The sequence below is a fragment of the Agreia sp. Leaf244 genome (assembly GCF_001422695.1).
Taxonomy (GTDB): Bacteria; Actinomycetota; Actinomycetes; order Actinomycetales; family Microbacteriaceae; genus Agreia.
The window spans coordinates 55,951-449,602 of the sequence record NZ_LMLX01000004.1 but is presented as its reverse complement, the minus strand read 5'-3'; the positions used below and the strand labels follow the sequence as shown (position 1 = coordinate 449,602).

Genomic DNA, 393,652 nt, shown 5'->3' with positions numbered 1-393,652 from the left:
CTCGGGGATCGACGCGACCGGCGTCGGGGTGGACTCGGCAGAGGACGACGGCGACGACGACGTCGACTCCGTGGTCTCAGACGTCGTGGAGCAGGCGGCGAGCGAGAAAGCGAGGAGACCGGCAGCCGCGAGGCTGATCGAGGTCTTGGCGATGGAGCGCATGATGTGAGTTCCTTTTGCTGGGGAGTTGTTGCGGACACATATAGTTCGCCACCCCCGCCAGATCGGATTGGTCGAGATGCGGCAGCTTTAGACGAGCGCCTTCTCGAACACGATGTAGTCGGCGTCGTAGAACTCATGCCATATGCCGCGCTCGGTGAACCCAACCGGCGCCGCTTGCCCGCTGCCAGGACTCAGCGAATCACAAGACGGGGACTCTCGAGGACGCGCACCACCCCATCATTCCGCGCGGGCAGCTCACTCAGGGGCGGGAAAGTGTCGCATCAACGCCAGACGAAGCGACCATTCTCCGCACCTCAGTGCGAGGACGCCTCCGTGCGGAACTACTCCTGCGTGCCACGCCGCTCGTCGAGCTCGGCCTCGAGCCGGCGGATGCGATCCTGCTGCTTGTAGAACTCGATCTCGCGATCGAGGTCGGCCAGCTCTTCTTCTGTGGTCTTCGCCCGCATCGTGGGCGCGGCGGATGCCGTGCGCGACGCCTTCTCACGGCGACGCGGATCGCCGAACGAACCCAGGTCGACCCGCTGGTTGTACTCGCGCCCGATCGTGAACCACAGGATGCTGCCGATGAGCGGCAGGAAGATGACCAGCAGAACCCACACGATCTTGGGCAGATGCTTCACCTGCTCGTCGCTGCGCAGGATGATGTCGACGAGAGCACCGATCAGAAGCGCGAACAGAACGACGGAGAACACGATCGACATGCGCGCCAGTCTAATGAGATGACCGTCGTCGGCGAGTAAACAATACAAGCCGAATTGGAACGCGAAGTACCGTTCTCGGTGTTGCGTTCACACGGCTCGGGTACCGTGATCCCATGACCGACGCACCCACCGTTCTCTTCGTCTGCATCCACAACGCGGGCCGCTCCCAGATGGCCGCGGGCTACATGACCGCCCTGTCGAAGGGCGCCGTCACGGTGCGCTCCGGCGGCTCGGAGCCCGGGCCGCAGATCAACCCCGTCGCCATCCAGGCCATGGCCGAAGAGGGTATCGACATCTCGCACGAGGTGCCCCAGCTCATGACCACCGAGGCCGTCCGCGACTCCGACGTCGTGATCACGATGGGCTGCGGCGACGTCTGCCCCATCTTCCCCGGCAAGCGCTACGAGGACTGGGAGCTCGTCGACCCGTCGGGCAAGGGCATCGACGAGGTTCGTGAGATCCGCGACTCCATCAGGTCGCGCGTCGAGTCTCTCCTGCAGGAACTCCTGCCCCGGGTCTGAGTCGTGACGGCGCTCTCCAGCATCGACCTCACCTTCGACGACACGATCGACAAGGCGATCAGGGGCGAATGGGATGCGCTGGAACGCGCCGGCTTCTCGAGCCTCGGCGCGCACAGATCCGACAGCAACAGGCCGCATCTCACCCTTGTGGTGGGAACGCCCCTCGAGCTCGTCGACCACGCCGCCACGAACGACGCGCTACCTCTTCCGCTGCCCGTGACCATCGGGCCGCCCGTGCTCTTCGGCAGCGGTGACCGACGGGTGCTCGCGCGGCTCGTCACGCCCACGGCCGCACTGCTCGAGCTGCAGGCCTCTGTTCACGCATCCGTGCGGCAGGAGGGCCTCGTCGCGCATTCGCACCCCGGCGTGTGGGTCGCGCATGTCACGCTGGCCCGCCGCATCCGGCTCGACGACCTGCCTCAGGCTCTCGGCCTGCTCGGCGACGACATCGTCGGAGAGGCGACCGGCATGCGCCTGTGGAACGCGGTCGAGCGCACGGTGACGCCCCTCAGCGCGAATCCGGCCGAAGTCGCGGATTGAGTTGTGAGAAAGCGCCCTTCCGGCCATACGGGAAGGGCGTTTTCTCACATCTCGGCGGGTGATCCGATCCGCAAAGTCGTTGCTCAGGAGGCGATGAGTGCGATCGCGACCGTGGCGACCCAGGCGAGCACGGCCACGTAGAGCAGGCGCTCCGCAAGGCCGAAATACTTCTTCAAGGGTCCGACGAGGCTGGTCAGCAGGATCAGCGCGCTGAACACCGCCATCGCCCACGCGAGAACCCCGGAGGCCGGGGCGATGCCCGACAGGGCGGGGTCACCGGCGAACGTGCCCGTGAACAGGAAGGCCGCCACCGTGGCCGACGCGAAGAACGCCGTGGCGAGCAGATTGTGCCGCAGGCCGGTCGAGGTGCGCGGGGCGCCCGGCGCATCCATCGGCACCCACCCGATCGTCAACCGGGCGAAACCGAGGATCACGAGAAAGACGATGCCCGCAGCGTTCGCCTCGGTCAGCGCCTCGAGAAGCGCGACCGCCAAGGTGAGCGACGCGACGCCAAGCGAGAGCGCCGCAGCGCGGTAGAAGGTGAAGTAGTCGGTGATGCCGTACTGGCTCACGGGGTCGCGCACCGGGTTGAGTCCGGTCGGCGCGATGTGCAGGTAGACCAGACACGAGGCGCACACGAGCACGCCCAACAGCGAGATCACGGCGATGGCGATCACCATTCGAATTCTCCTTCGGTCGCGCTCAGTCGTCGGCAGCGTTCACTGTCGATCATGCACCACTACATCAGGCCCTGGGCGATGAATGCCCACCGGATCGCAGGTGCCACATGCTCCGAGTACTGCACCGTCATGTGCACCTCGTCGTACTTGGTGGGCAGGGTTCCCGCGAAGGCGGGGCACTGACCGTCGACGCAGCTGAAGGGCAGCGAGCTCACGGCATGGTCGCCGGTCGCCGGGGCCGCCGCTTCGAAGGCGGCCTCGAAGTCGTTCCACGCGGCATCCACGTTCACGGCGCAGTCGATCGGACTCGAGACCCGCGAGTAGCACTGCCCGAGGGGAGCGCCCAGGGGCGGCGGCGCGAGGTATACGACGCGGCCCGCGGCGTTGTACTGGGCCGCCTCGGCCAGGGTGGATGCGACGAGGTCGCCCGTCGAAAGCGGCTGGCGGCTGCTCGATTGGCCCAGGGCGAAGGCGTTCGACATCACGATCAGCTGGGGCGCGTCGGCGCGGATACGGTCGGCCACGTCCTGCTTGCGCTGCGGGCACGCATCCATGACCCCGTCGCCGTCGTTCTGCACGAGCACGTCGGTGAAGCGGCATCCATAGAGCCCGACCGTGGTGATCTGCCACTGGTCGCCGCTCGCCTCGGCCATCGCCTTGAACGCCGGCGCGTAGGCCATCGCCGTCGAATCCCCGACGAGATACATGTGCTGCGGGGCGTTGCGGTTGCCCCAGGTGCAGTCGTCGAAGTTCGGTGTGTCGCCGATGTCGAAGCAGCGCCGGGCCGGGTTGTTGGTCGACGTCTGCGACATCGCGTCATCGATCGAGGGCGAGAGGTTGTCGGGCCACGCGGTCGCGGTGAGGGCGGCGGCGAGGTCTGCCTGCAGCTGCACCTCGGGGTTCTCGGCGGGTACCGGGGCCGCGACGGGAGCGGCCATCGGCGTGTGGTCGCGCAGCACGCTGAACGATCCGAGCCCCACTCCAGCGCCCACGACCATCAGGGCCACCGTCGCGAGGATCGCGTGCGCTCCGAAGCGGTCGCGCCACGCCTGCCATGCCTCGCGGCTCTTCTCTCGCGAGCCGGAGCGGCGCAGGAGCGGCGAATGGTGGAACGGCTGCTCGATCAGATAGAACGCGATCATCGAGATGGCGAGGGTGAGCCCGAAGATGATCGCCGTGACGACGGGCGTCTGCTCCGGCATGAGCAGCAGCGCGAAGATCAGCACGGGGAAGTGCCACAGGTAGAGCGAGTACGAGAGGTTGCCGATGTACACGCTCAGCGGATTGTCGAGCACGAAGAGGGAGCGCTGACGCCCACCGATTCCCCCGGCGATGATGAGCATCGTCGCGCCGACCGCGAGCGCGGCGCCGGGCCCCGGGAACGGCGTCGAATCGGTGACCAGCACGAACGACCACAGCAGCGCGAGCAGGCCGAGCCATCCAATGACGATTCGGATGCCCGTGGGCAGCTTGGCGAGCAGCGGCGCGGCGATCGCCAGCAGGGCTCCGGCGCCCAACTCCCAGGCGCGCGAGAAGGTCGAGAAGTACGCGGCCGTGGGGCTGGATGCCGTCTGCTGCAGCGCGTAGAGGAACGATGCCGCAACGATCGCGGCCATCACGACGCCGAGCGCGACGCGGGCTCGCGCGGGAGAGCGCAGCAGCTTCACCGCGATGGCGAGCACGATGATCACCAGCCAGGGCCAGACGAGGTAGAACTGCTCCTCCACCGACAGCGACCAGTAGTGCTGCAGTGGCGAGGCCGGGTCTGTGGCGTGGAAGTAGTCGGTGCCGAGTGCCGTGTAGCGCCAGTTCGCCACGAACAGCAACGACGAGACGCCGTCCCAGATCGTCGACAAGCTGCGCGCGCGGTTGAAGAGGAACCAGCCGACTGCCGCGGTCACCACGATCACGGTCAGCGCGGCGGGCACGATGCGGCGGATGCGGCGGGCGTAGAAGGCGGAGAGCGAGATGCGGCCGTGCTGCTCGTGGTCGCGCAGCAGCAGACCGGTGATGAGGAAGCCGGAGATCACGAAGAACACGTCGACGCCGGCGAAGCCGCCACTGGGCCAGCCGATCACGTGGTTCACGATCACCGCCACCACCGCGAGCGCCCGAAGGCCCTGGATGTCGGCCCTCACTGTGCGAGGTCCGCTCGCCTCGGTTTCGGGTGTGGTGTCAGGCATCACAGTGCTGTTCTCGCGCGTCACGTACTACTCGTCTCCCCCGTCTGAGCCGTGCAGAGCCTATCGCGCCTCCGATGAAAGCGCTCTCTCCCGAGGCTGCTCTTCCACAAGCTCCGGCTACGGGAGGAGAATCGACCCATGACCCATCCCGCGTTTCGTCAGATCGTGCTCGACACCGAGAACGCTCGCGAGCTGGCCGAGTTCTACCGCGAGCTTCTCGGCCTCATCTACCAGCCGGGAGACGAAGCACCCCCGGCGGGCGAGCCCGATCCGGCCGGCGCCGACTGGCTGGTGCTGCTCGGCGAAGACGAGCGACGACTGCTCGCCTTCCAGCAGGTCGAGAAGCTCGAGAGGGCCACCTGGCCCGAAGGCCCGAGACCCCAGCAGCTGCATCTGGATTTCAGCGTCCGCACGCTCGACGATCTCCGCACCCACAACATCCGGGCCCTGAGCCTCGGCGCGACCCTTCTCGACGACCGCATCGACGACCCCGCCGAGGCGCTGGTCGTGTTGGCGGATCCGGCCGGGCATCCGTTCTGCATCTTCGTGACGACCGACTGACCTCTCAGCCGCCGGCGACACGTGTTGCCTTGGGCACTCGGGTCGCGGGAGACTGGAAGTCCACACCGGATCGCTACTGAGTCTTCCGCCGACCGAGGAGCTCACCATGGCTGAAACCACCGAACCCGTCGACGCCCGCGTCGGCCTCTACATCGACTTCGACAACATCGTCATCTCGCGCTACCAGCAGCTGCACGGGCGCAACGCGTTCCAGCGCGACGGGATCCGCGACTTCGACAAGAGCGACCCGAACAACGACCCGGAGATCGCCGCCCGTCTAGCCGCCGCGACCGTCGACTTCAGCGCGATCATCGACTTCGCCGCCAGCTTCGGAACGACGGTCGTGAACCGGGCCTACGCCGACTGGTCCGTTCCGGTCAACGCGAGCTACCAGCGCCAGCTCATGTCGCGCGCCGTCGACCTCACCCAGCTCTTCACGACCACGACCCGCGGCACCAAGAACGGGGCAGACATCCGCCTGGCCGTCGACGTGGTCGAAGACCTCTTCCGCCTGCCCGACCTCACGCACGTGATCATCGTGGCGGGCGACTCCGACTACATCGCCCTGGCGCAGAAGGCCAAGCGTCTCGGCCGTTTCGTCGTGGGCATCGGCGTGGCCGGCTCGACGAGCACCTCGCTCGCCGCAGCCTGCGACGAGTTCGAGGACTACGACTCGCTGCCCGGCATCGAGAAGCGGCCCGAGGTGGTGGCCCCCGCGGGTTCGTCGTCGTCGCGGCGCGGTTCGAAGAAGACGGTGGATGCTGCGGCTGCGGCCGCCGAGGCCGGTTCCGGTGCCGACGACACGGTCGAGGCCGAGGTCGAGCCCAAGAAGGCGCCCGCCCGGTCGCGCCGAGTCACCGTTCCCATGTTCTCGCACACCGAGGACGCCCCCTTCGAAGAGCCGGAGCCCGAGCCCGAGGACGCGCAGAAGGTGGCCACCGAGCTTCTCGTGCGCGCATTGCAGATCGGCCATGCCAAGGGCGATGCCGACGAGTGGCTGAACACCGGATCGGTCAAGAACCAGATGCGCCGCATGGACCCGTCGTTCAACGAGAAGCCCCTGGGCTACCGCTCGTTCACCGACTTCCTGGCCTCGCGTGACAACGTGGCCGAGCTGGCCGAAGAGGGGCAGCAGCGGCTCATCCGCCTGCTCGCCTCGGCCGACACGCAGCGCTGAGCGGCCCGCTCCCTGAGCCTTGCCTGCGGGAATCCGTTCAACAGGACGAACTGAAGACACGCCGCCACTCGACCCCTGACACACCGTCGGACCCCCGAAACCACCTGTAATACGAGAAACCGTATCCAGCTCTCGGCTGTAGCATCACCGCCTGCGCGAGCTGACGTGGGATGGAGGTCGCAACCTTCGAGACCTCGGCGACGTGGGGTCTCACGTCGATCGTCGACCTCCGAAACGCCGACGAAGTGGGGAGGCGTGCTGGCGACCCCGACTCGACGTCTCCCGTCGGAGTTCCCGTGCGCCTCGTTCCAACAGAGGACCAGTCCAACGCTGATTTCCGGGCTGCCTGTCTACCGATCCTTGATTCACCGGAGTACTGGCTGCACAACGTCCGAATCCTTCCGGAGCTGATTCGCAGAGCTCTCGAGGCCATGGCGGGAGCGGGGCCGCATGCGCATCCGACCTCGGATCGCCAATCCTCCTGGACAAACGAGGAGGTTGAGAGCTGGCTTGGCGAGGTGGAGACCTTCGTGAGGGAATTCGCCGACAGGACAGAGACCACTCTGGGCCAACTCCGTGTCGACGAAACGACACGCGCTCACCTCCGGTCACTCCTCACCCAACCGTGACAGATCCGACAAAGCAGCGCTGAAGCAGCCGTGCCCTGAGCCCGTCGAAGGGGTTCCGTCTCGACAAGCTCGACGAACGGGGACCCGAGAGTCAGCCGGCCACGTAGCGGCCCGGGCGGTGGTTCAGGGCGAGCACCACGTTCAGCACAGCGGCACCCACGGCCGACACCAGCACCACCCACGGCGAGACCACCGCGAACGCCGCGAGCACCACCGTGACGTCGAGCGCCATCTGCACGTAGCCGGCACGCCACCCGAATTTCTCCTGCATCAGCAGCGCAAGCACATTGAAGCCGCCCAGGCTCGACCCGTGCCTGAAGAGGATGAGCATGCCGACGCCGGCGAGCAGGTTGCCCACGAGAATGCCGAAGACCGCGTCGATGTGCTCGAAGCTCACGAGCGTCGGGATGATGGCGGAGAACACCGACAGCAGCCCCACGGTGATGATGGTGCGAACGGTGAACGCGACACCCTTCTTCCAGAATGCGAGCACGAAGAAGGGAGCGTTGACCACGAGCAGCAGCACAGGGAAGGGCAGGGCGGTCGCGTAGCTGATGAGCAGCGAGAGGCCCGCGGTTCCGCCGGTGACGGCGCCTGCGCTCTTCAGCAGGAACAGCCCGAGAGACGTCGTGATCGTGCCGGTGAGGATCGCCAGAACATCCTCGACGATCGTGTGCCCGGGCGAGGCCTGGGTCACCGGCGCGGATGCCGGGAGGGCGGAGGCGGGCAGCACGGGAGACGACGTCATGGGCTGATGCTCTCAGCGGATCGGGCATGCGCGCAACCGAGCCCGATCCGACTGCGCATTGTGAGACATCCAGAGCCTATGAAGTGACAAAATGCGTGTATGGACACGCTCGACTCGCTTGACGCTCGCCTTCTGCTCGCGCTCGACGACAACCCGGATGCCACGATCCTGTCTCTCGCACGCACGCTCGGCATCGCCCGCAACACGGTGCATGCTCGGTTCGCGCGGCTCGCACGCATCGGCGCCCTCAAGGAGCCGAGCCGCCGCGTCGACCCCGCGGCCCTCGGCTACACACTCGTCGCCTTCGTGTCGATCGCGATCAGCCAGGCCACGGGACACCTTGCAGAGGCCGGACTCGCCGAGCTGCCCGAGGTCGTCGAGATCCACTCCACCACCGGTGAGGCCGACCTGCTCGTCAAGGTGCTCGCCCGCAGCACCGAGGAGTTGCGCCGCATCACCGTGGCGATGCTCGCGATCGAGGGCGTGGTGCGCACGAACACGACGATCTCGCTGGTCGAAACCATGCCCCTGCGCCTGCGCCCACTCCTGGAGCGCGCCGCCGAGGCCTGAGTGAGCAGAAGTTGTCGGTTCGATCGAATCGCACGCACAACAACTGCACACTCGACGTCGTCACTCAGTGCATGATCATCCCACCGGTGACATTGAACGACTGGCCCGTGAGGTAGTCGCCATCGACCGACGCGAGGAACAGGGCGAACCCGGCCACGTCATCCGGTGTGCCGAGGCGCCCCAGCGGCGACTTCTTCGACCAGGTGGCAACGTCTTCGTCGGTGCGCGTGTCTTTGCCCATGTCGGTGAGCACGTAGCCCGGAAGCAGCGCGTTGACCCGGATCAGATGCTCTCCCCATTCGAGAGCGGCCGCACGGGTGAGCCCGACGACCGCGGCCTTCGACGCCGCATACGCGCCCTCGTCGCCGCCGCCGGCCTTGGCCGCCATGCTCGCGATGTTCACGATCGTTCCGCCCGCGCCCTGGTCGATCATCGCGCGGGCAGCGTGCTGCATCGCGAAGAGCGTGCCGCGCGCGTTGATGTCCATCACCAGGTCCCACCGTTCGGGCGTCAGGTCGAGCAGGCTCCCTCGGGCGAGGATTCCCGCGCTGTTCACCAGCACGTCGATGCCGCCGAGTTCCGCGAAAGCCACCGCGAAGGCCGCCTCGACGCTCACCGCATCGACAAGGTCGCAGTGCCGGATGCCCCGGCCCGGCCCGGACGACGAGGCCCCGCCGAGCGCGGGGTCGGCTCCGCGCAGGAGGTCGAGCACAAGGACGTCGGCGCCCTCCTCGGCGAAGCGCTCGGCTATGCGACCGCCGATGCCCCCGGCACCCCCGACGACGACGACCCGCGTTCCCTCGAAGCGGCTCATGCGCGGTCGAGCGACAGGCCCGACAGGGCGAAGTAGCGATCGAACTCGACCGCGCCGCGCAGCTGGTCGATCAGTCTCACCAGCAGGAAGCTGCGCCTGGACACGTGCCACGTGGGCACCGCGCCCTTCACTCCGCCGTCTGCCGTGACCGAGTAGGGCAGGGGCAGAGCCGCCCTGTACTGGTCGATCCATACGGCGATCACGCGGTCGACGAGTTCGCCCCGGTAGAAGAGGTCGACGAAGAACGGGCGTGCGTTGTCGTACTCGAAATTGGCGGGCTTCACCCAGTCGAGCAGCGCGTCGATCTGGATGGCCGCCGCATCCATGCCGAATTCGATCGAGACGTCGACATCGTCGTTCAGCACAGCGCGCGTGCCGTGCTGAACCACTCGCACGACCGACCCGCCCTGGCCGTTTCCCGAGGCCGACAGATTCTGGTGGAAGAGGGGCCCGAAGGTGATGGCGTTCCACTGGGCAGGCCCCGTGGGTTCTATCGCGAGGTAGATCTGGGGCAGCTGCACGTGGCGTCCTTTCGAGGAGCGGGAGCGGTCTGGCGGATCAGTAGATGAGCGGCAGCGCGATCGTGAAGATCAGGCCGTTGAGCACTCCGAGCAGCAGGGCGACGCCGAGCGTCGTTCCGACGATGGCGAAGAGCTTCGACGGGCCGCCCTTCAGATAGCCGAGCACGCCGAGTGCGATGGCTCCCAGACCGAGCAGGGCGTCGAGCACCGACTGCGTTCCGCCGAGCAGACCGTAGGCTCCTGAGCTGTTCGTCGCGTACATGCCCAGCTGAATGAACGTGAAGATGAACCCGAGCAGAAAGCCAGAGGCGCCGAGGATCGCGGAGACGAAGCCCAGGGTGTTCTTCGCGCGGGGTGGCCGTGCGTTCTGGCCCGGCTGCTGCGGGTAGCCGGGGTGGTGGGGCTGGGGTTGCTGCTGCTGCGGCTGCGGCTGCTGCTGCTGCTGCGCATAGCTCGGCTGCTGCTGCTGGTACGCGGGAGCCTGGGGCGCCGGCGACTGTGGCGGCGGCGTGTACGACGGCGGAACGGCCGGGGGTTCGAATGTCATGACAGGTCCTCTGTGCTCTCGGGGCGTGTGCTTAGAGTATGGCCGCCGTGACACCATCGACGCACGCGTAGCGCTCGATGTCCCACCCGGCGCGCCGGGCTCCGGCCTCGTAGGCGGCCTGCAAGAACTCGAGCGCGGCGGCGCGCGGATCTCCACTCTCCCGAGTGGCGTCGTACGACAGAACGGCCAGATGACTCGCACCCCGATCGAGCCACTGCGCCGAACCCGGCAGCGGCTCGTCGGCCAGCCCCTCGGGCTCGGGCGAGGTGTAGGCGTACCAGGCCGGAGCCGGGTAGCTCGGATCTCCGAACCAGAAGCCCACGCTGATGACCTCGCGGGAGTACGCCTCGCGGGTCACCCGATCGGACTCGGCCGTGTGCGGCACGACCACGTCAGAGAACCGCGTGGCGGCGATGTCGAAGGTGTGCCAGAAGTGGTGCACCGGGCTCGTCTTGCCCGAGAATCGGCCACTGAACTCCTCGAGCACCAGGTTCACGTCGCTGAGCACGCGCCAGTAGCGCGACACCGCCACCGGGTCGTAGGCGGCGTGCTCGGTATCGTCGGCGAACGCACGGCCAGCGTCGGGCAGGTCGAATGGATGCGCGTCGACGATGCTCTCGGCGGCTTCCGGCGCGCCGATGAAGCGCAGCGCCTGAAGGAGGTCGCCGTGGAACGAGGCGACCGACTGCCCTGCGAGCGCGACGCTGGCCCTGCAGCCGTCGGTGTTCTGCACGATCGCCCGGTGGTCGATGAAATCGAAGTCGATCGCGAAGGTGGGGTCGTACCCCATGGGCCGAGTCGTGATGCCCGACGCGGTGAGATGGAACGGCACGTTCCACCAGTGGTTGCGTCGCACGCTCGCGGCGAGCCTGACCTTGCCCACGATCTGCACGAAGCGGTGCAGCGTCTCTTTCGTGTGCTGCCAGTCGTCGTACGGTGCCGCCTCGAAATGCTCCATCGTTCGAGTATGCCTCGTCGCCGTCGAGCAGACGCTAGAGCGCGAGCAGCTTGCGCTTGGCGGCCGCAAACTCCTCGTCGGTGAGCACTCCATCGCGGTGGTAGGCGGCCAACGCACCCAGCTCGGCGATGAAGTCGCGAGCCTGCGCCGCGGCATCCGGAGCCTTCTCGACGACAGGCTGGGGCTCGGTGGATGCCAGCCCGCCGTTGGCCGCGAGCCGCGCGTCGGCGATGGCCCCGGTGATGGCCGCGACGCCCTCGCGGAACTCCTTGACGTCGTCGAGCATCAGCTGGTTGGAGTCGTCGCCGTGGCCGACCGTGACCCTGATGGTCGCGAGCCCGCGGGTCTTCTGCAGGGTGCTCTGCACCACGTCGATCTCGGCGATATCGATCACCGCGATGTCGTGCAGTGTGCGGGCCGCATCACCGATGTGCACGAAGAGGTGGTCGTGGATCAGCAGGTAGCGGCCACCGCCGACCTTCGAGATGGGATTGCCCACGGCAGCCCAGCGGGTGCCCTCGGGCCACTTGGGCTTCGGGGTGTACGAGGCGGTCGGCTTCGGCATGTCGGCCTGGCGAGCGGTCCACGCTCGGCCATCCCACCAGCGCTTTCCCCCGGATCCATCGTCGTACCAACCCGCAGCGACATCACTCATAGCTTGTTACCCCCGAACAGAGCGTAAACCGGCGAAGGGTCGCACCGCACCCTCGCGCAGGGTTCGAGTCGCGTACGCCTCGCGTTCTTCGCGTATTCACCGGTGTGGGGCGAGACTGGAACCGCTGCACCGGCTCGGGCACGACCTATCGAAAGGCATCCGATGCATCTCGACGAATCCGGCGAGGTCTACGCGGCCGCCATCGTGTTCATCGCATTCGTCGTCGCGCTGTGCGCGGTCGGCATCGGGGCGGCCAGACGCAGATAGACCCTGCGGTGCGACACACAGTGTGTTGTCGTGCGACGCCTGTGCTGTCAGACTGATCGCGGATCGGGGGATCATGACCAGGCACACGCACACGGACTCGCCCACCTGGGGCACGCCGCGTCGGCTCTCTCGGCGAGCGCGACGAACGATCACGGTGCTCAGCGCCGTGCTCGCGGTGGCGCTGGTGATCTCGATCATCACCTCGGCCTCGCCGTGGGCGTCGAGCATGCTCATCCGAGCCGTCTTCGAGAAGGGCGGGCGCGACACGGTGGCCGAGATGCTGCCCTACGTTCCGCCATCCGGAATCGCCGAGACGCTCGACGTGCAGTACGGCGACGGCACGGCCGGCGCCGCGACGACACTGGATGCGTTCCGCCCGGAATCCGCGAACGGCCCGCTCCCGACGGTGGTCTGGATCCACGGCGGCGCGTGGATCTCCGGCGACAAGAGCAACGTCGCTCCCTACCTGAAGATCCTCGCCGCCGAGGGGTACACGACGATCGGGCTCAACTACTCGATCGCACCCGAGTCCATCTATCCGACGGCCGTCTTCCAGCTGAACGAGGCACTCGCCTACATCGATGAGCACGCCGCCGAACTGGGCGTCGACGCCGACCAGATCGTGCTTGCCGGAGACTCCGCGGGCGCGCAGCTCGCGAGCGAGCTCGCGGGCATCACGACGAATCCCTCCTACGCCACCGTCTTGGGCATCGATCCGGCCCTGTCTCCGACTCAACTCGTGGGCACGATCCTCAACTGCGGCGTCTACGACCTGCAGCGCATGTCCGAGCTCAACGGCATCGAGGCGTGGGGATTCAAGATCTCGCTGTGGGCCTACACCGGCACCAAGGACTGGTCTGATACCTCTGCGGGCGCCACGATGTCGAGCCTGGGCTTCGTCACATCCGAGTTTCCGCCCACCTACATCTCGGGCGGCAACGGCGACGCCCTCACCTGGGTCGAATCGGTGCCGATGTCGAACGCGCTGAAGGCCGCCGGCGTCGAGGTCGACGAGCTGTTCTGGGCGGCCGATCACGAACCCGCCCTCCCCCACGAGTACCAGTTCCACCTCGACTACGACGATGCGCACACCGCGCTCGATCGCACGCTGGCCTTCCTCGAAGCGCACACCGACGCATCCTGACAGGCACCAGGTGCTTCAATGGATGTCGACACCCACCGAATGAGAGAAGCCCCGTGCCGTCCATCTCCGAGCTGACCATCCCCGGCAAGCGCAACGTCAAGGGACTCACGGCATCCATCGCCGAGCTGAAGTCGGGCGACCTCGTGAAGGCCGTGTTCTCGACCCCGCGCTACGGGGTCGTCTCGATCGAGGGTCGGGCGCACTTCTCCAAGACGACGAACTCGTTCATGATCGCGGGCCGGGCTCTGGATGCGAACCTCAAGCCCGACAAGGCGCTGCAGCTTCTCGAGATCGTCGACCCGCAGGCCGCCCTGGCCGACGATGGCGTGGCGGCGCTCAGCGACGAGGAGGTCGCGGCGCTCCCCTCCGGCGATCCGGCCGATGTCGTTCCGACCCTGCAGCACGGCGACGTGGTCGCGGCCCGCTACTTCGAGCTCGCCTACGGCGCGTTCACCGTGATGGGCGCCTGCGTCGCGGCCCCCGGCTCGTCGCTGATGCTCGGCACCTGGTTCGTCTCGCGCGACGGGGTTCCGGCCAGCCGACTCAACCATGTCGACGTCGTGGCCCGCGCGGCCGACGGCGAGCTGCGCATCCCGGCCGCCATCTCGTCGTGGGGCGAGGAGTCGGGCTCCGACGAGCTGTAGGCACGACTCGGCGCAGGGGGTTGTCCCCTCGTTCGCGGCGCCCCTAGCCTCGAAGAATGGCCATCGATCCCGCAGCGAGCATGCAGTCCGACGCGTTCGACCCGGCATCCAATCATCTGGATGCGCGCATCGATATCGGCCGCACCTGGCTGCTGCGTCGGCGACGCGAGCTGGTCGTCACGCGCCACGACACCGGCGCGGTCGAACTGCGTGTCGAGGCGGGCGATCAGGCGCAGGCGGGTCGACTGCTCGCGCAGGTGCACGGTGAGCTGCACTCGAAGACGGTCGTGGAGTTCTTCCGCGAGTGGCGCGTGATCTCGTAGGTGAATCCGACAAATGTTGGATAAGAGGAATACTCTGGACAGGTCGGCGCGTTGAACTCGATGCACGCGCATGGAGATCAACGATCTCCGCGACATCAGTCTGTAGAGAATGGAAAGTGATCCTCATGGCCAGGTTCGACAACAAGGTAGCGATCGTCACCGGTGGCGGAAGCGGCATCGGAGCAGAGATCTCGCGTGAGCTCGCGGAGCAAGGCGCTGCGGTCGTCGTCACCGACATCAACCTCGACGCGGCCCAGAGCATCGTCGACGAGATCGTTGCGGCCGGCGGTTCAGCGGCCGCCTTCCAGCAGAACACCGCGAAGTGGGAGGACTCGAAGGCCGCGGTCGAGTTCGCCCAGTCGACGTTCGGCGCCCTGCACCTCGCCGTGAACAACGCCGGCATCGGAGCCGCCCCGCAGAAGATCGGTGACTACGACATCGCCGCCTGGGACCGCGTGCGCTCCGTCGACCTCGACGGCGTGTTCTACGGCCTCAAGTTCCAGCTGCCCGCGATGGTCGCGGCCGGCGGCGGCGCCGTCGTGAACATGGCCTCGGTTCTCGGATCGGTCGGAATCGCCGAGAACGCGGCCTACGTCACCAGCAAGCACGCCCTCATCGGCCTGACCAAGGTCGCAGCGCTCGAGTACACGTCAGAGGGAGTGCGCACCAACGCCGTGGGCCCCGGATTCATCGACACCCCGCTCGTGCGCTCCAGCCTCTCGCCTGAGGCGCTCAGCGCGCTCGAGGCGGAGCACGCGTCGCGTCGGCCTCGGCACCGACAAGGAGGTCGCCGCGCTGACCCTGTTCCTGCTGAGCGACGAGGCCTCCTTCATCTCGGGCAGCTACCACCTGGTCGACGGCGGCTACTCGGCCCACTAGGCCCTGCGGAACGAACCGACTATCGAGACCACGCCCGTCGATGTGCAGACTGGAGCCATGGACTCTCCCGAGATCAGCACGCAGAGCTCGACCGTCGACGCGTGGACCCGCGCCCTGGCCGGAAGGAACGGCTCACCGGGCGGAGGCGCTGGAGCCGGAGTGATGCTCTCGATCGCTGCCGCACTGATGTCGATGGTCGCGGGCTACTCCGAGCATGACGACGGAGACGACGTCGCGGTGATCGGCGAGCTGCACGGCAGAGCGCAGACCCTCCGCGAGACCGCACTCCGTCTGGCAGACGAGGACTCCACGGCCTCCGCCGCATTCGGCGCGGCCTACAACCTCGAGAAGGGGCCGGCGCGGGATGCGGCGATCCGCCAGGCATCCATCGACGCGGCGCGCGCATCGAGCGTTCTCGGACGCCATGCGTCCGACGCGATCGACGACCTCGAGTGGCTGGCCCTTCGCGGCAACCCGGCGCTGATCGCCGATGTGGTCGTGGCGCTGGGCGCACTCCGGGCCGCCATCACGGGCGCGCGCACAAACGTGAGCTTCGATCTCGCGGCCGTTTCTCGCGCCGGAGAGCCGCCGAAGCAGGTACGTGCGGAGAACCCGACGGTGTGGGATTCGGTGCGCGAGTTCGACGAGGCCCGCGACCGCATCGACGCGATCATGGCCGCGGTCGACGACCGCGCGGCCCCGACCGACCACGAGTAGTGAGCTAACGGAGCACGTTTCGAGCGACACGTCGCTCGCGAGGCGCGAAAAGTGGCGTGTCGGCCGATTCGTGCTCCGTTGGCCCGGTCTCGGCTACGCGAACTGCAGCAGGATCTTCCCCATGTGGGCGCTCGACTCCATGCGACGATGCGCGTCGGCAGCCTCCGCGGGCGTGAACACGCTGTCGACGGTCGGCTTCACCAGCCCCTGCTCGATCAGCGGCCAGACCGACTCCCGCACGGAGGCGATGATCGCGGTGCGCTCGGCCAGCGGCCTCGCGCGAAGGGTGGTCGCCCAGATACGACCGCGTTTTATCATGAGCGAGCCGACATTGAATGAGCTCGTGTCGCCGCTCTGGTTCGCGATCACCATGATGCGGCCGCCCACGCCCAGGGCCCGGATGTCGCGGGCCACATAGTCACCGCCCACCATGTCGAGGATCACGTCGACGCCGGTACCACCCATCTCGTAGTTGACGACCTCCACGAAGTCCTGCTCGCGGTAGTTGATTCCGACAGCTCCGAGCGACTCGGCGAAGGCGACCTTCTCGGCCGATCCTGCCGTCGCGAAGACTCGCGAACCCAGCGCGTGGGCGAGTTGGATGGCCATGGCACCGATGCCGCTCGAGCCGCCGTGCACGAGGAACGCTTCGGTCGGAAGCAGCTCTGCGCTCATGTACACGTTCGACCAGACAGTCGCGGCGACCTCCGGCAGCGCGGCCGCTTCGAGCAGCGAGACACCGTGGGGCACGGGAAGTACGAGCCCCTGGTCGACGACGACGTGCTCGGCGTAGCCGCCGCCTGGCAGGAGGGCGCAGACCTCGTCTCCGATGCGCCATTCCGACACGTCGTCGCCAATCGCGCTGACGACGCCCGACACCTCGAGTCCCGGCCACACCGGAGCGCCGGAGGGCGGCGGGTAGTTGCCGCGGCGCTGGGAGATATCCGCACCGTTGATGCCGGCGCCGACAACATCGATGCGCACATCCGACGGCCCGACCGGAGGCTCGATGACCTCGCTCAGGGTGAGGACAGACGGATCGCCGAAGCTCGGAAGAGTGATCGCTCGCATGCCGCGAGTCTACGAGCGTGCCCGCCGCGCGCCTACGACCCGAGCCGGCCCGACAGGCGCGTGTGCAGCGCCCGGCTGCGCCCATCCAGACCCTCGAATGCGACCGTCACGCCATGCTGGCGGTACTTGTTCTCGACCGAGTCGAGCGCGGCCACGGTCGATGCGTCCCAGATCTGGGCTGCTCCGAAGTCGACGACCACGTTCGGCGGGTCGACCGCATACGAGAAGCGCTCGACCAGGTCGTTGCTGCTTCCGAAGAAGAGCGGCCCGTGCACGGTGTAGCGCGCAGACTCGCCGTCGCCCGAGACGACCCGGTCGACCCGGATGACATGGGCCACCCTGCGCGCGAACAGCACCATCGCGAGCACCACGCCCACAAGCACGCCGAGCGCGAGGTTGCCGGTCGCGACGACCACGACGATCGTGGCGACCATCACGAGGGTCTCGGGCACGGGCATCCGGCGCAGCGTCGAGGGCCGCACGCTGTGCCAGTCGACGGTGGTGATCGCCACAATCATCATCACCGCCGCGAGCGCCACCATGGGGATCTGCGCCATCAGGTCGCTGAGGAGCGTGACGAGGGCCAGCAGCACGAGCCCCGCCACGAACGTCGAGATGCGGGTGCGGGCCCGACCCATCTTCACGTTCACGATCGTCTGGCCGATCATCGCGCAGCCGGCGATTCCGCCGTAGAACCCGGCGAGGATGTTCGCGACGCCGAGCGCCCACGACTCGCGGCTCTTGTGCGAGCGGGTCTCGGTGATGTCGTCGACGAGCTTCGCGGTGAGCAGGGTCTCCATCAAACCGACGAACGCGACGCTGAGCGCCGTGGGCCAAATGAGCTGCAGCGTCTCGAGGTTCAGTGGGGCGAGGAACGGCGTGAGGCCCGGCAGCGCCCCGCCGATCTCGCCCTCGTCGCCCACGTTCGGAACGCTCAGGTGCGCGATCATCACGATCGCGGTGACGACGACGATGGCGACCAGGGGCGCGGGCACGGCCGTGGTGAAGCGCGGCAGGATCAGGATGATGGCGACCGTGAGCGCGAACAGCGGGTACACGAGCCACGGCACGCCGAGCAGGTGCGGCACCTGCGCCACGAAGATCAGGATGCCGAGGGCGTTGACGAAGCCGATCATCACCGAACGGGGGATGAACCGCATCAGCCGGGCAAGGCCGAGCGCGCCGAACGCGATCTGCACGATGCCGGCGAGGATGATCGCCGGCAGCAGGTACTCGACGCCGTGATCCTTGACCAGGGGTGCGACGACGAGCGCGACGGAGCCGGCCGCCGCCGTGACCATCGCGGGCCGCCCGCCGAGGATCGACATGGTGATGGCGAGAACGATGGATGCGACGAGGCTGACCTTGGGATCGACACCCGCGATTACCGAGAAGGAGATGACCTCCGGGATGAGGGCCAGCGTCGTCACGATTCCGGCGAGCACCTCCCGGCTGAGCAGTCGGGGCGAGCGGAGCGCCTGGAGCGTCGTCACTTCGGCCTGGGGAGCGAGGGATCCGGGGAGCGCGGGCACCGGGACAGCCTACGCGGAATGACTTTTCATCGTTGCTGGTAGCAACACTATCGATAGTGCTACTATCGGCGCATGCTCATCTCGCAGGTCTCGCAGCGCTCCGGCACTCCCGCCGCCACGATCAAGTACTACGTGCGCGCCGGGTTGCTGCACGCCGGCACGCGGCACGGAGAGAACCGCACCAGCTACGACGAGTCCCACGTCGACCGGCTCCGGCTCATCCGGGCCATGCTCGACGTGGGCAGGCTGTCGGTCACGTCGACGGCCGCCGTTCTTGCTGCTCTCGATGACACGTCGAAGCCCATTGCCGAGACCTTCGAGGTCGCGCAGAACGCGCTCGCCCGCGACGCCGCAGCCGGCGTGAGCGAGCCGTCGCCCGAGAGCGTCGCGCGCGCCGACGCCGTCATCGAGCGCGCCGGATGGCTGCACTGCGGCGACAACGTCGGTCGCCGAATCCTCGCCCAGACCATCGACGGGTTCGCCAAGGCGGGGCATCCCCCGACCGACGAGTACCTCGATCACTACGCGGCCGCCGCCGCCCTCGTGGCCGACGCCGACCTCGATGCGGTCGGTGCGATCGCCGACGACTCCGAGCGAACCGAACTCATGGTCGTCGGCACGGTGCTCGGCGACGCCCTGTCACTCGGCCTGAGGCGCATCGCCCAGGCCGCCCGCACAGCCGAGAGGAATCTGTGATGCCTGCACTGAAACGAGCCTTCGCCTGGCACCGGCCGCTCATGGCCGTCGCCGCACTCATGCTGCTGTGCGCGGCGGTGTGCCTGATCGGCGCCGCCGTCGATCCGAGGCAGGTGGGCGGAGCCGAGGTCTGGCTCAAGCCTCTGAAATTCTCCCTGTCGATCCTGATCTACTCGGTCACCTGGGCCTGGCTGATCGCGCATCTGCCTCGGTTCCGAAAGGCGGCGCACACCGCGGGCACGGTGATCGCCGTCGCCCTCGCCGTCGAGCAGATCGCGATCGTTGCGGCCGCCGCATCCGGAACGACGAGCCACTTCAACGTCTCCACCCCCGTCTCGACGGCGCTCTGGGGAATCATGGCCGTGTCGATCACGGTTCTCTACGTCGCCACGTTCGTCACCACGATCATGCTGTTCTGGATGCCGCTTCCCACGGCCTCGCTGACGGTGGCCGTTCGCGCCGGCGCGGCGCTCGCACTCGTCGGCCTCGGACTCGCCTTCCTCATGACGGGGCCGACCGCGCAGCAGCTCGACGACTACCAGGGCATCGTCGGAGCGCACACCGTCGGAGTCGCCGACGGCGGCCCGGGCCTGCCCATCCTGGGCTGGAGCACCGTAGCGGGAGACCTGCGCATTCCGCATTTCGTCGGCATGCACGCCCTGCAGCTGATCCCGCTGTTCGCGATCGCGCTCGATCTGCTTGCCCCGCGCATCCGGATGCTCGCCGACGATCGCGTGCGCACCCGGCTGGTGATCGTGGCCGCGTCGGCATTCGGAGCCGCGCTGCTCGTGCTGACGGCGCAGGCGCTGGTGGGGCAGTCGATCGTGCGGCCCGACGGCGGCATTCTCGTGGCCGGCTGGAGCGTTCTGGGCGCAGCCCTGGCAGCGACCGTTGTCGTTCTCGTCGGCGCGGCCAGGCATCCTGAGCCGTCTGCCGCACTGCTGACCGCGCCGGCTCGTATCGACCCCCTCGACGCCCCGGCCGAGACGGTGCAGTCGTGAGCCGCCTGCGTCGTGACTGGAGCGCGCCGGCCGTGCTCTACCTCGTGCTGGCTGTCGTCGGACTCGTCGGAACGTGGACCTTCAACATCACGGCCATCGTCGAGAAACGCGACTTTCTGGGCGAGTGGTTCGGCAGCGGCCCGTCGGTGAACTCCCTCGGCGTCGACCTCGCGATCGTTGCCGTCGCCGCGATCGTGCTGATGGTGGCGGAGGCGCGGCGGCTGCGCATGCGCGGGATCGTGCTCTACGTCGTGCTCGTGCCCCTGGTGGCGCTCGCGTTCGCGTTCCCGCTGTTCCTGTGCGCCCGCGAGCGTCACCTCACTCGTCAGAGGTCCGTCGAGCGCTGAGGTGCAGGAAACGGCCGCTTCGATGCACGGTGAAGCGGCCACTCTCCGCACCTCAACGGGCGCCTGCGGCTCAGCCGTTGGGCAGGATCACCGCGCGACCGCGGATCGAGCCCGAGTGCAAGCGCTCGTAGGCCGCAGGGCCCTCGTCGATTCCGAAGGTCTCGACCTCGACCTCGATCTGGCCCGCCCGGGCCATGTCGAGCACCTCGATCAGTTCTGCGCGCGAACCCCAGTAGGGGGTGCGCACGGCGGCGTCGTAGGCGATCGCGCCGAAGCCGACCGGCAGCATCCCGCCACCAATGCCCACGATGGTGACGTCGCCCTCGATCGCAACCGAGGCGCCCGCGATCTCGACGGTGGGCTGAACGCCGACGAAGTCGAAGACGGCGTTGGCTCCGAGGCCGCCAGTGAGCTCCTTGATCGCGTCGACCGCGTTCTTGTCGCTGAGCAGAGCGTGGTGGGCTCCGACCTTCTTCGCCAGCGCGAGCTTCTCGTCATTCACGTCGAGGGCAATGACGGTCGCTCCCGAGAGGGCTCGCAGAATCTGGATGCCGACGTGGCCGAGTCCGCCGGTTCCGATCACGACGGCGAAGGTTCCGGCGCCGAGCTTCGGAAGCGAGCGCTTGATGGCGTGGTACGGCGTGAGACCAGCATCGGTGAGCGAGACGTTCTTCACGGGGTCGAGGTCTCCGAGCGGAACCAGGTGCCGGGGGTCGTCGATGAGCATGTACTCGGCCATCGAACCGGGCGAGCCGAGCCCTGGAGGCATGATGCCCTCGGCCTGAGCGTTGGTGCAGTAGTTCTCTTTGCCCTGGGAGCAGTTGTGGCAGCGACCGCAGCCCCACGGTCCGTAGACCGCCACGGCGTCGCCCACCGCCAGGTGCTCGACTCCCTCGCCGAGCTCGTGCACGATTCCAGCGCCCTCATGGCCGAGGGTGAGCGGCAGGCCGTAGACGTACTGGTCTTCGGGCAGGCCCATGATGAACTCGTCTGAGTGACAGACGCCGGCGGCGGTGACCTTCAGCAGAACCTGGCCGGGGCCGGGCGTGGGAATCGGGATGTCGACGACCTCGGGGGCCTTGCCGATGGTCGTGTACTGGAGCGCCTTCATGATGTCTAGCCAATCCGCGGGCGGCGAGATGTCCTGAATGCGGTGAACCGTCCGCGATCCCAGCGTACTCTGGCAAACCGACAGTTGTCTGTTTTCATCCCGCACTGGGCAGGCTCGGAGGATGCCGCTAGCGTCGAGGTCGTGACCGACTCCTTCACCTCTCTTCCCGACTGGATCGCGGCCGTCGCCTCGAGCCTCGCCTTCGTGGCTGCCGGCCTCGCCATCTACCCGGCCTGGCGCGCGTTCCGGCTCGAACAGAAGAGAGACGACCGGGCGGAGGTCGAGACGTTCTCGGTGTGGTGGGCGTCGCATCCCCGGCCCGGGGCGCCCGGCAAGAAGGACTGGGGCCTCATCGTCAGCAACAGCGGGCATCGCGTTCTCTGGAACATCGAACTCGGCATCGTGTCGCGCGCGAAACCGAAGCCGGCCACGGTGCAGATGCTCCCTCCCGGCCGCTACTTCATGCACTCGAACGAGACCTCGTGGGACTTCCTGACCGAGGTCTCGTCCGACACCCAGGAATACAGCCCCATCACCGAAGCCAAGACCCACAAGGTCACGGGCTACTCGCTCACCGACAGCTCCGGCACGCGCTGGGCCTGGGAGCCGGCCACAGGCATCCGGAGAGACCAATGACCGAGGCCAAGGCGATGCCCGCCGACGCGACGAGCGATGCCGCCATCGCCCTGGCCGCACGCGACGTGTTCGGCTGGGCGACCCTGCGCGAGGGCCAGCTCGAAGCGGTGCGCGCCCCGGTCTCCGGCAGAGACGTGCTCGCCGTCATGCCCACCGGCTACGGCAAATCGGCCGTCTACCAGCTCGCGGGAACGGTTCGTGGTGGCGTCACCGTCGTGGTCTCGCCTCTCATCGCCCTGCAAGACGATCAGGTGCGGTCGCTGCGCGAGAAGCACGGCCTCGTCGCCGCCGCGATCAACTCGTCCCAGTCCGATAGCGAGAACCATCAGGCCTGGGCCGATGTCGAGAGCGGCGAGCCCTGCTTCGTCTTCCTCTCTCCGGAGCAGCTCGCGAAAGAGTCCGTCGTCGCGCGACTGATCGACCGTGGCGTCTCGCTCTTCACTGTCGACGAGGCGCACTGCGTCTCAGCGTGGGGCCACGACTTCAGACCCGACTATCTTGGCCTCGGCGAGGTGATCGACCGGCTCGGCCACCCTCCCGTCGTCGCGCTCACCGCCACCGGCTCCGGCCCGGTGCGCGACGACATCGTCGACAGGCTCGGCCTGCGCGACGCGCTCGTGCTCGCGCGGGGCTTCGACCGGCCGAACATCAGGCTCGAGGTGGTGCGGCACGAGAGCGACGACGACAAGCGCCGGGCCGTCGTGCAGCAGGTCGTGGATGCTGTCGGTGCCGGTCTCGTGTACGTCGCGACCCGCGCCGACGCGGAACGATACGCCGACGCCCTGCAGGCCCGAGGCATCCCCGCAGCCGCCTATCACGCGGGCCTTCCCGACGCCCACCGAGAGGAGGTGCACGAGCGATTCATCGACGGCCGAACCGATGTCGTCGTGGGCACGAGTGCGTTCGGCATGGGGATCGACAAGCCCGACGTGCGGTTCGTGGTGCATGAAGCGGTCACCGACTCCATCGACAGCTACTACCAGGAGGTCGGGCGGGCCGGCCGAGACGGCGCAGTCGCCCTGGCGACCCTGCACTACAGGGCCGAAGACCTCGGACTGCGCACGTTCTTCGCATCGGGCGTTCCGTCGCGCGAGTCGATCTCGCTGGCCTTCGCCGCGATCAAGACGTCACCGGGCCTCTCGCTGTCGCAGCTGGCAGACGCGCTCGACGTCTCTGCGCGGTCAGCGCGAGCCCTCGTCAACCTTCTCGAGGAGTCCGAGCTGGTGACCTCGACGGCCTCGGGCCTCAGCACGATCGGCCGACGATCGCCGACCGTGGCGGCGCGCATCGCATCAGAGAAGGCGGCGGCCCTGCACCGCGTGGAGAAGTCGCGCGTGCAGATGGTTCGGGGCTACGCGGAGACCCTCGAGTGCCGACGTATCTTTCTGCTCGGATACTTCGGCGAGAACCTGGGTGCCCCCTGCGGCAACTGCGACACCTGCTCCTCGGGCAGCGCCCAGCAGGAGTTCGCCCGCGAGCACACGACGGCCCCGCACGACGGCGACGGGGCGGGCGCCTATCCGCTCAACACCCGGGTGCGCCACGCGAAATGGGGCCAGGGTGTAGTGATGCGTGTCGAAGAAGACAGGATCACCGTGTTCTTCGACGACGAGGGCTACAAGGTGCTGTCGATCGAGGCGGTGCAGCAGCATCGACTGCTTACTCTGCTGCCCGCCTGACCGACCGCCCTCGGCCCGCCGTCAGTTCTGCGCGGGGTCGCCGAGGTCCTTCTCCGCGCTGTCGCCGGCGTGCTCGTCCTCTTCGACGTTGAAGTGAGACGCCTCGCCGTGTCCCAGCGCGATTCCGTCGTCGGAGTTCGGGATGGTGCCGTCTTTTCCGAGCTTCTCGCCCTCGGTGGGGATGTTGTCTGACATGTCGCTCCTTCGCTTCGGTGTTCGCCATCAGTCAAGCGCGATCGATGCTGAATGGTCAGGGGGTGGCGCGTTCCCGCCCGACATGCTTGCCTTGTCGTGCCATCCGGCCACGCAGTGAGAGAGGACGAAACATGAGCGACCAGCAGAGCGAATTCGACGAGAAAGAGGTCGACAAGGGCGAGCAGATCATCCCCGGGGTCGAGACCGAGGGCAACGCGGCCGCCGAGGCAGTCTCGCACTCGTTCGGCACCGTCGAGGAGCAGCTGCCCACAGACGGCGTCGGCGACGACGACCTCGATCTGCGCTCACCGGGGGCCGGGTCGACCGAAGCGGACTAGGCGGTCGCTCGGGGGCCGGCGGTCGCTCGGGAGCCGGCGGTCGGTCGGGAGCCGGCGGCCCGCCGGCTACTCGACGACGTAGCTCTGGGTGCGCTCGAGGAACTTCTCGAGGTATTCGGTGGCGATGCGCGTGCACTCGTCGATGAAGAACTGATCGCCCGATGGATCGGTCTCGAACGCCTTCGCGGTGAGCGTGTCGACGATCTCGACCACGACCTCGACGTGCTTGAGCAGATCGGGTCGGTCGCGCGACACTTCGAAGCGCTCGAAGAAGAGTTCACCCACCTGATGCGCGAGAACGGTGCGGTTGCTGTCGGTGTTGTCGATCAGATTGCGGTCGATCGCGTCTCCGAGGCGCAGCCAGCGGAAGCCGGGCTCGGTACGGAAGAGCCCGCAGTAGGCCATGATGACCCGGCCGAGCAGCTCCTGCCACTCGGCGTCCCGGCTTTCGAGCGCCGCCTGCGACGTCTGCATCAGACGGGTGAGATTACGCGTCGCGAGCGCGGCCGCGATGGCGGGCATGCCGTCGAAGTACCGGTAGATGCCCGGTCCGGACATGCCGACCCGCTTGGCGATGAGCGTGGGCGACAGGCTGCCGTAGCCGACCTCGTCGATCAGAGCCGCAGTCGTATCGAGAATGAGTTCGATGCGCTGTGTGCTGCGATCCTGGCGCGGGCTGCGGCGCAGGGCTGCGCGCGGCACGACGTCGACGAGTTCATTGGTGGACATGGGTCCCAAGACTACTTGTTGTTCCTGACCCTCGAACAGGGGTGAGACGCTCGCGAATCCGCTACTCCGCAGAGACCGGATGCGCCACCCCCGCCGTCGTGTCGGCCGTCGGCCGTAGCGTGGGAGGCATGTCAGACATCCAGAACAGCGACGCGTCGGTCGAACCGGCGACACCGTCGGTCACCCAGAACGACTCCGCAGCCTCAGACTCCGCTATCGATGAAGAAGAGACGCTGGGCGCTCCACGCCCAGACGGCGACACCTCGTCTGCCGCCAAAGATCCCGAAGACTGGGTCACCGGCGACGAGCCGATGACCGGCCCGCAGAAGAGCTACCTCGACACGCTAGCTCGCGAGGCCGGCGAGGAGCTTCCGGCCACGCTCACGAAGGCCGAGGCATCCGAGCACATCGACCGGCTGCAGAAGGTCACCGGCCGCGGGCAGTAGAAGCGAACGCTCGCGGCGGCCGTCGCCTATGCGTCGTACGAGCCCGCGGCGCTGTGGATCTGCTCGATGATCTCGAGAGACCGCAGCGACTCGCGCGGGTCGACGGGCAGGGGGCCGCCGCGCAGCAGCGCCTCGGCGAGCAGCTCGTAGAAGGTGGAGTACTTGCCCGCCTGGGTGGGCAGGGCGACCACGTCGCCGTCGACACCGAGAAGACCCCAGCGGTCTTCGCCGTAGACACCGAAGCCGTCGTCGGTGGGCAGCGCGCCGTCGCGCAGCTGCGGCTCCTGAGGGTCGAGCCCCCAGCTCGTGTAGGCCGAGGTCGAGCCGAGCACGTGGAAACGGGGGCCGACCTGCGCAGCCATGCCGTTCATCCAGAGCTGGGTGCGCACGCCCGATGAGTGCCTCAGCAGAACCGTGGTGTCGTCGTCGGCCACGCCGTCTTCTCGGCGGGTGATCACTTCGGCGTGAATCTCCTCGACGTCTCCGAAGAGCTGCAGGGCCTGGTCGAGCAAGTGCACGCCCAGGTCGTAGAGAATGCCGCCGCCTTCCGAGGCGGTGGCCTCCGCCTTCCACGACTTCGCCTGCACCGGCTTCCACCATTCGAAGCGCGACTCGAAGCGTCGCACCTCACCGAGCTGGCCGGCCTCGAGCAACGAGGCCAGGGTCAGGAAGTCGCCGTCCCACCGGCGGTTCTGAAAGACCGTGAACGGCAGGCCGAGCCGCTCGGCCTTCTCGATGAGCGCCAGGCCCTCGGCGCTGGTGACGGCGAACGGCTTGTCGACCACGACGGCGACCCCCGCATCCAACGCCCTGTCGGCCAGTGCGGCGTGCGTGCCCGACGGCGAGCCGATCACCACGAGGTCGAGTTGCCCCCGCGTCGCGCGCTCGAACAGTTCGTCGACGCTGTCGACGATGACGGCTGACGGATGCAGGCGGGCGGCTTCAGCGGCACGCTCGGCGTTCGCCGTGACGATCACCGACACCTCGAAGTCGGGATTCGTGGCGAGGAAGGGCGCGTGGAACACCCGACCGGAGAGTCCGAATCCGATGACTCCGGTGCGGATGGGACGAGAGAAGGGAGTGGCTGAAGGCATGCTTCGAGGCTATCGGGATGCGCTGGCGGTAATCGATAGCTCATCGGCAGAAACGACCGCATGTTTCGCTGTACTGCAGTTCGGGGCGGCACCAGAATCGTCTGCATGACCGCACGGCACTCCGGGTTCCTCCTCCTGCACGGCTGGCAGAACGAGCGACCGCCCGAGCACTGGCAGCACCTAACCGCGCGCGCCCTGCGCGACCGCGGCGTGCTGGTGGAGTACCCGCAGCTGCCCTCGCCGCACTCCCCCTTCGTCTCCGAATGGTCGGCGTCGGTTCTGGATGCGCTGGGTCGGCTGCACGACACCGACCGAGTCGACGACGTGGTCGTGATCGCACACAGCCTGTCGGTTCTGCTGTGGCTGGGGGCGAGGCCGGATTCGCCCGTCGAGATCTCGAGGGTGCTTCTGGTGGCCCCGCCCTCGGTCGAGGTGGCCGCGGGTTTCGCCGAGATCGCGGCCTTCGCCGCGCTGCCCCTCGCCGTGTCACCGATCGATGCCGGGCGCACGACCCTTGTGGCGAGCGACGACGACCCGTTCAATCCCGACGGCGCCGAGTCCTCGTTCGGCCGTCCGCTCTCGCTTCCGACCATCGTTCTGCCGGGCCAGGGCCACTTCACGCCGGACTCCGGCTACGGAGAGTGGCCGTCGCTGCTGGAGTGGTGCGCCGACCCGGCCACGCGCATCCGGAGCCGCGAGGCATGAGGACACGACGAGGCCTGCCTCACTGCGAGCGCCGCACCAGTTCGTTCAGCACGCGCGTGAGTTCGGGCAGCTTCGCTGTGACGTCGTCGGCGCCGCGCAGGTAGACCATGCGGCGGCCGTCGGCGTAATCGCCCTCGAGCAGCTCACTGTCGATCGACGGCGCATCCGGGTGATGGAAGACGAGGTGCAGGTAGTCGTCGGGACGCAGCATGAAGGTGTACAGGTAGTCGCTCGCGACTCGATAGCTCGGAGCGTTCCACTTCCATTCCTCGACGATCGCGGGGTCGATCGCGCGGGTGATGTCGCGCAGGCGATCGATCTGAGCGCGCAGAGGATGGGCGCGCAGGTCGAGCGCGGCATCGACGGAGGGCGGCTTCTTCGGCATGACGACAGGCTAGTGGCCGGTCATTCGCGCCCGCTGAACTGAAAAAACTCCACGAGATAGTTCCTGTCTCGAGATAAAGAGTCGGCGTTCAGGGAAGGCCCAGCAGATTCGGGGATTGAAGCGTTTTACCGGTGCAGGCTGCATCATAAGCAGCGGCCGAAAACGAGTCGAATCATCACGTTGTCGCTTCGTCCCGAAATATTCGAGCTCCTTTACCCGGCGAATGCGACGTGCCTAGGTTTGGGGGTAATCAGCCGTTGGGGGTGATTGACGTGGATGCCATCGAAGAGCACCGACCCGTCAGTCGACTGCGGCTTCTTTTGCTCGGAGGGCTCGTCGGAGCCGGCTTCGTCGTCGGGGGAATTCTGCTCTCGCCGACCTCGGCGCATGCAGACGATGGCCTCCTCGGCGGCGTCGGAGGCGTCGTTTCCGGCGTGACCCAGCCGGTCTCCCAGATCGTCGACTCTGTCGTCGACACCGCTGTTCCCGTGGTCGAAGACGTCACCACCATGGTGCCCGAACCCGTTGCAGAAGTCGTGCAGCCGGTGGTGGAACCCGTCGTCGACCAGGTCGTCGTTCCCGTCGTCGAGGCGGTGCCCGACGCGCCCGTGGCCGAGATCGTGCAGCCCGTCACCGACGTGGTGGACCCTGTCGTTGCGGCCGTTCCGGTCGTCGGAGACATCCTCGGATCCACACCGACGGCAAGCGTCACGGCGCCGGTCGTCGAGCTCGCCGACTCCACTGTCGGGCAGGTGACGACGACCGTCGTGACGGTCGCACCCGCGCTCCCCGGAGCATCCGGACCGACCGGCCCCGGCGGAATCATCCCGTCGATCCCGGGCCTGGATCTTCCCGGTTCCTCGGCCGTTTCTCCCGCCGGCACAAGCGATGTCCTCCAGGCATCGGGTTCTGTGGTTGCCTCCCTCGAGGGGTTGTCAGGCGGTGCCCTGCCGGCGACTGCGGGCGCCTCTGCCGCATCCGTTTCTTCTTCTGGTCTCCCCGCCCCGGGACAGGCCGGTTCCGCCAGCTCTTCAACGCCTCCGGTGCCGGGTGCCCCTGCGCCCGCCGGGCATCCTGAGGGTTCTCCCGTGGTCTTGCCCACTCCGTCTGGCAGTGGCGGCGCGGGAACGGGCGGCGGGGCCGGTTCCGGCGGGGTCGCCTCGCTCGACGCGCTCTCAGGCTCACTCTTCGCGCATGCCGCAATCACGCTGCGCGCGCTCGAATCCGACGACGCTCTTCCTGCTTCGCCGACATTCGACCTCGGTTCGACTCCTGACTGACTGAGTTCGCACCTGCCTGGAGTTCAGGGGCAGACGATGCGAACCACCTCCCCCGCGCGGTCGCGCGGCTGGAGCTCATCAGTCACAACAATCTTTCTTGGAGTTGAACCATCATGAAGAAATTCATTCAGAGAGGGCTGTACTTCACCCTCTTCGTCGGAGGCCTCTCGTGCCTCGGCGTCGCCGCAGCCAACGCTGCGGACACCACATCAGGCGAAGACGGCCTGGTGTCGGGAACCCAGGCCGTGATCGGTCTCGAGGTTCCGGTCGACCTCTCGGGCAACGCGATCAGCATCCTCGGGGATGCGACGACCACGGCACCCGAGGCGGCTCCCGCCGCCGAGCCGGCACCGGCCGCCGAGTCGGCACCGGCCGCCGAGCCGGCCGCCGAGCCGGCACCGGAACCCGTCGCTGAGGCGACGACCTCCGGCGACGACGGCGTCGCATCCGGCACGCAGGCCATCGTCGACATCGACGTTCCGATCGACGTGTCGGGCAATGCGATCAGCGTTGTCGGCGACTCGGAGCAGTCGGGCGCCACAGAGTCCGCACCTGCACCGGAGGCCCCGGCGGAGGCCGCCCCTGTGGCCACCACCACCGGGAGCGATTCGCTTCTCGGCGGAACGCAGGGACTGGTCGACGTCGACATCCCGATCACCGTCGGCGGCAACGCCATCACGGTGATCGGCGACTCGAGCAGCTCGGGCAGCACGAGCACGACGGGCGAATCGTCCGAGCCGTCCGGCACCCCTGCCGGCACCGGCGCGTCCACCTCGGGTGAGGACGGAGTCCTCGGCGGAACGCAGATCGTGCCCGTCGTCGGAGCGCCCGTCGACGCTGGCGGTAACGCGATCACGGTGATCGGCGACGCGGAGTCCACCGATTCGGGCACCACCGGCGGMACSACCGGCGGAACCGGAACAACCGGCACCGGCGCAACGACCGATGGCACCGACGCGGTGCTCGGCGGAACGCAGGTCGTGGGCGACATCGGAGCCCCCGTCACGGTTGGCGGCAACGCCATCACGGTGATCGGCGACGCCGAGTCCACCGACTCCAGCACCACCGGCGGAACCACCGGCGGAACCGGAACCGGCACGACCGGCACCGGCGCATCCACCTCGGGTGAAGACGGAGTCCTCGGCGGAACCCAGATCGTTCCCGTCATCGGAGCCCCCATCACCGCAGGCGGTNTCACCGGCGGAACCACCGGCGGAACCGGAACCGGCACGACCGGCACCGGCGCATCCACCTCGGGTGAAGACGGAGTCCTCGGCGGAACCCAGATCGTTCCCGTCATCGGAGCCCCCATCACCGCAGGCGGTAACGCCATCACCGTGATCGGCGACCCGACGACATCGGGATCGACCGTCACCGGCGGAACCACCGGCGGAACCGGAACCGGCACGACCGGCACCGGCGCATCCACCTCGGGTGAAGACGGAGTCCTCGGCGGAACCCAGATCGTTCNCACCGGCGGAACCACCGGCGGAACCGGAACCGGCACGACCGGCACCGGCGCATCCACCTCGGGTGAAGACGGAGTCCTCGGCGGAACCCAGATCGTTCCCGTCATCGGAGCCCCCATCACCGCAGGCGGCAACGCCATCACCGTGATCGGCGACCCGACGACATCGGGATCGACCGTCACCGGCGGAACCACCGGCGGATCGACGGAGAACACGACCGACGGCGAGGGCAGCATCGGAGGAGGGACCCAGATCATTCCGGTGATCAGCCTTCCGATCGACCTGGGCGGCAACGCCATCACCGTGATCGGCGACCCGACGGTCACCCCGACCGACCCGACCGATCCCACGGACCCCACTGACCCGACGGACCCCACGGACCCCACCGATCCGACGGACCCGACGGACCCCACGGACCCGACCGATCCCACGGACCCGACGGACCCCACGGACCCGACCGACCCGGTCACCCCGGGCACGCCGACCACCACCACCGTGGTGACCACCGGTAGCGTCACCGCCGGGGGCTCCTCGGCTTCGGGCTACACCGCCGGAACAGACGCCTCGGGCCTCGCCCTCACCGGCGTCTCGGCGGCACCGATCGCGGGAGCCATCGCGCTCCTGCTGCTGGCCGGACTTGCTCTGATGATCACCTCGCGCAAGAAGGGCGCTCGTATCTGACGATCACGTCCGAACAGACCCGTGCCGGGCACCGCCACCCCCGTGTGGTGCCCGGTACGGGCGTGTCCGCGCCCGGAGAGGTCGATGATCCTCGAGGTCGATGATCGCTGACGTCAGGGTCGGGGATCGGACACCGCGGCCAGCACGATCGGGTCTTCGCATCCCCTCGCGAAACCGCGGATGCGTCGGTCGATATCGTGCTGAAGAACCACTGCGCCGATGCGTTCCGCGATCGGCGCGAGCCACTTCGGCTTGCACGAGAAGTTGTAGCGCCAGACGGCGAGCGTGTGACCGGGCCGGTCATCGGCGGCGTTGAATCGCCAGCCGCCGCCCAGCCTCTCGAAGAACCACGAGCCCTTCGTCATCTTCATGCCGACGTTCGAGGGCGGCTTGTACGACACGTACTCGCTCTCCATCCGGAAGCCGAAGCGCTGCACGGTATAGGTGTGCACCCCTTTGGCCGGCGATGTCGCGCCGTGCATGAAGTACTGCCTTCTGATGAACGGATCCCACCGCTTTCGAATCTCGCCGGTCGTCTGGGAGATCGCGAATGCCGTCTCGACATCGACCGGAACGACGCAGCGGGACTCGACGACGGGCATGCTTCATCCTGTCACGCGGTGCTCCCCTTCAGCGCGAAAGTGCTGCGCGGTACTGAGGTGGCGCACATGGCGGCTTCGCTCGCAGGAAACCCACCATGTGTGACATCTCATTGCCGCGAGGCTCGAGGTGCCTGCAGTCAGGTGGCGCAGATGGCTGCTCGGAGCCGCGAGAATCCGCCGTGTGTGACATCTCGCAGGGAGCAATCGATACGCCAGCTCGTTCCTCGCGCGGCCACTCAATCAGCGCAGGGTTGGGGAACGGCGCTCGATAGACTTCGACAGCGGCCGAAGGAGGACTCCACGTGACAGAGCTCGTCGATATCCCCTCGCCCGGATGGCCGCTGGTGTTCGGCACCGAGGGCCAGCCGGCGGTCGTGCTCGTGCACGACGACTACGGTCGCCTCCCCTACCTGGAGGCCTACGCCACCGCCCTGTCGAAGCAGGGATTCTTCGTCGTGGTTCCCGACCTCTTCAACGGCGTGGCCGCCGTAGACCCCGAAGGCGTCGCCCTGCTTCGATCGCGACTCGACGAGGGCTTCGCCATCGCGACCCTTGCGGATGCGATCGCGCTGGGTCGCAGTTCGGGTGCGGCACGCGTGGGGATCATCGGTATGGGAGTGGGCGGTTGGCTTGCCCTGCGCAGCGCCCAGGAGGGTGCCGTCGACGCAGTCGTGGCGTACTACGCCGGACTGGCCGAGAGCGAGGGCGGCATCGTTCCCTGTCCCGTCGCCCTGCACTTCTCCGAATACGACGACTGGGGCTCCGGGCTCACCGCCGACCTGTTCGTCAGCCGGCTCAAAGAGGTCGGCACCCCCGTGACCCGGCACAACTACATCGGCACGTCGACCTATTTCGCGAATGCGACCATCCCCGCCGCACTCGACAAGAACGCCGCCGCGCTGGCCTTCGCCCGATCGACGTACTTCATGCAGGGCCAGCTGCTCGACTGAGCCCTGGTGGTCTCGTAGGCGGCCCGCAGGCAAAGCTCAGGGAACGGCGCGACCGAGGTCAGCCGCGCACGTCGTGCAGGTGATGCACCGGATCGTGGATGAAGTACTGCGCCAGCGTTTCCACCGAGAAACTCGCACCGTCGCCCCGCCTGCCCGACCGACCCCAGGCATCCGGCGGCACGGCATCGAAGGCGTCGGCGATCGCGTGGCCGGCCTCGACCAGCTGCGCCGAGACGGCCGCCGGGTCCTGCTCGTTGTAACGCTCCTCGACGGCGGTCGCATCCTGATCCCAGTTGGCGAACAGCGGGTCGTTCTCGGCCAGCATCAGCTCGAGGCGGCCCCGCATGGTCGTGAACACGTCGCGCACGTGCGCCGCGTACTCGAGCGGCGACCACGTGTCGTCATCCGGTCGCTCTCTCACATCGGCTCGCTGCAGCACGACAGGCCAGGCGGAGGCGTTGAGGCGGGTGAGGTCGGCGACCTCCCGGGCGTCGGTGGTGGATGCGTCGAAACCGCACTCGGGGCACGGCTTTTCGAGCACCCAGATCCAGCTCTTGGTCTCGGGAACGATAGGCATGGGCCGAGTTTACGGAGCGACCGAGCGACCGCACCAAGTCATTTGCGCCACTCGTCGACGACTTCGTGCCGACCTGCGTCCGACGTATACGCTCGATGGATGAGCACCTTCAGCCCCGACGTCGTGTCCGCCATCCTGAACCACATGAACGGCGATCACACCGACGACAACCTCCTCATCGTGCGGGCGTTCGCGAACCCGGCGGCACGCTCCGCGGTGATGACGGGCTTCGACGGATCGGTCGCGACGTGGGATGCGACCGTCGACGGAGCCACGAGCGAGGTGCGCATCGCCTGGCCGGCCGGTCCGATCACCGAGCGTGCCGAGGTTCGCCGCGAGGTCGTCGCGCTCTACGACGCCGCCTGCGTCAAGCTGGGCATCGAGCCGCGCCCGCACTAGCCGTAGCACGGCTCCTCCTATAAAGTAAGGGCAGGCTAACCTCACGGTTAGAGAACCCCTCATTTTTTGGAGTCGTCATCGTGACCAACGTCATTCCCTTCTCGCAGGCCCTGCGCGAGCGCACCTGGACCAGCCACAGCGAGAGCGAAGGCGCGAGCTTCATGGGCGACCTCATGAGCGGCAAGGGCACTCGCGACGACTACATCGCGCTCGTCGCACAGCACTTCTTCATCTACGAGGCCATCGAGGCCGCCGCCGACCGCATGAAGAACGACCCGGTCGCGGCGCCCTTCATCACCTCCAAGCTCACCCGGCTTCCGGCCATCGAAGAAGACCTCCGTTTCTTGATCGGCGAAGACTGGCGCGAGCAGATCGTTCCTCTGCCGACGACGGCGCGCTACGTGGCACGCATCAACGAGGTCGCGGCGACCTGGAACGGGGGCTTCATCGCCCACCACTACACGCGCTACCTCGGCGACCTGTCGGGCGGCCAGATCATCCGCACACTGATGCAGCGCCAGTTCGGATTCGAGACCAACGGCGTGGGCTTCTACCTGTTCGGCGACATCGCGAAGCCGAAGGAGTTCAAGGAGACATACCGCGCCCAGCTCGACGCCACCGGTTGGGACGATGCCGAGCGCGATCGTGTAATCGACGAGGTTCTCGTGGCCTACCGCTTCAACACCGAGCTGTTCGTCGACCTGGCGAACGCGAAAGCCTCCGCCGTCGCGTAGCCAGCAGCGGTAGCCAGCACGTCCGGTCGGCCCCTGCGCGTCAGGGACGGTGTCAAGCCCATCATCACGCGGGCGTGGAGCGCGTACTGTCCGTGTAAGCGGCGTCCAGGAGTGACCGCGCCAACGCGGAGCACGGAGGCGTCGCGAACGAGGCGAAGGCACATCATGAGCGACCGCGAGCACCCCCAGAACTCCAGCGTCCCGCCCCAGGGCGGCTACGACGGGACCAACGATCCCGAGGTACGCTCCACCACCCCCGCGCCCGCAACGCCGCCACCTGCGCAGCCGCGCGCATCCGCGACCACCGGCTCGACGCCCGAGGGCGCGACGACCACGAGCGGGCTCGAACCGGGCGCCGCCGTGCCCGCCGCGCCCCAGGCATCCCTGCGGCAGGAGGTCCTCGAGCGCGAGAAGGAGGAGTTCGGGGGCGTGAAGGTCGGCTCGGCATTCTTCGGATGGCTGACTGCGACGGGCACCGCCGTGATCCTCACCGCTTTGGTCGCCGCCACCGGTGCCGCCATTGGACTGGGAATCACCGGCGACGCGGATGAGGCCGCCGACCAGGGCGTCGCCAACGCCGACACCGTGGGGATCGCGGGAGCCATCGCGCTGCTCGTCGTGATCTTCGTCGCCTACTACTGCGGCGGATACGTGGCCGGCCGCATGGCCCGCTTCAACGGCATGAAGCAGGGTGTCTTCGTCTGGCTGTGGGCGGTCGTCATCGCCATCGTCGTCGCCATCATCACCGCGATCGCCGGCAGCCAGTACAACGTGCTGGGCAACCTCAACAGCTTCCCGCGGATTCCGATCGACGAGGGTGACCTCACCACGGCCAGCGTGATCACCGCCATCGCCGTGGCCGTCATCAGCCTGATCGGCGCCATCCTGGGCGGCCTCGGCGGAATGCGTTTCCACCGCAAGGTCGACCGCGCCGGCCTCGGCCGCTGACCCGCCCCGCTGAGCACCCGAACACCCACTGAACGAGCCCGAGGAGACACCCATGATCGATTCACGCGACATCGGAGGCATCGTCGGCGCGCCGGCCACCGGCCCCGACGGGCAGAAAGTCGGAACCGTCACGCAGGTGCTGGTCGACGCCGAGACCGGGCGGCCCCAGTGGGCGACCGTGAATCCGGGCCTGTTCTCCGGCTCCGACGCGTTCGTTCCGCTGGACCGCGCGGAGTGGGACAGGGAGCACCTGCGCCTGCCGTATTCGAAGGACCAGCTCAAGGACTCGCCGCGGTTCTCGATCGGAGAAGCGTTGAGTCCGGCCGAACAGGAGCTGCTGCGCCGGCACTACGAGGCCGACGCGGATCCGACCTCCTGACATCTCACTGAGGCCGTACCCCGAGTCCGTTCCCTGAGCTTGTCGAAGGGCATCCCCTTCGACAAGCTCAGGGAACGGACTTTTTTCGGCGTGTTTGCGTTCGGGTCATCATGACACTAAGCTGATTCCAGCACTTAGAGTCATCGATACCTTAAGTCCAGACACGATCGGCACGGCCATGAGCCAGCAGCAGGCGAGCATCGCGGTATCCACCGTGATCTTCGCCCTGCGCAGCGATCCGACCACCGGCGTCAGCACGGTGTGGATACCCGTCGTCCGTCGCATTCGCGAGCCCCACGAGGGCAGATGGGCACTCCCCGGTGGCCCGCTTCGCATCGACGACGACCTCGAGGCGGCGGCCCGAAACCACCTGGTCGAGACCACCGCCCTCACGCCCAAGTACCTCGAACAGCTCTACGCCTTCGGCGACGTCGGTCGCTCCCCCGGTCCGCGAGTCGTCTCGATCGTGTACTGGGCCCTCGTCGAAAGCGACGAGGCGGCCCGGGCCACCGTGGGCGAGAACGTGACCTGGCTCTCGACCGATGAGCTGCCCGAGCTCGCCTTCGATCACAACCTGATCGTCGACTACGCGCTCTGGCGGCTGCGCACCAAGATGGAGTACTCCCGCATCGCGCACGCCTTTCTCGGCGACACGTTCACCCTTGCCCAGCTGCGCGAAGTGCACGAGGCCGTCAGGCAGAAGCCCCTCGACCCCGCGAACTTCCGGCGCATGATCGAGTCCAGCAAGACCGTCGTCCCCACGGGCGACTTCGTCACCGGCGCCCGGCATCGCCCCGCGCGCCTCTACCGCTACGACGGGTCGATCGACCTCGCCGACCGCGGCCCCCTCCGATAGAGAAACCGCCCGTTCCCTGAGCCTGTCGAAGGGAACGGTCTACCCGCTTCGACAGGCTCAGCAAACGAAGAAGACCACCATGACATCCGTCGACACCACCATCCAGCTGCTCACCCGCGAACAGGCAGAAGGCGCGGCCGCCGGCAGCACCTGCACCCCCGACCTCGCACTCGAGCCGTGGACCTTCGACGCGGGCCTGCCGAACTACGGCCCCGGCGCATCCATGACCGACGTCATTCCCACCGGGTCGCCGGTGCAGGGTCGCCTGCCCGCCGAATACACCACGGCGAGCGCCGACGAGCTGGATGCGCGCATCCGGGCCGCGAAGGCGACGCTTGGCGAGCGGGTCCTCGTGCTGGGCCACTTCTACCAGCGCGACGAGGTCGTGCAGTATGCGGACTTCGTGGGCGACTCGTTCCAGCTCGCGAACGCGGCCAAGGCCAAGCCCGACGCCGAGGCCATCGTCTTCTGCGGCGTGCACTTCATGGCCGAGACGGCCGACATCCTGTCGCAGCCGTCGCAGGCGGTCATCCTGCCGAACCTCGCCGCCGGATGCTCGATGGCCGACATGGCCGACATCGATTCGGTTGAAGACGCATGGGCCCAGCTCACAGAGATCTACGGCACGGCGCCGGATGCCGATGGCCGGGTTCCCGTGATTCCGGTCACGTACATGAACAGCTCGGCCGCGCTCAAGGCGTTCTGCGGCCGCAACGGCGGCATCGTGTGCACGTCGTCGAACGCGGCGACGGTGCTCGAGTGGGCCTTCGAGCGCGGGCAGCGGGTGCTCTTCTTTCCCGACCAGCACCTCGGCCGCAACACGGCGAAGGCCATGGGAATCCCGGTGGAACTCATGCCCATGTGGAACCCGCGCAAGCCGCTCGGCGGCAACTCGGCCGACGACCTCGTCGACGCGAAGGTCGTGCTCTGGCACGGGTTCTGCTCGGTGCACAAGCGCTTCACCCCAGCGCAGATCGCCAAGGCCCGCGCCGAGTACCCGGGTGTTCAGGTGATCGTGCACCCCGAGTGCCCTATGGCAGTCGTCGATGCCGCCGATTCCGCGGGCTCGACCGACTTCATCGTCAAGGCGATCCAGGCCGCGCCGGCCGGCTCGACCTTCGCCATCGGAACCGAGATCAACCTCGTGAACCGCCTCGCCGCCGAGTACCCGCAGCACACCATCTTCTGCCTCGACGACGTCATCTGCCCCTGCTCCACGATGTACCGCATCCACCCCGGCTACCTGGCCTGGGTGCTCGAGGGTCTCGTCGACGGGGTGGTGCTCAACCGCATCCAGGTCGCCGACGATGTGATCGCCGACTCGACGGTCGCCCTCGAACGGATGCTCGCGGCCCGGCCGCCCGTGTCGGCCCCCGCCCCGCAGGCCGTGAACTGACATGGCCCGCATCCTGATCGTGGGCAGCGGCATCGCCGGGCTGACCACTGCGCTGCATGCGTCGCAGCTGCACGCGCACGACGTCACCGTGGTGACCAAGGGCGCGCTCGCCGAGAGCAACACCCGCTACGCGCAGGGCGGCATCGCGGCGGCGACCGCGCTCGACGACAGCGCCATCCTGCACGCGCAGGACACCATCCGTGCGGGAGCGGGGCTGACCGACGAGACGGCCGCGCGCGTGCTGGCCGACGAGGGAGCGGCGGCCATCCGGAGCCTGATCGCCTGGGGCGTGCTGTTCGATCACCGGCCGGGAAGTTCCGAGCCCGATCGCGCGCTCGAGGCCGCCCACTCACGGCCTCGAGTGCTGCACGCGGGTGGAGACGCCACGGGCGCGGCGATCGAGGCCGCACTGGTCACGGCCGTGCGAGCGAGCGGCGTCGCCATCCGCGAGCACACCATGCTCACCGACCTCGTGCTAGCCGACGCGTCCGGCATCCGCGCCCGTTCGGCGCATCCGCTGCCGGCCGACCAGACGCCGATGAACCCAAGGGGTGCGGATGCCGACGGGTCGTCGAGCCGCGTCGTCGGCATCGAGGTACTGCGGGGCGACGGCGAACGCGAAGTGCTGCTCGCCGACGCGGTCGTACTCGCCACCGGCGGGGCCGGGCAGCTCTACTCGCACACCACGAATCCTGCGATCGCGACGGGCGACGGCCTCGCCGCAGCGCTGAGGGCGGGAGTCGCCACCGCAGACCTGGAGTTCTACCAGTTCCATCCCACGACGCTCGCGGCACCCGGCAACTTCCTCGTCTCCGAGGCCGTGAGGGGCGAGGGCGCCGTGCTGCGCAATGAGCGCGGCGAACGATTCATGGTCGGAGTGCACCCCGACGCCGAGCTCGCCCCGCGCGATGTCGTCGCGCGCGCGATTGCCGCCGAGATGGCAAAGCAGAACGGCGTGCCCGTGAATCTGGATGCCCGGGGGATCGACCGCGAGACCGTCGCGACCCGCTTTCCCACGATCATGACGGCGTGCGCGGCGGCGGGGTTCGACCTGGCCGACGGGCTTGTTCCCGTGGTGCCGGCAGCGCACTACTACATGGGCGGCATCGCGACCGATCTCGTCGGGAGGACCTCGCACGAGGGACTCTTCGCCGTGGGCGAGGCGGCCTGCACAGGAGTTCACGGGGCCAACCGCCTCGCCTCGAACAGCCTGCTCGAGGGCGCGGTCTTCGGTCGACGCGTGGCGGCGGCGCTGTCGGCCGACCCGTTCCCTGAGCTTGTCGAAGGGATGGACGACCTCTCCAGAACTCCGCTCCCTGAGGCTGTCGAAGGGATGGACGACCCCCTTCGACAGGCTCAGGGAACGGGTGTCGACCGTTCCGAGCTGCAGGAGGCCATGTGGCACTACGCAGGGCTGACGCGCTCGGGTGTCGGCCTCGCCACGGCCGCAGCCCGCCTGCGGGTCTGGGCCGAGGCATCCGGAGCCCGTGACGACAGCCGCACGGCCGACCGCGAGCGCATCGAGACCGACAACCTGCTCACGGTGGCCCGCGCCCTCGCCGCCGCCGCCCAGGCGCGGCGCGAATCGCGGGGCGCGCACTCTCGAACCGACCATCCGCAGACCGACGCCATCGCCACGCGCGAGGCGGCCCGCACGCTCCAGACACAGGGACTCTGACCATGCTTCTCACCCCGCAGGCGATCGACCGGGTCGTCACCGCCGCCCTCGCCGAAGACGCTCCCTGGGGCGACGCGACATCCGACGCGTTCCTGCCCGAGGGCGCCACGGCCACGGCCCGGCTGGTTGCCCGGGAGCCCGGCATCCTCTCGGGAGGCGAGGTCTTCGCGCGCGCCATGTCGGCCGCGCACCCCGCCACCGTGACGACGCTCGAGTTGAACGACGGAGACCTCTTCGTTCCGGGCGAAGTGCTTGCCACGGTCACGGGTCCCGCAGCCGGCGTGCTGCTCGGCGAGCGGGTCGCACTCAACCTGGTTCAGCGCATGAGCGGCATCGCCACCGCCACCGCGAGCTACGTGGCCGCGGTCGAGGGAACGGGGGCGCGCATCGTCGACACCCGCAAGACCACCCCGGGCCTGCGCGCCCTCGAACGGCACGCCGTTCGAAGCGGCGGGGGCGGCAACCACCGCTTCTCGCTGAGCGACGCCGTGCTCGCAAAGGACAACCACCTGGCCGTGCTCACGGCATCCGGAATCTCGCTCACCGAGGCGATATTGCGCGCCCGGGCCCGCATCTCGCACACCACCCACCTCGAGGTCGAGGTCGACCGCATCAACCAGATCGAGCCCGTGCTCGCGGGCGGCGTCGACACGATCATGCTCGACAACTTCTCGCTCGACGAGCTGCGTCGGGGCGTCGCGATCGTCGCGGGTCGCGCGCTGATCGAGGCCAGTGGCGGGGTGAACCTCGACACGGTGCGCGCCATCGCCGAGACCGGAGTCGACATCATCTCGGTGGGAGCGCTCACCCACAGCGCCCGAGCCCTCGACCTCGGCCTCGATCTCCAGGTCGAGGTATGAGCCTCCCCCGCGCCTGTTGCCCGGCGCGACGGATGCGCCCGGTCGCCCGGCAACATCCGTCGCCCCGGGCAACACTCGTCAGGTCGCGCCCGTGATCTACCTCGACAACGCGGCCACCACTCCCGTGCGGCGCGAGGTGCTCGAGGCGATGTGGCCGTTCCTCACCGGCGACTTCGGCAATCCGTCGAGCCACCATGCGCTGGGCGACGCGGCGGCCCGCTCCCTCGCCTCGGCGCGCGCGCAGCTCGCCGAGTGGTTCGGCGCCCGGCCCGCCGAGGTCACCTTCACCTCAGGCGGCACCGAGGCCATCAACCTCGCCATCAAGGGCATCGCGCTCGGCCAGCCTCGAGGCCGGCACATCGTGACGACTCCGATCGAGCACGAGGCCACGCTCGAGTCGATCGACTTCCTGCGTCGGGTGCACGGCTTCGAGGTGTCGACCGTGCCGGTGGATGCCGTGGGCCGGGTCGATCTCGACGCCCTCGCAGGGCAGGTGCGCAGCGACACGACGCTGGTCAGCGTGATGGCGGCGAACAACGAGATCGGCACCGTTCAAGACACCGCGGAGATCGGCGAGCTCGTGCACGCCGCCGGATCCGTGCTGCACGTCGACGCTGTGCAGGCCGCCGGTTGGCTCGACGTGAGCCTGGATGCGCTCGGTGCCGACGCCGTGTCGATATCCGGTCACAAGCTGGGCGCGCCGAAGGGTGTCGGAGCGCTGGCCGCCCGCTCTCGGCTGGTGATCGAGCCCCTGCTCCACGGTGGCGGTCAGGAGCGCGGGCGCCGCTCGGGCACCGAGAACGTGGCCGCCGCCGTCGGTCTCGCCGCTGCGGCGCGACTGTCGTCGGCGGGCCGCGCCGAGGCATCCGGCCGGGTGGCCGCGCTGCGCGACGACCTGATCGCGCGGGTCGAGGCGGCCGTGCCGATCGCGAGGCTCACGGGATCGCGCGAGCACCGGCTGCCGTCGATCGCGTCGTTCCTGTTCCCCGGAACCAGCGGCGAGGGCGTGCTGCTCGGACTCGAGGAGCGCGGTGTCGTGTCGTCGAGCGGCTCGGCCTGCGCGGCCGGCAGCGACGAGCCGTCGCCGGTGCTGCTGGCGTTGGGCGTCGACCCCGTGGATGCGCAGACCGCCGTTCGCTTCAGCCTCTCGACGGCGACGAGCGCCGCCGACGTCGAGGCCGCCGCGAGCGCCGCAGCGGAGGCCGTGCGCGCGCTGACCCAGCTGCGCTGAGCCCGACCCGTTCCCGAGCCTGTCGAAGGGAACCTCGAGCACACTCCCTCCGTTCCCTGAGCCTGTCGAAGGGGCGCGCTTCGACAAGCTCCCTTCGACAAGCTCAGGGAACGGTGGTTCGGCGTATCGTGGCCCGCATGCACATTGTTCTCGTTCCCGGATTCTGGCTCGGCGCGTGGTCGTGGGCACCCGTGACCGCGGCCGTCGAAGCGGCCGGTCACACGCCGCACCCGCTCAGCCTGCCCGGCATGGAGTCGCTCGAAGCCGACCGGCAAGGCATCACCCTCGACGACCACATCCGCTTCGTCGAGGAGTACATCGCCGACCTCGACGGCGACATCGTCCTTGTGGGTCACAGCGGAGGCGGCTCGGTGATCCACGCCGTGGTCGATCGACACCCCGACCGCATCCGGCACGCCGTCTACGTCGACAGCGGCCCCACGCCCGACGGCATGGAGGTCAACGCCAACATCCCCGAGGTCGACGGCGAACTCCCCCTGCCCGCCTGGGACTTCTTCGACGACCTCGAGCTCACCGGACTCGACGAGGCCGACCTCGAGAACTTCCGCGCCCGCGCGGTTCCCACGCCGACCCGAGTCGCCCGCGACCCCCAGGTGCTGACGAACGAGGCACGCTACGAGGTGCCCGTCACCGTGATCACGTGCACGTACAGTGCCGAGGAGATGCGCCGCGGCATGGGCGCAGGAGTGCCCTACTTCGCGGAGCTGCCGCGCATCCACGAGGTGGGAATCGTGGAGCTGCCCACCGGCCACTGGCCCCAGTTCTCGCGCCCGCGCGACCTCGCCAACGTGATCGTCGCCGCCATCCGCTAGCTCGCCGCCCGCAAACGCGCCCCCTCGGCGCATCCGCGCCCGGTCGATCGGGGGCGGATGCGCCGTACGGGCGCGGATACCGCATCGAGACCGGGGGCTACTGTCCCCGTGACATGAAGCGTCGCACTGCGGGGTCGACGGAGATGTCGGCCGGGCGCAGCGGCCTGGTGAGGTAGAGCCCCTCGAGCGAGGTGAGCCGCGACAGGGCCACGTAGGTCTGCCCCGCGCTGAACACGCGCTGGCCGAGATCGACGATCGCCTGGTCGTAGGTCTTGCCCTGGCTCTTGTGGATGGTGACGGCCCACGCGAGGCGCAGGGGGAACTGGGTGAACTCGCCGATCACATTCTTGGTGAGCTTCTTGTCGTCGGCCGAGTACGAGTACCGGTGCTTCTCCCAGCTCACGGGGTCGACCTCGTGCACCTCGCCGTCGATCTCGACCCAGATCGAGCCGGCCTTGCTGATCTTCGAGACCACCCCGACCGAACCGTTCACCCACCGCTGCTCCGAGTCGTTGCGCAGGAACATGACCTGCGCCCCCACCTTGAGCTCGAGCGCCTCTTCTGCGGGAAAGTTGCGACCGCCGAAATCGCCCGAGACCTCGGCGTTCGCCGTGCGCACCGTGCCCGGCAGCCGCTTGAGCGCCTCGGCGTTGATGCGGTTGACGGCGTCGTTGCGGGTGGCCAGGGTGATCGTGCCATCGCTGGGAGGAGTTCGGGCGCCGGCGCCGTTGAGCGCATCCGCAATCTCTTTCGTGACCTGCCCGTGCCGCACGGCGTTCAGCATGAACTTGAAGTCGTCGTCGTGCTGCCGGTGGATCTCGGTGAGCTCGACCACGGTGAGCGACACCTCGCTCCACACCTTCGCGTCGAAGAACCACATCGAACGGTAGTGGTCGGTGAAGTAGGCCCGCTCGTCGGAGTCGCCCGGAACGGGGGCCAGCTGATAAGGGTCTCCGAACAGAACGACCTGAACCCCGCCGAAGGGCACCGTCGGCTTGTGCCGAGCCTTGCGCAGGGAGCGGTCGATCGCATCCATGAGGTCGGCGTTGACCATCGAGACCTCGTCGATGACCAGGGTGTCGATGGTATTGAGCATCTTGCGCACATCGCCGTTCTGCTCGATGTCGGAGTCGGCGATGACCCCGATCGGCAGTCGGAAGAGTGAGTGGATGGTCTGCCCGCCGACATTCAACGCCGCGACGCCCGTGGGTGCCGAGATCACGAGCTGCTTCTCCGTATTCCAGCTCAGGTGGTTGAGCAGCGTCGACTTTCCCGTTCCCGCCCGGCCCGTGACGAACACGTGCTTCTTCGTCGACTCGATGAGGTCGAAGACGCGCCTCTGCTCGGCGGAGAGATCGGGAAGGGACACGCGGGAGGACTTTCTGTGCACGGCGGCAAGGGGCGCATCCAATCTACCGGGCGCGTCGCCCGGCACGGCCGGCGCCCGGCGGCATTGCCTAGACTGACCCCATGGATGTGCGTGTGCAGAAGAGACGCACGTCTCCCGCGCAGGTCGCGTTGGCCTGGTGCGGCGCGGTGCTGCTGCTCGTCGGGGTGTTCGCCGCCGGCGTGCTGGCGCTCAATCTCACGGTGTTCGGCTCGAGCGGATTCGTCATCACCTACCTGCAGACGCTCGGCGCCCGCGACGTCGACGGCGCCCTCGGCATGCCCGGAGTCGAGCTGCCCGACGATCTCACCCCCGACTCGGCGGGCGCGGCGCTGCTGAAGCGCAACACCCTCTCGACGATCAGCGACATTCGGGTCACCGACGACAGCGATCTGGGGTCCGGCATTCACCGGGTCACCGTGAGCTACACGCTGCAGGGCGCGGACCGGCAGTCCGCACGCACCCAGAGCGAGTTCGTGGTCGAGCGCGGCGGAACGAGCTACGGCGTCTTCAGCCAGTGGCGTTTCAAGGAATCTCCCGTCGCCACGCTCTCGCTCGCGGTGACCAACACGACCAGCGTGACGGTCGGAACCGGCGAGCTCGACGCATCCGATCTCGGGGCCGGCAAGGGCGCCTTCGGCGCGGGGGCCCGGTACACCGTGCTCGTGCCGTCGCTCGTGGTTCTCACGCACGACTCCCACTACCTCACGAGCGACACCGTCGCGGTCGCCCTCCCGTCGCCCGGCGAGACGGAGAGCGGCATCGTCAAGGCCGTTCCCAACGAGCTCTTCTCCCAGGTCGTCGCAGACCGCCTCACCTCGTTTCTCGACGAGTGCGCCACTCAGAAGGTGCTGTATCCCGTGGGCTGCCCGTTCTCGAAGGGCATCACCGACCGCATCGAGGGAGATCCGAGCTGGTCGATCGTGCAGTATCCGCAGGTCAAGGTGGTGGCGGGCCCGTCGTCGTGGCTGCTCGCAGCCAACGCCGGCATCGCACACATCGACGTTCAGGTGAAGTCGCTCTTCGATGGAACGGTGTCGGCGCTGAGCGAGGACATTCCGTTCTCTCTCGACTACGCGATCTCGCTCGACGATGCGGGCGCGATCACCTTCGCGGCGCGCACGTAGCAGGGCCCGGCCCTTCGACAGGCTCAGGGAACGGGGCGGCTCAGGGAACGGCGCAGGCTCAGGGAACGGAGCCGCGCGTCAGCGGCGGGCGTTGAGGCGCTCGAGCATCGCGTTGTACTCGCCCAGCTCTGCCTCGTTCGTGCGGTCGGCCGTGCGGTCGCGCCGCGTGGTCTCCTTCTTGTCCTGTTTGCTCCACTGGATGGCGACGGCGATCGCAAGGATCACCGTGGGGATCTCGCCGACGCTCCAGGCGATTCCGCCTCCGGCCTGCTGGTCCTCGATGGCGCTCACGCCCCACGGGCGGCCCATCGCGCCGTACCAGTCGGCGAGCAGCAGCCCATTGCCGGTCATCATGGCGAGCCCGAAGAAGGCGTGGAACGCCATGACCGCGAGCAGCAGCAGCAGTCGGAACGGGTAGGGGAAGCGGTAGGGAACGGGGTCGACGCCGATGAGCGCCTGCACGAGCAGGTAACCGGTGATGAGGAAGTGGGCGATCATCCACTCGTGGCCGATATGGTCGACGGTCGCCCAGCGGAACAGCGGCGAGTAGTAGAAGACCCAGAGGCTGCCGGCGAACAGCAGTGCGGCGACGATGGGATTGGCGAGGAACGACCCGATCTTGGAGTGCACCGCGAGCAGCACCCACTCGCGACCGCCCCGCGTTCCGTCTTGGCGCTTGGCGACGGCGCGCATGATGAGCGTGATCGGAGCGGCGGGCACGAGCAGCAGCGGCACCATCATGCTCAGGGTCATGTGCCCGAGCATGTGCATGCTGAAGAGGTACTTCTCGTAGACGTTGATGCCGCCGTTGGTCACATAGAACAGCAGCAGCATGCCCGCCACCCAGAGCACGCTGCGGTGGATGGGCCACTTGTCTCCGCGCTTGCGAAGGCGACGCACGCCGGCGAGGTAGAAGACGATGCCGAAGCCGCACAGCAGAATCCAGAGCAGGTCGAAGTTCCACTCGGTGACGTAGCGGGAGAGCTCGAGCTCGGGCGGAAGCTGCTCGCCGGTGAGGATCTGCGCGGGCGTCTGCACGGCCGGGATGGCGTCGTCGACCGGCGGGGCCGAGCGACCGAGTGCGGCGGCGGCACCCGACGCGATTCCCATGAACGCGAGCTCGACGACCGCGATCTTCCAGAAGAAGTAGCGGCGGCTCGTCTCGGCGAGACGACGGATGAGCGACCGCCGGTAGGCCGCGCCGAAGATGCCCAGCGCGATCAGGGCTCCGACCTTCACCAGCACGAGCAGGCCGTAAGGCGTGAGCAGCCTGTCGAGGCTTCCGATGCGCAGCTCGGCGCTGACGTAGCCGGATGCCGCGACCACGATGAAGCAGACGAGCGCGACGGTCGAGTACCGCGAGATGACCGAGAGCATGCGGTCGTTGTCGAGCTGCGGCGAGATGATCACGAGCACCAGCAGTCCGCCGAGCCAGACCGCTGCGAAGACCAGATGAAGTCCGAGCGCGGTGATGGCGGCGTCGTGGCCCGTCGTTCCCGCGGCGTGGCCCTGCTGCGCCATGGGCACGAGCATCACCACGGCGAGCACCCCCACGAAGACGAGGGCGGTGACATTGCGCACCGCGAAGCAGAGCACGGTGACGGCGGCCGCGATGAGGGTGGTGATAAGCCAGGCCTGCCCGATCTCGACCTGGGTCAGGAACTGCCCGAGCAGCTCGCCGTAGGAATTGTCGAACCGCACCGACTTGACGGTGAGCTGCAGGAACGTGAGGAAGCCCGTGGCCGCGGACGCCACGGTGAGCACGGCGGCCGAGCCTGCCGCGACGTCGAGCGCGCGGGTGAACTCGGGCTTGTCCGAGCGCAGGGCGAAGACCGCCAGAACGAGGGCGCCGAGAACGCCGGCGGCTCCGAGGTTCACGATCATCTTGGTGACCGGGATGCCGTAGCGCACCACGGGGCCGGGATCCTGCAGGAGTTGCGCATCCGCCCCACCGGCGATGCGCAGACCGACGAGCAGCATCACGAAAGCGACCGCCAGGAGAACGGCGGGACCTACGGTTCGAACAACTCTCGGCACCCGTCAACTTTACGCGGCATTCCTGAGCACACGGCCCGGTCTGCGCTCGGTCGGGCACACCTCGGCGTGGGAACTGGAGGCCCTATTCCACTCGACCTAGACTCAGCTCCCATGAGCACTGCGACGATGCCCGCCCGACGCCCCGCCCTCACCGCGAAGGGAGCAGCGACCCGCGCCCGCATCGTGGAGGCCGCCGCCGCCCTCGTTCGGCAGCGCGGCGCCGCGCGCACGAGCATCGACGAGGTGAGGGCCGAGGCGCAGGTCAGCGCCTCGCAGCTGTACCACTATTTCTCCGACAAGAACGAGCTGATACGCGCCGTCGTGGCGCACGAGGCGGCCGTCGCGGTGGAACAGCAGCCGCAGCTCGCGGCACTCGACAGCATCGAGTCGCTGCGCTCCTGGCGCGACGCGGTGGTCGAGCACGCGGGCACGCGGGGGTTCCACGGCTGGTCGCCACTCGGGTCGCTCGCCAGCGAGCTCGTCGACACCGATCCGGATGCCCGTGCCGGGCTCGTCGACGGATTCGGGCTCTGGCTCGCCCCGGTTCGAGCGGGCCTCGTGGCGATGCGCGCATCCGATGCGCTGCGGTCGGACGCCGATCCCGACTCCCTCGCCGCCGGCCTGCTCGCCGCGCTCCAGGGAGGGCTGCTCATCTCGCGGATCCACGAGGAGACGACCCCGCTCGAGGCGGCGCTCGATGCGGCGATCACGCGCATCGAGAGCTTCGCGCCGCAGGAGGCCGCAGCCGACGCGGTCAGGCGCACGCCCGCATCGCCGGCCCGGGCATCCGGTGGCACACCCACGTCGGCGCCCCGCACGCCGCTGCGCCCGCGCCGCCCGCTCGCCCGCTGACCCCGCCGTCGAGACTGCCTCGTTCGTCGAGCCTGTCGAGACGGAGCCCCTTCGACAGGCTCAGGGAACGGGGAGCCCGTTCGTCGAGCCCGTCGAGACGCAGCCCCTTCGACAGGCTCAGGGAGCGCGGGCCCCGTTAAACGCCTCAGGGGCGCCCGCGTAGCGCGGACACCCCTGAGGTTGAAGATTCGAAAAGACTACTTGGCGGCAGCCTTGAGCTTCGAGCCAGCGGAGATCTTGACCGAGTGACCGGCGGCGATCTGGATGGCCTCACCCGTCTGCGGGTTGCGACCGGCGCGGGCTGCACGCGAGGTGCGCTCGACAGCGAGCCATCCCGGGATCGTGACCTTGACGTCGTTGCCGACCGACTCCGCGAGCGTCGCGAAGAGAGCGTCGAGAACCTCGTTGACAGCGGACTGCGTCTGGCCGGATGCAGCGGCGACCTGGGCGACGAGCTCGGTCTTGTTGAGTGACTTATCAGCCATGGGTGTCCTCCTCGGACCTTGTGCTGCGCGAAGCAGCTCTAGAAACGAAACGGTGGAAACCTTGAGTAGGCCACACGTCTGGTCTGTTCGACCGTGACGAATGTATCAGAGATCGCCGAGATTTCGCGGATTACCGCGCCTCGCGGGGCATCCGGCACCCCGGAAACGCAAAAAAGGATGCCGACCCGTGGGTCGGCATCCTTTTCTGGATGCTTAGATCAGAACTGCTGGACTACCAGGAGCTCTTCGTGATGCCGGGCAGCTCGCCGCGGTGAGCCATGTCACGGAAGCGAACACGGCTGATGCCGAACTTCGTGAGCACACCACGGGGGCGGCCGTCGACCGCGTCACGGCTGCGCACGCGCACCGGTGAGGCGTTCTTGGGCAGCTTCTGCAGGCCGAGGCGGGCGGCCTCGCGCTCGGCGTCGGTCGACGTCGGGCTGACGAGGGCCTTCTTCAGCTCAAGGCGCTTGGTGTTGTAGCGAGCGACGATGACTTTACGCTGCTCGTTCTTTGCGATCATGCTCTTCTTGGCCATGTGTTACCTCTCCTCCCGGAAATCGACGTGCTGGCGGATGACCGGGTCGTACTTCTTGAGCACGAGGCGGTCGGGGTTGTTGCGGCGGTTCTTCTTGGTGACATAGGTGTAACCCGTGCCTGCCGTCGAACGCAGCTTGATGATCGGACGAACGTCCTGTGACTTGGCCATTAGATTTTCTCCCCACGGGCGAGAAGATCCTTGACAACGCTCTCGATGCCGCGTGCGTCGATGACCTTGATGCCCTTGGTGCTGAGCTGCAGGGTCACGTTGCGACGAAGCGACGGAACGTAGTACGTCTTCTTCTGGATGTTCGGGTCGAACCGGCGCTTGGTGCGACGGTGCGAGTGCGAGATGTTGTGTCCGAAGCCGGGAATGGCGCCGGTCACCTGGCAGGTTGCTGCCATGATTTCCTCCATAGTTACCGTAGAAAAACGCGAGTCAACGCGCGTTCTACCCAAGATTGCTTGTCGGCACACGACGCCCCCGAATGAATCAGTGGGGGTTTGTGTACATGCGAGTGGAGATGCCACTCGACCAGCTACCGAGTTTAGGCGACCGGCCGGATGCGCGCAAGTACGCGGGTGCCCGGGTTCAGCCGGCGGGCGTCGGAACGCACGAGTTGCAGAAGCCGAAGATGTCGACCACGTGCTCGGGGCGCGAGAAGCCGTGCAGCGCGGCGGTCTTTCGAGCCCACGACTCGACCTCGTCGGCCTCGATCTCGACCGTGAGGCCGCAGCTCCGGCAGATCAGGTGATGGTGGTGCCCGGTGCTGCATGCCCGATAGAGGCTCTCGCCCTCGGGTGACTGCAGCGAATCGGCCTCGCCCTCATTGGCCAGGTCGGCGAGCGCACGGTAGACCGTGGCCAGCCCGATGTGCGAGCCGCTGGAATGCAGATTGGAGTGGAGCCCCTGTGCGCTGACGAAGCCGATCTGGGTGCCGAGTGCAGCACGCACCGCCTCGCGCTGCCAGGTGTTGCGCTTCACGACCATGATGTACCTCCGAGGCCACATGCGGCCGAAATCCCCTCAACCGTAACCGGTGTCGCTGTGCTTCGCCTAGGCATCCAGAGCCACCAGCCGTCGACCCGAGACGCCCCGTCGCGCACGCGACGCCGCGATGATGCGGCAGACCACGTAGATGGCGAACGAGATGGTGGTGACATAGGGACTGATCGGCACCGATCCGCCGAGCGCGAGCATGATTCCGCCCACGAGCGAGAGCACCGCGAACAACATGCTGAGGAGGGGAACGACGATCGGCGACGACGACACCCGCAGGGCGGCGGCGGCGGGCGTGACCAGGATCGACAGCACCAGCAGCGAGCCCACGACCTGAACCGACACGGCGACCGCGAGTCCCAGCAGCAGCATGAAGACGATGGAGAGCGTGCGCACCGGCACTCCCCGCGCCGAAGCCACATCGGCGTCGACGCTGGCGAAGGTGAGCGGACGCCACACGACGAGCAGGCCGATCACGACGACGATCGAGATAGCGATGAGCGAGTTCAGCCGGGGGTCGTCGACGGCGACGATCTGGCCGGTGAGCAGCCCGAACTTGTTGGCGCTGCGACCCGGGTAGAGAGCGAGGCACAGGATGCCGAGGCCGAGGCCGAAGGGCATCAGCACGGCGATGATCGAGTTGCGATCACGCGACTTCGCGCCGAGGAAGCCGATGATCAGGGCGGCCACGATCGACCCCACGAGGGAGCCCTCGACGACGCCGACTCCGAAGAGCAGTCCGGCGGAGGCGCCCGCGAACGACAGCTCGCTGATGCCGTGCACGGCGAACGCCATGTCCCTCGACATCACGAACACGCCGATGAGTCCCCCGACGATGCCGAGCACGGCGCCGGCGATGATCGAGTTCTGCAGCAGAACGAGCAGTTCGCCGTAGTCGGTGAAGTTGAAGACCTGCGACCAGAGGTCGGCCCAGTCGATGTCGCTCATCGCCGCACCCCATCGCCCGAGCCGGGCGCATCCGGCTCGTGGTCGCCGTCGTGGTGCACGTGCCCGTCGTGGCCGTGGTGCGCATCCGGAACCCCGACCACGATCACGCGGCCGCGCGTGCGGATGACGTCGACGGGTGAGCCGTAGAGCTCGGAGAGCACCTCGCTGCGCAGCACCTCGTCAGGAGTGCCGATGCGGAAGGAGCCGCCCGCCAGGTAGAGCACCCGGTCGACCATGTCGAGGATCGGGTTGATGTCGTGGGTCACGAACAGCACGCCGAGGTCGCGCTGCCGGCGGTGCGTGTCGATGAGCTCGGAAACCGCGCGCTGGTGGGCGAGGTCGAGCGAGAGCAGGGGTTCGTCGCAGAGCAGCAGCCGGGGGTCGCCGGCGAGCGCCTGCCCCACGCGCAGCCGCTGCTGCTCGCCGCCCGACAGGGTCGAGACGGCCACATTCGCGAACTCGGATGCGCCGACCGATTCGAGCAGGGCGTCGACCTCGCGGCGGCGCGCGGCCCGGGGCAGCGGCAGCCCGAAGCGGTGGCCGTCGACGCCGAGGGCGACCAGGTCGCGTCCGCGGAGCGGAGCCCCCTCGTCGGCGAGCTTCTGCTGCGGAATGTATCCGATGCGGCGGTTGCCCCGGGTGACGGGGGACCCCTCGAACGCCATGGTTCCGGCGCTGAGCTGCTGCTGGCCGAGGATGACCTTCAGCAGGCTCGACTTGCCCGATCCGTTGGCCCCGAGCACGGCGATGAACTCGCCCGCGCGCACGTCGAAGTCGAGGTCGTGCCACAGGCGCCGCTCGCCGAATTGAAGCGCGCCGCCGCGAACGCGCAGCACGACATGGCGTGGCGCGTTGCGGGGCGAGGGGGCCTTGTCTAAGCCGGCTCGCGCCGACTTCGCCCCGAAGATCTTCACTCGGTGAAGACTACTTGCCGCTGAGCGCGCCCTGAAGCGCGTTGAGGTTCGTGGTCATCCAGCTGACGTAGTCGGTGCCGTCGGGAAGGGTCTCGGTGACGGGAACGACCGGCACTCCGGCATCCTTCGCCGCTTTCAGCACGAGCTCGGTCTGGGCCCCTGCGGTCTGCTCGTTGTAGACGAGCGCCTTGACCTGGCCCGAGGAGAACAGCTCCTGGGTCTGCTTGAGAACGTCGGCGGGAACGTCTGTACCCTCTTCGATCGCCTCGCTGAAGGCATCCGGCGTCTTGTTCACGAGGCCGGCGGCCTCGAGCATGTAGAGCGGCACGGGCTCGGTGATCGCGACGCCGGTCTGATCGAACGAGGCCTTGATGTCCTTCTCCTGCTGCTCGAGCGCGGCGAGCTGCGAGTCGAACGTCTCGGCGTTCTTCTCGTAGGTCTCGGCACCCTCGGGGTCGATCGCGCTGAGCTGGTTCACGAGCTCGTCGGAGAGCTTCTGCACGGTGGGGAAGTCGTACCACATGTGCTCGTTGAACTCGCCCTCGGCGGGCTCCTCGTCGTAGCCCGAGATGTCGGCCGCGTTCAGCACGGGGGCGATCTTGTTGTCGGCAGCCGAGAGCATGGTGTCGACGAAGTCGTCGTAGCCGCCGCCGTTCTCGATCACGAGCTGGGCCTTCGAGAGGGAGAGCTGGGTGCGGGCATCGGCCTCGTACTCGTGAGGGTCCTTGTCGGGGCTGTCGATGATCGACGTGACGCTCACTCGGTCCCCGCCGATCTGCTCCGCGATGTCGCCGTAGACATTGGTCGAGGCGACGATGCGCACGCCCGACTCGTTCGTCGGGTCGTCGGTCGCTCCGGCGTCTGTGGATGCGGACGCGCAGCCGGAGAGCGCCAGTGCGGTGGCCGCGGCGAGCGCGGTGAGGGTGAGGAGTTTCTTCACGGGGAGGGTGAGCCGTTCTAAGTCGGATGCGATTCGGGTCCTCTCGAAAGTAGCCTTATTGATAATGATTGTCAAAGTAGATAGTCATGAGACGCCCGGTCTCGTCGCCGACCGGTCGGCAGAGAGAATCCGCTCCTATGATCACTGCATGGACTCCCGCCAGATCAAGACCCGCGCCAAGCTCGCCTCCGTCGTGCTGGCGCTGGCCTCGGAGCGGCCGGCGAGCGAGATCACCGCATCGGAGATCGCCAAAGCCGCGGGGATCAACCGGTCCACCTTCTACCAGCACGCCACGTCGCCCGTCGGCCTGCTCGAGGGGGTGCTTCGCGACGAGCTCGACGAGATCCGCGACCACTATCTGGGCGAGGCCGACCTCGAGACCGGGCCGCAGGCATCCGAGGCCATCGAGCGGGTGACCATCGCGGTTCTCGAGCACGTCGACTCGCACGATGCCATCTACACCCGGGGGCTGGGCGAGGGCAGCGGATCGGCGAGCCTGCAGCCTCTGCTGAGCCAGCACTTCGCCGGGTCCATCGAGCTGCTCCTCGAACGGCACGCGCTCACCGTGCCCCAGTCCTCGAGCATCCTGCCCGTGGGCTTCGTGGCGGATGCCGCGGCCCGCTTCATCGCCGACGGCACCGTGGGCGCGCTCGACGTGTGGCTGTCGACCCCGGCGCCGCGCAGTACTGAGGCCTTCATGTCGGCCTACCGCGTGTTCCTGCCGTCGTGGTGGCCGCTGCCGGCCTGAGCAACCCCCCTGCGCCTCCAAACGCGCACGCGCAGACTGGACGCATGCCCGCAGATCAGACCCCAGACATCGACGAGCGCCTCGAGGCGAAGATTCTCGAGCTGCTCGACAAGCGCGCGCCCACCTCGACGATCTGCCCATCGGATGCCGCACGGGCCGTCGGCGACGACGACTGGCGCGGGCTGATGGATGCGTCGCGCAGCGCGGCCGCGAGGCTGGTCGCCCGCGGCGAGGTCGAGATCACCCAGGGCGGCGAGCCGGTCGACCTGGCTGCCGCGCGCGGACCCATCCGTATCCGGCGCCTGCGCCCGTGACGCCGAGCGCGGGTGCTCCCGCGATGAGCGGCGGCAGAACCGGCGCGCCAGGCGAGAACACCCGCGTTCGAGCGAGCGTCGCTACTTCGCCAGGAAGTCGATGACGACCCGGTTCCACTCGTCGGCGTGACTCACGTTCACGCCGTGGGGGCCGCCCGCGACCACGTGCAGCTCGGAGTTCGCGAGCGCGGCGTGCGTGCGCTCGCCCGACCCCTCGAACGGAACCGTCGCGTCGCCGTCGCCGTGGATGACCAGCGCGGGCACCGTGACGTTCGGCAGGTCGTCGCGGAAGTCGGTGCTCGCGAACGACGCCATCGCCTCGAGCGCGGCGACCTTCGACGACTGCAGCGCGAGCTCCAGGGCCTCCTGGCGCTGCTCCTCGGTCACGACCAGTTTCTCATCGACCGAGAAGAACTGCGTGGTGAAGTCCTCGTAGAACGACTCCTGGTTCGCGGTGAGGCCTGCCGTCATCTTCGCGGCGAGCGCTGCGGTGAGGGGTCCATCCGGGTTGCCGGGCGTCTGCAGCAGGTACGGCGGCACGGCCGAGGCGAAGACGACGCTGTGGATGCGCTCCGCCCCGAACTTCGTGAAGTAACGCGCAGCCTCGCCGCCGCCCATCGAGAAGCCCACGAGAGTGACGTCGCTCAGGTCGAGCGCTTCGAGCACCGCCTGCAGGTCATCGGTGAGGGTGTTGTAGTCGTAGCCGGTGAGCGGCTTGTCGCTGCGCCCGAAGCCTCGTCGGTCGTAGGTGACGACGCGGTAGCCCGCGGCCTGGAGCGCGCCGACCTGGTACTTCCATGATTCGCCGCTGAGGGGCCAGCCGTGGATGAGCACGACGGCGCGGCCCGATCCGCCGGTGTCGTCGACGTGCAGTTTCGTGTCGTTCAGAAGTCCGTGGTGAGCAGTGATCTCTGTCATGGTGGTGCCTTTCCGCGCCCATCGTCGGGCGTCTCGGAGGGTGATTCGGACGCCCTCTGTCATCGGATGGGAGGCGGCGACCCGGTTGCGCACCGCGGGCCGGCCCGCTACTCTCGCCCGGTGGAATCAGGCTTCGATATCGTGCGCATCGCCGAGGACGACTGGCCGCGCATGCGCGAACTCCGGCTCGAGATGCTCGCCGACACCCCTCTGGCCTTTCTCGAGACCCTCGAGAACGCGCGGCGTGAGCCCGAACAGGAGTGGCGCTTCCGGGCGGCCCGCACCGCACGGGAAGGCAGCCTCGGCCTGGCCGCCGTCGACCTGTCGACAGGCGCCTGGCTCGGAACCATGGGCGCCTATCTCGACGGCAAGGGCGATGCGATGCTGGTCAGCGTCTACGTGACTCCCGCCTGGCGCGGCACGGCGAAGGGCCTCACGGATGCGCTGCTCGACGGCGTGGAGGCATGGGTGCGCGCCGCGGTCCCCGAAGGCAGGCTGCTGCTGCACGTGCACGAGAAGAACCCTCGCGCACAGGCCTTCTACGCCCGGCGCGGATACGTGGCCACGGGCCGCACGATCCCCTACCCCCTCGACCGCGCGCAGAACGAGCTGGAGATGGCGCTCCCGCTCGGCTGACCGACCGCGAGCGAGCTGACGCCGAGCAGAAGTGCCCGATGCGGACAAGTGCTACCGGCGCACCGGGACATACTGTCCGTACCGGGCACTGCTAGCCGGCGAGGGCGGCTTCCTGCAGCGCCTTCTCCGCGTGGTGGCAGGCCACCACTCGGGACTCGCCCACCGGGCGCAGGCCCAAGTCCGCGGCCGCGGTCGCAGAGGCAACAGCGACCTCGCGGAGCGGCGGCTGAGTGGTGCGGCACTCGTCGGTCGCCAGCCAGCAGCGCGGGTTGAACCGGCAGCCCGTGGGCGGGTTCACCGGCGACGGCGGCTCGCCAGACAGGATGCGACGCCGCGCGAGCTTGCCGCGATCGGCACGGCTGTGCGACGGCGTGGCCGAGAGCAGCGCCTGAGTGTACGGGTGCGCGGGCGAGCCGTAGACCGTCTCCGTGTCGCCCTGCTCCGCGATGCGGCCGAGGTACATGACGGCGACGTTGTCGGCGATGTGCCGCACCACCGAGAGGTCGTGCGCGATGAACATGATGGCCACGCCGAGTCGGCGCTGCAGCTCGCCCAGCAGGTTGATGACCTGGGCCTGCACAGAGACGTCGAGCGCCGAGACCGCCTCGTCGCACACGAGCACGTCGGGGTCGAGCGCGAGCGCCCGGGCGATGCCGATGCGCTGGCGCTGCCCTCCCGAGAACTGGTGCGGATAGCGCGACATCATGTCGGGAGCGAGGCCCACGAGGCCGAGCAGTTCTGCGACCCGTTCGCGGCGCGCGGCGGGCGAAGCCGACCGTGTGGCCGCCATGGGCTCCGCGATGATGTCGCCCACCGACATCCGGGGGTCGAGCGACGTGTAGGGGTCTTGAAAGATCATCTGCACGCCGGTGCGCAGCAGGCGCCGGTCACTGCGCCTCGCGCGGGTCACGTCGGTGCCGTGGTAGGTGAGCGTGCCGCCGTCGGGGCGCTCGAGGCCGACGAGCATGCGGGCCAGCGTCGACTTTCCACAGCCCGATTCGCCCACGATGCCGAGAGTCTCGCCCGCGTGCAGCTGCAGGCTCACGCCGTCGACGGCCGAGACGCGAGTGGGGTTGAGCCGAGATCCGCTCGTGAACGTGCGGCGCAGGTCACGCGCCTCGAGCACGAGCTTGCGCTCGGTGATGGGCGTGGAGAAGAGCGGGTCGAGAACGGGCTCAACTGACGAGGGCATGAAGCAGTTCCTCTGATCGGTGGCAGGCGGATGCGCGGCCCTCGGCGACGTCGACGAGCGGCGGGCGCACGGCGCGGCAGATGTCGATCGCCATGTGACAGCGCGGGTTGAACGAGCAGCCCGGCGGGGTCTGCGCGGGCGACGGTGGCGAGCCGGGAATGGTCATGAGGTCGCGACCCCGGATTCCCGCCTCGGGCACCGAGCGCAGCAGCGCCTCGGTGTAGGGGTGAGCGGGGCGGTCAAGCACGGTGTCGGCGTCGCCCCGCTCGACGATGCGCCCGGCGTACATCACGGCGAGCCGGTCGGCCACCTCCATCACGACGCCGAGGTCGTGGGTGATGAGCAGGATGCCCATGCCGAGCTGGTCGCGCAGCGAACCGAGCAGGTCGAGGATCTGGGCCTGCACGGTCACGTCGAGCGCGGTGGTCGGCTCGTCGGCGATCAGCATCTCGGGTTCGAGGGCGATCGCCATGGCGATCAGGATGCGCTGGCGCATTCCCCCCGAGAACTGGTGCGGGTAGTCGTCGACCCTCTTCGAGGGAGCCGGGATTCCGACGAGGCCGAGCAGCTCGACCGCGCTCGCCCTGGCCTGCTTGCGGGTCGAGCCGCGGTGCACCCGGAAGAGCTCGCCGATCTGATTGCCGATCGTCATCACGGGGTTCAGCGCCGAGAGGGCGTCCTGCAGCACGAGGCTCATGCGCTCGCCGCGCATCATGCGCCGCTCGTTCTCGCCGAGGGCCTGGATGTCGACGCCCGACACCCGCAGTTCGGCCGCGTCGACGCGGGTGAATTCGTCGGTGAGTCCCATGATGGCCCGCGCGGTCACGGATTTTCCGGAGCCCGATTCTCCGAGCAGGGCGACGAACTCGCCCTTCGCCACGTCGAGGTCGATGCCCCGCACCGCCCGCACCTCGCGGCCGCCGCCCGTGAAGGTGACGGACAGGTCGCGCACGCGCAGGGCCGCAACCTCACCGACTGCTGTCGTTTCTCGTATGTCCACGAACCCATCCTCACCCGCCATCGTTACCGGAATGTTTCAAGCGTAATAAATCTATGCCGAATACGCTCACTTGGATTGACATCCAAGCCGGATATCGCCCATATTGGCATTCGGGACGCCTTGTTGTCGCACCATGACCTCGAAATCATGACAAAAGCGCGCGATCCCGAACAGAACCACGACGTGAAGGAGATCGCGAGTGCTTGATCCCGCAGAGGGCTACACCGGTTACACCGCCTACGACTACCTGGAGGCCGGCAAGGATTACCACACCTTCGAGTATGCCGAGCAGATCGGCCGCGTTCCGGCCTATGCCGGACTCGACCTGAGTGACGCCGAGAAAGAACGCACCACCACACTGCTGCGCGAGGAGACCGTCATCTCGCTGCACGACCACGTGCAGGTCTTCCCCAAGAACATGGACGAGGTGAAGGACAGCATCCGGTACGGCCGCGAACCCACGGGCTACGCGGGCCTCGCGCGCTCGGGCCTCACCGCCGTGTTCGACAATGGTATGGACGGCACCTGCTGCATCTCGAGCGAGGCCGGATGGAAATACCAGGATGTGCTCTTCGACCTCGGAGTGCGCATGGCGGACCTCGCCCACCAGGACTACGTCATCAAGGGCGAGACGCTGAAAGACATCCAGTACGCGAAGGAGAACGGCAAGATCGCGCACGTGTTCGCCCTCGAGGCGTCGACGATGATCGAGAACGAGGTCGACCGCCTCGACGTTCTCTACGGGTTCGGCGTGCGCCAGATGGGCATCGCCTACTCCGAGGCCAACATGCTCGGATCGGGCCTCAAGGAGCGCGGCGACGGCGGCCTCACCTACTTCGGCGAGCGCGCCGTGGCCCGCATGAACAAGCTCGGCATCGCCATCGACATCTCCCACTCGGGCGACCGCACCTGCGTCGACACGATCAAGGCATCCACCAAGCCCGTCTTCATCACGCACGCCGGAGCGCGCGGCCTGTGGCCGACGAACCGCATGAAGACCGACGAGACCATCATCGAGTGCGCCAAGCGCGGAGGCGTCATCGGCATCGAGGCCGCACCGCACACGACGCTCTCGCCGAACCACCCCCTGCACTCGCTCGACTCGGTCATGGACCACTTCCAGTACTGCGTCGACCTGGTCGGGCTCGAGCATGTGAGCTTCGGCCCCGACACGCTCTTCGGCGACCACGTCGGACTGCACGATGCCTTCGCCGGCAACCTGTCGCTCGGACAGGCGCACGGCGGTGTCACCTTCGACAAGGTCCCCTATGTGGACGGCGTCGAGAACCCCGCCGAGGAGTTCTACAACATCATCGGCTGGCTTGTGAAGCACAACTACTCCGACGACGAAATCCGCGCCGTCGTGGGAGGAAACACCTTGCGGGTCCTAGAGGAGGTTTGGGTTTGATGCACAATCACAGCACGCGCAGAGGCACCATGCGCACAGGGCTACGAAGGGGCAGGGCGCTCACGCTCGTGACGGCCGCCGCGGCCATCACGTTCGTCTTGAGCGCCTGCGCACCGTCGGCGCCCGAGGCGTCGTCTGGTCCGGTCGAGGCCGGCAACGACACGCTCACCATCGCGACGACAACCGACGTGGTGAACTACAACCCGCTCATCGGAAACAGCCGAAGCGACTACTGGGTCACGAACCTCATGTACCCGCACCTGCTGTCGATCGCCGACGACGGAAAGAAGGAGCCGCAGCTCGCCACCGAGTGGGGCTACGTCGACGAGCTGACCGGTTTCTACGAGATCCGCGACGACATGACGTGGAGCGACGGCGAGCCAGTGACCGCCGAAGACGTGGCGTGGACCATGAACGCCGTGAAGAAGGACGCCCCCTCCGGTACCTTCTACGGCCAGCTGGCCAACTTCGTCTCGGCAGAGGCGGTCTCGGACACCCGTGTCGAGATCACCCTCGCCCAGCCCGACACCTCGATCGTCGAGGAGATCGGCTTCTGGGGCAACGTGGTTCCGCAGCACGTGTTCGAGAAGGCCGAGTCTGTGGCCACATTCGCCAACGACGGAAGCGACGGCGGCTGGGTGTCGGCAGGCCCGTACCTGCTGACCGACGTGCAGGTCGGCCAGAGCTACTCGATGGATCGCGTCGACGAGTACCCGCTCGTCGAGGGCGGGACCCCGGTGGCGGCGAAGGTCGTCTACCGCGTCTTCCCCGACGTGAACACCGAGATCCTCGCCCTGCAGTCGGGTGAGGTCGACGTGATCGCGAACGCCCTGCCGCCGGCCCAGGTCGAGCAGCTGAAGGCCACCGACGGGATCACCGTGGAGGAGGTCGTGGGGCTCGGATACGCCCACATGACCTACAACATGACGAACCCCGACCTCGCGAAGACCGAGGTGCGCCAGGCACTCGCCCACGCCGTCGACTACGACGCCATCCGCACCGTTGTTCTGCAGGGTCAGGCCGTCTCGACGGGCTCCAGCCCGCTGATGCCGGTGCTGAGCGACTACTACGACAAGTCGATCAAGGAATACGACTTCGACGTCGACAAGTCGCGCGAGCTCATGGAGTCGGCCGGCTACACGGCAGACGCCTCGGGCAACTTCCCCGTCTCGTTCCGGCTCATTTACTCGCTGCAGGACAGCGTGACGAGCCAGTGGGCGCAGCTGGTGAAGGACTCGGCAGCAGAGGCCGGCATCACGATCGAGCTTCAGGGCACGGAGCGCAACACCTACCTCGCCCAGACGAACGACGGCGACTACGACATCTACGCGGGCAACTTCGCGATCATGGATGACCCGGTCACCAACTTCACGCTCTCCTACCTCCCCGGTGGGGCGATCAACTACACGCTGGTCGACGATCCCGAGCTGAACGAGCTCATCGCGAAGGCGGCCGTCACGGCCGACTCCGACGAGAAGATCTCGATCATGCGGGATGCCGCGAAGATCGTGCACGATGAGGTCTACGACAACATCATGTACACGCAGAACCTGTACTTCGCGCACAGTTCAGAGTGGGAGGGCTTCGTGACGAAGCCCAGCGAGCTCCTGTCGATCGTCAACCCGATCTCAGTGGCCAGCGCTCACAAGACCGCGGCTCAGTAGCCGCACGAAAGGGCCGTCCGCGTGTCTCGTCTGTTCTTCGTTCTTCCCCGCCTCGGCCGGGGGGTGTTCACGATCTGGTTCGCCGTGACCGTGACCTTCCTGCTGCTGCGTCTCCTGCCCGGAGACCCGGCCCTGGCGGTGGCGAGTCCGAACATGACAGAGGAGGCGCGGGCGGCCCTTCTCACCCAGTACGGGCTCGACCAGCCCCTCATCGTTCAGTACGGCCTCTATATGTGGCAGATGCTGCAGGGAAACTTCGGCGTCTCGTTCACCCAGTCGGTTCCGGTGATGGACGTGCTGCTGCAGCGCCTGCCGTGGACCCTGCTGCTCACCTTCACCGCCCTGGTGATCACCGTGCTCGTGGGTATCCCGCTCGGCGTGCTGGCGGCATCCCGTCGGGGCAAGGTGCTCGACAAGATCATCCAGGTGATCGGCGTGACCGGCCAGTCGATCTTCGTTCCCTCGATCGGTGTGTTGCTGCTCTTCGTCTTCGGCCTCTCGCTCAAGTGGCTGCCGATCGGCGGCGCCTACGACACCGACGCGTACGGCATGGACTGGTACGCCAGCGTCGCCCGCCACCTGGTTCTGCCCGCCGTATCACTCATGCTGATCCAGCTCGGCTCCTACGTTCTCACCATGCGCTCGACCCTCATCGAGGCGCTCGGCGAGGACTATGTGACGCTCGCCAAGGCCAACGGCCTTCCGTACCGGCGCATCCTGTGGAAGCACGCGCTGCGCAACGCGCTGCTGCCCACCACCACCCTCATCGGCCTGCAGCTCGGCTTCCTTGTGGGAGGCGCGGTGCTCACCGAGACAGTGTTCGCCTACCCCGGCATCGGCCGCGGCATCTACGAGGCGGTCACCCAGCTCGACTTCCCGGTGCTGCAGGGCGCCTTCCTCCTCCTGGCCATCACCGTCGTCGTCGCCAACATGCTCACCGACATCGTCTACGGATTCCTCGACCCCCGGGTGAAGACATCATGACCAATCTCGATCCGCTCAACGCGACCCCCACCGGCCTGCCCGTCTCCTCCGAGGCGCTCTCGGCAGAGCCCGTGGCCGAGTCCGGCCGGGCTGGCGCCGCCACCTGGCGGGTGTTCCGCCGCGACCCGCTCGGCGTGATCTCGCTCGGCCTGCTGCTGCTGCTCGTCGTCGTGGCGCTCGCCGCTCCCCTGTTGGCCAGCTACCCGGCCAGCTACGGCAGCGACGTGCTGAAACCGCCGAGCCTGCAGTACCTCTTCGGCACCGACTCCCTCGGCCGCGACGTTCTGGGCGAGGTGATCTGGGGAACGCAGCAGAGCCTGCTCGTGGCGGTCGCCGCATCGATCATCGCCATCGCGATCGGCACGCTGGTCGCCGTGATCGGCGCCTATTTCAAGCGGCTGGATGTCTTCATCAGCGTGATCGTGGACCTCACGTTGTCGCTGCCCGTGCTTCCCCTCATGATCCTCATCGCCGCCCTCATCGGCCCGAGCACCACCACGATCATCGGCGTCGTCGCCGCCTTCTCGTGGCCCGAGGTCACCCGCCTCGTGCGCTCGCAGGCCCTCACCGTGGTCAACCTGCCCTACGTCGACGCGGCCAGGCTCATGACGACCTCGCCCGTCTGGATCATCGGCCGGCACATCATTCCCGCCGTCACTCCCGTGATCGTCGTCTCCGTCGTGGTCACCGCGTCGCGCGCCGTGCTCTCGGCCGCGGGCCTGGCGTTCCTCGGTCTCGGCGACCCGACCACGTGGTCGTGGGGCCGCATCCTGTACGAGGCGCAGCAGTCGGGCGCCATGTCGAGCGCGTGGTGGCTGACCCTGTTCCCGTCGATCGCGATCCTGCTGCTCGTGCTCTCGGCAACGCTGCTGTCGATCGCGTACAACGACGCACGCAACCCGCGCAACCGAGCCCGCTAGGAGCATCCGGACCATGACATCGACCGAGACTGCAGCCGCAGCCGCAGCCGCAGCCACCGCCACGCGCTTCTCGCAGCGCCTCGACCCCGTGTTCTTCGACCGCGTGCAGCAGCGCGTGCGCGACGCCCTGATGGCCGACGGATTCGACGCGCTCGTCACCGACGACCCGGAGGACGTGGCCTACCTCACCGGCTTCTTCCACCACCCGTGCGAGCGGCCCGTCGCCGTGTGGCTCGGAGCCGACGGGCGGACCGTGCTCATGACGCCCGAGCTCGAGCGCGAGAACGCCGAGCGCCAGCACGCCCGCGCCGAGATCGTGTCGTACGCCGAGTTCCCGGGCATCCGGCCGCCGTTCGCGTCGCTCGCGTCGGCCGTCGGTGCGGGCCGGATGCGCGTGGCGTTCACGACCCACATGACGAACGAGCGGCTCACGGCCGTCATCACCGAGCTGCCCGACGCGTCGTTCACTCCGTCGACGATCGTGACCCGCGCCCGCTACCTCAAGTTCGACGAGGAGATCGCGCTGCATCGCGAGGCGGCGCGCGTGACCGACCTGATGCTCGAGGCCGGGGTCGCGCACCTGCGCGAGGCCATCGCATCCGGCGGCCGGCTGCCCAGCGAGGCCGAGCTCACCTCCGTCGTCACGGGGGCCGGCGTGAGCACCATGTACTCCGAGCACGACGACGTCGTGGTCGTGTCTCCGCTCGCCGGCGGGCTGATCTACGCCGGCGCGAATTCCGCGTTCCCGCACGGGCTGCCCTCCGGCTACCGCTTGCAGCCGGGCGACACGTTCATGCTGTCGCTCGGATGCGCCGTGGGCGGCCGCTTCGTAGAGGGCGAGCGAACCTTCGTGCTCGGCACCCCGAGCGACGAGCAGCGGCGCTATCACGAGGCGGTGCGCCTGGCGCAGGAGATCGGCGGCGGAGCCATCCGGCCCGGCGCGGAATGCCGCGAGGCCAACGCGACCTGCCTCGCCGTGATCGAGGATGCCGGGCTCGGCCAGTACCTGCGGCACCGGCAGGGACACGGCATCGGCCTGGGCATGCACGAGCCGCCGTGGCTCGAGTCGGGCGACGACACCCTGCTCGAGGTGGGGATGGTCGTGTCGAACGAGCCCGGCATCTACATTCCGGGGCACGCCGGCTATCGCATCAGCGACAGCATGCTCGTGACCGCGTCGGGCTCCGAGCCGCTCACGGCGTACCCGCGGGGCCTCGACGACTGCACCATCGACCTCTGACCCATCCGGCCCGCACGAACAAGACGAACGAACCACCCACCACCCGCACCACTGCAAGGAGCACCATGACCGAGAACGCCGTCTCCCCCGAATTCGCCGCAGCCACGACCACCGCCCAGCGCGTGGTCATCAACGGCAACGAGCTGGCCGTCGAGGTGCTCGGCCCCGAGGGCGCACCCGTGATCATCACGCACCACGGCGCTCCGGGCCTGGGCTCGCGGGCGGAACCACGGGCGAGCTTCGGCCGCCTGGCCGACGAGTACCGGGTCGTGGTGTTCGACGCCCGCGGCTCGGGCGAGAGCGAGGGATCGGGCACGTTCAGCCACGAGCAGTGGGCGGCCGACATCGACGGACTGCGCGAGTGGATGGGCGTCGAGACCATCATCATGGCGGGCGGCTCGTACGGCGGCTTCATGTCGATGGAGTACGCCATCCGCTACCCCGAGCGGGTCACCGCGATGGTGCTGCGCGACACCTCGCCCGACAACGGCAACGCGCACCTGGCCCGCGAGAACGCCCTCGCCAGCGACCGCGTGAAAGTCGACATGGAGAAGTTCGACCGCATCGACGTCGGGCAGGTCAGAGACAACGACGACCTTCGCGACTGCTGGCGCGAGATCCTGCCCCTCTACGACTTCAGCTACGACCCGTCGAGCGTGGAGCGCAAGGTGCAGGCCACGCCCTATCGCTACGAGGCGCACAACTACGCGTTCTCGGTGAACCTGCCCGCGTATGACCTCAAACCGCAGCTTCCCAGCGTCGCGGTTCCCACTTTGATTACAGTGGGGCGACACGACTGGATCACGCCGGTATCGTGTAGCCAGACCATCGCCGACCTGATCCCGAACTCAGAGCTGGTGGTGTTCGAGAAGTCCGGGCATTCCCCCCAGATCGAAGAGGTCGAACTATGGACGAGCACCGTTCGGGAGTTTCTCACCCGCACACGGCTTCCCCGCGAGGAGAGTCCGGTCGAGCGGTGACGCTCACGGTGCTCGACACCCTCGACGAGCTCGATCGTCGCATCGTCGTCGCCATGCAGAACGACGGTCGGGCCAGCTGGCGGGCGATAGCGGATGCCGTCGGCTCGTCGACGGCGACGGTCGCGAGGCGGGGTCAGAACCTCATCCAGTCGGGAACCATCAAGGTGGGCGTGATGCCCGCCCTCGGCTCGACGGGCGAGGTGGACTCGTTCCTCATCCGCATCACGTGCGAGCCGGGAACCTCGCTCGTCGTGGCGGCCGAGCTCGTCGAGCACGCAGACGTGCGCTTCGTGACCGTGGTCACGGGCGGCTACGACATCATCGCCGAGCTCGTGGTCAAGGGCGGAGCGATCCACTACCCCCAGCTGATCGAGGAACTGCAGTCGATCGAGGGCGTGGAGCGCTGGCGCAGCGACCTCATCATGCACGTCTACAAGGTGTCGTTCGACTGGGGCCGCCAGCTGTTCGCCGAGACCCTGGCCTTGCCCGACGCGGCGCGCGGAAGCGACGAGACGCGCAGGCTCACCGAGTTCGCCGAGCCCGAGGTGTGCAGCCCCGCGCACTTCGACGCCGCCGACTGGAAGATCCTCGATTCACTTCGCGACGACGGCCGCGAGACGTTCCAGGCGATCGCCGACAAGCTCGGCATGAACGAGTCCAGCGTGCGGCGCCGCTTCGAACGCCTGCGCAGCTCGAAGTGCATCGACATCCTCACCCTCGTGCCCGCCCCCGCGCTCGGCATGGGCGCCGAGACGCTGCTCACGGTGAAGGTCGCGCCGTCGCGCATGGATGCCGTGGCTCGCGAACTCGCGCAGCAGCCGGCCGTTCGCTACCTGGCCGCCACGCTCGACGAGAACTCGCTGTTCTGCGAGGTCATCATGCCCTCGGCCGAACGACTCTACGAGTTCATCAACCAGACGCTCTCGCGGCTCGAGGGCGTCGAGGGCTGGACCGCCTCGATGGAGCTGCTGTTCCTCAAGCGCGGCTTCATCGAGACGCCGTGGTGGCGCACCCAGGTGAACTACCCGGCGAGCTGAGCTCGCCGCGGCCGCAGTGGTGCCCGGCAAGCCCTCAGAGCAGGCGCTCCCAGTGGCGCGAACGGCGGCGGATGTCGTGGAGTGCGACCGGGCGCTCGACGACGAAGGCGAGCAGGTCGCCAGGCCGGATGTCGATGGGCAGCACCGCGTGCAGCTCACCTCCGCGCGGCGAGGGTCTGACGCCGAAGACGCGCGGCGCATCCGACGAATGCCGACCGAGGAGCCGCACCGAGCCGGTGACCGGCTCGCATCCGTCGAGCTCGGCGTCGAGCCAGATGTCGGCTCCCACGCCGTCGGCCGCGGGAACGACCAGTTCGACGGCGGCGACGATCACCGCGCAGAACCGGCGAGGCTCGCCCTCGCCTCGGGCGTCGGTCTCGATGACGCGGGTGCACGGGGTTCCGACAGAGCGCGCCATGTCGACCATCGACTCCCCCACCACGAGAACGTCGTCGTCGACCGCCCGGGCCGCCAACGGCCAGAAGCGTCGGTCGAGGGGGTGCCGTCGGGCGCGCGCGTAGTGCGTGAGCGTGTGCATCAGGCTCATGACGCGCGCTCCGCACGCAGCTGGCGGCGGCACACCGCGCCTCGGCACGGAATGGCGATGAGGTCGCCCACGGTGATGTCCTCGGGCAGGGTCAGGGGCGTTCCGTCGCCGAGTGCGAACGGCACGGAGTGCCTCGTCGACGCGCGGCCGATGAGACGCGCCTCCGCTGTGTGGGCCTGAACCCACGAGATGTCGGCATCCAGAACCAGCGCGCCCGAGCGGGGCGTCTCGACGACCCGCGCCACGATCACCGACGACTGCTCGATGTCTGAGGGGCGTCCGTGGGTGCCCGGAACGACGGCCGCGGCTATGTGCACGCACGGGGTGTCGCAGAGGTCGACGAGGCGCAGGAGCGAGACTCCCGAGACAATAACGTCGGTGGTGGTGGGGTGCGTCCACTCGGGCCAGCGGTCGATGACGAACGGGTCGGGGATGCTCGAGCGGAGTGAAGGGAGAAGAGAAGTGAGGGTCACAGATGCAGGTCTACGCCGAGTGATGCGGCGGTGGTGACGTCCTCACGGGATCCTTACGGGCGTGGTCGTGATCCTGACGCGTCCATCACGGCGCAACACCCTCTGCATCGTCGTAGCCCGACAGGAGTTGCCTTCCCAGCAGTCGGAGGGATCGTTCGGACTGGACGGCGGACTCGATACCTTCGAGTTCTTGAGACACGAGTCTCAGCATGGGAGTCGATCGCTCTCCATCGAACTGAGTGCGCAACCACGCAATCACATCGGCGATCTGATCGCGCAAACGGTCGTGCCGCGACAAGTCAGAGAGTCGAGCTCCGAGTTCGGTCGGCGCCGAGTTGCGCAGCAACCGCAACAGGTCGCCCGCGTCTTTCGTGATCACTCGACCCGGATTTGCCGCGTCCAGTCGCTCACGGATCTTGACCGACTTCGCTATGACGAGAGCCGCTGGGCCTGCCACCCGAAGCGAAATCGTTCGAAGGTCAGTCTTGTCCAGAGCGGCGATCTCGGCGAAGGAGTTGTCGTACAACGACACTTCAAGTCCTCGAGTACTTCGAGCAGTACGTCGATCCTGCCCATCGAGCGGGGCAGTGCGTCGACTACTGGTCGGCAGCGAGCCAGCGGGCACCATAAGATCGACCACGATTCCGTCCGGAGAGTACCAATGACCGGGGTTTCCGTGTTCATCGAGCACGAAACCTGCCGAAGACAGTTTGTGCCCGAGATCGGGAACTCGCGCAAGCAGATCGGGGTCGATGGCAAGGTCGGCGTCCGTTGTAAAGGTGGGCCGAGAGTCTCCCAGCGGAGCACGAAGGTAGACGGCCTGCGCGCCGACGAGAACGAGGGCGTCTATTTGATCTTGCATCAGAAAGAGGGCGTCCAGGAGGACTCTTCTGGCGGCTACATACTCGGGGCTGAGACTGGATGAGTCAGTCATCTCACCCTCGCGCGCTCGAGCGACTCGGCGAGATCCATTCCAACGGACGCGGTTCGACCTCGCGTCGACAGAAGATCCCCGACTGTGCGCCACGGTTGGGCGAAGACGAAGTCCTTCCCACTTCGACGACCTTGCTCCTGGCCCAGAAAGCCACACTCCCCGATGAGAAAATTCCCGCGAGGATCCGCAACCAATTGCAGGGCACGCTCGGCAGCATCTCGGTCGGACGTGTAGATCCACGTGTCACTCACCGGCAGCGCGCCAAACCGACCCTCCGAGCCGAGGAAGTCGTTGGCCGCCTCGACGCCCGTCAGCGCGTATTCGAACGTCGCTGTGCGCAACTTGTCTCGGGCGACCGCCTCGCCCAGGAGCGAGAAGTACCGGCGGCTTCTGAAGGTTTTCATGAAGCTGTAGTCCTGCGCCCACCGGGTCGCGAGTGTTGTGGCGTCGTTGATTACCACCGGTCCACCGTTCGTCTCCTTGAGAAGGTCTTCGTCTCTCAGAAGTTCGAGCACGCGACTGACAGTCGCTACGCCCACCTCCGTCTGTCGCGACAGCTCCCGAACGGATGGAGCTCGTCCTTCGGTAAGCAGTTTGACAATGACCACCGACGCTGCCTGCCCCTTGAGCGATAGGAGCTTTCGATTCGACCCCGTCTCGTCCGGGTTGGGATTTCTTGACAGCCCCGAGCGTTCCACCCAGACGAAGGGATCTCGGTTCTGAATAAGGACATTGCCCGTTTCGTCCCAGTACGACCATCCCCACCGACGGAGCTCGTCACGAGCCGCGGGCGAAATGAACGAAGCCGCCACAAGCGGAATGCCCTCCGCCGAAGGGCCGATAAATCGACGGACGTCGTCGCGGGAAACCAGACTGCGAGCCTTGATCTCGACATTCAGGAGCAGTCGGGCACCCGGCAGATCCCACTCGAGTTGACCGTCGAAGCTCAGGTCGGCATGTGGCACGACCCAGTTGATTCGGCTGGCCGGGCTCACGGTTCCCAGTTCAGCGACGAGTCGCTTGCCTAAATCCGATCCGCTTTCACCGCTGTTCTTCATAATGAGGAACATACTATTATGCGGAACACTGGTGCGGAAGAGGACTGCTTTCATTGGGTGTACCGTGTAAGCATCTGAGGTAAAAACGCCCACCCGCTTCGTGCGGCCGGCGCAGACACGCGGTCTCGAGTGAGTCGCCACTTCTTCGTTATGAAGGAGTGTGCCTTGACCACCACCATCCCCCGTTCGCCTCGCACCCTGCGCGAGGCGTGGATCGCCCTCGCCGGCCTCTCGGCCGTCTTCCTGTTCGAGATGCTCGATAACTCGATTCTCAACGTCGCCCTGCCCACGATCGGGCGCGAATTGGATGCGACGACCGTCGGCCTGCAATGGGTGACGGGCGCGTACTCGGTCGTCTTCGGCGGGCTGATGCTGCTGTTCGGCGCCGTGGCCGACCGCTTCGGGCGCCGCCGCGTCATGCTCGTGGGCCTCGTGATTCTCGGCATCGCAAGCCTGGGCACGGCCTTCGTCACGACGACCGAGCAGCTCATCGCCGTGCGCGCGGTCATGGGAATCGCCGCCGCCATGACCACACCGGGCTCCATGGCGCTGGCGTTCCGCCTCTTCGGCACCGACGACCTTCGCGTGCGCGCCATCACCGTGATCTCCACGGCCGGGCTCGTCGGCCTCGCCGTCGGCCCCACGGCCGGAGGCCTCGCCCTCGCCGTGGCCCCCTGGCAGGTCCTGCTGTTGATCAACGTGCCCATCGCCGCCCTCGCGTTCATCGGCATCCGCGCGGGCGTCGCGGCCGACGATCCGGCCGACCGTCATCACGACCCGATCGATGTCTCGGGGGCCGTGCTCGGAACATCCACCATCGTGCTCGCGCTCGCCACCCCGACCCTGTTCGTCGACCTCGGCGCCGGGTCGTGGATGCCGTGGGCCGGTCTCGCCGCGACGGTCGCCGCGGGCGTCGGCTTCGTTCTGCGCGAGCGCACGGCGCGGGCTCCGCTGCTCGAGCTGCGCCTGCTCGCGCTTCCTCTCGTGTCGAGTGGCCTCGCCTACAAGGCGGCGGCCGGGCTCGCCGTCGCCGGGCTGAGCTACCTGGTGACGCTGCAGCTGCAGTTCGCCTGGGGCTGGCCTCCGGTGGCCGCCGCCGTCGCGATGCTGCCGCAGGTCGTGGTGCTGCTCGCCAGCGGCAGGCTCGTCGGACCGTTCGTGCAGAAGGTCGGGCTCGATCGCGCAGCGTTTGTCAGCTCAGCGGCCGTCGTTCTCGGCCTCGCAGTCTTCGGACTGTTCGGCCGCTACGGCTACGGGTGGATCCTCGTGGCGCTCGTGCTGGTCGCGGCCGGGATGCGCGTGGTCGGCGTGGTCGCGGGAACGAACGTACTGAAGGGGCTTCCCGAATCGCGCACCTCGATGGGCGCCGCCCTGGTCGACACGTCGAGCGAGCTCGCCACGGCGATCGGCATCGCGGCCACGGGCACCATCCTCTCGGCGCTGTTCACGGGCAGCATCGCGTCTACGGACTGGAGCACCGCTCAGGTAGGGCAGTTCGAGGCCGCGGTCACGATCGCGGGGTTCACGCTGACCGCGTTCGCGGGTGCTCTCGTGGCGGTCGGGCTGAGGAGGGCGTCGACAACAGTGACCGCTGCGGACTAGAGGTACCGGCGCACCGGGGCATACTGTCCGCTGCGGGCACTGCTGGCCCGCTCACGGCATCAGCGACAGCCCACCCACGACCTTGTCGATGCGGTTCTTCGGGCCGACCAGGCTCACGGCGAGGTATTCGATGTCCTCCGGATCCGCTGACTGCATGGTCGCGAGGTATTCGTCGTAGACCCGCAGGGCCTGGGCCACCGCGGGCATGTCGGCGACGAACGTGGCCTCGTGCGCGACACCCTTCGCCCTGATGGCCCTCAGCGTGTCAGCGGAGGCGGAGAGGATCGTGCATCCCGCCCACGGCAGACCGGCGTGCGTCTCGCCGGCGGCGTCGGTCACATCCGGTCCGAGGATGCCCGAGACGGCCCGGGTCGTGGCGCTCGCAACGCAGACGGCCGCGTTCACGGCCCGGCCCGCGGGGATCGAATCGCTCACCACGATGACCCACTTCAGGCGAGCCGCGCGGGTGGGAGTCGAGAGGTCGATCTCGTCGGCAGCGAAGCCGATCGCGGGCGGGGTGGTGGCGTTCATCGAGTGGTTCCGTTCGTCGGATGATCAGCAATACCGACACAGGCTACGTTTTTCGGCGGACTGATCACCCGAAGTCCGTACTTAATCCGGTCGACGGGCCAGAATGGGCATCATGGACGAGATAGACACCGCGATTCTGCGGCAGCTGCAGGCAGATGCACGGATGACGAATCGCGACCTCGCCGCCGCCATCGGGGTCTCGGCCACGACCGCACTCGAACGCACGCGCAGTCTTCGCGCACGCGGAGTGATCACGGGCGCGAGCCTCGACATCGACCTCGCCTCGATCGGCCGCGGCGTGCAGGCCCTCGTCGCCGTGCGCATCCGGCCGCCCTCTCGCGAGGTCATCGAGGCGTTCAGGGACTGGGTGAGCGCACTGCCCGAGACCCTCGGCGTGTTCGTCACGACGGGCAACGAGGACTTCATCATCCACGTCGGCGTTCGCCACAACGACGACCTCTACGCCTTCGTGATCGACCGGCTCACGCAACGCCGCGAGGTCGCCGACGTGCGCACATCCGTCGTCTACGAGCACATCCGCACCCAAAACGTGGTGCCCACCGCGCCGCCGGCCCCGAAGCGCCGCCGCTAGCCCGAACGGTGTCCGCGCCCCGCAGGCGCATGCGCTGCTGGTCGAGGGGCAGCGGATGCGCCGAGCGGGCGCGGACACGGGCTCAGGATGCGCGTGCGGGCTCCGGGGCGGCCGGGGACGCAGGCGCGGCCGCGCTCGCAGCAGCGTCGCGCGCCCCGGCGCCCCGCGCTGCCCCGAGCTTCGCGGCGGCGGCCGCCGGGACGATCACCGCGAGCGCCAGCACAGTGAGCCCCGCTCCCGCCCAGATCGGCGAGGTGTAGCCGAGGCCCGCGGCGATCGTGACTCCGCCGAGCCAGGCACCGAGCGCGTTGCCCAGGTTGAAGGCGCCGATGTTCGCCCCCGAGACGAGGGTGGCGGCGCCGGAGCCTGCCGAGCGCATCACGCGCATCTGCAGCCCGGGAACGGTAGCGAACCCGAAGCCGCCCATGAAGAAGAGGGCGATGATCGTGGCGAGCTGGCTCTGAGCCGTCAGGGCGAAGGCGACCAGCACGATCGCGAGGGCCGCGAGCGCGACGATGAGCGTCGCATCCAGAGCCTTGTCTGCGGCCTTGCCGCCCACGAAATTGCCGAGGAACAGGCCCACGCCGAACAGCATGAGCAACCACGGAACCGCCGAGGAGGCGAAGCCCGAGACATCGGTGAACACGTAGGCGATGTAGGTGAAGGCGCCGAACATTCCGCCGTAGCCGAGCACCGTGACGGCGATCGACAGCCACACCTGGGGTGCCCGGAAGGCGCTGAGCTCGGCGCGCAGGCTCGGGGTTCCCTCGGCGGCGCCGGCGGTGCGCGGCACGAGGGTGAGGATTCCGGCGAGAGCGATGACGCCGATGATGGTGATGGCCCAGAACGTGGAGCGCCATCCGAATGCCTGGCCGAGGAACGTGCCGAACGGAACCCCGAGCACGTTCGCCGCGGTGAGCCCGGTGAACATGATGGCGATCGCGCTGGCCTTCTTGTTCGCGGCGACGAGGCCGGCGGCGACGACGGAGCCGATGCCGAAGAAGGCTCCGTGACAGAGGGCCGCCACGACCCGACCCGCGAGCATCAGCTCGTAGCTGGGCGCGAGGGCCGAGATGAGGTTGCCCGCTATGAAGAGCACGAGCAGGCCCATGAGCACGTTCTTGCGCGGCAGCCGGGTGACGAGCGCGGGAACCGTGAGCGCGCCGACGACCACGCTGAGCGCGTAGCCGGTGATGAGCCATCCCGCCGCTGCCTCGGTCACGCCGAAGTCGGCGGCCACGTCGGGCAGGAGGCCCATGATGACGAACTCCGTGAGTCCGATTCCGAAGCCTCCGATGGCGAGGGCGAGTAGTCCGAGGGGCATGCGTGTCTCCGTCTGGGATTCGAGGGATGCTTGGCGTGCTCGGGTAGAGCGCGTACGCTAGTAGTTGCAGGCGCGGGATAAATCATTGCACACGCAGTTATGCCGCGCAAGCAACTATTTTGCGCGACGCCGTCTTCAGCGACCGCGCAGGCGACATGTTCGACACACGGAGGAACCATGGGCATCGCAGACGACGCAGTCGAGATCCGCTCGCAGGGCTGGCGCACGCTGGCCGCGCTGCACGGGCTCATCGAGACCGAGCTCGAGCGCGCGCTCACCTCGAGCGTCGCCCTGTCGGTCGTCGAGTACACGGTCCTGGATGCACTCAGCCGCCAGCACGGCTGGCACATGCGCATGCAGCAGCTCGGCCGCGCCACGGCCCTGAGCGCCAGCGCCACGACCCGCCTCGTGAACCGGCTCGAGGAGCGCGGACTGCTCACGCGCGTGCTGTGCGCCGACGACCGGCGCGGCATCTACACCGAGCTCACCGCGTTGGGGCAGAAGCTGCTCACCGAGGCGCGACCCGTACACGATGAGACTCTCGAGCGCGCCTTGGCTGCCGCCCGGGACATGCCCGAGCTCGCTCCGCTGGTCGACGCACTGCCGACGCTCGCCCGCGCCTAGCTGCGCGCATCCGCACCCTGGCGGTGTATCCGCGCCCGGTCGAGCGGCGGCGGATGCGCCGAACGAGCGCGGTTAGTCTGTAGCGTGCCCTCCCCTCACGTGCGCTGGCGCCAGCGCAGTCGACTCGTTCGCATCGTTCGGCTGCTGCGCACCCGTAGGCCGCAGACCTTCACCGAGAAGGTGCGCTACAAGATGCTGCGAGACCACCGGATGCTGCTGGTCACGTTCGCCGACAAGGCCGCGGTCCGCGAGTACGTGGCGTCACGCGTCGGCGAGGAGTATCTGCCCGAGGCGTACGCCATCCTGCGCGATCCCGAGGGATTGCGTGAGCTCGAGCTGCCCGAGGCCTACGTCGTGAAGCCGACCCACGGCAGCGGCGCGGCGATCGTGGTGTCGCCGAAAGGCTCCGAAGACCAGACCCTGCCGCCGGCCGTCTGGGGCTGGGTGTACCGGCACGTGCGGCCATCCGTCGTGTCGGTCGACGCCCTGGTCGACATCGCCCGGGTGTGGATGACCAAACTCTACGGGCAAGGGCCGAACCGCGAGTGGGCGTACGGCGAGGTCGAACCCGCGGTGATCGTGGAGGAGATGCTCGAGGCTCCGGGAGGTATCCCCGACGACTACAAGTTCTTCGTGTTCCACGGGCGGTGCCGGTACATCCAGGTGGATGCCGGTCGCTTCGGCGGCCGCACCCAGGACTTCTACGACGCCGACTGGAAGCACCTGCCGATGAGCGGCGGCCCGGCATGGATCTCGCCGGAGCGCGAGCGGCCGGAACGTCTCGACGAGATGATCTCTATCGCAGAGAGGCTCGGCGCCGAGACGGATTTCGTGCGCGTCGACCTGTACGCGCTGCCCGACCGCATCGTGTTCGGCGAGCTCACAAGCTACCCGGCCGGAGGCGACAGCCCCTTCGAGCCGCAGTCCTTCGACGCCGAGTTCGGCAGCCACTGGACGGTGCCGCGCCGCTACGCCTGAGCGCGGCGCGCGGCATCCGCGCCTCGTGGGTGCATCCGCGTCCGGTCGGCGGGCAGCGGATGCGCCGGACGGGCGCGGATCACCGGCCGGGCAGCGCGGCCAACGACTGGGAACGGGCCGCCAGGAGCTCGGCATAGGTGCCGTCGCGTTCGGCCCACCGCAGGCGCTGCGCTGCCTGCACCACGATCTCGTTCGGTGTCGGCGTCTGGGTCAGCAGGTCGACGACCTCGTCGAGGAAGCCATCGAGCGGCCGCGCGGCCGGGTTGACCTTCTCCTGGCCGGCGGTGGCGACGGCCGGCGGGATGAGCTCGGTCACCGTGACACCGGTGCCCGACAGCTGCGCACGAAGCGCCTCGGTATAGGCATGCACGCCGGCTTTGGATGCCCCATAAGTGGGCATCAGCGGGAACGGGAGGAATCCGATTCCGGACGTCACCGTGATGATGTCGCCTGCGCCGCGGGTCACGAGGTGCGGGGTGAATGCGTCGATCACCCGGATCGTTCCGAGCAGGTTGACCGCGATCGTGGTCTCGGCAACGCCGAAGTGGGCCGGGTCGCGCAGATCCTCCTGCAGAAGCACCCCCGACATGGTGACCACGACGTCGAGGTCGGGGTGAGCGGCGAGCACGTGGTCGCGGGCCGTGAGAACAGAGGCGGCGTCGGTCACGTCGATGCGAACCGACTCGAGGTCGTCGACCCTGCTCGTGTCGCGTCCGCCCACGATCACCGTGCTGCCCGCGGCGGCGAACCGTCGGGCGAGACCGAGCCCGATACCGGAGGTGCCGCCCACGATGAGGACCGTTCGATTGCTGATATCCATGAGATGTCTCCTTCTGGCGAGCTCGCAGCGAGCCCGGCTACAGCTCGATGTTCGTCGCGATCTCCACGGCCAGGCAGTCCTCCGCTGGTCCGGGGAGTGGCAGGGCCCCCTCTCGTCGCTTCGGCGCTCGGTATCGTGACACCCATGGATGGTGACGACCGCTCGAACCGGCTTGGCGAGTACCTGCGCGCCCGGCGCGGGCTGGTCACCCCCGAGCAGCTCGGCTTGCCTGCTGGCTCCCATCGAAGAGTTCCGGGCCTCCGCCGCGAGGAGGTAGCCCTGCTGGCGGGCATCAGCGCCGACTACTACCTGCGACTCGAACGCGGGCGCGACAGCCATCCGTCGCTGCAGGTACTCGAGTCACTGGCGCGGGTCCTTCAGCTCGACGAGGTCGAGTGCGCGTATCTCATGGGGCTCGGAGTGGAGCGCCCGCGCGTCCGTCGGCAGCGCCGCGTCGAGCGGGTGCCCGGGCGCGTGCACCACCTGCTCGCGGCGCTCGACGTTCCCGCGTTCATCGAGGGTCGGTACTTCGATGTGCTGGCATCGAATGCGCTCGCAGTCGCCTTGTCGCCGCGCCTCGTTCCCGGCCAGAACCGCCTGCGCTCGCTGCTCCTCGATCCAGAGGAGCGGGAGTTCCACCACGATTGGGAGACATCCGTGGCGTCGTTCGTGGCCCTCGTGCGACAGACCCTCGGCGACGATGTCACCGACCCACGCGCGGTCGAACTCATCGGCGAGCTCAGCCTGGCCAGTGATCGGTTCCGCACCCTCTGGGCCCGGCAGGACGTGCGCCCGCTCGAGGGCGGCAGCACGACCGTGAACCATCCGACGGTCGGCACGATGCGCCTGCACCGCGAGAAGCTGCCTCTCGGCGATCTGATTCTGGTGCTCTACTATCCCGACGAGAACAGCGACACAGCCGACAAGCTGCGCCTCATGGGTCTCGCCGCGTCACGGGGCTGAGCGCACCCGCTCAGCCGCCGAAGAGCTTGCCGAAGAAGCCCTTCTTCTTCGGCTCCCAGCCGCCCTGCTCGAGCGCCGCGATCAGCGGCTGCTTGATCTCGTCGGTGGTGAACGCGTAGCCGTAGGTGAAGCCTTCGTGAGTTCCCTGGCGGTCGGTCGTGCTCGCTGCAGACCCGACTCCGAACGAGAACGTCTTGCGATTCTCCCGACCTTTGAAGGTCGACGTCGAGCCGCCGATGCTGAACCCGCCGCCGCCCGTGCTGCGGATGCGCGACTCGCTCTGCGTGTCGGTCTCGTCGAACTCCCACTGGGATTCGGCCGGGTCGAGGGTGACCCGCAGCTCGTACGAGGCGTCGATCGTTCCGGCCGCGGTGATCGCCGCCCACTTCACGTCGGCGTACTTCCACACGGCCTGGATGCCGTAGGGCGCCGCCTGGTAGACGAACGGGAGTTCGTCGCTGTTGAGCGCGAGAACGCGCGCCTGGGCCTGTTCGAAGGTGTCGGGCATGACTCCAACCTAGGTCAGTCGCGCGATGTCCGCGCCGGTTCGGCCCATCCGCCGCCGGCCGACTGGTGGCGGATGCTCCCCGAGGGCGCGGATGCGGCGGAGCTAGCCCCAGCCGCCCAGGTAGGCGGCGACGCTCGGCTCCGACGTGATCGGCGCCAGCCAGGGCGCGCGCTCCACGAGCGTGTCGAAGAGGGAGTCGTCCCTCCAGCGCGCACGCCGCAGCGCGGCCCGCCGCGACGTCACCGTCATGAGGGGCTCGCCGTTCTCGCCGGTGAACACGACCTCGCCCAGCTCGCCCACGCCGACCGCCTCGACGGCCCAGGCGAGCCTGTTGTCGCGCGGCGCATCCGGCAGTCGCACGGCCACGGCGTTCGGGATGTCGATGCGCACGCGCTCGACGCCGGTCGCGGCGACGACGGGGTCGGCGTGAGAGCTCACGGAACTCGCAGAGCTCGCCGAAACGATGCGCGGATCGCCCCGCAGCACCTCGGCCAGCGGCCCCGACACCTCGACCCGGGCCCGCGGCACCGCAGCGAGAAGTGAGTCCACGCACACGAAGGCCGCCCCATCCGAGATCGCTGACGCGACGCGAATCAGCACGTCGGCCCGACCGCCCAGCACGGCTCGCGGCGCCGATCCGGCCACCGGGATCGACTGCGCCAGCTGCAGGGTCTCCGCATTCTTGCGACGCTGGCGCGCGTCGAGAGCCGCGTGCGCATCGGCATCCGCCGTATCGCCCTCGCTGCGCCCACCCCAGTCGGGCCCGTTGTGCCAGGCCACCGCCGAGGGAACATGAGCGAACACCGCGCCGCCGAGCCAGGCGCGGTGAGCCCACTCCCAGTCCTCGCCGCCGTACTGCGTGAACGACTCGTCGAAGCCGCCGACTGAGTCGAAGAACCAGCGCGAGCACGCGATGACGGCACCGATCACGAAGCGGTACGAGCGGTCGTCGCCGTCGAGCAGGTCGCGCGAGGCGGCGTAGGAATCTGTTAGCCACCGCGGCTCGTCGAGCGCGGCGAGAGGAGCCGCGACCTCGATGGGATCCTCATCAGCGAAACGCTCGAAGAGCGTGTGCCGCCGCCGTCCTACCGTGACCGCCTCCGGCGCGAGCGCGGGCAGGCGGGTGAGCGCGCTCACGTAGTCGGGTTCGGGCGCGGTGTCAGCATCGAGAAAGCACAGGATGCGCCCCGTCGACGAGGCCGCCCCGAGGTTGCGGGCGGCGCTGAGGCGAAAGCCCCGATCCTCCTGCCGCACCAGCCGGGCGCCGTGCGACATGCGCGGGGCCGCCGCCGATCCGTCGTCGACGACGATCACCTCGAGCAGCTCAGAGGGGTAGGTCTGGCGGGCCAGGGCGGCGAGCGTGCGATCAAGCTCGCCCTGCTGCTCGTAGTGCACCACGATCACCGAGACGGTCGGCAGCTCGACCGGAACGCGACCGTCGAGCACATCCCAGCGATTGCCACGCAGGCCGACGCCGAACGGCGGTTCGCCCCCGCGCGTCACCATTCCACCGCGTCCCACCACGCCAGATACGCGGATGCGACGTCGGACACATTGGGACCGATCACGGCGTCGTCGTGCAGCCAGGTCGACCCCGGATTCCGCAGCGCGTCGGCGATTCCGGCCGCGAGGTCGCGGGTGCCGTCGACCACGCTCACCGTGCCGGGGCGCCGCTCGGCGATCTCGCGAACGTACCGACCGTCAACGACGAGGGGGCGCCGGCCGGCGGCGATCCAGCTGTTGATGCTGCCCGACGCCGAGAAATGCTGGTGCGCGGCGACGCCGACCGACGCCCGCCGTGCGCGCGACGTGAGCTCGGCGTCTTCGAGGTACCCCGTCACATCCAGCGTCACGCCGAGGTCGTGGGCGAGCCCCGCGAGCTGCTCGAGGTCGCGTTCGTGGCCGGCCGACGGACGCCCGAGAAAGGTCAGCCCCGGCCGCAAGTCCGTCGTGTCGGCGATGCGGGCCACCGCGCGCAGCACCTCGAGGTGCCCCTTGCCCGGATAGTAGAAACCGAGAACGGCCACGTTTCCGTCAGGCTCGGGCCGCTCGGCCGCCGGAACCTCGGTGTCGATGGGCAGCGGAATCACGTGGGCACGGCCCGTGGGATCGGTGAAGTCGCGCAGCACATCGACCTCGTGCACGCTGTTGAAGACCGCTCCCTGCGAGGCCGCGAGCACCCGCCGATAACAGTCGCTGCGGCGAGCGAAGTTCACCGCGCCGTCCGACGCCTGCGGCACATCGTGAAAGGTGACGGTGAAGGCCATTCGCTTCGCAAGCGCCTCGATGCGGTCGGCCGCGTCTTCGGGCGACGTGCCCCAGAGGCGGTCGGTGAAGTGCAGGTGGCTACGCGCGGGAACGCTCGCGCCGAGCAGCGCGCTGCTCGAGAGCCGCAGGCTCGCGCCGGTCAGTCGCTCGACGGCCGACGCGACGACCGAGGAGTACTGCGTCACGCCGTGCTGGGCATCCGGGGTCACTATGAGGGCCGGCACCCGCGCCACGATCACGTCGCAGCCAGAATCTCGAGGGCGCGGCGGTGCCGCGCGAGGCCGGCTTCGACGGCATCCGGATGCTCGGCGTACCACTCGAGGTGCGCCCGCTTCACGACGTCGTCGGAGACGGCGACTCCGCCGATGATCCAGTCGGCGCGGGGTTTCTCGTCGAGCCCGTAGGTCTCGATGACCGCGGCCGACCGCGGCGCGTGCACCGAATCGAGCAGCGGACGGTCGAACTCCACCGCGTGCTCGACGAGGCCGGCTCGGGCCCGGACCCGTTCGGCGAGAACGGCGAACACCGCGTTGCCGGGGTGGTTGAGCGTGCGCATCAACGAGAAGTCGGGCGTCGCGAAGAGATCGGAGATGCGCACCGTGTCGAAGGCCTCCTCGCGGCGGGTGAGCTCGCCGATCGAGTCGGCCGCGAGCGCGCGCACCATCGCGGGCGTCACCGTGGTGGCGATGGGCTCTCCGCCGGATGCCTCGACCAGCGTGCGAAGGTCGTGATAGGCCGCGATCGGCGGCGTGAGCGACAGGTCGCTCGGAGGCCGGATGATCGCGTGGGTCGGGTAGAGGCCTGCGAAACGGATGACCGGCACGCGAACCGTGCGACCGGCATCCGGAATGCGCGCCTGCAGCTGCCGCACGCCGAGGGGCAGCTCGTGGTAGTCGTCGCGCACGGGCTGCGAGACCAGCAGCGAGGTGCGCTCGAGCAGCCGCTCGAGGTACGGGATGTCCGCCGCGACGAGCTCGTGCACGGGTGGCACCCGCACGGTGTGGAGCCCCGCTCCGTGCAGCATGACGCGCAGCGACTCGGCCTGGCAGTTGCCCATAACGACGGCGACGCCCGCGGAGGCATCCGGCTCGACGCTCGACCCGCCCTGCCCGTAGAACTCGCCGTAGTGGAGGGTGCGACCGTCGGGCCCCTGCCCCTTGTCTCCGCCAGCGTTCTGCACGTCTTACATGGTCGCAGTCGCAGCAGGAGAAGCGAAACGGCGGGGAGGCGATTGCGCCCGGCCCCTCCGCCGGGTAGGGGGATTCCGTCTCCTTCGCCGACGCTTCGCGGAGGCAGCGCGAAAAGGATCAGACGCTCGTCAGACCCCTGATGAGCAACTCGACCGCGGTTCGCGACTCGGAGGCCCAGTGCGGTCGATCTGTGGCGGAGCCGATGCCGTGGAGCACGATAAGCACGGCTCCCGCCGTCGCATCGCCGCGAACGGAACCGTCGTCGGCCGCGCGTGCGATGAGTTCGGCGACGGTGCGCTCGAGTTCGCTTCCCCCTTCGGCCTGCACGGCTGGATCGACGACCGCGGCGAGGGTGCGGGCCAGGCCTCCGTGCGCCACCACGTAGTCGACGAATCGCCAGAGGAAGGCCTCGAGATTGTCGACGGCCGACCGCGAAGGGTTGCGCGCTTCTTCGCAGAGCGCCGCCACCTCGCCCTCGTAGACGGCCGCAGCCAACGCTTCGCGGGTGGGGAAATGTCGATAGAGCGTTCCGACGCCGACGCCGGCACGAGCCGCGAAGTCATCGAAACGCAGCTGTTCGTCGCGATCGAACACGTCACGAGCGGCTGCAATGATCGAGTTCCGATTGCGCTGCGCGTCTGCTCGCAATGCTCGCACCTCGGCCACGGCAAAACCTCTCGTTGACAAGTGGAGACAGTCTCCATATTCTTGTAAGTGGAGACAGGCTCCATCTTACGGCGGGAGTTCTGCATGCGCATTCTGATGTTCGGTCGAGGCGTCATCGCGACCATCTACGGCCACGTCCTGGCGGAAGCAGGGCATGACGTCGAGTTCTACGTTCGTCCGGGCCGCGCGGAGGAGTACGGCAGTGAAGTGCGCCTCGATTGGATCGACGGGCGCCGCAAACCGTTCGGCCACCGTGTCCGCGAAACAGTCCCCACGAGGTTGCGGGAATCACTCGACCAGAGCGACGGCTTCGACCTGGTCGTACTGAGCGTCGGGCATCATCGCCTGGCAGAGGCGGCCGAGTTCCTCGCTCCCCGGCTCGGCTCGGCCACAGTGCTGGTACTCGGAAACGTCTGGCAGGAGCCGCTTGCTGCAGTGGCGCCTCTTCCGGCCGATCGAGTCGTCTTCGGATTCCCGCAGGCCGGTGGCGGCTTCGGTCCCGATGGCGCGCTGTCGGGTGCGCTGCTCTCTGCTGTCATCATCGGCATATCCGGCGAGGAGCCGACGGAGCGGGAGCGTCAGGCTCTCGCCGCGTTCCGCCAGGCCGGCCTTGCAGTGCGGCAGGAGAAAGACATGCGGGGCTGGCTGTGGCTGCACTTCGTCGCCGATGCGGGCATGTTCTCACAGGCGCTGCGAAGCGGATCGCTGGCGAAGATGGCCGGAGACCGCCGTGCTTTCCGCGCTGCGTTCGACACGACCCGAAAGCTGCTGCCGCTCCTCGAGGCGCGGGGCGTCGAACTGGGGCGGCACCGCGGAGCGATCCTGCCCTTCCGGCTTCCCCTGCTCGTTGCCACGGTGTCAGCGTGGGCCACCACGCTGGTGCCGATAGCCCGCGTTAGCCTTGCGGCTCACACAGACCCTCAGACCGAAGAAGCACTCGCCGTGCTCGACGACACGGCGCGCGAAGCGCGGCGACTGGGCGTCCCTATTCCACGCCTCGTGCACTGAATCACCGCCGCGATCCCTTCGCTCTCGTCAGATGCCGTGCCGCCGATTGCCGAGAACCGCCTCGGTTGCCTTCGCCTCCATGGCGGCCGAGAAGGGGCGGGCACGACTCTCGACGGCCCTCGCGAGGTCGGCGGCGGCGAGGTCGCCGTTCACGGCGGCACCCGCCATCACGCCCGATCCGGCGGCGACCGACACCATCGCCATCGGCTCGGCCGTGTTTCCCGCCACGAAGACGCCGGGCACCGCGGTCGCGCCGCGCGCATCCGCCACGACCTGCTCGCCGAAGGGCGTGAGGGTGCGCTCTCCGCCGAGCGCCTCGTAGAGCTCGGTGCGGGCGACGAAGCGAGGCGCAACCACGACGGCATCGACCTCGAACGACCGGCCACCCTCGATCTCGACGGCGCGCACCTGGTCGCCATCGACGATGAGCCGTTGCACCCGCGGAGTCACGACGCTCACGCCGAGCGCGGAGAGCTGCTCCCACTGCTCGTCGCTCGGCTCGGGGGCATCGTGCAGAAAGAGGGTCACGTCGGCGCTGAGCTGCCTGAACAGCATTACCTGGTGCAGCGCGCTCTCGGTGCGGCCGAGCACGGCGATGCGCTGGTCGCGCACCTCCCAGCCGTGGCAGTAGGGGCAGTGCAGCACGGTGCGGCCCCACGCCTCGCGCACTCCGGGAACGTCGGGCAGCTCGTCGACGAGGCCCGTCGCGAGCACGACGCGGCGCGCGGTGACGATGGATGCGCCGCCGTCGACCTCGATCGTGAAGGCATCGGCGACACCGGATGCGCCGGTCACGACGCCCGAGAGAATGCGCACGCCGTACGCCTCCGCCTCGGCTCGGCCCCGGGCGAGCAGTTCGAGGGGCGAGATGCCCTCCTGCCCGAGCAGGTTGTGGGCGCCGTGGGCCGGAGCGTTGCGGGCCTTCCCGGCGTCGACGACGATCACGCTGCGGCGCGATCTGCCCAGGGCGACGGCGGCGGCGAGGCCGGCGGCGCCTCCCCCGACGACCACGACGTCGGCCTGCAACTCGGCGATCGTCGCTGCCTCTGTGATCATCGCTGCCTCGGCCGTCATCGCTGCGCCTCCGCCGGTCGGGTGGCTGTCCAGATGAAGCGGGTCGATTCGAACGCCAGCCCTGCCGTGCCGTGCTCGAGTGCAGCGACCGCGGAGTCCAGGCCGGCGAGCTCGTCGGCCGAGAGGTCGTCGCCGATGACGTCGCGGTTTCTGGTCAGGTGCAGGGCGAGGTAGCGGGTGCCCTCCGACGTGTCGGTCGACGCAGCGAAGGCGGCCTCCCGCCGTTCGACGTCGACGAAGCCGGCCTGCTGCAGCGCCTGGGTCCACTCCGCGGTCACGGGGTAGCCCCGTTCGGCGAGCGCTGAGACGACGCGGTCGCCGAGGCCTGCAATACCGGTGCCGAGGTCGGTCGGCCGGTAGCTCGTCGCGGCGGTCATCTCGATGACCACGAGCACTCCGCCAGGGCGCAGCGCGTCAAAGGCCTGGCCCAGAACCACGGCCGGGTCGGTCACGTGGTGCAGCGAGAGCGCGGCCCACGCGAGGTCGATCGGGGCGGTCACGGCGTTCGGCCAGTCGCCGTCGAGGTCGACGAGCTGCGGCTGCACCCGATCGCCGAGACCAGCCTCGGCAGCAGAGGCGCGCAGTCGTTCGATCATCGCGGGCGAGGCGTCGAGGCTGTGCACGCGGGCCCGGTCGAAGCGACGGGCGAGAGCGAGAGTGCCCGTCCCCGTGCCCGAGCCGAGGTCGACGATCGTGGTCGGCTCGGCATCCAGTGCACCGGATGCGGCGTCGAGGGCGGCGTCGAGAACGGGTGCGCCGAGAACAGCATCGAGGTCGAGGATCTCGGCGAGGCCGGTGTCGTGCTCGGGTGCGGGGCCGTGGCCGGGTCGACCGTGGTGCGAGTGATGTTCGTGCGTGTGCGGCTGCGTCATGGGCTCCACGCTAGAGCCTTCTTGGCCGTGCGACATGAGTTCTTGCGAGATACGCAAGACCGCAGATCAGAGGTCGTCGAACACCGACAGCTCGTCGACAGACGAGAACGGCTCGAAGGGGCTGCTCAGGTCACCATCGTCGCGCGGCTCGTCGGGCACATCTGCGATCTCGAAGGTGACGGGTACACCGGGCGACATGAGGATCGCGAGTTCGCGATTGCCGTAGAGGGTGACTTTCACAATATCGCCGCCTGCTCGTACCGCGACGAGCGCGGCCGCTTCGATCGCCCCGACATCCTGACCTTGGGCGAGCGGGTACTGCGTGTCACTGACCGTGATGGTGATGCGTTTCATCCCTGTGCCTCCGTCGAATACACAAGCACGACCCGAGGAGCTCGCGAAACCCCTTGCCGCCTGCCCGCCACAGCGACAGCGCTCGACGGCGCACGTCAGCCCGTGTGCTCTGTCGCGGCGGGTAGGCGACGCCATGCAGCGAGCGTGTGCGCGTAGCCGACGATCTCGTGCCCCACGACCTCGATCACGGCGCCGAGCGCGACGAGGCCGACGACCACACTGAGCATCGTCATCGCGCCGGGCTCCTCGAGATCGAGGGCCTGCTGCGGGTGGAAGAGAGCGCCCACCACGACAGCCGCGGCGAGGGGTGCCATCGTGATCAGCAGCAGCGGCAGGTGCGTCAGGTCGAAGGAGCGCATGAGGACGCTCCAGATCAAGAAGATCAGAAAGATCGTTGTTGCCAGCGGCACGGCGAGTGCGAGAGCGATGCCCAGCAGAGACACCCCTCCGTGCTCCACCGCGATGGTGGTCAGGTGCAACCCCGCGCCGATGGCCGCGATGGATCCGAACAGGGCGAGGTGCGCGTAACGCCAGGCGAATGTGCGCTCCGGGCGCTGCTCGAGCACCAGTCGAGAGGGAACGAGGAAGTATGTCCACCAGACCGCCGCCGCGATGAGGAGACCCGACGACACGATCAGCACAGCCTCGGGGGACCACCCGACTTCCTGAGTCAGTGCGCCCACCGCAGCGGTCGTCCCCGCGATGACTTCGCCGATGGTGATCAGCGTCAGCAGCGCGAACCGCTCTGCGACGTGCCCCGCGTTCCAGGGCGAGAACCCGTAGCGGCGCGTCGCTACGACCGGCGCCACCATCTCTGCGAGGGCGATCCCCACGATCAGGGCGACAGTCACCGGCGCGGGCAGGGGCAGCACCGCTGTCAGGATCCAGCCGAGCTGGGCGACGGAGATGATGGCAACGTAAGACAGGGCGTTCCGGCGGTGTTCCGGGTCCTGAGTCGAGGCCCGTATCCACAGGGCGATCAAGGGCACCCGCATTACGACGTATCCGACGACCAGCAGCATATTGTTCGGGCTCTCGCCGTGGGCTGCGGCTTCGAAGCTCACGGGCAGCCCGTAGATGAGCACGATCACACCGATCATCTGCACGATCGTCGCCAGCCGGAGAAACAGGTCGTCGTTGCCGTACGCCGACGCGAACCAGGAGTAGTTCAACCACGCCCAGCTCACTGCCCAGACCGCGAAGGCGAAGGCGCCGAGAGCGGGCCAGACCGTTCCCTCGCCGAGATACTCGGCGAGCTGATCGGATGCCGCCGCGAAGGCCACCACGTAGGTGAGGTCGTAGAGCAACTCCAACGGGGTCGCAGACCGGTCTCGCTCCTGCGGATCTCGGCCCGGCATCAGCCTGACTCGATGCCGCAGCTCCTGCTGCAGCCGAGATGCGAACGTGTCTGTCTCGCTCATTCCGACCTCCTCTCCGTATCCTGCTCGCTTCGACAGGTGAGGGGAAGAGCGTGTGCGCCGCAGGCCGTTCAGCCGTCGCCGCGAGCGCGAAGCCACTCTGCGAAGGTGAGCGTGCCGAGCTGCGCGCCCGGTGCGGGAAGGAGTGCGCCGCTGCGCATCGCCGCCCCCATCGCGCCGGGCAGCGGAACCGACACGATCGGTCCGCGGCGTCCCGTCGCCGAGGCGAACGAGCGCACCAGATCGATGAGCCGCTCCTCTCGGGGGCCGGCGAGATCGCGCACCCGACCCTGGGCATCCGACTCTGCCAGCTCGACCAGCCGCTCGGCCACCTCGACGGCCGCGATCGGCCGAGTGCGCATGATCGGCACCGCATGCACAGGGCCTATGCGACCTCGGTCGTAGATCTGCGCGGCGAACTCGTGGAACTGGGTGGCGGGAAGGATCGTGTAGGGCAGGGGGCCGCGCGTCACGAGGCTCTCCTGCAGGGCTTTGCCGGCGTAATACCCGGATGGCGCGCGGTCGACGTTCACGATCGACAGCGACACGAGATGCCCAACACCCGCGGCGACGCCTGCCTTGAGGAGATTGGTGGTGGATGCTCCGAAAAACGCCCTCGACGCACGGCCCGATGTCGTTTGGATGCCCGAGGCGTCGATCACGGCATCCGCCCCGTCGAGCGCGCGGACCACGGCCGCGGCGTCGAGTAGATCGACGCCCTCGGCACGACTGAGGGAGACGACGTCATGGCCGCGTGCGCGGGCGACCCTCACGACATAGGCGCCTACTGTCCCCGTGGCTCCGGCGATGGCGATTCTCATGCGCCGATCCTTTCTCCAGGCTCACTTGAACGAGCACGTTTCGACTCGGGCAGCATCAGCACGATTCCGAGCGCCAGGCTGCCTCCGAGCGACACGACATTGCCCACGACATCGATCGGCTCGAGCGAGTCGAGGTGCGCCAGGTGGTAGCCCAGGTGCGGGATGCCGAAGACCGTCCAGGCCACTCCGACCACCCGGCCGGCATCCGGTCCCCTCGAGAATATGGCCGCCACGCTCGCGCCCGCGAGCGCGAGGTAGAGCGCCCCGACGTCTCGGATCAGATGCTCGTTGAAGGGTCCGTCGATGGCGATCCAGATGCGGCCGAAGCCAGGAAAAGCGTCGTAGAACGAGGTCGGCCAGAATGCCGCCCAGGCCCCGACGATCACGCCGAGGGCCGCGGTGACGGCGAGGATGGTGCGTCGAATTGTCATGGTCACACCTCTATGACGATGCAGCCCGCCCGAATGTGAGGTCGCGGCATACTGATTGTCATGACACTCGCCGGGGCCGATGAGCTGCAGGCCGAACGACCGCGGCTGCTCGGCATGGCGTTCCGCATGCTCGGCACCATGGCCGACGCCGAGGATGCCGTGCAGGAGGCCTATCTTCGCTGGCACAGGCTGGCCGATGACGAGCGCCAGCGCATCCGGATGCCCGCCGCCTGGTTCACCCGGGTGACCAGCCGCATCTGTCTCGACGAGCTCGGCAGTGCACGCGCGCGCCGAGAGCAGTACGTCAGCGAGTGGCTGCCCGACCCGGTCCCTCAGGAGCGTGCGACCGAACTGTTCGGCGGTCTCGAGGAGTCGCTCGTCGACCCGCTCGACCGCATCGAGTTCGACGAGTCGGTGAGCACGGCCCTGCTGGTCGTGCTCGAATCGCTCACTCCGGCCGAGCGGGTGGTCTTCGTGCTGCACGACGTGTTCGGCCTGCCGTTCGGCGAGATCGCCGAGGCCGTCGATCGAAAGCCGGATGCGTGCCGCCAGTTGGCGACGTCGGCTCGGCGCCACGTGCGCGAACGCCGTGAGGGCGACGTACCGACCGCGCTGCACGATGAGGTGGTGCAGGCGTTCGTGGCCGCCGCCCGCGGGGGAGACATCTCCGCACTCACCGCGGTGCTCGACCCGTCGGTCGAACTCCGATCCGACGGTGGCGGCCTTGTCTCGGCTGCCCGCAAGCCCGTGCGCGGGGCGCTGAATGTGACCCGGTTCCTGCTCGGGATCATGGAGAAGCAGCCCGACACCGAGGTCTCGGCGCGCATCACGGGCGACGGCATGGCCCTGGGCTTCGGCCCCGCAGGCGTCGTTACGGGTGTCCTGAACCTGCACGTTCGGCTCAACGAGTCGGGCGACGCTCAGGTGACGGATGTCTGGATCGCGATGAACCCCGAGAGACTGGCGCTCTGGCAGGCGTGACCCGCTGTGGTCACCTCGCGCGTACCCGGTTGTTCCTGGCTCCGTGCTCGAGTTCGACGAGATCGAGGTGCTCGAGCAGGGGTGGCAGGTACACGCCGAAGCGTCCGCGGTATCCCTTTCGAAGCCCGTACCAGCCGCCGACCGGATTCGACTCGTCTCGCCCGAAGGCCTCGACGGTGCCGGGCACTGCAGGCTTGTTCTCGTCGGCGCCGCCCAGGGCGACCCAGTCGTTCTGCTCGAGCAGCCAGCTGCGGAGGTCGTCCACCGCACTGAGGCGGTATGTGAGGATCGTGGAGCCGACCGTGCAGACGAGGGTTTCTCCGTCGCGATGGATCGTATAGGCGGAGGAGCCGGGCGCCGTTGTCAACGCGACGGGAGCATCCTTGCCGCCGATCGCATCCGTTGTCTGTGACATGGTCGCGAGCATACGCGCATCGCAGTCGAAGCGGTCACTATTCGGCAATCAGTGCGAGACTGCCGCAGAGCGGTTGCGCTTCATGAGTCGCGACAGGCCCATGACGATGCCGACGATGATCACTCCGAGCACCAACCCGAACACGAACGACACCGCGGTGTCGGCGATCCAGACCACGACGGGGCCCGCGGCCTCGACGGCGTGCGTGACCACGTGCACCAGGTCGTACGGGCCGTGCCAGAATGTCTCGGCGAGGTTCGTGATCACCAGGTGGCCACCGACCCAGAGCATCGCCACCGTTCCCACGATGCTGATCACACGGAACACCGCGGGCATCGCCCGCACGATGCGCGCACCGGTACGACGGATGCCTCGGGCCGGGTTCTTCATCAGACGCAGGCCGATATCGTCGATCTTCACCAGCAGGGCCACCGCACCGTAGACGAGCAGGGTCATGCCGAGGCCGATCACGACGAGGGCGCCGAGCGTGAGCCAGATTCCGAAGTCCGGATCGAGGCTGTCGAGTGCGATGAGCATGATTTCCGTGCTCAGGATGAGGTCGGTGCGGATCGCGCCGAACACGAGCTTTCCCTCGGTCTTCTGCTCCCCGTCGTCCTCTGCGTGGTGCACGCCGAACCACTCGGTGACCTTCTCCGCGCCCTCGAAGCAGAGGTAGGTGCCGCCGATGATCAGCAGGAAGGGCAGAACCCATGGGGCGAACGCGCTGAGCAGCAGCGCGATCGGAATGATGATGACGAACTTGTTGACGAGGCTTCCGAGCGCGATCTTCCACACGACAGGCAGTTCGCGCGCGGGCGTGAGCCCCTGAACGTACTGCGGCGTGACGGCGGCGTCGTCGATCACGACGCCAGCGGTCTTCGCGCTCGCCTTGAGGGCGGCGGTCAGAATGTCATCGACGACGGCGAGCAGGCCGACCGACATGGGCGTCTCCTTGGATTGGGGGCGTCTTCGTGCTGCCGGTGCAGCTGGTCCGGCTCCCAGAGTATCCTGCACCGCTCGAGCAGGCTGCCCGTCGACAAGCCCAGGGAAGGCTGTTCGTCGAGCTGTCACAGAATGCACAGATCCGACTCAGGATGCGCGTTCTCTGACAGACCGCTGCGGGCCGGCGGCGGCGACTTGCCAGAGAGTGCGCTCTTCTACGCATCTGTGCGCGTTCTGTGGCAAGTCGCAACGGTTCCTCGGCAGATGCCGCGCGCTCACCGAAGCGAGGGGCAGTGCTCCGGCGTCGGGTTGCGGGTGATGTCGATCATGTGGTCGAGGGCGTCGCGCGCGGCGGCGAGGTCGGCCATCGCGTCTGTGATTCGCCTGCGCTCCTCCTCGAGAATCTCGAAGACCTCGGGAGAAGCGTGACCGCTGTCAACGCACGGAAGCAGCTGGAGAATGGTGCGGCTCGGCACGCCGGCGGTGAAGAACTGCTGAATGAGCTGCACCCGCTCGACCGCCGACTCCGTGTAGGTGCGCTGACCCGTCGATGTGCGCTCCGACCCCAGCAGCCCCTGCTCCTCGTAGTACCGGAGCGCCCGCGTACTGACTCCCGTTCGTTGGGCGACGTCGCCTATTCGCATGATGCCCTACCTCTCAGAACGGTGAATTCACCTCGTGACTTGCCCTTGACGTCAACGTCAACATTTAGCGTAGCCGATGTCGCCTCGCAAACGCGCGGCGACAAGACGCCCACCAGCAGAAAGCACGGCACAGCATGAACATCACCGACCAGGTCGCCTTCGTCACCGGAGCCAACCGCGGCATCGGCCGCCAGTTCGTTCTCGAACTGCTCGACCGCGGGGCCGCGAAGGTCTACGCCACCGCACGGCGCCTCGAAACTATCGACTTCGATGACGCCCGCGTTGTTCCCCTGCGGCTCGACCTGCTCGATCACCAGTCGGTGGTCGAGGCGGCCGCCTCCGCGAACGACGTCACGCTCCTCGTCAACAACGCCGGCATCTCGACCGGTGCATCCCTCGTGACCGGCGAGCTGAGCGAGCTCCACCGCGAGTTCGACACCCATTTCTGGGGCACCCTCGACGTGATCCGGGAGTTCGCTCCGACTCTCGCACGTAGCGGCGGAGGCGCCATCGTGAACGTACTCTCAGCCCTGTCATGGTTCGCCGCACTGGGCAGCGGCGGGTACTCCGCAGCCAAGGCGGCCGAATGGAACATGACCAACGGCGTACGTCTCGAACTGGCCGCCCAGGGCACCCTCGTGCAAGGCGTGCTGCTCGGCGCTGCAGACACCGACATCGCGGCCGAATACGACGGCCCGAAGATCGACCCGCGCGATGTTCCCCGCCTTTCATTCGACGGCCTCACCGCCGGCTCGATCGAGGTCATCGTCGACGACTGGACCGCCATGGTCAAGGCCTCGCTCGCCGGCGACCCGGCCGCCTTCTACGAGCAGATGACCCAGCTCCTCGGCACCGACTGAGGTCGGCACACGAACGTTGCCGGTGACGACGGATGTTGCCGGTCGCCCGGCATAGTTCGTCGCCGCCGGCAACACTCGAGCACCCCGAGCGCACAGCGGATAGGAGGGCGGACCGCATCTCCCTTTAGTACACGCTTTGCTGTACTGTCGAGGCATGCCCGCCGCAACCGCAACGCTGTCGCACACCGCCGCGCTCTCCCGCCTGGGCCACGCCCTCGGCGATCCGACGCGGGCCGGCGTTCTGCTCGCGCTGCGCGAGGCGCCCGCCTACCCGTCCGATCTCGCCGACGACCTGGGGGTGTCACGGCAGGTCATGTCGAACCAGCTCGCCTGCCTGCGCGGATGCGGCCTCATCGAGGCGATGCCCGAGGGCCGTCGCACCGGCTACCGACTCGCCGACGAGCACCTCGCGGCCGCTCTCGACGAGCTGCTGCGGGTGACGCTCCGCGTCGAGCCCGACTGCTGCGACGGCGACGGATGCTCGTGCGCATGACCGCGACGCAGGCTCCCGCCCCCGAGAGACGACAGCAGCTCCAGCGCCGCATCCGGTTGATCGTCGGAGCGACGATCGCCTACAACGTGGTCGAGGCCGTCGTCGCTATCACCGCCGGCTCCATCGCGTCGTCGGCCGCGCTCATCGGATTCGGGCTCGACTCGGTGATCGAGGTTCTCTCCGCGGCTGCGGTCGCCTGGCAGTTCACGAGGCGCGATCCGGAGCGCTGGGAGAAGGGAACCTTGAGGGTCATCGCGGTGGCGTTCTTCGCTCTCGCCGCGTACGTCACGGTGTCCTCCGTCTTCGCGCTGGCGAGCCAGGAGCAGGTGCGGCATTCCACCCTCGGCATCGTCATCACCGCGCTCAGCGTCGTGATCATGCCGTTCCTGTCGTTGGCCGAGCGCCGCGCCGGCCGCGAACTGGGGTCGGCCACCGCCGTCGCCGACTCCAAGCAGACCCTGATCTGCACCTACCTGTCGGCCGCCGTGCTCGTCGGCCTCGTGCTGAACAGCCTGCTCGGCTGGTGGTGGGCGGATGCGATCGCAGGCCTGGTCATCGCGGGCTTCGCTGTGCGCGAGGGCATCGAGGCGTGGCGCGGAGACACCTGCGCGACGTCGGTGGGAATGCTGCTCGACGACGAAGACGACCACGACCACGACGACTGACCCCGTTGCGGATCAGGCACGGGCGGCGCCTCCCGACAGCCCCGCGCGAGCAGATGCCCTGTCTCTGCCACCGCTGAAGATGAGCACGATCAGCAGGATGAGACCGAAGAAGATCACGATGATGTTGCCCGGGCCCGCCAGCGGAGCGAGCGGGCTCGCGGCCGACGGATTGGTCGAGAACAGGAAGATGCTCGGGTCGGTGCTGGCGTGCAGCAGAATCGGCACGATCAGGCGGCCGGTTACCCGGTAGGCCAGATACATCAGCAGGCCGAACAAGAAGGTGTAGCCCACCTGCACGATCGTCGCGAGCGCGCCCTGCCCGTCGAAGAGGTTGCCCGCGTGCAGCATCGCGAACAGCGCGGCCGACACCAGCGCGACGGCGATTTCAGGATGCCCCGCCTTGCGCATGAGCTGCACGACGAATCCACGGGTGAGCACTTCCTCAGCGAACCCGATGAACAGGCCCGTCATCAGCCACGAGAAAAGGAGCGCCGCGCCCGTCTTCTCATAGTCGAGGGCAATGAATCGGAAGATGTTCGTGAGCAGCACGACCGCGACCGCGACCCACATCCAGCCGCGACCGCGGATGGCCTGGCGACCGAAGAGCTCCTTCAGCCATCCGACCGACCACGCGAGAATCACGAGCAGGATGCTGCCGAGCAGGATAGGCAGACCGACGTTGACGAAGATGCCCAGCGCACTGTCCGCCTCGATGGCTGCACCGCGGAAGACGAGGTTGAGCAGCAGCCCACCCAGCTGGTACACGCCGTAATAGACGAGCACGAGGATGAGGGCTTTCCACCACCCGCCCCGTTCCCAGAAGCTCTTCCATGGCGACGGGGTGTTGTGCTCGTGCATCGGAGCCCTCTCAGACAGCGAGAGTTGCTCGACGTGCCACCCCCCGGTTCAGAAAGCCTAGAGGAACAGGGCACACCGAGATCAGGCCACCGACGTGTCGATCCAGAACTGCAGTTCGCCCTCGCTGTTCAGGCCGCCTTCCTCGACGCCTCCATTGCGCCGCACGACAGCGATCGAGGCGGCGTTGTCGGGCGCGACGGTCAACAGCGCCCGGTCGATGCCCAACGCGGCGCATCTCACCAACGCGTCCCCGAGCATCCGGGTGGCGTGACCCTGGTTCTGCCATGGGTACACGACGTGATAGCCGATGTGGCCGCCACCCTCGTCGTCGGTGAGTTCGTGCCTGATGACGAGCGAGCCGATGTAGTACTCGCCCGAGGTGAACCAGAAGAGTTCGGAGGGAACACCCCAGCGCTCGCGCACGCCCGTTCTCTCGGCCACGAAGGCATCGAAGTCGAGGCTCGCGGCGCTCAACCACTGCGCGTCCGATCCCCGGTGTTTCATGTCCGCCTGTTCGCCGACGAGATACGAGGTCTTCACGACGGCCGATGGCACGGTCAACGCGGGTGCTGCGGGCAACTGGATCATGCCGAGAAGCGTACAGAGCTACTGTGATTCGATGCGGCAGACCACCTACCTGACCATCAACGGCACCGAGCTGTACAGCGAAGTGGATGGCGAGGGCGAGCCTGTGCTGCTTTTGCATGGCGGCTTCTGCTCGCTCGAATCGCTGCGGGCCCAGTCGGATGCGCTCGTGCCTCGCTACGAGGTGCACGCGTTCGAGCGCCCTGGCCACGGGCGGTCCGCCGACATCGACGAGGAGTACAGCTACGAGCGCGGGCTCGCCGACACGGTCGCCTACCTCGATGCACGGGGACTCGAGAGTGTTCATGCCATCGGCTACAGCGACGGCGCGATCCTCGCCCTGATGCTCGCACTCGAGCATCCCGAGCGGGTGCGCTCGGTCGTGTCGATCAGCGGCAACCTCGATCCCTCGGCGTTCGATCGATCGGGCGAGCACGAACGGTTGCTGCTATCGGCCGAGCCGGCGGCGACGACCGGGCCCCACGCATCCGAGGACCAGCCCAAGCCCGACCTCGAGCGCCAGCACTACGAGCGGCTCTCCCCCGACGGCCCGCAGCACGCCGACGTCGTGCTCGAGAAGCTGTTTCGCCTCTGGACTACCGAGCCGAACATCGACCCCGCCCGACTCGCGAGTATCGCGGCGCCGACGCTCATCGTGGCCGGCGACCGCGACTCGATCAGGCCCGACCACAGCCTGCTCATGGCCGCCTCGATCCCCGGCGCCCGGCTCTGCATCGTGCCCGGGGCATCCCACGGTCTGCTGGCCGAGCAGCCCGAGCTGATCAGCCGGGTGATCGGCGACTTTCTGCCGTAGCGACGACCCCCTCCTGCACCTGCTGACGGGCCCTCGGATCGCGGGCGATGTCGGCGATGTGCTCGGTCGCGGCCCAGGTCGAGAGGAGGCGCAGCGCGTCTTCGGACGGGCTCCCGGGGGCGGCGGTGTACACCGTGAGGGTGTGTCCGGGATCGTCCTCGAGTTCCATGACGTGATAGGTCAGCTCGAGTGCGCCGACGACGGGGTGCTGGAACTGCTTGGCCCCCGAGTAGTGGCGACGTACGTCATGTGCTCCCCAGAGAGTCCTGAACTCCTCGCTGCGCACCGAGAGTTCGCCGACGAGGTCGCTGAGCTCCTTGTCGAACGGGCTTCGACCGGCATCGCGGCGAAGGATCTGCACGTTGACATTCGCCGCTCTGTTCCAATCGGGGTAGAGATCGCGCGCCCGGGGATCGAGGAAGATGAACCGGGAATGGTTCGCCGGCCGGGCGCCTATGCGATACATCTCCGAGTACAGGGCGAAGCCGAGCTCGTTCGCCGCCACCAGGTCCATGCGGTTGTTGCCCACGAAGGCCGGGGCGCCGGTGATCGAATCGAGGAGATGCTGCGTCGCCGGTCGAAGGCTGTGCGCCGGTGGCTTCGGCGCGCGGGGACGACTGCCGAGGTTCGCGGTGCGGGCGAGATCGTGCAGGTGATCCCGTTCGGCGTGGTCGAGATCGAGGGCGCGCGACACGGCATCGAGCACACTGTCTGAGACGCCCGTCAGATTGCCGCGCTCGACGCGGGTGTAGTAGTCGACGCTCAGTCCGGCAAGCCGAGCGACCTCGTCGCGGCGCAGCCCGGGAACCCGTCTTCTGCCTCCCGACGGTTCCACGCCGGCCTGTTCCGGGCTGATCCGCGCCCGGCGCGAGACGAGAAACTCGCGTACTTCACTGCGGTTGTCCATGGCTCCACGCTAGGTGTCTCGGCCAGTCCGGAGGGAGGTTCTGCCGCAACCCGTTTAGCCAGCACCCTCGCTACCTCCGCGGAGGGCGCGTTGACTGAACACACCCCACCGAACCAGCAGACAGAGGAGATCGGGCATGACCACATCACAATTCCGCGCGGCCGTGCTGGCCATCGTGACCGTGATGGGCGTTGCCGCATGCGCCTCCGATCCTCAGCCCCCATCGAACACTCCCTTCGAAGCAGGCCCGACCTCACCCCCACCCTCGACCCTCATGCCGACGACCGCGCCCGCTGCCACCGAGAACCCGGAGCCCGACGTGCCCAATCAAACGACCATCACCATCACTGTGAACGGCACACCCGTCACCGGGGTGCTTCAGAACAACGCGGCATCGGCATCCCTGCTGGCGCAACTGCCGCTCGAGCTCTCGTTCGCCGACTACGGCGGGCAGGAGAAGATCGCGGGCATCCCGATGCCGCTCGCTCTCGACGGTATGCCCCCGGGCGGCAGCGCCAAGCCGGGCACGATCGGCTACTACGCACCTGACCAGGCCATCGTGCTCTACTACGGTTCGGTCGGCTACTACGACGGCATCATCCCGCTCGGTACCTTCGACGATGTCGCCACCGTGCGGGACTCACCCGCCTTCGTCGGCACAGTCACCGCGGGCGGCGCCGAATGAGCGCCGTCACGGCGAGCACCCCGGTGACCGAGGCATCCGCCGAGAAGCGACTGCCCCTACTGGCGCTGATCTCGCTCGCGTTGATCGGTTTCATCCTGCTCGCGATGGAGACGATGCCGGCGGGCCTGCTCCCCGACATTGCAAAGGGCATGGCCATCAGCGAGGGAACCGTGGGCCTGTTCGTCAGCGCCTACGCGCTCGGAACCGTCATCGTCACCGTTCCCGCCATCTCGCTCACCCGGCGGTTCCGCCGCAAGCCGCTGCTGCTGCTCAGCGTCGCAGGGCTGATTGTGGCGAACGCCGTTACCGCGATCTCTCCCGACGTCGCTCTCTCCCTCGCATCCCGCTTCGTGGCCGGCTCGTTCTCGGGCATCATCTGGGGAATGCTCGCGGCATACGCCATTCGCATCAGCCCTCCGTCCCGCTCCGGGCTCGCCCTGTCGATCATGTCGATCGGCGCCCCGCTCGGATTCGCGTTCGGAACGCCCCTCGGCGCATTCATCGGGGGCCTCACCGACTGGCGCTGGTCGTTCGCCGGCCTCAGCCTGCTGGGCCTGGTCGTGGGCGTCATCATTCTCGGTTGCGTGCCGGATGCTCCAGGGCTGCCCGCCGCCACACGGTTGCCGCTCCGCAGGGTCATCACACTGCGCGGCGTGCCGATCGTGCTGATCGTGATCGTGGTGTGGATGCTCGCCCACAGCACGATCTACACCTACGTCGCCCCGTATCTGCGGGCGACGGGCACAGGCATCACGCCCGACCTGATGCTGCTCGTCTACGGCGTCGCCTCTCTCGGCGGAGTCGCGCTCGTGGGTGTCTTCCTCGACCGCCACCCCCGCGCGCTGCTGCACCTCTCGGCCGCGACGTTCGCCGCCGCCGGCGTCGTACTGCTCGTCGGACACGCCTCCACGCCCGCGATCCTCGTCGCAGCGGTGCTCTGGGGCATCAGCTTCGGTGGCACCGCGCCGCAGCTGCAGAACGCCTTGACCCACGCGGGCGGCGACAACGCCGACATCGCCAACTCGTTCCTGCCCGTGGCATTCAACCTCGCCATCTTCGGTGCAGGCATCCTGGGAGCCCTGCTGTTGACGGTCGGTGACGGCCTGATTCTCCCGGCCGCCATGACCGTGCTCGGCGTATTCGCGCTCGCGCTCACTCTCTATGGTCGCCGCACCGCCTTCGCCGCTCGGTGCTGATCACCTGTGACCCGCGTCACCGCATCACCCCCGCGCTCCCTCCGGAGTCATTTCGCTCTTGCCCCGCGGCGCTCAGTGTGATTGGGTGATGAAGCGCTTCATGAAGCGCTTCATTGCAGCTCAAGGAGGAACTGAATGACACAGAGAACGAGAATCTCGAGGATCGCGGCAGGGGCAGGGGCGGCGCTGATCGCCGTTTCGGCGCTGACAGGAGCGGCCCTGGCCCCTGACCAGCCCTGGCGGGATGCGTCGCAGGCGCCGGAGTGGCGCGCGCAATCCCTCTTGTCGGCCATGACGGCCGACGAAAAGGTGACGTTGATCCTCGCCACGAACGACGCCGACTTCGCGCCCCTGGCCTACCTCGGCATCCCCGAGATGAGGCGAGTGGATGCCTCGGGCGGGCTCCGGGGAGGCACGGGCGTCACGGCTTTCCCGGCCCCGAACGCCCTCGGAGCCACGTTCGACACCGAGCTCGCATCCGAGTACGGGGCGGTTATCGGCGCGGAAGCCCACGACAAACGCTGGAACGTCGTGCTCGGCCCCACCGTCGACATCGATCGCAACGGCCTGTCAGGACGCGCCGCGGAGGGCTACGGCGAGGACACGCTCGTCAACGGCCGGATGGGCGCCGCCGTGTCGGCGGGCGTCGAGAGCGAAGGTGTCATCACGATGCTGAAGCACTTCGCCGCCTATGCCCAGGAGAGCGGGCCGCGCGAGACCCTCGGCGTCACAGTGCCGGAGCGCGCGCTCCGCGAGCTCTACTACCCGCCGTTCGAGACCGCAGTGGTCGATGGAGGAGCCGACTCCGTGATGTGCGCATATCCGCGCGTCAACGGAACGTACGCCTGCGAGAACCCGGACATGCTCTCTGCACTGAAGACCGATCTCGGGCTCGACGGTTATGTCGCCACCGACTTCGACCCCCGATCCGAGTGGATCTCGGGCATCAACGCGGGCGTCGACTCGCAATCGCTGTTCGCCAAGACAGACCGCACCCCGTTCACCGACGGCCGCATCTCGGCCGAGCGCGTCGACGACGCTGCCTACCGGATCCTGCTGGCACTCTTCGACTCCGGCGCATTCGATGCGCCCCTGCCTGCCGCGGCAGCCGACGTCGTGACGAACGACGAGCACTTGGCGACCGCTGTCGAGACCGGCGAGGAGGCGACCGTCCTGCTCAAGAACTCAGGCGTTCTGCCCCTGAGCACCGAACCGTCAGTGGCCGTCATCGGCCCGGCCGGCGCGGATGCGATCACCGGGATCGAGGGGTCGTCGTACGTGAACCCGGGCGACTTCGTGACCCCTGCCGAGGCGATCACCGCCAAGGCCGGCGAGACCACGATCTCGCAGGGATCGCTTGGCGACGTCGCACTGCCCACGGCTCCTGCGAGCGCATTCGGAACAGGCCTCGATGCCGAATACTTCGGCACTGGCGACCTCTCCGGCCCGGCGATCTCGACGGGCACCGTGTCGAACGTCGACTTCTCGGGCGCCCCGGTGCAGGGCCTGCCGTCGACGTGGTCTGCCCGCTTCTCGGGCACGATCACCCCCACTTCGACCGGGATCCTCCGCCTGTCGTCGCTGCTGTCGGGCAGTGCGAAGGTCACGGTGAATGGCGAGACCGTCTTCGACGGCACACGCTTCATCTGGGACTTCTTCTTCGCACCCCAGGAGTACACGCTGGGCGGAGTCGTCGAACTCGAAGCCGGAGTTCCTGCTGACATCGAGATCGAATACTCGACGACGGGCGGCGGTTTCTTCGGACCCCGTCTGACACTCGGATGGCAGCCCGACAGTCTCATCCCCGCGGCCGTCGAGGCTGCACGCAACTCCGACGTGGCGGTCGTGTTCGCGAACGAGTTCACGGGAGAAGCCGTCGACAGGGTGGGGCTTTCGCTCCCCGGCGACCAGAACGCGCTCATCGAGGCGGTGTCCGCCGTGAACCCGAAAACGATCGTTGTTCTGCACACACCGGGACCGGTGCTCATGCCGTGGCTCGGCGACGTGGCCGCCGTGACCCAGGCCTGGTACCAGGGAGCCGCAGTGGGAGACAGCATCGCCAACGTGCTCTACGGCGATGCAGACCCGGGGGGCCGCCTGCCGATGACCTTCCCCGCTTCGACCGATCAGGGCCCGACACTCGTGCGCGACAGTAATGACGTCACCTACGACGAAGGCATCTACGTCGGATACAAGTGGTACGACCAGAACGACGAGACACCGCTCTTCCCGTTCGGCTACGGGGAGTCGTACACCGACTTCGCCTACTCCGATCTCTCGACGACGCCGCTGGTGATCCCGGCCTCGCCCGTCGACGGCCCATCGACGGCCGCCTCGATCGCGACGACTCCTGCGACAGCGTCGGTGACCGTCACGAACACGGGAGACCGCTCGGGGTCCGACGTTGTGCAGTTCTACACCGGAGCGTTGCCGACGGACTCCGTCGACACCGTCGATCGAGCGCTGGCCGGATTCGCCAAGGTCGACCTCGAGCCGGGCGAATCCCAGCGGGTCACCGTCGAACTCGACAACCGTGTGCTGTCGTACTGGGACACGGAGGCGGACCGCTGGGCCACGCCGACCGGCGCGGTTCCGCTCGTCGCCGCGCGATCCGCGGTCGATGACCAACTGTCCTCGACGGTGACAGTGGCGGTCGCGCCGACCTCGGTCGACCCGGGCGAGACGCAGGGCACCGACCCCGCGGGCGCCCAGCCCGGCGCATCCGGTTCGGACACACTCGCGGCCACAGGAAACAGCACGGCGACGACGTTCGGGCTGGTGGCCGGCGTGCTTCTGCTGATGGGGGCAGGGCTCGCAGCGGTCCATCGTCGGCGGTCGCGCAACGCGATCACCGTCCGCGACTAGCAGCACCGCACCACGTCGGGGCCGTCGCGTCGCATCGGATACTCCGATCGGCGCGGCGGCCCCGGCGCTAGTGTGGAGAAAAGTCCTCGCGCAGTAGGAGCAGAGCAGTGGTGAACATGGCATCGGTCCCGACAGCCAGTGGCAAGAACGGCTCCGTGACGATGCTCGACGTCGCACACCATGCCGGGGTCGCGATCGGCACGGTCTCGAATGTGCTCAACCGGCCCGACGGGGTGACTCCGTCCATTCGCGATCGCGTCCTCGCCTCGATCGACGAGCTCGGCTTCGTGCGCAACCGGGCCGCCAGCAAGCTCGCCGCCGGGGTAAGCAACACCGTAGGCGTCGTTCTCGCCGACCTGGCCAACTCCTACTTCACCGACATGGTGAGGGGCGCTGAGCAGTCGGCATCGAAAGCCGGCAAGTTCGTGGTGATCGGCAATTCCGATATCGACATCGCGAAGCAGCGGTCATACCTCACCTTCTTCGACGAGGAGCAGGTCTCGGGAATCCTCGTCGCTCCCCTCGGCGGAGTCATTCCTCCGGAGGACGGCCACATCGCCAGGCAACGCCCCCTCGTCATCCTCGATGCCGCCCGCCAGACGCACGCCCACTGCGCGGTCAGCACGAACAACGTGGCCGCCGGCCGCATCGCCGCGGAGCACCTGCTCGGCCTCGGACGGCGGAGGCTGGTCTTCGCGGGCGGGCCGATAGCTCGATCACGTGCGCTGGCAGATCGCCTGCAGGGCGCTCAGGATGCGGTGGCCGACGTCGAGGGGGCCACCCTCGAACACATGTCGACCGACGAGGTGCAGGTTCACGACGGACGCCGGGTCGGCGCCTTGCTTGCCCATCGCGACGCGGATGCCCTCCCCGACGGGATCGTCGCGGCCGCCGATCTGCTGGCGCTGGGCATCGTTCAGGCCCTCACCTCGTCATCGTCGTATCGCTTCCCCGACGACATCGCACTCGTCGCCTGCGACGACAACCGCTCGGCCTACGACAGCATCGTGCCCATCTCGACCGTGGATCTCCCCGGCCAGAAGATGGGATCGACGGGCATGCGCCTGCTGCTCGAAGAACTCGCCGACAGCGCCGAGCACGAGCATCAGCACATCACTCTCGATCCCACCCTCACGGCTCGCGAGAGCACGATCGGGCGCTAGGCGTCCTCGTAGTCGTCGGGGCTCCACGAGTCGCGCCACTCGATCACGGGCGTGTCTCCGTCGAAGCGAAGAGGCAGCCACACGTAGTCCGCGATCGACGTGTCGACATGGGCGAACTCCTCCATGGGCTCGTCGCTGTCGCGACCCGGGGCGAAGTGCGCTTCGAACTCCTGGAATGCGCGGGCACCGTCGTCGAGGTAGCCCGGCAGCCACCGGTCGCCCAGGGCGATGTACAGGTCGCGTTTCCCCGGATGCTTGAAGATCGACGAGAGCTGAGAGTGGAACGACGTGCGCGACGCATCCGTCGGATGCGGGTCGCCGAGCACCGTGTACGGCCCGTGATAGCTGGCGGCGACCGCCGACTCCGACGGGTTCGGGTAGTACCCCGTCGTGCCCGAGGTGATCAGGTAGTGCTTGCGATCGCGGGCGAAGTAGGCCGGCGCCTCGCGCACATACGGCGGCTGCGGCTGCGGAAAATGTGTGGAGTAGTACCCGGTCACGTTCGTGTAGTCGTCTGTCAGATCGGCGACGATCAGCTCCGAGTGCACGCGCTCGAAGTAGTAGTAGGCCTTGCCGTCGTGCGGGTCGACGACAAGGTCGAAGTCGCCGGCGCTCATGCCCAGTGGTCGCAACCACTTCGTGACGGTCGTGTAGGGCCCGAGTACGTCATCCGCGACGAGCACGGTCGACCGTTGGATCGAACCCTTGCTCATCACCTTCAGCCAGCAGACGTATTTTCGGGTGTGCGGGTTATAGATGATGTGCGGGCGATCCATCCCTGCTGACGGATACAGCGGCGATTCCTCGTCGTCGGGCTCCGGCGGAATGATCAGTCCCCGGTCGGTCCAGTTGACCAGGTCTGTCGACGAGTAGCAGCGCACTCCCCAGTGCCAGATGCCGCTGCCGGGTGTGGACTTCTCTTTGTTCTCGCCGTACCAGTAGTAGGTGCCGTCGACGGCGATGATCGATCCGCCGTGCGCCTGGATGCGGTTGCCGTCGGTGTCGTTCCACACTCGGCCGGGGTAGATGAGGTTCTGCTGGTCGGTCATGTCGTCTTTCTGAGTTCGAGGGTACGGATGTCTGAATGCAACTCGTGCGCACCGGCGCCGACGATCAGGCGGTCGGCTCGGCCGGGCAATTCGACTTCGGCGGTCACGCCGAAGGGAACTCGGGCGGTGAGCTCGAAGCGCTCCCCGTCGAGTCGCCAGGACACGTCGATCGGGCCGTACGGGCTGTCGAAGCGGGTCGAGGCCGCGCGCACGGTGCCTCCCGGCCTGGGTGCGATGCGGATACGTCGGTACCCGGGCTCGATGGGCGCCAACCCGGCCACTGTCCGGTGCATGAAGTCGACCACGGCACCCAGCGCGTAGTGATTGAACGACGTCATATCGCCCGGATTGACCCTGCCGTCGGGGAGCATGCTGTCCCAGCGTTCCCAGATCGTCGTCGCGCCCATGGTGATCGGGTACAGCCACGACGGACATTCCGTCTGCTGCAGAAGCGCATACGCGGACTCGACATGGCCCGTGTCGGCAAGCGCCCCGCAGATGATCGGGGTGCCGACGAAGCCCGTCGGTATTCGGAAGTCGCCCTCGGCCACGAGTTCCGCGAGCCGGGCACCGGCGTCCGAGCGCTGGGCGGCGTTCTCGAAAAGGTCGAAGTCCAGCGCCAGGGCGAGCGACGTGGGCGACTCGCCCACCATCCGGCCTGACGACAGGATCCACTCCTGGCGGAAAGCGCCGAGCGTACGGTCGGCGAGACCCGCGTACCGGGCCTGCGTCGTCACATCACCGAGCATCCCTGCAACATCGGCCACGATGCGGGCGGAGCGCACGAGGTACGCGGTGGTGACGAGATACCGGTCGGTTCGGGCGGCTCCGGGGTCCTCCGGCGGCGCGATCGGGTCGAGCCAGTCGCCGAGCGCGAAGCCCGTGCGGATCGCTCCGTCGTCGTCTGCGCGCGCCGCGAGGTGGTCGACCCAGCCCTGCATGCTCGCGAACTGCTGCGCGAGGATCCCTCGGTCGCCCAGTTGCTCCCACATGGTCCACGGCACGATCGCAGCGGCATCTCCCCAGACGGCCGATGAGGCCTCGGGGAATCCGCAGGGAACCCATGGCACGAAGTTGGGCACGGCGCCGTCGGCATGCTGCTCATCGCCCACGTCGCGAAGCCAGGTGTCGAGCACGCCCGCGCTGCGGTAGAGGTACGACGCGGCCGGCGCGAAGACCTGGATGTCGCCGGTCCAGCCCATGCGCTCGTCGCGTTGCGGGCAGTCGGTGGGCAGGTCGACGAAGTTGTCGCGCATGCTCCAGACGGTGTTGTCGTGCAGCTTCTGCAGCATCGGGTCGTCGACGGTGAACCAGCCGGTGCGTTCCATGTCGGTGTGCACGACGACCGCCCGGACCGCCCCCGGCGCCACCGTCCCCTCTGGCCACCCCTCGAGCTCCGCATAACGGAAGCCGTGGATCGTGAACCGGGGCTGCCAGGACTCTTCGCCCGTACCGCCGAAGACGTAGCTGTCGACGCTCGTCGCACGACGGAGCGGCCGCACCGCGAGTTCGTCATCCTCGAGGGCCTCTGCGTGGTGCAGACGGAGGGTGTGGCCGGCTTCGGCCTCCGCACGGACAGACAGCCTGCCCGAGACGTTCTGACCGAAGTCGAGGCGGATCCGCCCGTTCCGCCTGTACTCGATCGATACGGGAAGCAGCTCCTCGACCTGCCGAACGGGTTCGGCGACAGCGTGTTCGATGCGGGCCGTCACCGTTGCGAGCCCACGCAGCTCCGGGCGCGCCCAGCTCGAGTCGTCGCCTCCGGCACGCGACCAATCGGGGTCGAGGCGCCGGGCGTCGTACTCTTCGCCCTCGTAGAGGCCCGCAGCCGTGGTCGGGCCTGCGGATACCCGCCACGAGTCGGACAGGTCGACGAGACGGTGGACGCCGTCGCTGCCGGCCAGTTCGAGCTGGGCGACCACACCGATGTGCGGACCGTACAGATCCCAGACACCGCCGTCGAAGCCGATGTTTCCGCGGAACCAGCCGTCGGCGAGCTCGATGCCGATGGCGTTCGCACCGGTCTGCAGCAGCGCGGTCACGTCGTAGGCCTGTGCCCGAAGGCGGTGGTCGTAGCTCGTCCAGCCCGGTGCCAGTTCGTCGTCGCCGACGCGGGCGCCGTTGATCTCCGAACGATAGATGCCCTGGGCTGTCATGTAGAGCCGGGCGCGCATGGGCGCGACCTCGACCTCGAATTCGGCCCGCAGCATCCACGCCGGCCGCGGCCCCGTGCGGGGTGCGGATGTCGAGGGCACGACGAGTGGGACCGTCCAGTCCTCACGGCGCAGGAGTCCCGTCTCGAGGCGGAGCGAGTCGCTCCAGTCCCCGACCGTGCCGTCATGCAGGCCCACGCGCGCTCGAACGTCGACGATCTCCCGCGAGGCAAGGGGCGCGAACGGCCAGTCGACGAGAACCTGTTCCGACCCTCCCACGCGCACCGTATGCACGAGACCGTCGAGAGTGCTTTTCTCGAACTCCGTCCAGAGCAGAGAGCTTTCCGACGCGGAGTCCACCCACCACGACAGCCGCGGCGTGGCCGTTCCGAGGCCCGTGGCCTCTCGGCGGTGCTCCGCGCGCAGCCGTGTCACTCGGGCGCTCATCCCTTCACCGATCCAGCCGTCAGGCCCTTCATGACCTTCTGGTTGAGGAAGAGGTAGAGCACGAGGGTTCCGACGACGTTCACGGCAATGCCGGCGAACATGGGGCCGTAGTCGACCGCGCCATACTGGCCGGTGAAGTTAAGCAGGCCTGCTTGAATCGTGCGCAGGTCCTGGCTGTTGGTGAAGGTCAGCGCTATCAACAGGTCGTTCCAGATGAAGAAGAACTGCACCAGGGCGACCGTGAAGAGGGCATTGCGCACGAGCGGTATCCCGACCGACCAGAAGATGCGGTAGATGTTCGCGCCGTCGAGGGTGGCGGCCTCGAAGATCTCGCGCGGCACCGCCCTGAAGAAGGTGGCCATCATGAACACCGTCAGGGGCAGGCCCGTCGCGGTGTAGGTGATGATCAGCGGCCAGAGAGTCCCAGTGAGGTGCAGGTTGAAGTAGATGGTGAAGAGCGGCAGCAGGATCATCTGCAGCGGGATCATCACGCCGGCGAGGAAGACGAGAAGAACGGCGCCCCTGCCCTTCCAGACCATGACCTCGAGTGCGAAACCTGCGGCAGTGCCGAGGAGCAGGATGAGGAACATCGAGGGAAAGACAGCGATGACGCTGTTGAGGATGTACTTGCCGAGGCCGCCTCCCACGAACGCTTCGACGTAGTTGTCGAAGCTCCAGCTGCGGGGCAGCGACCAGAAGGGTTCGCTGAGGAACTCGTCCTGCTGCTTGAACGACCCGAGCAGCAGCCAGACCAACGGATACGCCACGATGATGAGCAAAATGGCGACGCCGATGTACACAGGAAGGCGGCGCACAAAGGTGCGGAACCGGCGGTGAAATGGAGTGACGGCGAGAGTGGTCATTTTTCGTTCCTCGTGAGGTCACGGCGCGACGCGCGGAAGATGAAGATCGTCACCAGCAGGCACATCACCGTGAGCATCAGGGCGACCGTGCTGCCGTAGCCGTACTGGCCGAAACTGAAGGAGGTCTGGAACATGTACACGGTCAGTGGCGTCGTGGACGTGCCCGGGCCACCGTTCGTCAGGGCCACGACCGAATCGAAGACCTTGAGAGTGCCGTTGATGCTGAAGATCGTTGCCGACAGCAGAACAGGAAGCGACAGCGGCAGGATGATGTGGCGTACAAGACGCCAGCCGGCAGCGCCGTCGATTCGGGCCGACTCGATGATGTCCTCGGGGATCTCGACGACTCCGGCATAGAGCAGAACCGCATAGAACCCCATCGAGCGCCAGAGATCCATCATGATGATGACCCAGAACGAAGCATCCGGTTGGCCGAACCAGTCGAAGGTGCTGAGGCCCACGAACTCCATGATGGAGTTGATCGGCCCCTCGGTCGGAGCCGCCTCGAAGAATCGGCGGAACAGGAGCGCCACGGCGACGGTCGGAAGGATGACGGGGAAGAAGACGAGGGTGCGAACCAGTGAGGAAGCCTTCTTCAGGTAGAAGACGTAGAGCAGCGCGAGGGCGTAGCCGACCACGACCTGGAGCACGGTGAGGATGAGTGCGTACCGGATGGTGAACCCGACGGCCTCGAGGGCGGTGGGGTCGTTGAAGAAGCGCACGAAGTTGTCGATGCCGACGAACTCGAAGCCGCTCACCGCGTTGCCCTCGTACACGGTGTAGACGAGCGACCACACAATCGGGATGAGCATGACCAGCGAGTACACGAGCAGTGCGGGGCCGAGAAGCACGAGTACGGCACGCGGGTTGCCGAGGAGTCTTTCCATGGGTGGTGCTGCCTTTTGTCCAAGATGCGAGGGCGGAGTCGACGGCGACTCCACCCTCGCTTCGGGTGAGTGAAGAGGGTTAGTTGTTCGCGTCCTGCACGAGCTTCATGAACGCCTCTCCGGTGAGCGTGCCCGATGCGAGCCCGCCGCCGTTCTTCTGGCTGACAGACGTCGCCTCAGGGGTGAACGCGGCCTCGAACCAGAGCACACTGCTCGGAGCGTCGGCGATGATGTCCTGCACCTCCTGGGTGAGGGCCGGCTGGTCGGCGGGTGGGTTGTTCACGACGAATCCGGTGACCTGGCCGAACTCGTTCAGTGCCACGTCTCCATAGTTGGCGGTCACGCAGTCGAGCCACTGGGCGACGTCGTCGTCGTAGCCCTTCTCGGTGAACATGACCGGGATGCCCACGTTGGCGGGAACCTGGTCGATGCTGCCCGCGCCGCCCTCGACGGCCGGGAAAGGAGCGAAGCCGATGTTGTCGACCCCGATCTTGTTCTGCTCCGGGTCGTTGAAGGCGGCGAGCGCCCAGCTGCCCATGTAGAAGAAGGCTCCGCCGCCGGTGAGGAACTGGTTGAGCGCGGTGTTGTAGTCGATCGATCCCGCGGCCGGTCCGAAGTAGCCCTCGGTTCCGAGCTCCGCGACGGCGTCGGCTGCGGCCACGTACTCGGGGTCGGTGAGCGACGCGTCGCCATCGGCGACCTTCTGCAGGGCGTCCGGACCCAGGTCACGCGCGATGTAATCCCCCACGAGGCGGGTGATCGGCCAACCGTCCTTGCCCGCGGCGACGAACGGCTGCACGCCGTTCGCGTCGAGGGTGGCCGCGGCGTCGACGAGGTCGTCCCAGGTGGCCGGAGCCTCGATGCCGTTGTCGGCGAGAAGCTGTTTGTTGTACCAGAAGCCCTCGATGTTGAACTCGGTCGGCAGCGCGTAGAGGTCGCCGCCCCCGTACAGCGCCTTGATCGTCGACTCGGCTGCGGGAAGAACGCGGCCCTCCAGCCCCTCCTTCTCGAACGTCTCCGAGAGATTGAGCACCTTTCCGGAGTCGATGAACTCCTGCATGAGCGACGGCGTGCCGCCGGCCATGCTCATGTCGGAGAGCGCGTCCTGGCCGGCGAGCAGCTGCAGTTGCTGGTCCCAGGTCGTTCCGTCGATGGCATCCGCCTTCAGCGGGGCCGCCTTCTCGGCGGCCGCGCACTGGTCTTTCGCCAGGATGTCGAGGGTGCCCGAGATCGCCGTGTTCTGGGTCTGCCCGAGGTAGGTGAATTCCTTCGAGCTGGATGCGCCGCCGCCCGAGCAGCCGGTCAGGGCGATGACGCCCACTCCCACTGCAGCGACGATGGAAAGGTTCCGCCTGCGAGCCCTTCGTGCTGTGATCATTGTTTCCTCCTTGAAACGAGCGCATGAAGCGCTTCATGTGATTGGCAGAAGACGCCGATGAAGCGCTTCATATGACGAGTGTGGGGTGTGAATGAGCGCATGTCAACTGCAGGTCGTTTGTCGATCGAGACGACAAATGGCCGATCAGCGCGAGCGCCTCAACAGCCACACGAAGTAGGGCGCCCCGATCAGCGCGATCATGAGCCCGGCGGGAACCTGTGCCGGCGCGATGAGCGTGCGCCCGAGCAGGTCGGCGACGCACACGAGCACAGCACCGAGCACCATCGACACCGGTATCACCCGACTGTGCCGCGAACCGACGAGCGCACGGGCGAGGTGCGGCGCGACCAGGCCGACGAATCCGACAGCACCGATCGCGACGACACTGACCGCCGCGAGCACCGCCGCGAGCGCGAGCACCCCGAGCCGCGTGCGCTCGAGCCGTACTCCGAGGATGCGCGGGGTGTCCTCGTCGATGGCGAGCAGGTCGAGCTGACGCCGCATGCCGAGCAGCAGCGGAATCGCGATGACGAGCGCCACCGCCACGGGCGCGACGTCGGGCAGCGTACGGCCGTAGGTCGTTCCCGACAACCAGGTCAGGATGCGCGGGGTGTTGTAGGGGTCGGCTCGAAGCAGCAGGAACGTCGTGAGGGCGCTGATTCCGTAGCCGCAGCCGATGCCGATCAGCACGAAGCGGTCGGGCAGCAGTCCGCCGCGCCAGGCGAGCGCCGTGATCAGGGCGAAGGTCGCGAGGCCGAGCACGACCGCCATCACGACGAGCAGGGGGCGGCTTCCCCCCAGAGACGTGACCACGATCACCGCTCCGAGGCCTGCGCCGGCGGTGATGCCCAGGATGCCCGGCTCGGCGAGCGGATTGCGCACGGTGCTCTGCACCACGCATCCGGCCAGCCCGAGGGCGGCACCGGCCAGAACCGCCGCGGCCACGCGCGGAAGCCGCTCATCCAGCGCCCGGCCCACGAGATCGGGGGCGACGCCCTGCAGCCAGAGGCCGATGTCGCCGGTGCGCAGCCACAGGCTGCCGGCGAGCAGGCCGACGATGACGGCGACCGCGAGCAGAACCGCGGCCACGACGAGCGCGACGATATAGCGGCGGTGCGAGCGCAGCCCAGCCCGGGCCTGCGGGGGCAGGCGGATCGGCCCGGAATCGCGCAGACGGCGCGCGAGCACCACGATCACGACGGCTCCGAGCAGGGCGGTGGGCACGCCGGTCGGAATCGCGGCGGCGCCCTCGGCACCGAGGATCGCGCGGAGCGTCGCATCCGCCAGCAGAATCAGCAACGCGCCGACGAGCCCGGTGGCGGGAATGAGAAAGAGGTGACGGTTCAGCACCCGGATGCGCGAGGCGAGCAGGCGGGCCAGCACCGGGGCGCCGAGGCCCACGAACGCGATCGGGCCGGCCAACGTCACTGAGATCGCCGTGAGAAGTACCGCGCAGAGCACCGCGACGACGCGGGTCGACCGGATGGGCACACCCAGCGACGACGCGGCGTCATCGCCCAGGCCGAGCACGTCGAGGCGCCGCGAGAGCAGCAGCGCGGCCGCGAGCGCCACGATGATCACCGGGGCTGCGCGCACAGACGCGTCGATGTTGAGCTGCGCGAGCGAGCCGCTGCCCCAAGCGTAGAGGCCTGTGGTGTTCTCCTTGAAGAGAATGAGCAGCATGGCGGTCGCCGCATCGAGGGCCAGGGCGATGGCCGAGCCGGCGAGAATCAGCCGGGTCGTGCCGGTGCCGGCGGATGTTCCGGCGAGGCCGAGCACGACGGCTGCGGCGAGCAGGCCCCCGATGAAGGCGACTCCGCTCGACGCCCACGGGGGAACGGAGAGTCCGAACGCGGCCACTGCGGTGAGCGCGAAGTAGGAGCCGGCCGTGACCGCGAGGGTGTCGGGCGAGGCGAGCGCGTTGCGGCTGATCGACTGCAGCAGCACGCCGGCCACGCCGAGCGCGAAGCCCACCGCGACGCCCGCGAAGAGGCGCGGCAGGCGGGAGCCGGTCAGAACATCGCCGACCGGCACACCGCCCACGGTCTCCTGTGCGCCGCCGAGCAGCCGCACGAGACCCCACATGTCGACGCCGGAGGTTCCCTGCGTGACATGCCAGAGCCCGACGACCACGACGGCGAGCAGCAGGGCGGCCAGTGTGGCCACCCCGCCAGCGACGCCGCGCAGGCCGCCGGAGGGCCTCGCGCGCGCTACCCGGACGGCGGTGCTCAACCCTGCTGCGTGATGATGTCGACGTAGGCGTCGATGGCCTGCTGGTTCGACAGCGGGCCGCCGGCTCCCCAGACGCCCGACGGGAACGCGTGCGCGCGGCCCTCCGTGACGGCGGGCAGCGAGCTCCAGATCGGGCTCTTCTCGAACTCGGACACATAGCCGTCTGCGCCCTCGTCGGCCGAGTAGAAGAGGTTCGCGGTGCCGACGGCGGTGAGGCCCTCGATGTCGGTCTGGCCGAGGCCGTAGGCCGGGTCGACTCCTCCGCTTCCGTAGGCCTCGTCGATCTCGTCGGTCCAGGCCGAGGTCAGGCCGAGCTGCTCGCCGAGAGCGGTAAAGAGGGCGCCCTGTCCGTAGGGGCGGATGACGACGTTGCCGCCTTCGACCCAGCCGTCGAAGAAGAGGAAGTCGGTGGTCGGCAGGGCGACGGACGAGACCTCGGTCTTGGCGTCGGCGAGGTGAGCGTCGAACTCGTCGAGCACCTGCTCGGCGCGGTCTTCGCGCCCGGTGGCCTCGGCGATCATCGAGAACACGGTCTTCATGTTGCCTATCGGGTCTGCCCCGTCGGCTCCGATGGTGGCCAGCACGGGAACGCCGCGCTCCTCGAGCGTGCCGATCAGCTCGTCGTCGGCGCTGAACGCCTCGATGATGATCAGGTCGGGGTTCGTGGCGTACAGCGCGTCGAGGTCGGGCTCTCCGCGCGTGCCCAGGTCGACGACTCCCTCGGGCAGCGTCTCGGCGCTCACGTAGGTGGCGTACCCGGCCGAGTCGGAGACCGCGACGGGCGCGACGCACAGGGTGAGGGCATCCTCGATCTGCTGCCATTCGAGAACGGCGATGCGCTCGGCGGGCTTGTCGAGCTCGACCGTGCGGCCGACGCCGTCTGTCAGCGAGACAGGCCCGGTCGACGTGGCCGTGGTGTCGGATGCGCAGGCGTCGGAGGTGGCCTCGGCAACAGGTGCGCCGCTGTCGTCGACGGTGGTCGTGCCGCAGCCGGTGAGGGCGAGGGCGGCGATGGCGAGCGTTGCAGCTGCGGTCGCGATGGAACGGGGGCGGATCATGAACGGTCCTCTCGGGTGGGGGTCGGGGCTGGGTCGGGTGTGCGCGCCGCATGGCGGCCGACGGGATCGATGCGCAGCCGGTTCGTGCGTTCGTCGAGCGTGACCTCGACGGCGATCTCGTAGACCTCGCTGATGTTCCGGGTGGTCAGCACCTCGCGCGGGTCGCCTGCGGCGTGGATGCGCCCGGCCGACAGGAGCAGGAGGGTGTCGGCGATGCGGGCCGCGTGATCGAGGTCGTGCAGCACGACGCCCACGGCCACGCCGTGGTCGTCGACGAGGTCGCGCACGAGGTCGAGCGTCTCGATCTGATAGCGCAGGTCGAGGTGGTTGGTGGGTTCGTCGAGAAGCACGACGCCGGTCTCCTGCGCGATGCAGGCCGCGAGCCAGACGCGCTGCACCTCACCGCCTGAGAGCTCACCGACCGGGCGGTCTTTCATGTCGAGCACACCCGTGGCCCGCAGTGCGCTGTCGATGGCCGTGCGGTCGGCGGGCGAGAGCCCGGCGAATCCGCGACGGTACGGATGGCGGCCGAAGGCCACGACCTCGGCGACCGAGAGCCCCTGCGGCGCGGGCCGCGACTGCGAGAAGAGGGTCACTTCGCGAGCGAACTGGCGGGCACTCAGCATCGAGACGGCACGTTCCGGATGCCCGTCGCGGGCTCCCAGGGTCACGTCGCCCTCGCCAACCGGATGCAGCCGGGCCAGCGAGCGCAGAAGTGTCGACTTGCCGCTTCCGTTCGGCCCGACGAGCGCGGTCACGCGACCCGGTTCGAGCGTCATGGATACCCCGTCGATCACCGCGTCGTTGCCGTAGCGCAGCACCAGTTGCTCGCCGCTGAGGGCGCGTGTGGTGGGCATGAAGGACCTATGCGGTGTGGAGTGGAATGAGTCGAAGTTAGGAACGCCTAACCTCACCAACCCTAACCTTTTTGGCCGACATCTGTCGCCTGTGCGCCGATCGAGTAGCCGCGCGACGAAGCAGCCGGCGTATCGAGATCACCGACGCGGGACTACTCTCCGAGGTATGAAGTACGACGTGAAGAAGGAGCACCCCGCCCTCTACTCCCCCTCGTCGAAGGCATTCAGCGACGTGGTCGTGCCGCCCCTTCAGTACCTCGCCGTCGAGGGCGCCGGCGACCCGAACACGGCTCCCGCCTACGCGGCCGCCATCGAGGCGCTGTTCTCCACCTCGTACACGCTGAAGTTCGCGAGCAAGGCCCGGGGCCGCGACTACGTGGTCGCCCCGCTCGAAGCCCTCTGGACCGCCGACGATCCGAGCGCGTTCGTTTCGCGCGACAAGACCTCATGGCAGTGGACCGCGCTGATCAACCAGCCCGAGTGGATCACCGCCGACGACGTGGCCGCCGCCCTCAAGGCTGCCGCTGCGAAGAAGCCCAACCCGGCCCTGTTGTTGACGCGACTGATCACGCTCGACGAGGGGCGCAGCATCCAGATTCTGCACGTCGGGTCGTACGACGACGAGGGGCCGACGCTGGCGCGGTTGCACGACGAGTACATGCCGCAGAACGGGCTGACGTTCGCCGGGCTGCACCACGAGATCTACCTGAACGACGCCCGCCGAACCGCACCCGAGAAGCTCAAGACGGTGCTGCGCCAGCCGGTGCGCGCGGCGCTCTCACCGCATTGAGGGGCGGAGAATGGCCGCTTCGGTCACGGGTGAAGCGGCCATTCTCCGCACTTCAATCACTTCTCGAGAGCGAGTGACGTCAGCCGACAAGCTCCACGCCGAAGTCGGCGACGACGGCCCGCACCTCGGAGAGGTAGCGCTGCCCTTGTTCCGTCAGAGGGATCGCGGAGTGGCCGATCCAGCCGATCTCGATCTGTTCGTCGACGTCGAGCGGCACGGCGACGATCTCCGGGTCGAGGTCGTCGCTGATGATGCCCGTCGAGATCGTGTAGCCGTTGAGCCCGATCATGAGGTTGAAAATCGTCGCACGGTCAGACACTCGGATCTCCCGCTTGCTCGACAGCGTCGACAGGATCTCCTCTGCGAAGTAGAAGGAGTTGTTGTTGCCCTGGTCGAAGGTCAGCCGCGGCAGGTCGGCGAGATCGGCGAGGGTCGCGCGGCGCTTCTTGGCGAGGGGATTCTTGCGAGAGATGAAGATGTGCGGCTCGGCGAGAAAGAGCGGACGGAAGATCAACCCGGAATCCCGCAGAAGCTTGTCGATGACGTTGCGGTTGAAGTCGTTGCGATACAGGATGCCCAGCTCGCTGCGGAGCGTGCGCACGTCTTCGATGATGTCCCAGGTGCGCGTCTCGCGCAGGGAGAACTCGTATTCGGACGCCTCGGTGCCCCTGACCATGCGCACGAAAGCGTCGACCGCGAACGAGTAGTGCTGGGTCGACACACCGAGCAGCCTCCGAAGGGGCGGCCGACCGAGGTAACGCTGTTCGAGGAGCGCGACCTGCTCGACCACCTGGCGGGCGTATCCGAGGAACTCCGCGCCATCGGTGGTGAGCGAGACGCCTCGGGCGGAACGGAGGAGCAGCGAGCGGCCCACCCTGGTCTCGAGATCCTTCATCGCCGCCGACATGGTCGGCTGGGCCACGAACAGGATCTCGGCCGCCGCAGTGATGGAGCCCTCCGCGGCGACCTCGATGAAGTAGTAGAGCTGCTGAAGGGTGACACCGCTTGTCTGTCGAACCATAGGGAGAGCCTATAGGGCAGCATAAAACTCTTGAATTACCCGATAGCCCGTTCACGCGGGCACGATGAACACAACGACTTCCACACGGCCGACCAGGCCGATCACCCCCACTGGATTGGCCACTCATGGCGAACGAGTTCACGTTCAGCATCTCCACCACGCCCTTCGACGAGGACTACACGCCGTCGGAGGAATCCCGGGCCACGACCAACTTCGCCAATCTGGCCCGAGGCGAGCACCGCCAGCAGAACCTGCGCAACGCCCTGACGATGATCAACCACCGATTCAACGCCCTCGCGCACTGGGACAACCCCACGGCAGACCGCTACGTCGTCGAACTCGAGATCGTGACCGTCGAGTTGCAGTTCACCGACGGAGGCGAGTTCCGGGAGTTCCCCCTGCTCGAGGTGCTCGACATCCACGTGAACGACCAGCAGACCGGTGTTCGGCACCAGGGCATCGTCGGCAACAACTTCTCGTCGTACCTGCGCGACTTCGACTTCAGCGTGCTCCTGCCGGCGGCCAACGAGGGCGCCACGGAGTTCACCCTGCCCGACGACTTCGGCGCTCTGCACGGCAAGCTGTTCCAGCACTTTCTCGACTCGGCCGCGTATCAGGAGCGCTTCCCCAAGCCGCCGGTCATCTGCATCAGCGTCTCGACCAGCAAGACCTACCGCCGGCTCGAGAATCACCACCCGATCCTCGGCGTCGAGTACCAGCAGAACGACTACTCCCTGACCGACGACTACTTCGGTCGCATGGGACTGACGGTTCGCTACTTCATGCCGCCGGGCAGCGTGGCGCCGCTCGCGTTCTACTTTCGCGGCGACCTGCTCAACGATTACTCGGCTCTGCAGCTGATCGGCACGATCAGCACGATGGAGACGTTCCAAAAGATCTATCGGCCCGAGATCTACAACGCGAACTCCGCCGCGGCGAGCATCTACCGGCCGACGCTCGATCAGCAGGACTACTCCCGCACCGAGATCGACTACGACCGCGAGGAGCGCAGTCGTCTCGCGGTCACGCAGGGCAGGTTCACCGAAGAGCACTTCGTGAAGCCGCACGGACGCGTGCTGCAGCACTGGGCCGCCAACTACCCCGCACCCGCCCGATGACCCACGACGAATCGACGACCATGAACACTCTCCTCCCCACGACGATCGCCGGCAGCCTCCCCAAGCCGTCCTGGCTCGCGGAGCCGGAGACCCTCTGGTCTCCCTGGACGTTGCAGGGTGACCGCCTGGTCGAGGGCAAACAGGATGCGCTGAGCGTCGCACTCCACGAGCAGCACCGGCGGGGCATCGACATCGTCAGCGACGGCGAGCAGACCCGCCAGCACTTCGTCACGACGTTCATCGAACACCTGAGCGGCGTCGACTTCTCCCAGCGCGAGACGGTGAGGATCCGTGACCGTTACGACGCCAGCGTGCCCACCGTCGTCGGGGCGGTGAGCCGCGAGAAGCCGGTGTTCGTCGACGACGCCCGTTTCCTCCGCCAGCAGACCGATCAGCCGATCAAGTGGGCTCTTCCCGGCCCGATGACCATGATCGACACCCTCTACGACCGCCACTACAAGAGCCGAGAGAAGCTGGCGTGGGAGTTCGCGACGATCCTCAACGAGGAGGCGAGAGAACTCGAGGCGGCAGGAGTCGACATCATCCAGTTCGACGAGCCCGCCTTCAACGTCTTCCACGACGAGGTTCAGGACTGGGGCGTGGCCACGCTGGAGCGAGCAGCCGAGGGACTGCGCGCACAGACGGCCGTGCACATCTGTTACGGCTACGGCATCAAGGCGAACAACGACTGGAAAGCGACCCTCGGCGCCGAATGGCGACAGTACGAGAAATCGTTTCCCCTGCTGCAGCAGTCGTCGATCGACATCGTCTCGCTGGAATGCCAGCACTCCCATGTGCCGATGGACCTCATCGAGCTCATCCGAGGCAAGAAGGTCATGCTCGGAGCGATCGACGTGGCGAGCTCGGAGATCGAGACCCCCGAAGAGGTCGCCGACACTCTGCGCAAGGCGCTCGCGTTCGTCGACGCGGACAAGCTCATTCCCAGCACGAACTGCGGAATGGCACCGTTGGCGAGGGATGTGGCTCTGGGCAAGATGAGTGCCCTCGCGGCGGGCGCCGACATCCTCCGCGCAGAACTCACCTCCCGCTAGGGGCGCGACGCGTATCCGCGCCTGTTCGGCTCATCCGCGCCCGGTCGTCCGGCAGCGGATGCACCGAAAAGGCGCGGATGCTCGACTACTTCGTGCCGTTGAACTCCGCATCCGTGATGTGCTCTAGCCAGGTGGTCGTGGTCGCCGGGTCGTCGCCGGCCTCGAGCATCGCGATGTGCTCCATGAACGTGTCGCCCGATGCCGCGTGGAAGTGCTCCTCGCCCGGCGGCGTGTAGATCGTCTGCCCGGGGTGCACCTCATGGATGTTCCCGGCCCGGTCGCCGAAGCGTGCGACGCCCTGGGTCACGCGCAGGTACTGTCCGCGGGCATGCGAATGCCACGCCGTTCGCGCACCGGGGGCGAATTTCACGATCGCCACGGTCATCCGCTGGTCGTCGGTGTGCGGTGCCGCGACGACGTCGAGCCAGACGTCTCCGGCGAACTGCTCGGGCGGGTTCTTGACGCTGGGCTTCTGGGGTTCGATCTGCATGTCGGCGACGCTACGCCGGCCGGATGCGGGGGCGGGAGGGTCTGCCATTACCCGTTTCACCAGACCCTCCCGCGCACGAGACAACGAGGAGTTGACTGTATTCGGGCCCGACGCCGGGCCTCCCCCAGACCCCGATCAGAAGGAGCCCCATGAAGGCCACATTCATGTACGGAGCGGGCGACGTTCGCATCGAGACCGTCGCAGATCCCGTCATCCAGCAGCCCACCGACGCCATCGTTCGCGTCGTCAGAGCCTGCATCTGCGGATCGGACCTGCACCCGTACCACTCCATGCCCGCCTCCGAGCGCGGCCAGTCGATGGGCCACGAGATGATCGGCATCGTCGAGGAGGTCGGGTCGGCCGTTGCACTCGTCAAGGTCGGCGACTTCGTCGTCGCGCCCTTCGCCTTCCAAGACAACACCTGCGCGTTCTGCCGCGACGGCGTGCAGACCTCGTGCGTTCACGGCGGCTTCTACGCCACCGCCGAGACGGCCGGGTTGCAGGCCGAGCTGGCCCGGGTTCCGCAGGCCGACGGCAGCCTCGTGCGCGTGGCAGGGGCGGATGCGTCGACCGCCGACGAGGCCCTGCTTGCCTCGCTTCTCTCCCTCTCCGACGTCTACCTCACCGGGTACCACGCCGCCCACATGGGCCGCGTCGAGGCGGGCAAGACCGTGACCGTGATCGGCGACGGAGCCGTCGGGCTCTCGGCCGTTCTCGCCTCTCGGCAGCTGGGCGCCGAGCGCATCATCCTCATGGGCCGGCACACCTCGCGCACCGATCTCGGCGTCGAGTTCGGAGCCACCGACGTCGTCGCCGAGCGCGGCGAGGAGGGCATCGCGAAGGTCATGCAGCTGACGAACGGCGAGGGCAGCCACATCGTGCTCGAGGCAGTCGGCCACATGCCCGCCTACGAGCAGGCGTACGGGATCGTGCGCCCCGGCGGAGTCATCTCGCGCGTCGGCGTTCCGCAGTACGAGGACGCACCCGTGGGCTTCGGCTCGCTGTTCGGCAAGAACGCCACGCTCACCGGCGGCCCCGCCCCCGTTCGCGCCTACCTGGAGCCCGCCATCCAGCAGGTTCTGAACGGCGAGATCGACCCCGGCCGCGTCTTCGACCGCCGGGTGGCGATCGACGAGGTGCCCGCCGGCTACGCCGCGATGGATGCCCGTGAGGCGTTGAAGGTCATGGTGACGTTCTGATGACAGACACTTCACAGACGCCTGCTCCGCAGTCCGCCGCGCAGCGCCTCGTCGGAGACATCGCGCCGAAGCTCGCGGAGCTCACCGACGACGTTCTCTTCGGAGACGTGTGGGAGCGCCAGGCCCTGGCCAAGCGCGACCGCAGCCTCGTCACGATCTCCGCGCTCATCACGAGCGGCGCGTTCGAGCAGCTGCGCTCGCACCTCCCGATCGGCCGCACCAACGGCCTCGGCCGCGAGGAACTCGTCGAGACGATCATCCACCTCGCGTTCTACGCGGGCTGGCCCAAGGCGATGTCCGCCATCGAGGTCGCCCGAGAGGTGTTCTCGGCCGAGCCATCGCGCGAGAAGTGACACTCACCTCACGGTCGAGCACCCTGCTCGCCTCGCGAGTTGCCACTTCGCGCAACCTGCGCGTCGGGTGTTGCCAGTTCGGTTGACCCGAAGTGGCAACACCCGACGTACGCTGACGACGACTAGAGCAGAAGACGCGGAGCAGCCGCGCCTTACGAGCCCGGTTTCATGAAGCCGGTCTCGTAGGCGAAGACCGCCGCCTGAACCCGCGTGCGGGTTCGCGTCTTCGCGAGCACGCTCGAGATGTGCGACTTGACCGTCGGAACGCTGACCCAGAGCTCTGCGGCGATGTCACCGTTGCTGAGGCCGCGGGCGACCGCTGCGAGCACGACGCGTTCCCTCTCGCTCAACTCGTCGAGCAGCGCGATCTGCTCGGGCAGAGGCGTGTGCGCCGCGTCATCCGGCCGACCGGGAGCGACCCTCTGCTCGATCAGCGCCCGGGTCATGGCGGGGTCGATCAGCGAGTCTCCTCGCGATGCCGATCTCACGGCCGCCGCGAGCAGGTCGGGGCCCGAGTCCTTGAGCAGGAACCCGGATGCGCCCGCCGCGATTCCGTCGAAGAGATACTCGTCGTCGTCGAACGTCGTGATGAGCACGACGGCGCACGCGATCTCGGCCAGGATGCGTCGGGTCGCCGAGATGCCGTCGAGCCGCGGCATCCGGATGTCGGTGACGACCACGTCAGGACGCAGCGCGAGGGCATCGCGGACGGCGTCTTCGCCATCTGCGCTCTGACCCACCACGTCGATGTCGTCTTCGGCGTCGAGCATGGCGGCGATGCCGACGCGGGCTATCGGCTGGTCGTCGGCGACGATCACACGAATGGTCATGGCGTCTTCTCTCGTGGTCTCACTGCCGCCGACCCGCGGGGAATCTCCGCGACGACGGCCCAGCCTCGACCATCCTCTCCTGTCGTGAGCCGGCCGCCGAGTTCCGCCAGGCGAGCCCGCAGGGCCATCAGCCCGGATCCGCCGTCTAACATCTCGGGAAAGCGCTCTCGGGCGGGCCCCGGATCGGTCACATTCACCGACCAGTACACCGGATGCTCCGCAACGACGACCCGCAGGGAGCCTGCCGCGGAGTGCAGCATGACATTGGTGATGGATTCCTGCACGACTCGGATGACCGCCGTCGCCTGCACCGGTGGAACGTCGTCGCCAACTCGGATGGTGTCGTCGACGTCGTAACCGATAGAGCGCACCCGGTCGAAGATCACCTCGAGCTCGTCGGCCAGCGACAGCATTGCCGCTCCGTCTCTCACCGGCGTGGACTTCAGAACGCGCACGACGGTTCGGATGCGCGCCAGCACATCCTGCCCGCCCTCGGCGATGTCACGCACGGCCTGCGCGAGCTGCTCGGGCTGGTCCTCGGCGACCCGCAGCGCCGCCTGGGCTCGGATGACGAGGGCAGCGACGTGGTGGGCGACCTCGTCGTGCATGTCGCGAGCGATACGTGTGCGCTCCTGCTCGGCGATGCGGGCGACCTCGACCGCACGAAGCTGCATGAGCTCGCGATTCTTGGCGGCGAGCTCGACGGCCGCCCGGCGCTGCCGACGCAGCATGAGCGCGAAGACGACGACGAGAACGCACGCGACCAGTTCGGCCAGCAGCACCGATCGGTCTTCACCGCTGTCGAGCAGCAGGGCTTCGCTGAGTGGCCGGGCGTCGAGGAGAATGCCGACGATGTCACGCCACGGCAGGATGGTGAGGACGGCGAGGGTGCCGAATGTGGCGGCGGGCGCGACCACGGGGCCGTCGTCCGAGATCATGATGAACGCGACGATCGCGAGCGGCACGAGGGCCTGCGGTGCGCCCAGATACAGACCATAGAGCTCGATCGGCAGCGGGGCGAGCGTCGTGTAGGCCGTGAACGCGGTCACCAGCACCAGGGTCTCCACAGGCCACCGGCGCGTGGTCGCGGCGCCGACGATCGCGACAACGCCGAGATAGATGTACCCCGGGAGCCCCTGCGGGTACCACTCGAAGCGCAATGCAACCGCCAGGCCGATAAGGTACGCGATGCCGACGGCGCCGATGATGACGAGCCGACGCCGCTGCGGGGCCGTCAGGAACATCCGGAGGCGTGTGTTCAGACCTGTCATCACCGCGCCGCCGCACTCTCGTTCGACGGCGTGAGTGCGACGAGCTCCCGCAGCTCTTCGGCGGCAGCGACCGGGTCGGCGTGGGCCGGCCGGGGAATCGGATCCGCCTGCCTGCACCGGGCGAGCAGGGCTTCGACGAACGCGGCGCGACGGATGATGTCGGTCGCGTCGAGCGCACCGGGCAAGATCCGCACTTCCACCGTGTCGCGCGGCGGCTTGTCGGTGAGCAGGGCTGTGAGGTTGATGTCGAAGTACTTGGTCAGGCCGGTAGCCTTGGCGGCCGCCTGCAGACGGCTCCAGCGTTCGGACTCGGAGACGTCGACCTCCTCCCGCATCTCGACGAGATCGAGGAGCGCCGGAGGGAGAGCCCGCAGCCGGGTGCACGCGAGGTTGGTGGCGAGCGCGACATGAAGTGCGTCGCGCCAATGCCCGAACAGGCGCACCAGGTTGGAGAACGCCTCGACGGAACGGTAGGGCGCCCCATCGAAGTGCAGGTGCACGGCGGCCTCGACGGGCACCGTGAACCCGAGTTCTCGGGCCGGACGAAGCAGTGTTTCGAGCGCCGCTTCGTGATCTCGGGTCAGCGGCGGCGTGACGATCTCGGTCGGGCGCTCTCGGCCGGCGGCCAGAGTCGTCGCCATGGCGATGCTCGCGCCGGCCCTATCTCGCAGTCGGCGCACGGCACCGACCGTCTCGACCGACGTGCCGAAGAGAACGGCGACGTCGTCGAGCACCCGGCCGAACGGCGTGTCCGGATGCGTGCGGTCGGCGACCAGACGTAGCAAACGGCCGTCATCGGAGAGAATCCGGTAGGAGTGTCTGTCGGGGCCGCCGCGCGGATCGGCCGCGTGGCGACCCGGCATCACTGCGGCTCTCGGCATCGGCAGTTCGCGCCGGAGGTCGTCGACGATCGTGATGTCGTCGACGAACGATGCGAGGGGCTGGCCCGACTCGTCTCGGGCCGTGAACCCGGGGGTCAGATGCCAGAAGTGCCCCATGCCGGGAACGAGCGACGGTTCGGAATCCGTGTGGAAGAACCGGCCGACGCTGCCGCCCTGCTCCCGACTGACGCGGTCGGCGAGGGTTCGCCGATCCGCGCCCGCCGGGGCGAGCAGTTCTATTTCGAAGCCGATGCGCTCGGTCAGGACGGTCGTCACAGGGGCAGGTCGTTACCCGCGAGAATGTCGGTTCCGGCCCGCAGGATCGCGCTGTGCGTGTCGGTCTGCCAGAGGCCGGCGAGCTTGACCGCCTCTGCGTCGGTGTACCCCCACAGGCCGAACGCGTTTTCCTTCTCTTCGTCGGAGAACGAGGTCGGCACGGCCGGCAGCGGCTGATGAGCGAGCAGCAGGGCACCCAACTCGACCTTGGCGCTGAGCAGATCGTCGGAGTCCCAGGCGGCGGCAAGCTGCATGATCTCGGTGAAATCGACTTGCGACTGCAGGGCGAGAAGCTTCTGGTCTGTCGAGTAGTCGACGCTCGAGGACTCCCCGGGGGCGAAGGGCAAGGCGATACCGGCCTGGATCTTGGAGCCGGCCTTCCCCGCCGCCCACTCGGTGTCGGTTCCCCAGATGGCCGCGAGGTTGAGCGCATCGCCGGCGTACGGCGATGCTGCGAAGGCGGCCAGGTCGGCCTCGGTGTAGGTCACCTTCGTCGTCGGATCGAAGGCCGGCGTCGGCGTCGCGTCGTCGGATGCCGTCACCACCGCGGGCGAGCTGCCCGGCGTTGCGAGGGCGCCCATTGCCCCGAGCCCCATGATCGAACCGGTGATGGCACAGGCCACCGCGACCGTCGCCCCGACGCGGCGGAAGGCCGATCCCGAGCCATGATTTTTCGAAGCGAGAGTGTCGTTCGAGTGATCCATGTCGTTCTCCTTGCTTTGGGCCGGCGGAATGGAACGAAGCTCGTCACGTGCCGACAGAGCTAGACGCTAGGAGCCGCGCATCACCGGCGACAAGCGTTTCCGATGCCGTTCGTTCCGACGTCTTCCAGTCTTATCCACACGGAGGACCAGGACCGCCCGAGAACTCATCCGAAGGGATGAATTGTGGCGTCGACAGCCGCCGCGTCCGTCGCATCCTGCGTCGCCGCCCACGAGGCCAGCAGCGTGAGTCGCTCGGCGGTGGGCGAGCCGGCCGGGGCCGTGTAGACGTTCATGACCAGGCCGGGTTCGCTGGGCAGCTCCATCGACTCGAAGTTGAGGTCGAGATCGCCCACGATCGGATGGTGCAGGCGCTTCACTCCGCTGCGGTGGTACATGACGTCGCGCGAGGCCCAGCGCTGCCGGAACAGTTCGCTCTGCGTCGACAGCTCGCCGATCAGCCGGATGAGCGCCTCGTCGTGCGGAGCGCGCCCTGCTTCGAGGCGCAGCATCGCGGCGGCGTCGAAGGTGATCTTGTCGTAGTCGCGCCAGAACTCCTTCGCCGCCGGGTTCAGGTAGGTGAAGCGCGTGGTGTTCACCGGCCGATGCGGGTCGTCGAACACCGGCGCGTAGAGCGCGCGGCCCATGCGGTTGGCGGCCAGGATGTCGTGACGTCCGTTGCGAACCCAGGCCGGGGCATCCGCCATCGCGTCGAGCACCTGCCGCACGGCGGGCCGCACCTCGGCCGGCACCGCGCGGGGCTTGCGCGACGGGCCGGCGTTGCGGGCCAGATCGAAGAGGTGGTCGCGCTCGGCGTCGTCGAGCTGCAGGGTGCGGGCCAACGAGTCGAGAACGCTCTCGGATGCGCCGGCGAGATTTCCGCGCTCGAGGCGCACGTAGTAGTCGACCGAGACTCCGGTGAGCATCGCGACCTCTTCGCGGCGCAGGCCGCTGACCCGGCGGTTGCCGCCGTAGACGGGCAGGCCGGCCTGCTCGGGCGTGATGCGCGCGCGACGCGAGCTGAGGAACTCGCGCACTTCGTCTCGGGCGTCGGTCATGACTCCACGCTAACCCCGCTGCGCCGCGCCGCGGGAGGCACTGCGAGTACCCGCCTCACGCGCCGCGTCGAACGGGCGGAGATTCCTGCATACCGTCGCCCAGAGGCGGTCGGTGGGTCGACATCTCCGTCCGTTGCGCCGGTCGAGTAGCCGCGCGAGGAACGAGCACGGCGTATCGCGACCACCCGGCCCGCATCTCGATACGGCCGCAGGCGGCCTACTCGATCAGCCCAAGCCCGCCTCAGCTGAACGTGCCGAGCTGCTGGTCGATCGGAACCGACCTGTCCGACACGACGTCGCCCGTATGCGCGGTCGTCACCGTCTCGATGAGTACGATCTCGACCTCCTCCTCGGCCACGGGGTTGTGCCGCACCCCGCGCGGAACGACGTAGAACTGCCCCGGGTCGAGCACGACCTCCTCGTCGCCCTCCAATTGGATGCGAAGCCGCCCCGAGACCACGAGAAACATCTCGTCCTCCTGGTCGTGCGCGTGCCACATCAGCTCGCCGAGCAGCTTCGCCACCTTGATGTACTGGTCGTTGACGCGGCCGACGACCCGAGGAGTCCAGTGCTTCTCGACCTGCTGCAGTTCGGCGGCGACATCGATCCCGAGAATGTTCGTCATACCTCCAGTGTGCCCGGCCCCATCCGGATCTCGGTACCGCGGCGGAATGGGCGGAGTTCCGTTCAACCGACGACGTATGCGGCTCGAATGCGCTGTTCTCCGCCCGTTCCTCCCTTTTCGGCGCCGGTCGAGTAGCCGCGCGAGGGACGAGCACGGCGTATCGAGACCACCCGGCCGGATCTCGATACGGCCGCGGGCGGCCTACTCGATCTGCGCAGGAGAGGGAGTCGGCCTACTCGGTCAGCGCCGCCAGCGCGTCGACCACCAGGTCTGGGCGCGTGATGAACGGGTGGTGCCCCGTCGGCAGCTCGACCGCGCGAGTGGCCCGCGCCGCGTGGAAGCGCTGCAGCTCGAGCGAGGTGCTGCGATCCTCGCCGCACACGAGGTACGTCGAGTCGACTCCCTGCCATCCGGCCGCCGTCGTCGGAGTCATGAACGCCGTCGCGTCCTGGGCCGTGACGCGCGACCAGGCCTCGCGCTGGGTCTCGCCGTCGGCATCCTGCAGGAACCGCGCGCCGAACGACGTCGCGTCGTAGCCCGAGACGCTGAGCGTGCCGTCGCCGTTGTCGCCGATCGACACGGGGTCGGGCTCGCCGCTCATGATCATGCCCTGCGCCTGGCCGATGTCGGGCAGGTACGACGAGATGTAGAGCAGATGGCGAACGGCGGGGTGCGCGCCGGCCTCCGCGATCACGGTTCCGCCGTAGGAGTGTCCCACCACGATCGCCTCGTCGACGGTGTCGAGCTCGCGGCGCAATGCGGCGGCATCGGCGACGAGCCCGCCGGCGGCATCCGAGAGACCATCGGCCGCGCCTTCGCCGACCGACGGCAGCGCCACGGCGCGACTCCGGATGCCCGTGCGCCGCTCGAGCAGGTCGGCTGCAGGCTGCCACCACCACGCTCCGTCGCGAACGAGGGCGCCGTGCACGAAGAGCAGTTCCATAGTGTGAGCCTTTCGAAGAGGAGTGATTGAGACCCTATGGCCGGGTGACCGCGCCGGTCGCGTGCGTTCGCTCTGAGCGCGAGATGTCAAGCCCGACTAGGCACCGGGCCACCTCACTGCGTTAATGGGCACATGCAGACTCTCGGTTTCGACCGTCTCGTAACCAACTTCCAGCCTGTGGTCGACATCGATTCAGGAATCGTCGTGGCCTATGAGGCACTGAGCCGCGCGTTCTCCGATGACTCGCCCGTGCCTCCGGATCGGTTGCTCCGCGATGCGTACCGAGACGACACGGCGGCACAGCTCGACTCCGCCTTTCTCGATTCCGCGCTGCGTGCCATCGAGACTCAGGGCCTCGATGCGCCGCACTCCGTCTTCGTGAACGTGGAGCCGGCCAGCCTGGCAAACGGCCGCGTGCCACCGGCTCTCATCGGCGCTCCGCCGCTCGTCGTAGAGATCACCGAGCGCGCGCTGACCACCGACCCGGGATCGCTCCTGGCCGCCGCCGCGACACTGCGAGCTGCGGGGCACCTCATCGCAATCGACGACCTGGGCGCAGAGCCCGCGTCTCTCGCGCTTCTTCCGCTGCTCGCACCCGAGATCGTGAAGCTCGACATGAACCTCATCCGTCGGCAGCCGGACCGCATCGCGGCGATGACGATGACCGCGATCGCGGGCTATGCCGAGAGGAGCGGCGCGATCATTCTGGCCGAGGGCGTCGAGACGCCCGCGCACATCACCCGCGCGCGTGCGTTCGGCGCATCCCTCGCCCAGGGCTGGCACTACGGCAAGGCGGCCGAGACGACAGACGAGGCCCCCGGAATCGCCCGCCTACGTCCAACGCGCGGGCGCCACGCCCTCGACGTCGCCGACGAACCGAGCGGCACGACCCCCTTCGATGTGGTCTCGCGGGCGGCTCCGGTCAAGCTGGGCGACCGCGCGCTGCTCCTGCAGGTCAGCGCATTCCTCGAGGAGCGCGCCGGGGCAGGCGGCGATTCCGCCGTGCTGCTCGCGACCTTCCAAGCCGAAGACAACATCACGCCCGCGACTCGAATCCGCTACGAGGCCCTGGTCGGTTCCGGATGCCTGTTGACGGCCTACTCGACGGGCGCGTCTGCGGGTCTTCCGCATCCGGCCCGCAGTGTGGTCGTGGCAGACGACGACCCGCTCGCCGCCGAATGGGACGTCATTCTGCTGACCGCGGACTACGCCGCGGCACTCACCGCTCGGGAGATCGACCCGACCCGCCACCGCGAGGGGCTCTACGAGTTCGCACTCACGACAGACCGCGCGCTCGTGAGGCGCTGCGCGAGGGCGCTGCTGTCGCGCTGAGTTCTGCTGTCGCGCTGAGTTCGGGGCCGGCCGGCCGGCCGTACGCCGGATTCGCGCACGCAGCGTCAACCCCTGACGCCGAGTCGGTGCGCAGGCGTAACGTCGCGTGTGGAAAGGAGCACACATGACGACGAACGAATCCAAGAAGCCGGATGCCGACGAGTTGCCCGATGGCTCGGGGTCTGACGGAAGCCAGCCCGAGAGCGGCGAAGACACGGCATCGGGCGGAGGTGCAGACGATGAGTGACCCTCGCCCCGAGCACACCCCGAAGCCCGACGAGATCGACCCCGAGACCGGAACCGAGCCGGATGGGACTCCCGTGGAGAACCCGTCGGGATCGTGGACCGGCCAGCCTGAGCTGATCGCGGCCTAACGCCGCGCGTCTCACGCACATGTCCGAGACGGGGTCTGTCGACGACGATCGCTGGTTGGTCATCAATGGCCGCAAGTGGCGTCGCACAGACCCCGTTCTCGATGAATCCGTAGTCGCCCTACTGAAGTCGCACCTCGGGCGGGGCCGCTCCGGCGTGCGCGCGGCGAAGTCCGCCGGCGACGAGGAGGCGGTTGCGGCCGCCGTCGCCGCCTCCCGAACGCGCGTCGGCCTGGCGAAGCACGGCCTCGGCGAGCGCGGTCCCTACTGGTGGGACTCCCCCGAGAAAGACAGAATCGCCCGAGCGAACGAGGCCCTGAACCAGCTCGACGCCCTCGACGAGTAGACCCCGTCCCGCATTACAGGACACATCGCCCGACACGCCGCGCCAGCCACGACGAAACGCCGCCCCTCACTCGAACCGTCCTGTTGAAGAGAGAATCCCCCGACCTCGGCCTACTCGACCAACGCGAAAGTTTCTGCGAGCGTTGACCCATGCCCGCGCCCGCCGACGACACCGTGCGCATCGGGCGGCACCCGGGCATCCAGAACCTGCGCCTCATCGCGGAGGCCTCTCTCGGCGTGGCCGCGGCCCTCGGGGCACCCGCGTCCCTCTTCTTCTCCACCCTCGGCGCCGGTGATTGGAGCTGGCCCCTCGGAGTGCTCGCTGTCTGGCTCATCTTCGGCGGCGGCCTCGCGATCGGAGTCACCCTCGCCTACGCCGTGATCGAGTTCAGCCCCGCCGAAAGCACAGCCTCGATGCGCCGCGGAACCCTCTCGTTCCGCCGCCGCACCGCGCCCGTCGACACGATCACCGAGGCCTGGCGCTCGGTCTCGTCGGCACCGAACGGCACCGACTACATCGTCTACCGCTTCACCTCGACCGACGGCGCCACCGCCCGCGTGCTCGTTCGGGGCCGCCCGATGAAGGGCCTGGATGCGCAGGGCCTGCGCAGTCTGGCCGCGTTCGTCGGCGGCCTTCCGCTCGAGGTTCCGGATGCCGCGGCGCGGCCCGTGCGCATCGGCCACGGCCGCGAGGCGGCCGGCCCTCCCGCGCTCACCGAGCGGCAGCGTGCCGCGGCGGTGTCGCTGACGGAGGGCGGAGGGAAGTCGCGCGTCGGACGGGAGACCCTGCTGATCGAACTGCGGGGCCTGATCGACGCCGCAGAGGCAGCGGACTCCCCTTTCCCGTCGGGTGCCGGCGGAACCGCAGGGTCGCGCGAGCCCGCCGCATCGGCGACCCGGCGGCCGCGTGGCGGCATCCGGGCCCTTATCGCCATGGTCAAGGCCGACCGCCTCGAGCGCGCGCGGGAGAACGACGACGCGGAGGCCACCGACCTTCTGGCCTCGCATCTGGCACGCACGGGTCGTCTGCGCCGCCTGCTGCTGCGCCTGCTCATCGGCTGCATCGGGGTGGGCGTCGGGGTGGTCGCGGTGTCTCTCGTGCTCGACGCGATCAGCTCGAGAATCCTCGACGCGACCGCCGAAGACGTGGTGCTGCTGGTGGTCGTGAGCGCCATTCTGCTGTCGATCCCGCTCGTTCTCGGCTGGTGCGCCGCGGCCGACGCCGATGTGCGGGGCCGGCGCGATCTCGCCCGCAGATGGATGGCGCTGCGCGACGGCAACGAGCGCGAGCGCGGCATGCCGACGCCGTTTCTGCTGGCGTGGACGGAGCAGGCCTGGAGGCTGCGCTCCGCAGGGGCGGGCATCTGGAGCGTGGTCGGTGCGGTCATGATCATCATCGGAATCGTCGCGCTCGTCGACAGTGAGCTGCCGCTGTTCACGAGAATCGGGATCCTGGTGAGCGGGCTGGCCCTCGTGGGCGTCGGGGTCGCCATGTTCATGTCGGTGACCCGCAGGCGGCGCGCCGAGGCCGAGGAGATGGTGTACCTCGGAGGCGGCCGCCTGCTGCCGCCCGACGACCTGAGCTGACTAAGCAGGGCGCGATCCGTACTACAGGACAAACAGTCCAACACGCCGCCGCGACGACGCAGAAACGCCGAGCCTGAATCGAAACATCCTGTTGAACGGGTGACAGCTAATTGCGTTGTCAGTCGTTGTGCTCCTTGGCGAGTTCGAGGGCGATGACTCCGGCACGGGCCATCACCTCGAGCTGGGCGGCGTTGTAGGTCACGCGCACCGACTCATCGATCGTTTCGCGAACGACGTGCGAACCTTTCGTCAGGTGCGCTCCGGGCGTCACCAGCCAGGGGTACTCGACGAAGAGCTTCGCGAACACCGGGCCGAAATGCTCCGCCAACCGGATGCGCGTGGGCTCGTCCGCGTCCGGCGCCAGGTTCTCGAATTCCTCGTCGACGGCATCCGGATCGACCTCGGCCATCTGGCGAAGGTCGGACATCGCACGGTCGTCGTAGAGCTGGTTGTAGATCAGCATGAGCGACTGCTCGGGCTTCGTGAGCTTCGCTGCGACATTCTCGAATCCGGCCGGCACGCCCGTGACGGAGGAGCCGTCGAGGATGGCGCGCACCTCCGCGCGGGCGCGTTGGAGCCGTTCGATGCTCGACGCGAGGTCCGCGTCTATCGCGCGGAGGGCATCCGCCGGCGAGTCTGTACCGAAGCCCACCTGCTCGATCTGGTCGAGCGGAACCCCGAGGTCGCGCAGCCGCCTGATCTGCAGCAGCCGCACGAGGTGGGCGACCTGGTATTGCTTGTAGCCGTTCGACATGCGCACGGGCTCGTCGAGCAGGCCGATGCGGTGGTAGTGCCGCACGGTGTTCACGGTCGTTCCGGCGAGGTCGGCCACTTCACGGGTGCTCCACGGCATGTCGCATGCTCCCTTCGGTTCTCGGTGTCGCGGTGGTGTGCGCAGCGATCGAGATGCCTGTGCACCCCACACTGTCAAACATCGGCGCCGCCGTCACGGCATCTCGCCGGTTCACAGCAGCCACAGCGACAGCGGGTGCACGAGGTAGAGCAGCGAGAACGATTCGTAGAGCGCGCCGATCACGAGCAGCACTACGGCAGGCAGGGCGAGCCAGCCCAGCATCCGCAGGCCGCGCAGGTAGCCCCGACGGTGGGTGGTCACGCCGGCGGTGCGCGGCCACAGCCACGACCGGCCGAGCAGATAGACGCCGAGCAGAAGCAGGATGTAGTCCTGCAGCTCGATCACGACCGTCAGGGAATGCGGGATGAGGGCCACCCACGCCATGTCGGTCGTCGGGGCGATGGTGACTCCGGTCATGAACGACCAGTATGCGAACAGCGGCAGGCCCAGGAAGGGCACGACGAGCGAGGGCAGCACGATCGTGAGCGCGCTGAGCCTTCCGATGTTGACGGCGAAGATGACCACCGCGAACAGCCAGGGGTTGCTGAGGAGGGAGGTGACCAGATCAGCCGTTCCGTCGGTCTGCTGCGTCTGCGCCTGCGCGCGACTGAGGTCGGGGAACACGATTCCTACAATGAAACCGGCGACCACCAGGCCGTAGGCCATCAGGTTGATGGCGAGGTAGGCGCGCTTGTTCGCGCCGATGATCTCGAAGGGTCGGCGCAGCATGCGGGGACGTCGTGTGTCCGAAGCCCTTGCTTCGGGTTCATACGTTTTCTGTGTCATGACGACATGAGACACCCTGTTCCCACCACAGGGTCAAGGGCGCTTGACCCTGTGGCGGGAACACGGTTTCTACTGACCCTCATGAACCCCATCGAACAGCTCGTCAGCAATTTTCAAGACCTCGTCGCCCAGGTGCCCGAGTTCCTCCAACCACTCATCCTCGTGCTCGCCGGAGCCGTTCCCTTCGTCGAGGGCGAGCTCGCCGCCATCATCGGCGTGATCGGCGGAGTCAATCCAATTCTTGCCGCGATCGCCGGTGCGACGGGCAACTTTCTGTGCGTGCTGCTTGTCGTGCTGCTGAGCTCGCGGGCCCGCACCGCGGTCGTCGACCGTCGGGCGGCTCGTACTCGTGCGTCGGCTTCGGCTTCGGCTTCGGCGAAGCGGATGCGCGCGGGCCGCGACGGGGTCGGCTCTTCGACGGCGGGTGTTCCGACCACGAGCATCGCCACGGTCCACGAGTCGGAGTTCGACGCGAACGCTGCCTCCGGAGCCGCCGAATCCAAGCCCGAGAAGCCACTCTCCAAGGGCCGCCAGCGCTTCAACAGGTGGCTCGTGCGCTTCGGCGTTCCGGGAGCGAGCATCCTCGGCCCGCTGGCGATCCCCACCCAGATCACGTCGGCCATCCTGGTCGCCGGCGGTACCCCGCGGGCGTGGGTCCTCCTCTGGCAAGCGGTCGCGATCGCCCTCTGGACGACGGTCGGCACAACCTCGGTCTGGCTCGCCCTCCGGGTCGCAACCGGCGCCTGACGCTGCGCGCCGCCGCCAGTGGCCCCTTCGACAGGCTCAGGGAACGGGTACCCCGCTCGTCGAGCCTGTCGAGGCACTACTGGCGAATCCCCACTGCGCCGATCGAGTAGCGGCGCGACGAAGGAGCCTGCGGATCGAGATCACTCCGTGACGGACGCCCTGCGCGGCAGCACACTCAGCGACAGCAGCGTCGTGAGCGCCGATGCCCCCAGAACCACCCACGCCACAACAGAGGTCCCTGCCGCCCCGACGACGGCTCCCGCCACGAGAGTGCCCGCACCGATCCCGAGTGTCATCGCACTGACCACCCACCCATTCGCCTCGGTGAGCGCGGCGGCGGGGCTGAGCTGCGAGATGCGCTCGAACACCTGGCCCAGAGTCGGAGGAAGCATCAGCCCCGAGACGCCGGCGACGACGATGTACGCCCACGTGGGCAGCCCTGTCGCGGCGAGCGGCAGGTACCCGACCGCCAGCAGAAGTCCGCACACCGTGAGCAGTCGCGCCGGTGTGGAGCCCAGGGGCCGGATGCCGACGACGGTCGCGCCGACGAGGGCACCCGCGGCGTTCACCGCGAGGATCCATCCGGCCAGCCCATCGCTGTCACGTGCAGCCTCGGACGCGGTCGCCACGATGGTCAGCGCACCGACCGGAACGCCGATACCGAACGTGAACGCGGCGACCCGCGCGACCGCCGGCATCAGAATAGGCGACCGGATGCCCGGGTGGGCGGCGCCCCCGGCCCGTCGGTGGGCCGACGCGGCGCGGGGCGCCGGGTTGAGAATGAAGGCGAGCGCGCCGACGAGTCCGAGCCCGGCCGCGAACAGGAGGTTGCCGACCGGGCCGAAGACGGCGATTCCGACGACGGTGAGCAGCGGACCGATGATGAAGATGATCTCCTGGGCGCCGGCATCCAGACTGAAGGCGGCCTTCAGCTGCGGCCCCGGGCTCACCAAACGCGGCCAGAGCGCCCGGAGGGCGGGCTCGAGCGGTGGGGTGAACACTCCAGCAGCCGCGGCGAGGGCTACGGCGAGGCCCGGCAACGGTTCGAGGGTGAGCGCCATGCCGGTGAAGGCGAGAAAGCTCAGGATGCCGCTGAGGGCAAGAATGGCGACCTGCCCGAGACGGTCGATGAGTCTGCCGAGAAGCGGCTGCCCGACGGCCCCGGCGACCACGTAGACCGCGGTGATGAGCCCGGCGAAGCCGAAGTCTCCGCTGGTGGAACGCACGAGCTGCACGATCGCGAGCGCCGCCATCGCTCCGGGCAGGCGGCCCAGCAGCGAGGTGAAGAGCAGGTACGCGGTGTGCCGGCTCCGCAGAACGGAGACGACGGGAGGGGACGTGCGAGTCATAGGACCAGTCTGGCCTCGATACGCTTCGGCAGAAGACGACAGTGCAGTGACTCGCAGGGCTGCTCTGAGTTACGCTTCTCGAGGCTTCGACGCAGCGCGAACCGTCGCCGTACCGATCGATTCCTTCCGGGAGTAAGCATGGAGAGCGACACCGACACTCCCCTCGTCGTGGAGTTCAACGGCGAACGGCACGAGCTTCTGTGGCCGCCGGCCGTTCCGCTCGCCGACTACTTGAAATCCCGTGGCATCAAGGTTCCCTACGCGTGCGGAGAAGGTTACTGCGGCGGGTGCATCGCCCGTCTGACCAGCGGCAGCGTGACCATGGCCATCAACGAGATCCTCGATGAGGACGACCTCGCGAACGACGTGATTCTCGGCTGCCAGGCCGTACCCGACGGTGACGAACCCATCACGGTCATCTACGACTGAGCGCCGCCGCACCCGAGCCAAGCTCAGGGAGCGGACCAGCTAGTCGAGCAGCAGCGCCGGCTCTTCCATGATGCTCGCGACGTCGGCCAGGAAGCGGCTCGCCACATCGCCGTCGACAACCCGGTGGTCGAAGCTCGCTCCGACAGTCGTCACGAACCGCGGACGCACCTCGCCGTCAACAACCCACGGCTTCTGCTTGATCGTTCCCAGGGCGACGATCGCGACCTCGCCCGGGTTCAGAATCGGCGTGCCCGTGTCCATGCCGAACACACCGATGTTCGTGATGGTGATCGTTCCGTTGGCCTGATCCGCCGGCGAGGTGCGCCCCTCGCGCGCGGTCAGCGTGAGCTGCTCCAGCGCCGTGGCGAGCTCGAGCAGCGACATGTCCTGCGCATCCTTCACGTTCGGAACGATCAGCCCGCGCGGCGTCGCCGCCGCGATACCGAGGTTCACGTAGTTGCGAACGATGATCTCCTTGTCGGTCCACGCCGAGTTCACCATCGGGTTGCGGCGCACGGCCCAGATCATGGCCCGCGCCATGATCAGCAGCGGCGACACCTTCACGCCCGTGAAGTCGGTCGACGTCTTCAGACGCTTCACGAACTCCATGGTGCGCGTCGCGTCCACGTCCACGAACAGGCTCACGTGCGGTGCCGAGAACGCGGAGTGCGTCATGGCCTTCGCGATCTGCTTGCGCACGCCCTTCACGGGAATGATCTCTTCACGCGTGTCGGCCCACTGCGGCGTCTCGATGTTGTGGAACACCTTCGCCTGCTCCGCGTGGCGCACCACGTCGTCGCGGGTGATGTCGCCGATCGGACCGGTGGGCTGCACCTCGCCGAGGTTCACGCCGAGGTCTTTGGCCAGCTTGCGAATAGGAGGCTTGGCGATGATCGGCAGGCCCGTGAGAACGGGCACGCGTGCCGCGCGGGCACCGGATGCCTGCGGCTGGCCGCTCGAGGCGGCCCCGGTCGACGCAGCGTTCGGCTTGGGTGCCGTGGCGCCTGCGCCGGAGCGACTGGGCCGGCGGCTGGCGACGTGACCCTTGATGCCGTACCCGACCAGAACCGCGCCCGACGAGCTGTCGGATTCCTGCGAGACGGAAGCGGCGGCATCCGCTCGCACCTGCTCGGCCTCGACGACCGCGGGCGACGACGCGACCGCGGGAGCGACGTGGTGCGCGGCAGGCGCGGGCGCGGCGGGAACCGATGCCGGTGCCGACGCGGGCATGGCGGCCGCGGTGATCGGAGTCTCGAATCCGGGAACGGGTGCGGGAGCGACCGCGCCGGAGCCGGACGAGGTGACGGTGATGATGGGCGTTCCCACGTCGACGGTGTCGCCCTCGGCGACGAGCAGTCCTTCGACGACGCCCTCGAACGGAGAGGGAAGCTCGACGAGCGACTTGGCGGTCTCGATCTCGACGAGTACGTCGTTGATCGCGACGGTGTCACCGGGGGCGACGCGCCACGAGACGATCTCGGCCTCGGTGAGGCCTTCGCCGACGTCGGGGAGGTTGAAGTGCGAGGTGGTCACGATGCCATCCTTTGCGATTGAAACGGGCCCTTCGACAGGCTCAGGGAATGGCTCATTTCCTGAGCCTGTAAAAGGGAACGGCTCGTTCCCTGAGCCTGTCGAAGGGAAGTCATGGGTTTAGAAAGCCAGCGACCGGTCGACGGCCTCGAGAATACGGTCGACGTCGGGCAGATACAGGTTCTCGATGCGAGGAGCCGGCATCGGAACGTCGAATCCAGACACCCGGATGACGGGAGCCTGCAACGAGTAGAACGCCTTCTCGGCGACGGTGGCGGCGATCTCGGATCCGACGCTGACGAAGCCTGCGGCCTCCTGGCACACGACCAGGCGGCCGGTCTTGGTGACCGAGTCGAGGATGGGCGTGTAGTCGACCGGGCTCAGGGAGCGCAGGTCGATGACCTCGAGGCTCACGCCCTCCGACGCGGCGAGCTCGGCGGCCTGCAGCATCATGGTGACCATGGCGCCGTGGCCGACGAGCGTCGCATCCGTGCCCGTTCGCGCGACGCGACTGGCGTGCAGCGGCGAGGCCGAGGCATCCAGATCGACGGGGCCCTTGGGCCAGTAGCGGCTCTTGGGCTCGAAGAAGATCACGGGGTCATTCGACTCGATCGACTCCTGGATCATCCAGTAGGCGTCGTTGGGGGTCGACGGGCTGACCACGCGCAGGCCGGCCGTGTGCGCGAAGTACGCCTCGGGGCTCTCCATGTGGTGCTCGATCGCGCCGATGTGGGCGCCGTACGGGATGCGGATGACCACGGGCATCCGGAGCGTGCCCCGGCCGCGGTTCGTGAGTTTGGCCAGCTGCGTGGTGATCTGGTTGAAGGCCGGGTAGACGAAGCCGTCGAACTGGATCTCGCAGACCGGGCGGTAGCCGCGCAGGGCGAGGCCGATGGCGGTGCCGACGATTCCCGACTCGGCGAGGGGCGTGTCGAGCACGCGCTTGTCGCCGAACTCGGCCTTGATGCCCTCGGTCACGCGGAAGACGCCGCCGAGCGTGCCGATGTCCTCGCCCATGAGCAGCACTTTGTCGTTGTCGGTCATGGCCTTGCGCAGGCCCGCGTTGATGGCCTTCGCCAGCGGAAGTTCTTCGACGGCCATTACTTGTCTCCTCCGAACGACGCCTCGTAGTTCGCCAGCCAGGCCTTCTGCTCGGTGATGAGCGGGTGCGGCTCGCTATAGACGTGGTCGAACAGGTTGTCGATCGTGGGGTTGGGCAGCTCGAGCGTGCGGCGCCGGATGTCCGCCGCGAAGTCGCTCGCCTCCTGCTCGACGTCTGCGAAGAAGGCCTCGCTCGCGCCCTTGTTCTTCAAGAACGCCTCGAAGCGCAGAATCGGGTCGCGGGCGACCCAGTAGGCCAGCTGCTCGTCGTTCTGGTAGCGGGTGGGGTCATCGGATGTCGTGTGGGCGCCGATGCGGTACGTCTGGGCCTCGATATAGCTGGGCCCTAGGCCGTTGCGGGCGTCGTCGAGGTGCTTGGCGCTCACCGCGTAACTGGCGAGCACATCGTTGCCGTCGACCTGCACGCTCGGAATGCCGAAGCCGCGCGGGCGCAGGTAGAGGGGAACGCGCGCCTGCGTGCTCACCGGAACCGAGATGGCCCACTGGTTGTTCTGCAAGAAGAAGACGGTGGGCGTCTGGTAGCTGGCCGCGAAGACCATTGCCTCGTTGACGTCGCCCTCGCTGGTGGAGCCGTCGCCGAAGTAGACGATCACGGCGGTGTCGGTGTCGGGGTTTCCCGTGCCAACGGCTCCGTCGAAGTTGACGCCCATGCCGTAGCCGGTGGCGTGCAGCGTCTGCGTGCCGAGCACGAGGGTGTAGCCGTGGAAGTTGCCGTTCTTGGGGTCGTTCACGTCCCACCCGCCGAGGGTGGTGCCGCGCATCAGCTCGACGATGCCCATGATGTCGACGCCCCGGATCTTCGCGACGACGTGCTCGCGGTAGCTGGGGAAGATGTGGTCCTGGCGACGGGTGGCCCGAGCGGATCCCACCTGCGCGGCCTCTTGTCCGTGGCTCGGCGGCCACAGCGCCATCTGGCCCTGGCGCTGCAGGTTCGTGCACTCGGTGTCGAAGCGCCGGATGACGGCCATGTCGCGATAGAACTGCTCGTGCTGTTCGTCGCTGAGCGCCTCTATATAGGGCAGGTACTCGTCACTCCCGGCACTGGGAGCGAAGGAACCGTCTGTGGCCAGAATTTGAACCGCGGGCGGAGGAGTGGTCATGGATGAACCCTCTTGTCTTTCGCTTGTATGGCTACGCTATCGGGTGCGTCGACGGGCCATCTGAGAGGGTTGCGACAAGCTTTGACGAGATAGCGATGAGTTTCTCTACAGATTCGTGCTCGCCGATCGAAATCCGCACGCCTTCGGGGTGGAATGCGCGCACGACTATTCCATTTTCGGCATATACCTGTGCAGCGTGTGCAGTGTGCTCTCTGGTGGGCAACCAGATGAAGTTTCCCTGCGGCTTCGGAGCGTCCCAGCCCTGGTCGATGAGGGCGACCCAGAGGTCGTCGCGGCGCTTGGCGATGTCCGCGACTCGCTCGTTCAGTTGAACGTCGTCGCCCAGGCTGACGACGGCGGCGTGCTGCGCCTGATCGGTGATTCCGAGAGGGATCGCGGTCGTGCGCGCGGCCTGCAGGATGGCAGCCGGACCGATGCCGTAGCCGACTCGAAGGCCGGCCAGCCCGTAGGCCTTGGAGAAGGTACGCAGCACGACGAGGTTCGGGTACTTGCCCAGCAGCCCTTTGCCGTCGACCGCGTTGTCGTCGGTGACGAACTCGCGGTAAGCCTCGTCGAGAATCACGAGCAGGTCGCTGGGAACGGCGTCCATGAACTCGGCGAACTCGTCTTTGGTGACGATGGTTCCGGTGGGGTTGTTGGGGCTGCACACGATGATCAGTCGAGTGCGCTCGGTGATCGCGTCGAGCATCGCCGGCAGGTCGTGCCGGTGATCGTCGCTGTTCTCAACCTTGACGCTGACGGCCCCGGTGAGTGTGGGCATCCAGGGGTAGGCCTCGAACGACCGCCACGAGTAGACGACCTCGTCACCGGCGCCGGCGGCGGCCTGCACCAGTTGCACGAGAAGCGATACGGACCCCGCCCCGATGATGACCTCGTCGGCGCTCACGCCGAACCGTTCGGCCAGCTTGGCGGTGAGGTCGGGCGCGGCGGCATTCGGATAGCGGTTGAGCGAGGCGCTCGCCTTCTCGACGGCCTCGAGCACCCCGGGCAGCGGCGGAAAGGGGTTCTCGTTGCTGGAGAGCTTGAACCCTCCCTCTATAGAGGTGCCCTGCTTGTACGGCGGCAAAGCGAGGATTTCGGGGCGCAGCTTGACGGGGGGAATGGAGGAGTCACTCACTGGGTCAGTCTATGTTGCGGGATGAAAGCTCGTCTGTCTGGCTAATCTGACCAGCTTCATCGCGAGCACAGCGCCGTAGAAGACCAGTTGTGTAGGTGCGATTTATCCCTCGGCTTTCCATCACGACGAGCGAAAAGGACCGGCTATTGATCCGCGAGCCGTTCGCACCCCACGTGCCGACATGATTGACTTAGGTTGACTTGGGGGATCTGTGTTCGCGAGCGTTTTACCGGGAATTCGGGAGCTTCGAGTTCCCCTAGCATCGGGTTTTCTGTGGCTCACCCTGGCCTGGGTTTGGGTTGGTGCCTTCATCCCTCGTCCCGAGGACGCGGAGCCCGGAGGATTGATTGATCAGTTTTACCGCCTGGCAGACGCCCTCGGCAATACGGTTGTTCTTGCGGCCATAGTATTTACCGCTTACTTGCTCGGCATCCTAATGCAGTTCTTTCAATTGAATAACTTGAGGATATTGAGACGTTTTCGGAGGAGCGGAAGTAATTTAGCAGAACTCAGAGCCACGCTCCGCCGCCGTGCAGCATTGCTTTTGGTTGACTTGGAGGGGATGGAGATACTCCTCCATGCACTCACATACAACCCTGACCGGCGATCTTCCCGTCAAGAAGATGTTGAGTTCGAATCACTGAGTGGTGGAATGCCAGTCAATGATGTCGACCCCAGGCTCCTTCTTGAAGACGCACAGGCTGACACGATCAGACTCATGACACTGCGGGTACTTGAAGACATACCCATGACCGCTGTGCAACTACAAGTCCAGCAAAAGGATCTTTTTGGCGACTATGATCGCGCTCAGGCCGAGGCTGATTTTCGCTTGGGAATTGCGGTGCCACTTGGCCTGGTTATCTTGGCGATCGGCGTGACGTTCATCGATGTGGAGTGGTGGGTTGCCGTGATCGGGGGACTTATCGGCGCGCTGGTCACCAGCGTCCTTGTTTTTCGAGGATTGCAGAAACAGTCCGAGGCGAATGACATCATCCTTCGTTCCATCATCATTGGAGCTGTCGAGGCGCCTGTATTCACTCTGATTCAAGAAGCTCTCGATTTGAAAGCAAATCCTTCCATGGTCGACGAGATAAGGCGCCATAAGACGGTTCGACCAAGAAGTACCTGGCAGCGCCTCCGTCGCCGCTTCAAGGCCGAATAATTCCTCGGGGCTGACTTGCCCATGATCACTGGTCATGAGGCACTTCTAGTCTGCGGGCTGCATAACCTCGAATCGTCCAGCCAGCTCATGCAGATCTGGGCGTCGGATATTGCAATCCCACATTCTCGAATAACCGGTGCGTGATAGCGGCGTGCACGTTATTGGCATTATTCAAGAACGTGGAAAGGGATTCAGCATCTCCCTGTCTTATCTGCGGCACGGGGCGAAGTCCAACACGAACAATCTCCCTGCTTACGTCTCTGGCCTGCCACTTGGAATTCTCTCCCGGCATGCAGCCGAACTGCGTCGCTAGCCATAACATCACTCGTTTCTTCGATATGAAAAATATCCTCAACATTAAATGAGGCCCGCCGGGGCCCATGCGTCGAAAAGCGCGATGATGACGAGAGGAAGTTTGGCGTTGAACCTCGATGCTGCGCGGGGAGTGGATGCGCCAATTGACAAGCCACCCTACGAAATCGTTCTGTGGCTGATTCAACAGCTAAGCCCTCTCCAGTTCCTAGAACACCCTCGTAGGACCTACGCCACTTTCTGTCGCGGCATCAATGAGAGGCTGAGCAAGAGCGCCAAGTGCCGACTCAAGATCCTCAATGAGGTCGCGTACCTCCTGGGCCAGGATTCCGCTGATTGGAGCCGAGTTACGAATCCGTTCGGACAAATGAAGAACAAGCTCTGGGCCAAAAGCACTTAGGGCGACTCGTGGAATCTCGGGAGCCTGGTAATGGTCCCCGAGTCCTATAGACCTTCCATGAACGAGTTTTATGGCTTCGGGAACACGCTCCTCGAGAAAGGGAATGCAGTCTAACCATCGCGCAAGTTCCTCCGGCTGAGCGTCGCGGGGAAGGCCAGCCAGCCGGCCGTACAGATGGTCGCGAAGCCACCGGTCCCAGACCTCCGCCACAATGACACCCGGAGACTCAAGCAAACGAACAACCGCGGAAGCGAAGTGAGCGGCATGAGATCCGTTGTTCGCCAGAACCGCAGCGTCAAGGAGCTGCTGCCTGTCAACCTGCTGTATCCCACCGAAGCTCACCACGGCTGCAACAAAGTCATAGAACTGATCAGCGAGACCAAGTCCATCCAATTCATCTAACCAGTTCCACTCCATGATTGTTGCTTCTAGGAGTCCTGCGCGAAGCATGCGGTCGTCCGTCCGTGGGTGATACAAGAAACTCCCCCACATTTGAAGCGAAGAAGACTCTTCGCCAAAAAGGGGCAAGATATGCAATTCAGCGAAATCTGGGTCGGCCGCAAACAGGAAGAATATCGAGCTAGCCATCGCTGGACGCGTGGCTTCGAGGGTCGAAGGTGGGCCAGACAAGATCGCCACAAGCGCAGAGGATTCGTCTGCGTTTAGGCCTCCCCACCCGTCTCGATCTTGTCGCCACCGTCGATCGATCTCAACGGTCCAGAATGACACCAAATGTCCCGGCCAAGAATTCAGGGCCAGAGACGACGGCGACGAATTCGTTGGGTGTTCAAAGTCCGTCTTGTACTTGATCCAGACAGCCCGCGCCAGTTCCCGCAGCGCAACGACCTCGGTCGTTTCATCCCCGTCAACCAGCTTTTCAATTCGGGAGAGGAGGAATCTACAGATGGCGTCGACCGATTCTTTTTTCCCTAACATCGACGAGATCAAGGCGGTGACAGGGGCCGCGTTCTCATTCAGGTCCGCCCGTTCCCACCCCGCGATGATTGAGTTCCTCAACCCCACGGCGCGTCCTTCTAGATTCGACCGCTCGTTCACAATGTCCCACATTCGGGAGCCTAGTTCGGGACGAGCCTCAACCACTTTCTCGACTACCGCGAGGGCGTCATCCCAAGTTGGTGCGTCGAATCTGGGGCCTGAGTAGTCCCCATCGACGAGGTCGGTAAAGGACTTGGAAAGATCATTTTCAGCGTCTTCAATGAAAGCGCGCGGGTCGATTGGTAGGTGGCCGCCCGAGCTACCGCTTGATATCCAACTGGTATGGTCCGGGTGTTCCCGAACCTGGAAGTCCGGATTTGCCGCCTGCGCCTTCTCAAATTCATTTTTGGCTTCAACCCAGCCAGGCAAAGCCTTCGTGAACCAAGCTAGTAGGTCGTACGACGCTCGCGCCCGATGCAATTCTTGCTCTGGCCGGTTGACTTGAGGTCTGGGACCGAGCAACGCAACTGTCAGCACCTTCTGGAGCAGCGGAACGCTAGCGTCAGGTAGAACGCTATGGAGCGCGCGAAAGACTTCATGCTTCTCGTTTGCTGAATAAAGTAGATCTCTTTCTAATAGCCAGACAATTTTTTCGTCTGCGCGCCTGAACGTATCGACTATGACGAGGTGAATAGCGAGCCGACGAAAGAGGACTCTACGCTGTGCCCACCAGCGCTCTGGTAAGTCTCGAACGACCGGGAGGGCCTTGAATCCAAAATCGCGCAAAGCATCAATAATCGCGTCGTCCAGGTCACGGCGAGAATCCTGTGGGTGATCTTCCACAGCCGATCGTCGAAAGCTAAGAAGGTCAAACTTACGATCTCCGTGGTAGCCCTCAAGCAGGTCGTATGCCTGGTTAAGGGCATCCTCCAACAATGAGCCAAGCACCTGATCCCCGGCATCCGTCTCCGCAATTGCTAATCGAAGGTGCGCGCTAATTGTGGCGTATCTCGTCCGCCAGCTCACCACGGCATCCGGAGGAGCTGTTCTGTCTTCTTTTTTCGGATACCAACTCGCTTTTAGGTGAAGAACCGGTCGGAGAGCTGCCCTGATCGTGTTGAGATTTTCGGGGCGCCCCGTAGGCCGGTGAGGCATCATTAGGCCAGGATTCGGCGGGGTTGAGTATCCATCGATGGACGTTGAGAAGAGTGTTTTCCATTGACGGCCCGCCTCCTCATCCGCTCGAGATAGGTGCGCGATAGACCACAGGACTGCGTTTATGAGGACAGGGGATAGTCGCTGCCCCAGCCGCTGAATGGTCTGCAGCGCAGCCCCATGCAAGTCGGGGTCAACGACGAAATGACCGAACCAGTCGGCGAGAACGCTCGTCGGTTCGTCCACCGCCCCGCCGGCAAAAAGTGCTTTGAATTGGGGCTCGCCTTCGGCCCACTCTAGCCAGTCGACCGTATGTGCAAGCCTGGCAAAATCGTTGGCTCCGTCTATCGTTCGTAGACGTCGAACAACGTAGTCACGATCAACGGGCGTCATCGTCGGGCCACCGTCAACGATGTCACGCATTTGCGCACTGTGATCCAGCAGGCCCATCCTCGCCCGCACGTTCCATGCGTCGAGAGCGGCCAGCAGGGCTGAATGATCGCCGCCCGCGCTCGGATAGGAAACTGGCTGAATACCGAGATGACTCCATTTGGCATCGTCGGGCTTGTGGGTCAGAACATACCTCTTGGTTTTCGACGGAAGCCCCAACGACAGATAACGCATTATCGGATCGTCGAGGCTGTAGCCAATAAAGAGAACGGTGAACTTCTCGAACATCCGTTGTAAGAACCGTGTGGCCCATGCATCGGTTAGGTAAGCCCGGCCAAAGTCACGGTCGGTCAGCACAAGGTCTCTTGCTGCGCGCGTCGTGGAACCATGCAGATGAACCACTCCGGAGAATCTGTCACCCAACGGCAGGGCGGGACCGATCCATCGGTCGCCGAGGGCAAGGCCTTCCGAATCAGCCGCGGAGGTGATGTGACTATCAAAGTTCGTCGTAACGATACGTGCGGGGCCGATCGCCGAGGCAAGACGAACAAGAGCTCTGTGAGTCGCGTTTGGGGCGGAGCTAGGTGGAGCAATAAGCCTAAGCGCGTGAGAATGTACGTCGAAGTTGTTGGGCATTGAACCAAGGAACAAGTCAATTGCGATGTCCTCGTCGAAGGAGACTTTCGCTGCGTCGGCGAGGTCGCTTGCCAACTTCGTAAATGAAGGAAGGTCCGAGGGAGAATCTATCGAGGCTCCGGCCCCGACAAAAAATACGAGTTTGCCGGCCGCATGGGCTTCTACGACCCCACCGGGCAGGTCTACGCCTTCCGTTATGAACATATTGCGCTCCGACCAGTAGCTGAGTGAAGATCAAGGCTAGCGTTTAGGCCAGGCCGGGTGGCGCCCGGATTTCTCGCCGAACGTTTAGGCCCACTTGCTGGCGGGCTGGACACGGTGACTCTTGAAAGATCGTGAGACATCCCCACCGCGTAGAGGAGCTCCGGCACACCGGGCGGCCACATTTGGACCCCTGCGATGGAATGATCGGGATGCAGCCCCGTCCGAAACGTGAATGCCTCCAGTCGCACCCGATTGAGGGCATCGAAGTTAGTCATCACCGGCACGGCGCTGGCCCCTCGAATTGCCGCGTCAGCGCCATGCCGGAGTGATGCAGCATCCCTCGCCGTACGTGCCATCCGGTGTGAATTCGCCGTCGTCCCGACACTAAACGTGGTCGCCGTCAATCTTGGCAAAGTCCCGTTCGTTCAGATTCAAGTCACGTCAACCCTGCTAACTGAGACAACAAACCCGAGATTCGAGAGTTGCTTGCCGGTCTGCATCAAGTTCAGCTTGCTGAAGAATGGCAGCCAGTCATGGCCCTCACGTGCAGAGTTGGCAATGATTACGTAGGAAATCTTGTACGACGATCCAGCGACAGCATTGTCCCCACCTGGAATCAGGTCGAGCCAACCTTGTCGATCAGCCTCAGGAACCGCGGCCTCAATGATCGAGCGGATCTCCTCTCTAAACACTCCATCGCCCAGAAACGTCGTCGCGGAAACCAGACCCTGAGCGAAGAGATGGCTGAGAGTGGACGAACGAGACTTGCGCTTGACATGAATGAACTCGCCGCTTGACGAAAGCACGTCGCAAAGTTCAATGCCGCTGGCGGCGCCGCCTGGTCGCTTTATCTTGGCATCGAGGAGAAGCAAATTCTCTGGTTCTGATGCGGCGAACCGAGTGTTGTAAACCTTCTCGATCTCTCCACCGATCGCCGAGATTGCCTCGGTCTGAGGGGCGGAGAGTCGGTCAACATAAGAGTTGACGTCCGCCACCAAGGACTCACTCACTGCGAACCAACGACCCTCGATCAAGACGTGAAGTAGGTTCTCAATTCTCTGTTCACTCACGAGACACTTGTAGAGCGTCCAGCGATCATCAAATTCAGGAGCACGACTGAAGCGGACGGATACCCGCCGGCTCTTTAGCAGGTCAACAGTGATGGCATCGGGATCGCTGAGGTTCTCGAGGTACGCGTCTAGATCAAGATCGTCATACTCCGTCGATGAGGTCCCGGCGACCTTGAATACGTCCACGTCCTCCCATTCCAGCGTTTCTGGCATCGCGAGATGGGTCGACGAGGTGTCTCCGGTTCGCAGTTGGTCAACTAGGAGTTCGTTCAGATTGGCGACCACGAGTTGATCTTCAACAAGAGATAGATGATCGATCCATTCAAAGTTCTCTTTGTAGGTTTCTTCGCCGTAGGCGGCTAGAAGCTTCTCGCAGAGGCCGGGCAAATCCCTCACCTTCACGTCGGCGTTTATTACCAGAGCATCCGAGCCAGACAGGCGCTTTGCAAGCTGCGTATCGCGTGGTTCACCGGTGACGGCTCGCAATATGTCGCGTGAGACATCGACCCCGAAGGTGGGAATCTCCGAGCTCTTGCTCACCTGTGTTGCTTTGGATACGATCATGTCTTCGAATGTCTTGGTGTCAAGACTCCGTATCTGGCGTGGATCGATACGATTTAGGGCAACTCGTAGCCCGAAACGGTGCTCGATCTTCGACTGATCGAGCAAACTACGCCCGTAGCCGAAGGTGAATGCGAAGAAGCTCTCCGCCGCTTTCAATATGAGTAGCCCTGAAGCTGAGGACGTCGTCATGTTCTGGAGAGAGCCCGCAAGTGCTGGACTGACATATGCGACCCACGGGGCTTCCTTCGCCGAGCGCGCACGACTGTAAAACGCACCCTCAAGCCCGCCGGTGAGGGGCCATTCATCACAGGGCTTCTCCGGGTCCAACGCATCGGAAGCTGTCTCGATGTCGCGAAGTAGATATACCGTCAAACGATGCATTGTCATCTTTGAATCCCGCCGCTTCTCGCGATAAGGGGTTTATCGCCTCCCTATGAGAGTGATTGACCTAGCTCAGGTTTCACGCAGGAAATCAGCAGGATCCGCTCAAGATTGAATGAAACACCGAGCACCGCCTCGAGATCCGCACCTCGGCCCGCCACCTAAGTTGGGCATCGCCCCCTCAAAAAATCGCCATGAGCATGAAAAGCGCTGCCTGGAGCTCGCCGTACAGATCTCGCGCGCCGAAGACGGCACGCACGGATTCTCCCGGGAGTCCGTGCGGCGCATCCTGACGTTCGCGGTGCCCTACCGGGCCAAGCTGGTGATCTTCATCGCGCTCTCGGTCGTGGGAGCCTTCCTCGCGGTCGCGACTCCCGTGCTCGCCGGCCAAGTGGTGAACGTCATCGTCGTGCGGAGCGCGTTCAACACGATCGTGTGGCTCGCCGTTGTCATCGCCCTTGTGGCCGTGGCCGAGGCCGCCGTGTCACGGACGCGTTGGTACTCGGCGCGGATCGAAGACAATATGCGTCAACCTCGATAGGGCCGCGACTTCAGAGCGGCCTGCATTGTGGACGCGTCAAGATTCACGGGTACAACCCTGCCCGGAACGTAAACGTCACCAGCTGCGCCCGGTCCCTCGCTCCGACCTTCGTCATCGCCCGCACCGCGTGGGTCTTCACCGTGAACGGCGACACCGACATCTGCGCCGCGATCTCGTGGTTGTCGAGGCCGCTCGCGACAGCCACGACCACATCGCGCTCGCGCGGTGTCAAAGCGGAGAACCGCTGAAGCAGCTCTTTATCGATCGCGGCCGGCGGGCTGTCTGTCATGTGGCCGATCAGCGCCGCCGTCGCCGCAGCCGACAGAGCTCCCCCACCAGCAACAACCTCAGCGATTCCTGCCACCAGCTCAGCAGGGCTGACCGTCTTACTCAAGAATCCGTTCGCCCCCGCGCGCAGCGCCGCGAGCACGATCTCATCCTGATCGAACGTCGTCAGAACGATCACGCGCAACCGAGAAGCCGGGTGCTCCCTGCGGATCCGCCGCGTCGCCTCGACGCCGTCGATCCCGGGCATCCGAATGTCCATCAGCACCAGATCCACAGCGTTGGCCCGCAGAAACGCGGGCACCTGCAGCCCGTCAGAGAGGTCCCCGACCACCACGAACGTGGGGTCGAGCAGCAGCATCGAGCGAATGCCCGCCCGCATGTCGTCTTGGTCGTCGACGATCAGAATGTTCGTCATGCGAGCTGCGCTCCCACCGGGTTGAGCACGGCGCTGACGCGAAAGACATCGTCAGCAGACGACACCAGAAGCGTCCCGCCGCACGACTCCACGCGCTCCCTCATTCCGACCAGCCCGAGGCCGCTGCCGGCAACGGCACCCCGCAGCGTGTGGCTGATCCGGTTCTCCACCTTCACGTGCACCCGCCCGTCCGATTCATGAACGGAAACGACCGCCGCTCCCTCACCGTGCCGGTACGCGTTCGTCAACGCCTCCTGCACGATGCGATAGACCGTCACTCCCACGACCGGGCCGGCCACGGCATCCGGAACCGAGACCGACGCCGTCACCTCGAGACCGATGCTCTCGAACGACTCGACCAGACTCTCGAGGGCGCCGAACGACGGAGTCGGCCGCAGGGCGTCGTCGTCGGCCGCAGCGTCGCCCCGACGAAGCAGGTTCAGGATGCGTTGGGTTTCACTCACGACGTTGCGCGCGTTCGAGCGGGCCGACTCCAGGGCCTGCCGCGACGACACCGCCTCACCGGGCAGGCCGATCTCGGCGACCCCGAGGTTGACGCTGAGCATCGCCACCTGGTGTCCGACCACGTCGTGCAGGTCGCGGGCGATGCGCAGGCGCTCCTCGGTGACGCGGCGCTCGGCCTCGATCTCGCGGGTGGCGGATGCCTGACGGGCCCGCTCCTCCACAGCCAGCCAGTGCTCTCGCGCGAGACGTAAGGCAGCGCCCGTCGCGCCGCCGCCAATGGCAGAGAAGAGGGCCGCGGTCGCAACGACTGCACCGCCGCGCATGTCTCCGACGGTGAACAGCGCGGCCAAGAAGACGAGGGCGACGATGGCTGTTCCGATCACGGGGCGCTTGCCGCGCAGGGTGAACGAGAACAGCACGAGCACGGCCATCATCCAGACCGAGATGCGGTTCTCGCCGACGGCCGCGACCGCGAACGACGCGGCGCTCGTCACGATGAGGCCGACCCACGGCATCCGCCACGAGATCGAGACCCCGGCACCCGCGACCAGCACGCCCGCGAGCGTCACGGCATCCGCGCCCTGAATGGCCATGACGATGAGCTGGCCCACGAAGACGAGCCCGGCCACCACGTACGCGACGAGGTGCAGCGTGCCGGGGCGGCGAATCCAGAGGGGAGCCCGGGCGGCGTCGACGACGTTCTCTGCTGTGCTCATGTGTCGAGTCTGGCCCTCTGACGAGGCGCTGTGTACTTCGTTCGAAGTAGACGGCGGGGGATTGAGCCGACCCGGCCGAGATTGCCCGCCGAAGTAGTTCAAACGAAGTACATGGCCCCTGTCAGCGAAGCGAAGACTGCTCAGCGAGGCAGCCGCCCCACTCTTCATCGCTTGAGAACAGGATCCTGATGACAACCACCACGCCCACCACCGAGACCGCCACCGTGGCGTCGTCGCTGCGAAAGCTGTACTTCGTTCGCTTCGCCTTCGCCGTCGTGTGGGCGGTGCTCATGTTCGTCACGGCGCCGAGCGCCGGGGCAGCCCTCGGCTTCGCGACCGTCGCGCTGCTCGTGCTGTATCCCCTCTTCGATGTCGCGGCGGCCGTCGTCGACTCCCGCTCGAACCGCGGAACCGGCGCCACCCCGCTGCTCTACATCAACATGGCGCTCAGCCTGCTGGCGGCCATCGGCCTGGCGATCGCAGCGGCATCCGGAACGCCCGCCGTGCTCGTCGTCTGGGGAGTGTGGGCCATCACCGCCGGAGCTGTGCAGCTGATCGTCGCTCTGCGCCGCCGCGCGCTCGGCGGCCAGTGGGCCATGATCCTCTCGGGCGGCATCTCGGTGCTCGCCGGCGCCGGAATCGCCTCGATGGCCGCCGGCGCATCCGCCTCGGTCAGCACCGTCGGCGGCTACGCCACCCTCGGCGGCATCTTCTTCCTCGTCTCGGCCCTGCGCCTGGGCCGCGCCGCGAAGGGCCTGTAGTCATGACGAACCCCACCTTCGACGTCATCATCATCGGCGCCGGCCCCGTCGGCGAGAACGTGGCCGACCGCGTCGTGCAGGGCGGGCTCACCGCCGCCATCGTCGAGCGCGAGCTCATCGGCGGCGAGTGCTCGTACTGGGCCTGCATGCCTACCAAGGCTCTGCTTCGGGATGCCGCTGCCCTGCGCGCCGTCGCTGCCCTGCCCGGCGCCGGGGCCGCGGTCACCGGCGACCTCGACGTGTCGGCCGTGCTGCGCCGCCGCGACTCGTTCGCCTCGCACTGGAAAGACGACGGCCAGGCCGCCTGGCTCGAGAGCGCGGGCGTCACGCTGTTCCGCGGCGAGGGCCGCATTAGCGGCACCCGGCAGGTTTCGGTCGTAGACAGTTTTGGTGCTTCTCAGACACTGGATGCGCGCCACGCGGTCGTCATCGCGACCGGGTCGAGCGCCCGCGTTCCCGAGGTGCCCGGCCTGGCGGCCGCACGTCCGTGGACGAGCCGGGAAGCGGCATCCACCCCGACCGTGCCCGAACGGCTGGCGATCATCGGCGGCGGAGTCGTGGGCGTCGAGATGGCGACCGCGTTCTCGGCGTTCGGAACGGCCGTGACGATCGTCGCCCGTGACGGGCTGCTGCCCGCCATTGAGCCGTTCGCCCGCGAATTGCTCACCGAGTCGCTGTGTGCGAAGGGGGTGTCGCTGCATCTGTCGACGGAGCCGACGTCTGTCACTCGCCATGACAGCGGGCTCGTGCACATCGACCTCGCCGATGGAACGGCTGTGCTCGCCGATGAGGTGCTCGTGGCCACGGGTCGGATGCCGAACACGTCTCGCCTGGGTGTGGAGAGCGTCGGACTCACGCCGGGCGACTGGCTGACCGTCGACGACGCGCTTCTCGTGCTTCGCGACGGCGCGCCCGTCGAGGGCGCGTGGCTGTATGCGGCCGGAGACGTGAGCCGGCGCGTGCTGCTGACACATCAGGGCAAATATCAGGCCCGGATCCTCGGCGACAGCATCGTGGCCCGCGCTCAGGGCGCGGCACTGGATGCCACGGCCTGGGGACGTCACGCCTTCACGGCCGACGATCTTGCCGTGCCGCAGGTGATCTTCGCAGACCCGGAGATCGCATCCGTCGGATTGACCGTCGCCGAGGCCACGAGGCGCGGGCTGCGTATTCGCGCCGTCGAGTACGACCTGGGCGCGGTAGCCGGCGCATCCCTGCACGCCGACGGCTACACCGGCCGAGCCGGAATGGTCGTCGACGAGGATCGCGGCGTGATCGTGGGCTTCACCGTGGTCGGGCCGGATGTGGCCGAACTGCTGCACGCGGCGACCATCGCGATCGCCGGCGAGGTGCCGATCGACAGGCTGTGGCACGCCGTGCCCGCCTACCCCACGGTCAGCGAGGTCTGGCTGCGACTGCTCGAGACCTACGGCCGGAAATCCTGACCCTCTTCCCCCTCACCGCTCAATCCAACAGAAAGAAGAAGAGAATCATGACTACCAAAATCACCATCATCTACGACAACCCCACCGACGCCGGAGCCTTCGAGGCCGGCTTCGCCGAGTCAGAGCAGCTCGAGCTGGCCAAGGCGCTCCCCGGTCTGCAGCGCCTCGAATCGTCGAAGGTCTGGCCCAAGGAAGACGGCAGCCCGACGCCGGCCTACCGCCTCGTCGACCTGTACTTCGCCGACTACGACGCCGCGTCGGCTGCGGTCGCGACTCCCGAGGCGGCGGCGTTCTTCCCGACGATCTTCGGTATCGCGAACGGAGGAGTTCGGATCACCTTCGCCGACGTCGAAGAAGGCTGACCTCGGCGTGATCTGAGGCGAGAGCCGCCGGCCCGGATCGGCGGCGGCTCTCAGTACCTCTTTGCTACACCTCTCCTGCGGCCCGGGTGCGCTCAGGCGGCACGCGGCTCGCGTGCGAGGGCCAGCGAGCGCCCGTGGCGCACGGCCTCGCCTTCGGCCAGTCTCTTCAGTTCGTCGGCCAGCTCGGTGAACTGATCGAGCGCGGGGTTCACGCCGACGAGCGTGAACTCACGTGTCACCACCTCGAGGTCGAGCTGCAAGACGTCTTCGAGGATGCGTCGCATCCAGGCCGTGGCGTGGTCCCATCCCTCCTTGGGGGTGCCGGCGGAGTAGTTGCCGCCCTGCACCGTCACCAAAACGGCGGGCTTGCCGGCGGTCGCCGGTTCTGCGCCCGGCGCCATACGGGGATCGGTCAGCACGAGGTCGACGTACGACTTGAAGTGCTGCGAGACGCCGAAGTTGTACAGCGGCACCGCGAACAGCAACGCGTCAGCCCCGGCCAGCTCGTCGGTCAGCACGCTCGCGAGGTCGACTGCCGCCGACTGCTGCGGTGTGCGCTCGGACTCGGGTGTCATCGATGCGCCCACGGCGTCGGACCAGGCGGTGGCCGGCAGCGGCTCGGCGCCGATGTGTCGACGGGTGATCGCAGATCCGGGGTGGGTCGCGCTCCACTCCGCCTCCACGATGTCGCCTAGGGCGCGGCTTGTGGAACCCTCGGTGCGGATACTGGCGTCCAGGCGGAACAGTGACATGACACTCCTTGCGATCGTTCCCGGGTCGAATACCCGGGCTATAGTTACGATGAGTAACTCTGCAGGCCGGGCTCCCGTTACCGCAAACGATCCCCCGTTACCCGGCGGTAACCGAAGGAGAACGGATGGCCCAGACGACAGCCGTCGACGCACTGCAGGCCCGACTCCTCGAGTCCATGCCCACCATGGCCGAGCTCTGCACGAGCCACGATCCCGACCTGTTCCGATCGCTCCTCTCTCGCATCGGAGACAAGTGGACCCTGCTGGTGATCGGGGTGCTGGGCGATCAGCGGCAGAGATTCACAGAGCTGTCCGACACGATCCCGGGCATCTCCCGCCGGATGCTCACGGTCACCCTGCGCGCACTCGAGCGCGACGGCCTCGTGACACGCACCGTCTACGCAGAGGTTCCGCCACGGGTCGAATACGAGCTCACCGCACTCGGCCGATCGCTGCAGAGCGTCGTGCTCACCCTCGGCGACTGGGTGAGCGAGCACCAGCACACGATCGCTGACAACCGCCGCGCCTTCGATGACACCGCCGACCTTGCCGACGCCCGCTGAGACCTGACCTCGGCGTCACGGCACGAGAACGATCCGGCCGAAGACCGATCCGGCATCCATCTGCCTGTGCGCCTCGGCGGCCTGGTCGAGCGAAAGAACCTCGTGCACGACCGACAGCAGCCGTCCGTCGGCGGCCGCCGCGAACTGCTCGGCACGCACCTGGTCGAGCCGCGGCGCGGGAACGGTGTCGAGGCTGAACGTCGCGATTGAACGCGACTTCTGAAACGCGCGCAGCAGCTGCATTCCGAAGTCGGCGGGCGGCATGCCCGCCGCCACACCCACCACGACCATGCGGCCGTTCGGTTCGAGCCTGTCGATGAACGCCGGCATGTGCTCGCCACCGACGACGTCGAAGATGACGTCGAAAGCGCCGGATGCTGTGGGGTCACCATCTCCGGCACGGTCCAGCACGTGGGTTGCGCCGAGGTCGCGCAATCGTCGTCCGCGCTCCGGGTTCGACGAGGTGACCGCGACGACGTCGGCGCCGCCCTGGGCTGCGAGCTGCACTGCGGCGATGCCGATGCTGCCGGCCGCGCCCCGGATGAGCACGGACTCGCCGGCTGCGAAGTGCGCGTGGGCGAGCCCGAAGTGCGCCACGGGTGCAGCGCTTCCCAGCGTGACCGCGTCGACAGGCGACAGCCCATCCGGAAGCGGCACGACGTTGCCGATGCTCGCGACCGCCCGTTCGACGTAACCGCCGCCGGTGCCGGTGAAGGCCCACACGCGGCGGCCGATCCACGATGCGTCTACATCTGCGCCGACCGCGCTCACGACGCCCGCGACTTCGCTGCCGGGGATGTGGCCCTCGGTGAATCCGTAGCCGCCGAGAGTGCCTCGGCGAATCACGGCGTCCACCCCGCCCACTCCGATCGCCGAGCTGTCGACGACGACCTCGTCGGCGGCCGGCGTCGGGTCGGGTACGTCGATCAGGGCCATTCCGGATGGATCTCCAAAGCTCTGGATTGCTACCGCTCGCATCATGTCTCTCTTCGTGCCGTCGTGTTTCGCGTTACCCTTGAGAACGTAACGGACGCCCCCGTCCACTTGACGGAAGTGAGAAATGTGGCCGAGCAATTGCCTCATCCTCTGCGCTCCGACGCCCAAGACAACCGCGACAGGGTTCTGGATGCCGCGCGCGCCCTGTTCTCGGAGCGCGGGCTCGACGTGCCGATGCGGCTGATCGCACGCGAGGCCGGAGTGGGCCCTGCCACGCTCTATCGCCGGTTTCCTACGAAGCAGACACTGATCGATGAGGCCTTCATCGACGAGCTGGCGGCCTGTCGCAGAATCGTCGAGGAGAGTTGCGCAGACACCGACCCGTGGAGAGGCTTCACCTCTGCCATAGAAGGGCTGTGTGTCTTGAACGCCCGCAATCAGGGCTTCGTCAACGCCTTTATGTCGGCCAACCCCGAGGCCGATACGTTCACCGAGCATCGAATATCGCTGCACCGCCAGCTCTCCCACTTGGCCCAACGGGCCAAACGAGCGGGCGCATTGCGGCGCGACTTCGTGATGGACGACCTGGTACTCGTGCTCCTCGCTGGCCGAGGGTTGTCCTCGATTCTGCCCAGCTCGCGAGAAGCGCGCGCCCGCCGCTTCGCTTCTCTCGCAATCGATGCCTTCCGCGAGCGCGGTGCGGAACTGGTCGCTGCGCATCGGCCTCGCTAGATCCTGCTCGCCGAGGAGGCTCGACTCGCCGAGGAGGCTCGACTCGCCGATCGGCTCACCCCACCACTGGCATCAGCCGGGCGTGGTCGTTCAGATCGCCCCGAGTTCCCTTCGATCGAGGTCTGGGAGTACTAACCGGCGAAAGCTCTCGTGCAGCTTCCAGAACTGCGAGGTGGGCAGCGGATCACCCTCGACGGCCGCTTCGAGGAACGTCAGATGGGTCATCCACCCGGACTCGTACGAGCTGGCGAGGTCGCCGAGTTGCTCGTGAGCGAGTGTCAGAAGCGTGCCCTCACCCTCGCTAACGATGGCGACGGAGACCTTCGAGGGCGCCTCGTCCGGAAACTCCCACGTCATCACCAGACGATGCGGTGCAGCGGCGTCGAGAATCTCGCTTCGAGACAGGGTGCCGTCGCCGTGGTCGACCACGAGACGACCACCCGCCCTGACGTCGCACTCGACCGGAGAGCCGAGCCACTGCGGCAGCACCGTCGGGTCGAACCACGCCGACCAGACGGTCTCGGGCGGCGCCGCGATCGCCCATGCGAGGGAGACGACGCCGCCAGAGCACGACGTGGAGGAGAGGGGCATCTGCGCATCCATTCTTTTGGTCGTCAACCCGCCCGACGTTGCAGGCGGCCGCCACCCACAGACTATGCGCCCAGCTCAGACCTGCGGGATGTCGGTCGTGACGGCCAGAGCGCGGCCCTTCTCGACCTCGGCCGTCAGCGCCGCCAGGGCACCCTCCGCGATGGCGAGTGAGTCCGATCCGAGCAGTTGATGCAGCGGCGCGTCGCCCGTTACAGCGAGGCTGATGATCGCAGCCGCCGCCTTCGCGGGATCGCCGAGCTGGGTGCCGGGCATCGCCTGGTGTGCCGCTGTCATGTCGCGGATGGCGGTGTAGCCGTCGGCGGCGCGGCCGGGCAGGCCGAGCGACTGCGGCTTGAGGAAGTCGGTCTGCATGTAGCCGGGCTCGACCAGATTCACCTTCACGCCGAACTCCGCGATCTCCTGGGCGAGCGAACCGGTGAGTCCCTCGAGGGCGAACTTTCCCGCCGAGTACAGGCCCCAGCCGGGGAAGGTCGTGAGTCCGAGGATCGATGACACGTTGATGATGTGGCCTTGTCGTGCACGGCGGAAGTCGGGCAGCACGGCGCGCAGCACGTTCCACACTCCGAAGATCTGCACGTCGAACATCTGGCGCACCTCGGCGTCGGTGATCTCCTCGACCGCGCCGAGGAATCCGTAGCCGGCGTTGTTCACGACGACGTCGAGGCCGCCGAAACGGTCTTTCGTCGCCTGCACAGCGGCCGCGACCGCGGCCTCGTCGGTCAGGTCTACCTCGATGGGCAGCAGGCGGCTGGTGTCCGTCTGGCCGAGTGCCCCGGCGAGGCGTTCGAGCGAGCGGGTCGTCGCAGCGACGTTGTGTCCCCGCTCGAGCAGCTGCGTGACGAGTTCGAGGCCGAGGCCGCGAGAGGTGCCGGTGACGAACCAGGTGCCGGTCGATTCGGAAATGCTCATGGTGATGACTCCAATCAGAGATCGTGGAGGGCACCGGATGGCGCCTCCATTCGATCGTCGGGCAGCACGCCGCCTCATCGGAGCGCATAGCAGGGCCGCCTTCTCCTGGGACAAGTGAGGCTAGGACTCAGCGACCCATGCGGGGGTGCAGAGGTAAGTGCCACACTCGAAATGTGGCCGATACGAACAGGGAGCTCGCCGATTTCCTCAAGCGCGCCCGCAGCCAGGGCGACCCCCTGCGCGCCGGACTGCCGACAGACGGACGCGTGCGACGCGTGCCCGGTCTGCGCCGCGAAGAAGTCGCCCTGCTCGCGGGCGTGTCGACCGACTACTACACCCGCCTCGAGCAGGGCCGAAAGATCACCCCGTCGCCCGGTGTTCTCGACGCGATCGCCCGCGCCCTCGATCTCGACGAGATCTCACGGGCCCACCTGCAGAACCTGATCGGCACCACCACGGCTCGCCCCTCGCGGGCAACGCCATCCGTGCAGCGCGTCAGACCCGGACTGCATCAGTTGCTCGATGCCCTGGAGAACCAACCCGCGATGATCCTGGGCCGGCGCATGGACATCCTCGCCTCCAACCCTCTCGCTCGAGCCCTGTTCTCGGACTTCGACGCCCTGCGACCCAGAGAGCGCAACTACGCCCGATGGCTGTTCCTCGACAGCGCGGCCCACGAACTCTTCGTCGATTGGGATGCGCAGGCTCGCGCGGCCGTCGAGAGCCTGCGATTCGCGGCGGCCGGCCATCCGGATGATCGACTCACCATCGACCTCGTCGACGAGCTGGCGCAGGGGAGCGGGGACTTCCGCCGGTGGTGGGCAGAACACCGGGTGTACCAGCGCACCTTCGGCACCAAACGCCTGCGGCATCCGATTGTCGGCGAGCTGTCGGTCGACTACGAAACGCTGACCCTGCCCGGCGATCTCGACCAGACTCTCTTCATCTACACGACCGAGCCGGCGACCAGTTCGCGGCAGGCGTTGGACCTGCTGGCGAGCTGGATTCAGCCCGCGGTCGCGGGTCGCGCGGAGTGACGAGTCGCCGCAGGAAGTGAGTCACTCGGGCAGCATTCACGGCGGCGGACATCCGGAGCGGGACCGGTCACGTAGGTTGGCATGGTCCCTCGGAAGGAATCGCCATGAGCATGGAAAGCGCTGCCTGGAGCTCGCTGTACAAGATCTCGAGCGCCAAAGACAATAAGCACGGCTTCTCGCGTGAGTCCGTGCGGCGCATCCTGACGTTCGCGGTGCCCTACCGGGCCAAGCTGGTGATCTTCATCGCGCTCTCGGTCGTGGGTGCCTTCCTCGCGGTCGCGACTCCCGTGCTCGCCGGCCAGGTGGTCAACGTCATCGTCGCGCGGGGCGCTGTGAACACGATCGTGTGGCTCGCCGTCGTCATCGCCCTCGTGGCCGTGGCCGATGCGGGTGTGTCACTCGTGACTCGCTGGTTCTCGTCGCGAATCGGCGAAGGCGTGATCCTGGATCTGCGCACCGCCGTCTTCAACCACGTGCAGAAAATGCCGATCGCGTTCTTCACGCGCACACGAACGGGCGCCCTCGTAAGCCGCCTCAACAACGATGTGATCGGCGCTCAGCAGGCCTTCAGCGGCACACTATCTGGCGTCGTCACGAACCTCGTGGCGCTGATCCTCACGCTGGTCGTGATGCTCAGCACGTCCTGGCTTGTGACCCTGCTCGCCGTGATCATGCTGCCCATCTTCCTGATCCCCGCTCGTCGCATGGGCAGTCGCCTCGCCGCGTTGCGTCGTGAGGCCGCCGATCACAACTCCGCCATGAGCACGCAGATGACCGAGCGCTTCTCGGCCCCCGGCGCCACCCTCGTCAAGCTGTTCGGAAGGCCGGACGAGGAGGCCGAGGAGTTCCGCGTGCGCGCCGCCCGTGTGCGCGACATCGGAGTGCGCTCGACGACGCTGCAGTTCATCTTCGTCACCGCACTGACGCTCGTGTCGGCTCTCGCCCTCGCGCTCGTCTACGGACTCGGCGGCTTCCTCGCACTCGCCGGCCAGCTCGACACCGGCGACGTGGTCACCCTGGCGCTCCTCCTCACCCGCCTCTACGTTCCGCTGACCGGCCTCGCGAGCGCCCGAGTCGAGATCATGAGCGCGGTGGTGAGCTTCGAGCGCGTCTTCGAGGTGCTCGATCTCGAACCGCTCATCCAGGAGAAGCCCGACGCCGCATCCGTGCCCGAAGGCCCGGTGTCGGTCGAGTTCGACGATGTGCGCTTCGCGTACCCGTCCGCCGACAAGGTGTCGCTCGCATCCCTCGAAGAGGTGTCGACACTCGACACCCGCGGCGGCGAGGAGGTGCTGCACGGCGTATCGTTCAGGATCGAGCCGGGGCAGACCGTCGCCCTCGTCGGAACATCCGGTGCCGGCAAATCGACGATCGCGCAGTTGCTCTCACGCCTGTACGACGTCGACAGCGGCGCCGTGCGCCTCGCGGGCATGGATGTGCGCGACGTCACGTTCGCCTCCCTGCGGCACACCCTGGGCATGGTGACCCAAGACGGCCATCTCTTCCACGAGACCATCCTTTCGAATCTGCGTCTCGCGAGACCGGATGCATCCACCGACGACGTATGGGACGCCGTGCGTCGCGCACGGCTCGAGCCGCTCATCCGGTCGCTGCCCGACCAGCTCGACACCATGGTGGGAGAGCGCGGCTACCGACTCTCCGGCGGGGAGCGCCAGCGGATGACCATCGCGAGGCTTCTGCTCGCCCAGCCGCGCGTCGTCATCCTCGACGAGGCGACGGCGGCGCTGGACTCGACGTCGGAGGCCGCCGTGCAGGCAGCGCTCAGCGAGGCGCTCGAGGGACGCACGGCAATGGTCATCGCACACCGCCTCTCCACCATCCGCAGCGCGGACCTGATCCTCGTGGTCGAGGACGGCTCGATCGTCGAGCGCGGCACGCATGACGAACTGCTTGCTGCGGGAGGGCGGTACGAGGAGCTGCACCGCACGCAGTTCGCGGTGCAGAAGAACGTTGCGGAAGAGGAAGAAGCGGTGAGCGGGAGCTCGTTGTAGCTATCAACGCTTCTGCGGGACGCCCTCCGCGATCTCCTGCGCGAGAGAACCGATGAGTGCCATGGCGTTTACTTCGCCCCGGGCAGCGTGCAGTCTGGACCGCTCATCTGTCCTGGTGAGAGGACATCCAGCACCGAGACCGACCACCACTGGGGCGTGTCATCGCACAGCTCCCGCGAGGTGACATCGGCGGCGGAGACGAACTGCGCCGTCCCCCACGGGTCGGGAACGAAGACCCCATTCGAGCCTTGCATGAGTACGAAACCCGGCTGGGCGGGAGCCTCGTCGATTGAGACCAGTTCGAGCGGCGCGAACCGGATCGGCTGGGTCAAGATGTTGATGCCGAACAGTGTGATGAACCCAATGATGCCGACGAAGGCGAGCCGGGTGACTGACTTCGACCGCGGCTCCCTGATGACAACCGTTCGCGCGTTCCACTCCTCGGCGACCGCCGCAAACGTCTTGGGTTCGGGTTCGATTTCGATTTCCTGCTCGACCTGGGTCGGCGGCGCAGAGCCGGGAGAAACCAGCCGAAGCATCGCGCGACCCTCCGCCCAAAGGGAGCGTAGGCCGGAATCGATGGGCGGCGTGGCCCGCTGCAAAACCGTCTTGACCGTTTCTGGGGTGAGCGGTGTGTCAGGTTTGCGGTACCCATGAAGCACGGTGATTCCGACCACAACGAGTACCACCACGAGTCCCGCCAGCAGTACCCATGGTGCCGTGCAGAAAATCACGGCACCAAGCATCGCCACCACCGCGGCGCCGACCACCCTTGTCCAGAAGTTGTACTCGGAGTCGAACACCAGAGGCATTGCCGCCACCATGATTCCGACCATGATGTAGATCGCGAGATTGAGCAGCACGACCACGAGCAGGCCGCCGAATGTGAGATTCTGGGCCACCGCGACAGCGAGCCCGACGTCTCCACGCACCTGCACGAAGAGGTTGATCGTAATCACGAGCACACCGATCAGGGGCAGCCTGGTCAGCGCGTGTTTCACGAATGTCGCCCGAACGCCCGCGTGCTCCCGTGCCTCCGCAGCGAGATCACGGGCCGGCCGCACCCGGGCGGCTCGTGCTCGCGCGTTCGCGGGCGTGTCATCGTTCATAGGTCCATCCCCCCGAGCGCGAACATCCTTGACCTGACGCCGTGGCTCAACGCTAGGGCACAGAGGGGTCGCCGTCACTCCCTGAAGGGATCGGGCGAGGAATCGCACCGCACCCCGTTCGCCGTGCAGGAAGCACTGCGCCCGTTGGGAGGCGATGATGTATCCATGACTGTCACCCACATTGTTCTCGTACGTTGGTCACCAGACGCAGACGACAGGCAGCGAGAAGAGGTTCGCGCACGCGTCCGCGCGTTGCAACACCTCGTCGACGGAGTCATGTCTCTCACCGAGGGGCCCTCAACGAGTCCTGAGGGTCTCGAGCACGGCTTCGACTACGGCTTCGTCGTGACCTTCGTCGACGAGGACGCCCGCGACCACTACCTTCCGCACCCCGAGCACGTGCCGGTGGGGAGACTCATCAGAGAAGCGGCTGCGGAGGTCGTGGTCTTCGACATCTAGCGAGCGGCGTGGGCACGACGCTGACGGCCCGCAACATCGCCGACATTCCTGCTGGTGAATGCCGCGTGCGTTATTGCTGTCGCCTGAGCAGCTCGTCGACACGACCCTAGACTCGCAAGATGCCCGACAACCACCGCCTTCCCATGTGGGCGGGACGCACGGCCGCTCTGCTGGGCATTGTGCTCGTGGCATTCACCTTGCGCCAGGCGGTCGCGGCGATATCGCCGATCATCGGCGACATCCGCGTGGACATCCCGATCTCGAACATCGACGTCGGGCTGCTCGGAACGCTGCCGCCCGTGCTGTTCGCCGTATCCGGATTCATGGCGCCACGCGTCGCTCGCGGCCTCGGAATCGACGGCGGCATCGTGCTCGCTCTGGTGCTCATGACTGCGGGCCACCTCGTTCGCTCTTTCGCGTCGTCGTTCGAGGTGCTGCTCGTCGGCAGCATCATCGCGTTCGCCGGCACGGGCATCGGCAACGTGCTCTTACCGTCGATTGTTCGCCGGTACTTTCCCGACCGGGTCGCGTTGCTGACAGCTCTGTATGCGTGCATCGTCGGCGTGAGCACCGCGCTGCCCGCCGCTCTCGCGGCGCCGATATCCGGTCAGTTCGGATGGCGCTTCTCACTCGGAGTCTGGTCTGTCACCTCGATCATCGCGCTCGTTCCGTGGGTCGTGATCATTGCCAGGGAACATCGCCGAGGACTCTCGGATTTTGCCGCCATCGATTCACCATCGCCCTCCCTGATCACGCGCTTATGGCGGTCGCGCGTAGCCTTGGCGATCACGGCGCTGTTCTCGACGAGCACGATCTGCACTTATGCGGCCTTCGCATGGCTGCCTGAAATCCTCGGTGACATCGCCGGGTCGACGCCCACGGAAGCCGGTCTCCTCCTCGCCCTGACCGGTGTCGTCAGCGTGCCCGGCGCACTTGTCGCACCCCTCCTGGTCGCACGACTTCGCAACGTCGGCTGGCTGATCGCCGCGGGTATCGCGAGCTTCGTACTCGGTTACCTCGGGCTGCTCCTCTTCCCCGAATCGCTCACGTTGCTATGGGTCCTGTTCATAGGCGGCGGTTCGATACTGTTTCCGATCAGTCTCGTACTGATCAATGCGCGCACCCGTACACACGAGGGCACAGTCGCGCTCAGCGGCTTCGCCCAAGGTGTGGCGTACGCCCTCGGCGCGCTCGGTCCGCTGCTCGTCGGGCTGCTGCACGACGCGAGCGGCGGCTGGACCGTGCCGCTGCTCTTTCTGGTCGCCGTCGCAATGGTGGCGTGCATCCCGGCGATCACACTCGCACGTCCCGCGTTCCTCGAGGACCAGCTCGCGCGATAGCGCCGGGCGACACCCTACTGTTCGTGCACGAGCCTCTTCAGAACACGCTCGAGCGTGGAGCGTTGCTCCTCGTCGAGAGGGGCGAAGAGGTCTTCGAGCACGTGCGCGGCGACGCGGTGCCCGTCTCGCAGAGCATCCCGCCCCGAGTCGGTCAGGGCGTGTTCGATGCGCCGCCCGCGCCCCGCTGTGCGCAAGATGAACCCTCGGTCGACGAGTCGGTTCGCCAGTGTGCCGAACGCCTGATCGCTCTGAAAAGTCGCCACCGCCAGATCGTGACCGGATGCGCCGGGCATGCGGTCGATCGCGCGCAGTGCGTCCCACTGCACCAGGCTCACCCCGACTTCGTGCAGGGCTGCATCCATCGTGCGGTGATTGCGGTACTGCGCCTGCTTGATCGCCTGCCCCAGCAATTCCAGATTCGTCGTCATCGTGTTAGCGTATCAATACCAGTACATAAACATATTGAGATAGGTACATGATGACTCCCTCACTCCCCCAAAACACGACCATTGTCGAGTCCGGCGATCCGGATGCGCGCACCGCGTTGGTGCTGCACGGCGGCGGCGGCCCCCAGACCGTCGCGCCGATCGCCGGCCACCTCGCCGCGACCATGCACGTTCTGACCCCGACCCACCCGGGATGGAACGGCACGAGCAGACCCGACGACATCGCATCCGTCGCCCAGCTCGCAACCGCGTACCTCGAAAGCCTTCTCGAGCGCGGCGAGCGCGACGTCGTGGTGGTCGGGTCGTCGATCGGCGGCTGGATCGCACTCGAGATGGCAATCCAATCCGCAGCCGACGATCGCTACGCCGACCTGATCGGTGCCGTGATCGACATCGACGGCGTCGGCGCCGTGGTCGAGGGCGAGCCGGGGGCGGACTTCTTCGCGCTCGATGCCCGCCAACTCGCCGAGGCGGCCTGGCACAACGCCGAGCTCGGATACCGGGACCCCACGACATTCACCGACGAACAGCGCGCCATCCAGCAGTCCAACGGCGAGACCATGGCCGCCATCGCGGGTCGCGGCATCAGCGACGCGACACTCCTCAAACGCCTCGACGCGATCACCGTACCGACTCTCGTCGTGTTCGGCGCCAGCGACCGCATCGTCACGCCCGCCTACGGCCAGGCTGTCGCTCGCGCCATGCCCGGCGCAGAGTTCGCCGTGATCGCCGACGCAGGACACCTCCCCCACCTCGAGGCGCCGGGAGCGACCTGGGCGGTCATCGACCCGTTCGTGATCCGCATCCGGTGAGACTCCGTCGGTGTCGACCCGCTCCAGTCGATCTCCAGGCCCTGCTGTTGCGCGCCGAGCCGCCTGGCGACCGGTCATACCTCGAGCACTAGGGTCGATTGAATGCTGCCATGTTCGATTCGAGGATCCCGGTCGCTCGGCTTCTGGGTGGTGATCGCTGGGGCCGTTCTCTGGACCGTCAGTTTTACGACTTTGCTTATCGTTTCGCCCCTGGGTACCGCGGTCTCGTCGGATCCGGGCGCGAAGGCAATCTCGTACTGGGTGACGCTCCTTCCATCGGCGGTGGGAATTGCGCTGGTCCTTCTGATCCCACGGCGTTCGCGTCCGCGCACCGCCGTCGTGAGAGAACGACGACCGTTTGTCATCACGACCGTGGTACTGCTGGTGCTGGCCGCGCTCTTCCCGTTAGCCTGCGCGATGATTCCACTTCAAGGCGAGCTGTACATTCTCGGCAAGCTCATCCTTCTCATCATCCTTCCCGCTGTAGTCATGCTTCTGGTCCGCCGAGGTGTGCACATCGACTTCGACAAGAGCGCTGCGCGGTGGTGGGCTCCGGCGATCGTGATCGTGATCTGGACCGTTTTGTCGCAGGTCGCACCGTGGAATCCAACCTTTGCGATTGCAGGTCTGGATCCAGCTGTCGTTGTCACTGCTGCGGTCGCTACTGCATTGACAGCAGGAGTTGGCGAGGAACTCTTCTACCGACGGTGGCTTCAGACTCGACTGGAAGCCGGGCTCGGGGCATGGTCGGGAATCGTGATCGCCTCCCTCGCGTTCGCGCTCATGCATCTCGGTTCGCACGGGACAGGCGACTTCTTCATCGACGTCGCACGCGTCATTGTCGTTCAAGGCTCGTTCGGGCTATTTCTCGGCATCATGTGGTGGCGATACCGGAATCTGACGGCCAACATCATCGTCCACGTTTTCGCGAACGGGTGGACTGTCGGGGCCGCTCTCCTGGCCGGGTAGCGCGGCACCCTCCTCAGCTGGCTGCTATGTGCTCGATCTCGGCCCGGATGATCTGCGTTGCCCACGTTATGTCGGAGCCGGCGGGCTGCGTCAGTAGGTGAAGAGCGACCCCGTCGAGAAGAGCATGGAGCCTCCGTGCGACGAGTTCCTGAGTCGGCCGTGGCCCGCCCTGCAGCCCAGCGACTATCAGTTGACACACTCCAAACAACTCCGCGGTCGCGGCATCGCGCACATCCGACAGCTCCGGCAGAGCGGGAGTCTCTGCGATGAGGGCCAGGTTGACCTCGAGCTCAGTGCGACTGTCTGGCGTCAACGGTAATAGTTCTCGGATGACGTTCTCGGCCTGCGTGATGGGGTCCGAGGCCGGTGCGAGGCCGCGTATGCGCTCTGTTGCGCGTTGAGCCATCAGCTCCGCCGAATAGCGAAGCAGTCCCGCCCGATTGGGGAACAGGTGTCTGAGTGAACCGACAGCCACGCCCGCTTCCTCGGCAACTATTCGCACTGACACAGCGCCGATCCCGCGTTCCCGGATGACGCGCCAGACCGCTTCGGCCAACTCGATCTTGCGTTGGCCACGGTCTATCAGTCGCGGCATTTGTCGACATTAGCACGACCGTGCTAGTTTTTTGGTAGCACGACCGTACCGACAAGGAGCCACGTCATTCTCGCCATCATCATTGCCTGCGAAGTCGGCTTCTGGGTCGTCATCCTGGGGGGCCTTGTCGCCCGCTACCCTCTGAAAAGGCGACGCCTCGGGCTTGTGCTGCTAGCACTCACACCGGTACTTGATCTGATCCTGTTGGCTGCGAACGCGATCGACCTGAGCCGCGGATCGACCGCAACATTCGCGCACGGTCTCGCCGCGATCTACTTGGGCGTCTCCGTCGCCTACGGCCACAAAATGATCCAATGGGCGGATACTCGCTTCGCCCACCGTTTCGCCGACGGCCCCGCCCCGACGAAACGATACGAATCGGCCTACACCGCAGAATGCTGGCGGGACGTGGTGCGAACGGGCATCGCACTCGCAATCGCAGCAAGCGTTCTCTGGCTGCTCATTGCCATCGCCAGTGATCCACAACGTTCAGCAGCGCTGACCTCGATGTTTGGCATCCTCGGCATAATCGCCGCCGTGGAACTCGTTCGGGCAATTGGCTACACCCTCTGGCCGAAAAAGACCCCGGTCGTCGCATAGAGACGATCATCTCTCCCGGATGACAACCGCAGCGCCGCCGCCAGCAATAATCCAGTAGACGATCTCAAGTCCTGGTTTCATATCTCTGGCCATCCGGAAGAGTACCGCCAAGAACATCGACCAAGTGCCCGCTAACTGCACAGGATTGAGGCCGCAAGTGGAAACCCATAGTCGAGAGTGGGCTCCGAGTCGGAGTTCGGTCGCCGTTGCCTGGGCGTTCGCGATCTTCGCGTCAAGCGTCGGGATCGCATTCGCGGCATTCGGGGCGAGCGCTTCCCGATGGACTTCCGAGGACTGGAGTTTTGCGGGCTTCAGCGTAATCCTCCTGCTCGAGTACTTGGTCCTATTTGGACTTCCAGCGGCCGCGATCTCAGCAGGGGCCATGAGCCTTGTCCAGCTGATGCTGCGAAGAGTGCGATGGCCGGCTGTGGCCAAAATCGGCATTGCCTCGATAGGAATATTCGTGATCAGTGGTGCAGTCGAGACTCTGACCCTTCCCCTTGTGTACAACCTCCCACTTCCCCTGCCAGGCGACCCCCAATTCATAGTTGTGGCCGCTCTCTGCGTTCAGGCTGTCGTGAGCGTCGGAGTTGCAGTCACATTGAGCATTGAAAGATCGATGTCCAGGTCGCGAGGGCGATGGTGATCGCGCACCGCCTCTCCACCATCCGCAGCGCGGATCTGATCCTGGTGGTCGAAGACGGCTCGATCGTGGAGCGCGGCACGCATGACGAACTGCTTGCTGCGGGAGGGCGGTACGAGGAGCTGCACCGCACGCAGTTCGCGGTGCAGAAGGACGTTGCGGAAGATGAGGAAGCGGTGAGCGGGACCTAGTTTTAGTCGCTGAGTTCAGTCCAGTCCGCACTACGAAGTCGGTACGTCGTCGAAGAAACTGAGGTCGGGTTCAACACGGAGCTTCCGAGCCGCCCGCCTCGCGCGAACGATTTGCGTCTCGACGCTGGAGCGGATCCGGGATGCTTCAGCGCGGTCCCCCGCTTCGCGTGCCACGAACTCTTCCGTCGCCTTGTCATTCAGCGTCTGGATTGCGTCCGCGAGGTTCCAGAGATCGGCCCACGGCATGTCATCATGCACCTGAACACCGACCTCGGCAAACACACCTACGGCGACTCGCGTGCGAGCGAGCACACCTTGAATGGGTTTCGCGGGTTTCCAATACGTGAAGAAGGCGATCACGACAAGCACTATCAGGGCGGAGGCACAAAGAATCCCCTTGAAGCCCGTTCCGGAGTCAGCCCCCGGCACCCAACCGCCCAGAAGCTGCTGAACCTTCCACGGCACATAGATCGGCAGCAAGATAACCGGCGTGAACACCCCGGCGACGATCAAGTACGCCCACAGGCTGCCACTGCGCCGAGGCGGTCCCTCTGGCGGGCGCTTCGCGTCCTGTGCGTCTGGGTCGGTGATCCACAGCATTCTGCGCCAGCGGACGACCCCAGGATGTGCCGCGGTGAGAGCCATGCGTCAGGTTACCGCGAGCACGCTCAGGCGGTCTTCCACGCGGTTCCGATGTGGTCTCCTGCGCACGCAGCTTCTGCGCCCGTGGGGGATCCCTCAGCGGCACTTTCTCCTGTCGGAGATATTGGCTGGACTACCGTTGCCGATTTCTTTCGAGCTCGACGCACTGTCGTTGCGTAGGCGACGCCGGCGACGCCCACTACAGCTGCGGTCTAGTACCGGTAGAACCCTTCGCCCGTCGCGACGCCCAGCTTGCCCTGGTCGATGAAGTTCGTCTTGAGGTACGCGGCCCACGCCTGCGAGCCCGCCTCCGGGTTCGCCGACGCGATGTTGTAGGCGGTCGTGAGGCCGACGACGTCGTAGATCTGGAACGGCCCGACGGGTGCTCCCGTGCCGATGCGCCACGTCTTGTCGACGGTCTCCGGGTCGGCGATGCCCTGAAGAACGAGACCGGCCGCGGCATTGAGCAGCGGCACCAGCAGGGAGTTGAGAACGTAGCCCGCCTTCTCCTTCTTCAGCTCGATCGGCACGAGTCCGCTGCGTTCGGCGAAGTCGACCACCGAGCGGTAGACATCCGGATCAGTGTCGGTCGTGCCCATGATCTCGGCCGTGTTCTGCCGCCAGACCTGGTTCGCGTAGTGCAGCGCGAGAAAGCGGTCGGCGCGCCCGGTGAAGTCCTTCAGGTCGCTGGGCAGCAGCGTCGACGAGTTGGTGGCGAAGATCGTCTTCTGCGGCGCCGCATCGGCGAGCCGCTGGTAGAGGTCGCGCTTGATGTCGATGCTCTCCGGCGCCGCCTCGATCACGAGATCGGCATCGGCCACGGCCTCGGCTAGGTCGCTCGAATACCGGATGCCGTTGGCCGCCGCTTCGGTCGACTCCGCGGCGGCTCCGGCCACCTTGTCGGCCACGTACACCGGCGCCAGCTGGGCTATGCGCGTGCGGGCGTGCTCGAGCGCCTCGTCGGTGACGTCGTACGCGGTCACGGCGAATCCGTGGAAGGCGGCCTGATACGCGATCTGCGACCCGAGCACTCCGGTGCCGATGACGGTGACGTTCTGAATGGCTTGCATGGTGGTGCTCCTTTAGTGAGAAACGGGGATGACGCCGTAGATGCTGCGCACCCACACGTCGACGAGAACGTCGAGTTCGGCGCCGGCGGTCACGGCCGGATGCTCGCCGGTGGCCGCCGCGAGCAGCACGCGCTCGTTCATGAGATTCAGCGACGCCGCGAGATCACGAGCATGGATGCCTGTGGGCGCGGCCCCGCGGGCCCTTTCGGCCTCGATGACCTCGGCCGTGTAATCGACCCAGCTGAGCATCGAGCGCGACCAGAGGTCGTGCACCTCGGTATTACGCGAGCGCACGGCCATGGCGGCGGTAGCGACAGCGCGGTGCTCGGAAAAGACTTCGACGAAGGCCGCGATCGAGCGACGCCAGGCCGAGGCGGGGTCGGCCTCGAACTCGCGTGACAGCGCTGCGACGCGACCCTCCACCTGCCGGATGACCCGGTCGAGAAGGGCGAGCAGCACCGCCTCTTTCGAGGCGAAGTAGAAGTAGAAGGTCGGGCGAGAGATGCCGGCGCCCTTCGCCAGCTCGTCGATCGAGAGGCTGTCGAAGTCCCGCGACTGAAGCAGCGCCTCCGTCGTGACGAGGATCGCCTCCTGCCGGTCGTCGCCGGAGGGGCGGGATGCACGTCGCGATCGTTCGGCCATGACTCCACGCTAGCACTTCTCTCAACACTGTGTTGACTAACTCGACACGGCGTCGAGTAGAGTGGTCGTCATGGTGGTTCACGTAGACGTGGTGGTCGTCGGGGCAGGCCTCAGCGGCATCGGCGCCGCGAGCATCCTCAAGCGCGACTGCCCCGACAAGACGTTTCTGATCCTCGAGTCCCGCGATGCGGTGGGCGGCACCTGGGACCTGTTCCGCTACCCCGGCGTGCGCTCGGATTCCGACATGTCGACGCTCGGCTACTCGTTCCGCCCCTGGAGAGACTCGCGAGCGCTGGCCGACGGCGACGCCATCCGCGAGTACATCACCTCGACCGTCGCCGACGAGGGGCTGGAGCCCGCGATCCGTCTCAACCACCGTGTCGTCTCGGCATCCTGGTCGAGTGCCGACTCGCTCTGGACCCTCACCGTGGTGCGCACGCCCCCGGGTGCCGAGTTCACGCAGAGCGACCACCAGGGTGAGACGGTCACCATCACGTGTTCGTTCCTGCAGGTCTGTTCCGGCTACTACCGCTACGACCAGGGCTACACGCCGAAGCTCCCCGGGCTCGAGTCGTTCAGTGGCCGTGTGGTCCACCCGCAGAACTGGCCCGCCGACCTCGACTACGCGGGCAGCCGCGTGGTGGTCATCGGCAGCGGAGCCACTGCGGTCACCCTCGTGCCGTCGATGGCCGAACGCGCCGAGCACGTCACGATGCTTCAGCGCTCCCCCACCTACATCGCCTCGGTCTCGTCGGTCGACCGTCTTGCCGACAGGTTGAGGGGCCGGATACCCGAGCGCCTCGCCTACGCGCTGGTGCGGGCGAAGAACATCGGTTTCTCACAGCTGACTTACCAGTTCGCGCGTCGGCGGCCCGAGGCGATGAAGGGCATCCTGCGCAAGGCGGCCGCGCAACGGCTTCCGGCGAACTTCGCGATCGACCCGCACCTCACTCCCACCTACGAGCCGTGGGATCAGCGCCTGTGCGCAATCCCCGACGGCGATCTCTTCTCTGCGATCCGCCGCGGCAAGGCCGAAATCGTGACCGGCCGCATCGACCAGATCACCCCCTACGGAATCGACTTGGCGGATGGCGGGCACGTCGACGCCGACGTCATCGTGACCGCCACCGGCCTCAGCCTGCTGTATCTCGGTGGGATGCGATTGGTCGTCGACGGGCGCGACGTCGACGTGTCGAAGACCCTCGCCTACAAGGGCATGATGCTGGCCGGCGTCCCCAATATGTCGATGACGATCGGCTACACCAACGCCTCCTGGACATTGAAGGCAGACCTCGTGGCCCACTACGTCGCGAGGCTGCTCAGGTTCATGGACCGGCACGGGTACTCGAGCGTCACGCCTCGGGCCGACTCCGCCGTGGTCGCGGGCCAGCTCACCCCGCTGATCGACCTCGCGGCGGGATACGTGCGCCGCAGCATCCGGTCGTTGCCGAAGCAGGGAGAACGCGCGCCGTGGCGCCTGCACCAGAACTATGTGCGCGACTTCGTGCTGCTGCGCACCGGCAGGGTGACGGATTCCGTGCGCTTCGGCTTCGCCGGCGAGCGCACGCCGCCCGGCCTGGAGCGGTCGGGCGAGGGCGATCGACGTGTGCTGCTCGATCGACCGGGCATGGCCACCGTCGAGGTCGACGGCCGGCGCATCCGGTATCGGGTTACCGGCTCAGGCCCGGCCGTCCTTCTGCTGCACGGCATCGGTCAGAGCCTCGACGACTGGAACGAGCAGCACGAGCTGCTCTCCGCGCGGCACACGGTGTACAGCCTCGACCTGCCCGGATTCGCCTACTCGGAACGACTGACTGGCCGGGCGACGCTGAAGCGGCTCGCCGCAGTGCTCCCTGCGTTCCTCGACTCGGTCGGGGTGACCCACGCCATCCCCGTCGTGGGCAATTCGCTCGGAGGAGCGGTGGCCATGCAGTTCGCCGCAGAGAACGCCGACCGCGTCTCGGCGCTGGTGCTGGTCGACAGCGCGGGCTTCGGCTCGGAGGTGACTCTCGCCCTGCGCCTGCTCACGGTGCCCCTGCTCGGCGAAGTGCTCGCGCTTCCCCGGCTCGGCACGGCCAGGGCTGCCGTGCGGGCGGTGTTCGCTGATGCGAAGCACGCGACGGATGCGCGTATCGCGCGCGGGTTCCGGTTATCGCAGCGGCAGGGGCACTCGCGCACGACGCTCGACATCGCCCGCGACCTCGGCACCCTCCGGGGCATCAAGGCCCCGTGGCGGCAGGCGCTCCTGTCGCAGATCGCGGCGCACGACCGGCCCGTGCTGCTCGTGTGGGGCACGCGCGACCGCATCCTGCCGTCCTCTCATCTCGCTGCTGCGCGTGCGGCGCTGCCTCAGGCGCAGGTCACCGTGTTCGCCGACGCGGGGCACATGCCTCAGATCGAGAGTGCAGAGGAGTTCGCCTCGACCCTCGAGCGATTCCTCGCCGCGGTCTGAGCACATCGGCCGCACGCTCGTCGCCTCGACTTGCCACAAAATGCTCTTTTCAGCCTGAATCTGCGCGTTCTGCGGCAAGTCGACCGCGCAGACCGGCGGCGATCTGTCAGAGAATGCTGCTCCCCAGCCAGATCTGCGCAATCTGTGGCAGGTCGACGCCGGGACAACCGCGGCGGCCTCTCGGTGCGAACGAAGCGTGTGCGCTGGCGCGGCACCCTATGCACTCGCCGTGCGGATGCGCACCTCTCGTTCCATTCGCTTCTCGTGCCGCTCCCGGCCCTTGACCGCCTCGAGCTCGCGGCTCTTGGGCGGGGCGTTCGTGACGAGGCCGTCGAGCAGTCGCCGCGTCGCCTCCGCGATCTCCTCGATGGCCTGCTCGAACGCCTCGGCGTTCGCGCGAGAAGGGTGCGTCGATCCGCTGACCTTGCGCACGAACTGCAGCGCCGCTTCGTGCACCTCATCGTCGGTGGTCGGCGGCTCGAAATTGTGGAGTACTCGGATGTTCCTGCACATGCGAGCGAGATTACTCCTCAGCCGACAGGAAGGCGCGTTTCACCTCAGTTCGAGCCAGGCCTCGCTCATGGTCGGAAAGCTCGGAATCGCGTGACGAAGCGTGCGGAGGGGCAGTTCGCCGACGATGGCGATCGTCGCGGCATGCACCATGTCGGCGACGTCCTGTCCGACGAAGGTCGCGCCGACCACGACGTCACGGTCTTCGTCGATGACGAAACTGACGCGTCCGCGATAGTCCTTGGCGTGAAGCTTCGCCCCGAGTACCGCTCCGAGATCGACCTCGACCTTGCGCGCACGAAGCCCCTTCTTCAGTGCCTGCTCGAGCGTGAGGCCGACGGACGCGACCTCCGGATCGGTGAAGATGACCTGCGGCACCGCCGTGCTATTGATCTCGTCGATGAAGTCGGACTCGACGCCGCGGCTCTTCGCGATGATCGACGCTGCCGCTATCCGAGCGTGATAACTGGCCTGGTGCGTCAACAGGGCGCGACCGTTCACGTCGCCGATTGCGTACAACCATTCAGAGCCTCGTGCTCGCATCTGGTCATCGACGTCGATGAAGTCGCCGGCGACGAGGCCCACGGTGTCGAGACCGAGGTCGACGGTCGCCGGGACCTTGCCCGCTGCCACGAGCAATTCGTCTGCCTCTTCGGAAGTTCCATCATCGAGTTCGAGCAGGAGACGGCCGTCGGCCTGACGCCTGACTCCGACGAGTTGAACGCCGAACCGCACCTGCACACCTGTCGCGATCAGCCCCTCGAGAACCAGGTCGCCGACGAATGGTTCGTGCGAAGCAAGCAGAGCCGCCTTTCTGTTGAGCACCACGACTTCCTCGCTGCCCAGCGAACGCCACGCCTGCGCCAGTTCCAATCCGACGGCTCCGCTGCCCAGAACAACCAGCTTCTTCGGAATCACCGAAGCGGAGGTCGCCTCTCTGTTCGTCCACGGCTTCGACTCCCGCAGTCCAGGAATATCCGGAATCGTCGGCGTAGAACCCGTGGCCAGGATCACCGCGTGTGTTGCCTCTACCTCTACTTCGCCGTCGGGAGTGATGATGGCGACACGACGGGGTCCGACGAGACGGGCACGCCCTCGAATGAATACCGCCCCGGCGTCGACGAATTCATCGACGACGGTGCTGTCGTCGTGGTGCAGAACGACGTCGTCGCGATGGCTCAGCACTGCCGAACCGTTCAAGGGTTCGGTGATCGACTCTCGAGCCCCGGGCAGCCGTTCCGCCGAGCGCAGTGCGTGTCCGGCGCGCAGCATGGCCTTGCTCGGCACGCAGGCCCAGTTGAAGCACTCGCCGCCCACGAGCTCCATCTCGACCAGGGCCACAGACAGGCCTGCGGCCAGCAGGGGGATGGCGCTGTCCTCGCCCCCGGGGCCCGCTCCGATGATCACGACGTCGTAGTTGACAGGATATTCGAGCGCCATCTGGAGTCTCCCTCTTGAGCCGACCTGTTGATAGTACCCAGCGACCCGGAGGTGACTGAGGGCGCCACTCGCCCCGCCTCACTCCGATGCGTCTGCGGCCTGAATCAGGTAGTCGACGGCGGTGAGGAGGTTGTGAAGCGCCTGGCGCTCGACGGAATCCTCGGGGAGTTTCTGGATGTCGTAGCTCGCAGCACTTGCGGCTTTGCGTGCTTCGGAGAGCGCTGCTTGGGTTTCGAGATCGGCCATGGTCTGCTCCTTTATTTCCGTGTTGTGGATCCGTTCAGCGGTGCTGCGCGGTTTCGTGTCGATCCTCATCCAACGGGGCCCGGTTGTCTAGCCATCTCGGCGCCTCGACTTGCCCGAATGGCGAACGGCCCGCGCACCGAGCCCGGGTCGACGGCACGACCGTTCTGCACGATGTCGACCTCGCCGCGGTGCGCGAGCCGTCGTGCGGCGCGGCGGGCAGGTTCGTAGAGCGGCTGCCAGTCATCGGGCGCCGCGGTTCGTGCCACGAGCTCCGGGGTGACGGGCGCATCCTGACGCTCGGAGACGAGTCTCACGACGGTGGCCTCGAGCCGCCTGTCGGTATCGGTCACGCCACGGCGCCGACAGCTGTCGGAGCAGTACTTCACCTCGGCCCAGTTCTGGGCCCACTTCGCTCTCCATTGCATCGGCCGACCGCAGGATGCGCACACCTTCTCGTGCGGCTCGTTCTGCGGGTCGGACTGACGGTGTGGCACGTGTCCATTGTGCGCGTGCGGCACGGTCAGGAGGTGCCGCGCACTCCCGCCACCGCCTGGTCGTAGAGCGAAGCGAGGTCTGCCAGACCGTCGCCCTCCACCCAGACCTCACCCGCGGCATCCAGACACGCGATCGCGCTCGCCACGATCGCGGCCGGTGCCGGATTCGTCACGTCGTCTTCAGCGATGCCCAGTCGCCGCCGAATGTCAGGCACCAGCAGAGCCTGCCAGTGCAGATGCTTCTCGATGCTGCGGGATCGCAGCGACGACGTCTGGTACATCATGCGGGCGATCTTCAGGGTGACCTCGGGGTCGATGGTGAGCGCGTCGACCGCGTGGAGAGCCTCCCGCAGGGCCTCCCAGGGACCCACCGTGGGCGGAATCCGCTCGAGCGCCGCCAAAACGAGCTCGCCTTGACTGGCCAGATCACCCAGCACGATGTCTTCTTTGGTGCCGAAGTATCGGAAGAACGACCGCCGGGAGATGCCGGCCGACGACGCGATCTGGTCGATCGTCGTCGGCTCGAAGCCCTGCTCGAGGAACAGGCCCATCGCGACGCTGGTGATCTCCTCGTAGGCCGCACGGCGCGACCGCTGCCACAGGCTCGTTTCGATGCTCACCCGTTGAGTGTAGCCCAGATGCCTGATTGACACCGAGTGCCAGCTAGGCATAGGTTGACGATGCGTTTGCAGATAGCGACCGCCCGTTCACTCATTGGAGCCACCCATGCCCGCAATCGACTACCGCACGCAGACCGTGCTGATCACCGGCGCGTCCTCGGGAATCGGCGCAGCCTTCGCGCGGGCGTTGGCCGCCCGCGGTGCCGACCTCGTGCTGGTCGCACGACGTCGAGACAGGCTCGACGCACTCGCATCCGAGCTCGAGGCCGCGCACGGCGTGACCATCACCGCGATAGTTCAGGACCTCGAATCCCCCTCGGCAGCGATCGATCTCTCGTCTGCGATCACCGAGGCCGGCCTGCGGGTGTCAGGCGTCATCAACAACGCCGGCTTCGGCACGTTCGGCGATTTCGCGCAGGAGGACCCCGAGCGACTCAGTCGGGAAATCGCCGTCGACGTCAGCGCACCGGTTCAGCTCAGCTCCACGTTTCTCCCCGGCATGCTCGAGGCCGGCCAGGGCTTCCTCATCAACGTCGCCAGTATGTCCGCGTACGCGCCCACCCCGCGGATGGCGGTCTACGGCGCCGCGAAGGCCTTCGTGCTGAGCTTCACGGAGTCGCTCTGGGCTGAGACACGGAGCTCCGGAGTCACCGTCTTCGCGCTCTCGCCCGGCGCGACCAGCACAGAGTTCAACGCCGTCGTCGGCACGGATGACGCCACCGCGGGCGCGCGCATGCGCACGGCGGCCGACGTGGTGGCCACCGCGCTGTCCCACCTCGAGAGACGGAATCCCGGCCCGAGCGTGATCGACGGGCGAAGCAATCGCATCGGGGTGACGCCCATCCGGCTGCTGAGCCGACGCGCGACGGCCACGATCATGCATAGAGTCACCGACCCGGCGCGGCGCGGGTAGCATTCCGGCCCACTCAGTGTTCCAGCGCCGCCGACGCACCGAGTTGCACCGCCAGTTCCATGCTGCGCAGGCGGGCAGGGGAGAAGTCGTAGGGCATGCTCCGGATGATCTCCGCCGCGCTCCTCGCGCGCGAGCCCTCTGCCGGGTCAGGGGCGGGCGCCGCGTCGACGCCCTCGGGCGGATGCAGCTCGTCCCACGCGTCGAAGATAGCGTCGTCTTCCTCCAGCTGACCAGACTCCGCGATGACGCGCATCAACGCGGTCTCGAAGGCGCTCCGCTCGGCCGCCACCTGCTCCACCCGGGGGTCGTCGACGGCGACCGTGTCGTCCAAGGCCTCCTCGGCGGCGTCGACGCGGTCGGACTCCGCTCGCAGCGCCGGATCGGCGGCCAGCGCGAGGAAGCGGCCTGCCTGCATGACGGCGCCGAGCGGACCGAAGATCCGCTCGGTGACCAGCAGCACGTCGAGGTCGTCCTGGCGCAGCGAGCCCTCGGGCGCGCCTTCGAGGCGGCCGGAGACGAGATCGTCGAGCAGTCCCAGCCGACTGCCGAGTGCGCGCATGCGCTGCACCGAGGACCGCTTCCGCTGCAGCTCGGCCTCCTGCGCGGCAAGAGTGTCCTCCAACCGTGCGAGCACGGCTGCGACCTCGTCCTCACCGTCGGCGCCGCTTGGTGCGGCACCGTCGAACGCGTCGCGAATGTCGTCGAGGGCTATCCCGGCGTCGGCCATGCGGCGAATCCAGAGCAGCCGGATGATCTCCGCGTAGCCGTAACGGCGGCGGCCGTCGCTGCCCCGCTCGCGCTCGGGGAGCAGGCCGATCTGGTGGTAGTGGCGGATCGCTCGGGGAGTGATGCCGACGAACGCCGCGGCGTCGCCGATCGGAACCTGACGGGGCGGGGTCGGGAACGGGTGCATGGCATACCTCTCGGAGCGGGATGGGACGTGCTTCAAGAAGACCACATGACGCTACGGCAGGAGCAAGTCGACCCCGTTGGCGAGGTGTGGCTACAGTCGTTGCATGCCATCACCCGACGTAGACAAGATCATCGCCGCCTTTCCCGACTGGCGCGGCGACATGCTCTCGCGCATCCGGAACCTGATTCTCGAGGCCGAGCCCGACGTCGTCGAAGAGACCAAATGGGTGAAGCCCTCGAATCCTCTCGGCGTCGCGACGTGGAGCCTTGGCGGGCTCATCTGCACCGGCGAGACCTATAAAGACAAGGTCAAGTTCACGTTCCCGAAGGGGTCGGCGCTTCCCGATCCCGAGGGGCTGCTCGCCATGGGCGCGGGCGTGCGGCGGGCGATCGACCTGCACGAGGGCGACATGGTGGATGCGGAGGCGTTCCAGGCCGTGATCCGCGCGGCGGCGGCGCTGAACACTGCTCCGAAGGGCTGAGCCTCTGCTCTAGGTGACCCCAGCAGGGCCATGGTTCACAGCGAGGCCGGATTCTAGGCTCGTCTCAGCGCCGCAACCGCTGCCAGCCGAGAGGAAGGCCACCCATGTCCGACGAGCCAACAGTGAACCGAGACGTCGAGTACGGAGTCGTGGGGTCGACGCCCCTGCTGCTCGACGTGTACGACAGGAGCATCTCCGACGATGCCGATCGTGCGCGCGCAGCCATCGTGCTGGTGCACGGCGGCGGGTGGTTTCGGGGCGACAAGAGCAAAGAGCTGTCGCTGGCGACGAAGCTGGTCGACGCCGGTTACATCGTCTTCGCGCCGAACTATCGAGAGGCGCCGGATGCCACATTCCCGGCCAGCAGAGACGACGTGCAGGCCGCAGCGAAGTGGGCTCTCGCGTCGGACTGGTCGTTCGATCGCAGCAAGCTGGCATTCTTCGGAGGTTCGGCGGGCGGCAATCTCGTCGTGGAGGCCAGCATCGCCACGGGCAGGCCCGCGGTCAGCTGGTCGGGAATGTTCGATCTCCTGGGCATCGTGGAGGCAACAGACGACCTGCCGGCCACACCGACTTCACAAGACCTGAATGCGATGAAGAGCGCCGACATCAACCAGACCGGCCCGAACGACGCGTTCCTGCGGTGGACCATCCTGAACGAGGTGGGAGGCGACCGCAGTCTGCTGGAAGCCGCGTCGACCACGCGACACGTGTCGGCCCAGTGCGGCCCGGTCTTTCTCGCGAACTCTCTGAACGAGTTCGTGCCGGTCAGCGATGCTCGCGCCATGCAGGAAGCTCTGTCGAATGTCGGCATCGCCACTACACTGCAGCTGATCCCGGGCACCCATCATGCCGAGGGCTATATGTCGGCGGCGATCGGACCGTCTCTCGCATTTCTCGAGGGCGTGTTCTCGGCATGACCGGCGTCGAGTTCGCGGGCGTCGGGAACGTCTTCTATTTCGTCGACGACCTCGATGCTGCCGTCGAATGGTATTCGGAGCGATTGCAACGGCAGCCGGTCGTGCGAGGTGGGGCGCTCGCCGCGTTCGATCTCGACGGCACGAGGCTGACGCTGCACGAGAAGGACGATTTCAACTCCCCGGGGCCATCGGGAACCAGTCCCTACTGGACGGTTGCCGATGTGGATACGTTCGTCGAAGAGTGGACCGCACACGGGGCCACGGCCCACCGTGGCCCGAAGACCGTATTCACCGGGGAACGGCTGTGTCAGCTGCTCGACCCGTTCGGCAATCTGTTCTCTGTTCGGCAAGAGGTCGCCGACCATGACTGACGAGGGGGTCCGCCCGGAATCACCCGCGGCCTCGTCGGCGGATCTGCCGACTGCGGACGAGGCGATCGCGGCGCTGACGGACCGCGCCGGCGCGTTCTACAGCGCCTTGATGAACGAGCATTTCGTGCTCGAGTCCGCGCGCAGCATCACGGTGAGCGAGGCGAGCAGCCGAGCCGCCCTTTATCTCACGACCCTGTCGAGCAGCCTTGTCGCCTTCGGCTTCCTCGCCCAGACCGACTATGCGCTGGGATTCCTGATGGTGATCATCCCGGTCGTCTTTCTTCTCGGCATCTTCACGTACGAACGACTCGTCGAGACCTCCCTCGAAGACGTGGCGGCCCTTGACTCCATCCAGCGCATTCGAGCCGTCTACACAACGATCCTTCCGGGCGCTGCGAAGTATTTCCCCCGTCCTATCGGACCCCACGCGCCCAACGAGATGCTGCCTATCGGACGTCGGCATTCTTGGATCGGAGTGTTCTTCACGACGGCCACCGCCATCGCGGTGGTGAACTCGATGGTGGCCGGCGCGGGCGTCGCGATCATCGTCGTTCAGTCCACGGACCAATCCACCCCGTCGATCCTCATCGGGCTGGGAACGGCCGCGCTTCTGGCCGTTCTTCACGGCCTCTACCAGGAGTACCGCTACGCGGCTCTGCGCCGCTTCCTCCATACTGAGCGGTCAAACACGGATACGTGATTCGACGGATGGCGACCAGGCAGCAAAGCGAAAGGCTGTGTACGAGGTCAACCATTTATCTAGTGAGGACGTCGACATGTCAACAATTGCTGTGATCGGAACCGGTCGAGTGGGGCTCGGTTTCGCCGAGGCCGCAGTCGCGGCGGGTCACCGAGTGGTGCTTGCCAATTCTCGCGGTCCCGAAACCCTCACCGATGCGGTGACGTCGCTTGGCGCTTCTGCGGTGGCGGACACCGTGGACGGTGCCGCTGACCGAGCAGACATGGTGCTGTTGGCAGTGCCGCTTCACAGCTATGCCGACCTTCCGGCATCGGCACTCGACGAGCGCATCGTCATGGATGCCGGCAACTACTACACCGACTGGTCGGGGCACATCGCGGAGCTCGATGACGAGAGCACGACCACCTCCGAGCGGTTCCAGGGCATGTTTCCGTCGGCTCGCGTCGTGAAGGCCTTCAACAGCATCTACGCGGAGGACATCGCGGTCGACGCGCGTCCGCTGGGCGGAGACCGCCGCGCACTGCCCGTCGCAGGAGATGACGAGGGCGCGAAGCAGGCTGTCACCGACCTCATCGAATCCATCGGTTTCGATGTCGTCGATGCCGGAGCCCTTAGCGAGGGATGGCGCTTCCAGCGAGGAACGGACGCGTACGTCGTGCCGCTGAACAGGGATGAACTCATCAGCGCGTTGCAGCATGCTCGGCGCTATCGCGACATGGCGACAGACGACCTCACGACCGAACGCACGCATCGCATGCCCGAGAACTAGAGCTGGAGCGCGTCCAGTCCTACCTGCCGCCGACGGTCCGGCGGGCGATGAGCCACTTCCCCTCCGTCTTCCGGAGAGTCTGGGTGATGGTGGCGACGGCCAGCACCTCGTCATCATGCCCGCGGACCACCAGGGAAAGCGTAGAGCGGGCAGTCGCGGTTCCGTCATCACTGAACGTGACGGCGATGTCGCTCGTCAGATGGCGTGTTCCCGCTGGTTCGGCCGCCCAGATCATTCCGATCGCCGATCGAACGTCGTCGCGGCCGGAGGCGGTCCCCTGAGTTCCATCCAGCACCATGTCGGGTGTCGTGAGAGCGAGATACCCGTCGACGTCGCGCGCCGTCGCCAACTCATCGGCTCGACGGACCACCTCGGCTATCCGGTGCTCGTCGTCGAGGGCGCTCACTTCGCGGGCCTCAGCCATTCGTTGATCTGCAGCACTTTGTCGGGAGAGAACACTCGCTTCGGCACCCTGCCGTGCACCGCCTTCGCCGGTACTGATGAGTATGCCGAGCCGGTCTGGTTCGCGTACTGGGCGACCCGGAAGCTCACCGCGAGGCTGCACAGGGCGTAGGCCTCGCTCTCGCTTATTCCCGCTGCAGCGTTCAACCACCCGATCAGACCGCGGAGACACTGCACGAGCGCGTCGTCGAGATTGTCACTGAATCCGAACCCTATCCACTCCGTGTCCGTCTCGACCAGCGGCCCGGACAAAGGGACCCCTTTGCGGAGTTCGTACCGGATCACGAGATCTTCGGCGGCCGTCTCGATGGCTGTCTGGTCGACAACACCATCACCTTGGACAGCATGGATGTCTCCGAACCAGACCCGACCCCCGGGCTTGAACACGGGCAGGAACACGGAGCTCCCGGCCGTCAATGCATTGAGTACGAGGTTTCCGCCATAGGGCCCGGAAAGGATGGCACTCGTCGCGTCATCACCGGCTGGCTCTGTGCCGATCACCCCGACGAAGGGGTTCAGATCGAATTCGACGCCGGGCACGAATTCAGCACGCCGGCGGTCGTCATCGAAGCGGAAGTAGTGCAGGTAGGGCTCGGAGAAGTCATGAGGGAGCGCGCCGACGCCGAGGGGGAAACTGTTCCAGCCCCAATCCAGGGTCCGCAGCGTTTCGATGGTGCATTCAATGACATCACCCGGGTCGGCTCCGACAACCTCGACAGGACCGAGCATCGCGTAAGGGCCCTGGGGATATTTGTGGCGCAGCGGTTCCCGTTCGGCGAACGTCATACCGAACACGGCCTCGTTTCCCCAATGGGTCCACGTGTCGGGAAAGGACACCCGGTCTCCCGAGTTGATCGACACGACCGGCGCGGCCGTCGGGTCGAGGTAACCGGAACGGATGGTTTCTGCGGTCGATCTCACGACGTGCGGCTCAGTCATTGCCCCTCCGATTCAGTTTGATGCTGCCATCCTGCTGGATCCGGGGCGCCCGTGGCTTCGTCATTTGTCGCGAGAATCGAGCGTGTCCGCTCGGCGGTCAGGTGTCGGCCAGATGCGTACCGACACCACTAGTGCCGAGGACCGGCCGATTTGTCGTCCTCCTCGCGCGAAGCGGCCATTGCTGCGGTCGCGTCGAACTGCGTCATGATCAGTGCCGCCGTGCTGGCGAAGCCCGCACCGAGGGCGATGAGAAGTGACGGGATGTACGCCGTCGCGGGCGGCACCCATCCTCCGATGATCCACGGAAGCGCCATGATGACAACGACGGCCACCGTGCACGCCCACTGATTGACCACGAGGGCCATGGAGTTGCCGGATCCTCCCCGCTTCAGCATTCGCCAACCCGTATCGATCGTGGTGAGCACCACGAGCAGACCCAGGGCGATGAACGTCGCAGCACCCCAGGCCGGCTCGAAGGCCGCGAGCGCCAGCGACATAAAAAGCGGCAGGGTGTAGATGATGAAAACCCAGCGCACTCCGGAACGCAGGTAGCGGTCGGCCGCATCCGACGACATCATCATGCGGTGCAGATCGGTATCGATGTAGAAGAAGACCCCGACGATGAACGTGCCGATCAGGGTCGAGGCGACGCCCGCAACACCGAGGAGGAATTCATTCAGATTCAGGAGCATCGTCGATCAACCCGCTTGCCATAGATGTTCGGTCGGTCAGCCACCCGCCGGCTGTCCGACGCGCACCCTAAGGACTATCACAGGTGCCGCTCACGTGGCACATGTGTCAGGCCTCCAAGAAGGGGTGCAACACTGCCAACAGTTCCGCGGGGGCGTCAAGTGGCACGATGTGGCCGCTCGAGGCGATGGTTCTGCTGGTCAGGTCGTCTGCAATCGGTCGGAGCTGGCGAGCGGTCGCTTCGCCGACGACCTGCGCGCCGACAGCAAGAGTCGGAACCGTCAAGCGTTGCCGAGCGGTCGCCTCATCGATCTGATCGGCACTGGTCGATGCGGCCCGGTAGTACTCGAAGGCGCAGCGGAGCGCATCCGGCCCACTGTAGGCGCGAACGAACGCGTCTCGGACGGCGGGGTCGATCCCTGTTCCGCTCGCCGAGCCGTTGCGGAGGAAGAAGTCGATGTACGGCGCCTCGTTGCCGGCGAGGACCGTTTCGGCCAGACCGGGAACGGCGTGAAAGCCGAACCACCACGGCGGACCGGAGCGAAAGAAGCCCTCCGCACCGGGTAGCCGACCGATGGTCGACTCGATGAGAACGAGACGATCAACCAGTTCGGGATGCTCGAGCGCGAGCAGGAAAGCTGGCGGGCCACCCGCATCCAGGCCCACCACTGCAGCCCCTCGTTCATCCAGCGCGTCGAGCAGACCGATCATGTCTCGCGCGAGATTTCTGGCATCGTAGCCATCCGCAGCTCGGGCGCTGGCGCCCAGACCGCGCAGGTCGGGCGCGATGACTCGGTGCCGCTCAGCGAGCTGCGGAATGACCGCGCTCCACACCTCCCAGGTGTGCGGGAATCCGTGCATCAGCAGGACAGGCGGGCCATCGCCGCAGACGGCGACGTTGAGCGTGGTGCTGTTCGTTTCGATGGTCGCCAGCGCGACGGGTGACGTGTCTATGATGGGCTCCTCAGTGGTTACCAGTAGTTACCTCCGACGTTAGGCAACGAGACATGACTTGGGAAGAAGGCACTTCACCGGCACCAGGGCACCAGCGAGTTACCCCTTCGCGGGAGAACCGTCGCGGCGACCTGTTCGATCCCGCCTGCCCCACCCGGCAACTGCTCGATCGCATCGGTGGCAAGTGGACCTCGATGGCCGTGAAAGTTCTCGGCGACGAACATCCCGGTGAGGTCCGTTTCGCCGAGCTGCAACGCCGAATGCCTGGCATCTCTAAGAAGATGCTCGCCCAGACCCTTCGGCAGCTCGAGCGCGACTCCTTGGTCGCGCGACGTATCGAGCCGACGTCACCGCCACGTGTGCACTACAGCCTTACCGAGCTCGGGGTCTCACTCACGGGTCCCATGGCGGCGCTCCGCGACTGGGCCGAGGTCAATATGCCCCGAATCGACGAGGCCGGAGCGGCGTGGGATCGCTGATCCCCCGCCATCCAGAATGCGCTTGCCACGGCGCAGCGCCGTGACGACGAGCACCAGCCCGATCACCGCCTGCACCCCGCCGATCGCAAGCCACGACGTGACCGAGTCGACCTGCGGCAGGAACCCCACCGCAAGGTAGTTCCCCACATGGAAGCCCCCATGAACCCCGACCGCGGCCCACAGCGATCCGGTCCAGAGCAGCAGTCCCACCGCCAGCAGCGCGAAGCCGAGCGGCAGCGCGAGGTAGAGCACGTGCTCCCCCGCCGACTGCTGCCCGCCGTTCGACACCAGGTGGATCACCGTGAACGCCAGCGTCGTCACAACCACCGCGAGCGCGGGCCGCTCCCGCAGGCTCCACAGAAGCATGCCCCGGAACAGCAACTCCTCGGGAATGCCCTGCTGCACGAACGCGAGGCCCAGGTAGTAGACGATCAGCAGCACAACCATCAACGGCGTCACCGACTCGTCGCCCACGAACGCCGAGTCGTCGAGCACCGGCCCTGTCGACGGCAGCAGCGCCACGACCGCGAACGCGCTGGCCGCCGAGACCACCACTCCGAGCAGCAGCCACACGACCGACCGCCTGCCCCAGCGCCAGCCGGCGGCGCGAAGCGGGGCGCGCTCGACCCACCGCATCCAGAACCGCACGGCGAGCACGACGATGCAGAGAACGAAAACCTGGAGCACGAAGGCGAAGGCGAAGCCCCACGGCGACGACCCGCCGAAGGTCTCGACGGCGCCGGGGATGACGGTGAGCGCGAGGGGCAGCAGACCCGCGGCGAGGTTGGCGATCATCAGGATGCCGATGGCCACCACGACGCGCACGGCGACTCCGAGTGGGCCCAGTCCGAGACGAGGAGACAAGATTGGCGAAGCGGGCTCGGAATGCGGCCCGGGTGGGGTGGATGCGACGGGTGCGGTGGTCATATTCAGCACGCTACGGAGCCGCCCGGCATCCGGCCCGCCCCCGCGGTCACGACGTATCGTGACCCGGGTCACGTGCGGCGGGCCCGCCCGACTGCCTACGCTGAAGGATATGCCGAGCATTCCGACCCGCCGCGCCCTGCTGCTCGACCTGGCCGCGGTCATCGGGTTGGCCGGTCCGGTGCTGATGGTGCTCTATTCGGTCGACCGCCGACCGCTCTGGACGTCGGTGACGGTCGTGCTGCTGCTCGCCGCCGCGATCGCGATCTGGGCGCTGTGGCGGCGTTCAGCGCAGCGGTCTCGCGTGGCCGCGATCGCCTTCGCGTTCGTTGCCACCGCAACGATGATGCTCGGAGACGGCGCCCTGTACTACGGCATCATCTGGGCGGCCTGCCTTGTGCTCGGAGTCACGTTCGCGTCGGGGGTCGTTGTGTGGGCCTACGCGGGAGCCCTTGTTGTGCTCGTGGCCGTGCTGCACGTCTCCGCCGGCAGCTCCGACGAACGGCTCGTGACCGAGGCGATCGGCGCGATGTTCTTCGCCGGTATCGCGGCCGCGATCTCCGCGATCCTGCGCGACAGCCTGCGGGTGAACGGCGAGTTGGGCGACACGCTGCAGCGACTGGATGCGGCCAACGCCGAGTTGCGCCACCGTCTCGACGCCGACCGCGACCTGGTGCTCGCCGAGGAGCGCGAACGCACCGCGCGCGAGCTGCACGACGGCCTCGGGCACCGCCTCACCGCCATCGGCCTCTCGCTCGACTACGCCGCACGCGTCGACGACCCGCGTGCGGCGCGCGACGAACTGCGGCACGCCCGCGAGCAGGTCGGCGAGTCTCTGGATGCGATGCGTCGGCTTGTGCGCGCGATGCACCCCGTCGAGCTGGGCACGCTGGGCAACGCGGAGGCGTTCCGCGCGGTGGCCGAGGCATTCAGGGGCACGGGCATCGATATTCGCGTGTCGATCGAGGGCGACGACTCCGCGCTGACGCACGAGCGCTCACTGCTGCTGCTGCGTTTCGTGCAGGAGGGGCTGACCAATGTGGTGCGGCACTCGAATGCGAGTTCCGCGCAGCTGCGGATCGCCGTCGACGGCACCGGAACCGTGCGTGCTGTGCTCGAGGACCGCGGTGCGGCGTCGCTTGGCATGGCCGCCACCGTCGCCGTCACCGAGGGGTTCGGCCTCCGCTCCCTGCGCTCTCGAGCCGACGCGCTCGGCGGAACGCTCGACGCGGCCCCGACGCCGAACGGTTTCCGCCTGTCGCTCGCGCTGCCCGCTGCCGCACCGTCTGAGACCGACGCAGACGAGGCCGCCCTGCCGAAAATCGTCGCGGCGCGGGGCACCCGGTGACCGCCGCCCGCGTTCTGATCGTCGACGACCAGGAGCTGCTGCGCCGAGGACTGCGCATGATCCTCGAGACCGACCCCGCCATCGAGGTGGTCGGCGAGGCGGAGAACGGGATGCGCGCGCTCGCGCTGATCCCCGACCTCGCGCCCGACGTGGTGCTGGCCGACGCCCGCATGCCGGTGCTCGACGGGCTCGGACTGGTGCAGCAGTGCGCGGCGTCGCATCCGGGACTGCCCGTTCTCGTGCTCACGACCTTCGACGACGCCCGCCTCGTGCGCGAGCTGCTCGACGCGGGCGCCGCCGGCTTCCTGCTCAAAGACATCTCGACGGATGCGCTGACGGATGCGATCCGTCGGGTTCTCGACGGCGGCCTCGTTCTCGATCCCCGCGTCGCGCGGGCCGCGCTCGTTCCTGCCCAACCGGCCGACAGACATCCGGTTCTTACCGACGCCGAGCGGGCCGTCGCCGACCTCGTCGCCCGGGGCCTGCCGAACGCCGAGATCGCGGCGCGCCTGCACCTGGCGCACGGAACGGTGAAGAACACGGTGTCGGCGCTGCTGCGCAAGCTCGGCGAACCCGACCGCACGGCGCTGGCGCTGCGCCTGGCGCGCGGGGCGGGGGCGTGGCCTCTTGACGGGCAGGTTCGGGCCACGTCAGCATTACCTCAACCCGCTGACTACCGATTGGATATCCGATGGCCAGACGAGTTCGGGCGGGCGCTGTGATCACGCTGCTCATGGGAGTGGCCGTGGGACCCGCCGGGTGCGCGGACACATTCGACCTCGACCCTGCCGATCGAATCGTCTACGAGGGCACTCATGAGGATGCTGTCGTGCTCTGCGCACGGAACACGTTGTCGTTCACTGACGTCACAGATGCGCGCGGGATCAATGCGGTAGCCACTGACATCGTTGTGCGCGCGCCGCGAGACGGTGCGGAGTTCGGTATGTTCTGGGTGAGCGGAACATCGACCCTGTTTGCGGCGAGCAACCGCCCCGTGTCTCGAGACTGGATCTGCGAGTTGAGGACGACGGACGGCAAGTTGGGGGCTCCGACCGTGACCCAGTTCGACGTGTACGAAAAGTAGGATCGAGCCGAACACCTCACCGAGCAGTCGCCAGGAAGTCGAGACCAGATGTCCGAGACGGTCCAAATGCTGATCGCGGGTCTCGTGGGCTTCGTGGCGGGGGTTCTACTGATCGTCTTCCGTAAACCCATCGCCCGGTTCTTCGCCGAGCAACTCATGGGCTTTGGCCTAATGGGCATCTCGACGGCACGCCGTTCCACGCCTAATAGGACGGCGTTGACCGGCGCCGTTGCCGTCTTCATCGGGAGCGTTCTGGTTATGGTCGCCCTGGCTCGACTGACCGGGCTGCAGTCCTGGACGTGACGCCGGTGTCGGGCACGGGCTCGGCCGCATAGCGACCGGCCCGTTGGGCAGGTGCCTGACCTCGATTCAGCCTCGTGTGCGGCTCGCGTACGAGCGGGCTTTCATGCGATTGCCGCATGCCGCCATCGAGCACCACTTCGCGGTTCCCGGCCTGCTGTGATCGAGGAGAAAGAGGTTGCATTCGGAGTTCGCGCACGGCCGCAGCCTGCCGGGGAACTGCTTCGCGACGGAGGACCAGGCGAGCACGACCCGAGCGGCAAGCCGATCGTCGGCCGGAGCCTGAACCTCCCAGTCGACCCCGCGGTTCGTGACTCGAGGTTCGAGCACGGTGGAATCGAGGATTGCAGATAATTCGCGTGTCGCCTCGCGCACTCCGACGGAACCGCGCACGATCACGTGGAGCGCGGATCGGGTCGCGCGAAGGCGGGCCGCTTCAGCATCTGAGCCTGTACCGCCTAGGCGGAGGGCCAGGTCGGAGCCGACGTCGGATGCCAGCTGATCAGTCATGCGTCCGGCCTCGATCGGCGCGCTATTGAGCAGGGCGAGGAGCAACTCCTCGTCATTCACGGCCGGCATTCCGGCTTCTTTTGCGAATTCCACATGTACAGACTACCGTACGACTAACTACTTAAACTAGATTAAAGGGTTAGCTATGGTCACCGTTCATCACCGCACCACCTCCATCGACGGGCTCGATGTCTTCTGGCGAGAGGCGGGTGACAGCAGCTCGCCCGTGATCGTCATGCTGCACGGATACCCCACGAGCTCGCACATGTTCCGGCACCTCATCCCGGCCCTGGCCGACCGGTATCGCGTCATCGCACCCGACCACATCGGATTCGGCCGATCGGCCATGCCATCCGTCGACGCCTTCGACTACACCTTCGACGCGCTCGCCGACATCACGCAGAAGTTCCTCGTCTCACTGGGCGTCGACCGCTACTCCATCTACGTTCAGGACTACGGCGCGCCGATCGGCTGGCGGCTTGCCCTCAACGACCCCGACGCGATCGAGGGCATCATCTCCCAGAACGGCAATGCCTACGAAGAAGGCTTCGTCTCAGACTTCTGGGACCCGATCTGGGCCGACGCGCTCGAGCGCTCGGAGGACACTCGAGACGCGCTCCGGCCCGCCTTGGGCCGCGAAGCCGTCGAATGGCAGTACACCCACGGGGTACCCGACCTCACCTCGGTCGATCCCGACGCGTGGGAGCACGACCTCGCGCTGCTGTCTCGACCAGGGCAGGACGCGATCCAGCTGGCGCTCTTTCGGGACTACGCGAACAATCGCGCCCTCTATCCCGACGTTCATCGCTGGCTGCGCGAGTCACGAGTACCCGTGCTCGCCATCTGGGGCGCCAACGACGAGATCTTCGCCGCCGCCGGCGCCGAGGCGTTCCGGCGGGATGCGACGGACGCCCGGATCGAGCTCGTCGACGGCGGGCACTTCCTTCTCGAATCCCACCTCGATGACGTCGTGACAGCGATCAGGGAATGGCGCGCGGCGTTCTGATCAGGATTGCCTCGATCCTCCGACCACCGGTGCGATGCCAGAGGCAAACGGGAGGAGATCTGCGCATCCAACGCGAATAGAGCGTCGGTTTCGCGTATCTCCTCCCGTTGTGCCGCACGGCCAAGCCACAAATCTGCTTAACTTGCTTAATTTGCTTAACCGCTTGATCAGTCAACGCAGGCGCGTCTATGGTGTGATCAAGCGATTAACCAAAGGACTCAACGACGATGCCCCAGCAGATCTTCTTCCAGCCCCGCACCGCGTGGGTGGGAGACATCATCCCCCTCGAGCATGACGGCGAGTTCCGACTCTTCTATCTCTACGAGGAACGGTCCGACCCGAAGCCGGGCACGCCGTGGCACCTGGTCTCGACCCGCAATCTCGTCGACTACGAAGACAAGGGCCTGGCTTTCGAGCACGGATCGGAAGCGGACGCGGACTTCAACGTGTACACCGGAAGCATCGTGCGCGACGGGGCAACGACCCACCTGTTCTACACCGGTCAGAATCCGCAGCACCTCGGCGCCGACGGTCTACCGCTCCAGCTGGTCATGCACGCCACGAGCACCGACGACATGGCCACGTGGACGAAGCACCCCGAGCACACCTTCGGTGCCCCGCAAGGCTACGAGTCCGGCGATTGGCGCGATCCCTTCGTCTTCTACGACGACGACGCCAAGATCTGGCGCATGCTCATCGCAGCTCGGCACACCGAGGGTCCCGAGCGTCGCCGCGGCGTGATCGCCCAGTGCGTGTCGACCGACCTGACCACCTGGCAGCCTGTCGAACCCTTCTGGGATCCCCGGCGCTACATCGCCCACGAATGCCCCGATGTCTTCAAATGGGGCGACTGGTGGTACATGGTCTACTCCGAGTTCTCGGAGAACTTCACGACGCGCTACCGGATGGCCCGAGACCTCGCCGGTCCGTGGCTCGTTCCCGAGTTCGACAGCATCGATGGCCGCGCCTACTACGCATCGAAGACCGCGGCCCGAGACGGTCGACGCTTCTTCTTCGGCTGGATCGCCAGCAAAGAGGAATCGCGCGACGACGGGGCCTGGCAGTGGGCCGGCACACTGTCGACACTCGAGGCGACGCAGAGAGCCGACGGCACGCTGGACTTCGGTTTCGCAACGGAGACACGAGACAGCTTCGGCGAAGCGCTGCCCGTCACGCTGCCCGGCGCCGTCAACGGCGAACCCTTCGCACTCTTATCGGCCGACGGATACGAGGCATCGATCTCGCACGACGACGTGCCGGCCTCCTACTACGCCGTCGTCGACCTCGACATCGAAGCGGGCACGACCGAGTGCGGTCTTCTCCTGCGCTCCAGCGCCGACGGGGATTCGTCGTACATCGTGCGGCTCGAACCCAAGCGCAACCGCATGGTCTTCGACCGCTGGCCCCGCCGCCGCACGGGCGACGGGCAGTGGGAGATCTCGGGCGACGAGCCGTTCATGGTCGAACTCGAACGTGCCTGCGATCTCGCCGCAGGCATCCACCGCCTCGAGGTGATCGTGCAGAACGACATCTGTGTCGTGAACCTCGACGGTCGCACCACGCTCAGCACCAGGATCTACGACCGCACAGACGGGGGCATCGGAGTCTTCGTCGGCGAGGGATCCGTCACCGTGCGACGGTTCGAGCTGTCTGCCCACTCTTCCTGACCCTTCATCACCACCCAGCACACATCCACCCTTTCGATCAACGGAGATAGAACACATGAGAACGACACGCACACGACTCACGATCGCAGCCACCGTGGCCGCGTTCGGCCTGCTGCTCAGCGGCTGCTCGGCCGGCGGCGGCTCGGGCAACACCGACCCCACCAACGTCGATCCGGATGGCGAGATCACGCCGCGGGAGATCTCGTGGCTGCTGTCGCGGCCCGCAGACGGCGGGGTCATCACCGCGATGGAGCAGATCGCCGACGAATACGCGGCGGACCACCCCGGATTCGCCCTCAACCTGATCACCACGCCCGACCGGCCGTCGTACATCCAGAAGTACGAGACCCTGGCCGCGGCGAACAAGCTGCCCGAGCTCTTCGACACCGACGCCACCCCGTTCGCGCAGAAGCTCGCGAAGCAGGGCAAGATGATGGACGCCGACGCGCTCCTGAAGGACCTGGGAGTGTACGACGACTACCGCCCGGCGGCGCTGAACTACCAGCGATTCGACGACGGCTCGCTCTACATGGTTCCGTTCGAGTTCCAGCTCGAGTTCTTCTGGTACAACAAGGCGCTCTTCGAGCAGGCCGGCGTTGAGATCCCGAAGACCCTCGACGACATCCCGGCGATGTGCACCAAGCTGCGCGATGCTGGCATCACGCCGATCGCGCTGGATGGGCAGGACCAGTGGCCGCTCGAGCGGTACATGGCCTACTACCCCTTCCGCACGGCGGGCCCCGACTACGTGCAGCAGCTCAAGAAGGGCGACGCGAAGCTCAGCGACGCGACCGGCGAGCAGGCCGTGCAGTGGCTCAGCGACCTCGGGTCGGCCGGATGCTTCCAGGACGGCTTCTCGTCGACCGGCTACTCCGACGCGCAGGCCTCGTTCACCTCGGGCAAGGCTGCGATCTACAACATCGGAACCTGGGAGCTGAACAGCCTCGCGACCGACGCGCTCGATCCCTCCGTGCGCGACGACATCGACTACTTCACCCTTCCCGTCACCGCGGATTCGGTGACGGCGGAGAACGAGTACGTGTCGCCATCCGGAATCGGCATGGCCGTGAACACGAAGACCTACGACCCGCTGGTCAGGGACTTCCTCTCCTTCGCCCTGAAGCGCTACCCCGAGGTGTATGCCGCGACCGGCGCACTCTCTCCCACCACGAACGTGCAGACCACGATTCCTGCGAACGCGACTCCGCTCTACCAGCGCGCCGTCGACCAGGCCAACGACGTCGGCGAGCAGACCGCCATGCCGTGGGACACGCAGCTCGACCCGACGTCGAACACTCGGCTGCAGCAAGAGCTGACCCTGCTGCTGCAGGGCGAGGTCGACCCCGACGAGTTCATCACCACGATGGACGGAGTCATCGCCGAGAACGGGCCCAAGGCCTTCAAGTAAGCGACACCCACCTCATCAACGCCCGATGTGGGGCCTTCGGGCCCCACAGGAAGGGGACGCAATGCTTCCCCAACGATCACGCCTCTCCGTGCTGGTCTTCCTGCTTCCGCCGCTCGCCCTGTACGGCATCGCGGTGCTGCTGCCGATCTTCCAGTCGCTGTTCCTGAGCTTCTTCGACTGGGACGGCATCAGCCCCATGCTGTTCGTCGGTCTCGACAACTACGTGCGCATGTTCACGGGCGACACCGTCTTCTGGATCGCCTTCCGGAACACGCTCGGCTACGTGGTCATCTGCCTGGTTCTGCAGCTCGGCGGGGCGCTGATCGTGGCGAGCCTCCTCACCCTCCTGCGGCGCGGCCGCGAGGTCGTGAAGACGCTCTACATCCTGCCCGCGGTGATCTCGACGGTGGCCATCGCCTTCCTGTTCCAGCGCATCTACTCGCTCGATCCCGAGGGTCTGATCAACCAGTTCCTCGAGTTCGTCGGGCTCGGAAACCTGCAGCAGGCCTGGCTGTCCGACGTGAGCACGGTACTGGTCGCCGTCTCGGTGCCCGAGGGGTGGCGCTTCACCGGCCTGTACATGCTCATCATCTACGCCGCCCTCCTCGCCGTGCCGACGGAGCTCGAGGAGGCGGCCAAGCTCGATGGTGCGTCGTGGTGGCAGACGTTCTGGCGCATCCGCTTTCCCTACATCCGGCCCGTGTGGATCACGACGACCATCATCGCCACGACCAACGCACTGCGAGGCTTCGACATCCCCTACCTGCTCACCAACGGCGGGCCGGGGCAGTCGTCAGAGCTTCTGACGACCTACATGTACAAGACGGCCTTCACGAGCACGAACTACGGCTACGCGAGCGCTATCTCGGTGTTTGTGGTGGTCGAATGTCTCGCGGCCGTGGGTCTCATCTTCCTTCTCCTCCGACGTAAGGCCGACGCATGACGCTCACGGCATCCCGCCCCACCGACACCACCCGACCCGGCCGGCGGCCGACCCCGAGACGGCGACCCATGGACATCCGGCGCACGATCACCGGCGTCATCGTGGCGCTGATCGTGATCGTGCAGGTCTACCCGCTCGCGTGGCTGTTCATCACCAGCGTGCGCACCGAGCAGGATTTCGCGGGAGGCAATCCCTTCGCCCTGCCGACAGAGGTCACATTCGACAACTACGCGCGGGCGTTCGCCACCGGCAACCTCGGGCTGAACATCCTCAACTCGTTCATCGTCACGGTCGGGTCGATCGTCGTCATCGTGTTCCTCGGCATGATGGGCGCCTACGCACTCCAGGTTCTGGGGTTTAGATTCAGCAAGCTCGTGCGGGCCCTCTTTCTCATCGGCATCATCGTGCCCGTGCAGGTCGCGCTCGTGCCGCTCTTCGTCGACTACGCGGCGGTCAACCTGCTCGACACCTACCAGTCGATCATCATTCCGCTGGCGGGCTTCGCGCTGCCGACCTCCATCTACCTGTTCTCGTCGTTCTACGAGTACATCCCCGGCGAGATCTACGAGGCCGCGTCGCTGGATGGAGCGGGCCCGTATCGCATCTTCGGGAAGATCACGCTGCCCCTCTCGGTGAACACGATGGTGACGGTGGCGATGGTCAACAGCATCTTCATCTGGAACGACTTCATCTTCGCCAATACCTTCGTGCTGACCGACGACCTGAAGACGATCCCCCTTGGACTGCAGAACTACATCGGCGCCATGGGCAAGGTCGACTGGACGGCGACCTTCGCCGCCGTCTGCGTCAGCATCACTCCCCTCCTGCTCGTGTTCCTGGTGCTGAACAAAGCCATGACCTACAGCCTCGCAAGCGGCGCCACTAAGGGATGATCGTCACGTGTCCGAAACGAATGAACCGATGAGCGCAGACCGATCCGGCCAGCCGGTGACCATGCGCCAGGTGGCCGACGCGGCCGGGGTCTCGATCGCCACGGTGTCCCATGTCGTGAACGACAAGAAGGGCGCCCGGATCGGCCCGGGGGCACGGCAACGCGTTCTCGAGGCGGTGCGAGAGCTGGGGTACCGTCCGAACGCCCTGGCGAAGAACCTGTCGAGCGGCAGCTCGAACTTCATCGGGCTCGTGGCCGATGCGATCGCGACCACCCCCTTCGCCGGTCAGATCATCCATGGCGCCCAAGACGAGGCGTGGAAGCACGGCTACGTTCTGCTCGTCGCCAACACCGAGGGCGACCTCGCCGCCGAAGAGGCCGCCATCTCGATGATGCTCGAGCACAAGGTTCGCGGCATCCTCTACTCCACGTGGTACCACCGGTCGGTCGTCGCCCCCAAGGCCCTGCACGAGACCGAGTACGTGCTGGTGGACTGCTTCGATGAGAAGACGCCCGCGCCGGCCGTCGTTCCTGACGAGCGACAGGGTGGCAGAACCGCCACCCGGCTTTTGCTCGACGCGGGCCACACCCGCATCGCCTTCGTGAACACGACGACCCCGTCACCGGCGCAATCCGGCCGCCTGCAGGGGTACCGGCAGGCGCTTCACGATGCGGGAGTCGAGTTCGATCCCGACCTGGTCATCCGCGCCCAGCCGCAGCAGGAAGGCGGATACGCTGCCGCGGAGCGCATCCGGGAGCTCGGCGTGAGCGCGGTCTTCTGCCACAACGACCGCGTCGCGATGGGACTGTACGACGGCCTGAGAGAGCTCGGCCTGTCGATCCCGCAGGACATCGCGGTCGTGGGCTTCGACAACCAGGAGGTCATCGCTGCTCATCTGCGGCCACCGCTGTCGACCGTCGCTCTTCCGCACTACGAGATCGGCGCGGCAGGCGTTCGAGTCCTCCTCGGCCTGCAGGCCGCACCGGATGGCGAGCCGCTGCTCATCTCCTGCCCGGCCGTGCCCCGCTCGTCGATTTAGGCCGCATGAGCACCGACTACCGGCCGCACCGTCACTACACGCCCGCTCGCAACTGGATGAACGACCCCAACGGACTCGTCTACCACCAGGGCGTCTACCACCTCTTCTACCAGTACAACCCGTTCGGCGCCGACTGGGGAAACATGAGCTGGGGCCATGCCGTCAGCCCCGACCTCGTGAACTGGAACGAACTGCCCGTCGCGATCGCGTGCACGCCGACCGAGCAGATCTACTCGGGTTCAGTGGTCGTCGATCATGACAACAGCTCACGATTCGGCTCGCTCGAGTCTCCCCCGCTCGTGGCCGTCTACACCAGCGTCTCGCCCGACGGGCGCCAGGCACAGTCGCTCGCGTACAGCATCGACGGCGGCGATCAGTGGGAGAAGTACGGCGCGAACCCCGTGCTCGATCGTGGTTCGCGGGAGTTCCGCGATCCGAAGGTCTTCAGCTTCACGGCGTCTTCTGGCGAGCAGAGGTGGATCATGGTCGCCGTCGAAGCGACCATGCGCCAGGTGGTCGTCTACAGCTCGCACGACCTGCGCGACTGGACCTTCGAGTCGACGATCGGGCCCTTCGGACCGGACGGCGTCGTGTGGGAATGCCCCGACCTGTTCCCCCTGCCCGTCGACGGAGACCCGGAGCGGGTCAGGTGGGTGCTTCTTCTCAGCACCAATCGTGTCGGCGACCTCGTCGACTCCTCTATGAGCTACCTCGTGGGCTCGTTCGACGGCCATACCTTCGAGGTGGATCCGGCCGGATCCTGGCGCCCGGTCGATCACGGCCGGGACTTCTACGCGGCCGTGACCTTCTCGGATGCGCCGCAGAACCGCCGCATCGCCCTGGGCTGGGCGGGCAACTGGCAATACGCAGCCGAGACGCCCACGGGCGAGTGGCGCGGTGTGATGTCGTCGCCTCGCGAACTCGGGCTGGTCACCACGCCCGACGGATTCGCGCTGGCCCAGAGAGTTCCGCCGCCCCTGGATGCGCCGCGGGCCGGCGCGGGCGTGCGCGAGCTGCCGATCGTCGCGGCGATGCCGTCGACGACGGTCGCGGGCCGCCGCTATGTTCTGGCCCTCGATTGGCGGCCCGAACCGGATGCGACGCTGCGGCTCGAGGTGCTGGCGGGCTCCCGCGGCGGGGTGGTCATCGCCTACGACGCTCGAACCGGTCGCCTCTCACTCGATCGACGGCGGTCTGGAATCATCGACCTTCACCCCGACTTCGCCTCGGTGAACCAGACCACGGTGCCCCTGCGCCACGGTCGACTGGCGATGAGTGTCATCGTCGACGAGTGCATCGTCGAGATCTTCGCCGACGACGGAGCCGTCACCTTCACCGACCTCGTCTTCCCGGTGGGCGAGGCGGATCTGCTCACGGTCGCGGCCGATGGCGGAAGCGGCACGATCGTCGTCTCTCCGCTGTCGTGACGCGTGTGCGAGCTTGTTCGGGTAAAAGTCAACTCCCGCTAGGGGTGGTTTTCTGCTCGGTAGCATCGGTCTAATGAGTCCCACGCGTCATCCGGTGCTGTCCGTTGTCTATTCCAGCACCGCCACCACTGCCTTCACCGATTCCGATCTCGCCGCTCTGCTGACGGTCAGCCGCCACAACAACGCCCGCGCCGGCGTCACCGGCATGCTGCTCTCGCGTCACGACCGCTTTCTGCAGGTGCTCGAAGGCCCGCAGCATCAGATCGAAGAGCTCATGACGAAGATCTCCGGAGACTCAGGACACCGCAATGTGCGCGTTCTGCTCAAGGAATCCGTCGATCGACGCCAGTTCCCCGACTGGACCATGAGCTTCCAACAGCTCAGCAGCGCCGACGAAGACCACGTTCCGGGCTACCGCAAGGCGTTCGACGACCTCTCCGACGAGACCAACGACGTCAACGCGACGACCGCCGCGGTGCGCGAGCTCGTGCACTGGTTCGAGGCCAGGCCCACACCCGCGATGTGAGCCCGGGCCGGCGGCACCTCAGTCGCCGATCGAGTGTGCAGAATATGCGCGTTTCGAGCACTCGAACCGACCAGAACTGCACACTCGAGCAACCGGCAGAACTAGACGCGAGGCACAGCGGCCCTGCGCCAGCGGCGCTTGCGCACCGAGAGCGTGACGGCCAGCGCGGGCAGACCCAGCGCCAGCATCCAGAACACGATGATGCCGACCACCCACGCGGCCCGCGCGATCGAGAGGCCGTTCTCGGCATCCTGCACGGTCTTCTCGGTGACGGGCTGGATGCTGCCTACCGGGCCATGCTTCACAGACCTCGGTGGGTCGTCGGTCACGACCAGAAACGACTGCTCGGCCGGGTAGTCGGACGAGGGCGGGAAGCCCCAGTGCTCGCCACCCGCGAAGGTGACGGTCGTGTCGGGGCCGCCGTCGGCATCCGGAACCGCGACCTCGTAGTAGCCGGTGGTCTTGGGCAGGCCCGAAGTGGTGTCGACCTCGGAGAGCGTTCCGGTGAGAACGACGCTGCGGCCCACCGCGTCGCGTTGGAAGTCGACGCCGCTCGCCGCGGTGTCTTTGGCGAGGCCGAGAACGTAGAGGGTGATGATGCCGGGCAGCAGCATGATGCCGAAAATGAGCCAGATTCCCCAGACAGGGAAGGGCTTCTTGCCGCCTGCGCGGGGGAACGGCGGGAGGGTGCTCACGGGGTGGCCCCATTAGTCTCGCTCGCCATGAAGCGGTGCTCGCGCCATGACTCGATGCCGTCGAGAGCCGACTCGAGAACGGGCCGCTGGCTCTCGTAGGCACGCAGGCTCGGCGAGTGGAGGAGCGGCATGGGCAGGTCGAGGATGAGGGATTCGCCCGTCGCGTCGTTCGGGCGGAGGATCTCGACCACGAGCGCGAGGGCGCGTCGTTTGCGCACGACGGCGACCCGTCCGATCGAGCCCCAGCGCAGAACGAGCTCGGGCCTCGTGGGGTCGGCTCGGCGATGCAGGCCGATGGCTGTTTCGGAGATGACCACGACCATCGACGCGACGACGAGGCCGGCGAGTCGTCGACCCAGCGCCTGCTGCAACGAAGCGCGAAGTTCTTTGGAGACCCCGAATTCCATGATGACGGCCCGAGGGAACTGTGCGCGTATCGCCGCGAAGCGCCTAGCGGCTCGCACTTCAGAGATGTACAGTCCGATCACCAGGGGCACGACCACGAGGGCACCCAGGAGAAGGTCCACCTCGAACGGAAAATCGGGCGTAGTGGCGCTGTGGGAGAAGTTCTCTGCCGCCCAACTCGCGAAGGCGGCCAGCGGCCAGATCGCCGGCAGCGCGAGCAGATACCAGAGGGCGTAACGCCACCGCCACTGAGTCATCGAGCTCCCCCGCCAGACGGGCCGCGATCTGCGCACCCTCCTTCGACCCTATCGAGTGGGCCGTGGGAGTCGAATCGAGACGACGTTCTGTCGCGGCCGCGACCGGAGTACTACCTTGGCCGTATGGCTGATCGCGCGATCCCCAATCTGCCGTCTCAAGACTTCGACGCCACGGCCGCGTTCTACGGCGGCTTCGGATTCGAGCCGAGCTATCGTGGCGACGACTGGCTCAGCCTGCGCCGCGGCGAGCTGCAGCTCGAGTTCTTTCCGTTCGCCGACCTCGTGCCCGAGGAGAGTTCGTTCATGTGCAGCATGCGCGTCGACGATGTCGACGAGCTGTACCGCCAGATCGCACAGTCCGGGGTGGAGGAGAAGTCCGTGGGGCATCCGCGGCTGCATCCTGTACGACTGCAACCGTGGGGACACCGGGCGGGGTTCCTCATCGACGTCGACGGAACGCAGCTGCAGCTCATCGAGAACGCCGCGTGACCGTCGAATTCGACTGCGTGACGACCTCGAGCAAGTCGGTCGAGCAGATGTTCGATCTCGCGAGGAACATCGACACCCACACCCAGTCGCAGGCCGACGCTGGCGAGAAGGCCGTCGCAGGGGTGACCGAGGGACTGATCGGACTGCACCAGAACGTCACCTGGAAGGCCCGACACTTCGGGGTGCCGTTCACCCTGACGAGCCGGGTCACGGAGTTCGAGCCACCCCATCGCTTCGTCGACGAGCAGATTCGCGGACCCTTCACGACCTTTCACCACGAGCACCGCTTCGAGGCGACGAAATCCGGCTCGGTGATGATCGATCGCATTCGCTTCGACGCGCCGTTCGGCCCCATCGGCCGGGCTGTCGAAAAGCTCGTGCTCGCCCGGTACATGCAGCGCCTCATCGAGGAACGCGGCCGATTTCTCGCCGCCTCGTGAATCGAGTGCGCAGATTGTGCGCGTATCGCGCGATGCAACCGACACAAATCGCTCACTCGATCGAGCCCCTTAGACGCTGAGCGACACCTTCGTGCCGAGGGCCTCGATCGCCTTCTCGTTGCGGCTGTAGTGCGACCACTGCCCGATGCGGGTGCAGGTCACCAGGCCTGCCCGCTGCAGCGTAGCCATGAACTGCGATGCGGTCGACTGCGAGACCTCGGCCCTGGCCTGAATGTGCTTGAGGCACACCCCCACCTCGGTCGCCGGCACGTCTTGCGGCGGAAACGACTCCGGCTCTTTCAACCACCCCATGATCGCGAGGCGGGTCGGATGGCCGAGGGCCTTGAACACCGCCACGAGGTCGGGCTCCTGCGTTTCGCTCATGGTTGCGATGATATCGCAATATCGGCATTTGCCGATGATGTGCTACTACTTAGATCGGTAAATTGCGATCTAACGATGGAGAAACCATGACACAGAAGACGGCCCTGGTAGTCGGAGCGCGCGGAGTGATCGGAGGCAATCTCATCGAGCACCTAGAATCCCTCGGCGACTGGAACGTCGTCGGCCTCTCGCGCCGGGGCGGTATCGATCGCGGTCGAGTGCGCCATATCGCCGTGGATCTGCTCGACAGCGAGGCGACCGCCGACGCGCTACGAGAGCTGTCGCAGGTGACCCACGTGTTCTACGCCGCGTATCAGGACAGACCCACCTGGGCCGAGCTCGTGCGGCCGAACCTCGCCATGCTCACAAACGTCGTCGACGCCATCGAGCCCGTCGCCCCCGAGCTCGAACACATCAGCCTGATGCAGGGCTACAAGGTCTACGGCGCCCACCTCGGCCCCTTCGCGACGCCGGCCAAGGAGTCCGATCCGCCGCACATGCCGCCCGAATTCAACGTCGACCAGCAGCAGTTCCTCGAACGGCGACAGGCCGACGCGAGCTGGACGTGGTCGGCCCTGCGCCCATCCGTCGTCGCCGGCGTCGGTCTCGGCAACCCGATGAACCTCGCCATGGTGATCGCCGTGTACGCCTCGATGAGCAAGGAACTGGGCATCCCCCTGCGTTTCCCCGGCAGGCCCGGCGCCTACACGAGCCTCATCGAGATGACGGATGCCGACCTGCTCGCCAAGGCCACCGTCTGGGCGGCGACCACCGAGTCCGGTCGAAACGAGGCGTACAACATCACCAACGGCGACATGTTCCGGTGGTCGTCGATGTGGCCGCGCATCGCCGCGTTTTTCGATCTCGACGTCGCTCCCCCGCTCGAGATGACGCTCACCGAGGTGATGGCCGACAAGGAGCAGCTGTGGAACGGGATGATCGAGCGCCACGGCCTCGTCTCCACTCCCTACTCCGACGTCTCGTCGTGGGCCTTCGGCGACTTCGTCTTCGCGTGGGACTACGACGTGATCTCGGACAGCTCGAAGTCACGACGCGCCGGGTTCCACGAGTACGTCGACACCGAGGCGATGTTCCTGCGCATCTTCCAGGATCTGCGCGACAAGCGACTCATCCCGTAGTCGGCAGCGAGACGCAATGGGGCTCAGTGGTGGTGCTCGACCACCCACTCCGGAAACGGGTCGGAGTAGTGCCCCCAGGCATCCGCCCCGGCCACCAGTTCGTCTGCCGTGAGCAGGCAATCGGCGAGCGTCGCCGCCAGCGCCTCCCTGTCGAGACCGGGGCCGAAGAACACGATCTCCTGCCCGATCGGCGAGTCCGGCTGCCAGCTCAGCATGTCGGTCGGCCCGAGGTCGAGCACGTCGCCAGCGGTCGCCCACGATCCGACCCGGGCCGGGCGCGTCGCAAGCCGCACGAAACCGCGCGACCGGGCGACGCATCCGACGATGTCGTGAGTCAGTCTCTCTGTGACGGCCGCGTGCAGTCGGCCCGGGTGGAACGGTCGCGGGTCGCGGAAGACGAACGTCGTGCAGGCATCAGAGACCGGATGCGCGGGCGCAGCGTCGGCGAGCTCGCGCTGCCACCCCATCGTGGCTCCCAGCCTGTGCGCTCGTCCGCGCACGAGAAGCCCCGAGAGCTGTCGCGCGTTCTCCACGTCGGGGGGCGCCAGCAGCAGGGCCGAGGGCGCCAGCCGCGCGAGGAACTCGAGCACGAGGCGGGTGTCCGCCGGCGCAGCCGCATCCGGCACGTCTGTCAGCACGATCATGCTGGCGAACTCGAGCCGGGAGGCCAGGCGTCCAGGCGAGTCGAAGTCCTGCCTTTTGTGACCCTCGGGCGCTCGGTCGAAGAGGAGCTCGCCGATCTCGCGCACCGACGTCACGGCCACGACATCGCGGATTCCGATGGGCGGCCTGGGGCGCCGGGAGTCGAGCATGTGCTCGAGCACCAGGGCGATCTCGACGATGTCGGCCTGCGGCTCGACGACGATCACGGTATTGCCCGTGAGGCCGTCGTCGTAGTCGGATGCGAGTCGGTGCGCGAGCTCGACGGCAAACGTCGCGTCGTCATCGCCGCCGACATCGAGCTCCACGGGAGGCTCCGAGACGGGGCAACCGCTGAGCACGGCGGCGATCTGTTGCGCGGCCCGACGGTCGCTGCCGCTGACCAGGGTCACGGCGAGACCGGCCAGTGCACTGCGGTTCGGGGAGTCGGTCATGTGGGCTACTGTATGTGAGAATCGTTCTCAATAACAACAGGAGGCTGCCGTGAAGGTGCGCAACTCGATCAAGTCGATGAAGAAGATGCCGGGCTCGCAGGTCGTGCGCCGGCGGGGTCGGGTGTTCGTGATCAACAAGCTCAACCCGCGCTTCAAAGCTCGCCAGGGGTGAGAACCGAAAGCCCCACAGGGGTACCCGAGCCCGCTCTGCACGGGGTGGTCGCATCGATGCGCCGCGGACGACGACGCGGTGCTCTGATGGTTTTCGCTCTTGCCGTCGCCGCAGCCATCGCGGCCCTGGTGGCCGTCTGCATCGGCCCGGTACCTATCGCACCCGGCACGGTGGTCGGCATCATCGCAGACGGCCTCTTCTCGAGCGGTCGCGGCGACTGGTCCGACTCGGCGCAGCAGATCGTGTGGGCCACCCGCCTGCCCCGCGTCGCCATGGCACTGATTGCGGGAACCGTGCTCGCGGTCTCCGGCGCGATGCTGCAGGCCCTCGTGCGCAACAGCCTTGCCGACCCCTACCTGTTAGGACTGAACTCGGGGGCATCCACCGGGGTCGCCCTCGTCGTGCTGGTCTTCGGGGGCGGCAGCGCCCTGCTGTTCTCGGGGGCGGCACTAGCGGGCGCCATCGGCGCGGTAGTTCTCGTGCTGATGCTCGCAGGCGCCGCCAGTCGCAGGGGGCCGTTGCGCCTGGTGCTCGCCGGCCTCGCGGTCGGTTACGCGCTCAACGCCGCCACCAGCTTTCTCGTGTTCTCGAGCGACTCGCCCGAGGCGGCGCGCTCGGTGCTCTTCTGGCTGCTCGGCTCGCTCGCCTCGGTGCAGCCGATCGCCCTCGCCGCGGCGGCCATCACCGCGACCATCGGTCTGGGAGCGCTGATCATGATCGCTCCGATGGTCGACGCGCTGGCCGCGGGCGACGACTCCGCCCGCTCGGCAGGAATCGACCCCGAACGCACGCGCATCCTGTTGATGGTGGGCGTGTCGGCGATGGTCGGCGTCACGGTCGCAGCCGTCGGCGGCGTGGGCTTCATCGGCCTGGTCGTGCCGCACCTCGCCCGCCGCATCGCGGGCGGACGCCACCGCGCCGTGCTCCCCGTCTCCGCTCTCCTCGGCGCCATCCTGCTCGTCGCCGCCGACACCGTCGCCCGAACCGCCTTCGCTCCGCAGGAGATCCCCGTCGGCGTCATCACCGGCATCATCGGCGCCCCGTTTCTTCTGGTGCTGCTGCGCACTCCCTCCTCGTCCATCTCCACCTCCTGACCCCTCTCTAGAAAGAACCCGATGAACACATCCACCCTCCGGCGCCTGCCGGCGGCCCTCACCATCACCGCACTCGGCCTGGCGGCGCTGAGCGCCTGCGCGACCACCCCGGCGGGCAGCGCATCCACAACCGACGCCGTCGACACGGCCATCACCGTGGAGAACTGCGGCTCGCAGGTCACGCTCGATGCGCCGGCGAAGCGCATCGTGCTCGTGAACAACGACTCCCTGCCCAACCTCGAGGCGCTCGATGCCGTCGACCGAGTAGTGGCGGTGACCTCCGCCCCGCAGGAGGGTCTGTACAAGGACTCCACGTACTCCACCCTCGATTCACTGACCCTGCTGTCGACCGAGAAGAACTCGACGGGAGGCTCGATCGTGTCGCAGGAGAGCATCCTCGGCGCGCAGCCCGATCTGGTGATCGCACCCGAGAACGCGGTCGACCGGGAGGCTCTCGCGGCCAGCGGCATCGCCGTCTACTCGCCCAGCGCCTACTGCGCGAATCCCGGCCCCGAGCTGAGTGAACCGGCCACCTTCGACCGCGTCTGGAGCGAGGTGCGCACCCTCGGAACCCTTCTGGGCGAACAGGACCTCGCCGAGAAGGTCGTGGCCGCGGGCTCGGCGGGTCTCAGTTCCGCGGCACCGGATGCCGGAACCGCCGCCGCCCTCTACGTCTCCTCCGGAGGCAGCGTGCTCTCGCCCTACGGCGGCCCGAGCATGGTCACCCCCGTGTTCGCGGCGGCGGGACTCGAGAACGTCTACGCCGACTCTGACGAGCGGGTCTTCGACGCCAACGTGGAGGACATCATCTCGCGCGATCCCGGCACCATCGTGCTGCTCTACTCCAGTGGCGACCCGCAGAGCGTGATCGACAGTTTCCTGAGCGCGCCAGGGGTCTCCGCCCTCACCGCGGTCGAGAAGGGCAGGGTCGTGGCACTCCAGTTCGCCTACACGGATCCGCCCAGCATGCTCTCGATCGCGGGGCCCGCTGAGCTGAGCGGGCTTCTCGCCACGCTGCCGTGATCGAGGCGCACGAGGTGACCGTGCGCGCGGGTGAACGGGTGCTGCTCGACCGGGTGTCCTTCCGCGCGCAGACCGGAGAGGTGACCGGCATCGTCGGTCCGAACGGAAGCGGCAAGACCACCCTGCTGCGCGCGCTCGTGCGTGCAGCGCCGCTGTCGGCCGGGCGGATCACGCTCGACGGGCACGATCTCCGCATCCGGCCCCGGCGCTGGATCGCCCGACGCGTGGCGGAGGTCGGCCAGCGGTCCGAGCCGGATCCCTCCCTCCGTGTCGTCGACGAGGTCTCGCTCGGCGGCCTCGCCGAACACGGGGTGCTGCGCTCGGGCGGAGCCGGCTTCGACCAGCGCGTGGCCGACGCGCTCGATGCGGTCGAACTGTCGCATCGGGCGTTCGACCGGCTCTCGACTCTGTCGGGCGGCGAGCTGCAGCGCGTCGCCCTGGCGCGAGCGCTGGCTCAGGGCGCGAGCCACGTTCTGCTCGACGAGCCGACAAATCACCTGGACATCAGGCACCGGCTCGAGATCATGTCGCTGCTTCGCCTGATCGCTCCGACGGTCGTGATCGTGCTGCACGACCTCGAACTCGCCGCGCAGGTCTGCGATCACGTCGTCGTTCTGCAGCGCGGACGCGTGGCCGGTTCCGGCCCGCCGACCGAGCTGTTCCAACCACGACTCCTCGACCGGGTGTACGACGTGACGACCCGCATTCATCCCGCACCGGATGGGCGCACACGCCTCTCGTTCTCCCTTCCCTCGCCAAACACCCCTTCCTCTCCGACAACAAAGGATCACCCATGACAGAATCCACCCGCCTCGACACCGCCCGCAGCCTCGCCGCGCGGTGGGATGCCCAGCAGACCGGCTACATCCGGCACCGGGCCGAACGCTTCGACACCATCGCGCGCGTCGTCGCCGCCGTCTGCGCCGACATCGATGAACCCCGCATCCTCGATCTGGCAGGTGGAACCGGGTCGCTCGCCCAGCACGTGCTCGGGCGCGTTGTGGGCGCTCGGGCGGTCATCGCCGACAAGGATCCCGCCCTCCTGGCGATCGCGGCCGATCTCGCCGAAGACGACCCTCGACTGGAGACGGCCGAGGTCGACCTCGCGCGCACAAACTGGGTCGAGCATCCGGCCATCGCGGCCGCGCCGTTCGACGCGATCGTGTCGTCGACGGCGTTGCACTGGCTCAAGCCGGGCACCCTCGTCGACGTGTACCGAGCCCTCCCCAGCCTGCTTCGACCCGGCGGAATCGTGCTGAATGGAGACCACCTCTCGTACAGCTCCGAGCACGAGGGCACTCTCGCCCGCATCGCCCTGGCCGACGATGCGGCCATGCAGGCGCTGACTTTCGGCGGCGAGACCGACACCTGGGACGAGTGGTGGCAGGCTGTCGCCGACGTTCCCCGCTACGCGGAGGCACTGCACAGACGAGCCGAGGTCTGGGGCTCCGAGCTGCACGAGGCTCCGCCGAAGGTCACGCTCGGCTTCCACCTCGAGAGCCTTCGCAGCGCCGGCTTCGTCGAGACCGGAACCGTATGGCAGTACCTCGACGACCACGTGGTCTACGGGGTGGTCGCCGACCGCTGAAGCGGAAGCCGACCGACTACACGGCAGCCTTGAAGCCACACGGCCGCGGGGCGTGATTGACTGAACCGGTTTTGCGGCAATCTCGTCACGAGGAGCGAACGCTGAGCACGACACCCACGACGTACCCGTCACTGCGCGAGCTGACCCGATCGGAATGGCGCTGGACGCCCACCGTCGGCGTCGCCGCGGTGCTGCTACTCGTGGCGATCAGGGCCTTGGCGCCGGCCGAGTGGACCTCGTGGATGACCGACCCCGCCAAGGACTTCGTGACTCTCTCGGTGAGCGTCATCATCGAGTCGCTGCCGTTCGTCATCCTGGGTATCCTGCTCTCGGCCATCATGCAGATCTGGCTGCCCGCAGGCTTTCTCGTGAGGCGGCTGCCCAGGAACGCCGTGCTGAGACGCAGCCTCATCTCGCTGCTCGGGGTGCTGCTTCCAATCTGCGAGTGCGGCAACGTGCCGCTCACCCGCGGCCTGATCGTCAGCGGCCTCAGCGTCGCCGACTCCATGGCGTTCCTGTTCGCGGCACCGATCATCAACCCCATCACGATCATCACGACCTACCAGGCATTCGGTTGGAACGACGGCATTCTGATCAGCCGCGTCCTCGGCGGTCTGTTCATCGCGAACCTGGTCGGCTTCATCTACAGCGCCCATCCCGCCCCGCAGACGCTGCTCACGCGCGGCTTTCAGGCGGCCTGCGCCGCGGACGCGCACGGCGAGCAAAGAACTCGCACGCGACGCACCCTCGTGAGCTTCGGGCGCGAGTCCGCCGCCATGATGCCCGCGTTGATCGTCGGCGCGGGCATCGCGGGCTTCATTCAGGTGGCTGTGTCGCGAAACCTGCTGATCACCCTGGGCAGCAATCCACTGTGGTCTGTGCTCGCGCTCATGGCACTCGCCTTCATCGTCGCCATCTGCTCGAACGTCGATGCGTTCTTCATCCTGTCGTTCGGCTCGACCTTCCTTCCCGGCGGCATCGTCGCCTTCCTTATCTTCGGACCCATGATCGACATCAAGATGCTCGCCCTGATGCGAACCACGTTCACTGTGCGCACTCTGGTGCAGGTGAGCGTGCTCATCGCCGTCTGCGCCGCGGCCATCGGATTGGCGGTGAATCTTGTCTTTTAGTCGTCTCGTCACGCGCTGGAAGGGCCCGGCTCTCACGCTGCTCGCCGCGATCGCCACGGTCTGGCTGGGCGCGACCGGCCAACTCGGGCTGTACATCAACCCGCGCTACTACGTGTTCACCCTGATCATGGCCGCCATCGCATTCGTGCTCACGATCGGTGCGCTCCTTCTGATCCCGGGCCCAGACGAAGACGACGAGCACGAGCACGACCACCACGACCACGACAAGCCGCATGGCCACCCGCTGCTCGCGTTCGGCGGGTCGCTCACCACCCTTGTGATCGTCGCCGCCGCGGCCGTCGCGCTGCTCGTCGTGCCCCCGAGCACGCTCACCTCGTCGGCGGTCGAACAGCGCAGCCTCAACGGTTCGTCGAATTCCCTGGCACAGGCCGGCCCGCCCCCGGGCACATCGGACGATACCTCGACGTACTCGGTCAAGGACTGGGCCGCCCTCATCCGTCAGGGAACGACCGCCGACGAGCTGAACGGCCGAGCGGCGACTCTCACGGGATTCGTCACCCCCGACGCAGACGATCCCGACAATGTGTTCTACGTCGCCCGTTTCGTGGTCACCTGCTGCGCGGTCGACGCCCAGCCCGTGGGCGTTCCCGTCTACTCGCCCGGCTGGTCGAACAGCCATGCTGTCGACAGCTGGGTCACCGTGACGGGAGAGTTCGAGGCGAACCCCAGCGTGCTCAGCACCGCCACCACGGTCGTCAGCCCCGACAGCCTGACGACTGTCGAGCAGCCCGCGGAGCCCTATGTCTACTGACAGCGCGGGGCGGAGGTTCCGACGGCTGCTCTACGGCAGCATCACGGTCGTCTCGTTGGTGGCGGCCGTTCTGGTCGTCGCCAACTTCTCGCACGGGCCGCAGCTGCAGTCGGCCCAGATCAACGTGAACACGGCGGTCGAGCGCGCGGGGCAACGTCTGGTGCTGCAGACCACCGAGCCGCTCGACGCCTCGGCCGCCGCCGGACTCACGACCAACCCGCCGGCCTCGACCACTGCAACGGTCGACGGCGCCACCATCGATGTGGAGTTCACCGGAATACTCAGCTACGACACCCGCTATACGGTGACCGTGCCCGGAGTGCGCGGCACCTCCGGCGGGGGCGCCTCCACCCTCAGCTACACGTTCACAACGGCCAATCCGACCATGTACTTCCTGTCGCCTTCGACGGGAGCGCCCGGGTCGGAGTTCAGCGACGCCGTTCTCGCCGCGCCCATCGGCGGCGGCGCGACCGAGGCTGTGTACCAGGCCCCGCGCATCCGGCACTTCGTGGCGCTCGACGACGCACTGGTCGTCGATACCGTGAACGACGATGGGGCCGACGCGCTCACGATCGTCTCGCTGACCGGCGGCGCGCCCATCGTCGTCAATCTCCCGGGCCCCGGCACCATCACGAGCCTCGCGGCCGACCCGGCGAGCAAGCTCTTCGGCTACACCTTCACGCCGCAGCCGTCTGCGCTGTACGAGACGCGGCCCGATCAGCTGTACGCCTACGACATCACGCGCGGACACGACTACTCGATTCCCATCACCGGCATCGACCACCAGGTGCTCACCGCGAAGGACTGGATGTTCGTTCCGGGCACCACCTCGCTCATCGCCCAGACCGAGGAGTCCGACCTGCTGCTGATCGACACTCTCGGCGAACGAGAGGGCACCTCGGGTCCGTCCTCGATCGGGCACGCAGATTCGCTCGTCGGGTTCGTTCCGATCACCAAGACGCTGGTCACGGCGACGGCGGGCACCCGCACCTCGATCGACCTCGGCTCGCCGGAGAGGCCGAACAGCGCGTTCCCTTCGGTGGCGGGCGACGCCGGGGGCGCCGATTCCGCCATCGTGGATGCCGCGGGCGCGACCCTCGAGATACAAGACTCAGGCTATGGCCCGGACACGGCCGTCGCCGAGGTCACGCCCGCCGGCAGCAGTACCCTCTTCTCGCTCGACTCCCTGGCGGACGGTCAATCCGTCATCAGCGCCTGCGTGGTGCCCAACGGACTCTATGCCGCCATCACCACGAGCGCGCAGCAGATCACCTATGTCGACCTCGCCGACGGCACGCAACTCGGCACCGTCGACGGCCAGGCGCCGAACTGGTGCTCGGCGCGCTGACGTCTCATCCGAGCATGAGCCGACCAGCCCTCTACTGATGCGAAGGAAGAAGGAGGGCCAAACGCTCGGCGACTCCGGCAAGACGGTTGTCGAACGTTGCGAGGTAGACCTCGTAGTGCTCGGCCGTCGCGACAACGCATGTGTCAGGCAGCTTCAGACCCTGCGACGCACGGACACGAGCCAAGGCAAGCGATTCGTCATCGCTCAGCTCGGCAACCTCGACCCCGATGTCCTGGAGGTCTCGCCACACCTCACCCTCGCGACCGCGTCGCGCCGGGCCCACGAGCACCTCGGCGAGAGTGAGCGCATGGATCAGGTACGGAGGTCGCTCCTGCTCAAACAGCTTGACGGCCGCGTCGTGGTGCGCATCACCGTCGTCGAGGGGCCCGATGATGACGCCTGCATCGACGACGATCATTCAGGCCAGTCCTGACGGATCCCCTCGAGGTAGCCCTCACCGAAGAGGTCAGCGTGCTTGCCCGCGACCCGACGAATGAGTGCGACCCGCTGTGCGTCGTTGGCTGCCTGACTCTGCTCGATCGACTTGGCTCCCTCGTCGAGCAGGTGCAAGATCAGTGCGCTCTCGCGATCCTCGTTGGGCCAGTGCCTTCTGGCGACTTGCAGAGCATGGGCGACCTGCGGGGTGTGCGTGATATGAGTACGCGGGTTCTTCGTCGGCATCACACAAGTGAAAGACTCGCCTAGTCAGTGCAACACCTGAGCGTCTTTCAGGGTCTGCGCGACCATTCTGCGCGTCTTCTCTTCTGGCCGATAATCGAAATATGACGGAACAAGTGGAACGACTCACCCTCCTCACGCAGTTGCTACCCGATCGAGTAACCGGTTCGGTGCAGGTGCGTCGGATCACGATGCAGCCGAACGTGGCGGGCGGCCCCCATCATCACAATGGCCCTGTCTTCGGATCCATCGAATCGGGGTCGGTCGTCTTTCAGGTCGACAGCGGCGCGGAAGTGATCCTGCGCGCGGGAGATGTGTTCTATGAACCCCAAGGCGTCTTGATCGATCGGTTCGATGCAACATCGGAGGGGGTCACTTTTTTGGCGTACTTCCTTTCTGGTCCCGACGAGACTCCAGAGCTCCGGCCCGGCCCACCCCTATAGTCCGGAGCTGGCGGCGGGGCCATGACCGCCCCCGCCGCTACCAGATGCTGGGCGGCGCGCAAGGCCCCCGCCCCGAGAGGGCCTCCGATCTACGGTGGTTCGTATGACGGAACGCGACCAGTACACCTTCACGAACCCGGTCACCCAGTACGACCGGGTCGAACCGCCCGTCCAGCACCAGCCCGAGCCCGGGGTGCAGGCGCAGATGACGCCGGTTCCCGACCTCGGTGAGAAGACCTACCGCGGCACCGGGCGGCTCACCGGCCGCAAGGCGCTGATCACCGGAGGAGACTCGGGCATCGGCGGCGCCGTGGCGATCGCCTTCGCCCGTGAGGGCGCCGACGTGGTCATCGTGCACCTGCCCGCCGAGAAGGAGGACGCCGACCGCATCGTCGGCCTGATCGAGGAGGCTGGCACGAAGGGCCACGCGATCGCCGCCGACATCAGCGAGGCCGCCACGTGCCGCGCCATCGTCGACGAGACCGTCAATGTGCTCGGCGGACTCGACATCCTCGTCAACAACGCCGGTAAGCAGGTCGCCGTCGACCGGCTCGAAGACCTGAGCGACGAGCAGTTCGAGCAGACCTTCCGCACGAACGTGTTCGCGAACTTCTGGCTCACCAAGGCCGCCCTCCCCCACCTGCCCGAGGGCGCCACCATCATCAACACCGCCTCGCTCGAGGCCTACAAGCCCGCCCCCGACCGCCTCGATTACGCGTCGACCAAGGCCGCGATCAACAACTTCTCGAAGGGTCTGGCGCAGCAGCTCGCGCCCCGCGGCATCCGCGTGAACATCGTTGCGCCCGGCCCCACGTGGACCGCGCTGCAGGTGTCGGGCGGAGTCTCCGACGAGCAGATGAAGGCCTTCGACGACGAGAGCACCTACCAGCGCTCCGGCCAGCCGGCCGAATTGGCGCCCGCCTACGTGTTCCTCGCCTCCGCCGAGTCGAGCTACGTCTCGGGCGAGACGCTCAACGTCAATGGGGGCATGGTCACACCGTGACCGCCGCCGACGGAACCGTCTTCTTCCTCCCCGGCCTCGGATTCGACGCGGCAGCCGCCGCTCCGATCGCCGACGCCCTCGACAGCCTCGCGGGCAACCGCCTGCGCGCGGTCGGCATCGACCTGCCCGGGCACGGCGGGTCTCCGGATGCGCCGAACGGCTCGGTCTCGGCCCTCGCCGACCGCGCCATCCAGGTCATGGAGGCCGAGGCCGACGGCGGCCCGTTCGTGATCGCGGCCCACAGCATGGGCGGCAAGGTGGCGGCCGTCGTGACCCATCGCATCCTGAGCGGCGAAGCGAACGTGTTCGGCCTTGCCGGGCTCGTGCTGCTCGCGCCGTCGCCGCCGACGCCCGAGCCGATGGCCGACGACAAGCGCGCCGAGATGCTGGCCTGGGCGGAGAACGGTCTCATCTCCGAGGAGCACGCGGTCGAGTTCGTGGCGCAGAACGTGGCGACCGCGCCCGGCGACGACGACGAGCGCGCGGCGATCGCCCAGGTGCGCCTGATGTCGCCGCTCGCGTGGCGACGCTGGCTCACGGACGGCAGCACGGAAGACGTGTCGGAGGAGCTCGGCTCGATCGACCTGCCCGTCGTCGTTCTGGCCGGCGAAGACGACGACGACCTCGGCGCATCCGCCCAGCCGCACCTCGTCGCCAAGCTGTACCCGCGGGCGCGCGTCGTGCCTCTCGCCGAGACAGGTCACCTACTGCCATACGAGCGCCCCGCCGAGGTGGCCGCCGAGATCGTGCGGCTGTGGGATGCGACGGTGTCGGCGAGCCCGCAGCTCACGCCCGAGTGGGGCCGGCTCGTCGCATCCGATCGCACGGCGCCCGAGGCTCGCGGCTTTCTCGCGCGCAGGCTGATCGCCGACGACCCGGACTACAGGCCGCGCGCACTCTCGGCGGCGCAGCTGGCCACGCTTCGCGTGCTCGCCGACCGGCTCCTTCCGCAGCCGGGGGATCGCCGCATCGACCTCGCAGCGCGCGTCGACGACGACCTCGCCTCGGGGCGCGGCGACGGATGGCGCAACGCCGGGCAACCGGATGACGCATCCGCATACCGCCTCGGACTCGACGACCTCGCCGCCCTCTGGCCCGACGACTCGGATGAACAGAACGCGAAGGCCGAGCAGGACGCCCTGATCGCTGGCATAGTCTCGGGCGAGCTGAACGATCACGAGGCGCTCGGTGGAGACGACTGGAAAGGCGCGATGCGCCAGCACTGGTTCGACGACGTGCGCGCCGACCTGACCCGCATCTGGCTGGCGCATCCGGCCTCTCTTGCGCGAGTCGGCTACGACGGCTTCGCCACCAGCGGGGCGGCGACCGGCGACGCGGGTTATGTCGCCGTCGCGGCAGGCCAGCGCGACCCCTGGGAACCGGCCGAACTCGGAAGCGTCGCATCCGACGACGACGATGATGATGCGTACGACGACGATCACGACCGCCTCGTCGCGAACAACACCCGAACCGTCGAGGAGAACCCCGCGTGGATCTGAGCCGCATGCGCACGTACGACCGCGACGAGATCGTCGACGTCGTGGTCGTCGGAACCGGAGCGGGCGGCGGTCCGCTGTTGGCGCGCCTCGCCGAGCGCGGCCTGAAGGTCGTGGCGCTCGAGGCCGGCCCGAACACCGACCCCGACGGCTTCACCAACGACGAGATCGAGTCGCCGCGCATCAACTGGATGTCGGAACGACTGTCGGGTGGCGACGACCCCACCGCGTTCGGCACGAACAACAGCGGCTTCGGCGTGGGTGGCGGAACGCTGCACTGGGGAGCGTTCACTCCGCGCCCCGACGCGCGAGACATGCGGCTGCGCACCGAGATGGGAGTCGGCGAGGACTGGCCGATCGACCACGCCGAACTCACTCGCTACATCGTGGAGGTCGAGCGCACCATCGGCGTCTCCGGGCCGACCCCGTATCCGTGGGACCCGGAGCGCGAGTACCTCGAGCCTCCGGTCGACCGCAACGCCCCCGCCGATCTCATGGCGGCCGGATGTGCGCAGCTCGGCATCCGGGCCACGGACGCGCCGGCGGCCATCCTGAGCCGTGACCGCGACCAGCCGCACTTCGGCGACCGGCGTGCCAGCCAGAACCTGGGCAGCATCCACCAGGGCGAGCGCTACGGAACAAAGGCCACCACCGCGAACACGTATCTGCCCGCGGCCGTCGCCTCGGGCGCGGAGATCCGCCCCGAATCGATGGTGCACGGCATCGAGCTCGACTCGCTCGGCCGCGTCTCAGCCGTGGTCTACCGGCACGACGGCGTGGAGTATCGCCAGCGCTGCGCTGCCTTGGTGCTCGCGGGCGGCGGCATCGAGACGCCTCGACTGCTGCTGAACACCGGGCTCGCGAACTCGTCCGGCCAGGTCGGCCGCAACTTCCTCGCCCACGGCGGCGTGCAGGTGTGGGGCCGCTTCGACGAGCAGATCCGCGGCTACCGCGGTTACCCGTCGTCGCTGATCAGCGAGGACTTCGTGCGCCCCGACGATGTCGGCTTCGCCGGCGGCTACCTCATGCAGAGCCTCGGCGTGATGCCTCTCAACTACGCGAACACACTGGTGCGCGGCGCCGGCCTCTGGGGAGCCGACCTGATGCAGGCGATGGATGCGTGGCGCTACTCGGCCGGGATCGGAATCAACGGCGAGTGCCTCCCGGCAGAGAACAACCGGCTCGTGCTCACCGACGAACGGGACGAATGGGGCGTGCCGCGCGCGCTCGTGACCTTCACGGCCGGCACGAACGAGCAGGCCATCGAAGACCACGCGCTGTCGACGATGACGCAGATCCTCGAGGCGGCGGGAGCGCAGGAGACGCGGGTGCTCGCCCGCACCGCGCACACCCTCGGCACGTGCCGCATGAGTGCCGACCCGTCTGCGGGCGTGGTCGATGCGGACGGCCGCAGCCACGACATCCCGAATCTGTGGATCTCGGACAATTCGACTTTTCCGAGCGCGCTCAGCGCGAACCCGTGCCTGGCGCAGCTGGCCCTGTCGCTGCGCACCGCCGACCGCATGCTTGCCTGACGCTTCGCGGGCCGTTTTTCCGTTCAACAGGATGGATTGACGACACTCGGGCCGCTGAACCGTGACACGCCGACGAGACCTCGAATCGTCCTGTAATACCTGAATCCGACAGGCAGCGCAGGCGGATCAGAGCATCTCGAGTGGCACGGGTTCTGTCGGGGGCGGGAATGCCTCGTCGAGGCGGGCGAGGACTTCAATGGAGAGTGTGAGCTCGCGGGCCGCCGCGTTCTCGCGCACGTGAGCGGCAGTCGACGCCTTCGGGATGGAGAGGACGCTCCCGCTGCGCATCGTCCACGCGAGCGCTACCAGCATGGGCGTCGCTCCGAGGTCGCGGGCGATGTCGGAAAGCGCTGCGTTGCCCAGCAACCGCCCCTGCTCGACCGGCGAGTATGCCATGACGGGCATACCTCTCGTCGAGGCGAACGGCAACAGGTCGAACTCGGGTCCGCGGCGGGTGAGGTTATAGAGCACCTGGTCTGTCTGGCAGCCCTCGGGCAGCTCGGCGAGTTCATCGGCGTCGAGGTTGCTCACGCCCCAGGAACGGATGGAGCCGTCGGCGACGAGCTCTTCGAACGCATCGACCGTCTCGTCGAGCGGATGCCGACCACGCCAGTGCAGCAGGTAGAGGTCGAGGCGGTCGGTGCCGAGGCGGCGCAGGCTCGCGCGGCAGGCCTCGACCGTGCCCGCGCGCGAAGCGTTCGAGGGCAGCACCTTGCTCACAAGGAAGACCTCGTCGCGCCGACCCGCGATCGCTTCGCCGACGAGCTCTTCGCTGCGCCCGCCGCCGTACATCTCGGCGGTGTCGATCACGGTGAGGCCGAGATCAATGCCGGTGCGCAGCGCGTCGATCTCGGAGTCGCGCGCCGCGGGCGAGTCGCCCATGTTCCACGTGCCTTGGCCGAGAGGGGGAACCTGTGTGCCGTCAGGAAAGGTGATCATGCTCTCTACCCTGCCACCGTCGCGGGATGCGACCACGAAGCACCCGAATCAGGTACGTGACGCAGATCCACAGAAATGCGACGCTGATCACGAGCAGCACGCTCAGGATGATCCAGGACAGCCACAGCGGCGTGTTGCGTGACCCCACGGTGTCGAGTAGAGGCTCGCCCCACCGGTCGACCATGATCCAGATGATCGCGGCGACCACCGCGGCGAGCGCGATGGCGCCGACCGCCATGCGCGCAACGCTAGCCGGAGACCACGTCTCCTGCGACTGACGACGGCTACCCATCGCGATTATCCTCCTTGGCTCCTGACCACTGTCTCACCTGAAGTGGACAAGACGAGAGGAAAACGGGCATAATGAACACGTTCAGCGAACGTGTTCATTGGAGGACCGACCGTGCCCACTCGAAGCGAGCTCAGGGACTCCACGCACAGGAGGGTGCTCACGGCGGCCGACCACCTCTTCCGGCAGCGCGGCTTCGATGCGACCACCATCCGCGACATCGCCGAGGCGAGCGGGGTGAGCGTCGGATCGGTCATGGCTTCCGGAGACAAGAACGCCCTCTTGGTGCAGGTCTTCGACTCGCTCATCGAAGACGGCCACGCGCGACCGGCCGCCGAAACCGACCCGGCCGATTCGTGCGCCGGGCGCATCCTGCAGCTCGTGCAGCCGTTCGTGACCCTCTTCGCCGAGCGGCAGGACCTGTCGAGAACGTACGCCGCGATCCAGGTCTCGGGCAGACAGTCGTCACCGCTGTTCACGCAGCTCGCCGCGCTGCTCATCGACGAGATCGCGTCGACCCTGGCACAGCACGGCTGCACGCCGCCCGACGCGATCGACGGCACCGCCCGTTCGGTCTACTTCGCCTACATCGGCACGCTGTTCAGCTGGTCGGCTCGCGAGACGATCATCGAGGCCGAGCTCTTCGACAGCCTCCACCTCACCTTCGCCTCGATCTGCACCTGCACGGAGCCCACCTCATGACCCTTCTCCCCGACGCGTGGTGGCCGACAGCGCTTCTCGCCCTCGTTCTCTTCGTCGATGCCGCGATGTCGATCCGGCCTCCGCAGTTCATCCGGGACTGCCTCGCCGGCGTGAACTTTCCGCGCGAGTGGTGGTGGACGCTCATCGTCATCAAGACTCTCGCGGTCGTCGGCCTCATCGCCGGCATCTGGATGCCCGGGGTCGCGTTCGCCGCGAACGTGGGCGTGATCGTCTACTTCTGCAGTGCGGCTGCGTCGCACATCAGGGCGCGCAACACCGGCCCGGCGTTCTGGATCAACTGCCTCGGCATGCTGGCACTGTCCATCGCCGTTCTGGTCCTGTCACTCACGCTGTAGCGTCGAACGATGACGATGAACGGCTTCTCGGCAGGAACTTCGGGACGCGCGCATTCCCTCACCGTTCGACCGGCCGACCTCGATGGCCCTGACAACGCGGCTGTCGGCCGCCTCGTCGAGGCGTACCTGACGCAGACCGAGTCCGAGAAGGCGGCCCATCTCGGCGAGGGCCACGACACGAAGGCGCACGGGCTCCCCGAACGCTACCGCGACGAGGTCGCCGACCCCCGACGCGCTTATGCCGGCTCGGTCGTCTCGGTGGCCGAAGTGAACGGCTCACTTATGGGACTCGTCATCGTGCAGCGGAACGAGGCCGCCCGCGAGATCAAAAGGCTCTGGGTCGATCCCGGTGCGCGGGGTCTGCGCGTCGGCTCGGCCCTGATGGATGCGGCGCTCACCCGTCGCGATCTTCCCATCCGCCTGACCGTATGGGACTGGCGCGACGGCCCCGTGCGGCTGTACCGCTCCCGCGGCTTCGATCTCGTCGAGTCCTGGGATGACCGGCCGCGGCTGCTGTGCATGGAACTCGCGCCTGATCGAGTCGTCGATCTCGACGAATGACGGGCGTCCGTTGAACAGATGTCGGAACCTCCGCCTCTCCCTCGATTAGGCCGTTCCGCGGAGTTAGTGTGAGACCGCTCCCCCCTTCATCGGGGAGCGGAATGCCCACATCTCGTCGTCCCGAGCACGACTTGGTTCGACACGAAATCGGAGGTCAATCATGGCGTTTGTGACAACAGAAGATGGCACGGAGATCTACTACAAGGACTGGGGATCGAAGGACGCCCAGCCCATCGTGTTCCACCACGGCTGGCCGCTGTCGAGCGACGACTGGGACGCGCAGATGCTGTTCTTCCACTCCAAGGGCTACCGGGTCATCGCGAGCGACCGTCGCGGCCACGGTCGGTCGACCGACATCGGCACCGGCCACGACATGGACCACTACGCCAGCGATGTCTCGGCCGTCGTCGAGCACCTCGACCTGAAGAACGCGATCCACATCGGTCACTCCACCGGTGGCGGACAGGTCGCCCGCTACGTCGCGCAGTACGGGGAGCCGCAGGGCCGCGTCGCAAAGGCCGTGCTCGTCTCATCCGTGCCCCCGCTGATGGTGAAGACCGACGCGAACCCCGAAGGAACGCCCATCGAGGTCTTCGACGGATTCCGCGAAGCCCTCGCCGCCAACCGGGCCGAGTTCTACGTGGCCGTCGCATCCGGCCCGTTCTACAGCTTCAACCGTGAAGGCGCGAAGGTCTCGCAGCCGGTGATCGACAACTGGTGGCGCCAGGGAATGACGGGCAGCGCGCTGGCACACTACGAAGGAATCAAGGCCTTCTCCGAGACCGACCAGACCGAAGACCTGAAGGCGATCAGCGTTCCGGTTCTCGTGACGCAGGGCGACGACGACCAGGTCGTTCCCTACAAGGACGCGTCGCTGAAGCAGCACGAGCTGCTGCAGAACTCCACGCTCAAGATCTACGAGGGCTACCCGCACGGCATGCTGACGACGCACGCCGACGTGATCAACCCCGACCTGCTGGCGTTCATCCAGCAGTAGCTCGACCCGAGCGCCCTCGCTCTCGAGCGAGTGTCGCCCGTGGCGACGGATGTTGCCGGTCGCCCGGCAACATCCGTCGCGTTCAGAAACACTCAGCGCGCGGAGACTCCCCCGTCAGGCTCGGCCGCTTCTCCATGCGACCCGGGGCAGGGGCCGTTGTTCCGGGAACCTCCAGTTGAAGCGCACGGCGCCGATCCGCACGACCGTCGTGATCGCGATGCAGACGATCCCGGCGATCGGTATCGGCACACTGACGGCCACGAGCAGGATGAGAGCTGCCGCGCCCGCGCCCGCGGCGACGACGAAGAGCTCTCCGACCTGAAGGAAGGCGACGGGCAGCCCGAGCAGCAGATCACGGATGATCGAACCGCCCACCGCACCCACCACCCCGACCAGCAGCGCACCGACCTCGCCTACACCCAGCGAGAGGGCCTTCGTCGTGCCGATGGCCCCGAAGGTTCCGATGACCACGGCGTCGAGCACGACGACGACCCAGTCGACATGCCGCAAGAGTGGCTGAAGCGCCATGCCGAGCAGCGCGGCGGCGGCCGCGACGACCAGGTACCAGCTGCTCCAGACCACCACGGGCGGCTGGTTGAGAATCACATCTCGCAGCAGGCTCCCGCCGAGCGCGACTCCCATGCCGATCACCATCACACCCAGGATGTCGATGCGCCGTTCTCTCACACCGGCGGCGAACAGGGCGCCCTGCAGACCGCCGAGGCCGGCCGCGAGGAGCTCCGCCCACAGCGGGATTCCGAATACCGCGACAGTCATGATCGTTGCCTTCCCGCGGTGGATTCGGTCGGCTACCGAACGGTCTCGCGCACCGCATCGAGGATGAGATCGGCGACCGCTCCGGGCTCGGACACGGTCACGGCGTGGGATGCATCGAGCTCGACCGCGCGCGAGCCGGCTCGCGCCGCCATGAACCGCTGGGCCTCGGCGGGAACGGCGAGGTCCTGCAGGGTGATCAGCGTCCACGAGGGAATGGTCTTCCACCCCGCCTTGGTCGCGGCGTCGGCCAGGGCCGCCCCGGCGATCGGACGCTGGGTCGCTGCCATCAGCGCCGCCGTGCTCTCCGAGACGTCGGCAGCGAAGACGGCACGGAACGCGTTCTGCTCGATGTAGAGGTCGTCGCCGCTGTTCGGGCCCGCCGCGTAGGGGGCCTGGGTCAGAGCGGTTCCGAGCTCGCCGCCCGGGAACTTGCCTGCGAGGTCGCTCGTGCTCTCGCCCGGCTCGAGGAGGAAGCTGGCGATGTAGACGAGCGCGCGCACAGTGTCGGCCCCGTCGGTCGCTTCGCTCAGTACCGAACCGCCGTACGAGTGGCCCGCAACGACGACGGGGCCGTCGATGTGATCGATGACACTGCGAAGGTACTCGGCATCCTGGGCGAGGCCGCGGAGCGGGTTGGCGACGGCGACGACGGGCAGACCCTCGGAGTGGAGGCGCTCGATGACACCGTTCCAGCTCGACGACTCGGCGAAGGCTCCGTGCACGAGCACGACGGTGGGCTTGGTGTTCTCGGGGGCGAAGGCGTTGGTCGACATGGTGTTTCCTTTCATGGTTTGTCGGTGGTGATACGCAATATATTGCATGCTCATGACAAAGGACAAGAGGGCGGAAAAATTCCCACGCCGCCTCGAGTTGCTCCGCAGCCCACAGTGTGCGCAATATATTGCATGCCTATTCCCGGAGATGGTCGCCCCATCGATCGAACGCTGCTGCGAAACAATGTCTACGAGCGTCTGCGTGATGCCGTCGTCGATGGAACGTTTGCGCCCGGCGAACAGCTGAAGGACGTCGACCTCGCCACATGGCTCGGGGTCAGCCGGACTCCCGTGCGCGAGGCGCTCCTCCGACTGGCTGCGAGCGGCCTGGTCGTGGCGCAGCCGGGCAAGTCCACGACAGTCAGCGCTATCGACGACCGAGCTGTGCGCGATGCCCGCGATGTGCTGGCCGCCATGCACCAGCTGGCGGTGCGCGAAACCGTCGCCATCCTGACCGACGACGACCTCGACCGGATGCGAGCAGCGAACCGCTCGTTCTCGGCTGCGATCGCGGCCGGAGATGTGGACGCCGCCCTCGCGGCCGACGAGGAGCTGCACGCCGTGCCTGTGCGCGCACTGGGGAACAAGGCCGTCGCCGCCGTTCTCGACCAATTCGGCCCGGTGGTTCGCCGAGTCGAGCGTATGCGATTCGCGTCGAGCGGCACGGCGTCCGTCGACGCGCACGACGAGCTGATCGCGTTGTGCGCTGCCCGTGACGCGGAAGGTGCGGCCGCGGTCGCGTTCGAGACCTGGCACAGCCTTCCCGTGGTCACATAGATGTCTCGCCGTCGACGCCGGAGATGACGTCGAGCATCGCGGCCGCCAGCCTCTCGGGCGCCTCCTGCGCTACGAGGTGGCCCACTCCCTCGATGTGAACCGCTGTGAACTCGCGACCGCTGACGGCTCGGAACGAGTTCGCGGTGAACGGGGCATTCGGCCCGTCGACCGCGAGCACCGGCACGGAGATCGAATGGTCCCGCGCAAGTGCGGCGGTGGCCCCCTTGTCTGTGAAGATCGCCCTGTAGAGACTCTCGGTGCCGCGCCATCCGTTCACCCGAGAGTATGTGCGCACGAACTCGTCGAGGTCTGCCTCGGTGACCGCGCCCTCGGTGCCGCTCATCAGCGGATACGCCCAGTCGGCGAGGAGGGTGCGTTCGCGGCCGGGTAGCAGCAGGCTCGGAATTCCGGGGGCGCCCAGGAACCCCACGTGCCACGATCCGAAGCCGTTCACGTCGGCGAGTTGCTCGAGCCCGAAGCCCACCAGACTCGACTCGGTCGCCGTGAAGCTGAGGAGGTCGTCGGGGTGGGTCGCGGCGAAGCGGAAGGCGACCCCGCCGCTGATGTCCTGGCAGAGCAGGTGCACCGGGCCGACGCCGAGGTGGTCGACGAGGTGATGCAGATCGTCTGCGGCGACCTGCGGCTCCCATGTCCCGTCTGTGGTCGCGGAATCTCCGAATCCCCGAAGGTCGAGCGCGTAGACGCGGTGTGTGCGGGCGAGCAGGGGAATGAGCTTGCGGAACGCCCACCAGGTCTCGGGCCATCCGTGCACCAGCACGATGGGCGATCCCGTCTCGCCGGCGGAGACGTAGTGCAGCCGCGTGTCGTTCACGTCGACCAGGTGGTGAGTGACCTCGGCGATGGTTGCGCCCAGCGGGGTGATGACGGTCATGATTGCTCCTTAATTAGACAACAAGGTTGTCTAATCACAATAGACAACAGGGTTGTCCATGTCAATACGCGTCGTACACTGTGGCTATGTCCAGAAGAGGTGCCGATCTCGCGCTGCTGCTGCTCGCCGGCTTCCGCAGCATGGCCGACCGCGGCTCGGAAGAGCTGTCGAAGCTCGGATACGACGACGTGCGGCCGGTGCATGACTTTGCGCTCCACTCGATCCTCGCCGGGGCCGACAGCGCCTCCGAGCTCGGGCGGGCGATGTCGATCACCAAGCAGGCGGCCGCCAAGACGATCACGCTGCTCGAGGGCCGCGGCTTCGTGACACGGGAGCCGGACCCCTCCGACAAACGCCGCATGCAGCTGCGGGTCACCGAGCGCGGGCTGACGATGATGCGCGAGGGCGAGGCGATCTTCGACCGGCTCCGCGCCGAGTGGGAGAGCCAGGTCGGGGCAGACGCGGTGGCCGCCCTCGAGCAGACCCTGCAGAGCTATGTGGGAGCCGACGTCATCCGCCTCGACACCCCGGGGTGGGATGCGCGGGATCCCGAGGCCTGAGGCAACAGCTGCGGCCCGGCCTACCGGCCTACCGGCCTATCGGCCTATCGGCCTACCTGCCCGAGGACTCTGGCCGGCGCGCGAATGCCGGAACGCGCTCGGGTCGCGGCCCGATGCCGATGAACCGCGCGGCGACGCCGGAAAGCGCGGGCACGGTTCGCACGAGAGTCAGAAGACCGCGCGGCGGCCGGGCGACTCGCGCGTCGAGCGCCGGATCGATGAGTCGCCGGTGCAGCACCCGCTGCAGGCCCTGGATGAGCACGGTCGGCAGGAGGCGACGTCGTCGAACCCGTGCGAGCACCCGGGAGCCGCCGTCTGCGAACTCGCCCCGCAGCAGCGGTGACGCGATGATGCGGGCGGTCGCGACGGCATCCTGCACGGCGAGATTGATGCCCACGCCGCCGACCGGCGACATGGCGTGGGCCGCGTCACCGATGCAGAGCAGGCCGGGCCTGTGCCACCTCGTGAGCCGGTCGAGCTTGACGTCGAGATGCTTGACGTCGTCCATCGAGTGGAGGTTGTGCACGTCTGCTTCGAGCTCGGGCACGAGGGATGCGACGTCGGCCCTGAGCGCGTCGACGCCCCGAGCCCGCAGCTGGTGATCGGTGCCCTTCGGCCCGAGGGAGGCGATCTGCAGGTAGCCCTGCCGAGGAATGCAGATCATGACATGACCGCCGCCCAGTCGGGGTATCAGCTGCTCGCCCACGAATCTCGTCGTCGTCACGCGGAACCACCACGCATCGAAGTCGACCGCGAACCTCTTCACCGGGAGTTTCGCCGCCGCGCGCACGGTCGAGGAGCGTCCATCGCAGGCCACCACGAGGTCGGCCCTGATCTCTCCGGCCCCGTCGGGTGATTCGTACCTCACGCCTACGGCCCGGCCACCCTCACGGATGACGCCGGTCACCTCGTGCCGCATCCTCAGGGTGAACGCGGGCTCGGCCCGGCCGGCGTCGGCGAGCAGATCCAGCAGATCCCACTGCGGAACCATGGCGATGTAGGGGTGCGCCACCGTCAGTCGACCGAAGTCGGCCATGGTCACCTCCGAACCATCGCCGGCCGGCAGCGAGACCGTTCTGATCTTCGAGTGCGGCAGGGCGTCGAAGCGGTCGAACAGACCGAGATCATCGAGCATCGTGAGCGTACTGGGGTGCACGGTGTCTCCGCGAAAGTCGCGCAGGAAGTCGGCGTGCTTCTCGAGCACCGTTGTGCGAACGCCGGCGCGGGCGAGGAGAAGGCCGAGAAAGAGCCCGGCCGGTCCGCCGCCCGCGATGACGACGCTCGCATCCGATTGCCCGGTCATGACCATCACGCTAGGCAGCGCGGGGTCGATCGTGCAAGGGCGCTCACGCGTTGGGCAGCACGATCACCTTTCCGCGCAGTGTGCCGTCGGCCGCCTGCTGGTGGATGCCGGCGAGCTCGGCGAGCGGCACCCGCCGGGCGATCTCGACGCGCAGAACACCCTCGTCGACCAGCGAGACGATGCGGGCCAGCCGCTCGGCGTCGCTGCGCACATACATAACGACCGAACGCACGCCGCGGCTCTCGTCGCTCGGTGCCGGCATCCACGCGGTCGTGCTCACGACCACGCCGCCGTCGCGCACGAGACCGACGAGCGCCGTGAACTCCTCGGGATCGATGGGCGCCAGGTTCAACAGCACGTCGACCGGTTCGGTGACCGCGTCGAGCACGCTATCCCGTGTGTGGTCGATGACGACGTCGGCGCCCGCCGCGCGCACGCTCTCGTGGCTGCGCGCACTGGCCGTAGCGATCACGTTCGCGCCGGCGTGCTTGGCGAGTCCGATCGCGAATCCGCCGACCGCGCCGCCGGCGCCCACGATCAGCACCCTCTGGCCCTCGGCGATCGACGCCTCGTCGAAGAGCGCCTGCCAGGCGGTGAGGGCGACAGAGGGGATGGCCGCGGCATCGGCGAGGGGAATACTCGAGGGCGCCGCGACCAGCACGTTCGCCGGCGCGATGACGAACTCGGCCGCCGCCCCGGGCGCGGTCATGGGCAGGAAGCCGATGACGCGGTCGCCGACCGTGAAGCCCGAGACGTCGTCGCCGAGGGCGTCGATCGTGCCCGACACGTCGTAGCCGGGGGTGTGCGGCAGCGTTACCGGAATGGGCAGGAAGCCCGCGCGGATTCCGTTGTCGGCAGGGCTGAACGCCGAGGCCGCGACCCTGATCCGCACCTCGCCGCTTCCTGGAGTCGGGGTCTCCACGTCGTCGAGCTTCAGAACGCTCGGTTCGCCCGTGACGTGGAATCGCATTGCCTTCATGATGTCTCCTTCAGTCTGTTTTGCTTCGATGTCGAAGCACTTGTCATGACCATAACACTGCTTCGAAGTCGAAGCAACTAGAATCGATGCATGACCGACGAAGCCGCCTCCCTGAAACCCGCAGAGCTCGGCGCGTACTTCGCGCTCATCGAGGTGAGCAGCCTGCTGCGCCACGCTGTCGAGCTGCAGCTCAAGGAAGCCGGCGGGCTCAGCTACGTGCAGTTCCAGCTGCTGGCGACGCTCGGCGACTCACCGAAGGGGGCGATGCGCATGACCGACCTGGCCGACGGCGTCGTCTACAGCCGCAGCGGCCTCACGCATCAGGCAGGGCTGCTCGAGACCGCCGGCCTCGTGACCCGGGCGCCGTCGGTCGACGACGAACGCGGGGTGACGGTGACGATAACGGATGCGGGCCGGGCCGTTCTGGCGACTGTGTTCCCCGGCCACATCGACGTACTCAAGAAGGTTTTCCTGGCTCCTCTCGGCGCCGCCGACGTCGAGGAACTCGCGCGCACGCTGACGATGGTGCGCGACCACATGCGGTTGACCCCTCCGCGCTCCGCGGCTCCGCGCAGGCGCGGCGGCAGCCGCTAGCCGGGCGGACTCTTCTGTCTCGGGCCCCTTCGACAGGCTCAGGGAACGGGGGCTCAGCCGGTGGTCGAGGCCGGCTTCGAGCGAGGGCTGCCATCGTGTGGCGCCGTCGCGCCCATCCAAGCGCTGGCGAAGGGCCACATGACGCCACACGACCCAGGCTCGTCAATCGCGTAGCGGCGTCGTGCCCATCCGCCGCGCCGGGATGGGCGCGATGACGCCACACGGCGCTGAGGATTCGTCTCGCCGACGAGCCCTTTGATTGCATGGCCCTTCGACAGGCTCAGGGAACGGGGGCTCAGGGAACGGGGCACAGGCTCAGAGAGCGGGCGCACGCCGCAGGTCGCGCACCTCCAGCGCAGGGCGGCCGCCGCTCGGCACCGCGATGCTCCACACGAGGCCTGGCTCGAGATGCGTGAACACCCTCCAGGCCGAATCGGCGGTGCTGTTCCATCCGTTCGCGTACGACTCCGGCATCACGAGCTCCCCGGGCCGGGGCCGTCGATGCGCCTGCCCGCCTGCCTTCCAGATCGCCTCGGCCTGGGTCCACTGCTCGATCGACACGATGGATGCGCCCGTCACCCGGGTCAGGAATCTGAACGCGGCGGGCCGGCTTCTCGGGGCCTCGACATCGACGCCGACCGGCCGCCCCGAGCGCGCCGCCAGCACGACGCCCCCGGAGTGCGTCGCCGACCAGGTGTCGCGACACCGAGCGCACGACGACGCCCCGAAGCGGTCTCGTTCGATGACACAGGGGTGCGGGCCCGACGAGCAGTCGCCGAGGCTCGCCGCCCGTGTCACCGCGCGCAGACCGGAAGGCGCGCGCCCGCGTCCGAAGTCGTCGACGCGCGTCGACTGCGCGGCGAAGATCCAGATGCGGGGGTGCGCCACGGGTCAAGATCCCGCCCGCTCCACGACGACCGACTGATAGCTGCCGCCGACCTCGTACGACGAGACGAGTGTTCTCGAGACCGCGGCGTCGAGACCATCGACGGAGACGAGGGCAGGCGGCGCGCCGACCGGAACGGCCCTGCTGGCGGGGATGCGTCCGGCCTGGCCCATCCAGATCGCCTGCGCCACCCCGAGCAGGGCCGAGGCCGCACCCGCGTCGCCGAAGACGCTCTTCGGCGCGGTCAGGGGCACGCCCGCGATGCCGGCGAGCTCGAGCGCGTCTCGCTCGAGCCCGTCGACCTGATCGCGACCGCACGCGGCCGAGACGATCGCGTCGACCGCGGATGCGTCGACCGCGGCATCGGCGAGCGCCAGCGTGAACGAGCGCGCCCAGGCCTCGCTCCCCTCGCTCAGGCGCCCTGCTCCACTCGCGTCGCCCGTGAGCCCGAATCCCGAGAGCCTGCCCAGCACGGACTCGCTCGGCGCCAGGCCCTCGCGTTCGAGGAGGATGGCGACTCCCGCGCCCCCGAGAAGGCGGCCCGAACGCCCGAACGGCACCGAGTCGGTGCGGGCGAGATAGCCGGGAATGCGCGCGTATCCGGCGAGCATGGCCGCGGGGGACTCGTCGGCGCCCACGACCATGATGCGGTCGGCCGCTCCCCTGGCGATCAGGGCGCTGGCGAAGTGCAGGGCCGAGATCCCGCTGGTTCCCCCGGCCGAGATCGTGGCGGTCGGCCCCTGCAACCTGTTCAACAACGCCACGTGCCCCGCGGCCGCGTTCATGACCGTGTTCGGGAACAGGCGGGTGTTTCCCGTTCCGGTCTCGAGGAGTTCGCGTTCGAAGGCCTCGATGGTCGAGACCGGTCCGGTGCCCGTGGCCGAGAACAGCCCCGTGCCCGTCGCCTCCTCGCGCGACAGTCGGCGCTCGCGCAGCAGCTGGCCGGCCGCGATGGCGGCCCGGCGACCGAGGGTGTCCATTCGTCTCAGGTGCTGCGGATTGATGCCCGCCGTGAGGTCGGCCGAGGGGATCTCCGCCGTCACGAAGGCTCCGAAGTGCTCCAGCTGCACGGTCTCGCTGCCGAAGACGGGCGTCGCCTCGAGAAAATGCCGGCGCACATCCGATGTCGTCGCCGCCGATCCGGCGATCGCGCCGATGCCCGTGACGACCACACCGTGACGAGGGACGTCGGCCTCGGGCCCGGAGGGACGGGAGCGGATCACGAGCGACGCGTTGTTGCCGCCGAACGCGAAGGAGTTCGAGACGACGACGGAGAGCTCGGCGGCCCGGCCGACCCCGGCGACGATGTCCACGTCGTCTGCCGCGTCCGTGCCCTCCGGCACGTGCGTCGGCGGAATCTGCTGATTCATCAGGGCGAGCACCGAGACCACCGCCTCCACGGCTCCCGCTGCGCCGAGCGTGTGGCCGATCATCGACTTCGTCGAGCTGATCGGGGGCGGCGATCCGGCCCGCAGGTGCGTGATGACCTTGCGCTCCACGGAGTCGTTCGCCGGCGTTCCGGTGCCGTGGCCGTTCACGTAGTCGATGTCCTCGGCGCCGAGCCCCGCCATCTCGAGCGCGGATTCCATGGCGCGGAGCGCACCCCGACCATTCGGGTCGGGAGCGGTCGCGTGATACGCATCGGCGCTCAGGCCGTAGCCCGCGATCTCGGCGTGGATGCTCGCGCCGCGGGCCAGCGCGGACTGCTCGGTCTCGAGCACCAGGAAGCCGGCTCCCTCTCCGAGATTCAGCCCGGAACTGCGCGTGTACGGGGCACAGGGCAGCGGGTCGAGCGCACCCAGGCACGAGAATCCTCCGAACGACAGCAGCGCCAACGGATCGACTCCGCCGGCCAGCACGAAGTCGGAGGTTCCCGACTCGAGCAGCTCGACGGCGTAGGCGATGGCCACGGCGCCCGCCGCGCAGGCGTTCGACTGCACGCTGCGCGGACCGAGGAGGCCGAACGTCGACGCCAGGTGGTCTGCGACGCTGTGCAGCGGGTAGTGGCGCAGCAGGGCGGTGTTCGCCGAGCGCAGTCCCCGCCTGATCCACTGGTCGTGGAACTGCTGCCCGCTTCGAGCCCCGCCCAGCGACGTTCCCAGCGAGATCGCGATGCGCTCGCCCCGGCCCTCCGGCACGCCCGAGCCGGCCAACGCCTCCCGGGCCGCATGCACCGCCAGCCGGTGACAGCGGTCGAGATAGGTCGACCGAGAAGCCGGCAGCCCCCAGACCTGACCGCCCATGGAGCTGATGAGGCCGTCGGTCGGCACGACCGTGGTCGGCGCGATGCCGCTGGTACCGCTCATGATCGACACCCAGCTCTCGTCGGCGTTGCGGCCCGACGCGGCCTGGAGCCCGATGCCCGTGACGACGATCCGGCTCATGATCCGATCGGCTCCGCCCACGAGACGAGGTCGACCGCGGGGCGCGACACGGTCAGCAGCTCGACGCCGTGCGACGTGAGCGTGAGGCCGGGCACGTGAAAGGGCGTGTCGAGAACCGCGAGCGCGAAGCCGTCGGGCAGGCCCGCTCTCGCGAGAGACACCTGGATGCGCCCGACCTGCGTCTCGCCCGCGAACACGGGGGCGCCCACGTCGGGTGCATCGGCGCCGGGCGCCGTGACGGCGACGATACGGCGATCGGGGCGGGCCGCAATGAGAACGGATCGCCCCCTGAAGTCGTCGTCCCGGTCGGCGGAGAGCGTCCAGAGCGCTCCGGCCTCGGCCAGTGACAGGCCGTCGAACTGGGCGGGCACGAGCGGGTGGCTCACCTCGGCCTGCGCTCGGTGCAGGGCGTGGTGATCGACCTCGCCTCCCCCGACCTCGCCGGCCAGCCGCACCGCGAGATCGAGCGCATCGGTCTCGTGAGACGGCGCCTCGACCAGAATGAGATACCCGTACTCCGCGGTCGTGCCGACGCGGGCGAGCAGCGCGGGCGCGGTCGTTCCGGGCACGGAGATGCTCCTCAGCTCGTTCAGGAGCACCGAGGAGATCTCGTCGTCGATGAGCTGCTGGATGGCCCGCCACGACTGCGGACCCTCGACCGATGCCGCCGTGAACCCGGCGGTGACATCGGCCACGGCGACCTGGGGCAGCTCGAGCTCGTGCGCGATCGCGGCCGCATCGATGGTGACGACCTGGTCGGAGACCAGCAGGATCCGCTCGTCTTCGACGACCACGAGAATGAGCGACTCGACTGTGCCGTCGTCGGACAGCGCTATGGACTCGGTCACCGTGCCGGGCTGCGCGAACTCGGTGCGCTTGGCGCAGAGGTGGCTCACGAACGCTGTGCGGTCGGGGCCGGTCACGCTCAGCACGCTCGTGCCGCGACGGTAGGCACCCGCCGTGTTTCTCAGGGCGTGGTAGCCGGCAGTTGTGTCGAGCATCGTCATCAGTTTCCGTTCCGTTTGTGTGGAGTGGGGGTCAGTGGTGCAGGTCGGTGGTGCGAAAGGTGTGGAGAAGGTCGGAGGGCCGCGCGAGCGCCCGCCGCACGACGTCGACCGGGCTGGCCCTCGCGGCTCCGGGATCGCGGAGGACATCCGTCGGTCTTGTGTCTGCCGAGGTCGACAGCTGCGTGCGCACGGCCCCCGAGACAGCCCGGGAGTCGAACACATCGACGCGCGGCACCGACTGCAGATACGGGTTGCCGGGCATCATCGCCCCGACCTCCGAGATCCAGCCGAACGGGTTCACCAGATACGGAAAGTCGTAGCCGGGGAACAGGGCGCGCATGTCGGGGTGCCAGTTCTGCTCGAACTCGTCGGTCGGCTCCGCGACCCCGTCGAGCTCATGCACGAGCGCCAGGCAGGGCGTGCCCATAACGGCCGCCCGGGCCATCGCCGCAGACAGGATGTTGTCGGTGACGTAGAGATCTGCCGCCCCCAGCAGCTCGGAGAAGTCGTCGAGCCCGAGAAACGGGGTGTGCACGAGCGAGACGTTCGAGTACCGATCGCGCGCTGCGGCATCGCGGCGCACCCCCACCACGGTGAGGTCGACGCCCACCAGGCTGAGGCAGTGCAGGATCCAGTCGATGCGCAGGTCGTCGTACGACCTGCCCAGCTGGCGCCCGCGCGTGCGGCCCAACTGGGTGAATCCGGTCGCGGCCCAGGCCGACTGGGCGACCACGACCAGGGCGCGCCCCGGTTCGACGCCGTAGCGTTCGCGAGTCGCCCGCCGCTCGGCGCCCACCTCGGGAACCGAGTCGTACAGCGAGAACGAGCCCGGCGCATCCGGTGTAGCGACCGGAACGGGATGCAGCAACGCCTGCGAATTCTCGACGTGCGGGATGCTCGTCGTCGGCGTGAACCACCGGCGCAGCGCCTCGGCGCCCGGCAGGCCCGCCAGCGTGTTCGTCACCTCGGCGCCCGACAGTCCGAAGCCGAGGGAGTCGAGCATGACGGTGGGCACGACGGGCGAGACGAGATTCTGGATGCCGGCTGCGCCCGGTTCCAGGAACGGCAGGTGGTAATCGGCGAGCACGACGAGATCCGGACTCAGCTGCTCGATCGTCGAGACCACTTCAGCGCCCCTGTTGCGGCGCATGGATCGGACGATCACGTCGACCCCGCTCGCCTTCGCGTAGTCGGCGAGCTGCTCGGTGACGATGAACCTCGTCGTCATTCCAGCGGCCTCGAGGCTGCGGCCCATGACGATGGCGTTGTAGAGCTCGCCCACGCTGTAGCGGCCCGGGCACACGAACACGATCTCGGCGGTGCGACTCATCGGGCGACCTCCGCCGTCTCGACCGAGAGATACCACGAACCGCCCTCGGCGTCAGCGGACTCGGCTTGTGCGGACTCGGCGCGGCCGGACTCGGCGCGGCTGATGAGCGACACCAGGAACGTGTCGGCGCTCGATCGGATCAGCAGCTCGTCGTCGACCCCGCTCGCGACGATGACGAGCACCCTGTCGTCGGCCAGGGGGATACGTGCCGCGCGGGCGAAGCAGGACCACCGGCGCTCCGATCGGTCGAGTGCCCACCAGCCCCTCGGATGCGCGGGGATGAACACCGTCGACCCCCACACCTTGGGAGTGAGGTGCGCGACGATCTCGGGATCGGTCGGCGACGCCCCGCTCCGCAGCGTCAACCGGAGCGCGGCGACCGCGTCGTCGAGCACGTCGATCGACCACGAGGGTCCACGCTCCGGCGGCGTGGAGCTGTAGCCGACGCGCGGGGAGCCGCCCCAGCCCACGCCGCGCTCGAGATCTTCGCGCGCGCTCTGGGTGCTCACCCACAGGCCCGCGGCCCAGTCGTCGATCGGGCCGAGCGTGCGAGAGGTGGGGAACGGCGAGGTGAGAACGCCGTGCCCGAAGGCGGTCCAGCACACGACTCCCCGATCGGCGACGACGACGATCTCACCCGACGGGCCCGATGAGCTCGACGAGCGGGCGACGATCGCCTCGAACCTGCCCCTCGGCTCGGCCACCCAGGCCCCGCTGTCGACGTCGACATCGGCGTCGCGAACGGAGAGCGCTGGAGAGTTCGGGACTCCGTCGATCCGAGCGACGCCGTCGGGGTGGCGGTCGACGCCGTCGCCCTCGTGCGGCGATGCGACGCCGAGCGTCAGGGAGTAGCGGAGCAGAGAGCTCGACGACGTGGCGCGGCCGAGCGCCTGCCCCTCGACGCGCACGAACTCCGCGTCGTGCCACTCGAAGCCCAGTCCCAGGCCCGACACCGGTTCGTCGATCAGGATGCGCCGCCGACTCGCACGAGGCTCGGCGTCAAGGGCGGCCTCGAAATCGACGAGGTCGCGGGGCCACAGGCCGGGCACGTTCGGCGCCCGGTATTGCGGCGACTCGCCGACGAAGGTGCGAACCGTCGCCCCGCGAATCGAGCTCCAGGGTTCGGCCGCGAGCGTTCGGCTCGGGAGGCCGCGCACCACCGTCGTGACCGTGCGGTCCGCGATAGAGATCTCCTTCTGCAGGCGCACCTCATCGACCTGCCAGGCGAGCAGCCATCCGCCCCTGTGCTCGGTGATGAGTGGCGCGTGAGACGGAGGCCGCCGCCAGGCCGAGGGTCTGCCCTCGACCGAGGCCAGCGCATCCCGATACACCGGGCCGGCGTACGACGGATGCCGAACGCTGATCGTGCCGTCGGCATCCACCTCGACCGAGTAGTCGCCCACGGCGACCTCTCGACGAGTGTGACGCCCTCTCGTCGCGGCACGCGTGCCGAGGGGCGGGCGTTCGGCAGGCCCTTCGACAAGCCCTTCGACAAGCTCAGGGACCGAGGAGAACGACGGGGTGACGACGACGCCATTGATCGTGGTGTCGACCGGCGCGTCGTCTTCCATTCGCACGCGCACGCGGATCGCGTCGCCTCGAACGGTGAAGTCGTACTCGACGAGAACCTCGCCGTCGTGCACGGTGACGCCGTGACCGATCGTGCGGTTTCGACCGCCCGCCATCGTTCTCCACGAGAACGTGGAGAACACGTCTGTGAGGGGCACATCGGCCGCCAGCTCGCGCAGCAGCCGCGAGACCACCCCCGGCATGTGGCTGACGAGCTCGATGTAGCCGTCTTGGTCGGGCTGCGGATGCGTCTCGGCCGATCGGAAGCCGACGCGCACGTAGAGGGGAAGCGCCTTCACGTTCGCCGGATTCACCTCGACCCGCAGGGTGGCGATGCCGTCTTCGAGGAGGCGGCCGAAGGAGGTCGTGAAGAGCCGCCCCGCGAGAAATCCCGCGCGGTACCCGGGATCGATCACGAACATGCCCGCGAACAGCTCGTCGTCGCGGGTCACCCTGCGGCCCGACACGCGCAGGTAGCCGATCGTGCCGACGACGCGCCCCCGGTCTTCTGCGATGAGGAAGATGTGCACGCCTCGCTCGGCCAGAACGAGGTTGAGCTGCCGCCCCGTGAGCACCCCCGCGTCTCGCGCCGGCCCGTAGTGGTTGCGGTTGTAGAACTCGGAGACGGCGTCGGCATCGGTCGACGGGTTGTAATCCCGGATCTGGGCGGACATGGCTACGAGTTCGGCAGCGCGATCACGAGCGACCCCGAGGCGACGTCTGCGCCGTTCACGGTGAGCGACACCGAGAAGTCGGTCATTCCGCCGAACCGGGTGCCGGCCGTCGCCCGGATGCGCACCTGATCTCCCGGGCGCACGAGCGTCACGAAGCGAAACCGCTTGACCGACGCGAGGTAGCCGATCGCCGGGGCAGCGGGCTCATCGAGGTCGGCCATGACGAGGCCGCAGAGGTGGCCCGCCGCTTCGATCAGCAGCACGCCCGGGTAGATGGGCTCGCCCGGAAAATGCCCCGCGAACACCGGATCGGAGATCGAGATGTTCTTCAGCGCCGCACCCGACTGCGACGGCACCAGCTCGGTGACCGCGTCGAGCATCACGAACGGATGCCGGTGCGGCAGCCTGCGCAGGATCTGCGCCGCAGTCAGCACCGTGCTCACGGGCGCGGTCGGTTCGCGACGATGTAGTCGGCGACCTTGTTGATCGAGCCGAAGACCGATTTGTCGTCGTCGGTGATGTAGACCTCGAACTCCTCCTCGACCAGGCTGACGATCTCGAGTGTGTCGAGCGAGTCCAGCTCCAGGCCGCGACCGAAGAGCGGCTGGTCGTCTTCGATCATCCCCGCGTCGATCGGAAGCTCCAGCCCCTCCACGAGGAGTGACCGCAGGCGGGCGTTGAGGGCCGAGCGCTGCTCGGCGAGGGCGTGGATCTCAGTGAACGTGCTCATTTCGGATTCCTTCATCTCAGGCGGTGATGCCACCATCGACCGCGAGTATTTGTCCTGTTGTGTACGACGACTGCGGGCCGGCGAGGAACTCGATGGCGAACGCGACCTCCCGGGGGTCGGCCACGCGTCCGAGCGGAATGAGGGCCGCATACTCCGCCCGCGCCTTCGCATCCATTCGCCGAAGCATGTCGGTGTCGGTGAAACCGGGCGCCACCGCATTGACCCGGATGCCGAGGCCGGCGACCTCCTTCGCCAGCGACTGGGTGAGCGCATTGATTCCGCCCTTGCTCGCGCTGTAATTGCCCTGCCCGGGCTGGCCGCTGATGCCCGAGGTCGAGCTCACGAGAACGATCGATCCCCCGGTCTTGCGCATGGCCTTCACCGACTGCCGGCTCACGTGGAAAGCGCCGGTCAGGTTGGTGTCGATCACCCGGCTCCAGCTCTCGGCCGACATCGTGGCGAGCAGGCCGTCCGAGGTGACCCCCGCGCTGAAGACCACCGTGCGCAGCACTCCCTCCATGGCGGCGACCGCCCGGAAAGCTCCTCGAACGGCGGCCTCGTCGCAGACGTCGGCGCGCAGGGCCTCGGCCCGGCCTCCGGCCTGTCGGATGCTCGTGACCGCGTCGAGCGCGGCCGTCTCGTCGGATCGGAAGGCGACCACGACGGCCAGTCCGCACTCCGCGAGCCGCTCGGCAGCCGCGCGCCCGATTCCCCGCGAGCCTCCGAAGACGAGGGCGATCCCCGTGTCGTGCACCTCAGCGCGCATGGGCCCGCCGTTCGGCGGAGGAAGCACCCGAGGAGGAAGCACTGACGGACGAAGCACCCACGAACGAGTCGTCGACGTTCGTGATGTCGTCGGCCCGCACCAGCCCTCGGCCGAATCTCGCGAGCGCGCCACCGGGACCGAACGTGATCCACCGGGCGCGAGTCGCGTCGCCGATCACCAGGTCCCAGCGCACCGTGCGCCGCAGACCCGTGATGAGGTCGCGCGTCACGTCGGCGGTGTTCGACGCGACTCTGCCGGTCGTCGATGCCACATACGCTGCGCCCTCGCCGTCTGAGAACGCGGCCTCCGCGACGGCCTCGCTCCAGGCGTCGACAACCGGGTCCATCGCGCGCGAGTGGAACCCGTTGCTCACGTCGAGCGCACGCGAGCGGGCGCCGAAGTAGGCCTTGGCCGCCTCGACGCCGCCGACAGATCCGCTGAGCACGACCTGCCTCGCCCCGTTGCGGGCGGCGATGTCGAGAGAGAACCGGTCGGCGTTCGCCAGAACATCCTGAAGCATCGCGTCTGACGTGACCGACACGGCGAGCATCGATCCCGTTCTCGGAACGCCGCCCATGAGCTGCGCGCGGGTGCGCACCAGCCGGATGCCGTCGCGCAGGGTCAGGTGACCGCTGGCCATCGCGGCCGGCAGCGCACCCACGCTGTGTCCGGCCACCGCCTCGGGCTCGGCGTCGTGTCGGTTCGCGGTCCACACCCGCCAGGCAGCGACCGAGCAGACGGCGATCGCGAGCTGCGCGTTCTCGGTTGCGGCGAGCTCGGCGGCCGACGACTGCCAGCACAGGGCCCGGAGGTCGGTGTCGATCGCGTCGGACGCCTCGTCGAAGACCGCGGCGGCCTCGACGAAACGACCGACCAGGCCCGCGCCCATACCGACGAACTGGCTGCCCTGGCCAGGGAAGAGCCCGATGCTGCCCGAGTGCGTTGCTTCGGCGGCGGTCATCGGATGCGCTTCGCGAGCCGGAGGGCGGACAGCACGGCGAACACGGCGAAGAGCACAGCGAGTTCGGCGAGCGCGAACCCGTTCGACACCTCGAGGTCGCCCACCGAGATCGCGATGCCGTAGAACTCATTCAGCGCCGCCTCGGCGGTGGCGTTGCCGCTGGTCAGGGCCTGCGCGGCCTCGCTGGTGAAGGGCTGCCGAAGCAGCATCGCCGCCTGGGCGAAGGGAAGGGCGTTCATGACGTTCACCACGGCGACGGGCAGTGTCCCCGCGGGAATGTACGCCCCGGCGAGGAATCCGATGATCGTGCCGACGATGGTGCTGAGAGCCGCAAACGCACTGTTCGACGTGAGGAACGTGACCACGAAGCCCGACACCGCGGAGAACGCGGCGGCTGCCACGACCACATAGGCGGCCGTGAGCAGCAGGCTCTGCGGGGTCATGGGCTCATCGCCCCGCAGGAGCGTGTAGACCTGCGAGACGGCGACCACCACCGCGGTCATGATCACGGCGACGACGAAGCTCGAGATCATGTAGCCGAAGATGATGCTCGACCGTCGCATCGGCGACACCAGAAAGTCTTTGAAGCGGCCGCTGGCGGAGTCTTCGACGAACACGCTGAGCGCGGCCAGGCCGGTCGTCAGCGTCGTGATCATCGTGATTCCGGCGAACACCCAGGCGTCGACGAAGGCCTGGATCTCGCCCGTCGTTGCGTTCGTGAAGCGTTCGGCGAGGTTGTCTACCTGGAGGCCGCCGAGGAACAGGGCGTAGAGGGCGATCAGGATGAGGGCCGAGAGCAGCGAGAAGAAGACGCCTGCCCTGTCGCGGAAGAAGATGCGCAGGTTGCGGCGGGCCAGGATCCAGGCGCTCATGCTCGGCCTCCCGTCGCCGTGACCGAGAGGAAGACGTCGTCCATCGTGCCGTGCCGGAACTCGAAGTCGTCGACGATCGAGCGATGGAGATTCACGAAGTCGAGAGCAGAGGCCGAGTCGGGCACGACGATGCGGCCGCCGTCGCCCGACACCGTGCAGGTGAGCGACGCATCGGCGCAGGCGCGCATCACCGCCGCGATGTCGCTCGACGTGACCGAGAGCACGCTCGAGCTGTGCTCCGCTCGAAGCTGAGCGGGAGTGCCCTGCACCACCAGCGACCCCGCGTGGATGATCGACACCAGATCGGCCTCCTCCGTCTCCTCCATGTAGTGCGTGGTCAGAAAGACGGTGAGCCCCTTCGTCTCTCGCAGTTCGTGGATGGTCTGCCAGACCTGTTCACGGCTCTGCGGGTCGAGACCCGCCGTCGGCTCGTCGAGGAACAGCAGCACCGGATCGTGCATGAGCGCGCGGGCGATGTCGGCCCGCCTCTTCTGGCCGCCCGAGAGCGGGCCGTAGGGGCGGTCGAGAAAGTCGGTGAGGTCGATCTGCTCGGCGAGCTGCCGGATGCGCGTGGCGCAATCGCTCGCGCTCAGCCCGTAGAACGACGCGCGGTCGCGCAGATTCTCTCTGACCGTGAGGCTCGGATCGAGCAGCGACGACTGGAAGACCACGCCGATCTTGCGTCGGATCGCGTCGTCGTCTCGACCGACCCGCAGGCCGTCGATCTCGATGCGCCCGGAGTCGGCTGTCGCGACGGTGGTCAGGCAGGAGATGGTTGTGCTCTTGCCCGCGCCGTTCGTGCCGAGAAAGGCGAAGACACTGGCGGCGGGCACGTCGAACGACAGGTCGTTCACGGCGGTGACAGGGCCATACCTCTTGGTGAGGTGGGCGACGCGAATCACTCTGGACAGCTCCTCAGGGTTGATGAGGGGCGCCCGGAATGACCGGTGCGAGCCCTCGTCCCCCGACGACAGAATGAGGCTAACAGACCTAATGCGTTTAAGCCTCATTTTGTCGATTAAGTTTCTTCGGTCGCACTTAAAGACGTCGGTGCCCGAGTGGCCGCCGAGCGCTGAAGTGCGGAGAATTGTCGCTTCGGTTGCCGGTCAGGCGAACGTTTTCCGCACCTCAGTGCGCATCGGCCCGAAGTGCACGGCGGGAGGGCCGCTAGCCCTGGGCCGCCTTCACGTAGGCGACGATCGCATTGGCGTGACCGTGGCCCAGGCCGTGATCCGCCTTCAGCGTCGACACCACCTGCATGTGCGTGTTGTCGGCGAGCTGCTCGCTCACGAGGTCGAGCCACTCCTGAATCGGCTTGCCGTAGGTCTTCTCGATGCTCGGAAAATACGACGCCGGCCCCTTCAGCTTGGAACCGTCGGTGGGCTGCTGGGGGGCGACAACGCGGTCTGGGCTCATGGACACACGATATTCGGCCGGGCCGAGTCGCGCACGAAGAAAGATCGCCTACACCCCTCGCCATCACCGGTAGCGTCGTTGCCATGGCCCGCGCATACCGCTCACCCCGACGAGAGGCGGATGCCGCCTCCACGCGAGCGGCGATCATCGCGGCCGGCGAGAAGCTGTTCGTGCGCGACGGCTACGCCGCCACGTCGCTGCGGGCGATCGCCGACGAGGCGCAGGTGTCCCTTCCGACCGTTCAACAGCAGGGCGGCAAGCACTCCCTGCTGATCGTAGCCTTCGAGGTGGCGTTCGCCGGAGACGAGGGCGCGCATTCCCTCGCCGACCGGCCATCGATGGCGGCGATTATGAGCGAGCCAGTTTTCGAGACGGCAGTTCGGCGCTACGTCGAGTTCCTCGGGGCGGCGAATCAGCGCGCTGCGGGCATCGTCAAGGCGATGTCCGCGGCCGCCGACGCGGATACGGCCGTGCGAGCGGCGTACGACGAGCTCGAGCAGCGCCGCCACAGGGACATGACCATCGCGGCGCACTGGTTCGCGGGCCGCGGTCGCATCCCCGAATCGAGTGTCGCCGCCGCCGCAGATGTGCTCAGCTACGTCACGGGGGCCGACGCCTACCTGCACTTCACCCGCTCACGGGGCTGGTCGCCGCAGCAGTGGTCGAACTGGACGAGCCGGCAACTGCTCACCCTGGCCGAGCAACTGCCCGACCCCGCACCTGCACCCGCACCCTACCCCGCACCTGCCTCGAAATGAGTGCGTGACGCCCGCTCGACACGTCACTATGCTCGTCGTCATGAACACCGCGACTCGGCGCTCGATCGGCGTCACCATGGTCATCATCGGCATCGTGATGGGGGCGATCGGCCTCGTCCTCGACCTCAACGGCGGCCCTTCCGCGCTCCACGTTCTGACGTGGGTCGGCGGCGGCCTGTTCGGCTACGGCTTCGTGACGCTCATCTACTCCCGCCGCGGCGAACTCAGATAACCCGGTCCGGGGTGGCGCCGCGCGGCGCACCGGCTCAGGCGAGGTACGCCTCGACGAACAATGCCCCGCGAATGACCCGCAGCTCGTCGAGCACGCGCTCGATCAACGCCGCATTGACCCCGGATGCCGCCACGTCGTGCGGGCCGAGCGGTTGCAGGGCGCCGCAGCGGACGCGGATGATCTGCCACCCCACCTCGCGCAGCAGCCGGTCTTTGCGGCGGTCGACGGCCTCACGGGTGCCCACGTGCTCGAGGCCGAACTTGCCGATGGTGTCGTACTCGATCGCCACCTTCAGCTCGGGGATGACGATGTCGGGCCACACCTCCGCCCGGTCGAAGAACGGTCGTGCGACCGCCACAGCGTTGGGGGTCATGTCGAGCGGCAGCCTGCGCGCCAGCTTCTGACGCAGGGCGCCCTCGGCGGCCGAGCTCGGTCGCGGCGCGCGGTCGCTGACGAAGGCCTCGCCCGGCACGCGGCCGCTCTGCGGCGCGCGAGCGGTCGCGACGCGTCGCGCATCCGGTTTCGAGGCCGCCCGCGGCGGCGTGTCTGCGGTGCGGATGCGACGGGGCACGGCGAGCGCGGAACAGTCGGGGCACCACGACGATCGGCGCCGGGTGCGGCCAGGACGGGTGCGCTGCTCGTCGGGCGTGGCCACGAAAACGTGGCCTGCGTCGCACTGCCAGGTGAGGTAGACATCGGCGGCGGGCGGGATCTGGGTGAGTACGATGCCGGCGTTGAGGTCGGGGTGGAACTGGCGCGCGAGCACGGGATAACGCTGCCAGTCGTCGCGGTAGGCGCCCACGGCGTAGGGCACCTCGGCGCCCTTCGACCACTGGCGTCGCGACCACCAGGCCTGCACGTTCTCCGGCACCGCACCTCCCGCTGAAGAATCTAGGCGGGGCCTCCGACACCGCCCCGGTTCGCGAGGAGCGCCTCGGGCCGCCAGCCCCTCCTGTGCGCACGGACGAGCAGCACGATGCCCTCGATCGGCGGCACGACAAACGGAATCAGGAGCGCCAAGTGCGAGACCCCCGCGAAACCGACGGGCAGCGTGGGCGCTGCGGCATCCGGATTCAGTGCCTCGATTGCCGCGACGACGGCCAGAACGACCACCACCGACACGACGGGAACCAGCCACATCACGAGCTTCTCGCGGCGTGACCAGGCGGCCGAGAGCGAGACCCAGATCAGGCCGACGAGCGCGCCCAGCACGGGAACCGCGAAGCTGCCGACGATGAGCACCAGCACCGCCACGATCGAGAGGGTTCGGCCGGGAGCGGGTTCGGCGACGGGAGCGGTCGTTCCAGCGCGGGCCTCGGCCGCGATGAGAGCGGGATCGCCCAGATCGGCGATGCGGGCCGCGGCATCTGCCGGGTCGAGTCCGGCGAGTTCTTCGCGGATGCCCGACACGATCTCTGCGCGCACGCTCGGTTCGACGCCGACCATAGCCGAGTCGAGGCGGGCGAGGTAGGCGGTCACGGGGTTCGAGGAATTCTGGTTCATGAGTCGTCCTTTCCGACGAGGTCGTGCACAGTGGCGGCGAAGGGGCCCCATTGGAGCCGGAAGGTCTCGAGCTGCGCGTCGCCCTCGGCGGTGAGCCGGTAGTACTTGCGCACGGGGCCTGAGGCGGATGCCTCGTCGTAGGCCGTGACGAGCCCCTGGTTTCGCAGGCGCGAGAGCATGGGATAGAGCGTGCCGATGCTGGCGATCATGCCCGCTTTCACGAGTCGATCGGAGAGCTGCCAGCCGTACATCGGCTCGCGCTCGAGAAGCCCGAGCACGCAGAACTCCACCACGCCCTTGCGCAGCTGGGCACCCACATCCACTGTCATGCTTTGCACGTTACCTTGCTATGCACGATAGATGCAAGGGCTCATGGCTGGATGGTCGGATTGTGTAACAATGTTCCTCATGACCGCTGTCTTCGCCGTGCTGTTCGCGGCCCTCTGCTTCGCCACGACGGGCACCGCCCAGGCGCTCGCAGACGTCGACGGCTCGGCACTGTCGATCGGCGCGGCCCGCGTGCTCGTCGGCGGCGGCCTTCTCGGCGTCATCGCGCTCGTTGCCCTGCTCAGGCGGGGACGCCAGCAGAGCGCGGATCGTGCGCTCGGCGACCGGGCCGTGCCGAGCTGGGTCATCGTCATCGTCGGGGCCTTCGGAGTTCTGGCCTATCAGCCGACATTCTTCGCGGGCACCCGGCTCAACGGGGTCGCCGTCGGAACCGTCATCGCCCTGGGCTCCGCCCCCGTGTTCACGGGAGTACTCAACGCGGTCATCCGGCGCAGCCGACCGACATCACGATGGGCGGTCGCCACGGCCATCGCCTTGGCCGGTGTCGTGCTCGTGTCGGGGGTCGCGGGCAACGGGAGCGGACAGCAGATCGTTCCCGCAGGCATCCTGGCGTCGCTCGGCGCCGGCGCGTCGTATGCGGTCTACGCCATCGCGAGCAAGCTCCTGCTCGACAGGGGGTGGAGCACGTCGGCCTCGATGGGTGCCGTCTTCGGCGTCGCCGCGGTCTTCAGCGTGCCGGTGCTGCTCAGCACGTCGCTGGCGTGGCTCGCGACGCCGTCGGGAACCGTGCTCGTGCTGTGGCTCGGCGTGGTCACCATCGTGGTCGCCTATCTCCTCTTCGGCTGGGGGCTCAAGCGCCTCGCCCCCACGACGGTCGCCTCCCTGACGCTGGCAGAGCCGCTCGTCGCCACGTTGCTGGGCCTGATCGTTCTGCGCGAGACCCTCTCCACCCCCGCCGTCGTGGGGCTCATCATCATGGCGGTGGGACTGACGATCCTCACGCTTCCCGCTCGACGAAAAGGACATCTCCGTGACACCGCGACGCCGTGACGACCAGGTGGCCCCCACCACCGCCACGCAGCTGGCCGATGCGCTGCGCGCCCGCATCCTCGACGGAGAGGTCGAGCCCGGAGCCCCGCTGCGCGAGGAAGAGCTGGCACTGCGGCACGGAGTCTCGCGGCACACGGTGCGCACGGCCCTCGCGGCCCTGGCGTCCGAGGGCATCGTCGAGGCCGCTCCCTATCGGGGCGCGCGCGTCGCCGCCCTCGACGACGCCTCGCTCATCGCGCTGCAGCAGCTTCGAGGAGCCCTCGAGACAGAGGCCGTGCGACTCACGACGGAGACCCACGGCAGGTCATGGCCCGATGAGGTGACCATGCCGATCGACGCGGCCGTCGACGATCTCGCCCAGGCCGAGGCATCCGGCGACTGGCCCGCGATCACGCGCGCCCACGCCCTGGTTCACCGCACGATCGTCGCCGCCGCGGGCAGTCCGCGCATCGCCGAGGCCCACACACTTCTCGAGTCCGAGATCCTCCTCCTGCTCGCGCACGTTCGGCCCGACTATCCCCCGGGTGCGCTCGCGCACGAGCACCGCGCCTACCTCGTCGACATCATGAACTCGGGCGGCAACGCGGTTCGCGCCCACCTCGACCACTCGACCGCACTCATCCGCGCGGCGCGGTCGTCGCGCGATGCCGACTGACCGACCCGGCCACGTCAGCTCGCCGCGGTGTCGCCCGTCCACTGGGCGAGGGCGGCGATGAAGCCGCGCACGAGGCGGTCGAAGCTGCGGTCGACGTCGGCGGCCAGGGCGAACGAGCCACTGGTCTCGAGCGAGACGAACCCGTGTAGCGTCGCGCGGAAGGCACGGATCGCGTCGATGGCGTCGTCTCCCTCGAGGTTGTAGGCGGCGAGCACATCGGCGATGAGCTGCACGGCCTCGAGGGACACGGCTTCGTCCTCGACGTCGCCGGGCGCCGGCATGAGATTGGATGCCTCGTACCGGGCCGGGTGGGCGCGCGCCCAGTCGCGATAGGCGTGCGACATCGACGAGATCGCGTCGGCACCCGAACGGCCGACGGATGCGCGCGCCAGCACCCCGCCCAGGTCGCGCTTGGCGTGCACGGCCATGTCGCGCTGCAGGCCGGCCATGGAGTCGATGTGCTTGTAGAGGGAGGGCTGGCGCACTCCGAGCCGGTCGGCGAGGGCAGCGAGCGTGAGTTTCGCGAGCCCTACCTCGTCGGCCATCACGGCCGCCTCTTCGGCAACGCGGTCTCGGGTCAGGCCGGCCCTAGGCACGTGCTCGTCTATTCATGACCCAAGAGTGACCCGAGGGATGGGCTAATGTCAATAGCTTTTTAGCTCTGGCTATTGACATTAGCCAAAAGGAGATGCACAGTAGCTTCATGACTTCCACTTCCTCCTCTGCCTCTTCGCCCGTCACCCAGTTCGTCTCCCGCCCCGAAGGCCGCGTGGCCTACGACATTCAGGGCTCCGGCCCGCTCCTCGTCCTCGTTCCAGGAATGGGCGAGTTGCGTTCGTCGTACCGCCACCTCACCCCGTCGCTCGTCGCCGCCGGCTACACGGTCGCTACGACAGACCTCCGCGGCCACGGCGACAGCGACACCTCGTTCACGGCATATGGCGACGCCGCGACCGCGGGCGACATCCAGGCCCTGATCACCGAGCTCGGCAGGCCGGCCGTGATCGTCGGCAACTCCCTGGCAGCCGGAGCGGCCGTGATCGTCGCGGCCGAGCATCCGACCCAGGTCGACGGACTGGTGCTCGTGGGCCCGTTCGTGCGCAACCCGCCCGCGAACGCGCTCGTGCTCGGCGCGTTCAGACTGATGATGAACCCGCTCTGGATCGCCGCGGTCTGGAAGGCCTACATGCCCACCCTCTACGCCGGACGCAAGCCCGATGACTTCAACGAGTACCGCGCGGCCGTCGCATCCAGCCTGAAGCGCAGCGCCTACGGCAAGGCCTTCTCGCAGACCACCCGGCAGACCGACCACGACCCCGCCGAGGCCAAGCTCGGGTCGGTGACGGCACCCACGCTCGTGATCATGGGCGAGAAGGATGCCGACTTCAAGAACCCCGCAGCCGAGGCCGCCTTCATCGGCGAGGCGCTGACGGCGAAGGTCGTGATGGTGCCGGAGGCCGGCCACTACCCCCAGGCCCAGCAGCCGAAGATCACCTCCGACGCGATCCTCGCCTTCCTGAGGGCGCTCCCCGGCGCCTGAGTCAGTCGTTCCTTCTGCGGACTATAGGTACCGGCGCACCGGTACTTACAGTCCGGAACGGGAACAACTACCCTGACGCAGGCGGTTCTTCGTCGACGATGTTGTTGACCGCCCAGTCCGCGAGCGCGATGGCATGCGGTAGCAGGGTCTTCGCGGTCTGCGTGAGCTCGTATTCGACGCGGGGCGGCACCTCGGCGTAGGCCGTTCGGGTGACCAGGCCGTCTCTGCCGAGGTGCATCAGCGTGCGGGAGAGCATGCGCTGCGAGACGCCCGGGATGCGACGCTGCAGCTCCGTGAAGCGCAGGCGCTGGTCGTCGAGGGTCGCGATGACCAGCAGGGTCCATTTGTCGGCGATCCGATCGAGCAGAGACCGGATGGCCCGCCCTTGATCGCCGCGGATCAGGCAGACGTTCTCGTAGTCCGACACCCTCGACCTCTCCACAGTTACACACGTGTGCCTTTTGTCGGGCTCTTTCGAAGCGCCCATACTGGCGATGCTTACCAAGCGTAACCATGAGAGAGAGTCGCCATGCTGATCGCCTATTGGATCGTCGGGGGCCTCCTGGCCCTGTTCTACCTGTATTCGGGTGGCATCAAGCTCATGCAGTCGAAAGACCGGCTGCGGCCGATGATGCAGTGGGTCGACGACATGCCCCTCGGCGCGGTTCGCGCCATCGGCCTCGTCGAGGTGCTGGGAGCGATCGGGCTCGTCGTTCCGCCGCTCGTCGGCATCCTGCCGTGGCTGAGCCTCGCCGCGGCCGTCGGGCTGTTCGCCGTGCAGGTCGGAGCCGCCGTGGTCCACCTTCGCCGGCGCGACGCGATCTGGATGAACCTCGCACTGGCCGTGGCGGCGGCGATCGTGGCGTGGCTCTCGACCATCTGGCTGTGATGTCTCGTTTACAGCAGGGTCGTCAGCACTCCGCCGTCGGCGCGGAGGGCCGCTCCGTTCGTCGCCGACGAGAGCGGGCTCGCCAGGTAGGCGGCCAGGTGGGCGATCTCGTCGGCGTCGATGAAGCGCTCGAGCAGAGAGGTGTGGTTCGCACCGATGATCGCCGCCTTCAGCTGCTCGGTCGGCAACCCCTGGGCCTGCGCGATGCTTTCCACAGTCGCCGCGACCCCGTCGGAGTATGTCGGACCGCCGAGGATCGTATTAACCGTCACCGCTGTGCCGCGGGTGAGTTTGGCCAGGCCGTTGCCCAGGGCGATCGTGGCCGCCTTGGTCACGCCGTAGTGCACCATGTCGGCGGGCACGTTCACGCCCGATTCGCTCGAGACGAACAGGATTCGACCCCACCCCTCGGCGAGCATGTGCGGAAGCAGGGCGCGCGACAGACGCACCCCGCTCATCAGGTTGACGTCGAGGTAGCGCGACCAATCGGCATCCGTGACGTCGGCGAAGGGCGTCACGTCGAAGAGGCCCACATTATTGATCAGGATGTCGACACGACCGATCGAGTCGATCAGTCGCTGCACGTCGGCGACGTCTGAGAAGTCGGCGGCGATCCCCGTGACGAGGGCACCGGAGACCTCTCGGCGCAGGTTTCGCACCGATGCGTCCACCCGTGCGTCATCCCGACCGTTGATCACGACCTCGGCGCCCTCCTGGAGCAGGGCCTTCGCGATGGCATATCCGATGCCCTGGGTCGAGCCACTGACGAAGGCGCGCTTGTTGGCGAGTTGAAGATCCATGGGGTTTCTGTCCTCTTTTTACTTGACTGGGTAAGTAAAAGGTAGATGAATTAACTTGACTGAGCAACTAAAGCGGTAGCCTTAAACCATGAACGACGAGTCCGACAGATCACCCCTCACCGGCGACGACCTGGCGACCTGGGCGGCGCTCGCAACTGTTCTGGAGTGGCTGCCGCCCGCTCTCGATGCCGTGCTCGTGCGCGACGTCGATCTCACCCACTTCGAGTACGGCATCCTCTACGCCCTGGCCACGTCGCCCGAGCGAACACTCCGCATGAGCGTGCTCGCGGGCTACGCGAACAGCTCGCTCTCGCGGCTGTCGCGAGCGGCCACCCGACTCGAAGGGCGCGGATGGATCAGCCGCACCCGCGACCCCGCCGACGGGCGATCGACGCTGGCGCTGCTCACCACGACGGGTCTCGAGGTGTTCGAGAACGCGACTCCTGTGCACGAGCAGAACGTCAGGGTACTGGTACTCGACCCCCTCACCAGCGCTCAGAAGCATCAGCTGCGTGCGATCAGCGGGCGCATCCAGCGGGCGATCCGCGAGAACGACGGATGGGCGCCGCGGTAGCCGCCGACCGGGCCGCCAAACGGGAGGAGCTGAGCGCATCCGTCGCGAATAGCGCGCCAATGCGACGAATCTCCTCCCGTTCACCTCGCCCGGGCGGAGATTCGGGCACACCGAGGCTCATACGGGCATGCGCCCCGCGAATCTCCGCCCGAGCAGCCCCGCAGCACATCGAGTTGCCGAAAATGGCCGCCTCCCCATAGAGGGAGGCGGCCATTTCGTGCAACTCGATGAGCCGCAGTCGACGCGCTCTACTTCGCGGGCGCGTCGACCTCCAGCTCGGCGAAGTCGTCGACTCCGGAGGCGGCGGCCTCGCGGCGGCGCGCTCGCAGCGACGGGGCGACGAGCGCGGCGAGGATCGCGAGCACTCCGACCCCGGCGGAGGCCCAGAAGCCGATCGTGAACGCCTCGTCGGTCGGAGCGCCCTGTGCGGTCACGTTCGACGAGAGCAGGGCGGCGATGACCGCGGTTCCGATGCTGCTTCCGATCGTGCGGATGACCGTGTTCGCGCTGATCGCCTCGCTCGTCTGGGCGGCGGGAACGCTCTCGACGATCGCGTTCGAGGTGGCCGCGAGCGCCATGCCGATGCCGATTCCGGTGAGAATGCCCGAGACCAGGATCTGCCACTCCTCGGCGTGACCGAGCGCGGGGATGATGAAGGCGACCGCCACCGCGACCCCTCCGATGAGCATGGGGATCTTCGGGCCGATCTTGCGGATCAGGATGCCGGCGGCCACGCCGGACAGCACCATCGCGACGACGGTCGGCAGCAGGTAGAGCCCCGACTCGCTGACCGACTTGCCGAAGCCGTAGCCGAGCGCGCTGGGCAGCTGCAGGAGTGTCGGCACGAGGATGAAGGTGCCGAACATAGCGAAGCCGAACGCGAGTGCCACGATGTGGGCCGTCCACACTCCGCGGTGCTGGAACAGGCGCATGTCGATCAGCGGCTCCTTCACCCGCAGCTCGACGAACACGAAGACCACGATCGCGACGGCGCCGAGAACGAGCAGGCCCACGGTCTTGCCGTCGCCCCAGCCCCACTTCTGGCCCTCGCCGATGGCAAGCAGCAGGGCGACGAGACCGACAGACAGGATGCCGGTGCCCACCAGGTCGAGACGGCCCGGTGTGCGCCGGGTCGATTCCGGGATGCCGAAGATCGCTCCGAGAAGGGCGATCGCCACGAGGATGGCCGGCAGCCAGAACAGCCAATGCCACGAGAGGCCCTCGACGATGGGGCCGGCCGCGACGATGCCGACGCCAGCGCCGATGCCGAAGATGGCCGAGAGCAGACCGATCGTCACGCTGACGCGCTCGCGCGGCAGCTCGTCGCGCACGATGCCGATCGAGAGCGGCATCACCGCGCCGGCTGCGCCCTGGAGCACGCGGGCCACGATCAGCACACCGAGGTTCGGGGCAAGGGCGGCGAGCACGGTGCCGACGAGAAGGAGCGCCAGCACGACGATGATGACCTTGCGCTTGCCGACCATGTCGCCCAGGCGACCGAGGATGGGCGTGAGCACCGAGGCGGAGAGCAGGTAGGCCGTGAGAACCCAGCTCGCATCAGAGGTGGCGACGCCGAGGTCGGAGCCGATGGTGCCGAGCGCCGGCGCGACGAGCGACTGCAGCACGGCGAACGAGAGCCCGCCCAGCGACAGGAACAGCACGATCGCGATCGACCGCGATCCGGGTGTCTTGGATGCCGCGCCCGACTGTGCGCGGACGGACCCCGTCGATGGGCCCTGGGTGGTGACGGACATGACTCTCCTCGATGTAAGCAGATGCTGACTTGATGAGTATTCACCACTGGATGACCTCTGTCAACAATCGTTTACTTGCCACGGCGAGCGCCAGTACAGTGGACGGAGGAGTTGATACATGAGCAACGAGACACAGGCGTCGACAACAGACCTCGGCGAGGCCGCCGCGGCAGCAGACGGAGAGCTGATCCGCTCCGGTCGCGATGCCACGGCAACCCGGCGGGCACTGGTGCGCGCCGCCCGCCGACGGTTCGCGACAGACGGCTACCGCGCGACGACCGTGAGGCAGATCGCCTCCGACGTGGGCGTGAACGTGGCCCTGATCAACCGCTATTTCGTCTCGAAGGAGGGGCTGTTCGAGGCCTGCATGCTGCGCACCTCCGACGAGCTCGAGACGCAGGCCTCCACTCCGTCGAAGAGCATCGAGGAGGTCATCGAACGCCTCATCGAACACGTCGTCAACGCGCCCGACCGTGACGACCCGCTGCAGCTGCTTCTCCTCCTGCGCTCGTCAGGAGACGAGAACGCCGATCTCATCCGCCGCAGAACCCTCGAGCACTTCACCCGCCGCCTCGCCGCCGCCGCCGGCTGGAGACCCGACGACCCGGAGAGCGAGGCCATCCTTCTGCGCGCCCAGCTGGCGATCGCGACCTCGCTCGGCGTGGTGATGCTGCGCACCTCGGCCGCCGTGCAGCCCGTGGCCTCCGCGAGCGGCGACGAGCTGAACGAGCCCCTGCGCCAGATCTTCCGCGTGCTGCTCGGCACATCCGCCCGCTGAGGCCAGACCCCCCACCGAGGTGCGGGAAGTGGCCGCGTCGTCCGTCGACGAAGCGGCCACTTCCCGCACTTCAGTGCGTCACACGACCGCGGCGGCGCACTGTCAGCACTCCGGCACCCGCCAGCAGGGCCAGCAGCGCCGTGGCGAGCATGCCTCCGGGAGCGGTTCCCGTGCGCGGAAGTTGGCCCGGTGCTCCGGATGCGCCGGTCGCCGGGTCTGACGCCGTCGGCGCAGCGGCCCCGGTCGGCGCGGGTGTCGGGTCGGGTGTCGACCCTGGGCCGACGACCGCGCTCACGGTGAGTTCGGCCTCCGCCGTGACGACCTGCCCGGCCGCATTGGAGAAGACCGCACGGTAACGCGAGCCGTTCTGGGCGCCCGTGACGGCATCCAGCTCGAGACTCGTCGCCGCGGGAGCGACCGCGAGCGCTGACGACGTCGCAGCCTCATCCGATGGGATGTCGACCCACTCTGTCTGCCCTGCGGGCAGCACCTGCCAGGCGGCTTCGGGTGCGGGATAGCCCGACGCCGTCGCCTCGAAGCGTACGGACCCGCCGACCGCGGCCGACGCGGAGGCCGGCTGCGTGAGCACCACGGGCGCCACCGGAGTGACGGGCGGCGCATCCTGCCCCGCGAAGTAGACAGGGGTGAAGGTCTCGAGGCCCGCGTCGCGCTGGCCGTGGGCACCGATCGTGAGCACGCCGCAGCGAACGCTGCCATCGAGGCAGTCGACCTGCACCGATCCCGCGGTGAACCGCGCGGCGGTCACGAGCCCGTCGACCGTGAACGAACCGTCCGCCTCGAAGGGCGCGTTCGCAGCACCCGCCGTGCCCGCTCCCGGCCAGGCGATGAAGCGCTGGTTCTCCTCCCCGTCGATGTAGGCGTAGCCGCTGCCGTGCGTTCCACCCTCCGACGGGAAGGTCTCGACGTAGCCGAAGAGAACGTAGAGCCCCGACTTGTTCGTGCCCTTCACGAAGTTCGAACCCGAGACGCCGAGAACCGCGGACCCGTCGGCGGCGACCTCGACCGCGGGCGACACGGTCGTGAACGCGCCGGCGACGTTGGGCGTTCCGCTTATCGATCCGTCGGGGTGCGCGGTGGGCGCCACGACCTTCAGCTCGACAGGCTCCGAAGCCAGGGCACCGTGATCGTTCGTCGCCACGGCGCGGATGCGGACGGTCTCCCGCGCATCCGGAATCACGAGTCGGGTACCGGTCGCCTGCTGGCCGTCGACCACGACCGGCTGCCAGGCCGAATCGCGCTCCTGCTCCCAGGTGATGACCGGTTCGGGGTTGCCCGAGGCCAACACCTGGAACACGGCCTCGTCGCCCGGCTCGACCGAGACGCCGACGGGCTGCTGCACGAACGCGGGCGCAGACAGCACCGTGACCGTTGCGGGTTCGGATGCGACGCTGCCGGCCGCCGAGGTGACGATGGCCCTGTAGACGGTTCCGTCGTCGGTGGGAGATACGGAACGTTCGAGAGAGGCCGCGGTCGCACCCTCGATGTCGGCGAACGCTGTCTGACCGACGGGCTTGGACTGCCAGCGCACGGTCGGCTCTGGCGTTCCGGTCGTCTTGACCGAGAAGCGCGCGGTGGTCTCTCCCGTCGCCGTGTCGACCACGACGGACGCGGGCTGGGAGATGACCTCGGGAACGGTTCCCGCGAACGAGTAGCGCTGGATGCCGCCGAGGCCGTCCGCCGTGCGGATCTGCAGGTAGAGCGCGCGGTCGGGCCCGATCGTCAGCGCCTCCGGGTAGTACCCGTTGATCAGCGGCAGCTCCTGGGTGCCCACGAGCGCGCCGTCACGGAACGCGAGGAGCCGCTTGGCCGAGAGGTTCGTGGCGAGGGTGAGTCCGGTGACCGGATCGCCGACGACCGTGGGCGATGTGTAGACGTTGCCCCCGACATCCAGCGTGAACTCGTCGCCGACCACCGCGGCACCGTCGACGAGGGACACCGGGCGGAAGATGCCGATCCCCGTGGTCAGCAGCACCGACCCGTCTGCGGCCACCGACGCGTGTCCGTAGCCCGTGCCGTAGGGGTCGTCGACGGGTTCTGCTCCGTCGATCGCCTCGATCCGGATGCCGTCGGTCGCGCCGGTCGCGCCGGTCACGATGTGGAACGCCGGGATCGGAGTGGTGGTGACAGCCGACCAGTCCTCGGGGCCGGTGGAGACCGAACCGCCACCGGCGAGCACCGCGCTGCCGTCGGGAAGGAACGCAAGATTGGGGGCGAGGCCGGCCAGGCCGAACGGAATGGACACGTCGAGGCTGCCCTCGTACTGTGCCCGGAGGTCGACAGGGATATCCAGCGCGGACGCGGCGCTCGTCCACCCCGACGTCTCGGAACGGAAGACCGTGAACGAGCTCTGCGGATCGGCGAAACTGAAGACGCCCGAGACGACGGCCAGTTCTCGGTTCACGGGATTCCAGGCGAACGAGGTGATCTGTGCGCTCCCGAACGCGACGGAGCCCGGGGGAAGATCGCCGATGGGCTCGGTGTCGAAGGCGAGGGTTCCGGGGTTCCATACCGATCGATTGATGGTCACCGTGTCGGCACTCACCGACGGCCAGAAGACCGCCCCCGTCTCGGCGTCGAACGCGGTGCGGATCATCGCGACGCCATCGGTCTGCGGAATCACGAGTGCCTCTCCCCGCGGCTCGAGGGAGACGGGGTCGGCGGCGATGAGAGAGTGCTGCTTGACGCCGACCTCGCCGGTCGCGCCCTGAACGATCACCACGGTCTGACCGTCGGCGGTCGGATATGCGACCCGAGTGTTCGACTCCTTCTTGTCGGACACCCACTGGGCACCTGCGGCGTAGACCGGCGCTCCCGGGCTGTCCCAGCGCTCCTCGAGGTCGGGTGCACCGCCCGGGCCGACGTAGTCGATCGTCACAGGGTCGAGCCGGGTTCCGGCGGGGTAGGTGACGAAGTCGGATGTCGCGGCACTCGGGATGGCCGGCCAGAGGGTGCGGGTTTCGCTGGTTTCGAGCGCAACCTCGGCGATGTCGAGGGTGGCGAGGTCGACGCCGGTGCGCGTCTCGATGCCCGCGGCAGGATCCTCCTGCAGGCGACCGGCCCAGTCGCCCCGCACGACCTGGCGGTCGGGACCGATCTCGACGGGGAAGTTGCCGTAGCGGGTGTCGAGCAGGCAGTAGTCGCTGCAGTACCCCTCGAAGTGCACGCTTCCCGCGAAGGTGAGCGTGGTGGTCTCGGTGGCCGAGTCGTAGCTGCCCGAGGTGAGCGGGAACGAGAACAGACCATCGGCGGTGCGGGTGGCGCCGTCTTCGATCGTGGTGAAGTCGGCGCCCACGTACGTGCGCCAGGACTCCTTGATCCCCCACGTCATGGTGCCTTCGGTGATGGAGACCGCGGTCGGAGAGGCATCGGCCGTGTCCACCGTTGCGGCGGCGTTCGCAGCCGCGTTCGCGGCCGTCGGAACCACGAGGCCCGACAGGAGGGCGGCCGTGGCTGTCGCGGCCAGGAGGAGGGAGCGGAACGGGTGCGTGGTTCGGGTCGGAATGGTTGTCACGATCGCACTTCTTTTGGGTCGAGGGCACACGAATGCGCAGAGGAGAGCAGGGAGAGGGAATGGCAGCCGAATATGGGCGAGGCCGACGCGTCCCCGGCGGTGCTGGCCGCCGGGGACGCTGATGATCAGGAGAAAGCGATGTCGGCGGAGACCGACGGGAACGACCCGCTCGAGTGATTGTCGTTGACAACCACGCGGCACGACGTGGTGCCGCAGTTGAAGGTGGCCGGCTGGCCTGGGATCACGAGAAAGTGCGCGTTGGTCAGGGTGCGCTTGACGGTTCCGGACTGCGTGACTGTTCCCCCTGTTCCCGTGAACTCCGAGCCGATGTACTGGCAGGCGGGAGCAATGGCAGGAGTACCGACATTGGCGTCGGAGCACAGGCCGACGCGGTAGGTGTGCCCCGCCTCTGTGCCGTTCACCGTGACGGTGGTGGTGTAGCCGGCGGCCGGACCGGAGCTCGGCGAGACCGTGACGCTCGAAATGGCCGAGGCAGACAAAGGAGCGGCCAGGGCGATCCCGGCGGCCGCGACCAGAGCCGCGAGCGACCCGATGACTCGGCGGCGACGGCCTGTGGCGACGCGGGGATGAGTGAGAATTGACATGGTTGTCGACCTTTCACGGTGTGACAAAGCACTGCTGCCTCGTCTGAACGGACCGCGCGCACCATCTGGCGAGCGCGACTCGAGGGGCTGCAGGGCTGCCGGGGTGAGGGATCCTTCACGACACTCACCCCGGCCCGCTCACACGGAACAGTCACCCCTCGAAGTTTGGTTAGGCTAACCTAAGCTCAAGGTAGTGCACACCGTGCGTCGGTGACAAGAGCGAACCCGAGAACCCTCGCTCGCATCGTTCCCCCGCTGGGCCCGCGGGCGGCCGGCCGGTCATGTTGCGCGCATCCGGCCGATAAAGCAAGGGTCGGATCACGATCCGATCCGAGACCGCAGGCTGAACGAATCGGGGGCACCGCGCCGCCGGTCGAAGGAGACCAGCATGTACTTCCACGTTCAGGAATGGATCAACGACATCGCCGAGGACGAGCCGGACCCCGCGGCGGCGAACGCCCTGCAGGAGGGCCTCGGCGGGCAGTTCGGTGAGATGCGCACCATGATGCAGTACCTCTTTCAGGCCATGAACTTCCGCGGTCCCGCCGCGAAGCCGTACCGCGACCTGATCCAGGGAGTCGGCACCGAGGAGATCAGCCACGTCGAGCTGATCGGCACCACGATCTCGCGGCTGCTGGATGGGGCGCCCGGCTACAGCGGCAAGCTGACCGACCCGCTCGACACCCCGGGTGCGGGCGGCGCGACTCCCCTCAACATCGCGCTCGACCATGGCAACATCCACCACTATCTGGTGGGCGCCCAGGGTGCGCTTCCCGTCGATTCGGCCGGAAACCCGTGGCTGGGCAGCTACGTCTACAACTCGGGCAACCTCGTACTCGACCTGCTCTACAACCTCATGCTCGAGTCGACAGGTCGCCTGCAGAAGACGCGCATCTACGAGATGACCGCGAACAAGACGGCGCGTTCGACGATCGCGTACCTGATCGTGCGCGACCAGGCCCACGAGAACGCCTACGCCAAGGCGCTCGAGACGCTCGGAGTCGACTGGAAGAAGACGCTGCCGATTCCCAAGACGAACGCCGAGCAGTTCCCAGAGGTCAAGAAGCTCGTCGACCTCGGCCTGCAGAGCAAGCAGTTCACCTTCGACCTGAAGGGCGAGTCCGAGGCCGGCCGCATCTTCCAGGGGGCGTCGCCCTCGAACGACGGCACCGACCTCGACGGCAGCGAGCAGGCCCCGGTCGGTACGCCGTCGTTCATCGCGCCGGAGCGCCTCGAAGAGTTCTCGCCCGGGCTCGACCCCGAACTGCTCAAGCTGATCCAGGCCACGGCCGAGCAGGAGCTGGCTGAGGTCAACGCCTTCTACGGTCCGACCGCCAAGTAGGCAGCTCGCTGCCGTTCAACAGGATGGATCGTCGACACTCCGGTGTCGGTCATAAGACACACCGACGATGTCTCGATTCATCCTGTTGAACGGTGTGAGCACGTCTTCGTACACTGACTCCGTGAGCACTGCACTCGACGACGGGCCCTTCTTCCACGGCACGAAGGCCGACCTTCGCGTCGGCGATCTGCTCGTGGCGGGACGCCGCTCGAACTACCGCCCCGAGATCGTGATGAACCACATCTACTTCACGGCCCTGAAAAACGGGGCAGGCCTCGCGGCCGAGCTCGCGGCCGGAGACGGCGCTCCGCGGGTCTACGAGGTCGAGCCCACAGGCGAGTTCGAGAACGATCCGAACGTCACCGACAAGAAGTTCCCCGGCAACCCGACGCGCTCGTATCGCAGCGCAGCGCCGCTGCGGGTCGTCGCCGAGGTGCTCGACTGGCCCCGGCTGACGCCCGACGAGCTGCAGACCTGGCACGACCGCCTCGCCGTTCTCCGCGCCGACGAGCGAGGCGAGATCATCAACTGACCCGCGCTCAGTTCCCCGGGTACTCCCCCGCCTCGAGGTCTGCGAGCAGGCTCGGATGCGTCGGCTGCCACCCGTACGTCTCGCGGGTCCACGCGCTCGTGGCCGGTTGGTCCATCGCGAAGATCTCACCGAGCGGGCCGAACGTCTCGACGGGTACCTGTCGAACCGGTAGATCGAGCTGGGCGCCGATGACAGTCGCGATCTCGAGCATGGAGTCGCCCTCGTCGCCGACCGCGTTCACCGAGGTGCCGGGCTCGCCCTTCTCGATCATCAGCCGGAACAGCGACGCGGCATCCCGCCGGTGCACCGCCGGCCAGCGCTGCGTGCCGTCGCCGACATACGCCGACACTCCCGAGCGCCGTGCCGCCTCGATCAGGATCCCTGCGAACCCGTAGGAGACGTACCGTTCGTGCACCGAGCGCGGCAGGCGCACGGCCGAGGTGCGCACGCCCTGCGACGCAAGATCCAGGATGCGGCGGGCATTGATTCCCCTGCCACCCACCGGGCCGGTGGTCGACAGCGGGTCGTGCTCGGTCGCCATCCGACCGTCGGAGAAGGTGGTGCCCGACACGATCGAGAACGGTTTGCCGGTGCCTACGAGCGCGGCACCGATGGTGTCCATGGCGAGGCCCTCCTCGGCGATGCTGCGCTCGAGGTCGGAGAAGTCGTTGCTGAAGGCCAGGTGGATCGAGCCGTCGGTCTCGGACGCGGCTGCGGTCAACACGTCGAGGTCGCCGAGCCCGCCGCGCACGGCCGTGCCGCCCGCCGCCTCGACTTTCTCAGCGGATGCCTCGGTGCGGGCGAGGCCCAGCACCTCGTGCCCGTGAGACACCAGCTCCTCGACGACGACCGATCCGATACCGCCCGACGCTCCGGTGACGAAAATGCGCATGACTTGCTCCTTTGTGATGGGACTCTTGTCTCATCACCGTAGCACCGTGATGGGACAATTGTCCCGTCGCTAGAATGAATCCATGCCTCGTTGGGAACCGGACGCTCGTGAACGCTTCGTCGCCGCAGCCCTCGAGCTCTTCACCGACCAGGGCTACGACGAGACGACCGTCGCTCAGATCGCGGAACGCGCGGGCCTCACGAAGAGCACGTTCTTCAGGCATTTCAGTGACAAGCGCGAAGTGCTCGCGGCTGGCCAGGAGACCCTCTCACGCCTGCTCGCGGACGGCGTCACCGCCGCTCCAGCCGGCGCGTCCCCGTTGGAGGCCGTCGCCGCCGGCCTCGCCAACGCGTCCTCCGCCATGACTCCCTTCAACCGCGAGCTCGGCCCCCGCCTCGAGGCCGTCATCGCGACAAGCGGCGAGCTGCAGGAGCGCGCGGTGCTCAAGCGAGTCGGCATGGCGTCCGCGATCGCCGATGCCCTCCGCGACAGGGGTGTCGACGAATCGTCGGCCTTCATGGCCGCAGAGCTCGGCGTGCTCGCCTTCAAAGTGGGCTTCGACGAATGGATCTCCGACGACAGCGAGCAGAGCCTGGGTGCGCTGACCTCGGCCGCGCTCGATCGCTTCAGGGTGGCGATGACGCAGCTCGACTGATTGACTGCACGTCATGCAGGCAACGCCGTTCGTCGCGAGTCACATCGACGCGATCGTCTTCGATGTGATCGGAACCCTCGTCGACGAGGACGCGACGTGGGCCGGGGTCTCCGCGCAGCTCGCAACGGAGGCCGGCCTCAGCGATTCGGCAGTGCTCAACTCCCGCTGGACCGAGCTGCTGAACGAGCGCATGAACGCCGTGATCTCGGGCGAGACGCCGTGGAAACCGCACGCCCGACTGGTGAGCGACACCGCAGACGAGGCGATCGTGAGCCTTGGCGGTAGAACGACGGCGGCGACCTCGGCGCTGGTGGAGTTCGTGGATCGGGAGTATCCGGCGTGGCCCGATGTCGCGCGCGCGACCGCCGCCCTGCGGCAGAACCGCCTCGCCACGGGCGTGAGCAATGGCGACCTCGACTCGCTTGCACATCTCGCGAACACCAACGCGATCAGCTGGGACATCGCGCTGTCGACCGCGGCCGTTCAGACCTTCAAACCCGCGCCGGCCGCGTATCGCTACGCCATCGAACAGCTCGCCATCGACCCGCAGCGGACTCTCTTCGTGGCAGCCCATCCGTGGGACCTGAGGGCCGCCGCCCTGCACGGGTTCCGCACCGCCTACATCGCCCGGCCGGGCGCGGAGCGGCCCTCGAGCGAGGATCGCTTCGACCTGGAAGCCGACGACCTCTTCGCGCTGACAGACCTTCTCGAGGGCCACACCGCAGCAGTTGCCACTACGGACTGACGTTACCGGCGCACCGGCAACTCCTGTCTGCAGTGGGCACTACTGTCGGGTCCTGTGCGACCACGGCCAGAATGGAGCCATGGCCACGGCGACGATCCACGACGACTTCGACGGCGGCGAGCTCGACCCCACCAGCTGGGTCGACCACTACCTGCCGCAGTGGACGACCCCGGAGCGATCGGCCGCGCGCTACGACTGGCCGAGCGACGGCATCCGGCTGCGCATCGACGCGGATCAGCCCGGGTGGCGTGAGGCCGACGGGCCGATGCGGGTCAGCAACCTGCAGACGGGAACGTTCTCGGGCCCCGCCGACAGCACCCGCGGAACCCACCGGCACCGGCTCGACGGCCTCCGAGTGGTGACACCGCAGCCCACGCGCAGACTGTGGACCCCGACCGCGGGCGAGGTCACCGTGCGGGTGAGTGCGTCAGCCGACCCCACCGTGATGGTGGGCATCTGGCTGGTCGGTTTCGAGGCGTCCGGCCCGGAGGACTCGGGCGAGCTGTGCATCGCCGAATTGTTCGGCGACAAGGTGGGGGCCTCGACGAGCATCGTTCGCGTCGGCATCAAGGCACATCACGACCCCCGGCTGGTCGACGAGATCCGCGACATCCCGCTCGCCATCGACGCAACACAGCCGCACAGCTACGGCGTGAGATGGTCGAGCGATGTCACCGAGTTCTCGGTCGACGGAGTCGTCGTGATGACCAGTGGCCAGAGGGTGAGCTACGAGCAGCAGCTCATGATCGATCTGTTCGAGTTCCCGAGCAGCTCCGTGCGCGCTCCCGCGAACTACCCCAAGTCCGCGCGCATCCACTCCGTGCGGGCGACCTCCGCTACGTGACCGGCACGGAGCGAGGCGCCCGGCCGGCCTCCGCGCAGTCGCGGCACCACCATCCGGTGAAGCGCTCGAGCATAACCAGTTCCTGCGGTTCACCACAGGTGGGGCAGGGCGGGCTGGCTTCGACGCCGTCGGCATGCTCGGCTGCGCGCGGCGCGGTGTCATCCATGTCAGGAGTCTAGACAGCAGGTTCCTCTACGGACAGGGGTACCGGCGCACCGGTACCTCCTGTCCGTAGTCGGGACTACTGCGCGCGGCGGCGGCGCAGCACGAACAACGCTCCGCCCGCGAGCAGCAGCGCGAGCGCTCCGAGCCCTGTGAAGAGGGCGCCCGAACCAGTGAGCGCGAGCGGGCCGCCGCCGGAGCCTGCTCCTGCTCCAGTGCCAGGAGTGCCAGCGCCAGGGCTACCGGCACCGGGTGCCGCCGGCGCCGCCCCGACGGTGAGCGCTTCCTCCGCGAGCGCCCCCGACTCCGCTCCGGCCGCACGCACGGTGTGCTCTCCGGCCGGCGTCGAGACCGGGATGCGCACGGTCGCCGTGAAGCGCCCGTTCTCATCGGCATCGACGGTTGCCAGCAGAACCGGTTCGGAAAACAGCGTCAGGTCGACCCGCTCTGCACTGCCGAAGCCGCGACCCGTCACGGTGATCGTGTTGCCCGCGACGACACTCGATGCGCTCAGGGCGATCGAGGCATCCGGGGTGCCGGGATCGACATCCTCTCCCTCGACGACGACGCGCACCTGCACCGCGGCGTTCTCGGGGGCGAGCTCCTCGTCGGCCGTCATCGCGAACACGGGCAGGCCTTCGCTGGTGAAGTGCACCAGGGCGGCCCGAGCGTGCCTGCGGGGGTCGAACAGGCCGGCATCCGTCGCCTCGCCCGGGTTCGACGAGTCGTTCACCGTGCGCGAGTGGTACACGATCACGGGGTTGCCGAACTCGTCGACGGTGAACGAGTTGTGGCCTGGGCCCACCTGGCCGGGAACGTCGGCGCTGGTCAGCAGCGGGTACGGGTTCTTGGTCCACGACGCCGGGTCGAGCAGGTCGGCGGCCGAGTCCGCGGTGAGCAGGCCCACGCAGTACTTGTCGTCGACCGACGACGCCGAGAAGGCGATCATGATCTTGCCGTCTCTCTTGATCACGGCCGGGCCCTCGTCGATGGCCTGGTCGCCGTTCTTCTCCCACGCCAGGGTGGGCGTGGAGAGGAGGAACGACGCCGAGATCAGCTGGTTCGGGTTGGCCGGGTCGGTCTCCGCCATGCGCAGCGTCGATCCGCCGGCCCCCGTCTCCGCCCAGACCACGTAGTGCCGGCCGTCGGATTCGAAGTGGGTCATGTCGAGGGAGAAGTGCGTGAACGACTCGGTGTCGCCGGGGGCCGCCTTGACCTGGCCGAGGCTCGTCCAGTTCGCGGGGTCGAGGGCGGCCGCGCCGCCGAACTCCTCACCCGTGAACTTGAGCATGGCGGGCCGGATGTCCCAGACCCCGTTCCGCGCGGCCGTGAACAGTATGTACCAGTCGTCGCCGATCTTCTCGAGCTCGGGAGCCCAGATGAAGCGGTTGAGAGTGGGATCGGTGTTCTCGTGCCAGATCGTGGTCTCGGGCGCGGTCTTCAGGCCCTGGATCGTCTCCGCCCGTCGCAACACGATCCTGTCGTAGCCGTCGGGGTCGTTTTCGCGGGTCATCGGGTACGAGCCGGTGAAGTAGTACCAGCCGTCGTCACCGAGGGTCACGTCGGGGTCTGCCCGGCGCTCGACGAGCGGGTCGGGGAACGTCGGCCGCGTCACCGTTCCGTCGACCGTGTAGGTGCCCGGCTCGGCGGAGTCGAGGGCTGCGAGGTCGTCGACATCCCATTCGACGGGCATCGACGAGGTGTCACCGCTCGAGTACTCGACCGTCGCGGTCTCGGGCAGCACGGGTGCGTCGCCCTCGTCGACGGTCACGTCGTCGAACGACTGCACGCCCGTGTTCACCACGCGGCTGAATTTCTCGACGATGCGTGAGTACTCGGCCTCCGTCACGCCGAGGCTGGATGCGCCCGATGCGCCGGCCGGAAAATCGCCGGCCTCCGCAGGCGCGGCGTCGCCACCGGCCACCGGCGCGCTGAAGCTCGCGAAGTCGGGCGTCGTCACCTCGAAGCGGGCTCCACCCTGGCCGGTGTAGGCCAAGCGATAGGCGCCGATTCCGTTGTCGTACCGGGCGGAGACCGCGGTCGCGGTCACGCCGTCGGGTACGAACGACACGAGTCGCTCATTCGTGAACGAGGTGAGGTCGGCCGAGTCGTAGACGTACAGCCTCGAGCCCGAACCGTTCTCGATCGAGGCGAGACGGAAGGTTCCATCGGGTGCGCGCAGCGCGACGGGAGGCCCGAACTTCGCCGAACCGAGAGACGGGTAGAGCACTCCGCGCCCGTTGTTCAGGGCCTCGAAGTCACCACCGGCAGACGGCGACGACGACGCGGCGAGGTGCAGCACATCGGTGCGCGTGGTGTCGCCGTCGACGATGTACGAGCCGATCCGGCCGGCGTCCGCGGCCAGCACGGTGACGGCGAAGTCGCGGGTCGCGGTCTGGCCGTCGAGACTGAACGTCGCCGTGAGGGTGACCAGCTTCTCGGCGGCCGGCCGGGTGACCGAGCCGTCGTTCGCGATCGTGCCCGCATCCGATGAGGCCCAGGCCACGGTCACGTCGCCTATCGCCGTGCGCAGCACGAGGTCGTCGGTGACGTGGCTGATCGCGAGGTCGTAGCCGTCGACGGCCACCTGCAGGTTGTTCTGCGGGGTGTCGGCGAGCACGGTGAGATCGAAGGTGCGCGTGGTGGTGCGGCCGGCCAGCTCGAGCGTGGCCGTGAGGGTGACCGGCACGTCGCCGCCCGTGGTGGGCCGGGTCACGGTGCCGTCGTTCGCGATCACGTCCGGGCGATCGGATGCCCAGGTCACGGTCGATCCGTTGGCTCCCGTCGCGACGAGGTCGCGGTCGGTGGTGACGGCTCCCGAGCCGGGCGCGAGCGCGTCGGCATCGGCCTCGAGCGCGGCCTGCACGGTCGCATCGTCGGCCCAGGAGTAGTACTCGCCCGCGATCTCCGCGTCGCCGAGTGCCGACGTCCATACCTTCACGTCGCGTACGCCGCCCTTATAGAGCTCGTCGGCATACGACGACTTGCCGATGTACGACACGAGGTTCGAGCCGAACTGGCTGACCGTTCGACTGGTGGGCACCGAGCCGATCTTCTTGCCGTCGAAGTAGCCGGTGATGCGCGTGGGCTCGATGACCGTGGTGTAGAGGCCCCAGGCGCTGGATGTCGTCGGTCCGGCGATGCCGTTGGCCGCGTTGGTGGGCGAGATGCCGACCTCGGAGGCCCAGGGGGAGCCCGAGGTGGCGCTGCCCGTGATCACCGACTTGAACAGTCCGCCCGGGTTCTTCGGGTTGAGCAGCCAGTACTGCGACGGCGGGTTGTTCGCCGATCCGAAGAACATGGCCGCGTAGTTGCCCGAGGCCTTGTCGTTGCGCAGCCACGTCGAGATCGTGAGCGTGTCACGCCCGTCGAAGAGTCCTGCGGGCAGCTCCACGTAGGCGGCGTTGCTGCCGCTCCCCCCTCCGGGGAGGGTCAGCTCGGCGCCGTCGACGGTGGCACCCGTTCCCTTGATGACGCCGTCGTTTCCGTTCGGCGACGCGTCGGGCACGGTCGTGCCCGACACGGCGCTGAAGTCGTAGTGCACGAGCAGGTCGCCTTCGGCGGCGGATGCCTGTGGCACGGCCAGCAGGGTGCCGAAGGCCACCGCGAACGCGGTCACCAGGGCGATTCGGGATTTCAGCATGAACTCACTCCGATGTGGGTTGTCGATGGTTGCGGTGATCGGTGCGTTCCCTGAGCCTGTCGAAGGGTGGCCTCAGCCTTTCGACAAGCTCAGCCCTTCGACAAGCTCAGGGAACGCGGGTGGTCGGGTTAGGAGACGGACCGGCGGCGACGCATGACCAGCAGCAGGCCCGCGGCGAGCAGTAGCGCCCCGGCCGCGATCGACCAGCCGACGGCGAGTCCGGTGTTGGCGAGCGGTGAGGTCTGTGACCCGGTGCCTGAGCCTGCCCCCGCCCCCGAGCCGCCCGTCGATGCGGCCGCCTTCACGGTCACCGCGACCTCGGCCACGTCGTCGGAATCGGCGCTGCCCGCCCGAAGGGTGTGGGCGCCGGCCGTCACGGAGGCCGGCACGGTCAGCGTCACGGTGAAGGCACCCGCGGAGTCCGTCTGCACGGTTCCGAGCGCCGTCGGCGTCGAGAACAGCGTGAAGTCGATCCGTTCGTCTGCTCCGAAGCCGCTTCCGCGAACCGTGACAGGCTGGCCCGCGGTCAGCGTGGTCGTCTCGAGCAGCAGTTGAGGCGAGCCCGGGTCGACCGGGCCCCCGCCGGCGGCGAGCACCGGTCCGACCGACGCGACGGCCGAGGCGGGATCCCAGAGCGGCTTCTCAGCCGTCACCGACGCGCCGATCGTGGCACCGACATCCGATGCCGTGAGCAGGTAGCTCGCCGCCGTCGCGCCGTCGATGTCCTCGCCGTCTCGAGTCCACTGCACGGAGGTCGCCACCCAGGGCTCGGGCACCAATGCGGTCAGGGTCTCGTTCTCGCGAGCGGTTCCCGTGATCTCGACCGTCAGCGGTTGGGGATCGACGATGGTCTGGGGCTCGACGCTGGTGAGGGTCGGCGTCACCGTGTTGATGAGGCCGGTCTCCGCGTCGAAGGTCAGCTTGTCGATCGTCGTCTCGCGGTGCTGGCCGTCGCCGCCCGGCATCGCGAAGCGGTGGTAGACGATGTACCAGTCGTCGGTTCCCGGCACGTTCAGGATCGAGCTGTGCCCGGTGGCGAGGATGCCCTGCGACGGGTCCTTCTGCAGGATGACCCCGCGGTAGGTCCACGGTCCGTCGATGCTGGTCGCTGTCGCATAGCCGACGCGGTAGTTCTCGCTTCCGGTGTCGTCGATCGAATAGGTGAGGTGGTACAGACCGTCGCGGTAGTTCACGAACGAGCCCTCGCGGAAGTCGGTCAGACCGTCGATGCGCTTCAGCGTCTCCTGCTTGATCGACAGCATGTCGTCGCTGAGCTCGGCGTAGACCGGCGAACCGTTGCCCCAGAACAGGTAGTTCTTGCCGGTGGCCGGATCGGTGAAGGTGGCCGGGTCGATCGCCTGGCCGGATGTGACGGCCTCGTTGTTGAAGATCATCGCCTCGGGCTGCGCCACGAACGGCCCCTCAGGGCTGTCCGCGACCGCGACGCCGATCGTCTTGCGGTCGAGGGAGGCGTTGTGACCGCTGAAGTAGAAGTAGAACTTTCCGTCCTTCTCCGCGATCGTCGGAGCCCACGCGTTGCCGGTTGCCCACGGAACATTTCCGTTCGCGCCGTCGAGGGTCAGGATGGGCTCTGCAGAGCGCTCCCAGTCGACGAGGTTCTTCGACGACCAGACGTAGAACTCCTTGCCGCCCCAGCCGGGGTAGCCGTCGGAGGTGGCGTAGACGTAGTAGCTGTCACCGTAGGCCACGACGTTCGGGTCGGCGTAGAGCCCCGGGATGCTCGGGCTGCCCATCTCGACGGCCTTCAGGGTCCAGGTCGTCGCCGCTCCCCCGCCGTTCGGCGTGAGGGTCACCGTAAGCGGGGTGCTGAGGTCGCTGGTGGTTCCGGATGCCGGGCTCGCGACGACTCCGGCCGCGGTCGTGAAGACCGGCGTCAGCGCCGTCAGGTCTGTGCCCGGCTTCACCGGGAACGTGACCTCGTGCGTGGTGTTGTTCACGATGGGCGCGATCTTCAGGGCGTCGGCCTCCGCGAGAGTGACCCCCGCGAGCGCTCCGACGTTGCCGGACTGCTCGAGAACCTCGTCGGCCGAGAGCGCGCGGTCATAGATCGCGAACTCACGGTACTTGCCGCGGAATTTGTTGTCGGCGTCGTAGTTCGAGCGGCCGAGGTAGTTCGCGGTGGTGATGCCGCCGCCGATGTCTCCCGGATCCGTCGTGACCGTCGCCGTGCCCACGGCGACGCCGTCGAGGTAGATCGTGGCGGTGTCGCCCTTCAGCGTGTAGACGAGGTGCGCCCACTGTCCGCGCGGCAGGTTGGAGCCCTGCGAGACGGTCTGCTCCGTCGTCCAGTTGCCCGTGGCGATGCTGGTGCGGTAGCCGTTGCCCGAGGTGAACAGGTAACCGTTTCCGGCTCCCGAGATCGTGTTGCCCAGGCCGTAGATGAAGTAGGCGCCCGATTGCGCCGAGTCGATCCAGACATCCGCCTCGACCGTCACGTCGGTGACGCCGGCGAGCAGGTTGTCGGGCAGGTCGACGTAGTCGTCGCTGCCGTCGAAGGTCAGTGAGCCGTCCGCCCACGTCGCTCCGCCGCTGATGGTGCCGTCCTGGCCGTTGCCCGTGACGTCGCTGACCACCGAACCCGACGCATCCTCGAAGTCGTAGCGCAGGATCTCGCCGTCCTCGTTGACCGGGGCAGGCGTCGGTCCGCTGCCGAGGCTCTCGAGCTCGGCCGCGGTGATCGGAATGACCGTGCCGTGGCGCGGGCTGGCCGGCAGGTCGTAGTTCGGCGCCACCTCCCAGTCGGGGTTCGCGATGTCGTCGGTCTCGAGGGGGATGTAGCCGCGTCCGCCGTACTCGTCGACGAAGAGATAGAACTTCTCGCCGTTGATGTCGCCAGGGTTGGCCTTGAATGCCGTCGGCCCCTCGACCGCGCTGGTGCCCGCCTTCTGTCCGATGCAGCTGTCGACCATGCTCCACGACTCGAGGGTCGCGCGCAGCTCGGTCGACTTCTCCTGGATGATGTCGGCGCAGCCGGTGCCGCCCGCGCCCTCGTCCTTCGTGAAGCGGTAGTAGGTGCCGTCCTCTTTCAGAACGGTCGAGTCGATGCGCGACACGCCCTGGTCCTGCCAGACCTGCGCCGGCGTGAACGTCACGAAGTCGCGCGTCGTGGCGTACATCATGCGGTGGTACGAGTTGCCCGTGTGACCGGGGTCGTCATCGCCGTAGAGAGCCGATGCCCAGAACACCACGTACGACCCGATCGTGTCGTCGTAGTACGCCTCCGGCGCCCAGGTCATGCCCGCGTTCTCGGGTGCGACCTTGATGTGGCGCTGCGGTGACCAGGTCTTCAGGTCGTGCGATTCCCACACCTCGAGGTACTTGCTTCCCGTGCGCACGGAGTCGCCCCACGAGGTTCCGCTTCCGATCGAGAGGTCTGTGGCGATCAGGTAGAAGGTGTCGCCCTCGGGAGAGCGGATGAGGAACGGGTCGCGCAGACCCTTGGTGCCCTGGCTCGAGGTGAGCACCGGCTGTCCGCCGTTGAGCTCGCGCCAGTCGAGCGCGTTGTTGCCCTCGCTGGCCGCGAAGAAGATGTTCTCGCCGGCGAGGGAGTTGCCGGTGAAGTAGGCGAAGGCGTAGCCCTCGTACTCGGCTGCCGGGGCGGCTGCGCGCACCTGCGCCGTGAACTCGCGGCTCGCGGTCGCGGCGCCCTTCGTGAGGGTCGCCGTGAGCACGACGGTCGTGTCGGAGGCCTGGCGCAGCACGACTCCGTCGTTCGAGACGACGGCCGGGTTCGACGACGACCAGGCCGTCGCGACGCCGTTGGATGCCGTGGGCAGCGTCAGGTTGCCGCGCACGTCGTCGAGGCCGGCGATCTCGAGAGCCGCAGCGGCGGCATCCACATCGGCCTGGTCGGAGGGCAGCGGCGCGACCGTCGCCGAGAAAGTTCGGATCTCGGTCGCGGCGCCGCGCGTGATGGTGGCGATGAGGCTCACGGCGGCGGGGCTCTCACCCGCAGCGGGCCGCGTGACGACGCCCGTGGTCGAGATCACGGCGGGCGAATCGGATGCCCAGGCGATCGTCGATCCGTTGACTCCCGTCGTCGGCAGGGTCAGGTTGCTCGTGACGGCGCTCAGGTCGCCGAGATCGAGCGCGTCGGCGTCACGAAGAGCGCGATCGGCGTCGGCGGGCTGGAGAGCGGCCACCTCGGTCGCACCGAGTGCAGTGCTGTAGATGCGGAAGTCGCGCACGCTGCCGGCGAGGTAGCGGTCGCTCGCGTAGTTCGAGCGGCCGATGTAGTTGGCGTTCATCACACCGTTACCGAGGTCCTTCGGCTTGACCGTGACGTCGGTCTTCACCGCGACCTCTGCGCCGTCGAGATAGAGCCGTGCCGTGTCGGTGGCGTCGTCGAGCGTGTAGGTGAGGGTCTTCCAGGTGCCGCGCTCCAGGTTGGCATTGGAGTTGACGACCTGCTCGCCGCTCCAGTTGCCCGTCGTGATGCCGGCGCGATAGGCGTTGCCGGTCACGAACAGGTATCCGGTGCCCGTGTTGCTGTTCGCTGGGTTGCCCAGGCCGAAGACGAAGTACGGCGAGGCCTGTTCGGGACGCACGAGGACCTGCGTGCTGACGGTGATCGAGTCGAGGCCGGCCAGCACGTTGCCCGGAAGTGCGACGTGGTCGTCGACTCCATCGAGCACAAGACCGGCGCTGCCGGCGTGTGTCGCTCCGCCCACGACGGTTCCGTCGAGGCCGTTGCCCGAGGAGTCGACGGCGACGGTGCCATCTGCCTCGTCGAGTGCGTACGAGAGCACAAGGCTGTCATCGGCGGCGAGCGCGGGGGTGGCGCTGAGCAGGGGGACGGCGAGGGCGAAGGCCGTTGCGGCCACCAGCGATCTCGTGAGCAGGGGTCGTTTCATGGCGCGAAAACTCCAGGGTCGGCTTCATTGACGGGTGGAAGTGTGATGCGGTGTTGCGTCGATCGAGTAGCCCGCGAGGAACGAGCGGGCGTATCGAGATCAGGTCTTGCGTTTGCGCGAGACGACGAGCCTCTGCAGCAGCACGAACACGAGCAGGATCGCGCCCGTGATGATGGTGGTGGCCTCGGGCGGGATGCTGCCGTCGCGGGTGATCAGCACGTTCATCAGGCCGAGCACGAGGGCACCGATGACCGAGCCGAGTACGAAGCCGGCGCCACCCGTGAGAAGGGTTCCTCCGATGATGACCGCGGCGATCGCATCGAGCTCCCAGCCGACGCCCGTGATGTTCTGGGCGATGCCGAGCTTCGACGTGTAGACCACGGCGGCGAGACCGGCGAGGGTGCCGCTGATGATGTAGATCGCGAGCTTGGTGCGCACGACCGGCAGGCCCATCAGCGTGGCCGACTGCTCGGAGCCGCCGATCGCGTAGACGGTGCGGCCGAAGCGCGTCTTGTGCAGCACGTAGAAGGCCACGATCACGACGACCGCTGCGATGATCACGTTCGGCGTGGTGACGAGGTCGTTGATCTTCGGACCGTCGACCACCTTGATCTCTGTCGACAGGGTGCGGATGGGCGACTCGTCGGCCAGACGCTCGGGCGTGGTGCTCAGCATCGATGCGAGTCCCCGGGCCAGGAACATCATGGCGAGCGTCGCGATGAACGGTTGCACGTTGAAGTACTGGATCAGGATTCCCGAGGCGGCTCCGAAGGCGGAGCCGATCAGGATCATCAGCACGATCACGACGAACGGATTCCATCCGGCGTTCGCGAGCATCACCCCGACGAGGCTGCTGATGGCGATGATCGCGCCGACCGAGAGGTCGACTCCGCCGGTGAGGATCACGAAGGTGAGTCCGACCGCCAGGATGATCAGGTAGGCGTTGTTGATGAACAGGTTCGACAGCGTGCTGAACTGCAGGATGCGGCCGTAGGCGATCTCGCCGTAGATGATCATGCCCACGAAGATCACGATGGCAGCCAGGGTGGGCAGGGTCTCGAGGTTCGGCTTGAGGCGGCTCACGAGCGACGGGGTGTGCGGGCTCTGCGGCGCGCTCGGGCGTTCGATGACGGAGGTCATGCCGACACCGCCTCCTTTCGTGGCGTGCTGGTTCTCGCACGACGCTGGCTGAAGAGTGCGCGAACCCGCTGCGATTGCAGGAGGCAGATCGCCACGATGACGATGGCCTTGAACGCGGGGGTCGCCGACGAGGGGATGGCGAGGAACACGATGGTCTTGTCGAGCGTGGCGATCAGCAGGGCGCCGATCACGCTGCCCGTGAGCGAGAACTTGCCGCCGGCCAACGAGGTGCCGCCGATGACCACCGCGAGGATCGCATCCATCTCGGAGGAGAAGCCGGTCTTGGCGACCTCGACGGTCATGACGCTGGCGGTGCTGAAGATTCCCGCGACGCCGGCGAGCACGGCGCTCAGGATGTAGACGAAGATCAGCAGGCCGACCGGTCGGATGCCGGCCATGCGCGCCGCCTTGGGGTTGATGCCGATCGATTCGATCATGAGGCCGAGCGCGCTGCGGCGCACCAGCAGGGCCACGAGGGCCACGATCACCGCTCCGATCACGAAGACGACGGGAAAGCCGAGGACGGTGCCGTTGGCGATCCAGCGGAAGAATTCGTTGCTGGCCGAGGTGTTCTGGCCGGAGGTGATGACCTTGGCCAGTCCTCGACCGGCCAGCATCATGATCAGCGTGGTGATGAACGGCTGCAGCCCGACGATCGAGACGAGCAGTCCGTTGATCAGGCCGAGGAACGCGCTGATGCCGAGGGCGAGCGCGATGGCCATCAGCGCGGAGCCGAGCGATCCGTCGCCGGCATCGTGCATGAACTCCATCGACACGGCGCCGGAGACGGCCATGACCGAACCGACAGAGAGGTCGATGCCGCGCGTGGCGATCACCAGGGTCATGCCCACCGCGATCATCATGATCGGCGCACTGGCGCGCAGGATGTCGATGAGGTTGCCCGAGAGGTCTCCGGTGACGGCGTTCACCGAGATGCCGAGGTAGGTCGGGTCCTTGATGAGGTTGATGATGAGCAGCAGCACCAGGGCCGCGATGGCCCAGATGTAGGGCTGCTTGACGCTGGTCTTGAGGAACGAGGCTGCGCCCGACGAGGTGTTCGACGAGGTGTTCGACATCAGTTGGTGCTCCCCTCGGCGGCGAGGGCGGCGGGCTCGGGCTCGAAGGCCTCGACGCCCTGCACCTCTGCGCCATCCGATGCGATCAGCTCGACGATCGTGTCGGCGGTGATGTCTGGACCGTTGATGATCTCTCCGATCTTGCGGTGGTCTTTCAGAACCACGATTCTTTCGCTGAGTCGAACGACCTCTTCGAGTTCCGACGAGATGAAGACGACCGACATGCCGTCTTCGGCGAGTGTCGCGATGGCCTCCTGGATCTCTGCCTTCGCGCCGATGTCGATGCCGCGGGTCGGCTCGTCGAGGATGAGCAGTTCGGGCTTCGTGGCCAGCCAGCGCCCGAGCAGCACCTTCTGCTGGTTGCCGCCGGACAGGTTCTTGATGGGACGCTCCGGGTCGCTCGGGCGCACGTTGAGCTCGACGAGGTACTTGTCGCACAGCTCCTTCTGCTCGCGCTTCGAGAGCGGGCGGGCCCAGCCGCGGCGGGCCTGAACGGCCAGGATGAGGTTCTCGCGCACGGTGAGGTCGCCGACGATGCCTTCGTCGCGACGGTTCTCGGTGGAGAACGCGATCTTGGTGGCGAGCCCGGTCACGGGGCTGTGCACCTCGGTGCTCTTGCCTCCGATGGTCACCTCGCCCGTATCGGGGCGGTCGGCGCCGTACATCAGACGGCCGAGTTCGGTGCGGCCGGAGCCGAGCAGTCCGGCGAGGCCGACGACCTCGCCCGGGTACACGGCGATGTCGACGGGTTCGATCGAACCCTTTCGGCCGAGATCAGTGGCGCTGTAGAAGGGCTGCTCGCCGCTTTCCCGCGCATCCCGCCGCCTGTTCGAGCCCAGCGATGCGAGGGTCTCGAAGTCCTTGCCGATCATCAGCGAGATCAGCTGGCTGCGGCCCAGGTCGCGGGTGAGGTGCTCCCCCACGAACTCGCCGTTGCGCAGCACGGTGAGGCGATCGCTGATCGCGTAGACCTGGTCGAGGAAGTGGGAGACGAAGAGGATGGCGACGCCCTGGTCGCGCAGGCGACGCATCACCGTGAAGAGGCCTTCGACCTCGTTGGCGTCGAGGCTCGAGGTGGGCTCGTCGAGGATGAGAACCTTCGACTTGGCGACCATGGCCCGGCTGATGGCGACGAGCTGCTGCAGCGCGAGCGAGATGCTCGAGAGGGGCTGGCGCGGGTCGAGGTCGCCGAGGCCGAGACCGACGAGCGCCTCGTGAGCGGCCTCGTGGGTCTTCTTCCAGTTGATTCCGAAGGCGCCGCGGATCTCGTTGCCGAGCATCACGTTCTCGCCGACGGTGAGATTGTCGCAGAGGTTGACCTCTTGGTAGACGGTCGAGATGCCGGCGCTCTGGGCGTCTGCCGTTCCCGAGAACTGTCGGGGGCCGCCCGAGACCCGGATGCTGCCGGAGTCGATCTTGTAGACGCCGGTCAGTGCCTTGATGAGGGTCGATTTGCCCGCACCGTTCTCACCCATGAGGGTGTGCACCTCTCCCGGGTACAGCCTGAGCTGCACGTTCTGGAGGGCTTTGACGCCAGGGAACTCGATCGAGATGTCTGTCATCTCGACGATCGGCTCTGTCGCTGCCATGTCTGCCTGCTCGTTCTGCCGGGGTGCCGGCCTCGTCATTGAGTCGCGTGGATTCTCCCACGCGGGAGCCCATCCGGTTCCCCGAGCCGCGAGGCCCGAGGGAACCGGATGAGCGGGGTGAATCAGTACTGGCGGTCGGGCAGCGCGGTGGTCGCGGCCTCGGGCGAGTCGAAGGTGACGCTCGGAACGACGATGTCGGACTCGACCTTGTCGCCGGCGATGGCCTTGTTCACCACGTCGATGGCCGTGTCACCGAACAGCGGGTTGTACTCGGCCACGAAGCTGAGTCGACCTGCCGCGAGCGCCTCGAGGGCGGCCTTGGTGCCGTCGATCGTGATGATCTTCACGTCGGTGCCGGGCTTCAGGCCCGCCTCTTCGACAGCCAGGGCAGCGCCGAGACCCATCTCGTCGTTCTGTGCGAACACGAGCTGGACGTCGTTGTTGTTGGCCTTGAGGATCGTCTCGAAGACGCTCTTCGCCTCTTCGGTCGACCAGTTGGCCGACTGGCTCTCGAGCTTGGTGAGCTTCGAATCGACCGTCTCGTCCCATCCCTTGTTGCGGTCGTTCACGACCGACAGTCCGGGAGGTCCTTCGAGGACGACGTAGTTGGCTCCGTCGGGGAACTGCTCGTTCGCCCACTCGGCGGCCGAGGCGCTGATGCCCACGTTGTCGGGTGCGATGTGGCTCGTGTAGAGCTCGGGGTCGTTCGGCTCGATACCGCGGTCGAGGAGTACGACCGGGATCTCGGCCTCCTTGGCGCGTTCGAGGATGCTCTCCCAGCCGGTGGCCTCGGTGGCCGACAGCAGGATGGCGTCGACGTCTTCATCGATGAACGACGTGAACGCGGTGATCTGCGAGTTCTGGTCGCCGTTGGTGGCCGGGGCGTACTTGAGCTCGAAGCCGTTCTCCTCCGAGAACGAGTCCTGGATGTTCTTCTCGTTCGCCGTGCGCCATCCGCCCTCGGGGCCGACCGCGACGAAACCGATGGTCGTGAGGTCTCCCCCGTCGCCCGATGCTGCGTCGTCGCCGCCGCCTGCCGAGCAGGCGCCGAGGCCGAGGGCGACTGCCCCCACCAGAGCGAAGCCTGCGATGGACCTGAATCGAGGTGTCTTGAACATTGATCTCCTCCTTGAGACCCGGCGGCGACTGTCGTGCGCCTCCGGAGTGAATGTGAACCGTGGTTGATGCGTGGGCCGGGTTGTGAGGGCTAACAATTGCTTCGGCCGGGCGGTCCTGCAGGGGATCGTGTCATCTCGTCCCTGAGATCCAGCGGCAGTTGGTGAAGAGTTGTTAGCGCTCACAGTGTGCTTGGTCGAGACAATATCCGCGCTGTGAACGTCCTGTCAAGCGACGGTTGCGTCGACTCGGGTAACGAATCGGCAACGGATGCCGGGCGTCCGCGGGTGAAGGCGCGATCGCGGCCGCCGACTTGTGCGCGATAAATGTGAGCCCTAACATTCCCACAGGGAGCACGCGTCCTCGCGTGCACGAACGAGGAGGTTCCCCATGACGGCTCCTCGCGGGAGGCGACGATGACCGTGGATGCGCCCGTCATCCGCTTTACCGACGTCTCGGTCGCGTTCACTGCAACGAAAGCTCTCGACGGAGTCGACTTCCGCCTCTTCGCCGGCGAGGTCCACTCGCTCATGGGCGAGAACGGCGCCGGCAAGAGCACGTTGATCAAGGCCCTCACGGGTGTGCAGCCCATCGACGGCGGAACCATCGAGATGGACGGCCGACCGGTGTCGTTCAGCACCCCCGCGGCCGCGCAACGGGCGGGCATCAGCACGGTCTACCAGGAGGTCAATCTCCTGCCGAACCTGTCGGTGACGGAGAATGTGATGCTCGGGCGCGAGCCGCGCACGCGGTTCGGAGGCATCGACTGGCGCGAGGCACACGCGCGCACCGGAGAGCTGCTGGCGACGATGCGGCTCGATGTCGATCCCCGCTCGATGCTCGCCGACCACTCCCCCGCGATCCAGCAGCTCATCGCCATCGCGCGCGCCGTCTACGTCGAGGCGCGCGTGCTGGTGCTCGACGAACCCACGTCGAGCCTCGACAACGACGAGGTGACCGAGCTGTTCCGCATCATCGCGGGCCTCAAGGAGTCGGGCGTCGCCATTCTCTTCATCTCCCACTTCCTCGATCAGGTCTACGAGATCTCCGACAGGCTCACGGTGCTGCGCGACGGACGGCTGGTCGGCGAGTATCTCACCCACGACCTGCTGCGCATCGACCTCGTGCAGAAGATGGTCGGCCGCGACCTTCCCGCGCTGGCGAACATCCAGGAGCACACCAGCAGCAGCACGGTCGAAGAGGGCCTCTCCGGCGAGGAGCCCCTCATCAACGCCATCGGGCTCGGCCGCCGGGGGGCGATCGAGGCCTTCGACCTGCGCGTCTACGAAGGCGAGGTCGTGGGCATCGCGGGCCTCCTCGGCTCGGGGCGCACCGAGCTTGCGCGACTGCTCGCGGGCATCGACCGCGCCGACAGCGGCGAGACGCTCATCGACGGGCATGCCGAGAAGCTCGTCAACCCGCGCAGGGCGCTGAAGAACCGCATCGCGTACGCGTCCGAGAACCGGCGCACGGAGGGGATCATCGGCGAGCTGTCGGTGCGCGACAACATCGCCCTCGCCCTGCAGGCCGACATGGGCTGGTTCCGGCGCATCCCCCGCCGACGGCAGGACGACCTGGCCGCGAGCTACATCCAGGCCATGAACATCCGGCCCGCCGACCCCGACGCCCTGATGCGCACCCTGTCGGGAGGCAACCAGCAGAAGGTGCTCCTCGCCCGCTGGCTCGCGATCGCGCCGCGGCTGCTCGTGCTCGACGAGCCCACCCGCGGAATCGACGTCGGCGCGAAGGCCGAGATCCAGAGCCTCGTCTCCGACCTCGCAGACAACGGGCTCTCGGTGGTCTTCATCTCTGCAGAGCTCGAAGAGGTGCTGCGCATCAGCCACCGCATCGCCATTCTGCGCGACAAACGCAAGGTCGGCGACCTCGAGAATCACGACCTGTCGGTGGAGCGGCTGCTCACGATCATCGCGGAGAACTCGACGGATGGCGATGATGACTGATCGCGCTCTCTCGTCGACTAGTGTTCGAGGCACGACACGAGCACGGGCGCGTCGCTGGATAGGGTGGAACACGTGACGGAAGAGACGCCGCGCCAAGCGACGATCTTCGATGTGGCACGACTCGCAGGCGTATCGCACCAGACTGTTTCGCGCGTGGTCAACGACCTGCCCAACGTGCGGTCTTCTACCCGCGTGAAGGTCGAAGAGGCCATCAAGAAGCTGCGCTATGTGCCCTCGCCGGCGGCGCGAGCGCTCGTCACGAGACGGTCGCGCACCATCGGGCTCATCGCCACGGGTGGCCCCGAATTCGGCCCGTCGTCGACTGTTCTGTACTTCAACGCGGCGGCTCGCGACGCCCGCTGGTCGGTCTTCACCGCGAACATGACCGACAGCGACCCCGGCTCCATCCGGGGTGCCGTCGAGGCGTTCCTGCGCCAGAACGTCGAGGGCATCGCAGTGATCTCCGGCCACGAGGGCTCGGTCGACGTCGTGGCGGGCATGGAGCTCACCATTCCCCTGGTGGCCCTCGAGGCCACGGCCCACGCGGGGCTCGCCACCGTCGGCGCCGACCAGTACTCCGGCGCCCGCACCGCGGTCAAGCGCCTGATCGGGCTGGGCCACCGCGGTATCGCCCACCTCGCCGGTCCGGCCGACTCGGTCGACGCCCGCGAGCGCGAGCGCGGGTGGCGCGATGAGCTGGGGGCCAACGACCTGTCTGCCCGGGTGATCGGTGTCGGCGACTGGACCCCGTCATCCGGCCACCGATTCGGCGCATCGAGCGACCTCTCGGGCCTCACGGCCATCTTCGCGGCCAATGATCAGATGTCGATCGGCCTGATCCACGCGCTCAACGAACGCGGCCTCGCCGTTCCCCGGGACATGAGCGTCATCGGTTTCGATGACATTCCCGAAGCGGCATATGTCACGCCGCCCCTCACCACGGTGCGCCAGGACTTCGAACGGATCGGCCGCGACATGCTCAGCACGCTGCTGTCACGCATCGACGGCGACCGCGCCACCGAGCTCCCGCAGTCGTTGCCTGCCCTGATCGAGCGCGAGTCGACCGGGCCGGCGCCCGCCCGCAGCACGGCTAGTGCAGCAGGCTCGACACGAGATTGATCGTCGAGGCCACCACGACGACGCCGAGCAGAAATGACAGCAGCGCGTGGCGCAGCGCCTCGGCCCGCAGCACAGACGACGTGATGTTGGTGTCGGAGACCTGGAACGTCATTCCCAGGGTGAAGGCGAGATACGCGAAGTCGAGATAGCGGGGCGGCTCCTTCTGGTTGAACTCGATACCCGCGCCGCCCGCGCGGTAGTAGAAGCCCGCGTACCGCAGCGTGTAGATCGTGTGCACGAGCCACCACGATGCGGCCAGTGTCGCGAGCGCCGTGGCGATCAGCCCGAGCGTCGCGCTCGTCCCCAGCTTTCCCGCCTCGATCAGGAGAAGGGCGATCGCGCCGAAGCTGGCGATGCTGGCGAGGATCAGCAGTGTCTGCGCCATGCTCTGCGACGGATCCTCCCGGCTCGCATGAGCGGCGGTGTCGGCCGCACCGAAGCGGAGCACCGAGATCCAGACCCAGATCGTGAAGGTGCCCGCCGCGGCGATCCATCCCACGGCGGGCGCAAAGATCCACGACCCGACAACCCCCGTGGTCGTGAACACGACGACGAAGATGGCGAGCACCACGGCTGCCCGCACGCCGGCCCTATGCCAGAACCCCGAGAAGTCGCGGGAGCTGTTCAGGTCGCTCATGCCGCTCATGACGTCGGCCGAACCCGTGCGATGGCCCGGTCGGCGGCGGCCGCCGGCTCGCTCGAGACGAGGATGCGCATGCCCGGCTCCAACACGACGATCTTGTCTCCGTAGCGGGCGGCGATCGATGCCCTCTCCCAGATCAGCACGCACTCGAGCGCCAGCTGGGTGGTGATGGCCCACGGCTGCTTGTTCGCGAACAGGGTGAACGACCCCACCGAATAGCCGCCGAGCTCGGCCAGTTCGCCCTGCAGGCCAGACAGGCCCGGGATCTCGACGTCGACCCGGGGCAGCCGCGACGCCTTCTGCTTCAGGAATGTCGCGACGAACAGGCGGGCCGCGACCTCGTGGCGATCGGCGTGCAGGATGCCGCGGGGTCCGTCATAGGGCGGAACGGGGGCGTCGCTCAGGGGCATACGCATGACGCTACCGCGTGCGACGCAGAAGGGGAGCGATCGTCAGGGCTCCGACATGAAGGTCGTGAGGGCATCGCGATGCAGCGGCTTCGAGTAGAGGTACCCCTGGATGATGTCGCATCCGAGCTCGGCGAGGCGATCCAGCTGGGCACGGGTCTCGACCCCCTCGGCCACGACGCGCATACCGAGCGCATGGGCCACGTCGATGCAGCTGGTGACGATAGCCGTGTCCTCGACCGAGACGCCGAGACCCGCCACAAAGGAGCCGTCGATCTTGAGCTCGTCGACCGGAAAATCCTTGAGATAGGCGAAGCCCGCGTGGCCGGTGCCGAAATCGTCGATGGCCAGGCGCACGCCCTGTTCGTGCAGTAGCTCGAGGTTGCGATGCGCGCGCGGGCTGTCGGTGATCAGGCCCGTCTCGGTGATCTCGAGGGTGATCAGTGCCGGGTCGAGACGATTGTCGCGCACGAGCGCGCCGACCATCTCGGCCAGCCGCGGATCTCCCAGCTGCCGTGCCGACACGTTGATAGACATCGTGACGGGCGGGTCTTTCGGGTCCCTGTTCAGCCGGGAGCACTGCTCGATCGCGGTGCGGCATGCCCACGCGCCCACCTGGTTGATGAGACCGGACTTCTCGGTCGCGTCGATGAAACCCGCGGGCCCGACAACGCCGCGTTCGGGATGGTCCCACCTCAGCAACGCCTCGTAGCCGTGCAGCCTTCCCGCCGCCAGGTCGAGCTGCGGTTGGTACTCCAGACGGAACTGATCATCGACGAGGGCCGCGCGGATCTCCCCGAGGAGACGGATCTCGTCGATCGCGGCATCGTCGATCACCGAACTGAACAGCTTCCACCGATTGCGACCCGACGCCTTCGCCTCGTACATGGCCGTCGTCGCCTGTCTCATCTGGGTCTCGGCCAGTGATGCAGGATGAATGCGATCCGACGAATCGAGTCGGGCGACGGATACGCCGAGGCTCGCCGTCACGACGATGTCGAGCTCGTCGACCAGGATCGGAGCGCTGACCGATTCGAGGATCGTCTCGGCGAAGGCGACGCCCCGGGCGTGAGTTCGACCGACCACGACGAACTCGTCGTCGCCGACGCGGGCAGCGAGAAAGCCATCGGCCGACAGGGTCATCAGGCGCTCGGCAATCGCAACAAGCACCTGGTCTCCGCCGGCCCTGCCCAGGCTGCCGTTCACGACTCTGAAGTGATCGAGACCCAGCACGAAGGTCGAGTACTCGATCAGGGGAGGCAGGTCGTCGGCCAGGTCGACGATGCGCGTCAAGAGTCCGGAGCGGTTGAACAGGGAGGTGAGCGCGTCGTACTGCGCCGCCTGCTCGAGGTCGAGCTCGGCCTCGCGCCGCAGCGCATCCGCCTCTTCGGCGTGCGTGATCGCTCTGATCATGTTCTCCTCGTCGGCGGAACGTTCCCGCCTGGGCACGAACACGAAGAGGTTCTGCGAAACGGCAGACGAATCAGGGCCGGCGTCGTCGGGCGCACGACTCAGGCGGGCGGCGGACATGTGGGCGGCACGGGCCGTGCGGTCTTTTCCGAGCAGAGTGAGCGACATGTCCATCACCTCCCCCTCCAGATGAAGCAGAGGGACGATGCGTGCGGAGAACAGGATACGATCGGCCGGTGGGAGGAGGCGGGTCAAAGAGGTTCCGATCAGGTCTTCCCGAGCGAAGCCGCTCCACAGGAGAAGGCGATCGTTGACCTCGATGATCGAGTTCTCCGAGTCGGTGACCACCAGCCCGCCGGGCCCGGAGCGGAACACGAGCTCGTAGTCGATCGCGCCCCTCGCATCCGGCTGCATGGTCATCGCTCGTCGAGAAAATCGAGGATCGCGTGAGCGGTCTCGTCGGGAGCGCTCACCTGCGGAACGTGGCCCTGCGCCTGAAGCACGACGACCGAGGCGCGGGGCATCCGCGACGCCATGTAGTCGCCCACGGAGAGCGGGGCGAGCGAATCGTTGGTGCACTGCACGATGAGGGCGGGCACCTCGACGCGGGGCAGCAGCTCCCTCACGTCGGAGAGGAAGGCGACGCGGGCGAACGTTCGCATCACCCGCGGGTCGACTCGGCAGAAGTTCTGCTCGAGCTCGCCGGCGAGCTCGGGGAATTCGGGGTTCTTCATGACCACGGGCGCCATCATGGCGGACCACGCGAGGTGGTTGTCGTCGAGCGACTCGAGCAGGCCATCGATGTCCTCGCGAGAGAACCCGCCCTCGTAGCCGACGGCCTCGTCGTCGATGTACGACGGTGTCGGAGCGAGCAGAACGATGCTGCGGAAGAGCTCAGGCGACTCGATCGCGGCGGCCACGGCCACCATCGCCGCGAAGCTGTGGGCGATGACCGTCACCTCGGCGAGTTGCAGGGCCTCGCAGACCTCGATGAGGTCGTGCGTGTACTGGTCGAGCGTTCCGTAGCGCACCGCGTCGTAGTCGGCGAGCGACGAGCCGCCGGAGCCCACATGGTCGAATGCGATGACGCGAAAGCTGTGCTCGAAGAAAGGCAGCAGCCGTCTGTACATGGTCTGATCGCATCCGAAGCCATGGGCGAAGAGCAGCACGTCGCCTGCGTCCGGTCCCGTGATCCGTACATTGTTACGATCCACGATCCTGGCCACATCATCCGGGCTCATGAGCTCGTGTGCCATGGCCCCAGTCTCGCATGATCACCTCCATCCGACAGATGTCGGCCTGAGTGATGACAAATGGACCGGGTTGTGCGAAGCATCCAGAGCGTGAAGACGCGCTCCTGTCAATGGCATTGCAGGGCGCGGTCAACTCGCGTGTACTCGAAGACGGTGTATCCGAGAACCGCAGCACGATCGGCTCCGAATAGACCCGAGACATCCCCCTGACGAATTCGGATCACCCGCACCATGGAAACACCCCCGCGATGGAACTGACCGCCGCCCTCGACCGTCTTCGTCGAACGCCCTTCCTGCTCGACGTCGTGCGCTCCGCCGACGATCTCGCGCTGGTCGCGTCGCGGGAGGGCGGTCGGCAGGCCGTCGGCATTCTCCGCCGGGCCATCCACGACGACGAGAACCAGCTCGTGGCCATCGCCGCCGTGCATGCGCTCGGTCGGGTCTTCGATGACGAGGCCGACGATGTCCTCTCCGAACTCCTCTCGAACGAGCACGCCTTTCTGCGCGAGCACGCCGCCTGGGCGTTCGGTGGCCGCCTTCCGAGAATGGATGCCGTGTCTCGACTCGTGGGGTGCGTCGTACAGGCGGGCTTCACGGGCATGCTCGCCCAGCGCACGCTGCAGCAGTGGGGTGCCTCGGCACCGGATCACATCGCGCTCGCACTCGAGAGTGCACTCATCTCCGAGTCGGAACCCGGCGCCCGCTCGCGCCTCGTCGAGACCCTCGGACTCGTCTCCGGGCGCGTAGCCGGGCGCGCACTTCGCGAGATCGCCGCGAACGTGGGGGAGCAGCAGGACGCTCGGGTGGCGGCGATCGCCGGCCTCGGCGACCGGCGCGGAGACGAGCGAGCCCTTCGGCTGGTCCGCGAGATCGCGGCCGCAGGCTCCGAGGCGGCCGATTCCCAGGCCACCATCGACGCGGCGAGACTGGCCCTGGTCGATCTCGGTGACGCGCCCGCTGCCATCCGGTTCGGCGACGGGCTGACCGTGGCCCAGCTGTTCCTGCACGCCGACATCGACCGGGGACTGACTCGCGCCGGAGCGGGCGACAACGGGGGAGTGGCCACGTTGCTCGTGCGTCTCGGCGACGCGCTCGCCTCTCTCGACGGCATCGACCGGGTGCTCACCCTGTCGCGGGGCGACGCGGGCGTCGCCGCCGACACTCTGCTCGCCGCCGAGCAGCTCGTGCTCGCGGACCACGAGTTCGTTCCCGTTCCCCTGCTGTCGGAGCCGAGCCCTCAGGCCCGCTCCTGGCACACCAGGGTCGCTGCGGAGCGCGGCATCCGTCGTGCGCTCGTGGCCCTCGGCCCCGTCGACGTGCTGCACCTGCGGATGGCGGATGTGGGCAGCATGGCTGCGTCGAGCGTGGCCCGCGAGCTGGGCATCCCCGTTGTGTTCACCCTGGCCCCCGACCCGCACGGCGTGATCCGCGCCCTCGACGTGGCCGGCGCACTGACCGTCGCGAACTTCGGCGATGTCGACGAGCGCGAGCACTACTGGTTCAGGCACCGGCTCGTGCAGCGTCTCGCGGCTGATGCCGAGCACACCGTTCTGTTCCCCCGCCCTGCGCTGCGCGACGAGCTGCAGGAGCTTCTCGGGATCGACATCGACTCCTCGCCAGAGCAGTACACCGTGGTTCCGGAGGGAATCGACCTCGCCACGATCGACGACGCGATCCTCGACGTGGAGGCCCGCGCGGATGGTGCGGTCATCGACGCGCTCGACGACCTCGACGCGCTGATCTCCGCTCTGCCCGAGCACCGCCGAGGCCTGCCCCTGGCCCTCAGCGTGGGGCGCCTGCACCGGGTGAAGGGCATGGCGACGGTCGTCGAGGCGTGGGCGTCGGATGCGACCCTGCTGGCCACGTGCAACCTCGTGATCGTGGGCGGAGACCTCGCTGCGCCCTCGCCCGACGAGCAGTCCCAGCTCGACGCCATCGACGGCGTTCTGCGCGACCATCCCCGTGCCGCGGAGGGCCTCGTGCTGGCCGGCCACCGCCCCAACGACGTGGTGTCGCGCTGGCTCGCCGCCACGAGACTCGGCTCCGGTGCACTCGTCGGTGCCAACGGCATCTACGTGTGCGGCAGCCTCAAGGAGGAGTTCGGAATCGCCATTCTCGAGGCGCTCGCCGCAGGCCTCGTGGTGGTGACGCCCGACGCGGGAGGTCCGGCGACATACGTCGACGACGGCGTCACGGGTGTTCTGGTCGACACCGGATCGGCCTCGGGCGTTCGACGCGGCATGGCCGACGCCCTGCTGATCGCCGCCCGCGACGAGCCGGAACGCGTCGCCGCCGCCCGGGGAATCGTTCGCGAGCGCTTCACCGTGCAGGCCATGGCGACAGCCCTCGAGCGTGTGTACGCCACGGTCGCCGAGAACCGGCGACTCGATTCGATGACGCTGTCGAGCACGGGCGGAGCCTCGTGACCCTGCTGGTCATCAGCCCGGACTACGCCTCCCATCTGCTTCCCCTCGCGACCCTCGCCACGGCCTGGCGCGACGCGGGCGACGACGTGGTGGTCGCATCCGGACCCGCGACGACGTCGATCGTGCGGTCGTTCGGATTCCGCGGCACCGAGCTGCGGCTGGGCCGTGGCTCGAATCCCGGCACTATTCGGGCCGAGGAGCAGCCGGCGGGCGAGGACGACTCGCTGCGCGGCTTCTTCGACGCCACGCGCCTCGGCATGGTCGAGACCCTCGACTACCAGGCGTCGCAGCGCACGACCGATCTGCTGTGGCGGCCGGTCGAGACCGCGAGCGCCGTGCTGGCCGTGATCGAGAAGGTGAGACCGGATGCGGTCATCGTCGATCACTTGGCCTTCACGGCCCGTCTCGCGCTGCAGGCTGCCGGAGTGGCACACGCCGACGTGGTGCTCGGACATCCCACCGCCCTGCCCATAGCCGACGAGGTATATGGATTTCCCGCGTCGTGGCCGACGGCGTTCAGCCCTGATCGCGAGGGGCTCGACCGCCTGCGCCTGCGCTGCGAGGCCGTGCGCGATCGCTTCACCGGTCAGTGGAACGACGCCTTGGCGGTGCTCGACCCGAGTGCCTCGCCGTCGAACGACGCCTTCGCCGAGCACGGAGACATTCTGCTGTTCAACTACCCCGGGCAGCTTCACGACCCCGCGCGCACCGCGCTGCTCCCCACGCACGCGTTTCTCGGGTCGGCCGTGCGCGACGAGCCTGCCGACCCAGAGGTCGACGCCTGGCTGGCCGGGGGAGGAGCCCCGATCGTCTACGTGAGCTTCGGCAGCTTCCTCTCTGTTCGCGCGGATGTACTCGCCCGGATCGCCAAGGCGCTGAAGGGTCTCGACGTGCGCGTCGCTCTCGCTGTCGGTTCGGCCGACCGGCGTGAACTCGGAGAGCTGCCCGAGTCGTGGCTCGTGCGCGAGTTCCTGCCCCAGGTGACCCTGCTCGAGCATGCGGCCTTGACCGTGACGCACGGGGGGAACAACAGCGTGACCGAGGCCGCGACGGCCGGCGTGCCCATGCTGGTGCTGCCGTTCTCGACCGACCAGTTCGCGGGAGCGGAGGCCATCGAGAGCCAGGGTTACGGGGCCGCTCTCGATCCGAACACCGCATCGGTCGACGCATTCCGTTCGGCGGCGGAGTCGCTCCTGGCAGACACCGAGATAGGCGCTCGCTGCCGACTGCTGAGCGACGAGCTGCGCGCCATGCCAGGCCGCGACAGGGCGCGCGCGGCGCTGTCGGCGTAGCCGTCGAACTGGAATACTGGGCGCATGCGCAGATTTGTCGTCTCTCTTGTGGCCAATGCGATCGCCCTGTGGCTCACCACGCTCATCGTCACAGGCGTGAAGCTCGATCCTTTTCAGGACGACGCCCTCGGCACGATCCTGTCGTACCTTTTCGTGGCCCTGATCTTCGGTGTGGTCAACGGCATTGTCGGCACAGCCGTTCGCATCGTCGCGTTCCCGCTCTACATCCTCACTCTCGGCCTGATCTCGCTCGTGGTCAACGCCCTGCTCCTGCTGCTCGCGGAATGGCTCTCTCAGCTCTTCGGCTTCGGTCTCGTGATCGACAACTTCTGGTGGGCCGTACTCGGCGCCCTTGTACTCGCCATTCTCTCGGCCATCATCGGCTCGATCCTGCGCCCCCTCGCCGGACGCGACAAAGACTGACAGCCGAGCTGCCCGCGCGCGCACCCTCATCGACCCGCCCGCTCGGCGCGATACTCCGTGGCCGTGCCCGCAGCGGAGCCCGAGAGGAACGGCGCCGCACTGTCGATGAACTTCTCGACCCTCGGGTCTTTCGATGCGTCGACCAGGCCGGCCGTCTCGCGGTAGGCGTCGAGGTCGTGTGACGGGAAGGCGTCGCCGTTCGGCATGGGGGCGTCGTCGTAGAGAGTGCGCCGCACAAGCACCCGATCGTCGCCGGATGCAGTGTCGAGCCCGCCCAGTGCGGGAACCAGATCTTCGGTGTGGGCGATGGTGAGAGTGGGAGCCGTCGTCTCGAGTTGGCCGACGGGCGAGCCGAGGGTCACAACACCCTGCACCGAGTAGTCGCCCGACTGCTCGAGCTGCACGGCGAGCAATCCGCCCTGCGAGTAGCCGACCTCGAGAACGGGGTCGCCCGGCCCGATGCCCGCGTCGCGCATCGCCTCGACGGCGGCCCGGTAAGAGGCCCCGTCGCCGGCGCTCATCGATTCGACGTTGCTCGTCATGTCGAAGGCCTCGCCCGCGGGCATGGCGTTCATGTCGACGGTGCCGCCGAGGTAGACGATGTATGACGGATCGCCGTTCTCGGTGGCGTACTTCTCGACCTTGATCTGCGGGCCGCGGGCGCTCGTGTTCGGCATGCGCGACGCCAGTTCGGCGATGCTCGACGGAGCCGTGACCGGTGATGTGCCGACCCTCGTGGTCTGCACCGGCGTCTCGACGAGCGGACTGCGACCACCTCCCGCGGCTCCACCGCCCGCCAGGCCTCTGGCCGCACCCGCGGCACCCGCCGCCCCGAGCACCAGCCCGGCGGCCTCCCTGATTCCGAAGAGCCCGAGGCCGTCGTCGCCGATGACGGCGCCGGCGCCCGGAGGAACACCCAGGAGCCCCGCGATGATGTCGTCGCTCGACGAGAAGAGCAGTCGCACGGCCGCCGCCACCGCGGGATTGTTGGCGAGCTGCGGATTCTCGCGCATCCACTCGGCGGCATCGACCGGGCTGCGCGCTGCGCCGGGCCTCGCCGCCAGCCCGACGAGCACACCGGACCCCGCGGCGAGGAAGGGCGCACCCGCGAGGAGGAGTAAGGGAGCGAGGTGCCCGAACACATTGCCGAGCAGACCCGTGGTGACGCGGATGCCATCGATCATGGCGTTCTCGACCAGGCCGTAGGCCTCGGCCGCCAGGCGCAGCGACACATCGAGTTCGCCCGCCTCGCGAGACGCTCGATCGAGGTCGTCTGCGGCCTGGAGCACCAGCGCGGGCAGGGACGGCGCCTGCGCGGCGACGTGCGGATCGATGCACAGCTCGAGCCCTCTCAGCCGCGCCGCGGCGGCCAGCGACTCGCTCTCGACGAAGCGCAGCCGGAACGCCGTGTTCGACATCTCGTCTGTCGACACCGCGAAGCTGCCTCCGCCCGACACGACGAGTTCGTCGTCGTCGGCCGTCACGGAGTCGCACCCATCGAGACGATAGCCCCGGCGATCAGTGCAGAGATCTCATCGAGGCTCGCCGACACCCGGCGAACATCGGCCGCGACCCGATCGCATCTCGCATCGAACGACTGGCGGGCCAGGCCCTGCCACCCGGGAGCATCGTCGCGCGCGACCGTGGGCAGCAGTTCTGTGCAGAGCTGCACGCTGAGCCTCTGCACGGCCGCCCGGTCGTGCTCGAGCGACGATCTGACGTGGAGGAGGAGGGCATCGGGATGATCTGTCACCGCACCAGTGTCGCCATCCGGCCCCGCGCAGCGGGGCGCCGGGGCGCGATCGGGGGAGAGGTGTGGAGACCCGCTGATGTGGAGGAGGGGAAACTGCACCAAGATAGAAGCATGCCCCTGGATGAGACCGAGATTCCCGCTGGAATCTTTCGAGTCTGCATGGTCTGCACGGGCAACATCTGCCGCTCGCCCATGGCCGAGATCGTGCTGCGCGACCTCGTGCAGAAGGCCGGCCTCAGCCATCGCGTCTCGGTGACCAGCGCCGGAACGGGCGACTGGCACGTCGGCGAGCAGGCCGACCCGAGAACGATCGACGCCCTCGCGGATCGCGGTTACGACGCATCCCTACACCGGGCCAAGCAGTTCGACTCGTCGTCGTTCGACGAGCTCGACCTGATCGTCGCGCTCGACCGCACGCACGAGCGGGCCATCCGATCGTGGGCGACGAGCGACTCCGACCGATCGAAGATCAGGCTGCTCACGAGCTTCGATACCGACCCGAACCGCCAGCTCGACGTGCCCGACCCGTATTACGCCGACGCAGCCACCTTCGCCGCCGTGCTCGCCACCATCGAGCGGGCCTGCGCATCTCTGTTCGCGCAACTGGAGCCGGCGTTTCGAGCTCCTCACGCATCCACCCCCGCCTGACCGCCGCGGCCCGACGGCCGCCCAGCACTGGAGTTACCCCGCATCATGAGCGCCCTTTCCCCCCAGCCCCTCAGTCCGCTCGACGGCCGCTACGCATCCGCCGTCTCAGAACTGGGCGAGTTCCTCTCGGAGGCGGGCCTCAACCGCGCTCGCATCCAGGTCGAGGTCGAGTGGCTGATCTACCTCACCGACCACTCGCTGTTCGGATCGACGCCGATCGAGCTCGAGAAGCAGCGCCAGCTGCGCCAGCTCGCCCCGAACTTCGGAGACGACGAGGTGGCCGAGCTCGGCGCCCTCGAGTCGACCACCAAGCACGACGTGAAGGCCGTGGAGTATTACGTGCGCCGCCGCCTCGACGAGCTCGGACTCACCGGGATCGCCGAGCTCACGCACTTCGCGGCCACGAGCGAGGACATCAACAACCTCAGCTACGCGCTCGTCATCCGCGATGCCGTGACCGAGGTCTGGCTGCCGGCGTTCCGCGCGGTGATCGACGAGCTCCGCAGCCAGGCCGTGCAGTACCGCGACGACGCCATGCTCGCCCGCACCCACGGACAGCCCGCCACCCCCACCACCATGGGCAAGGAGCTGGCGGTCACCGTCTACCGCCTCGAGCGCATCCGCAAGCAGGTCGAGGCCGCCGAGTACCTCGGCAAGTTCTCGGGCGCCACAGGAACGTTCGCGGCCCATCTCTCGGCCGAGGCCGACCTGGATTGGCAGGCCGTTTCGCGCGAGTTCGTGACCTCGCTCGGCCTCACCTGGAACCCCCTCACCACCCAGATCGAGTCGCACGACTGGCAGGCAGAGCTCTACTCGCAGGTCGCGCACGGCAACCGCATTCTGCACAACCTCTGCACCGATGTGTGGACCTACATCTCGCTGGGCTACTTCACCCAGATCCCGGTGGCCGGCGCGACCGGTTCGTCGACGATGCCGCACAAGATCAACCCGATCAAGTTCGAGAACGCCGAGGCCAACCTCGAGCTCTCGAGCGCGCTTCTCGACTCGCTGGCCCAGACCCTCGTCACCAGCCGTCTGCAGCGCGACCTCACCGACTCCACGACGCAGCGCAACGTGGGCGTGGCCCTCGGCCACTCGCTGCTCGCCCTGTCGAACATCACGTCGGGCCTCGGCCAGATCTCGCTCAACCGCGAGCTGCTCGCCGCAGACCTCGACACCAACTGGGAGGTGCTGGCGGAGGCCATCCAGACCGTCGTCCGCGCCGAGATCACGGCGGGCCGCTCGTCGATCACCGACCCCTACGCGCTGCTCAAAGAGCTCACCCGCGGCAAGCGCATCGGCGCGAGCGACCTGGCCGCGTTCGTCGACGGCCTCGACATCGGCGATGCGGCGAAGCAGCGGCTGCTCGCACTGACCCCGCACAGCTATGTCGGCATCTCGTCGGCGCTGGTCGAGCACATCCTCTGAGCGCTCTCGGGAGCTCACGGTAGCCTTGGTGTCTTATGGCACACGACAGCGAGACCCCGTCCCACCACACCGCGTCGCTCGAAGAGCGCATCCAGGCCGCTGTCGAGCGTGAGGGCGAGACCTCCGTGGTGCTCCGCGCGCGGTCGCTGCTCGAGGGCGGCTACGAGGGCGAGGACTTCCTGCGCGTCGTCGGGGGCCCGCACGCCGACGGCATCCTGGCCGGCGCCCCCTCGCTGTACTGGCCGGAGCTGTGGGGTGCCCGCGCGCTGAACTACGTGTGGTCGGATGCCGCGGCGCCGGCCGTGATCGCCGGCCTCGGCAACCAGGCATGGCGGGTTCGCGAGATGTGCGCCAAGGTGGCTGCCCTGCGGTCGATCGCGGCCCCCGAGGCCCTCACCGCCTTGACGAAAGACGACCACGCGCGAGTCCGCGCAGCAGCGGCCCGAGCACTCGCGGCCACGGGCGACGCCACGACCCAGGACACCCTGGAGGCTCTTCTGCGCGACCCCGACAAAGAGGTGCGCCGAACCGCCCAGCAGTCCCTCAAGACCCTGAAAGACGCCCTCTCCTAGGCCCAGCAGGCTCCCTTCGACAAGCTCAGGGAACGAAGCCGCTGAGCGAAGCGAAGCCGGACTCCTCGATCAGAGAAAGCCGTGTGGCGCAGTCCTGCCCATCCGGGTCTCCGTGATGGGCACTATGACGCCACTCGATCGCCACTCGTCGTTTGGATGGCGCCGTCAGGCCCATCCGATGCGTCGGAATGGGCACGACGGCGCGACGCAAACGAGATCTCCTCCTGTTCAGCCGCGGGCTCGTGGTTTCGATACGCTCGTTCCTCGCTACTCCACCAACGAAGCCGGTGAGCGAAGCGAAGCCGGTGAGCGAAGCGAACTCGGCGAAGAAGCGGACTCGGCGCGGGGAGGGGTGTGCGTTTTCTTGCGAGTTATGGCTGCGGCTGATGACCCGGAGCAGCGCGAGGAACGAGCGCCGCGGAGCGGTCGTCAGCCGCAGTCATTGTCTGAGCTGAAAACGCACACCCCGAGCCGCGCCCGCAGGAAACCCCTAATGCCCAGAAGGCGGAAGATCGTCGTCGAGCTCCGTCTGCTCCGACTTATTCGGCTTGAACGTCAACACCATCATCGCGATCACCACGAGCACGACGATGAACGCCACCCCGAAGAAGATCACCGCGAGCAGCGGATTACGCGTGGCGAGCAGCACGGTGAGCCCCACGAAGAGGGCCATCACGGCCGACAGGACGATGAGTTCGACGGGCTTGAAGACGTCGCGCTTGGATGGCTGGGTCACGGGTTCTGCACCTCGAGAGTCACGGAGTCCTTTGCTGTGGGGGCGCTCGGCTGGGTGCCCCAGCGGAGCGACAGCCCCGCGATTACGAGATAGATGCCGAGCACGGCACCGTACGCGCCGAAGAGTCCCACGGCAACCAGGTCGGTGAGGGGGAGGAGAAGGAAGGCGAGCGCGAGGATCGCGGTGAGGCCCCCCATGGCGATCCAGTCTTTAGCGGGCGCCTCGCCGCGCGAGCGCAGTCCCGTGACGAGCTCCAGAATGGCCGTGATGGCCGCCCAGACGCTCACGAGATACAGCAGGAAGGCCAGCCCGAAGCCCTGTAGCGACAGTGCCAGCACACCCGCGATGATGCTGGTGGCTGCCTGGGCCAGCAGCAACGCACGGCCCGTACCGGCGGGCAGGGCGCGAAGGGTCAGGATGCCCGTGAGCAGGCCGGATGCGAGGGCGAACGCCCCGAACACCAGCAGGCCGACGACACTCGAATGGTTCGGCGTGAAGGCGACGACGAGGGCCACGACGATCGCCGGGATCGCCCGGGCGACGGGCACGCCCCAGTAGGGCGATTGCGCCTGCGGGCGGGTGGGCTGGGTGGTCACCGCGCGGCCTGCTTTCGAGTTCGAGAACGCCATCAGTTTACCGTGGCGAATGCTGGGGGTTCTCCGGCGCGCGATTGCTTGTCCCTACACCCTGTCGAACCTTTTGTCATCACTATGGTTCGAGGTCGTCACGTGTGATCTACTCATCAGTGAGGATGATGCGACAATTCGTCACATCGAAGCAATGTTGCTTCACTCGTCGTCGACCTTGGGGGTCACGCATGCCGAGCTCGTATCTCTACCGTCGTATCTCCGTTGCAGGTCTCACGGGTCTGGCACTCGGCTCCGCACTGGTGCTCGGTTTCTCCAGCACCGCGCAGGCCGCAATCGTGCTCGACGGCCCGCTCAACCTGAGGACCGCTGCCGGCTACGCGGTTCTCGCGGGTTCCACCGTGACGAACACCGGGCCGACCGTGGTCACGGGCGACGTGGGACTCTCGCCGGGCACAGAGATCACAGGATTCGAAGGAGCGCCCGCGGGTTCCTTCGTTGTCGGCACGGGATCCGCTCGCACCGATCCCGATGTCGATCAGGCCAAAATCGATCTCGACCAGGCCTTCGGTGTCGCGAAGAGCCTCACGCCTCAGGCGAAGGGACTCTCTCAACTCGCCGGCAAGACGCTGAAACCAGGGGTCTACTCGGGCGGAGCCCTCGACCTCTCGTCGGGCGACACCCTCACCCTCGACGGCGGCGCGGCATCCGTGTGGGTCTTCCAGGCGGCGAGCACCCTGGTCACAGGATCGGGAAGCCGTATCGAACTCATCAACGGGGCCAGCATCTGCAACGTCTTCTGGCAGGTCGGTTCGTCGGCCACTCTGGGAAGCGGCTCGACCTTCGTCGGCACGATCATGGCGCAGGAATCGATCAGCGTGGGCAACGCCGCAGTCGTTCAGGGCAGACTTCTCGCCAGCACCTCGGCGGTCACGCTGATCAACGACACCATCGTGCGCCCGTCGGACTGCACGACGGGTTCTGGCGAAACGACCGAGACGACGACACCGGAGATCACCACGGACTCGCTCGACGACGCGACCGTGGGAACTCCCTACGAAGACACCGTCGCCACCGAGGGCACGCCGACCGCGACCGTCACGGTCACCGAGGGCGAGCTGCCCGCGGGCCTGGTCATCTCTGAGAACGGCACCATCACGGGAACACCGACCACACCCGGCACCTCGACGTTCACCGTCACGGCGAGCAACGGCGATACGGGCGACGTCACCGCGACCTACACGATCGTCACCGCGGCGGCCCCCGTCGTGCCGACACCGCCTGTCGTCGAGACGCCGAGCGGACCAGGACAGACCGGATCAGGTCAGGGTGGCTCAGGACAGAGCGGCTCAGGACAGGGCGGATCGCTCGCAGCGACCGGCTTCGAGACCGGCGGCCTGATCGCCGGAGCCCTGGCGCTGCTGGCTGTCGGCTTCGCTCTGCGCATCCGACCCGCTCGACGTCGGTCGTAGCCCGCTGCGTCGCACTCTTCCGTGACTACCTGCGGAAGGGTGCGACGAGGTCGCTGAGGATCGCCGTGGGCTCGAGCCCGAGCTCGCGCTCGAGCAGCGCCTTGTAGATGTCGTAGTCGCGCAACGCCTCAGACTGATTCCCTTCGGCGAGGTGCACCCTGATGAGGCTGACGATGGCGCTCTGCCTCAGGGGCTCGACCCGCATCGCGGCCCGAGCGGCCCAGGCGGCGGCCCGCAGGTTGCCCTCCGTGATCAGCATCTCGGCCTGAGCCTCCAGGGCGTGCAGGCGCAGCTGCCGCCAGTCCTCGACCTCGGAGAGCACCCACTCGTCGTACCAGTCGGGGAGGATGCGAGACGCGAAGGCCTCGATCGCCCAGGTGCTCAGGTCATCGGGCGTGGATGCCGCGCCCGGCTGCAGTAGGCGCCTCGCCGATTCGCGGGCGACGTTGAGATCGACCGCGACGCCGGGCGCCAGGCTCAATCCGGCGGGAGTCATCGTGATGGCCGGCTTGATGGCGTCTTCGAGTCTGGTGAGCGCCGACCGAAGGCTGTCGCTGGCCCGCCGCTCCGTGACATCCGGCCACATCTCCCCCGAGATGGCCAGACGGGCGCCCCGCGGTCTGAGCGCGAGAAAAGCGAGAAGCCGTTTGGTGCCGACCGAGAGACCGAGGATCTCCTCTCCACCGTTGCGGACCGTGAGGGGCCCGAGCACGCTGATCTCGATCATGTCGCCGCCCACGCCGAAATCCTCCGCGTCGGAACGACCGGAGAACTCGGGTTGAGCAGAGGCAACATGTGATGGATTCGCTCCTAGAATCACATGTTCCCATACGCGGGTGCGCCCAGCTAGGGGCGCACCCGACGTGTTCAGTTCTTCACTGTGTGCCGGCGACGCGCGAATGCTGCGACAACGAGTCCGAGAAGCAGAACCGAGGCGCCGCCGAGCAGCATGTTCTCGACCGGCATGCCGGTGTTCGCCAGCGTTCCAGCCGTCGATCCGGTCGCCGTGCCCGAACCGCCTGATCCTCCGGGGTTTCCGGGTGTGCCGGGTGTGCCGGGACCGCCGGGAGTGCCAGGAGTGCCTGACCCCGGAGGCGTCGTTCCTTCATCGGTGCCACCACCGGTGCCACCACCGGTCTCGCCGCCGGTGCCACCACCGGTCTCACCGCCGGTCTCGCCGCCGGTCTCGCCACCGTCGCCCTCGCCCTCGCCTTCGCCGTCATCCGGCCCCGCGACGATGTTCGTGGTGAACTCGACGGAGCAGGTCACGTAGGCGCCGCCGCCGTTGCCCGAGCCGTTGCACTGGTTGACGGTGGTGGGGATGACGGATGCGGTGGAGCCGCCCTCGACAGTGCAGGTCACCCGGAGAATTCCGCCTCCGTTGTTGCCCGAGCCGTTGCACTGCACGACTGTCGCCGTCGACGGATCGGTGCTGTCATAGGAGTCGCAGTTGAGGCTGGTGGCGTCTGCGCCGCCGGCTCCCGATCCCTGGCACTGATTGATGGTCACGGTCTGCGGCGTCGCGGTACCGACGATGTTGTTGATCACCTCGACCGAGCAGATCACGGTGCTTCCCGTTCCGTTGCCCGAACCGTTGCACTGGTCCACTGAGAGAACGACGTCGTTCGTGTTGAGCGTCTGAGGCAGCTCGCAGACCGGTTCCGCGTTGGCGAAGCCGTGGCATTCGGTGACGACTGTCGAGCTGCTCTTCACGCCGGTTGCGACATTCACCGTGTTGGTGACCACCACGGTGCACTCGACGGCCTCATTGGTGCTGTTGTCGGTGCCGTTGCACTGGGAGACGGGGAGCGGAGCGGCCGACGCGCTGCTCGCGCCGAGAAGCGGAAGGCACGCGACCGCGGCGACGGCCAGCAGGGTTGCGGCGATGAACAGACGGCGGTGCGCGGCTCCGAGGCCGAAGAATTGTCGCGATGTCGCGAGCGTGTGAGGCTTCCCCATGATGTGACTCCCTAGTTGTAGCTCGAGTCTCGCTCAGGGGTCATGACCAAACCGTGACGGCCTCGTGACCCGGCACGTACGCACGCGTGACACGGCCGTGACGCCGCGATGACGCAGGAGTGACGCCGCGATGAGTCCTTTCGTAGAGACATATTGCTTCGCGCGGCGTATGGGTAATAGTCGACACTTAAATGCATGTTGGGGGTAAAGTATTACCCATGGGACGTCGAGAGCTTGGCCTTACCCGTTCTGCTGAGGATGCGCTCGTCGTCCTCGGGCAGCAGATTCGAATGGCACGCGCCGCGCGAGGGATGACCGCCGAGCATCTCGCTGGCACAGCAGGCATCGCCCGGAAGACCTTGACCGCCATAGAGCACGGAAGCGCCGCAAGCAGCATAGGTAACGTGTTCAACGTGGCATCGATCGTCGGTGTGCCCCTGTTCGGAGTCGACGACCCTAGTGAACTCATCGCGCTCCGCCGACGAGGCGAGGAACGCCTCGCCCTGCTGCCCGCACGCGTCGACACGAAGCGGAAGGACACCGACGATGGCCTCGACTTCTGACATCTATGTGTGGGCATGGCTCCCCGGGGCGGCCACGCCGGTGCCAGCTGGCCGTCTTCGAGAGGGGGCACCTGGACAGTTCTCTTACGACTATGGGCGACGGTACCTCGAGCGCGGCGATGCCATCTCCTTGGCGCCGACACTCCCCCTGTCCGAACGAACGTTTGGGCCGACCGGATCATTGGGGCTGCCTGGCGCTCTGCGCGACGCATCACCAGATGCATGGGGGAGGCGCGTCGTTCACTACCAGGTCACTGGTGACCGAGGGGACGACGCAGACACGGGCGACCTCGACGAACGCACATATCTCCTGAACTCCGGCTCCAACCGCTTCGGCGCCATCGACTTCCAGACGTCGGTCACGGACTACGTACCGCGTGCTACAACGCCCGCCCCGGTGGAAACCCTCTTGAACGCCGCAGACATCGTTGAAGCCGGAGGCGATCTGCCGTTCGAACTCGAGCGAGCCCTCCTGAGTGGAACAGCGATGGGTGGAGCTCGACCCAAGTCCGTCATCCACGACTCCGGGCGTGAGTACATCGCGAAGTTCACCGCGTCCAATGACCACTTCCCTGTGGTCGGGGCAGAGGCGGCGAGCATGTTTCTCGCCCAGAAGGCGGGGCTCGACGTCGCTCGAACTCGCGTCGAGAGCGTCCTCGGTCGGAGCGTCCTCTTGGTCGAGCGATTCGATCGAACAGACGACGGCGGCCGCATCCTTGCGACGAGCGCTCTGACTCTGACCGGTTTGGACGAGTTGCAGGCACGCAGCGGCAGCTACGTCGATTTTCTGGATGCTCTTCGCAGCAACGGCGCGCCCGAGGGCACGGCCTCCGAGCTCTTCGCGCGCATTGCATTCAACATGGCGATCTCCAACTCCGACGACCACCTTCGCAATCACGCGGCGCTCTGGGACGGAACCGTCGCGACACTCAGCCCCGCCTACGACCTCTCACCTATGCGGCGTAGCGGCGAGACCGCCTCGCAGGCCATCACGTACGACAGGAACGGCACGAGGCGCAACAACTTCTCCGATCTCATCGCTGCCCGCCGCTTCTATGACCTGACACGAGGCGAAGCCGACACGATCGTCAGCCGAGTCGAAGACGCTATTCGCGAACACTGGGTTGAGGCTGCGGACTTCGGAATGCTGACCAGTGCCGACAGGCGCCTGCTGTGGGGTCGGCAGTTCCTCAATCCCGGAACCCTCTACGGTTTCCGCGATCGCTGAGGTTCGACCGCGCACAGAAGCAACTCAGGCGAGCGTCGCGCTGGCCTGGATGGCGCGGATCTCCGGCCAGACCTGCATCGCCTGCGCGGCCGTGGCGGTGCCGGTGACCTCGACCAGGTCGAGCGTGGGGCCGTTCGACACGAGGGCGAGTCGCACGGCCTGAACGAGGGTGCCCACGCGCGCATCCGGATAGCTGAACTCGATGCGGAAGCCCGCCCGGCCCAGCACCTCGGGCCGATCCCGACCCAGTTCGACGACACCCGCGATCGACGACACCTTCTCGACGACCGCTTCGATAGCCGTGCCGAGCGTGTAGCCCGAGCCGAAGCGCGAGATCGACACGACGACGTTCGGTCGGAACTCGCCCTGCTCGACCTCTTTCGCCGCGGCCAGTACGGCGGCGGTCGTCGAGAGCACATGCCAGTCGTCGGGCACATCGAGAGACACGATGGGCAGTGCCGGGGCATCCGAACTGGGGAATGTGAGCGTGCGCGACATCGAGCCTGCAGACCTTTCTTGAGGGGAGAAACACCACGGGCGGGCGTCGAGTGATCGACGCCCGCCCGATTCCGGAGTATCCGGAGGCCGGATCCTCGAGAAGAGAAGTGCTACGCGTTCGAGGTGCTCTCCTGGTCGGCAGCGTTCTTTGCTGCCTTCTGCGAGGCGTCCTCGAGTGCGGCGATGACCTGCTTGAGGGCGGCGGTGTGCGTTCCGCTCCACTCGCTGCGGAAGTTCTCCGCGTCGGGACCGGTCCACTGCACGCTCTGCAGTGCGCTGGTGAGCGTCGTCAGGATCGTCTGGACCTGCTGCGACTGCTGGTTGAGCTGCTTTCCGAGGCTGCGAACCTGGTCAACGTCAAGACCCCATACGGCCATTGTTTTCTCCTTATTTTCCTGGCGACCCGGCGGTTCCGGTTTCGCTACATCCCGTGAGTCGATCTCACGTGATCAGACTAGGGTGACCCCCGTAGGGGAGTCGATGGGGAGAACTCCCCATGCCCCTGGCGGGGCGGTTCTCAGGCATCCGGCAGCGCCACCTGCACCTTGGTGATGCGGCCCTGCTGCACGAGGAATCCGCGCCCCGGCGGCAGGTCTGCGCGACGGAAGCGGCCGAGCGATGTGCCGAGCAGGGTGTCGCCATCCAGTTCGCCCGGCACCAGCAGCAGGCCCCGCTTGGCGCCCTTGAACGAGCCGGCCAGCGTCCACGCCGCCGACCAGGTGGCCGTCTCGCTCTCGCCCACCACGAACACGTCGTCGCGCAGCGCCCTCTTGATCAGGCGGTCGATGTCGTTCTCCGCCATGGTCCCCGTGAGGTCTCCGATGTTCTCCACGAAGATCGCGAGGGAGTCGGGCCGCAGGGTTCCGGCGTCGAGCTGGCCCTGCAGGTCGTCGGCGAAGGCGGTGACCTGGGCGGGATCCGAGATGGACATCGACCAGAACGGCAGGGGCGTGAGCGACGTCTTGCGGGGCGAGATGTGCACGAGCCGGATGCCGGGCTGCGCCCGACGCAGTGCGGCAGCCATGGTCGCGAGCGCCGTGGAACGGCCGCTCTGACCGGAGCCCGACACCATGAATGCTCCGCGCGGCGCGATGCCGAGCGGGGCCAGGTTGTCGTCGCGCACGGCGATCACCGGCAGCCCGCCGGCCGTGGCGGGGAGGGTCGAGAGCGGAATCGAGTCCGACAGCTTCTTTATGGGCGGGGCCTCCGGGATGCCCTGGCGGCGCATGGCCTCGGCCAGCTTGGCCACCTCTCGCGACTGGATGGCCACGTTGGGGTCGGCGCCGAGCACCGCGATCTGGATCTCGTTTCCGCCCATGAGTCCACGCCCGGGGGGCGAGATCGCCGTGAGCGTGTCCTTCGGCACGCCGACCAGCTGGTAGTCGTCCTCGCTGGCCATGCGCAGCACCAGTCGTCGCTGCACCGTCGATCCGAGCGACGCGGGAACGGAGTTGGGCCGGTCGCCGGAGATCACGATGTGCACGCCCACCTGGCGTCCGTCGCTGGCGATCTGCGCGAAGGTGGTGAACCAGGCGGAGTGGCCGCCGAACTCGTACTGCTCGCGGAACGCGCCGATTCCGTCGACCAGGACGATGATGCGGGGCTCCTGTGGCGCTCCGGCGATGCGTCGATACTCGCCGATGCTGCCGGCGCGAACCGCGGAATACCGGGCCGAGCGGTCGTCGACAGTGTCGCGCAGCATCCGGAGCAGGCGGATCACGCGCTCCTCGTCGTCGCCGTCGATGATCGCGCCCACGTGGGGCAGCTCCTCGAGCATGCTGAGTCCGCTCGATCCGAAGTCGAGGCCGTACACGTGGATCGGACCGCCGCGGGGCGTGATGGCCGCGGCAACGGCGATCGTGCGCAGGGTGGCGCTCTTGCCCGACCCACCGGTTCCGTAGACGGCCATGTTGCCGTCGCGGTCGGGCTCGTAAAACACGGTCGGCTGAATCTGGTTCTCCGGCTCGTCGATCACGCCGAGCAGCAGCCGCTCGTCGGTGCGCGGGTTCGGCAGCAGCGAGAAGTCGTAGACGGCCGCGAGCTCGTCGAGCCACGGCTTGCGCGGGTCGGGGATGTCGGCCCGGCGGGCCGCCGTGCGAATGGATGCGACGAGTCGCGCGATGTCGTTCGGCCCCGGGTCGGCCGCCTCGACGACCTCGACCTCCGGCACCTCCCACTCGGCGCCGGCACCGAAGTTCATCTCGGTGATGTCGATGCGCGGGCGGGGCGGCTCGTTCGTGGTCCACCCACCCGCGTAGCCGGTCTGGAACGAGGCGAGCCGGCCAGGGCCGGTCTTCGCGGCCCCGCGACCGGGGATCGACTGGTCGAAGTAGGCCGCCATGGGCGTTCCGAGAATGTCGGAGGAGTCCTCGGCGTCGGCCATGCGCAGCGCGATGCGCAGGTTGGTGTTGGCGCGCAGATTGTCTTTGATGACACCGGCGGGACGCTGCGTGGCGAGGATGAGGTGCAGGCCGAGCGAACGACCTCTCTGGGCCACGTCGACGACGCCGTCGACGAACTCGGGCACCTCCTGCACGAGGGCGGCGAACTCGTCGACCACGATCAGCAGGCTCGGCGGGGTCTCCGGGTCGCCCGTCTTCTCGAGCGAGACCAGGTCTTTCGCCTTCTTGCGGTTGAGCAGGTGCTCGCGGTAGCGCAGTTCGGCGCGCAGCGAGGTGAGGGCGCGGCGCACGAGGTGCGGCGACAGGTCGGTGACGAGTCCCACGGTGTGCGGCAGCGCCACGCAGTCGGCAAAGGCCGCGCCGCCCTTGTAGTCGATGAAGAGGAAGGTGGCGCGGTCGGGGGAGTGCGCCGCCGCCATGCCCAGCACCCACGACTGCAGGAACTCGCTCTTGCCGGCTCCGGTCGTTCCGCCGACGAGGGCATGCGGGCCTTGGTTGCGGATGTCGAGGTAGAACGGCTCGGTTCCGCTGTGACCCACGAGGGCCCGCAGCGAGCCCTCCTTCTTGCGGCGCACCGGCGGCGAGCCGTCGCGAAGGGCGATCGAGTTGCTCTCGCGCCAGCGCTCGACCACGGCGTCGGGCTGCTCGGCGAGCTCGGGACCCACGAGCGACAGGTACGACACCGAGCGGGGCAGGTCGGACTCGTCGTCGATCGGCGATCCCACGTCGACGACGGGGGCGAGATGCCGCGCGTAGCGGTGCGCCGCCTCGAGCTCGACCGTCTCGCAGACCACCGGGTAGGTGTGCTCGCCCAGCCGGACCTGGCCCACGGTGCCGCCGGCGACATCCGAATCGACGCTCACGAAGCTGCGGCACGCGGCCGGCAGGTGGGCGATGGATGGCGCGGACCACACGATGTGAACGTTAGCGTCGGCGCCGCGCTCGGCGAGGCGGTTGAGACGACCCCGATCGACGGGCACGTCGTCTTCGATGACCACGATCACCGCGGGGGTGATGGGCAGCGGAACGTCCGACTCGTCGTCTTTCTTCGGCCGCAGATCGGGGCTCTCGAGTGCACCGCGAGCGCTGGGGGCTCCGGCCGTGCGCTGGGCGACGAGCTCCTCGAGGCGCGACAGCAGGGCGAGGCCCGATCCGGGGTTGTCGGCGAGGTGATCGCCGGCCAGGGGGCTGTGCGGGGAGCCGGTGTGCGGCATCCATTCGAGCCACTCCCAGCTCTCGCGCGACACGGGCGAGACGAGCGCGCACACCACGAGCTCGGCGGGGGAGTGCAAGGCGGTGAGCTGGGCGAGCACGCCGCGGGTCACGCCGCGGCGCAGCTCGAGGCTGCCGGCCACGCCGAGCGCGCCCGATTCGCGCAGGTCGGCCACGATCGGCACGTTGTCGATGAGCGAGAACTTCTCGGCCACCTCTTCGAGCTGGCCCCAGTACTCGGGGAGGGTGTCATTAGCCTGCGGCAGGGTGACGCTGTCGCGGCTGTGTGCGGTTCCGAGCCCGAGGCGCACGGCAAGGAAGGCGCCGTGCTCGGGCCGGTGGGTCCATAGCAGGTGGCCCAGCCGATGGGCCGACTCGAGGCTGTCGGCCACCGAGGGCGCCTCTCCCAGTCGAACCGCCCGCTGCAGCCGCTGGCGCTCGTGCAGCTTGTCGACGAAGGCCTTGAGTGACAGCGTGAACTGCTTGATCGCATCCTTCATCTGCCGACGCGTCGTGAGCTTGTGATCGATGTACGTTCCGATCATCAGCAGCGGGCTCAGGGCGATGAAGACCACGCTGAGGATGTTGCGGGTGAAGGCGTAGAGGACCACACCCATGATGAGCGGCGCGATCAGGGCGACGATCGGAAAGCGCTGGGGCTGCGGGCGGCCGGGAGGCTCGGGGGCCGGGTACTTGTCTCCGGGGTAGCGCGCGACCACCCGAGGCGAGCGGTTGAACTCGATCACGGGGGTCGAGGGAGCCGCACCGCCGAGACGCTGCAGGGGAACGACGCAGAGGGCCGTGTCTCCCAGAACCACCACGTCGGCCGAGCTCAAGGTGGTGCGGGGAACCTGCTCGCCGCCCATCAGCAGACCGTTCGCGGAGTTCATGTCGGTGATCTCGACGGTCTCGCCCACGGTGATGCGGGCATGCCGTTTGGAGATCAGCGAATCGGTGAGCCGCACATCCACACCGCGCTCACGGCCGATGTAGCTGGTGCCGAACGGCAGCGCGAACTCGGCACCGGCATCCGGGCCCGACAGCACCCGCAGGGTGGCCGCGGGAGCACCCCGGTCGGAGCCGGGCGCGTTGAAGTCGTCGCTGTGCTGGCGTATCTCGATCGTCGAGCCCGAGCGCACGCCCGAGTCGAGCAGGTTGGACTGCGGATCGAGAACCCGTGTCTGGCCGGAGGTCTCGGTGACCTGGAGCGTCAGCCGCGGTGGCGCGAGCTGAACGTCGTTGTCGGGGTCGGCCGTGTACAGTGCCTCGGCCACGTTCGAGACGCTCGTCGTCGCATCCGCCGTGACGGCGACGTTCGTGGAGGTTCCGCCGCCGCGCGAGAGCGTGAGTTTGATGTGCATGGACTAGCGGGCATCCTTCGTGGGGGTCGCGGCGGGTGCCTGGGGAGTGTCGGCGGTGTCGTCGTCGAGCGCGGGAAGGTCTGCGGGGGTCACGAGCCGAGAGAGCACGGCGTACTCCACGAGCCGCGCCCGTCTGTTGGTGGCGAGCGCGCCCACTCCGCCGCGCAGGCCGTCGACGCCCTGGCGGCTGAGCTTGTCGCACACGTTGTCGAGCTTGCGGTTGAAGCGGCTGAGCACCCAGCCCAGGCGCTCGGCGGCCGCGGCCGACGACGGGATCTCGCTCGTGCCCGTTCCCTCGCGCTTGAGCATGGGCTCGGCGAGGGCGAGGATCAGCAGCCACTGCGAGCGGGTGAAGGTGACCGCGCCGACCGTGGTCGTTCCATCGCTGGAGGAGACGGGCTTCGAGTCGACGAACGCCGGGGTCGAGGTGTGCACGACGAACTCGTAGGTCGTCGGGCCGGCAGTGAAGACCACGGAGGTGAGGCCGAACACCACGGGGAGCCGCGCACCCGGGGCGAGCCAGGCCTGCATCGACCCCGTCGCATCCGAGATCGAGGCCGAGAGGCGCGAGCCCACGTTGATGAGCCACCACAGGCCGTCGATGTAGGCGATCTGCAGAAAGCGCCGGTGCAGATACTGGTTGTCGTCGATGTCGAGGTCGGCGTCGCGGCCGATGTCGAAGGGCTTGTTCCTGTCGAGGGTGAACCACTCGCCGCAGTACTCGACGCTGGCGTCGGTCGTGGTCGATTCGGTGGTGCTGACGTCGGTCATCAGGGTGCGCATCCCGTCGCTGGTTCGGAGGCGCGCCCGTCGGTGCGACGGACGCTCACCTCGATACAGGTCTTCTGGCCCTCTGTCGGCACGACCGTCACGGTGGTGTCGGTGGTCGACGAGAGGCTGGTCTCGGTTCCGGGAACGAGGAGTCCCCACTGGTAGACGTCACCCTTCTCCGGCTCGGGGTTCGACCAGGTGAACACGATGCCGCCCTCGCCGGGGGCACCCACGACGTCGGCCGGCGGTGCAACCGTTCCGCCGGGGATGACGTCGATCGGGTCGACCGGATCGTCGGTCTCGACCGCCGCCGGACTGCCGCCGCCCGCGTTGATCGCGAAGATCGTGCCGCCCACGGCGAGCAGCACCACGAGCGAGATCGCGCCGATCAGAATGGGGATCTTCTTGGAGCGGCTCGACGGGTCGGCATCGGCGAACTCGCTCGGCTGGGGCGCGCGATGCTGCGTCTGCTCGATGGCCGGCGAGGTGAGTCCGAAAGCCGTGGGCGTGGATGCCGGGAATCCGGCCACCGGTGGAACCTGGCCGCGGCGCTGCGTCGCCTCGACGGCCTCCGGCGCGAGCCCGTGACTCTGGGAGAAGGCCGGGGGCTGAACACCGACGGGAGCCACGGGAGGAACGGTCGAAGCGGGCGCGGACCCCGGATAGGGGCGACGCGTCGCGGTGCCTGCAACCGGCGCCGTGGGGTCGATGGTGACGATCCCGCGGATGCGGGTGTTGCCGTCGTCCTCTTCCTCTTCGGCCGCAGAGGGCAGAGAGTCGTCGAGCACATCGGCGGGCGTGACCGAGAGGCTCAGCTCGAGCTGCACCTTCTGCAGCGCCCGCGCGAACTCGAGGGCCGAGCCGAAGCGGTCCTCCTCGCGCTTGGCCATCGAGGTGGCCAAGATCTGCTCGAGCGAGTGGGGAACGTCGGCCCTGCCCGTGCGAGACAGCGGCGACTGCTGGATGCGCGTGATCAGGTCGAGGCCGCCGTTGCTTCCGCCCGGAACCTCGAATGGGCTGCGCCCGGCCAGAAGCGTATAGACCGTGGCACCGAGGGCGTAGATGTCTCCGCCCGATCCGCTCGACGAGCTCTGTCCGAACACCTCGGGCGGCGACCAGGGGATCGACATGCCCACGGCCGCGTCGTCTCCGCCGCCCACCATGGTCACCGAGATGCCGAAGTCGGTGAGGGCGGGCCTGTTGTATTCCGTCGTGAGAATATTCGCCGGTTTGATGTCGCGGTGCAGGATGCCGGCCCGGTGCGCGGTCTCGACGGCTCCCGCCACCTGGATTCCGATGCGCAGCGCCTCCGCCACGCTGATCTTCTCGCGGCGATAGCGGGCGGCCAGGTTGGGCCGGGAGCAGTACTCCATCACGAGGTAGGGCCGGCCGTCTTTGGCGATGTCCGCCTGGTAGATCGTGACGATCGACGGGTGCGTCGAAAGCTGAGCCATGAGGTTGGCCTCGGCATCGAAGTTCTCGCGTGCGCCCGGCGTGAGCGCCTCGCTCAGCAGCACCTTGATGGCCACCCTGCGTCGGGGCATCCGCTGCTCGTAGAGGAAGACGTCGGCGAACCCGCCGGAACCGAGCAGTTGTTCGTGTTCGAAGCCGGCGATCTCGGGTGGGGGAGACGGCGGTCGGCGCGCGTTCACGGAAGATCCTCGAAGAGCAGCGTGACGCCGTCGCCGATGTCGACGATGTCGCCGTTCAGCACGAGCACCGCCTCGCCCGGAGACAGACGCAGGGGCGGCGTTGAATCGCGGTGCAGCACCGAGCCGTTGGTGGTGTCGAGGTCGACCACGAGCACGTGCCGGCCCTCGACCCGAACCTCGAGGTGGCTGCGCGAGACGTCCTGTTCCGGGCTCGGCACGGTGACGAGATGCGGAAGGACATCGCCCTGCACGCGCTGCGCCCGCGGCCGGCGGCCCACGATGACGGGGCGGTCGAGCGTGACGACGTCTCCCGTCGCCAGCACGATGCGGCCGGGCCCGCCTGCGGTGGCGGCCTCGTCGGCCGACTCGAGTCGGCGCATCGCCTCGAGCTCGGAGACGGTGACGGTGAGCCCGTCGTGGTCGTTCTCGCTGGCTGCCGCCGTCGGCGACGCCGCAGGAATGGAGGGCTCACTCCAGCTCGGCGCGGCCGCTCCGACGCCGGCGAAGCCGGGAACGCGGTCGATGAGGCCCGTCGGCGGGGGCGCGGTCCACTCCTTCGACGAGACTTTCGGCGCCTCCACCGGCGGGGTGAAGGATGCGGCGGGTGCAGGCGCGGGATCGGGCGCGGGCGCCGCCGTGGCAGGGGCAGGGGCCGCCGCGCTCTCCTCGTCGGCCGGCTCGTCGTCGTCGAGCCGAACCGCGGCCTCTTCGACAGACTTCACCACCGTCGCACCCCAGAGGTGGTCGTAGGCATCGTCGGGCAGCTCCGTGACGGTCGGCCCGAAGTCGTCGGCCTCGATGGGCTCGACGTCGTCGACGGTGTCGTCGGGGTCGTCGACGACGGCCTCCGGCTCGGGCTCGGGCTCGGGTACGGGCTCAGGTTCGGGCGCAGCAGCGGGTGCCGCATCCGGAACGATCGTCTCGGCAGGCAGCGCTGGCTCGGCCACAGGTTCGACCACAGTCTCGACTACGGGCACCGATGGCGCGGGCGTCTGTGTTGCAGGTGCCTGAGGCGCCGCCGCCGCATCCACGGCCACGACCGGAACGGCCGACGCCGCTGCCCCGGCCTGCCCGGCCATGCGGAACGACACCGCGCGGCACAGCACGATGCCGCTGCGGATCGCGAACCAGTCGGACGAGTCGGCGCCGTCGCTGCTCACCACGAAGCCCTCTGCGGCGGCCACGACGCGCTCGTTCCACGTGGTGACCTCGTCGCCCGCCACGGTCACGGGCTCGGATGCGCCGGGCTCCGACACGTCGATGCGGAACGCCCCGCGCACGGCCAGGCGCAGCTCCGAGCCCGATGCGACGGCGACGGCGAACGGCGGGATCGCCTTGAGGTTCGTGCCGAACTCGGCAGTGAGGGCCTCGAGAACGCCACTCAGCCCGTGTCCGTCGTCGAGGGTTCGCCAGATGCGTTCGAGCAGCTCGCCGTCGAGGGTGGTGGGGAACAGCGCGACGGCGCCGGGCGCGACGACACCGCGCCACTGGCCGGGTTGGTAGTTGAGGCGGGTCATCGCACGGCTCCTTCGGTCGGCACGGATCCGCGGGGGATGGTGTCGTCGGGCAGGGCCGCATTCGACCCCGCTGCGGGCAGTGAGGCATCGACCACGACCGCCGTGAGGTTGTCGTGGCCTCCCCGAGCCATGCCCTCGCGCACGAGCCGGTCGGCCGCCACCTGAGGATCCTTCTCACTCGAGAGTATTCGGGCGATCGACTCCGTGTCGATCTCGCCGGAGATGCCGTCGGAGCACATGAACATGCGATCGCCGGGTTCGACGGGCACGAGCCAGAAGTCGGGACGGTAGTCGCCGCCGGCCCCGAGCGCTCGGGTGATCACGTTGCGGGCGGGATGCACGGCCGCTTCGGCGGCGTCGATGCCGCCGCCGTCGAGCAGTTCCTGAACAACCGAATGGTCGATGCTGATCTGCTCGAGCACGCCCGAGTTGAGGCGGTAGGTGCGCGAGTCGCCCAGGTTGAAGATGAGCCACACGGCCGCGCCCTCGCTGTCGACGATCGCCACCCCCGACACGGTGGTTCCGGCGCGCCGTCGCCCACTGGTGCTGAGCTCGGCGATCGACCGGTAGGCGCGGTCGAAGGCGGCGCGCACCTCGGTGGGGTCGACCGTCGACCGGCCGGTGAGCCCGTCGAACGACTCGACCACGATGGCGCTCGCGCGCTCGCCCGCCTCGTGCCCGCCCATGCCGTCGGCTACGAGAAAAACGGGCGACGACGCCAGGTAGGCGTCTTCGTTGGTGGCGCGCTTCAGCCCGCGATGCGTGGCGGCGCCGGAGCGGAGCACGATCGTCGACGCGCCGATCGTCGGCGGCGGGCTCACGGGGCCACCGTGAGGGTGAAGACGCGCGTTCCGATGCGCACCCGGTCGCCGCTGCGCAGGGTCATGCGCTGCCCTGGCGTGATCGGGGATTCGACACCGTCGGCCCGAACAATGGCCGAGCCGTTGGTCGAGCGCCGGTCGGTCACCCAGATGCTCCCGGCCTGCACCTCGAATTCGAGGTGGGTCTTCGAGATCGACCGGGTGTCGCCTGCGACCTGCACGAGCATGTCGTCGGCGGCGCCGTAGGGCGACACGGGATCGCGGCCGAGCACACCATGACCCGCGATCACGTAGCTCTCGCCCGTGTCGAACAGCAGCGTCACGGTTCCGGCGGGCAGCGCCTGCGCGGGCACGGAGTTGCTGAGCTTGGTCCCGTCGAGGTCCTCTCCGCCGAATGGCGGCAGCGGATCGAAGCTCGGAATCGCCTCGATCGGTCCGGAGGGCACGGGTGGCGCGACCGGCGGCGCGGGGGCGATGGGTGCGGCGGGCGCCGCCGGTGCCGCGGGCGCTCCGGATGCCGACGGGAACGGATACGACGGAACGTCGGGGTTCACGGGTACGGGAGGAGCCGGCGGCGCGGGGGCGACCGGAGGAGCCGGCGGCGCAGCCGCCGCAACGCTCGGCGGCGCGTACGAATACGCATCCGGAGCCTGTGACAGCGACTGCACCACAGGAGCCTGCGCCGCGGGCGCAGCGGGCACAACCGCCGCCGCCACGGGTGCCGCCGCCTTCGGCCGCCGCGTCTTCTCGACAGCGGGCACATCGTCGACGATCTCGCCGGCGTTCTTCGCCAACGGGTTCGGGCCCCGCGTCACGTCGATGACCCACGTGCCCGAAAGGCGGTCGTGCCAGCCGCGAAGGCGCTTCGACGGGTCCCACAGCGGAGACAGGTACACGAGCAGCGGGCCGATGCCGATCACGATGTTCGAGGCTCCGACAATCACGCCGCGCAGCAGCATGCGACCCAGCCCCGGGCGGATGAGCGTCTCGACCTTCACGATGCGCAGGCCCATGATGCGCTTGCCGAGCGAGAAGCCGGTGAACGCCTGCAGCACCAGCATGGCCAGCGGATAGAGGCCGCTCGCGAGACTGATCAGGGTAGAAGGCAGGCCGGCCAGTTCGAAGGTGCTGCCGGGAGCCACCGAGGCGGCCGCGATCCAGATGATGGGCAGCGCGATGATCGTCGTGAGCACGCCCCCGAACGCGCCGTCGATGAGAAACGCCAGCACGCGCCGGCCGTAGTTCGCGGGCACGATCGTCGAGAGCAGGATGGGCGCGTTCACGGGCGTCGGCTGCCACGCGGCCTGCACCGGAACCTCCGGGCCCCCCAGCGCCGCTGCCTGGCTGCGAGTCGAGGTCGGCGTTCCGCACGCGAGGCAGAACTGCGAGCTGCGCGGAACGGGAGATCCGCAGCGCACACACGGCATCGTCTGGGCGGGGCCCTGCTGCACGGGGTTCGTCACGACCGTGCCCTCCTTCGTCTGCGTCGACTCTCCAGGCGCCTGCCGATGTAGGCGCGCAAGGACACCCTCGCGCGCAGGCGTGTCCACCATCCGCGCGAATCGTGCATTCCCCTGACGATATCGTTCACCTCGGCCCAGAAGGCGTCAACCTCCTGCTGCGAGGGCTCGCCCGGGCCGAACACGCCGTTGTCCGCGCGCACGGCCACCTCGGCGACCGGCAGGGCGGGCCAGGCCTCGGCGAGCACCGCGGCATCGGCCCGGCGGGTCACGCCGCGACCGCCCACCGGTGTGCCCAGGTCGTCGGCGCGGTCGACGATCTCGTCCCAGCCGCCGCTCAGGCGATCGGCGGGGCGCTCCGCGTTCTGGCGGTCCTTGCGGCGGCGCGCCTTCAACGCGCCGATCACCACGACGGGCGTCAGCAGCACGATCAGCAGGGCCAGCAGACTGCCGGATGCGATCAGCACGGTCGTGAGGATCGCATTCGAGTCGGGTTCGTCGTCTTGTTCGGTGTCGTCGGTGCGGATGTCCGGCGGAAGGTCGGCCGGCTCCTGCGGCGGGGGCGGCGGCTGCAGAACCTGGGCCTTCGGGTCGGACTTCGGCTTCGGAGCCTCCTCCTGGGGAACCTGGTCCTCCGGGGGAGTGGGATCGAAGGCCACCCAGCCCGCGTCGTCGAAGGCGACCTCGACCCACGCGTGAAGCTGATCGCCCGTGATCTGCTGGTCGGCGTCGGCCCCGGCGTACTCGTCGGGGTAGAAGCCCATCACCACGCGGGCGGGCATTCCCGCCGATCGCGCCATGAGGGCCATGGCAACCGCGTACTGCTCGTCGTCGCCGATCATCTGGTCTGCACCGAGGAGGGTCGCGATGCGCTCGGCGCCGTGGCCGGCGCGCGACGTGGCCTCGCCCTCGAGCCCGTGGCTGAAGAAGCCCTCCTGGCTCAGCGACGTGGCGATGTTGCGCACCTGGGTGAGCGGCCGCTCCGCGTCGCCGATGTACGTGGTGGCGAGGGGAGCGACGTCTTCGGGAACACCCGAGGCCTTCGGCATGGTCAACGACTGCAGCGAGTGGCTCTCGAGCTGCTCTTCGGTGAGCACCTTCGGGATCACGACGTCCATCGTGTAGCTGTCGCCCTTGGCCAACGGAGTGGTGGTGATCGCGACACCCGTGGTGCGGTTGTAGTGCAGGCTGCCCGAGAGCTCGTCGGCACGGTCGCCGGTGAAGCGGAACTTCTCGAGGTAGCCCGCGTCGGGAATCCACACGCCCGTGAGGTCGCCGATGGTCACATCGAGCGTGGCCTTGTCGCCCGTCACATCATTGGGGATGTCGCCGCTCACCCGCGTGAACGTGCCCGAGCCGGCCGTACCGTCGCCCGCGACGTTGTAGACCACGCCGTCGTAGGCATCCAGCGTCGCGAGACGGATGCGCGCGCCGTCGGGCAGGCCCTTCACGGTGAAGAGCACGTCCTCCTTCTCGTCGCGCACGTACTTGCGGAAGCCGACGAGGGGGCTCGCGTAGTCGTGCAGGTCGAGCGGAGGCACGATCGCGTCTCGCAGCACCTCGCGGGCGCTGACCGGGGCGAGCAGTCCGCCTGTGGCGAGGCCGACTCCCAGGGCGACGACGAGCAGCCCGGCGCCGAGCGCCAGCCGCGTGCGGGCGAGGCCCGCATCCGGAGCCTGCGCACCCGACGCGCTGTCGAGGGTGGTCGCGGCGATGCGGCGGGCGCGATCTTGGCTGCGGCGCCAGGCCCACCAGGCGAGGGCGATGCCGGCGAAGACGAGTCCCTGCACGATCGGCGCGGCCGCGTCGCGCGTGCCGAAGGCGATGGCCACCACGAACAGCACGCCGGCGGGCAGCAGCGCCCAGGCGGCGCGGCGCAGGCGAAGGGCGAAGCTGAAGGCCAGAACGGATGCGACGAGCGTGGCGAGGTAGGGAACGATCAGCACCGAGGCGAAGGCTCCCACGGGAGTCTCCAGCGTAAGCACGTCCTTCCACGAGAAGACCACGCCGAGAACCAGCGCGCGGATCGTCTCGAGGCTCGGAATGACGCCGAAAAGAGTGGTCGTGGGCACCGCGAGCGGGCCGCCGAACACCATGTAGACCATCAGGGTCGCGGCCGCCAGAACCAGGATGTTGGCGCGCAGTCGGGCGCCGAGCAGAGCGATTGCGAGACCCAGCAGCAGGGCGCCGAAGCCGGCGACGAGATAGCCGGTTCCGCCGAACGCGGGGCCGAAGCCCACGATGGCCACCGAGAGCAGGGCGACGACGGCCGCGCAGTCGAGCGCTGTGTCGGCGACGGATCGTCGTCCGAGCTGCTGCGCTGAGCGTCCGCTGCGGCGGGTGGGTGCGGGTGCGGTCATCAGTTGTTCACCCGCCTGAGGGCTGCGGGCAGCTGGCCGATGTCGCCGATGGTGAGCAGGGTCATGTCGCCGATCTGTCGACGCATGGGCTCCGCCCCCGGCTGGCAGCTGACGCCCACGACGCGCACGCCGAGGGGCAGGTGCACCGAGGCGGCCTGCAGCTGGGTGGGGGTGACCGGGCCACCGAACAGCAGAACCGCCACCGAGGCATCCGGAACCGTCTGGCCCGCCACCTTCGACAGCTGCACGATGGTCTCGCGCTTCTCCTCTTCTTCAATGGCCGAGAGATCGTCGAGCAGGCGTCGGCCGGTCTCGGAGTGCAGGGTGGCGCCCTGCACCATCACGGTCACGTCGCGCTCCTCCATAAGCGCCTGGATGCCGAGGGAGCCGCAGGCGGAGACGGCCAGCTCGAACTCGTCGTCGCTCGCGTAGTCGGCGGTGTTCGTCGAGAGGGCGAGCGCGAGGTGCGAGCGGCGGGTCTCCTCGAACTGGCGCACCATGAGGGTGCCGGTGCGGGCCGTGGTCTTCCAGTGGATGTAGCGGCGGTCGTCGCCCGGAACGTATTCGCGCAGCGCGTGGAACGACACGTCGTTGTTCGAGAGGTCGCGGCTGGCGAGGCCCTCGAGGTCTTTGATGAAGCCCGAAGCGGATCCCTCGAGGCGCACCGTGCGCGGGTGCACGTAGAGGTCGACGGCGTCGGTCCAGCGCAGTTCGCGGCGCATCAGGCCCAGGGGGTCGCCCCGCACGGAGCGCACGGGGCCCACGGTGATGACCTGGCGGCGGGTGGTCGGGATGCCGAAGAGGTCGTCGTGCTCCTGGCCGGGGGCCAGGCGGGGGAGAGGGAAGCCGGCGAGCGAGGCGCCGACGGGAAGCTCGATCCGTGCAGGCAGGAGGGTGCGCGCGGATGTATTCGACACGGTGATGCGTCCCACTGCACGCTCTCCGACCACGACCCGCTCGCTGGCGAGGTCGAGGCGCACGGCGTAGGCGGAGCGCCCGACCGCGAAGCCGATCGCGATGACTTCGGCCGCGAGGCCGACGCAGGCGATCACGAGGAACTCGCGCCATCCGAATTCGAGCCCCACGAACAGGAAGACGAGGGAGAAGGCGAGAACCGCCCAGCCGAAGCCCGACACGGTCGAGAGCACGGGGGAGACGACGCGCCATACGGCACGCACGCCGCCGAGCAGAGCGGGCCATCCGGTGCCCGAGACCCAGCGTGCGGGCGCGCTCGTGCGCGCCGCGCCCGATGCGCTCGCCAGCCGGGGGCCGATCGTCGCCATCGGGGAGGCCTTCTTCTCCCCCGTCACGGTCATGCTGCGGGTTGCCTCGCCTGCGGTGCCGCCACGTCGCTGAGCACGCGCGCGAGAACCTTCTCGGCGGTCGTTCCCTGGAACTCGGCCTCGGGGTCGAGAACGAATCGGTGAGTCCAGACGGGGCCTGCCAGGTCGCGGATGTCGTCGGGCAGCACGAAGTGCCGGCCCTGGGCCGCGGCCCACACCTTGGCAGCGCGGATCAGGGCCATCGCGCCGCGCACCGAGACGCCGACGCGGCTCTCGGGGGCGTTGCGCGTCTCTTCGGCGAGCTGGGCCGTGTAGCGCAGGATGGCGCTGTCGACGTGGACGGTCGACGCGAGGTCGGCCATGTCGGCGACCGCCGACGTGGTGATCACGGCGTTGAGCGCCGACGACGGGTTTCGGTTCGCCGAGCCCGCGAGGATCTGCTCAGCACTGGCCAGGTCGGGGTAGCCGATCGACGTCTTGATGAGGAAGCGGTCGAGCTGGGCCTCAGGGAGTTTGTAGGTTCCCGCCTGCTCGATGGGGTTCTGGGTCGCGATCACGAGGAACGGGCGGCCGACCTCGTGCACCTGGCCGTCGACGGTCACCCGCGACTCCTCCATGACCTCGAGCAGCGCCGACTGCGTCTTCGGGCTGGCGCGGTTGATCTCGTCGGCCAGCACGATGCTCGCGAAGACCGGTCCGCGGTGGAACTCGAAGGCGCCCGTCTTCTGGTCGTAGATGGTGACACCCGTGACGTCGGAGGGCAGCAGGTCGGGCGTGAACTGGATGCGCTGGTGCGATCCCTGCACGGTGGCCGCGATCGCCTTGGCGAGGCTGGTCTTGCCGGTGCCGGGCGCGTCCTCGAGCAGCACGTGGCCCTCGGCGATCATCGCCATGATCGAGAGCCTGATCACGTGCGACTTGCCGAGCACGGCCACGCCCACATTCGCGACGAGGCGATCGAAAGTACCGGCGAACCAGGTCGCCTGCTCCGGTGTCATTGTCAACGTGGTGTCTCTCTCATAGGGGCTTCATCGATCACGGGCGCGGCGCACCCGGTTATCTGGGTATCGGCTCGATGCCATTGCACTTCATCTTCTTCGCCTGGTCGGCGATCGTGAAGCCGGCCGAACCCGCCTGCGTGTACCAGTAGGGGCTCGTCGCTCCACCGTTTCCGTTGCCGTCGGCGTCGAATTCGAGCGTGTTGGCCGCAGCTTCCCAGACGCAGGTCACGTGCTCATTCGGGTTGAAATTCTCGACGTCGACGTGCATACGGCGGCAGCCCGAGATCTCCGGGCAGGTGCCCGCGGCCGACAGGTACACCTTGCGGTCGGGCTTCTTGCCGCTCGTCGCCGACGCATCGTTGACGGCCGTCTGGCCTGCTTCATCGGTGATCCTGACGACGATTTTGTGATTCTCCGAGTAGCCGTTGCCCACGGTCTGGCTGCCCGACGCGGCGACAGGAGTGAAGTTACCGTCGTCGATCGAGATAGCGGTCTCGACGATGGCGCGACCGTTTGCGGCGGGCGTGCTCCAGCTCAGCGTGACGCTCGTCGGATTCTGGGTCGCGCTCGCGCCCGGCTGGTTCGGCTTTCCGTAAGGAACGGCCGCGTTCGAGCCGGTCTCGGCACCGGGCTGCACACCCTCGACATTCGAGGTCGCCCAGATGTTCACGGTGTACGACGTGCCGTTGGAGAGGCCGCCGATGGTCCCGCCACCACGAGCGATGACTCCCTCGGCACCGGTCTGATTGACCCGATAGCGGTAGGTCAGCTCATCCTGGGTCGACCCGTTGCCGGCAGCGTCGCCGAAGCTCACGGTTACGGCCTGGTCTGCCGGGGCTATCGTCACGCCCGAAGGCGCTGCCGGCGCGACGGCCGCGCGACGCGGCGCGGATTGCGGACTGGGATCGGATGTTCCTGCCTTGTTCAGGGCGGAGACGCGGAACGTGTAGTCCGTCGTATCCACTGCGACCACGACATTCGCACTCGTGCTCGTGATGCCGGGCAGGGTGTTCACAACCGCGCCGCCCTTGAGCGTCTCGAGCGTGTAGCTGGCCACGGCGTCGCCGTTGGCGAACGGCGCGTTCCACGACACGGTGATCTGGGCCTGGCCACCCACGGCGGTCGACGGCGTCGTCGACGGCGCACCCGGAGCATCCGGTTTGCCTGCCGGAATCTCGGTCGCCGAGTACGTCGACCAGTCGCTCGGGTCGGGCGCACGGTTCACGGCCTGCACCCGCACCTGGTACGCGACGCCGTTCTCCAGGCCTTCCCAGACCACGGAGTTGCCCGTGACACCGGTCTTCTGAATCGCTCCGCGTGCCGGGGCCGGCGAGATCTCGAGGTTGTACGAGGTCACGGCCGATCCGGGCGTGGATGGCGTGACCCAGTTGACCGTGAGGCTCTTGTCGCCGAAGACCAGCGTCGGCGGCGCCGGGCGGTCGGGGCGGGCATCCGGTCTGGCCACGGCCGACGAGGGCGACGGGTCGGACTCGCCGACGCCGTTGGTCGCGGTGACCGTGAAGGTGTACTCCACGTCGTTGGTGAGGCCGTCGAGCGTGCAGGTGGTCGACGCGCACTGCTTCGAGTACCCCTGCGGCGAGGTGACGGTGTACGTCGTGATGGGCGAGCCATTGTTCACCGGCGGGGTCCACGAGAGCACGACGGTGCGGTCCTGGATGCTCGTGACGCTCGGCGTGGCCGGCGCGTCGGGCTTGCCCTGCACGGTGAGCCGGATGCGCCCGTCGGCCTGGCGGGCCGGGTCGCCGGTCGAGTCGGCGATGCGGTAGCGCACCACCATGGTGCCCACGAAGTCGGCGGCCGGCGTCACGCTCACCTGGCCGCCGTCGGGGCTGGCCACTCCATCGCCCGTCTCGACGACGGCCTCGATGATCGACAACGGGTTCTCGGGGTAGGGGTTGAAGTCGTTCGACAGGACGTCGACCGTGCGGGTCTCGCCCTGGTTGGCCTGCGGGATCACGTCGTCGGTGGCGCTGGGCAACGCCCGCGTCGACGTGAGAACGGTCACCGTCACGGTTCCCGTACCGGGCTCGCTCTGGCCGTCGGTGACCTCGATCTGGATGGGCGAGTCGCCCTTCGCCGCGTTGCCCGCGGCCTTCACCTTGAGGGTCTGGTTGTCCGACACCGATGCGGTGATGCCCTGGGCCGTCGGCCCGACGACCGTGAAGACGAGCTTCTTCAGGTCGCCATCGTCCGGATCCCGCGCGAGCGTGCGCAGGTTGAGTTCGACCTCGTCGCCGCCTGGCTCCACGTTGACAGCCCCGCCGCTCATGGTGGGCGACACGTTGGTGGTCGACACGACGGTGATCGGAATCACGAGGGTCGACTTCTTGCCCTCGGGATCGTCTGGCCCGGTGCCGTCGGTCACCTCGAAGCTCAGCGCGTCGGGGCCGTAGTAGCCGTCGGCCGAGGTGTAGCTCAAGGTGGTGGCGTCGGTCACCAGGCTCGAGCCGTTGCCGTGCGAGACGGCCACCTTGTCGGCCTGAGTGATGCGCGCGGGCTCGCCGTTGCCGGTCACGACGTAGTCGGAGAGGGGCACGCTGATGGTCTCGCCGCTGTTCACGACGATGGGCTTGGTTCCCGCCTTCAGGGCCGGATGCGCGCCCTCGAGGCCGGGCACGAACACGAACGCGGAGGCCTTCTGGCCGTCGACGTCGGTGACGGTGTAGGTGATGATCTGAGACTCGGGCGTGAGCGGGATGCGCAACTCGCCGTTGCCGCGCACGGTGGCCGTTCCGCTGGTCACCGACACGTCGAGTGCGTCGATGGTGCCGTCGGGATCGTCGTCGTTCTTCTTCACGTCGACGTCTGTGGTCGTGCGACCCACCACGTCGGCGACCAGCACGAGGTCGTCCCGGGCGATCGGGGCCTGCAGCGGAGCATCCGGGCTCACCGATACGAGCAGCTGGCCCACGGCGGTGGCGCCGTACTGGTCGACGATCGTGTACTGCACCGGGTAGTCGCCGGCAGTCTTGGGCGCGGTCACGGTGACGCGTCCGCGGTCGATCTCGCCGGTGACACCCTCGGGTACCTCGAGACCGTTCTCCCGGATGGCGATGGGGTCGCCGTCGGGGTCGGAGTCGTTCGCGAGAACGTCGACCGCGACGGTGCGTCCAGGACGCACCGAGACCGTGTCCTTCACGGCGTAGGGCCGCTGGTTCGCGCTCGACGAGGGAACGATGCCCACGAGCACGGTGGCCGAGGCCTCGGCTCCCTTGCGGTCGCGCACGGTGTAGGTGAACGCGTCTGTTCCGACGGACGTCGGGTAGGCCTCGTACTGCAGCCACGACTGCCCGACCTCGGTGATGCGGCCCTTGGTGGGGGCATCGCCCTGGCCGATGAGCTGCACGGAGTCGCCGTCGGGGTCGATGCCGTCGAGGGGAATCGGGATGCGCACGGTCGTGCCCTCGAGGGCCCGCACCGTGACGTCGCGCGGGCGGGGCGGCGAGTTCGCTCCCTCGTCGTTGGCCACGATCTGGATCGTCACGTAGCCGGCATCGCGCTGGCCCTGGCTGTCGACGACCTCGTAGGTGGCGTGGACGGTCTTGGCCACGGGCCCGGCCTTGAAGCGCAGCGCGTCTTGAGCGACGAACATGTCGCCGTCGGCGGGGTCGATCAGTGGAGCGATGAGGGCGGGCGCCAGCGTGATCGTGTCGCCGTTGGGCGAATAGTCGTTGTCGAGCACGGGAATCGTCGCGACGTCGCCTGCCCGCACGGTAACCGTGTCGTCTGTGGCCACCGGAGGCAGCAGCTTCTCAGGGGCGGGGATCGGAACGATGAAGACCTCACCCTTGGCCGACTTCACCCCGTTGGTCACGGTGTAGCTGATGCTCGCCGGCTCGGAGATGCCCGTGTCGGTGATGCGCAGGATCTGGTGCTCGAGAACCTCGACGCTCACGCCGAGCCCTTCGGGAACCTGCACGGACTGCACCGCGAGGATGCCGCCGGCGGGGTCGAAGTCGTTCGCGAGCACGTCGGTGAGCACGGAGCGACCCTTGGTGAGCAGCGCCACGTCGCGTACCGCGATGGGCGCCTGGTCGGCCGTGGTGTCTCCGACGACCGTGACGCGCACGATTCCCGGAGCAGTCTTGGGCCCGTCTGTGACGAGGTACTGAACGTAGTAGTCGCCGGGCGCGGCTGCCGTGAAGTCGAAGGTTCCCGTCGTGTAGTCGGGCGTGATCTCGGCGCCCGGAACCGGATTCACCTTCGCGAGACGCAACGGGGCGCCGCTGGGGGCGTAGTCGTTCGACATCGGCGAGATGGTGACCTGCTGTCCGGCCCGAGTCACGACATGGTCGGCGTTGGTGACGGGAAGGAGCGTTCCCGACTCGCTCACCTGGAAGGCCACCGTGCCCTCGGTGTCGGTCACGCCGTCGGAGACGACCACGGTCACGTTCTTGCGACCGGCGTCGGGGTCGAGCACGGTGATCGTGAGCTCTCCGTCGGCCCGGAACTGGATCTGGTTCGCCCCGTCGGCGGTCGCGGAGCGCACGAACATGTCGTCGCCGTCCGGGTCGATCCAGTCGGGAAGAAGGTTGTAGGAGCAGGTCGATCCGACCTCGCATAGCTGTTTCGGAACGCGCTTCTGAACCGGCGCCTCGTTCGTGCCGGGAGCCTTGACGGTCAACGTCACCGTCGCATCCGCCGTGCCGCCCCGGCCGTCGTCGGCCGTGTAGGTGAATGTGCCGGTTCCGGATGCGTCGGGGTCGACGATGACCTGCATGGCCACGCCCCCGAGAATGGGCTGCACCTCGCCGATCGAGGGTTGCGAGCCCTTCAGCGTGGCGGTGAGAACGTCGCCGTCGGGGTCGGAGTCGTTGTCGAGCACGGGCAGCACGACGGTGCGGCCGGCCCGCACACCGAGCTGGTCGTCTTCGGCGATCGGCGGAGTGTTCTCGTCGCTGCGCTCGGGCAGGATGACCTGCAGCTCCTCTTCGGTGCTGTCGTCTTCTTCTTCGGTCTCGTTCTCGTCCGGCGGAGGAACGATGTCGTCCCAGTTCTCGACCTTCTTCATGTCCTGGTTGACGAGCCAGACGGCACCCGAGGTCAGGTCGTTGAGAACGACGACGTTGCGGTTGACGCGGAAGACGAGCTGGGCCTGCGCGGTGAGACCGTCGATCGTGGTCTGCACGTCTTTGTCGTCGCCGGTGCAATCGCGCAGGTAGGCGTTCGAGATGGCCCAGGCGGCGTACGCGCATCCGGCGAGGTAGACCGGAGCGGCCGGCTTGCCCGGCTTTCCGGCCGACGTCGCGGTGGCCGCGCCGCCGTCGAGGGGCTGGCGGATGAGCGAGGTGTCGGTGCTGATGAGCACCGCGTCGGACTCGGGGCCGGTCTCCTGCAGCACGCCGCCGGTCGAGTCGGCGACCTCGACCTTCTTGCCGCCCGGCAGGTAGGCGATGCCGTTGGCCGAGTCGAAGACCACGGCGTCGTCGCCCACGGTCGTCATGGTGAGCGCGGCGTCTTCCTCGGTTTCGGGGAACCCGTTGGTGACGGGTTCGAGCGGCACGCCGTTTTCGTCGAGCGCGATGGTGACCATCTCGCCAGACGCGGGCGACAGCGCGTGAACCCCGCCATCGACATCCACCGTGGCGGACGCGCCGGAGCCGAGGGCGAGCTGCGGCTTCTCGGGGTCGGGAAGGAAGTTGGCCACGTCGTTGGCGCGGGTGGTGAAGAGGTCGCCGGTCTTGTCGTCGACGACGGCGAGCGTATTGCCGCCCATCGTGACGGATGACTCGGCCGGCAGCGCCACGGCATTGCCCAGTGTCACCGACACGGGGTCGATGGGCGCCAGCGATCCGGTGGCGTTATCGACGGTGATGACGGTCTCGTCGTGCTGCAGGATGTCGAAGTCGCTCGACGTCATCTTCAGGCCGCCGTCGAGCAGCTGGGCCTGGTAGTTGAGGTGGCCCACGAGGAGACCCGAGGGCTTCGTGACCCAGACGCCGCCGTCGTTGAGCTCGACGTCGGCGGTGGTGACTCCCTGGTACAGGAACGCCATGGTGGTGACCGCGAGCGAGAAGACCGTGACGGTCGCCACCGACGCAGCAGTCGCCTTGCGGCGGCGCAGTGCCTCGAACAGCCTCACACGGTCCTCATCTTCACGTCGGTCGAGTCATTTATGAACGTCGCGCACCCCATGAAGTGGGCACAGGGGCACCGGGACATTCAAGCACGGGGACACTACCGAGAGTAAATGGGGAGAACTCCCCATGCCACCCCACTCCTGGGGGCTGCATCACAGGGGAGCGACGACCAGACGTTCGCCCGCGGCCCTCGAAACGCACGGCATCACGAAGTGCGCCCGCTCGCCCTCGGTGAGCACGACGTCGCGGTGATCGGCCTCGCCCTCGACGAGCCTGAGCCGGCAGGTTCCGCACGTTCCGCTGCCGCAGGAGCTGTCGACGTCGATGCCGGCACCCTCGAGGGCGGCCAGCATCGTCTGGTCGCCGGGCACGGGGATGCGGGCTCCCGTGGGCTGCCAGTTGACCTCGAACGGAAGGCTGATCTCGCCGAACGCGGAGACTCCGGCGAAGTCCTCCATGTGCACCCGGCTCGGGCGCCAGTGCATTGTGAGTGCTCGCAGTTCGTTCTGCAGCGGCTCGGGTCCGCAGACGTAGAGGTGGCGCTCCCCGGGCGCCTCGAGCAGCGGCCACCAGTCGAAGGCGCCCTGGAGGGTGCGGTGGTGCAGGGTGATCGAGCGCTCGGCACCGGCCGCGGTCGGCTCGATCAGCTCTGTTATCTCCTCCAGATAGGGCGTCTCGTCGCGCGAGCGACTCAGGTAGACGAGCCGGACATCCGTGACCCCGCGACGGAGCAGCTCGATCAGCATGGCCCGAATCGGGGTGATTCCGATGCCCGCCGCCACGAGCAGGTACGACGGGGCATCCACCAGGTCGAAGTCGTTGCGTGCGGCGGAGATCACGAGCTCGTCGCCGTCGTGAACCTCGTCGACCATGCTGCGCGAGCCGCCGCGGCCGTTCTCGTCGCGACGCACCGCGATCACCCGGCGGCTGCGGTCGCTCACATCCGCTGTCAGCGAGTAGCTGCGGGCCTCGCCGGAGGGGGTGTGCACCGTGATGTGGGATCCCGGCTCGGCCGGTTCGAACAGCCCGCCGTCTGCGCGACGCAACTCGAACTCGCACACGTCGGCCGTGAGCATCCGGCGGGCCGAGACGATGACCGTCTCGTCGTCGGTCATGCCGCCGTCTCCTCGCGCACCGACACCGCGTCGCCGACGGCGAGCTCACCGGCCGAGAGCACCTCGGCGAACACGCCCATGATCTCGTGGCCGTAGTTCTCGTGCAGCAGCCGCACCACGGGCACGTCGCGGCGGGCGGTCGTGGGGTCGACCTCGGTGGCGGCGCAGCGCTCGGTCTCCTCGACCACCCGCACGGTCACGCCGCCGGAGCCGCCGAGCTCGCCGGAGCCGCCGAGCTGCAGCTCGCGGCCGATCCATTGCCGCTCGGCCCACGGCTCGAGGCCCTCGAGGTAGACGTTGGCTCGAAAGCGCAGAGGGTCGAGCTCGCGCCCAATTCTCTGCTCGAGGTCGCGAATGGATGCGCGATTGATGAGCGAGATCGTGTTCATCATGCGCGGGCCGTCGTTCGCGTTGTCGGTGAAGTTGTAGCCCGGCTGTTCGGCCAGCACGGGCCGCACGCCGTCGGGCAGGTCGGCGACTCGGGCATACAGCTCGACGAACTCGGCGCGTCCTTCGGCCGTGGCGAAGTCTGCCTCGAGCACCGGATGCCCCTGCACCGTCACGCGCATCGTGCGGCTCGCCGGGTCATAGCTCGCGGCGAGGCCGGCCAGCCGGTCGGTGTTGAGCAGCACGAAGTACTCGCGCTTCGACAGGGGAACGAAGTTCACGGCGTCGTAGGCGCCCGTGGGCTTGGCCAGGGCGAACAGCCTGTCGGCCGGAAACGCCCGGCCCGCCTCGAGCGCTACCCGGTCGAGGTGCTCGGGAGTGAGCCCCTTAACCGGGTAGCGATAGAGCGAGTCGATGGTGCCGTGCATGCCTCGAGAGTACTGCTCGCCTACTTTTGGACTGCAACTACTTGTTGGACTGCAGCTACTTGTTGGACTGCAGCTCGACGAGCAGCTCGGGTCCGCGCTGGTCGAGGATCGATCCGCCCCAGCGCACTCCGATCACGAGCATGACGGAGCCCAGAACCAACGCCACGACCAGGGCGAGCCAGCCGTAGATCGCCTCGCCCGTGACGAAGCCGACGATGGCCAGAACCGACTCGGGCAGCACGAGCACGATGAGGCCGCCCCACGTGGCGAAGGTCGAGAGGGTCAGCATGAAGCCACCGCCCGGCCGCGCCTTGAACGGGCTCTCGCCCGGCGCGGGAACGGGAAAAGCGAACCTGCCGGAAATGACCGACGACAGCGCGAAACCCGAGAGCAGCAGGCCGACCACCATGCCCAGCAGACCGGGCAGCACCTGCCACGAATTCGTGAACCAGACCGAGGCGATCGTCAGCAGCACCGAGACGGGAACGGCGAAGACGCCGAGGGCGATCACGCGACCGAGTCTGTCGTCGCGCCCCGAGACTCCCGTCGACAGGTGCAGCGCGAAGGCGGTGTTGTCGTACGAGATATCGGTGAAGATCGACAGCGCCAGCAGCAGCGCCACAACCGGGCCGAGCGCGTTGATCACGCCATTGCTGCCCATGTTGCCCGAGTACACGAAGAGCAGAACGGGCACCAGCGGAATGACGATGAGCGACTGCGCGTAGCGCGGATCGCGCAGCCAGTACGTGAGTGCCCGCGCGGCGACGGCACCCCAGGGCGTGGCCGGGAACACGCCGAAGAGACCGAGCTTGCGGGTTCCGTTCTTCGTGGGCGACGACGCACGGGCGGGGTTCTCAAGAGCGTGCCGCAGGCTCGCCCGCCAGACGAGGGTCAGGATGGCGAGGGTCGCGAGACCGATGGCGAATCCGGCCGCGGCCCGGCCGCCATTCCCCTCGACGATGTAGCCGGGAACCGACCAGATCGCGCCGAGCGGCGTCCACGCGACGATGTCTGCGATGCCGGGGAGGGCATCCAGAGACCCGCGCACCAGCGCGGTGAGACCGATCATGATCGGGCCGAGAAGGATCAGGGGGATGAAGATCAGGATTCCCTTGGCCTCGCGGAAGCGACGGCCGGAGCCGAGCCCCGTGCTCAGAGCGGTGACGGCCCGCGAGCCGACGACGCACGTGAACACACCGATCACGGCGCACACGACGGCCGCCAGGGCGGCGAGTGGATGCGCCCACCACGTCACAGCTGTAGAGAGGGCGGCGATCGAGGTGACGATTCCGGGAACGCCGAGGACGCCGCTGACGGCGAGGGCGAGCACGAGTTTGTTCAGGGGAATCGGGAAGATCGCGAGCCGCGAGGGTTCGACCGTCTGGTCGGTTCCGGGCCCGATGAGCGAGAGCACGATCCAGCCGAGTATCGTCGCGGCACCGGCCAGCACCGTGATGGTGCGCGCCAGTTCGGTGGGGGCGAGGCTCAGGGCGCTGAGCCCGATCACCGCGCCGAAGAGCACACCGATTCCGTAGAGTGCGCCGATCACCACGGCGACGATCTGCCAGGGCTTTCCCTTCAGGCTGTTCGCGAGAATGAGAAAGCGCAGTTTTACGAGAGTCGCAACCATTCCGGTCCCTCTCCTGTGCGGCGTCCTCCGACGAGGTCGACGAAGCGGTCTTCGAGCGTGGAGCCCTGGCGCACCTCTTCTGTGGTGCCCGCGGCGAGCACTCGGCCCTGGGCGATCACGGCGACGTGGTCGCACATGCGCTGCACCAGGTCCATGGCGTGGCTCGACACGATCACGGTGCCTCCCGACTTCACGAAGCCGTCGAGGATGTCGCGGATGTTCGCGGCAGAAACGGGGTCGACCGACTCGAACGGCTCGTCGAGCACGAGCAGGCTCGGTGCGTGCACGAGGGCGCAGGCCAGGGCGATCTTCTTGGTCATTCCGGCGGAGTAGTCGACCACGAGGGTGCCGCCGGCCGATTCGAGGTCGAGCAGGTTGAGCAGGTCGTTCGTGCGCTCGGCCACGGTCGCGCGGTCCATTCCGCTGAGCAGTCCGGCGTAGGTCACGAGCTGCGTTCCGGTGAGGCGGTCGAAGAGCCGCACCCCGTCGGAGAGCACACCGACCAGGCGCTTCGCCTTCAGCAGGTCGTGCCACACGTTCACGCCGTGGATGACGATGTCGCCCGCATCGGGTCTCATGAGGCCCGTCGCCATCGAGAGCGTGGTCGTCTTTCCCGCTCCGTTGGGGCCGACGAGGCCGTAGAACGAGCCCGACGGCACGGTCAGCGACAGGTTGTCGACGGCGACCTTGGCGCCGAAACGCTTCGTGAGGCCCCGGATCTCGAGGGCCGGGCCATGGGCATCCTTGACCCGGGGGAGAACCTGGGCCGGGTCGGCCTGGGCGGGAGAGGTCTGGGCTGGGTCGGTCTGTGCTGGGTCTGTCAGTGACATGGCGCCTGCTTTCCGTCTTGCGATGGACAATCGAGCCGCAGTGCTGCGAGCCCGGCTCGTGGATTCAACCCTAGGGGGAGGCCTCCGACACCCGCATCCCCCTCACGGGGGACATGTGCGCGCCGGCCCTCTGCCGCCCCTGCGCACGTATCGAGACCCGCTCCCTGAGCCTGTCGAAGGGCACCCCCGTTCGGTCGAGACCCGTTCCCTGAGCCTGTCGAAGGGCACCCCACCAGGCCACGACTCCTCCTCCACAGCCCAAGCCCAACGACACTTATCCACAGCCGTTTCCGCTGGTCAAGCATCGAATGCTCGTTCCGACCCGATGTCGGTGGTCACTGTTTGACTTGTCCCATGACATTCGAAAGCCCACCCTCCGAGCCCGACCCGTACCTGGTCGCGCTCGATGAGGTCGCCGCCCTCGACACGCAGATAGCCCGCCTATCCGCAGTCAGGGCCAGACGCGTCACCGACGCCGCCCGCGAGCTCCATCGCCAGGCACCCGTTGACACGTCCACAGCCGGTCCGATCTGGTCCGCCGCCCGGGTCGAACGCATCGAGCTCGTCACCGAACTCGCCCTCATGACCCGCCGCACCGAACACCGAACCGCGGTCCTGGTCGACACCAGCACAGCCCTCGTTGACCGGCTCCCGGCAACCCTGGCGGCGGTGGCTGCGGGTTCGGTGTCGTGGGAGCACGCGGAGGTCATCGCGAAGCACGCGGACGGGTTAGAGGGCGAGGCGCTTTCTCTSTATGACACCCGCCTGGCGGTGCTCGCGGCGGAGGTGAATCCGAAGCAGCTCGAGAAGAAGGCCCGCCACGAGGTCGAACTCGCCCAACCGTCGACCGCGGTCCAGCGGGCAGAGAAAGCGGCGGGGACACGACGCATCTATATCGACCCAGCAGCGGATGGCATGGCTCAACTCACCCTGTTGGCCCNATGGGGCACCTGAAGGTCGATGTCCTCACCGACCTGCTCCTCAACGCAGAACTGTCGGTCCCTGGGGCCACCCGCGGAATCCGCGGACGGGTGCACGTCATGGTTCCCGCGATGACACTCCTCGGTATTGGTGACGAGGCGGCGATCCTTCGCGGGTACGGGCCCATCGACCCCGCCACCGCCGCCCAGTTGACCGCGGACGCGACGTCGTGGCGGAGGATCCTGACCGACCCGATCACGGGGCGGATACTGGCTACCGACCCCCGGGACTACCGGCCGACCGCGGCGATGATCGATCACGCCCGGCTGGTGCACCCGGAATGCGTGTTCCCGGGATGCACGGTTCCATCCGAGCAGGCAGACATGGACCACACCGAGGACCACGCCTACGGCGGAGGCACCATCCCAGAGAATCTGGCACCACTCAGCCCAGGCCACCACCGGGCGAAACACCACACGAGGTGGCAGTTCGTCCAGAACGGAGACGACACCCTCACCGCCACCTCACCCGCAGGGCACATCTACACAGTCCGGCCCGAAGGCCGGATGCGGCCCGCACCCAAGGCCCTGATCAAAGCCGCCACACAGAACGTGACACCCCCGGAGGAGGACCTCGCCGACTGCCCCTTCTAACCACCACACCCGGGGTCTCGATATGGCCGCAAGCGGCCTACTCGACCAACGCAGGGGACACGAGAACCGCCGCCTCGTTCCCTGAGCTTGTCGAAGGGCAAAGCCTCGTCGACCAACGCAAGGGAAACGAGAACAACCGCCCCGTTCCTCGAGCTTGTCGAAGGGCAAAGCCTCGTCGACGCACGCAAAGGAGACGAGAACAGCCGCACCGTTCCCTGACCCTGTCGAAGGGCTACCCACTCGAGCGACGCAGGGTCGACGAGAGCGCCTCCGTCGAGCGTCGACGATGCAGCGCGCCCGGATTCCACCCAGTGCTGCCCGAGGAGTAGGCGCGACCGACACTCATCACTGCGCCGATCGAGTAGCGGCGCGAGGAACGAGCACCGCGTATCGAGGTCACTCCGCAGACCACCCGAACGCTCGAGCGGGCACGCTCCGCGCTTTCGCGCGCCCCGAAACGCCCCCGAACGCCGGGTCGGCGCCGGTTGACGTCAGCGGTTCGTGCGAGACAGGTTGAGAACTTCGCCGGTGAAGGCGTGCGAGTCCTCGGGGTTCGGGGAGCGTCGCGGGTTCAGATAGAAGAGGTCGTCGAGGGCGATGCCGAAGCGATCCGCCACGGCGGCGAGTGTGTCTCCCTGAGCGACGGTGTAGGCAGCCGGCTCTGCGCCGGCGAGCGTCACTGTGCCCATTGCGCCCGTGACCGGTCCGGAGTCGACGACCTCGAGGCCGGGGCGCAGATCGGGGATGCTCCACACGAGGGGAGCGTGGGAGAGCAGCGGGATGGGGCAGGCCTTGTCTGGAGCGTCCCCGGAGGCCGCGCGGGTGACGACGACCTCGCGGATAAACGAGAGATCGCCCTGGCCGATGCCGTCGCTGCCGCCGATGGGGAACACCAGGGGAACTGACGGATCGTGACCCTGCTCCGCCTGGCCGAGGCCGAAACGCCAGTCGGAGTCGAGACATTGCTCATCGGGGGAGAGAGCGTCGGCCGTGAGTGTGAACTGCACGGCGGAGGAATCCGGCACCACCAGATCGGTCACGACGAGCTCGAAGATGCCGGTGTCGTTCACCCGGATCGACACGGAACCGGTCACGGCCGACGTGTCGACGAATGCACCGGTGGCGGCCGTGGTGCCGGGGGCAATCACGGGGCGCGAGTCCTCGGCGGCCGCGCCATCCTGGACCGTACCCGTCTCGCGCGGGGCCGGTGCGCCGTCGGCCGAGCATCCGGCCAGAAGCAGGATGCCGAGCGCCATGGCCAGAGGGCCGACTCCTCGTGTCATAGCGCAAGTATGCCTCGCCGCGACCCTCGCGCGCACCGCCCACGTGCAGCATCGGCGAGCCCGCTGCCGGTATCGTTGAGGCGACGCACACCGCACCGCGGACGACGATGGACGTCGCGCCGCAGCCAGAAAACGGAGCAGAGCATTGACCGATTCCCACCTGGCCATCGTGATCCTGGCTGCAGGCCAGGGCACGCGCATGAAGTCCGCCAAGCCCAAGCTGCTGCACACCCTCGCGGGTATCCCGATCGTGAGCCATGTGCTCGCCACCGCCCGTGAAATGGATGCCGCATACACGGTCGCCGTCGTTCGTCACGAGCGCGATCAGCTGGCCGAGGTGATCGACGAGCAGCTGCCCGGCGGAATGATCGTCGACCAGGACGAGGTTCCCGGAACGGGTCGAGCGGTCGAACAGGCCGTCGCAGCCCTCCCCGCCGACTTCACCGGAGAGGTCCTCGTCGTCAACGGCGACGTGCCCCTGCTCGACGCGGCGACGCTCACGGCCCTCATCGAGTCGCACCGCGCCGGTTCGTCGTCGGCGACGCTGTTGTCGGCCTTCCTCGACGACGCCACGGGCTACGGTCGCATCGTTCGCGACAACGACGGTCGACTGCAGAGCATCGTCGAGCACCGCGACGCGTCCGAGTCCGAGCTCGCCATCGCCGAGATCAATGCGGGCGTCTACCTCTTCGGGCTGTCCGAGCTGCGCGACACCCTCGCCTCGCTCGACACCCAGAACTCGCAGGGCGAGAAGTACCTCACCGACGTCGTCGGCCTGCTTCGTGCGGCCGGCTCCGAGGTCGCCGCGGTCCCCGTCTCGGAACCCTGGCTGGTCGAAGGCATCAACGATCGTGCGCAGCTGAGCGTGGCCGCCGCCAAGCTCAACGCGCTCATCGTGCGCGGCTGGCAGCTGGCGGGTGTGACCGTGCACGACCCGGCCACCACCTGGATCGACCTCAAGGCGAGCATCGCCAACGATGTCGAGATTCTTCCCGGAACGCAGATCCGGGGCGCGACCGTTATCGCGACCGGGGCCATCATCGGCCCCGACACCACCCTGGTCGACTGCGAGATCGGCGAGGGCGCCGAGGTGAAACGAACGGATGCGACCCTGTCGGTCATCGGTGCCGGTGCCAGCGTCGGCCCCTTCGCCTACCTGCGCCCGAACACGATCCTCGAGGCCGGCGGCAAGATCGGCACATTCGTCGAGACGAAGAACTCGACCATCGGGGCGGGCAGCAAGGTTCCGCACCTCTCGTACATCGGCGACACCACGGTGGGGGTCGCGTCGAACGTGGGCGCGGGCACCATCACCGCGAACTACGACGGCGTGAACAAGAACAAGACGATCGTCGGGTCGCACGTGCGCACCGGGTCGCACAACGTGTTCGTCGCCCCCGTTAGAATTGGTGACGGAGCGTACACAGGTGCAGGAACGGTCGTCCGAAAAGACGTGCCGGCCGGAGCGCTGGCAATCAACGTCGCTCCGCAGCGGAACCTCGAGGGCTGGGTCGCCACGAACCGACCGGGAACAGCTGCGGCGATCGCCGCAGACGAGCATGCATCTGAACAGAGTGCGTCAGAACAGAGTGGAGACTAATTTGTCGGACATCACCTCCACCGGGGAGAAGCGCCTTCTGGTCGCATCCGGACGCGCCCACCCACAGCTCGCGATCGATGTCGCGGCCGCACTCGGCACCGACCTTCTTCCGACCGACGCCCGCACCTTCGCCAACGGCGAGCTCTACGTGCGCTACGACGAGAGCGTGCGAGGCGCCGACGTCTTCGTCATCCAGTCGCACAGCGCGCCCATCAACGAGTGGCTCATGGAGCAGCTCATCATGGTCGACGCCCTGAAGCGGGCATCCGCCAAGCGCATCACCGTCGTCGCCCCCTTCTACCCCTACGCGCGGCAAGACAAGAAGGGTCGCGGCCGCGAGCCGATCTCGGCCCGACTCGTAGCCGACCTGTTCAAGGCTGCCGGCGCCGATCGCATCATGTCGGTCGACCTGCATGCCGCCCAGATCCAGGGATTCTTCGACGGCCCCGTCGACCACCTCTTCGCGATGCCCGTTCTCATGGCGCACATGCGCACCGAGCTCGACCCGTCGACCCTCACCGTGGTCTCGCCCGACATGGGACGCGTGCGCGTCGCCGACATCTGGAGCGACAAGCTCGGCGCGCCGCTGGCCATCATCCACAAGCGCCGCGATCCGCTGGTGCCCAATCAGGTCTCGGTTCACGAGATCGTCGGCGACGTCAGCGGGCGTGTCTGCCTGCTGGTCGACGACCTCATCGACACCGGCCGCACGATCGTCGCGGCATCCGAGGCTTTGAAGAAGGCCGGTGCGCTCAGCGTCGTCGTCGCGGCCACCCACGCGGTGTTCTCCGACCCGGCCACCGAGATCCTGCAGTCGGACTTCATCGACTCGGTCGTTGTCACCGACACGCTTCCCCTGCCTCTCGACAAGCGTTTCGACAAGCTGACGATCCTCCCGATCGCTCCGCTGATCGCGCGAGCCATTCACGAGGTCTTCGAAGACGGCTCCGTCACGAGCATGTTCGACGGGGACGCCTGAGCTCGATTCGAGCGTAGGCTTTCAGGCATGGATTACACTCCCGCGGCCGGCACCATCACCATGTTCTCCACGTCCTGGTGCGGTTACTGTGCACGCCTGAAGAGCCAGCTCGACAAGCAGGGCATCGGCTACACCGAGGTCAACATCGAAGAGGTCGACGGCACCGCCGAGCTGGTGGCATCGCTCAATGGCGGCAATCAGACGGTTCCGACGGTGATCTTCCCCGACGGCTCCAGCGCCACGAACCCGTCGGCCCGAGAGGTCGCGACCCGCCTCAGCTGACCTGGCCCGGCTCCGGCCGGGTGGGAATGGCGGGGAAGAGCCCGAGCGGCGCGACATTGCGGTCGCCGCCGTAGGCTCCCACCGTGTAGCACTGCCAGCCCAGGCCGCCGTCGCCGAACAGCTCGAAGTGGGCAGACGACCCCTGGGTCGTGGGGTCCTGGTACGGGGCAATGATGGCGCACGCCCGCTCCGCTGTGGCGTGGCTGAAACTCGCGGTCGTGAGAATGCCGGGGAGCACGAGACAGACCAGACCGACGATGACGACGATGCGCATCGCCCGGCGCATGCGCTCGCTTCTGAGGGGCCGATCGCCATGCGGCACGTACCCCTCGAGTTCCGGTTCGTCTGAGTACGAGGACATATCGCCTCCAGTCTTGCACTCCGAGCGGCTTCGTTCCCTGAGCCTGTCGAAGGGGGCCCTTCGACAGGCTCAGGGAACGAGAGGTGCTAGTGCGAGGAGCCCTCGGACTCGATCTCGGTGCGGTCACCCGACCAGAGGGTGTGGAACGTGCCCTCCTTGTCGATGCGCTTGTAGGTGTGCGCCCCGAAGAAGTCGCGCTGCCCCTGAACGATCGACGCCGGAAGGCGGTCTGCGCGCAGCCCGTCGTAGTAGGCGAGCGACGACGAGAACGCGGGGGTCGGGATTCCGGCCTGCACGGCGCTCACGACGACCCGGCGCCAGGCATCCTGCGTGCCGGCGATCGCATCGGTGAAGTACGGCGCGGTGACCAGGGCGACGAGGCCCGGGTTCTCGGCGTACGCCTCGGTGATGCGGTTGAGGAAGCGGGCGCGGATGATGCAGCCGCCGCGCCAGATCTTCGCGATCTCGCCCTTCTTGATGTCCCAGCCGTAGTGCTCGGCGCCGGCGACGATGGCGTCGAAGCCCTGCGAGTAGGCGATGATCTTCGACGCGTAGAGCGCCTTGCGCACGTCTTCGATGAAGCCGGCCGGGTCGTCGACGGCGACCGTCTCGCTGGGGCCGGGCAGGTCGCTGGATGCGGCGCGCTGGGCGGGCTTGGACGACAGGGCTCGGGCGAAGACGGCTTCGGCGATGCCCGAAACGGGGATGCCGAGGTCGAGCGCGGTCTGCACGGTCCAGACTCCGGTCCCCTTCGAGCCGGCCTGGTCGAGGATCACGTCGACGAGCGGGCGGCCCGTCTCGGCGTCGACCTGGCGCAGCACCTCGGCGGTGATCTCGATGAGGTAGCTCTCGAGCTCGCCCTTGTTCCACTCGGCGAAGACGTCGGCGATCTGGGCGGGGGTGTAGCCCGTTCCGCGGCGGATCAGGTCGTAGGCCTCGGCGATGAGCTGCATGTCGGCGTACTCGATGCCGTTGTGGATCATCTTGACGAAATGCCCCGCACCGTCGGTGCCGACGTGGGTCACGCAGGGCTCGCCCTCGGCGACGGCCGCGATCGACGCGAGGATCGGGCCGAGCGTCTCATAGGCCTCGGCGGATCCGCCGGGCATGATGCTCGGTCCGTTGAGCGCGCCCTCCTCGCCGCCGGAGATGCCTGCGCCGACGAAGTTGATGCCGCGCTCGCGAACGGCCTTCTCGCGACGGATGGTGTCGGTGAAGAGCGCGTTTCCGCCGTCGACGATGATGTCGCCCTCTTCGAAGAGGTCGGAGAGCTGGCTGATGACGGCGTCGGTGCCCTTGCCTGCCTGCACCATGATGATCGCGGTGCGCGGCTTCTGCAGTGAGGCCACGAATTCCTCGATCGTCTTCGACGCGACGAATTCGGCCTCGGGGTGCTCCGAGGTGAGCAGGTCGGTGCGCTCGGGGGAGCGGTTGTACACGGCGACCGTGTTGCCCTCGCGGCTGGCGAGGTTGCGGGCGAGGTTGGACCCCATCACGGCGAGGCCGACCACGCCGATGTTGGCGGTGGCCGTCGAACTTGAAGTGTCTGACACTGTCTGGTCTCCTAGGTGTTGGTCTGTGTTCTACAGCGTAGCTAACGGGGTTGGTCGAGGTCTTCGATATAGCGGTGAATGACGGCGAGGTCGTCGTCGCCGAGACCCGCTGCGACGAGGCCGTCGAACTGGGAGCGGAGCGCATCCAGAATCGGCGTCGTCGTGGCCGTATCGACGGCCGCGGCGTGGGCGAATGACAGGTCTTTGACCATGAAGCGGGCGACGCCCGAAGGCGAGTAGTCGCGTGCGACGAGCCTGTCTTTCTTGGTCTCGAGCACGCGACTGCCCGCGTAGCCGCCCTGCAGGAGTGTCAGGAGAGTGTCGAGGTCGAGGCCCGATCGTTCGGCGATGACGCTGGCCTCGCTGACGGCGGCCATCGTCGCGGCCACGATCAGCTGGTTGCAGGCCTTGGCGATGTCGCCGGAGCCGAGCGGGCCGAGGTGCACGGGCGTTCCGCAGGCTGCGAGAACCGGCAGGGCGATGGCGACATCGCCGTCGGCGCCACCGACCATGATCGACAGTGTTGCCGCGGATGCGCCCTCCGTTCCGCCAGAGACGGGAGCGTCGACGACGCGCATCCGACCGTCGGTCCGCTCGCGCAGTCGTTCGTCGGTCGAGCGGATGCCCGTGGGCGAGACCGAGGAGCAGACGACCACCACGCACTCGGTGTCGGCCGCGGCGATGCCTTTGTCGCCGAAGAGAAGCTCGTTGACCTGGGGGAGATCGGGGACCATGAGGATGACGACGTCGCTGGTATCGGCCAGCTGGGCGGGAGTCTCGGCCCAGGTCGCGCCGGCGGCGAGAACATCGGCGGCCCGACTCTTTGAGCGGCCGGTCACGGAGACCCGGTCGGGGAAGGCCGCAATGAGGTTCAGGGCCATGGGCGTTCCCATGTTGCCGAGCCCGATCATGCCTATAGAGAGGTGTGGGGGGGAGGAAGCCTCATGCGCCATTGACATGCGACCAGCATATAGAACACTGTTCACTAGAGTGAATAGCCGAGTAGACTGTTGTCGACCAGTTTACGGATTTCTAAGGACGACGACGTGACCCGAGAAGACCAGCGACTCCGCGTGGTGGCGGCGACCCCGATCAGCGAAGAGCTCATCGAGATGGTCGTTTCGCGAGAACCGCGCATCGACTTCATCCGCGACCAGGCCCTGCTGCCTCCGATGCGCTTCGCCGGAGACCATTCAGGAGACCCCGCGTTCGAGCGCACTCCCGACCAGCAGGCACGGTTCGAGGAGCTGATCGACAGTGCCGAGGTGCTCTACGGCCTGCCTGACGAGTCGGCCACCGCGCTCAAGCGAGCGGCCGATTCGAACCCCGGTCTGCGCTGGGTGCAGGGGATGCCCGCCGGTGTGGGGGCCCAGGTGAAGAAGGCGGGTCTGACCGAGGAACAGCTCGAGCGCGTGGCCGTCACCTCATCGGCCGGGGTGCACGTCGGACCGCTCGCCGAGTTCGCACTGTTCGGACTGCTCGCCGGCGCGAAGACGCTCCCGCGCCTGCAGCAGCAGCAGCGCGAGCACCGCTGGACCGGCCGGTGGAACATGAAGCACCTCGGCCAGCAGACCATCCTCGTCGTGGGGCTGGGAAGCATCGGCCGCGAGACCGCCCGAAAACTGAAGGCGCTCGGCGCGACGGTGGTCGGAACGAGCAGGCACAGCACGCCGGTGGAGGGTGTCGACGAGCTCGTGAGCACCGACGACCTCGCGGATGTCGTGTCACGGGTCGACGGGATCGTCGTGACGCTGCCGGGCACGGCGGCCACGGAGAAGATGATCGACGCGCGGGTTCTGGCGAACGTGGCGCCGGGAACGACGCTGGTCAACGTAGGTCGAGGAACGGTCATCGACGAGGAGGCGCTTGTCGCCGCCCTCGACGACGGCCGCATCGGATTCGCCGCTCTCGATGTGTTCGCGTCCGAGCCTCTCTCCGCCCAGAGCCCGCTCTGGGATTCTCCGCATGTGCTCGTGAGTCCGCATACGGCGGCCCTCAATTCGGAGGAGGACAGGCTGATCGCCGAGCTCTTCGCCGAGAACGCGCGACGCTACCTCGACGGTGAGCAACTCATCAACCGGGTTGATACGGTCGAGTTCTACTAACCGACGGCTCGGGCCGAGAGGGAGACCATGGCGGTTCCAGACATCGACGCCGACAAGGGTGCACTCGCCCCCGCTGTCGTGAAGGCGGTCAAGATCCTCGATCTGTTGGCCGAGACGCCGGGGCGTGCGCGGGCTCTCAGCGATATCGCGCGGGAACTCGGCATCGCCAAGTCGTCGACCTCCAACCTGTGCGCCTCTCTCGAGGAGGGCGGCCTGGTGCGCCGCACCGAGGGGGGTTTTCTGCTCGGGCGTCGTGCGGTCGAGTTGGGCAGCGCCTATCTCGCCGGGTTCGACCAGATTCGCGAGTTCTATCGCATCTGCGAGGAATCCGAGGTGCTGCGCACGCAGCTCGTGCAGATCGCGATGCTCGACGGAGTCAGGGTGCTGTACCTCGCCGTCTACGAGGGACGCGAACGCTTTCCTCTGTCGGCGAGCGTCGGAGACCGGTACCCGGCTTCTGCGACCGCGGTCGGCACCGCGTTGCTGTCCGAACTCGATCCTGCGCGCATCGAGGCGCTCTTCCGGGAGCCGAGTCATCTCGTCACCCTGACGAATCGTTCCACCGCCGACTTGGCGTCGCTCCAGGCGAAGCTCGAGGAGACGCGAGCGCAGGGGTATGCCGTCGACGACGGCGAAGTGCATCTCAGCGTGCTCGGACTGGCCGTGCTCATCCCCTCGAGTCGGGTGGGTGAGCCCTCATTCAGTATCGGTGCCTCGCTCGTGCACCCGGGGGACACCGAGGAGCTGCGCTCCGAGGTTCTCGACGCCCTGCGCGCCGCCGCAGACGAGTTGACGAGGCCGCTCCTCGTCGCGTGACTCGTATGGCAGCGCATCGAAAAATGACCCGAATTTAATTCGTTCAGAATGTTGAACTCCGTTCAGCATGGTGTTAGCGTCGGTCTCGTCGGGCAGAGCAGCCCGGGCAAGGGGAACGACCGTGACGACGAACCAACCATCCACACCCGCCAGGGCATCAGACGACCCGGACTACGCGGCGAATCTTCGGCGGGCCACCCTCGCCTCCAGTGTCGGCAGTGCTCTCGAGTACTACGACTTCGCGCTGTACGGTCTGGCCTCGGCGCTCATCTTCTCGAAGGTCTTCTTCACAGACCTCGACCCGGCCGCCGGCCTCGTGGCCAGCTTCGCCACGTTCGGAGTCGGCTTCATCGCCCGTCCGCTCGGAGGCATCTTCTTCGGAACCATCGGAGACAGGCTCGGCCGCAAGTGGGTGCTGCTGGTCACCATCGCGCTGATGGGCGGGGCATCCACGCTCGTGGGCGCGCTGCCGACCTACGACCAGATCGGGCTCTGGGCCCCGGCACTGCTCGTGCTCATGCGCCTGCTGCAGGGATTCGGCGCAGGCGCCGAACAGGCAGGAGCAACCGTGCTGATGGCCGAGTACGCGCCCGTGCGTCGCCGCGGATTCTTCGCCGCCCTGCCGTTCATCGGCATCCAGGCGGGCACGCTGCTCGCCGCGGGTGTCTTCGTGTATCTCGGCACGCTGCCCACCGAGGTGCTGCTCGCCGGTGTGTGGCGCATCCCGTTCCTGGCATCGATCGTGCTCATCGGCGTCGCGCTGTTCATTCGGCTCCGCCTGCGAGAGAGCCCGACGTTCGTGCAGCTCGAGAAGCAGGACCAGGTGGCGGACAGCCCCCTCAAGGAGATCTTCACCAGCTCCTTCCCCAATGTGCTTCGCGGCATCGGACTGCGCATGGCCGAGAACGGCGGCTCCTACCTCTTCAATACGCTGGCTGTGAGCTTCGTCGTCGGCACCATCGGCGTCGGCGCGTGGATCGGCCCGCTGGCCGTCGCCGTGGGATCGCTCGTCGGCATCGTGTCGGTGCCGTTCGCCGGTCACCTCTCCGACCGCTTCGGTCGACTGCCCGTCTACCGGTTCGGCGCGCTGTTCCTTCTGGTGCTCGCCTTCCCGGGTTGGTGGCTGCTGTCGCTGGGCAACCCCGTCGTCGTGATCGTGGTGATCGCCGTGGCCATCGGATTCGGTGTGAACACGATGCTCGGATCGCAGTGTGCGCTGCTGCCTGAACTGTTCGGCAACCGGCACCGGTATATCGGCGTCGCGACATCGCGCGAGCTGAGCGCTGTCCTCGCCGGCGGATTGGCGCCCGTTCTCGGCGCGTGGTTCATCGGAATCTCCGGCGGCGCGTGGTGGCCCCTGGCGACCTACGTGTTCGTGCTCGCCGCGATCACGTTCGCCACCACATTCATCGTGCCGGAGAGACCCGCGGTCGCGACCTGACCTCGCTGCAGGATGCGTCGCTCGACACGGACGAGGACGTGCGCACCCGCCCCACCGCCATCGTCTCACGAAAGGAATACCTTGCCCGTGCCTCGCGCTGAGACAGACCTCTTCGACCTCACGGGGCGCACCGCGCTCGTCACCGGATCGAGCCGCGGAATCGGCCTGACGCTCGCCGGCGGCCTGGCGGCTGCGGGCGCGCGGGTCGTGCTGCACGGTCGCGACCAGAAGACGCTCGACGCCGCTCGGCTATCGGTGCTGGATGCCGCCGACGCCGAGGTCGGCACCGCCACGTTCGACGTCACCGATCCCGACGCCGTCGACTCGGGCATCACGCGCATCGAACAGGAGATGGGCGATATCGACATCCTCGTCAACAACGCGGGTATTCAGCGCCGGGCGCCCTTCACAGAGTTCGGCCTCGGCGACTGGAACGACCTGGTCGCCACCAACCTGTCGAGCGCGTTCTTCGTGGGACAGCGGGTCGCGCGGGGCATGGTGGGCCGCGGATCGGGGAAGATCGTGAACATCGGCTCGGTGCAATCGCAGCTCGGTCGTCCCGGCATCGCCGCCTACGCGGCGACCAAGGGCGGCATAGCAATGCTGACCAAGGGCATGTGCGCCGATCTCGGTCCCAGCGGCATCCAGGTCAACGCGCTGGCCCCCGGCTACTTCGCGACGGAGCTCACACAGGCGCTCGTCGACGATGAAGCGTTCAGTGCGTGGGTGAAGACGCGCACCCCGGCGGGGCGATGGGGCGATACCCGAGACCTTGTGGGCACCCTCGTGTTTCTCTCTTCACGCGCCTCGGACTTCGTCAACGGCCAGGTCGTCTACGTCGACGGCGGAATGACGGCGGTCGTCTGATGCGGATCGCCCGACTCCAGACATCCGCCGGTCCGACCTACGCCGTGGCCGATGCGACCGGCTGGCAGCACATGGTCGATCCCTTCGCCGATCGACTGCAGTACACCGGCGCCTCGACGGCCTTCGACGACGCCGTGCTGCTCGCTCCGGTCGACCCCCGCGTTCTGCTCGGCATCGCCCAGAACAAGGGCAACAACGACCACGTGCTGCCGATCCAGGCCTGGTACAAGTCGCCGCACAGCGTCACCGGCCCGGAAGCCCGCGTCGCGATCGTGCGCGACGTCGGCACCGTGAACATCGAGGGAGAGCTGGCCGTGGTGATCGGTCGTCACGCCTCCAAGCTCACCGCGGAGAACGCCCTCGATGCGGTCCTCGGCTACACGATCGCCAACGACGTCACCAACGTCGACCAGGTTCCGATCGACGAGAAGAACTTCCAGAGCAAGAGCGGGGCGAACTACACCCCGCTCGGGCCGTGGATCGAGACGGACATCGCCGACCCCGAGTCCGTTCCCACCGAGGTGGCGATCAACGGCGTCGTGCTCGCGGAGTCGGGCTCGTTCAACCTCGGTTCGACCGTGGTGCAGACCCTCGTCTACGTGACCGGTTGGCTCGACCTCGAGGCGGGCGACGTCATCATGACGGGCGCGCCGCGCACATTCCTTCCCGTCGTGCCCGGCGACCGGGTCGACATCAGCCTCGGGGGGATCGGAACCCTCAGCAGCACGATCGTCTAGGAGAAGCACCCGATGACCACCACCACAGCAGCACGTGCGGCCGAGGAATCGACCGCGGTCGGCGTCGTAGCGCATGCCAAGGACGATCTGCGGGTCGAGAGCGTGGAGGTGCCGACACCCCGGGCAGACCAGGCCGTCGTCGACATCGCCTACGGCGGCATCTGCGGCTCCGATCTGCACTACTGGCTGCACGGCGCGGCCGGAGAGTCGATCCTCAGGCGCCCCATGCTGCTGGGGCACGAGGTCGTGGGCACGGTGCGCATCGCCGCCGCAGACGGCAGCGGTCCCGCGGCGGGCACTCCCGTCGCCGTGCACCCGGCCACGCCGGGTGCGGGCGACGGCTCGCGCTATCCAGAAGACCGCCCCAATCTGTCGCCGGGGTGCACCTACCTGGGCAGCGCGGCGAGAGATCCGCATACCGACGGCGCCTTCGCCTCGCGCGTCGTGCTCGACAGCCGGATGCTTCGTGCGCTTCCCGAGGGCCTGTCACTGCGAGACGCGGCCCTGGTCGAGCCCGCCAGTGTGGCCTGGCACGCGGTGACGCGGGCGGGTGATGTTCGGGGCAGACGGGTCCTGGTGATCGGAAGCGGTCCGATCGGAACCCTCATCGTCGCGGTCCTGAAACGTGCCGGTGCTGCCGAGATCATCGCAACCGACATGTTCGAGGGCCCATTGGCCGTCGCATCCGCCGTGGGAGCGCACAAGACGATCCTGGCGACGGATGCCGACGCGATCGCCGCGGTCGACGCCGACATCGCCCTCGAGTCGTCCGGCAGCCACCGCGGCCTCGCCTCCGCCGTGCGCGGGGTGACCCGGGGCGGACGCGTCGTGATGGTCGGGCTGCTGCCATCCGGTGAACAGCCCGCACTCATCTCGATCGCGATCACACGGGAACTCGAGCTCGTCGGGTCGTTCCGATTCAACGACGAGATCGACGACGTGATCGCCGCGCTCGCGGACGGTTCGCTGCAGGTGAGCCCGGTCGTCACCCACGAGTTCGCGGTCGAGGACTCCCTGCGGGCCTTCGAGGTCGCACGGGACTCGGCGGTGTCGGGAAAAGTGCTGCTGACGTTCTGACGCGACTCAGCCGCTGATCGCCGCCTCCGCCACGAGCTCGTCGAGGACGAGGCCCACGGCCCGCCTGGCCGCGCGGTCGGGGCGCATCAGAACCTCGATGCGGCGGCCGGCCCGGAGGTCCGTGAGGGGAAGCAGCACGTACCGTCCCGGCGCCCGTTCCAGGGAGGTGTTGCGGGGCAGCAGCGCGACGCCGTGTCCTGCCGCGACCAGCTTCTCCGTGAGGGGCAGGTGAGTTGTTCGATGCACGACCCGTGCGGGTGCGCCGACCTGGGCGGACATGGCCTGGAGCACCCGGTCGAGCGGAAAGTCGACCGGAACGCCGATCCAGTCCTCGTGGATGACGTCGGCGGGGGAGACCTTCTGGTGTGAGGCGAGGGGGTGACCGATCGGCAGAGCCACGTCGAGCGGCTCCCTCAGCAGGGGGACGACGGCCAGGCGCTCGCGGTCGGGCGGCAGCACATCGTCTGAGCGGTGCGCCACGACGATGTCGAAGTCGCTCGTGAGCGCCGCGAAGTCGTCCTGCGAGACGTCGCGATCCGAGATCTCCAGTGCGATACCGGGGTGCGCGCGCATGCGCGTGAGCAGTCCGGGCACCAGGAGCTCGGCCGCCGAGTAGAAGACCGCCAGGCGCACGGTGCCGGATGCTCCGCCCTGGAATGCGCTCCAGGTCGCTTCCGCCTCGGCCATCGCTGTCGCCACGCGCACCGAGCTCTCTGCCAGCGCGTGCCCCGCGTCGGTGAGACGCACTCCGCGTCCGACGCGTTCCACGAGTGCCGTGCCCATCTGCCTCTGCAGGGTGCGCAGCTGCTGCGACACGGCGCTCGGCGTTTTGCCGAGGGCGTATGCGACTTCGGTCACGCTTCCGCGCTCGGCCAACTCCCGAAGGAGGGCAAGCTGATTGAGATCCATGTAGGCAGGCTACAAAGTCGATGACGTCTGATGCAATTGTCCTTCAGTGACATCTCGGACACGATGGGCACATGTCTCCTCGTGATCGACTCCTCGCCGTGCTCGTCGCCGTGTGCTGGGGGCTCAACTTCCCGGCCACCGCGCTCGCCCTCGATCACTTTCCGCCGTTCTTCATGGTGGCGCTGCGGTTCGCCCTGATCGCCGTGCCGACCGTGCTGTTCGTCCCTCGCCCTCAGATCCGGTTCCGCTGGCTTCTCGGTGCCGGGCTCGGCATCGGCCTCCTGCAGTTCGCCTTCCTCTACGCCGGCATGGCCGCCGGGATGCCGAGCGGCCTCGCCTCGCTCGTGCTGCAGGCATCCGCGCCCTTCACCGTGCTGATCGCCGGCATCTGGCTGCGCGAGCGCATCACCCGGCGCCAGGCCGTCGGCATAGCGATCGCCGTACTGGGGCTCGCCGCGATCGCCGTGCACCGCGCCCAGGTGGCCGCCCTTCTGCCCGTCATCCTCACCCTCTGCGGAGCGCTCGGCTGGGCGATCGGCAACATCTCGACGCGCAAGGCCGAGGCCCCGAATCCGTTCCGGCTCACGCTCTGGATGTCGGTGGTGCCGCCGGTGCCGATGCTCGCGTTGGCCCTGCTGGTCGAGGGCCCGGAGCGGATTGGCGACAGTCTCGCGACGAGCTTCACGCTGGACGCGCTCCCTGCTGTTCTCGGACTCCTCTATATCGTGCTCATCGCGACACTCGTGGGCTACGGAATCTGGGGAGGCCTGCTCAAACGAAACCCGTCGAGCGTCGTCGCCCCGTTCTCGATGCTGGTTCCGGTCGTGGGCGTGCTCGCCTCGTGGCTGGCCTTCGGCGAGGTGATCGACCAGGTCGAACTGATCGCGGGAATCTTCGTGGTGGGCGGCGTGCTGTTCGCGAGCACCCGGCGCCGTCGTGTGGCGGTGACGGCCGCGGGCTGACAGGATCGCTGCATGTCCCAGCGCATCTTCTCCGCATCAGACTTCCAGGATCCTCCCGCTCGCGGCGGGCGCTCGAATGGCCGATCAGGGGGAGGGTCGGTCGCGGGTCGGATCGTCAGCGCCCTTGTCGCGCTGCTCATCACGGCTCCGGCGCTGCTGCTCGTGATGGCCGGCGGGGCGCGCTCCTACTCCGAAACGCTCCAGCGGCTGAACACCGAGCTCGTGCCGGCCGCGATCCTGCTGCTCTCCGCTGGACTCGTGCTGGTGCTCATCGTCTCGTTGACCGGGCTCTTCTCCTCCCTCGGGCCGCTCGTCGCCGGACTCGTCGCAACGGGACTCGGCATCGCGTTCCTGGCGATCCCGACCCTGTCGACCTCGGTCGCCGTCAGCCTGCCCGCCATGGGTGTGAGCCCGTTGAGCCTTCTCGTGTTCTGGTGCCAGTCCGGGCTCCTGCTCGCGACCGGAATCGTGTTCCTCGGCGCGGCCCTCGGCCGCGTGATCGCCGCCCGCAGCGATCGGGCGAGCCGGAGAGGGGCGAAGACGGTCGTCTCCCTCGTCGTCGGCCTCGTCGCGACACCTCTCGGCATCGTCCTGGTCTCCTTCGGGTCGACCGGCCTGCTCCGGTCATTCGGCACCGCTGCCGAGTCGACCACCCCGGTGCCGAACACGCTCGGCCTGCTGCTCGCCGGCGCGGTCGTGCTGGCCGGGGTCGCCCTCACCTCCGGGTGGAGCTCCGTCGGCGTCTCGGTGGCCGGCATCCTCTCCCTGCTCCTCGGCCTCCTCGCCGTGGTGCCGACCGCCGTCGTCTGGATCTTCACCACGGCGTCCGGGCCGCTCGGCACCGACGGCGCGAGCGGACTGAGCTCGGCCGTCGCCCTGGGATTCATCGCCGTGCTGGGCATCGTGTTCCTCGGATCGGCCGCCTCGGGTGCGAGGGCGCGACGCATCCGGCGCTGACCCGGCCGTGTACACTGACTACTGAACTTCGGCGAGGGATGCCGTTCGGCGTGCGATCACGTGCCCGGGCGCATCCGTTATCGACGCGGTGGATGAGGCACGCAACACCCCTGTCTTTCCTCTCGCTACACGCGGTCGAGTTGAATCATTGACACTAACGATGCGGGCCTCACGGCTCGCCAAGGAGCACATTCTCATGGCTGACAAGAACACCCAGTCCGAAAACCGCGTTTCCGCCGAGGTCCGCACCTCGTTCGGCAAGGGCGCCGCCCGCAAGATCCGCGCGATCGGCAAGATCCCCGCCGTTCTCTACGGCCACGGAACCGAGCCGGTGCACATCACGCTGCCCGGCCACCAGGTCGCGCTCATCCTGCGCAAGGCGAACGCCGTTCTCGACCTCGACATCGAGGGCACCGAGCAGGCCGCGCTGGTCAAGGACGTTCAGAAGGACCCCGTGCTGCAGATCATCGAGCACATCGACCTCATCGTGCTGCGCAAGGGCGAGAAGGTCCAGGTCGAGGTCCCGATCCACGTCGAGGGTGAGTCCTTCGCCGGCACGCTGGCGTCGCTCGACGAGAACACGCTGCTCGTCGAGGTGCTGGCCATCAGCATCCCCGAGCGCATCACCGTCGACATCGAGGGTGCCGTCGAAGGCACCCAGATCTTCGCGAAAGACGTCGTGCTGCCCGAGGGCGCGACGCTGGTCAGCGACCCCGAGCTTCTCGTCATCAACGTCACCGTGCCGGAAGAGGCCGACCTCGGCGACTCGCTGAGCGCCGGTGACGAGGCCACGGGCACGCCCGAGACTGCCGAGTAGTTCACTGTCTGACAACGTCTGGCTCGTAGCCGGGCTCGGGAATCCCGGGCCCGGCTACGCTGGCAACCGGCACAATGTGGGCCAGATGGTGCTCGACGAGCTCGCCTCGCGCATCGGCTCGAAGTTCGGCAGGCACAAGACGAACTCGACCGTGGCGGAGGGCTTTCTGCGCCCCGGCGGTCCGAAGCTGATCCTGGCCAAGCCCAACTCCTTCATGAACAACTCGGGCGGACCGGTCTCGCAGCTGCTCAACTTCTACAGCCTCGAGCCGTCGCGCCTGATCGTGGTGCACGACGAGCTCGACATCCCCTTCGACACCGTTCGGTTGAAGTCCGGGGGAGGCCCCGGCGGCCACAACGGCATCCGCGACATCATCAGCGCCGCGGGCACGCCCGAGTTCATCCGCGTTCGCGTGGGGGTGGGCCGCCCGCCCGGTCGTATGGATGCGGCGGACTTCGTGCTGCGCGATTTCTCCGGCACCGAGCGCCAGGCCCTGCCGAATCTCCTGGTGGATGCCGCGGACGCGGTCGAGAAGATCGCCGACGACGGGCTCACGGCCGCCCAGCAGCAGTTTCATTCACCTGCTTGACTCAGCCGACGGAGCTGAAGATCTCCGGAGCCGAGGCGAAGGTCACGCCGTAGAACACGACGAATGAGATCACGGGCGTCGCGACGGCCAGGGCCATGGCCACGATTCCGAACGCCCGTCCGCGCTTCTTGAGCGTGGCGATCAGGCCCTGCACGAGCGCCCACAGGCCCAGCAGCGTTCCGCCGACGAAGAACGCCATGCTCAGCACGCCGAAGGCGGCGACACCGGGATCGTCGGCCGAGATCGCCGACTGGTCGATCGTGCCGCCGTCGGTGATCATCTGCCCGGCGAGGGGAGCGAAGGCGAGACCTGCGACGACCGAGAGCACGAGGGCGAACACGAGCACCACGAGGGCTGCGATGAACGCAACGACCCCCAGGGTCTTCGGCAGCGCCGGAGGTGCGTTGTGGAACACCGCTGCCGACGGCGTGTGGCTCGTCGCTGAGAAGGGACTCGGCTGCGGGGGAGCCGCGGCGGGCTGCGGTGGCTGCTCCTGCTGCTGCGACTCGGGGGCGTACTCGCCGAAACGAGGCCGGGGCCGCTCGTCGCGAACCGGCTCAGGCGGCTCGATGGGGGGAATGTGGGACATCCACTGAACTCTACCCGCGCACGGGGGTGCGTGTCGGTGGGCCCGCGTAAGCTTGAACGGTGATCCTCCAGGGCTTGACTCGTGCGCTTTCGCGCGCCTCCACGTTCGACAACGCCCTCGCGTACGCGGCACGCGATGCGGACTTCTCGCTCACCGAGGGCCTGCGGGCTCCGCTTCTCGCCGGTCTTCTCGACCAGCGCGGTGCGAACGATCTCCCGCAGGCGCTGCTGGTCGTCACCGCCACCGGCCGCGAGTCCGAGATGCTCCGCGGCACCCTCGCATCCATGAGCCCCGACGCCGAGATCGTCGAGTTCCCGGCGTGGGAGACCCTGCCCCACGAGCGCCTCAGCCCGAGCGCCGAGATCGTCGGCAAGCGCATCGACGCGCTGCGCCGGCTCGCCACCTGGAACGGCGAGAAGCCGATCGTCGTCGTGGCCTCCGTGCGCGCGGCGCTGCAGCCCCTCGCCGACAATCTGGCCGACCTCGAGCCGATCCACCTGGTCACGGGCGGCCGCGGGTACGATCTCGCCCGGCTCTCGCTCGACCTGGTGAACCTGGCCTACTCGCGCGTCGACATGGTCACGCGCCGAGGCGAGTACGCGGTGCGCGGCGGAATCCTCGACGTGTTCCCTCCCGTGGCCGAGCACCCCTATCGCGTCGACTTCTTCGGCGACGAGGTCGAGTCCATCCGCGCATTCTCGGTGGCCGACCAGCGGTCGCTCGACACGGCTGTGCCGAGCGTCGACCTGCCGCCCAGCCGCGAGCTGCTGCTCTCCGACGCGGTGCGCCAGCGCGCCCGCGAGATGCAGCACGAGTTCCCGAGCATCGCCGGTCTGCTCGCCAAGATAGCCGAGGGCATCCCGGTCGAGGGAATGGAGTCGCTGGCTCCCGCCCTGCTCGACAGGCTGGTCACGGTCGCCCACTACCTGCCCGAGGGCGCGGCCATCGCTGTTCTCTCGCCCGAGAAGGTCGCCAGCCGCGCCGTCAGTCTCGCCGAGACGAACCGCGAGTTCCTCGCCGCGGCATGGACGGCCGCGACCGCGGGTGCCGAGGCGCCCATCGACCTCACCAGCGGCGAGTTCATCACGCTCAATGAGCTGCGGTCCGCCGCCGGCCCCGATCGCGCCTGGTGGACCCTGTCGACCTTCCAGTCGGCGCCGGGCGCGGCCGATGGTCTCATCGAGGTGCTGCCGGAGCATCGCGATATCGAGGAGCACCTGACGGTGCGCATCGATGCCGATCCCGTTCCGAGCTTCCAGGGCAACGTCGACGGCGCGATCGAGCACGTGCGCGGCCTCGTCGCCGACGGCTGGACAGTGGCGGTCGTCGCCCAAGGCGCAGGCCTGGTCGAGCGGGCCGCCGACGTTCTCGCCGAGAACGAGATCGCGGCGCGCGTCGTCGAGCTCTTCCCCGACGACGCCGAGTCGGGCATGGCCTACCTGCTGAAGGCGACGGTCGACCACGGTTTCCAACTGCCCGAGATCAAGCTCGCCCTCATCGCGGAGTCCGAGTTCTACGGGCGCACGGTGGGCTACGACTCCCGCCAGGTCAAGAAGCTGGCCTCGCGGCGGCGCAACGTCGTCGATCCTCTGCAGCTCAAGCAGGGCGACTATGTCGTTCACACCACCCACGGCATCGGCAAGTTCATCGAGTTGACGCAGCGCGAGGTCAAGTCGGGCGGGCGCAACCCCATCAAGACCACCCGCGAGTACCTCGTGATCGAATACGCGCCCTCGAAGCGCGGCTATCCCGGCGACAAGCTCTACGTGCCCACAGACCAGCTCGACCTGCTGTCGCGCTATGTCGGCGGCGAGGCGCCGGGTCTGTCGAAGATGGGCGGCAGCGACTGGTCGGCGGCCAAGGGCAAGGCCCGCAAGGCCGTGCGCGACATCGCGGTCGAACTCGTGAAGCTCTACTCGGCGCGCATGGCCTCGAAGGGTCACGCGTTCGGGCCGGACACACCGTGGCAGCGCGAGCTCGAAGAGGCGTTCCCGTTCGCCGAGACGCCCGACCAGCTCACCGTGATCGACGAGGTGAAGGCCGACATGGAGCGGCCTATTCCCATGGATCGCCTGCTGTCGGGCGACGTCGGCTTCGGCAAGACCGAGGTCGCCGTTCGTGCGGCCTTCAAGGCGGTGCAAGACGGCAAGCAGGTGGCCGTGCTCGTTCCCACCACGCTGCTCGTGCGGCAGCACCTCGAGACCTTCCAGGAGCGCTTCGCCGGATTCCCGGTACACCTCCGCCCGCTTAGCCGGTTCCAGACCGAGAAGGAGTCGAAGGAGACGATCGCCGGAATGAAGGACGGCACCGTCGACGTGGTCATCGCCACGCACCGGCTGCTCTCCGAGAACATCGGCTTCAAAGACCTCGGTCTCATGATCATCGACGAGGAGCAGCGCTTCGGCGTCGAGCACAAAGACGCGCTGAAGAAGCTCAAGACCAACGTCGACATCCTCTCGATGAGCGCCACCCCCATTCCCCGCACGCTCGAGATGGCGGTCACCGGCATCCGGGAGATGTCGACGCTCGCCACCCCGCCCGAGGACCGGCACCCGATCCTCACCTTCGTCGGCCCCTACTCCGACAAGCAGGTCGGGGCCGCCATCCGGCGCGAGCTCCTTCGCGAGGGCCAGGTCTTCTTCGTGCACAACCGCGTCTCGAGCATCAACAAGGTCGCCGCGCAGCTCGCCGAGCTCGTTCCCGAGGCGCGCATCGGCGTGGCACACGGCCAGCTCGGCGAGCACCAGCTCGAACAGGTGATCGTCGACTTCTGGGAGCGCAAGTTCGACGTGCTCGTGTCGACGACCATCATCGAGACGGGCCTCGACATCGCCAACGCCAATACGCTCATCGTCGACCGCGCCGACAAATACGGCCTCAGCCAGTTGCACCAGTTGCGAGGGCGCGTGGGCCGTGGGCGAGAGCGGGCCTACGCCTATCTGCTCTACGACGAGCACAAGCCGCTCACCGAGCTCGCGAACGACCGGCTCACCACCCTGGCAGCCAACAACGAGCTCGGCTCGGGCATCCAGGTGGCGTTGAAAGACCTCGAGATCCGCGGCGCCGGAAACCTGCTCGGCGGCGAGCAGTCCGGCCACATCGCGGGCGTCGGCTTCGACCTCTACCTGCGAATGATCGGCGAGGCCGTGTCGACCTTCCGCGGAGATGTGGCCGAGGGCCAGACCGAGCTGCGGCTCGAGCTTCCGGTCGACGCCCACATTCCCGACGACTACGTCGACAGCGAGCGGCTGCGCCTCGAGGCCTATCAGAAGCTGTCGACCGCCAGCTCGCCCACATCGAACGACGAGCAGATCGACCTCGTCATCGACGAGCTCACCGACCGCTACGGCCAGCCCCCGGCGCAGGTGGCGAACCTCGTTGCGGTGTCGCGGCTGCGGCGCCAGGCCCAGAAGTCCGGCCTCGGCGAGGTCGTCACTATGGGGTCGAACCTGCGTCTGGCCCCGGCCGACCTTCCCGACTCCATCCAGGTGCGCATGCGCCGCATGTACCCCGACGCGAAGTATTTCGCCCAGGCGGCTGCCGTCTCCATTCCGTTGCCCGTCGTCGACGGCAAGGTTCTGGAGGACGCCGCCCTCATCGACTGGACGAAGAGCGTGCTCACGGCGCTCTTTCCTGCGCCGGTGGTGGCAGAGAAAGAGAAGCAGTCGTGAGCTACCCGAAGCTCGACGAGCTCGTTCGCACGGTCGCCCGGCTGCGCGGCCCGGGCGGCTGCGCCTGGGACGCGGACCAGACCCACGAGTCGCTCGTGCAGTACCTCGTCGAAGAGAGCTACGAGCTCGTCGAGGCGCTGGAGTCGGGAACACGTGACGACATCATCGAAGAGCTGGGCGACGTTCTCTACCAGGTACTGTTCCACGCCGATCTGGCCGCGCACACACCCGGCGAGGAGTTCGACATCGAGGTCGTCGCCGAACGCATGACGGCCAAGATGGTCGGTCGGCACCCGCATGTCTTCGGCGACGCGGTGGCCCACACGGCCGACGATGTCGTGGCCGTCTGGGACGACCTGAAGGCGGTCGAGAAGCCGGGGCGCACGAGCGTGCTCGACGGCATCCCCCAGGGCATGCCCGCGCTCGCCCTGGCCGACAAGGTCATCGGGCGCGCGCAGAAGGTCGGTGTGCTCGACAAAGACGCCGAGGCTTCCGTGCCCCTGCAGTCCGAAGACGAGCTCGGCGGGCTGCTTCTGACGATCGTGGAGTCTGCCAAGGCCCAGGGCCTCGACGCCGAGCGTGCCCTGCGTGGGGCGCTGCGCGAGCTGCAGGGCGAGATCCGCGAGGCCGAGGCCGACGATCATTAGAGCCGGCGATCAATAGAATCGAACAATGGCCTCTGCAGTAACCCCTCCCCGTGGCATGCGCGACTTCCTCCCTCGAGAGAAGGCCACGAGGGAGCACGCTCTCGCCGTGATCCGTCGCAGCTACTCGGCGCACGGCTTCGATGAGATCGAGACGCCGGTGATGGAGGACATCCAGCGCCTGCACTCGGGCCTCGGCGGTGACAACGAGAAACTGTCGTTCAGCGTGCTGAAGCGCGGCATCGAGAAGTCAGACCTCGAGACGGCGGTCGACACAGACGACGCCCAGACCCTGGCCGACCTCGGGCTGCGCTTCGACCTCACTGTTCCTCTTGCGCGGTTCTACGCCACGCACAGGGCAGAACTGCCGGGGGTGTTCCGCAGCGTGCAGATCGCGCCGGTGTGGAGGGCGGAGCGGCCGCAGAAGGGTCGGTACCGGCAGTTCATGCAGTGCGACATCGACATCATCGGAGACGCCTCAGCGCTCGCCGAGGTCGAGTTGATCTCTGCGACGCTCTCGACATTGGATGCGCTCGGCCTGCAGGGCTGCACGGTGCGCATCAACGACCGCCGGCTTCTCATCGGCATGCTCGAACTGTTCGGCTTTCCGGCCGAGAGCCACGATGCGGTTCTGATCGTGATCGACAAGATCGACAAGGTCGGCACCTCCGGAGTGGTCGACGAGCTGCGCGCCAAGGCTCCCGAGCTCGCCGAGGCCACGGATGCGCTCGAGGCGTTCTTCCTGCGCCCGCAGGATCGCATGATGCGCCCGTTCGGCCACGACGCCATCGCGCACGCTCTTCCCGAGGGCATCGACGCCGCGCTCGTCGCCGAGCTCGCCTCGATCGGCGACGCCCTCGACGCCGACCGCATCCGGTTCGACCCGTTCCTCGTGCGAGGCATGGGCTACTACACCGGCACCATCTTCGAGATCGCCCACCCCGATTTCTCGTTCTCGCTGGGAGGCGGCGGGCGCTACGACGGCATGATCGGTCGATTCCTGGGAACGGATGTCCCGGCCGTCGGCTTCTCCATCGGGTTCGAACGCATCGTCGACCTCGTCGACCTGCCCGATCAGAAGGCGGCGGACTCCGTCGCCCTGCTGCACGACGCCTCGACCCCCGCAGTGCTGCTGCAGTCCCTGAAAACCGAGCTGATCGCATCCGGATCGCGGGTGCGACTCGAGCGCAAGGCCAAGAACGCCAAGCTGCAGCTCGAACGGCTCGCCGCGGCGGGCTTCACGCGCGTGGCCACTGTTCAGAGCAGCGATGAGGGCGTCGACGACCTGAGATTCCGGGCTCTGGGACAGTAGACCATAGCCGGGCTATACACTGAATCAAGTGAACAGCGAACTCAGCACCATTCTCGGCGACCTCGTATCGGTCACCCACCGTCTTACCCGCCTCGCTGCGCAGGCCACCGGCGATTCAACGTCACCTGCCACGTGGCGCACGCTCAGCGTGCTCACCTCCTTCGGCCCCATGCGTCTCGGCGAACTCGCCAAGCACAGCCGGGTCAGCCAGCCCACCATGACCAAGATCGTCGCCAACCTCAATGAGGTCGAGTGGATCAAGCGCATCGCCGACAGCACCGACGCGCGTGCCTGGCAGATCGCCATCGCGCCGAAGGGCCAGCGGGCGCTCGCCGACTGGCGCGACCGTCTCGGCGAAGCGCTCGAACCGCTCTTCGACGAGCTCGACCCCGACGATGTCGCCGTGCTGCAGCGCACCGTCGACCTGCTCGAGTGCAGCATCGCCGTGCGCGGCGAGGTCATCGCCGCCTGACTCGTCTCGCCGCCACGCGGCCCCATGTTCTACGACCCCCGGAGAAATCCGGGGGTCGTTGCGTTTTAGCAACTACCTTGCTATAGTTGATGCTAGTCAACTTTCTCCTCATCGATGAGCGGTGGGGAGTTTTCTTTTGGGAGTTCCGTGTCCACTCGTTCCATCGCCGAATCTCAACCCGGCACCGCCTCAACCGGCATGACCCAGCGCCAGACTCTTCAGGCGCTGTCGGGTCTTCTGCTCGGCATGTTCGTCGCCCTCCTCGCCTCGACCGTCGTCTCGAGCTCGCTGCCGAAGATCATCGGCGACCTCAACGGCAACCAGGCCGCGTTCACCTGGGTGGTCACGGCCACCCTGCTCGCCACGACCGTGTCGACACCCATCTGGGGCAAGCTGGCCGACCTCACGAACCGCAAGCTGCTCATCCAGATCTCGCTGGTCATCTTCACCCTCGGGTCGATGCTGGCCGGCTTCTCGCAGGACACGGGCACGCTGATTCTGTTCCGCGTTCTGCAGGGCCTCGGTGCCGGTGGACTCACGGCCCTCGTGCAGGTCGTGATGGCCGACATCATCAGCCCTCGTGAGCGCGGCAAGTACATGGGGCTGCTCGGCGCGGTCATGGCCGTAGCCACCGTCGGAGGGCCGCTGGTCGGCGGCATCGTCACCGACTCGATCGGATGGCGCTGGAACTTCTACATCGCCGTGCCCTTCGCCGTCGCGGCGATCATCCTGCTGCAGTTCACCCTGAAGCTGCCGAAGATTCGCAAGAAGGTCACCATCGACTACCTGGGCGCGGTGCTGATCGCGGCCGGCGTCTCGCTCCTGCTCATCTGGGTCACGCTCGCGGGCAACAACTTCGAGTGGAACTCGTGGCAGAGCTACCTCATGGTGGGTGGAAGCATCGTGCTTCTCGGCCTCGCCGTGTGGGTAGAGCTCACGGTGAAGGAGCCCATCATCCCGATGACGCTCTTCACGAATCGCACGTTCACGCTCGCGGTCATCGCCAGCATCTCCGTCGGTGTGGCCATGTTCGGCACCAGCGTCTTCCTCGGCCAGTACATGCAGCTCGCCCGCGGCGCCACGCCGACGGAGTCGGGTCTGCTGACGATCCCCATGATCGGAGGCGTGCTCGTCTCCTCGACCATCGTCGGCCAGCTGATCAGCCGCACCGGCAAGTGGAAGCGCTACATGGTCACCGGATCCATCCTGCTCACCATCGGCGTCTCGCTGATGTCGACGCTGCGCTACGACACGAGCTACGTTCTCGTCGCGGTATTCATGTTCATCATGGGTTCCGGCGTGGGAATGGTCATGCAGAACCTCGTGCTCGTCGTGCAGAACTCCGTCGACCCCCGCCAGCTCGGTGTGGCCAGTGCGTCGGTCGCCTTCTTCCGGAGCCTGGGAGGAACGATCGGAGTATCGGTCATGGGAGCCGTGCTCGGCACGCAGGTGGCGCAGTTCGTGAAAGACGGACTGACGACGCTCGGTGCGGCCGGGGCGCAGGCCGCCCAGGGTCTGAGCGGGGGAGCGATCCCCGATCTGAGCACGCTGCCGGCGCCGGTGCGCGTGATCGTCGAGGCCGCCTACGGCCACGCGATCGGAGACGTCTTCATGCTGGCGATTCCGCTGGCCGTGATCACGGTCATCGCGATCGCGCTGCTGCCCGCCAAGCCGCTCGGCACGAAGACCGCTCTCGAGCAGCTGACGGACACCCCGGCCGACACGCTCGTGGCCGTGAGCGCCGACGAGGTCGGCGCGACGCCCCGCACCGGCTCGAGCCCTACGGTGAGAGAACGGTAATCTGGTGGCTGTGACCGACCCGACGATTTCAGAGCAGGAGCTGATGCTCGGAATCGAGGCGGGCATCGTCGAGCTCTTCCGTTCCGGCCGGTCGGCCCTTCGCGACTACGCCAAGGGGTTCCACCCCGATCTGCAGCCCACCGGCTTCAACATCCTGCGCATGATCTTCACGTGCGCTCCGGCGCAGGCGAGCACGATCATCCAGCAGATGGGGCTCGACAAGAGCGCCGTGAGCAGGCAGATCAAGGTACTGCGCGACCTCGGCCTGGTCGATACCCAGCCCGATCCGCGCGACGGGCGATCGAGCTTCCTCGTTCCCACGCCGTTGGCCGAGGAGCGCATGGAGGTTCTGCGGCAGCGGGTCAAGAACGACTACCGCGACAGGCTCGGCGAATGGACCTCCGACGACCTCGCGACCTTCTCGGCGCTTCTCGCCCGCTTCAACGCCAGCGACCCGAGGGCCTGACTCAGCCACGCGCATCCGGCGGGTCGTTAGACTTGCGATCGGACAGCGGAAGGCGCTCTCCATGCAAACCACCTTGCTCTGATAGAGGAGATACACCAGTGGCATTGATCGAAGCCGTAGGCGCTCGCGAGATTCTGGATTCCCGGGGAAACCCGACCGTTGAGGTAGAGGTGCTGCTCGAAGACGGCATCGTCTCGCGCGCCGCCGTTCCCTCGGGAGCCTCCACCGGTGCCTTCGAGGCATACGAACTGCGCGACGGCGACAAGAGCCGTTACCTCGGCAAGGGCGTGCAGAAGGCCGTCGCCGCCGTGATCGACGAGCTCGGCCCGGCCATCGAGGGCCTCGACGCCACCGACCAGCGCCTCATCGACGCCGAGCTCATCAACGTCGACGGCACCGAGAACAAGAAGCGCGTGGGCGCCAACGCCATCCTCGGCGTCTCGCTCGCCGTGGCCAAGGCTGCCGCCGACTCGGCCGACCTGCCCCTGTTCCGTTACGTCGGAGGACCGAACGCGCACACCCTGCCCGTTCCGCTGCTCAACATCATCAACGGCGGATCGCACGCCGACAACGACATCGACGTGCAGGAGTTCATGATCGTTCCCCTGGGCGCGGAGTCGTTCTCCGAGGCGCTGCGCTGGGGTGTCGAGACCTACCACTCGCTCAAGTCGCTGCTGCACTCCAAGGGTCTGAGCACCGGCCTCGGCGACGAGGGCGGATTCGCCCCCAACCTGTCGAGCAACCGCGAGGCCCTCGACCTCATCGCCCAGGCGATCCAGAACGCCGGCTTCACGCTCGGAAGCGACATCGCGCTCGCCACGGACGTGGCCGCGAGCGAGTTCTACAAAGACGGCTCGTACCACTTCGAGGGCAAGCAGCTCTCGGCGCTCGAGCTCACGGCGTACTTCGCCGACCTGGCCGCCAACTACCCGCTGGTCTCGATCGAAGACCCGCTGCAGGAGGACGACTGGGAGGGCTACCAGCACTTCACCGCAGAGCTCGGATCGAAGCTGCAGATCGTCGGTGACGACCTGTTCGTCACGAACCCCGTTCGTCTGCAGAAGGGCCTCGATCTCGGCGCTGGCAACTCGATCCTGGTGAAGGTCAACCAGATCGGCACGCTCACCGAGACGCTCGACGCCGTCAGCCTGGCCCAGCGCCACGGCTACACCGCGATCCTGTCGCACCGCTCCGGCGAGACCGAAGACACGACGATCGCCGACCTCGCCGTCGCCACCGACTCGGGCCAGATCAAGACCGGAGCGCCTGCCCGCAGCGAGCGCGTCGCTAAGTACAATCAGCTTCTGAGGATCGAAGAAGAGCTGGGCGACGCCGCGTTCTACGCCGGCCGCACGGCCTTCCCCCGCTTCAAGGGCTAGAGCCTCACCGGCAGCAGAAGCCACCCGAACGAAAGGCGCTCGATGCGCAAGCCGACACTGGGCATGCCCCTTGGGGCTCCCTCGTCGCACGACGCATCGGCGCCGAGGAATGCGCGCACCCCCCGGGGTGCGCGCATTCCGCGTTCCCGCAGCACCTCGCCGCAGAAGCACAGCTTCCGCGTCTCGGGTCTCACCTTCGTGATCCTCGGCGTGCTCATCGTGTTCGTCGTCGTGCTGGCTCCCAGCCTGCGGCTCTACATCGAGCAACGGCAGCAGCTCGCCGCACTGCAGCAGTCGGTCGCCGACAAGCAGTCCCAGAACGCCCAGCTCGATTCCGAGGTGGCGAGATGGAGCGACCCCGCGTACATCAAGGCGCAGGCACGCGAGAGGCTCTACTTCGTCATGCCGGGCGAGACGAGCTTCCTGGTGATCGACGACCAGGCCCCGACCGCGCCGGTCGACAAGACGCCCGTGAGCACCGACATCCAGAACACCAAGGTCGACTGGCTCGGCGCGATCTTCTCGTCGGGCGTCGGCGCGGGACTGAGCACCCAGACCCCCGAACAACTCCAGGAATCCGGAACGATCCAGTGACGACCCCTCCCTTCGATCCGCCGACCGAGAAAGACGTCGCCACGGTGTCTGCGCAGCTCGGACGCCCGGCGCGCAACGTCATCGGCATCGCGGCGCGCTGCGTGTGCGGCGCCCCGACGGTGGTGGCCACCAAGCCCCGCCTCGAAGACGGAACGCCGTTCCCCACTCTCTACTACCTGAGCCACCCCGCCGCCACCGCGGCGATGTCGGCGCTCGAGGCCACGCAGGTCATGGCCGAGTTCCAAGACCTGCTGCCGCACGACGATGAGCTGCGCGCCCGGTACCAGTCGGCGCACGAGACGTACATCGCCGACAGGGAGGGCATCGAGGTCGTTCCCGAGCTCGCCGGGGTCTCGGCCGGCGGAATGCCCGTGCGTGTCAAATGTCTGCACGCCCTCGCCGGACATGCCCTCGCGGCCGGCCCCGGAGTGAATCCGATCGGTGATCTCGCACTCGAGCGCGGACGCTGGTCGCCGACGGTCTGCGAGTGCATCGACTACGAGGCGATCGCGTGAGTGAACGCCGCCGCACGTCACCCCTCCGGGTCGTGGCGATCTCGGCGGCGCTCGCCACCGGCATCCTCGCCGTCGCCCCGATTGGCGACGTGCCAACGGCCCACGCCGACGCGGTGCGGAGCGCCGAGTACTGGCTCGCCGACTACGGCGTGCAGGCGGCCTGGAACACGACCCGTGGCGCGGGCGTGACCGTGGCCGTGATCGACACCGGGGTCGACGGATCGGTCGCCGACCTGTCGGGCGCCGTCGTCGGCGGAACCGACGTCTCGGGAATCGGCACGGCCGACGGGCAGACACCGGTCGGAGACGACGACGAGCACGGAACGATGGTCGGATCGCTGATCGCCGGCCGCGGAACAGGCGGCAACGACGGCGTGATCGGCGTCGCTCCAGAAGCCTCCCTGCTCTCGATCAGCGTCGCCCTGGGCGCGGGAGTCGTGGGGACGGACGACCAGATCGCCAACGCTGTTCGCTGGGCCGTCGACAACGGCGCCGACGTCATCAACATGTCGCTCACCCGCAACAGCCTCGACTGGCCCACGAGCTGGGATGACGCCTTCCTCTACGCGGCGGACCACGACGTGGTCATCGTCGCGGCGGCCGGCAACCGGGGCAGCGGAACCACCGAGGTCGGTGCGCCCGCCACCATCCCCGGTGTTCTGACCGTCGCCGGCGTCGACCGCGACGGCGATGCGAGCTTCGACGCGTCGAGCCAGGGCATCACGATCGCCGTCTCCGCTCCCAGTGAGCAGTTGGTCGGCGTCGTCCCGGGCGGCGGATACGTGACCTGGGCGGGAACGTCCGGAGCCACGCCCATCGTGTCGGGCCTCGTCGCGCTGGTGCGCGCGGCGCATCCCGACCTCGACGTCGCCGGCGTCATCAACCGCATCGTCAGCACGGCCACGCCCAAGGGCGATCCGGTGCCCGGCCCGATCTACGGCTACGGTCTCATCAACGCCGAGGCGGCGGTCACGGCCGACGTTCCGGCGGTCACAGACAACCCCATGGGATCGCTCGCACAGTGGATCGCGACCTACAGGCCGTCGCCGGATGCGTCGGGTGCGGGACCGAAGGTCATAGCGGCTCCCGAGACCGATGAGCCGGGCAAGACCACCGACCGGGCCGCGTCCTGGTGGCCGAGCGTTGCTAAACTGACGATGAACGGAATTCCCATCGCAGTGATCTCCGTGTTCCTGATGCTTCTCGCGGTGATCATCACGGCGGCAGTGGTGCATGTTCGGCGCGTGCGGCGCAGGGAGTAGATTAACTACAACACCTTCCCCCTAGGAGAGCTTTCACTGTGCCCAGAATTCTGATCGTCGGCGGCGGCTATGCCGGTTTCTACACCGCATGGAAACTCGAGAAGTGGCTCCGGCCCGGCGAAGCAGAGGTCACCGTCGTCGACCCGCTTCCCTACATGACCTACCAGCCGTTCCTGCCGGAGGTGGCTGCCGGCTCCATCGAGCCGCGGCACGCGATCGTTCCCCTGCGTCGTCACCTGAAGAAGACCGAGATCGTCGCGGCCAAGGTCACCGGCATCGACCACGCGTCGAAGACGGCCACGATCACGCCCAACATCGGTGAGCCCTACGAGTTCGCCTACGACCAGATCGTCGTCACCGCCGGATCCGTCTCGCGCACCTTCCCGATCCCGGGCGTCGCCGACGAGGCCATCGGCCTCAAGACGATCGAAGAGGCCGTCGCCATCCGCGACCGCATCCTCACCAACATGGACAAGGCGGCGGGCCTTCCTGCCGGCCCCGAGCGCGACCGCCTGCTCACCATCGTCGTGGTCGGCGGTGGCTTCGCCGGCATCGAGATCTTCGCCGAGTTGCGCTCGTTCGTCAGCGGCCTGCTCAAGCAGTACCCCGAGATCAAGTTCGAAGACACGCACTTCCACCTCATCGAGGCGATGGGCCGCATCATGCCCGAGGTCTCGCTGCCCACGAGCCTCTGGGTCATCAAGAACCTGGCTGAGCGCGGCGCCGAGATCCACCTCGACACGCAGCTCAAGTCGGCCGTCGACGGAGTAATCGAGCTCTCGACCGGCGACAGCTTCGAGTCCGACACGATCATCTGGACCGCCGGCGTCATGGCGAGCCCGATGCTCAAGGGCACCGACCTTCCCATCGAGGAGCGCGGGCGCCTGCAGGTTCGCCCCGACCTTCGCGTGGGCACCGCAGACAACATCGTGCCCGACGCCTGGGGCGCCGGAGACGTGTCGGCTGTTCCCGACCTCTCGGGCGGCGGCGTCGGCGGCTTCTGCGTGCCGAACGCTCAGCACGCGGTCCGCCAGGGGCGCCTCATGGCCAAGAACATCGTGGCGGAGCTGCGCGGCGAGAAGCTCGTCGAGTACAACCACAAGAACCTCGGAGCCGTCGCAGGCCTCGGCATCGGCGTCGGTGCGTTCCAGTCGGGCAAGATCGCCGTCAAGGGCCTCCCGGCCTGGTTCATGCACCGCGGTTACCACGGACTCGCCATGCCCACGTGGGAGCGCAAGATCCGTGTGATCGGCAACTGGGTGTTCAACTTCGTGCTCGGCCGCGACATCGCGTCGCTCGAGGCCCGGGTTCACCCGCGCGCAGCGTTCGAGGCATTCGCCTCGCGTCCCCGCCCTGCCGCCGAAGCGCCCGCCGAGCCCGCAGCCGAGGCCAAGAAGCCCGCCGCCAAGCGCGCGCCCGCCAAGAAGACCGCCGAGAAGAGCCTGCCCTCGCCCGAGGGTGCTCCGATCGTGGTCGGCGGCGGCGACCCGGTCGACACCAAGTAGCCGAGCAGCAGCTCGAAGGCGAAAGCGCCCGTTCCCTCCAGGGGGCGGGCGCTTCGTCATTTCTCGTCGGGGTCGCCCATCGACTCGGCGTGCATCGTCTTGCCGCGGGCGATGGTCTCGTCGTCGTGCGCAAGAATTCCGACCGTCTCTGTGACCCGACCCACGACCGCCTTGGCGGCATCCGCGGGCGGCTTCTCGTCTTCGTCGTCGGGGATGTCGTCGGCCGACAGGTCGTAGGTGCGTAGGGTGTCGTCGTCGGTTCCCGGATGCTCGGCGAACGCCACGCAGAGACGCGCCACCTCGTCGGCGTGGGCGTGCATGACCGAGTGCGCGGAGTCGGGCATCTCCCAGCTGCGCGAGTGGGGGAGGAGCTCGCCCACCCGGGTGACCCAGTCGCGGGGCGCCACCGCATCGTGCTCTCCGCGGATGACGAGGGTGTTCGCTTGAACGAGCGGCAGTCGGTCTTCGATCGGAAAGCGCATCATGCGCGGCAGCACCCGGAAGAACCACTTGAAGCCGCAGAGAAGATAGGAGCTGACGGCGAGGAACTTGACCCTGCCCGGCTCGTGCCACGCGGACTGCAGGAAGCGCAGCGCCTGGGTGGGAATGCGCCTCTCCGCGGGGTTCACCACGGGGCCGATGAGCACCAGCGTGGTGATGTCGGGCCGGCGCGAGGCGAGGTCGGTGACGATCTGTGTGCCCATCGAGTGCCCGACCACGATCGGGTCGACCAGGTCGAGCTCGTCGATGACCCGGCCCACGAGATCGGCGTAGCCCCGGATGCTCAGGGCCGACTTCGGGTGCGGCACGCCCGCGAATCCCGGCAGATCGAGGGCGTGAACGGGGCCGAAGCGGTTCAGGTTGGGGGCGAGTCGCTCGAAGTAGTTGCTCGAGACGCCGATGCCCGGAACGAGTACGAACGGCCGGTCGCCGGTCTTGCCTATGGTGCTGACGCGAACGTAGAGCTCTCCGTCGTATACCCGGTCGACGGTGACCTCGGTGGAGGAATTCGTCTGGGGTTCCGATCGGCGACGCCTGCTCATTATTAGAGGGTACTAAGGAGTGATCGGTAGAGTGCTGGCAGTGTGCGTGAGGGAGAAACGATGACGACAATGACCGAGCATCGTGACGGCGCGCGCCGCCCCGACACATCGGATGCCGACTGGCAGGGATTCTCGGAGCGTTTCGATGCGGAGTTCCCGCGGCTCGAGTCGCTCTTCACCCGCATCTACGGCGACGATCCGAGCGTGACCGGCCATCTCGCATCCCTCGTCCGCGAACTCGCCGAATCGTGGCAGTCCCGCCCGGCCGATCTGCGGACGCTCGACGCGAAGCGAGCGGCCGACCCCGGGTGGTTCCAGTCGAACCGCATGCTGGGCGGCGTCTGCTACGTCGACCTCTACGCAGGCGACCTGTCGGGCATCCGCGATCGCATCCCGTACTTCGTCGAACTGGGCCTCACCTACCTGCACCTGATGCCGCTGTTCCTCGCGCCGAGCGAGAACTCCGACGGGGGCTACGCTGTGTCGAGCTATCGGCAGGTGAACCCGTCGCTCGGAACGATGCAGCAGCTCACCGAGCTCGCGGCCGAGCTGCGCGGCCACGGCATCTCGCTGGTGATCGACTTCATCTTCAACCACACCTCGAATGAGCACGAGTGGGCGCAGAAGGCGCTCGCCCGCGACCCGGAGTTCGAGGACTTCTACTGGATCTTCCCCGACCGCGAGATGCCGGATGCGTATGAGCAGACGGTGCGCGAGATCTTCCCCGACGACCATCCCGGCTCGTTCGTGCAGCTTCCCGACGGGCGATGGATCTGGGCAACGTTCCACTCGTTCCAGTGGGACCTGAACTATTCGAATCCCGCGGTCTTCCGGGCAATGGCGGGCGAGCTGCTCTTCCTGGCGAACGCCGGTGTCGACGTGGTGCGCATGGACGCGGTGGCCTTCATCTGGAAGCGCCTCGGCACCCCCAGCGAGAACCTGCCCGAGGCGCATCTGCTGCTGCAGGCGTTCAACGCCGTGTGCCGCATCGCCGCGCCCTCGCTGCTGTTCAAATCGGAGGCCATCGTGCACCCCGACGAGGTCGTTCAGTACATCTCTCTCGAGGAGTGCCAGCTCAGCTACAACCCCCTGCAGATGGCGCTCATCTGGAACTCGCTGGCGACGCGCGAGGTGGCGCTGCTGTCGCAGGCCCTCGAGCGCCGCCACGCCATCGCACCGGGAACGGCCTGGGTCAACTACGTGCGCAGCCACGACGACATTGGCTGGACCTTCGCCGACGAGGACGCCCGCGAGCTGGGCATCGACGGCTTCGACCATCGACGCTTCCTCAACGCGTTCTATGTCAACCGTTTCGATGGCAGCTTCTCGCGCGGTGCGCCGTTCCAGGAGAACCCGAAGACCGGGGATGCGCGCGTGTCGGGCACCACGGCATCCCTCGCCGGGCTCGAGGCGGGCGATGACGAGGCGATCTATCGCATCGTGCTGGCGCACTCGATCATTCTGAGCACCGGCGGCATTCCGCTGCTGTATCTCGGCGACGAGGTGGGTCAGCTGAACGACTACGGCCAGCTCGAGGTGCCCGGCCAGCAGGGCGACAGCCGCTGGGTGGGGCGGCCGCGTTACCCGGCCGATCGCTACGCGTCGCGGCTCGATGCGACGACGGATGCCGGGGGCATCTACCTGAGGCTGCGTCACCTGATCGCCGTGCGGCAGGCGACCCCGGAGTTCGCCGGGGGAGACCTCGTGGCCTTCGGCACGAACAATCCGCACGTGCTGGGCTACCAGCGCACAGGCACGTTCTACGGCGTTCCGTCGACGGTCGTGGTGCTGGCGAACTTCGCCGAGACGTCGCAGACCGTGACGCGGGAGACGCTGGCCGGGCTGCCCCCGACGGCCGACGACCTGGTGACGGCCAGCACGGTCGATCTGTGGACCGATCTCGTGCTGGAGCCGCACCAGTTCGTGTGGCTCAGGCTGTAGCCGCTCAGCGCCTGTCGAGCCGCGCCACCCCGATCTTCGAATCGGCCATGCCGTAGAACACGAAGCGCACCCCGTCGATCGTCTCGATCGCCGTGGGGAACACGACGTTCGGCACGATGCCGCTGCGCTCGTCCTCCGTCTCGGCGAAGAGCAACGGCTCCGGGCTGCGGGCGATCACCTTCGTGGGGTCGTCGCCGTCGAGGATCATGCCGCCCGCGGCGTAGTTGACCTTCTGCTGCTGGGCGAATGCGCTGTTGATCACGCCCGTCACGCCGTGGTGCAGGACGAGCCAGCCCTCCTCGACGCGGAGCGGAGGAGGTCCTCCGCCGATCTTGACGGCCTCGAAGGGGAACTCGGGGCCGGCCAGGAACCGGTGCTGCCCCCAGCGAACGAGGGTGCGCGGGTCTGCCAGCACCTCGGCCAAGGGGATGAAGCTGATCCAGATGCTCTGCCGGTCGTCGGGCACCCCCTCCGGCACACGGATTCCCTCTCCTGGCTTGGTCTCGCCGAGATCCCACATCGGGCGATGCAGCACGGCGAGGCTCTCCGTTCCATCGGGGGCGGTCACCGGCTCGGGGAAGAAGACCGTGTCCTTGTTGTGGAAGAGGTTGAGGTCCATGTCGAGGGAGTCGTCGTAGTCGAAGAGCGCGGGCCCCAGGCGGGTCCATTCGCGGAGATCCGACGAGGTCGCGATGGCGGTGCGGGGCCCGAGCGGCCCGTAGGCGACGTACGTCATCACGTGCAGGCCGAGAACGGGGATGAAGGTCACCCGGGGGTCTTCGACGCCGGCGTTGTGGGCGCCGCGCTCCCAGCCGCGATCGGGCTCGAGCACGACGCCCTCGCGTTCGACGCCCACGGGAACGCCGTCCTCGATCACCACGCGGGCGAGGCCCACGCGGCTCACATTGCCGGTGGCCACGAGACGGGGGAGCAGATGCAGCGCTCCATCGGGAGTGTGCCCGCTGCCGGGATTGAGGACTCCCTCGGCCTCGAGATCGTTGCCCTCCTCGGGCGTCATGATGACGCCGACCCGGATGAGCTCGTAGGGGAATGGGGTGGTGTGCATGGTTATCCTCTCACTCCCGAGCCGATGTCGGTCGAGATGAAGTAGCGCTGGAACACGATGAACAGAATGACGACGGGCCCCGCGAGCACGGCGGCACCCGCGAGGGTGGCGCCGAACGGATTGGCGGCAGTGGCGGCGACGTTCGAGATGTAGTTGGCGAGCGAGACGGCGAGTGGCTGGAGACCGGCCTCCTTCGTGATCAGGAACGGCCAGAGGAACTCGTTCCACGGGCCGATGAAGGTGAGCAGCACGACCGTGATGAGGGCCGGCCGAACGAGGGGGAGGGCGATTCGGCGCAGCACGGCGAACTCGCCGGCCCCGTCGATGCGCGCCGCTTCGAAGAGCTCTTTCGGCAGCTGCAGAAAGTACTGCCGGAAGATGATCACCGCCGTCGAGTTGATGGCGAACGGCAGGATCATGCCCAGATAGTTGTCGCTCAGCCCGTAGTCGCGGGCGATCAGTACGTAGAGGGGCACCATCAGCAGCTGGAACGGAACCACCTGCACGAGCAGTGCCAGGGCGAACGTCACGCCGCGACCACGCCACTGCAGCACCGCGAGTGCGTAGCCGACGAGCACGCCGAAGACGAGGGTGCCGAGCAGAACTCCTCCGGTGAAGATGCCCGAGTTGAGCAGCCCCTGGAACAGGTTGATGCGGTCGTTGATGGCGGTGTAGTTCTCGCCCGTGATGTTCGACGGATTCGGGAACGCGCCCGCGATCGTCGGGTCGGGAGCGGTCTGCAGCGACCCGATGATCATGTAATAGAACGGGAACAGGAATGCGACCGCGCCGATGAAGAGCACGACGCCCCGGAGGATCTTCTGGAATCTCGACATCAGTCTCGTCCTCCCGCGAAGCGGTTCTGCAACAGGGCGACCACGAGCACCAGCACGACGAGCACGACGCCGATGGCGGCGGCCACGTCGGGCTGGCCCTGCTGGAGGCCCTTCTGGTACATGATGAGCACCGGCGAGGCCGATGCACCGTCGGGGCCTCCGCCGCCCGTCAGCAGGTACGGCTCGGTGAAGAGGTTCGCGCCTGTGACGGTGGAGACGAGAAGCACGAGCACGGTGGCGGGCCTGACGCCCGGCACGGTCACCGAGAAGAAGCTCCGGATGGGCCCGGCCCCGTCTGTGGACGCCGACTCGTAGAGCTCCTTCGGAATGCCCTGGAGGGCCGCGAGGTAGAGCAGGATGTAGAAGCCGAGCTGCTTCCAGGTGACGAAGAACGCGATGGTGGGCATCGCCCACGTCGAGTTGATGAGCCACGACGGGTCGGGAGCGAGCGGGCCGAGCACCGCGTTCACGAGTCCGTCGCCGTTGAACAGGAACAGCCAGATCGCCACGACCGCGACGCTCGCGGTGACGTAGGGCACGTAGTAGGCGACCCGCAGGAATGTGCGGAAGTGCACGATGCGGTTCAGGCCCGAGGCGAGCAGCAGCGACAGCACGACGGTGAGCGGAACGTTGATGAGCAGGAAGATGCCCACGTTGCCGAACGAGCGGATGACCGCCGGATCCTGAAACGCCGTCAGGTAGTTGGTCAGGCCCACGAAGGGCCTGTCGGCCTCGAAGCCGGGGGCCGTGAAGAAGAAGTCGTGGAACGAGATCCAGACGGAGTAGATGAGCGGATACGCGAACACCGCGATCACGAAGATCAGGTACGGGGCGCTGAACAGCAGTCCGAGCGGGTTGCGGCCGAGGATGCGTCGCGTGCGGCCGACAGGGCGGGGCGGGTTCTCGATGAGTGTGGTCATGGTCGTCTCCCTCACGGCTGCTTGGCGATGTCGTCGATCTTGGCCGCCGCATCCGCCAGCGCCTGCTTCACGTCCTTGCCGCCGAAGATCACGGATTGCGACCATTCGTCTCGGAACGCCTGGAGCATCTGCACCGTGTTGGGTCCGGCGGGCACGTCGACGGTGCGGGCCGCCTGGTCGCCGAACTCGGCGTAGGCGGGGTTGGCCGCGAAGTAGTCGGGGAAGGTGTCGAGCAGATTCGCGCGCAACGGCATCTGGCCCGTGGTCTCGAGCAGCTTCTTGTCTTGATCGAGGCTCGTCGAGAACTTCGCCACGTCCCACGCCGTTCCCTGGTTCACGCACGCGGTGTAGAAGCCGATGTTCTTCGCGTCGCTGAACGTGTAGGTCTCGTCGGCGGGAATTCCGTCCTGGGTGGGGACCGGCACGGAACCCCAGTTCACCCCGTCGTAGACCGAGACCGCCCACGGGCCGACGATGGCCATGGCCGCCTTGCCGTCTCCGAACGCGTCACCCGTGTACTTCTCCTGGCCGGCGAGACCGTCGGCGTACAGGGTCGACCAGAACTCGCCGACGCCGTCGCCAGCCTCGTCGTCGAAGGTGGCCTTGTCGTCCTCCACGACCAGCTTGCCGCCGGTCTGCGCGGCGTACAGCGGGTAGAAGTCGAACTGCATCTGGAAGAACTCGCTCGTCGGTGCGGGCCAGATCGCGTAGTCGGCGCCGCCCTTCTCGACGACGGTCTTCGACGCGGCGAGGAAGTCGGCATAGGTCGACAGCTGGGGGTCGTCGGGATCGAGCCCGGCCTTTTCGAAGATGTCCTTGTTGTAGAAGATGACGACGGGGTTCGACTTCCACGGGAGCTGGAAGTAGTCGCCGTCGGCGTTCTGGTACTGCGTCGACAGGTCGCCGGACCGGTCTTCGATGTACTCCGCGCCATCCGGCAGCGACGAGATGTCGACGAGCCCGCCCGCCTTCTCGAACTGGCCGACCGCGCTCGGTGCGGTGTTGTAGATCAGGCAGGGAGCGTTTCCGGCCGTGATGGCGGCGCCGATGACCTCTTCGCTCGACCGGCCGGCGGGGATCTCCTGGCCCGTGACCTTCTCGTCGGGGTGCTCGGCGTTCCAGGCTTCGACCATCTGCTTGCCCCAGGCGACCTCCTGCTCGTTGTTCGAGTACCAGATCGTGATGGGTCCGTGGTCGTCGGGCGATCCGCCCGAGCCGCCGCGCGAGCACGCCGTGAGCGCCAGCGCCCCGACGATCAGCGCGGCCGCGGCCACAGCTCGTCTCTTCTTCATCGTTGTCTCCTGTCTGTGTTCGTCTCCGTCGGCGCCGTCGCCGTGGAAGCCCGAACCACCAGTTCTGCGGGGGCGAGTTCGATGTCGCCCACCTCGTCGCCGCCGACCAGCCGCAGCAGGGCGTCGGCGGCCGTGAATCCCCAGCCCCGGGCATCCGTCGCCACCGTCGTGAGCGCCGGCTCGATGTATCGACCGATCGCCGAGTCGTCGAAGCCGACGATCGACACGTCGCGCGGAACGTCGAGGCCGGCGCGCCGGGCCACGCCGATGCCGGCGATCGCCATCGCGTCGTTCGCGTAGACGATCGCTGTGGGCCTCTCGGCACGGTCGAGCAGCTCGGCGGTGGCGCGCGCCCCATCGGCGGCGGTGAAGTCGGTCTCGACGACGACCGGCGCCGCAACGTTCGACGACGCGACGGCCTGCAGGAACGACGCCTTGCGCCGCACGGCGTGCAACAGACGGTCCGGGCCGGCGACATGGGCGATGCGCGTGTGGCCCAGACTCACGAGGTGCCGAACGGCGTCGTGGATGGCCGGGGCATCATCGAGGGTGACGGCGGGAATGGCGCTCGCGTCGACGTCGGTGCGGCCGAGCGAGATGGCGCGCAGGCCGATCTCTCGCAGCAGGGAGACGCGGGAATCGGCGGCCCTGAGGTCGGTGAGGATCACGCCGTCGACGCGGCGCTCGGCCGCCAGCCTGCGGTAGGTGGCCTCTTCGAGGCGTTCGTCGCCCACGACGCTCAGAACCAGCGACTGGCCGCGAGGGGCCAGTACTCGTTCGACACCCGAGATGAAGGAGGGGAAGAAGGAGTCGTCAGCGATGATCTCGGGATCGCGCGCGATCACGAGCCCCACGGCGAACGACACGTCGGAGCTGAGCGAGCGCGCCCGCACGCTGGGAAACCAGCCGAGCTCATCGGCCGCGGCGAGGATGCGTGAGCGGCTCTCGGGCGAGACCCCGGGGCGGTCGTTGAGCGCGAACGACACGAGGCCCTTGCTGACCCCGGCGGCGCGGGCGACGTCGGCGATCGTCGGGCGGGATGCCTGCATCGCGATCTCCTCATCGAGTCGGACGGTCTAAACCGGTTTAGAGACAAGCTAGACCTGTTCTGCGCCCCGGTCAAGGGAGGGTTCGGTAGTCTCGAGGGTGCGCGGGCCCCCATAGCCCAATCGGCAGAGGCAGACGACTTAAAATCGTTTCAGTCAGGGTTCGAGTCCCTGTGGGGGTACTTATACGAACCCCTGCATGCTCCTATTGGTGAGGGCCGGTAGGCGTCTCTTGCGTTGCATAAATCGACCAGGGGTGCAGTTATGAGCGCGCTCGAGCGTCTCCAAATTCTCACGCGCACGCACGTATTGACTGGCGCTACGTTGGTTGCAGAAAGCGGCGCCCCAGACCCCGGTGCCGAGGAGAGATCATGGGAAAATTACTCTACGGCGACTCGGAAATCGACATCGAGTTCGATGACCGAGCACTGACTCACATCCAGATTGTCGTCGGTGCCAAGCTCAGGTGAGGAGAGAGCTTCTTCTTCTCCTGAAAGGACGACATCGAAGTAGGCGACGGCCGCTCGAGTATCTGGCTCGACCGCGGAATACCTCTGTACTTCAAGTATTCAGGTGGCAAGGTGCCCACGATCAACCGAGAGTGGATCGAGATACTGAGTAGCAGCGCGAACAGCGGACAAGGCCTGGTGTTCACCACCGAGCCGGGAGTTGCTACTCCGGCACCGAAAGGGCACGTCTAGGCGGTTGAGGCGATCTCTTTCCTACACGTCGTCGAAGTCCGGGGTGGGGGCCGCATCGATGTCCTCGGACGGTTGCGGACGGGCAGGGAGCAGGCGGGCCGTCTTCTCTTTCATCGAGTCGACGGCTTCTGCGTCTTCGAGATCGACGCCCCGATCCAATGCCGGCGCTGCGAAGATCTGGCTGCTCGGACCGATCAGAATGCGCGTCGTTCCCCGCAGGCCCTCATCCGACAACGACGGCACGGTCACAAGGTCGGACTTTCCCACATCGGCGAGAGCACGCGCATACTCCATGACGGCGTCACCGACCGTGTCGCCCAGCAAGACATATCCGCTGGCGTAGTAGAGCTTCTGCATACTTTCAGGATGCAAGATCGGTGACGGTGAGACAACGGCTTTTCGGTTCGCCGCCGAAGTGATATCCGCGCCCGATCGGACTCCCTGCTATGCGTCGTCTATGAGGGCGAGTAATTTCTTCGTGGCTTTGGCGATGTCGTCGTGATCGTTTTGGGCCGCGCGACTCTCGAGCGAGATGATGCCGCCGCGGCGAACATTTCTGAAGTCCCCATAGGGAAAGCTGTAGCGACCTTTCGTTTCTTCCGATTTCTCGGTGTCGACGCCCAGATGCCACTTGGCGTATTCGCCCCAGCCATGCTTCTCGATGAAAGAGTTCTCATCTTCGGGTGACGGCGCGGCTTCGCTCCAATCGTCCCGCGTGTCTCGGATGACCTTCCCGGAACTGATCAGATCTCGGGCGTGCCCTACCGCGGTGGTGTTCAGCTTGATTGCCATCGTGCGCTCCTTCTCGTCTCCGTATTGCCACTGGTTCGTCACAATAACTCGGGTGAGCGAGTTGCCTCTCGAGGGTTGATCTTCTCGTCAGGATGTCTGCCCGGGAATCCGATCTCCGCACGCGTCGGGGGATTGGCTCCAGGGCGGGAGACGGTGATCGCGGCGCAGCGCACCGCGTAGCCGCCGATGTCGGTGAGCAGGGCCGTGTCGAAGGCGCTTCCCGTGCGCAGCGCCTCGGCCGACACGCCCTCGTCGCGGAGTCCGGCGATGGAGTCGATGAGGGCACTCATGAAGGAATCGCCCGCGCCGATGGTGTCTGCGACCTCGACGGTGACGCCAGGCACGGTGACGCGCAGCGAGCGCGTCGCCAGAAGTGCGCCGGCGCTGCCCAGGGTCACCGTCACGAGTCCGACGCCGAAGCGCAGGATGCGCTCGACCGCGGCCTCGAGGCCGAGCTCGGGGTACAGCCACTCGGCGTCTTCGTCGCTGAGCTTCACGACGGCAGCGAGGGCCGCGATCTGCTCGAATCGAGCGAGGGCCGCCCTCTGGTCCGTCACGATACTGGGCCGCATGTTCGGGTCGAAGCAGACGAGAGGCCGGCACACGGAGCCGACGAGCTGCCTCAGCAGAGACACGACAGCGCTTCCGCCCGGCTCGAGGAACGCTCCGATCGAGCCGACGTGCACGATGTCCGACCCGGCCAGGATCGGGTCGTCGACGCTGAGGCCGATGGGCAGCGACCAGCGGAGATCGAACACGTACTCGGCCGAGCCGTCGGCGCCGAGGTATGCCGTCGCCGTCGACGTGGGCTCATCGCGAACCGAACCGACAGCGAGCGTCACGCCGGCCTCGCTCAGATGCTCGGCGATCGAGGCGCCGCGGGCATCGTCGCCGATACGCGTGACGAGAGCCACGGGCCTGTTCAATCGGGCCAGGCCCAGCGCAATGTTCATCGGCGATCCGCCCGGATGCTCCGCGCAGGGTGCGCCGTCGGACCCAGCAATCACGTCGACGAGGGATTCACCGATTGCGGTGACGGCGGTGAGCGGGAGCGACACGGAGGGCCTTTCGGGGCAAGGAGACGGCTCTGCCCGCCCGGAAGCAGCAGGCAGAGCCATCGCAAGGAATCGGTCAGCTCGACAGCGGCTGCAGCCAGGTCAGCTGCGAACCGTCCTCGACGATCAGGGGAGCGAGCTTGTCATTGAACACGCGGCCGTAGGGCGCCGTGATGTGCGCGGTGAACGCGTCGTCGTCGCGATACACCTCGTACACGAAGAACCGCGAGGGCTCCGTGCTCACCTGATAGGGCGCGAACTCGATGCATCCGGGTTCGCGTCTCACGTCGTCTGCCAGCCCGGCCAGGAGGCCGGCGATCGTCTCCTCGCATCCGGGCAGCGCCGTGAACTCGGCGTACAGCACCTTGGGCGCTGGTGCGTCGCCGCTCACGCGGTCGCCGCACCTGTCATGATCGCGACGGCGTCGGTCATGGAGTGCGATTGCGGCGTGATGGTCGCCGCCCGCTTGCCGAGTCGCTGAATATGGATGCGATCGGCCACGTCGAACACGTGCGGCATGTTGTGACTGATCAGGATGACGGGCACACCGCGGTCGCGCAGGTTGCGGATGAGCTCGAGGACCTGGTTCGACTCGCGCACTCCGAGGGCGGCCGTCGGCTCGTCCAGCACAACGACCTTCGATCCGAACGCCGCAGATCGGGCCACGGCGACGGCCTGCCGCTGACCGCCCGAGAGGTTCTCGACGGGAACGGTCACGTCTTGGAGCGTCGAGATGCCGAGCTTCGTCAGCTCCTCTTTCGCCTCGCGACGCATCCCGGCGGTGTCGAGCATGCGGAAGACCGAGCCCAGGACGCCCTTCTTGCGCTTCTCCCGACCGAGGTAGAGATTGGATGCCACATCGAGGGCGGGGGAGACGGCCAGATTCTGGTAGACGGTCTCGATGCCGGCCACGCGAGCGTCCTGCGGGCGTTTGAACGAGACCTTCTTGCCGTCGAGGAAGATCTCACCCTCATCGGGGATCTCGGCGCCGGTGAGGCACTTGATGAGCGTCGATTTGCCGGCTCCGTTGTCGCCGATGATGGCGAGCACCTCGCCCGGGTAGAGTTCGAGGCTCACACCGTCGAGGCCCACGACGCGGCCGAAGGTCTTGACGAGCCGGCGAGCCTGAAGAACGGGTGTTCGCGTCTCGGCCTCGGGGACGACACTGTCTGTGATGGTCACTTGCGTACCTTTCGAATCCACTGGTCGATGCCGACCGCGACGATGATGAGGATGCCCACGGCGAGCGTCTGGTAGAGCACGTCGAGTCCCGCGAGCGAGAGTCCGTTGCGGAAGACACCCACGATGAGGGCTCCGAGCAGGGTGCCCCAGATGGTGCCGCGACCGCCGAACAGGCTCGTCCCGCCGATCACGACGGCCGTGATGGAGTCGAGGTTCAGGTCGGCGCCGGCGTTCGGGCTGGCCGCGTTGCTGCGGCCGATCTGGATCCAGGCACCGACGGCCAGGATGGCGCCGGCCGCGATGTACACGCTGACGAGCACGCGGTTGACGCTGATTCCGGCGAGGCGCGCGGCCTCCTTGTCATCGCCGACGGCGTAGACGTGGCGACCCCAGGCCGTCTTGCCCAGAATGAAGGCGACGACGATGTAGAGGGCGAGCATGATGATCACGCCGAAGCTGACCCGCACACCGAACAGGTCGAAGGTCTGACCCGTCGACGGCAGCAGCGCCGGCATGTCGGAGCCGCGAACGGTGGATCCCGCCGAGTAGAGCAGGGTCAGGGCGACGAAGATGTTCAGGGTGCCCAGCGTCACGATGAACGGGGGCAGTCTGAGCTTGGTCACCAGCAGGCCGTTGAACAGTCCGGCGGCGACGGCGACCAGGATGCCGATCAGCAACGCCAGGAAGGCGGGGACCCCGTTCTGCGTCGCGGTCTGCGCCATCACCATCGAGGCCAGCACCATGACCGCGCCGACCGAGAGGTCGATTCCCGCGGTGAGGATGATCAGCGTCTGCGCCACGGCGAGGGTTCCGACGACGGCGACCTGCTGGGTGATCAGGGAGAGATTGGCGGGGGCGAGGAACCTGTCATTGAGGATGCCGAAGACGATGATGGCGATGACGAGGACCACGGCCGGACTGACCGCCGGGTAGCGGTGGAGAACGCCTCGCACACGATCGATGGGTGTGCGGCGGTCGAGGAACTCGGAAGCGAGAGCGAGTGAAGACGTCGGTGGGTTGGTCACCGGGTTGGGAGAAGTCACGAGGGCCTTTCTGGGGGAGGGGAGGCAAGGGAATGCCGGGGGTGGAGAGCTCCACCCCCGGCTGTCGGGCTACTCGCCCCAGCAGATGTCGGTCGCGTCGGCGGCCGTGATGCTCTCGAGCCCATCGACGGGCGTGTCGGTGACCAGAGCCGAGCCGGTGTCGAAGAAGTCGAGTCCTGCGCTCGTCGAGGGCTTCGTGCCGTCGGTGGCGAGCTTGGCGATGGCCTCGACACCGAGTTCGGCCATCTTCACGGGGTACTGCTGAGCCGTCGCTCCGATGACGCCGTCAGCCACGTTCTTGACGCCGGAGCATCCGCCGTCGATCGAGACGAGCAGCACGTCCTTCTCCTTGCCGGCGGCCTGGAGCGCCTGATACGCGCCGTAGGCGGCCGGCTCGTTGATCGTGTAGACCACGTTGATGTCGGAGTTCTTCGACAGCAGCGTCTCCATGGCCGTACGGCCGCCGTCTTCGGCCCCGTCGGTGGCTTCGTTGCCGACGAGCTCGTAGTCGCCTCCGCTGTACGAGCCGGTCTTGGCCTCGTCGCCGTTCTTCTGGTCGTCGACGGTGTCGATGCCCATTCCGGTCAGGAAGCCCTGGTCTCTGTTGTAGTCGACCGAGACGACCTTGTCGTTGAACAGGTCGAGCATGGCGATGGTGGCCTTCTCGCCGCCGAGCTGAGCCGCGGTCCACTTGCCGATCGACTCTCCTGCCTTGAAGTTGTCGGTGGCGAAGGTGATGTCGACGGCGTCGGCCGGGTCGGGCGGCGTGTCGAGCGCAATGACGTAGAGGCCTGCGTCACGCGCCTTCTGGATGGCGTCGACGACCGAGGGGCCGTTGGGGGTGATGAGAATGCCCTTGTCTCCCTTGGAGATGGCGTTCTCGATGGCCTGGATCTGGGTGTCCTCGTCGCCGTCCTCCTTGCCCGCAGCCAGCGTCAGCTTGACGCCGGCCTTGTCTGCAGCGGCCTTGGCGCCGTCTTCCATGGCGACGAAGAAGGGGTTGGTCGTGGTCTTCACGATGAGGGTGACGCCGACGTCACCGCCGCCGTCGGCCGAGTCGGTGCTGGTGGATGCGCCACCGCTCGAGCAGGCGGCGAGACCCACGGAGGCGACGAGCGCGATGGTGCCGAAGCCGGCGAGCCGGGCGATGGGCGATGTGCGTGTGTTCATGGAGTCCTCATTGGCTCAGGGGGCGATCTGCCCGACAACGATGTCAGGTATAGGTATAGGGCTCCTCGATCGGTAGAGTCAAGTTAATCCTCGAAGAAGAAGAGCAGTTATGACATCGTTATCAGATCCCAAGCGAAGCGAAGCCCTTCGTCGTCGGCCCACAATGAAGAACGTGGCAGACCTGGCGGGGGTGGGTGTGAAGACCGTCTCGCGAGTGATCAACCGCGAGCCCCATGTGTCGGAAGAGACCATTGCCCGGGTACGTCGGGCTGCTGAACAGCTGCACTATCAACCCGACGTCCAGGCCGGCAATCTGCGACGTGCCGACAGGCGCACCGACACGCTCGGACTGCTCGTCGGCAGCGTGGCGAACCCGTTCTCGGCTGCGGTTCACCGTGCTGTCGAAGACATCGCGCTCGAGCGACATGTCGCGGTGTTCGCGTCGAGCCTCGATGAGGATCCCGAGCGCGAGCTGTCGTCGGTGAACGCCTTTCTTCGCAGGCGGGTCGACGGTCTCATCCTCACGACGATCCAGCCCAGCCAGGCCTATCTCGGCATCCAGCTCGACCAGGGCGTGCCCATCGTATTCGTCGACCGCCGACCCCACGGAATCGAGGCGGACACGGTGATGACCGAGAACGCCGAGGGGGCGTCCGGCGCGGTCGAGCATCTCCTTGCCATGGGCCACCGGCGCATCGCCTACCTCGGCGACGACGAGAAGATCTTCACGGCGAGGGAGCGGAAGCGTGGCTACCTCGACACGCTGCGGCGCGCGGGTATCGCTCCGGATGACCGGCTCGTGATCGACAATCTCGACGACGAGGCGAAGGCATCCGCCGCTGTCGCCGACCTGCTTGCGCTCGACGACCCGCCCACCGCCATTTTCAGCGCCCAGAACCTCATCACCGTCGGGGTGATCACGTCGCTCAGGTCGGCGGGAGCGTCGACGCGGGTCGCCCTGGTCGGCTTCGATGACGTGCCCATGGCGGCCCTGCTCGAACCGGCGGTCACCGTGATGGCGCAGGATCCGGCGTCCATCGGAGAGATCGCCGCCCGCCGCGTCTTCGATCGTCTCGACGGGCTCGAGGAGCCGGCTCGGGACTTCATCGTGCCGACCCGGCTCATCGTGAGAGGCTCCGGAGAAATCCGCCCTTGAATTGTTCGATGGACATTCCGTAACATCGCTCGCGATCGATGACATCGATGTCATCTCGACAACGCGCAGTGAAGGGCGTCCTGTGAAACATCACGAACAACAGCAGCAGAAACTCCGAAAACGAGCCGGTTCTGTCACACGAGTAGCGGCAGCCGCCGGCGCATTCCTCCTCGTGACCGCCGCGGTCTCGGGTGCCGCGTCGACAGCCGCAGCCCAACCGATGGCCGTAGCCCGGCCGATGGCCGTAGCCGCCGAGGCTGCTCCGCCGGCCGAGCCCTATCGCCCGTACCTCGGGTACAGCCCCGAGAAGAACTGGATGAACGATCCCAACGGGCTCGTGTACTACCAGGGCGTCTATCACCTCTTCTACCAGTACAACCCCTTCGGCACGACGTGGGGCAACATGAGCTGGGGTCACGCCACGAGCACCGATCTCGTGCACTGGTCCGAGCAGCCGCTCGCGATTCCCCAAGACGCCGATGCAGACATCTTCTCTGGTTCCATCGTCGTCGACCACGACAACACCTCCGGTCTCGGAACCGCAGACAATCCGCCGCTGGTCGCCATGTACACGGCCGCCTACAAGACGGGCAAGCAGGCTCAGGCGCTCGCCTACAGCACCGACGCAGGCGCGACCTGGATCAAGTACTCCGGCAACCCGATCCTCGACCGCGACTCGAACAACTTCAGAGACCCGCACATGTTCTGGTACGACGGCGGGTCACCCGAGAACTCCTACTGGGTCGTCGCGACCGTCGAAGCGACAGAGCACCGCGTGCTGCTCTATCGCTCCGACAACCTGATCGACTGGACCTACCTCAGCGACTTCGGCCCGGCGAACGCCACGGCCGGCATCTGGGAGTGCCCCGATCTCTTCCCGCTCGCCGTTGATGGAGACCCCGCCAACACCAAGTGGGTGATGGTCGTGAATCTCAACCCCGGCGCCGTGTCCGGCGGTTCGGGCGGCCAGTACTTCGTGGGTGACTTCGACGGCACCACATTCACGTCCGATACGACCCAGCCGGCGGACTCCCTGCCGGAGGGCGACCTGTTCGCCGGATTCGACGACGGAACCTACTCGGGGTGGACCACCGCCAATGAGCCCGGAAACTGGAAGAACGGACCCTTCGGAGACCAGCCCGCCACCGGTGCGATCGATGGGCAGCAGACGGTCGTAGGTCAGATCGGCACCGGGCTCATCAACGGGTTCAACGACGGAGACTGGCCGATCGGGAGCATGTCGTCGCCCGATTTCACGGTCAGCAAGGACCACGTCAACTTCCTGGTCGGCGGCGGCAAGCACCCCCACGTCGACGGCAGCCAGCTGGGCAACGAGCCCCCCGCCGACAGTGAACTGCTCTTCGATGGATTCGAGTACCCGGGTACCGAGAGCGTCGTCGATCACGGCTGGACCGTGGCGGGTGACTTCGTCGCCGAACGCAACCCGGCGACATCCGGGGGCGACTACGCGATCGGGGCGAAGCGCATCAACACCTGGGAGGGCGGCGCCAAGGGAGACGACAACGTCGGGACTCTCACGTCGGATGTCTTCACCATCGACAAATCCTTTGTCAGCATGCTGGTCGGAGGAGGCAAGCGCGACGCGGCGAGCGGCCAGGTTCTGCAGGCCGAACTCCTCATCGACGGAAACGTCGTCGACACCGCCTCGGGCGAGAACGACGGAGCCCTGAACTGGAAGAGCTGGGACGTCAGCGACTACCAGGGCCAGCAGGCGCAGATCCGCGTCAACGACCAGGCGACCGGGGGATGGGGCCACCTCACCCTCGACGAGGTCGTTCTGGCCGACACCCCCGCGCTCGTGCGCAGCAATGAGACCTCGGTCAACCTGGTCGTCGACGGCCAGGTGGTGCGCAGCACGACGGGCAACGACAGCGAGACCCTCGACTGGGCCGCCTGGGATGTCTCCGATCTCATCGGAAAGACGGCGCACATCTCGGTCGTCGACAACAACCGCGCCGGATGGGGCCACATTCTCGCCGATCAGTTCCTGTTCTCCGACGGGGCCGCCGCGCCCCGCATCGAGTCGTACGACTGGCTCGACTGGGGTCGCGACTTCTACGCGGGAGTCACCTACGACAACGCACCCGACGGCAAGCGCATCATGGTCGCCTGGATGAACAACTGGGAGTACGCGAACGACATCCCGACCGGACAGTGGAGGAGCGCGATGGCACTGCCGCGCGAGCTATCCCTGAAGACCATCGACGGACAGCCGAAGCTCGTCTCCGAGGTCACCCCCCAGGTCGACGGGCTGTCGAAGCCGTTCGCAGCCGTGACGGTGCCTGCCGGCCCCGTCGCCGAGGGCGAGACGGCTCTGCCCGTCGGTGGCGTCGGCGCGGTCTACCGAGTGGATGCCGTGCTCAAGCCGGGCACGGCGTCGAGCTTCGGTCTCGCCCTGCGCACGTCGAGCGACGGCACGCAGTCGACGCCGCTCACCTACGACACCGCATCCGGATCGTTGAGTCTCGACCGACGCGCATCGGGCGACGTCTCCTTCAACCCGACGTTCTCGTCTGTCGAGACGGCGCCCGTGGCGCTGGATGACGACGGCCGTCTGCGGCTCGAGGTCTACGTCGACAACGCGTCGGTGCAGGCCTTCGCGCAGGGCGGTTCGACGACGATCACCGATCAGGTGTTCCCCGACCCGTCGTCGACGGGCATCTCGCTCCTGTCGACCGGAGGCTCCGCCGAGATCGAGAGTCTGACGATCACGCCGCTGTACGGAGGAATGTACGACCCGCAGCCGGTGCTCGAGACTCCCGGCGCTCCGACATCGGTGGCGGCGACGTCGACCGATCCGGGCGCCGCGACCATCACGTGGGGTGCGCCGGATGACGACGGCGGATCGCCGGTCACCTCCTACGTCGTGCGAGCGGTTGCTGCGGATGCGCGGGCAGCGGGCTCGGTGTGCGACGTGACGGCGACGGAATGCCGTGTCACCGGACTCGAGCCGGGTTCCGTGGCGAGCTTCACCGTGACGGCCCGCAACCTGGTCGGAGAGGGTGCGAGCTCGGCTCCGGTCGACGTTCGGATCGCGGAGGCGGCCGGAACCTCGACGACGCCGCCATCGAGCGGCGCCCCGTCGGTGCCGGCCAGCGGCTCGCAGGGTGGGCTCGCGGCAACGGGCCTGTCGGTCGGGATGGCGGGAGCGATGGCGGCGCTGCTGCTCGCCGCCGGCGCGACGACGCTGTGGGTCAGACCGCGCATCCGTCGCAGTCGGTCCATGAGCTGACGAGTCGGCGTGTGCCGCACACGTGGTGTGCGGCACACGCACGGGTAGAGTCGGACCGTCATGATGCCAGAAACGTACCGAGCGCGTCTCGTGAACCCCGACGGCAGCTCCGCTGCGCTCATCGAAAGGGAGCTGGTGGGAGGAACGCCGGAGGCCACCCTCGAACTGCACGAGCAGCGCACAGCAGAGACGGTCGCGGTGATCGTCTTCACCCTCAGTTCGGCGACGTGGACTCCGGGCCAGGAGGCCGTGTATAGGTACTCGAACGGGCGATAGCGAGGGTGGCGTCCGCGCCCTCTGCCACCGCCCGCGCGAGAACCTCGGCGACCAGGGGCGATCCCGTCGCCGAATCGAGGAATCGGCGTGCGCTCTCGCTGACGGATCCGCGGCGGGTCGCGTCGACGACGATCTCCCGCACGCTCTCCCGCTTCCCCGGAGGCAGCGTCGCGACGACGCGGTCCGCTTCGGTGAGCAGCTGCTGATCCATCGCTACTTCCCCGGAATAGGCACGATGCCCTGGGTGCCCTTCGGGAACGTCGCGAGGGTCTCGATGGGGATGTTGAGGTGCGCGGAGACGAGCGCGGGCGGCAGGTGGCTCAGCCAGTTGGCCAGCGAGACCTCTTCGTAGTGGTCGCTGCGGAAGGTCTCGATGTAGATCAGAACGTCGTCGCCCGTGTTCTCCACGTAGTGGCCGAGGTTGCGGCGCACGACGCCGACGTCTCCCGCCTTGAAGTCGGTGGTGTTGGCGTGCGGGCCCGTGTTGAACACGGTCATGCGGCCCTGCCCCTGCAGGTAGTACTGCCACTCGTCGGCGTTGGGGTGCCAGTGCAGCTCGCGCATCGATCCGGGGTTGATGGTGGTGAGCGCGGCGGCGACGGTCTTGGATGCGCGGAAGTTGCTGCTGTCGGCGATCTGGATGCGGCCGCCGCTGTTCTCGTACGCGGGCGTCGACCTGGAGAGTCGGAAGATGACGGGCTCGTCGCCCCACTCGACGCCGGCGGACGCCTGGTCGGTCTCGAGATCGCCCGGCTCGTCGCCGGGGAAGATCCAGAGGTTGTGGAGGGGGATGTCATTGAAGACCTCCTGCGCGACACCGAAGTTCTTCGCGAGCACCTCCGGCGGCGTGTGTGCGAACCACTCGGTCAGGAGCAGAGTGTTGCTCTCGGACTGCTCGCCGTCGTCGAAGGCGAGAACGAACTCGGCCCCATCGGGGCCCATGCCCTGCAGCGAGTGGGGGAGTCCGGCGGGGAAGTACCAGAGGTCGCCCGCCTCGACGTCCTCGACGCTCGGCAGCCCCTCTCTGCTCAGGGTGGTGACGCGGCATTTTCCCCGGGTCATCAGGGCCCACTCGGCGGTCTGGTGCCAGTGCAGCTCGCGGATTCCGCCCAACTCAAGGTACATGTTGACCCCGGCGATCTCGTTCGAGATCGCGAAGTCGGACTGGGTGATCTCCCTGGCCCAGCCGCCGTCCTGCACCCGGCGCGGGGAGATGTTGAACGACGACCAGAAGAACGCCTGGGTGCTGATGTCGGTGGGCGGGGCATCCAGCTGATTCGGGAACTGACTCTCGATCACCAGGTTCTGCGGCCCGGTCATCGTGGTGCTCTGGGGGTTGTCGCCCGTGTTCACAATTCCTTCGGCGGGCAGGTCGGGGTTCCCGAACGTTGCCGGCTCGTGGTGCGGGGTTGTCGGTTCGTCGGTACCCATGGCGCTCTCCTTCGTCGTGTTCCCTCCAGCAAAGCCCTCGAGACGCGGCGGCGCATACGACTTTTGACGCAACCTCCCGGGCGCAAGATTCAGACATCTGACGTACGCCCCGGATGCCCGGGCCGGACACAGTGGGGGAATGACCGCGCACCGATCCGTCCGCCTGACGACGATGGCCGTCGTCCTGGCTTTCGCGGCGGGCGCCACGGATGCCTTCGCCTTCCTCCAGCTCCTCGGCGTCTTCACCGCGAACATGACGGGCAACCTCGTGCTCGCCGGTCTGACCGAACGCAGCGGGTACTCGACCTCGATCGGGGGCATTCTCGTCGCTCTCGTCGTCTTCGTCGTTGTGCTCTACGTCGCGTTCAGGGCGGCGCCCAACAGTGAACGGCGGGGCGCACTGCTCGCCGTTCTCGCCGCCGCGGCGCTCGCGCAACTCGTGGTGCTCGTCATCTGGGCGGCATCGCCGGGCACGAAGACGATGCCCTTGATCGTGATCTCGATCGGGCTGTCGGCGTCGGCGATGGCCTGCCAGACAGTCGTCGCCAAGCGCCTGGATGGCGAGTCCGGGGTCACCACCACGTACGTGACCGGCACGCTGACCAGCATCATGGCCGACGCCGCCGATCGACGACAGCAGGATCTGCCCACACGGATCGGCGTCGTGGCGGCGCTCGTTCTCGGAGCGCTGTCGGGATCCCTGCTCATCGGAGTGTCGCCGAGTCTCGGGGCCGCCCTGCCCGTGGTTCCGGCCGTCGCCGGTCTTCTGCTGTTAGCGACGACAAGGGCATCGAGGTGAAGGGCAAGCGACCCACGCCGATCGACACGCTGCTTGTGCTCCTCGGCGGCTTCACCACCTACGGCACATTCGCGGGCGACGCCGAGGGGCTCCTCGACATGTCGCGCCTCGGCGAGGGTGTTCTGTACGGAGTCGTCACCGTGGTCATCGGTGTGGCTGCGGCCTATGCCGGCACGGTTCTCGCCGGTCGCCGCGGCAATGCGAAGCCGGATGGCGCGGGCTCGTGACCGTCGGGCTTGCTCTGGCCGTCGCGCTCGCGGGCGGGCTCGGCGCCGTGTGTCGGTTTCTTCTGAGCGCAGTCATCCCCACGGCCAAACGATCGGGCTTCCCTGGTCGACTTTCGTGATCAACGTCAGCGGATCGTTCCTGGTCGGACTCGCGGCGGGATACTCCGCCGCGTATCTTCTGCCCGCCGACGTTCGCCTCGTGATCGGAACGGGGTTCCTCGGCGGCTACACCACGTTCAGCACGGCGAGCACGGATGCGGTGGGTCTTCTGCGCAAGCGTCGGCCGCGCGTGGCAGCGCTGTACGTCTTCGGCACTCTCGCCTCCGCGCTGACTGCCGCGTTCGTCGGGATGGTTCTCGGCCTCGGCATGTAACGATCGGGGCGCCCATCGCCATTGTTGCATAGACTCTTGCGTATGACGCAAGAGATGATCGACGATGTGGTGCGCCAGCGCATCCGGAGCCTGCGACTGTCGTTGGGCTGGACCCTCGACACCCTCTCGAGCCGCTGCTTTCTCTCGCCGTCGACCCTGAGCCGCATCGAGACAGGGCACCGGCGCATCGCCCTCGACCAACTGGTGCCGATCGCGCAGGCCCTCGGCACGACGCTCGATCAGCTCGTCGAACCGGAGGGCGACGACGACGTGGTGATCCGGCCCGAACCCGAGGCGAGTGCGGGATCGACCATCTGGCTGCTCTCGCGCGAGCGCGACCGACGCGGCGTGATGATCGCCAAGATGCGCATCACTCCCGAGCGCGCCAGGGTCGAACCGCAGGTGCACCCGGGCTACGAGTGGTTCACCGTGCTGAGCGGCGTGCTCACGCTGAGGCTCGGCGAGCGCACGATCCAGGTGCGCGAAGGCCAGGCCGCCGAGTTCTCGACGATGACCCCGCACGCCCTCGATGCCAACGACGGCCCGGTCGAGCTGCTCACGATCTTCGACCACGACGGCGAGCGTGCGCACCTGCCAGGCCGAATCTCGCGTCGACACCCGGGCTGAAGAGCACCGAGTCGGGTGGCCCGTCGACGATGCCGGGCAGCCCGGCGGCCGCGCAGAGCTCGTCGTGCAGCGTGGTGACACGGGCCGGATGCAGGACCCACGGCTCGTGCTCGTTCGGCAGCCACTGCGTGTGGCCGAGCCGGCCCTGGAAGAGCCCCCAGCGAGCGGTGAGGAACAGCGAGAGCTCGTCGTCGACGCGGCGAGAGTAGTCGACGGAGACGTCGAGTCGGAAGCGGGGCTCGGGTGACGAGGGGAGCACCCCCCTGCGTCTCGACGCGTACTGCCACCCGTCCGACGTCTGCCGCTGGTCGGTGCGCGACCAGACGTAGGGAAGCCCGAAGAGGGCGCGGGCCGCGACGACGGCGGGCAGGCTGGATGCCTCGAGCGACCTGAACACGACACCTCGACGGCCGTCGCCGTCCACACCGTACAGCCGCACGTTGACCTCGGTGAACGACCCCCACCGCGACGTCGGCGGAAAGGGGCCGACGCGCGCGTCGCCGAGCCGGAACGCGATGAGCCCCACCCAGGTCGACCCGTCGAACACGTCCGGCGCGACGCCCGACGGAAGCAGGGGTGCCACGACCTCGGGCGCCACCCGCCAGTGGACGAACGCGACCTGGCGCCACTCCTGGGCGGCGACGACACCGCCTGACAGCGGGGGAGCCGTTCGAGTGAGCTCCACCTCTAGGCCGAGGCCTTCTCGACGGTGACGTCGTCTTCGGTGCGCAGCCGCACCCATCCGGTTCGAGGTGACCCGTCGGCACGGCCGGCCAGAACGGGCGCCATGACGTCGGCATCGACGAGCTCTCCGAAATCGAGCCCGGTCAGGCTCGCCACGTCGTCGACCGGAACCTGATAGCTGAAGTACGGGCCGAGCGGAGGAGGACTGCCGTCGATGAGGGCCTGCGCGCTCGCGTCGTTGAGGTCGATGTCCGAGAGCTGGGGCGACTGGTCGAGTACGAAGGCCGCGGCTCGCAGGGCGTCGGCGCCGGATGCGTCGGTCGTCCAGGCGACGACCTTCCAGAAGGCCTGAGGGATGCCCACGCCACGGTAGAGAGGATCGTTCAGTGCCAGAACCGGTGCGGTGAAGACGCTGATGCGGTTGCGGTTGGCCTGCGCGTACGCGAGCACGTGGTCCTCTAGACCGAGCCACAGCTCTTTGGACTGGTTGAACTCGCCGGCCTGTGGCGCGGCATTCGTGTACGAGAACGTGTCGACATTCGCCCGGGCGGCCGTCGCGCGGTCGCCCCAGACCGGATCGCGGCGGCGCACCAGGTGCCCGCGATCGAGGTCGTTGCCCGCGTAGACATCCGGTCCGGTCTGTTCGTTCTCGGGGATCCGGTCGTCGAGGTGCCAGTCGTCCCCACGGTCGAGGTCGAGCAGCAGCTCGCCGTCGATGTTCACTCCGGTCGACTGCGCGAGCCGCCTGACGGGATCGAGCAGCACCGTGAAGTGCGTGTACACGAGCTCACGAACGGGCGAACCCGCGGCCGGTGCGGGCAGGGCGACCGGAAGAGCGAGGAAGTCGTGCATGTACCCCGCGCGGTCGGGTGTCGTGGCATCCATCGCCCCAGTCAACCATTCGAGCGGCCGGGCCACGTCGGCAATTCCGACCATTGTCCGAAATCCTCGAACGCGGTATCGGGCAGCGAAGCGGAGGGCTACCGTGAGCGACATGCGCGACGAGATGCGAGAGCTTCTGGCCTCCTGGCGGGCCGTACCAGCGTTCCTCTGCGACCGGCACTTCACGGTCGTGGCGTCGAATACCGCGGCCAGCGCGGTGAGTCCTGCATTCGTGGAGGGCACGAATCTGGCGCGGTTCGCCTATCTCGAACCAGATGTCGACCGAAACCACGCGATGTGGCCCGAGGCCTCCAGCCAGGTGGCGGCCCTTCTGAGAGAGTCTCTTGACGAGCACGAGGCGGACCCCTCCTTCCACACGATCGTGGGGGAGCTCTCGGCGCACAGCCGGGACTTCTCGGTCGCCTGGGCCGACGACGCTCGAACAGCGAGGACCCGAGGTGTCATCCCGTTCGACGAGACCCCGGTCGGGTCGATCGTGCTCGCCTACCAACTGCTGACGGTGCCGGGCGATGATCACGATGTGCTCTTCGTGTGGCACCCCGTCGACGACGAGTCACGGGAGGCTCTACGACAGCTGCTGGCCCTGCTGGAGGAGTGAGTGCGAGTCCCGGTGGGAGCTCCAGAGCCGGTCCAGCTTCAAAGCCATGTGCAGGCTGCTGCGAGCCGATCCGTCGTGTAGAGCATCGCGAACCGCATCCGGTGCCTTGTCGAGCCGATAGTAGAGCGTGGTGCGGTGAATGTGCAGCCGGGCGCAGGCGTCGCCGATGCGGCCGGCCACGTCGAGGTAGACCTCGACGGTCTCGCGGTAGATCGCGTTCGACGGATCGAGGAGCACCTCGGCGGCCGGCGAGATGTCACGAACACGAACGGAGCCCGGCGCGATGCCGCTCAGCATGATCCAGGGCCCGAGGTCGCCGTACCAGCCGACCTCGGCGAGCTCGGGGAGGGCCGTCAGAATGCCTGCGGCCCGTTCGGCGCGCTCCGCCGCGGGTGCGAGGTCGTAGTCGGTGTTCTCGACGAGCGCCGCGCCGATAGCGACGATGCGCAGCTCGAACCGGCCGGCCATCGAGCGGATCCGCTCGGCGAGCTCCCCATCTGTGTCTCCGGGTCGCGCGCGTGTGACGAAGAACAGGCATCCGGACTGCTCGCCCACGAACGCCGTGCCGAGGCCGGCCGAGATCGCGATCCGGCCCGCAAGGGCCCGTGCCCTGAGCGCACCGGCCTGGGGGTCGATGACGACGGCCCAGACCGACGAAGGGAATCCGGGACCGATCCGCTGGTGAGCCATCGCAGACGAGGACGTGACGCGCTCATCTGTCAGCTGGTAGAGAGTCATGGTCGCGAGTCTAGAAGCGACGATCGAGCCGCCACATGGCCGTGCCATTACCACCCACACGTCGCCGCAATCATGTCCGTTTCTGCACCATTCAGGGCTGAACGCGCTCTCACTCCGGATGCGCGGAGTCGGTGAGAATCGACGTGGGCCCTTCCGGCTCCGTCGAGGTGAGGAAGAAGAGGCATGAGCGCGTCAGCGAGTCCGTTGGGGGAGTATCTTCGCGCGAGACGCAAGCTCCTGAAACCCGAAGACGTGGGTCTGCCGATCGATGCGGCCCGTCGCGTGCCCGGCCTGCGCCGGGAGGAGGTCGCCGCACGGGCCGATATCAGCCCCGAGTACTACCTGCGAATCGAGCAGGGTCGCGACAGGCGGCCGTCGGAGCAGGTCGTGCGCTCGCTGGCCAGGGCCCTCCTGCTCGATGACGACGGCGCGAACTACCTGTTCCGAGTGGCCAGGCCGCTTCCTTATCTGCGCGCCGTACGCGAGCCCTCCGTGGTGAGCGACAGCGTGCGACGCCTGCTCGACGCATGGACCCAGACTCCGGCGTATGTGACCGACGCCAATCTCGACGTGCTGGCCGCGAACCGCCTGGCGCGCCTCGTGTCGCCCGGCATCCTCGTGCCCGGAACCAATCTTCTCGAGGCCGCATACGACCATCTCACGATGACGACCGTGATGAACGGCGCCGACGTCGAACTCGAATGGGAGGAGACGATCCGCGAGTACATCGGAGCCCTGCGATTCAACGGCGACCCCGACGACGCGCGGCTTCAGGATGTCGTCGGCCGGCTCTCGAGTCAGCACCTGTCGTTCCGGCGCATCTGGGCCGAGCACGACGTGAGCCGGCTCACGACAGGGCTGCGGCCTGTGATCATCGAGCCGTTCGGCCGGGTCGATCTCGTCTGGCAGACACTCGGCATCCCTCGCTCGCCCCGGCAGTTCCTCACGACCTACATGGCCGAGCCGGGATCCCGTTCGGCGGAGGCGCTCAGAGCCCTGTCGAGCCGTTCGTCGTCAGGCTCCGGCGTCGCGTCGGGTGGACTGGAATCGACGCTGGTACTCGGAGGGCGTGATCGTGAATCGAGCGACGAACGAGCGTCGTAGCGACACAGGCGTCGCGTAGCCCGAGTGCGCGGCCGCATCGGCCACCGATGCGCCGGAGTCGAGATACGACACGGCCAGATCGAGGCGCATGGAGGTGACGTACTCCATCGGCGACATGCCCAGCTCGTCGCGCATCACCCGGGTCAGGTGACGAGGACTCACGTTCGCGAAGGATGCCAGACTGCCGACCGTGTACGGCCTAGACGGATCCTCGCTGATGTGATCCGTGATCACGGTGATGAGCGGCGTGCGAGGGGGAGGGCCCTGCAGCGCCGCGGAGAATTGAGACTGGTTGCCCGAGCGCTTCATGTGCACCAGAAGAAGCTGGGCCACCGATCGGGCCACCCCCGGGCCGTAGTCCAGCTCGAGCAACGAGAGCGCGAGGTCGATGCCCGCCGCGACGCCGGCGGAGGTGAAGGTGTTGCCGTCGTGCACGAAGATCGCTTCGGCCTGAACGTCGATGTCGGGATACCGCTCCGCCAGGGTCGAGCTGAACTTCCAGTGGGTGGTCGCCGACTTGCCGGCGAGGAGGCCCGTGGCGGCGAGGCCGAGGGCTCCCGTGCAGATGCCGGCGATGCGGGTCGACCGGGAGGCCAGCTCGGCGACCGCGTCGAGGAGCTGCGGATCGGCGAACACGGTCAGCGCTTTCTCTGTGCCCGGCACGATGAGCGTGTCGAGACGACCCGCATCCGCCACCGACGTCTGCACCGCCACCTGGATGCCCATGGAGGTCGTCACGGGCTGCCCGGTGCGGGAGATGGTGACGATCTCATAGCCCGCCGAGCGCTGGCTGGCCTCGAAGAACACCTCGGCCGGCCCCACGAAGTCGAGCATCTTCACGTCGTCGAAGAGCAGGATGCCGACGCGCGGCAGCCGCCGGGTTGCGGTCAGCCCAGTGGGGTGCATGGTGTCCTGACGTCAGGCGCGTCCCGATTCTGGAGCGCAGGCTCTATTAAAGCCTACTCGGGGGCCTCAGACCGAGATTCGGTATCCCCGCTTGATGACTGTCGACACGATTCCCGGCACGGGCAGCGACTGACGCAGACGACTGATGGCCACATCGGTGGCGTGATCGTCCTGCATGTCGGGCTGGGCAGCCATCAGCTCTGCTCTCGAGAGCACCGCGCCCCGCGCATTCACGAGCGCCCGGAAGAGGGCGAGCGAGAGCGGGGCGAGCGTCGCCTCGGACTCGCCGACGCGCACGAGCCGACCGCGCAGCTCGATGTCGCCATGCTTCGTCGCCAGCCTGATGATCCGGTTCTCCTCCAGATGCTCGCACACCAGGCGGATGAGGGCGCCCATGCGATATCGGGGCGGGACGATCGGATCGATACCGGCGGCTACGAGGGGCGCCGCTGTGACGTGGCCGACGGCGGCAGCCACGACCGTGCCCGTGAACGCGGCCTGGAGCTCGTCGAGTCGACCGGCTCCGTCCGCCGCCGCGAACAGTGCTTCGACGGCGGGAGCGCTCGTGAAGGTGACGGCGTCGAGCGAGCCGGCGCAGATGGCGTCGACGAGGCGAAGCACACGTGACGAATCCGCCGGCAGCGACCAACGATAGGGCGCGGCGGTGAGAACTGTTGCGCCGGAGTCGCGCAGCCGTTGAAGCTGACCCTCATCGGTGAACCCGTGCAGCTGCACGGCGACGACACGTCCCGACGCACCGTCGCGCAGAACATGGTCGACGAGCGACTTCGTCGTCTCCTCGTCGCTCATCCCGGAATCGTCGAGGCCGGCTGCGCGGACGGCGCCGCGCGCCTTCGGCCCTCGCACCAGGATGCGGGACTGCGCGAGGGTCTCGCTGAGTTCGTGTCCGATGCCCGCAGCATCTGCGGCCTCGAACCACCGGCGCACGCCGTAGGAGGTCGTGGCGAGCAGCACGTCAGGGCGGCCCGCGATGATCGCCAGGGTGTCGGCCGTCAGTTGTGCATCGTCATCCGAGGCAGCGATCCGGATGGCGGGGGCATGCATGACATCGGCCCCCCGGCGCTCGAAGGCTGCGATCAGGTCTTCAGATCTCCGGTCGCTCGTCACGCCGATACGGAAGCCGCGCAGCTGGTCCGCGCGGAATCCGATGAGGGGGGCATCCGTGTCTCCATCGGTCACGTGCGTCTCCGTCAGTCGGTCGTCAGTTCGGCCGCAGCATCCTGAAGGAACGTCGCGGTCGTCACATCGAGTTGCTCGCTCAATCGTACGACCTCGCCGATCACGACGACGGCGGGCGAGAGCACGCCGAGTCGCGAGGCGAGTGCGGCGATGTCGGCGAGGGTCGCTCGGGTGGTGCGCTGGCTCGTCGAGAATCCCTTCTCCACGATCGCGACGGGCATGGACGCGCGCATGCCGGCCCGTGCGAGGCCGGCGGTGAGGTGCGGCAGAGTGCCGACACCCATGAGAACGACGATGGTCCCGCCGAGACCCGCGAGGTGCACGAGCTCGCTCTCTGCGAGAGGCGTGTGGCCCGAGACCACGGTGAAGAGCCGGGAGATCTCCCTATGAGTTACCGGGATTCCTGCCGCCCCGGGAACGGCGATGGCGCTGGTCACACCGGACACCACGGTCACGGGAACGCCGGCCCGGCTGCACGCCAGAACCTCCTCGCCGCCACGCCCGAACACGAAAGGATCGCCACCCTTCAACCGCACCACGGTTCGGCCCGCGAGCGCGGCTTCGACCAGCTTCTGCTCGATCTCGGTCTGATTGACCGCGTGGTGCCCGGGCGTCTTGCCCACGTTCACGAGCTCAGCCCCCGGTGCCCACTCCGACAGGCGCGCGACCGGTCCGAGCCGGTCGAAGAAGACGACATCGGCCTCGCGCAGAGCCGTGAGCGCGGCGACGGTCAGCAGTTGACCGTCGCCGGGGCCACCGCCGACAAGGGTGACGCGACCGAGGGGCAGCGTGGGGCTCGGAGGTTCCGCGGTGAGCCAGACTCGGGCGTCTCGCGACGCCCGCTCGAGTGCGTCGGTCGTCGCCGAGTCGACACCCACCGAGATCACGAGATCGACCGATGACACGAGCGTGCGCCACTCGAGGCGATTCTGCGGCAGAACGACGCGCACGACCGTCTCCGCAGCGCGGTCGTCGCGGCCCTCGTCGTCGTCGCCGGCGAGGTACACGCGCGCACCGGATGCGAGGCAGCGCGCGATCGTGTGGCGCGCCTCGCCCGCGTGCCCGACGACGAGAACTCGACGACCCGCGAGGTTCACGGAGATGTCCATGGGGGCTATTGTCCTCTCCGCACGGGAATCGTCGGTCCGGAGAGCAGCACGCCTCCGGCCGATGCGTGTGCACGCTCATCGGCGGTCGCCGGGCGCGGCTGATCCCGCTCCGTGACCTGCACCACGGCGGGGTCCGGCGTCCTCGGCGCATTGACGAACGACCGGAAGCGGCGGAGGCGTTCCGGGTCGTTGAGCGTGGCCGCCCATTCGTCCTCGTAGTTGCCCACATGCTCCGCCATGGCGGCCTCGAGTTCCTCGGCCAGCCCGAGCGAGTCGTCGCACACCACCTCACGCACGTGGTCGAGGCCGCCCGGCAGGTCCTCCTGCCAGCGGGCCGTGCGCTGCAGGCGATCGGCGGTGCGGATGTAGTACATCAGGTAGCGGTCGATGTAGGAGATGAGCGTCGCGTCGTCGAGATCCTGCGCCAGCAGCTGGGCGTGCGCGGGCTGGTATCCGCCGTTTCCGCCGACGTAGAGGTTCCACCCCTGCTCTGTCGCGATGATTCCGATGTCCTTGCTTCGCGCCTCCGCACATTCGCGAGCGCAACCAGAGACGCCCAGCTTGAACTTGTGCGGCGACCGCAGCCCGCGGTACCGCAGCTCGAGCTCGATGGCCATCGCGACGGCATCCTGAACACCGAAGCGGCACCAGGTGGAGCCGACGCACGACTTGACCGTGCGCAGCGACTTGCCATACGCCTGGCCCGATTCGAATCCGGCGTCGACCAGGATCTTCCAGATGTCGGGCAGCTGCTCGAGTCGCGCCCCGAACATATCGATGCGCAGTCCTCCCGTGAGCTTCGTGTACAGGTTGAACTGTTCCGCCACCTCGGCGATCACCTTGAGCTTCGCCGGGGTGATCTCCCCGCCCGGGATGCGGGGCACGACAGAGTACGTGCCGTCCTTCTGCATGTTCGCGAGCGCCCGGTCGTTGGTGTCCTGCAGGGCTCCGCTGCCCGAGTCGAGGATGTACTTCGACGTCTGGGTGGCCAGAATGGATGCCATCACCGGCTTGCAGACGTCGCAGCCGAGTCCGCGGCCGAAATGCTCCATGATCTGCTCGTAGCTGGTGAGCTGCAGGATCCTCACGGCTTCGAACAATTCGCTGCGGCTGAGGTCGACGTGCTCACAGAGCGCTTTCGACACTTCGATGCCGGCCTTGGAGAGTTCTGTCTCGAGGATCTTCTTGACGAGGGGAACACAGGAGCCGCACTGCGTGCCGGCCCGGGTGCAGCTCTTCAACGGTCCGAGCTCGGTGCAGGCCTCGCCGTGCTCGCCCCGGATCGCATCGCGAACGGCTCCCACCGACACGTTGTTGCACGAGCACAATTGCACGTCGTCGGGGAGTTCGGCGCTCGCGGGAGCCTCAGCACCCGAGGTCGAGAGATAGGCTCCGGGTTCGCCGGGAAGCTCTCGACCGAGCAGGGGTCTGAGAGCGGAGTAGGGGGCGGCGTCGCCGACGAAGATGCCGCCGAGGAGAGTCTTGGCATCGTTCGAGACGACGAGCTTCTGGTACATGCCGCGCGCTGGATCCGCGTACACGACCTCGAGTGCGCCGTCAGAGGCTGCGAACGCGTCGCCGAAGCTCGCGACCTCGACGCCTGAGAGCTTCAACTTCGTCGCGTCGTCGATGCCGGGGAAGCTCGCGTGCCCGCCGTGGATGCGGTCGGCGACGACCTCGGCCATGGCGTTCGCCGGGGCCACGAGTCCCACACACACCCCTCCGACGCTCGCCACCTCGCCGATGGCCCAGATCCCGTCATGGGAGGTCGCGCAGTCGTCGCCGATCACGATGCCGCCGCGCGCGCCGATCGCGAGTCCGGCATCCCGGGCGAGCTCGTCTCTCGGTGTGATGCCGACGGAGAAGACGACGAGGTCGGCATTGATCGCCCTGCCATCGGTGAGTTCGACGCCCAGCACGGTGCCCGATGGGCCGGTGATCACGCGGGCCGGTCGATTGCCGAGGGCAAGCGTCACGCCCTGAGCCTCGATCAGGCGCCCGAGAGCCTGACCCGCGCCCTCATCGAGCTGTGACGACATGAGCCACCGCCCCGAGTGGACGATGCTCGCCCTGGCCCCGAGGCGCTGCAATCCTCCGGCCGCCTCGAGCCCGAGCAGGCCGCCACCGACCACGACCACATTCGTCGGCCTGCCAAGCCGCGATGCGAGTCGGGCCGACTCCGCCACGAGGAAGTCGACGTCTTCGATCGTGCGGTACACATATCCGGCGTCCGCGCCAGGGATCGGTGGCACGGTCGCCGCGGAGCCGGTCGCGAAGACCAGGTCGTCATACGGTTCCAAAGTTCCGTCGGCGAGCTCCACGCGACGCGCAACCTTATCGATGCGGGTCGCCGCGACGCCCCCTCGATAGCGGATGCCAGGGGCTTCCCACAGCGCGCGATCGCCCAGCGTCAGGTCCTCCGCGGAGACGAGACGACGGGAGAGGGCGACCCGGTCGTAGGGGAGGTGTGTCTCTTCGCCGAGCACGGTGACCGTGACCGGTCGAGCGCCGTCTCGTCGGGAATGCACGGACTCGGCGAATCGATGCGCGGCCGGCCCTCCGCCGATGACGACGACCCGGTGGGGGCGGCCGCCAGAATGCTCCGGTGTCGTCATCGCTGTGCCTCTCGCATGCGTCGTCAGGGAATGCTCGAAGCCTAGGCAGCGCCGGTTTCTCGACGATTGCGCCCACGTAACGGCGTGTGACCGGCACCTCACCGCATTGATGCGCCGCGGAGAGGTCTTTGTTACGCAACCGTCACGGCAGCCGTCCGGCGCCGAAATCTGCGCGGCCTAGCGTGGGACGCATGACCACCTGGATCCCCGTCTGCCGGCTCGACGAGCTCGAGGTCCTCTGGGGTGAGGCCGCCCTCATCGAGGGCGAGCAGTTCGCCCTCTTCCGTCTTCCTGACGACCGGGTGCACGCGGTCTCCAACCAGGATCCGGCCACAGGCTCGCAGGTCCTGTCGCGGGGCATCGTCGGTTCTCGCGGCGATCGCGCCACCATCGCATCGCCCTTGCATAAGCAGGTCTACGACCTCGAGACGGGCGAGTGCTTCAGCGCCCCCGACTACCGTCTTCCCGTCTTCGCCGTGCGCATCGTCGACGGTGTCGTCGAGATCGACACCCGCCCGGATCGTGGGCAGAGCGGCGCAGCAGCGTGACCGGTGCGGCACCGGCGCTCGTCGCGGCGTCTCACGGAACGAGCGATCCGGCCGGGCGCCGGGCCGTCGCATCCCTCGTCGCGGCCGTCACCGATCGGCGCCCCGACGTGACGGTCGTCGGTGCGTTCGTCGACGTGCAGCAACCGGATGTGCCGACCGCCCTCGACGGGATGTCGAGCGGGGCGCCGGTCGTGATCGTGCCGTTGCTGCTGTCGACGGGTTACCACGTGCACGTCGACCTCGCCGAGGCCGCCGCGGCCGCCGCCGGGGCCGACATCCGGCGGCCTGTCGAGGTCACATCGGCGCTCGGTCCGGATGCGCGTCTCGCGCGCATCCTCGCTATGCGTCTGGCGGCCATCGGCCTCGACGACGACGATGTCGTCGTACTTGCAGCGGCCGGATCGAGCGACGCCGGAGCCGTCGTCGACTGCCGCGCCATGGGGTCCCTGCTCGAGGCCGAATTGGGGCGACCCGTCGTCGTCGGATTCCTCTCGGCCGCGGAACCGCGCCTCGGCGATGCGGTGATGGCCGCGCGCGCGGCGAATCCCGGTCGGCGGATCGTGGCTGCGAGCTACCTCCTCGCCCCCGGCTACTTTCACTCGCTCGTTCAGCGAGCGGGTGCGGACGCGGCGTCGGAACCGTTGCTGGTCGATGGCGAGCAGCCGCCCGTCGTGCTGGTCGACGTCGTCGTCGACCGGTACCTCCGCGCATGTGACGAGCATGTTACGGCGGCCTATCAGGGTGCACGAACCGATGCGACGACATGGTGACCGAACGGTAATCGGTCAGGCCGTCTGCTGAAACACCGCGTGGATAGCGTCATGAGCGTCAGCCCATCCACCCCGCGCACCACCGATCGACGGAGAACGTCTTGACCCACACCGAAACTCCCTCCGCACTGTTCGACACGTCGAAGAACGAGGTCCCGGCGCTGTCGATGCGCCCTGGCCGCTGGATCGACAACTGGAACGCCGAGGATCCCGATCAATGGGAGAACGGCGGAAAGCGGATAGCTGCCCGCAACCTCCGCTGGTCGATTTTCGCGGAGTTCCTCGGCTTCGTTATCTGGCAGCTCTGGAGCATCGTCGTCGTTTCTCTTCCCGCGGCCGGATTCACCTTCGATACCGGGCAGATCTTCTGGCTGATCTCCATCCCCAGCCTCGTGGGGGCGACCCTCCGCTTTCCCTACAGCTTCATGGTGCCGAAATTCGGCGGCCGCAACTGGACGATCATCTCGGCCGGGCTGCTGCTCATTCCTGCGACCGGACTCGCCATCTGCGTCGGCAACCCCGACACCCCGTTCGGTGTGATGCTGACAGTCGCTGCTCTCGCGGGACTGGGCGGAGGCAACTTCGCCAGCTCGATGTCGAACATCACGTACTTCTATCCTCAGAGCCAGAAAGGATGGGCGCTCGGACTCAACGCTGCGGGAGGAAACCTCGGCGCCTCGGTCGCACAGCTCATCGTTCCCATCGCCATCACCATCGGGGCCGCGACGACCCTCACCCTCCCGCTCGCCGGATGGATCTGGATCCCGTTCATCCTCGTGGCGATGTGGGGCGCGTACCGGCACATGGACAACCTCTCGAGCGCGAAGGCCGACTTCTCCGCCTCGCTTGCCGCCCTCAGGGAGCCGCACCTGTGGATTCTTGCTCTGCTGTACATCGGCACCTTCGGATCGTTCATCGGATTCGCCAGCGTGTTCCCCAAGCTGATCGCAGACCAGTTCCCTGAGTTCTCGACGTTCGCCGTGGGCTCCGCCTCCCTCTCGCTCGCGTTCCTCGGTGCGCTGGTCGGCTCGCTCTCGAGGCCCTATGGCGGCCGGCTCGCCGATCGCTTCGGGGGAGCGCGTGTGACGATGGCGGCGTTCGCTGTGATGGCTGTCGGCGCGCTCGCGGTGACCTGGACCATCGGCATGAACAACTTCTGGATCTTCCTCGGATGCTTCCTCCTGCTCTTCATCGCCGGCGGGGTCGGCAACGGATCGACCTATCGCATGATTCCGAGCGTGTTCGCCGCCCGCTCCGGTGTGGCCGATGCATCGACGAACTCGGGCGACGTGTCCACGCAGCGCAAGACGGCGGCGTCGCTCGGGCTCATCTCGGCGATCGGCGCATACGGGGGATTCATCATTCCGCAGATGCTCGGCCTGTCGAAGACCGCGACAGGCGACTACGGCAGCGCCCTGTATATCTTCGTCGTGGCCTATATCGCGCTCATGGCCGTCACCGGGCTCGTCTACTTGCGCCGCGGTTCGACCTTCGCGGGCCAGCGCATCTGAGCATGACCTCCACCGACGCGAAGACTCACTGTCCGTACTGCGCCCTGCAGTGCGCGATGACACTGACGACCTCGGCCCCGGCCGCCCTCCCGTACGTCGGACGACGCCTGTCGCTCACGGTGTCAGGGCGTGAGTTCCCGACGAATCGAGGCGGCCTGTGCAAGAAGGGGTGGACCTCGGCGGAGCTCATCGATTCGCCGGAGCGGATCACGACACCCCTCCTGCGGGGCGCCGACGGACGGCTCTCTCCGGTGTCCTGGGAGCATGCGCTCGACGAGGTCGCCCGGAGAGTGTCGACGAGCCGAAGGGTTTACGGGGCCGACTCGGTCGGAGTCTTCGGCGGCGGCGGGCTCACGAACGAGAAGGCCTACCAGCTGGGCAAGTTCGCGCGGGTCGCGCTCGGCACGTCCCGCATCGACTACAACGGTCGCTTCTGCATGTCCTCGGCGGCCGCTGCGGGCAACCGAGCCTTCGGTCTTGACCGCGGCCTGCCTTTTCCCCTCAGTGACCTCGACGGCGCCTCGACCATCATGATGCTCGGATCGAACGTCGCGGAGACGATGCCGCCCTTCATCGGCCACCTCGCGGGCGCGCGTGCTGCGGGCGGCCTCATCGTCGTCGACCCGCGTCGATCGCCGACTGCGCGGCTCACCGAAGACGGGGCAGGCGTTCACGTGCAGCCGACGCCGGGAACCGACCTCATCCTGCTTCTCGGGCTCACGCATATCGTCATCGCCGAACGACTGCACGACGTCGGCTATCTCCGGAGCCGCACCACTGGATTCGATGGCGTGCGTCGCAGCGTCAGCGAATGGTGGCCCGAGCGCGTGCAGTCGCAGACGGGGGTGCCCGCACACCAGCTGCGTGCGATCGCGCGACGACTCGCATCCGGCGCCGGCGCCGGCACCTACATCCTCACCGGTCGGGGCGTCGAGCAGCACGCGAACGGCACCGACACGGCGACGGCCGCCATCAATCTGGCTCTCGTGCTCGGGCTGGTCGGTCGAGAAGGCAGCGGCTACGGCACGCTGACCGGGCAGGGCAACGGGCAGGGCGGCCGTGAACACGGCCAGAAATCCGATCAGCTCCCCGGCTACCGCAAGATCTCAGATCCGGCCGCGCGCACACACGTCGCGGCTGTGTGGGGAATAGACGAGGCTGCTTTGCCCGTCGCCGGTCTGCCCGCCGTCGAACTGCTCGCGTCGCTCGGCGAACCCGGCGGCGTGCGTTGCCTTCTCGTGCACGGATCGAACGTGGTCGTCTCGGCGCCGGACGTCTCTGCCGTGCGGGCCGGGCTCGCGCGCCTCGACCTTCTCGTCGTCTGCGACTTCTTCCTCACCGAGACGGCACGGCTCGCCGACGTCGTGCTGCCGGTCACCCAGTGGGCGGAGGAGGAGGGGACGATGACGAATCTCGAGGGCAGGGTGCTGCGCCGACGCCTCGCCGCAGAGCCGCCGCCCGGGGTCCGCAGCGAGCTGTGGATACTCGCAGAACTGGCTCGCCGGCTGAAGTCACCCGGAACGTTCAGCACTCACGCGCCCACCGTGTTCGATGAGCTCTGCCGGGCTTCGGAGGGAGGCATCGCCGACTACTCCGGGATCAGCTATGACATTCTCGACGACGACTCTATCGCCGCCTACTGGCCGTTCCCTCGAGGGTCCTCCGGCACGCCGCGGCTCTTCGGCGACCGGTTCGCGCACGACGACGGACTCGCCAGACTCGTTCCCGTGAAGGCGCACGAACAGAAGGCTGCCGCGCAGAAGGACGGTGTCGTCACCCTCATCACCGGGCGACTGCTCGAGCACTACCAGTCCGGAGCCCAGACGCGCCGCGTGCCCGAACTGCTCGAGTCGAAGCCGGAGGCCCGCGTGCAGATCCATCCGGCGACGGCGGAGCTTCATGGTATCGACGATGGCGCCTGGGTCGAGCTCGCCCGCGGCGAGTCAACGGTGCTGTGCCGTGCCGACCTGAGCCTCGAGATCCGTCCCGACACGGTCTTCCTGCCGTTCCACTTCGCCGAAGACCAGAGCGCCAATCTCCTCACGGAGCAGCTCACCGACCCGATCTCCGGCATGCCCGAATTCAAGCGGACGACGGTTCGGATCCAGCCCGCGGATCCCGCCCGCAGACAGGAGGTCGTCGGTGCCTGATTCACCGCTGCGCGTCGTTGTGATCGGGTACGGTCCTGTCGGCGCACGCCTGGTCGACGAACTCCTGCCGGCCGCTTCCGACGGCCTCGTAGAGGTGACCGTCGTGGGTGCCGAGCAGGACCCGGCCTACAACAGAGTGCTCATCGCGGAGCTCGCCGTCGGGCGGGCCGAGCGCGAGATGCTCGACCTCACGGATCCGGACGAGGCCCGTGCTGCGGGCGTCACCGTGTTGACAGGCGTCACCGCCGTGTCGATCGAACGAACCCGCCGCAGAGTCGTGCTGAGCGACGGATCCGCACTGGCGTACGACAGGGTCGTGCTGGCCACCGGTGCCCGGGCGAATATTCCGACGCTCGCGGGCATCACCCGGCTGAGGCGCGACCATCGTCGACCGTCCGAAGAGGCTCATCGGCTCGACGACGCAGGCGCTCCGCTGCCTCGGGGGGTCACCGTGCTGCGCGACCTCGCCGACGCGACGACCGTCGCTCGCGCGGTGGAACGCGGCCAGCGGATACTCGTGCTCGGCGCGGGGGTGCTGGGAATGGAGATCGCCCTGGCCGCCGCCGAAGCGGGGGCTCAGGTGGGTGTGGTGTACCACGGGGAGGTCCCGATGGCGCGGCAGCTCGACCGCGGTGCTGGACTGCTCCTGGCGCGTGGAGCCCGAGCGGCGGCGGTGAGCATGATCTCGCATTCTCCCGCCGAGAGCGTTCTCTTCCGCACCGATGCCGATGGTGTCGAGCGATTCGACGCGCTCGTGTGCGCCGATGGCAAGCAGATCTTCGCCGACCTGCTCGTGCTCAGTTGCGGCGTCGGTGCTCGGAGCGAGCTCGCGCGACTGTGCGGGCTCGACGTCGCCGCAGGCATCCTGGTCGACGAGAGCCTCACGAGCTGGACCGACGAGCGCATCCATGCGATCGGGGACTGCGCGCAGATCGCTCCGCCGCCTCGGCCCGGTGACTCGCAGGCCCCGCCGGTCGGTGCACCCGCGGGCCTCATCGGGCCCGGGTGGAGGCAGGCCGACTGGCTCGCCCGAACCCTCGTCGCCGTCGCAGAGGGGCACAGCAACCCTGAGCCGTTGGGCGCCGATCCCCGTCCGGTGGTGATGCTGAAGGCATCCGGCATCGACGTCGTCGCTGTCGGAGACGTCTCACGAGACGTGTTCGACGATCTCAACGCGGATGTGCACGGTCCATCGATCGGCCATGCAGCAGGATGCCCGGTCGATCCGCCGCTGCGGGTGTCGAGCTGGATGGACGCCGAGCACGGACGCTACGTGAAGATGATCACCCGCGCAGGCGTTCTCGAGGGGATGGTGTGCGTCGGAATGCCCCGAACGGCGGCAGAACTCACGCTGCTGTTCGAACGTCGTAGCGAGCTGCCCACCGACCGGTCGGTGCTGCTTCGCCACGACGGCCCCGACATCGACTCATCGGCGGCCGGCGATGCGTTCGCCCCGGACTCCACCGTCTGCTGGTGCAACGCCGTCACCGTCGCCGGCATCGTTGCGGCGGCTGAGGCGGGTCACACCACGGTCGTGTGCGTGGGCAAGGCCACTCGAGCCGGCACCGGATGCGGCGGGTGCAGAGAGCGCATCGGCCAGGTTCTCGAGCATCACTCCGCCAGGATCGCGTCGATCTGACCCATCGCGAGCGTCATGCCCTCCTGCATGCCCATCTCGACCATCTTCTCGAGCTGGTCGACACTCACGAACCTGCTCAGCGTCGTCATCCGTGTCTTTCCGTCGACCGATTCCAGAGTGACGATCGCGCGCACGGGCTCGATCGAGTCGTCGGGGTTGCCGTCCTCATCGGCGAAACCGTCGTCGAACTCCAGTCGCGTGGGGGCGTCGACTGACGTGACGAGCCACCAACCGCCGGCCTTCGTGCCATCGGGCCCTGTCATGTAGTACGAGGAGCGGGAGCCCACCGAGAGCTCGTGTGCGGTGAACGTGGCGGGCCAGGTGGGCGGGCCCCACCAGCGCTCGAGCTGGCGCGGATCCTCCCAGACCTGCCAGACCCTGTCGACGTCGGCCGCGAATTCGGCGACGAACGTGAGGGTGAGTGCGTCTGTGTCCTTGTCGACGCTGAGAATGGTCATGGCTTCTCCTTCAGGGGTCTTCGGCGAGGATGTCGTCGATGCGGCGGGCGCGCTGCGCCCAGATCTGCTCGAACGCGTTCAGCAGCGTCTGGGCCCTGCCGATCGTGTCGATACGGCTGTGCACGAGCTGTTCTCTTCCGCGACGTTCCTTCGTCACGAGGAGCGCACGTTCGAGCACCGTCACGTGCTTCTGCACGGCGGCGAAGCTCATGTCGTAGTGCTCGGAGAGCGCCGTCACCGACTGGCCCGTGACGAGCACACGGCTCACGATGTCGCGCCTCGTCGCATCCGCCAGTGCCTGGAAGATGCGGTCGATCTCGGATTCGGTCAGCTCATGTACAACCATTTGGTTGTACGTTACGCCTCGCTGACCCGAAGGGCAAGAGCCTTAATTCTGGCCGGTCTGATCCTCGTCGCCGCGGCCCACGGTGCCGTCGTCTCCCGGGGCCGGCGCGGGCGCGACGCTGGACTGCGGAGTCGGGACGGTTCCCGGCTGTGTCGGATCGGTCGTGGGGGTCGGAGTCGTCGTAGCGGGGGCGTCGGTGGAGGAGTCGTCGCTCGAGTTCGATCCCGAGCCGGACCCGTAGACCAGGTCGTCGTCGGGATCGGGGAAGTCGGCGGCCGGCTGCAGGACCTCGTCGTTCGCCGTCATCACGGACTTCCAGATGCGGTGACGCACGCTGTAGCCCGAGTACCCGTTCGTCTCGACATCGGTCATCGAGACGTCGCCGGAGACGTTGCCGACCCAGACGGCGGTGGCGGCCCTCGTGCTCGCCCCGATCATCCACGTGTCCTTCTCGTTGTCGGTGGTGCCCGTCTTGCCGATGTGCTCGACGTCGTCGTAGGGGTTCGAGGCTGTCGCCGTTCCGCTCTGGATCGGCCCCTTCATCGCGTAGGCGAGGGTCGACGCGACCGACGGGTCGAGGGCCTGGGCGCAGTCGGCCTGGGGAGGCTGGAGCTCAGCGCCCGAGGCGTCGAGGATGCGATCGATGGCGATGGGCTTGCAATAGACACCGTTGGCCGCGATACCGGCGTATGCGGCGGCCATGGTCAGCGGCGCGATCGTCTGGGTGCCCAGGATGTCGGCGAGGTTCGAGCCGAGTTCGCCTCCGTCAGCGCGGTGCACTCCCAGCGACTGGGCCGTGTTGCGGATCTGGCAGAGGTCGAGGTCTTCGGCCATGGCGATGAAGGCGTTGTTCACCGAGTCCGTCAGGGCGTACTGCACCGTGATGGTGCCGGGCCGGGAACCGCTGTCGTTCTTCGGGGCGTAGGGCTCGCCGCTGATGTCGACGCAGGAATTCGTGAAGTCGGCGCGATCGAAGGTCTGCGGATTGCCGTTGACCCGTTCGCCCAGCGTGTTGCCCTGCTTGAGCCACTCCGCAAGCGTGAACACCTTGTAGGTCGAGCCGACCTGGAACCCGCTCGACCCTCCATAGCCCTGGTCGGTGTTGTAGTTCAGCGAGGTGCTGCCGGGGTCGGTCGACTCTCCGGCCACGTAGCTCTTGTTCTGCGCCATCGCGAGGATGCGGCCCGTTCCCGGTTCGACCGTGACGATGGTCGAGCCCAGGTCGAGTTCGTCGCTCGATGCGGGCACGTACTCCGTCATGGTCTCGTTCGCGTTGGCCTGAAGGGTGGGGTTCAAAGTCGTGAAGATCTGGAATCCGCCCGTCTTGAAGTTCGACCAGCGCTCGTCGGCCGTGGCGCCGAACGTGGGGTCGTTCTTGACGATCCAGGTCACGTAGTCGCAGAAGTAGGCGGCGCCGGATGCCGCGGTCTGGCATCCCGTCGACGGCTCGGTGATCGCCGGGGTGACGGGGGTGGCGACGGCCTCGTCGTACTGTGCCTTCGTGATGGTGTGCTGCTTGAGCATGGATGCGAGCACGTCGACGTCGCGGCGGGCCTTGTTCGCCTCGATGTTCTCGGGCTCGTCGATGCGCAGGCCGTTCGGCTCGTTCACGGTGGCGATCAGGCTCGCGGCCTGCGCGACCGTGAGCTGCGCGGCCGTCGTGCCGTAGTAGTAGTTGGCGGCCGCCTCGATGCCGTAGACCGACCCGCCGAAGTTGGCGATGTTCAGGTAGCCCAGCAGGATCTGGTCCTTGTCGTACCTCTTCTCGAGGCCGATGGCCAGCCGCATCTCGCTGAGCTTGCGGTCGAGCGACGTGTCGGTCGCCTCGGCGTAGGCCTTCTCGCGGTCGGCCTCGTTGTCGAGGGTCTCGGCCCGCTGCACCAGGATGTTCTTCACGTACTGCATGGTGATGGTCGACGCACCGCTCTCGACGCCGCCCGAGGTGAGGTTGCTGAGTGCCGCGCGCAGGGTCGATGTCAGGTCGACGCCGTTGTGCTCGTAGAACCGCGGATCCTCTGTCGAGACGACCGCGTCCTTGACTGCCGGGGCGATCTCGTCCCAGCCGACCTCCTGGCGGTTCTGGTCGAAGACCGTCGCGAGCAGCGTGTTCGATCCATCGGTGTTCGTCGAGTAGATCTCTGACTTCTGCGACAGCGCCCCGATGTCGAGAGTCGAGGGCAGGTCTTCGAACAGGCCGACCGAGCGGGAGACCGTTGCGCTCGTGAGCGATACGGCGGGAACGGCGAGGGCGGTGACGAGGACACCGGCGATGACGCTCGCTCCGAGCAGCTTCAGCCAGGGCTTCGCCGCCGACAGGACACGTGACGAGGATTCAGGCATAACAGTTGAGGATACGTAGATGCACCTCCGAGGTGCCTGAATCGTGCGACGGTGTCACAGAGAGTCACACGACTTCCGTCCACGGCCTGTCGGGTGAAGGCTGACTCTCATGACACTGCACACCTCTGCACGCGGCACCCGGCACGTCGGCTCGGTCGAGCCCATCTCCGACAGCGCGGGCCTCGACGCCGACTCGTTCAAGGCCGTGTTCCGAAACCATCCGGCCGGGGTCGCCGTGATCACGGCCGATGCGGGCGACGGCCCCGTGGGCCTCACCGCCACCTCGGTGTTCTCCGTGAGCGCGGAGCCGCCCCTGCTTGTGTTCTCCGTCTCCGGCCAGTCCTCCAGTGCGCCGACGATCCGTGCGGCAGACACCGTGGTCGTGCATCTTCTCGGCGCGCAGCAGCTCGACCTCGCGACGCTCTGCGCCACCAGCGGCATCGACCGTTTCGCCGACACGTCGATCTGGGATCGGCTGATCACCGGTGAGCCCTACTTCCCGGCGGCCCAGTCCTGGATCAGGGGCCGGGTCATCGAACGCATGGATGCCGGGGGCTCGACCGTGATCGCCGTGCACGCCCTGCAGTCGGGCACCTCGGACGAGGCCGATTCCGCCGAGCCGCTCGTCTACCACAACCGCACGTGGCACAGGCTGGGGTCGCACTCGCGCATAGGCGAATAGAGTTGCACGTGAAAGACCTCGTGCAAACCGAAGGAAGTCCTAAAACATAATGAGTGCTCACTACAACCTCGTCGTTCTGGGAGCCGGCCCCGGCGGCTATGTGGCTGCCATCCGTGCCGCGCAGCTCGGACTCAGCGTCGCCGTCGTCGAAGAGAAGTACTGGGGCGGTGTCTGCCTCAACGTCGGCTGCATCCCGTCGAAGGCTCTGCTCCGCAACGCCGAGTTGGCGAACATCTTCGCCACCCAGGCGACGGAGTTCGGAATCTCCGGAGAGGCCTCGTTCGACTTCGGCGCGGCCTTCGACCGCAGCCGCAAGGTGGCCGACGGGCGCGTCAAGGGCGTGCACTTCCTCATGAAGAAGAACAAGATCACCGAGTACGACGGCCGGGGTTCGTTCGACGACAGCCACTCCCTCACGGTCGCCAAGTCCGACGGAACGGCAGAGCAGCTCACGTTCGACAACGCGATCATCGCGACCGGGTCGACCGTTCGACTCCTCCCCGGCGTGACCCTCAGCGACAACGTGGTCACCTACGAGAGCCAGATCCTGACCCGCGAGCTGCCCAAGTCGATGGTCATCGTCGGCGCCGGCGCCATCGGAATGGAATTCGCCTACATCCTGCGCAACTACGGCGTAGAGATCACCATCATCGAGTTCCTCGACCGGGCCCTTCCGAACGAAGACGTCGACGTGTCCAAGGAGATCGCCAAGCAGTACAAGAAGCTGGGTGTCACGCTGCTCACCTCGACGAAGGTCGAGAGCATCGTCGACAACGGTTCGTCCGTCACCGTCTCGTACACCGCCAAGGATGGCGCGCAGGGGTCGATCGAGGTCGACAAGGTCATGATGTCGATCGGTTTCGCACCGCGCGTCGAGGGCTTCGGACTCGACAAGACGGGCGTTCAGCTGACCGAGCGCGGAGCGATCGCGATCGACGACCACATGCGTACCAACGTTCCGAACATCTACGCCATCGGCGACGTCACGGCCAAGCTGCAGCTCGCGCACGTTGCCGAGGCGCAGGGCGTCGTGGCCGCCGAGACGATGGCCGGCGCCGAGACCCAGTCGCTCGGCGACTACCGCAACATGCCGCGGGCAACGTTCTGCCAGCCGCAGGTCGCGAGCTTCGGCCTCACCGAGCAGCAGGCGCGCGACGAGGGGCACGACGTGCTCGTCTCGACGTTCCCCATGACGGCCAACGGCAAGGCCCACGGGCTCGGCGAGCCGGCCGGCTTCGTCAAGCTGGTCGCCGATGCGAAGTACGGTGAGCTGCTCGGTGGCCACATGGTGGGTCATGACGTGTCGGAGCTGCTTCCGGAGCTCA

At 67.5% G+C, this 393,652-nt stretch carries 395 protein-coding genes, 1 tRNA gene and 6 pseudogenes (1 of these 402 cut by a window edge); 198 read left to right on the top strand and 204 right to left on the bottom strand.

Features of this window, described 5'->3' with window-relative positions:
- Nucleotides 1-503 precede the first annotated feature (503 nt).
- Entirely contained in the window at nt 504-884 is a 381-nt protein-coding gene (locus ASF06_RS14295) for a PLD nuclease N-terminal domain-containing protein (RefSeq protein ID WP_055948419.1), read from the bottom strand.
- Between the two features lie 113 nt (nt 885-997).
- On the opposite strand from ASF06_RS14295, the gene ASF06_RS14290 reads away from it, so the two are divergent.
- A complete protein-coding gene (locus tag ASF06_RS14290; RefSeq protein ID WP_055948416.1) occupies nt 998-1,405 on the top strand; it encodes an arsenate reductase ArsC in 408 nt (135 codons plus the stop codon).
- Between the two features lie 3 nt (nt 1,406-1,408).
- A complete protein-coding gene (locus tag ASF06_RS14285) occupies nt 1,409-1,945 on the top strand; it encodes a 2'-5' RNA ligase family protein (protein ID WP_055948413.1) in 537 nt (178 codons plus the stop codon).
- 83 nt (nt 1,946-2,028) lie between these two features.
- Here ASF06_RS14285 and ASF06_RS14280 read toward each other — a convergent pair whose 3' ends face one another.
- The gene (locus ASF06_RS14280; RefSeq protein ID WP_055948410.1) at nt 2,029-2,625 is read right to left on the bottom strand and encodes a DUF998 domain-containing protein; all 597 of its coding nucleotides are present in this window, start codon (nt 2,623-2,625) and stop codon (nt 2,029-2,031) included.
- A gap of 59 nt (nt 2,626-2,684) precedes the next feature.
- Nucleotides 2,685-4,808 carry an acyltransferase family protein gene (locus ASF06_RS14275; protein WP_082500976.1) on the bottom strand — a complete coding sequence of 708 codons (2,124 nt, stop codon included), beginning with the start codon at nt 4,806-4,808 and terminating at the stop codon, nt 2,685-2,687.
- A gap of 138 nt (nt 4,809-4,946) precedes the next feature.
- On the opposite strand from ASF06_RS14275, the gene ASF06_RS14270 reads away from it, so the two are divergent.
- The 3 genes from ASF06_RS14270 (at nt 4,947) to ASF06_RS14260 (ending at nt 7,175) form a co-directional block, all read left to right on the top strand.
- Nucleotides 4,947-5,369 (top strand): VOC family protein, encoded by a 423-nt coding sequence (locus tag ASF06_RS14270; RefSeq protein ID WP_055948405.1) that lies wholly within the window; start codon nt 4,947-4,949, stop codon nt 5,367-5,369.
- 106 nt (nt 5,370-5,475) lie between these two features.
- Complete coding sequence (locus ASF06_RS14265; protein ID WP_055948403.1) at nt 5,476-6,546, top strand: NYN domain-containing protein; 1,071 nt, start codon at nt 5,476-5,478, stop codon at nt 6,544-6,546.
- A gap of 170 nt (nt 6,547-6,716) precedes the next feature.
- Nucleotides 6,717-7,175, top strand: coding sequence for a hypothetical protein (locus ASF06_RS14260; RefSeq protein ID WP_055948401.1), 459 nt, complete (start codon nt 6,717-6,719; stop codon nt 7,173-7,175).
- 91 nt (nt 7,176-7,266) lie between these two features.
- Here ASF06_RS14260 and ASF06_RS14255 read toward each other — a convergent pair whose 3' ends face one another.
- Nucleotides 7,267-7,923 (bottom strand): YitT family protein, encoded by a 657-nt coding sequence (locus ASF06_RS14255; protein WP_055948398.1) that lies wholly within the window; start codon nt 7,921-7,923, stop codon nt 7,267-7,269.
- 99 nt (nt 7,924-8,022) lie between these two features.
- On the opposite strand from ASF06_RS14255, the gene ASF06_RS14250 reads away from it, so the two are divergent.
- Entirely contained in the window at nt 8,023-8,493 is a 471-nt protein-coding gene (locus tag ASF06_RS14250; protein WP_055933479.1) for an Lrp/AsnC family transcriptional regulator, read from the top strand.
- Between the two features lie 64 nt (nt 8,494-8,557).
- On the opposite strand, the gene ASF06_RS14245 is transcribed toward ASF06_RS14250, so the two are convergent.
- From ASF06_RS14245 to ASF06_RS19880, 5 genes are read right to left on the bottom strand one after another with little or no spacing between them, the layout of a single operon-like run.
- Complete coding sequence (locus tag ASF06_RS14245; RefSeq protein ID WP_055948396.1) at nt 8,558-9,307, bottom strand: SDR family NAD(P)-dependent oxidoreductase; 750 nt, start codon at nt 9,305-9,307, stop codon at nt 8,558-8,560.
- A complete protein-coding gene (locus ASF06_RS14240; protein ID WP_055948393.1) occupies nt 9,304-9,828 on the bottom strand; it encodes a hypothetical protein in 525 nt (174 codons plus the stop codon). The genes ASF06_RS14245 and ASF06_RS14240 overlap by 4 nt, the downstream gene beginning before the upstream one ends.
- 37 nt (nt 9,829-9,865) lie before the next feature.
- A complete protein-coding gene (locus ASF06_RS19885) occupies nt 9,866-10,375 on the bottom strand; it encodes a hypothetical protein (protein ID WP_055948390.1) in 510 nt (169 codons plus the stop codon).
- Nucleotides 10,376-10,406: 31 nt separating this feature from the next.
- Nucleotides 10,407-11,333 (bottom strand): DUF5996 family protein, encoded by a 927-nt coding sequence (locus ASF06_RS14230; protein WP_055948386.1) that lies wholly within the window; start codon nt 11,331-11,333, stop codon nt 10,407-10,409.
- A gap of 34 nt (nt 11,334-11,367) precedes the next feature.
- Nucleotides 11,368-11,988 carry a PH domain-containing protein gene (locus ASF06_RS19880; RefSeq protein WP_082500975.1) on the bottom strand — a complete coding sequence of 207 codons (621 nt, stop codon included), beginning with the start codon at nt 11,986-11,988 and terminating at the stop codon, nt 11,368-11,370.
- 340 nt (nt 11,989-12,328) lie between these two features.
- On the opposite strand from ASF06_RS19880, the gene ASF06_RS14220 reads away from it, so the two are divergent.
- The 5 genes and pseudogenes from ASF06_RS14220 to ASF06_RS14200 all read left to right on the top strand — a co-directional run bounded on the left by ASF06_RS14220 (nt 12,329) and on the right by ASF06_RS14200 (nt 15,962).
- On the top strand, nt 12,329-13,399 hold the full coding sequence (locus tag ASF06_RS14220) for an alpha/beta hydrolase (protein WP_055948380.1): 1,071 nt from the start codon (nt 12,329-12,331) through the stop codon (nt 13,397-13,399).
- A gap of 53 nt (nt 13,400-13,452) precedes the next feature.
- Nucleotides 13,453-14,043 carry a hypothetical protein gene (locus ASF06_RS14215; protein ID WP_055948377.1) on the top strand — a complete coding sequence of 197 codons (591 nt, stop codon included), beginning with the start codon at nt 13,453-13,455 and terminating at the stop codon, nt 14,041-14,043.
- A 56-nt stretch (nt 14,044-14,099) separates the two neighbouring features.
- Nucleotides 14,100-14,366, top strand: coding sequence for a hypothetical protein (locus ASF06_RS14210; protein WP_055948374.1), 267 nt, complete (start codon nt 14,100-14,102; stop codon nt 14,364-14,366).
- A gap of 125 nt (nt 14,367-14,491) precedes the next feature.
- A pseudogene (locus tag ASF06_RS14205) lies at nt 14,492-15,245 on the top strand (SDR family NAD(P)-dependent oxidoreductase).
- Nucleotides 15,246-15,302: 57 nt separating this feature from the next.
- Complete coding sequence (locus ASF06_RS14200; protein WP_055948369.1) at nt 15,303-15,962, top strand: cyclodeaminase/cyclohydrolase family protein; 660 nt, start codon at nt 15,303-15,305, stop codon at nt 15,960-15,962.
- A gap of 93 nt (nt 15,963-16,055) precedes the next feature.
- Here the strand turns inward: ASF06_RS14200 and ASF06_RS14195 are convergent, their stop codons facing one another.
- Both ASF06_RS14195 and ASF06_RS14190 read right to left on the bottom strand, forming a co-directional pair.
- Nucleotides 16,056-17,033, bottom strand: coding sequence for an NAD(P)H-quinone oxidoreductase (locus ASF06_RS14195; protein WP_055948366.1), 978 nt, complete (start codon nt 17,031-17,033; stop codon nt 16,056-16,058).
- 32 nt (nt 17,034-17,065) lie between these two features.
- Nucleotides 17,066-18,565, bottom strand: coding sequence for a SulP family inorganic anion transporter (locus ASF06_RS14190; protein ID WP_055948362.1), 1,500 nt, complete (start codon nt 18,563-18,565; stop codon nt 17,066-17,068).
- A gap of 72 nt (nt 18,566-18,637) precedes the next feature.
- Between ASF06_RS14190 and ASF06_RS14185 the strand changes: the two genes are divergently transcribed.
- From ASF06_RS14185 to ASF06_RS14175, 3 genes are read left to right on the top strand one after another with little or no spacing between them, the layout of a single operon-like run.
- Nucleotides 18,638-19,261, top strand: coding sequence for a MerR family transcriptional regulator (locus ASF06_RS14185; protein ID WP_055948359.1), 624 nt, complete (start codon nt 18,638-18,640; stop codon nt 19,259-19,261).
- A complete protein-coding gene (locus ASF06_RS14180) occupies nt 19,261-20,262 on the top strand; it encodes a hypothetical protein (protein WP_055948355.1) in 1,002 nt (333 codons plus the stop codon). The genes ASF06_RS14185 and ASF06_RS14180 overlap by 1 nt, the downstream gene beginning before the upstream one ends.
- Complete coding sequence (locus ASF06_RS14175) at nt 20,259-20,609, top strand: DUF2834 domain-containing protein (protein ID WP_326941966.1); 351 nt, start codon at nt 20,259-20,261, stop codon at nt 20,607-20,609. The genes ASF06_RS14180 and ASF06_RS14175 overlap by 4 nt, the downstream gene beginning before the upstream one ends.
- A 70-nt stretch (nt 20,610-20,679) precedes the next feature.
- Here the strand turns inward: ASF06_RS14175 and ASF06_RS14170 are convergent, their stop codons facing one another.
- Nucleotides 20,680-21,720 (bottom strand): NAD(P)-dependent alcohol dehydrogenase, encoded by a 1,041-nt coding sequence (locus ASF06_RS14170; protein ID WP_055933433.1) that lies wholly within the window; start codon nt 21,718-21,720, stop codon nt 20,680-20,682.
- 141 nt (nt 21,721-21,861) lie between these two features.
- Between ASF06_RS14170 and ASF06_RS14165 the strand changes: the two genes are divergently transcribed.
- Both ASF06_RS14165 and ASF06_RS14160 read left to right on the top strand, forming a co-directional pair.
- A complete protein-coding gene (locus ASF06_RS14165) occupies nt 21,862-22,356 on the top strand; it encodes a hypothetical protein (RefSeq protein WP_055948352.1) in 495 nt (164 codons plus the stop codon).
- On the top strand, nt 22,353-24,035 hold the full coding sequence (locus ASF06_RS14160) for a RecQ family ATP-dependent DNA helicase (protein ID WP_055948346.1): 1,683 nt from the start codon (nt 22,353-22,355) through the stop codon (nt 24,033-24,035). The genes ASF06_RS14165 and ASF06_RS14160 overlap by 4 nt, the downstream gene beginning before the upstream one ends.
- 21 nt (nt 24,036-24,056) lie before the next feature.
- Here the strand turns inward: ASF06_RS14160 and ASF06_RS19875 are convergent, their stop codons facing one another.
- Nucleotides 24,057-24,230 (bottom strand): hypothetical protein, encoded by a 174-nt coding sequence (locus ASF06_RS19875; RefSeq protein WP_200920379.1) that lies wholly within the window; start codon nt 24,228-24,230, stop codon nt 24,057-24,059.
- Between the two features lie 131 nt (nt 24,231-24,361).
- On the opposite strand from ASF06_RS19875, the gene ASF06_RS14155 reads away from it, so the two are divergent.
- Nucleotides 24,362-24,568: a hypothetical protein gene (locus ASF06_RS14155; protein WP_055933430.1), complete on the top strand. Its 207-nt coding sequence runs from the start codon at nt 24,362-24,364 to the stop codon at nt 24,566-24,568.
- A 66-nt stretch (nt 24,569-24,634) separates the two neighbouring features.
- Here the strand turns inward: ASF06_RS14155 and ASF06_RS14150 are convergent, their stop codons facing one another.
- Nucleotides 24,635-25,297, bottom strand: coding sequence for a TetR/AcrR family transcriptional regulator (locus tag ASF06_RS14150; protein WP_055933427.1), 663 nt, complete (start codon nt 25,295-25,297; stop codon nt 24,635-24,637).
- Nucleotides 25,298-25,425: 128 nt separating this feature from the next.
- Between ASF06_RS14150 and ASF06_RS14145 the strand changes: the two genes are divergently transcribed.
- Entirely contained in the window at nt 25,426-25,743 is a 318-nt protein-coding gene (locus ASF06_RS14145) for a DUF3072 domain-containing protein (RefSeq protein ID WP_055948591.1), read from the top strand.
- A 26-nt stretch (nt 25,744-25,769) separates the two neighbouring features.
- Here the strand turns inward: ASF06_RS14145 and ASF06_RS14140 are convergent, their stop codons facing one another.
- The gene (locus tag ASF06_RS14140) at nt 25,770-26,837 is read right to left on the bottom strand and encodes a Gfo/Idh/MocA family protein (protein WP_055948343.1); all 1,068 of its coding nucleotides are present in this window, start codon (nt 26,835-26,837) and stop codon (nt 25,770-25,772) included.
- A 105-nt stretch (nt 26,838-26,942) separates the two neighbouring features.
- Here ASF06_RS14140 and ASF06_RS14135 point away from each other — a divergent pair, with 105 nt between their 5' ends.
- The gene (locus ASF06_RS14135; protein WP_055948340.1) at nt 26,943-27,542 is read left to right on the top strand and encodes an RBBP9/YdeN family alpha/beta hydrolase; all 600 of its coding nucleotides are present in this window, start codon (nt 26,943-26,945) and stop codon (nt 27,540-27,542) included.
- Between the two features lie 19 nt (nt 27,543-27,561).
- On the opposite strand, the gene ASF06_RS14130 is transcribed toward ASF06_RS14135, so the two are convergent.
- Nucleotides 27,562-27,927 (bottom strand): DUF1801 domain-containing protein, encoded by a 366-nt coding sequence (locus ASF06_RS14130; protein WP_055948337.1) that lies wholly within the window; start codon nt 27,925-27,927, stop codon nt 27,562-27,564.
- A 272-nt stretch (nt 27,928-28,199) separates the two neighbouring features.
- Here ASF06_RS14130 and ASF06_RS14125 point away from each other — a divergent pair, with 272 nt between their 5' ends.
- Nucleotides 28,200-29,207 (top strand): hypothetical protein, encoded by a 1,008-nt coding sequence (locus ASF06_RS14125; protein ID WP_157439218.1) that lies wholly within the window; start codon nt 28,200-28,202, stop codon nt 29,205-29,207.
- Nucleotides 29,208-29,320: 113 nt separating this feature from the next.
- Nucleotides 29,321-30,400: pseudogene (locus tag ASF06_RS20120) on the top strand (chaplin family protein); the annotation flags it as partial.
- A 1,070-nt stretch (nt 30,401-31,470) separates the two neighbouring features.
- Here the strand turns inward: ASF06_RS20120 and ASF06_RS14115 are convergent.
- Nucleotides 31,471-31,959 (bottom strand): SRPBCC family protein, encoded by a 489-nt coding sequence (locus ASF06_RS14115; protein WP_055948325.1) that lies wholly within the window; start codon nt 31,957-31,959, stop codon nt 31,471-31,473.
- Between the two features lie 302 nt (nt 31,960-32,261).
- Here ASF06_RS14115 and ASF06_RS14110 point away from each other — a divergent pair, with 302 nt between their 5' ends.
- A complete protein-coding gene (locus ASF06_RS14110) occupies nt 32,262-32,909 on the top strand; it encodes a dienelactone hydrolase family protein (protein ID WP_055948322.1) in 648 nt (215 codons plus the stop codon).
- Nucleotides 32,910-32,967: 58 nt separating this feature from the next.
- On the opposite strand, the gene ASF06_RS14105 is transcribed toward ASF06_RS14110, so the two are convergent.
- Nucleotides 32,968-33,486 (bottom strand): DinB family protein, encoded by a 519-nt coding sequence (locus tag ASF06_RS14105; protein ID WP_055948318.1) that lies wholly within the window; start codon nt 33,484-33,486, stop codon nt 32,968-32,970.
- A 99-nt stretch (nt 33,487-33,585) separates the two neighbouring features.
- On the opposite strand from ASF06_RS14105, the gene ASF06_RS14100 reads away from it, so the two are divergent.
- From ASF06_RS14100 to ASF06_RS14055, 10 genes are all read left to right on the top strand, one after another.
- Complete coding sequence (locus ASF06_RS14100) at nt 33,586-33,885, top strand: DUF2470 domain-containing protein (RefSeq protein ID WP_055948315.1); 300 nt, start codon at nt 33,586-33,588, stop codon at nt 33,883-33,885.
- Between the two features lie 80 nt (nt 33,886-33,965).
- Entirely contained in the window at nt 33,966-34,619 is a 654-nt protein-coding gene (locus ASF06_RS14095; protein ID WP_055933388.1) for a biliverdin-producing heme oxygenase, read from the top strand.
- A 165-nt stretch (nt 34,620-34,784) separates the two neighbouring features.
- Nucleotides 34,785-35,567, top strand: a complete 783-nt coding sequence (locus ASF06_RS14090; RefSeq protein WP_082500963.1) for a hypothetical protein — start codon at nt 34,785-34,787, stop codon at nt 35,565-35,567.
- A gap of 52 nt (nt 35,568-35,619) precedes the next feature.
- Nucleotides 35,620-35,946, top strand: coding sequence for a PRC-barrel domain-containing protein (locus ASF06_RS14085; protein ID WP_055948312.1), 327 nt, complete (start codon nt 35,620-35,622; stop codon nt 35,944-35,946).
- A 178-nt stretch (nt 35,947-36,124) separates the two neighbouring features.
- The gene (locus ASF06_RS14080) at nt 36,125-36,802 is read left to right on the top strand and encodes an NUDIX hydrolase (RefSeq protein WP_055948308.1); all 678 of its coding nucleotides are present in this window, start codon (nt 36,125-36,127) and stop codon (nt 36,800-36,802) included.
- A 79-nt stretch (nt 36,803-36,881) separates the two neighbouring features.
- The gene (gene nadA, locus ASF06_RS14075; protein ID WP_055948306.1) at nt 36,882-38,198 is read left to right on the top strand and encodes a quinolinate synthase NadA; all 1,317 of its coding nucleotides are present in this window, start codon (nt 36,882-36,884) and stop codon (nt 38,196-38,198) included.
- Between the two features lies 1 nt (nt 38,199).
- Nucleotides 38,200-39,876 (top strand): L-aspartate oxidase, encoded by a 1,677-nt coding sequence (nadB, locus tag ASF06_RS14070; RefSeq protein ID WP_055948303.1) that lies wholly within the window; start codon nt 38,200-38,202, stop codon nt 39,874-39,876.
- Between the two features lie 2 nt (nt 39,877-39,878).
- Entirely contained in the window at nt 39,879-40,736 is an 858-nt protein-coding gene (gene nadC / locus ASF06_RS14065) for a carboxylating nicotinate-nucleotide diphosphorylase (protein WP_055948301.1), read from the top strand.
- Nucleotides 40,737-40,827: 91 nt separating this feature from the next.
- Nucleotides 40,828-41,967 (top strand): cysteine desulfurase family protein, encoded by a 1,140-nt coding sequence (locus ASF06_RS14060; RefSeq protein ID WP_055948588.1) that lies wholly within the window; start codon nt 40,828-40,830, stop codon nt 41,965-41,967.
- Between the two features lie 137 nt (nt 41,968-42,104).
- Nucleotides 42,105-42,800, top strand: coding sequence for an alpha/beta fold hydrolase (locus ASF06_RS14055; RefSeq protein WP_055948584.1), 696 nt, complete (start codon nt 42,105-42,107; stop codon nt 42,798-42,800).
- A 97-nt stretch (nt 42,801-42,897) separates the two neighbouring features.
- Here ASF06_RS14055 and ASF06_RS14050 read toward each other — a convergent pair whose 3' ends face one another.
- Nucleotides 42,898-44,169 carry an ATP-dependent DNA helicase gene (locus tag ASF06_RS14050; RefSeq protein WP_055948298.1) on the bottom strand — a complete coding sequence of 424 codons (1,272 nt, stop codon included), beginning with the start codon at nt 44,167-44,169 and terminating at the stop codon, nt 42,898-42,900.
- A gap of 101 nt (nt 44,170-44,270) precedes the next feature.
- Between ASF06_RS14050 and ASF06_RS14045 the strand changes: the two genes are divergently transcribed.
- Nucleotides 44,271-45,314 (top strand): hypothetical protein, encoded by a 1,044-nt coding sequence (locus ASF06_RS14045; RefSeq protein ID WP_055948295.1) that lies wholly within the window; start codon nt 44,271-44,273, stop codon nt 45,312-45,314.
- A 78-nt stretch (nt 45,315-45,392) separates the two neighbouring features.
- Here the strand turns inward: ASF06_RS14045 and ASF06_RS14040 are convergent, their stop codons facing one another.
- The gene (locus ASF06_RS14040) at nt 45,393-47,351 is read right to left on the bottom strand and encodes a cytochrome c oxidase assembly protein (protein ID WP_235501021.1); all 1,959 of its coding nucleotides are present in this window, start codon (nt 47,349-47,351) and stop codon (nt 45,393-45,395) included.
- Between the two features lie 111 nt (nt 47,352-47,462).
- On the opposite strand from ASF06_RS14040, the gene ASF06_RS14035 reads away from it, so the two are divergent.
- Nucleotides 47,463-48,203 carry a TetR/AcrR family transcriptional regulator gene (locus tag ASF06_RS14035; protein WP_200920378.1) on the top strand — a complete coding sequence of 247 codons (741 nt, stop codon included), beginning with the start codon at nt 47,463-47,465 and terminating at the stop codon, nt 48,201-48,203.
- Nucleotides 48,204-48,400: 197 nt separating this feature from the next.
- Here the strand turns inward: ASF06_RS14035 and ASF06_RS14030 are convergent, their stop codons facing one another.
- The 8 genes from ASF06_RS14030 to ASF06_RS13995 form a co-directional block, all read right to left on the bottom strand.
- Entirely contained in the window at nt 48,401-48,688 is a 288-nt protein-coding gene (locus ASF06_RS14030; protein WP_044443721.1) for an HU family DNA-binding protein, read from the bottom strand.
- 232 nt (nt 48,689-48,920) lie between these two features.
- Nucleotides 48,921-49,226 (bottom strand): 30S ribosomal protein S14, encoded by a 306-nt coding sequence (rpsN, locus tag ASF06_RS14025; protein WP_044443722.1) that lies wholly within the window; start codon nt 49,224-49,226, stop codon nt 48,921-48,923.
- 3 nt (nt 49,227-49,229) lie between these two features.
- The gene (gene rpmG, locus ASF06_RS14020) at nt 49,230-49,397 is read right to left on the bottom strand and encodes a 50S ribosomal protein L33 (protein WP_055782315.1); all 168 of its coding nucleotides are present in this window, start codon (nt 49,395-49,397) and stop codon (nt 49,230-49,232) included.
- Entirely contained in the window at nt 49,397-49,633 is a 237-nt protein-coding gene (rpmB, locus tag ASF06_RS14015) for a 50S ribosomal protein L28 (protein WP_055782318.1), read from the bottom strand. The genes rpmG and rpmB overlap by 1 nt, the downstream gene beginning before the upstream one ends.
- A 187-nt stretch (nt 49,634-49,820) precedes the next feature.
- The gene (locus tag ASF06_RS14010; RefSeq protein WP_055948578.1) at nt 49,821-50,219 is read right to left on the bottom strand and encodes a Fur family transcriptional regulator; all 399 of its coding nucleotides are present in this window, start codon (nt 50,217-50,219) and stop codon (nt 49,821-49,823) included.
- A 66-nt stretch (nt 50,220-50,285) separates the two neighbouring features.
- On the bottom strand, nt 50,286-51,176 hold the full coding sequence (locus ASF06_RS14005; protein WP_055933360.1) for a metal ABC transporter permease: 891 nt from the start codon (nt 51,174-51,176) through the stop codon (nt 50,286-50,288).
- Complete coding sequence (locus ASF06_RS14000; RefSeq protein ID WP_200920386.1) at nt 51,173-52,009, bottom strand: metal ABC transporter ATP-binding protein; 837 nt, start codon at nt 52,007-52,009, stop codon at nt 51,173-51,175. The genes ASF06_RS14005 and ASF06_RS14000 overlap by 4 nt, the downstream gene beginning before the upstream one ends.
- Before the next feature lie 91 nt (nt 52,010-52,100).
- Nucleotides 52,101-53,030: a metal ABC transporter solute-binding protein, Zn/Mn family gene (locus tag ASF06_RS13995; protein ID WP_055948292.1), complete on the bottom strand. Its 930-nt coding sequence runs from the start codon at nt 53,028-53,030 to the stop codon at nt 52,101-52,103.
- 148 nt (nt 53,031-53,178) lie between these two features.
- Between ASF06_RS13995 and ASF06_RS13990 the strand changes: the two genes are divergently transcribed.
- A complete protein-coding gene (locus ASF06_RS13990; RefSeq protein WP_055948289.1) occupies nt 53,179-53,778 on the top strand; it encodes a TetR/AcrR family transcriptional regulator in 600 nt (199 codons plus the stop codon).
- 44 nt (nt 53,779-53,822) lie between these two features.
- Nucleotides 53,823-54,092, top strand: a complete 270-nt coding sequence (locus tag ASF06_RS13985; RefSeq protein WP_055948286.1) for a DUF3253 domain-containing protein — start codon at nt 53,823-53,825, stop codon at nt 54,090-54,092.
- Nucleotides 54,093-54,173: 81 nt separating this feature from the next.
- On the opposite strand, the gene ASF06_RS13980 is transcribed toward ASF06_RS13985, so the two are convergent.
- On the bottom strand, nt 54,174-55,010 hold the full coding sequence (locus ASF06_RS13980) for an alpha/beta fold hydrolase (protein WP_055948283.1): 837 nt from the start codon (nt 55,008-55,010) through the stop codon (nt 54,174-54,176).
- A 120-nt stretch (nt 55,011-55,130) separates the two neighbouring features.
- On the opposite strand from ASF06_RS13980, the gene ASF06_RS13975 reads away from it, so the two are divergent.
- Nucleotides 55,131-55,646 (top strand): GNAT family N-acetyltransferase, encoded by a 516-nt coding sequence (locus ASF06_RS13975; RefSeq protein ID WP_235501020.1) that lies wholly within the window; start codon nt 55,131-55,133, stop codon nt 55,644-55,646.
- Between the two features lie 91 nt (nt 55,647-55,737).
- Here the strand turns inward: ASF06_RS13975 and ASF06_RS13970 are convergent, their stop codons facing one another.
- Together ASF06_RS13970 and ASF06_RS13965 are read right to left on the bottom strand one after the other, a co-directional pair.
- The gene (locus ASF06_RS13970; protein WP_082500962.1) at nt 55,738-56,838 is read right to left on the bottom strand and encodes an ABC transporter ATP-binding protein; all 1,101 of its coding nucleotides are present in this window, start codon (nt 56,836-56,838) and stop codon (nt 55,738-55,740) included.
- Nucleotides 56,822-57,838, bottom strand: coding sequence for an ABC transporter ATP-binding protein (locus ASF06_RS13965; protein WP_235501019.1), 1,017 nt, complete (start codon nt 57,836-57,838; stop codon nt 56,822-56,824). Before ASF06_RS13965 ends, ASF06_RS13970 begins: the two co-directional genes overlap by 17 nt.
- A gap of 199 nt (nt 57,839-58,037) precedes the next feature.
- On the opposite strand from ASF06_RS13965, the gene ASF06_RS13960 reads away from it, so the two are divergent.
- The 7 genes from ASF06_RS13960 to ASF06_RS13930 all read left to right on the top strand — a co-directional run bounded on the left by ASF06_RS13960 (nt 58,038) and on the right by ASF06_RS13930 (nt 66,071).
- Nucleotides 58,038-59,246, top strand: coding sequence for a dipeptidase (locus ASF06_RS13960; protein ID WP_055933342.1), 1,209 nt, complete (start codon nt 58,038-58,040; stop codon nt 59,244-59,246).
- Nucleotides 59,246-60,910: an ABC transporter substrate-binding protein gene (locus tag ASF06_RS13955; protein WP_235501018.1), complete on the top strand. Its 1,665-nt coding sequence runs from the start codon at nt 59,246-59,248 to the stop codon at nt 60,908-60,910. The genes ASF06_RS13960 and ASF06_RS13955 overlap by 1 nt, the downstream gene beginning before the upstream one ends.
- Before the next feature lie 21 nt (nt 60,911-60,931).
- On the top strand, nt 60,932-61,894 hold the full coding sequence (locus tag ASF06_RS13950) for an ABC transporter permease (RefSeq protein ID WP_055948278.1): 963 nt from the start codon (nt 60,932-60,934) through the stop codon (nt 61,892-61,894).
- Nucleotides 61,891-62,814, top strand: a complete 924-nt coding sequence (locus ASF06_RS13945) for an ABC transporter permease (protein WP_055948276.1) — start codon at nt 61,891-61,893, stop codon at nt 62,812-62,814. Before ASF06_RS13950 ends, ASF06_RS13945 begins: the two co-directional genes overlap by 4 nt.
- Before the next feature lie 13 nt (nt 62,815-62,827).
- Entirely contained in the window at nt 62,828-64,054 is a 1,227-nt protein-coding gene (locus ASF06_RS13940) for a M24 family metallopeptidase (protein WP_082500960.1), read from the top strand.
- Nucleotides 64,055-64,119: 65 nt separating this feature from the next.
- Nucleotides 64,120-65,034, top strand: coding sequence for an alpha/beta fold hydrolase (locus tag ASF06_RS13935; RefSeq protein ID WP_055948273.1), 915 nt, complete (start codon nt 64,120-64,122; stop codon nt 65,032-65,034).
- Nucleotides 65,031-66,071, top strand: coding sequence for an Lrp/AsnC family transcriptional regulator (locus ASF06_RS13930; RefSeq protein WP_235497314.1), 1,041 nt, complete (start codon nt 65,031-65,033; stop codon nt 66,069-66,071). Before ASF06_RS13935 ends, ASF06_RS13930 begins: the two co-directional genes overlap by 4 nt.
- A gap of 34 nt (nt 66,072-66,105) precedes the next feature.
- Here the strand turns inward: ASF06_RS13930 and ASF06_RS13925 are convergent, their stop codons facing one another.
- The 4 genes from ASF06_RS13925 to ASF06_RS13905 all read right to left on the bottom strand — a co-directional run bounded on the left by ASF06_RS13925 (nt 66,106) and on the right by ASF06_RS13905 (nt 69,083).
- Entirely contained in the window at nt 66,106-66,618 is a 513-nt protein-coding gene (locus ASF06_RS13925) for a hypothetical protein (RefSeq protein WP_055948270.1), read from the bottom strand.
- A complete protein-coding gene (locus tag ASF06_RS13920; RefSeq protein WP_055948267.1) occupies nt 66,615-67,091 on the bottom strand; it encodes a hypothetical protein in 477 nt (158 codons plus the stop codon). Before ASF06_RS13920 ends, ASF06_RS13925 begins: the two co-directional genes overlap by 4 nt.
- An 85-nt stretch (nt 67,092-67,176) precedes the next feature.
- On the bottom strand, nt 67,177-68,025 hold the full coding sequence (locus ASF06_RS19575; protein WP_157439216.1) for a hypothetical protein: 849 nt from the start codon (nt 68,023-68,025) through the stop codon (nt 67,177-67,179).
- Nucleotides 68,022-69,083, bottom strand: coding sequence for a hypothetical protein (locus ASF06_RS13905; protein WP_157439215.1), 1,062 nt, complete (start codon nt 69,081-69,083; stop codon nt 68,022-68,024). Before ASF06_RS13905 ends, ASF06_RS19575 begins: the two co-directional genes overlap by 4 nt.
- A 165-nt stretch (nt 69,084-69,248) precedes the next feature.
- Between ASF06_RS13905 and ASF06_RS13900 the strand changes: the two genes are divergently transcribed.
- Nucleotides 69,249-70,685 carry an MFS transporter gene (locus ASF06_RS13900; protein WP_268750646.1) on the top strand — a complete coding sequence of 479 codons (1,437 nt, stop codon included), beginning with the start codon at nt 69,249-69,251 and terminating at the stop codon, nt 70,683-70,685.
- A gap of 51 nt (nt 70,686-70,736) precedes the next feature.
- Here ASF06_RS13900 and ASF06_RS13895 read toward each other — a convergent pair whose 3' ends face one another.
- Entirely contained in the window at nt 70,737-71,216 is a 480-nt protein-coding gene (locus tag ASF06_RS13895) for a DUF2000 domain-containing protein (protein ID WP_055948252.1), read from the bottom strand.
- Between the two features lie 112 nt (nt 71,217-71,328).
- Between ASF06_RS13895 and ASF06_RS13890 the strand changes: the two genes are divergently transcribed.
- Nucleotides 71,329-71,808: an Lrp/AsnC family transcriptional regulator gene (locus tag ASF06_RS13890; RefSeq protein ID WP_055948558.1), complete on the top strand. Its 480-nt coding sequence runs from the start codon at nt 71,329-71,331 to the stop codon at nt 71,806-71,808.
- 82 nt (nt 71,809-71,890) lie between these two features.
- On the opposite strand, the gene ASF06_RS13885 is transcribed toward ASF06_RS13890, so the two are convergent.
- Nucleotides 71,891-73,132 carry an MFS transporter gene (locus ASF06_RS13885; RefSeq protein ID WP_055948249.1) on the bottom strand — a complete coding sequence of 414 codons (1,242 nt, stop codon included), beginning with the start codon at nt 73,130-73,132 and terminating at the stop codon, nt 71,891-71,893.
- A gap of 177 nt (nt 73,133-73,309) precedes the next feature.
- Here ASF06_RS13885 and ASF06_RS13880 point away from each other — a divergent pair, with 177 nt between their 5' ends.
- Together ASF06_RS13880 and ASF06_RS13875 are read left to right on the top strand one after the other, a co-directional pair.
- Nucleotides 73,310-73,756, top strand: coding sequence for a MarR family winged helix-turn-helix transcriptional regulator (locus tag ASF06_RS13880; protein WP_055948246.1), 447 nt, complete (start codon nt 73,310-73,312; stop codon nt 73,754-73,756).
- Nucleotides 73,757-73,840: 84 nt separating this feature from the next.
- On the top strand, nt 73,841-74,734 hold the full coding sequence (locus ASF06_RS13875; RefSeq protein WP_235501017.1) for an ATP-grasp fold amidoligase family protein: 894 nt from the start codon (nt 73,841-73,843) through the stop codon (nt 74,732-74,734).
- 79 nt (nt 74,735-74,813) lie between these two features.
- Here the strand turns inward: ASF06_RS13875 and ASF06_RS13870 are convergent, their stop codons facing one another.
- A complete protein-coding gene (locus tag ASF06_RS13870) occupies nt 74,814-75,554 on the bottom strand; it encodes an SDR family oxidoreductase (protein ID WP_055948243.1) in 741 nt (246 codons plus the stop codon).
- A gap of 144 nt (nt 75,555-75,698) precedes the next feature.
- On the opposite strand from ASF06_RS13870, the gene ASF06_RS13865 reads away from it, so the two are divergent.
- Nucleotides 75,699-76,517 (top strand): helix-turn-helix transcriptional regulator, encoded by an 819-nt coding sequence (locus ASF06_RS13865; protein ID WP_055948240.1) that lies wholly within the window; start codon nt 75,699-75,701, stop codon nt 76,515-76,517.
- Between the two features lie 10 nt (nt 76,518-76,527).
- Here ASF06_RS13865 and ASF06_RS13860 read toward each other — a convergent pair whose 3' ends face one another.
- From ASF06_RS13860 to ASF06_RS13840, 5 genes are all read right to left on the bottom strand, one after another.
- The gene (locus ASF06_RS13860) at nt 76,528-77,025 is read right to left on the bottom strand and encodes a hypothetical protein (RefSeq protein WP_055948238.1); all 498 of its coding nucleotides are present in this window, start codon (nt 77,023-77,025) and stop codon (nt 76,528-76,530) included.
- Nucleotides 77,026-77,127: 102 nt separating this feature from the next.
- Nucleotides 77,128-78,531 carry a glycosyltransferase family 2 protein gene (locus tag ASF06_RS13855; RefSeq protein ID WP_055948235.1) on the bottom strand — a complete coding sequence of 468 codons (1,404 nt, stop codon included), beginning with the start codon at nt 78,529-78,531 and terminating at the stop codon, nt 77,128-77,130.
- Nucleotides 78,525-79,517 carry a glycosyltransferase gene (locus tag ASF06_RS13850; RefSeq protein WP_157439214.1) on the bottom strand — a complete coding sequence of 331 codons (993 nt, stop codon included), beginning with the start codon at nt 79,515-79,517 and terminating at the stop codon, nt 78,525-78,527. Before ASF06_RS13850 ends, ASF06_RS13855 begins: the two co-directional genes overlap by 7 nt.
- An 11-nt stretch (nt 79,518-79,528) precedes the next feature.
- A complete protein-coding gene (locus tag ASF06_RS13845; RefSeq protein ID WP_055948228.1) occupies nt 79,529-80,473 on the bottom strand; it encodes a WcbI family polysaccharide biosynthesis putative acetyltransferase in 945 nt (314 codons plus the stop codon).
- Between the two features lie 127 nt (nt 80,474-80,600).
- A complete protein-coding gene (locus tag ASF06_RS13840) occupies nt 80,601-81,149 on the bottom strand; it encodes a TetR/AcrR family transcriptional regulator (RefSeq protein WP_055948225.1) in 549 nt (182 codons plus the stop codon).
- Between the two features lie 84 nt (nt 81,150-81,233).
- On the opposite strand from ASF06_RS13840, the gene ASF06_RS13835 reads away from it, so the two are divergent.
- Nucleotides 81,234-82,157, top strand: a complete 924-nt coding sequence (locus tag ASF06_RS13835) for a ketopantoate reductase family protein (RefSeq protein ID WP_055948222.1) — start codon at nt 81,234-81,236, stop codon at nt 82,155-82,157.
- Between the two features lie 27 nt (nt 82,158-82,184).
- Here the strand turns inward: ASF06_RS13835 and ASF06_RS13830 are convergent, their stop codons facing one another.
- The 6 genes from ASF06_RS13830 to ASF06_RS13805 form a co-directional block, all read right to left on the bottom strand.
- Nucleotides 82,185-83,231 (bottom strand): NAD(P)/FAD-dependent oxidoreductase, encoded by a 1,047-nt coding sequence (locus tag ASF06_RS13830; protein WP_235501016.1) that lies wholly within the window; start codon nt 83,229-83,231, stop codon nt 82,185-82,187.
- A complete protein-coding gene (locus tag ASF06_RS13825) occupies nt 83,228-84,103 on the bottom strand; it encodes a class I SAM-dependent methyltransferase (RefSeq protein WP_055948219.1) in 876 nt (291 codons plus the stop codon). The genes ASF06_RS13830 and ASF06_RS13825 overlap by 4 nt, the downstream gene beginning before the upstream one ends.
- A 66-nt stretch (nt 84,104-84,169) precedes the next feature.
- Nucleotides 84,170-84,457 carry a hypothetical protein gene (locus tag ASF06_RS13820; RefSeq protein WP_055948215.1) on the bottom strand — a complete coding sequence of 96 codons (288 nt, stop codon included), beginning with the start codon at nt 84,455-84,457 and terminating at the stop codon, nt 84,170-84,172.
- Nucleotides 84,458-84,552: 95 nt separating this feature from the next.
- A complete protein-coding gene (locus tag ASF06_RS13815; RefSeq protein ID WP_055948212.1) occupies nt 84,553-85,878 on the bottom strand; it encodes a low temperature requirement protein A in 1,326 nt (441 codons plus the stop codon).
- 68 nt (nt 85,879-85,946) lie between these two features.
- A complete protein-coding gene (locus tag ASF06_RS13810; RefSeq protein WP_055948209.1) occupies nt 85,947-86,696 on the bottom strand; it encodes an SDR family oxidoreductase in 750 nt (249 codons plus the stop codon).
- Entirely contained in the window at nt 86,693-87,127 is a 435-nt protein-coding gene (locus tag ASF06_RS13805) for a hypothetical protein (RefSeq protein ID WP_235501015.1), read from the bottom strand. The genes ASF06_RS13810 and ASF06_RS13805 overlap by 4 nt, the downstream gene beginning before the upstream one ends.
- A gap of 60 nt (nt 87,128-87,187) precedes the next feature.
- Between ASF06_RS13805 and sigJ the strand changes: the two genes are divergently transcribed.
- Entirely contained in the window at nt 87,188-88,108 is a 921-nt protein-coding gene (gene sigJ / locus ASF06_RS13800) for an RNA polymerase sigma factor SigJ (protein WP_055948206.1), read from the top strand.
- A 10-nt stretch (nt 88,109-88,118) separates the two neighbouring features.
- Here sigJ and ASF06_RS13795 read toward each other — a convergent pair whose 3' ends face one another.
- The 3 genes from ASF06_RS13795 to ASF06_RS13785 all read right to left on the bottom strand — a co-directional run bounded on the left by ASF06_RS13795 (nt 88,119) and on the right by ASF06_RS13785 (nt 90,109).
- Nucleotides 88,119-88,523 (bottom strand): DUF6855 family protein, encoded by a 405-nt coding sequence (locus tag ASF06_RS13795; protein WP_055948546.1) that lies wholly within the window; start codon nt 88,521-88,523, stop codon nt 88,119-88,121.
- Between the two features lie 48 nt (nt 88,524-88,571).
- A complete protein-coding gene (locus tag ASF06_RS13790) occupies nt 88,572-89,465 on the bottom strand; it encodes a DUF808 domain-containing protein (protein WP_055948203.1) in 894 nt (297 codons plus the stop codon).
- Between the two features lie 275 nt (nt 89,466-89,740).
- Complete coding sequence (locus ASF06_RS13785) at nt 89,741-90,109, bottom strand: MerR family transcriptional regulator (protein WP_055948202.1); 369 nt, start codon at nt 90,107-90,109, stop codon at nt 89,741-89,743.
- Nucleotides 90,110-90,243: 134 nt separating this feature from the next.
- Here ASF06_RS13785 and ASF06_RS13780 point away from each other — a divergent pair, with 134 nt between their 5' ends.
- From ASF06_RS13780 to ASF06_RS13770, 3 genes are all read left to right on the top strand, one after another.
- Entirely contained in the window at nt 90,244-90,969 is a 726-nt protein-coding gene (locus ASF06_RS13780) for an SDR family oxidoreductase (RefSeq protein WP_055948199.1), read from the top strand.
- Nucleotides 90,970-91,123: 154 nt separating this feature from the next.
- Nucleotides 91,124-91,462, top strand: a complete 339-nt coding sequence (locus ASF06_RS13775; protein ID WP_055948196.1) for an ArsR/SmtB family transcription factor — start codon at nt 91,124-91,126, stop codon at nt 91,460-91,462.
- The gene (locus ASF06_RS13770) at nt 91,459-92,127 is read left to right on the top strand and encodes a cation diffusion facilitator family transporter (RefSeq protein WP_055948542.1); all 669 of its coding nucleotides are present in this window, start codon (nt 91,459-91,461) and stop codon (nt 92,125-92,127) included. The genes ASF06_RS13775 and ASF06_RS13770 overlap by 4 nt, the downstream gene beginning before the upstream one ends.
- Before the next feature lie 12 nt (nt 92,128-92,139).
- Here ASF06_RS13770 and ASF06_RS13765 read toward each other — a convergent pair whose 3' ends face one another.
- Nucleotides 92,140-92,985 carry a CPBP family intramembrane glutamic endopeptidase gene (locus ASF06_RS13765; RefSeq protein WP_055948192.1) on the bottom strand — a complete coding sequence of 282 codons (846 nt, stop codon included), beginning with the start codon at nt 92,983-92,985 and terminating at the stop codon, nt 92,140-92,142.
- Nucleotides 92,986-93,066: 81 nt separating this feature from the next.
- A complete protein-coding gene (locus ASF06_RS13760) occupies nt 93,067-93,573 on the bottom strand; it encodes a GNAT family N-acetyltransferase (RefSeq protein ID WP_055948189.1) in 507 nt (168 codons plus the stop codon).
- Between the two features lie 31 nt (nt 93,574-93,604).
- Between ASF06_RS13760 and ASF06_RS13755 the strand changes: the two genes are divergently transcribed.
- Entirely contained in the window at nt 93,605-94,384 is a 780-nt protein-coding gene (locus ASF06_RS13755; protein WP_055948186.1) for an alpha/beta fold hydrolase, read from the top strand.
- Here ASF06_RS13755 and ASF06_RS13750 read toward each other — a convergent pair.
- Nucleotides 94,353-95,291: a helix-turn-helix transcriptional regulator gene (locus tag ASF06_RS13750; RefSeq protein ID WP_055948182.1), complete on the bottom strand. Its 939-nt coding sequence runs from the start codon at nt 95,289-95,291 to the stop codon at nt 94,353-94,355. The genes ASF06_RS13755 and ASF06_RS13750 overlap by 32 nt on opposite strands.
- A gap of 136 nt (nt 95,292-95,427) precedes the next feature.
- On the opposite strand from ASF06_RS13750, the gene ASF06_RS13745 reads away from it, so the two are divergent.
- The 4 genes from ASF06_RS13745 (at nt 95,428) to ASF06_RS13725 (ending at nt 101,200) form a co-directional block, all read left to right on the top strand.
- Complete coding sequence (locus ASF06_RS13745) at nt 95,428-95,976, top strand: cyclophilin-like fold protein (protein WP_055948178.1); 549 nt, start codon at nt 95,428-95,430, stop codon at nt 95,974-95,976.
- On the top strand, nt 95,973-97,172 hold the full coding sequence (locus ASF06_RS13740) for an MFS transporter (protein WP_235501014.1): 1,200 nt from the start codon (nt 95,973-95,975) through the stop codon (nt 97,170-97,172). The genes ASF06_RS13745 and ASF06_RS13740 overlap by 4 nt, the downstream gene beginning before the upstream one ends.
- 135 nt (nt 97,173-97,307) lie before the next feature.
- A complete protein-coding gene (locus ASF06_RS13730) occupies nt 97,308-100,037 on the top strand; it encodes a glycoside hydrolase family 3 protein (protein ID WP_082500958.1) in 2,730 nt (909 codons plus the stop codon).
- Between the two features lie 161 nt (nt 100,038-100,198).
- Nucleotides 100,199-101,200 (top strand): LacI family DNA-binding transcriptional regulator, encoded by a 1,002-nt coding sequence (locus ASF06_RS13725; protein ID WP_235501025.1) that lies wholly within the window; start codon nt 100,199-100,201, stop codon nt 101,198-101,200.
- Here the strand turns inward: ASF06_RS13725 and ASF06_RS13720 are convergent.
- From ASF06_RS13720 to ASF06_RS13685, 8 genes are all read right to left on the bottom strand, one after another.
- A complete protein-coding gene (locus ASF06_RS13720; protein WP_055948172.1) occupies nt 101,197-102,249 on the bottom strand; it encodes a family 43 glycosylhydrolase in 1,053 nt (350 codons plus the stop codon). The two genes, ASF06_RS13725 and ASF06_RS13720, sit on opposite strands and share 4 nt — an antisense overlap.
- Nucleotides 102,246-104,849 carry a family 78 glycoside hydrolase catalytic domain gene (locus tag ASF06_RS13715; protein ID WP_055948168.1) on the bottom strand — a complete coding sequence of 868 codons (2,604 nt, stop codon included), beginning with the start codon at nt 104,847-104,849 and terminating at the stop codon, nt 102,246-102,248. Before ASF06_RS13715 ends, ASF06_RS13720 begins: the two co-directional genes overlap by 4 nt.
- On the bottom strand, nt 104,846-105,712 hold the full coding sequence (locus tag ASF06_RS13710) for a carbohydrate ABC transporter permease (protein WP_055933216.1): 867 nt from the start codon (nt 105,710-105,712) through the stop codon (nt 104,846-104,848). The genes ASF06_RS13715 and ASF06_RS13710 overlap by 4 nt, the downstream gene beginning before the upstream one ends.
- Nucleotides 105,709-106,599, bottom strand: coding sequence for a carbohydrate ABC transporter permease (locus ASF06_RS13705; protein ID WP_055933213.1), 891 nt, complete (start codon nt 106,597-106,599; stop codon nt 105,709-105,711). Before ASF06_RS13705 ends, ASF06_RS13710 begins: the two co-directional genes overlap by 4 nt.
- A 79-nt stretch (nt 106,600-106,678) precedes the next feature.
- Nucleotides 106,679-107,977, bottom strand: coding sequence for an ABC transporter substrate-binding protein (locus ASF06_RS13700; protein ID WP_055948165.1), 1,299 nt, complete (start codon nt 107,975-107,977; stop codon nt 106,679-106,681).
- 144 nt (nt 107,978-108,121) lie between these two features.
- Nucleotides 108,122-110,209, bottom strand: a complete 2,088-nt coding sequence (locus tag ASF06_RS13695) for an iron ABC transporter permease (protein ID WP_055948162.1) — start codon at nt 110,207-110,209, stop codon at nt 108,122-108,124.
- Nucleotides 110,206-111,267: an iron-siderophore ABC transporter substrate-binding protein gene (locus tag ASF06_RS13690; RefSeq protein ID WP_055948159.1), complete on the bottom strand. Its 1,062-nt coding sequence runs from the start codon at nt 111,265-111,267 to the stop codon at nt 110,206-110,208. Before ASF06_RS13690 ends, ASF06_RS13695 begins: the two co-directional genes overlap by 4 nt.
- Complete coding sequence (locus ASF06_RS13685) at nt 111,264-112,124, bottom strand: ABC transporter ATP-binding protein (RefSeq protein ID WP_055948156.1); 861 nt, start codon at nt 112,122-112,124, stop codon at nt 111,264-111,266. The genes ASF06_RS13690 and ASF06_RS13685 overlap by 4 nt, the downstream gene beginning before the upstream one ends.
- Nucleotides 112,125-112,290: 166 nt before the next feature.
- On the opposite strand from ASF06_RS13685, the gene ASF06_RS13680 reads away from it, so the two are divergent.
- Nucleotides 112,291-112,914: a GyrI-like domain-containing protein gene (locus tag ASF06_RS13680; RefSeq protein WP_055948153.1), complete on the top strand. Its 624-nt coding sequence runs from the start codon at nt 112,291-112,293 to the stop codon at nt 112,912-112,914.
- A 79-nt stretch (nt 112,915-112,993) separates the two neighbouring features.
- Here the strand turns inward: ASF06_RS13680 and ASF06_RS13675 are convergent, their stop codons facing one another.
- A complete protein-coding gene (locus ASF06_RS13675; RefSeq protein WP_055948150.1) occupies nt 112,994-113,935 on the bottom strand; it encodes a LysR family transcriptional regulator in 942 nt (313 codons plus the stop codon).
- Between the two features lie 125 nt (nt 113,936-114,060).
- Here ASF06_RS13675 and ASF06_RS13670 point away from each other — a divergent pair, with 125 nt between their 5' ends.
- Together ASF06_RS13670 and ASF06_RS13665 are read left to right on the top strand one after the other, a co-directional pair.
- Nucleotides 114,061-115,053, top strand: coding sequence for a DUF1852 domain-containing protein (locus tag ASF06_RS13670; RefSeq protein ID WP_055948146.1), 993 nt, complete (start codon nt 114,061-114,063; stop codon nt 115,051-115,053).
- Between the two features lie 20 nt (nt 115,054-115,073).
- Nucleotides 115,074-116,105: a methionine synthase gene (locus ASF06_RS13665; protein WP_055948143.1), complete on the top strand. Its 1,032-nt coding sequence runs from the start codon at nt 115,074-115,076 to the stop codon at nt 116,103-116,105.
- Nucleotides 116,106-116,190: 85 nt separating this feature from the next.
- Here ASF06_RS13665 and ASF06_RS13660 read toward each other — a convergent pair whose 3' ends face one another.
- The gene (locus ASF06_RS13660; protein WP_055948536.1) at nt 116,191-116,595 is read right to left on the bottom strand and encodes a (R)-mandelonitrile lyase; all 405 of its coding nucleotides are present in this window, start codon (nt 116,593-116,595) and stop codon (nt 116,191-116,193) included.
- Nucleotides 116,596-116,744: 149 nt separating this feature from the next.
- On the opposite strand from ASF06_RS13660, the gene ASF06_RS13655 reads away from it, so the two are divergent.
- Together ASF06_RS13655 and ASF06_RS13650 are read left to right on the top strand one after the other, a co-directional pair.
- On the top strand, nt 116,745-117,794 hold the full coding sequence (locus ASF06_RS13655; protein ID WP_157439213.1) for an alcohol dehydrogenase catalytic domain-containing protein: 1,050 nt from the start codon (nt 116,745-116,747) through the stop codon (nt 117,792-117,794).
- The gene (locus ASF06_RS13650; RefSeq protein WP_055948141.1) at nt 117,794-118,147 is read left to right on the top strand and encodes a carboxymuconolactone decarboxylase family protein; all 354 of its coding nucleotides are present in this window, start codon (nt 117,794-117,796) and stop codon (nt 118,145-118,147) included. The genes ASF06_RS13655 and ASF06_RS13650 overlap by 1 nt, the downstream gene beginning before the upstream one ends.
- A gap of 152 nt (nt 118,148-118,299) precedes the next feature.
- Here the strand turns inward: ASF06_RS13650 and ASF06_RS13645 are convergent, their stop codons facing one another.
- The 7 genes from ASF06_RS13645 to ASF06_RS13615 form a co-directional block, all read right to left on the bottom strand.
- Nucleotides 118,300-118,977, bottom strand: a complete 678-nt coding sequence (locus ASF06_RS13645) for a response regulator (protein ID WP_055948136.1) — start codon at nt 118,975-118,977, stop codon at nt 118,300-118,302.
- Nucleotides 118,974-120,248: a sensor histidine kinase gene (locus ASF06_RS13640; protein ID WP_055948134.1), complete on the bottom strand. Its 1,275-nt coding sequence runs from the start codon at nt 120,246-120,248 to the stop codon at nt 118,974-118,976. Before ASF06_RS13640 ends, ASF06_RS13645 begins: the two co-directional genes overlap by 4 nt.
- Nucleotides 120,248-121,405, bottom strand: coding sequence for an amidoligase family protein (locus tag ASF06_RS13635; RefSeq protein ID WP_055948132.1), 1,158 nt, complete (start codon nt 121,403-121,405; stop codon nt 120,248-120,250). The genes ASF06_RS13640 and ASF06_RS13635 overlap by 1 nt, the downstream gene beginning before the upstream one ends.
- Nucleotides 121,402-122,109 carry a hypothetical protein gene (locus tag ASF06_RS13630; RefSeq protein ID WP_055948128.1) on the bottom strand — a complete coding sequence of 236 codons (708 nt, stop codon included), beginning with the start codon at nt 122,107-122,109 and terminating at the stop codon, nt 121,402-121,404. The genes ASF06_RS13635 and ASF06_RS13630 overlap by 4 nt, the downstream gene beginning before the upstream one ends.
- A 164-nt stretch (nt 122,110-122,273) precedes the next feature.
- Entirely contained in the window at nt 122,274-123,164 is an 891-nt protein-coding gene (locus ASF06_RS13625; RefSeq protein WP_055948124.1) for a helix-turn-helix transcriptional regulator, read from the bottom strand.
- A 241-nt stretch (nt 123,165-123,405) separates the two neighbouring features.
- A complete protein-coding gene (locus tag ASF06_RS13620) occupies nt 123,406-123,789 on the bottom strand; it encodes a cupin domain-containing protein (protein ID WP_055948121.1) in 384 nt (127 codons plus the stop codon).
- A 232-nt stretch (nt 123,790-124,021) separates the two neighbouring features.
- Nucleotides 124,022-124,732 (bottom strand): alpha/beta hydrolase, encoded by a 711-nt coding sequence (locus ASF06_RS13615; RefSeq protein ID WP_055948118.1) that lies wholly within the window; start codon nt 124,730-124,732, stop codon nt 124,022-124,024.
- Nucleotides 124,733-124,864: 132 nt separating this feature from the next.
- Here ASF06_RS13615 and ASF06_RS13610 point away from each other — a divergent pair, with 132 nt between their 5' ends.
- The 5 genes from ASF06_RS13610 to ASF06_RS13600 all read left to right on the top strand — a co-directional run bounded on the left by ASF06_RS13610 (nt 124,865) and on the right by ASF06_RS13600 (nt 128,367).
- Nucleotides 124,865-126,064 (top strand): EAL domain-containing protein, encoded by a 1,200-nt coding sequence (locus tag ASF06_RS13610; protein WP_055948115.1) that lies wholly within the window; start codon nt 124,865-124,867, stop codon nt 126,062-126,064.
- Nucleotides 126,065-126,188: 124 nt separating this feature from the next.
- Nucleotides 126,189-126,311 (top strand): hypothetical protein, encoded by a 123-nt coding sequence (locus tag ASF06_RS20115; protein ID WP_268750645.1) that lies wholly within the window; start codon nt 126,189-126,191, stop codon nt 126,309-126,311.
- A complete protein-coding gene (locus tag ASF06_RS20110) occupies nt 126,304-126,438 on the top strand; it encodes a hypothetical protein (RefSeq protein WP_268750644.1) in 135 nt (44 codons plus the stop codon). Before ASF06_RS20115 ends, ASF06_RS20110 begins: the two co-directional genes overlap by 8 nt.
- A 19-nt stretch (nt 126,439-126,457) precedes the next feature.
- On the top strand, nt 126,458-126,781 hold the full coding sequence (locus ASF06_RS13605; RefSeq protein ID WP_055948112.1) for a hypothetical protein: 324 nt from the start codon (nt 126,458-126,460) through the stop codon (nt 126,779-126,781).
- A 149-nt stretch (nt 126,782-126,930) separates the two neighbouring features.
- The gene (locus tag ASF06_RS13600; RefSeq protein ID WP_055948109.1) at nt 126,931-128,367 is read left to right on the top strand and encodes a hypothetical protein; all 1,437 of its coding nucleotides are present in this window, start codon (nt 126,931-126,933) and stop codon (nt 128,365-128,367) included.
- 118 nt (nt 128,368-128,485) lie between these two features.
- Here the strand turns inward: ASF06_RS13600 and ASF06_RS13595 are convergent, their stop codons facing one another.
- Nucleotides 128,486-129,220, bottom strand: a complete 735-nt coding sequence (locus ASF06_RS13595; protein WP_055948106.1) for a helix-turn-helix domain-containing protein — start codon at nt 129,218-129,220, stop codon at nt 128,486-128,488.
- A gap of 111 nt (nt 129,221-129,331) precedes the next feature.
- Entirely contained in the window at nt 129,332-129,949 is a 618-nt protein-coding gene (locus tag ASF06_RS13590) for a stage II sporulation protein M (RefSeq protein WP_200920375.1), read from the bottom strand.
- Nucleotides 129,950-130,087: 138 nt separating this feature from the next.
- Here ASF06_RS13590 and ASF06_RS13585 point away from each other — a divergent pair, with 138 nt between their 5' ends.
- Complete coding sequence (locus ASF06_RS13585) at nt 130,088-130,753, top strand: hypothetical protein (RefSeq protein WP_055948099.1); 666 nt, start codon at nt 130,088-130,090, stop codon at nt 130,751-130,753.
- A 140-nt stretch (nt 130,754-130,893) separates the two neighbouring features.
- On the opposite strand, the gene ASF06_RS13580 is transcribed toward ASF06_RS13585, so the two are convergent.
- Nucleotides 130,894-132,102 (bottom strand): MFS transporter, encoded by a 1,209-nt coding sequence (locus tag ASF06_RS13580; RefSeq protein WP_082500957.1) that lies wholly within the window; start codon nt 132,100-132,102, stop codon nt 130,894-130,896.
- A gap of 138 nt (nt 132,103-132,240) precedes the next feature.
- On the opposite strand from ASF06_RS13580, the gene ASF06_RS13575 reads away from it, so the two are divergent.
- A complete protein-coding gene (locus tag ASF06_RS13575) occupies nt 132,241-132,531 on the top strand; it encodes a 2Fe-2S iron-sulfur cluster-binding protein (RefSeq protein WP_055948096.1) in 291 nt (96 codons plus the stop codon).
- A gap of 39 nt (nt 132,532-132,570) precedes the next feature.
- Here the strand turns inward: ASF06_RS13575 and ASF06_RS13570 are convergent, their stop codons facing one another.
- The 4 genes from ASF06_RS13570 to ASF06_RS13555 form a co-directional block, all read right to left on the bottom strand.
- A complete protein-coding gene (locus ASF06_RS13570; RefSeq protein ID WP_055948092.1) occupies nt 132,571-134,064 on the bottom strand; it encodes a dihydrolipoamide acetyltransferase family protein in 1,494 nt (497 codons plus the stop codon).
- Between the two features lie 117 nt (nt 134,065-134,181).
- On the bottom strand, nt 134,182-135,162 hold the full coding sequence (locus ASF06_RS13565) for an alpha-ketoacid dehydrogenase subunit beta (RefSeq protein WP_055948089.1): 981 nt from the start codon (nt 135,160-135,162) through the stop codon (nt 134,182-134,184).
- The gene (locus ASF06_RS13560; protein ID WP_055948086.1) at nt 135,162-136,283 is read right to left on the bottom strand and encodes a thiamine pyrophosphate-dependent dehydrogenase E1 component subunit alpha; all 1,122 of its coding nucleotides are present in this window, start codon (nt 136,281-136,283) and stop codon (nt 135,162-135,164) included. The genes ASF06_RS13565 and ASF06_RS13560 overlap by 1 nt, the downstream gene beginning before the upstream one ends.
- 31 nt (nt 136,284-136,314) lie before the next feature.
- Nucleotides 136,315-137,421 carry a histidinol-phosphate transaminase gene (locus ASF06_RS13555; RefSeq protein WP_082500956.1) on the bottom strand — a complete coding sequence of 369 codons (1,107 nt, stop codon included), beginning with the start codon at nt 137,419-137,421 and terminating at the stop codon, nt 136,315-136,317.
- A gap of 211 nt (nt 137,422-137,632) precedes the next feature.
- On the opposite strand from ASF06_RS13555, the gene ASF06_RS19570 reads away from it, so the two are divergent.
- A complete protein-coding gene (locus ASF06_RS19570; protein WP_157439212.1) occupies nt 137,633-138,583 on the top strand; it encodes a hypothetical protein in 951 nt (316 codons plus the stop codon).
- A gap of 520 nt (nt 138,584-139,103) precedes the next feature.
- On the opposite strand, the gene ASF06_RS19230 is transcribed toward ASF06_RS19570, so the two are convergent.
- On the bottom strand, nt 139,104-142,616 hold the full coding sequence (locus tag ASF06_RS19230) for an SIR2 family protein (protein ID WP_082500955.1): 3,513 nt from the start codon (nt 142,614-142,616) through the stop codon (nt 139,104-139,106).
- Nucleotides 142,617-143,047: 431 nt separating this feature from the next.
- Complete coding sequence (locus ASF06_RS13535) at nt 143,048-144,622, bottom strand: DUF6119 family protein (RefSeq protein WP_162237710.1); 1,575 nt, start codon at nt 144,620-144,622, stop codon at nt 143,048-143,050.
- Nucleotides 144,623-144,797: 175 nt separating this feature from the next.
- Between ASF06_RS13535 and ASF06_RS13530 the strand changes: the two genes are divergently transcribed.
- Nucleotides 144,798-145,172: a hypothetical protein gene (locus ASF06_RS13530; RefSeq protein ID WP_235501013.1), complete on the top strand. Its 375-nt coding sequence runs from the start codon at nt 144,798-144,800 to the stop codon at nt 145,170-145,172.
- Between the two features lie 43 nt (nt 145,173-145,215).
- Here the strand turns inward: ASF06_RS13530 and ASF06_RS13525 are convergent, their stop codons facing one another.
- Both ASF06_RS13525 and ASF06_RS13520 read right to left on the bottom strand, forming a co-directional pair.
- Nucleotides 145,216-145,875: a response regulator transcription factor gene (locus ASF06_RS13525; RefSeq protein WP_055948067.1), complete on the bottom strand. Its 660-nt coding sequence runs from the start codon at nt 145,873-145,875 to the stop codon at nt 145,216-145,218.
- The gene (locus ASF06_RS13520; RefSeq protein ID WP_055948063.1) at nt 145,872-147,056 is read right to left on the bottom strand and encodes a sensor histidine kinase; all 1,185 of its coding nucleotides are present in this window, start codon (nt 147,054-147,056) and stop codon (nt 145,872-145,874) included. Before ASF06_RS13520 ends, ASF06_RS13525 begins: the two co-directional genes overlap by 4 nt.
- A gap of 188 nt (nt 147,057-147,244) precedes the next feature.
- Here ASF06_RS13520 and ASF06_RS13515 point away from each other — a divergent pair, with 188 nt between their 5' ends.
- Genes ASF06_RS13515 through ASF06_RS13505 form a run of 3 tightly spaced genes read left to right on the top strand, consistent with a single transcriptional unit; the run spans nt 147,245 to nt 149,624 of the window.
- Complete coding sequence (locus ASF06_RS13515) at nt 147,245-147,817, top strand: hypothetical protein (protein ID WP_055948060.1); 573 nt, start codon at nt 147,245-147,247, stop codon at nt 147,815-147,817.
- Between the two features lie 2 nt (nt 147,818-147,819).
- Nucleotides 147,820-149,262, top strand: coding sequence for a dihydrolipoyl dehydrogenase family protein (locus ASF06_RS13510; protein ID WP_055948057.1), 1,443 nt, complete (start codon nt 147,820-147,822; stop codon nt 149,260-149,262).
- A gap of 47 nt (nt 149,263-149,309) precedes the next feature.
- Nucleotides 149,310-149,624, top strand: coding sequence for an EthD family reductase (locus ASF06_RS13505; RefSeq protein WP_055948054.1), 315 nt, complete (start codon nt 149,310-149,312; stop codon nt 149,622-149,624).
- 92 nt (nt 149,625-149,716) lie between these two features.
- On the opposite strand, the gene ASF06_RS13500 is transcribed toward ASF06_RS13505, so the two are convergent.
- Nucleotides 149,717-150,376 carry an FMN-dependent NADH-azoreductase gene (locus tag ASF06_RS13500; protein ID WP_055948050.1) on the bottom strand — a complete coding sequence of 220 codons (660 nt, stop codon included), beginning with the start codon at nt 150,374-150,376 and terminating at the stop codon, nt 149,717-149,719.
- 125 nt (nt 150,377-150,501) lie between these two features.
- Here ASF06_RS13500 and ASF06_RS13495 point away from each other — a divergent pair, with 125 nt between their 5' ends.
- Nucleotides 150,502-150,939, top strand: coding sequence for a winged helix-turn-helix transcriptional regulator (locus ASF06_RS13495; protein WP_082500953.1), 438 nt, complete (start codon nt 150,502-150,504; stop codon nt 150,937-150,939).
- A gap of 15 nt (nt 150,940-150,954) precedes the next feature.
- Here the strand turns inward: ASF06_RS13495 and ASF06_RS13490 are convergent, their stop codons facing one another.
- Nucleotides 150,955-151,875, bottom strand: a complete 921-nt coding sequence (locus ASF06_RS13490; protein WP_235501012.1) for a zinc-binding dehydrogenase — start codon at nt 151,873-151,875, stop codon at nt 150,955-150,957.
- 126 nt (nt 151,876-152,001) lie between these two features.
- On the opposite strand from ASF06_RS13490, the gene ASF06_RS13485 reads away from it, so the two are divergent.
- The gene (locus ASF06_RS13485) at nt 152,002-152,607 is read left to right on the top strand and encodes a TetR/AcrR family transcriptional regulator (RefSeq protein ID WP_235501011.1); all 606 of its coding nucleotides are present in this window, start codon (nt 152,002-152,004) and stop codon (nt 152,605-152,607) included.
- A gap of 90 nt (nt 152,608-152,697) precedes the next feature.
- Here ASF06_RS13485 and ASF06_RS13480 read toward each other — a convergent pair whose 3' ends face one another.
- Nucleotides 152,698-153,198, bottom strand: coding sequence for an SRPBCC domain-containing protein (locus ASF06_RS13480; protein ID WP_162237709.1), 501 nt, complete (start codon nt 153,196-153,198; stop codon nt 152,698-152,700).
- Nucleotides 153,199-153,273: 75 nt separating this feature from the next.
- Complete coding sequence (locus tag ASF06_RS13475) at nt 153,274-154,128, bottom strand: SDR family NAD(P)-dependent oxidoreductase (RefSeq protein WP_055948040.1); 855 nt, start codon at nt 154,126-154,128, stop codon at nt 153,274-153,276.
- Nucleotides 154,129-154,301: 173 nt separating this feature from the next.
- Between ASF06_RS13475 and ASF06_RS13470 the strand changes: the two genes are divergently transcribed.
- A complete protein-coding gene (locus ASF06_RS13470) occupies nt 154,302-155,165 on the top strand; it encodes a helix-turn-helix domain-containing protein (RefSeq protein WP_055948036.1) in 864 nt (287 codons plus the stop codon).
- Between the two features lie 104 nt (nt 155,166-155,269).
- Nucleotides 155,270-157,177: an ABC transporter ATP-binding protein gene (locus tag ASF06_RS13465; protein ID WP_055948033.1), complete on the top strand. Its 1,908-nt coding sequence runs from the start codon at nt 155,270-155,272 to the stop codon at nt 157,175-157,177.
- 68 nt (nt 157,178-157,245) lie between these two features.
- Here the strand turns inward: ASF06_RS13465 and ASF06_RS19730 are convergent, their stop codons facing one another.
- The gene (locus ASF06_RS19730; protein ID WP_055948030.1) at nt 157,246-158,286 is read right to left on the bottom strand and encodes a hypothetical protein; all 1,041 of its coding nucleotides are present in this window, start codon (nt 158,284-158,286) and stop codon (nt 157,246-157,248) included.
- 165 nt (nt 158,287-158,451) lie between these two features.
- Here ASF06_RS19730 and ASF06_RS19725 point away from each other — a divergent pair, with 165 nt between their 5' ends.
- Both ASF06_RS19725 and ASF06_RS13450 read left to right on the top strand, forming a co-directional pair.
- On the top strand, nt 158,452-158,745 hold the full coding sequence (locus tag ASF06_RS19725) for a Dabb family protein (RefSeq protein ID WP_162237708.1): 294 nt from the start codon (nt 158,452-158,454) through the stop codon (nt 158,743-158,745).
- Between the two features lie 119 nt (nt 158,746-158,864).
- Entirely contained in the window at nt 158,865-160,085 is a 1,221-nt protein-coding gene (locus ASF06_RS13450; RefSeq protein WP_055948024.1) for an MFS transporter, read from the top strand.
- Between the two features lie 14 nt (nt 160,086-160,099).
- On the opposite strand, the gene ASF06_RS13445 is transcribed toward ASF06_RS13450, so the two are convergent.
- Nucleotides 160,100-160,513: a MarR family winged helix-turn-helix transcriptional regulator gene (locus ASF06_RS13445; RefSeq protein ID WP_055948021.1), complete on the bottom strand. Its 414-nt coding sequence runs from the start codon at nt 160,511-160,513 to the stop codon at nt 160,100-160,102.
- A 47-nt stretch (nt 160,514-160,560) separates the two neighbouring features.
- Here ASF06_RS13445 and ASF06_RS13440 point away from each other — a divergent pair, with 47 nt between their 5' ends.
- Both ASF06_RS13440 and ASF06_RS13435 read left to right on the top strand, forming a co-directional pair.
- Nucleotides 160,561-161,343: an alpha/beta fold hydrolase gene (locus ASF06_RS13440; RefSeq protein ID WP_235501010.1), complete on the top strand. Its 783-nt coding sequence runs from the start codon at nt 160,561-160,563 to the stop codon at nt 161,341-161,343.
- A gap of 147 nt (nt 161,344-161,490) precedes the next feature.
- Nucleotides 161,491-162,312: a CPBP family intramembrane glutamic endopeptidase gene (locus ASF06_RS13435; RefSeq protein WP_235501009.1), complete on the top strand. Its 822-nt coding sequence runs from the start codon at nt 161,491-161,493 to the stop codon at nt 162,310-162,312.
- 13 nt (nt 162,313-162,325) lie between these two features.
- Here the strand turns inward: ASF06_RS13435 and ASF06_RS13430 are convergent, their stop codons facing one another.
- A complete protein-coding gene (locus ASF06_RS13430; RefSeq protein ID WP_055948016.1) occupies nt 162,326-162,907 on the bottom strand; it encodes a TetR/AcrR family transcriptional regulator in 582 nt (193 codons plus the stop codon).
- A 165-nt stretch (nt 162,908-163,072) separates the two neighbouring features.
- Between ASF06_RS13430 and ASF06_RS13425 the strand changes: the two genes are divergently transcribed.
- A complete protein-coding gene (locus ASF06_RS13425; RefSeq protein WP_326941899.1) occupies nt 163,073-163,507 on the top strand; it encodes a hypothetical protein in 435 nt (144 codons plus the stop codon).
- A gap of 6 nt (nt 163,508-163,513) precedes the next feature.
- On the opposite strand, the gene ASF06_RS13420 is transcribed toward ASF06_RS13425, so the two are convergent.
- Complete coding sequence (locus tag ASF06_RS13420) at nt 163,514-163,891, bottom strand: hypothetical protein (RefSeq protein ID WP_157439210.1); 378 nt, start codon at nt 163,889-163,891, stop codon at nt 163,514-163,516.
- 252 nt (nt 163,892-164,143) lie between these two features.
- On the opposite strand from ASF06_RS13420, the pseudogene ASF06_RS13415 reads away from it, so the two are divergent.
- Nucleotides 164,144-164,341, top strand: a pseudogene (locus ASF06_RS13415) (ABC transporter ATP-binding protein); the annotation flags it as partial.
- A gap of 30 nt (nt 164,342-164,371) precedes the next feature.
- On the opposite strand, the gene ASF06_RS13410 reads toward ASF06_RS13415, so the two are convergent.
- From ASF06_RS13410 to ASF06_RS13400, 3 genes are all read right to left on the bottom strand, one after another.
- The gene (locus tag ASF06_RS13410; protein WP_055948005.1) at nt 164,372-164,986 is read right to left on the bottom strand and encodes a hypothetical protein; all 615 of its coding nucleotides are present in this window, start codon (nt 164,984-164,986) and stop codon (nt 164,372-164,374) included.
- Between the two features lie 209 nt (nt 164,987-165,195).
- The gene (locus tag ASF06_RS13405) at nt 165,196-166,053 is read right to left on the bottom strand and encodes a 3-hydroxyacyl-CoA dehydrogenase (RefSeq protein ID WP_055948001.1); all 858 of its coding nucleotides are present in this window, start codon (nt 166,051-166,053) and stop codon (nt 165,196-165,198) included.
- 12 nt (nt 166,054-166,065) lie between these two features.
- Nucleotides 166,066-166,695: a TetR/AcrR family transcriptional regulator gene (locus tag ASF06_RS13400; RefSeq protein WP_055947996.1), complete on the bottom strand. Its 630-nt coding sequence runs from the start codon at nt 166,693-166,695 to the stop codon at nt 166,066-166,068.
- Between the two features lie 70 nt (nt 166,696-166,765).
- Between ASF06_RS13400 and ASF06_RS20050 the strand changes: the two genes are divergently transcribed.
- The gene (locus ASF06_RS20050) at nt 166,766-169,147 is read left to right on the top strand and encodes an alpha/beta fold hydrolase (protein ID WP_157439209.1); all 2,382 of its coding nucleotides are present in this window, start codon (nt 166,766-166,768) and stop codon (nt 169,145-169,147) included.
- Nucleotides 169,148-169,363: 216 nt separating this feature from the next.
- Here the strand turns inward: ASF06_RS20050 and ASF06_RS13390 are convergent, their stop codons facing one another.
- The 5 genes from ASF06_RS13390 to ASF06_RS13370 form a co-directional block, all read right to left on the bottom strand.
- The gene (locus tag ASF06_RS13390) at nt 169,364-169,660 is read right to left on the bottom strand and encodes a DUF2277 domain-containing protein (RefSeq protein ID WP_055947993.1); all 297 of its coding nucleotides are present in this window, start codon (nt 169,658-169,660) and stop codon (nt 169,364-169,366) included.
- A gap of 39 nt (nt 169,661-169,699) precedes the next feature.
- The gene (locus tag ASF06_RS13385; RefSeq protein WP_055947990.1) at nt 169,700-171,097 is read right to left on the bottom strand and encodes a dihydrolipoyl dehydrogenase family protein; all 1,398 of its coding nucleotides are present in this window, start codon (nt 171,095-171,097) and stop codon (nt 169,700-169,702) included.
- A gap of 78 nt (nt 171,098-171,175) precedes the next feature.
- Nucleotides 171,176-171,343, bottom strand: coding sequence for a hypothetical protein (locus tag ASF06_RS19860; protein ID WP_200920374.1), 168 nt, complete (start codon nt 171,341-171,343; stop codon nt 171,176-171,178).
- 65 nt (nt 171,344-171,408) lie between these two features.
- Nucleotides 171,409-171,837 carry a DUF2256 and DUF3253 domain-containing protein gene (locus ASF06_RS13375; RefSeq protein ID WP_055947984.1) on the bottom strand — a complete coding sequence of 143 codons (429 nt, stop codon included), beginning with the start codon at nt 171,835-171,837 and terminating at the stop codon, nt 171,409-171,411.
- Nucleotides 171,838-171,863: 26 nt separating this feature from the next.
- A complete protein-coding gene (locus ASF06_RS13370) occupies nt 171,864-172,457 on the bottom strand; it encodes a TetR/AcrR family transcriptional regulator (RefSeq protein ID WP_200920373.1) in 594 nt (197 codons plus the stop codon).
- Between the two features lie 106 nt (nt 172,458-172,563).
- Here ASF06_RS13370 and ASF06_RS13365 point away from each other — a divergent pair, with 106 nt between their 5' ends.
- Complete coding sequence (locus ASF06_RS13365; protein WP_055947981.1) at nt 172,564-173,370, top strand: SDR family NAD(P)-dependent oxidoreductase; 807 nt, start codon at nt 172,564-172,566, stop codon at nt 173,368-173,370.
- Nucleotides 173,371-173,383: 13 nt separating this feature from the next.
- Here ASF06_RS13365 and ASF06_RS13360 read toward each other — a convergent pair whose 3' ends face one another.
- On the bottom strand, nt 173,384-174,283 hold the full coding sequence (locus ASF06_RS13360) for a helix-turn-helix domain-containing protein (RefSeq protein WP_055947978.1): 900 nt from the start codon (nt 174,281-174,283) through the stop codon (nt 173,384-173,386).
- A 103-nt stretch (nt 174,284-174,386) separates the two neighbouring features.
- On the opposite strand from ASF06_RS13360, the gene ASF06_RS13355 reads away from it, so the two are divergent.
- From ASF06_RS13355 to ASF06_RS13335, 5 genes are all read left to right on the top strand, one after another.
- Entirely contained in the window at nt 174,387-174,764 is a 378-nt protein-coding gene (locus tag ASF06_RS13355; protein WP_055947975.1) for a DUF1801 domain-containing protein, read from the top strand.
- Between the two features lie 104 nt (nt 174,765-174,868).
- A complete protein-coding gene (locus ASF06_RS13350; protein ID WP_082500948.1) occupies nt 174,869-175,684 on the top strand; it encodes an alpha/beta hydrolase in 816 nt (271 codons plus the stop codon).
- Entirely contained in the window at nt 175,681-176,055 is a 375-nt protein-coding gene (locus tag ASF06_RS13345) for a VOC family protein (protein ID WP_055947967.1), read from the top strand. Before ASF06_RS13350 ends, ASF06_RS13345 begins: the two co-directional genes overlap by 4 nt.
- Nucleotides 176,048-176,755 carry a hypothetical protein gene (locus ASF06_RS13340; protein WP_055947964.1) on the top strand — a complete coding sequence of 236 codons (708 nt, stop codon included), beginning with the start codon at nt 176,048-176,050 and terminating at the stop codon, nt 176,753-176,755. Before ASF06_RS13345 ends, ASF06_RS13340 begins: the two co-directional genes overlap by 8 nt.
- Before the next feature lie 37 nt (nt 176,756-176,792).
- Nucleotides 176,793-177,524: an NADPH-dependent F420 reductase gene (locus ASF06_RS13335; RefSeq protein WP_235501008.1), complete on the top strand. Its 732-nt coding sequence runs from the start codon at nt 176,793-176,795 to the stop codon at nt 177,522-177,524.
- Nucleotides 177,525-177,543: 19 nt separating this feature from the next.
- On the opposite strand, the gene ASF06_RS13330 is transcribed toward ASF06_RS13335, so the two are convergent.
- The 4 genes from ASF06_RS13330 to ASF06_RS13315 all read right to left on the bottom strand — a co-directional run bounded on the left by ASF06_RS13330 (nt 177,544) and on the right by ASF06_RS13315 (nt 180,479).
- Nucleotides 177,544-177,930 (bottom strand): SgcJ/EcaC family oxidoreductase, encoded by a 387-nt coding sequence (locus ASF06_RS13330; RefSeq protein ID WP_055947958.1) that lies wholly within the window; start codon nt 177,928-177,930, stop codon nt 177,544-177,546.
- A complete protein-coding gene (locus tag ASF06_RS13325) occupies nt 177,927-178,925 on the bottom strand; it encodes an acetamidase/formamidase family protein (protein WP_055947954.1) in 999 nt (332 codons plus the stop codon). Before ASF06_RS13325 ends, ASF06_RS13330 begins: the two co-directional genes overlap by 4 nt.
- Nucleotides 178,926-179,053: 128 nt before the next feature.
- The gene (locus ASF06_RS13320) at nt 179,054-179,617 is read right to left on the bottom strand and encodes a hypothetical protein (RefSeq protein WP_055947951.1); all 564 of its coding nucleotides are present in this window, start codon (nt 179,615-179,617) and stop codon (nt 179,054-179,056) included.
- Nucleotides 179,618-179,723: 106 nt separating this feature from the next.
- Nucleotides 179,724-180,479: an alpha/beta hydrolase gene (locus ASF06_RS13315; protein WP_268750647.1), complete on the bottom strand. Its 756-nt coding sequence runs from the start codon at nt 180,477-180,479 to the stop codon at nt 179,724-179,726.
- A 143-nt stretch (nt 180,480-180,622) separates the two neighbouring features.
- On the opposite strand from ASF06_RS13315, the gene ASF06_RS19210 reads away from it, so the two are divergent.
- A complete protein-coding gene (locus ASF06_RS19210; protein WP_082500944.1) occupies nt 180,623-181,048 on the top strand; it encodes a winged helix-turn-helix transcriptional regulator in 426 nt (141 codons plus the stop codon).
- Here ASF06_RS19210 and ASF06_RS13310 read toward each other — a convergent pair.
- Nucleotides 180,959-181,975, bottom strand: a complete 1,017-nt coding sequence (locus ASF06_RS13310; RefSeq protein WP_162237706.1) for a CPBP family intramembrane glutamic endopeptidase — start codon at nt 181,973-181,975, stop codon at nt 180,959-180,961. The genes ASF06_RS19210 and ASF06_RS13310 overlap by 90 nt on opposite strands.
- A 109-nt stretch (nt 181,976-182,084) precedes the next feature.
- On the opposite strand from ASF06_RS13310, the gene ASF06_RS13305 reads away from it, so the two are divergent.
- Genes ASF06_RS13305 through ASF06_RS13290 form a run of 4 tightly spaced genes read left to right on the top strand, consistent with a single transcriptional unit; the run spans nt 182,085 to nt 184,707 of the window.
- Nucleotides 182,085-183,320 (top strand): sensor histidine kinase, encoded by a 1,236-nt coding sequence (locus ASF06_RS13305; RefSeq protein ID WP_055947941.1) that lies wholly within the window; start codon nt 182,085-182,087, stop codon nt 183,318-183,320.
- Entirely contained in the window at nt 183,317-184,042 is a 726-nt protein-coding gene (locus ASF06_RS13300) for a response regulator transcription factor (RefSeq protein WP_055947938.1), read from the top strand. Before ASF06_RS13305 ends, ASF06_RS13300 begins: the two co-directional genes overlap by 4 nt.
- Nucleotides 184,012-184,404: a hypothetical protein gene (locus ASF06_RS13295; RefSeq protein WP_157439207.1), complete on the top strand. Its 393-nt coding sequence runs from the start codon at nt 184,012-184,014 to the stop codon at nt 184,402-184,404. Before ASF06_RS13300 ends, ASF06_RS13295 begins: the two co-directional genes overlap by 31 nt.
- A 48-nt stretch (nt 184,405-184,452) precedes the next feature.
- Nucleotides 184,453-184,707, top strand: coding sequence for a hypothetical protein (locus tag ASF06_RS13290; RefSeq protein WP_055947931.1), 255 nt, complete (start codon nt 184,453-184,455; stop codon nt 184,705-184,707).
- Between the two features lie 66 nt (nt 184,708-184,773).
- On the opposite strand, the gene ASF06_RS13285 is transcribed toward ASF06_RS13290, so the two are convergent.
- Nucleotides 184,774-185,283: a CGNR zinc finger domain-containing protein gene (locus ASF06_RS13285; protein ID WP_055947928.1), complete on the bottom strand. Its 510-nt coding sequence runs from the start codon at nt 185,281-185,283 to the stop codon at nt 184,774-184,776.
- 76 nt (nt 185,284-185,359) lie between these two features.
- Between ASF06_RS13285 and ASF06_RS13280 the strand changes: the two genes are divergently transcribed.
- The 8 genes from ASF06_RS13280 (at nt 185,360) to ASF06_RS13245 (ending at nt 194,123) form a co-directional block, all read left to right on the top strand.
- Complete coding sequence (locus tag ASF06_RS13280; protein WP_055947925.1) at nt 185,360-186,220, top strand: alpha/beta fold hydrolase; 861 nt, start codon at nt 185,360-185,362, stop codon at nt 186,218-186,220.
- Between the two features lie 227 nt (nt 186,221-186,447).
- A complete protein-coding gene (locus tag ASF06_RS13275; RefSeq protein ID WP_055947923.1) occupies nt 186,448-187,887 on the top strand; it encodes a glycoside hydrolase family 32 protein in 1,440 nt (479 codons plus the stop codon).
- A gap of 55 nt (nt 187,888-187,942) precedes the next feature.
- Nucleotides 187,943-189,295: an ABC transporter substrate-binding protein gene (locus ASF06_RS13270; RefSeq protein ID WP_055947920.1), complete on the top strand. Its 1,353-nt coding sequence runs from the start codon at nt 187,943-187,945 to the stop codon at nt 189,293-189,295.
- 61 nt (nt 189,296-189,356) lie between these two features.
- Nucleotides 189,357-190,238, top strand: a complete 882-nt coding sequence (locus tag ASF06_RS13265) for a carbohydrate ABC transporter permease (protein WP_055947917.1) — start codon at nt 189,357-189,359, stop codon at nt 190,236-190,238.
- On the top strand, nt 190,235-191,131 hold the full coding sequence (locus ASF06_RS13260; RefSeq protein WP_055947913.1) for a carbohydrate ABC transporter permease: 897 nt from the start codon (nt 190,235-190,237) through the stop codon (nt 191,129-191,131). The genes ASF06_RS13265 and ASF06_RS13260 overlap by 4 nt, the downstream gene beginning before the upstream one ends.
- A 28-nt stretch (nt 191,132-191,159) precedes the next feature.
- Nucleotides 191,160-192,170, top strand: coding sequence for a LacI family DNA-binding transcriptional regulator (locus ASF06_RS13255; protein ID WP_055947910.1), 1,011 nt, complete (start codon nt 191,160-191,162; stop codon nt 192,168-192,170).
- 5 nt (nt 192,171-192,175) lie between these two features.
- A complete protein-coding gene (locus tag ASF06_RS13250) occupies nt 192,176-193,597 on the top strand; it encodes a glycoside hydrolase family 32 protein (protein WP_055947908.1) in 1,422 nt (473 codons plus the stop codon).
- Nucleotides 193,598-193,670: 73 nt separating this feature from the next.
- Complete coding sequence (locus tag ASF06_RS13245; protein ID WP_082500942.1) at nt 193,671-194,123, top strand: BLUF domain-containing protein; 453 nt, start codon at nt 193,671-193,673, stop codon at nt 194,121-194,123.
- Between the two features lie 101 nt (nt 194,124-194,224).
- Here the strand turns inward: ASF06_RS13245 and ASF06_RS13240 are convergent, their stop codons facing one another.
- Nucleotides 194,225-194,818, bottom strand: a complete 594-nt coding sequence (locus tag ASF06_RS13240; RefSeq protein ID WP_055947903.1) for a hypothetical protein — start codon at nt 194,816-194,818, stop codon at nt 194,225-194,227.
- On the bottom strand, nt 194,815-195,480 hold the full coding sequence (locus ASF06_RS13235; protein WP_055947900.1) for a hypothetical protein: 666 nt from the start codon (nt 195,478-195,480) through the stop codon (nt 194,815-194,817). The genes ASF06_RS13240 and ASF06_RS13235 overlap by 4 nt, the downstream gene beginning before the upstream one ends.
- 123 nt (nt 195,481-195,603) lie before the next feature.
- On the opposite strand from ASF06_RS13235, the gene ASF06_RS13230 reads away from it, so the two are divergent.
- Together ASF06_RS13230 and ASF06_RS13225 are read left to right on the top strand one after the other, a co-directional pair.
- Nucleotides 195,604-195,969 carry a bleomycin resistance protein gene (locus ASF06_RS13230; RefSeq protein ID WP_055947897.1) on the top strand — a complete coding sequence of 122 codons (366 nt, stop codon included), beginning with the start codon at nt 195,604-195,606 and terminating at the stop codon, nt 195,967-195,969.
- Nucleotides 195,966-196,409: an SRPBCC family protein gene (locus ASF06_RS13225; protein WP_055947894.1), complete on the top strand. Its 444-nt coding sequence runs from the start codon at nt 195,966-195,968 to the stop codon at nt 196,407-196,409. The genes ASF06_RS13230 and ASF06_RS13225 overlap by 4 nt, the downstream gene beginning before the upstream one ends.
- A gap of 69 nt (nt 196,410-196,478) precedes the next feature.
- Here ASF06_RS13225 and ASF06_RS13220 read toward each other — a convergent pair whose 3' ends face one another.
- Nucleotides 196,479-196,793: an ArsR/SmtB family transcription factor gene (locus ASF06_RS13220; RefSeq protein WP_055947891.1), complete on the bottom strand. Its 315-nt coding sequence runs from the start codon at nt 196,791-196,793 to the stop codon at nt 196,479-196,481.
- A gap of 86 nt (nt 196,794-196,879) precedes the next feature.
- Between ASF06_RS13220 and ASF06_RS13215 the strand changes: the two genes are divergently transcribed.
- Nucleotides 196,880-197,932, top strand: coding sequence for an SDR family oxidoreductase (locus ASF06_RS13215; protein ID WP_055947888.1), 1,053 nt, complete (start codon nt 196,880-196,882; stop codon nt 197,930-197,932).
- Nucleotides 197,933-197,955: 23 nt separating this feature from the next.
- On the opposite strand, the gene ASF06_RS13210 is transcribed toward ASF06_RS13215, so the two are convergent.
- Nucleotides 197,956-199,026, bottom strand: a complete 1,071-nt coding sequence (locus ASF06_RS13210; protein ID WP_055947885.1) for a GTP-binding protein — start codon at nt 199,024-199,026, stop codon at nt 197,956-197,958.
- A gap of 49 nt (nt 199,027-199,075) precedes the next feature.
- Between ASF06_RS13210 and ykgO the strand changes: the two genes are divergently transcribed.
- The 8 genes from ykgO (at nt 199,076) to ASF06_RS13170 (ending at nt 206,153) form a co-directional block, all read left to right on the top strand.
- Entirely contained in the window at nt 199,076-199,198 is a 123-nt protein-coding gene (ykgO, locus tag ASF06_RS13205; RefSeq protein ID WP_044441107.1) for a type B 50S ribosomal protein L36, read from the top strand.
- A gap of 86 nt (nt 199,199-199,284) precedes the next feature.
- Nucleotides 199,285-200,292, top strand: coding sequence for a FecCD family ABC transporter permease (locus ASF06_RS13200; RefSeq protein ID WP_235501007.1), 1,008 nt, complete (start codon nt 199,285-199,287; stop codon nt 200,290-200,292).
- A gap of 21 nt (nt 200,293-200,313) precedes the next feature.
- Nucleotides 200,314-201,315: an ABC transporter substrate-binding protein gene (locus tag ASF06_RS13195; RefSeq protein WP_055947883.1), complete on the top strand. Its 1,002-nt coding sequence runs from the start codon at nt 200,314-200,316 to the stop codon at nt 201,313-201,315.
- On the top strand, nt 201,312-202,112 hold the full coding sequence (locus ASF06_RS13190) for an ABC transporter ATP-binding protein (RefSeq protein WP_055947880.1): 801 nt from the start codon (nt 201,312-201,314) through the stop codon (nt 202,110-202,112). The genes ASF06_RS13195 and ASF06_RS13190 overlap by 4 nt, the downstream gene beginning before the upstream one ends.
- Nucleotides 202,109-202,903: a class I SAM-dependent methyltransferase gene (locus ASF06_RS13185; RefSeq protein ID WP_055947877.1), complete on the top strand. Its 795-nt coding sequence runs from the start codon at nt 202,109-202,111 to the stop codon at nt 202,901-202,903. The genes ASF06_RS13190 and ASF06_RS13185 overlap by 4 nt, the downstream gene beginning before the upstream one ends.
- Before the next feature lie 71 nt (nt 202,904-202,974).
- Nucleotides 202,975-204,033 (top strand): permease, encoded by a 1,059-nt coding sequence (locus ASF06_RS13180; RefSeq protein ID WP_082500941.1) that lies wholly within the window; start codon nt 202,975-202,977, stop codon nt 204,031-204,033.
- Entirely contained in the window at nt 204,023-204,805 is a 783-nt protein-coding gene (locus ASF06_RS13175) for a TIGR03943 family putative permease subunit (protein ID WP_082500940.1), read from the top strand. The genes ASF06_RS13180 and ASF06_RS13175 overlap by 11 nt, the downstream gene beginning before the upstream one ends.
- Nucleotides 204,795-206,153 carry a hypothetical protein gene (locus ASF06_RS13170; protein ID WP_055947874.1) on the top strand — a complete coding sequence of 453 codons (1,359 nt, stop codon included), beginning with the start codon at nt 204,795-204,797 and terminating at the stop codon, nt 206,151-206,153. The genes ASF06_RS13175 and ASF06_RS13170 overlap by 11 nt, the downstream gene beginning before the upstream one ends.
- 31 nt (nt 206,154-206,184) lie before the next feature.
- Here ASF06_RS13170 and ASF06_RS13165 read toward each other — a convergent pair whose 3' ends face one another.
- Entirely contained in the window at nt 206,185-206,571 is a 387-nt protein-coding gene (locus tag ASF06_RS13165; RefSeq protein ID WP_055947870.1) for a type II toxin-antitoxin system VapC family toxin, read from the bottom strand.
- Nucleotides 206,568-206,834: a hypothetical protein gene (locus ASF06_RS13160; protein ID WP_055947867.1), complete on the bottom strand. Its 267-nt coding sequence runs from the start codon at nt 206,832-206,834 to the stop codon at nt 206,568-206,570. Before ASF06_RS13160 ends, ASF06_RS13165 begins: the two co-directional genes overlap by 4 nt.
- A 101-nt stretch (nt 206,835-206,935) precedes the next feature.
- On the opposite strand from ASF06_RS13160, the gene ASF06_RS13155 reads away from it, so the two are divergent.
- The 4 genes from ASF06_RS13155 to ASF06_RS13140 all read left to right on the top strand — a co-directional run bounded on the left by ASF06_RS13155 (nt 206,936) and on the right by ASF06_RS13140 (nt 211,308).
- Nucleotides 206,936-207,274, top strand: coding sequence for a cupin domain-containing protein (locus tag ASF06_RS13155; RefSeq protein WP_055947864.1), 339 nt, complete (start codon nt 206,936-206,938; stop codon nt 207,272-207,274).
- A gap of 103 nt (nt 207,275-207,377) precedes the next feature.
- Complete coding sequence (locus ASF06_RS13150; protein WP_055947861.1) at nt 207,378-208,277, top strand: SDR family oxidoreductase; 900 nt, start codon at nt 207,378-207,380, stop codon at nt 208,275-208,277.
- Nucleotides 208,274-209,776, top strand: coding sequence for an alpha/beta hydrolase (locus ASF06_RS13145; protein WP_082500939.1), 1,503 nt, complete (start codon nt 208,274-208,276; stop codon nt 209,774-209,776). Before ASF06_RS13150 ends, ASF06_RS13145 begins: the two co-directional genes overlap by 4 nt.
- On the top strand, nt 209,767-211,308 hold the full coding sequence (locus ASF06_RS13140) for a GMC family oxidoreductase (RefSeq protein ID WP_235501006.1): 1,542 nt from the start codon (nt 209,767-209,769) through the stop codon (nt 211,306-211,308). The genes ASF06_RS13145 and ASF06_RS13140 overlap by 10 nt, the downstream gene beginning before the upstream one ends.
- A gap of 126 nt (nt 211,309-211,434) precedes the next feature.
- Here ASF06_RS13140 and ASF06_RS13135 read toward each other — a convergent pair whose 3' ends face one another.
- Nucleotides 211,435-212,247: an aldo/keto reductase gene (locus ASF06_RS13135; RefSeq protein ID WP_055947858.1), complete on the bottom strand. Its 813-nt coding sequence runs from the start codon at nt 212,245-212,247 to the stop codon at nt 211,435-211,437.
- Nucleotides 212,231-212,485, bottom strand: coding sequence for a hypothetical protein (locus ASF06_RS13130; protein WP_055947855.1), 255 nt, complete (start codon nt 212,483-212,485; stop codon nt 212,231-212,233). Before ASF06_RS13130 ends, ASF06_RS13135 begins: the two co-directional genes overlap by 17 nt.
- A 165-nt stretch (nt 212,486-212,650) precedes the next feature.
- Between ASF06_RS13130 and ASF06_RS13125 the strand changes: the two genes are divergently transcribed.
- The 4 genes from ASF06_RS13125 to ASF06_RS13110 all read left to right on the top strand — a co-directional run bounded on the left by ASF06_RS13125 (nt 212,651) and on the right by ASF06_RS13110 (nt 215,152).
- Nucleotides 212,651-213,238: a TetR/AcrR family transcriptional regulator gene (locus tag ASF06_RS13125; RefSeq protein WP_162237705.1), complete on the top strand. Its 588-nt coding sequence runs from the start codon at nt 212,651-212,653 to the stop codon at nt 213,236-213,238.
- Entirely contained in the window at nt 213,235-213,594 is a 360-nt protein-coding gene (locus tag ASF06_RS13120) for a DoxX family protein (protein ID WP_055947848.1), read from the top strand. The genes ASF06_RS13125 and ASF06_RS13120 overlap by 4 nt, the downstream gene beginning before the upstream one ends.
- 9 nt (nt 213,595-213,603) lie before the next feature.
- Nucleotides 213,604-214,155 carry a GNAT family N-acetyltransferase gene (locus ASF06_RS13115; RefSeq protein WP_055947845.1) on the top strand — a complete coding sequence of 184 codons (552 nt, stop codon included), beginning with the start codon at nt 213,604-213,606 and terminating at the stop codon, nt 214,153-214,155.
- Nucleotides 214,156-214,315: 160 nt separating this feature from the next.
- Nucleotides 214,316-215,152 (top strand): alpha/beta fold hydrolase, encoded by an 837-nt coding sequence (locus ASF06_RS13110; protein WP_055947844.1) that lies wholly within the window; start codon nt 214,316-214,318, stop codon nt 215,150-215,152.
- A gap of 114 nt (nt 215,153-215,266) precedes the next feature.
- Here ASF06_RS13110 and ASF06_RS13105 read toward each other — a convergent pair whose 3' ends face one another.
- Together ASF06_RS13105 and ASF06_RS13100 are read right to left on the bottom strand one after the other, a co-directional pair.
- A complete protein-coding gene (locus tag ASF06_RS13105; protein WP_055947840.1) occupies nt 215,267-215,929 on the bottom strand; it encodes a trimeric intracellular cation channel family protein in 663 nt (220 codons plus the stop codon).
- A 32-nt stretch (nt 215,930-215,961) separates the two neighbouring features.
- Nucleotides 215,962-216,702 (bottom strand): alpha/beta fold hydrolase, encoded by a 741-nt coding sequence (locus tag ASF06_RS13100; protein WP_055947836.1) that lies wholly within the window; start codon nt 216,700-216,702, stop codon nt 215,962-215,964.
- A gap of 132 nt (nt 216,703-216,834) precedes the next feature.
- Here ASF06_RS13100 and ASF06_RS13095 point away from each other — a divergent pair, with 132 nt between their 5' ends.
- A complete protein-coding gene (locus ASF06_RS13095) occupies nt 216,835-217,479 on the top strand; it encodes a GntR family transcriptional regulator (RefSeq protein ID WP_055947833.1) in 645 nt (214 codons plus the stop codon).
- Here ASF06_RS13095 and ASF06_RS13090 read toward each other — a convergent pair.
- Nucleotides 217,472-218,371: an alpha/beta fold hydrolase gene (locus ASF06_RS13090; protein WP_055947829.1), complete on the bottom strand. Its 900-nt coding sequence runs from the start codon at nt 218,369-218,371 to the stop codon at nt 217,472-217,474. The two genes, ASF06_RS13095 and ASF06_RS13090, sit on opposite strands and share 8 nt — an antisense overlap.
- Nucleotides 218,372-218,457: 86 nt before the next feature.
- On the opposite strand from ASF06_RS13090, the gene ASF06_RS13085 reads away from it, so the two are divergent.
- Complete coding sequence (locus ASF06_RS13085) at nt 218,458-218,931, top strand: MarR family winged helix-turn-helix transcriptional regulator (RefSeq protein WP_055947825.1); 474 nt, start codon at nt 218,458-218,460, stop codon at nt 218,929-218,931.
- Between the two features lie 52 nt (nt 218,932-218,983).
- On the opposite strand, the gene ASF06_RS13080 is transcribed toward ASF06_RS13085, so the two are convergent.
- A complete protein-coding gene (locus ASF06_RS13080; RefSeq protein ID WP_055948503.1) occupies nt 218,984-220,234 on the bottom strand; it encodes an FAD-dependent oxidoreductase in 1,251 nt (416 codons plus the stop codon).
- A gap of 43 nt (nt 220,235-220,277) precedes the next feature.
- Nucleotides 220,278-221,213 (bottom strand): NADP-dependent oxidoreductase, encoded by a 936-nt coding sequence (locus ASF06_RS13075; protein ID WP_055947822.1) that lies wholly within the window; start codon nt 221,211-221,213, stop codon nt 220,278-220,280.
- A 90-nt stretch (nt 221,214-221,303) separates the two neighbouring features.
- On the opposite strand from ASF06_RS13075, the gene ASF06_RS13070 reads away from it, so the two are divergent.
- A complete protein-coding gene (locus ASF06_RS13070) occupies nt 221,304-221,807 on the top strand; it encodes a MarR family winged helix-turn-helix transcriptional regulator (RefSeq protein WP_055947819.1) in 504 nt (167 codons plus the stop codon).
- A 315-nt stretch (nt 221,808-222,122) separates the two neighbouring features.
- Here ASF06_RS13070 and ASF06_RS13065 read toward each other — a convergent pair whose 3' ends face one another.
- The 12 genes from ASF06_RS13065 to ASF06_RS13010 form a co-directional block, all read right to left on the bottom strand.
- A complete protein-coding gene (locus ASF06_RS13065) occupies nt 222,123-222,695 on the bottom strand; it encodes a hypothetical protein (RefSeq protein ID WP_055947816.1) in 573 nt (190 codons plus the stop codon).
- Nucleotides 222,696-222,698: 3 nt separating this feature from the next.
- Nucleotides 222,699-225,077, bottom strand: a complete 2,379-nt coding sequence (locus ASF06_RS13060) for a beta-ketoacyl-[acyl-carrier-protein] synthase family protein (protein ID WP_055948500.1) — start codon at nt 225,075-225,077, stop codon at nt 222,699-222,701.
- Nucleotides 225,074-226,078 carry an aminomethyl transferase family protein gene (locus ASF06_RS13055; RefSeq protein WP_162237704.1) on the bottom strand — a complete coding sequence of 335 codons (1,005 nt, stop codon included), beginning with the start codon at nt 226,076-226,078 and terminating at the stop codon, nt 225,074-225,076. Before ASF06_RS13055 ends, ASF06_RS13060 begins: the two co-directional genes overlap by 4 nt.
- Nucleotides 226,079-226,115: 37 nt before the next feature.
- The gene (locus tag ASF06_RS19720; RefSeq protein ID WP_055947811.1) at nt 226,116-227,414 is read right to left on the bottom strand and encodes a DUF6365 family protein; all 1,299 of its coding nucleotides are present in this window, start codon (nt 227,412-227,414) and stop codon (nt 226,116-226,118) included.
- Complete coding sequence (locus ASF06_RS13045; RefSeq protein WP_055947807.1) at nt 227,411-229,657, bottom strand: GNAT family N-acetyltransferase; 2,247 nt, start codon at nt 229,655-229,657, stop codon at nt 227,411-227,413. The genes ASF06_RS19720 and ASF06_RS13045 overlap by 4 nt, the downstream gene beginning before the upstream one ends.
- A gap of 2 nt (nt 229,658-229,659) precedes the next feature.
- Nucleotides 229,660-230,100, bottom strand: coding sequence for a 3-hydroxyacyl-ACP dehydratase FabZ (gene fabZ / locus ASF06_RS13040; RefSeq protein ID WP_055947803.1), 441 nt, complete (start codon nt 230,098-230,100; stop codon nt 229,660-229,662).
- A complete protein-coding gene (locus ASF06_RS13035) occupies nt 230,097-230,387 on the bottom strand; it encodes a phosphopantetheine-binding protein (protein ID WP_055947800.1) in 291 nt (96 codons plus the stop codon). The genes fabZ and ASF06_RS13035 overlap by 4 nt, the downstream gene beginning before the upstream one ends.
- A 16-nt stretch (nt 230,388-230,403) precedes the next feature.
- Nucleotides 230,404-231,153 carry an SDR family oxidoreductase gene (locus ASF06_RS13030; protein ID WP_055947797.1) on the bottom strand — a complete coding sequence of 250 codons (750 nt, stop codon included), beginning with the start codon at nt 231,151-231,153 and terminating at the stop codon, nt 230,404-230,406.
- Nucleotides 231,143-232,114 (bottom strand): ACP S-malonyltransferase, encoded by a 972-nt coding sequence (locus tag ASF06_RS13025; RefSeq protein ID WP_055947794.1) that lies wholly within the window; start codon nt 232,112-232,114, stop codon nt 231,143-231,145. The genes ASF06_RS13030 and ASF06_RS13025 overlap by 11 nt, the downstream gene beginning before the upstream one ends.
- Nucleotides 232,111-232,986: an ABC transporter permease gene (locus tag ASF06_RS13020; RefSeq protein WP_055947791.1), complete on the bottom strand. Its 876-nt coding sequence runs from the start codon at nt 232,984-232,986 to the stop codon at nt 232,111-232,113. Before ASF06_RS13020 ends, ASF06_RS13025 begins: the two co-directional genes overlap by 4 nt.
- Nucleotides 232,983-233,888: an ABC transporter ATP-binding protein gene (locus ASF06_RS13015; protein ID WP_235501005.1), complete on the bottom strand. Its 906-nt coding sequence runs from the start codon at nt 233,886-233,888 to the stop codon at nt 232,983-232,985. The genes ASF06_RS13020 and ASF06_RS13015 overlap by 4 nt, the downstream gene beginning before the upstream one ends.
- A gap of 265 nt (nt 233,889-234,153) precedes the next feature.
- Nucleotides 234,154-234,402, bottom strand: a complete 249-nt coding sequence (locus tag ASF06_RS13010) for a DUF4287 domain-containing protein (protein ID WP_055947786.1) — start codon at nt 234,400-234,402, stop codon at nt 234,154-234,156.
- 83 nt (nt 234,403-234,485) lie between these two features.
- Here ASF06_RS13010 and ASF06_RS13005 point away from each other — a divergent pair, with 83 nt between their 5' ends.
- Together ASF06_RS13005 and ASF06_RS13000 are read left to right on the top strand one after the other, a co-directional pair.
- Nucleotides 234,486-235,160 (top strand): TetR/AcrR family transcriptional regulator, encoded by a 675-nt coding sequence (locus ASF06_RS13005; protein ID WP_055947783.1) that lies wholly within the window; start codon nt 234,486-234,488, stop codon nt 235,158-235,160.
- A gap of 40 nt (nt 235,161-235,200) precedes the next feature.
- Nucleotides 235,201-235,392, top strand: coding sequence for a hypothetical protein (locus ASF06_RS13000; RefSeq protein WP_157439206.1), 192 nt, complete (start codon nt 235,201-235,203; stop codon nt 235,390-235,392).
- 34 nt (nt 235,393-235,426) lie between these two features.
- Here the strand turns inward: ASF06_RS13000 and ASF06_RS12995 are convergent, their stop codons facing one another.
- Genes ASF06_RS12995 through ASF06_RS12985 form a run of 3 tightly spaced genes read right to left on the bottom strand, consistent with a single transcriptional unit; the run spans nt 235,427 to nt 237,224 of the window.
- Nucleotides 235,427-236,263 carry a zinc-ribbon domain-containing protein gene (locus tag ASF06_RS12995; RefSeq protein WP_055947776.1) on the bottom strand — a complete coding sequence of 279 codons (837 nt, stop codon included), beginning with the start codon at nt 236,261-236,263 and terminating at the stop codon, nt 235,427-235,429.
- Nucleotides 236,264-236,283: 20 nt separating this feature from the next.
- Nucleotides 236,284-236,895, bottom strand: coding sequence for an HAAS signaling domain-containing protein (locus ASF06_RS12990; RefSeq protein ID WP_055947773.1), 612 nt, complete (start codon nt 236,893-236,895; stop codon nt 236,284-236,286).
- Nucleotides 236,892-237,224: a PadR family transcriptional regulator gene (locus ASF06_RS12985; protein WP_055947770.1), complete on the bottom strand. Its 333-nt coding sequence runs from the start codon at nt 237,222-237,224 to the stop codon at nt 236,892-236,894. The genes ASF06_RS12990 and ASF06_RS12985 overlap by 4 nt, the downstream gene beginning before the upstream one ends.
- 79 nt (nt 237,225-237,303) lie before the next feature.
- Here ASF06_RS12985 and ASF06_RS12980 point away from each other — a divergent pair, with 79 nt between their 5' ends.
- Complete coding sequence (locus ASF06_RS12980) at nt 237,304-238,233, top strand: DMT family transporter (protein WP_055948492.1); 930 nt, start codon at nt 237,304-237,306, stop codon at nt 238,231-238,233.
- Nucleotides 238,214-238,888, top strand: coding sequence for a GntR family transcriptional regulator (locus ASF06_RS12975; RefSeq protein ID WP_055947767.1), 675 nt, complete (start codon nt 238,214-238,216; stop codon nt 238,886-238,888). The genes ASF06_RS12980 and ASF06_RS12975 overlap by 20 nt, the downstream gene beginning before the upstream one ends.
- Nucleotides 238,889-238,902: 14 nt before the next feature.
- On the opposite strand, the gene ASF06_RS12970 is transcribed toward ASF06_RS12975, so the two are convergent.
- Complete coding sequence (locus ASF06_RS12970) at nt 238,903-239,433, bottom strand: TetR-like C-terminal domain-containing protein (RefSeq protein ID WP_200920381.1); 531 nt, start codon at nt 239,431-239,433, stop codon at nt 238,903-238,905.
- 158 nt (nt 239,434-239,591) lie between these two features.
- Between ASF06_RS12970 and ASF06_RS12965 the strand changes: the two genes are divergently transcribed.
- The gene (locus ASF06_RS12965) at nt 239,592-240,428 is read left to right on the top strand and encodes an alpha/beta fold hydrolase (RefSeq protein ID WP_157439205.1); all 837 of its coding nucleotides are present in this window, start codon (nt 239,592-239,594) and stop codon (nt 240,426-240,428) included.
- Nucleotides 240,429-240,495: 67 nt separating this feature from the next.
- On the opposite strand, the gene ASF06_RS12960 is transcribed toward ASF06_RS12965, so the two are convergent.
- On the bottom strand, nt 240,496-240,855 hold the full coding sequence (locus tag ASF06_RS12960; protein WP_055948489.1) for a winged helix-turn-helix transcriptional regulator: 360 nt from the start codon (nt 240,853-240,855) through the stop codon (nt 240,496-240,498).
- Nucleotides 240,856-240,957: 102 nt separating this feature from the next.
- Between ASF06_RS12960 and ASF06_RS12955 the strand changes: the two genes are divergently transcribed.
- A complete protein-coding gene (locus ASF06_RS12955; protein WP_055947761.1) occupies nt 240,958-241,317 on the top strand; it encodes a DoxX family protein in 360 nt (119 codons plus the stop codon).
- A gap of 8 nt (nt 241,318-241,325) precedes the next feature.
- Here the strand turns inward: ASF06_RS12955 and ASF06_RS12950 are convergent, their stop codons facing one another.
- Nucleotides 241,326-242,117, bottom strand: coding sequence for an SDR family NAD(P)-dependent oxidoreductase (locus ASF06_RS12950; RefSeq protein ID WP_055947759.1), 792 nt, complete (start codon nt 242,115-242,117; stop codon nt 241,326-241,328).
- Nucleotides 242,118-242,205: 88 nt separating this feature from the next.
- On the opposite strand from ASF06_RS12950, the gene ASF06_RS12945 reads away from it, so the two are divergent.
- Nucleotides 242,206-242,691 (top strand): MarR family winged helix-turn-helix transcriptional regulator, encoded by a 486-nt coding sequence (locus ASF06_RS12945; protein WP_055947755.1) that lies wholly within the window; start codon nt 242,206-242,208, stop codon nt 242,689-242,691.
- Between the two features lie 248 nt (nt 242,692-242,939).
- On the opposite strand, the gene ASF06_RS12940 is transcribed toward ASF06_RS12945, so the two are convergent.
- Nucleotides 242,940-244,445, bottom strand: coding sequence for an MFS transporter (locus tag ASF06_RS12940; RefSeq protein ID WP_082500932.1), 1,506 nt, complete (start codon nt 244,443-244,445; stop codon nt 242,940-242,942).
- A gap of 118 nt (nt 244,446-244,563) precedes the next feature.
- Between ASF06_RS12940 and ASF06_RS12935 the strand changes: the two genes are divergently transcribed.
- Complete coding sequence (locus ASF06_RS12935) at nt 244,564-245,223, top strand: TetR/AcrR family transcriptional regulator (protein WP_200920372.1); 660 nt, start codon at nt 244,564-244,566, stop codon at nt 245,221-245,223.
- A gap of 70 nt (nt 245,224-245,293) precedes the next feature.
- On the opposite strand, the gene ASF06_RS12930 is transcribed toward ASF06_RS12935, so the two are convergent.
- On the bottom strand, nt 245,294-248,755 hold the full coding sequence (locus tag ASF06_RS12930; protein WP_055947753.1) for an HtaA domain-containing protein: 3,462 nt from the start codon (nt 248,753-248,755) through the stop codon (nt 245,294-245,296).
- A 125-nt stretch (nt 248,756-248,880) separates the two neighbouring features.
- On the bottom strand, nt 248,881-249,360 hold the full coding sequence (locus ASF06_RS12925) for a neocarzinostatin apoprotein domain-containing protein (RefSeq protein ID WP_055947749.1): 480 nt from the start codon (nt 249,358-249,360) through the stop codon (nt 248,881-248,883).
- A 388-nt stretch (nt 249,361-249,748) separates the two neighbouring features.
- Between ASF06_RS12925 and ASF06_RS12920 the strand changes: the two genes are divergently transcribed.
- Both ASF06_RS12920 and arr read left to right on the top strand, forming a co-directional pair.
- Nucleotides 249,749-250,702, top strand: a complete 954-nt coding sequence (locus ASF06_RS12920) for a manganese catalase family protein (RefSeq protein WP_055947746.1) — start codon at nt 249,749-249,751, stop codon at nt 250,700-250,702.
- 121 nt (nt 250,703-250,823) lie between these two features.
- Complete coding sequence (gene arr / locus ASF06_RS12915) at nt 250,824-251,234, top strand: NAD(+)--rifampin ADP-ribosyltransferase (protein ID WP_055948480.1); 411 nt, start codon at nt 250,824-250,826, stop codon at nt 251,232-251,234.
- 7 nt (nt 251,235-251,241) lie between these two features.
- Here arr and ASF06_RS12910 read toward each other — a convergent pair whose 3' ends face one another.
- The gene (locus ASF06_RS12910; protein WP_055947743.1) at nt 251,242-252,126 is read right to left on the bottom strand and encodes an SDR family oxidoreductase; all 885 of its coding nucleotides are present in this window, start codon (nt 252,124-252,126) and stop codon (nt 251,242-251,244) included.
- Nucleotides 252,127-252,208: 82 nt separating this feature from the next.
- On the opposite strand from ASF06_RS12910, the gene ASF06_RS12905 reads away from it, so the two are divergent.
- From ASF06_RS12905 to ASF06_RS12895, 3 genes are all read left to right on the top strand, one after another.
- Nucleotides 252,209-252,781 (top strand): TetR/AcrR family transcriptional regulator, encoded by a 573-nt coding sequence (locus tag ASF06_RS12905; protein ID WP_055947739.1) that lies wholly within the window; start codon nt 252,209-252,211, stop codon nt 252,779-252,781.
- Between the two features lie 13 nt (nt 252,782-252,794).
- On the top strand, nt 252,795-253,526 hold the full coding sequence (locus tag ASF06_RS12900) for an HAD-IA family hydrolase (protein ID WP_055947736.1): 732 nt from the start codon (nt 252,795-252,797) through the stop codon (nt 253,524-253,526).
- A gap of 79 nt (nt 253,527-253,605) precedes the next feature.
- Entirely contained in the window at nt 253,606-254,370 is a 765-nt protein-coding gene (locus tag ASF06_RS12895; protein ID WP_055947732.1) for a glycoside hydrolase family 16 protein, read from the top strand.
- Here ASF06_RS12895 and ASF06_RS19565 read toward each other — a convergent pair.
- The 7 genes from ASF06_RS19565 to ASF06_RS12865 all read right to left on the bottom strand — a co-directional run bounded on the left by ASF06_RS19565 (nt 254,363) and on the right by ASF06_RS12865 (nt 267,972).
- A complete protein-coding gene (locus ASF06_RS19565; protein ID WP_157439204.1) occupies nt 254,363-254,536 on the bottom strand; it encodes a hypothetical protein in 174 nt (57 codons plus the stop codon). The two genes, ASF06_RS12895 and ASF06_RS19565, sit on opposite strands and share 8 nt — an antisense overlap.
- A gap of 75 nt (nt 254,537-254,611) precedes the next feature.
- On the bottom strand, nt 254,612-258,175 hold the full coding sequence (locus tag ASF06_RS12890) for an immunoglobulin-like domain-containing protein (RefSeq protein WP_055947728.1): 3,564 nt from the start codon (nt 258,173-258,175) through the stop codon (nt 254,612-254,614).
- A 128-nt stretch (nt 258,176-258,303) separates the two neighbouring features.
- Nucleotides 258,304-263,049, bottom strand: a complete 4,746-nt coding sequence (locus ASF06_RS12885; RefSeq protein WP_055947725.1) for a family 43 glycosylhydrolase — start codon at nt 263,047-263,049, stop codon at nt 258,304-258,306.
- 99 nt (nt 263,050-263,148) lie between these two features.
- Nucleotides 263,149-264,189, bottom strand: coding sequence for an ABC transporter permease subunit (locus ASF06_RS12880; RefSeq protein WP_082500930.1), 1,041 nt, complete (start codon nt 264,187-264,189; stop codon nt 263,149-263,151).
- The gene (locus ASF06_RS12875) at nt 264,186-265,265 is read right to left on the bottom strand and encodes an ABC transporter permease (RefSeq protein WP_055947722.1); all 1,080 of its coding nucleotides are present in this window, start codon (nt 265,263-265,265) and stop codon (nt 264,186-264,188) included. The genes ASF06_RS12880 and ASF06_RS12875 overlap by 4 nt, the downstream gene beginning before the upstream one ends.
- On the bottom strand, nt 265,265-266,854 hold the full coding sequence (locus ASF06_RS12870) for a sugar ABC transporter ATP-binding protein (protein WP_055947718.1): 1,590 nt from the start codon (nt 266,852-266,854) through the stop codon (nt 265,265-265,267). The genes ASF06_RS12875 and ASF06_RS12870 overlap by 1 nt, the downstream gene beginning before the upstream one ends.
- 122 nt (nt 266,855-266,976) lie before the next feature.
- Nucleotides 266,977-267,972, bottom strand: a complete 996-nt coding sequence (locus tag ASF06_RS12865; RefSeq protein WP_055947716.1) for an ABC transporter substrate-binding protein — start codon at nt 267,970-267,972, stop codon at nt 266,977-266,979.
- A 414-nt stretch (nt 267,973-268,386) separates the two neighbouring features.
- Here ASF06_RS12865 and ASF06_RS12860 point away from each other — a divergent pair, with 414 nt between their 5' ends.
- Together ASF06_RS12860 and ASF06_RS12855 are read left to right on the top strand one after the other, a co-directional pair.
- Nucleotides 268,387-269,931 (top strand): sugar ABC transporter ATP-binding protein, encoded by a 1,545-nt coding sequence (locus tag ASF06_RS12860; protein WP_055947713.1) that lies wholly within the window; start codon nt 268,387-268,389, stop codon nt 269,929-269,931.
- 72 nt (nt 269,932-270,003) lie between these two features.
- Nucleotides 270,004-271,050, top strand: a complete 1,047-nt coding sequence (locus ASF06_RS12855) for a LacI family DNA-binding transcriptional regulator (RefSeq protein WP_055947710.1) — start codon at nt 270,004-270,006, stop codon at nt 271,048-271,050.
- Here ASF06_RS12855 and ASF06_RS12850 read toward each other — a convergent pair.
- Genes ASF06_RS12850 through ASF06_RS12835 form a run of 4 tightly spaced genes read right to left on the bottom strand, consistent with a single transcriptional unit; the run spans nt 271,022 to nt 274,766 of the window.
- On the bottom strand, nt 271,022-271,687 hold the full coding sequence (locus ASF06_RS12850; protein ID WP_082500929.1) for a DUF1345 domain-containing protein: 666 nt from the start codon (nt 271,685-271,687) through the stop codon (nt 271,022-271,024). The two genes, ASF06_RS12855 and ASF06_RS12850, sit on opposite strands and share 29 nt — an antisense overlap.
- A gap of 5 nt (nt 271,688-271,692) precedes the next feature.
- Entirely contained in the window at nt 271,693-272,103 is a 411-nt protein-coding gene (locus ASF06_RS12845; protein WP_157439203.1) for a hypothetical protein, read from the bottom strand.
- A gap of 42 nt (nt 272,104-272,145) precedes the next feature.
- Nucleotides 272,146-273,930: a putative bifunctional diguanylate cyclase/phosphodiesterase gene (locus tag ASF06_RS12840; protein WP_055947704.1), complete on the bottom strand. Its 1,785-nt coding sequence runs from the start codon at nt 273,928-273,930 to the stop codon at nt 272,146-272,148.
- The gene (locus ASF06_RS12835; RefSeq protein WP_235501004.1) at nt 273,927-274,766 is read right to left on the bottom strand and encodes an alpha/beta fold hydrolase; all 840 of its coding nucleotides are present in this window, start codon (nt 274,764-274,766) and stop codon (nt 273,927-273,929) included. Before ASF06_RS12835 ends, ASF06_RS12840 begins: the two co-directional genes overlap by 4 nt.
- 245 nt (nt 274,767-275,011) lie before the next feature.
- On the opposite strand from ASF06_RS12835, the gene ASF06_RS12830 reads away from it, so the two are divergent.
- Genes ASF06_RS12830 through ASF06_RS12820 form a run of 3 tightly spaced genes read left to right on the top strand, consistent with a single transcriptional unit; the run spans nt 275,012 to nt 278,904 of the window.
- Entirely contained in the window at nt 275,012-277,189 is a 2,178-nt protein-coding gene (locus ASF06_RS12830) for a glycosyltransferase family 4 protein (protein ID WP_055947700.1), read from the top strand.
- Nucleotides 277,186-278,481 carry a glycosyltransferase gene (locus ASF06_RS12825; protein WP_055947697.1) on the top strand — a complete coding sequence of 432 codons (1,296 nt, stop codon included), beginning with the start codon at nt 277,186-277,188 and terminating at the stop codon, nt 278,479-278,481. The genes ASF06_RS12830 and ASF06_RS12825 overlap by 4 nt, the downstream gene beginning before the upstream one ends.
- Nucleotides 278,482-278,505: 24 nt before the next feature.
- Nucleotides 278,506-278,904 carry a phage holin family protein gene (locus tag ASF06_RS12820; protein WP_055947694.1) on the top strand — a complete coding sequence of 133 codons (399 nt, stop codon included), beginning with the start codon at nt 278,506-278,508 and terminating at the stop codon, nt 278,902-278,904.
- Between the two features lie 26 nt (nt 278,905-278,930).
- On the opposite strand, the gene ASF06_RS12815 is transcribed toward ASF06_RS12820, so the two are convergent.
- Together ASF06_RS12815 and ASF06_RS12810 are read right to left on the bottom strand one after the other, a co-directional pair.
- Nucleotides 278,931-280,388 (bottom strand): hypothetical protein, encoded by a 1,458-nt coding sequence (locus tag ASF06_RS12815; RefSeq protein WP_055947691.1) that lies wholly within the window; start codon nt 280,386-280,388, stop codon nt 278,931-278,933.
- Nucleotides 280,385-280,657 carry a hypothetical protein gene (locus ASF06_RS12810; RefSeq protein ID WP_055947687.1) on the bottom strand — a complete coding sequence of 91 codons (273 nt, stop codon included), beginning with the start codon at nt 280,655-280,657 and terminating at the stop codon, nt 280,385-280,387. Before ASF06_RS12810 ends, ASF06_RS12815 begins: the two co-directional genes overlap by 4 nt.
- Before the next feature lie 111 nt (nt 280,658-280,768).
- Between ASF06_RS12810 and ASF06_RS12805 the strand changes: the two genes are divergently transcribed.
- The 3 genes from ASF06_RS12805 to ASF06_RS12795 are packed head-to-tail and all read left to right on the top strand — an operon-like array spanning nt 280,769 to nt 283,305.
- The gene (locus tag ASF06_RS12805; protein WP_055947680.1) at nt 280,769-281,305 is read left to right on the top strand and encodes a low molecular weight protein-tyrosine-phosphatase; all 537 of its coding nucleotides are present in this window, start codon (nt 280,769-280,771) and stop codon (nt 281,303-281,305) included.
- A gap of 45 nt (nt 281,306-281,350) precedes the next feature.
- Nucleotides 281,351-282,733: an adenylosuccinate lyase gene (gene purB / locus ASF06_RS12800; protein WP_055947677.1), complete on the top strand. Its 1,383-nt coding sequence runs from the start codon at nt 281,351-281,353 to the stop codon at nt 282,731-282,733.
- Nucleotides 282,734-282,768: 35 nt separating this feature from the next.
- Nucleotides 282,769-283,305, top strand: a complete 537-nt coding sequence (locus ASF06_RS12795) for a HEAT repeat domain-containing protein (protein ID WP_055947674.1) — start codon at nt 282,769-282,771, stop codon at nt 283,303-283,305.
- A gap of 490 nt (nt 283,306-283,795) precedes the next feature.
- Here the strand turns inward: ASF06_RS12795 and ASF06_RS12790 are convergent, their stop codons facing one another.
- Together ASF06_RS12790 and ASF06_RS12785 are read right to left on the bottom strand one after the other, a co-directional pair.
- On the bottom strand, nt 283,796-284,041 hold the full coding sequence (locus ASF06_RS12790) for a hypothetical protein (RefSeq protein WP_235497297.1): 246 nt from the start codon (nt 284,039-284,041) through the stop codon (nt 283,796-283,798).
- Entirely contained in the window at nt 284,038-284,670 is a 633-nt protein-coding gene (locus ASF06_RS12785; RefSeq protein WP_055947671.1) for an HdeD family acid-resistance protein, read from the bottom strand. Before ASF06_RS12785 ends, ASF06_RS12790 begins: the two co-directional genes overlap by 4 nt.
- Before the next feature lie 188 nt (nt 284,671-284,858).
- On the opposite strand from ASF06_RS12785, the gene ASF06_RS12780 reads away from it, so the two are divergent.
- Nucleotides 284,859-286,100 (top strand): ice-binding family protein, encoded by a 1,242-nt coding sequence (locus tag ASF06_RS12780; protein ID WP_055947667.1) that lies wholly within the window; start codon nt 284,859-284,861, stop codon nt 286,098-286,100.
- 25 nt (nt 286,101-286,125) lie between these two features.
- Here the strand turns inward: ASF06_RS12780 and ASF06_RS12775 are convergent, their stop codons facing one another.
- Together ASF06_RS12775 and ASF06_RS12770 are read right to left on the bottom strand one after the other, a co-directional pair.
- The gene (locus ASF06_RS12775; protein ID WP_055947664.1) at nt 286,126-286,839 is read right to left on the bottom strand and encodes an AfsR/SARP family transcriptional regulator; all 714 of its coding nucleotides are present in this window, start codon (nt 286,837-286,839) and stop codon (nt 286,126-286,128) included.
- Nucleotides 286,840-286,967: 128 nt separating this feature from the next.
- Complete coding sequence (locus ASF06_RS12770) at nt 286,968-288,059, bottom strand: hypothetical protein (protein ID WP_055947661.1); 1,092 nt, start codon at nt 288,057-288,059, stop codon at nt 286,968-286,970.
- Nucleotides 288,060-288,277: 218 nt separating this feature from the next.
- Between ASF06_RS12770 and ASF06_RS12765 the strand changes: the two genes are divergently transcribed.
- The 3 genes and pseudogenes from ASF06_RS12765 to ASF06_RS12760 all read left to right on the top strand — a co-directional run bounded on the left by ASF06_RS12765 (nt 288,278) and on the right by ASF06_RS12760 (nt 289,850).
- Entirely contained in the window at nt 288,278-288,622 is a 345-nt protein-coding gene (locus ASF06_RS12765) for a helix-turn-helix transcriptional regulator (RefSeq protein WP_055947658.1), read from the top strand.
- Nucleotides 288,606-288,959, top strand: a pseudogene (locus ASF06_RS20220) (HipA N-terminal domain-containing protein); the annotation flags it as partial. The gene ASF06_RS12765 and the pseudogene ASF06_RS20220, both read left to right, overlap by 17 nt.
- A 72-nt stretch (nt 288,960-289,031) precedes the next feature.
- A complete protein-coding gene (locus ASF06_RS12760) occupies nt 289,032-289,850 on the top strand; it encodes a HipA domain-containing protein (RefSeq protein ID WP_235501003.1) in 819 nt (272 codons plus the stop codon).
- A 24-nt stretch (nt 289,851-289,874) separates the two neighbouring features.
- On the opposite strand, the gene ASF06_RS12755 is transcribed toward ASF06_RS12760, so the two are convergent.
- The 16 genes from ASF06_RS12755 to ASF06_RS12680 all read right to left on the bottom strand — a co-directional run bounded on the left by ASF06_RS12755 (nt 289,875) and on the right by ASF06_RS12680 (nt 316,679).
- Nucleotides 289,875-290,348, bottom strand: coding sequence for a hypothetical protein (locus ASF06_RS12755; protein WP_055932694.1), 474 nt, complete (start codon nt 290,346-290,348; stop codon nt 289,875-289,877).
- A 110-nt stretch (nt 290,349-290,458) separates the two neighbouring features.
- Entirely contained in the window at nt 290,459-290,725 is a 267-nt protein-coding gene (locus tag ASF06_RS12750; protein WP_044441009.1) for a WXG100 family type VII secretion target, read from the bottom strand.
- A gap of 140 nt (nt 290,726-290,865) precedes the next feature.
- Nucleotides 290,866-295,323 (bottom strand): FtsK/SpoIIIE domain-containing protein, encoded by a 4,458-nt coding sequence (locus ASF06_RS12745; RefSeq protein WP_055947652.1) that lies wholly within the window; start codon nt 295,321-295,323, stop codon nt 290,866-290,868.
- A gap of 3 nt (nt 295,324-295,326) precedes the next feature.
- Nucleotides 295,327-296,094, bottom strand: coding sequence for a hypothetical protein (locus tag ASF06_RS12740; RefSeq protein ID WP_055933558.1), 768 nt, complete (start codon nt 296,092-296,094; stop codon nt 295,327-295,329).
- Nucleotides 296,094-297,746, bottom strand: coding sequence for a serine/threonine-protein kinase (locus tag ASF06_RS12735; RefSeq protein WP_055947649.1), 1,653 nt, complete (start codon nt 297,744-297,746; stop codon nt 296,094-296,096). The genes ASF06_RS12740 and ASF06_RS12735 overlap by 1 nt, the downstream gene beginning before the upstream one ends.
- On the bottom strand, nt 297,743-299,263 hold the full coding sequence (locus ASF06_RS12730; protein WP_055947646.1) for an FHA domain-containing protein: 1,521 nt from the start codon (nt 299,261-299,263) through the stop codon (nt 297,743-297,745). Before ASF06_RS12730 ends, ASF06_RS12735 begins: the two co-directional genes overlap by 4 nt.
- Nucleotides 299,260-300,084 carry a PP2C family protein-serine/threonine phosphatase gene (locus tag ASF06_RS12725; RefSeq protein ID WP_235497296.1) on the bottom strand — a complete coding sequence of 275 codons (825 nt, stop codon included), beginning with the start codon at nt 300,082-300,084 and terminating at the stop codon, nt 299,260-299,262. Before ASF06_RS12725 ends, ASF06_RS12730 begins: the two co-directional genes overlap by 4 nt.
- The gene (locus ASF06_RS12720; protein ID WP_055947642.1) at nt 300,081-301,547 is read right to left on the bottom strand and encodes an RDD family protein; all 1,467 of its coding nucleotides are present in this window, start codon (nt 301,545-301,547) and stop codon (nt 300,081-300,083) included. Before ASF06_RS12720 ends, ASF06_RS12725 begins: the two co-directional genes overlap by 4 nt.
- Complete coding sequence (locus tag ASF06_RS12715; protein ID WP_082500926.1) at nt 301,544-303,904, bottom strand: transglutaminase family protein; 2,361 nt, start codon at nt 303,902-303,904, stop codon at nt 301,544-301,546. Before ASF06_RS12715 ends, ASF06_RS12720 begins: the two co-directional genes overlap by 4 nt.
- Nucleotides 303,904-305,220, bottom strand: a complete 1,317-nt coding sequence (locus tag ASF06_RS12710) for a DUF58 domain-containing protein (RefSeq protein ID WP_235501002.1) — start codon at nt 305,218-305,220, stop codon at nt 303,904-303,906. The genes ASF06_RS12715 and ASF06_RS12710 overlap by 1 nt, the downstream gene beginning before the upstream one ends.
- Nucleotides 305,217-306,191: an AAA family ATPase gene (locus tag ASF06_RS12705; protein WP_055947639.1), complete on the bottom strand. Its 975-nt coding sequence runs from the start codon at nt 306,189-306,191 to the stop codon at nt 305,217-305,219. Before ASF06_RS12705 ends, ASF06_RS12710 begins: the two co-directional genes overlap by 4 nt.
- Nucleotides 306,192-306,243: 52 nt before the next feature.
- Nucleotides 306,244-312,291: an Ig-like domain-containing protein gene (locus ASF06_RS12700; RefSeq protein WP_055947636.1), complete on the bottom strand. Its 6,048-nt coding sequence runs from the start codon at nt 312,289-312,291 to the stop codon at nt 306,244-306,246.
- Between the two features lie 150 nt (nt 312,292-312,441).
- Nucleotides 312,442-313,404 (bottom strand): PDR/VanB family oxidoreductase, encoded by a 963-nt coding sequence (locus ASF06_RS12695; protein ID WP_055947632.1) that lies wholly within the window; start codon nt 313,402-313,404, stop codon nt 312,442-312,444.
- Nucleotides 313,401-314,219, bottom strand: a complete 819-nt coding sequence (locus ASF06_RS12690) for an MOSC domain-containing protein (RefSeq protein ID WP_055947628.1) — start codon at nt 314,217-314,219, stop codon at nt 313,401-313,403. Before ASF06_RS12690 ends, ASF06_RS12695 begins: the two co-directional genes overlap by 4 nt.
- A gap of 55 nt (nt 314,220-314,274) precedes the next feature.
- Nucleotides 314,275-315,849, bottom strand: coding sequence for a hypothetical protein (locus tag ASF06_RS12685; RefSeq protein WP_055947624.1), 1,575 nt, complete (start codon nt 315,847-315,849; stop codon nt 314,275-314,277).
- Nucleotides 315,831-316,679 carry an ABC transporter ATP-binding protein gene (locus ASF06_RS12680; protein ID WP_082500925.1) on the bottom strand — a complete coding sequence of 283 codons (849 nt, stop codon included), beginning with the start codon at nt 316,677-316,679 and terminating at the stop codon, nt 315,831-315,833. The genes ASF06_RS12685 and ASF06_RS12680 overlap by 19 nt, the downstream gene beginning before the upstream one ends.
- Before the next feature lie 354 nt (nt 316,680-317,033).
- Here ASF06_RS12680 and ASF06_RS20215 point away from each other — a divergent pair.
- Both ASF06_RS20215 and ASF06_RS12670 read left to right on the top strand, forming a co-directional pair.
- Nucleotides 317,034-317,619: pseudogene (locus tag ASF06_RS20215) on the top strand (DUF222 domain-containing protein); the annotation flags it as partial.
- Nucleotide 317,620: 1 nt separating this feature from the next.
- A partial coding sequence (locus ASF06_RS12670; protein WP_055947616.1) for an HNH endonuclease signature motif containing protein occupies nt 317,621-318,253 on the top strand: 633 nt, incomplete at its 5' end.
- A 491-nt stretch (nt 318,254-318,744) separates the two neighbouring features.
- Here ASF06_RS12670 and ASF06_RS12665 read toward each other — a convergent pair.
- Nucleotides 318,745-319,536, bottom strand: a complete 792-nt coding sequence (locus ASF06_RS12665; RefSeq protein ID WP_157439201.1) for a LysM peptidoglycan-binding domain-containing protein — start codon at nt 319,534-319,536, stop codon at nt 318,745-318,747.
- Nucleotides 319,537-319,681: 145 nt separating this feature from the next.
- Here ASF06_RS12665 and glmU point away from each other — a divergent pair, with 145 nt between their 5' ends.
- The 3 genes from glmU to ASF06_RS12650 are packed head-to-tail and all read left to right on the top strand — an operon-like array spanning nt 319,682 to nt 322,397.
- A complete protein-coding gene (glmU, locus tag ASF06_RS12660; RefSeq protein ID WP_055947611.1) occupies nt 319,682-321,136 on the top strand; it encodes a bifunctional UDP-N-acetylglucosamine diphosphorylase/glucosamine-1-phosphate N-acetyltransferase GlmU in 1,455 nt (484 codons plus the stop codon).
- 1 nt (nt 321,137) lies between these two features.
- Complete coding sequence (locus ASF06_RS12655; protein ID WP_055947607.1) at nt 321,138-322,115, top strand: ribose-phosphate diphosphokinase; 978 nt, start codon at nt 321,138-321,140, stop codon at nt 322,113-322,115.
- Nucleotides 322,116-322,142: 27 nt separating this feature from the next.
- A complete protein-coding gene (locus ASF06_RS12650; RefSeq protein WP_055947603.1) occupies nt 322,143-322,397 on the top strand; it encodes a mycoredoxin in 255 nt (84 codons plus the stop codon).
- On the opposite strand, the gene ASF06_RS12645 is transcribed toward ASF06_RS12650, so the two are convergent.
- The 3 genes from ASF06_RS12645 to ASF06_RS12635 all read right to left on the bottom strand — a co-directional run bounded on the left by ASF06_RS12645 (nt 322,390) and on the right by ASF06_RS12635 (nt 325,222).
- On the bottom strand, nt 322,390-322,758 hold the full coding sequence (locus ASF06_RS12645; RefSeq protein WP_055930308.1) for a hypothetical protein: 369 nt from the start codon (nt 322,756-322,758) through the stop codon (nt 322,390-322,392). The genes ASF06_RS12650 and ASF06_RS12645 overlap by 8 nt on opposite strands.
- Before the next feature lie 86 nt (nt 322,759-322,844).
- Complete coding sequence (gndA, locus tag ASF06_RS12640) at nt 322,845-324,251, bottom strand: NADP-dependent phosphogluconate dehydrogenase (RefSeq protein WP_055948466.1); 1,407 nt, start codon at nt 324,249-324,251, stop codon at nt 322,845-322,847.
- A 101-nt stretch (nt 324,252-324,352) separates the two neighbouring features.
- Nucleotides 324,353-325,222, bottom strand: a complete 870-nt coding sequence (locus ASF06_RS12635; protein ID WP_235501001.1) for an NAD(P)-dependent oxidoreductase — start codon at nt 325,220-325,222, stop codon at nt 324,353-324,355.
- Nucleotides 325,223-325,357: 135 nt separating this feature from the next.
- Here ASF06_RS12635 and ASF06_RS12630 point away from each other — a divergent pair, with 135 nt between their 5' ends.
- The 6 genes from ASF06_RS12630 (at nt 325,358) to ASF06_RS12605 (ending at nt 331,354) form a co-directional block, all read left to right on the top strand.
- Complete coding sequence (locus tag ASF06_RS12630) at nt 325,358-326,416, top strand: D-2-hydroxyacid dehydrogenase (RefSeq protein ID WP_235501000.1); 1,059 nt, start codon at nt 325,358-325,360, stop codon at nt 326,414-326,416.
- 27 nt (nt 326,417-326,443) lie between these two features.
- Nucleotides 326,444-327,232 (top strand): IclR family transcriptional regulator, encoded by a 789-nt coding sequence (locus ASF06_RS12625; protein WP_055947595.1) that lies wholly within the window; start codon nt 326,444-326,446, stop codon nt 327,230-327,232.
- Nucleotides 327,233-327,353: 121 nt separating this feature from the next.
- Nucleotides 327,354-328,673 (top strand): MFS transporter, encoded by a 1,320-nt coding sequence (locus ASF06_RS12620; protein ID WP_235500999.1) that lies wholly within the window; start codon nt 327,354-327,356, stop codon nt 328,671-328,673.
- A gap of 87 nt (nt 328,674-328,760) precedes the next feature.
- Complete coding sequence (locus tag ASF06_RS12615) at nt 328,761-329,540, top strand: SDR family oxidoreductase (protein WP_055947592.1); 780 nt, start codon at nt 328,761-328,763, stop codon at nt 329,538-329,540.
- Nucleotides 329,540-330,277 carry a fumarylacetoacetate hydrolase family protein gene (locus ASF06_RS12610; protein WP_055947589.1) on the top strand — a complete coding sequence of 246 codons (738 nt, stop codon included), beginning with the start codon at nt 329,540-329,542 and terminating at the stop codon, nt 330,275-330,277. Before ASF06_RS12615 ends, ASF06_RS12610 begins: the two co-directional genes overlap by 1 nt.
- 12 nt (nt 330,278-330,289) lie before the next feature.
- On the top strand, nt 330,290-331,354 hold the full coding sequence (locus ASF06_RS12605; protein WP_055947586.1) for an L-idonate 5-dehydrogenase: 1,065 nt from the start codon (nt 330,290-330,292) through the stop codon (nt 331,352-331,354).
- Between the two features lie 6 nt (nt 331,355-331,360).
- Here ASF06_RS12605 and ASF06_RS12600 read toward each other — a convergent pair whose 3' ends face one another.
- Entirely contained in the window at nt 331,361-332,263 is a 903-nt protein-coding gene (locus ASF06_RS12600) for a LysR family transcriptional regulator (protein ID WP_055947580.1), read from the bottom strand.
- Between the two features lie 71 nt (nt 332,264-332,334).
- Here ASF06_RS12600 and ASF06_RS19560 point away from each other — a divergent pair, with 71 nt between their 5' ends.
- The 4 genes from ASF06_RS19560 (at nt 332,335) to pth (ending at nt 335,588) form a co-directional block, all read left to right on the top strand.
- Nucleotides 332,335-333,225 carry an EamA family transporter gene (locus ASF06_RS19560; protein ID WP_055947577.1) on the top strand — a complete coding sequence of 297 codons (891 nt, stop codon included), beginning with the start codon at nt 332,335-332,337 and terminating at the stop codon, nt 333,223-333,225.
- 12 nt (nt 333,226-333,237) lie between these two features.
- Nucleotides 333,238-334,182, top strand: a complete 945-nt coding sequence (locus ASF06_RS19555; RefSeq protein ID WP_055947574.1) for a hypothetical protein — start codon at nt 333,238-333,240, stop codon at nt 334,180-334,182.
- 196 nt (nt 334,183-334,378) lie between these two features.
- Nucleotides 334,379-334,999, top strand: a complete 621-nt coding sequence (locus ASF06_RS12585; RefSeq protein WP_055948459.1) for a 50S ribosomal protein L25/general stress protein Ctc — start codon at nt 334,379-334,381, stop codon at nt 334,997-334,999.
- Nucleotides 335,000-335,003: 4 nt separating this feature from the next.
- Nucleotides 335,004-335,588 (top strand): aminoacyl-tRNA hydrolase, encoded by a 585-nt coding sequence (pth, locus tag ASF06_RS12580; protein WP_082500967.1) that lies wholly within the window; start codon nt 335,004-335,006, stop codon nt 335,586-335,588.
- A gap of 1 nt (nt 335,589) precedes the next feature.
- Here the strand turns inward: pth and ASF06_RS12575 are convergent, their stop codons facing one another.
- Nucleotides 335,590-336,177, bottom strand: a complete 588-nt coding sequence (locus tag ASF06_RS12575) for a hypothetical protein (protein ID WP_055947572.1) — start codon at nt 336,175-336,177, stop codon at nt 335,590-335,592.
- Between the two features lie 59 nt (nt 336,178-336,236).
- Between ASF06_RS12575 and mfd the strand changes: the two genes are divergently transcribed.
- The 11 genes from mfd (at nt 336,237) to ASF06_RS12520 (ending at nt 349,797) form a co-directional block, all read left to right on the top strand.
- A complete protein-coding gene (mfd, locus tag ASF06_RS12570; protein ID WP_055947569.1) occupies nt 336,237-339,848 on the top strand; it encodes a transcription-repair coupling factor in 3,612 nt (1,203 codons plus the stop codon).
- Nucleotides 339,845-340,495: a MazG family protein gene (locus ASF06_RS12565; RefSeq protein WP_055947565.1), complete on the top strand. Its 651-nt coding sequence runs from the start codon at nt 339,845-339,847 to the stop codon at nt 340,493-340,495. The genes mfd and ASF06_RS12565 overlap by 4 nt, the downstream gene beginning before the upstream one ends.
- Before the next feature lie 25 nt (nt 340,496-340,520).
- A complete protein-coding gene (gene hisS / locus ASF06_RS12560) occupies nt 340,521-341,804 on the top strand; it encodes a histidine--tRNA ligase (protein WP_082500920.1) in 1,284 nt (427 codons plus the stop codon).
- 28 nt (nt 341,805-341,832) lie between these two features.
- Nucleotides 341,833-342,276: a MarR family winged helix-turn-helix transcriptional regulator gene (locus ASF06_RS12555; protein ID WP_055930267.1), complete on the top strand. Its 444-nt coding sequence runs from the start codon at nt 341,833-341,835 to the stop codon at nt 342,274-342,276.
- A 198-nt stretch (nt 342,277-342,474) separates the two neighbouring features.
- A complete protein-coding gene (locus tag ASF06_RS12550) occupies nt 342,475-344,076 on the top strand; it encodes an MDR family MFS transporter (protein WP_055947558.1) in 1,602 nt (533 codons plus the stop codon).
- Between the two features lie 10 nt (nt 344,077-344,086).
- Nucleotides 344,087-344,542: a MarR family winged helix-turn-helix transcriptional regulator gene (locus ASF06_RS12545; RefSeq protein WP_055947554.1), complete on the top strand. Its 456-nt coding sequence runs from the start codon at nt 344,087-344,089 to the stop codon at nt 344,540-344,542.
- A 98-nt stretch (nt 344,543-344,640) separates the two neighbouring features.
- Complete coding sequence (eno, locus tag ASF06_RS12540) at nt 344,641-345,921, top strand: phosphopyruvate hydratase (protein WP_044439059.1); 1,281 nt, start codon at nt 344,641-344,643, stop codon at nt 345,919-345,921.
- A 42-nt stretch (nt 345,922-345,963) separates the two neighbouring features.
- On the top strand, nt 345,964-346,515 hold the full coding sequence (locus tag ASF06_RS12535) for an FtsB family cell division protein (RefSeq protein ID WP_055947551.1): 552 nt from the start codon (nt 345,964-345,966) through the stop codon (nt 346,513-346,515).
- Nucleotides 346,512-347,030, top strand: coding sequence for a DUF501 domain-containing protein (locus ASF06_RS12530; protein ID WP_055947548.1), 519 nt, complete (start codon nt 346,512-346,514; stop codon nt 347,028-347,030). Before ASF06_RS12535 ends, ASF06_RS12530 begins: the two co-directional genes overlap by 4 nt.
- Nucleotides 347,027-348,292, top strand: coding sequence for a S8 family peptidase (locus ASF06_RS12525; RefSeq protein ID WP_055930256.1), 1,266 nt, complete (start codon nt 347,027-347,029; stop codon nt 348,290-348,292). Before ASF06_RS12530 ends, ASF06_RS12525 begins: the two co-directional genes overlap by 4 nt.
- Nucleotides 348,293-348,330: 38 nt before the next feature.
- On the top strand, nt 348,331-349,797 hold the full coding sequence (locus tag ASF06_RS12520; RefSeq protein ID WP_055947546.1) for an NAD(P)/FAD-dependent oxidoreductase: 1,467 nt from the start codon (nt 348,331-348,333) through the stop codon (nt 349,795-349,797).
- 56 nt (nt 349,798-349,853) lie between these two features.
- Here ASF06_RS12520 and ASF06_RS12515 read toward each other — a convergent pair whose 3' ends face one another.
- Complete coding sequence (locus ASF06_RS12515; protein ID WP_055947544.1) at nt 349,854-350,840, bottom strand: alpha/beta fold hydrolase; 987 nt, start codon at nt 350,838-350,840, stop codon at nt 349,854-349,856.
- 69 nt (nt 350,841-350,909) lie between these two features.
- Between ASF06_RS12515 and ASF06_RS12510 the strand changes: the two genes are divergently transcribed.
- The gene (locus ASF06_RS12510) at nt 350,910-352,781 is read left to right on the top strand and encodes an alpha-amylase family protein (protein ID WP_235500998.1); all 1,872 of its coding nucleotides are present in this window, start codon (nt 350,910-350,912) and stop codon (nt 352,779-352,781) included.
- 4 nt (nt 352,782-352,785) lie between these two features.
- On the opposite strand, the gene ASF06_RS12505 is transcribed toward ASF06_RS12510, so the two are convergent.
- The 5 genes from ASF06_RS12505 to ASF06_RS12485 are packed head-to-tail and all read right to left on the bottom strand — an operon-like array spanning nt 352,786 to nt 357,944.
- Nucleotides 352,786-353,847 (bottom strand): glycoside hydrolase family 130 protein, encoded by a 1,062-nt coding sequence (locus tag ASF06_RS12505; RefSeq protein WP_055947536.1) that lies wholly within the window; start codon nt 353,845-353,847, stop codon nt 352,786-352,788.
- Nucleotides 353,848-353,849: 2 nt separating this feature from the next.
- Nucleotides 353,850-354,683 carry a carbohydrate ABC transporter permease gene (locus ASF06_RS12500; protein ID WP_055947533.1) on the bottom strand — a complete coding sequence of 278 codons (834 nt, stop codon included), beginning with the start codon at nt 354,681-354,683 and terminating at the stop codon, nt 353,850-353,852.
- Nucleotides 354,683-355,603, bottom strand: a complete 921-nt coding sequence (locus tag ASF06_RS12495; protein WP_055947529.1) for a carbohydrate ABC transporter permease — start codon at nt 355,601-355,603, stop codon at nt 354,683-354,685. The genes ASF06_RS12500 and ASF06_RS12495 overlap by 1 nt, the downstream gene beginning before the upstream one ends.
- Before the next feature lie 11 nt (nt 355,604-355,614).
- The gene (locus tag ASF06_RS12490) at nt 355,615-356,895 is read right to left on the bottom strand and encodes an extracellular solute-binding protein (RefSeq protein WP_055947526.1); all 1,281 of its coding nucleotides are present in this window, start codon (nt 356,893-356,895) and stop codon (nt 355,615-355,617) included.
- A complete protein-coding gene (locus ASF06_RS12485) occupies nt 356,892-357,944 on the bottom strand; it encodes a LacI family DNA-binding transcriptional regulator (protein WP_055947522.1) in 1,053 nt (350 codons plus the stop codon). Before ASF06_RS12485 ends, ASF06_RS12490 begins: the two co-directional genes overlap by 4 nt.
- A 105-nt stretch (nt 357,945-358,049) precedes the next feature.
- On the opposite strand from ASF06_RS12485, the gene ASF06_RS12480 reads away from it, so the two are divergent.
- Both ASF06_RS12480 and ASF06_RS20210 read left to right on the top strand, forming a co-directional pair.
- A tRNA-Leu gene (locus ASF06_RS12480) sits at nt 358,050-358,123 on the top strand.
- A gap of 189 nt (nt 358,124-358,312) precedes the next feature.
- A pseudogene (locus ASF06_RS20210) lies at nt 358,313-358,642 on the top strand (DUF7882 family protein).
- Nucleotides 358,643-358,663: 21 nt separating this feature from the next.
- On the opposite strand, the gene ASF06_RS12470 reads toward ASF06_RS20210, so the two are convergent.
- The 7 genes from ASF06_RS12470 to ASF06_RS12440 form a co-directional block, all read right to left on the bottom strand.
- Nucleotides 358,664-358,999, bottom strand: a complete 336-nt coding sequence (locus ASF06_RS12470; protein ID WP_055947519.1) for a hypothetical protein — start codon at nt 358,997-358,999, stop codon at nt 358,664-358,666.
- Nucleotides 359,000-359,086: 87 nt separating this feature from the next.
- Nucleotides 359,087-359,434, bottom strand: coding sequence for a hypothetical protein (locus ASF06_RS12465; protein WP_055948452.1), 348 nt, complete (start codon nt 359,432-359,434; stop codon nt 359,087-359,089).
- A 38-nt stretch (nt 359,435-359,472) separates the two neighbouring features.
- Nucleotides 359,473-360,492 (bottom strand): carbohydrate kinase family protein, encoded by a 1,020-nt coding sequence (locus ASF06_RS12460; protein ID WP_235500997.1) that lies wholly within the window; start codon nt 360,490-360,492, stop codon nt 359,473-359,475.
- A 73-nt stretch (nt 360,493-360,565) separates the two neighbouring features.
- Nucleotides 360,566-360,880 carry a putative quinol monooxygenase gene (locus ASF06_RS12455; RefSeq protein ID WP_200920370.1) on the bottom strand — a complete coding sequence of 105 codons (315 nt, stop codon included), beginning with the start codon at nt 360,878-360,880 and terminating at the stop codon, nt 360,566-360,568.
- Nucleotides 360,877-361,671 (bottom strand): ATP-binding cassette domain-containing protein, encoded by a 795-nt coding sequence (locus tag ASF06_RS12450; RefSeq protein ID WP_055947516.1) that lies wholly within the window; start codon nt 361,669-361,671, stop codon nt 360,877-360,879. Before ASF06_RS12450 ends, ASF06_RS12455 begins: the two co-directional genes overlap by 4 nt.
- Nucleotides 361,668-362,714 (bottom strand): ABC transporter permease, encoded by a 1,047-nt coding sequence (locus ASF06_RS12445; protein ID WP_157439200.1) that lies wholly within the window; start codon nt 362,712-362,714, stop codon nt 361,668-361,670. The genes ASF06_RS12450 and ASF06_RS12445 overlap by 4 nt, the downstream gene beginning before the upstream one ends.
- Before the next feature lie 69 nt (nt 362,715-362,783).
- On the bottom strand, nt 362,784-363,884 hold the full coding sequence (locus ASF06_RS12440) for a substrate-binding domain-containing protein (RefSeq protein WP_055947509.1): 1,101 nt from the start codon (nt 363,882-363,884) through the stop codon (nt 362,784-362,786).
- Nucleotides 363,885-364,047: 163 nt separating this feature from the next.
- Here ASF06_RS12440 and ASF06_RS12435 point away from each other — a divergent pair, with 163 nt between their 5' ends.
- The 3 genes from ASF06_RS12435 to ASF06_RS19550 all read left to right on the top strand — a co-directional run bounded on the left by ASF06_RS12435 (nt 364,048) and on the right by ASF06_RS19550 (nt 368,569).
- A complete protein-coding gene (locus ASF06_RS12435) occupies nt 364,048-365,040 on the top strand; it encodes a LacI family DNA-binding transcriptional regulator (RefSeq protein WP_200920369.1) in 993 nt (330 codons plus the stop codon).
- A gap of 172 nt (nt 365,041-365,212) precedes the next feature.
- On the top strand, nt 365,213-368,293 hold the full coding sequence (locus tag ASF06_RS12430) for a GH32 C-terminal domain-containing protein (protein ID WP_082500918.1): 3,081 nt from the start codon (nt 365,213-365,215) through the stop codon (nt 368,291-368,293).
- A gap of 60 nt (nt 368,294-368,353) precedes the next feature.
- Nucleotides 368,354-368,569: a hypothetical protein gene (locus ASF06_RS19550; protein WP_157439199.1), complete on the top strand. Its 216-nt coding sequence runs from the start codon at nt 368,354-368,356 to the stop codon at nt 368,567-368,569.
- Nucleotides 368,570-368,782: 213 nt separating this feature from the next.
- Here the strand turns inward: ASF06_RS19550 and ASF06_RS12420 are convergent, their stop codons facing one another.
- Nucleotides 368,783-370,000: a cupin domain-containing protein gene (locus ASF06_RS12420; protein ID WP_055947499.1), complete on the bottom strand. Its 1,218-nt coding sequence runs from the start codon at nt 369,998-370,000 to the stop codon at nt 368,783-368,785.
- A gap of 139 nt (nt 370,001-370,139) precedes the next feature.
- Between ASF06_RS12420 and ASF06_RS12415 the strand changes: the two genes are divergently transcribed.
- From ASF06_RS12415 to ASF06_RS12400, 4 genes are all read left to right on the top strand, one after another.
- On the top strand, nt 370,140-370,799 hold the full coding sequence (locus ASF06_RS12415) for a DUF1275 family protein (RefSeq protein WP_055947496.1): 660 nt from the start codon (nt 370,140-370,142) through the stop codon (nt 370,797-370,799).
- Nucleotides 370,796-371,026 (top strand): hypothetical protein, encoded by a 231-nt coding sequence (locus tag ASF06_RS12410; RefSeq protein WP_055947492.1) that lies wholly within the window; start codon nt 370,796-370,798, stop codon nt 371,024-371,026. Before ASF06_RS12415 ends, ASF06_RS12410 begins: the two co-directional genes overlap by 4 nt.
- 115 nt (nt 371,027-371,141) lie before the next feature.
- Nucleotides 371,142-371,399 (top strand): fluoride efflux transporter FluC, encoded by a 258-nt coding sequence (locus ASF06_RS12405; RefSeq protein ID WP_235500996.1) that lies wholly within the window; start codon nt 371,142-371,144, stop codon nt 371,397-371,399.
- 42 nt (nt 371,400-371,441) lie between these two features.
- On the top strand, nt 371,442-372,026 hold the full coding sequence (locus tag ASF06_RS12400) for a helix-turn-helix domain-containing protein (protein WP_055947489.1): 585 nt from the start codon (nt 371,442-371,444) through the stop codon (nt 372,024-372,026).
- Here the strand turns inward: ASF06_RS12400 and ASF06_RS12395 are convergent.
- Together ASF06_RS12395 and ASF06_RS12390 are read right to left on the bottom strand one after the other, a co-directional pair.
- A complete protein-coding gene (locus ASF06_RS12395) occupies nt 371,956-372,711 on the bottom strand; it encodes a YqjF family protein (protein WP_055947487.1) in 756 nt (251 codons plus the stop codon). The genes ASF06_RS12400 and ASF06_RS12395 overlap by 71 nt on opposite strands.
- Nucleotides 372,712-372,713: 2 nt before the next feature.
- A complete protein-coding gene (locus ASF06_RS12390; RefSeq protein WP_055947484.1) occupies nt 372,714-373,595 on the bottom strand; it encodes a DNA/RNA non-specific endonuclease in 882 nt (293 codons plus the stop codon).
- 109 nt (nt 373,596-373,704) lie between these two features.
- On the opposite strand from ASF06_RS12390, the gene ASF06_RS12385 reads away from it, so the two are divergent.
- A complete protein-coding gene (locus ASF06_RS12385; protein ID WP_235501022.1) occupies nt 373,705-374,211 on the top strand; it encodes an MmyB family transcriptional regulator in 507 nt (168 codons plus the stop codon).
- On the opposite strand, the gene ASF06_RS12380 is transcribed toward ASF06_RS12385, so the two are convergent.
- Nucleotides 374,179-374,949 (bottom strand): helix-turn-helix domain-containing protein, encoded by a 771-nt coding sequence (locus tag ASF06_RS12380; RefSeq protein WP_055947477.1) that lies wholly within the window; start codon nt 374,947-374,949, stop codon nt 374,179-374,181. The two genes, ASF06_RS12385 and ASF06_RS12380, sit on opposite strands and share 33 nt — an antisense overlap.
- 183 nt (nt 374,950-375,132) lie before the next feature.
- Here ASF06_RS12380 and ASF06_RS12375 point away from each other — a divergent pair, with 183 nt between their 5' ends.
- On the top strand, nt 375,133-376,053 hold the full coding sequence (locus tag ASF06_RS12375) for a helix-turn-helix domain-containing protein (protein WP_082500915.1): 921 nt from the start codon (nt 375,133-375,135) through the stop codon (nt 376,051-376,053).
- On the opposite strand, the gene ASF06_RS12370 is transcribed toward ASF06_RS12375, so the two are convergent.
- The 4 genes from ASF06_RS12370 to nirB form a co-directional block, all read right to left on the bottom strand.
- Nucleotides 375,964-376,959, bottom strand: coding sequence for a GlxA family transcriptional regulator (locus ASF06_RS12370; protein ID WP_235500995.1), 996 nt, complete (start codon nt 376,957-376,959; stop codon nt 375,964-375,966). The genes ASF06_RS12375 and ASF06_RS12370 overlap by 90 nt on opposite strands.
- A gap of 66 nt (nt 376,960-377,025) precedes the next feature.
- On the bottom strand, nt 377,026-378,159 hold the full coding sequence (locus ASF06_RS12365) for a uroporphyrinogen-III synthase (protein WP_055947471.1): 1,134 nt from the start codon (nt 378,157-378,159) through the stop codon (nt 377,026-377,028).
- An 11-nt stretch (nt 378,160-378,170) separates the two neighbouring features.
- Nucleotides 378,171-379,268, bottom strand: a complete 1,098-nt coding sequence (cobA, locus tag ASF06_RS12360; RefSeq protein WP_082500914.1) for a uroporphyrinogen-III C-methyltransferase — start codon at nt 379,266-379,268, stop codon at nt 378,171-378,173.
- 5 nt (nt 379,269-379,273) lie between these two features.
- The gene (gene nirB, locus ASF06_RS12355; protein ID WP_055947467.1) at nt 379,274-381,883 is read right to left on the bottom strand and encodes a nitrite reductase large subunit NirB; all 2,610 of its coding nucleotides are present in this window, start codon (nt 381,881-381,883) and stop codon (nt 379,274-379,276) included.
- Nucleotides 381,884-382,074: 191 nt separating this feature from the next.
- On the opposite strand from nirB, the gene nirD reads away from it, so the two are divergent.
- The 5 genes from nirD to ASF06_RS12330 all read left to right on the top strand — a co-directional run bounded on the left by nirD (nt 382,075) and on the right by ASF06_RS12330 (nt 388,501).
- Entirely contained in the window at nt 382,075-382,431 is a 357-nt protein-coding gene (nirD, locus tag ASF06_RS12350) for a nitrite reductase small subunit NirD (protein ID WP_055947464.1), read from the top strand.
- Entirely contained in the window at nt 382,428-383,201 is a 774-nt protein-coding gene (locus ASF06_RS12345; protein ID WP_055947460.1) for a sirohydrochlorin chelatase, read from the top strand. Before nirD ends, ASF06_RS12345 begins: the two co-directional genes overlap by 4 nt.
- Before the next feature lie 101 nt (nt 383,202-383,302).
- Nucleotides 383,303-384,712, top strand: coding sequence for an MFS transporter (locus ASF06_RS12340; protein WP_055947456.1), 1,410 nt, complete (start codon nt 383,303-383,305; stop codon nt 384,710-384,712).
- Between the two features lie 56 nt (nt 384,713-384,768).
- Nucleotides 384,769-386,862 (top strand): molybdopterin oxidoreductase family protein, encoded by a 2,094-nt coding sequence (locus ASF06_RS12335; RefSeq protein WP_442853931.1) that lies wholly within the window; start codon nt 384,769-384,771, stop codon nt 386,860-386,862.
- Nucleotides 386,855-388,501 carry an FAD-dependent oxidoreductase gene (locus ASF06_RS12330; RefSeq protein WP_157439198.1) on the top strand — a complete coding sequence of 549 codons (1,647 nt, stop codon included), beginning with the start codon at nt 386,855-386,857 and terminating at the stop codon, nt 388,499-388,501. The genes ASF06_RS12335 and ASF06_RS12330 overlap by 8 nt, the downstream gene beginning before the upstream one ends.
- On the opposite strand, the gene ASF06_RS12325 is transcribed toward ASF06_RS12330, so the two are convergent.
- From ASF06_RS12325 to ASF06_RS12315, 3 genes are read right to left on the bottom strand one after another with little or no spacing between them, the layout of a single operon-like run.
- On the bottom strand, nt 388,474-388,959 hold the full coding sequence (locus ASF06_RS12325) for an SRPBCC family protein (RefSeq protein ID WP_055947447.1): 486 nt from the start codon (nt 388,957-388,959) through the stop codon (nt 388,474-388,476). The genes ASF06_RS12330 and ASF06_RS12325 overlap by 28 nt on opposite strands.
- A 10-nt stretch (nt 388,960-388,969) precedes the next feature.
- Nucleotides 388,970-389,305, bottom strand: coding sequence for an ArsR/SmtB family transcription factor (locus tag ASF06_RS12320; protein ID WP_055930114.1), 336 nt, complete (start codon nt 389,303-389,305; stop codon nt 388,970-388,972).
- A gap of 42 nt (nt 389,306-389,347) precedes the next feature.
- A complete protein-coding gene (locus ASF06_RS12315; protein ID WP_055947444.1) occupies nt 389,348-391,645 on the bottom strand; it encodes a transglycosylase domain-containing protein in 2,298 nt (765 codons plus the stop codon).
- Nucleotides 391,646-391,754: 109 nt separating this feature from the next.
- Here ASF06_RS12315 and ASF06_RS12310 point away from each other — a divergent pair, with 109 nt between their 5' ends.
- Nucleotides 391,755-392,327 carry a flavin reductase family protein gene (locus tag ASF06_RS12310; RefSeq protein WP_082500913.1) on the top strand — a complete coding sequence of 191 codons (573 nt, stop codon included), beginning with the start codon at nt 391,755-391,757 and terminating at the stop codon, nt 392,325-392,327.
- Between the two features lie 49 nt (nt 392,328-392,376).
- Nucleotides 392,377-393,652: the 5' portion of a dihydrolipoyl dehydrogenase gene (gene lpdA / locus ASF06_RS12305; protein ID WP_055930110.1), read on the top strand. The gene runs 125 nt beyond the window's last position; only the first 1,276 of its 1,401 coding nucleotides appear in the window; it begins with the start codon at nt 392,377-392,379; its stop codon lies beyond the right edge, outside the window.

Excerpts from the sequence above, each read along its gene's own strand:
- ASF06_RS14295 (WP_055948419.1), bottom strand. The coding sequence starts at position 884 with ATGTCGATCGTGTTCTCCGTCGTTCTGTTCGCGCTTCTGATCGGTGCT.
- ASF06_RS14290 (WP_055948416.1), top strand. The coding sequence starts at position 998 with ATGACCGACGCACCCACCGTTCTCTTCGTCTGCATCCACAACGCGGGC.
- ASF06_RS14280 (WP_055948410.1), bottom strand. The coding sequence starts at position 2,625 with ATGGTGATCGCCATCGCCGTGATCTCGCTGTTGGGCGTGCTCGTGTGC.
- ASF06_RS14275 (WP_082500976.1), bottom strand. The coding sequence starts at position 4,808 with ATGCCTGACACCACACCCGAAACCGAGGCGAGCGGACCTCGCACAGTG.
- ASF06_RS14270 (WP_055948405.1), top strand. The coding sequence starts at position 4,947 with ATGACCCATCCCGCGTTTCGTCAGATCGTGCTCGACACCGAGAACGCT.
- ASF06_RS14265 (WP_055948403.1), top strand. The coding sequence starts at position 5,476 with ATGGCTGAAACCACCGAACCCGTCGACGCCCGCGTCGGCCTCTACATC.
- ASF06_RS14260 (WP_055948401.1), top strand. The coding sequence starts at position 6,717 with ATGGAGGTCGCAACCTTCGAGACCTCGGCGACGTGGGGTCTCACGTCG.
- ASF06_RS14255 (WP_055948398.1), bottom strand. The coding sequence starts at position 7,923 with ATGACGTCGTCTCCCGTGCTGCCCGCCTCCGCCCTCCCGGCATCCGCG.
- ASF06_RS14250 (WP_055933479.1), top strand. The coding sequence starts at position 8,023 with ATGGACACGCTCGACTCGCTTGACGCTCGCCTTCTGCTCGCGCTCGAC.
- ASF06_RS14245 (WP_055948396.1), bottom strand. The coding sequence starts at position 9,307 with ATGAGCCGCTTCGAGGGAACGCGGGTCGTCGTCGTCGGGGGTGCCGGG.
- ASF06_RS19885 (WP_055948390.1), bottom strand. The coding sequence starts at position 10,375 with ATGACATTCGAACCCCCGGCCGTTCCGCCGTCGTACACGCCGCCGCCA.
- ASF06_RS14230 (WP_055948386.1), bottom strand. The coding sequence starts at position 11,333 with ATGGAGCATTTCGAGGCGGCACCGTACGACGACTGGCAGCACACGAAA.
- ASF06_RS19880 (WP_082500975.1), bottom strand. The coding sequence starts at position 11,988 with ATGAGTGATGTCGCTGCGGGTTGGTACGACGATGGATCCGGGGGAAAG.
- ASF06_RS14220 (WP_055948380.1), top strand. The coding sequence starts at position 12,329 with ATGACCAGGCACACGCACACGGACTCGCCCACCTGGGGCACGCCGCGT.
- ASF06_RS14210 (WP_055948374.1), top strand. The coding sequence starts at position 14,100 with ATGGCCATCGATCCCGCAGCGAGCATGCAGTCCGACGCGTTCGACCCG.
- ASF06_RS14200 (WP_055948369.1), top strand. The coding sequence starts at position 15,303 with ATGGACTCTCCCGAGATCAGCACGCAGAGCTCGACCGTCGACGCGTGG.
- ASF06_RS14195 (WP_055948366.1), bottom strand. The coding sequence starts at position 17,033 with ATGCGAGCGATCACTCTTCCGAGCTTCGGCGATCCGTCTGTCCTCACC.
- ASF06_RS14185 (WP_055948359.1), top strand. The coding sequence starts at position 18,638 with ATGCTCATCTCGCAGGTCTCGCAGCGCTCCGGCACTCCCGCCGCCACG.
- ASF06_RS14180 (WP_055948355.1), top strand. The coding sequence starts at position 19,261 with ATGCCTGCACTGAAACGAGCCTTCGCCTGGCACCGGCCGCTCATGGCC.
- ASF06_RS14170 (WP_055933433.1), bottom strand. The coding sequence starts at position 21,720 with ATGAAGGCGCTCCAGTACACGACCATCGGCAAGGCCCCCGAGGTCGTC.
- ASF06_RS14160 (WP_055948346.1), top strand. The coding sequence starts at position 22,353 with ATGACCGAGGCCAAGGCGATGCCCGCCGACGCGACGAGCGATGCCGCC.
- ASF06_RS19875 (WP_200920379.1), bottom strand. The coding sequence starts at position 24,230 with ATGTCAGACAACATCCCCACCGAGGGCGAGAAGCTCGGAAAAGACGGC.
- ASF06_RS14155 (WP_055933430.1), top strand. The coding sequence starts at position 24,362 with ATGAGCGACCAGCAGAGCGAATTCGACGAGAAAGAGGTCGACAAGGGC.
- ASF06_RS14150 (WP_055933427.1), bottom strand. The coding sequence starts at position 25,297 with ATGTCCACCAATGAACTCGTCGACGTCGTGCCGCGCGCAGCCCTGCGC.
- ASF06_RS14145 (WP_055948591.1), top strand. The coding sequence starts at position 25,426 with ATGTCAGACATCCAGAACAGCGACGCGTCGGTCGAACCGGCGACACCG.
- ASF06_RS14140 (WP_055948343.1), bottom strand. The coding sequence starts at position 26,837 with ATGCCTTCAGCCACTCCCTTCTCTCGTCCCATCCGCACCGGAGTCATC.
- ASF06_RS14135 (WP_055948340.1), top strand. The coding sequence starts at position 26,943 with ATGACCGCACGGCACTCCGGGTTCCTCCTCCTGCACGGCTGGCAGAAC.
- ASF06_RS14130 (WP_055948337.1), bottom strand. The coding sequence starts at position 27,927 with ATGCCGAAGAAGCCGCCCTCCGTCGATGCCGCGCTCGACCTGCGCGCC.
- ASF06_RS14115 (WP_055948325.1), bottom strand. The coding sequence starts at position 31,959 with ATGCCCGTCGTCGAGTCCCGCTGCGTCGTTCCGGTCGATGTCGAGACG.
- ASF06_RS14105 (WP_055948318.1), bottom strand. The coding sequence starts at position 33,486 with ATGCCTATCGTTCCCGAGACCAAGAGCTGGATCTGGGTGCTCGAAAAG.
- ASF06_RS14100 (WP_055948315.1), top strand. The coding sequence starts at position 33,586 with ATGAGCACCTTCAGCCCCGACGTCGTGTCCGCCATCCTGAACCACATG.
- ASF06_RS14090 (WP_082500963.1), top strand. The coding sequence starts at position 34,785 with ATGAGCGACCGCGAGCACCCCCAGAACTCCAGCGTCCCGCCCCAGGGC.
- ASF06_RS14085 (WP_055948312.1), top strand. The coding sequence starts at position 35,620 with ATGATCGATTCACGCGACATCGGAGGCATCGTCGGCGCGCCGGCCACC.
- ASF06_RS14080 (WP_055948308.1), top strand. The coding sequence starts at position 36,125 with ATGAGCCAGCAGCAGGCGAGCATCGCGGTATCCACCGTGATCTTCGCC.
- nadA (WP_055948306.1), top strand. The coding sequence starts at position 36,882 with ATGACATCCGTCGACACCACCATCCAGCTGCTCACCCGCGAACAGGCA.
- nadB (WP_055948303.1), top strand. The coding sequence starts at position 38,200 with ATGGCCCGCATCCTGATCGTGGGCAGCGGCATCGCCGGGCTGACCACT.
- nadC (WP_055948301.1), top strand. The coding sequence starts at position 39,879 with ATGCTTCTCACCCCGCAGGCGATCGACCGGGTCGTCACCGCCGCCCTC.
- ASF06_RS14055 (WP_055948584.1), top strand. The coding sequence starts at position 42,105 with ATGCACATTGTTCTCGTTCCCGGATTCTGGCTCGGCGCGTGGTCGTGG.
- ASF06_RS14045 (WP_055948295.1), top strand. The coding sequence starts at position 44,271 with ATGGATGTGCGTGTGCAGAAGAGACGCACGTCTCCCGCGCAGGTCGCG.
- ASF06_RS14035 (WP_200920378.1), top strand. The coding sequence starts at position 47,463 with ATGAGCACTGCGACGATGCCCGCCCGACGCCCCGCCCTCACCGCGAAG.
- ASF06_RS14030 (WP_044443721.1), bottom strand. The coding sequence starts at position 48,688 with ATGGCTGATAAGTCACTCAACAAGACCGAGCTCGTCGCCCAGGTCGCC.
- rpsN (WP_044443722.1), bottom strand. The coding sequence starts at position 49,226 with ATGGCCAAGAAGAGCATGATCGCAAAGAACGAGCAGCGTAAAGTCATC.
- rpmG (WP_055782315.1), bottom strand. The coding sequence starts at position 49,397 with ATGGCCAAGTCACAGGACGTTCGTCCGATCATCAAGCTGCGTTCGACG.
- rpmB (WP_055782318.1), bottom strand. The coding sequence starts at position 49,633 with ATGGCAGCAACCTGCCAGGTGACCGGCGCCATTCCCGGCTTCGGACAC.
- ASF06_RS14010 (WP_055948578.1), bottom strand. The coding sequence starts at position 50,219 with ATGGTCGTGAAGCGCAACACCTGGCAGCGCGAGGCGGTGCGTGCTGCA.
- ASF06_RS14005 (WP_055933360.1), bottom strand. The coding sequence starts at position 51,176 with ATGAGCGACATCGACTGGGCCGACCTCTGGTCGCAGGTCTTCAACTTC.
- ASF06_RS13990 (WP_055948289.1), top strand. The coding sequence starts at position 53,179 with ATGGACTCCCGCCAGATCAAGACCCGCGCCAAGCTCGCCTCCGTCGTG.
- ASF06_RS13985 (WP_055948286.1), top strand. The coding sequence starts at position 53,823 with ATGCCCGCAGATCAGACCCCAGACATCGACGAGCGCCTCGAGGCGAAG.
- ASF06_RS13980 (WP_055948283.1), bottom strand. The coding sequence starts at position 55,010 with ATGACAGAGATCACTGCTCACCACGGACTTCTGAACGACACGAAACTG.
- ASF06_RS13970 (WP_082500962.1), bottom strand. The coding sequence starts at position 56,838 with ATGCCCTCGTCAGTTGAGCCCGTTCTCGACCCGCTCTTCTCCACGCCC.
- ASF06_RS13955 (WP_235501018.1), top strand. The coding sequence starts at position 59,246 with ATGCACAATCACAGCACGCGCAGAGGCACCATGCGCACAGGGCTACGA.
- ASF06_RS13945 (WP_055948276.1), top strand. The coding sequence starts at position 61,891 with ATGACCAATCTCGATCCGCTCAACGCGACCCCCACCGGCCTGCCCGTC.
- ASF06_RS13940 (WP_082500960.1), top strand. The coding sequence starts at position 62,828 with ATGACATCGACCGAGACTGCAGCCGCAGCCGCAGCCGCAGCCACCGCC.
- ASF06_RS13935 (WP_055948273.1), top strand. The coding sequence starts at position 64,120 with ATGACCGAGAACGCCGTCTCCCCCGAATTCGCCGCAGCCACGACCACC.
- ASF06_RS13925 (WP_055948270.1), bottom strand. The coding sequence starts at position 66,618 with ATGAGCCTGATGCACACGCTCACGCACTACGCGCGCGCCCGACGGCAC.
- ASF06_RS19575 (WP_157439216.1), bottom strand. The coding sequence starts at position 68,025 with ATGACTGACTCATCCAGTCTCAGCCCCGAGTATGTAGCCGCCAGAAGA.
- ASF06_RS13905 (WP_157439215.1), bottom strand. The coding sequence starts at position 69,083 with ATGAAGAACAGCGGTGAAAGCGGATCGGATTTAGGCAAGCGACTCGTC.
- ASF06_RS13895 (WP_055948252.1), bottom strand. The coding sequence starts at position 71,216 with ATGAACGCCACCACCCCGCCCGCGATCGGCTTCGCTGCCGACGAGATC.
- ASF06_RS13890 (WP_055948558.1), top strand. The coding sequence starts at position 71,329 with ATGGACGAGATAGACACCGCGATTCTGCGGCAGCTGCAGGCAGATGCA.
- ASF06_RS13885 (WP_055948249.1), bottom strand. The coding sequence starts at position 73,132 with ATGCCCCTCGGACTACTCGCCCTCGCCATCGGAGGCTTCGGAATCGGA.
- ASF06_RS13880 (WP_055948246.1), top strand. The coding sequence starts at position 73,310 with ATGGGCATCGCAGACGACGCAGTCGAGATCCGCTCGCAGGGCTGGCGC.
- ASF06_RS13870 (WP_055948243.1), bottom strand. The coding sequence starts at position 75,554 with ATGGATATCAGCAATCGAACGGTCCTCATCGTGGGCGGCACCTCCGGT.
- ASF06_RS13865 (WP_055948240.1), top strand. The coding sequence starts at position 75,699 with ATGGATGGTGACGACCGCTCGAACCGGCTTGGCGAGTACCTGCGCGCC.
- ASF06_RS13860 (WP_055948238.1), bottom strand. The coding sequence starts at position 77,025 with ATGCCCGACACCTTCGAACAGGCCCAGGCGCGCGTTCTCGCGCTCAAC.
- ASF06_RS13855 (WP_055948235.1), bottom strand. The coding sequence starts at position 78,531 with ATGGTGACGCGCGGGGGCGAACCGCCGTTCGGCGTCGGCCTGCGTGGC.
- ASF06_RS13835 (WP_055948222.1), top strand. The coding sequence starts at position 81,234 with ATGCGCATTCTGATGTTCGGTCGAGGCGTCATCGCGACCATCTACGGC.
- ASF06_RS13830 (WP_235501016.1), bottom strand. The coding sequence starts at position 83,231 with ATGACGGCCGAGGCAGCGATGATCACAGAGGCAGCGACGATCGCCGAG.
- ASF06_RS13825 (WP_055948219.1), bottom strand. The coding sequence starts at position 84,103 with ATGACGCAGCCGCACACGCACGAACATCACTCGCACCACGGTCGACCC.
- ASF06_RS13820 (WP_055948215.1), bottom strand. The coding sequence starts at position 84,457 with ATGAAACGCATCACCATCACGGTCAGTGACACGCAGTACCCGCTCGCC.
- ASF06_RS13815 (WP_055948212.1), bottom strand. The coding sequence starts at position 85,878 with ATGAGCGAGACAGACACGTTCGCATCTCGGCTGCAGCAGGAGCTGCGG.
- ASF06_RS13810 (WP_055948209.1), bottom strand. The coding sequence starts at position 86,696 with ATGAGAATCGCCATCGCCGGAGCCACGGGGACAGTAGGCGCCTATGTC.
- ASF06_RS13805 (WP_235501015.1), bottom strand. The coding sequence starts at position 87,127 with ATGACAATTCGACGCACCATCCTCGCCGTCACCGCGGCCCTCGGCGTG.
- sigJ (WP_055948206.1), top strand. The coding sequence starts at position 87,188 with ATGACACTCGCCGGGGCCGATGAGCTGCAGGCCGAACGACCGCGGCTG.
- ASF06_RS13795 (WP_055948546.1), bottom strand. The coding sequence starts at position 88,523 with ATGTCACAGACAACGGATGCGATCGGCGGCAAGGATGCTCCCGTCGCG.
- ASF06_RS13790 (WP_055948203.1), bottom strand. The coding sequence starts at position 89,465 with ATGTCGGTCGGCCTGCTCGCCGTCGTCGATGACATTCTGACCGCCGCC.
- ASF06_RS13785 (WP_055948202.1), bottom strand. The coding sequence starts at position 90,109 with ATGCGAATAGGCGACGTCGCCCAACGAACGGGAGTCAGTACGCGGGCG.
- ASF06_RS13780 (WP_055948199.1), top strand. The coding sequence starts at position 90,244 with ATGAACATCACCGACCAGGTCGCCTTCGTCACCGGAGCCAACCGCGGC.
- ASF06_RS13775 (WP_055948196.1), top strand. The coding sequence starts at position 91,124 with ATGCCCGCCGCAACCGCAACGCTGTCGCACACCGCCGCGCTCTCCCGC.
- ASF06_RS13770 (WP_055948542.1), top strand. The coding sequence starts at position 91,459 with ATGACCGCGACGCAGGCTCCCGCCCCCGAGAGACGACAGCAGCTCCAG.
- ASF06_RS13765 (WP_055948192.1), bottom strand. The coding sequence starts at position 92,985 with ATGCACGAGCACAACACCCCGTCGCCATGGAAGAGCTTCTGGGAACGG.
- ASF06_RS13760 (WP_055948189.1), bottom strand. The coding sequence starts at position 93,573 with ATGATCCAGTTGCCCGCAGCACCCGCGTTGACCGTGCCATCGGCCGTC.
- ASF06_RS13755 (WP_055948186.1), top strand. The coding sequence starts at position 93,605 with ATGCGGCAGACCACCTACCTGACCATCAACGGCACCGAGCTGTACAGC.
- ASF06_RS13750 (WP_055948182.1), bottom strand. The coding sequence starts at position 95,291 with ATGGACAACCGCAGTGAAGTACGCGAGTTTCTCGTCTCGCGCCGGGCG.
- ASF06_RS13745 (WP_055948178.1), top strand. The coding sequence starts at position 95,428 with ATGACCACATCACAATTCCGCGCGGCCGTGCTGGCCATCGTGACCGTG.
- ASF06_RS13740 (WP_235501014.1), top strand. The coding sequence starts at position 95,973 with ATGAGCGCCGTCACGGCGAGCACCCCGGTGACCGAGGCATCCGCCGAG.
- ASF06_RS13730 (WP_082500958.1), top strand. The coding sequence starts at position 97,308 with ATGACACAGAGAACGAGAATCTCGAGGATCGCGGCAGGGGCAGGGGCG.
- ASF06_RS13725 (WP_235501025.1), top strand. The coding sequence starts at position 100,199 with ATGCTCGACGTCGCACACCATGCCGGGGTCGCGATCGGCACGGTCTCG.
- ASF06_RS13720 (WP_055948172.1), bottom strand. The coding sequence starts at position 102,249 with ATGACCGACCAGCAGAACCTCATCTACCCCGGCCGAGTGTGGAACGAC.
- ASF06_RS13715 (WP_055948168.1), bottom strand. The coding sequence starts at position 104,849 with ATGAGCGCCCGAGTGACACGGCTGCGCGCGGAGCACCGCCGAGAGGCC.
- ASF06_RS13710 (WP_055933216.1), bottom strand. The coding sequence starts at position 105,712 with ATGACCACTCTCGCCGTCACTCCATTTCACCGCCGGTTCCGCACCTTT.
- ASF06_RS13705 (WP_055933213.1), bottom strand. The coding sequence starts at position 106,599 with ATGGAAAGACTCCTCGGCAACCCGCGTGCCGTACTCGTGCTTCTCGGC.
- ASF06_RS13700 (WP_055948165.1), bottom strand. The coding sequence starts at position 107,977 with ATGATCACAGCACGAAGGGCTCGCAGGCGGAACCTTTCCATCGTCGCT.
- ASF06_RS13690 (WP_055948159.1), bottom strand. The coding sequence starts at position 111,267 with ATGATCCGCCCCCGTTCCATCGCGACCGCAGCTGCAACGCTCGCCATC.
- ASF06_RS13685 (WP_055948156.1), bottom strand. The coding sequence starts at position 112,124 with ATGCCCACCACACGCGCCCTCAGCGGCGAGCAACTGGTGCTGCGCTAC.
- ASF06_RS13680 (WP_055948153.1), top strand. The coding sequence starts at position 112,291 with ATGAAGTACGACGTGAAGAAGGAGCACCCCGCCCTCTACTCCCCCTCG.
- ASF06_RS13675 (WP_055948150.1), bottom strand. The coding sequence starts at position 113,935 with ATGGTTCGACAGACAAGCGGTGTCACCCTTCAGCAGCTCTACTACTTC.
- ASF06_RS13670 (WP_055948146.1), top strand. The coding sequence starts at position 114,061 with ATGGCGAACGAGTTCACGTTCAGCATCTCCACCACGCCCTTCGACGAG.
- ASF06_RS13665 (WP_055948143.1), top strand. The coding sequence starts at position 115,074 with ATGAACACTCTCCTCCCCACGACGATCGCCGGCAGCCTCCCCAAGCCG.
- ASF06_RS13660 (WP_055948536.1), bottom strand. The coding sequence starts at position 116,595 with ATGCAGATCGAACCCCAGAAGCCCAGCGTCAAGAACCCGCCCGAGCAG.
- ASF06_RS13655 (WP_157439213.1), top strand. The coding sequence starts at position 116,745 with ATGAAGGCCACATTCATGTACGGAGCGGGCGACGTTCGCATCGAGACC.
- ASF06_RS13650 (WP_055948141.1), top strand. The coding sequence starts at position 117,794 with ATGACAGACACTTCACAGACGCCTGCTCCGCAGTCCGCCGCGCAGCGC.
- ASF06_RS13645 (WP_055948136.1), bottom strand. The coding sequence starts at position 118,977 with ATGACCATTCGTGTGATCGTCGCCGACGACCAGCCGATAGCCCGCGTC.
- ASF06_RS13640 (WP_055948134.1), bottom strand. The coding sequence starts at position 120,248 with ATGACAGGTCTGAACACACGCCTCCGGATGTTCCTGACGGCCCCGCAG.
- ASF06_RS13630 (WP_055948128.1), bottom strand. The coding sequence starts at position 122,109 with ATGGATCACTCGAACGACACTCTCGCTTCGAAAAATCATGGCTCGGGA.
- ASF06_RS13625 (WP_055948124.1), bottom strand. The coding sequence starts at position 123,164 with ATGACCGACGCCCGAGACGAAGTGCGCGAGTTCCTCAGCTCGCGTCGC.
- ASF06_RS13620 (WP_055948121.1), bottom strand. The coding sequence starts at position 123,789 with ATGACGAACATTCTCGGGATCGATGTCGCCGCCGAACTGCAGCAGGTC.
- ASF06_RS13615 (WP_055948118.1), bottom strand. The coding sequence starts at position 124,732 with ATGGAACTGCTCTTCGTGCACGGCGCCCTCGTTCGCGACGGAGCGTGG.
- ASF06_RS13610 (WP_055948115.1), top strand. The coding sequence starts at position 124,865 with ATGCAGACTCTCGGTTTCGACCGTCTCGTAACCAACTTCCAGCCTGTG.
- ASF06_RS20115 (WP_268750645.1), top strand. The coding sequence starts at position 126,189 with ATGACGACGAACGAATCCAAGAAGCCGGATGCCGACGAGTTGCCCGAT.
- ASF06_RS20110 (WP_268750644.1), top strand. The coding sequence starts at position 126,304 with ATGAGTGACCCTCGCCCCGAGCACACCCCGAAGCCCGACGAGATCGAC.
- ASF06_RS13605 (WP_055948112.1), top strand. The coding sequence starts at position 126,458 with ATGTCCGAGACGGGGTCTGTCGACGACGATCGCTGGTTGGTCATCAAT.
- ASF06_RS13600 (WP_055948109.1), top strand. The coding sequence starts at position 126,931 with ATGCCCGCGCCCGCCGACGACACCGTGCGCATCGGGCGGCACCCGGGC.
- ASF06_RS13595 (WP_055948106.1), bottom strand. The coding sequence starts at position 129,220 with ATGCCGTGGAGCACCCGTGAAGTGGCCGACCTCGCCGGAACGACCGTG.
- ASF06_RS13590 (WP_200920375.1), bottom strand. The coding sequence starts at position 129,949 with ATGCTGCGCCGACCCTTCGAGATCATCGGCGCGAACAAGCGCGCCTAC.
- ASF06_RS13585 (WP_055948099.1), top strand. The coding sequence starts at position 130,088 with ATGAACCCCATCGAACAGCTCGTCAGCAATTTTCAAGACCTCGTCGCC.
- ASF06_RS13580 (WP_082500957.1), bottom strand. The coding sequence starts at position 132,102 with ATGACTCGCACGTCCCCTCCCGTCGTCTCCGTTCTGCGGAGCCGGCAC.
- ASF06_RS13575 (WP_055948096.1), top strand. The coding sequence starts at position 132,241 with ATGGAGAGCGACACCGACACTCCCCTCGTCGTGGAGTTCAACGGCGAA.
- ASF06_RS13565 (WP_055948089.1), bottom strand. The coding sequence starts at position 135,162 with ATGGCCGTCGAAGAACTTCCGCTGGCGAAGGCCATCAACGCGGGCCTG.
- ASF06_RS13560 (WP_055948086.1), bottom strand. The coding sequence starts at position 136,283 with ATGACCACTCCTCCGCCCGCGGTTCAAATTCTGGCCACAGACGGTTCC.
- ASF06_RS19230 (WP_082500955.1), bottom strand. The coding sequence starts at position 142,616 with ATGTTCATAACGGAAGGCGTAGACCTGCCCGGTGGGGTCGTAGAAGCC.
- ASF06_RS13525 (WP_055948067.1), bottom strand. The coding sequence starts at position 145,875 with ATGACGAACATTCTGATCGTCGACGACCAAGACGACATGCGGGCGGGC.
- ASF06_RS13520 (WP_055948063.1), bottom strand. The coding sequence starts at position 147,056 with ATGAGCACAGCAGAGAACGTCGTCGACGCCGCCCGGGCTCCCCTCTGG.
- ASF06_RS13515 (WP_055948060.1), top strand. The coding sequence starts at position 147,245 with ATGACAACCACCACGCCCACCACCGAGACCGCCACCGTGGCGTCGTCG.
- ASF06_RS13510 (WP_055948057.1), top strand. The coding sequence starts at position 147,820 with ATGACGAACCCCACCTTCGACGTCATCATCATCGGCGCCGGCCCCGTC.
- ASF06_RS13505 (WP_055948054.1), top strand. The coding sequence starts at position 149,310 with ATGACTACCAAAATCACCATCATCTACGACAACCCCACCGACGCCGGA.
- ASF06_RS13500 (WP_055948050.1), bottom strand. The coding sequence starts at position 150,376 with ATGTCACTGTTCCGCCTGGACGCCAGTATCCGCACCGAGGGTTCCACA.
- ASF06_RS13495 (WP_082500953.1), top strand. The coding sequence starts at position 150,502 with ATGGCCCAGACGACAGCCGTCGACGCACTGCAGGCCCGACTCCTCGAG.
- ASF06_RS13490 (WP_235501012.1), bottom strand. The coding sequence starts at position 151,875 with ATGGCCCTGATCGACGTACCCGACCCGACGCCGGCCGCCGACGAGGTC.
- ASF06_RS13480 (WP_162237709.1), bottom strand. The coding sequence starts at position 153,198 with ATGCCCCTCTCCTCCACGTCGTGCTCTGGCGGCGTCGTCTCCCTCGCA.
- ASF06_RS13475 (WP_055948040.1), bottom strand. The coding sequence starts at position 154,128 with ATGAGCATTTCCGAATCGACCGGCACCTGGTTCGTCACCGGCACCTCT.
- ASF06_RS13465 (WP_055948033.1), top strand. The coding sequence starts at position 155,270 with ATGAGCATGGAAAGCGCTGCCTGGAGCTCGCTGTACAAGATCTCGAGC.
- ASF06_RS19730 (WP_055948030.1), bottom strand. The coding sequence starts at position 158,286 with ATGAACGATGACACGCCCGCGAACGCGCGAGCACGAGCCGCCCGGGTG.
- ASF06_RS19725 (WP_162237708.1), top strand. The coding sequence starts at position 158,452 with ATGACTGTCACCCACATTGTTCTCGTACGTTGGTCACCAGACGCAGAC.
- ASF06_RS13450 (WP_055948024.1), top strand. The coding sequence starts at position 158,865 with ATGCCCGACAACCACCGCCTTCCCATGTGGGCGGGACGCACGGCCGCT.
- ASF06_RS13445 (WP_055948021.1), bottom strand. The coding sequence starts at position 160,513 with ATGACGACGAATCTGGAATTGCTGGGGCAGGCGATCAAGCAGGCGCAG.
- ASF06_RS13440 (WP_235501010.1), top strand. The coding sequence starts at position 160,561 with ATGATGACTCCCTCACTCCCCCAAAACACGACCATTGTCGAGTCCGGC.
- ASF06_RS13430 (WP_055948016.1), bottom strand. The coding sequence starts at position 162,907 with ATGCCGCGACTGATAGACCGTGGCCAACGCAAGATCGAGTTGGCCGAA.
- ASF06_RS13420 (WP_157439210.1), bottom strand. The coding sequence starts at position 163,891 with ATGGCCCCTGCTGAGATCGCGGCCGCTGGAAGTCCAAATAGGACCAAG.
- ASF06_RS13410 (WP_055948005.1), bottom strand. The coding sequence starts at position 164,986 with ATGGCTCTCACCGCGGCACATCCTGGGGTCGTCCGCTGGCGCAGAATG.
- ASF06_RS13405 (WP_055948001.1), bottom strand. The coding sequence starts at position 166,053 with ATGCAAGCCATTCAGAACGTCACCGTCATCGGCACCGGAGTGCTCGGG.
- ASF06_RS13400 (WP_055947996.1), bottom strand. The coding sequence starts at position 166,695 with ATGGCCGAACGATCGCGACGTGCATCCCGCCCCTCCGGCGACGACCGG.
- ASF06_RS20050 (WP_157439209.1), top strand. The coding sequence starts at position 166,766 with ATGGTGGTTCACGTAGACGTGGTGGTCGTCGGGGCAGGCCTCAGCGGC.
- ASF06_RS13390 (WP_055947993.1), bottom strand. The coding sequence starts at position 169,660 with ATGTGCAGGAACATCCGAGTACTCCACAATTTCGAGCCGCCGACCACC.
- ASF06_RS13385 (WP_055947990.1), bottom strand. The coding sequence starts at position 171,097 with ATGGCGCTCGAATATCCTGTCAACTACGACGTCGTGATCATCGGAGCG.
- ASF06_RS19860 (WP_200920374.1), bottom strand. The coding sequence starts at position 171,343 with ATGGCCGATCTCGAAACCCAAGCAGCGCTCTCCGAAGCACGCAAAGCC.
- ASF06_RS13365 (WP_055947981.1), top strand. The coding sequence starts at position 172,564 with ATGCCCGCAATCGACTACCGCACGCAGACCGTGCTGATCACCGGCGCG.
- ASF06_RS13360 (WP_055947978.1), bottom strand. The coding sequence starts at position 174,283 with ATGCACCCGTTCCCGACCCCGCCCCGTCAGGTTCCGATCGGCGACGCC.
- ASF06_RS13355 (WP_055947975.1), top strand. The coding sequence starts at position 174,387 with ATGCCATCACCCGACGTAGACAAGATCATCGCCGCCTTTCCCGACTGG.
- ASF06_RS13350 (WP_082500948.1), top strand. The coding sequence starts at position 174,869 with ATGTCCGACGAGCCAACAGTGAACCGAGACGTCGAGTACGGAGTCGTG.
- ASF06_RS13345 (WP_055947967.1), top strand. The coding sequence starts at position 175,681 with ATGACCGGCGTCGAGTTCGCGGGCGTCGGGAACGTCTTCTATTTCGTC.
- ASF06_RS13340 (WP_055947964.1), top strand. The coding sequence starts at position 176,048 with ATGACTGACGAGGGGGTCCGCCCGGAATCACCCGCGGCCTCGTCGGCG.
- ASF06_RS13325 (WP_055947954.1), bottom strand. The coding sequence starts at position 178,925 with ATGACTGAGCCGCACGTCGTGAGATCGACCGCAGAAACCATCCGTTCC.
- ASF06_RS13320 (WP_055947951.1), bottom strand. The coding sequence starts at position 179,617 with ATGCTCCTGAATCTGAATGAATTCCTCCTCGGTGTTGCGGGCGTCGCC.
- ASF06_RS19210 (WP_082500944.1), top strand. The coding sequence starts at position 180,623 with ATGACTTGGGAAGAAGGCACTTCACCGGCACCAGGGCACCAGCGAGTT.
- ASF06_RS13310 (WP_162237706.1), bottom strand. The coding sequence starts at position 181,975 with ATGACCACCGCACCCGTCGCATCCACCCCACCCGGGCCGCATTCCGAG.
- ASF06_RS13305 (WP_055947941.1), top strand. The coding sequence starts at position 182,085 with ATGCCGAGCATTCCGACCCGCCGCGCCCTGCTGCTCGACCTGGCCGCG.
- ASF06_RS13295 (WP_157439207.1), top strand. The coding sequence starts at position 184,012 with ATGGCCAGACGAGTTCGGGCGGGCGCTGTGATCACGCTGCTCATGGGA.
- ASF06_RS13290 (WP_055947931.1), top strand. The coding sequence starts at position 184,453 with ATGTCCGAGACGGTCCAAATGCTGATCGCGGGTCTCGTGGGCTTCGTG.
- ASF06_RS13285 (WP_055947928.1), bottom strand. The coding sequence starts at position 185,283 with ATGCCGGCCGTGAATGACGAGGAGTTGCTCCTCGCCCTGCTCAATAGC.
- ASF06_RS13280 (WP_055947925.1), top strand. The coding sequence starts at position 185,360 with ATGGTCACCGTTCATCACCGCACCACCTCCATCGACGGGCTCGATGTC.
- ASF06_RS13275 (WP_055947923.1), top strand. The coding sequence starts at position 186,448 with ATGCCCCAGCAGATCTTCTTCCAGCCCCGCACCGCGTGGGTGGGAGAC.
- ASF06_RS13270 (WP_055947920.1), top strand. The coding sequence starts at position 187,943 with ATGAGAACGACACGCACACGACTCACGATCGCAGCCACCGTGGCCGCG.
- ASF06_RS13265 (WP_055947917.1), top strand. The coding sequence starts at position 189,357 with ATGCTTCCCCAACGATCACGCCTCTCCGTGCTGGTCTTCCTGCTTCCG.
- ASF06_RS13260 (WP_055947913.1), top strand. The coding sequence starts at position 190,235 with ATGACGCTCACGGCATCCCGCCCCACCGACACCACCCGACCCGGCCGG.
- ASF06_RS13255 (WP_055947910.1), top strand. The coding sequence starts at position 191,160 with ATGAGCGCAGACCGATCCGGCCAGCCGGTGACCATGCGCCAGGTGGCC.
- ASF06_RS13250 (WP_055947908.1), top strand. The coding sequence starts at position 192,176 with ATGAGCACCGACTACCGGCCGCACCGTCACTACACGCCCGCTCGCAAC.
- ASF06_RS13245 (WP_082500942.1), top strand. The coding sequence starts at position 193,671 with ATGAGTCCCACGCGTCATCCGGTGCTGTCCGTTGTCTATTCCAGCACC.
- ASF06_RS13235 (WP_055947900.1), bottom strand. The coding sequence starts at position 195,480 with ATGACTCAGTGGCGGTGGCGTTACGCCCTCTGGTATCTGCTCGCGCTG.
- ASF06_RS13230 (WP_055947897.1), top strand. The coding sequence starts at position 195,604 with ATGGCTGATCGCGCGATCCCCAATCTGCCGTCTCAAGACTTCGACGCC.
- ASF06_RS13220 (WP_055947891.1), bottom strand. The coding sequence starts at position 196,793 with ATGAGCGAAACGCAGGAGCCCGACCTCGTGGCGGTGTTCAAGGCCCTC.
- ASF06_RS13215 (WP_055947888.1), top strand. The coding sequence starts at position 196,880 with ATGACACAGAAGACGGCCCTGGTAGTCGGAGCGCGCGGAGTGATCGGA.
- ASF06_RS13210 (WP_055947885.1), bottom strand. The coding sequence starts at position 199,026 with ATGACCGACTCCCCGAACCGCAGTGCACTGGCCGGTCTCGCCGTGACC.
- ASF06_RS13200 (WP_235501007.1), top strand. The coding sequence starts at position 199,285 with ATGGTTTTCGCTCTTGCCGTCGCCGCAGCCATCGCGGCCCTGGTGGCC.
- ASF06_RS13195 (WP_055947883.1), top strand. The coding sequence starts at position 200,314 with ATGAACACATCCACCCTCCGGCGCCTGCCGGCGGCCCTCACCATCACC.
- ASF06_RS13185 (WP_055947877.1), top strand. The coding sequence starts at position 202,109 with ATGACAGAATCCACCCGCCTCGACACCGCCCGCAGCCTCGCCGCGCGG.
- ASF06_RS13170 (WP_055947874.1), top strand. The coding sequence starts at position 204,795 with ATGTCTACTGACAGCGCGGGGCGGAGGTTCCGACGGCTGCTCTACGGC.
- ASF06_RS13165 (WP_055947870.1), bottom strand. The coding sequence starts at position 206,571 with ATGATCGTCGTCGATGCAGGCGTCATCATCGGGCCCCTCGACGACGGT.
- ASF06_RS13160 (WP_055947867.1), bottom strand. The coding sequence starts at position 206,834 with ATGCCGACGAAGAACCCGCGTACTCATATCACGCACACCCCGCAGGTC.
- ASF06_RS13155 (WP_055947864.1), top strand. The coding sequence starts at position 206,936 with ATGACGGAACAAGTGGAACGACTCACCCTCCTCACGCAGTTGCTACCC.
- ASF06_RS13150 (WP_055947861.1), top strand. The coding sequence starts at position 207,378 with ATGACGGAACGCGACCAGTACACCTTCACGAACCCGGTCACCCAGTAC.
- ASF06_RS13135 (WP_055947858.1), bottom strand. The coding sequence starts at position 212,247 with ATGATCACCTTTCCTGACGGCACACAGGTTCCCCCTCTCGGCCAAGGC.
- ASF06_RS13130 (WP_055947855.1), bottom strand. The coding sequence starts at position 212,485 with ATGGCGGTCGGCGCCATCGCGCTCGCCGCGGTGGTCGCCGCGATCATC.
- ASF06_RS13120 (WP_055947848.1), top strand. The coding sequence starts at position 213,235 with ATGACCCTTCTCCCCGACGCGTGGTGGCCGACAGCGCTTCTCGCCCTC.
- ASF06_RS13115 (WP_055947845.1), top strand. The coding sequence starts at position 213,604 with ATGACGATGAACGGCTTCTCGGCAGGAACTTCGGGACGCGCGCATTCC.
- ASF06_RS13110 (WP_055947844.1), top strand. The coding sequence starts at position 214,316 with ATGGCGTTTGTGACAACAGAAGATGGCACGGAGATCTACTACAAGGAC.
- ASF06_RS13105 (WP_055947840.1), bottom strand. The coding sequence starts at position 215,929 with ATGACTGTCGCGGTATTCGGAATCCCGCTGTGGGCGGAGCTCCTCGCG.
- ASF06_RS13100 (WP_055947836.1), bottom strand. The coding sequence starts at position 216,702 with ATGTCGACCAACGCCTTCGCCCCCGAGAACACCAAGCCCACCGTCGTG.
- ASF06_RS13095 (WP_055947833.1), top strand. The coding sequence starts at position 216,835 with ATGCCTATTCCCGGAGATGGTCGCCCCATCGATCGAACGCTGCTGCGA.
- ASF06_RS13090 (WP_055947829.1), bottom strand. The coding sequence starts at position 218,371 with ATGACCGTCATCACCCCGCTGGGCGCAACCATCGCCGAGGTCACTCAC.
- ASF06_RS13085 (WP_055947825.1), top strand. The coding sequence starts at position 218,458 with ATGTCCAGAAGAGGTGCCGATCTCGCGCTGCTGCTGCTCGCCGGCTTC.
- ASF06_RS13080 (WP_055948503.1), bottom strand. The coding sequence starts at position 220,234 with ATGACCGGGCAATCGGATGCGAGCGTCGTCATCGCGGGCGGCGGACCG.
- ASF06_RS13075 (WP_055947822.1), bottom strand. The coding sequence starts at position 221,213 with ATGAAGGCAATGCGATTCCACGTCACGGGCGAACCGAGCGTTCTGAAG.
- ASF06_RS13070 (WP_055947819.1), top strand. The coding sequence starts at position 221,304 with ATGACCGACGAAGCCGCCTCCCTGAAACCCGCAGAGCTCGGCGCGTAC.
- ASF06_RS13060 (WP_055948500.1), bottom strand. The coding sequence starts at position 225,077 with ATGAGCCGGATCGTCGTCACGGGCATCGGGCTCCAGGCCGCGTCGGGC.
- ASF06_RS13055 (WP_162237704.1), bottom strand. The coding sequence starts at position 226,078 with ATGCTCGACACAACTGCCGGCTACCACGCCCTGAGAAACACGGCGGGT.
- ASF06_RS19720 (WP_055947811.1), bottom strand. The coding sequence starts at position 227,414 with ATGAGTCGCACCGCCGAGATCGTGTTCGTGTGCCCGGGCCGCTACAGC.
- ASF06_RS13045 (WP_055947807.1), bottom strand. The coding sequence starts at position 229,657 with ATGTCCGCCCAGATCCGGGATTACAACCCGTCGACCGATGCCGACGCC.
- ASF06_RS13035 (WP_055947800.1), bottom strand. The coding sequence starts at position 230,387 with ATGAGCACGTTCACTGAGATCCACGCCCTCGCCGAGCAGCGCTCGGCC.
- ASF06_RS13030 (WP_055947797.1), bottom strand. The coding sequence starts at position 231,153 with ATGCGCGCTGAGGTGCACGACACGGGGATCGCCCTCGTCTTCGGAGGC.
- ASF06_RS13025 (WP_055947794.1), bottom strand. The coding sequence starts at position 232,114 with ATGACCGCCGCCGAAGCAACGCACTCGGGCAGCATCGGGCTCTTCCCT.
- ASF06_RS13020 (WP_055947791.1), bottom strand. The coding sequence starts at position 232,986 with ATGAGCGCCTGGATCCTGGCCCGCCGCAACCTGCGCATCTTCTTCCGC.
- ASF06_RS13010 (WP_055947786.1), bottom strand. The coding sequence starts at position 234,402 with ATGAGCCCAGACCGCGTTGTCGCCCCCCAGCAGCCCACCGACGGTTCC.
- ASF06_RS13005 (WP_055947783.1), top strand. The coding sequence starts at position 234,486 with ATGGCCCGCGCATACCGCTCACCCCGACGAGAGGCGGATGCCGCCTCC.
- ASF06_RS13000 (WP_157439206.1), top strand. The coding sequence starts at position 235,201 with ATGAACACCGCGACTCGGCGCTCGATCGGCGTCACCATGGTCATCATC.
- ASF06_RS12990 (WP_055947773.1), bottom strand. The coding sequence starts at position 236,895 with ATGAACCAGAATTCCTCGAACCCCGTGACCGCCTACCTCGCCCGCCTC.
- ASF06_RS12985 (WP_055947770.1), bottom strand. The coding sequence starts at position 237,224 with ATGACAGTGGATGTGGGTGCCCAGCTGCGCAAGGGCGTGGTGGAGTTC.
- ASF06_RS12980 (WP_055948492.1), top strand. The coding sequence starts at position 237,304 with ATGACCGCTGTCTTCGCCGTGCTGTTCGCGGCCCTCTGCTTCGCCACG.
- ASF06_RS12970 (WP_200920381.1), bottom strand. The coding sequence starts at position 239,433 with ATGGCCGACGAGGTAGGGCTCGCGAAACTCACGCTCGCTGCCCTCGCC.
- ASF06_RS12965 (WP_157439205.1), top strand. The coding sequence starts at position 239,592 with ATGACTTCCACTTCCTCCTCTGCCTCTTCGCCCGTCACCCAGTTCGTC.
- ASF06_RS12955 (WP_055947761.1), top strand. The coding sequence starts at position 240,958 with ATGCTGATCGCCTATTGGATCGTCGGGGGCCTCCTGGCCCTGTTCTAC.
- ASF06_RS12950 (WP_055947759.1), bottom strand. The coding sequence starts at position 242,117 with ATGGATCTTCAACTCGCCAACAAGCGCGCCTTCGTCAGTGGCTCGACC.
- ASF06_RS12945 (WP_055947755.1), top strand. The coding sequence starts at position 242,206 with ATGAACGACGAGTCCGACAGATCACCCCTCACCGGCGACGACCTGGCG.
- ASF06_RS12940 (WP_082500932.1), bottom strand. The coding sequence starts at position 244,445 with ATGTCCGTCACCACCCAGGGCCCATCGACGGGGTCCGTCCGCGCACAG.
- ASF06_RS12935 (WP_200920372.1), top strand. The coding sequence starts at position 244,564 with ATGAGCAACGAGACACAGGCGTCGACAACAGACCTCGGCGAGGCCGCC.
- ASF06_RS12925 (WP_055947749.1), bottom strand. The coding sequence starts at position 249,360 with ATGTCAATTCTCACTCATCCCCGCGTCGCCACAGGCCGTCGCCGCCGA.
- ASF06_RS12920 (WP_055947746.1), top strand. The coding sequence starts at position 249,749 with ATGTACTTCCACGTTCAGGAATGGATCAACGACATCGCCGAGGACGAG.
- ASF06_RS12910 (WP_055947743.1), bottom strand. The coding sequence starts at position 252,126 with ATGCGCATTTTCGTCACCGGAGCGTCGGGCGGTATCGGATCGGTCGTC.
- ASF06_RS12905 (WP_055947739.1), top strand. The coding sequence starts at position 252,209 with ATGCCTCGTTGGGAACCGGACGCTCGTGAACGCTTCGTCGCCGCAGCC.
- ASF06_RS12900 (WP_055947736.1), top strand. The coding sequence starts at position 252,795 with ATGCAGGCAACGCCGTTCGTCGCGAGTCACATCGACGCGATCGTCTTC.
- ASF06_RS12895 (WP_055947732.1), top strand. The coding sequence starts at position 253,606 with ATGGCCACGGCGACGATCCACGACGACTTCGACGGCGGCGAGCTCGAC.
- ASF06_RS19565 (WP_157439204.1), bottom strand. The coding sequence starts at position 254,536 with ATGGATGACACCGCGCCGCGCGCAGCCGAGCATGCCGACGGCGTCGAA.
- ASF06_RS12890 (WP_055947728.1), bottom strand. The coding sequence starts at position 258,175 with ATGCTGAAATCCCGAATCGCCCTGGTGACCGCGTTCGCGGTGGCCTTC.
- ASF06_RS12885 (WP_055947725.1), bottom strand. The coding sequence starts at position 263,049 with ATGAAACGACCCCTGCTCACGAGATCGCTGGTGGCCGCAACGGCCTTC.
- ASF06_RS12880 (WP_082500930.1), bottom strand. The coding sequence starts at position 264,189 with ATGACCTCCGTCATCGAACGCCCGAGCGCGCCGCAGAGCCCGCACACC.
- ASF06_RS12875 (WP_055947722.1), bottom strand. The coding sequence starts at position 265,265 with ATGTCGAACACCTCGTCGAACACCTCGTCGGGCGCAGCCTCGTTCCTC.
- ASF06_RS12870 (WP_055947718.1), bottom strand. The coding sequence starts at position 266,854 with ATGGCAGCGACAGAGCCGATCGTCGAGATGACAGACATCTCGATCGAG.
- ASF06_RS12865 (WP_055947716.1), bottom strand. The coding sequence starts at position 267,972 with ATGTTCAAGACACCTCGATTCAGGTCCATCGCAGGCTTCGCTCTGGTG.
- ASF06_RS12860 (WP_055947713.1), top strand. The coding sequence starts at position 268,387 with ATGACCGTGGATGCGCCCGTCATCCGCTTTACCGACGTCTCGGTCGCG.
- ASF06_RS12850 (WP_082500929.1), bottom strand. The coding sequence starts at position 271,687 with ATGAGCGACCTGAACAGCTCCCGCGACTTCTCGGGGTTCTGGCATAGG.
- ASF06_RS12845 (WP_157439203.1), bottom strand. The coding sequence starts at position 272,103 with ATGCCCCTGAGCGACGCCCCCGTTCCGCCCTATGACGGACCCCGCGGC.
- ASF06_RS12840 (WP_055947704.1), bottom strand. The coding sequence starts at position 273,930 with ATGACCATGCAGCCGGATGCGAGGGGCGCGATCGACTACGAGCTCGTG.
- ASF06_RS12835 (WP_235501004.1), bottom strand. The coding sequence starts at position 274,766 with ATGGCACACGAGCTCATGAGCCCGGATGATGTGGCCAGGATCGTGGAT.
- ASF06_RS12830 (WP_055947700.1), top strand. The coding sequence starts at position 275,012 with ATGGAACTGACCGCCGCCCTCGACCGTCTTCGTCGAACGCCCTTCCTG.
- ASF06_RS12820 (WP_055947694.1), top strand. The coding sequence starts at position 278,506 with ATGCGCAGATTTGTCGTCTCTCTTGTGGCCAATGCGATCGCCCTGTGG.
- ASF06_RS12805 (WP_055947680.1), top strand. The coding sequence starts at position 280,769 with ATGCCCCTGGATGAGACCGAGATTCCCGCTGGAATCTTTCGAGTCTGC.
- purB (WP_055947677.1), top strand. The coding sequence starts at position 281,351 with ATGAGCGCCCTTTCCCCCCAGCCCCTCAGTCCGCTCGACGGCCGCTAC.
- ASF06_RS12795 (WP_055947674.1), top strand. The coding sequence starts at position 282,769 with ATGGCACACGACAGCGAGACCCCGTCCCACCACACCGCGTCGCTCGAA.
- ASF06_RS12785 (WP_055947671.1), bottom strand. The coding sequence starts at position 284,670 with ATGGCGTTCTCGAACTCGAAAGCAGGCCGCGCGGTGACCACCCAGCCC.
- ASF06_RS12780 (WP_055947667.1), top strand. The coding sequence starts at position 284,859 with ATGCCGAGCTCGTATCTCTACCGTCGTATCTCCGTTGCAGGTCTCACG.
- ASF06_RS12770 (WP_055947661.1), bottom strand. The coding sequence starts at position 288,059 with ATGGGGAAGCCTCACACGCTCGCGACATCGCGACAATTCTTCGGCCTC.
- ASF06_RS12765 (WP_055947658.1), top strand. The coding sequence starts at position 288,278 with ATGGGACGTCGAGAGCTTGGCCTTACCCGTTCTGCTGAGGATGCGCTC.
- ASF06_RS12755 (WP_055932694.1), bottom strand. The coding sequence starts at position 290,348 with ATGTCGCGCACGCTCACATTCCCCAGTTCGGATGCCCCGGCACTGCCC.
- ASF06_RS12750 (WP_044441009.1), bottom strand. The coding sequence starts at position 290,725 with ATGGCCGTATGGGGTCTTGACGTTGACCAGGTTCGCAGCCTCGGAAAG.
- ASF06_RS12745 (WP_055947652.1), bottom strand. The coding sequence starts at position 295,323 with ATGCACATCAAACTCACGCTCTCGCGCGGCGGCGGAACCTCCACGAAC.
- ASF06_RS12740 (WP_055933558.1), bottom strand. The coding sequence starts at position 296,094 with ATGACCGACGTCAGCACCACCGAATCGACCACGACCGACGCCAGCGTC.
- ASF06_RS12730 (WP_055947646.1), bottom strand. The coding sequence starts at position 299,263 with ATGACCCGCCTCAACTACCAACCCGGCCAGTGGCGCGGTGTCGTCGCG.
- ASF06_RS12715 (WP_082500926.1), bottom strand. The coding sequence starts at position 303,904 with ATGACCGCACCCGCACCCACCCGCCGCAGCGGACGCTCAGCGCAGCAG.
- ASF06_RS12710 (WP_235501002.1), bottom strand. The coding sequence starts at position 305,220 with ATGACCGTGACGGGGGAGAAGAAGGCCTCCCCGATGGCGACGATCGGC.
- ASF06_RS12695 (WP_055947632.1), bottom strand. The coding sequence starts at position 313,404 with ATGACCGACGACGAGACGGTCATCGTCTCGGCCCGCCGGATGCTCACG.
- ASF06_RS12690 (WP_055947628.1), bottom strand. The coding sequence starts at position 314,219 with ATGCACGGCACCATCGACTCGCTCTATCGCTACCCGGTTAAGGGGCTC.
- ASF06_RS12685 (WP_055947624.1), bottom strand. The coding sequence starts at position 315,849 with ATGGTTGCGACTCTCGTAAAACTGCGCTTTCTCATTCTCGCGAACAGC.
- ASF06_RS12680 (WP_082500925.1), bottom strand. The coding sequence starts at position 316,679 with ATGTCACTGACAGACCCAGCACAGACCGACCCAGCCCAGACCTCTCCC.
- ASF06_RS12665 (WP_157439201.1), bottom strand. The coding sequence starts at position 319,536 with ATGACACGAGGAGTCGGCCCTCTGGCCATGGCGCTCGGCATCCTGCTT.
- ASF06_RS12650 (WP_055947603.1), top strand. The coding sequence starts at position 322,143 with ATGGATTACACTCCCGCGGCCGGCACCATCACCATGTTCTCCACGTCC.
- ASF06_RS12645 (WP_055930308.1), bottom strand. The coding sequence starts at position 322,758 with ATGTCCTCGTACTCAGACGAACCGGAACTCGAGGGGTACGTGCCGCAT.
- gndA (WP_055948466.1), bottom strand. The coding sequence starts at position 324,251 with ATGGGGTCCAACCTCGCCCGCAACCTCGCCAGCCGCGAGGGCAACACG.
- ASF06_RS12635 (WP_235501001.1), bottom strand. The coding sequence starts at position 325,222 with ATGATCGGGCTCGGCAACATGGGAACGCCCATGGCCCTGAACCTCATT.
- ASF06_RS12625 (WP_055947595.1), top strand. The coding sequence starts at position 326,444 with ATGGCGGTTCCAGACATCGACGCCGACAAGGGTGCACTCGCCCCCGCT.
- ASF06_RS12610 (WP_055947589.1), top strand. The coding sequence starts at position 329,540 with ATGCGGATCGCCCGACTCCAGACATCCGCCGGTCCGACCTACGCCGTG.
- ASF06_RS12605 (WP_055947586.1), top strand. The coding sequence starts at position 330,290 with ATGACCACCACCACAGCAGCACGTGCGGCCGAGGAATCGACCGCGGTC.
- ASF06_RS12600 (WP_055947580.1), bottom strand. The coding sequence starts at position 332,263 with ATGGATCTCAATCAGCTTGCCCTCCTTCGGGAGTTGGCCGAGCGCGGA.
- ASF06_RS19560 (WP_055947577.1), top strand. The coding sequence starts at position 332,335 with ATGTCTCCTCGTGATCGACTCCTCGCCGTGCTCGTCGCCGTGTGCTGG.
- ASF06_RS19555 (WP_055947574.1), top strand. The coding sequence starts at position 333,238 with ATGTCCCAGCGCATCTTCTCCGCATCAGACTTCCAGGATCCTCCCGCT.
- ASF06_RS12585 (WP_055948459.1), top strand. The coding sequence starts at position 334,379 with ATGGCTGACAAGAACACCCAGTCCGAAAACCGCGTTTCCGCCGAGGTC.
- ASF06_RS12575 (WP_055947572.1), bottom strand. The coding sequence starts at position 336,177 with ATGTCCCACATTCCCCCCATCGAGCCGCCTGAGCCGGTTCGCGACGAG.
- hisS (WP_082500920.1), top strand. The coding sequence starts at position 340,521 with ATGGCCTCTGCAGTAACCCCTCCCCGTGGCATGCGCGACTTCCTCCCT.
- ASF06_RS12550 (WP_055947558.1), top strand. The coding sequence starts at position 342,475 with ATGACCCAGCGCCAGACTCTTCAGGCGCTGTCGGGTCTTCTGCTCGGC.
- ASF06_RS12535 (WP_055947551.1), top strand. The coding sequence starts at position 345,964 with ATGCGCAAGCCGACACTGGGCATGCCCCTTGGGGCTCCCTCGTCGCAC.
- ASF06_RS12515 (WP_055947544.1), bottom strand. The coding sequence starts at position 350,840 with ATGAGCAGGCGTCGCCGATCGGAACCCCAGACGAATTCCTCCACCGAG.
- ASF06_RS12510 (WP_235500998.1), top strand. The coding sequence starts at position 350,910 with ATGACCGAGCATCGTGACGGCGCGCGCCGCCCCGACACATCGGATGCC.
- ASF06_RS12505 (WP_055947536.1), bottom strand. The coding sequence starts at position 353,847 with ATGCACACCACCCCATTCCCCTACGAGCTCATCCGGGTCGGCGTCATC.
- ASF06_RS12500 (WP_055947533.1), bottom strand. The coding sequence starts at position 354,683 with ATGTCGAGATTCCAGAAGATCCTCCGGGGCGTCGTGCTCTTCATCGGC.
- ASF06_RS12495 (WP_055947529.1), bottom strand. The coding sequence starts at position 355,603 with ATGACCACACTCATCGAGAACCCGCCCCGCCCTGTCGGCCGCACGCGA.
- ASF06_RS12490 (WP_055947526.1), bottom strand. The coding sequence starts at position 356,895 with ATGAAGAAGAGACGAGCTGTGGCCGCGGCCGCGCTGATCGTCGGGGCG.
- ASF06_RS12485 (WP_055947522.1), bottom strand. The coding sequence starts at position 357,944 with ATGCAGGCATCCCGCCCGACGATCGCCGACGTCGCCCGCGCCGCCGGG.
- ASF06_RS12470 (WP_055947519.1), bottom strand. The coding sequence starts at position 358,999 with ATGCAGAAGCTCTACTACGCCAGCGGATATGTCTTGCTGGGCGACACG.
- ASF06_RS12465 (WP_055948452.1), bottom strand. The coding sequence starts at position 359,434 with ATGGCAATCAAGCTGAACACCACCGCGGTAGGGCACGCCCGAGATCTG.
- ASF06_RS12440 (WP_055947509.1), bottom strand. The coding sequence starts at position 363,884 with ATGAACACACGCACATCGCCCATCGCCCGGCTCGCCGGCTTCGGCACC.
- ASF06_RS12435 (WP_200920369.1), top strand. The coding sequence starts at position 364,048 with ATGAAGAACGTGGCAGACCTGGCGGGGGTGGGTGTGAAGACCGTCTCG.
- ASF06_RS19550 (WP_157439199.1), top strand. The coding sequence starts at position 368,354 with ATGATGCCAGAAACGTACCGAGCGCGTCTCGTGAACCCCGACGGCAGC.
- ASF06_RS12420 (WP_055947499.1), bottom strand. The coding sequence starts at position 370,000 with ATGGGTACCGACGAACCGACAACCCCGCACCACGAGCCGGCAACGTTC.
- ASF06_RS12415 (WP_055947496.1), top strand. The coding sequence starts at position 370,140 with ATGACCGCGCACCGATCCGTCCGCCTGACGACGATGGCCGTCGTCCTG.
- ASF06_RS12400 (WP_055947489.1), top strand. The coding sequence starts at position 371,442 with ATGACGCAAGAGATGATCGACGATGTGGTGCGCCAGCGCATCCGGAGC.
- ASF06_RS12390 (WP_055947484.1), bottom strand. The coding sequence starts at position 373,595 with ATGGATGCCACGACACCCGACCGCGCGGGGTACATGCACGACTTCCTC.
- ASF06_RS12385 (WP_235501022.1), top strand. The coding sequence starts at position 373,705 with ATGCGCGACGAGATGCGAGAGCTTCTGGCCTCCTGGCGGGCCGTACCA.
- ASF06_RS12380 (WP_055947477.1), bottom strand. The coding sequence starts at position 374,949 with ATGACTCTCTACCAGCTGACAGATGAGCGCGTCACGTCCTCGTCTGCG.
- ASF06_RS12375 (WP_082500915.1), top strand. The coding sequence starts at position 375,133 with ATGAGCGCGTCAGCGAGTCCGTTGGGGGAGTATCTTCGCGCGAGACGC.
- ASF06_RS12370 (WP_235500995.1), bottom strand. The coding sequence starts at position 376,959 with ATGCACCCCACTGGGCTGACCGCAACCCGGCGGCTGCCGCGCGTCGGC.
- cobA (WP_082500914.1), bottom strand. The coding sequence starts at position 379,268 with ATGGACATCTCCGTGAACCTCGCGGGTCGTCGAGTTCTCGTCGTCGGG.
- nirB (WP_055947467.1), bottom strand. The coding sequence starts at position 381,883 with ATGACGACACCGGAGCATTCTGGCGGCCGCCCCCACCGGGTCGTCGTC.
- nirD (WP_055947464.1), top strand. The coding sequence starts at position 382,075 with ATGACCACCTGGATCCCCGTCTGCCGGCTCGACGAGCTCGAGGTCCTC.
- ASF06_RS12335 (WP_442853931.1), top strand. The coding sequence starts at position 384,769 with ATGACACTGACGACCTCGGCCCCGGCCGCCCTCCCGTACGTCGGACGA.
- ASF06_RS12325 (WP_055947447.1), bottom strand. The coding sequence starts at position 388,959 with ATGACCATTCTCAGCGTCGACAAGGACACAGACGCACTCACCCTCACG.
- ASF06_RS12320 (WP_055930114.1), bottom strand. The coding sequence starts at position 389,305 with ATGGTTGTACATGAGCTGACCGAATCCGAGATCGACCGCATCTTCCAG.
- ASF06_RS12315 (WP_055947444.1), bottom strand. The coding sequence starts at position 391,645 with ATGCCTGAATCCTCGTCACGTGTCCTGTCGGCGGCGAAGCCCTGGCTG.
- ASF06_RS12310 (WP_082500913.1), top strand. The coding sequence starts at position 391,755 with ATGACACTGCACACCTCTGCACGCGGCACCCGGCACGTCGGCTCGGTC.